428 protein-coding genes, 10 tRNA genes, 1 other RNA gene and 2 pseudogenes (2 of these 441 running past the window's edge) are annotated in these 451,578 nt (G+C 68.3%); 247 read left to right on the forward strand and 194 right to left on the reverse strand.

Annotation, left to right across the window (positions count from 1 at the left end; translation table 11 throughout):
• The 21 genes from PBN85_RS07005 to PBN85_RS07105 all read left to right on the forward strand — a co-directional run.
• Positions 1–643, forward strand: the 3' portion of a protein-coding gene (locus PBN85_RS07005) for an inositol monophosphatase family protein (RefSeq protein ID WP_037530702.1). It extends 170 nt beyond the left edge of the window; only the last 643 of its 813 coding nucleotides appear in the window; its start codon lies off the left edge, out of view; its stop codon occupies positions 641–643.
• 191 nt (positions 644–834) lie between these two features.
• Positions 835–1,209, forward strand: a complete 375-nt coding sequence (locus tag PBN85_RS07010; protein WP_037530704.1) for an NADH-quinone oxidoreductase subunit A — start codon at positions 835–837, stop codon at positions 1,207–1,209.
• 5 nt (positions 1,210–1,214) lie between these two features.
• Positions 1,215–1,766 carry a NuoB/complex I 20 kDa subunit family protein gene (locus PBN85_RS07015; RefSeq protein ID WP_037530706.1) on the forward strand — a complete coding sequence of 184 codons (552 nt, stop codon included), beginning with the start codon at positions 1,215–1,217 and terminating at the stop codon, positions 1,764–1,766.
• Positions 1,763–2,617, forward strand: coding sequence for an NADH-quinone oxidoreductase subunit C (locus PBN85_RS07020; RefSeq protein WP_037530707.1), 855 nt, complete (start codon positions 1,763–1,765; stop codon positions 2,615–2,617). The genes PBN85_RS07015 and PBN85_RS07020 overlap by 4 nt, the downstream gene beginning before the upstream one ends.
• A 59-nt stretch (positions 2,618–2,676) precedes the next feature.
• On the forward strand, positions 2,677–3,888 hold the full coding sequence (locus tag PBN85_RS07025; RefSeq protein ID WP_037530924.1) for an NADH-quinone oxidoreductase subunit D: 1,212 nt from the start codon (positions 2,677–2,679) through the stop codon (positions 3,886–3,888).
• Positions 3,885–4,112: a hypothetical protein gene (locus PBN85_RS07030; protein WP_271300558.1), complete on the forward strand. Its 228-nt coding sequence runs from the start codon at positions 3,885–3,887 to the stop codon at positions 4,110–4,112. The genes PBN85_RS07025 and PBN85_RS07030 overlap by 4 nt, the downstream gene beginning before the upstream one ends.
• Entirely contained in the window at positions 4,112–4,780 is a 669-nt protein-coding gene (locus PBN85_RS07035) for a complex I 24 kDa subunit family protein (protein WP_037530710.1), read from the forward strand. The genes PBN85_RS07030 and PBN85_RS07035 overlap by 1 nt, the downstream gene beginning before the upstream one ends.
• A complete protein-coding gene (locus tag PBN85_RS07040; RefSeq protein WP_271300559.1) occupies positions 4,777–5,007 on the forward strand; it encodes a hypothetical protein in 231 nt (76 codons plus the stop codon). The genes PBN85_RS07035 and PBN85_RS07040 overlap by 4 nt, the downstream gene beginning before the upstream one ends.
• Positions 5,007–6,311 carry an NADH-quinone oxidoreductase subunit NuoF gene (gene nuoF, locus PBN85_RS07045; RefSeq protein WP_037530715.1) on the forward strand — a complete coding sequence of 435 codons (1,305 nt, stop codon included), beginning with the start codon at positions 5,007–5,009 and terminating at the stop codon, positions 6,309–6,311. The genes PBN85_RS07040 and nuoF overlap by 1 nt, the downstream gene beginning before the upstream one ends.
• Positions 6,311–8,314, forward strand: coding sequence for an NADH-quinone oxidoreductase subunit NuoG (nuoG, locus tag PBN85_RS07050; RefSeq protein ID WP_271300560.1), 2,004 nt, complete (start codon positions 6,311–6,313; stop codon positions 8,312–8,314). The genes nuoF and nuoG overlap by 1 nt, the downstream gene beginning before the upstream one ends.
• A gap of 26 nt (positions 8,315–8,340) precedes the next feature.
• Positions 8,341–9,366 carry an NADH-quinone oxidoreductase subunit NuoH gene (gene nuoH, locus PBN85_RS07055; RefSeq protein WP_152542065.1) on the forward strand — a complete coding sequence of 342 codons (1,026 nt, stop codon included), beginning with the start codon at positions 8,341–8,343 and terminating at the stop codon, positions 9,364–9,366.
• Between the two features lie 124 nt (positions 9,367–9,490).
• Positions 9,491–9,976, forward strand: coding sequence for an NADH-quinone oxidoreductase subunit NuoI (nuoI, locus tag PBN85_RS07060; protein WP_037530721.1), 486 nt, complete (start codon positions 9,491–9,493; stop codon positions 9,974–9,976).
• 43 nt (positions 9,977–10,019) lie between these two features.
• A complete protein-coding gene (locus tag PBN85_RS07065) occupies positions 10,020–10,631 on the forward strand; it encodes an NADH-quinone oxidoreductase subunit J (RefSeq protein ID WP_037530722.1) in 612 nt (203 codons plus the stop codon).
• Positions 10,628–10,936: an NADH-quinone oxidoreductase subunit NuoK gene (gene nuoK, locus PBN85_RS07070; RefSeq protein ID WP_037530725.1), complete on the forward strand. Its 309-nt coding sequence runs from the start codon at positions 10,628–10,630 to the stop codon at positions 10,934–10,936. Before PBN85_RS07065 ends, nuoK begins: the two co-directional genes overlap by 4 nt.
• A gap of 6 nt (positions 10,937–10,942) precedes the next feature.
• On the forward strand, positions 10,943–13,078 hold the full coding sequence (nuoL, locus tag PBN85_RS07075) for an NADH-quinone oxidoreductase subunit L (RefSeq protein WP_271300561.1): 2,136 nt from the start codon (positions 10,943–10,945) through the stop codon (positions 13,076–13,078).
• Complete coding sequence (locus PBN85_RS07080) at positions 13,075–14,604, forward strand: NADH-quinone oxidoreductase subunit M (RefSeq protein WP_271300562.1); 1,530 nt, start codon at positions 13,075–13,077, stop codon at positions 14,602–14,604. The genes nuoL and PBN85_RS07080 overlap by 4 nt, the downstream gene beginning before the upstream one ends.
• Entirely contained in the window at positions 14,604–16,058 is a 1,455-nt protein-coding gene (nuoN, locus tag PBN85_RS07085) for an NADH-quinone oxidoreductase subunit NuoN (RefSeq protein ID WP_037530734.1), read from the forward strand. The genes PBN85_RS07080 and nuoN overlap by 1 nt, the downstream gene beginning before the upstream one ends.
• Positions 16,055–16,771, forward strand: coding sequence for a biotin--[acetyl-CoA-carboxylase] ligase (locus PBN85_RS07090; RefSeq protein ID WP_271300563.1), 717 nt, complete (start codon positions 16,055–16,057; stop codon positions 16,769–16,771). Before nuoN ends, PBN85_RS07090 begins: the two co-directional genes overlap by 4 nt.
• A gap of 2 nt (positions 16,772–16,773) precedes the next feature.
• Positions 16,774–17,556 (forward strand): type III pantothenate kinase, encoded by a 783-nt coding sequence (locus PBN85_RS07095; protein WP_271300564.1) that lies wholly within the window; start codon positions 16,774–16,776, stop codon positions 17,554–17,556.
• A gap of 54 nt (positions 17,557–17,610) precedes the next feature.
• Complete coding sequence (locus tag PBN85_RS07100; RefSeq protein WP_271300565.1) at positions 17,611–19,266, forward strand: ribonuclease J; 1,656 nt, start codon at positions 17,611–17,613, stop codon at positions 19,264–19,266.
• 6 nt (positions 19,267–19,272) lie between these two features.
• Positions 19,273–19,557, forward strand: a complete 285-nt coding sequence (locus PBN85_RS07105) for a DUF1467 family protein (protein ID WP_037530741.1) — start codon at positions 19,273–19,275, stop codon at positions 19,555–19,557.
• A 199-nt stretch (positions 19,558–19,756) separates the two neighbouring features.
• Here PBN85_RS07105 and PBN85_RS07110 read toward each other — a convergent pair whose 3' ends face one another.
• On the reverse strand, positions 19,757–22,060 hold the full coding sequence (locus PBN85_RS07110; RefSeq protein WP_271300566.1) for a hypothetical protein: 2,304 nt from the start codon (positions 22,058–22,060) through the stop codon (positions 19,757–19,759).
• Between the two features lie 99 nt (positions 22,061–22,159).
• Between PBN85_RS07110 and PBN85_RS07115 the strand changes: the two genes are divergently transcribed.
• The 4 genes from PBN85_RS07115 to PBN85_RS07130 all read left to right on the forward strand — a co-directional run bounded on the left by PBN85_RS07115 (position 22,160) and on the right by PBN85_RS07130 (position 26,159).
• Entirely contained in the window at positions 22,160–22,450 is a 291-nt protein-coding gene (locus PBN85_RS07115) for a hypothetical protein (RefSeq protein WP_037530747.1), read from the forward strand.
• A gap of 66 nt (positions 22,451–22,516) precedes the next feature.
• On the forward strand, positions 22,517–23,698 hold the full coding sequence (locus PBN85_RS07120; protein WP_271300567.1) for a hypothetical protein: 1,182 nt from the start codon (positions 22,517–22,519) through the stop codon (positions 23,696–23,698).
• Between the two features lie 35 nt (positions 23,699–23,733).
• Entirely contained in the window at positions 23,734–24,822 is a 1,089-nt protein-coding gene (locus PBN85_RS07125; RefSeq protein WP_037530750.1) for a hypothetical protein, read from the forward strand.
• The gene (locus PBN85_RS07130; protein WP_271300568.1) at positions 24,819–26,159 is read left to right on the forward strand and encodes a sensor histidine kinase; all 1,341 of its coding nucleotides are present in this window, start codon (positions 24,819–24,821) and stop codon (positions 26,157–26,159) included. The genes PBN85_RS07125 and PBN85_RS07130 overlap by 4 nt, the downstream gene beginning before the upstream one ends.
• A 2-nt stretch (positions 26,160–26,161) precedes the next feature.
• On the opposite strand, the gene PBN85_RS07135 is transcribed toward PBN85_RS07130, so the two are convergent.
• Genes PBN85_RS07135 through gltX form a run of 3 tightly spaced genes read right to left on the reverse strand, consistent with a single transcriptional unit; the run spans position 26,162 to position 29,086 of the window.
• Complete coding sequence (locus PBN85_RS07135) at positions 26,162–26,365, reverse strand: hypothetical protein (protein ID WP_271300569.1); 204 nt, start codon at positions 26,363–26,365, stop codon at positions 26,162–26,164.
• A complete protein-coding gene (locus PBN85_RS07140) occupies positions 26,365–27,648 on the reverse strand; it encodes a citrate synthase (RefSeq protein WP_271300570.1) in 1,284 nt (427 codons plus the stop codon). The genes PBN85_RS07135 and PBN85_RS07140 overlap by 1 nt, the downstream gene beginning before the upstream one ends.
• A gap of 16 nt (positions 27,649–27,664) precedes the next feature.
• Positions 27,665–29,086, reverse strand: a complete 1,422-nt coding sequence (gene gltX, locus PBN85_RS07145; RefSeq protein ID WP_271300571.1) for a glutamate--tRNA ligase — start codon at positions 29,084–29,086, stop codon at positions 27,665–27,667.
• Positions 29,087–29,166: 80 nt separating this feature from the next.
• Here gltX and PBN85_RS07150 point away from each other — a divergent pair.
• Positions 29,167–31,218, forward strand: a pseudogene (locus PBN85_RS07150) (ComEC/Rec2 family competence protein); the annotation flags it as partial.
• A 7-nt stretch (positions 31,219–31,225) separates the two neighbouring features.
• Here the strand turns inward: PBN85_RS07150 and lexA are convergent.
• From lexA to PBN85_RS07180, 6 genes are read right to left on the reverse strand one after another with little or no spacing between them, the layout of a single operon-like run.
• Complete coding sequence (gene lexA, locus PBN85_RS07155; protein ID WP_271300572.1) at positions 31,226–31,912, reverse strand: transcriptional repressor LexA; 687 nt, start codon at positions 31,910–31,912, stop codon at positions 31,226–31,228.
• Positions 31,913–31,970: 58 nt separating this feature from the next.
• Positions 31,971–33,152: a molybdopterin molybdotransferase MoeA gene (locus PBN85_RS07160; RefSeq protein ID WP_271300573.1), complete on the reverse strand. Its 1,182-nt coding sequence runs from the start codon at positions 33,150–33,152 to the stop codon at positions 31,971–31,973.
• A 4-nt stretch (positions 33,153–33,156) separates the two neighbouring features.
• On the reverse strand, positions 33,157–33,624 hold the full coding sequence (gene moaC / locus PBN85_RS07165; protein WP_037530940.1) for a cyclic pyranopterin monophosphate synthase MoaC: 468 nt from the start codon (positions 33,622–33,624) through the stop codon (positions 33,157–33,159).
• Entirely contained in the window at positions 33,621–34,409 is a 789-nt protein-coding gene (gene trpC / locus PBN85_RS07170) for an indole-3-glycerol phosphate synthase TrpC (RefSeq protein WP_271300574.1), read from the reverse strand. The genes moaC and trpC overlap by 4 nt, the downstream gene beginning before the upstream one ends.
• Positions 34,406–35,401, reverse strand: coding sequence for an anthranilate phosphoribosyltransferase (gene trpD, locus PBN85_RS07175; RefSeq protein WP_271300575.1), 996 nt, complete (start codon positions 35,399–35,401; stop codon positions 34,406–34,408). Before trpD ends, trpC begins: the two co-directional genes overlap by 4 nt.
• The gene (locus tag PBN85_RS07180) at positions 35,398–35,982 is read right to left on the reverse strand and encodes an anthranilate synthase component II (protein WP_271300576.1); all 585 of its coding nucleotides are present in this window, start codon (positions 35,980–35,982) and stop codon (positions 35,398–35,400) included. Before PBN85_RS07180 ends, trpD begins: the two co-directional genes overlap by 4 nt.
• A gap of 151 nt (positions 35,983–36,133) precedes the next feature.
• Between PBN85_RS07180 and PBN85_RS07185 the strand changes: the two genes are divergently transcribed.
• Positions 36,134–36,556: a hypothetical protein gene (locus PBN85_RS07185; RefSeq protein WP_271300577.1), complete on the forward strand. Its 423-nt coding sequence runs from the start codon at positions 36,134–36,136 to the stop codon at positions 36,554–36,556.
• 354 nt (positions 36,557–36,910) lie between these two features.
• On the opposite strand, the gene PBN85_RS07190 is transcribed toward PBN85_RS07185, so the two are convergent.
• On the reverse strand, positions 36,911–38,437 hold the full coding sequence (locus tag PBN85_RS07190; protein ID WP_443026769.1) for an anthranilate synthase component I family protein: 1,527 nt from the start codon (positions 38,435–38,437) through the stop codon (positions 36,911–36,913).
• Positions 38,412–40,382, reverse strand: a complete 1,971-nt coding sequence (locus PBN85_RS07195; protein ID WP_271300579.1) for a peptidylprolyl isomerase — start codon at positions 40,380–40,382, stop codon at positions 38,412–38,414. Before PBN85_RS07195 ends, PBN85_RS07190 begins: the two co-directional genes overlap by 26 nt.
• A gap of 109 nt (positions 40,383–40,491) precedes the next feature.
• On the opposite strand from PBN85_RS07195, the gene tpiA reads away from it, so the two are divergent.
• Together tpiA and PBN85_RS07205 are read left to right on the forward strand one after the other, a co-directional pair.
• Positions 40,492–41,238 (forward strand): triose-phosphate isomerase, encoded by a 747-nt coding sequence (gene tpiA / locus PBN85_RS07200; protein WP_037530952.1) that lies wholly within the window; start codon positions 40,492–40,494, stop codon positions 41,236–41,238.
• 65 nt (positions 41,239–41,303) lie between these two features.
• Positions 41,304–42,047, forward strand: a complete 744-nt coding sequence (locus tag PBN85_RS07205) for an energy transducer TonB (protein ID WP_271300580.1) — start codon at positions 41,304–41,306, stop codon at positions 42,045–42,047.
• 251 nt (positions 42,048–42,298) lie between these two features.
• On the opposite strand, the gene PBN85_RS07210 is transcribed toward PBN85_RS07205, so the two are convergent.
• From PBN85_RS07210 to rimO, 3 genes are all read right to left on the reverse strand, one after another.
• Positions 42,299–43,663 carry a leucyl aminopeptidase family protein gene (locus PBN85_RS07210; RefSeq protein ID WP_271300581.1) on the reverse strand — a complete coding sequence of 455 codons (1,365 nt, stop codon included), beginning with the start codon at positions 43,661–43,663 and terminating at the stop codon, positions 42,299–42,301.
• Positions 43,664–43,665: 2 nt separating this feature from the next.
• Complete coding sequence (locus PBN85_RS07215) at positions 43,666–45,057, reverse strand: serine hydrolase domain-containing protein (protein ID WP_271300582.1); 1,392 nt, start codon at positions 45,055–45,057, stop codon at positions 43,666–43,668.
• A 367-nt stretch (positions 45,058–45,424) separates the two neighbouring features.
• On the reverse strand, positions 45,425–46,750 hold the full coding sequence (gene rimO / locus PBN85_RS07220) for a 30S ribosomal protein S12 methylthiotransferase RimO (RefSeq protein ID WP_271300583.1): 1,326 nt from the start codon (positions 46,748–46,750) through the stop codon (positions 45,425–45,427).
• A gap of 136 nt (positions 46,751–46,886) precedes the next feature.
• On the opposite strand from rimO, the gene PBN85_RS07225 reads away from it, so the two are divergent.
• On the forward strand, positions 46,887–47,972 hold the full coding sequence (locus PBN85_RS07225; RefSeq protein ID WP_271300584.1) for an anhydro-N-acetylmuramic acid kinase: 1,086 nt from the start codon (positions 46,887–46,889) through the stop codon (positions 47,970–47,972).
• Positions 47,973–47,975: 3 nt separating this feature from the next.
• Here PBN85_RS07225 and PBN85_RS07230 read toward each other — a convergent pair whose 3' ends face one another.
• The 6 genes from PBN85_RS07230 to PBN85_RS07255 form a co-directional block, all read right to left on the reverse strand.
• Positions 47,976–48,221, reverse strand: coding sequence for a hypothetical protein (locus PBN85_RS07230; RefSeq protein ID WP_037530964.1), 246 nt, complete (start codon positions 48,219–48,221; stop codon positions 47,976–47,978).
• Positions 48,222–48,275: 54 nt separating this feature from the next.
• Complete coding sequence (locus PBN85_RS07235) at positions 48,276–48,560, reverse strand: hypothetical protein (protein WP_152542066.1); 285 nt, start codon at positions 48,558–48,560, stop codon at positions 48,276–48,278.
• Between the two features lie 50 nt (positions 48,561–48,610).
• Positions 48,611–49,789 (reverse strand): vWA domain-containing protein, encoded by a 1,179-nt coding sequence (locus PBN85_RS07240; protein ID WP_271300585.1) that lies wholly within the window; start codon positions 49,787–49,789, stop codon positions 48,611–48,613.
• Positions 49,790–49,833: 44 nt separating this feature from the next.
• Positions 49,834–50,385, reverse strand: a complete 552-nt coding sequence (locus tag PBN85_RS07245) for a CHAP domain-containing protein (protein ID WP_271300586.1) — start codon at positions 50,383–50,385, stop codon at positions 49,834–49,836.
• 102 nt (positions 50,386–50,487) lie between these two features.
• Positions 50,488–51,333 carry an AAA family ATPase gene (locus PBN85_RS07250; RefSeq protein WP_271300587.1) on the reverse strand — a complete coding sequence of 282 codons (846 nt, stop codon included), beginning with the start codon at positions 51,331–51,333 and terminating at the stop codon, positions 50,488–50,490.
• Between the two features lie 71 nt (positions 51,334–51,404).
• Complete coding sequence (locus tag PBN85_RS07255) at positions 51,405–52,124, reverse strand: DUF6975 family protein (protein WP_443026770.1); 720 nt, start codon at positions 52,122–52,124, stop codon at positions 51,405–51,407.
• A 118-nt stretch (positions 52,125–52,242) separates the two neighbouring features.
• On the opposite strand from PBN85_RS07255, the gene PBN85_RS07260 reads away from it, so the two are divergent.
• From PBN85_RS07260 to PBN85_RS07280, 5 genes are all read left to right on the forward strand, one after another.
• Positions 52,243–54,498 carry a S9 family peptidase gene (locus PBN85_RS07260; protein WP_271300589.1) on the forward strand — a complete coding sequence of 752 codons (2,256 nt, stop codon included), beginning with the start codon at positions 52,243–52,245 and terminating at the stop codon, positions 54,496–54,498.
• Between the two features lie 57 nt (positions 54,499–54,555).
• Positions 54,556–55,272, forward strand: coding sequence for an MgtC/SapB family protein (locus PBN85_RS07265; protein WP_271300590.1), 717 nt, complete (start codon positions 54,556–54,558; stop codon positions 55,270–55,272).
• Between the two features lie 62 nt (positions 55,273–55,334).
• Positions 55,335–56,363, forward strand: coding sequence for an aspartate-semialdehyde dehydrogenase (locus tag PBN85_RS07270; protein WP_037530985.1), 1,029 nt, complete (start codon positions 55,335–55,337; stop codon positions 56,361–56,363).
• 31 nt (positions 56,364–56,394) lie between these two features.
• Positions 56,395–56,646 carry a FitA-like ribbon-helix-helix domain-containing protein gene (locus PBN85_RS07275; protein ID WP_271300591.1) on the forward strand — a complete coding sequence of 84 codons (252 nt, stop codon included), beginning with the start codon at positions 56,395–56,397 and terminating at the stop codon, positions 56,644–56,646.
• Positions 56,647–56,877: 231 nt separating this feature from the next.
• The gene (locus tag PBN85_RS07280) at positions 56,878–57,063 is read left to right on the forward strand and encodes a type II toxin-antitoxin system VapC family toxin (RefSeq protein WP_271300592.1); all 186 of its coding nucleotides are present in this window, start codon (positions 56,878–56,880) and stop codon (positions 57,061–57,063) included.
• On the opposite strand, the gene PBN85_RS07285 is transcribed toward PBN85_RS07280, so the two are convergent.
• Entirely contained in the window at positions 57,057–57,683 is a 627-nt protein-coding gene (locus tag PBN85_RS07285; RefSeq protein WP_037530989.1) for a YitT family protein, read from the reverse strand. The two genes, PBN85_RS07280 and PBN85_RS07285, sit on opposite strands and share 7 nt — an antisense overlap.
• Before the next feature lie 101 nt (positions 57,684–57,784).
• Positions 57,785–58,057, reverse strand: coding sequence for a hypothetical protein (locus PBN85_RS07290; protein ID WP_235199465.1), 273 nt, complete (start codon positions 58,055–58,057; stop codon positions 57,785–57,787).
• Positions 58,058–58,240: 183 nt separating this feature from the next.
• On the opposite strand from PBN85_RS07290, the gene PBN85_RS07295 reads away from it, so the two are divergent.
• A complete protein-coding gene (locus PBN85_RS07295) occupies positions 58,241–59,017 on the forward strand; it encodes an alpha/beta fold hydrolase (RefSeq protein WP_271300593.1) in 777 nt (258 codons plus the stop codon).
• A 169-nt stretch (positions 59,018–59,186) separates the two neighbouring features.
• Here PBN85_RS07295 and PBN85_RS07300 read toward each other — a convergent pair whose 3' ends face one another.
• The 3 genes from PBN85_RS07300 to PBN85_RS07310 all read right to left on the reverse strand — a co-directional run bounded on the left by PBN85_RS07300 (position 59,187) and on the right by PBN85_RS07310 (position 61,961).
• Entirely contained in the window at positions 59,187–59,726 is a 540-nt protein-coding gene (locus PBN85_RS07300) for a hypothetical protein (RefSeq protein ID WP_271300594.1), read from the reverse strand.
• Between the two features lie 71 nt (positions 59,727–59,797).
• Positions 59,798–61,234: an AMP nucleosidase gene (locus PBN85_RS07305; RefSeq protein WP_271300595.1), complete on the reverse strand. Its 1,437-nt coding sequence runs from the start codon at positions 61,232–61,234 to the stop codon at positions 59,798–59,800.
• Positions 61,235–61,481: 247 nt separating this feature from the next.
• Positions 61,482–61,961, reverse strand: coding sequence for a peroxiredoxin (locus PBN85_RS07310; RefSeq protein WP_037530998.1), 480 nt, complete (start codon positions 61,959–61,961; stop codon positions 61,482–61,484).
• A gap of 122 nt (positions 61,962–62,083) precedes the next feature.
• Between PBN85_RS07310 and PBN85_RS07315 the strand changes: the two genes are divergently transcribed.
• The 9 genes from PBN85_RS07315 to trxA all read left to right on the forward strand — a co-directional run bounded on the left by PBN85_RS07315 (position 62,084) and on the right by trxA (position 76,157).
• A complete protein-coding gene (locus PBN85_RS07315; protein ID WP_271300596.1) occupies positions 62,084–62,644 on the forward strand; it encodes a YqgE/AlgH family protein in 561 nt (186 codons plus the stop codon).
• A 97-nt stretch (positions 62,645–62,741) separates the two neighbouring features.
• A complete protein-coding gene (gene ahcY, locus PBN85_RS07320) occupies positions 62,742–64,178 on the forward strand; it encodes an adenosylhomocysteinase (protein WP_271300597.1) in 1,437 nt (478 codons plus the stop codon).
• Between the two features lie 162 nt (positions 64,179–64,340).
• Complete coding sequence (locus PBN85_RS07325; protein ID WP_271300598.1) at positions 64,341–66,692, forward strand: PAS domain-containing sensor histidine kinase; 2,352 nt, start codon at positions 64,341–64,343, stop codon at positions 66,690–66,692.
• A 552-nt stretch (positions 66,693–67,244) separates the two neighbouring features.
• Positions 67,245–67,691 carry a tRNA (adenosine(37)-N6)-threonylcarbamoyltransferase complex ATPase subunit type 1 TsaE gene (gene tsaE / locus PBN85_RS07330; RefSeq protein ID WP_271300599.1) on the forward strand — a complete coding sequence of 149 codons (447 nt, stop codon included), beginning with the start codon at positions 67,245–67,247 and terminating at the stop codon, positions 67,689–67,691.
• On the forward strand, positions 67,688–68,653 hold the full coding sequence (locus PBN85_RS07335; RefSeq protein WP_271300856.1) for an aminoglycoside phosphotransferase family protein: 966 nt from the start codon (positions 67,688–67,690) through the stop codon (positions 68,651–68,653). The genes tsaE and PBN85_RS07335 overlap by 4 nt, the downstream gene beginning before the upstream one ends.
• Positions 68,650–69,405, forward strand: a complete 756-nt coding sequence (locus PBN85_RS07340; RefSeq protein ID WP_271300600.1) for a nucleotidyltransferase family protein — start codon at positions 68,650–68,652, stop codon at positions 69,403–69,405. Before PBN85_RS07335 ends, PBN85_RS07340 begins: the two co-directional genes overlap by 4 nt.
• Entirely contained in the window at positions 69,398–72,364 is a 2,967-nt protein-coding gene (gene addB, locus PBN85_RS07345) for a double-strand break repair protein AddB (protein WP_271300601.1), read from the forward strand. The genes PBN85_RS07340 and addB overlap by 8 nt, the downstream gene beginning before the upstream one ends.
• Complete coding sequence (gene addA, locus PBN85_RS07350; protein ID WP_271300602.1) at positions 72,351–75,773, forward strand: double-strand break repair helicase AddA; 3,423 nt, start codon at positions 72,351–72,353, stop codon at positions 75,771–75,773. The genes addB and addA overlap by 14 nt, the downstream gene beginning before the upstream one ends.
• Before the next feature lie 60 nt (positions 75,774–75,833).
• On the forward strand, positions 75,834–76,157 hold the full coding sequence (trxA, locus tag PBN85_RS07355) for a thioredoxin TrxA (RefSeq protein ID WP_271300603.1): 324 nt from the start codon (positions 75,834–75,836) through the stop codon (positions 76,155–76,157).
• A 38-nt stretch (positions 76,158–76,195) separates the two neighbouring features.
• On the opposite strand, the gene PBN85_RS07360 is transcribed toward trxA, so the two are convergent.
• On the reverse strand, positions 76,196–76,993 hold the full coding sequence (locus tag PBN85_RS07360; RefSeq protein ID WP_037531019.1) for an inositol monophosphatase family protein: 798 nt from the start codon (positions 76,991–76,993) through the stop codon (positions 76,196–76,198).
• Between the two features lies 1 nt (position 76,994).
• Positions 76,995–78,221 carry a bifunctional glutamate N-acetyltransferase/amino-acid acetyltransferase ArgJ gene (argJ, locus tag PBN85_RS07365; protein WP_271300604.1) on the reverse strand — a complete coding sequence of 409 codons (1,227 nt, stop codon included), beginning with the start codon at positions 78,219–78,221 and terminating at the stop codon, positions 76,995–76,997.
• A 48-nt stretch (positions 78,222–78,269) separates the two neighbouring features.
• Between argJ and PBN85_RS07370 the strand changes: the two genes are divergently transcribed.
• The 3 genes from PBN85_RS07370 (at position 78,270) to secA (ending at position 82,121) form a co-directional block, all read left to right on the forward strand.
• Positions 78,270–78,614 carry a type II toxin-antitoxin system Phd/YefM family antitoxin gene (locus tag PBN85_RS07370; RefSeq protein ID WP_152542067.1) on the forward strand — a complete coding sequence of 115 codons (345 nt, stop codon included), beginning with the start codon at positions 78,270–78,272 and terminating at the stop codon, positions 78,612–78,614.
• A gap of 83 nt (positions 78,615–78,697) precedes the next feature.
• Positions 78,698–79,279, forward strand: coding sequence for a hypothetical protein (locus PBN85_RS07375; RefSeq protein ID WP_271300605.1), 582 nt, complete (start codon positions 78,698–78,700; stop codon positions 79,277–79,279).
• A gap of 94 nt (positions 79,280–79,373) precedes the next feature.
• Positions 79,374–82,121, forward strand: coding sequence for a preprotein translocase subunit SecA (gene secA / locus PBN85_RS07380; protein WP_271300606.1), 2,748 nt, complete (start codon positions 79,374–79,376; stop codon positions 82,119–82,121).
• Between the two features lie 303 nt (positions 82,122–82,424).
• On the opposite strand, the gene PBN85_RS07385 is transcribed toward secA, so the two are convergent.
• From PBN85_RS07385 to PBN85_RS07405, 5 genes are all read right to left on the reverse strand, one after another.
• The gene (locus PBN85_RS07385) at positions 82,425–83,021 is read right to left on the reverse strand and encodes a CC0125/CC1285 family lipoprotein (protein WP_271300607.1); all 597 of its coding nucleotides are present in this window, start codon (positions 83,019–83,021) and stop codon (positions 82,425–82,427) included.
• Between the two features lie 123 nt (positions 83,022–83,144).
• Entirely contained in the window at positions 83,145–83,561 is a 417-nt protein-coding gene (locus PBN85_RS07390) for a secondary thiamine-phosphate synthase enzyme YjbQ (RefSeq protein ID WP_037531032.1), read from the reverse strand.
• A gap of 48 nt (positions 83,562–83,609) precedes the next feature.
• On the reverse strand, positions 83,610–86,879 hold the full coding sequence (locus PBN85_RS07395; protein WP_271300608.1) for an error-prone DNA polymerase: 3,270 nt from the start codon (positions 86,877–86,879) through the stop codon (positions 83,610–83,612).
• Positions 86,879–88,660: a Y-family DNA polymerase gene (locus PBN85_RS07400; RefSeq protein WP_271300609.1), complete on the reverse strand. Its 1,782-nt coding sequence runs from the start codon at positions 88,658–88,660 to the stop codon at positions 86,879–86,881. The genes PBN85_RS07395 and PBN85_RS07400 overlap by 1 nt, the downstream gene beginning before the upstream one ends.
• Complete coding sequence (locus tag PBN85_RS07405; protein WP_443026771.1) at positions 88,578–89,288, reverse strand: ImuA family protein; 711 nt, start codon at positions 89,286–89,288, stop codon at positions 88,578–88,580. Before PBN85_RS07405 ends, PBN85_RS07400 begins: the two co-directional genes overlap by 83 nt.
• Positions 89,289–89,784: 496 nt before the next feature.
• On the opposite strand from PBN85_RS07405, the gene PBN85_RS07410 reads away from it, so the two are divergent.
• The 3 genes from PBN85_RS07410 (at position 89,785) to PBN85_RS07420 (ending at position 95,099) form a co-directional block, all read left to right on the forward strand.
• The gene (locus PBN85_RS07410) at positions 89,785–90,456 is read left to right on the forward strand and encodes a DUF6445 family protein (protein WP_271300611.1); all 672 of its coding nucleotides are present in this window, start codon (positions 89,785–89,787) and stop codon (positions 90,454–90,456) included.
• Positions 90,457–90,662: 206 nt separating this feature from the next.
• Positions 90,663–93,530 (forward strand): TonB-dependent receptor, encoded by a 2,868-nt coding sequence (locus tag PBN85_RS07415; protein ID WP_271300857.1) that lies wholly within the window; start codon positions 90,663–90,665, stop codon positions 93,528–93,530.
• Between the two features lie 63 nt (positions 93,531–93,593).
• Positions 93,594–95,099 (forward strand): tryptophan halogenase family protein, encoded by a 1,506-nt coding sequence (locus PBN85_RS07420; protein WP_271300612.1) that lies wholly within the window; start codon positions 93,594–93,596, stop codon positions 95,097–95,099.
• 10 nt (positions 95,100–95,109) lie between these two features.
• Here PBN85_RS07420 and PBN85_RS07425 read toward each other — a convergent pair whose 3' ends face one another.
• On the reverse strand, positions 95,110–96,159 hold the full coding sequence (locus tag PBN85_RS07425; RefSeq protein WP_271300613.1) for a LacI family DNA-binding transcriptional regulator: 1,050 nt from the start codon (positions 96,157–96,159) through the stop codon (positions 95,110–95,112).
• A gap of 146 nt (positions 96,160–96,305) precedes the next feature.
• Between PBN85_RS07425 and PBN85_RS07430 the strand changes: the two genes are divergently transcribed.
• From PBN85_RS07430 to PBN85_RS07445, 4 genes are read left to right on the forward strand one after another with little or no spacing between them, the layout of a single operon-like run.
• Complete coding sequence (locus tag PBN85_RS07430) at positions 96,306–98,147, forward strand: alpha-amylase family glycosyl hydrolase (RefSeq protein ID WP_271300614.1); 1,842 nt, start codon at positions 96,306–96,308, stop codon at positions 98,145–98,147.
• On the forward strand, positions 98,144–99,766 hold the full coding sequence (locus tag PBN85_RS07435) for an alpha-glucosidase (protein WP_037531042.1): 1,623 nt from the start codon (positions 98,144–98,146) through the stop codon (positions 99,764–99,766). Before PBN85_RS07430 ends, PBN85_RS07435 begins: the two co-directional genes overlap by 4 nt.
• Entirely contained in the window at positions 99,763–101,853 is a 2,091-nt protein-coding gene (locus PBN85_RS07440) for a glycoside hydrolase family 97 protein (RefSeq protein WP_271300615.1), read from the forward strand. Before PBN85_RS07435 ends, PBN85_RS07440 begins: the two co-directional genes overlap by 4 nt.
• A gap of 2 nt (positions 101,854–101,855) precedes the next feature.
• Entirely contained in the window at positions 101,856–103,358 is a 1,503-nt protein-coding gene (locus PBN85_RS07445) for an MFS transporter (protein WP_271300858.1), read from the forward strand.
• 42 nt (positions 103,359–103,400) lie between these two features.
• Here the strand turns inward: PBN85_RS07445 and PBN85_RS07450 are convergent, their stop codons facing one another.
• Complete coding sequence (locus tag PBN85_RS07450; RefSeq protein WP_271300616.1) at positions 103,401–106,220, reverse strand: TonB-dependent receptor; 2,820 nt, start codon at positions 106,218–106,220, stop codon at positions 103,401–103,403.
• A 401-nt stretch (positions 106,221–106,621) separates the two neighbouring features.
• Positions 106,622–106,723 (reverse strand) — tRNA-Lys (locus PBN85_RS07455).
• An 18-nt stretch (positions 106,724–106,741) separates the two neighbouring features.
• Here PBN85_RS07455 and PBN85_RS07460 point away from each other — a divergent pair.
• Together PBN85_RS07460 and PBN85_RS07465 are read left to right on the forward strand one after the other, a co-directional pair.
• The gene (locus tag PBN85_RS07460; protein ID WP_271300617.1) at positions 106,742–107,428 is read left to right on the forward strand and encodes a hypothetical protein; all 687 of its coding nucleotides are present in this window, start codon (positions 106,742–106,744) and stop codon (positions 107,426–107,428) included.
• Positions 107,428–108,117: a hypothetical protein gene (locus tag PBN85_RS07465; RefSeq protein WP_271300618.1), complete on the forward strand. Its 690-nt coding sequence runs from the start codon at positions 107,428–107,430 to the stop codon at positions 108,115–108,117. The genes PBN85_RS07460 and PBN85_RS07465 overlap by 1 nt, the downstream gene beginning before the upstream one ends.
• A gap of 422 nt (positions 108,118–108,539) precedes the next feature.
• On the opposite strand, the gene PBN85_RS07470 is transcribed toward PBN85_RS07465, so the two are convergent.
• Entirely contained in the window at positions 108,540–108,824 is a 285-nt protein-coding gene (locus PBN85_RS07470; protein WP_271300619.1) for a hypothetical protein, read from the reverse strand.
• Positions 108,825–108,868: 44 nt separating this feature from the next.
• Here PBN85_RS07470 and PBN85_RS07475 point away from each other — a divergent pair, with 44 nt between their 5' ends.
• Together PBN85_RS07475 and PBN85_RS07480 are read left to right on the forward strand one after the other, a co-directional pair.
• On the forward strand, positions 108,869–109,054 hold the full coding sequence (locus tag PBN85_RS07475) for a hypothetical protein (protein ID WP_271300620.1): 186 nt from the start codon (positions 108,869–108,871) through the stop codon (positions 109,052–109,054).
• Between the two features lie 177 nt (positions 109,055–109,231).
• A complete protein-coding gene (locus PBN85_RS07480; RefSeq protein WP_271300621.1) occupies positions 109,232–110,401 on the forward strand; it encodes a glycosyltransferase in 1,170 nt (389 codons plus the stop codon).
• Between the two features lie 25 nt (positions 110,402–110,426).
• Here PBN85_RS07480 and PBN85_RS07485 read toward each other — a convergent pair whose 3' ends face one another.
• The 9 genes from PBN85_RS07485 to PBN85_RS07525 form a co-directional block, all read right to left on the reverse strand.
• Positions 110,427–112,325: a phage fiber-tail adaptor protein gene (locus PBN85_RS07485; RefSeq protein ID WP_271300622.1), complete on the reverse strand. Its 1,899-nt coding sequence runs from the start codon at positions 112,323–112,325 to the stop codon at positions 110,427–110,429.
• Positions 112,326–112,350: 25 nt separating this feature from the next.
• Complete coding sequence (locus PBN85_RS07490; RefSeq protein WP_271300623.1) at positions 112,351–112,758, reverse strand: hypothetical protein; 408 nt, start codon at positions 112,756–112,758, stop codon at positions 112,351–112,353.
• Between the two features lie 33 nt (positions 112,759–112,791).
• Positions 112,792–113,031 carry a hypothetical protein gene (locus PBN85_RS07495; RefSeq protein WP_271300624.1) on the reverse strand — a complete coding sequence of 80 codons (240 nt, stop codon included), beginning with the start codon at positions 113,029–113,031 and terminating at the stop codon, positions 112,792–112,794.
• On the reverse strand, positions 113,028–113,402 hold the full coding sequence (locus tag PBN85_RS07500; protein ID WP_271300625.1) for a hypothetical protein: 375 nt from the start codon (positions 113,400–113,402) through the stop codon (positions 113,028–113,030). Before PBN85_RS07500 ends, PBN85_RS07495 begins: the two co-directional genes overlap by 4 nt.
• 120 nt (positions 113,403–113,522) lie before the next feature.
• Positions 113,523–114,173, reverse strand: a complete 651-nt coding sequence (locus PBN85_RS07505) for a hypothetical protein (protein ID WP_271300626.1) — start codon at positions 114,171–114,173, stop codon at positions 113,523–113,525.
• 245 nt (positions 114,174–114,418) lie between these two features.
• The gene (locus PBN85_RS07510; RefSeq protein ID WP_271300627.1) at positions 114,419–114,844 is read right to left on the reverse strand and encodes a hypothetical protein; all 426 of its coding nucleotides are present in this window, start codon (positions 114,842–114,844) and stop codon (positions 114,419–114,421) included.
• Positions 114,841–115,383 carry a hypothetical protein gene (locus PBN85_RS07515; RefSeq protein WP_271300628.1) on the reverse strand — a complete coding sequence of 181 codons (543 nt, stop codon included), beginning with the start codon at positions 115,381–115,383 and terminating at the stop codon, positions 114,841–114,843. The genes PBN85_RS07510 and PBN85_RS07515 overlap by 4 nt, the downstream gene beginning before the upstream one ends.
• A complete protein-coding gene (locus tag PBN85_RS07520; RefSeq protein WP_271300629.1) occupies positions 115,380–117,986 on the reverse strand; it encodes an SGNH/GDSL hydrolase family protein in 2,607 nt (868 codons plus the stop codon). The genes PBN85_RS07515 and PBN85_RS07520 overlap by 4 nt, the downstream gene beginning before the upstream one ends.
• A 30-nt stretch (positions 117,987–118,016) precedes the next feature.
• Positions 118,017–120,272: a Hint domain-containing protein gene (locus PBN85_RS07525; RefSeq protein WP_271300630.1), complete on the reverse strand. Its 2,256-nt coding sequence runs from the start codon at positions 120,270–120,272 to the stop codon at positions 118,017–118,019.
• A 27-nt stretch (positions 120,273–120,299) separates the two neighbouring features.
• On the opposite strand from PBN85_RS07525, the gene PBN85_RS07530 reads away from it, so the two are divergent.
• A complete protein-coding gene (locus tag PBN85_RS07530; RefSeq protein ID WP_271300631.1) occupies positions 120,300–120,614 on the forward strand; it encodes a hypothetical protein in 315 nt (104 codons plus the stop codon).
• A 1-nt stretch (position 120,615) separates the two neighbouring features.
• On the opposite strand, the gene PBN85_RS07535 is transcribed toward PBN85_RS07530, so the two are convergent.
• The 17 genes from PBN85_RS07535 to PBN85_RS07615 are packed head-to-tail and all read right to left on the reverse strand — an operon-like array spanning position 120,616 to position 135,151.
• Positions 120,616–121,035 (reverse strand): DUF6950 family protein, encoded by a 420-nt coding sequence (locus tag PBN85_RS07535; RefSeq protein ID WP_271300632.1) that lies wholly within the window; start codon positions 121,033–121,035, stop codon positions 120,616–120,618.
• On the reverse strand, positions 121,032–121,676 hold the full coding sequence (locus tag PBN85_RS07540; RefSeq protein ID WP_271300633.1) for a hypothetical protein: 645 nt from the start codon (positions 121,674–121,676) through the stop codon (positions 121,032–121,034). Before PBN85_RS07540 ends, PBN85_RS07535 begins: the two co-directional genes overlap by 4 nt.
• Positions 121,673–122,263, reverse strand: a complete 591-nt coding sequence (locus PBN85_RS07545) for a hypothetical protein (protein WP_271300634.1) — start codon at positions 122,261–122,263, stop codon at positions 121,673–121,675. Before PBN85_RS07545 ends, PBN85_RS07540 begins: the two co-directional genes overlap by 4 nt.
• Positions 122,260–124,935, reverse strand: a complete 2,676-nt coding sequence (locus PBN85_RS07550) for a D-alanyl-D-alanine carboxypeptidase family protein (protein WP_271300635.1) — start codon at positions 124,933–124,935, stop codon at positions 122,260–122,262. Before PBN85_RS07550 ends, PBN85_RS07545 begins: the two co-directional genes overlap by 4 nt.
• A 10-nt stretch (positions 124,936–124,945) precedes the next feature.
• Positions 124,946–125,092, reverse strand: coding sequence for a DUF7697 family protein (locus PBN85_RS07555; RefSeq protein WP_271300636.1), 147 nt, complete (start codon positions 125,090–125,092; stop codon positions 124,946–124,948).
• A gap of 32 nt (positions 125,093–125,124) precedes the next feature.
• On the reverse strand, positions 125,125–125,634 hold the full coding sequence (locus PBN85_RS07560; RefSeq protein ID WP_271300637.1) for a hypothetical protein: 510 nt from the start codon (positions 125,632–125,634) through the stop codon (positions 125,125–125,127).
• Between the two features lie 44 nt (positions 125,635–125,678).
• A complete protein-coding gene (locus PBN85_RS07565) occupies positions 125,679–126,647 on the reverse strand; it encodes a phage tail tube protein (RefSeq protein ID WP_271300638.1) in 969 nt (322 codons plus the stop codon).
• 13 nt (positions 126,648–126,660) lie between these two features.
• Positions 126,661–127,101: a hypothetical protein gene (locus PBN85_RS07570; RefSeq protein WP_271300639.1), complete on the reverse strand. Its 441-nt coding sequence runs from the start codon at positions 127,099–127,101 to the stop codon at positions 126,661–126,663.
• On the reverse strand, positions 127,098–127,763 hold the full coding sequence (locus PBN85_RS07575) for a DUF6441 family protein (protein WP_271300640.1): 666 nt from the start codon (positions 127,761–127,763) through the stop codon (positions 127,098–127,100). Before PBN85_RS07575 ends, PBN85_RS07570 begins: the two co-directional genes overlap by 4 nt.
• The gene (locus tag PBN85_RS07580) at positions 127,753–128,067 is read right to left on the reverse strand and encodes a head-tail joining protein (RefSeq protein WP_271300641.1); all 315 of its coding nucleotides are present in this window, start codon (positions 128,065–128,067) and stop codon (positions 127,753–127,755) included. Before PBN85_RS07580 ends, PBN85_RS07575 begins: the two co-directional genes overlap by 11 nt.
• A 1-nt stretch (position 128,068) precedes the next feature.
• Positions 128,069–128,395, reverse strand: a complete 327-nt coding sequence (locus tag PBN85_RS07585) for a DUF2190 family protein (RefSeq protein WP_271300642.1) — start codon at positions 128,393–128,395, stop codon at positions 128,069–128,071.
• Positions 128,396–128,407: 12 nt separating this feature from the next.
• A complete protein-coding gene (locus tag PBN85_RS07590; RefSeq protein WP_271300643.1) occupies positions 128,408–128,707 on the reverse strand; it encodes a hypothetical protein in 300 nt (99 codons plus the stop codon).
• A 56-nt stretch (positions 128,708–128,763) separates the two neighbouring features.
• Entirely contained in the window at positions 128,764–130,965 is a 2,202-nt protein-coding gene (locus tag PBN85_RS07595) for a prohead protease/major capsid protein fusion protein (protein ID WP_271300644.1), read from the reverse strand.
• An 11-nt stretch (positions 130,966–130,976) separates the two neighbouring features.
• Entirely contained in the window at positions 130,977–132,431 is a 1,455-nt protein-coding gene (locus tag PBN85_RS07600; protein WP_271300645.1) for a phage portal protein, read from the reverse strand.
• Positions 132,431–132,634, reverse strand: coding sequence for a phage head-tail joining protein (locus PBN85_RS07605; protein ID WP_271300646.1), 204 nt, complete (start codon positions 132,632–132,634; stop codon positions 132,431–132,433). Before PBN85_RS07605 ends, PBN85_RS07600 begins: the two co-directional genes overlap by 1 nt.
• Positions 132,634–134,640, reverse strand: coding sequence for a phage terminase large subunit family protein (locus tag PBN85_RS07610; protein WP_271300647.1), 2,007 nt, complete (start codon positions 134,638–134,640; stop codon positions 132,634–132,636). Before PBN85_RS07610 ends, PBN85_RS07605 begins: the two co-directional genes overlap by 1 nt.
• Positions 134,609–135,151 carry a terminase gene (locus tag PBN85_RS07615; RefSeq protein ID WP_271300648.1) on the reverse strand — a complete coding sequence of 181 codons (543 nt, stop codon included), beginning with the start codon at positions 135,149–135,151 and terminating at the stop codon, positions 134,609–134,611. Before PBN85_RS07615 ends, PBN85_RS07610 begins: the two co-directional genes overlap by 32 nt.
• A 186-nt stretch (positions 135,152–135,337) precedes the next feature.
• Between PBN85_RS07615 and PBN85_RS07620 the strand changes: the two genes are divergently transcribed.
• Both PBN85_RS07620 and PBN85_RS07625 read left to right on the forward strand, forming a co-directional pair.
• The gene (locus tag PBN85_RS07620) at positions 135,338–135,679 is read left to right on the forward strand and encodes a hypothetical protein (RefSeq protein WP_271300649.1); all 342 of its coding nucleotides are present in this window, start codon (positions 135,338–135,340) and stop codon (positions 135,677–135,679) included.
• 187 nt (positions 135,680–135,866) lie between these two features.
• Positions 135,867–136,328, forward strand: coding sequence for a hypothetical protein (locus tag PBN85_RS07625; protein WP_271300650.1), 462 nt, complete (start codon positions 135,867–135,869; stop codon positions 136,326–136,328).
• A 12-nt stretch (positions 136,329–136,340) separates the two neighbouring features.
• Here the strand turns inward: PBN85_RS07625 and PBN85_RS07630 are convergent, their stop codons facing one another.
• The 3 genes from PBN85_RS07630 to nusG all read right to left on the reverse strand — a co-directional run bounded on the left by PBN85_RS07630 (position 136,341) and on the right by nusG (position 139,240).
• Positions 136,341–136,961, reverse strand: coding sequence for an NUDIX hydrolase (locus PBN85_RS07630; RefSeq protein WP_271300651.1), 621 nt, complete (start codon positions 136,959–136,961; stop codon positions 136,341–136,343).
• Positions 136,954–138,525, reverse strand: a complete 1,572-nt coding sequence (locus PBN85_RS07635) for a hypothetical protein (RefSeq protein ID WP_271300652.1) — start codon at positions 138,523–138,525, stop codon at positions 136,954–136,956. The genes PBN85_RS07630 and PBN85_RS07635 overlap by 8 nt, the downstream gene beginning before the upstream one ends.
• A 145-nt stretch (positions 138,526–138,670) precedes the next feature.
• Positions 138,671–139,240 (reverse strand): transcription termination/antitermination protein NusG, encoded by a 570-nt coding sequence (gene nusG / locus PBN85_RS07640; RefSeq protein ID WP_271300653.1) that lies wholly within the window; start codon positions 139,238–139,240, stop codon positions 138,671–138,673.
• Positions 139,241–139,393: 153 nt separating this feature from the next.
• Between nusG and PBN85_RS07645 the strand changes: the two genes are divergently transcribed.
• Entirely contained in the window at positions 139,394–139,771 is a 378-nt protein-coding gene (locus PBN85_RS07645) for a PilZ domain-containing protein (protein ID WP_271300654.1), read from the forward strand.
• 80 nt (positions 139,772–139,851) lie between these two features.
• Positions 139,852–139,992: a hypothetical protein gene (locus PBN85_RS07650; protein WP_271300655.1), complete on the forward strand. Its 141-nt coding sequence runs from the start codon at positions 139,852–139,854 to the stop codon at positions 139,990–139,992.
• A gap of 46 nt (positions 139,993–140,038) precedes the next feature.
• Here the strand turns inward: PBN85_RS07650 and PBN85_RS07655 are convergent, their stop codons facing one another.
• The 4 genes from PBN85_RS07655 to PBN85_RS07670 all read right to left on the reverse strand — a co-directional run bounded on the left by PBN85_RS07655 (position 140,039) and on the right by PBN85_RS07670 (position 143,797).
• A complete protein-coding gene (locus tag PBN85_RS07655) occupies positions 140,039–140,821 on the reverse strand; it encodes a hypothetical protein (RefSeq protein ID WP_271300656.1) in 783 nt (260 codons plus the stop codon).
• A gap of 77 nt (positions 140,822–140,898) precedes the next feature.
• Positions 140,899–142,326 carry a replicative DNA helicase gene (locus PBN85_RS07660; RefSeq protein WP_271300657.1) on the reverse strand — a complete coding sequence of 476 codons (1,428 nt, stop codon included), beginning with the start codon at positions 142,324–142,326 and terminating at the stop codon, positions 140,899–140,901.
• Positions 142,323–143,330: a DUF7146 domain-containing protein gene (locus tag PBN85_RS07665; RefSeq protein WP_271300658.1), complete on the reverse strand. Its 1,008-nt coding sequence runs from the start codon at positions 143,328–143,330 to the stop codon at positions 142,323–142,325. The genes PBN85_RS07660 and PBN85_RS07665 overlap by 4 nt, the downstream gene beginning before the upstream one ends.
• The gene (locus tag PBN85_RS07670; RefSeq protein WP_271300659.1) at positions 143,327–143,797 is read right to left on the reverse strand and encodes a hypothetical protein; all 471 of its coding nucleotides are present in this window, start codon (positions 143,795–143,797) and stop codon (positions 143,327–143,329) included. Before PBN85_RS07670 ends, PBN85_RS07665 begins: the two co-directional genes overlap by 4 nt.
• A gap of 17 nt (positions 143,798–143,814) precedes the next feature.
• Between PBN85_RS07670 and PBN85_RS07675 the strand changes: the two genes are divergently transcribed.
• The 3 genes from PBN85_RS07675 to PBN85_RS07685 all read left to right on the forward strand — a co-directional run bounded on the left by PBN85_RS07675 (position 143,815) and on the right by PBN85_RS07685 (position 144,588).
• The gene (locus PBN85_RS07675) at positions 143,815–144,048 is read left to right on the forward strand and encodes a hypothetical protein (RefSeq protein WP_271300660.1); all 234 of its coding nucleotides are present in this window, start codon (positions 143,815–143,817) and stop codon (positions 144,046–144,048) included.
• A 102-nt stretch (positions 144,049–144,150) separates the two neighbouring features.
• Positions 144,151–144,348 (forward strand): hypothetical protein, encoded by a 198-nt coding sequence (locus PBN85_RS07680; protein ID WP_271300661.1) that lies wholly within the window; start codon positions 144,151–144,153, stop codon positions 144,346–144,348.
• A gap of 27 nt (positions 144,349–144,375) precedes the next feature.
• A complete protein-coding gene (locus tag PBN85_RS07685) occupies positions 144,376–144,588 on the forward strand; it encodes a hypothetical protein (protein WP_271300662.1) in 213 nt (70 codons plus the stop codon).
• A 56-nt stretch (positions 144,589–144,644) separates the two neighbouring features.
• Here the strand turns inward: PBN85_RS07685 and PBN85_RS07690 are convergent, their stop codons facing one another.
• Positions 144,645–144,869: a hypothetical protein gene (locus PBN85_RS07690; protein WP_271300663.1), complete on the reverse strand. Its 225-nt coding sequence runs from the start codon at positions 144,867–144,869 to the stop codon at positions 144,645–144,647.
• Positions 144,870–144,940: 71 nt separating this feature from the next.
• Between PBN85_RS07690 and PBN85_RS07695 the strand changes: the two genes are divergently transcribed.
• The 8 genes from PBN85_RS07695 to PBN85_RS07730 all read left to right on the forward strand — a co-directional run bounded on the left by PBN85_RS07695 (position 144,941) and on the right by PBN85_RS07730 (position 150,908).
• The gene (locus PBN85_RS07695) at positions 144,941–145,666 is read left to right on the forward strand and encodes a hypothetical protein (RefSeq protein WP_271300664.1); all 726 of its coding nucleotides are present in this window, start codon (positions 144,941–144,943) and stop codon (positions 145,664–145,666) included.
• Positions 145,667–145,819: 153 nt separating this feature from the next.
• Positions 145,820–147,280, forward strand: coding sequence for a hypothetical protein (locus tag PBN85_RS07700; RefSeq protein ID WP_271300665.1), 1,461 nt, complete (start codon positions 145,820–145,822; stop codon positions 147,278–147,280).
• A complete protein-coding gene (locus PBN85_RS07705) occupies positions 147,277–147,777 on the forward strand; it encodes a hypothetical protein (protein ID WP_271300666.1) in 501 nt (166 codons plus the stop codon). The genes PBN85_RS07700 and PBN85_RS07705 overlap by 4 nt, the downstream gene beginning before the upstream one ends.
• Positions 147,774–148,274, forward strand: coding sequence for a hypothetical protein (locus PBN85_RS07710; RefSeq protein WP_271300667.1), 501 nt, complete (start codon positions 147,774–147,776; stop codon positions 148,272–148,274). Before PBN85_RS07705 ends, PBN85_RS07710 begins: the two co-directional genes overlap by 4 nt.
• A gap of 740 nt (positions 148,275–149,014) precedes the next feature.
• Positions 149,015–149,401, forward strand: a complete 387-nt coding sequence (locus tag PBN85_RS07715) for a thermonuclease family protein (RefSeq protein ID WP_271300668.1) — start codon at positions 149,015–149,017, stop codon at positions 149,399–149,401.
• Positions 149,401–149,649: a hypothetical protein gene (locus PBN85_RS07720; RefSeq protein ID WP_271300669.1), complete on the forward strand. Its 249-nt coding sequence runs from the start codon at positions 149,401–149,403 to the stop codon at positions 149,647–149,649. The genes PBN85_RS07715 and PBN85_RS07720 overlap by 1 nt, the downstream gene beginning before the upstream one ends.
• Before the next feature lie 128 nt (positions 149,650–149,777).
• Positions 149,778–150,422 (forward strand): hypothetical protein, encoded by a 645-nt coding sequence (locus tag PBN85_RS07725; protein ID WP_271300670.1) that lies wholly within the window; start codon positions 149,778–149,780, stop codon positions 150,420–150,422.
• Between the two features lie 78 nt (positions 150,423–150,500).
• The gene (locus PBN85_RS07730; RefSeq protein WP_271300671.1) at positions 150,501–150,908 is read left to right on the forward strand and encodes a hypothetical protein; all 408 of its coding nucleotides are present in this window, start codon (positions 150,501–150,503) and stop codon (positions 150,906–150,908) included.
• A 47-nt stretch (positions 150,909–150,955) separates the two neighbouring features.
• Here the strand turns inward: PBN85_RS07730 and PBN85_RS07735 are convergent.
• The 6 genes from PBN85_RS07735 to PBN85_RS07760 form a co-directional block, all read right to left on the reverse strand.
• A tRNA-Lys gene (locus PBN85_RS07735) sits at positions 150,956–151,031 on the reverse strand.
• 116 nt (positions 151,032–151,147) lie between these two features.
• Positions 151,148–152,257, reverse strand: coding sequence for a rod shape-determining protein RodA (gene rodA, locus PBN85_RS07740; protein ID WP_037531046.1), 1,110 nt, complete (start codon positions 152,255–152,257; stop codon positions 151,148–151,150).
• Positions 152,254–154,359: a penicillin-binding protein 2 gene (gene mrdA, locus PBN85_RS07745; protein WP_271300859.1), complete on the reverse strand. Its 2,106-nt coding sequence runs from the start codon at positions 154,357–154,359 to the stop codon at positions 152,254–152,256. The genes rodA and mrdA overlap by 4 nt, the downstream gene beginning before the upstream one ends.
• A complete protein-coding gene (gene mreD / locus PBN85_RS07750; protein ID WP_037531049.1) occupies positions 154,359–154,883 on the reverse strand; it encodes a rod shape-determining protein MreD in 525 nt (174 codons plus the stop codon). The genes mrdA and mreD overlap by 1 nt, the downstream gene beginning before the upstream one ends.
• A gap of 20 nt (positions 154,884–154,903) precedes the next feature.
• Positions 154,904–155,806 carry a rod shape-determining protein MreC gene (mreC, locus tag PBN85_RS07755; RefSeq protein WP_271300672.1) on the reverse strand — a complete coding sequence of 301 codons (903 nt, stop codon included), beginning with the start codon at positions 155,804–155,806 and terminating at the stop codon, positions 154,904–154,906.
• 41 nt (positions 155,807–155,847) lie between these two features.
• Positions 155,848–156,888, reverse strand: coding sequence for a rod shape-determining protein (locus PBN85_RS07760; protein WP_037531054.1), 1,041 nt, complete (start codon positions 156,886–156,888; stop codon positions 155,848–155,850).
• 141 nt (positions 156,889–157,029) lie between these two features.
• On the opposite strand from PBN85_RS07760, the gene mutL reads away from it, so the two are divergent.
• Entirely contained in the window at positions 157,030–158,850 is a 1,821-nt protein-coding gene (mutL, locus tag PBN85_RS07765; protein ID WP_271300673.1) for a DNA mismatch repair endonuclease MutL, read from the forward strand.
• On the opposite strand, the gene PBN85_RS07770 is transcribed toward mutL, so the two are convergent.
• From PBN85_RS07770 to PBN85_RS07790, 5 genes are all read right to left on the reverse strand, one after another.
• Entirely contained in the window at positions 158,759–159,226 is a 468-nt protein-coding gene (locus PBN85_RS07770; RefSeq protein WP_152542068.1) for an STAS/SEC14 domain-containing protein, read from the reverse strand. The two genes, mutL and PBN85_RS07770, sit on opposite strands and share 92 nt — an antisense overlap.
• 138 nt (positions 159,227–159,364) lie before the next feature.
• Complete coding sequence (gene rplI / locus PBN85_RS07775; RefSeq protein ID WP_037531061.1) at positions 159,365–159,964, reverse strand: 50S ribosomal protein L9; 600 nt, start codon at positions 159,962–159,964, stop codon at positions 159,365–159,367.
• A gap of 12 nt (positions 159,965–159,976) precedes the next feature.
• Complete coding sequence (gene rpsR, locus PBN85_RS07780; RefSeq protein ID WP_007403456.1) at positions 159,977–160,201, reverse strand: 30S ribosomal protein S18; 225 nt, start codon at positions 160,199–160,201, stop codon at positions 159,977–159,979.
• Positions 160,201–160,632 (reverse strand): 30S ribosomal protein S6, encoded by a 432-nt coding sequence (gene rpsF / locus PBN85_RS07785; protein WP_037531064.1) that lies wholly within the window; start codon positions 160,630–160,632, stop codon positions 160,201–160,203. Before rpsF ends, rpsR begins: the two co-directional genes overlap by 1 nt.
• 156 nt (positions 160,633–160,788) lie before the next feature.
• Positions 160,789–161,151, reverse strand: a complete 363-nt coding sequence (locus PBN85_RS07790) for an RcnB family protein (protein WP_037531066.1) — start codon at positions 161,149–161,151, stop codon at positions 160,789–160,791.
• 194 nt (positions 161,152–161,345) lie between these two features.
• Between PBN85_RS07790 and fabD the strand changes: the two genes are divergently transcribed.
• The 6 genes from fabD (at position 161,346) to mltG (ending at position 166,224) form a co-directional block, all read left to right on the forward strand.
• Entirely contained in the window at positions 161,346–162,305 is a 960-nt protein-coding gene (fabD, locus tag PBN85_RS07795; RefSeq protein ID WP_037531069.1) for an ACP S-malonyltransferase, read from the forward strand.
• Positions 162,306–162,334: 29 nt separating this feature from the next.
• Positions 162,335–162,757, forward strand: a complete 423-nt coding sequence (locus tag PBN85_RS07800; RefSeq protein ID WP_037531146.1) for a GxxExxY protein — start codon at positions 162,335–162,337, stop codon at positions 162,755–162,757.
• Positions 162,758–162,760: 3 nt separating this feature from the next.
• Positions 162,761–163,501, forward strand: a complete 741-nt coding sequence (fabG, locus tag PBN85_RS07805) for a 3-oxoacyl-[acyl-carrier-protein] reductase (protein ID WP_271300674.1) — start codon at positions 162,761–162,763, stop codon at positions 163,499–163,501.
• 118 nt (positions 163,502–163,619) lie between these two features.
• On the forward strand, positions 163,620–163,856 hold the full coding sequence (locus PBN85_RS07810; RefSeq protein WP_019515010.1) for an acyl carrier protein: 237 nt from the start codon (positions 163,620–163,622) through the stop codon (positions 163,854–163,856).
• A gap of 138 nt (positions 163,857–163,994) precedes the next feature.
• Complete coding sequence (fabF, locus tag PBN85_RS07815; protein WP_037531075.1) at positions 163,995–165,251, forward strand: beta-ketoacyl-ACP synthase II; 1,257 nt, start codon at positions 163,995–163,997, stop codon at positions 165,249–165,251.
• A gap of 4 nt (positions 165,252–165,255) precedes the next feature.
• Positions 165,256–166,224: an endolytic transglycosylase MltG gene (gene mltG / locus PBN85_RS07820; protein ID WP_271300675.1), complete on the forward strand. Its 969-nt coding sequence runs from the start codon at positions 165,256–165,258 to the stop codon at positions 166,222–166,224.
• Between the two features lie 3 nt (positions 166,225–166,227).
• Here mltG and bla read toward each other — a convergent pair whose 3' ends face one another.
• On the reverse strand, positions 166,228–167,085 hold the full coding sequence (gene bla, locus PBN85_RS07825) for a subclass B3 metallo-beta-lactamase (protein WP_271300676.1): 858 nt from the start codon (positions 167,083–167,085) through the stop codon (positions 166,228–166,230).
• A gap of 93 nt (positions 167,086–167,178) precedes the next feature.
• Here bla and PBN85_RS07830 point away from each other — a divergent pair, with 93 nt between their 5' ends.
• Positions 167,179–168,045 carry a LysR family transcriptional regulator gene (locus PBN85_RS07830; protein ID WP_271300860.1) on the forward strand — a complete coding sequence of 289 codons (867 nt, stop codon included), beginning with the start codon at positions 167,179–167,181 and terminating at the stop codon, positions 168,043–168,045.
• 16 nt (positions 168,046–168,061) lie between these two features.
• On the opposite strand, the gene eda is transcribed toward PBN85_RS07830, so the two are convergent.
• The 8 genes from eda to PBN85_RS07870 form a co-directional block, all read right to left on the reverse strand.
• The gene (gene eda, locus PBN85_RS07835) at positions 168,062–168,667 is read right to left on the reverse strand and encodes a bifunctional 4-hydroxy-2-oxoglutarate aldolase/2-dehydro-3-deoxy-phosphogluconate aldolase (protein ID WP_271300677.1); all 606 of its coding nucleotides are present in this window, start codon (positions 168,665–168,667) and stop codon (positions 168,062–168,064) included.
• A 14-nt stretch (positions 168,668–168,681) separates the two neighbouring features.
• Positions 168,682–169,647 carry a glucokinase gene (gene glk / locus PBN85_RS07840; RefSeq protein WP_037531083.1) on the reverse strand — a complete coding sequence of 322 codons (966 nt, stop codon included), beginning with the start codon at positions 169,645–169,647 and terminating at the stop codon, positions 168,682–168,684.
• A 110-nt stretch (positions 169,648–169,757) separates the two neighbouring features.
• A complete protein-coding gene (edd, locus tag PBN85_RS07845; RefSeq protein ID WP_271300678.1) occupies positions 169,758–171,569 on the reverse strand; it encodes a phosphogluconate dehydratase in 1,812 nt (603 codons plus the stop codon).
• A 35-nt stretch (positions 171,570–171,604) separates the two neighbouring features.
• Positions 171,605–172,309 (reverse strand): 6-phosphogluconolactonase, encoded by a 705-nt coding sequence (pgl, locus tag PBN85_RS07850; protein ID WP_271300679.1) that lies wholly within the window; start codon positions 172,307–172,309, stop codon positions 171,605–171,607.
• A gap of 237 nt (positions 172,310–172,546) precedes the next feature.
• A complete protein-coding gene (gene zwf / locus PBN85_RS07855) occupies positions 172,547–174,010 on the reverse strand; it encodes a glucose-6-phosphate dehydrogenase (RefSeq protein WP_037531089.1) in 1,464 nt (487 codons plus the stop codon).
• A 14-nt stretch (positions 174,011–174,024) separates the two neighbouring features.
• On the reverse strand, positions 174,025–174,954 hold the full coding sequence (gene argC, locus PBN85_RS07860; protein ID WP_271300680.1) for an N-acetyl-gamma-glutamyl-phosphate reductase: 930 nt from the start codon (positions 174,952–174,954) through the stop codon (positions 174,025–174,027).
• On the reverse strand, positions 174,951–175,304 hold the full coding sequence (locus PBN85_RS07865; protein ID WP_235199467.1) for an SH3 domain-containing protein: 354 nt from the start codon (positions 175,302–175,304) through the stop codon (positions 174,951–174,953). The genes argC and PBN85_RS07865 overlap by 4 nt, the downstream gene beginning before the upstream one ends.
• Positions 175,261–175,581: a MarR family transcriptional regulator gene (locus PBN85_RS07870; protein WP_037531094.1), complete on the reverse strand. Its 321-nt coding sequence runs from the start codon at positions 175,579–175,581 to the stop codon at positions 175,261–175,263. The genes PBN85_RS07865 and PBN85_RS07870 overlap by 44 nt, the downstream gene beginning before the upstream one ends.
• A gap of 299 nt (positions 175,582–175,880) precedes the next feature.
• On the opposite strand from PBN85_RS07870, the gene secG reads away from it, so the two are divergent.
• From secG to PBN85_RS07895, 5 genes are all read left to right on the forward strand, one after another.
• Positions 175,881–176,225 carry a preprotein translocase subunit SecG gene (gene secG / locus PBN85_RS07875; protein WP_037531095.1) on the forward strand — a complete coding sequence of 115 codons (345 nt, stop codon included), beginning with the start codon at positions 175,881–175,883 and terminating at the stop codon, positions 176,223–176,225.
• An 89-nt stretch (positions 176,226–176,314) separates the two neighbouring features.
• Positions 176,315–177,949 (forward strand): CTP synthase, encoded by a 1,635-nt coding sequence (locus tag PBN85_RS07880; protein ID WP_037531097.1) that lies wholly within the window; start codon positions 176,315–176,317, stop codon positions 177,947–177,949.
• A gap of 39 nt (positions 177,950–177,988) precedes the next feature.
• Entirely contained in the window at positions 177,989–178,276 is a 288-nt protein-coding gene (locus PBN85_RS07885) for a BrnT family toxin (RefSeq protein WP_271300681.1), read from the forward strand.
• The gene (locus PBN85_RS07890) at positions 178,260–178,559 is read left to right on the forward strand and encodes a BrnA antitoxin family protein (protein WP_271300682.1); all 300 of its coding nucleotides are present in this window, start codon (positions 178,260–178,262) and stop codon (positions 178,557–178,559) included. The genes PBN85_RS07885 and PBN85_RS07890 overlap by 17 nt, the downstream gene beginning before the upstream one ends.
• Positions 178,560–178,768: 209 nt before the next feature.
• Positions 178,769–179,209, forward strand: coding sequence for a hypothetical protein (locus PBN85_RS07895; RefSeq protein ID WP_271300683.1), 441 nt, complete (start codon positions 178,769–178,771; stop codon positions 179,207–179,209).
• An 82-nt stretch (positions 179,210–179,291) separates the two neighbouring features.
• Here PBN85_RS07895 and PBN85_RS07900 read toward each other — a convergent pair whose 3' ends face one another.
• On the reverse strand, positions 179,292–179,759 hold the full coding sequence (locus PBN85_RS07900; protein ID WP_271300684.1) for an Hsp20 family protein: 468 nt from the start codon (positions 179,757–179,759) through the stop codon (positions 179,292–179,294).
• A gap of 246 nt (positions 179,760–180,005) precedes the next feature.
• Here PBN85_RS07900 and PBN85_RS07905 point away from each other — a divergent pair, with 246 nt between their 5' ends.
• From PBN85_RS07905 to PBN85_RS07925, 5 genes are all read left to right on the forward strand, one after another.
• Positions 180,006–182,489 carry a TonB-dependent receptor gene (locus PBN85_RS07905; RefSeq protein WP_037531104.1) on the forward strand — a complete coding sequence of 828 codons (2,484 nt, stop codon included), beginning with the start codon at positions 180,006–180,008 and terminating at the stop codon, positions 182,487–182,489.
• A 455-nt stretch (positions 182,490–182,944) separates the two neighbouring features.
• Positions 182,945–184,189, forward strand: a complete 1,245-nt coding sequence (locus PBN85_RS07910) for a lipoprotein-releasing ABC transporter permease subunit (RefSeq protein WP_037531106.1) — start codon at positions 182,945–182,947, stop codon at positions 184,187–184,189.
• Positions 184,182–184,853 (forward strand): ABC transporter ATP-binding protein, encoded by a 672-nt coding sequence (locus PBN85_RS07915; protein WP_271300685.1) that lies wholly within the window; start codon positions 184,182–184,184, stop codon positions 184,851–184,853. Before PBN85_RS07910 ends, PBN85_RS07915 begins: the two co-directional genes overlap by 8 nt.
• A complete protein-coding gene (locus PBN85_RS07920) occupies positions 184,850–185,440 on the forward strand; it encodes a GNAT family N-acetyltransferase (RefSeq protein WP_271300686.1) in 591 nt (196 codons plus the stop codon). Before PBN85_RS07915 ends, PBN85_RS07920 begins: the two co-directional genes overlap by 4 nt.
• Positions 185,437–185,916, forward strand: a complete 480-nt coding sequence (locus tag PBN85_RS07925; protein ID WP_271300687.1) for a glutathione peroxidase — start codon at positions 185,437–185,439, stop codon at positions 185,914–185,916. The genes PBN85_RS07920 and PBN85_RS07925 overlap by 4 nt, the downstream gene beginning before the upstream one ends.
• A gap of 5 nt (positions 185,917–185,921) precedes the next feature.
• Here the strand turns inward: PBN85_RS07925 and PBN85_RS07930 are convergent, their stop codons facing one another.
• On the reverse strand, positions 185,922–186,503 hold the full coding sequence (locus PBN85_RS07930; protein WP_271300688.1) for an HdeD family acid-resistance protein: 582 nt from the start codon (positions 186,501–186,503) through the stop codon (positions 185,922–185,924).
• Between the two features lie 99 nt (positions 186,504–186,602).
• On the opposite strand from PBN85_RS07930, the gene dnaE reads away from it, so the two are divergent.
• Together dnaE and moaB are read left to right on the forward strand one after the other, a co-directional pair.
• Positions 186,603–190,103, forward strand: a complete 3,501-nt coding sequence (gene dnaE, locus PBN85_RS07935) for a DNA polymerase III subunit alpha (RefSeq protein WP_271300689.1) — start codon at positions 186,603–186,605, stop codon at positions 190,101–190,103.
• Between the two features lie 3 nt (positions 190,104–190,106).
• The gene (moaB, locus tag PBN85_RS07940; protein ID WP_271300690.1) at positions 190,107–190,634 is read left to right on the forward strand and encodes a molybdenum cofactor biosynthesis protein B; all 528 of its coding nucleotides are present in this window, start codon (positions 190,107–190,109) and stop codon (positions 190,632–190,634) included.
• A 13-nt stretch (positions 190,635–190,647) separates the two neighbouring features.
• Here the strand turns inward: moaB and PBN85_RS07945 are convergent, their stop codons facing one another.
• Positions 190,648–190,986 carry a VOC family protein gene (locus PBN85_RS07945; protein ID WP_271300861.1) on the reverse strand — a complete coding sequence of 113 codons (339 nt, stop codon included), beginning with the start codon at positions 190,984–190,986 and terminating at the stop codon, positions 190,648–190,650.
• 54 nt (positions 190,987–191,040) lie between these two features.
• Between PBN85_RS07945 and PBN85_RS07950 the strand changes: the two genes are divergently transcribed.
• The 4 genes from PBN85_RS07950 to PBN85_RS07965 all read left to right on the forward strand — a co-directional run bounded on the left by PBN85_RS07950 (position 191,041) and on the right by PBN85_RS07965 (position 194,342).
• Positions 191,041–192,120 carry a PA0069 family radical SAM protein gene (locus tag PBN85_RS07950; RefSeq protein WP_037531120.1) on the forward strand — a complete coding sequence of 360 codons (1,080 nt, stop codon included), beginning with the start codon at positions 191,041–191,043 and terminating at the stop codon, positions 192,118–192,120.
• A gap of 45 nt (positions 192,121–192,165) precedes the next feature.
• A complete protein-coding gene (locus tag PBN85_RS07955) occupies positions 192,166–193,542 on the forward strand; it encodes a hypothetical protein (protein WP_271300691.1) in 1,377 nt (458 codons plus the stop codon).
• 82 nt (positions 193,543–193,624) lie between these two features.
• Complete coding sequence (locus PBN85_RS07960) at positions 193,625–194,152, forward strand: ferritin-like domain-containing protein (RefSeq protein WP_271300692.1); 528 nt, start codon at positions 193,625–193,627, stop codon at positions 194,150–194,152.
• Between the two features lie 58 nt (positions 194,153–194,210).
• Complete coding sequence (locus PBN85_RS07965; RefSeq protein ID WP_271300693.1) at positions 194,211–194,342, forward strand: hypothetical protein; 132 nt, start codon at positions 194,211–194,213, stop codon at positions 194,340–194,342.
• A gap of 89 nt (positions 194,343–194,431) precedes the next feature.
• Here the strand turns inward: PBN85_RS07965 and PBN85_RS07970 are convergent, their stop codons facing one another.
• Positions 194,432–195,652, reverse strand: coding sequence for an NADP-dependent isocitrate dehydrogenase (locus PBN85_RS07970; RefSeq protein ID WP_271300694.1), 1,221 nt, complete (start codon positions 195,650–195,652; stop codon positions 194,432–194,434).
• 185 nt (positions 195,653–195,837) lie between these two features.
• Here PBN85_RS07970 and PBN85_RS07975 point away from each other — a divergent pair, with 185 nt between their 5' ends.
• Both PBN85_RS07975 and PBN85_RS07980 read left to right on the forward strand, forming a co-directional pair.
• Positions 195,838–196,569, forward strand: a complete 732-nt coding sequence (locus PBN85_RS07975; RefSeq protein WP_037535418.1) for a phosphatidylserine decarboxylase — start codon at positions 195,838–195,840, stop codon at positions 196,567–196,569.
• 35 nt (positions 196,570–196,604) lie between these two features.
• Positions 196,605–197,399, forward strand: coding sequence for a CDP-alcohol phosphatidyltransferase family protein (locus PBN85_RS07980; protein ID WP_037535433.1), 795 nt, complete (start codon positions 196,605–196,607; stop codon positions 197,397–197,399).
• On the opposite strand, the gene PBN85_RS07985 is transcribed toward PBN85_RS07980, so the two are convergent.
• Entirely contained in the window at positions 197,341–197,574 is a 234-nt protein-coding gene (locus tag PBN85_RS07985) for a hypothetical protein (protein WP_271300695.1), read from the reverse strand. The two genes, PBN85_RS07980 and PBN85_RS07985, sit on opposite strands and share 59 nt — an antisense overlap.
• A gap of 330 nt (positions 197,575–197,904) precedes the next feature.
• Here PBN85_RS07985 and rpsB point away from each other — a divergent pair, with 330 nt between their 5' ends.
• From rpsB to ffs, 14 genes are all read left to right on the forward strand, one after another.
• Entirely contained in the window at positions 197,905–198,744 is an 840-nt protein-coding gene (gene rpsB, locus PBN85_RS07990) for a 30S ribosomal protein S2 (RefSeq protein WP_037535420.1), read from the forward strand.
• An 85-nt stretch (positions 198,745–198,829) separates the two neighbouring features.
• Positions 198,830–199,762 carry a translation elongation factor Ts gene (gene tsf, locus PBN85_RS07995; protein WP_037535421.1) on the forward strand — a complete coding sequence of 311 codons (933 nt, stop codon included), beginning with the start codon at positions 198,830–198,832 and terminating at the stop codon, positions 199,760–199,762.
• Positions 199,763–200,323: 561 nt separating this feature from the next.
• Positions 200,324–201,055, forward strand: a complete 732-nt coding sequence (gene pyrH, locus PBN85_RS08000) for a UMP kinase (protein ID WP_037535422.1) — start codon at positions 200,324–200,326, stop codon at positions 201,053–201,055.
• 3 nt (positions 201,056–201,058) lie between these two features.
• Positions 201,059–201,616: a ribosome recycling factor gene (frr, locus tag PBN85_RS08005; RefSeq protein ID WP_037535423.1), complete on the forward strand. Its 558-nt coding sequence runs from the start codon at positions 201,059–201,061 to the stop codon at positions 201,614–201,616.
• Between the two features lie 61 nt (positions 201,617–201,677).
• On the forward strand, positions 201,678–202,415 hold the full coding sequence (locus tag PBN85_RS08010; RefSeq protein ID WP_051583542.1) for an isoprenyl transferase: 738 nt from the start codon (positions 201,678–201,680) through the stop codon (positions 202,413–202,415).
• Complete coding sequence (locus tag PBN85_RS08015) at positions 202,412–203,203, forward strand: phosphatidate cytidylyltransferase (protein ID WP_271300696.1); 792 nt, start codon at positions 202,412–202,414, stop codon at positions 203,201–203,203. The genes PBN85_RS08010 and PBN85_RS08015 overlap by 4 nt, the downstream gene beginning before the upstream one ends.
• Position 203,204: 1 nt before the next feature.
• Positions 203,205–204,380, forward strand: coding sequence for a 1-deoxy-D-xylulose-5-phosphate reductoisomerase (locus tag PBN85_RS08020; RefSeq protein WP_271300697.1), 1,176 nt, complete (start codon positions 203,205–203,207; stop codon positions 204,378–204,380).
• 13 nt (positions 204,381–204,393) lie between these two features.
• Positions 204,394–205,527 carry an RIP metalloprotease RseP gene (rseP, locus tag PBN85_RS08025; protein WP_271300698.1) on the forward strand — a complete coding sequence of 378 codons (1,134 nt, stop codon included), beginning with the start codon at positions 204,394–204,396 and terminating at the stop codon, positions 205,525–205,527.
• Positions 205,528–205,606: 79 nt separating this feature from the next.
• Complete coding sequence (bamA, locus tag PBN85_RS08030) at positions 205,607–208,459, forward strand: outer membrane protein assembly factor BamA (protein WP_271300699.1); 2,853 nt, start codon at positions 205,607–205,609, stop codon at positions 208,457–208,459.
• Positions 208,459–209,190: an OmpH family outer membrane protein gene (locus PBN85_RS08035; protein WP_037535428.1), complete on the forward strand. Its 732-nt coding sequence runs from the start codon at positions 208,459–208,461 to the stop codon at positions 209,188–209,190. The genes bamA and PBN85_RS08035 overlap by 1 nt, the downstream gene beginning before the upstream one ends.
• A gap of 11 nt (positions 209,191–209,201) precedes the next feature.
• Positions 209,202–209,684, forward strand: coding sequence for a 3-hydroxyacyl-ACP dehydratase FabZ (gene fabZ / locus PBN85_RS08040; RefSeq protein WP_037535429.1), 483 nt, complete (start codon positions 209,202–209,204; stop codon positions 209,682–209,684).
• Between the two features lie 181 nt (positions 209,685–209,865).
• On the forward strand, positions 209,866–210,099 hold the full coding sequence (rpmE, locus tag PBN85_RS08045; RefSeq protein ID WP_271300700.1) for a 50S ribosomal protein L31: 234 nt from the start codon (positions 209,866–209,868) through the stop codon (positions 210,097–210,099).
• Positions 210,100–210,147: 48 nt separating this feature from the next.
• On the forward strand, positions 210,148–210,468 hold the full coding sequence (locus PBN85_RS08050; RefSeq protein WP_271300701.1) for a PilZ domain-containing protein: 321 nt from the start codon (positions 210,148–210,150) through the stop codon (positions 210,466–210,468).
• A gap of 46 nt (positions 210,469–210,514) precedes the next feature.
• An RNA gene (gene ffs / locus PBN85_RS08055) (signal recognition particle sRNA small type) lies at positions 210,515–210,612 on the forward strand.
• An 18-nt stretch (positions 210,613–210,630) separates the two neighbouring features.
• On the opposite strand, the gene PBN85_RS08060 is transcribed toward ffs, so the two are convergent.
• From PBN85_RS08060 to PBN85_RS08095, 8 genes are all read right to left on the reverse strand, one after another.
• Complete coding sequence (locus PBN85_RS08060) at positions 210,631–211,350, reverse strand: 2OG-Fe(II) oxygenase (protein ID WP_373276467.1); 720 nt, start codon at positions 211,348–211,350, stop codon at positions 210,631–210,633.
• Positions 211,351–211,352: 2 nt separating this feature from the next.
• Positions 211,353–212,096: an RcnB family protein gene (locus tag PBN85_RS08065; RefSeq protein ID WP_271300702.1), complete on the reverse strand. Its 744-nt coding sequence runs from the start codon at positions 212,094–212,096 to the stop codon at positions 211,353–211,355.
• Between the two features lie 92 nt (positions 212,097–212,188).
• Positions 212,189–212,740 carry a (2Fe-2S)-binding protein gene (locus PBN85_RS08070; RefSeq protein WP_271300703.1) on the reverse strand — a complete coding sequence of 184 codons (552 nt, stop codon included), beginning with the start codon at positions 212,738–212,740 and terminating at the stop codon, positions 212,189–212,191.
• Positions 212,741–212,781: 41 nt separating this feature from the next.
• Positions 212,782–213,918 carry a CaiB/BaiF CoA transferase family protein gene (locus PBN85_RS08075; protein ID WP_271300704.1) on the reverse strand — a complete coding sequence of 379 codons (1,137 nt, stop codon included), beginning with the start codon at positions 213,916–213,918 and terminating at the stop codon, positions 212,782–212,784.
• Positions 213,915–215,099, reverse strand: coding sequence for an acyl-CoA dehydrogenase (locus PBN85_RS08080; protein WP_271300862.1), 1,185 nt, complete (start codon positions 215,097–215,099; stop codon positions 213,915–213,917). The genes PBN85_RS08075 and PBN85_RS08080 overlap by 4 nt, the downstream gene beginning before the upstream one ends.
• Before the next feature lie 58 nt (positions 215,100–215,157).
• The gene (locus PBN85_RS08085) at positions 215,158–215,940 is read right to left on the reverse strand and encodes a tryptophan 2,3-dioxygenase (protein ID WP_271300705.1); all 783 of its coding nucleotides are present in this window, start codon (positions 215,938–215,940) and stop codon (positions 215,158–215,160) included.
• Between the two features lie 24 nt (positions 215,941–215,964).
• On the reverse strand, positions 215,965–216,261 hold the full coding sequence (locus PBN85_RS08090) for a hypothetical protein (RefSeq protein WP_271300706.1): 297 nt from the start codon (positions 216,259–216,261) through the stop codon (positions 215,965–215,967).
• On the reverse strand, positions 216,258–216,434 hold the full coding sequence (locus tag PBN85_RS08095; protein WP_200870428.1) for a hypothetical protein: 177 nt from the start codon (positions 216,432–216,434) through the stop codon (positions 216,258–216,260). The genes PBN85_RS08090 and PBN85_RS08095 overlap by 4 nt, the downstream gene beginning before the upstream one ends.
• Before the next feature lie 92 nt (positions 216,435–216,526).
• Here PBN85_RS08095 and PBN85_RS08100 point away from each other — a divergent pair, with 92 nt between their 5' ends.
• Entirely contained in the window at positions 216,527–217,144 is a 618-nt protein-coding gene (locus PBN85_RS08100) for a S24 family peptidase (protein WP_271300707.1), read from the forward strand.
• Here the strand turns inward: PBN85_RS08100 and PBN85_RS08105 are convergent, their stop codons facing one another.
• Positions 217,145–217,315: a hypothetical protein gene (locus PBN85_RS08105; protein WP_200870427.1), complete on the reverse strand. Its 171-nt coding sequence runs from the start codon at positions 217,313–217,315 to the stop codon at positions 217,145–217,147. It abuts the gene before it with no gap.
• A 144-nt stretch (positions 217,316–217,459) separates the two neighbouring features.
• Here PBN85_RS08105 and PBN85_RS08110 point away from each other — a divergent pair, with 144 nt between their 5' ends.
• Complete coding sequence (locus PBN85_RS08110; protein WP_037534901.1) at positions 217,460–217,684, forward strand: hypothetical protein; 225 nt, start codon at positions 217,460–217,462, stop codon at positions 217,682–217,684.
• Between the two features lie 30 nt (positions 217,685–217,714).
• Here the strand turns inward: PBN85_RS08110 and PBN85_RS08115 are convergent, their stop codons facing one another.
• On the reverse strand, positions 217,715–218,476 hold the full coding sequence (locus tag PBN85_RS08115; protein WP_037534900.1) for a ThuA domain-containing protein: 762 nt from the start codon (positions 218,474–218,476) through the stop codon (positions 217,715–217,717).
• Positions 218,477–218,641: 165 nt separating this feature from the next.
• Here PBN85_RS08115 and PBN85_RS08120 point away from each other — a divergent pair, with 165 nt between their 5' ends.
• Entirely contained in the window at positions 218,642–220,567 is a 1,926-nt protein-coding gene (locus PBN85_RS08120; RefSeq protein WP_271300708.1) for an autotransporter assembly complex protein TamA, read from the forward strand.
• A complete protein-coding gene (locus tag PBN85_RS08125; protein ID WP_271300709.1) occupies positions 220,564–224,682 on the forward strand; it encodes a translocation/assembly module TamB domain-containing protein in 4,119 nt (1,372 codons plus the stop codon). The genes PBN85_RS08120 and PBN85_RS08125 overlap by 4 nt, the downstream gene beginning before the upstream one ends.
• Before the next feature lie 247 nt (positions 224,683–224,929).
• Here the strand turns inward: PBN85_RS08125 and PBN85_RS08130 are convergent, their stop codons facing one another.
• Complete coding sequence (locus PBN85_RS08130; protein WP_271300710.1) at positions 224,930–225,280, reverse strand: DUF6481 family protein; 351 nt, start codon at positions 225,278–225,280, stop codon at positions 224,930–224,932.
• A 141-nt stretch (positions 225,281–225,421) separates the two neighbouring features.
• Here PBN85_RS08130 and PBN85_RS08135 point away from each other — a divergent pair, with 141 nt between their 5' ends.
• The 26 genes from PBN85_RS08135 (at position 225,422) to PBN85_RS08260 (ending at position 252,075) form a co-directional block, all read left to right on the forward strand.
• Entirely contained in the window at positions 225,422–226,090 is a 669-nt protein-coding gene (locus tag PBN85_RS08135; protein WP_271300711.1) for a spermidine synthase, read from the forward strand.
• A 59-nt stretch (positions 226,091–226,149) separates the two neighbouring features.
• The gene (locus PBN85_RS08140) at positions 226,150–227,130 is read left to right on the forward strand and encodes a quinone oxidoreductase family protein (RefSeq protein ID WP_271300712.1); all 981 of its coding nucleotides are present in this window, start codon (positions 226,150–226,152) and stop codon (positions 227,128–227,130) included.
• Positions 227,131–227,566: 436 nt separating this feature from the next.
• On the forward strand, positions 227,567–230,938 hold the full coding sequence (locus PBN85_RS08145) for a polysaccharide deacetylase family protein (RefSeq protein WP_271300713.1): 3,372 nt from the start codon (positions 227,567–227,569) through the stop codon (positions 230,936–230,938).
• A 288-nt stretch (positions 230,939–231,226) separates the two neighbouring features.
• On the forward strand, positions 231,227–231,976 hold the full coding sequence (modA, locus tag PBN85_RS08150; protein WP_037534894.1) for a molybdate ABC transporter substrate-binding protein: 750 nt from the start codon (positions 231,227–231,229) through the stop codon (positions 231,974–231,976).
• On the forward strand, positions 231,976–232,665 hold the full coding sequence (modB, locus tag PBN85_RS08155; RefSeq protein ID WP_271300714.1) for a molybdate ABC transporter permease subunit: 690 nt from the start codon (positions 231,976–231,978) through the stop codon (positions 232,663–232,665). Before modA ends, modB begins: the two co-directional genes overlap by 1 nt.
• Complete coding sequence (locus tag PBN85_RS08160; protein WP_271300715.1) at positions 232,655–233,257, forward strand: ATP-binding cassette domain-containing protein; 603 nt, start codon at positions 232,655–232,657, stop codon at positions 233,255–233,257. The genes modB and PBN85_RS08160 overlap by 11 nt, the downstream gene beginning before the upstream one ends.
• 65 nt (positions 233,258–233,322) lie before the next feature.
• Complete coding sequence (locus PBN85_RS08165) at positions 233,323–234,177, forward strand: type II secretion system protein N (protein ID WP_037534891.1); 855 nt, start codon at positions 233,323–233,325, stop codon at positions 234,175–234,177.
• A gap of 8 nt (positions 234,178–234,185) precedes the next feature.
• Positions 234,186–236,405: a type II secretion system secretin GspD gene (gene gspD / locus PBN85_RS08170; protein WP_271300716.1), complete on the forward strand. Its 2,220-nt coding sequence runs from the start codon at positions 234,186–234,188 to the stop codon at positions 236,403–236,405.
• Positions 236,406–236,829: 424 nt separating this feature from the next.
• Positions 236,830–238,401, forward strand: a complete 1,572-nt coding sequence (locus tag PBN85_RS08175) for a GspE/PulE family protein (RefSeq protein WP_271300717.1) — start codon at positions 236,830–236,832, stop codon at positions 238,399–238,401.
• 265 nt (positions 238,402–238,666) lie between these two features.
• A complete protein-coding gene (gene gspF, locus PBN85_RS08180; RefSeq protein WP_271300718.1) occupies positions 238,667–239,890 on the forward strand; it encodes a type II secretion system inner membrane protein GspF in 1,224 nt (407 codons plus the stop codon).
• Between the two features lie 19 nt (positions 239,891–239,909).
• Positions 239,910–240,383, forward strand: a complete 474-nt coding sequence (gene gspG, locus PBN85_RS08185) for a type II secretion system major pseudopilin GspG (RefSeq protein WP_271300719.1) — start codon at positions 239,910–239,912, stop codon at positions 240,381–240,383.
• Between the two features lie 2 nt (positions 240,384–240,385).
• Positions 240,386–240,850: a GspH/FimT family pseudopilin gene (locus PBN85_RS08190; RefSeq protein WP_081793082.1), complete on the forward strand. Its 465-nt coding sequence runs from the start codon at positions 240,386–240,388 to the stop codon at positions 240,848–240,850.
• Positions 240,850–241,215, forward strand: coding sequence for a type II secretion system minor pseudopilin GspI (gspI, locus tag PBN85_RS08195; protein WP_271300720.1), 366 nt, complete (start codon positions 240,850–240,852; stop codon positions 241,213–241,215). Before PBN85_RS08190 ends, gspI begins: the two co-directional genes overlap by 1 nt.
• Before the next feature lie 326 nt (positions 241,216–241,541).
• The gene (gspJ, locus tag PBN85_RS08200) at positions 241,542–242,363 is read left to right on the forward strand and encodes a type II secretion system minor pseudopilin GspJ (protein WP_271300721.1); all 822 of its coding nucleotides are present in this window, start codon (positions 241,542–241,544) and stop codon (positions 242,361–242,363) included.
• Positions 242,360–243,340, forward strand: coding sequence for a type II secretion system minor pseudopilin GspK (gene gspK, locus PBN85_RS08205; RefSeq protein WP_037534888.1), 981 nt, complete (start codon positions 242,360–242,362; stop codon positions 243,338–243,340). Before gspJ ends, gspK begins: the two co-directional genes overlap by 4 nt.
• Positions 243,337–244,428, forward strand: a complete 1,092-nt coding sequence (gspL, locus tag PBN85_RS08210; protein WP_271300722.1) for a type II secretion system protein GspL — start codon at positions 243,337–243,339, stop codon at positions 244,426–244,428. Before gspK ends, gspL begins: the two co-directional genes overlap by 4 nt.
• Positions 244,425–244,895, forward strand: coding sequence for a type II secretion system protein GspM (gene gspM / locus PBN85_RS08215; protein WP_037534886.1), 471 nt, complete (start codon positions 244,425–244,427; stop codon positions 244,893–244,895). The genes gspL and gspM overlap by 4 nt, the downstream gene beginning before the upstream one ends.
• Complete coding sequence (gene gspN / locus PBN85_RS08220; protein ID WP_271300723.1) at positions 244,892–245,605, forward strand: type II secretion system protein N; 714 nt, start codon at positions 244,892–244,894, stop codon at positions 245,603–245,605. Before gspM ends, gspN begins: the two co-directional genes overlap by 4 nt.
• 48 nt (positions 245,606–245,653) lie before the next feature.
• Positions 245,654–245,730: transfer RNA gene (locus tag PBN85_RS08225), tRNA-His, on the forward strand.
• Between the two features lie 123 nt (positions 245,731–245,853).
• A complete protein-coding gene (locus PBN85_RS08230; protein ID WP_271300724.1) occupies positions 245,854–246,906 on the forward strand; it encodes a Glu/Leu/Phe/Val dehydrogenase family protein in 1,053 nt (350 codons plus the stop codon).
• Positions 246,907–247,359: 453 nt separating this feature from the next.
• Positions 247,360–248,085 (forward strand): heme ABC transporter permease CcmC, encoded by a 726-nt coding sequence (gene ccmC / locus PBN85_RS08235; RefSeq protein WP_037534883.1) that lies wholly within the window; start codon positions 247,360–247,362, stop codon positions 248,083–248,085.
• Positions 248,086–248,182: 97 nt separating this feature from the next.
• Positions 248,183–248,617: a cytochrome c maturation protein CcmE gene (gene ccmE / locus PBN85_RS08240; RefSeq protein WP_271300725.1), complete on the forward strand. Its 435-nt coding sequence runs from the start codon at positions 248,183–248,185 to the stop codon at positions 248,615–248,617.
• Positions 248,614–250,530: a heme lyase CcmF/NrfE family subunit gene (locus tag PBN85_RS08245; RefSeq protein ID WP_271300726.1), complete on the forward strand. Its 1,917-nt coding sequence runs from the start codon at positions 248,614–248,616 to the stop codon at positions 250,528–250,530. Before ccmE ends, PBN85_RS08245 begins: the two co-directional genes overlap by 4 nt.
• A complete protein-coding gene (locus PBN85_RS08250) occupies positions 250,527–251,054 on the forward strand; it encodes a redoxin family protein (RefSeq protein WP_271300727.1) in 528 nt (175 codons plus the stop codon). Before PBN85_RS08245 ends, PBN85_RS08250 begins: the two co-directional genes overlap by 4 nt.
• Complete coding sequence (locus tag PBN85_RS08255) at positions 251,051–251,452, forward strand: cytochrome c-type biogenesis protein (RefSeq protein ID WP_037534879.1); 402 nt, start codon at positions 251,051–251,053, stop codon at positions 251,450–251,452. Before PBN85_RS08250 ends, PBN85_RS08255 begins: the two co-directional genes overlap by 4 nt.
• Positions 251,452–252,075, forward strand: a complete 624-nt coding sequence (locus tag PBN85_RS08260) for a tetratricopeptide repeat protein (protein ID WP_271300728.1) — start codon at positions 251,452–251,454, stop codon at positions 252,073–252,075. Before PBN85_RS08255 ends, PBN85_RS08260 begins: the two co-directional genes overlap by 1 nt.
• 30 nt (positions 252,076–252,105) lie before the next feature.
• On the opposite strand, the gene PBN85_RS08265 is transcribed toward PBN85_RS08260, so the two are convergent.
• The gene (locus PBN85_RS08265) at positions 252,106–252,948 is read right to left on the reverse strand and encodes a PhzF family phenazine biosynthesis protein (protein WP_271300729.1); all 843 of its coding nucleotides are present in this window, start codon (positions 252,946–252,948) and stop codon (positions 252,106–252,108) included.
• Between the two features lie 101 nt (positions 252,949–253,049).
• On the opposite strand from PBN85_RS08265, the gene PBN85_RS08270 reads away from it, so the two are divergent.
• On the forward strand, positions 253,050–253,565 hold the full coding sequence (locus PBN85_RS08270) for a DUF3617 domain-containing protein (RefSeq protein WP_271300730.1): 516 nt from the start codon (positions 253,050–253,052) through the stop codon (positions 253,563–253,565).
• 21 nt (positions 253,566–253,586) lie between these two features.
• Here PBN85_RS08270 and PBN85_RS08275 read toward each other — a convergent pair whose 3' ends face one another.
• Together PBN85_RS08275 and PBN85_RS08280 are read right to left on the reverse strand one after the other, a co-directional pair.
• Complete coding sequence (locus tag PBN85_RS08275) at positions 253,587–254,279, reverse strand: NnrU family protein (protein ID WP_271300731.1); 693 nt, start codon at positions 254,277–254,279, stop codon at positions 253,587–253,589.
• An 84-nt stretch (positions 254,280–254,363) separates the two neighbouring features.
• A complete protein-coding gene (locus PBN85_RS08280) occupies positions 254,364–255,239 on the reverse strand; it encodes an alpha/beta hydrolase (RefSeq protein WP_443026772.1) in 876 nt (291 codons plus the stop codon).
• A gap of 253 nt (positions 255,240–255,492) precedes the next feature.
• Here PBN85_RS08280 and PBN85_RS08285 point away from each other — a divergent pair, with 253 nt between their 5' ends.
• Both PBN85_RS08285 and PBN85_RS08290 read left to right on the forward strand, forming a co-directional pair.
• Complete coding sequence (locus tag PBN85_RS08285; protein ID WP_271300733.1) at positions 255,493–255,987, forward strand: DUF427 domain-containing protein; 495 nt, start codon at positions 255,493–255,495, stop codon at positions 255,985–255,987.
• Complete coding sequence (locus PBN85_RS08290; RefSeq protein WP_271300734.1) at positions 255,984–257,447, forward strand: deoxyribodipyrimidine photo-lyase; 1,464 nt, start codon at positions 255,984–255,986, stop codon at positions 257,445–257,447. Before PBN85_RS08285 ends, PBN85_RS08290 begins: the two co-directional genes overlap by 4 nt.
• On the opposite strand, the gene PBN85_RS08295 is transcribed toward PBN85_RS08290, so the two are convergent.
• Both PBN85_RS08295 and PBN85_RS08300 read right to left on the reverse strand, forming a co-directional pair.
• Positions 257,432–258,475: a glycosyl hydrolase gene (locus tag PBN85_RS08295; RefSeq protein WP_271300735.1), complete on the reverse strand. Its 1,044-nt coding sequence runs from the start codon at positions 258,473–258,475 to the stop codon at positions 257,432–257,434. The two genes, PBN85_RS08290 and PBN85_RS08295, sit on opposite strands and share 16 nt — an antisense overlap.
• Positions 258,472–259,815 carry a glycoside hydrolase 5 family protein gene (locus PBN85_RS08300; RefSeq protein ID WP_271300736.1) on the reverse strand — a complete coding sequence of 448 codons (1,344 nt, stop codon included), beginning with the start codon at positions 259,813–259,815 and terminating at the stop codon, positions 258,472–258,474. Before PBN85_RS08300 ends, PBN85_RS08295 begins: the two co-directional genes overlap by 4 nt.
• Positions 259,816–260,237: 422 nt before the next feature.
• On the opposite strand from PBN85_RS08300, the gene PBN85_RS08305 reads away from it, so the two are divergent.
• Positions 260,238–263,516 carry a TonB-dependent receptor gene (locus PBN85_RS08305; RefSeq protein WP_271300737.1) on the forward strand — a complete coding sequence of 1,093 codons (3,279 nt, stop codon included), beginning with the start codon at positions 260,238–260,240 and terminating at the stop codon, positions 263,514–263,516.
• A 73-nt stretch (positions 263,517–263,589) separates the two neighbouring features.
• Here the strand turns inward: PBN85_RS08305 and PBN85_RS08310 are convergent, their stop codons facing one another.
• From PBN85_RS08310 to PBN85_RS08335, 6 genes are all read right to left on the reverse strand, one after another.
• Positions 263,590–264,828, reverse strand: coding sequence for an ROK family transcriptional regulator (locus tag PBN85_RS08310; protein ID WP_037531307.1), 1,239 nt, complete (start codon positions 264,826–264,828; stop codon positions 263,590–263,592).
• 185 nt (positions 264,829–265,013) lie between these two features.
• Entirely contained in the window at positions 265,014–266,471 is a 1,458-nt protein-coding gene (locus PBN85_RS08315; RefSeq protein WP_271300738.1) for a carboxylesterase/lipase family protein, read from the reverse strand.
• Positions 266,471–267,199 (reverse strand): GDSL-type esterase/lipase family protein, encoded by a 729-nt coding sequence (locus PBN85_RS08320; RefSeq protein ID WP_271300863.1) that lies wholly within the window; start codon positions 267,197–267,199, stop codon positions 266,471–266,473. The genes PBN85_RS08315 and PBN85_RS08320 overlap by 1 nt, the downstream gene beginning before the upstream one ends.
• A gap of 28 nt (positions 267,200–267,227) precedes the next feature.
• Positions 267,228–269,174, reverse strand: a complete 1,947-nt coding sequence (locus PBN85_RS08325; RefSeq protein WP_271300739.1) for a glycoside hydrolase family 97 protein — start codon at positions 269,172–269,174, stop codon at positions 267,228–267,230.
• Entirely contained in the window at positions 269,171–272,542 is a 3,372-nt protein-coding gene (locus tag PBN85_RS08330) for a glycosyl hydrolase 2 galactose-binding domain-containing protein (protein WP_271300740.1), read from the reverse strand. Before PBN85_RS08330 ends, PBN85_RS08325 begins: the two co-directional genes overlap by 4 nt.
• A gap of 208 nt (positions 272,543–272,750) precedes the next feature.
• Positions 272,751–273,212, reverse strand: coding sequence for a PaaI family thioesterase (locus PBN85_RS08335; RefSeq protein ID WP_271300741.1), 462 nt, complete (start codon positions 273,210–273,212; stop codon positions 272,751–272,753).
• Positions 273,213–273,557: 345 nt separating this feature from the next.
• Between PBN85_RS08335 and PBN85_RS08340 the strand changes: the two genes are divergently transcribed.
• Complete coding sequence (locus PBN85_RS08340) at positions 273,558–274,337, forward strand: sulfite exporter TauE/SafE family protein (RefSeq protein ID WP_200870331.1); 780 nt, start codon at positions 273,558–273,560, stop codon at positions 274,335–274,337.
• Between the two features lie 98 nt (positions 274,338–274,435).
• Here PBN85_RS08340 and PBN85_RS08345 read toward each other — a convergent pair.
• From PBN85_RS08345 to PBN85_RS08355, 3 genes are all read right to left on the reverse strand, one after another.
• A tRNA-Pro gene (locus PBN85_RS08345) sits at positions 274,436–274,512 on the reverse strand.
• A gap of 100 nt (positions 274,513–274,612) precedes the next feature.
• Positions 274,613–274,688 (reverse strand) — tRNA-Thr (locus tag PBN85_RS08350).
• A gap of 30 nt (positions 274,689–274,718) precedes the next feature.
• Positions 274,719–276,050, reverse strand: a complete 1,332-nt coding sequence (locus PBN85_RS08355; protein ID WP_271300742.1) for a replication-associated recombination protein A — start codon at positions 276,048–276,050, stop codon at positions 274,719–274,721.
• Positions 276,051–276,190: 140 nt separating this feature from the next.
• Here PBN85_RS08355 and PBN85_RS08360 point away from each other — a divergent pair, with 140 nt between their 5' ends.
• Both PBN85_RS08360 and PBN85_RS08365 read left to right on the forward strand, forming a co-directional pair.
• Complete coding sequence (locus PBN85_RS08360) at positions 276,191–276,796, forward strand: PadR family transcriptional regulator (protein WP_037531295.1); 606 nt, start codon at positions 276,191–276,193, stop codon at positions 276,794–276,796.
• The gene (locus PBN85_RS08365) at positions 276,793–277,083 is read left to right on the forward strand and encodes a DUF2218 domain-containing protein (RefSeq protein WP_271300743.1); all 291 of its coding nucleotides are present in this window, start codon (positions 276,793–276,795) and stop codon (positions 277,081–277,083) included. The genes PBN85_RS08360 and PBN85_RS08365 overlap by 4 nt, the downstream gene beginning before the upstream one ends.
• A gap of 12 nt (positions 277,084–277,095) precedes the next feature.
• Here the strand turns inward: PBN85_RS08365 and PBN85_RS08370 are convergent, their stop codons facing one another.
• Positions 277,096–278,238, reverse strand: coding sequence for a glycosyltransferase family 4 protein (locus tag PBN85_RS08370; RefSeq protein WP_271300744.1), 1,143 nt, complete (start codon positions 278,236–278,238; stop codon positions 277,096–277,098).
• Positions 278,239–278,513: 275 nt separating this feature from the next.
• On the opposite strand from PBN85_RS08370, the gene radA reads away from it, so the two are divergent.
• The 7 genes from radA (at position 278,514) to PBN85_RS08405 (ending at position 285,022) form a co-directional block, all read left to right on the forward strand.
• Entirely contained in the window at positions 278,514–279,884 is a 1,371-nt protein-coding gene (gene radA / locus PBN85_RS08375; RefSeq protein ID WP_271300745.1) for a DNA repair protein RadA, read from the forward strand.
• A 336-nt stretch (positions 279,885–280,220) separates the two neighbouring features.
• A complete protein-coding gene (locus tag PBN85_RS08380) occupies positions 280,221–280,772 on the forward strand; it encodes a CvpA family protein (protein WP_271300746.1) in 552 nt (183 codons plus the stop codon).
• A complete protein-coding gene (locus tag PBN85_RS08385; RefSeq protein WP_271300747.1) occupies positions 280,769–281,206 on the forward strand; it encodes an iron-sulfur cluster assembly scaffold protein in 438 nt (145 codons plus the stop codon). The genes PBN85_RS08380 and PBN85_RS08385 overlap by 4 nt, the downstream gene beginning before the upstream one ends.
• The gene (locus PBN85_RS08390; protein ID WP_037531343.1) at positions 281,199–282,965 is read left to right on the forward strand and encodes a cation:proton antiporter domain-containing protein; all 1,767 of its coding nucleotides are present in this window, start codon (positions 281,199–281,201) and stop codon (positions 282,963–282,965) included. Before PBN85_RS08385 ends, PBN85_RS08390 begins: the two co-directional genes overlap by 8 nt.
• Positions 282,962–283,288, forward strand: coding sequence for a DUF423 domain-containing protein (locus PBN85_RS08395; RefSeq protein ID WP_037531281.1), 327 nt, complete (start codon positions 282,962–282,964; stop codon positions 283,286–283,288). The genes PBN85_RS08390 and PBN85_RS08395 overlap by 4 nt, the downstream gene beginning before the upstream one ends.
• Positions 283,289–283,460: 172 nt before the next feature.
• Positions 283,461–284,330 (forward strand): EamA family transporter, encoded by an 870-nt coding sequence (locus PBN85_RS08400; protein ID WP_271300748.1) that lies wholly within the window; start codon positions 283,461–283,463, stop codon positions 284,328–284,330.
• Positions 284,327–285,022, forward strand: coding sequence for a M24 family metallopeptidase (locus tag PBN85_RS08405; protein ID WP_271300749.1), 696 nt, complete (start codon positions 284,327–284,329; stop codon positions 285,020–285,022). The genes PBN85_RS08400 and PBN85_RS08405 overlap by 4 nt, the downstream gene beginning before the upstream one ends.
• Here PBN85_RS08405 and PBN85_RS08410 read toward each other — a convergent pair.
• From PBN85_RS08410 to PBN85_RS08420, 3 genes are read right to left on the reverse strand one after another with little or no spacing between them, the layout of a single operon-like run.
• The gene (locus PBN85_RS08410; protein ID WP_271300750.1) at positions 285,019–285,159 is read right to left on the reverse strand and encodes a DUF2256 domain-containing protein; all 141 of its coding nucleotides are present in this window, start codon (positions 285,157–285,159) and stop codon (positions 285,019–285,021) included. The genes PBN85_RS08405 and PBN85_RS08410 overlap by 4 nt on opposite strands.
• Entirely contained in the window at positions 285,159–286,259 is a 1,101-nt protein-coding gene (aroB, locus tag PBN85_RS08415; protein WP_037531277.1) for a 3-dehydroquinate synthase, read from the reverse strand. The genes PBN85_RS08410 and aroB overlap by 1 nt, the downstream gene beginning before the upstream one ends.
• Positions 286,256–286,825, reverse strand: coding sequence for a shikimate kinase (locus tag PBN85_RS08420; RefSeq protein WP_037531275.1), 570 nt, complete (start codon positions 286,823–286,825; stop codon positions 286,256–286,258). The genes aroB and PBN85_RS08420 overlap by 4 nt, the downstream gene beginning before the upstream one ends.
• A gap of 76 nt (positions 286,826–286,901) precedes the next feature.
• On the opposite strand from PBN85_RS08420, the gene PBN85_RS08425 reads away from it, so the two are divergent.
• The 4 genes from PBN85_RS08425 to PBN85_RS08440 are packed head-to-tail and all read left to right on the forward strand — an operon-like array spanning position 286,902 to position 290,780.
• A complete protein-coding gene (locus tag PBN85_RS08425; RefSeq protein WP_268747100.1) occupies positions 286,902–287,036 on the forward strand; it encodes a hypothetical protein in 135 nt (44 codons plus the stop codon).
• A gap of 30 nt (positions 287,037–287,066) precedes the next feature.
• A complete protein-coding gene (locus PBN85_RS08430; RefSeq protein ID WP_271300751.1) occupies positions 287,067–288,911 on the forward strand; it encodes a hypothetical protein in 1,845 nt (614 codons plus the stop codon).
• Complete coding sequence (locus PBN85_RS08435) at positions 288,908–289,822, forward strand: tyrosine recombinase (RefSeq protein WP_271300752.1); 915 nt, start codon at positions 288,908–288,910, stop codon at positions 289,820–289,822. Before PBN85_RS08430 ends, PBN85_RS08435 begins: the two co-directional genes overlap by 4 nt.
• A 10-nt stretch (positions 289,823–289,832) precedes the next feature.
• Positions 289,833–290,780: an acetyl-CoA carboxylase carboxyltransferase subunit alpha gene (locus PBN85_RS08440; RefSeq protein ID WP_037531267.1), complete on the forward strand. Its 948-nt coding sequence runs from the start codon at positions 289,833–289,835 to the stop codon at positions 290,778–290,780.
• Positions 290,781–290,853: 73 nt separating this feature from the next.
• On the opposite strand, the gene PBN85_RS08445 is transcribed toward PBN85_RS08440, so the two are convergent.
• Both PBN85_RS08445 and PBN85_RS08450 read right to left on the reverse strand, forming a co-directional pair.
• Positions 290,854–291,021: a Flp family type IVb pilin gene (locus PBN85_RS08445; RefSeq protein WP_037531265.1), complete on the reverse strand. Its 168-nt coding sequence runs from the start codon at positions 291,019–291,021 to the stop codon at positions 290,854–290,856.
• A gap of 136 nt (positions 291,022–291,157) precedes the next feature.
• Positions 291,158–291,310 (reverse strand): Flp family type IVb pilin, encoded by a 153-nt coding sequence (locus tag PBN85_RS08450; protein ID WP_333781841.1) that lies wholly within the window; start codon positions 291,308–291,310, stop codon positions 291,158–291,160.
• Between the two features lie 80 nt (positions 291,311–291,390).
• Between PBN85_RS08450 and PBN85_RS08455 the strand changes: the two genes are divergently transcribed.
• Positions 291,391–291,837, forward strand: a complete 447-nt coding sequence (locus PBN85_RS08455) for a (deoxy)nucleoside triphosphate pyrophosphohydrolase (protein WP_051583205.1) — start codon at positions 291,391–291,393, stop codon at positions 291,835–291,837.
• 42 nt (positions 291,838–291,879) lie between these two features.
• Positions 291,880–291,953: transfer RNA gene (locus PBN85_RS08460), tRNA-Cys, on the forward strand.
• Positions 291,954–291,968: 15 nt separating this feature from the next.
• On the opposite strand, the gene PBN85_RS08465 is transcribed toward PBN85_RS08460, so the two are convergent.
• Positions 291,969–292,307, reverse strand: coding sequence for a hypothetical protein (locus PBN85_RS08465; protein ID WP_037531339.1), 339 nt, complete (start codon positions 292,305–292,307; stop codon positions 291,969–291,971).
• Between the two features lie 158 nt (positions 292,308–292,465).
• On the opposite strand from PBN85_RS08465, the gene PBN85_RS08470 reads away from it, so the two are divergent.
• The 8 genes from PBN85_RS08470 to PBN85_RS08505 all read left to right on the forward strand — a co-directional run bounded on the left by PBN85_RS08470 (position 292,466) and on the right by PBN85_RS08505 (position 302,894).
• Positions 292,466–293,146, forward strand: a complete 681-nt coding sequence (locus tag PBN85_RS08470) for a protein-L-isoaspartate O-methyltransferase family protein (protein ID WP_037531261.1) — start codon at positions 292,466–292,468, stop codon at positions 293,144–293,146.
• Between the two features lie 18 nt (positions 293,147–293,164).
• On the forward strand, positions 293,165–294,670 hold the full coding sequence (locus tag PBN85_RS08475) for a TolC family outer membrane protein (RefSeq protein WP_271300754.1): 1,506 nt from the start codon (positions 293,165–293,167) through the stop codon (positions 294,668–294,670).
• A 41-nt stretch (positions 294,671–294,711) separates the two neighbouring features.
• Positions 294,712–295,269, forward strand: a complete 558-nt coding sequence (locus PBN85_RS08480; protein ID WP_271300755.1) for a DUF2497 domain-containing protein — start codon at positions 294,712–294,714, stop codon at positions 295,267–295,269.
• A gap of 79 nt (positions 295,270–295,348) precedes the next feature.
• Positions 295,349–297,382, forward strand: coding sequence for a S9 family peptidase (locus PBN85_RS08485; RefSeq protein ID WP_271300756.1), 2,034 nt, complete (start codon positions 295,349–295,351; stop codon positions 297,380–297,382).
• Between the two features lie 46 nt (positions 297,383–297,428).
• Positions 297,429–297,638 carry a hypothetical protein gene (locus tag PBN85_RS08490; RefSeq protein WP_271300757.1) on the forward strand — a complete coding sequence of 70 codons (210 nt, stop codon included), beginning with the start codon at positions 297,429–297,431 and terminating at the stop codon, positions 297,636–297,638.
• The gene (locus tag PBN85_RS08495; RefSeq protein ID WP_271300758.1) at positions 297,610–298,257 is read left to right on the forward strand and encodes an AAA family ATPase; all 648 of its coding nucleotides are present in this window, start codon (positions 297,610–297,612) and stop codon (positions 298,255–298,257) included. The genes PBN85_RS08490 and PBN85_RS08495 overlap by 29 nt, the downstream gene beginning before the upstream one ends.
• A 26-nt stretch (positions 298,258–298,283) precedes the next feature.
• The gene (locus PBN85_RS08500; RefSeq protein WP_037531247.1) at positions 298,284–300,974 is read left to right on the forward strand and encodes a valine--tRNA ligase; all 2,691 of its coding nucleotides are present in this window, start codon (positions 298,284–298,286) and stop codon (positions 300,972–300,974) included.
• A gap of 486 nt (positions 300,975–301,460) precedes the next feature.
• Positions 301,461–302,894, forward strand: a complete 1,434-nt coding sequence (locus PBN85_RS08505; RefSeq protein ID WP_271300759.1) for an MATE family efflux transporter — start codon at positions 301,461–301,463, stop codon at positions 302,892–302,894.
• Between the two features lie 9 nt (positions 302,895–302,903).
• Here PBN85_RS08505 and PBN85_RS08510 read toward each other — a convergent pair whose 3' ends face one another.
• Positions 302,904–303,785, reverse strand: a complete 882-nt coding sequence (locus PBN85_RS08510; protein WP_037531243.1) for a diacylglycerol/lipid kinase family protein — start codon at positions 303,783–303,785, stop codon at positions 302,904–302,906.
• Between the two features lie 86 nt (positions 303,786–303,871).
• Between PBN85_RS08510 and hemB the strand changes: the two genes are divergently transcribed.
• Positions 303,872–304,864: a porphobilinogen synthase gene (gene hemB, locus PBN85_RS08515; protein WP_037531240.1), complete on the forward strand. Its 993-nt coding sequence runs from the start codon at positions 303,872–303,874 to the stop codon at positions 304,862–304,864.
• Positions 304,857–307,067: a spermidine synthase gene (locus PBN85_RS08520; RefSeq protein WP_271300760.1), complete on the forward strand. Its 2,211-nt coding sequence runs from the start codon at positions 304,857–304,859 to the stop codon at positions 307,065–307,067. Before hemB ends, PBN85_RS08520 begins: the two co-directional genes overlap by 8 nt.
• A 317-nt stretch (positions 307,068–307,384) precedes the next feature.
• Here the strand turns inward: PBN85_RS08520 and PBN85_RS08525 are convergent, their stop codons facing one another.
• A complete protein-coding gene (locus tag PBN85_RS08525; RefSeq protein ID WP_271300761.1) occupies positions 307,385–307,879 on the reverse strand; it encodes a hypothetical protein in 495 nt (164 codons plus the stop codon).
• An 82-nt stretch (positions 307,880–307,961) separates the two neighbouring features.
• Between PBN85_RS08525 and PBN85_RS08530 the strand changes: the two genes are divergently transcribed.
• A tRNA-Arg gene (locus tag PBN85_RS08530) sits at positions 307,962–308,038 on the forward strand.
• Positions 308,039–308,131: 93 nt separating this feature from the next.
• Positions 308,132–309,124 carry a bile acid:sodium symporter family protein gene (locus PBN85_RS08535; protein ID WP_037531236.1) on the forward strand — a complete coding sequence of 331 codons (993 nt, stop codon included), beginning with the start codon at positions 308,132–308,134 and terminating at the stop codon, positions 309,122–309,124.
• Here PBN85_RS08535 and PBN85_RS08540 read toward each other — a convergent pair.
• From PBN85_RS08540 to PBN85_RS08585, 10 genes are all read right to left on the reverse strand, one after another.
• Positions 309,114–309,860 carry a 3'(2'),5'-bisphosphate nucleotidase CysQ gene (locus tag PBN85_RS08540; RefSeq protein ID WP_037531233.1) on the reverse strand — a complete coding sequence of 249 codons (747 nt, stop codon included), beginning with the start codon at positions 309,858–309,860 and terminating at the stop codon, positions 309,114–309,116. The genes PBN85_RS08535 and PBN85_RS08540 overlap by 11 nt on opposite strands.
• On the reverse strand, positions 309,857–311,770 hold the full coding sequence (gene cysN, locus PBN85_RS08545) for a sulfate adenylyltransferase subunit CysN (RefSeq protein ID WP_271300762.1): 1,914 nt from the start codon (positions 311,768–311,770) through the stop codon (positions 309,857–309,859). Before cysN ends, PBN85_RS08540 begins: the two co-directional genes overlap by 4 nt.
• Positions 311,770–312,669 carry a sulfate adenylyltransferase subunit CysD gene (cysD, locus tag PBN85_RS08550; protein ID WP_037531228.1) on the reverse strand — a complete coding sequence of 300 codons (900 nt, stop codon included), beginning with the start codon at positions 312,667–312,669 and terminating at the stop codon, positions 311,770–311,772. Before cysD ends, cysN begins: the two co-directional genes overlap by 1 nt.
• Before the next feature lie 58 nt (positions 312,670–312,727).
• Positions 312,728–312,946 (reverse strand): hypothetical protein, encoded by a 219-nt coding sequence (locus PBN85_RS08555; protein ID WP_037531335.1) that lies wholly within the window; start codon positions 312,944–312,946, stop codon positions 312,728–312,730.
• 131 nt (positions 312,947–313,077) lie between these two features.
• Positions 313,078–314,322, reverse strand: a complete 1,245-nt coding sequence (locus tag PBN85_RS08560) for an N-succinylarginine dihydrolase (protein WP_271300763.1) — start codon at positions 314,320–314,322, stop codon at positions 313,078–313,080.
• Positions 314,316–315,338, reverse strand: coding sequence for an arginine N-succinyltransferase (locus PBN85_RS08565; RefSeq protein ID WP_271300764.1), 1,023 nt, complete (start codon positions 315,336–315,338; stop codon positions 314,316–314,318). Before PBN85_RS08565 ends, PBN85_RS08560 begins: the two co-directional genes overlap by 7 nt.
• Positions 315,335–316,540, reverse strand: coding sequence for a hydrolase (locus PBN85_RS08570; protein WP_271300765.1), 1,206 nt, complete (start codon positions 316,538–316,540; stop codon positions 315,335–315,337). Before PBN85_RS08570 ends, PBN85_RS08565 begins: the two co-directional genes overlap by 4 nt.
• A 43-nt stretch (positions 316,541–316,583) precedes the next feature.
• Positions 316,584–317,513, reverse strand: coding sequence for a DUF481 domain-containing protein (locus PBN85_RS08575; RefSeq protein WP_081792854.1), 930 nt, complete (start codon positions 317,511–317,513; stop codon positions 316,584–316,586).
• A 48-nt stretch (positions 317,514–317,561) separates the two neighbouring features.
• On the reverse strand, positions 317,562–318,059 hold the full coding sequence (locus PBN85_RS08580) for an RNA pyrophosphohydrolase (protein ID WP_271300766.1): 498 nt from the start codon (positions 318,057–318,059) through the stop codon (positions 317,562–317,564).
• On the reverse strand, positions 318,059–319,042 hold the full coding sequence (locus PBN85_RS08585) for an alpha/beta hydrolase (protein ID WP_271300767.1): 984 nt from the start codon (positions 319,040–319,042) through the stop codon (positions 318,059–318,061). The genes PBN85_RS08580 and PBN85_RS08585 overlap by 1 nt, the downstream gene beginning before the upstream one ends.
• Positions 319,043–319,097: 55 nt before the next feature.
• On the opposite strand from PBN85_RS08585, the gene PBN85_RS08590 reads away from it, so the two are divergent.
• Both PBN85_RS08590 and PBN85_RS08595 read left to right on the forward strand, forming a co-directional pair.
• Complete coding sequence (locus PBN85_RS08590; RefSeq protein WP_271300768.1) at positions 319,098–319,994, forward strand: histone deacetylase family protein; 897 nt, start codon at positions 319,098–319,100, stop codon at positions 319,992–319,994.
• Positions 319,995–320,021: 27 nt separating this feature from the next.
• Positions 320,022–321,227: an SAM-dependent methyltransferase gene (locus PBN85_RS08595; RefSeq protein ID WP_271300769.1), complete on the forward strand. Its 1,206-nt coding sequence runs from the start codon at positions 320,022–320,024 to the stop codon at positions 321,225–321,227.
• Positions 321,228–321,445: 218 nt separating this feature from the next.
• Here PBN85_RS08595 and PBN85_RS08600 read toward each other — a convergent pair whose 3' ends face one another.
• Both PBN85_RS08600 and purF read right to left on the reverse strand, forming a co-directional pair.
• Entirely contained in the window at positions 321,446–322,153 is a 708-nt protein-coding gene (locus PBN85_RS08600) for an SDR family NAD(P)-dependent oxidoreductase (RefSeq protein WP_037531211.1), read from the reverse strand.
• 3 nt (positions 322,154–322,156) lie between these two features.
• Positions 322,157–323,614, reverse strand: coding sequence for an amidophosphoribosyltransferase (gene purF / locus PBN85_RS08605; protein WP_037531209.1), 1,458 nt, complete (start codon positions 323,612–323,614; stop codon positions 322,157–322,159).
• 126 nt (positions 323,615–323,740) lie between these two features.
• Here purF and PBN85_RS08610 point away from each other — a divergent pair, with 126 nt between their 5' ends.
• Complete coding sequence (locus PBN85_RS08610; RefSeq protein ID WP_271300770.1) at positions 323,741–323,992, forward strand: Rho termination factor N-terminal domain-containing protein; 252 nt, start codon at positions 323,741–323,743, stop codon at positions 323,990–323,992.
• Between the two features lie 193 nt (positions 323,993–324,185).
• Here the strand turns inward: PBN85_RS08610 and PBN85_RS08615 are convergent, their stop codons facing one another.
• The 3 genes from PBN85_RS08615 to PBN85_RS08625 are packed head-to-tail and all read right to left on the reverse strand — an operon-like array spanning position 324,186 to position 327,741.
• Complete coding sequence (locus PBN85_RS08615) at positions 324,186–325,553, reverse strand: cell wall hydrolase (RefSeq protein ID WP_271300771.1); 1,368 nt, start codon at positions 325,551–325,553, stop codon at positions 324,186–324,188.
• Positions 325,550–326,470, reverse strand: a complete 921-nt coding sequence (cysK, locus tag PBN85_RS08620) for a cysteine synthase A (RefSeq protein ID WP_037531206.1) — start codon at positions 326,468–326,470, stop codon at positions 325,550–325,552. Before cysK ends, PBN85_RS08615 begins: the two co-directional genes overlap by 4 nt.
• Positions 326,467–327,741: an MFS transporter gene (locus PBN85_RS08625; RefSeq protein WP_037531204.1), complete on the reverse strand. Its 1,275-nt coding sequence runs from the start codon at positions 327,739–327,741 to the stop codon at positions 326,467–326,469. Before PBN85_RS08625 ends, cysK begins: the two co-directional genes overlap by 4 nt.
• A gap of 127 nt (positions 327,742–327,868) precedes the next feature.
• Here PBN85_RS08625 and hisI point away from each other — a divergent pair, with 127 nt between their 5' ends.
• From hisI to PBN85_RS08660, 7 genes are all read left to right on the forward strand, one after another.
• On the forward strand, positions 327,869–328,228 hold the full coding sequence (gene hisI, locus PBN85_RS08630) for a phosphoribosyl-AMP cyclohydrolase (RefSeq protein ID WP_271300772.1): 360 nt from the start codon (positions 327,869–327,871) through the stop codon (positions 328,226–328,228).
• The gene (locus PBN85_RS08635; RefSeq protein WP_037531200.1) at positions 328,225–328,728 is read left to right on the forward strand and encodes a hypothetical protein; all 504 of its coding nucleotides are present in this window, start codon (positions 328,225–328,227) and stop codon (positions 328,726–328,728) included. Before hisI ends, PBN85_RS08635 begins: the two co-directional genes overlap by 4 nt.
• 36 nt (positions 328,729–328,764) lie before the next feature.
• Complete coding sequence (locus PBN85_RS08640; protein WP_037531199.1) at positions 328,765–329,190, forward strand: MerR family transcriptional regulator; 426 nt, start codon at positions 328,765–328,767, stop codon at positions 329,188–329,190.
• 4 nt (positions 329,191–329,194) lie between these two features.
• Positions 329,195–330,997 carry an acyl-CoA dehydrogenase C-terminal domain-containing protein gene (locus PBN85_RS08645; RefSeq protein WP_271300773.1) on the forward strand — a complete coding sequence of 601 codons (1,803 nt, stop codon included), beginning with the start codon at positions 329,195–329,197 and terminating at the stop codon, positions 330,995–330,997.
• Between the two features lie 135 nt (positions 330,998–331,132).
• Positions 331,133–332,056: a serine O-acetyltransferase EpsC gene (gene epsC / locus PBN85_RS08650; protein WP_271300774.1), complete on the forward strand. Its 924-nt coding sequence runs from the start codon at positions 331,133–331,135 to the stop codon at positions 332,054–332,056.
• Between the two features lie 42 nt (positions 332,057–332,098).
• A complete protein-coding gene (locus PBN85_RS08655) occupies positions 332,099–332,284 on the forward strand; it encodes a hypothetical protein (RefSeq protein WP_037531194.1) in 186 nt (61 codons plus the stop codon).
• A gap of 118 nt (positions 332,285–332,402) precedes the next feature.
• Positions 332,403–333,863, forward strand: coding sequence for a flavin-containing monooxygenase (locus PBN85_RS08660; RefSeq protein ID WP_271300775.1), 1,461 nt, complete (start codon positions 332,403–332,405; stop codon positions 333,861–333,863).
• Between the two features lie 496 nt (positions 333,864–334,359).
• Here PBN85_RS08660 and PBN85_RS08665 read toward each other — a convergent pair whose 3' ends face one another.
• A complete protein-coding gene (locus PBN85_RS08665; RefSeq protein ID WP_271300776.1) occupies positions 334,360–334,608 on the reverse strand; it encodes a hypothetical protein in 249 nt (82 codons plus the stop codon).
• A gap of 130 nt (positions 334,609–334,738) precedes the next feature.
• Here PBN85_RS08665 and PBN85_RS08670 point away from each other — a divergent pair, with 130 nt between their 5' ends.
• Positions 334,739–335,026, forward strand: coding sequence for a helix-turn-helix transcriptional regulator (locus PBN85_RS08670; RefSeq protein ID WP_271300864.1), 288 nt, complete (start codon positions 334,739–334,741; stop codon positions 335,024–335,026).
• A 36-nt stretch (positions 335,027–335,062) separates the two neighbouring features.
• Here PBN85_RS08670 and PBN85_RS08675 read toward each other — a convergent pair.
• The 3 genes from PBN85_RS08675 to PBN85_RS08685 all read right to left on the reverse strand — a co-directional run bounded on the left by PBN85_RS08675 (position 335,063) and on the right by PBN85_RS08685 (position 337,085).
• A tRNA-Ile gene (locus tag PBN85_RS08675) sits at positions 335,063–335,138 on the reverse strand.
• 149 nt (positions 335,139–335,287) lie between these two features.
• Positions 335,288–335,551, reverse strand: a complete 264-nt coding sequence (locus tag PBN85_RS08680) for a hypothetical protein (RefSeq protein WP_037536734.1) — start codon at positions 335,549–335,551, stop codon at positions 335,288–335,290.
• 136 nt (positions 335,552–335,687) lie between these two features.
• Complete coding sequence (locus tag PBN85_RS08685; RefSeq protein WP_271300777.1) at positions 335,688–337,085, reverse strand: M28 family peptidase; 1,398 nt, start codon at positions 337,083–337,085, stop codon at positions 335,688–335,690.
• A 157-nt stretch (positions 337,086–337,242) separates the two neighbouring features.
• On the opposite strand from PBN85_RS08685, the gene ettA reads away from it, so the two are divergent.
• Complete coding sequence (gene ettA, locus PBN85_RS08690) at positions 337,243–338,922, forward strand: energy-dependent translational throttle protein EttA (RefSeq protein WP_037536730.1); 1,680 nt, start codon at positions 337,243–337,245, stop codon at positions 338,920–338,922.
• A gap of 37 nt (positions 338,923–338,959) precedes the next feature.
• Here the strand turns inward: ettA and PBN85_RS08695 are convergent, their stop codons facing one another.
• The 4 genes from PBN85_RS08695 to PBN85_RS08710 all read right to left on the reverse strand — a co-directional run bounded on the left by PBN85_RS08695 (position 338,960) and on the right by PBN85_RS08710 (position 342,944).
• Positions 338,960–339,532 (reverse strand): Uma2 family endonuclease, encoded by a 573-nt coding sequence (locus PBN85_RS08695; RefSeq protein ID WP_271300778.1) that lies wholly within the window; start codon positions 339,530–339,532, stop codon positions 338,960–338,962.
• 34 nt (positions 339,533–339,566) lie between these two features.
• The gene (locus tag PBN85_RS08700; protein ID WP_037536727.1) at positions 339,567–340,343 is read right to left on the reverse strand and encodes an NYN domain-containing protein; all 777 of its coding nucleotides are present in this window, start codon (positions 340,341–340,343) and stop codon (positions 339,567–339,569) included.
• A 79-nt stretch (positions 340,344–340,422) separates the two neighbouring features.
• Positions 340,423–340,902 carry a GreA/GreB family elongation factor gene (locus PBN85_RS08705; protein WP_037536720.1) on the reverse strand — a complete coding sequence of 160 codons (480 nt, stop codon included), beginning with the start codon at positions 340,900–340,902 and terminating at the stop codon, positions 340,423–340,425.
• Positions 340,903–340,907: 5 nt separating this feature from the next.
• Complete coding sequence (locus PBN85_RS08710) at positions 340,908–342,944, reverse strand: lytic transglycosylase domain-containing protein (protein WP_271300779.1); 2,037 nt, start codon at positions 342,942–342,944, stop codon at positions 340,908–340,910.
• Between the two features lie 79 nt (positions 342,945–343,023).
• Here PBN85_RS08710 and dapA point away from each other — a divergent pair, with 79 nt between their 5' ends.
• From dapA to PBN85_RS08740, 6 genes are all read left to right on the forward strand, one after another.
• Positions 343,024–343,911 (forward strand): 4-hydroxy-tetrahydrodipicolinate synthase, encoded by an 888-nt coding sequence (gene dapA, locus PBN85_RS08715; protein ID WP_271300780.1) that lies wholly within the window; start codon positions 343,024–343,026, stop codon positions 343,909–343,911.
• 70 nt (positions 343,912–343,981) lie between these two features.
• A complete protein-coding gene (gene smpB / locus PBN85_RS08720; RefSeq protein ID WP_037536714.1) occupies positions 343,982–344,464 on the forward strand; it encodes an SsrA-binding protein SmpB in 483 nt (160 codons plus the stop codon).
• Positions 344,465–344,481: 17 nt separating this feature from the next.
• Positions 344,482–345,033 (forward strand): DUF2062 domain-containing protein, encoded by a 552-nt coding sequence (locus PBN85_RS08725; RefSeq protein WP_271300781.1) that lies wholly within the window; start codon positions 344,482–344,484, stop codon positions 345,031–345,033.
• 60 nt (positions 345,034–345,093) lie between these two features.
• Entirely contained in the window at positions 345,094–347,151 is a 2,058-nt protein-coding gene (locus PBN85_RS08730; RefSeq protein ID WP_271300782.1) for a M13 family metallopeptidase, read from the forward strand.
• Between the two features lie 65 nt (positions 347,152–347,216).
• Entirely contained in the window at positions 347,217–349,244 is a 2,028-nt protein-coding gene (locus PBN85_RS08735; RefSeq protein WP_271300783.1) for a M13 family metallopeptidase, read from the forward strand.
• 95 nt (positions 349,245–349,339) lie between these two features.
• Entirely contained in the window at positions 349,340–351,715 is a 2,376-nt protein-coding gene (locus PBN85_RS08740; protein WP_037536706.1) for a hybrid sensor histidine kinase/response regulator, read from the forward strand.
• A gap of 32 nt (positions 351,716–351,747) precedes the next feature.
• Here the strand turns inward: PBN85_RS08740 and PBN85_RS08745 are convergent, their stop codons facing one another.
• Positions 351,748–352,830 (reverse strand): 1,9-bis(guanidino)-5-aza-nonane synthase, encoded by a 1,083-nt coding sequence (locus PBN85_RS08745; protein ID WP_037536704.1) that lies wholly within the window; start codon positions 352,828–352,830, stop codon positions 351,748–351,750.
• 113 nt (positions 352,831–352,943) lie between these two features.
• On the reverse strand, positions 352,944–354,182 hold the full coding sequence (locus PBN85_RS08750) for a type III PLP-dependent enzyme (protein WP_271300784.1): 1,239 nt from the start codon (positions 354,180–354,182) through the stop codon (positions 352,944–352,946).
• 139 nt (positions 354,183–354,321) lie between these two features.
• Between PBN85_RS08750 and PBN85_RS08755 the strand changes: the two genes are divergently transcribed.
• The 4 genes from PBN85_RS08755 to PBN85_RS08770 all read left to right on the forward strand — a co-directional run bounded on the left by PBN85_RS08755 (position 354,322) and on the right by PBN85_RS08770 (position 357,075).
• Positions 354,322–355,278, forward strand: coding sequence for a threonine ammonia-lyase (locus PBN85_RS08755; protein WP_271300785.1), 957 nt, complete (start codon positions 354,322–354,324; stop codon positions 355,276–355,278).
• A gap of 93 nt (positions 355,279–355,371) precedes the next feature.
• Positions 355,372–355,551, forward strand: a complete 180-nt coding sequence (locus tag PBN85_RS08760) for a hypothetical protein (protein ID WP_271300786.1) — start codon at positions 355,372–355,374, stop codon at positions 355,549–355,551.
• A 242-nt stretch (positions 355,552–355,793) separates the two neighbouring features.
• Positions 355,794–356,672 (forward strand): hypothetical protein, encoded by an 879-nt coding sequence (locus PBN85_RS08765; RefSeq protein WP_271300787.1) that lies wholly within the window; start codon positions 355,794–355,796, stop codon positions 356,670–356,672.
• Positions 356,673–356,682: 10 nt separating this feature from the next.
• The gene (locus PBN85_RS08770; protein WP_271300788.1) at positions 356,683–357,075 is read left to right on the forward strand and encodes a hypothetical protein; all 393 of its coding nucleotides are present in this window, start codon (positions 356,683–356,685) and stop codon (positions 357,073–357,075) included.
• A 55-nt stretch (positions 357,076–357,130) separates the two neighbouring features.
• Here PBN85_RS08770 and PBN85_RS08775 read toward each other — a convergent pair.
• Positions 357,131–357,345 (reverse strand): annotated as a pseudogene (locus PBN85_RS08775) (alpha/beta hydrolase); the annotation flags it as partial.
• A 149-nt stretch (positions 357,346–357,494) separates the two neighbouring features.
• Here PBN85_RS08775 and PBN85_RS08780 point away from each other — a divergent pair.
• The gene (locus PBN85_RS08780) at positions 357,495–357,734 is read left to right on the forward strand and encodes a hypothetical protein (RefSeq protein WP_271300789.1); all 240 of its coding nucleotides are present in this window, start codon (positions 357,495–357,497) and stop codon (positions 357,732–357,734) included.
• A 64-nt stretch (positions 357,735–357,798) separates the two neighbouring features.
• Here PBN85_RS08780 and PBN85_RS08785 read toward each other — a convergent pair whose 3' ends face one another.
• Entirely contained in the window at positions 357,799–358,455 is a 657-nt protein-coding gene (locus tag PBN85_RS08785) for an alpha/beta hydrolase (RefSeq protein ID WP_037536697.1), read from the reverse strand.
• A gap of 90 nt (positions 358,456–358,545) precedes the next feature.
• On the opposite strand from PBN85_RS08785, the gene PBN85_RS08790 reads away from it, so the two are divergent.
• From PBN85_RS08790 to PBN85_RS08810, 5 genes are all read left to right on the forward strand, one after another.
• Positions 358,546–359,604, forward strand: a complete 1,059-nt coding sequence (locus PBN85_RS08790) for a cysteine desulfurase family protein (protein WP_373276474.1) — start codon at positions 358,546–358,548, stop codon at positions 359,602–359,604.
• A complete protein-coding gene (locus tag PBN85_RS08795; RefSeq protein ID WP_271300791.1) occupies positions 359,601–360,680 on the forward strand; it encodes a cysteine desulfurase family protein in 1,080 nt (359 codons plus the stop codon). Before PBN85_RS08790 ends, PBN85_RS08795 begins: the two co-directional genes overlap by 4 nt.
• Positions 360,677–360,985 carry a 2Fe-2S iron-sulfur cluster-binding protein gene (locus PBN85_RS08800; protein ID WP_271300792.1) on the forward strand — a complete coding sequence of 103 codons (309 nt, stop codon included), beginning with the start codon at positions 360,677–360,679 and terminating at the stop codon, positions 360,983–360,985. The genes PBN85_RS08795 and PBN85_RS08800 overlap by 4 nt, the downstream gene beginning before the upstream one ends.
• Before the next feature lie 151 nt (positions 360,986–361,136).
• Positions 361,137–361,397 carry a hypothetical protein gene (locus PBN85_RS08805; RefSeq protein ID WP_271300793.1) on the forward strand — a complete coding sequence of 87 codons (261 nt, stop codon included), beginning with the start codon at positions 361,137–361,139 and terminating at the stop codon, positions 361,395–361,397.
• 117 nt (positions 361,398–361,514) lie between these two features.
• Complete coding sequence (locus PBN85_RS08810; RefSeq protein WP_271300794.1) at positions 361,515–361,802, forward strand: hypothetical protein; 288 nt, start codon at positions 361,515–361,517, stop codon at positions 361,800–361,802.
• A 19-nt stretch (positions 361,803–361,821) separates the two neighbouring features.
• Here PBN85_RS08810 and PBN85_RS08815 read toward each other — a convergent pair whose 3' ends face one another.
• Together PBN85_RS08815 and PBN85_RS08820 are read right to left on the reverse strand one after the other, a co-directional pair.
• On the reverse strand, positions 361,822–362,361 hold the full coding sequence (locus PBN85_RS08815) for a glycine zipper 2TM domain-containing protein (RefSeq protein WP_373276469.1): 540 nt from the start codon (positions 362,359–362,361) through the stop codon (positions 361,822–361,824).
• Between the two features lie 88 nt (positions 362,362–362,449).
• Positions 362,450–364,735 (reverse strand): ATP-dependent helicase, encoded by a 2,286-nt coding sequence (locus tag PBN85_RS08820; protein ID WP_037536690.1) that lies wholly within the window; start codon positions 364,733–364,735, stop codon positions 362,450–362,452.
• A gap of 153 nt (positions 364,736–364,888) precedes the next feature.
• Here PBN85_RS08820 and PBN85_RS08825 point away from each other — a divergent pair, with 153 nt between their 5' ends.
• Entirely contained in the window at positions 364,889–365,200 is a 312-nt protein-coding gene (locus PBN85_RS08825; RefSeq protein WP_271300795.1) for a UrcA family protein, read from the forward strand.
• 186 nt (positions 365,201–365,386) lie between these two features.
• Positions 365,387–366,688 carry an MFS transporter gene (locus PBN85_RS08830; RefSeq protein ID WP_271300796.1) on the forward strand — a complete coding sequence of 434 codons (1,302 nt, stop codon included), beginning with the start codon at positions 365,387–365,389 and terminating at the stop codon, positions 366,686–366,688.
• 17 nt (positions 366,689–366,705) lie between these two features.
• Here PBN85_RS08830 and rsmD read toward each other — a convergent pair whose 3' ends face one another.
• On the reverse strand, positions 366,706–367,242 hold the full coding sequence (gene rsmD, locus PBN85_RS08835; RefSeq protein ID WP_037536684.1) for a 16S rRNA (guanine(966)-N(2))-methyltransferase RsmD: 537 nt from the start codon (positions 367,240–367,242) through the stop codon (positions 366,706–366,708).
• Positions 367,239–368,756: a pseudouridine synthase gene (locus tag PBN85_RS08840; RefSeq protein ID WP_271300797.1), complete on the reverse strand. Its 1,518-nt coding sequence runs from the start codon at positions 368,754–368,756 to the stop codon at positions 367,239–367,241. The genes rsmD and PBN85_RS08840 overlap by 4 nt, the downstream gene beginning before the upstream one ends.
• A gap of 116 nt (positions 368,757–368,872) precedes the next feature.
• On the opposite strand from PBN85_RS08840, the gene PBN85_RS08845 reads away from it, so the two are divergent.
• Positions 368,873–369,343 carry a response regulator gene (locus tag PBN85_RS08845; RefSeq protein WP_037536769.1) on the forward strand — a complete coding sequence of 157 codons (471 nt, stop codon included), beginning with the start codon at positions 368,873–368,875 and terminating at the stop codon, positions 369,341–369,343.
• Positions 369,344–369,632: 289 nt separating this feature from the next.
• The gene (locus tag PBN85_RS08850; RefSeq protein WP_271300865.1) at positions 369,633–370,955 is read left to right on the forward strand and encodes an AmpG family muropeptide MFS transporter; all 1,323 of its coding nucleotides are present in this window, start codon (positions 369,633–369,635) and stop codon (positions 370,953–370,955) included.
• Between the two features lie 194 nt (positions 370,956–371,149).
• Here PBN85_RS08850 and PBN85_RS08855 read toward each other — a convergent pair whose 3' ends face one another.
• The 10 genes from PBN85_RS08855 to PBN85_RS08900 form a co-directional block, all read right to left on the reverse strand.
• Positions 371,150–371,578, reverse strand: a complete 429-nt coding sequence (locus PBN85_RS08855) for a DUF6628 family protein (RefSeq protein ID WP_037536680.1) — start codon at positions 371,576–371,578, stop codon at positions 371,150–371,152.
• 69 nt (positions 371,579–371,647) lie between these two features.
• Positions 371,648–372,973 (reverse strand): bifunctional folylpolyglutamate synthase/dihydrofolate synthase, encoded by a 1,326-nt coding sequence (locus PBN85_RS08860; RefSeq protein WP_271300798.1) that lies wholly within the window; start codon positions 372,971–372,973, stop codon positions 371,648–371,650.
• Positions 372,974–373,333: 360 nt separating this feature from the next.
• The gene (gene accD / locus PBN85_RS08865) at positions 373,334–374,188 is read right to left on the reverse strand and encodes an acetyl-CoA carboxylase, carboxyltransferase subunit beta (protein WP_037536678.1); all 855 of its coding nucleotides are present in this window, start codon (positions 374,186–374,188) and stop codon (positions 373,334–373,336) included.
• Positions 374,185–374,979 (reverse strand): tryptophan synthase subunit alpha, encoded by a 795-nt coding sequence (trpA, locus tag PBN85_RS08870; protein WP_271300799.1) that lies wholly within the window; start codon positions 374,977–374,979, stop codon positions 374,185–374,187. Before trpA ends, accD begins: the two co-directional genes overlap by 4 nt.
• The gene (gene trpB, locus PBN85_RS08875; RefSeq protein ID WP_037536674.1) at positions 374,976–376,223 is read right to left on the reverse strand and encodes a tryptophan synthase subunit beta; all 1,248 of its coding nucleotides are present in this window, start codon (positions 376,221–376,223) and stop codon (positions 374,976–374,978) included. The genes trpA and trpB overlap by 4 nt, the downstream gene beginning before the upstream one ends.
• Positions 376,220–376,852 carry a phosphoribosylanthranilate isomerase gene (locus PBN85_RS08880; RefSeq protein ID WP_271300800.1) on the reverse strand — a complete coding sequence of 211 codons (633 nt, stop codon included), beginning with the start codon at positions 376,850–376,852 and terminating at the stop codon, positions 376,220–376,222. The genes trpB and PBN85_RS08880 overlap by 4 nt, the downstream gene beginning before the upstream one ends.
• A 276-nt stretch (positions 376,853–377,128) precedes the next feature.
• Positions 377,129–377,800: an orotidine-5'-phosphate decarboxylase gene (gene pyrF / locus PBN85_RS08885; RefSeq protein ID WP_037536670.1), complete on the reverse strand. Its 672-nt coding sequence runs from the start codon at positions 377,798–377,800 to the stop codon at positions 377,129–377,131.
• The gene (locus tag PBN85_RS08890; protein ID WP_037536668.1) at positions 377,797–378,135 is read right to left on the reverse strand and encodes a lipopolysaccharide assembly protein LapA domain-containing protein; all 339 of its coding nucleotides are present in this window, start codon (positions 378,133–378,135) and stop codon (positions 377,797–377,799) included. Before PBN85_RS08890 ends, pyrF begins: the two co-directional genes overlap by 4 nt.
• A 107-nt stretch (positions 378,136–378,242) precedes the next feature.
• Entirely contained in the window at positions 378,243–380,537 is a 2,295-nt protein-coding gene (locus tag PBN85_RS08895; protein WP_271300866.1) for a patatin-like protein, read from the reverse strand.
• On the reverse strand, positions 380,537–381,244 hold the full coding sequence (locus PBN85_RS08900; protein WP_271300801.1) for an endonuclease/exonuclease/phosphatase family protein: 708 nt from the start codon (positions 381,242–381,244) through the stop codon (positions 380,537–380,539). Before PBN85_RS08900 ends, PBN85_RS08895 begins: the two co-directional genes overlap by 1 nt.
• Before the next feature lie 223 nt (positions 381,245–381,467).
• Here PBN85_RS08900 and PBN85_RS08905 point away from each other — a divergent pair, with 223 nt between their 5' ends.
• The 5 genes from PBN85_RS08905 to PBN85_RS08925 all read left to right on the forward strand — a co-directional run bounded on the left by PBN85_RS08905 (position 381,468) and on the right by PBN85_RS08925 (position 385,125).
• Positions 381,468–382,205 (forward strand): hypothetical protein, encoded by a 738-nt coding sequence (locus tag PBN85_RS08905; protein WP_271300802.1) that lies wholly within the window; start codon positions 381,468–381,470, stop codon positions 382,203–382,205.
• Position 382,206: 1 nt separating this feature from the next.
• Complete coding sequence (locus PBN85_RS08910; RefSeq protein WP_271300803.1) at positions 382,207–383,364, forward strand: M48 family metallopeptidase; 1,158 nt, start codon at positions 382,207–382,209, stop codon at positions 383,362–383,364.
• An 8-nt stretch (positions 383,365–383,372) separates the two neighbouring features.
• The gene (locus tag PBN85_RS08915; protein WP_271298718.1) at positions 383,373–383,984 is read left to right on the forward strand and encodes a hypothetical protein; all 612 of its coding nucleotides are present in this window, start codon (positions 383,373–383,375) and stop codon (positions 383,982–383,984) included.
• Positions 383,985–384,191: 207 nt separating this feature from the next.
• Positions 384,192–384,761: an acyltransferase gene (locus PBN85_RS08920; RefSeq protein ID WP_271298719.1), complete on the forward strand. Its 570-nt coding sequence runs from the start codon at positions 384,192–384,194 to the stop codon at positions 384,759–384,761.
• Positions 384,762–384,900: 139 nt separating this feature from the next.
• Positions 384,901–385,125 (forward strand): hypothetical protein, encoded by a 225-nt coding sequence (locus PBN85_RS08925; RefSeq protein WP_271298720.1) that lies wholly within the window; start codon positions 384,901–384,903, stop codon positions 385,123–385,125.
• A gap of 114 nt (positions 385,126–385,239) precedes the next feature.
• Here the strand turns inward: PBN85_RS08925 and PBN85_RS08930 are convergent, their stop codons facing one another.
• Complete coding sequence (locus PBN85_RS08930) at positions 385,240–385,482, reverse strand: hypothetical protein (protein WP_152542418.1); 243 nt, start codon at positions 385,480–385,482, stop codon at positions 385,240–385,242.
• A 227-nt stretch (positions 385,483–385,709) separates the two neighbouring features.
• Between PBN85_RS08930 and galA the strand changes: the two genes are divergently transcribed.
• Entirely contained in the window at positions 385,710–388,154 is a 2,445-nt protein-coding gene (gene galA / locus PBN85_RS08935) for a beta-galactosidase GalA (RefSeq protein WP_271298721.1), read from the forward strand.
• Positions 388,155–388,495: 341 nt separating this feature from the next.
• On the opposite strand, the gene PBN85_RS08940 is transcribed toward galA, so the two are convergent.
• Together PBN85_RS08940 and PBN85_RS08945 are read right to left on the reverse strand one after the other, a co-directional pair.
• Positions 388,496–388,732, reverse strand: coding sequence for a hypothetical protein (locus tag PBN85_RS08940; RefSeq protein ID WP_271298722.1), 237 nt, complete (start codon positions 388,730–388,732; stop codon positions 388,496–388,498).
• Positions 388,732–389,760, reverse strand: coding sequence for an SDR family oxidoreductase (locus PBN85_RS08945; protein WP_271298723.1), 1,029 nt, complete (start codon positions 389,758–389,760; stop codon positions 388,732–388,734). Before PBN85_RS08945 ends, PBN85_RS08940 begins: the two co-directional genes overlap by 1 nt.
• A 109-nt stretch (positions 389,761–389,869) precedes the next feature.
• Here PBN85_RS08945 and PBN85_RS08950 point away from each other — a divergent pair, with 109 nt between their 5' ends.
• From PBN85_RS08950 to cyoD, 15 genes are all read left to right on the forward strand, one after another.
• Complete coding sequence (locus PBN85_RS08950; RefSeq protein WP_037536652.1) at positions 389,870–390,451, forward strand: ClpP family protease; 582 nt, start codon at positions 389,870–389,872, stop codon at positions 390,449–390,451.
• A gap of 80 nt (positions 390,452–390,531) precedes the next feature.
• The gene (locus PBN85_RS08955) at positions 390,532–391,317 is read left to right on the forward strand and encodes a succinate dehydrogenase iron-sulfur subunit (RefSeq protein WP_037536650.1); all 786 of its coding nucleotides are present in this window, start codon (positions 390,532–390,534) and stop codon (positions 391,315–391,317) included.
• A gap of 333 nt (positions 391,318–391,650) precedes the next feature.
• Positions 391,651–392,748 carry a cell division protein ZapE gene (gene zapE, locus PBN85_RS08960; protein ID WP_271298724.1) on the forward strand — a complete coding sequence of 366 codons (1,098 nt, stop codon included), beginning with the start codon at positions 391,651–391,653 and terminating at the stop codon, positions 392,746–392,748.
• A 121-nt stretch (positions 392,749–392,869) separates the two neighbouring features.
• Positions 392,870–393,832 (forward strand): malate dehydrogenase, encoded by a 963-nt coding sequence (gene mdh / locus PBN85_RS08965; RefSeq protein ID WP_271298725.1) that lies wholly within the window; start codon positions 392,870–392,872, stop codon positions 393,830–393,832.
• Between the two features lie 87 nt (positions 393,833–393,919).
• On the forward strand, positions 393,920–394,213 hold the full coding sequence (locus tag PBN85_RS08970) for a GIY-YIG nuclease family protein (protein WP_271298726.1): 294 nt from the start codon (positions 393,920–393,922) through the stop codon (positions 394,211–394,213).
• 51 nt (positions 394,214–394,264) lie between these two features.
• Positions 394,265–395,149: a succinate--CoA ligase subunit alpha gene (gene sucD / locus PBN85_RS08975; RefSeq protein ID WP_271298727.1), complete on the forward strand. Its 885-nt coding sequence runs from the start codon at positions 394,265–394,267 to the stop codon at positions 395,147–395,149.
• A gap of 154 nt (positions 395,150–395,303) precedes the next feature.
• Positions 395,304–398,276 carry a 2-oxoglutarate dehydrogenase E1 component gene (locus tag PBN85_RS08980; RefSeq protein ID WP_271298728.1) on the forward strand — a complete coding sequence of 991 codons (2,973 nt, stop codon included), beginning with the start codon at positions 395,304–395,306 and terminating at the stop codon, positions 398,274–398,276.
• A gap of 51 nt (positions 398,277–398,327) precedes the next feature.
• Positions 398,328–399,563 carry a 2-oxoglutarate dehydrogenase complex dihydrolipoyllysine-residue succinyltransferase gene (odhB, locus tag PBN85_RS08985; RefSeq protein WP_271298729.1) on the forward strand — a complete coding sequence of 412 codons (1,236 nt, stop codon included), beginning with the start codon at positions 398,328–398,330 and terminating at the stop codon, positions 399,561–399,563.
• Between the two features lie 11 nt (positions 399,564–399,574).
• Positions 399,575–400,069 (forward strand): YfbM family protein, encoded by a 495-nt coding sequence (locus tag PBN85_RS08990; RefSeq protein WP_271298730.1) that lies wholly within the window; start codon positions 399,575–399,577, stop codon positions 400,067–400,069.
• A 17-nt stretch (positions 400,070–400,086) separates the two neighbouring features.
• Entirely contained in the window at positions 400,087–401,478 is a 1,392-nt protein-coding gene (gene lpdA / locus PBN85_RS08995) for a dihydrolipoyl dehydrogenase (protein ID WP_271298731.1), read from the forward strand.
• Positions 401,479–401,481: 3 nt separating this feature from the next.
• Positions 401,482–401,796 (forward strand): GCN5-related N-acetyltransferase, encoded by a 315-nt coding sequence (locus PBN85_RS09000; RefSeq protein WP_271298732.1) that lies wholly within the window; start codon positions 401,482–401,484, stop codon positions 401,794–401,796.
• 189 nt (positions 401,797–401,985) lie between these two features.
• Positions 401,986–402,840, forward strand: coding sequence for a ubiquinol oxidase subunit II (gene cyoA / locus PBN85_RS09005; protein WP_271298733.1), 855 nt, complete (start codon positions 401,986–401,988; stop codon positions 402,838–402,840).
• A gap of 2 nt (positions 402,841–402,842) precedes the next feature.
• Positions 402,843–404,849 carry a cytochrome o ubiquinol oxidase subunit I gene (gene cyoB, locus PBN85_RS09010; RefSeq protein ID WP_271298734.1) on the forward strand — a complete coding sequence of 669 codons (2,007 nt, stop codon included), beginning with the start codon at positions 402,843–402,845 and terminating at the stop codon, positions 404,847–404,849.
• Entirely contained in the window at positions 404,846–405,469 is a 624-nt protein-coding gene (cyoC, locus tag PBN85_RS09015; RefSeq protein ID WP_037536632.1) for a cytochrome o ubiquinol oxidase subunit III, read from the forward strand. The genes cyoB and cyoC overlap by 4 nt, the downstream gene beginning before the upstream one ends.
• Positions 405,466–405,843: a cytochrome o ubiquinol oxidase subunit IV gene (cyoD, locus tag PBN85_RS09020; RefSeq protein ID WP_271298735.1), complete on the forward strand. Its 378-nt coding sequence runs from the start codon at positions 405,466–405,468 to the stop codon at positions 405,841–405,843. The genes cyoC and cyoD overlap by 4 nt, the downstream gene beginning before the upstream one ends.
• A 1-nt stretch (position 405,844) precedes the next feature.
• Here cyoD and treF read toward each other — a convergent pair whose 3' ends face one another.
• From treF to PBN85_RS09065, 9 genes are all read right to left on the reverse strand, one after another.
• Positions 405,845–407,377: an alpha,alpha-trehalase TreF gene (gene treF / locus PBN85_RS09025; protein WP_271298736.1), complete on the reverse strand. Its 1,533-nt coding sequence runs from the start codon at positions 407,375–407,377 to the stop codon at positions 405,845–405,847.
• The gene (locus PBN85_RS09030; RefSeq protein ID WP_271300867.1) at positions 407,374–409,035 is read right to left on the reverse strand and encodes a glycogen debranching protein; all 1,662 of its coding nucleotides are present in this window, start codon (positions 409,033–409,035) and stop codon (positions 407,374–407,376) included. The genes treF and PBN85_RS09030 overlap by 4 nt, the downstream gene beginning before the upstream one ends.
• A 116-nt stretch (positions 409,036–409,151) precedes the next feature.
• Positions 409,152–410,771: an alpha-D-glucose phosphate-specific phosphoglucomutase gene (locus PBN85_RS09035; protein WP_271298737.1), complete on the reverse strand. Its 1,620-nt coding sequence runs from the start codon at positions 410,769–410,771 to the stop codon at positions 409,152–409,154.
• On the reverse strand, positions 410,768–412,183 hold the full coding sequence (gene glgA, locus PBN85_RS09040) for a glycogen synthase GlgA (protein WP_271298738.1): 1,416 nt from the start codon (positions 412,181–412,183) through the stop codon (positions 410,768–410,770). Before glgA ends, PBN85_RS09035 begins: the two co-directional genes overlap by 4 nt.
• The gene (gene glgC / locus PBN85_RS09045) at positions 412,180–413,442 is read right to left on the reverse strand and encodes a glucose-1-phosphate adenylyltransferase (RefSeq protein ID WP_037536624.1); all 1,263 of its coding nucleotides are present in this window, start codon (positions 413,440–413,442) and stop codon (positions 412,180–412,182) included. Before glgC ends, glgA begins: the two co-directional genes overlap by 4 nt.
• Positions 413,443–413,487: 45 nt before the next feature.
• A complete protein-coding gene (gene glgB / locus PBN85_RS09050) occupies positions 413,488–415,653 on the reverse strand; it encodes a 1,4-alpha-glucan branching protein GlgB (RefSeq protein WP_271298739.1) in 2,166 nt (721 codons plus the stop codon).
• Positions 415,650–418,070: a glycogen/starch/alpha-glucan phosphorylase gene (locus PBN85_RS09055; protein WP_271300868.1), complete on the reverse strand. Its 2,421-nt coding sequence runs from the start codon at positions 418,068–418,070 to the stop codon at positions 415,650–415,652. The genes glgB and PBN85_RS09055 overlap by 4 nt, the downstream gene beginning before the upstream one ends.
• A gap of 106 nt (positions 418,071–418,176) precedes the next feature.
• Positions 418,177–419,484 carry an Nramp family divalent metal transporter gene (locus PBN85_RS09060; RefSeq protein WP_037536619.1) on the reverse strand — a complete coding sequence of 436 codons (1,308 nt, stop codon included), beginning with the start codon at positions 419,482–419,484 and terminating at the stop codon, positions 418,177–418,179.
• An 87-nt stretch (positions 419,485–419,571) separates the two neighbouring features.
• A complete protein-coding gene (locus tag PBN85_RS09065; protein WP_037536617.1) occupies positions 419,572–420,207 on the reverse strand; it encodes a DNA-3-methyladenine glycosylase family protein in 636 nt (211 codons plus the stop codon).
• A 72-nt stretch (positions 420,208–420,279) separates the two neighbouring features.
• Here PBN85_RS09065 and PBN85_RS09070 point away from each other — a divergent pair, with 72 nt between their 5' ends.
• Positions 420,280–420,597, forward strand: a complete 318-nt coding sequence (locus tag PBN85_RS09070) for a 2Fe-2S iron-sulfur cluster-binding protein (protein WP_271298740.1) — start codon at positions 420,280–420,282, stop codon at positions 420,595–420,597.
• A gap of 377 nt (positions 420,598–420,974) precedes the next feature.
• On the opposite strand, the gene rlmB is transcribed toward PBN85_RS09070, so the two are convergent.
• Positions 420,975–421,718, reverse strand: coding sequence for a 23S rRNA (guanosine(2251)-2'-O)-methyltransferase RlmB (gene rlmB, locus PBN85_RS09075; protein ID WP_037536613.1), 744 nt, complete (start codon positions 421,716–421,718; stop codon positions 420,975–420,977).
• Positions 421,719–421,906: 188 nt separating this feature from the next.
• On the opposite strand from rlmB, the gene PBN85_RS09080 reads away from it, so the two are divergent.
• The 4 genes from PBN85_RS09080 to PBN85_RS09095 all read left to right on the forward strand — a co-directional run bounded on the left by PBN85_RS09080 (position 421,907) and on the right by PBN85_RS09095 (position 424,783).
• Positions 421,907–421,992 (forward strand) — tRNA-Tyr (locus PBN85_RS09080).
• A 222-nt stretch (positions 421,993–422,214) separates the two neighbouring features.
• A complete protein-coding gene (locus tag PBN85_RS09085; RefSeq protein ID WP_271298741.1) occupies positions 422,215–422,790 on the forward strand; it encodes an SRPBCC family protein in 576 nt (191 codons plus the stop codon).
• Entirely contained in the window at positions 422,787–423,968 is a 1,182-nt protein-coding gene (locus PBN85_RS09090) for a zinc-dependent alcohol dehydrogenase (protein ID WP_271298742.1), read from the forward strand. The genes PBN85_RS09085 and PBN85_RS09090 overlap by 4 nt, the downstream gene beginning before the upstream one ends.
• Positions 423,969–423,997: 29 nt before the next feature.
• The gene (locus tag PBN85_RS09095; RefSeq protein WP_271298743.1) at positions 423,998–424,783 is read left to right on the forward strand and encodes an SDR family NAD(P)-dependent oxidoreductase; all 786 of its coding nucleotides are present in this window, start codon (positions 423,998–424,000) and stop codon (positions 424,781–424,783) included.
• A gap of 345 nt (positions 424,784–425,128) precedes the next feature.
• Here PBN85_RS09095 and PBN85_RS09100 read toward each other — a convergent pair.
• A tRNA-Gly gene (locus tag PBN85_RS09100) sits at positions 425,129–425,202 on the reverse strand.
• 182 nt (positions 425,203–425,384) lie between these two features.
• Between PBN85_RS09100 and PBN85_RS09105 the strand changes: the two genes are divergently transcribed.
• Positions 425,385–426,644, forward strand: a complete 1,260-nt coding sequence (locus PBN85_RS09105; RefSeq protein WP_271298744.1) for a methyltransferase family protein — start codon at positions 425,385–425,387, stop codon at positions 426,642–426,644.
• 7 nt (positions 426,645–426,651) lie between these two features.
• On the opposite strand, the gene PBN85_RS09110 is transcribed toward PBN85_RS09105, so the two are convergent.
• The 4 genes from PBN85_RS09110 to purM are packed head-to-tail and all read right to left on the reverse strand — an operon-like array spanning position 426,652 to position 429,169.
• Positions 426,652–427,242 carry a hypothetical protein gene (locus tag PBN85_RS09110; RefSeq protein WP_271298745.1) on the reverse strand — a complete coding sequence of 197 codons (591 nt, stop codon included), beginning with the start codon at positions 427,240–427,242 and terminating at the stop codon, positions 426,652–426,654.
• Entirely contained in the window at positions 427,239–427,508 is a 270-nt protein-coding gene (locus PBN85_RS09115) for a hypothetical protein (RefSeq protein WP_037536604.1), read from the reverse strand. The genes PBN85_RS09110 and PBN85_RS09115 overlap by 4 nt, the downstream gene beginning before the upstream one ends.
• Entirely contained in the window at positions 427,505–428,050 is a 546-nt protein-coding gene (gene purN / locus PBN85_RS09120; protein WP_271298746.1) for a phosphoribosylglycinamide formyltransferase, read from the reverse strand. The genes PBN85_RS09115 and purN overlap by 4 nt, the downstream gene beginning before the upstream one ends.
• Positions 428,051–428,056: 6 nt before the next feature.
• Entirely contained in the window at positions 428,057–429,169 is a 1,113-nt protein-coding gene (gene purM, locus PBN85_RS09125; protein WP_271298747.1) for a phosphoribosylformylglycinamidine cyclo-ligase, read from the reverse strand.
• Between the two features lie 140 nt (positions 429,170–429,309).
• Here purM and PBN85_RS09130 point away from each other — a divergent pair, with 140 nt between their 5' ends.
• The 4 genes from PBN85_RS09130 to PBN85_RS09145 all read left to right on the forward strand — a co-directional run bounded on the left by PBN85_RS09130 (position 429,310) and on the right by PBN85_RS09145 (position 434,980).
• Complete coding sequence (locus tag PBN85_RS09130) at positions 429,310–430,563, forward strand: heavy-metal-associated domain-containing protein (RefSeq protein ID WP_271298748.1); 1,254 nt, start codon at positions 429,310–429,312, stop codon at positions 430,561–430,563.
• A gap of 4 nt (positions 430,564–430,567) precedes the next feature.
• The gene (locus tag PBN85_RS09135; RefSeq protein ID WP_037536594.1) at positions 430,568–431,206 is read left to right on the forward strand and encodes an HdaA/DnaA family protein; all 639 of its coding nucleotides are present in this window, start codon (positions 430,568–430,570) and stop codon (positions 431,204–431,206) included.
• Positions 431,203–433,368 (forward strand): RNA degradosome polyphosphate kinase, encoded by a 2,166-nt coding sequence (locus tag PBN85_RS09140; RefSeq protein ID WP_037536593.1) that lies wholly within the window; start codon positions 431,203–431,205, stop codon positions 433,366–433,368. The genes PBN85_RS09135 and PBN85_RS09140 overlap by 4 nt, the downstream gene beginning before the upstream one ends.
• Positions 433,369–433,516: 148 nt before the next feature.
• The gene (locus tag PBN85_RS09145) at positions 433,517–434,980 is read left to right on the forward strand and encodes a Ppx/GppA phosphatase family protein (protein ID WP_271300869.1); all 1,464 of its coding nucleotides are present in this window, start codon (positions 433,517–433,519) and stop codon (positions 434,978–434,980) included.
• Positions 434,981–435,266: 286 nt separating this feature from the next.
• On the opposite strand, the gene PBN85_RS09150 is transcribed toward PBN85_RS09145, so the two are convergent.
• Both PBN85_RS09150 and rnd read right to left on the reverse strand, forming a co-directional pair.
• Positions 435,267–435,551 (reverse strand): I78 family peptidase inhibitor, encoded by a 285-nt coding sequence (locus tag PBN85_RS09150; RefSeq protein ID WP_271298749.1) that lies wholly within the window; start codon positions 435,549–435,551, stop codon positions 435,267–435,269.
• Entirely contained in the window at positions 435,548–436,723 is a 1,176-nt protein-coding gene (gene rnd, locus PBN85_RS09155; RefSeq protein ID WP_037536590.1) for a ribonuclease D, read from the reverse strand. Before rnd ends, PBN85_RS09150 begins: the two co-directional genes overlap by 4 nt.
• A gap of 100 nt (positions 436,724–436,823) precedes the next feature.
• Here rnd and aspS point away from each other — a divergent pair, with 100 nt between their 5' ends.
• The 6 genes from aspS to PBN85_RS09185 all read left to right on the forward strand — a co-directional run bounded on the left by aspS (position 436,824) and on the right by PBN85_RS09185 (position 448,740).
• A complete protein-coding gene (aspS, locus tag PBN85_RS09160; protein WP_271298750.1) occupies positions 436,824–438,656 on the forward strand; it encodes an aspartate--tRNA ligase in 1,833 nt (610 codons plus the stop codon).
• Between the two features lie 377 nt (positions 438,657–439,033).
• On the forward strand, positions 439,034–441,763 hold the full coding sequence (locus tag PBN85_RS09165) for a TonB-dependent receptor (protein WP_271298751.1): 2,730 nt from the start codon (positions 439,034–439,036) through the stop codon (positions 441,761–441,763).
• 206 nt (positions 441,764–441,969) lie between these two features.
• Positions 441,970–444,693: a TonB-dependent receptor gene (locus tag PBN85_RS09170; protein ID WP_271298752.1), complete on the forward strand. Its 2,724-nt coding sequence runs from the start codon at positions 441,970–441,972 to the stop codon at positions 444,691–444,693.
• 316 nt (positions 444,694–445,009) lie between these two features.
• Positions 445,010–446,839 (forward strand): methyl-accepting chemotaxis protein, encoded by a 1,830-nt coding sequence (locus PBN85_RS09175; protein ID WP_271298753.1) that lies wholly within the window; start codon positions 445,010–445,012, stop codon positions 446,837–446,839.
• 38 nt (positions 446,840–446,877) lie between these two features.
• A complete protein-coding gene (locus PBN85_RS09180; RefSeq protein WP_271298754.1) occupies positions 446,878–447,909 on the forward strand; it encodes a DUF2332 domain-containing protein in 1,032 nt (343 codons plus the stop codon).
• A 57-nt stretch (positions 447,910–447,966) separates the two neighbouring features.
• Complete coding sequence (locus tag PBN85_RS09185) at positions 447,967–448,740, forward strand: polyphosphate kinase 2 family protein (protein WP_271298755.1); 774 nt, start codon at positions 447,967–447,969, stop codon at positions 448,738–448,740.
• Positions 448,741–448,746: 6 nt separating this feature from the next.
• Here PBN85_RS09185 and PBN85_RS09190 read toward each other — a convergent pair whose 3' ends face one another.
• From PBN85_RS09190 to PBN85_RS09200, 3 genes are read right to left on the reverse strand one after another with little or no spacing between them, the layout of a single operon-like run.
• Positions 448,747–450,120 (reverse strand): glutamate--cysteine ligase, encoded by a 1,374-nt coding sequence (locus PBN85_RS09190; RefSeq protein WP_271298756.1) that lies wholly within the window; start codon positions 450,118–450,120, stop codon positions 448,747–448,749.
• Between the two features lie 36 nt (positions 450,121–450,156).
• A complete protein-coding gene (locus PBN85_RS09195) occupies positions 450,157–450,906 on the reverse strand; it encodes a 16S rRNA (uracil(1498)-N(3))-methyltransferase (protein ID WP_271298757.1) in 750 nt (249 codons plus the stop codon).
• Positions 450,903–451,076: a hypothetical protein gene (locus PBN85_RS09200; RefSeq protein WP_037536571.1), complete on the reverse strand. Its 174-nt coding sequence runs from the start codon at positions 451,074–451,076 to the stop codon at positions 450,903–450,905. The genes PBN85_RS09195 and PBN85_RS09200 overlap by 4 nt, the downstream gene beginning before the upstream one ends.
• A gap of 93 nt (positions 451,077–451,169) precedes the next feature.
• On the opposite strand from PBN85_RS09200, the gene ubiA reads away from it, so the two are divergent.
• A protein-coding gene (gene ubiA / locus PBN85_RS09205; RefSeq protein ID WP_271298758.1) for a 4-hydroxybenzoate octaprenyltransferase crosses the window boundary here: on the forward strand, positions 451,170–451,578 show its 5' end (the start). 503 nt of this gene lie beyond the right edge of the window; 409 of the gene's 912 nt are visible here — the first part of the coding sequence; the start codon lies at positions 451,170–451,172; its stop codon lies off the right edge, out of view.

Below are 451,578 nucleotides of genomic sequence, written 5' to 3' on the forward strand. Positions count from 1 at the left end.
ATTGCGCCGCGCGCGCCCGGACTGGGGATTCCTGATGGAAGAGGGCGGTGAGGTCGCGGGGGATCCCGACAAGCCGCGCTTCATCATCGATCCGCTCGACGGCACCTCCAACTTCCTGCACGGTATCCCGCATTTCGCCATCTCGATCGCGGTCGAGGAGCCGACCCCGGCGGGCAAGCGTGAGATCACCACGGCCCTGGTCTACCAGCCGCTCACCGACGAGAGCTTCTGGGCAGAGAAGGGGCGCGGCGCGTGGCTCACCGACCAGCGGCTGCGCGTCTCGGCGCGGCGCGATCTGTCGGAAGCGCTGATCGCGACCGGCATCCCGTTCCTCGGCCATGGCGATTTCGTCCAGTGGAGCCGCATCTTCGGTGCGATCGCCCCCGAGGTCGCCGGCATCCGCCGCTTCGGTGCGGCGGCGCTGGATCTCGCCTGGGTCGCGGCGGGCCGGTTCGACGGCTATTGGGAATCGGGGCTCAAGCCCTGGGACGCCGCCGCGGGCATGCTGCTGGTCAAGGAGGCCGGCGGCTACGTCACCGACTTCCGCGGCGCCGACCGGGCGATGGAGCGCAACGAGTTCCTCGCCGCCAATGACGGCCTGCACGTCAAGCTGCACAAGCTGGTCGCCGGCGCACTGCGCTAAGCGCAAGGCCTGCCTCTGTCCCCGTCCCGGCGGAGGGGATGGAGCGCTCCCAGCATCGGGCGGGGGCGGGGCGATATCGCCCCCGTCGTCGCGATCAATTGAGAGTGATTCGCAGGCGGTTCGCGGCCTTGCCCGTGCTCGCCCGGAGGCCTAAAGCGGCCCCCACATCCTTCGCACCTGCGAGAAGTCTCTTGGTCGATCTGTCGCAATATCTGCCCATCCTGCTCTTCCTGGGCGTCGCCCTGGCACTGTCGAGCACGTTCGTGTTCCTGCCGATGCTCGTCGCCCGGCTGACCGGCACCGACAAGCCCAACGAGCAGAAGCTGTCGGAATATGAATGCGGTTTCCCCGCCTTCGAGGATCCGCGCAGCCAGTTCGACGTGCGATTTTATTTGATCGCCATTCTGTTCATCATCTTCGATCTCGAAGCCGCGTTCCTATATCCTTGGGCAGTCTCGGTCTTCAGCATCGGCTGGACCGCATGGATCTCCATGATGATCTTCATCGGCGAACTGGCCCTGGGCCTCGTCTATGCCTGGAAAAAGGGAGCGTTGGATTGGGAATGACCCCTATGTCCGGACCGGTAGAACTCGCCCGCTCGGCGGCGCCCACCTCGGTGGTGCCGCCCGATCAGGGTTTCTTCGACAGCCTCAACGGCGAGCTCAACGACAAGGGCTTCCTCGTCACCTCGACCGAGGAGCTGTTCCAATGGGCGCGCACCGGCTCGTTGTGGTGGATGACCTTCGGCCTCGCCTGCTGCGCGGTCGAGATGATCCACGTCAACATGCCGCGCTACGACCTCGAACGGTTCGGCGCTGCGCCGCGCGCGTCGCCGCGCCAGTCGGACGTGATGATCGTCGCCGGCACCTTGTGCAACAAGATGGCGCCGGCGCTGCGCAAGGTCTACGACCAGATGTCGGAGCCGAAATACGTCGTGTCGATGGGCAGCTGCGCCAATGGCGGCGGCTATTACCATTACAGCTATTCGGTCGTGCGCGGCTGTGATCGCGTCGTGCCGGTCGACATCTACGTCCCCGGTTGCCCGCCGACCGCCGAGGCGTTGCTCTACGGCATCATGCAGCTTCAGCGGAAGATTCGCCGCCAGGGGAGCATCGAACGGTGAGGGCGCCCGCTCCCGCCTGGGCCGCCGACCTCAACGGCGAGACGATCGAGACCGTGCGCGCGACGCTCGGCGCGGCTTTGCTCGACGCGGTCGAGCAGGTCGGCGAGATCGCGCTGTACGTCGAGCGCACCGCGATCGTCGATGCGCTGACTAAGCTGCGCGACACGCCTGGCCTCGAATATCAGCAACTGATGGAGATCGCCGGCGTCGATTATCCGGACCGTCCCGAACGGTTCGAGGTGGTCTATTGCCTGCTCTCGCTGACCCGCAACCACCGCCTCCACGTCCATGTCTCGACCGACGACGTCAAGCCGGTGCCGTCGGTGACGGGGATCTGGCCGGTCGCCGGCTGGCTCGAGCGCGAGGTGTACGACATGTACGGCGTGCTATTCACCGGCAATGCCGACCTGCGTCGCATCCTCACCGATTACGGCTTCCGCGGTCATCCGCAGCGCAAGGACTTCCCGCTCTCGGGCTTCGTCGAGATGCGCTATTCGGAAGAGGCGAAGCGGGTGATCTACGAGCCGGTCAAGCTGGCGCAGGATTTCCGCAACTTCGACTTCCAGAGCCCGTGGGAGGGCGCCGCTTACGTGCTTCCCGGCGACGAGAAGGGCATGCTGCCCGAGGCGAAGGGCGCGCCGACGCCGCTCAAGGCCGACGACATCGCCAAGGCCGATGCCGCGCGCACCCCGACGCAGGCGCCCAGGGCCGGCAGCGAACCCTATGCCAAGAACGACACCTCCGGCACCGCCAACACCGGCGCCGGCGAGCGCGATCCGGGGAATGCGCGCGAGGACAAGCCCAAGGATTCGGACGTCGTGCCGACCAAGGGTGGAGGACAGAATCAGTGAGCCAGGACACGCACGTCGCGCCCGCCACACACAGTGTCGATCCCTATGTCGACGAGCTGATGCACGTCACCAGCCCGGCGCATCCGACCGAGGGTGACGTCACGATCCAGAATTACACGATCAACTTCGGTCCCCAGCATCCGGCGGCGCATGGCGTGTTGCGGCTGGTGATGGAACTCGACGGCGAGATCATCGAGCGGATCGATCCGCACGTCGGCCTGCTCCATCGCGGCACCGAGAAGCTGATCGAATACAAGACCTACGCCCAGGCGATCCCCTATTTCGACCGGCTCGATTATTGCTCGCCCGCGTGCATGGAGCATACCTTCGTGCTCGCGATCGAGAAGCTGCTCGATATCGAGGTGCCGCTGCGCGCCCAGTATCTGCGCGTCTTCTTCGCCGAGCTGACCCGTATCTCGAACCACATGCTCAACCTCGGCAGCCACGTCATGGACGTCGGCGCGATGACGCCGAACCTGTGGATGTTCGAGATCCGCGAGGATTGCTACGGCTTCCTCGAGCGCGCCACCGGGGCGCGGATGCATCACAATTACTTCCGGCCGGGCGGCGTCCATCAGGACGTGCCGCTCAAGCTGCTGACCGATATCGCCGACTGGCTCGACACGCGTCTGCCGCGGCTGTTCGAGGATGCGATCAGCCTCGTCGCGGACAACCGCATCTTCAAGCAGCGCAACGTCGATATCGCGACGGTCAGCCGCGAGGATGCGATCGCCTGGGGCTTCTCGGGCCCGATGATCCGCGCGGCGGGCATTCCGTGGGACCTGCGCAAGTCGCAGCCCTATGACGTCTACGACCGGATGGAGTTCGACGTTCCCGTCGGCACGCGCGGCGATTGCTACGATCGCTTCATGGTGCGCGTCGAGGAGGTTCGCCAATCGGCGCGGATCATGAAGCAGTGCCTGCGCGATATGCCCGAGGGGCCGATCGCCTCGACCGACCGCAAGGTCGTGCCGCCCAAGCGCGCCGAGATGAAGCAGTCGATGGAAGCGCTGATCCATCACTTCAAGCTCTACACCGAGGGCTATCACGTCCCCGCCGGCGAGGTCTATGTCGCGACCGAAAGCCCGAAGGGCGAGTTCGGCGTGTTCCTCGTCGCCGACGGCTCGAACAAGCCCTATCGCTGCAAGATCCGGCCGACCGCGTTCAGCCATCTGCAGGCGATGGATTTCATGAGCCGCGGTCATATGCTCGCGGATACGACCGCGATCCTGGGGGCGATGGATATCGTGTTCGGTGAGTGCGACCGGTGACGGAGGATGTCGAGAACCTGATATTGGAACGGCTGCGTCGTATCGACGACCGGCTGTCGAATATCGAGGGCGACATGCATGATGTGAAGTTGCGGATGACGGTCGTCGAGGAGCATATCGGCAATCTCGTTCTGTCGGTATCCGGATTGAATGCGCGAATGGACCGCTTCGATGAGCGGCTGACCCGTGTGGAGCGCCGCATGGAATTGCGGGGTGGAGAATAATGGCCGAAGCAGCACATATCCCCGACGAGGCTGAAACCCGCGCACGCTGGGGCAGCTTCGCCTGGACCGAAGAGAATCAGCGGAAGGCGAACGAGATTCTCGCGCGCTATCCCAAGGGGCGCGAGCAATCGGCGTCGATCCCGTTCCTCGATCTGGCGCAGCGCCAGGTCGGTGCGGAGACTCAGACGCAGGGCTGGCTGCCCGTGCCGGTGATCGAGTTCGTCGCGCGCCAGATCGGCGTGCCGTATATGCGCGTGTTCGAGGTCGCGACCTTCTACACGATGTTCAACCTGGCGCCGGTCGGCCGCTACCACGTGCAGGTCTGCGGGACGACGCCGTGCATGCTGCGCGGGTCGGACGATGTGCTCGCCGCGTGCAAGAACCGCGGGCTGGTCAAGGGCGGGACGACGCCGGACGGCATGTTTACGCTGACCGAGGTGGAATGCCTCGGCACCTGCGCCAATGCGCCGATGGTGCAGATCAACGACGACAATTACGAGGATCTGGATTACGACCGGACCGTCGCGGTGCTGGAAGCGCTCGCCAATGGCGAGACGCCCCGCACCGGATCGACGATCGGCCGCCAGACCAGCTGCCCCGAAGGCGGCCCGACGACGCTGACCGCGATGGTCGACGCCAACCACGATTATCGGAGTGAGTGGGCATGACCGTAGAGGATACCCGCTTTATCACCGAGATGCTGCGCGGCATTCGTGGCGACATGGCCGACGTGAAGGACCGGATCGTCAACATGGAGTTGCGGCAGACCGCGATGGAGCACCGCTTGCTCGGTATCGACACCCACTTGGCTGCCGTGCAGCAGGGTGTCGACGGCTTGTCGAGCGACATGCGCCGCGTCAAGCAGCGCCTTGACCTAGTGGACGGACACGCCTGATGCTTGCTGACAAGGACCGCATCTTCACCAACGTCTACGGGTTCCAGCCGTGGAACCTCGAGGCGGCGCTGAAGCGGGGCGACTGGGACAATACCAAGGCGCTGATGGCGCTCGGCCAGGACGCGATCATCGACGTGATCAAGGCGAGCGGGCTGCGCGGCCGTGGCGGCGCGGGCTTCCCGACCGGCACCAAATGGTCGTTCATGCCCAAGGAGCCCAAGCCCGACCGGCCGAACTTCCTCGTCATCAACGCCGACGAGTCGGAGCCGGGTTCGTGCAAGGACCGCGAGATCATCCGTCACGATCCGCACAAGCTGATCGAGGGCGCGCTGATCGCGGGCTATGCGATGCGCGCGCGCGCCGCCTATATCTACATCCGCGGCGAATATATCCGCGAGGCGGAGACGCTGTTCGCGGCGGTCGCCGAAGCCTATGACAAGGGGCTGATCGGCAAGAACGCCAGCGGGTCGGGCTATGACTTCGACGTCTTCGTCCATCGCGGCGCCGGCGCCTATATCTGCGGCGAAGAGACCGCGATGCTCGAAAGCCTCGAAGGCAAGAAGGGCCAGCCGCGGCTCAAGCCGCCGTTCCCGGCGGGTGCCGGCCTCTATGGCTGCCCGACGACGGTCAACAACGTCGAGTCGATCGCGGTCGCGCCGACGATCCTGCGTCGCGGTGCGGCGTGGTTCTCGAGCTTCGGGCGCGAGAACAACAAGGGCACCAAGCTCTATCAGATCAGCGGCCATGTGAATAAGCCGTGCGTGGTCGAGGACGCGATGGGGCTGAGCTTCCGCGAATTGATCGAGACGCATTGCGGCGGCATCCGCGGCGGCTGGGACAATCTGCTCGCGGTGATCCCGGGCGGCTCGTCGGTGCCGCTGGTGCCCGCCAAGGACATCATCGATGCGCCGATGGACTTCGACGGGCTGAAGGCGGTCGGTTCGGGCCTCGGCACCGCGGCGGTGATCGTCATGGACAAGTCGACCGACATCGTCCGCGCGATCAGCCGCATCTCCTATTTCTACAAGCATGAGAGCTGCGGCCAGTGCACGCCGTGTCGCGAAGGCACCGGCTGGATGTGGCGGGTGATGGAGCGGCTGCGCACCGGCGACGCCGACATCGCCGAGATCGACACGCTGCAGCAGGTCACCAAGCAGGTCGAGGGCCATACGATCTGCGCGCTCGGCGACGCCGCGGCCTGGCCGATCCAGGGTCTGATCCGTCACTTCCGGCCGGAGATCGAGCGCCGGATCATCGAACGTAGCGGTGGCGATCTCGCCCCGATGCAGGAAGCTGCCGAATAATGCCCAAGCTGAAAGTAGACGGGATCGAGGTCGAGGTGCCGCAGGGCGCGACGGTCCTCCAGGCGTGCGAAGCCGCGGGCAAGGAAATCCCGCGCTTCTGCTATCACGAGCGGCTGTCGATCGCCGGCAATTGCCGCATGTGCCTCGTCGAGGTGAAGCCGGGGCCGCCGAAGCCGCAGGCATCGTGCGCGCTGCCCGCCGCGGACAATCAGGAAGTGTTCACCACCACGCCGATGGTGAAGAACGCGCGCGAAGGCGTGATGGAATTCCTGCTGATCAACCATCCGCTCGACTGCCCGATCTGCGATCAGGGCGGCGAGTGCGATCTGCAGGACCAGTCGGTCGCTTATGGCAAGGGCCACAGCCGCTACACCGAGAACAAGCGCGCGGTGACCGAGAAATATATGGGTCCGATCGTCAAGACGATCATGACCCGCTGCATCCAGTGCACCCGCTGCGTCCGCTTCGCCGAAGAGGTCGCCGGGGTCGAGGAGATCGGCGCGATCTATCGCGGCGAGGACATGCAGATCACCTCCTATCTCGAACAGGCGGTGACCAGCGAGCTGAGCGGCAACGTCGTCGATCTGTGCCCGGTCGGCGCGCTGACCAGCAAGCCCTATGCCTATGAGGCGCGGCCCTGGGAGCTCAAGAAGACGCTGACGATCGACGTGCAGGATGCGGTCGGCACCAACATCCGCCTCGACAGCCGCGGCCGCCAGGTGCTGCGCTGCGTCCCGCGCATCAACGAGGACGTCAACGAGGAATGGGCACATGACAAGACGCGCCATCACGTCGACGGCCTGATCCGTCGCCGGCTGGATCGCCCCTATGTGCGGCGCGACGGCAAGCTCGCGCCGGTGAGCTGGGACGAAGCGTTCGCGGTGATCAAGGACCGTGTCGCGGCGGCTGGCTCGAACGTCGCCGCTGTCGCGGGCGATCTTGTCGACTGCGAGACGATGTATGCGGCCAAGGCGCTGCTCGCCAAGCTCGGCTCGACCAAGCTCGAAGGCCGGCAGACCGGCATGGCCTATGACACGTCGAGCCTCGCCGCGGTCAATTTCAACACGACGATCGCCGGGGTCGAACAGGCCGATGCGATCCTGCTCGTCGGCACCAATCTGCGCTGGGAAGCGCCGCTGGTGAACACGCGCATCCGCAAGGCGATCAAGAAGGGCGCCAAGGTCTTCGCGATCGGGCCCGAGACCGAGCTGACCTATAAGGTCGAATGGCTCGGCAGCGACCTGTCGCTGCTCGGCAACCTGCCCGAGGCGGTCGCGACGCTGTTCGGCGAGGCCAAGGCGCCGCTGATCATCGTCGGCGGGGCGGCGCTCAAGGGCGGCCATGGCGCGACGCTCGACTTCGCCAAGCGCTTCAACCTCGTGCGCGAGGGCTGGAACGGCTATAACGTCGTCCATATGGCGGCGAGCCGGATGGGCGGGCTGATGCTCGGCTATGCCCAGGCGGGCGGCATCGCCGACGTCACCGATGCGGCGGTGACCTTCTTCCTCGGCGCGGACGAGGTGGATTACACCAAGTTCGGCGGCTTCAAGGTCTATGTCGGCCACCACGGCGACGCCGGCGCGCATCATGCCGACGTCATCCTGCCGGGCGTGACCTATGCCGAGAAGTCGGGCACCTGGGTCAACACCGAGGGTCGGGTCCAGCGCGGCGAGCGCGCGGTGTTTGCACCGGGCGATGCGCGCGAGGATTGGACGATCTTCCGTGCCTTGTCCGAAGTGCTCGGGGCGACGCTGCCGTTCGACAGCCTTGCCGGCCTGCGCGAGGCGATGGCGACCGAGGTGCCGGCGCTGCGTCACGTTAACACGCTGGTGGCGTTCGACTGGAACCCGCCGTTGCTCGACACGGCCGGGCAGGGCAGCCTGTCGGGCTATCCGATCAAGGATTTCTATCTGACCAATGCCATCTGCCGCGCATCGCCGACGATGCAGCGCTGCTCGGCCGAACTGGTCCATGGCGAGACGTTCGCGGAGGCGGCGGAGTGACTGACTTCTTCAACACGACCGTCGGCATGTCCTACGGCTGGGCCTGGTTCGTCGCGACGATCATCGGGATCCTGGTCATCGCGCTGCCGCTGATGCTGGCGGTGGCGATGATCATCTACGCCGATCGCAAGATTTGGGCGGCGATGGCGCTGCGCCGCGGCCCGAACGTCGTCGGGCCGTTCGGCCTGCTCCAGTCGTTCGCCGACGGCCTCAAGGTGTTCCTTCAGGAAACGATCGTTCCGGCCGCGGCCAATCGCGGGCTGTTCCTGCTCGCGCCGATCATCACCTTCACGGTCGCGCTGATCGTCTGGGCGGTGGTGCCGTTCGGTGCGGGCGTGGTGCTCGCCGACATCAACGTCGGTCTGCTCTATGTGCTCGCCGCCTCGTCGCTCGGCGTCTATGGCGTGATCCTGTCGGGCTGGGCGTCGAACTCGAAATATCCCTTCTATTCGGCGCTGCGCGCCGCGGCGCAGATGGTCAGCTATGAAGTCGCGATCGGCTTCATCCTGATCTCGGTGGTGATGTGGGCGGGGACGTTCAATCTCAGCGGCATCGTCATGGCGCAGCAGAGCACGCTCAACCTCCACATCAACGCGTTCGGCATCAATCCGCTGCTGTTCCCGATGGCGGTGATGTTCTTCATCTCCAGCCTCGCGGAAACGCAGCGCGCGCCGTTCGATCTGACCGAGGCGGAGAGCGAGCTCGTCGCCGGCTATCAGACCGAATATAGCTCGATGAGTTTCGCGCTGTTCTGGCTCGGCGAATATGCCAACGTGCTGCTGATGTGCGCGCTCAACGCGACGCTGTTCTGGGGCGGCTGGCTGCCGCCGATCGACTGGGCGCCGCTCTATTACGTGCCGGGGATCATCTGGCTGTTCGCCAAGATGCTGTTCTTCTTCTTCGTGTTCAGCTGGGTCAAGGCGACGGTGCCGCGCTACCGCTACGACCAGCTGATGCGGCTGGGGTGGAAGGTGTTCCTGCCGCTGTCGCTGTTCTGGGTGTTCCTGGTGTCGGGCGTGCTGATGCTGATGCGCGTCCCGGTCGCGGGATGAGCCGCGCCAGCGAATGGATGACGGCCCGCGGCCTCAGGCCGCAGGCCTTGCGTGACCGGGCGCTTGCGGGCGTCGGGATCGGATTGATGGTCGTGTTGATCGACCGAATGATGGGATTGGGCTCTTGAGCGTCGGACAGATCATCAAGTCGTTCACCTTGTGGGAGTTCGTGAAAGCGCACGCCCTCACGCTGAAGTATTTCTTCAAGCCCAAGGCGACGATCAACTATCCCTATGAGCGCAACCCGGTGAGCCCGCGGTTCCGCGGCGAGCACGTGCTGCGTCGCTATCCGAATGGCGAGGAACGCTGCATCGCCTGCAAATTGTGCGAGGCGGTGTGCCCGGCGCAGGCGATCACGATCGAGGCCGAGCCGCGCGACGACGGCAGCCGCCGCACGACGCGCTACGATCTCGACATGACCAAGTGCATCTTCTGCGGCCTGTGCCAGGAAGCCTGCCCGGTCGATGCGATCGTCGAGGGGCCGAACCTCGAATATTCGACCGAGACGCGCGAGGAGCTGATCTACGACAAGGCCAAGCTGCTCGACAATGGCGATCGCTGGGAGCGGTCGATCGCGGCGAACCTTGCCGCCGATGCGCCATACCGTTAATGCGCGCCGCATTCGTTTTCGGGCTTAGGGGGCCGACCAAATCGTGATCCAGGCCATCGCCTTTTATCTCTTCGCGATCATCGTGATCGGTTCGGGAGCGATGACGATCTCGTCGCGCAATCCGGTCCATTCGGTGATGTGGCTGATCCTCGCCTTCTTCAATGCGGCGGGGCTGATGGTGCTCGTCGGCGCCGAGTTCATCGCGATGCTGCTCGTCATCGTCTATGTCGGTGCGGTCGCGGTGCTGTTCCTGTTCGTGGTGATGATGCTCGATATCGAGGTCGCGCAGCTGCGCGCCGGTATCGCGCGCTACGCCGCGCTCGGGCTGGCGCTCGCCGCCGGGCTGCTGATCGAGATCGTCATCGGCATCAAGGCGTGGAGCGCCGGCACCTTGCAGGTCAGTCGCCGCCTAGCGCCGACCGACACCGCGGTGCCCAACATCCAGGCGATGGGGCAGCTGCTCTACACGCGCTATCTGTTCGTGTTCGAGGCGGCGGGTTTCGTCCTGCTCGTCGCGATGATCGGCGCGATCGTGCTGACGCACCGCCAGCGTGGCGGCGTGCGCGGGCAGAACATCAGCCGCCAGAATGCGCGCCGTCCCGAGGATGCGACGCGCAACGTCCAGCCGCCGGTCGGCCAGGGGGTTCAACTGTGACTATCGGCCTTATCCATTATCTGGTCGTCGCCGCGATCCTGTTCACGATGGGCGTGCTCGGCATCTTCCTCAACCGGAAGAACCTGATCGTCATCCTGATGGCGATCGAGCTGATCCTGCTGGCGGTGAACCTCAACCTCGTCGCCTTCTCCGCCTATCTGCACGATCTGGTCGGCCAGATCTTCGCGATGTTCGTGCTGACCGTCGCCGCCGGCGAGGCGGCGATCGGGCTGGCGATCCTGGTGATCTATTTCCGTGGCCGCGGCACCATCGCGGTCGACGACGTCAATCGGATGAAGGGCTAAATACCGGTGCACTCCATCCTCCTCATCGTCTTCCTGCCGCTGCTCGCGGCGGTGGTCGCCGGGCTTGGCAACAAGGCGATCGGCTTCGTGCCGGCCAAGGCGATCACCACCGGCGCGCTGTTCGCCTCGTGCCTGCTGAGCTGGCCGATCTTCCTCGGCTTCCTCGCCGGCACCAACACGGCGACCGTCGTGCCGGTGCTGACCTGGATCGTCAGCGGCGACATGGCGGTCGACTGGTCGCTCCGCGTCGACCAGCTGACCGCGATCATGCTGGTGGTGATCACCAGCGTGTCGGCGCTCGTCCACCTCTATAGCTGGGGCTATATGAGCGAGGACCCGGATCAGCCGCGCTTCTTCGCCTATCTGTCGCTGTTCACCTTCGCGATGCTGATGCTCGTCACCGCGGACACGCTGGTGCAGATGTTCTTCGGCTGGGAAGGCGTCGGTCTCGCCAGCTATCTGCTGATCGGCTTCTGGTTCCGCAAGCCGAGCGCCAATGCCGCCGCGATCAAGGCGTTCGTCGTCAACCGCGTCGGCGATCTCGGCTTCATGCTCGGCATCTTCGGCACCTTCCTGGTGTTCGGCACCGTCTCAATCCCGGCGATCCTCGCCGCCGCGCCGACGATGGCCGGCTCGACGATCGGCTTCCTCGGCATGCGTGCCGATACGATGACGGTGCTCTGCCTGCTGCTGTTCGTCGGCGCGATGGGCAAGTCGGCGCAGCTCGGCCTGCACACCTGGCTGCCGGACGCGATGGAAGGACCGACCCCGGTGTCGGCGCTGATCCATGCGGCGACGATGGTCACCGCGGGCGTGTTCATGGTGTGCCGCCTGTCGCCGATGTTCGAAATGTCGCCGACCGCGCTCCACGTCGTGATGGGCGTCGGCGCCGCGACCTGTCTGTTCGCCGCGACGGTGGGCATGGTGCAGACCGACATCAAGCGCGTCATCGCCTATTCGACCTGCTCGCAGCTCGGCTATATGTTCTTCGCCGCGGGCGTCGGCGCCTATGGCGCGGCGATGTTCCACCTGTTCACGCACGCCTTCTTCAAGGCCTTGCTGTTCCTCGGCGCCGGCTCGGTGATCCATGCGATGCACCATGAGCAGGACATGCGCTATTACGGCGGCCTGCGGAAAAGCATTCCGCTGACCTTCTGGGGCATGATGATGGGGACGCTGGCGATCACCGGCGTCGGCCTGCCGGCGCTGTTCGGCAATCCGCTCGCCATCGGCTTCGCCGGCTTCCACTCGAAGGACGCGATCATCGAGGCGAGCTGGGCGGCGGGCGAGCCCGGCGTCTGGTTCGTCGGCGTGCTCGTTGCGCTGATCACCAGCTTCTATTCGTGGCGGCTGATGTTCCTGACCTTCTGGGGCACGCCGCGCTGGGCCGCGTCCGAGCATATCCAGCATGCCCTGCACGACGCGCATGGCCATGGCCATGACGACCATGGGCACGACGCGCACGGACATGACTCGCATCATCCTGACGAGGCGCGTGCCAATCCGGCGCAGGCCGAGGACAGCGGCGATCGCCCGTCGGTGCACGGCGCGTCGCAGCAGGACCTGCCCGCCGGCACCGGCGGCTATCATCCGCACGAAAGCCCGTGGCCGATGCTGGTGCCGCTGGTCATCCTGTCGATCGGCGCGATCGCGGCCGGCTTCGTCTTCCACGGCTATTTTATCGAGCCGAGCGCGGGCGAGAGCTTCTGGAAGGGCGACATCGCCTTCCGTGAGCATCTGATGCATGCGATGCACGAGGTGCCGGTGCCGGTGAAGCTGTCGGCGACGATCGCGATGCTGATCGGACTGGCGACGGCCTGGTATGCCTATATCAAGGCGCCGAGCTTCCCGGCGGCGGTGGCGGAGCAGTTCCGCATCCTCTACCGCTTCCTCGTTCACAAATATTACTTCGACGAACTCTATCACCTGCTCTTCGTCCGTCCCGCCTTCGCCATCGGCCGTCTGCTGTGGCACCGCGGTGACGAGCAGACGATCGACCGGTTCGGGCCGAACGGCTCGGCCTGGGTGGTGCAGCTCTCCAGCCGGCTCGCGGGCCGGCTCCAGAACGGATATGTCTATACTTATGCCTTCGTCATGCTGATCGGTCTCACCGCCGTCGTCACCTGGGCGATCGCACAATGAGCGGGCTGCCCATCCTCTCGATCATGCTGCTGATCCCCGCGGTTGCGGCGATCGCCTGCCTGTTCGTCCCCGCCGCGACCGCGCGCCTGCTCGCGCTCGCCGCCACCTTCGTCGATCTCGCGCTCGGCATCCTGCTGTGGGCGAATTACGACATCGGCGGCGCGCAATGGCAGTTCGTCGAGCACGGGCCGTCGTTCGGCTTCTTCCGCTGGGACCTCGGCATCGACGGCTTCGCGCTGATGCTGATCATGCTCAGCGTCTTCCTGATGCCGATCTGCATCGGGGCGAGCTGGCGGTCGGTGACCAACCGCGTGCCGGAATATATGGCGGCGTTTCTGTTCACCGAGACGCTGATGATCGGCACCTTCGCGGCGCAGGACCTGTTCCTCTTCTACCTGTTCTTCGAAGCCGGCCTGATCCCGATGTATCTGATCATCGGCATCTGGGGCGGGGTGAACCGGATCTACGCCTCCTACAAGTTCTTCCTCTACACGCTGCTCGGCTCGCTGCTGATGCTCGTCGCGATGCTCTACATGGCGCAGACCGCGGGCACGTCGAGCATCCCGGCGTTGCAGACCTTCGACTTCCCGGCGCACGTCCAGACCTGGTTGTGGCTCGCCTTCTTCGCCTCCTTCGCGGTGAAGATGCCGATGTGGCCGGTCCACACCTGGCTGCCAGATGCGCACGTGCAGGCGCCGACCGCGGGATCGGTGATCCTGGCGGGCGTGCTGCTCAAGCTCGGCGGCTATGGCTTCCTGCGCTTCAGCCTGCCGATGTTTCCCGAGGCATCGGGCCAGCTGACCTGGCTGATCTTCGGCCTGTCGGCGGTGGCGGTGATCTACACCAGCCTCGTCGCGCTGGTGCAGTCGGACATGAAGAAGCTGATCGCCTATTCGTCGGTCGCGCATATGGCGATCGTCACGATCGGCCTGTTCGCCTTCAACCGGCAGGGGATCGAGGGCGCGATGATCATGATGCTCAGCCACGGGCTGGTGTCGGGCGCGCTGTTCCTGTGCGTCGGCGTGATCTACGACCGGCTGCATACCCGCGAGATCAGCCGCTACGGCGGTCTGGCGATCAACATGCCGCGCTACGCGCTGTTCTTCCTGTTCTTCACCATGGCGTCGATCGGCCTGCCGGGAACCAGCGGCTTCGTCGCCGAATTCCTGTCGCTGATGGGCACCTATCAGGTGTCGACCTGGATCGCCCTGCTGTGCACGACGAGCATCATCCTCGGTGCGGCCTATATGCTCTACCTCTACCGCCGCGTCGTCTTCGGCGAGCTCAAGTCCGACGACACGCGCGCGATGGAGGATCTGTCGCACCGGGAATTGTGGCTGCTCGCGCCGATCGCCGCGGTCGCTCTGTGGATGGGTGTCTATCCCGAGAGCTTCATGGCGCCGATGCGCAAGGATGTCGGCGTGCTGCTCGCCCGCATCGATCGCGCGGCGCCCCCGTCCGACTCCCAGCCGACTGCCGGCAAGCCCCTCGCCGCCGCGCCGGCCGCCCACGGAATGACCCACTGATGGATTACGCCGCCAATCTCGCCATGACCCTGCCCGAGCTGATCCTCGGGGCGGGGGCGATCATCCTGATGCTGGTCGCCGCCTGGGGCGGCCCGGCGTCGACGCGCGCCATCTCCTGGGCCGCGGTCGCGATCCTCGCCGGCGCCTGCCTCGCGCTGATCGGCCCGGCCAGTTACGGCGGGGCGGCCTTCGACGGCCTCTACCGCGCCGATGCCTTCGCCGCTTTCGCCAAGGTGCTGATCTTCATCGCAGCGGCGGTCGGGATCATCATGGCGCCGGACTTTTTCGAGCGCACGCACGGCGACGATCTGCGCCCCGAATATCCGGTCCTGATTTTGCTTTCCGCCGCCGGCATGGGCCTGATGGTCTCGGCCAGCGACATGCTGACGCTGTACGTCGGCCTCGAATTGCAGAGCCTTGCCGCTTATGTGCTGGCGAGCTTCATGCGTCGCGACACGCGGTCGGCGGAGGCGGGCCTCAAATATTTCGTGCTCGGCGCGCTGGCGAGCGGCATCCTGCTCTACGGCATCAGCCTCGTCTACGGCTTCTCGGGGACGACGCTGTTCAGCGGCATCGCCGCCGCTTACGCCGGGCCGCAGTCGCTCGGGCTGCTGTTCGGGCTGGTGTTCGTCTTCGCCGGTATCGCGTTCAAGATCTCGGCGGTGCCGTTTCATATGTGGACGCCCGACGTCTACGAAGGCGCGCCGACCCCGGTCACCGCCTTCTTCGCCTCGGCGCCCAAGGTGGCGGCGATGGGCCTCGCGGTCCGCGTCGCGGTCGAGGCAATGGGTCCGGCGACCGATCAGTGGCGCCAGATCGTCATCTTCGCCGCGCTCGCCTCGATCGTACTCGGCGCGGTGGCGGCGATCGGCCAGACCAACATCAAGCGGCTGCTCGCCTATTCGTCGATCAATAACGTCGGCTTCGCGCTCGTCGGTCTCGCCGCGGGAACGCCCGAGGGTGTTTCGGGCGTGCTGATCTACATGACCATCTATATCGCGATGACGCTCGGCTCGTTCCTGATCGTGTTGCAGATGCGCGGCGAGGACGGTCAGCCGATTGAGAGCATCGCGGCGCTCTCCGGCATGTCGCGGACTCGCCCGGGTCTCGCCGCGGCGCTGGCGATCTTCATGTTCAGCCTCGCCGGCATCCCGCCGCTGTTCGGCTTCTACGCCAAGTTCGCGGTGTTCGATGCGGCGGTGCGCGCCGGACTGTTCCCGCTCGCGGTGGTCGGTATCGCCGCCTCGACGATCGGTGCTTATTATTATCTGCGCGTCGTAAAGACGATGTACTTTGACGAGCCGGCCCCGGCGTTCGTCAAGGGCAACAGCCCGATCGAGGGCGGTCTGATCGCGCTGACCGCCGCGTTCGTGTCGCCGCTCGGCTATCTCGCCATCCCGCTGCTCGGCGGCTGGACGATGAGTGCGGCGCACGCGCTGTTCCCGGCGATTTGACGATCCGCACGGTCGCCGCCACCGGCTCGACCAACGCCGATATGCTCCTCCTCGCGCGTGACGGCGCGGCGGAGGGGCTCTGGCTCCGCGCCGACCGGCAGACGGACGGCAAGGGGCGGCTCGGTCGGGCCTGGGTGTCGGAGCCGGGCAATCTCTATGCCAGCACGCTCGTCCGGCTCAGCCACGACGATCCGCCGCCGGCGACGCTCGCGCTGGTCGCCGCGGTCGCGCTGCACGAGGCGGTCGGTGCGGTCCTGCCAGTCGGCGGTCCGGCCGCGACGCTGAAATGGCCCAATGACCTGCTGATCGGCGAGGCCAAGCTGTCAGGCATCCTGCTCGAACGCAGCGGCGATGCGGTCGTCGTCGGCATCGGGGTCAATCTCGCGCATCACCCCGATCTTGCCGATCGCCCGACCACCAGCCTGGCGGCGCAGGGCGCGCCGGTCGCTGCGGCCGTCTTCACCGAGGAGCTGGCGGAGGTCTTCGCGCGATGGCTCGCGATCTGGCGGGGGCAGGGGATGGCGCCGGTCCGTGATGGCTGGCTGGCGGCGGCGCATCCGGTCGGCACGCCGCTCCACGTCCGGCTGCCCGACGGCAGCAGCCGCGACGGGCTGTTCGCGGGGCTCGAGGCGGATGGCGCGCTGATCCTCCACTTGGCCTCGGGCCAACGGCATGTCATTCACGCCGCCGACGTATCTGTCCTGAAGGATTAGCGATGCTGCTCGCGGTGGATGCCGGCAACACCAATGTCGTCTTCGCGCTGGTCAAGGGGCGAACGATCAAGGCGCGCTGGCGCATCGCCACCGATCCGCGCCGCACCGCTGACGAATATGCCGTCTGGCTCAGCCAGTTGCTCGCGCTCGAAGGCTATGAACGCAGCGCGATCGAGGCGGTGATCATCGCCACCGTCGTGCCGCGCGCGCTGCACAATCTGCAGGTGCTCGCGCAGAAATATTTCGGCAGCGAGGCGCTGATCGCCGGCCGCGCGCCGGTGCCGTGGAGCATGGCGATCGACGTCGACGAGCCGCAGACCCTCGGCGCCGATCGCGCAGTCAATACGATCGCGGCGCATGCGCTGCATGACGGCGACCTGATCGTCATCGACTTCGGCACCGCGACGACCTTCGATTCGAGCGACTATGCCGGCACCTACAAGGGCGGGATCATCGCGCCGGGGATCAACCTGTCGCTCGACGCGCTGGTCAGCGCCGCCGCGAAACTGCCGCGGATCGCGATCGAGGCGCCGCGCGGCAACGGCAGCGTGATCGGCCGCAACACCGTCGATCAGATGAACATCGGCATCTATTGGGGCTATATCGCGATGATCGAGGGGCTGGTGGCGCGGATGAAGGCGGAGATCGGGCGACCGGTCAAAGTCATCGCCACCGGCGGCCTCGCCACCCTGTTCGAACAACATACCGACGTATTCGACGTCATCGAGCCCGACCTGACGATCCAGGGGCTGGCGATCATGTACCAAAACGCCCATATTGCCTGAGACGCGCTCGCGCCAATCTTCGGCCCGCCGGGCGACACTCTTTGAAAGACCTAAATGACTCCCAAGACCAACGAACTTCTCTTCTGTGCCCTGGGCGGCTCCGGCGAGATCGGCATGAACGTCAATCTTTACGGCCATGCCGGCAAATGGCTGATGGTCGATTGCGGCGTGACCTTCGCCGATGCCGCCTATCCGGGGATCGACATCGTCCTGCCCGACCTGTCCTTCATCGAGGATCGCCTGGGCGACCTCGTCGGCATCGTGCTGACCCATGGTCATGAGGACCATATCGGCGCGTTGCCCTATCTCGCGGAAGACCTCGGCGTGCCGCTCTATGCGACGCCGTTCACCGCCGGGCTGATCCGTGGCAAGCTGGAGGAAGAGGGCAACGCCCATCGCGTCAAGCTGCGCGTCATCCAGCCCGCCAAGGACGGCGGCATCGCCGGCGTGCAGATCGGGCCGTTCGGCGTCAGCTTCATCGAATTGTCGCATTCCATCCCCGAGCCCAATGCATTGGTCATCGAGACCAAGGCGGGCCGCGTCTTCCACACCGGCGACTGGAAGCTCGATCCGACGCCGGTGATCGGCAAGCCGACCAGCCCGGCGCAGCTGACCCGCATCGGCGATGCCGGCGTTGACGTGCTGGTGTGCGATTCGACCAACGTCTTCAACGCCGAGGCTTCGGGGTCGGAAGCGTCGGTGCGGGTCGGCCTCGCCGAGCAGATCGGCCGCGCCAAGGGGCGGGTGCTCGTCACGACCTTCGCCTCGAACGCGGCGCGGCTGCATACCTTGGGTGAGGTGGCTAAGGAGACGGGGCGCAAACTGTGCGTCACCGGCCGCTCGCTCGACCGGATCCTCAAGGTGGCGCGCGCGACCGGCTATCTCGGCGACTTCCCCGAGACGGTCGATCCCGAGACGGCGATGCGCCTGCCGAAGAACAAGGTGCTGATCGTCGCCACCGGCGGTCAGGGCGAACCGCGCGCGGCGCTCGCCCGCGTCGCCGACGGATCGCATACGATCAAGCTCGATTTCGGCGATACGGTGATCTTCTCGTCGAAGCAGATCCCCGGCAATGAGGTCGCGATCGGCAAGATCCAGAATACGCTGGCCGCCAAGGGCGTGGTGATGATCACCGAGCGTCAGGCGCACGTCCACGTCTCGGGCCACCCCGGCCGCCCCGAACTGTCGCAGATGTACAAGTGGATCCGGCCGGAGGTGCTGGTGCCGGTGCATGGCGAGATGCGCCATATGATGGAACATGCCCGCTTCGCGCTGAGCGAGGGCGTGCCGCAGTCGATCGTGCAGAGCGACGGCGACATCCTGCGGCTGCTGCCCGGCAAGGTCGAGAAGATCGGCAATGCCGGAGTCGGCCGGCTGGTGCTCGACGGTGACGTCATCCTTCCGGCGGACGGTTCGACGATCAACGAGCGGCGCCGGCTTGCGATCAACGGCCAGATCTCGGTCGCGGTCGCGATCGGTCGTGACGGGCGCGCGCTCGGTCGCCCGCAGATCCGCGTCCAGGGCGTGCCGGTCGAAGAGGATCGCGCCGCCTTCGTCGAGGATGCCGCCGAGGCGGCGGCCGAGGCGATGAAGGGCCAGAAGCGCGAGATCGATCGCCGCCGCGAGGATATCCGCCTGGCGGTGCGCCGCGTCGCGACGCGCTGGACCGGCAAGAAGCCGGTCGTCGACGTGCTGATCGTCGAGGCCTGATCCCCGATGCGCTGGACGTCGATGCTCGCGATCTACGTCCTGTTCTGGGCGTTCTCGGTCTTCCTGGTGCTGCCCTGGGGCGTGCGCACCACGCAGGAGGCCGGCGGCGATTATGTCGCCGGCCAAGCCGAGAGCGCGCCGCACGAGTTCCGGCTCGGCCGGCTGGCGGTGCGCGTGACGATCGTCGCGACGCTATTGTTCGCGCTGTTCGCCGCCAATTATCACTACGGCTGGGTGACGCCGGCGATGCTCGACCTGTTCGATCGCGCCGCCGTCTACAACGCAGCCTGACCGGCCGGTTCGGGCAACCGTACCGCAAGAGGCCGCTGCGGTCTCCCTCAGTGCTCCTGCGCAGGAAGGAGCCCAGGGCCGCAGGGGCGATCAGTCGGTGTTCACCCTGACCCAAGGTCCTGCTTGCGCAGGGACACGGCGAACGTGAACGACGATACCCACGCTCGCTGTCACTTCGGTGGATGCCCCGGCCGGGCGGCTAGCGCAGCCGCTCGATCGCCTGCGCCAGCGCGACGTATAATTTGCCCATATCCGACGACAGCAACGTCACGCTCAGCGGCGATCCATCGCGCTGGGCAAGCACAGTGCGCAACATGCCCTCAAAGTCGTGGATGTAGCGGTTGACCGCATCGCGGAACGCCGCATCGTCGTCGTAGAGCTGCGCAATCTCGCGCGCGTCGCCGGGTTCGAGCACCCGCACCGCGCGGCGGGTGAAGACACCGCGGTCGCCCTTGAGATAGGCCGCCCAGGCGCTGTCGGTGATATCGGGGGCGAAGGCCTTGGTGATGTCGATCGACGCCGAGTTGAGCGATTCGATCAGCGCCGAGGCGCGCCGCGCGAAGGTGTCGTGCTGGGCCTCCTCGCGTTCGGCGCGCGCCTCTTCGATCCGTGCCTCGACCAGCGCGCCCTGTTCGAGGATCTGGCGGACCTGCGCGGAGAGGCGCTCGGTCGCGCGCGTCGCGGCGGCGACGGCATTTTCCGTAGCGTCGGTGATCGCCTGCACCTGGCGGGCGACGGTGTCGCCGGTGGCGCGGCGCAGCGCCGCGGTGCCCGCTTCCTCCCATTGCGCCGCCGCATCGGGAATGACCGCGGCGAGCGTCTCGCGCGCCTTGTCGGCGGCGACCGTCGCCGTCTCGCGCACGCGCAGCAGCGCATCGACCAGCCGCGGCGCGGCATCGTCGGCGAACCGGTGGGTGCGCTCGATCGTCTCGTCGACCATCATGCCGAGCGCATCCGCCTTGGCGCGCCCTTCGCCCAGCGTCTGGAGCAGGCTGCCCGACAGGCGTTCGAGCGTGCTGCTCTGTTCGGCGACGACATCGGCGATCGCGGCGATCGCCTCGTGCGTACTCTCCGCGGCGGTGACCAGGGCGAGCAGTTCGGGCTTGGCGGCGACGACGACCTGCTTGCTCGCCAGCACCTTGGCGTCGAGCCGCGACAGCGCCTCGGGCAATGTCTCGTCGATCTCGCGCGCCGCAGCGTCGAGCGCGATCAGCAGGGATTCGGTGGTGGCGATCGTCCGGGTCGCCATCGTGTCGCCGCTGCGCAACGCCTCGGTCATCGCATCGGCCGAACCGCCGAGCGCGCTGATCGACGCGGCGAGCATCTGCGATCGATCGACGCCCTGGCTGTGCAGGCGATCGAGCCGGCCCTCGACCGCGCCGATGTCGGCGTCGAGACCGGCGAGCAACGTTTCGCTCGCCTTGCGCTGATCGGTGAGGCGCAGCGACACCCGGTCGATGACGTCCTCGATGCCGCCGATCCGCTCGGCGAGCACATCGACGCTGTCACGCGCCGCGATATCGAGCGCGGCCTGGTTGGCGCGCAGCATCGCAAGCATCGCATCGCCCTGCGCGGCGATGACCTTGCGCGCCTCGTCGACCGCATCGGCGGTACGGCCGAGCAGCGCGTCAACCTCGCCCGACATCGTCGCGGTCACGCTTTCGAGCCGGGCGCCGGCGGTTTCGCTGGTCGCCTCCATCCGGGCGAGATGCGCGGCGAGCTTCTGCGCGGCATTGCCGGTGACGAGGTCGGCCTCGCGGCCTCGTTCGGCGAGTGCGGCGAGTTGCGCGGTGAGCGCGGCGGCATGTTCGCTCGCGGCGAGGCCGGTGTCGTCGAGCAGGTGCTGGACGTCGGCCACCTCCGCCTGCGCGCGCGGCAGTGAGGCGAGCAGCACGCCGAGGCTCTGCTGCGCATCGGCCGCTGCCTGCGACAGCGCATAGGCATGAGCCTCCGCCTGGTCGATCTGTTGCGCCATACCGCGGCTGACCGTGGTGAGCCGTTCGCTCGCCGTGTCGCCCATCGTGCGCAGCGTGTCGATCTGGTCGGCGAGCTGGCGGCGGTTGCCGTCGAGCGCCTGCGCCACCTGGGCGACCGCGCGTTCGAGACTCGCCGCCTCCGCCCGCATCGCCGCGGCGGTGGCGGCGAAGCGGCGCGCCTCGCGCCGGCTGGTGCGCTGCACCAGCAGATAGCCGACGCCGAGCAGCATCGGCATCACCGCCAGCGCGGCGATCAGCTCGATCAGGGCGACCGGCGGCAGCGTCGGCAGCTGGTCGCGCGCCAGCCAGAGCATGCCGACGACCCAGGCGAGGGCGACAAGGCCGAGCAGCGCCGGCACCAGCCAGCCGATTCGTACCGGCGCGGGGTCGGCGACCGGATCGGCCCACGGCGCCGCCGGCTCGCCCCATGCGGCGGTGTTTTCCGCCGGATATCCGTCGGCGAGATCGAGTTCATCCGCCGCGTGGGCGTCGCCGGTGGCGCTGTTCGCCCGCATGTCGATGATCATGGAACCCCCGTTCTTCGACGGCGAACCTACCCGTCTTCGCCTTGCTCATAAAGCAAAACCGCAACACTTGGTTAAGCTGTCGACTGCTACACGCCGGGAATGGCTTATGATCCGGGCGCGATCGATGCGGCTTTGGCCGCGGCAGTGGGGGACGAACCGGCGCTGATCGCCGAGTTGCGCATGGCGTTCGTCGACAGCGCGGAGCGGGCGCTCGTCGCGCTCGAGGCCGCCGCCGACGAAGAGGCGTGGCGCACCGCCGCGGCGCGGCTCAAGGGGCTGGCGGCGAGCTTCGGGGCGGTGCGGCTGATGGCACTGGCCGGCGAGGCGGCCGACGCGCCGCAGGACGCCGCGATCCTTGCCCGGCTCCAGCGGTCGGTCAGCCGGCTGTAGCCGAACGGCGCGACAAAGCGCGGTCCGCTCTAGGCAGCGGCGGCATCACCGCCTAACAGCGGCCGGATGCTCGCCGGCCTCCTCTTCGCCATGCATGACGCCGACGATCGGCCCGCGATGCTCACCGCGACGCTGCCGTTCGGCGGCGTGACGCTGATCGAATATCAGGCGCGATTGCTGATCGCGGCGGGCGCATCGCAGATCGTCATCCTCGTCGCGCGGCTCACCCCCGAATTGCTCGGCGCGATCAGCCGCATCGGCAAGCGCGGCGTCGCGGTCGATCCGGTGCGCAGCGCCGCGGAAGCGGCGGAGAAGCTGCACCCGCTCGCACGCGTGGTGATGCTCGCCGACGGCCTCACCACCACGGCGGCGACGCTGGCGACGCTGACGCGCGACGGCGGCGACGCACTGCTGGTGATGCCCGAGGAGCAGGCGACGATGGGCTATGAGCGCGTCGGCAGCGGCATGGTCTGGGCGGGGGTGGCGCGGCTCGATCCGCGGCGGCTCGCCGAACTGGCGGTGATGCCGCGCGATTATGACGTCCAGTCGACGCTGGTGCGACTCGCGTCGCAGGCGCGGGCGGTGCATCTGCTGCTGCCGCCGGAGGCGGTGCGCGGCGGCCATGGCGTCGGCCATTCGGCGCAGGCGCTGGAGGCGCGAGGGCGGATCGTGCTCGCGGCGATGATCTCGGGACGCAGCGGCTGGTTCGAGCGGTTCGTCACCGCGCCCCTCGGCCGCGCCGTCATTCCGCTGATCGTGCCGCGGACCGTCTCGGCGATGGTCGCCGCGGCGGGGGCGGGGCTGATCGGCCTGTGCGGGCTGGCGCTGGTCGCCTTCGACCATCCGGGGCCGGGGCTGCTGCTGGCGCTGCTCGGCACGCTCGGCGTCGCCTTGGCCGAGATGCTTGCCGATCTGCGCGACGAGCGGTCGCATGCACGCTGGATCGGCATCGTCGCGCAGGCGATCCCGGCGATCGCCGTCCTGCTCCACGGTCGCGCGATCAGCGAGGCGCGGGCGGATGGCGCACCCGAGCTGCTCGCGGTCGGGCTGGTGCTGCTCGCCGCGCTCGGCGAACGCGCGCTGGGCGCCGCGCCGCGGCGGCCCTGGTGGGGCAGTCCGCCGGCCTATCTGCTGCTCGCCTGGCTCGGCGCCTTCGTCTCCGCGCCGGTCGCCGGGCTCGGTGCCGCCACCCTCTATGCCGCCGCGACGCTGACCGCCGCAATCGAACGATTGCGTTGGCAGCCTTAGCGCTGTTTTAATGATAGGGCGCTAGCGTCCAAGCCATGGCGGTCGGACCGGAACAGGAGCGGGACGTGCTCGGCACCCGTATTGAAGCAAGCCACCGGCTCGCCGCACGGGCCGACGCGCGCCTGACGGGGGCGATCGCCGATATCTTCCTGCCCGACGACGCCCGGCTCGACGAGCGCACGCGGCTTGCGCTGCGCCGCGTGCTCGACGGCGTGATCGCGGCGATCGAGGCGGAGATCCGTCGGCACGCGGCGCGTATCCTCTCCGGCCGGGGCGCGGCGGATCACGCCGACCAGTTGCTCAATGCGCAGGCTACGGTCGCCGGGCGGCTGACGCAGGCGGGCGTGCTGCGCGACCGGCTGCTCATCGACGAATTGCTGTCGCAGGTGCGATGCGACCTGATCGCCGAACGTCTGTCGCCGACCGAGGCGACGCCCGACCAGGCGAGCCTGCTGGTGCGGCTGACCGATGTCGACGACGGCGTCGTCGCCGCGGCGGCGCGCGCGCTGCTCTCGGCGGAGACGCGGCGGCGGGCGGCGGCCGAACAGGGCGGCGTGCCCGGCGGCATCCTCCCCGCCGAGCGGCATCACCAGCTCGTCTGGTGGGTCGCCGCGGCGATCCGCGACGGGCTCGGCACCGGCGACGGCCTTGCCGATCGCGCGATCATCGAGGCGGCGCAACGCAACCTCGCCGCGCATGACGAGGGGCAGCGGCCCGAGGCCGCCGCGGTGCGGCTGGCGGCGGCGATCGACGCGCGTCCGCACGAGATCGGCGATCTGCTGGTCGAGACGCTGGGCGACCGGCGGTTGCTCCTATTCATCGCCGTGCTCGCCCGCGCGGTCGATCTCGATTTCGAAGCGGCGCGGACGATCGTGCTCGAACCCGAGGGCGACCGGCTGTGGCTGGCGCTGCGCGTCGCGGAGACCGACCGGCAGACGATCGCCCGGATCGCGCTGATGCTGGCCGATGCCGATCCCCGGCGCGATATCGAGGCCTTCGCCGACGATCTCGACGCGATCGTCGCGGTGCCGGCGGAGGGTGCGCGTGCGGCGCTGGCGCCGCTGTCGCTGCACCACGACATGCGTCTCGCCCTGGCGGCGCTGGCGCGGGGCGATGCACGATGAGGGTCGATGCCATTCCCGACGTGCCGCTCAGCCATGCGACGCTCGATGCCGATGGTCGATTGCTCGCCGCCGATCCGGCGCTGATCGCGCTCAACGATCAGGCGGGCGGCGCGATCGGCGCGACCCTCGCGGTGCCGCAGCTCGCCGGCATCGTCCGATTGGCGATGCGGCTCGGCATCCTCGTCTCGCGCGCGGTCACCGTCGCCGATCAGGATGCCGACCTCGAACTCTGGGTGCGCGTCCAGCCCGAAGGCGACGGCCTGCGCATGGCGGTGAGCGGCTGGCGCGGGCTGCGGCCGCAGCCGGTGACGCAGCGGCCGATCGCGAGCGTGATCGAAGAGGGCGCGCTGTCGTGGGAGACCGACGCCGGATTGCGGCTGACGTTCGTCGCGATCGATCCCGCCCGGCGGCTCGGCTGCGATGCGCTGGCGCTGCTCGGCCAGCCGCTGACCAGTCTGTTCACGCTCGACGCGACCGAAAGCGGGGCGCTGCCGATCCTCGAAGCGGTGGCGCGCCGGCGGCCGTTCGACGAGCAGCGCGCGCGGCTGCGCCAGGGCGATATGCGGATGGTGCTGACCGCCACGGTCAAGGAAGATGCCGGCGGCGCCTTCGCCGGTCTGGCCGGCGTCGCGCGGGTCGCCGAGCCGCCCGCCAGCGCGCCGGCGCCGGTGTCGCCCGACTTCACCGATGGCCTCGACCGGGCGCTGCGCGCACCGCTCGCCAAGATCATCGCGCATGCCGATACCATCCATGCCGAGGCGGAGGGGCCGATGCAGCCGGATTATGTCGGCTATGCCACGGATATCGCCAATGCCGGACGGCATCTGCTCGGGCTGGTCGACGATCTGGTCGATCTGCAGGCGATCGAGCGGCCCGATTTCACACTTGAGACCGACGGCATCGATCTCGCCGACGTGGCGCGGCGCGCCGCGGGGCTGCTGTCGGTGCGCGCCGCCAATGCCGGGGTGGCGATCGCGCGGCCGTTGCCCGACCTGCATCTGCCGGTGACCGGCGACTTCCGGCGGGCGCTGCAGATCATGGTCAATCTGATCGGCAATGCGCTGCGCTACTCGCCCGAGGGCGGCGTGGTCAGCGTCACGGTCAACCGCGTCGGCGATCGCGCCGAGGCGGTGGTGACGGATCAGGGCAAGGGCATCGCGGCGGAGGATCAGGCGCGCATCTTCGACAAGTTCGAACGCGTCGACCCGAGCGAGGCGGGCGGCAACGGCCTCGGCCTCTATATCGCGCGGCGTCTGGCGCGGGCGATGGGTGGGGATCTGTCGGTAGAAAGCGCCCCCGGCAGGGGCGCCAGCTTCACCCTCTCGCTGCCGGCCTGACGCTAGCGGCGCAACCGGCGCGCGACGAGGATGAGCAGCAGCCCGGCGACCGCGAGCACGACGCCACGGTCGGCCCACGGCCGCTGATCGAGCATGAAGCTCGACTCGGGCCAATGGATATAGCCAAGGCCCTGGCCGATCCACAGCATCCCCATCAGCGCCATTAGCACGCCGACGGAGAGCAGGACCGGCCGGGCGCGGCGCATCAGCGCTGGCCTACCGGGACGTAGCTACGCTGCGTCGGGCCGGTGTAGAGCTGGCGCGGACGGCCGATCTTCTGGTCGGGATCGGTGATCATCTCGTTCCACTGCGCCACCCAGCCGACGGTGCGGGCGAGCGCGAACAGCACGGTGAACATCGACGTCGGGAAGCCGATCGCCGACAGGATGACGCCCGAGTAGAAGTCGACGTTCGGGAACAGCTTCTTCTCGATGAAATAATCATCGCTGAGCGCCAGTTCCTCGAGCCGCAGCGCGGTGTCGAACAGCGGATCGTTGACCTTGAGCGCGTCGAACACCTCGCGCACCGTCTTCTGCATCACGGTCGCACGCGGATCGTAGTTCTTGTAGACGCGATGACCGAAGCCCATCAGGCGGAACGGATCGTTCTTGTCCTTGGCGCGGGCGATGAATTCGGGGATGCGCTCGGGCGTGCCGATCTCGCGCAGCATGTTGAGCGCCGCCTCGTTGGCGCCGCCATGCGCCGGACCCCACAGGCAGGCGATGCCCGCCGCCATGCAGGCGAAGGGATTGGCGCCCGACGAGCCGGCGAGCCGCACCGTCGAGGTCGAGGCATTCTGCTCGTGATCGGCGTGGAGGATGAAGATCCGGTCCATCGCCTTTTCGACCGCCGGATTGACCTCATAGGGCTCGGCCGGCACGCCGAACGTCATGCGCAGGAAGTTGCCGGTGTAGCTCAGCGAATTGTCCGGGTAGAGGAACGGCTGCCCGACGCTGTACTTATACGCCATCGCCGCGATCGTCGGCATCTTGGCGATCAGACGGTGGCTGGCGATCGTGCGCTGCACCGGATCGTGGATGTCGGTCGAATCGTGGTAGAAGGCCGACAGCGCACCGACGACGCCGCACAGGATCGCCATCGGGTGGGCGTCGCGACGGAAGCCGCGGAAGAAGGTGGCGAGCTGTTCGTGCACCATCGTGTGGCGCGAGATCGTGTGCTCGAACTGCGACAGCTCGTCCGCCGCCGGCAGCTCGCCGTTGAGCAGCAGATAGGCGACTTCCATGAAGCTCGACTGTTCCGCCAGCTCGCCGATCGGATAGCCGCGGTGCAGCAGCACGCCTTCGTCACCGTCGATATAGGTCAGCTTCGACTGGCACGACGCCGTCGAGGTGAAGCCGGGATCATAGGTGAAGTCGCCCGTCTGCGCATAGAATTTGCGGATGTCGACGACATCGGGTCCGACCGTACCGGACATGACCGGGTAGTCGAAATCCTTACCGTCCACGGAAACTTTGGCGGCGTCGGTCATGTGGTTGTCCTTCCTATCAGACTGCCATTCGGTCCGCGATCCGGCCGAGGCTTTCCTCTTTGCCGAGAAGCGCGAGCACGTCGAAGATGCCGGGCGATGTCTTGCGTCCGGTGAGAGCAGCGCGGAGCGGCTGGGCGACCTGGCCGAGCTTGACGCCCCCTGCCTCGGCGGCCTGCCGTACCGCTGCTTCGGTTGCCTCCTGATCCCACTGCTGCACCGCGTCAAGCGCAGCGTGCAGTGCAGCGAGCAGCGTCGGCGCGTCACCGGCAAGCAGGTCCGAAGCTGCCTGATCGAGGTCGAGCGGACGCTGCGCGAACAGGAAGCGCGCGCCTTCGCTCAGCTCGTTGAGATTGGCCGCGCGCGCCTTCAGGACCGGCATCGCGCGGGTCAGCAGGTCGATATCGTCATAGCCGCCGATCGGCGCGATCAGCGCGGCGAGCCGCGCGTCGTCCGCAGCGCGGATATAATGACCGTTAAGGTTCTCGAGCTTCTTGAGGTCGAATCGTGACGGGCTCTTGCCGACGCCGCCGAGGTCGAACCATTCGGTCGCCTGGTCGCGGCTGATGATCTCGTCATCGCCATGACCCCAGCCGAGCCGCAGCAGGTAATTGTCGAACGCTTCCGGCAGGATGCCGAGCTCGTCGCGATAGGCCTCGATCCCGACCGCGCCGTGGCGCTTGGACAGTTTGGCGCCGTCGGTGCCGTGGATCAGCGGGATATGCGCATAGATTGGTTCGGGCCAGCCGTTGGCGCGGTAGATCGGCAGCTGGCGGAAGGCGTTGTTGAGGTGGTCGTCGCCCCGGATGACGTGCGTCACCCCCATGTCGTGATCGTCGACGACGACCGCGAGCATATAGGTCGGCGTCCCGTCCGAGCGCAGCAGGATGAGATCGTCGAGTTCGGCATTCTGCACCGTCACCGAACCCTGGACGCGATCCTCGATCGTCGTCGCACCGTCGCGCGGCGCCTTGAGCCGGACGACGAAGGGCGCGTCGGCGGGCGCGGTCGCCGGATCGGCGTCGCGCCACGGGCTGCGGATGCGCAGCGGCGTCTTGGCGGCCTGCGCCGCGGCGCGCTGCGCGGCGATCTCGTCGGCGGTCATGTAGCAGCGATAGGCATGGCCGGTTGCGACCATCTGATGCGCGACCTCGGCATGGCGATCGGCGCGGGCGAACTGGAAGACGGCGTCACCATCCCAGTCGATGCCGAGCCAGCGCAGTCCGCCGAGGATCGCGTCGATCGCCGGCTGGGTCGACCGCGCCCGATCGGTATCCTCGATGCGCAGCAGGAAGCGGCCGCCGTGATGCCGCGCGTAGAGCCAGTTGAACAGGGCGGTACGCGCGCCGCCCAAATGCAGATAGCCGGTCGGCGACGGCGCGAACCGCGTCACGACCTCGGTCGGCTGGTGATGGGCGTGGCGATCGATCGTGGCGCTCAACAGCGCATGCTCCCGGGGTTTGAGACGTGACGGCCAGGGCGGCCGAGGCGCGCCGTAGCACGCGGATCATGCCCCTTCAAATGCCGCGGCGTCCCGTTCGGTTACAGCTCGGTATCGAAGAATGGCTGGAGGCTGAACGCGATACGCTGATCCTCTGGCTGCCGGTGAGCTTCGGTGGCGGCATCGCCGCCTGGTTCGTGCTGCCCGATCCGGCGAGCTGGACCGCCATGCTGTTGCTCTGCGTCGCGACCGCGCTCGCCGGCATCGCGCTGGCGGGGGACGGGCGGGCGGGGCGGGTGGTGGCGATCGGCGGCTTGGCCGCGGCGGCGGGGCTCGCGTCGATTTGGTGGCGGGCCGAGCGCGTCGCCGCACCGATATTGGCACGCCCCGCCGTCGTCGCGGTGCAGGGAGAGGTCGAGCGGGTCGAGCCGCTGCCGGCGCGCGACCTCATCCGCCTGACGCTGCGCAGCGACAGCGTGGGCGTGCCGCCGCGGGTGCGGATCAACCTGCCGATCGGCGACGCGCCCGACGGGCTGGGCGAGGGGGCGGTGATCGGGCTGCGCGCGCGGCTGATGCCGCCAGCCGATGCGGCGGTGCCGGGCGGCTATGACTTCGCGCGCGTCGCCTGGTTTGCGGGGATCGGCGCGACCGGGCGCGGCTTCGCGCCGGTGCGGGTGATCCGGAGCGCGGCGGGCGAGGGGCTGCGCGCGGGGCTGACCAGCCATATCCTGTCGCGCCTGCCGGGCAGTCGCGGCGGTATCGCCGCAGCGCTCGCCACCGGCGACGAGGGCGCGATCACCGTGGCCGATGCCGATGCGATGCGGCGCGCCGGGCTGGCGCATCTGCTCTCGGTGAGCGGCTTGCACATCACCGCCGCGGTGGGGGCGACGATGCTGTGCGTCCTGCGGCTGCTCGCGCTGTCGCCGTGGCTGGCGATCCGCTGGCGGCTGCCGCTGGTCGCGGCGGCGGCGGGGGCGCTGGCGGCGATCGGCTATACCTGGCTGACCGGCAGTCAGGTGCCGACGATCCGCTCGTGCGTCGCCGCGCTACTGGTGCTCGCCGCTCTGGTGCTGGGGCGGGAGGCGATGACGTTGCGGCTGGTCGCCGGCGGTGCCATCGCGGTGATGCTGGTCTGGCCCGAGGCGGTGACCGGGCCGAGCTTCCAATTGTCCTTTACCGCCATCGCGGCGATCGTCACGCTCCACGACCATCCGCGCGTCGCCGGCTGGTTCCGGCAGCGCGACGAGCCCTGGCGTCGCCGTATCCTGCGCGAAGGCGCTGCGTTGCTGCTCACCGGCGTCGTGGTCGAGGCGGCGCTGATGCCGATCGCGGTCTTCCACTTCCACAAGGCGGGGCTGTACGGCGCGGCGGCGAATATCGTCGCGATCCCGCTCACCACCTTCGTCGTCATGCCGCTCGAAGCGGCGGCGTTGCTCGCCGATACGGTCGGCCTCGGCCCACCGGTCTGGTGGCTGACCGATCTCGCGTTGCGGCTGTTGCTGGTGATCGCCCACCGCGTCGCCGCGCTGCCGGGATCGGGGATTGCGTTGCCGGCGATGTCGGCCGCGGCGTTCGCGCTGATCGTCGGCGGCGGACTGTGGCTGATGCTGTGGCGGACGCGGGTGCGGCGCTGGGGGCTGCTGCCGATCCTGCTCGGCGGCTGGTGGATGATGCAGGCGCCTGCCCCCGATCTGCTGGTGACGGGGGATGGCCGCCATATGGCGGTACGGGTCGACGGACGGCTCGCCTTGCTCCGCGAGCGCGCCGGCGATTACACGCGGGCGATGCTCGCCGAAAATGGTGGCATCGACGGCGAGCCGTTGCCGCTCAGCGGTCAGGCGGCGGCGCGCTGCTCGGCGGATGCCTGTATCGTCACGCTGGGGAGCACAGAGCGCGCATGGCGGATCGTCGCGACGCGCAGCGCCTATCCGGTCGATCGTGCCGCGCTGATCGGCGCCTGCCATGCGGCGGACATCGTCGTCAGCGAACGGCGGCTGCCGCGATCCTGCCGCCCGCGCTGGCTGCGGCTCGATGCACCGCTCCTGCGCCGCACCGGCGGCGTCGCGATCGACCTGGAAAGCCGACGGGTGCGCACGGTGCTACAGCCCGGCGACCGCCATCCTTGGCGGATCGCCCGGCTCAGTCGTAGCGGCGCAGGATGCCCGACAATTTGCCCTGCACGCGGACATGCGAGGGGACGTAGCGCTGCGCTTCGTAGGCGCGATTGGCTGGATCGAGCCGGACCATCGCGCCCTCGCGGCGGAAATATTTGAGCGTCGCTTCGCTGTCGTCGATCAGCGCGACGACGATCTCCCCGTCGCGGGCGACCTCGGTACGACGGATCAGCGCATAATCGCCATCGAGGATGCCGGCTTCGACCATCGAGTCGCCGGATACTTCGAGCGCATAATGTTCGCCGCTGCCGAGCAGGGCGGCGGGGACGGCGAGCGTCGAGCTGCCCTCGAACGCCTCGATCGGCAGGCCGGCGGCGATCCGGCCGTGCAGCGGGATCTCGATCACGTCATTGGCGGGCGCCGGTGCGGCGCGGACGTTGGTCTTGGCGGGCGGCGGTGCGGCCGGCGCCGTCGACGCGGCGGGCTTGCGCTCCGACCGTTCCGGCATGCGCAGCACTTCGAGCGCGCGCGCCCGGTTGGGCAGGCGGCGGATGAAATGCCGTTCCTCAAGCGCGCTGATCAGACGATGCACGCCCGACTTCGACTTGAGGTCGAGCGCCTCCTTCATCTCCTCGAACGAGGGCGAGATGCCGGTTTCCTCCAGCCGATCGTTGATGAAGCATACGAGCTCGTGCTGCTTGCGCGTGAGCATGGGCGATCCTTCCCCGTCAGAACAGACGCGGAACTTCTAGGGAACAGGATGGCGTCCGTCAAGCGATGACGAGGATATCTGCCGAGTCGCCCGCCCGTGCCGCCGCGGCGCCGGCCGGGCGGATGATCAGCGCCTGCGACCGGGCCAGCGTCAGCAGCATCGAACTGTCCTGGATCGTCGAGGCATAAGCGCGGCCGTCGCGTATCTCGGCACGCAGATAGTCGGTGCGCGCGCCATTGGCGGGCAGGTCCTCGCCGAGCAGCGCCAGCGTCGCGCGCGGCAGCGGGTCGGCGGCGCCCGCGAGATGCGCGATCACCGGTTTGACGAACAGGATCGCGGTGACGAAGGCGGACACCGGATTGCCCGGCAGGCCGAGCACCTGCATCGCGCCGCGTCGCCCCGCCATCATCGGCTTGCCGGGCCGCAGCGCGATCCGCCAGAAATCGATCTGGCCGCCCGCGGCCTCGAGCGCCGGCCGGACGAGATCGTGATCGCCGACCGATGCGCCGCCGGTGGTGACCAGCAGATCGGCGTCGACCCGCGCGAAGGCGTCCCGCAGCGTCGCCAGATCGTCGGGCAGGATGCCGAGGTCGATCAGCTCGACCGGCAGATCGGCAAGCATCGCGGCGAGCATCGCGCGGTTCGATTCGGGTAAGGCATCGGGCGAGGCGGGCTGGCCGGGATCGACCAGTTCGTCCCCGGTCGCGCAGATCGCGACACGGACGCGGCGGTGGACGCACAGCGCACCGACGCCGCCGGTCGCGGCGACGGCGATCCGCGCCGGGGTCAGCCGCTCGCCGCTGCGCACCAGCGTGTCGCCGGCGGTGAAGTCGAGGCCGCGGCGGCGGGTGTTGCGGCCCGGATGCGCCGGCCCTTCGCCGGTGAGTCGGATCGCGGCGCCCTGCGCGTCCACCTCTTCCTGGATCATCACCGTATCGGCGCCGGCGGGCATCACCGCGCCGGTGAAGATGCGGACGGTCTCGCCGGGCTGGATCGTGCCGTCGAACGGCCGCCCGGCCGCGCTCTCGCCGATCAGCGTCCACGGGCCGGGCAGGTCGACGAAGCGGATCGCATAGCCGTCCATCGCGGAGAGGTCGTGCGCGGGCTGCGTGCGCTGCGCAACGACGTCGTCGGCGAGCCAGCGCCCCGCGGCCTGCGCGAGCGGCACCGTCTCCTCGGCGACGCGCGGCGCGGCGGTGAACAGACGCGCCTGCGCCTCGGCGATCGGCAGCAGCGTCATCGCCTCAGGCGCGCCAGTCGCCGGACGCGCCGCCGGCCTTTTCGAGCAGACGGATGCCGGAGATCACCATCGCCCGGTCGATCGCCTTGGCCATGTCATAGACGGTGAGCAGCGCCACCGAGACGGCGGTGAGCGCCTCCATCTCCACCCCGGTCTTGCCGTCGGTCGCGGTCAGCGCGGTGGCGGTGATGCCGCCCGCGTCGATCGTCAGGTCGAGCGTGACGCGGGTCAGCGGCAGCGGATGGCAGAGCGGGATCAGCTCGGCGGTGCGCTTGGCGGCCATGATCCCGGCGATCCGCGCGACCGCGAGCACGTCGCCCTTCTTGGCCGCGCCGTCGCGGATCGCGGCGAGCGCCTCGGCAGCGACCGCGATATGACCGGTGGCGACCGCGCGGCGGCTGGTCACCGCCTTGCCGCCGACATCGACCATATGCGCGGCGCCCTCGGCGTCGATATGGGTGAGGCGGGTCACGCCTCGGCGCCGATCATCGCGCGCGTCGCCGCCTCGACATCGTCGGCGCGCATCAGCGCCTCGCCGATCAGGAAGCAATGAACGCCGTGCGCCGCCATCGCATCGAGGTCCTCGCGCCGCTCCAGCCCGCTCTCGGCGACGAAGGTGCAGCCCGCCGGCGCCTTGGCGACGAGATCATAGGTGCGGGCGAAGTCGACGGTGAAATCGCGCAGGTCGCGGTTGTTGACGCCGATCAGCCGCGATTGCAGCCGCAGCGCGCGGTCGAGTTCGTGTGCGTCATGCACCTCGACCAGCACGTCCATGCCGCATTCGCGTGCCGACGCCTCGATCTCCGCCATCTGATTGTCGTCGAGCGCGGCGACGATGATCAGGATCGCGTCGGCGCCGATCGAGCGGCTTTCGGTCGCCTGCCACGGATCGACCATGAAGTCCTTGCGGATCACCGGCAGATCGCAGGCGGCGCGTGCGGCGATCAGATAGTCGTCCGAGCCCTGGAACCATTGTTCGTCGGTCAGCACCGACAGACAGGCGGCGCCGCCCGCCTGATAGGCGCGGGCATGGGCCGGCGGATCGAAGTCGGCGCGGATCACGCCCTTGGACGGGCTGGCCTTCTTGATCTCGGCGATCAGCGCGGGACCCGAGCGGGCGTCGAGCGCGGCGCGGAAGCCGCGCGGACGCGTGACGGCGGCGATCCGCGCGTCGAGGTCGGCGAGGCTGGTCGTCGCCTTGCGCGCGGCGACTTCGGCGCGCTTGGTCTCGATGATGCGGGAGAGGATATTGGTCATCGGTAGGCGATCCAGCGATCGAGCAGCGCGGCTGCGCGGCCGTCGTCGATCGCGGCGGCGGCGGCCGTCGCGCCGGCGGTGAGGTGAGGGCTACGGCCGGCGACGACGAGCGCGGCGGCGGCGTTGAGCAGCACCGCGTCGCGATAGGCACCGGCCTCGCCGGCGAGCAGGCGGCGCAAGGCGGCGGCGTTATAGGCGGGGTCGCCGCCGCGGATCGCGGCGAGCGGGTGGCGGGGCAGGCCGGCATCCTCGGGCGTGATGCGGGGCGGCAGATTCGTGCTGCCGATGCTGACCGCGATGCTGGGCCCGGCGGTCGACAGTTCGTCGAGCCCTTCCTCGCCGCTGATCACCGCCGCGCCGCCGGTCCCGAGCTGCGCCAGCGCCTCGGCGTAGAGACCCGCATAATCGGGCCGGGCGATGCCGATCAGCTGATGCGTGACGTGCGCCGGATTGGCGAGCGGTCCCATCAGGTTGAAGATCGTCCGCCGGCCGATGCGGCGGCGGATCGGGGTAATCCGCGCCATCGCGGGATGATGGTTGGCGGCGAACAGGAAGGCGATGCCGAGATCGGCGAGGCTGCCTTCCGCGGTCGCGCCCGCCACCGCCATGTCGAGCCCGATCGCCTCCAGCGTATCGGCCGCGCCCGCCTTGGACGAGGCGGCGCGATTGCCATGCTTGGCGACGGGTACGCCGCAGGCGGCGACGACCAGCGCCACCGCGGTCGAGACGTTGAGCGTGTGATGACCGTCGCCGCCGGTGCCGCAGACGTCGATCGCCCCCGCCGGGGCGGCGACGGGCACGAGCCGGGCGCGCAATGCCCGCGCCGCTTCGGCGATCTCGACGCTCGTCTCGCCGCGCTCCGCCAGTGCGATCAGGAAGGCGGCGATCGCCTCTTCGGAGACGCGGGCGTCGAGGATGTCGGCAAAGGCCTGCGCGGCGCTTTCGCGCGCCAGCGGCGTCGCCGGATCGGGCAGCAGGGCGTGCGTCGTCACGCCGCCGCCTTCACCGCGATGCCGGCGATGCGCAGGAAATTGGCGAGCATCGCATGGCCATGTTCGGTGGCGATGCTCTCGGGGTGGAATTGCACGCCGTGAATGGGGAGGGTGGTGTGGCGGAAGCCCATGACGTGGCCGTCGTCGGCGCGCGCGTTGACGAGCAGCGGCGCGGGCACGTCGCGGACGATCAAGCTGTGATAGCGCGTCGCGGTGAACGGCGAGGGCAGGCCCTCGAACAGGCCGGTGCCGTCGTGGCTGACCGGCGAGGTCTTGCCGTGCATCAGCCCGCCGCGCTCCACCGTTCCGCCGAAATGCTGGCCGATCGCCTGATGGCCGAGGCAGACGCCGAGCAGCGGCCGGCCGGCATCGGCAGCGGCGGCGACCAGGTCGAGGCTGACCCCCGCCTCGGTCGGCGTGCACGGGCCGGGCGAGATCAGGAACGCCTCGGCGCCCGAGGACAGCGCCTGCCCGGCGGAGATGGCATCGTTGCGCACCACCTCCACCTCGCTCCCCAATTCCATCAGATAGTGGACGAGGTTCCAGGTAAAGCTGTCGTAATTGTCGACGACCAAGATCATCGCGACGCCATAGCCGATGCCGCCGCCGGTGCAACGCCTGTTGCGCGCTGGCAATCCTGCAGCAATCTGGGCGACGCTATAGCCGTCTGCGTGGCATGCGCCGGGAGAAACTGCGTCGCCTGCACGTTGAAGCCGCAAAGGAGACGCTACTATGTTCCGCCCGTTGTTGATCGCCACCTTGCTGGCGCTGCCCGCGGTCGCCGTCGCGCAAAGCGCGCCGGTGGCGGATGCCGCGGAATCGGGCTCGCCGCCGCAGCGCGTCCGTGCGGTGACGCTGAATGCCGGCGAGAAATGCCCGCAGAGCACCGGCAGCGAAATCGTCGTCTGCTCGACGCTCGAACAGCCCTATCGCATCCCCAAGCAGTTCCGCGACAGCGGCCCGATCCCCGCCAAGAACCAGGCCTGGGGCAATCGCGCCGCGACGATGGACCAGGTCGGTCGCGTCGCCGGCGGGCTGCCCGACACCTGCTCGCCGGTCGGCAGCGGCGGCCAGAGCGGCTGCGCGCTCGCGACCAACCGCGCCTGGGCGGCGGAGCGACGCGCGCAGCAGGATGCGAATGCGTCGGTGCCGTGAGGACGGAGCCATCGGTGACGGCCGATGGCGCGGATGAAGGGGTGACGATCGGTCCGGCGGTCATCTCCCCTCACGCCCTAATGCCGCACGTCTGCGGAAGCAGGAGCCCGAGGTTGCAGGAACGGCGAGCGTCGAGCGGGCGCGGATCGCGAAACCTTCAAGTCACTGGACATGTCATGCCGGACCCGTTCCGGCATCCGCGGTTCCGCCAAGCCTAAGCTTGGTGTGTTTGTCGGCGAAGTAGACCCCGGAACAAGTCCGGGGTGACGAGATGCGGGCGGTGGTGGTTATTCGCTACTGGGATCGAGGCGACGAACAATGGTCTCGGCTCAGCCGAACGCTCATTCCCCGGCGCTATTGCGCAAACCCCGCATCGCCCGCCCGTATCACCGCATCGCGGGCCGCGGCGAGGATCGCGCCCGCCTTGGCTTCGCACTCGCGCTGTTCGGACGCGGGGTCGCTGTCGGCGACGATGCCGGCGCCGGCCTGGGCATGGATCATGCCGTCCTTGACCACCGCGGTCCGCAGCACGATGCAGCTGTCCATCGATCCGTCGGGGGAGAAATAGCCGACGCCGCCGGCATAGGCGCCGCGCCGCTCCGGTTCGAGCCCGGCGATGATCTGGCAGGCGCGCACCTTGGGCGCGCCGCTGACCGTGCCGGCGGGGAAGCCGGCGAACAGCGCGTCGATCGCATCCGCCCCATCCGCCAGCCGGCCGGTGACGTTCGACACGATGTGCATGACGTGGCTGTAGAATTCGATCCCGTAGCTGGCCGTGACCTGCACCGATCCGGGCGCGGCGGAGCGGCCGACGTCGTTGCGGCCGAGGTCGAGCAGCATCAGATGCTCGGCGCGCTCCTTGGGATCGGCGAGCAGGCTCGCGCGGTTCGCCTCATCCTCCGCGGCGGTCCGCCCGCGCGGGCGGGTGCCGGCGATCGGCCGGATCGTCACCGCGCCGTCGCGCACCCGCACCAGGATCTCCGGGCTCGAGCCGATCAGCGCGAAGCCCGGCAGGTCCAGGTGGTAGAGGAAGGGCGAGGGATTGATGCGACGCAGGCTGCGATAGAGTTCGAACGGCGGCAGCGTGAACGGCGCGGAAAAGCGCTGCGCCAGCACGACCTGAAAGATGTCGCCCGCGGCGATATAGTCCTGCGCCCGGCGGACCATCCGGCCATAGTCGTCAGGGGCGATCGCCGGCGTATAGGCCGGAACGTCGGGCCGCGCGCGGACCGGCGCAGGGAGCGGCGTGTTGGCGAGCCGGGCGGCGACCGCGTCGAGCCGCTCCTCCGCCGCGGCGACGAGCTGCGCCGGATCGTGCGCCGGATCGGGCCAGACCGGCGCGACCAGATAGAGCGCGTCGGCGAGCCGGTCGAAGACGCAGATTACCGTCGGGCGGACGAACAGCATGTCGGGCAGGCCGAGCGGATCGGCCTCGGGCTGCGCCAGCGTCTCGACCAGCCCGACCGTCTCATAGCCGAAATAGCCGACGAGGCAGGCGAGCGCCTTGGGCAGCTCCGCCGGCACCTCACCGCGGCATTCGGCGACGAGCGCGCGCAGGGCGGCGAGCGTCGGCGTGCCGGTCGGCTGGAAGGCGGTGCGATCGGTCGCCCACTGGCGGTTGATCTCGGCCCGATCGCCGCGCGCGCGGAAGACGAGGTCGGGCGCAAGGCCGATCATGCTGTGGCGACCGCGCGTCGCGCCGCCCTCGACCGATTCGAGCAGATAGTCGCCGCGCCCCGGCTCGATCAGCTTGAGCGCGGCGGCGACCGGCGTTTCGGTATCCGCGACCTGCCGTCGCCAGACGAACGCCGGACGACCGGCGGCGAGCGCGGCGACGGCGTCGGGCGTGCTCATCTCAGTTGCCGGCGGCGCCGGCGCCATTGCCGGCGAGGTCGGCGCGCAGGCGGGCGAGCGCCGCCGCGTCGGTCTTGACGCCGACCGCATTGCGCACCGCGCGGGCGAATTGCTCGGCATATTCGCGACCGACGAGGCGGGCGATGCTGCCGCGCGCACCGCTGATCGCGGCGGGCGTGCCGCGCGCGTCGCCCGGCACGATCGTGTCGAGCTTGACGATCAGCCAGCCGGCATTGTTCGGCGCCTCGAGCAGCTTGGCATTGCCCTTGGCCATCGAGAAGAGCAGCGCGAGCGGTGGCTGGACGTTGCCCTGCGCCGCGGCGAGCTGCGCGCGGCTGGCGCCGGCGGTCTGCACCGGGGGCAGCGGCCGACCGGCGGTCGCCATCGCCTGGGCGAGCGGCGTGCCCTTGTTGACTTTGGCGAGGATATCGGCGGCGAGCTTGCGCGCGGCGGCGCGGGCGCGGTCGGCGGTGAGGTCGGCGACGACCTGCGCCTTGACCTGCGTCAGCGGGCGCGGCGCGGCGGCGACGACGCGGCCGAGCGCGACCAGCGCGAAGGCGCCGTCCTGACCGACCGGCACGAGCTGCGGTGCGTCGCCCTCCGACATCTGGAAGGCGGCCGAGACGATCGGCGCGATCGTCGGGTCAGACTGCGCCGCGGGCGCGTCGGGGTTTTGGCCGTTAGCGAGCAGCGGCGGCGTCGTCTGCGTGGCCAGCTTCTGATCGGCGACCGCCTCGTCGAAGGTCGCGCTGTTGCCGAGCGCGCTGTCGAGCGAGTCGCGGGTGCTAGACAATGCCTGTTGCAGCTTGCGCTTCGACACTTCGGCCAGCAACTCGGGACGCGCCTGTTCGAGCGTCTTGCCGGCGACCTGCTCGACCTTGTCGATCCGCGCGACGACCCAGCCGAGCGGACCGCGCACCGGCCCGACGACGCCGCCTTGCGGCGCGGCGAAGACGGCGTCGGCCATGGCGGCATTGCCGGCTCCGGCATAGGCCGATTTGGTGACGCCGGTCTGCACCGCCGGTTCGAGGCCGGCGGCACGGGCCGCGTTGGCGAGGCTGACACCGCCCTTGACCTTGGCGGCGAGTGCATTGGCGCCGGCCTGATCGGCGACGACGACCTGGCTGATCGTGCGCTTCTCCGCCGCGGCGAAGCGGCTGCGCTGCTGGTTATAGGCGGTGGCGATCTCGGCATCGGTCGGCACGGCGCGCGCCTTGACCATCTCCGGGGTGACGAGCGCATAGCGGACGATGCGCCGTTCGGGGACGGTGTAGCGCGCGACGTTACGGCGATAATAGGCCTGCTGCTCGGCATCGGTCGGCGCGGCGCCGGTGTCGACCGCCTTGGCGGGGACGAAGGCGACCTGACCCGAACGCTTCTCCAGCATCAGCGAGGCATAGGGGATGGCGAGCTTCTCGGGCACCTGCGTCGCGCCCTGCGTCGGCAGCATCAGCTGCTGCGCGATGATGTCGCGCGCGATGTCGGTGCGGACCTGCGCATCGGTAAGCCGCTGGTCGGCGAGCAGCCGCTGGTAATTGGCGGGATCGAACTGGCCGTTGGGACCGCGCAGGCCGGGGATGCTGGCGATGACGCCGTCGATCGAGCGCTTGCTCACCACCATCTTCTGGTCGTGACCGAAGGCTTCGAGCGCAAGGCTGTTGATCGTGCGCTCGAGCGTCGACTGCAAGCCGCCCTGATCGAGCAGTTGCTGCATCGTCGGCGGCTGCTGGCCCTGCCGCGCCGCCTCCTGCGTCGCCGCCTGCAGCTCGGTCTGGACGCGGTTGCGCAGATCGGCCGCGGTGATCTTGGTGCCGCCGGCGGTGGCGACGGCATTGCCCGACAGGCTGCCGCCGTTGCCCGCCAGACCGGTGATGTCACCCGCCGCGAACGCCAGCGCGATGACGCCGAGAACGATGAAGGTGATGACGACGCCGGCCTTGGAATTGGTGATGCGACGGAAGAAGCTGAGCATGGAAGGCCGATCGTCCCTTTGGAATTGCCTGCGTCTTTAGGGGGGCAGTGGCTTGCCATCAAGCGCGGGGGCGGGCAGGGTTTGTTGAACACGTATAACAGGAGGTCGGATGACGCGGCGCAAGCTGGTGGCGGGCAATTGGAAGATGAACGGGTCGCGCGCCGCGCTCGCGGAGCTGGACGGCATTGCCGCGGCGGCGGCGGCCGCGCCCAATGTCGACGTTATGGTCGCGGTGCCCTTCACGCTGATTGCCCCGGCGGCGGACCGCGCGCCGACGCTGTCGATCGGGGCGGAGGACGTGCACGAGGCGGACAGCGGCGCGCATACCGGCTGCGTCTCGGCGGCGATGGTCAAGGAGGCGGGCGCGCGCTTCACCCTCGTCGGCCACAGCGAGCGGCGGATGGACCAGGGCGAGACCAGCCACGACGCCTGGGCCAAGGCGGCGGCGGCCCGGCGTCAGGGGCTGCACGTCATCTCCTGCTGCGGCGAGACCGAGGCGGAACGCGACGCCGACCGTGCCGAGCGCGTCGTCCAGGCGCAGATCGAAAAGTCGGTGCCCGACAATGCCGACGGCAGCTGGTTCACGCTCGCCTACGAACCCCGCTGGGCGATCGGCACCGGCCGCACGCCGACGCTGGAGCAGATCGCGGCGATCCACGCGATCGCGCGCGCCAAGCTGCGCACGCTGATCGGCGATGCCGCGGACGGCGTGCGCATCCTCTACGGCGGCTCGGTGACCGGCGACAATGCCGCGACGATCCTCGCCTGCGACAACGTCGACGGCGCGCTGGTCGGCGGCGCGAGCCTGACCGCGGCCAAGTTCGTGCCGATCATCACCGCCGCCGCCGCGCTATAAGGGCCGGGCGCCGACGCTGAGCCCCGGTCAGCGTTGCGAAAGGCTTGGGGCGTCATCATCTTGCGGTGGTGAACGCTCCGGCTCCCCTCAAAGAGCGCCTCGGCGCGGCGGCGTTGACCGCGGTGATCGTCGCGGCGCTCGGCTATGCGCTGCTGGCCGGCCTCGCCTTTCGCGGCGGCGGCGGCGCGGTGGCCGACTCGCTCGCCACCTTCACCGTCGCGCCGCCGCCACCACCGCCCGAGCGGACCGTGCCGCCGCCCAGGCCGGTGCAGCGCGCGAGCGGGCGGGCCTCGCCGCCCAACCTTCGCGCCAAGGCGACGGAGGTGGTCGCGCCGATCCCGGTGATCGCGCTCGCGCCGCCGCCGCCGATCATCGTCGCGCCGCTCGCCAATATCGGCGCCGACACCCATTCGGGCGCCTCGGATCGCGCCGGGCCGGGCACCGGCGCGGGCGGCGTCGGCGACGGCAATGGCGCGGGCGGCGACGGCGATGGCGACGGCAGCGGCTGGGAGCGGGTGCCGCGGCTGGTCAGCGGCCGGATCAAGGGATCGGACATTCCCGAAGCGATCCTCGATTCGGGCTTCCGCGGCGTCGTCAGCGTCCGCTTCCGTGTCGAAACCAATGGCCGCGTCACCGGCTGCACGATCGCCCGGTCGAGCGGTAACGCGCTGATGGATCAGGTGACCTGCGCGGCGATCGAGAAACGCTTCCGCTACGATCCGTGGCGCGATGCGGCGGGGCGTCCGGTCCGCTCGACGGTGCTGCGCGACCAGCAATGGGATATCGATCCGCCGGCGGAGGATCGGTAAGTCTGCCGGCTCGATGGGGCGCAGCTCCGAGGCTCGGCGCCTGGGGGGACCTGCCCTTCGACAGGCTCAGGGCGAATGGGGGGCACTCCAGCCGCAAGTCGGACGAGGTACGTGGCCACCCCGCGCGCCGGCGCAGGGCAGACGGACGCTAGGCGCGATCCGCCACCCCATCATCCGTTCGGGCTGAGCCTGTCGAAGCCCGGCTTGCCCGCAATGCGACGCCGGGAGCGCAAACCCGCAAAGGCCCCGTCTCAGCGCGTCCCGTACCGCTGCTTCAGCGCCGCGTAGCAGGCGCGCAAGGCATAGGCGTCGCCACCCTTCGGCCGCCCCGGCTTGGCGGAGGGACGCCAGGCGAAGACGTCCATATGCGCCCAGGCGATGCCCTTGGGGACGAAGCGCCGCAGGAACAGCGCGGCGGTGATCGCGCCGGCGAAGCCGCCGTCCGGCGCGTTGACCATGTCGGCGATGTCCGAACTCAGCATCTCGTCATAGCCGTCCCACAAGGGCAGCTGCCACAGCGGATCGTCCTGCGCCACGCCTGCGGCGAGCAGGTCGGCGGCGAGTGCGGCATCGTCGGTGAACAGCGGCGGCAGGTCGGGGCCGAGCGCGACGCGCGCCGCGCCGGTCAGCGTCGCGAAGTCGAGGATCAGCTCGGGCGAGTCCTCGCCGGCCCGGGCGAGCGCGTCGGCGAGGATCAGCCGTCCCTCGGCATCGGTATTGGTGTTCTCCACCGTCGGCCCGAGCCGGCTGCGCAGCACGTCGCCGGGGCGGAAGGCGTTGCCGGCGATCGCATTCTCGACCGCGGGGATCAGCAGGTGCAGCCGCACCGGCAGTCGCGCCGCCATCACCAGCCGGGCGAGGGCCAGCGCATGCGCCGCGCCGCCCATATCCTTCTTCATCAGCCGCATGCCGGCCGAGGGCTTGATGTCGAGCCCGCCGGTGTCGAACACCACGCCCTTGCCGACCAGCGCGACGCGCGGGTGCGCGGGATCGCCCCAGACGAGTTCGATCAGCCGCGGCGCGCGCTCCTTGACCGCCGCCTGGCCCACCGCATGGATCAGCGGAAAGCCGCTGGCGAGTGCATCGCCGCGCGTCACCGTCACCGTCGCGCCGTGATCGCGCGCGAGCCGTTCGGCGGCATCCTCCAGCTCGGCGGGGCCGAGATCGCCCGCGCCGGTATTGACGAGGTCGCGCACCCAGCCGGTCGCCGCGGCGAGCCGCACCGTCTCGTCGATCGCGGCGACGTCATGGGTCAGCAGGATGCGCGGCCCCGCCGTTTCGCCGGTGCGATAGCGGTCGAAGCGATATTGGCCGAGCAGCCAGCCGAGCGCGGCGGGGCCGATCGCGCCGTCGACGCGATAGGTGCCGGTCGGCAGCGCCTCGGCGAGTCGGGCGAGGGTCCAGCTGTCCGTTCTGGAAGCGACGACGACCGCCTGGACATCGTCCTCGGCATAGATGGCGTGGCCGCCCGCCGCACCGGTGAAGCGCTGTGCGACCAGCGCGGTGCGCACGCGCTGCGGCTGGCGCGCGAGCCACGGCTCGAACGCGTCCGGCGCGAGCAGGGTGATGGTGCGGGCGGGCTGGCCGCGATCGGGCTGGAGCAGGGCATCGGCCATGGTCAATTCACCGGGCTGACGAGGAATTGCTCGTAGCGTTCCGCGCCGTCGGGTTCGGCGAAGGTGCCGATCGACAGCTTCCGGTCGGGGTAGGTGACGGTGTAGCGGCGCTGGACAAAGCCGCCGCGCAGCCGCTTCGGTCCGGCGAGCGCGAAGCCGGTCGGCTCGCCCAGTGCCGACAGGCTGGTGCGATAGTCGGCGATCACCTGCGGGGTGAAATAATAAGCGGCATCGGCGGTGAGCAGCCTCCGGTCGAGTGTGCCGTTGCGCAGCGAATCGAACATCGCGCGGGCGGCGCGGGTCTTCGCCGCCTCGGCCGCGTCGGCGCCGGCGGGCAGGACGACCTTGGCGATCCCCTGAGCGATCGCGACGAAGGCATCGCCGAAATCGGCATTGGTCAGCACGACGATCGCCGCCTTTTGCTCCGGATAGACGATGTTCTCGGACAGGAAGCCGACCGCTTCGCCGCTATGTTCGACGACCGGCTGGCCGTCGTGCTTGGCGAGCGTGACGCCGAGGCCGTAATTGGTCGTGCTGCCGTCGCTGAGCAGCACCGGCGTCTCCTGCGCTACCCAGTCGTCCGCGGGCAGCAGGCTGCGGTTGATCCGGGCGACGTCCCATTTGGCGAGATCGCCCGCGCTCATCGACAGTTCGCCGGCGGCGAACAGCCAGCCCGCCGCGGGCGGCGGCGCGGCGCGCACCGGCCCCAAGGCGTTGCGGTGATAGCCGATCGGGAAGCGGCCGCCGATCGCCTTGTCCTGATCGATCGCGGTGATGTCGAGCGGCTTGAAGATGCGGCGCTGGAGGAAGGTCATCAGCGGCTCGCCCGCCGCCTTCTCCGCGATCAGCCCGGCGACGACATAGCCGGTGTTGGAATATTGCCATTGCGTGCCCGGCGCGAAGTCGAGCGGCTTCTTCGCCCAGCGATCGACGATCGCCTGCGGCGTGGTCGGCGTCTCCATCGCCGGGAAGCTATAGTCCTGCGGCCAGTAATCCTGCAGCCCGGCGGTGTGGCTGAGCAACTGGCGGATGGTGATCCGGTCGCCACCGCTGATCCCGGGCAGCCATTTGGCGACGGTGTCGTTCATCGACAGCTTGCCGTCGTCCTCGAGCAGCAGCAGCGCGGCGGCGGTGAATTGCTTGGAGATGGAGGCGATCTGATAAGGCGCATCGGTGCGCGCCGGGGTCGAGCCCGCCTGCGTGCCATAGGCCTTGACCAGCACGATCCGCCCGCCGCGCACGATCGCGACCTGCGCCGAGGGCGTGCCGGTCGCGGCGAGCCCGTCGGCGACGACCTTGTCGACCGCGGTCGCCTCGGCGGGAGTGAGCGACTGGGCGAGAGCGGCAGGCGCGGCGGTGAGCGCCAGCGTGGCGGCGACGGTTCGGAACAGCATCGTGCCTAGCTGCCATATCGGTCGGCGGTCACGAAAGTGAAATCGGTGTCAGCGACAGGACTCCACCATGTGTTTGTTCGATCGACTTGCTAGCCTCTGGCGAAGTCCGCGGCCGGCGTCGCGGACTTTCTGTCGAAGGCTCGTCCGCGTACCGACCGCGTCCGGCTCACGCGAAGGCCCAAGGCCGCGACGGCCATATGGTCATGCGGAGGTGCGGAGGCGCGCAGAAGATGCGTCAGCGCCAGCAGATCTTCCTCTTGCCTGACGATGATCGGGAGCTCGCCACCAAAATATCGCCGCACTGCCGGGTGAACCCACCTCTTCGCGTCACGCGGGCATCTTGGAACGCGCGAACTTCCACCAGCCGCTACGCCGGCACGCCGTACAGGTCATGTTCGTCGGCATCCTCGATCGCGACGGGCACGATGTCGCCGACCGAAAGGTGCGCAGCATCGCGCAGGAAGACCTGGCCGTCGATCTCGGGCGCGTCGGCCTGGCTGCGGCCGGTCGCGCCCTCGTCGCCGACCTCGTCGATGATGACGGGCAGCGTGCGGCCGATCTTGGCGGCGAGCTTGGCGGCGCTGATCGCGGCGGTCTTCGCCATGATCCGCTGATAGCGCTCCTCCTTGACCGCCTCGGGCACCGGATCGGGGAGCAGGTTGGCGGCGGCGCCCTCGACGGGTTCGAAGCGGAACGCGCCGACCCGGTCGAGCTGCGCCTCGTCGAGCCAGTCGAGCAGATACTGGAAATCCGCCTCGGTCTCGCCGGGGAAGCCGACGACGAAGGTCGAGCGGATCGCGATGTCGGGGCAGATCGCGCGCCACTGGTGGATGCGGCTGAGCACCTTGGCGTCGTTGCCCGGGCGCTTCATCGCTTTCAGGACCGACGGCGCGGCATGCTGGAACGGGATGTCGAGATAGGGGAGCACCAGCCCGTCGGCCATCAGCGGGATGACCTGATCGACGTGCGGATAGGGATAGACGTAATGCAGCCGCACCCAGGGCGCGATCTTGCCGAGTTCGCGCGCGAGGTCGGTCATGTGCGGCACGACCTCCTGCCCCTTCCACAGCCGCGGCTCCTTGCGGATGTCGATGCCATAGGCGCTGGTATCCTGGCTGATCACCAGCAGTTCGCGCGTCCCCGCCGCGACCAGCTTTTCCGCCTCGCGCAGGATCGCGTCGGGGCGGCGGCTGACGAGATCGCCGCGCAGGCTGGGGATGATGCAGAAGGAGCAACGGTGGTTGCAGCCCTCCGAAATCTTCAGATAGCTATAGTGGCGCGGCGTCAGCTTGAGCCCGGCATCGGGGATCAGATCGATATAGGGCGACAGGTTGGCGGGGGCGGCATCATGCACCGCCTCGACCACCTGCTCATATTGATGCGCGCCAGTGACCGCGAGCACCTGCGGGAAGCGCGCGCGGATGACCTCCGCCTCCTTGCCCATGCAGCCGGTGACGATGACGCGGCCGTTCTCGGCGATCGCCTCGCCGATCGCCTCAAGGCTTTCCTCCTTCGCCGAATCGAGAAAGCCGCAGGTGTTGACCAGCACGACGTCGGCGCCGGCATAGTCGGCGGACATCTGATAGCCGTCGGCGCGCAGCTGGGTGAGGATACGTTCGCTGTCGACCAAATTCTTGGGACAGCCGAGCGACACCATGCCGACGCGCGGCGGAGAGGGGAGACGAGTTGCCATGAGAGACCCGTCTATAGCGCTTCCGTCGCGAATTTTCCAGACGGTGCCGTGGGACGTGCGGTTCGTCGCATCGGCGGGTCCGCGTCGCTCGACAGCGGCGGGGGCAGGCGGCACAGCGGCGTGACGGGAGGGCCATATGCTGGCGATAGGCTTGATGTCGGGAACGTCGCTCGACGGGATCGACGCTGCGTTGATCGAAACGGACGGCGAGGGGATGGTGCGTCCGATCGCCTTCCGCGGCGAAGCTTATTCGGATGCAGCGCGCGCGCAGCTCGCCGCGGCGACGACGCTGGCGCTGACCTTCGACCGGCCGCGCGCCAGCCCTGATCTGGTCGCGGCGGGCGAGCTGATCGACCGTACCCACGCCTTCGCGGTGCACAAGCTGCTGCGCGAGGCGGGGGTCGAGGCGGCGGCGGTCGAGGTGATCGGCTATCACGGCCAGACGGTCGCACACCGCCCCGATCGCGGCTGGACGTGGCAGGTCGGCGACGGCGCGGTGCTCGCCCGCGCGACCGGGATCACCGTGGTCAGCGACTTCCGCAGCGCCGACGTCGCGGCGGGCGGGCAGGGCGCGCCGCTGCTGCCGGTCTATCACGCCGCCCTGGTCGCGGCGCTGGAGCGGCCGGTGGCGGTGCTCAATCTCGGCGGGGTCGGCAATATCACCTATGTCGGCGCGGACGGCGCGCTGGTCGCCTTCGACACCGGTCCGGCGAACGGCCTGATCGACAGCTGGGTCGAGGCGGAGACGGGCGCGCGCTTCGACGCCGACGGCGCGCTCGCTGCGGCGGGGCGGGTCGACGAAGCGGTGCTGACCGGCATGCTCGATCACCCCTTCTTCGATCTCGCCCCGCCCAAGAGCCTCGACCGCAACGACTTCACCATCCAGCCGGCGCGCGGCCTGGCGGCGGCGGACGGGGCGGCGACGCTGACCGCCTTTACCGCGGCGAGCGTCACCGAGGCGATCGACCGGCTGCCGGCGCGGCCGAAGCGGCTGATCGTCGCGGGCGGCGGGCGGCACAATCCGGTGCTGCTGCGGATGATCGGCGACCGCTGCGGGCTTCGGCCGGAGCCGAGCGATGCGCTCGGCTGGAACGGCGATGCGATGGAGGCGGAAGGCTTTGCCTATATGGCGGTGCGGACGCTGCGCGGATTGCCGATCAGCTTCCCCGGCACGACCGGTGCCGCCGCACCGCTGGCGGGTGGCGTGATCAGCCGGCCGTGACCCTCATTCGTGCGTCAGGCGCGGTTGTACGCTGACCGGGCGCGGGCACCCGTCGACCTGGCGCAGCACGGTATAGATGGGTTTGGCGGGAGGCAGGTCGCCGAGCTTGTGGAGACCGGGCGTGGTCGCTCCCGCGATCCGGCGCACCTGCGGCTGCTCGCATCGCGACGCCGGCGGCTTGGGCTTCGGCGACGGCTGCCCCAGCGTGACGGCCGGTACGAGAGCGATGAGCAACATCATCACGGACATGATCGGTCTCCCCTCTGGACCCTCTTTATCGCAGACGTCTTGGCCCCGCCAGCGTCAGGCGAGCGGCGCGGTCCCATGGTCGTGGCGATAGGGGTTGAAGGGCCGGGGGTAGCCATGGGCATGGCCCAGCGCCCGATAGGTCGACACCGCGTGCGGCAGCAGGATCGAGCCATGATGGCCGAGGGCATGCAGCCCCAGCCTTTTGGGGGCGGTGAGCGGTCGCAGCCCGTGCTGTTCCCGGATGTGCGCCAGACCATAAGCTGACCGCGCCCGATGCGAGGCGCCGCTCGCCTTGGTCGGGCCGGAGATCGCAGCAACGCCATAGGACGGATCACGCATGACCATTCTCCCGCTGTTGCTTCTTTATAGCAAGAGCGGCGCGAGAAAGGTCACCGCTTGCGCGTCAATTCGCGCATCCCGGCATCGAGCCCGGCGAGCGTCAGCGGGAACATCCGCCCGCCGACCAGCTCGCGCATCAGCCGGATCGACGGCGTATAGCCCCATTGCGGTTCGGGCAGGGGATTGAGCCAGATCGCCGACGGATAGGTGCCGGTCAGCCGCTCCATCCACACCGCGCCCGCCTCGTCATTGTTATGCTCGACCGAGCCGCCGGCATGGGTGATCTCATAGGGACTCATCGCCGCATCGCCGACGAAGACGATCTTATAGTCCGGGCCGAAGCGGTGCAGCACCTCAACGGCCGGCGTGCGCTCGGTGAAGCGGCGGCGGTTGTCCTTCCACAGGCCCTCGTAAGGACAATTGTGGAAGTAGAAGAAGTCGAGCGTCTTGAACTCGGCGGTCGCGGCGCTGAACAGTTCCTCGCAGATCCGCACAAAGGGGTCCATCGAGCCGCCGACGTCGAGGAAGAGCAGCAGCTTGACCGCGTTGCGCCGCTCGGGCCGCATCCGCACGTCGAGCCAGCCCTGCCGCGCGGTGCCGTCGATCGTCCCCTGGATGTCGAGCTCGTCGGCGGCGCCCTCGCGCGCGAACCGCCGCAGCCGGCGCAGCGCGACCTTGATGTTGCGCGTGCCGAGCTCGACGTCGGCGTCGAGATTGCGGAAGTCGCGCTGCTCCCACACCTTGATCGCGCGGCCGTGGCGGCTCTCGCCGCCGATGCGGACGCCTTCGGGATTATAGCCGGCATTGCCGAACGGGCTGGTGCCGCCGGTGCCGATCCATTTGCTGCCGCCCTGGTGGCGGCCGTGCTGCTCGGCGAGCCGCTCGCGCAGCGCCGCCATGATATCGTCCCAGGAGCCGAGCGCCTGGATCCGCGCCATCTCCTCCGCGTCGAGATAGCGTGCCGCCACCGCTTCGAGCCATTCGGCAGGCAGATCCTGCGGCGCGACGCCCGCGTCGCTGACGACGCCGTGGAAGACCTTGCCGAACACCCGATCGAACCGGTCGAGCAGCGCCTCGTCCTTCACATAGGTCGCGCGGGCGAGGTAATAGAAGGCCTCGGGCGTCGACTCGATCACCGCGGCATCGAGCGCCTCGAGCAGCACGAGATGCTCCTTGAGGCTCGCGGCAATGCCGGCGGCGCGGAGTTCGTCGAGGAAGCGCAGGAACATCGACGCACGCTACGCCGCTTCGCGCGGGCGCGACAGCCCCCGGCTCAGCGCGGCGCGTAGGCGTCGATCAGCGCGCCGACATAATCAGGGTTGCGGGCGGTGAGCTGTTTCGACGGATGGCCGCCGTAGATGAAACCCTTGACCGGATAGATGCCGCCGCCGAGCCCGTCATTGTCGCGATACCAGACCTTGACCCGGCTCCAGTCATTGTGCGGCGAGACGTCGTAGAGCGTGACGTCCTGTTCGGCATGGCCGCGCTCGCCGTTCTGGCGCGACCAATTGGCGTGGGTGAGCATCAGCACGCGCTGTTCGACGACGCGGCTAACCACCGCGACATGGCCGAGCGGCAGCCGGCCGGTCTTGGCGAAGACGATCACCGACCCCTCGCGCGGGCGATGCCCCCGGTCATAGCGTCCCCCGGCCTGCTCCCACCACGTCCAGGCATCGCCGTAGATCTCGATGCCCGAGGCGGCGCGGGCGAAGGGCACGCATTGGCCGACATAGTCGAGCAGCCCCGAGGCGGCGAGCGGCGCGGTAAAACTTGCCGCCTGACCGGCAAGGCACGTGATCACGAATCTGGCAAAAAGGCCTCGCATTCCGCTGACTTAAGGCGGTGCGGATGACTGCGAGATTGGCAGCTATGGTTAATTGCCGGGCCACCCGGCAAAAACTTGCCGGTCGTTGCGAGGCTGAAACGATCAGCGCTCCCGCTTCGCCATGAAGGCGAGCCGTTCGAACAGCATGATGTCCTGTTCGTTCTTGAGCAGCGCGCCGTGCAGCGGCGGGATCGCCTTGGTCGAATCGCGGTTTTGCAGCACGTCGAGCGGCATGTCCTCGTGCAGCAGCAGTTTGAGCCAATCGAGCAATTCGCTGGTGCTCGGCTTCTTCTTGAGGCCGGGGACGTCGCGCACCTCGTAGAAGATGTCCATTGCGCGGCGGACGAGCATCGCCTGGATGCCGGGAAAATGCACGTCGATGATCCGCTGCATCGTCTCACGATCGGGGAAGCGGATGTAATGAAAGAAGCAGCGGCGCAGGAAGGCGTCGGGCAGCTCCTTTTCATTGTTGCTGGTGATGACGACGATCGGGCGCTCGACGGCGCGGATCGTCTCCTTGGTCTCGTAGACGTGGAACTCCATCCGGTCGAGTTCCTGCAACAGGTCGTTGGGAAACTCGATGTCGGCCTTGTCGATCTCGTCGATCAGCAGCACCGGCGGGGTCGGGCGGGTGAAGGCTTCCCACAATTTGCCGCGGCGGATGTAATTGGCGATGTCGTGGACGCGCGGGTCGCCGAGCTGACCGTCGCGCAGCCGCGCCACCGCATCATATTCGTACAGGCCCTGCTGCGCCTTGGTGGTCGACTTGACGTTCCACTCGATCAGCTCGGCCCCCGCGGCGCGCGCGATCTCCTGCGCGAGCACGGTCTTGCCGGTGCCTGGCTCGCCCTTGACCAGCAACGGCCGGCGCAGCGTCACCGCGGCGTTGACCGCGACCTTGAGATCCTCGGTCGCGACATAGCTTTGCGTGCCTTCGAAGCGCTTCATGCCGGTTCCCGCAGCTGGTGGAGGCAACGGTGGTAGGCGCAACCCGCGCGATCAGGCAAGTCGCGCGGGAATCACCCCTGGCGGGCGCTGGCGCGTGCTTCGAGCAGATCCCACAAGGCGCGATGCTGGGCGAGCAACTGTTCCGCACCGAAGCGCACCGCGCGCTCGGTCGCCGGGGTGCCGCCGAGCCGCGTCACGCTCGCCGCGGTTTCGGAGAGGCTCGGGAAGGCCGCCGGCACGGGGTCGACGCCGAACCGTTCGGCGGCGTGATCGAGCATCAGCCGGATCGCGGTCCAGTCCTGCACCAGCGCCGCCACCGCGCCGGTGGCGCAGCCGCGCCGTTCGGAGCGGGCGAGCGTCTCGAGCGCATGGCGGCTGGCGATCAACGCCGCTTCGGTGTCCGACTGGCCGGGGGTCGACGGGGTCGGGCCGGCAGCGGCGGCGAGCCTGGCGATATAGGCGCGTTCGAGCACGAAGCCGTCGGCGACCGCCGACAGCCAGTCGCAGGCATCGGGCTGGACGCAATGGGTGCGCGCCTCGACCGCGAGGCCGGGGGGGTCGCCATGAACCGCGCACAGCGCATGCACCGCATCCGACAGGTCGCGCGACGCCGCCGCGGGAGAGAGAAGCATCGACAGGTGCGGATGCGCGACACTGCCGTCCGTCGCGCCGATCCGCGTGACCAGATCCCATGCACCCGCAGGCCAATGCTGTTGCGCCGTATCCAATCCGATATCCCGCGTTACGCGCCGTCCCGCCGATCCGGTCCGACCTGGTCCTTGTCTACCCACTAACTATACAGAAGCACGTAAAGACAGGGTTTATGGGGCGGTAACCCTGTCGTAATCGATCTTTACGCCGGCCGGCCGTGCCGTAAGAACGCCAATGTGTTGATTTTGGAGAAGGTGGATGCGCGGATGGATTGTGGCCCTGGCGTTCGCTTCGGCGGGGACTTTCGCCTTGTCGGCTGAGGCCGGGGCGCAGACGGCGGCGAATCAGGCGCCGGCGCAGGGCGAATCATTGACGCTGGCGCGCGTGTTCGGCAGCCCCGACCTGTCGGGGTCGCAGCCGCGCGGCGTGCGGCTGTCGCCCGACGGCAGCCTGCTCACCTTCCTGCGCCCGCGCGCCGACGAGAAGGAGCGCACCGACCTGTGGGCGCGGGACACGCGCACCGGCGCGGAACGGATGCTGGTCGACAGCAAGACGGTCGGCAGCGGCGCCGAGCTCAGCGAGGCCGAGAAGATGCAGCGCGAGCGGGCGCGGATCGGCGGCAGCAAGGGCATCGTCGCCTATGACTTCGCGCCCGACGGCCGCTCGATCCTGGTGCCGCTCGACGGCGATCTCTACCTTGCGACGCTCGACGGCGCGGTGCGGCGGCTGACGCAGACGCCCGGTGGTGAGCTCAATCCGATCGTCTCGCCCAAGGGCCATTACGTCAGCTTCGTCCACGACCAGAACCTCTTCGCGCAGCCGCTCGCCGGCGGTGACGCGCATGCGGTGACGCAGGGCGGCGGCGGCACGATCCATTTCGGCGAGGCGGAGTTCGTCGCGCAGGAGGAAATGCATCGCACCACCGGCTATTGGTGGTCGCCCGACGAACGCTTCATCGCGGTCGAGAAGTTCGACGAGGCGCCGGTCCACGTCTTCACCCGCGCGTCGATCGGCGCGGCGGGGACCAAGACCTATGAACAGCGCTATCCCGCCGCGGGCACGCCCAACGTCCTGGTCGAGCTCTACGTGATGCGGCCCGACGGATCGGGGCAGGTCAAGGTCGACCTCGGCAGCGATCCCGACATCTACCTCGCCCGCGTCGACTGGACGCCCGACGGCAAGACGCTGCTGGTGCAGCGCGAGAGCCGCGACCAGAAGACGCTCGACATGCTCCGCGTCGATCCCGAGACGGGCAAGGCGAGCGTGCTGTTCACCGAAAAGGCGGGCGCGAAGAGCTGGCTCAACCTCAGCGACGATTATCAGCCGATGAAGGACGGCAGTCTGATCTGGCGGTCCGAGCGCGACGGCTATGGCCACCTCTACCGCCGCGCGCCGTCGGGGCAGTGGACGCAGCTGACCAAGGGGCCGTGGGTGGTGACGGGGCTGGTCGGCATCGACGAGGCCAAGGGACGGATCTATTTCACCGGGCTCAAGGACGACGTGCTCGAACAGCATGTCTATGCGGTCGATATCGCCAAGCCCAACGTCCTCACCCGGCTGACCGAGCGCGGCTGGACCAACACTGCGACGATGGACAAGGCGGCAAGCCGGCTGATCGTGTCGCGCTCCAACCCGAAGCAGCCGACGCAGGTCTATCTCGCCGACACCGCGGGGCAGCGGCTGGCGTGGATCAACGAGAATGCGCTGGTCGCCGGTCACCCCTATTTCCCGTTCCTGGCGCAGCATCAGCCGACCAAGTTCGGTACGATCAAGGCGGCCGACGGCTCGACGCTCTATTGGGAAATGATCACGCCGCCGCTCGTCGCCGGCAAGACCTATCCCGTGTTCTTCGAACATTACGGCGGCCCGGGCACCGGCCAGCAGGTGACGCGCGGCTGGCAGGGCGCGCTGCCGCAATATCTGGTCAGCCAGGGCTGGGTCTATTTCAAGATCGACAATCGCGGCTCGTACAATCGCGGCAAGGCGTTCGAGGACCAGATCTATCACGCGATGGGGACGGTCGAGGTCGAGGATCAGCTCGCCGGCGCGAACTATCTGAAGTCGCTGCCGTTCGTCGACGGGCGGCGGATCGCCACTTATGGCTGGTCGTATGGCGGCTATATGTCGCTCAAGATGCTGGAGAAAACCCCCGGCGTCTATGCCGCGGCGGTGAGCGGCGCGCCGGTCACCGACTGGCAGCTCTACGACACCCATTATACCGAACGTTATCTCGGCGATCCCGCCAAGGACCCGCAGAGCTATGCCGGATCGGCGGCGGTCGAGGCGGCATCGACGATCCGCGATCCGCTGCTGCTGATCCACGGCATGGCCGACGACAACGTCTTCCTCGACAATTCGACCAAGGTCGCCGCGCGCATGCAGGCCACCGCGACGCCGTTCGAGATGATGTTCTACCCCGGCTATACGCATCGCGTCGCCGGACCGGGGGTGAGCCAGCATCTCTGGGGAACGATCCTCGAATTCCTCGACCGCAATGTGAAGAACAGGAAATAGCCGACAGGACAGGATCGGGACGCTGATTTCGTCACATCGCCGCCTTATGCGGCGGCGATGCGCTTCCTGACCCTGTTCCACCTCTGGCCGTTCCTCGACACGGTCGTCAGCCTGCTCACCGCCTTCGTGCTCGGCACGGCGATCGGGGCGGAGCGGCAATATCGCCAGCGCACCGCCGGGCTGCGCACCAATGCGCTGGTCGCGATCGGGTCGGCGGCATTCGTCGATCTCGGGCAGCGGCTCGGCGGCGACGTCGAGTCGATCCGGGTGGTCGCCTATGTCGTGTCGGGGATCGGCTTCCTCGGCGCCGGGGTGATCATGAAGGAGGGGATGAACGTCCGCGGCCTCAACACCGCGGCGACGCTCTGGTGTTCGGCCGCGGTCGGCGCGATCGCCGGGTCCGACATGGTGGCGGAGGCGGTGCTGCTCACCGTCGTCGTGCTCGCCGCCAACACCCTGCTGCGGCCGCTGGTCGACGCGATCAACCGCGTGCCGCTCGCCGGCCATGCGGTCGAGGCGACCTATACGGTGACGATCACCGTCGATCCGGCGCAGGCGGGGCCACTCGGCGACATGCTCGTCGCGCATCTCGAGGCGGCGTCGCTGCCGGTCGCCGAACTGGCGACCGAGCCGCTCGGCGACGATCGCGTCGCGGTGACGGCGACACTGGTCAGCACCAACGTTCCCGATACCGAACTCGACGCGCTCGCCGATCATCTCGCCCGCGTCCACGGTATCGCCCATGCCACCTGGCAGCTGAGCACGCACGATTAGCAAAGCCGATGGACGCGGCGACGCAAGCGTATTAGGCGACGCGGCAACGCAGCGGAGGGTTTATGGGTTATCGGGTGGTGGTCGCGGGCGCGACGGGCAATGTCGGGCGCGAGATGGTCAACATCCTCGCCGAACGCGAATTTCCCCTCGACGAGATCGCGGTGCTGGCGTCGAGCCGCAGCCAGGGCGAGCAGATCGAATATGGCGACACCGGCAAGATGCTCAAGGTGCAGAACATCGAGCATTTCGATCCGGCCGGCTGGGACATGGCGCTGTTCGCGATCGGCAGCGACGCGACCAAGGTCTATGCCCCCAAATTCGCCGCCGCGGGCTGCACGGTGATCGACAATTCGTCGCTCTACCGGATGGACCCCGACGTGCCGCTGATCGTGCCGGAGGTGAATGCCGCGGCGATCGACGGCTATCGCGCCAAGAACATCATCGCCAACCCCAATTGCTCGACCGCGCAGATGGTGGTGGCGCTCAAGCCGCTCCACGATGCCGCCAAGATCACCCGCGTCGTCGTCTCGACCTATCAGTCGGTGTCGGGCGCCGGCAAGATCGGCATGGACGAACTGTTCGAACAGAGCCGCAACATCTTCGTCGGCGACAGTGCCGAGGCGAAGAAGTTCACCAAGCAGATCGCCTTCAACGTCATTCCGCACATCGACAGCTTCCTCGACGACGGTTCGACCAAGGAAGAGTGGAAGATGGTGGTCGAAACCAAGAAGATCCTCGACGCCAAGATCAAGGTGACCGCGACCTGCGTGCGCGTGCCGGTGTTCGTCGGCCATTCGGAATCGATCAACATCGCCTTCGAGCGGGAATTGTCGGCCGAGGACGCCAAGCGCATCCTGCGCGAGGCGCCGGGTGTGATGCTGATCGATAAGCATGAGGACGGCGGCTATATCACCCCGATCGAGGCCGCCGGCGACGACGCCACCTATGTCAGCCGCGTCCGCGAGGACCCGACGATCGAGAACGGCCTCAACCTGTGGTGCGTCAGCGACAATCTGCGCAAGGGCGCGGCGCTCAACGCGGTGCAGATCGCCGAGCTGCTCGGCCGGCGGCATCTCAAGAAGGCGGGTTGAGGGCGAACGGGCGTGGTGGTATCATGTCCATATGGGACAGGTGCTCATCCGTGATCTCGACGATGCTCTGCTGCAGGATTATCAGGAGGCGGCCGACGGTAATGGCCGTTCTCTCGAAGCCGAGTTGCGGGATGCGTTGCGGCGGTTGAGGCCGGTGAACGACCACGACCGTCGCGATCTCCAGGCTCGACTTGCCGCTATTCGAGCGATGACCCCCAATGCCGCCCAAACTCCGGCGGAGGTGCTGGTACGCGAGGATCGAGAGGGCTTTCGCAGCGCTTGACCTGGATCGTCGATACCAGCGTCGCCGTCAAATGGGTGGTTGCCGAAGACGGCGCCGACCTTGCGGCACCATTCCTTTCCGGTGACGTCGTTGCGCCTGACCTGCTACGCCAGGAACTTGCCAATGCCTTGTGGAAAAAGGTGCGGCGGACGAGATTGGCAAGCAACAGGCGCAATTGGGATATGGCGCCATCATTGACGCCCTACGGTTCTTCCCACCGGTCATCTTGCCGTGCGGGCCTTCGATATCGCGCTGCGGACCGGGCATCCCGTATATGATTGCCTCTATCTCGCACTCGCCGAGTCATTGGGTTTGATGATCCTGACGGTGGATCACAAGCTGATCCTCGCGTGTGGGCACACCGACTTCGCCGGCCTGCTGATCTCCCTGGAAGACGCCGCCCGTCTGCCTCAATGACCGATATACCGCCCCGGCCGGTGCCAGGCGATCAGGATCAGGCTCATCGCGGCGGCGCTGACCGCCGACCAGCCGAGTTGCGTCAGCGTCAGCATCGGCGCGGAGACAGCGAGGATCACCACGTCGATCGCGATCTGCGAACGGCCGGCATTCCAGCCGTGTTTGCGCTGCAGCCATAAGGTGATGACGCCGGTGCCGCCGACGCCGGCCTGATGGCGGGCGAGCGACAGGATGCCCATGCCGATCACCGTGCCGCCGACGAGTGCGGCGAAGGCGGGATGGATGTCGAGGATATGCACCGACACCCGCGCGAGCGTCGACAAGGCGGCGATGCCGCCGTTGACGATCGCCGACTTGACCGCGAACCGCGCGCCCATCACCCGATGCGCGAAGGCGAAGAAGGGGATGTTGATCAGCGTGAACAGCACGCCCGCGGGCAGCGGGATCGAATAGGAGAGCAACAGCGCGATGCCGGCGACGCCGCCGGTGACGAGCCCCGCCGCCTTGAGGAAGATCAGGCCGACGACGATGAGGATGCAGCCGATCAGCAGCGCATAGCCGTCCTCGGCAAGACTATGCGGGCGGCCGGGCGGATCGGCGGGACGGGCGGAAGACGGCATCGGACCTCATCAGGACGGGTCAGGCGCCTCTCCCGGGCGATGCCGCTCGTCGTGGCGGCATCGCGGTCTATACAGCAAGGATCGTCCGGCGAAAGCCGTGCTCAGCCGAGGCGGCGATGCTTGCCGCCATACCGATGGCCGACATATTCGCCGATCCGCGCCATCTCGCGTGCCGCGCCACGCGTCGCCTCGGTGCAGCAGGGCAGGGGATCGCGCTCGGCTTGCGCCGCCCGCATCGCGACGCGATCGGTCAGCTCCTCGATATCGGCGCGGCTGAGCAGGTTCTTCTCGCGCAACAGGCACAGCAGGCTTTGCAGGATCACCAGGCTCTCGTCGCCCGCGGGATGCACGCCGCCGACCGGCATATTGTCCATTATCGCTCTCCTTATGCTTTGAAGAAAGAGTATGCCTCTTTCGCAGACTTGCAAAGGCTCATTTTCGACGGTCCGTCCCGTCGCTTCCGGGCTCGTCGGCCGGGCGTACGGACAGACGAGGCTGGACATGGCCGCCGTGATGGCGGACGGAGCGCTCCCCATCGCAGCATCAGGATCGAAGTCGTGGCCGCAGTCCCCACCGAACCGCAGTATTTCGCGAGCTTCGACGGCACGCGAATCGCCTGGCGGGAGCTCGGCACGGGGCGGCCGGTGATTCTGATTCACGGCTATTTCTCGACCGCCGAGGTCAATTGGATCAAATACGGCCATGCCGCCAAGCTCGCCGCGCGCGGCTTTCGGGTGATCATGCCCGATCTGCGCGGCCATGGCCTCAGCGACCGGCCGCATGACGTAGCCGCTTACCCGCCGGATGCGCTGATGCGCGACGGCATGGCGCTGGTCGCGCATCTCGCGCTGACCGATTACGATCTCGGCGGCTATTCGCTCGGCGGGCGGACGACGATGCGGATGCTGGTCAACGGCGCGACGCCGCGGCGCGCGGTGCTCGCCGGCATGGGGCTGACCGGCATCCTCACCACCGCCGGGCGCGGCGATTATTTCCGCAAGGTGCTGACCAACCTCGGCAACTTCGAACGCGGCAGCAATGAGTGGATGACCGAGGCGTTTCTCAAGACGACCAAGGGCGATCCGGTCGCGCTGCTCCACGTGCTGGAGACGTTCGTCGACACGCCGATCGAGGCGGTCGAGGCGGTGGCGGTGCCGACCGCGGTCATCACCGGCGCGGAGGATGACGACAATGGATCGGGGGCGGCGCTGGCGGCGGCGATCCCGCAGGCCGTTTTCCAGGAAATCCCCGGCGGTCATATGAGCGCCGTCGCCAAGCCGGAACTGGGCGATGCGATCGCCGCCTTCTTCGCCGGCGATCACGCCCCGCAGTAAGGCGGCCGCCCGCTCATCGCTCTGGCGAGGATCGGAGCGTCGATGAGGTTCGCGCGGAGGCGCGGAGGGTGATGGGCGGCGTCCGTCGCTCCGAAACCATCGCCCTAGGCGGGGCCGTCCGACCTTCTGCCCGCGGTGTTCGTGCCGCGATGCAGAAGGCCGCTCGCTATCACAGCTTGTCGGGGATGGTATTCTCGTCGGCGATCCCGGCTTCGAACGATCCGGACGCATCCTCGCCGGCGGGGCTATGCGCCTTGGCCGATTTGGGGGTGCTGCCGCGCAGCGAGAGCAAGGCTGCGGCGGCGACCGCGCCGACCGTCGCGACACCGGCGCCGATCGCGGCGATGCCCCATTTGTTCGTCTCGCCGCTCTTCTTGGCGGCCGGCTTGCCCGCCTTCTTCGCGCCGGCCCGCGGCGTCGACCGTTTGGTCGAGCGCGGCTTGACCGACTTGGCCGCGGCGGCGACCGCGCTCTCCGCCTTGCCGGCGACCGCCTTGGCGCGGCGCGTGGTCGCGGCCGCGGCATCGCTGACCGCCTCTTCGACCTTGGCGACCGTCGACGGCGCCTCCGGCTTGGCGCGCGGGCGGCGTGGCTTGGCGGGGGCCTTGGCGGCGGTGGCGCGGGTCGTCGTGGTCTTGCGCGGCGCGCGACGACGCGGCGTTACCGCAGGCGTGTCGGTCTTCGGCGAGTCGTCGGTGTCATCGGCCACGGCGGGACCTCCCTGATTGATTCGGAAGCGAAACGCATTGGAACCCGATGGTTTCCGCCCGGCCTGTACGATCAGCGGAACGGCGGTTCGTCAAAGGCGCGCAGCTTGCGGCTGTGCAGCTTGGCGCCCTCGCGCCGGAGCTGCTCGCACGTCTCGATGCCGATCCGCATATGTTCGCTGATCGCGCGCTCGTAGAAGCGGTTCGCCTGCCCCGGCAGCTTGAGCTCGCCGTGCAGCGGCTTGTCGGAGACGCACAGCAACGTCCCATAGGGGACGCGGAAGCGATAGCCCTGCGCCGCGATCGTCGCCGATTCCATGTCGATCCCGACCGCGCGGCTGAGCGAGAAGCGCAGGGCGGAGGCCGAATAGCGCAACTCCCAGTTGCGATCGTCGGTGGTGACGATCGTGCCGGTGCGCAGCCGGCGCTTGAGTTCCTCGCCTGTCTGGCCGCTGACGATCTCGGAGGCGCGGGCGAGCGCCTGCTGCACCTCGGCGATCGCCGGCACCGGGATTTCGGGCGGCAGCACGTCGTCGAGGACATGGTCGTCGCGCAGATAGGCATGGGCGAGGACATAGTCGCCGATCCGCTGCGACGGGCGCAGGCCGCCGCAATGGCCGATCATCAGCCACGCCTCGGGCCGCATCACCGCGAGGTGATCGCAGATCGTCTTGGCGTTGGACGGCCCGACGCCGATGTTGACCAGCGTGATGCCGGTGCGGTCGTCCGCCATCAGATGATAGGCCGGCATCTGATGCCGCCGCCACGCACTGTCGTTGACGAGCTTGTCGACGTCGCCCGGCTGGTCGATGACGATATTGCCCGCGCCGGACAGTGCGGTGAAACGGCTGTCCGGCCCGAGCTGCGACGCGCCCCAGCGGACGAATTCGTCGACATAGCGATGGTAGTTGGTGAACAGCACGAAGCGCTGCGTATGCTCCGACGGCGTGCCCATATAATGGCGCAGCCGCGCGAGGCTGAAGTCGGTGCGCAGCGCGTCGAACAGCGCCAGCGGACGGGTGCCGCCCGTCTCGATCCACAGGCCGTCGGCGATCTCGTCGCCGATATGCGCGAGCTCGGTGGCGGGGAAGTGGCGCGACAGCTCGGTCGCCGACACGGTATCGAGGCTCAGCGCGTGGCCGGGATCGAGCACGTAGGGAAAGGGGATTTCCTGCCGCCCCGGCACCGCCTCGACCTCGACGTCATAATCCTCGATCAGCAGGGTCAGCTGTTCGGTCAGATAATCGGCGAACAGCGCCGGCTTGGTGACGCTGATCGTATAATCGCCGGGCGAGACCAGCCGCCCGAACGAGCGCAGCGGCGTCGGCCGGTCGCCGACGCTGCGGTAGCGCAGATGGATGACGGGATAGGCGAAGGAGCCGTCGATCCGGCTTTCGGGCGACGGCGGCGTGCCGTCGGTCAGATAGGCGTTGAGCGCTGCCTGCAACCGCTCGACGGAGGCGCGGTAGAGCTGGTCGAGGTCGGCAACGATACGGGATGCGAGTGTCATCCCGGATGGTTACGCAAAGGTGGTGACGGTGGCAAGACAGTGGCGGGGACGGTGCCGCGGCGTGGCGGGTGCAGCCCCGGTGCCACCTGTCGATGCGGACCTACTCGTGAGCTGAGGAATGGCCGTCATGTCTCTGCGCAGGCGCACCACCCCGGCTCTCGCCGGGGCGGTCACACCTTTTGCAGCGCCCGGGGCGCGATCCGACCCCGCCGACGATCGCGTCCCGATCGATCGGGCCTCGACGCCCTCACATCGTCTCGAGCAGATGCTCCGCGCTGCTCACCTTGAACTCGCCAGGGGCTTCGACGTGGAGCTGCTTCACGACGCCGTTCTCGACCAGCATCGCATAGCGCTGGCTGCGCTTGCCCATGCCGAACTTGCTGCCGTCCATCGTCAGCCCGAGTGCCTCGGCGAAGTCGCCGTTGCCGTCGGCGAGCATCGTGATCCCCTCGGCGCCGGAGGCCTTCGCCCAGGCGGCCATCACGAACGGATCGTTGACCGAGATGCAGGCGATCTCGTCCACGCCCTTGGCGGCGAGCGCGTCGCGCTTCTCGACGAAGCCGGGCAGGTGCTTGGCCGAGCAGGTCGGGGTGAAGGCGCCCGGCACCGCGAACAGCGCGACGGTGCGGCCATCGAAAAAAGCGTTGGTGGTGACCTGGTCGGGGCCATCCGCGGTGACCTTGGTCAGGGTGGCGGCAGGAAGCGTATCGCCGACGGTGATCGTCATCTTGGGTCTCCGAAGCTCGGTGCAGGTGGCCGCCGGACGGCGTCACGAAAATCGCAGGTCGCACCCGCAGCGTGCGAATTCAAGCGTGGCAGAAGCGGGCGCGGGGCTTATGTTCGACGGCGATGCAACAACGACGCTTTTTGTCCGGTCAGTTCCTGCTCGCGATGCCCGGCATGCGCGATCCCAGCTTCGATCATGCGGTGATCGCGATCTGCGCGCATGATGCGGAGGGCGCGGTCGGCATCGGCATCGGCGCGACGATCGAGGGATTGGGGCTGCACGACCTGCTCGACCAGTTCGATATCGCGCACGGCGCCGCGCCGAACGTGCCGATCCATTTCGGCGGCCCGGTCGATCCGCGCCGCGGCTTCGTCGTCCATTCGGGCGAATGGAGCGGGCAGGATACGATCGACGTCGCCGGTCGCTGGTCGATGACCAGCACGGTCGACGTGCTGCGCGCGATCGCCGAGGGCAGCGGCCCGGCGCGCTTCGTCGTCGCGCTCGGCTATGCCGGCTGGGGCGACGGGCAGCTCGAGGGCGAACTGACCGGTCCGGGCTGGTTCCACGTCGCCGGAGACGCCGATCTGCTGTTCGACACGCGGCCCGACCGGCGCTGGACCGCGGCGTTCGAGGCGGCGGGGATCGACCCGCGGCTGCTCGTCCCGGATGCCGGCACCGCCTGACCGTCGGGGTCACACGAGATATAAAGATATCTTTATATTTGATCCACGGCACGCAACCGGCTAAGGCGCGCCATCCACTTCTTCAGGAGCATGCCACGTGGCTACTGCGCTCGCGCCCAATGCTGGGACCGGCTCGACCAACGATTACGTCATCAAGGACCTCAGCCTTGCTGATTTCGGCCGCGCCGAGATCAAGATCGCCGAGACCGAGATGCCGGGCCTGATGGCGCTGCGTGACGAGTTCGGCGCGTCGCAGCCGCTCAAGGGCGCGCGCATCACCGGCTCGCTGCACATGACGATCCAGACCGCGGTGCTGATCGAGACGCTGACCGCGCTCGGCGCCGACGTCCGCTGGGCGACCTGCAACATCTTCTCGACGCAGGACCATGCCGCCGCCGCGATCGCCGCGACCGGCGTGCCGGTGTTCGCGGTGAAGGGCGAGAGCCTGGCCGACTATTGGGATTATGTCGGCGACATCTTCTCCTGGGACCGCGACGTCGAGGGCCAGACCGCCAACATCATCCTCGACGACGGTGGCGACGCCACCATGTTCGCGCTGTGGGGCGCGAAGCTCGAGGCCGGCGCGACGCTGCCCGAGCCCGAGAATGAGGAGGAAGTCGAATTCCAGCGCGCGCTCAAGGCGTTCCTCGCCAAGAAGCCGGGCTATCTGACCGAGACGGTCAAGAACCTGAAGGGCGTGTCGGAAGAGACGACGACCGGCGTCCACCGCCTGTACGAGATCGCCAAGAAGGGCGAGCTGCCGTTCCCGGCGATCAACGTCAACGATTCGGTCACCAAGTCGAAGTTCGACAACCTCTACGGCTGCAAGGAATCGCTGGTCGATGCGATCCGTCGCGCCACCGACGTGATGCTCGCCGGCAAGGTCGCGGCCGTCGCCGGTTTCGGTGACGTCGGCAAGGGCTCGGCGCAGTCGCTGCGCAACGGCGGCGCGCGCGTCATGGTCACCGAGATCGATCCGATCTGCGCGCTGCAGGCGGCGATGGAGGGCTTCGAGGTCGTGACGATGGACGAGGCGGTGAAGCGCGCCGACATCTTCGTCACCGCGACCGGCAATGCCGACGTCATCACCGCCGATCACATGAAGGCGATGAAGCCGATGTCGATCGTCTGCAACATCGGCCATTTCGACAGCGAGATCCAGATCGCCGCGCTGTCGAACTACAAGTGGTCGGAAGTGAAGCCGGGCACCGACCTCGTCGAATTCCCCGACGGCAAGCAGATCATCGTCCTCGCCAAGGGCCGTCTGGTCAATCTCGGCTGCGCAACCGGCCACCCGTCGTTCGTCATGTCGGCGTCGTTCACCAACCAGACGCTCGCGCAGATCGAGCTGTGGACCAAGGGCGAGAATTACAAGAACGAGGTCTACGTCCTGCCCAAGCATCTCGACGAGAAGGTGGCGGCGCTCCACCTTGAGAAGCTCGGCGTGCAGCTGTCGAAGCTGAGCGAGAAGCAGGCGAGCTATATCGGCGTGCCGGTCGAAGGGCCGTTCAAGCCGGATCATTACCGCTATTGATCGCATCGCGATCGTAGTGACGGGGAGGGCGGTGCCGCGAGGCGCCGCCCTTTCTCGTTTCCTCCCCGGCCGGGCGTGGAATGACGATCATTGCCGGTGGCGTAGCTTGCGTTCTACAGTCCGCACGTCCACCCGTATGGGTGTGGGACGAGGGGCAAAGCGTTGATCCAGCTTTCGGTGATGGCAGCGTTGCTGTGCCGGGCGGTGCTGGCGGCGCTGCTCGCCGGTGGCGGCGTCGCGCTGTTCGTCGGCTGGCGGCTGCGCGGCGAGGCGGCGGCGGTGATCGCGCGCAATCGCGAGGCGGAGGTGCTGCGCAGCGTCTCGCCGGCGATGGCGATGCTGGTCCGCGCCGATGGCCGCGTCGAGATGCCGCCGCGGCTGGTCGACTGGCTCGGACTCGCGGTGGCGCCGCGCTTCCTCGGCGATCTCGCGGCGGAGGGTGCCGGCCTGCCCGCCGATGAGGCAGAGGCGCTCGCCGGCGACGTGCAGGCGGCGCAGCGTGCCGGTCGCGGCTTCGTCCGTGCGCTCCATCCGATCGGCTCGGGCCGCGCGATCACCATCCGCGGCAGCCGCGCGCCGGGCGAACTCGGCGCGACCGGCGCGGTGGTGATCTGGACGCTCGATGCCACCGACAGCGAGGCGGAGATCATGCAGCTGCGCGATCAGGTCGAGCAGCTCTCCGCCGCGTTCGAGGCGCTGAGCGGACTGATCGAGGCGGCGCCGCTGCCGATGTGGTATCGCGGCAGCGACATGCGGCTCGCCATGGTCAACACCGCCTATGTCCGCGCGGTCGACGGCGACGATGCCGCGGACGTGATCGGCCGCCAGCTCGAACTGGTCGAGGGATCGGGTCGCGGCGGCCCGCGCGCCGGCGCACACGCCGCGCGCGCCTCGGGCGCGCCGCAGCGCGAGGTGCTGCCCGCGACGATCGGCGGCGAGCGGCGCTCGCTCGAGGTCCACGACGTGCCGCTGCCGACCGGCGGCGTCGCCAGTTTCGCGGTCGATATCGAGGATCTCGAACAGTCACGCGCCGGCGCCAAGCGCTTCGCCGATGCGCAGCGCGCGCTGCTCGACCGGCTGTCGGCGGGCGTCGCGCAATTCGGGCCCGATCGCGGCCTCGTCTTCTGCAACCAGCCGTTCCGGCGGATGTTCGCGATGCGCGCCGAATGGCTCGCCGACCGGCCCGAGTTCGACCGCGTCCTCGAACGGATGCGCGAGGCGAGCCGGCTGCCCGAGGTGCGCGATTTCCCGAGCTGGAAGGCGGAGCGGCGCGGCTGGTTCGTGCCGAGCGATGCGGCGAGCGAGGAGAATTGGCATCTGCCCGGCGGCACGCATCTGCGCGTCGTCGCCCAGCCGCTGCCCGACGGCGGCCTGCTGACGATCTTCGAGGATCGCACCGAGGAGGTGCAGCTGGCGAGCGCGCGCGATACTTTGCTGCGCGTGCGGACGGCGACCTTCGACAATCTGTTCGAGGCGCTGGCGGTGTTCGCCGCCGACGGCAAGCTGCAATTGTGGAACAACCGGCTGCGCGCGGTCTGGGGGTTCGAGGAGGAATTCCTCGCCGGCCATCCGCGTGTCGATGCCTTCGCGGCGGCGGCGGCATCCAAGCTCGCCACCCCCAATCGCGCGGCGCTGATCCCCGAACTGGTCCGCTCGGCGACCACCGAGCGGCAGCAGCGCGGCGGCCGCGTCGCCTTCGCCGACGGGCGGCATTTCGCCTTCGCGGCGGTGCCGCTGCCCGACGGCAATGCGCTGCTGACCATGCTCGACATCACCGACAGCCGCCGCGCCGAACAGGCGCTGCGCGATCGCGCCAATGCGCTGGAAGCGGCGGACCGGGTCAAGACGCAGTTCGTCGCCAATATGAGCTATGAATTGCGCACGCCGCTGACCTCGATCAGCGGCTTTGCCGAGATGCTGCATGCCGGGTTCGCCGGCAAGCTGACCGCCGAGGCGGACGGCTATGTCGAGGCGATCCTGCAATCGGTCGAGCGGCTTGGCCTACTGATCGACGACGTGCTCGACCTGACGCAGGGTGGCGACGACGCCGAGATCGCCCGCGTCGACGTCGATCTCGCCGCCACCGCGCGCGCCGCGGCGGAGACGATCCGGCCCGCGGCGAAGCGGCGCAAGCTCGACTTCGCGGTCGAACTGGCGCGCTCGACCGGCCGCGTGACGGGCGATCCCAAGCGGCTCAAGGAGGTGGTCGAGCATCTGCTGCGCCATGCGGTCGCCTCGACGCCGGAGGGCGGGCGCATCCTGCTGCACAGCGACGGCAGCGCGACGGGCGCGCGCATCGTCGTCTCGGACAATGGCTTCGGCATGGATGCGGAGAGCATCGCCCGCGCCTTCGACCGGTTCGGCGAACCCGGCATGCAGCCGAGCGGCGAGCGGGCGCTCGGCCTCGGCCTGCCGCTGGCGCGCCAGTTCGTCGAGGCGCATGGCGGCCACATCGACCTCGTCTCGCAGCCGGGCGAGGGGACGCTGGTGACCGTCGAGCTGCCGCGGCGATGATCGGGGCGGGTGGGGTGATGGGTGTTTCGCGTGGCGGTGGCGGGGCGTCGGGCGGGATGTGCCGCGAGGCCGCGATCTCTGGTATTGTCGCGCAGGCGAAACCTCTGCGAGGCCGCCTTCGTCATGCCGGCCTTGTTCCGGCATCCACTGCTCCGCAAGAGCGTAAAATAAGGATTTCGCGACACGGTGGACCCCGGAACACGTCCGGGGTGACGGCGCATTTTGGGCTAGGGCAGGACTTTTGCAGAGGTCTTGCGCAGGCGGGACTCCAGTGGCCAGACAGACCGCGCGTCTGCGGCAGGAACGCTAAGCTCCCGCCTTCGCCGGAGCGCTGCGGGGTTGGCCAGTCTCTTCCCGCATTCACCACCGCGGCGAAGGCCGGGGTCCAGTGGGGCGACGGTCTGTGGCGATCTGCGGCTGTTCCCCGACTGGACCCCGGCCTTCGCCGGGGTGGTGCGGGTATCTTTGCGGATGGCTCTTCGTTGCCGGCCGACGGAATGTGGGACATCATCCCGTGGGGCGGGATCATTGGATCGGCCGACAGGACCTTGCATGACTGACCTTCACCTCGCCGACCCCGCCGCGACCGAAGCCTTCGGCGCGGCGCTGGCGGCGCATGTACAGCCTGGCGACGTCGTCACGCTGCGCGGCGACCTCGGTGCCGGCAAGACGAGCATCGCGCGCGGTCTGCTCGCCGCGCTCGGCCTTGCCGGCGAGGCGCCGAGCCCGAGTTTCGCGATCGTCCAATCCTATGACCCGCCCGAGGTGCGGCTGCCGGTGCTGCACGTCGATCTCTACCGGATCGACGATCCGAACGAGCTCGCCGAGCTCGGCCTCGACGAGGCGCTGTCCGATACGCTGCTGCTGGTCGAATGGCCCGAACGCGCGCCCGGTTACTGGCCGCAGGCGCTGGCGCTCACCCTGTCGCCGGCACCGGACGGCGGACGAATCTTGACAGCCGACGTGCCGGCGTCATGGACACCGCGATGGCCGATATGACCCCGCCCGCCGGCGCCCCGGCGTTCCTCGCATCGCACGGCTGGTCGGGGGACATCCTCCCGGTCGCCGGCGATGCCTCGTTCCGCCGCTATTTCCGGGTCGTCAGCGGCGGTCGCAGCGCGATCCTGATGGATGCTCCGCCGCCGCACGAGGATCCGCGCCCGTTCATCCGCATCGCCGGCTGGCTCGGCGACCATGGCTTCGCCGCGCCCGCCATCCATGCTGCCGATCTGGCGCAGGGACTGGTGCTGCTCGAGGATTTCGGCGACGTGCGGCTGCGCGAGACGGCCGATGCGAGCGAGGCGGACGCGGCGCCGCATTATGCCGCGGCGATCGACCTGCTGGTGGCGCTGCGCGCGCATCCCGCCGGGGACCTGCCGCCCTATGATCGCGCCGTGCTGCATCGCGAGGCGGCACTGTTCGTCGACTGGTATTGCCCCGCGGTCGGCCTCACCGTCGATGCGGAGGGCTATGCCGCGGCCTGGGATGCGGTGTTCGATCATGCGCTGACCGATGCGCCGGTCACCGTGCTGCGCGATTATCATGCGGAAAATCTGATGCTGGTCGGCGCGGAGCGGCGGCTCGGCCTGCTCGACTTCCAGGACGCGCTCGCCGGCCATCCGGCCTATGACCTCGTGTCGTTGCTGCAGGATGCGCGGCGCGACGTCGACCCGGCGCTCGAAGCGGCGATGCTGGCACGCTATCGCGACGCCACCGGCGCGGACGAAGCCTTCCTCCACGCCTATCACGTGCTCGGCGCGCAGCGGAACGCCAAGATCATCGGCATCTTCACGCGCCTGTGGCGGCGCGACGACAAGCCGCGCTACGCCGCTTTATGTCCGCGCGTCTGGCGCTATCTGGAGCGCGATCTGGCGCAGCCGGTGCTCGCTCCGGTCGCGCGCTGGTTCGACGCCAACGTGCCGCCCGCGCTGCGCGGCGACCCGGCGGTGCTGCGCGCATGACCCGGCAGCGGACCATCCGCCCCGATCCCGGCGGCACCGTGCCGGCCACGGCGATGGTGATGGCGGCCGGCCTCGGCAAGCGGATGCGGCCGCTCACCGCCACGCGCCCCAAGCCGCTCGTCGAGGTCGCGGGCAAGCCGCTGATCGACCACGTCTTCGATCGGCTTGCCAATGCCGGGGTGCGGCGGGCGGTGGTCAACGTCCATTATCTCGCCGACCTGCTCGAAGCGCATGTCACCAACCGCGACGACGGCATCGCGGTGACGATCAGCGACGAGCGCGCGCAGCTGATGGAGACCGGCGGCGGGCTGGTCCAGGCCCGCGACCTGCTCGGCGACGAGCCCGTGCTGGTGATCAACAGCGACAATCTCTGGCTCGACGGTCCGGTCGATACGCTCAAGCTGCTCAGCCACCGCTGGGATGCGGATGCGATGGACGCGTTGCTGCTCGTCGTGCCCTATGCCCGCGCCAACAATCATCAGGGGCAGGGCGACTTCCGCCTCGCCGCCGACGGCCGCATCGTCGGCCGTCGCAAGGCCGGAACGGTCGCGCCGTTCGTCTATACCGGCATCCAGATCCTCCACCCGCGCATCATCCGCGACTGGCCGGAGGGGCCGTTCTCGACCAACCTGTTCTGGAATCGTGCGATCGAGGCGGGGCGCGCCTATGCGCAGGTGCATCAGGGCCTGTGGTTCGACGTCGGCACCCCCGCCGCCGTGCCGAAGACCGAAATGCTGATCGCCAATGGCTGAGGCGCGGCGGCCGCACCTCTTCTCGATCCCGTCGCACAAGGCGTTCGCCGATACGCTCGTCGCCGGGCTGATGCGGCGCGCGGGCGGCGATGCGATGGCGCTCGCGCGCGGGCTGGTGCTGCTGCCCAACAATCGGGCGGTCCGCGCCGTCACCGACGCCTTCGTGCGGGCGAGCGGCGGCGGCCTGCTGCTGCCGCGGCTGGTGACGCTCGGCAGCCCCGATCTCGGCGAGGCGGTCGGCGCGGCGCTCGATCCCGCCGACGAGCAGGAGCCGCCGCCGCCGGCGATCGCCCCGATGCAGCGGCGGATGATCCTCGCCCGCCTCGTCTACGAAGAGCGCGCGCACGCCGGCGCGGCGATCGACGCGGCGGAAGCGGTGCGGCTGGCGGGCGAGCTCTGCCACACGCTCGACCAGTTGCTCGTCGAGGAGGTGGCGCCGGAGCGGCTGCGCGACATCGACCTCGCGCCCGAACTCACCGAACATTGGCAGCGCGCGCTGTCGACCTTCACCATCGTACTCGAACGCTGGCCCGAGGAGCTGGCGCGGCTCGGCCGGATCGACGCGGCGACGCGGCGGCGGCTGCTGCTCGACCGGGTCGAGCGGCGCTGGCGGCACCGGCCGCCTGAAGGCCTGGTCTGCGCCGCGGGGATCACCGATCCCGCGCCGGCGGTGGCGCGGCTGCTGCGCTGCGTCGCCGAGGCGCCGCAGGGGATGACGGTGTTCGCCGGGCTCGACCTCGCGATGCCGCAGGAGGAGTGGGATGCGCTCGGGCCGCATCGCCCCGATCCGGTCACCGGCAGCATCCGCCGCTCGCTCGAAACGCATCCGCAGTTCCACCTCAAGCTGATGCTCGACCGGATGAGCGTCGGCCGCGGCGAGGTGGCGACCTGGCCCGGCACCGCGGGGCCGGACGCGGGCGCGGCGCGCGGCCGTGCGATCGCCAATGCGCTCGCGCCCGCCGCCTTCACCGGCAAATGGACCGAGCTCAGGGCGGAGGACCGGCGGCTGACCGGCGTCGTCGCCGCCGAGCTCGCCACCCCGGCGGAAGAGGCGCAGACGATCGCGCTCGCGCTGCGCGGCGCGCTGGAGGAAGAGGGCCGGACCGCGGCGCTGGTCACCCCCGATCGCGCTCTGGCGCGGCGGGTGGTGGTGCATCTGCGCCGCTGGGGGATCGAGGCGAACGATTCGGCGGGGCGGCCCCTGGCGATCCTGCCGCCGGGAACGCTGCTGCTCGCGCTCGCCGAGGCGGCGGCGCAGCGGTTCGCGCCGATGGCGTTGCTCGCGCTGCTCAAGCATCCGCTGGTGCGCAACGTGTCGACCGATCGCAGCATTCGCGGCGCATGGCTCGACGGCGTGCGCGGCGTTGATCGCGGCCTGCGTGGGCCGCGGCCGGCGGCGGGGCTCGACGGGATCACCGGCCACCTGCTCGCCAACAAGCGCGAGCGCGCTGCCGCCTGGTTCGCCGAGCCGGTCGCCTTGCTCAAGCCGATCGAATTGGTGTTCGAACAGGGTATGCAGCAGCTGCCGACGCTGCTCGCGGTGCTGCGCGAGACGGCGCAGGCCTTGTGCGGCGACGATCTGTGGTCCGGCCCGGCGGGGCGCGCCGCGGCGGAGTTCCTCGACGCGCTGGAGGCCGACGCCGCGGTCGGACCGCCGCGCGTCGCCCCCGACGGTTTCGCGCCGCTGCTGCGCGGGTTGCTCGACGAGGTCGCGGTGCGGCCGGGATCGGGCGTCGGCCATCCGCGCATCGCCATCTACGGCTTGATCGAGGCGCGGTTGCAGACCGCCGACCTGATGGTGCTCGGCGGGCTCAACGAGGGGGTGTGGCCGGGGCGGCCGGCGCCCGATCCGTGGCTCGCGCCGCGGATCCGCGCGACGCTCGGGCTGCCCGGCCTCGAACGCAGCGTCGGCGTCGCCGCGCATGAATTCGGGCAGGCGCTGGGCGCACCGCGTGCGATCGTGACGCGGGCGCGCCGCGATGCCGCTTCGCCGGCGCTCGCCTCGCGCCTGTGGCTGCGCTTGCAGGCGATGGCGGGCGACCGCTTCGTCCGCGCGCACGATCTGGAACGCTGGGCGCAGGCGCTCGACGCACCGGGCGAGCATCGCCCCGCGGATCGCCCCGCGCCGCTGCCCGATCCCGCGCGCCGCCCCAAGGCGATATCGGTGACGGAGATCGACCGGCTCAAGGCCGATCCTTACGCCTTTTACGCGCGCCGGGTGCTGGGGCTCATGCCGCTCGATCCGGTCGATGCCGATCCGAGCGCGGCGTGGCGCGGCACCGCGGTGCACGACATCCTCGAGCAATGGTGGAAGCAGGACGGCTGCGCCCCCGACGCGCTGCTGCCGCGCGCCACCGCGATGCTCGACGACGAGCGGACCCATCCGATGATGCGCGCCCTGTGGCGGCCGCGGCTGGTCGAGGCGATCGACTGGATCGCTCGCACCGTCGCCGAACAGGCCGCCGCGGGGCGCAGCGTCGCCTCGGCGGAGGGGCAGGGGTTCATCGAAGTGGCGGGGGTCAGGCTGTCCGGCCGTTACGACCGCGTCGACCGGCTCGCCGACGGCAGCCTCGCGATCGTCGACTACAAGACCGGCAAGCCGCCCTCCGCCGCCGCGGTGCGCGCCGGCTACAGCCTGCAGCTCGGGCTGCTGGGTGCGATCGCCGAGCGCGGCGGCTTCGCCGACGTGGCGGGGCGCGCCGGCGGCTTCGAATATTGGTCGCTCGGCAAGAAGCGCGACCAGTTCGGCTATGTCGAGACGCCGGTCGATGCCGAGGGCAAGCGCGACAGGATCGTCACCACCGATTTCACCACGATCGCGATGAGCAACTTCATCGAGGCGGCCGGCCACTGGCTTACCGGCAGCGCGCCGTTCACCGCCAAATTGGTGCCGGAATATGCGCCTTATGCGGAATATGACCAACTGATGCGGCGGGACGAATGGTATGGCCGGGACTGAACTCGCCACCCTGCCGCGGCTGAAGGGCGCGCAGGCGGCGGCGAGCGATCCGCGCGCGCACGTCTGGCTGTCCGCCTCGGCGGGCACCGGCAAGACGCAGGTGCTCGCCGCGCGCGTCTTCCGCCTGCTGCTCGGCGGCACCGAGCCGGCGGCGATCCTCTGCCTCACCTTCACCAAGGCGGGCGCGGCGGAGATGGCGCAGCGCATCAGCAACCGGCTCGCCGCCTGGGTGCGGATGCCCGGGCCGCAGCTCGCCGCCGATCTCGAGGCGCTGGGCGAGCGCGCGACGCCGGACGTACAGGCGCGCGCGCGCACTTTGTTCGCGCGGGTGCTCGACGCGCCCGGCGGCGGGCTGCGCATCCAGACGATCCATGGCTTCTGCCAGAGCCTGCTCGCCGCCTTTCCGGTCGAGGCGGGGCTCACCCCCGGTTTCCGCCCGCTCGAACCACGCGAGGAAGCGGTGCTCGCCCGCGAGACGCTGGCGAGCCTGCTGGTCGAGGCGGAGCGTGAGGGTCGCACCCGCCCGATCGAGACGATCGGCGCGCTGTCGCTGCGGCTCGGCGAGGGCGGGGCGGAGAGCTTCCTGCTCGCCTGCGCCCGCTCGCTCGCCGCGCTGGAGGCATTGCCGAGCGGCATTCAGCCGTGGCTGCGCCGCGCGCTCGACCTGCCACAGGGCGATATCGGCGAGGCGCTCGCCGCCGGTTGCGACGCGATCGATACCGGGCTGATCGAGCGGCTCGCCGCGGCGAACAAGGCGTGGGGCGCGGCGACGGGGCTCGGCCATGCCGAGACGCTCGACCGCTGGCTCGCCGCTGCGCCCGCCACCCGTGCCGCGACGATGCAGGAGCTGGCGAGCGTCGTGCTCACCGGCAAGAACGAACCGCGCAAGGCGTCGAAGAAGCTGACCGACGCCGAACCCGATTATGTCGAGCTCGCCGGCGCGCTCGGCGATCATTGCCTCGACCTGTTGTCGCTGACCAGCCGTGCGGCCTATGCCGACCTGCTCGCCGAGGCGCTCGACGTGGGGCGCGATTATGCGCGCGCCTATGCCGCGGCGAAGCGGCGGACGGGAGCGGTCGATTTCGACGATCTGATCGGCGTCACCGTGCGGCTGCTCGAACAGCCCGGCATCGGCGAATGGGTGCGCTACAAGCTCGATGCGGCGACCGAACACGTGCTGATCGACGAGGCGCAGGACACCAACCTCAACCAGTGGCGGATCGTCACCGCGCTGGCGGGCGAGTTCTTCGTCGGCCGCGGCGTCCATGCGCCGTCGACGCGCACGCTGTTCACCGTCGGCGACTTCAAACAGGCGATCTTCGGCTTCCAGGGCACCGACCCGATCAACTTCCGCTGGGCGGAGGGCCATTTCGCCGGGCGCGCCGAGGATGTGGCGGGGACGGAGGACTGGCCCGAGGAGGAGCGCGGGCTGCCCTTCCAGCGTCTGTCGCTGACCCATTCGTTCCGCTCGACGCGGCCGGTGCTCGAATTCGTCGACGCCGCGGTCGCGGCGGCGGGCGAGCCGGGGCTGGGCGCGATCGGCGCGTTGCAGGACCATGCCAGCGAGGTGGTCGGTCCGGGCGCGGTCGAGCTGTGGCCGCCCGTCGTTGCCGGCGGCAGCGAGGAAGACGAGGAAGCGTGGATCGACGACGCGGTCCGCGAACAGGCGATCCGCATCGCGCGCGCGGTACGCGACTGGCTCGATAGCGGGCTGATGCTCGGCAGCAAGGGGCGGGCGCTGCGGCCGGAGGATGTGATGATCCTGGTCAAGCGGCGCGGCGATCTCGCCTCGCTGATCGTCGCGCGCCTCTATGCCGAGGGCGTGCCGGTGGCGGGTGTCGACCGGCTGCGGCTCAACGCGCCGCTCGCGGTGCAGGATTTGCTCGCTGCGGTGCGCTTCGCCCTGCAGCCGGAGGACGATCTGTCGCTTGCCGCGCTGCTGGTCTCGCCGTTGCTCGGCTGGACGCAGGATGCGCTGATGCACGCCGCGCCGCGGGATCACGGCAGCCTGTGGCGGCACCTGACGCTGACCCAGCCCGAGGATCGGCTCGCCCCGCTGCGGACGATGCTGCTGCGCGCCGATATCGCCACGCCCTATCAGTTCCTCGAGGAATTGCTTTCGGGTCCGCTCGACGGCCGGCGCAAGTTGCTGCTGCGGCTGGGCAATGAGGCGCGCGATCCGATCGAGGAATTGCTCAACGCCGCGCTCGCCTTCGAGACCAGCTCGACCCCGTCGATGCAGCGCTTCCTCGACTGGTTCGATCGCGGCGATGTCGAGATCGTCCGCGATCCGTCCGCGCCGCTCGATGCGGTACGGGTGATGACCGCGCATGGCGCCAAGGGCTTGCAGGCGCCGCTGGTCATCCTCGCCGACGCGACGGTCGATCCGCATGCCGCGCCGCGCGCGCTGGTGCGCTGGTCGCCCGAGCCGGGGGCGCAGCCGATCCCGATCTTCCGTCCGCGCAGCGCCGAGCGCGGCGGGCCGCTCGACGTGGCGGTCGGCGAGGTCGAGCGGCGCGAGCTGGAGGAGCATTGGCGGCTGTTCTACGTCGCGGCGACGCGCGCCGAGGAGCGGCTGGTCATCGCCGGCGCGCTCGGCCCGCGCGCCAAGGGCGAGCCGCCGGAGGCGAGCTGGTATGCCGCCTCGGCGCGCGCGCTCGACGCGCTGGGGATCGCGGGCGAGGCACCGCGCCTGTTCACCGGACGGGTGCCGCAGCCGCCGGTGCGCGCGCGTCCGCCCGCCACCACCGCTGTGTCCGAGCCAGTCGTGCTGCCCGACTGGGCGCGACGCGCGGCGCCGGTCGAAAGCCGGCCGTCGCGTCCGCTCGCCCCTTCGGCGCTCGGCGAGGACGAGGTCAGCGATCCGCCGCCCGGCCCGGCGATGCGCGCCGCCGCCGAGCGCGGCCGGCTGTTCCATGCCTTGTTCGAGCGGCTGCCGGCGGTGGCCGCGGCGCAGCGCGCGGCGAGCGGCGAGCGCTGGCTCGCCACCGCGGGCGGCGTCGGCGATTCGGCGGAGCGTGGCGCCATCGTCTCCGGGGTGCTGGCGGTGCTCGACGATCCGCGCTTCGCCGATCTGTTCGGCGGAGACGCGCTGACCGAAGCGCCGATCGCCGCGACCCTGGGCAACGGACTGGTCGTGTCGGGCACCGTCGACCGTCTGCTGATCGCGCCCGAGCGGATCCGCGTCGTCGACTTCAAGACCGGGCGGCGCGTGCCGGCGGCGCTCGACGATATCCCGCCCTATCATCTCGACCAGATGGCGGCCTATGCCGCGGCGCTCGCCACCATCTTCCCCAACCGGTCGATCGAGGCGGCATTGCTCTACACCGGCGGCCCGCGGTTGTTCGACCTGCCCGCCGATCTGCTCGCCGCGCACAAGCCGCGCTTTCGACCGCGGGAGCAAAGCTAGGCCGCCGGCGGTTGAGACGCGGTCCGCACCACCCTAGATGGGGGTGCAAAGGAGATCATCATGCCTACCAAAGCGATTACCGACGCCAGCTTCGACAGCGACGTGCTCAAGGCCGACGGCCCCGTGCTCGTCGATTTCTGGGCGGAATGGTGCGGCCCGTGCAAGATGATCGGGCCGAGCCTCGAGGAACTGTCGGAGGAACTGGGTGGGCAGGTGACGATCACCAAGCTCAACATCGACGATAATCCCGATGCGCCCGGCCGCTACGGCGTGCGCGGCATCCCGACGATGATCCTGTTCAAGGGCGGCGCGCCGGCCGCGACCAAGATCGGCGCCGAGCCCAAGGGTCGCCTCAAGGCCTGGCTGGAAGACGCGCTGGCGTAAATCGCCGAAGCCCCTGCTCTTCGGGGGAGGGGCTTTTGCTATCCGAACAGCACCGCCACCGCTTCGTCCCACAATGCAGGCGACGCCGCGGCGACCATCCCGCGCCGCTGGTCGGCGACGTGATAGTCCGATCCGTCCGGCCAGCGCACCACGCCGCCCGCCTCGCGCAGCAGCAGCGACCCGGCGGCATGATCCCAGGGCAGCGTCTTCTGGAACAACGCGATGTCGTTGGTGCCGAGCACCAGCCGCGCATATTGCTCGGCAGCGCAGCGCGGCATGGGTGCGACGGTGAAGACGCGGCCGGCGCGCGCGCAGAGCTCCGCCTCGGTCGCGGCATCGAGATGATAGGTGGCAAGCACCGCCGACGGCCGCTCGCCGCCGCTCGGCTGCGCCGTCACGCGCCTGCCGTCGACATGGGCGCCACCACCGCGGATCGCGTGGCAGAGCCGGTCGGTGACCGGATCGAGGATCCAGCCTGCCACCGTCTCGCCGTCCTCGACCAGTGCGATCATGATGCCGAAGGTGGCGATGCCGCTGGCGTAATTGTTGGTGCCGTCGATCGGATCGATGATCCACGCCCGGCCGTGCTCGATGCCGGCGACCAGCCGCGCATCCGCCGCCACCGCTTCCTCGCCGATGACGCGGATCGTCGGGTCGAGCGCGGCAAGCCCTTCCGTCAGCGCGGCTTCGCTCAGCCGGTCGGCGACCGTGACCATATCGTCCGCGGCCTTCTCCTCGATCTCGTCGGCGCCGAGGTTGCGGAAGCGCGGCAGCACGATCTCCGTCGCGACGCGCCGCATCAGCGTGACGACCGCCTCATGGTGCGGATGGTGCATGTCAGCTCCGATAGTCGGCGTTGATCGCGATATAGCCGTGCGTCAGGTCGCAGGTCCAAACCGTCGCCATGCCGTCGCCGAGGCCGAGGTCGACGCCGATCTCGATTTCCTGCCCCTTGAGGTGCGCGGCGACCGGTGCCTCGTCATAGCCCTCGACCGCGAGGCCGTCGCGCGCGACCTGGGTTGCGCCGAAGCGGATCGCGAGCTGGTCGCGCTCGGCGGGTTCGCCGGCCTTGCCGACCGCCATGACGACGCGGCCCCAATTGGCGTCCTGACCGGCGATCGCGGTCTTGACCAAGGGGGAATTGGCGATCGACATGGCGATGCGATGCGCCGAGCGGTCGCTCTCCGCGCCGGTGACGCTGACCTCGATCAGCTTGGTCGCGCCCTCGCCGTCCCGCACCACCAGCAGCGCGAGCTGCGCGCACAGATCGGCCAGCGCGGCGGCGAAGGCGTCTGCCCCGTCGCTGTCGGCGGCGCTGAGCGGCGCATTGCCCGCCGCGCCGGTCGCGAAGGCGAGCACGGTGTCGCTGGTCGAGGTGTCGCCGTCGACGGTGATGCACGAGAAGGTGTTGCGATTGGCGGCGTTGAGCGCGGCCTGGAGGAAGCCCGGCGTCACCGCCGCGTCAGTGAAGATGAAGCCGAGCATCGTCGCCATGTCGGGCGCGATCATCCCCGATCCCTTGATGATGCCGACCAGGGTCACGGTACGGCCGTCGACGATCGCGGTGGTCATCGCACCCTTGGGGTAGGTGTCGGTGGTGCCGATCGTCTCGGCGGCGGCACGCCAGTCGCACGCGCTGGCGGCGTAGGCGGCATCGAGGCCGGCCTCCGCCTTGTCGATCGGCAGCGGCACGCCGATCACCCCGGTCGAGGCGACGAAGACGTCGGACGGCTGGCAGCCGAGATGCTGCGCGGTGCGCGCGGCGATCGCCTCGACCGCGGCGCGCCCGCGGTGGCCGGTGAAGGCGTTGGAATTGCCGGCATTGACCACCAAGGCCCGCGCCGTGCCCAGCGTCAGCGCCTTGCGGCACCATTCGACTTCGGGCGAGGGGCATTTGCTCTGCGTGACGACGCCGGCGACGCTGGTGCCCTCGGCGAGCGTGACGAAGGTGAGGTCGCAGCGATCCCACGTCTTGTAGCGCGCTCGGGCCACATGCGGCACGACGCCGGCAATCGCGGGCAGGGCGGGGAAGGGCGTGGCGAGGGGGGAGATCGTCGAAGACATGACGCCGCCATAGTCCGCTTCCAAGACGGGGCAAAGACGGTTGCGGCGATGACGGCGAAAGGTCGTCAGCTTGATAAGGCCAAGCCCCGAATCTGTCTTTCGCCCATCCATCTCAGCGTCGGCGATGCGGACAGCCGGTTGCCGGAGTTGGTCGCAGCGGCGGTGCGCGGCGAGGAGGTCATTCTAAACGACGCCGGTGATCCGCGGGTACGCCTTGTCCCAATCGTGTCGAGGACAGCTGACGAGGTCGAACGTATCGGCCGCAAACGCATATCGGCGGTCGGCCTGTTCCGGGATCAGGCACAGGGGCTTGATCTCGATCTTGCTGCCCTGAAGGCTGATCGCGTCGGTTATGATGCTCGGCTGGCTCGTATCGTTGCGCCTGCTGCTTGATGCCCACGTTATCGTCTCGATCTGAGCGCTGAGCAGCGACTGTCTCAAGCGGCTCGTCGGCTGTGTTGAGGCCGGGTGCGGAGTTGCAGGTCAGCGCAGTGATCGCTTGGGAGTATGCCGACTTGCACCGGCGTGGCCGCTCGCCGATGGCGGCCGATTTGGCGACCGCGCTGGACGCTCTGGCGCTCGATATCGTCCCCCTGCCAGCCGCCCTTTGGCAGGCCACCCGACTGTTGCCGTATCTGCACGGCGATCCGGTCGACCGCATGCTCATCCCCCATGCCGGCATTTGGATGCCATATTGGTCTTCGCCGATGCGACGATGCGGCGATATCCGGTACGGAGCCTGTGGTAATACAGACGCTTCGTCGGTGGACGCCTGCGCATGCAGTCCCTATGGCAGGACTGCGATGAATTTGCTGCTGCTCCTTTCCGCTTTGCTGTCCGCCCTGACCGGCGGTGCGTCGGCGATGCGTGCGCCCGCTGCGGCGCATGCCGTCGCGGTGGCGGCGGCGGTCGCCGAGGCGCAGGCGGTGCCGGCGCGGATCGCCGCCCGTCCGGTACAGGATTTGCCACGGGTTCGGCAGGTCGCCGCGACAGCGGCACCTGCGGCGTTCGCGCTCGCCGCGATCGTCCCGCTCTATGCGAGCCGCCGCCGCGAATAGCGCCGACCCGTCGTTGCGGCTTCGGCCGATCCCCCTTTGATGACACTCGATGCTGCGCGCCTCCGGCCGCGCGCGTCCTTGCAGGAATAAGTCTATGTTCGGCGGCTTTGCCAAATCGCTCTTCGGCTCGTCCAACGACCGCTACGTCAAATCGCTCAACCCGATCATCCAGAAGATCGCCAATTTCGAGCCGCAATTGCAGGCGCTGTCCGACGACCAGCTCGCCGCGCAGACGACGAAGTTCCGCGAGCAGCTCGCCAATGGCGCCAAGCTCGACGACCTGCTGCCCGAGGCGTTCGCGACGGTGCGCGAGGCGGCGGTGCGCGTGCTCGGCATGCGCCATTTCGACGTGCAGATGATCGGCGGCATCGTCCTCCACCGCGGCGAGATCGCCGAGATGCGCACCGGCGAGGGCAAGACGCTGGTCGCGACGCTGGCGACCTATCTCAACGCGCTGCCGGGCGACGGCGTCCACGTCATCACCGTCAACGACTATCTCGCGGCGCGCGACGCGGAATGGATGGGGCAGGTCTATCGCTTCCTCGGCCTCACCGTCGGCACGATCATCCCCAATCTCACCGACGAACAGCGCCGCGCCGCCTATAACAGCGACATCACCTACGGCACGAACAACGAATTCGGCTTCGACTATCTGCGCGACAACATGAAGTACGAGCGCGCCAGCATGGTCCAGCGCGCCTTCAGCATGGCGATCGTCGACGAGGTCGATTCGGTGCTGATCGACGAGGCGCGGACGCCGCTGATCATCTCGGGCCCGACCGACGACAAGTCGGAACTGTACATGAGCGTCGATGCGATCGTGAAGCAGCTGACCGACGACGATTACGAGAAGGACGAGAAGCAGAAGTCGATCATCCTCACCGAGAGCGGCACCGAGCGGATCGAGCGGATGCTCGAGGCGGCCGGGCTGCTCGAGGGCGCCAACCTCTACGACTTCGAGAACACGCAGGTCGTCCATCACGTCAACCAGTCGCTGCGCGCCAACAAGATGTTCAAGGCGGACACCGATTACATCGTCAAGGACGGCAAGGTCATCATCATCGACGAGTTCACCGGCCGGATGATGGACGGGCGGCGCTGGTCGGACGGTCTCCACCAGGCCGTCGAGGCCAAGGAAGGCGTGACGATCGAGCCCGAGAACCAGACGATGGCGTCGATCACCTTCCAGAACTATTTCCGCATGTACCCCAAGCTCGCCGGCATGACCGGCACCGCGGCGACCGAGGCGGCGGAATTCTACGACATCTACAAGATGAACGTCGTCACCATCCCGACCAACGTCGGCGTCCGCCGGATCGACGAGGAAGACGAATTCTACAAGGACACCAACGACAAGTTCCGCGCGATCGCCAAGAAGATCCGCGAACATGCCGCGCTCGGCCAGCCGGTGCTGGTCGGTACCGTGTCGATCGAGAAGTCCGAACTGCTCAGCGAGTTCCTCGTCCAGGAGGGCGTCGCGCACAAGGTCCTCAACGCGCGCTACCATGAGATGGAGGCGCATATCGTCGCGCAGGCCGGCCGCAAGGCGGCGGTGACGATCGCCACCAACATGGCGGGTCGCGGCACCGACATCAAATTGGGCGGCAATCTCGAATTCCGCATGCTCGACGAGCATCCCGATCTGGTCGAGGGCACGCCGGAATATGAGGCGGAGGCGACGCGCATCCGCGCCGAGATCGAGGTCGAGAAGCAGGAGGTGCTCGCCGCGGGCGGCCTGTTCGTGCTCGGCACCGAGCGGCACGAGAGCCGCCGCATCGACAACCAGTTGCGCGGCCGGTCCGGCCGCCAGGGCGATCCCGGCCTGTCGCGCTTCTACCTCAGCCTCGATGACGATCTGCTCCGCATCTTCGGCCCGGACACGCTGTTCGCCAAGATGATGCGCAACAATATCGACGATGGCGAGGCGATCGGCAGCAAGTGGCTGTCGAAGGCGATCGAGACCGCGCAGAAGAAGGTTGAGGCGCGCAACTACGACATCCGCAAGCAGGTCGTCGAATATGACGACGTGATGAACGATCAGCGCAAGGTGATCTACGAGCAGCGCGCCGACATCATGGATGCCGATGCGGTCGGCGACGTGGTCAGCGACATGCGCGCCGAGACGGTCAACGTCATCGTCGGCAGCGCCTGCCCGCCGAACAGCTATCCCGAGCAATGGGATATCGCCGGCATGAAGACGGGGTTGCAGGAGATCCTCAACCTCGACCTGCCCGTCGACGACTGGCTCGCCGAGGAATCGATCGATCCCGAACTGGTCGAGGAGCGGGTGCGCGAGGCCGCCGATGCCGCGATCACCGCCAAGGCGGGCGAGCTTGATCCCGAGACGTGGACGCAGGTCGAAAAGTCGATCCTGCTCCAGAACCTCGACCATCACTGGAAAGAGCATCTCGCGACGCTCGACGCGCTGCGTCAGGTCGTCCACCTGCGCGCCTATGCGCAGAAGACGCCGATCAACGAATACAAGCAGGAAGCCTTCTCGCTCTTCCAGCGCATGCTCGATTCGATCCGCGAGGACGTGACCAAGACGATCGCGCACGCGCAGTTCCAGATCCAGGAAGCGCCGCCCCTCCCCGAGCTGCCCGACTTCATCACCACCCACTTCGACCCGTTCACCGGCGAGGACAATTCGAACGACGTCGATGCGGGCACGCTGGGCCGGATCACCACCCAGATCCCGCCGATGCAGATGATCCAGCCCGATGCCGAGGCGGTGCTCGGCGACAATCCGGAACATTGGGAAGGCCGCGTCAACCGCAATGCGCCGTGCCCGTGCGGCTCGGGTCGCAAGTACAAGCATTGCCACGGCGCGGTGACGGTCTGAGTCAAGGCTCGCCGCTCGGTGCTCCTGCGAAAGCAGGAGCCTAAGGTCTGGGACGCAACAGGCCTCTGTCTTTTGGATCGGCCGAATGCCGTAAGTGAGACGACTTAGGCTTACCAGTGCTCCCGCGCAGGCGGGAGCCTAGTATCCTTGCTTCAGTCGTCGTTCTGTTTGACACTGGATTCCCGCCTGCGCGGGAATACTGGGATGGTGCCAAACTCGCGCTTGGATACATAACGGACGACGATAACAAAAAGGCCGGGCCACCTGGGTGACCCGGCCTTTTTGGCAGACGGAAAGCCGCGATTACTTCGGCAGCACCACCGTCGGGCCGATGCTGTCGACCACCGCGCGGGCGTTGAAGGCGCGCAGATTGTCGCGCGGGATCGGGCCGCGGCGCATGACGATCTCGGCGCTCGCCTCGTAGCGGTCGATGGTGCGGATGTCGAAGTCGTTGCCCCACGGACCGCCGCCGAAGCCGCCGCCGAACCACGGGTCCCAGCTGCGCCAGCCGAACCCGCGGCCGTAATAGCGCCACGACGGACCCCAATAGCCGCCGAACCCGCCATAGCCCCAGCCGCCGCCGATCCCCGGCGTGCTGTAGGTGCGCGATTGCAGATCGGTGTCGCGATTGGCCATGACGAAATAGTCATAGCCGTTCTGCAACGTCAGCTCCGCGGCGCGGAACAGCAGGTAGCGTTCGACCGTGTCGCGCGAGGTGACGCTGTTGCCGGCGAAGGTGATCAGATAGCGGTCGGGTTCGATCCGGCGATCGCTATAGCCGGTACGATTGAAGCCCTGCCCGGTGGCGGGGCGATAGGTGGTCTCGGTCGCGCAGCCCGCGACCATCAGCGTGGAGGCGGCCAGCGCCGCGACCACGGCCTTGCGGCCCAGATGAATCATGACTCCAATACTCCATTCGCTCGCGGATGCGGCGAACCCGTCGCCTATACATCGTCCCAGTGGAACGAGCGATGAACGACTTGGCTCCAAACGGCAACGTTTCACCGCGGAGCCGGGGCCGCGTCATTCGCCGCTCAGGTGCAGCGCGAGGCTGCGCCGGTGCGGGCTGGTGCGATGCTCGAACAGGTAGATGCCCTGCCAGGTCCCGAGCGCCGGCGCGCCGTCGATCACCGGGATCGACAGCTGGACGCCGGTCAGCGCGGTGCGCAGGTGCGCGGGCATGTCGTCGGGGCCTTCGTCGTCATGTTCGTACGTCCCGCTTTCGGGCGCGAGCCGGTCGAAATAGGCCTCCATGTCGCGGCGTACCGCGGGGGCGGCATTCTCCTGGATGACCAGCGAGGCGGAGGTATGGCGGCAGAAGACGGTGAGCAGCCCGGTCGTCATCCCCTGCGCCGCGACCCAGCGCAGCACGTCGGGCGTGACGTCGAGCAGGCCGCGGCGGCGGGTGTCGATGCGGAGGAGGGTGGTCGCCTGGCGCATAGGTGTTCCTCGAAAGTGGTTGGTCGCGGCTGTGGCCTGCAACGGCGGTCAGTGGAAGTCCCGCGACTTGACGCGCACCACCGCTTCCGGATCCATGCCGTCGGCATGCGGCGGCCAATAGCTGTCGCGCGGACCCGGGCGCCAGCCGGCATCGCCCCGATCGGGGGCACCGGAATGGCGCGCACCGTCGCCGCGGCCGGTGGCGTGCGGAAAGTCCATCTGGCCGACCTGCGCGAGCAGGCCGCCATGGTCGACGATCCGGTCGCATATGACGTGGATCACCTGCCCCTCCTTCTGCACCCGGCCCTTCATGCCGATCATCGCCGCCGACATGACGGTGCGGCGCTGCGCCTCGAACCGGTCAGGCCAGAGGATGCCGTTGGCGATGCCCGTCTCGTCCTCGATGGTGATGAACAGCACGCCCTTGGCGCTGCCCGGCTTCTGGCGGACGAGGATGATCCCGGCGACCTCGACGAAGCGGCCGTCCTTGATGGTGGCGAGATCGGCGCAGCGGGTGATGCCGCGGCGGGTCAGCTCGTCGCGCAGGAAGGCGAGCGGATGCGCGCGCAGCGAGAGTTGCAGCGCGCGATAATCCTCCACCACCTCGCGCCCGTCCGACAGCGGGCGCAGCGACACGTCGGGTTCGAGTCCCTCCGGGCTGAACGCGGCGTCGCGCGCATCGGCGGCGGCGAACAGCGGCAGCGGCGCGTCGCCCAGGCCCTTCACCTTCCACAATCCCTGGCGACGGTCCGCGCCGAAGCCGTGGAAGGCATCCGCCTCCGCCAGCCGCTCGATCGCCGCGCGCGGCACGCCGGCGCGGCGCCACACTTCCTCGACCGAGCCGAAGGGCGTGTCGCCGCGCGCCGCGACGATCGCGGCGCCATGCGCATTGGCGAGCCCGCGCACCTGGCGCAGGCCGAGCCGCACCGCCAGATACCGGCCGCGCGTCGGCTCGAGCGTACAGTCCCAGCGGCTGGCGTTGATGCAGGCGGGACGGACCTCGACGCCATGGTCGCGCGCATCGCGCACCACCTGCGCCGGCGCGTAGAAGCCCATCGGCTGCGCGTTGAGGAGGGCGGCGCAGAACACGTCCGGGTGGTGATGCTTCATCCAGCAGGAGGCATAAGCGATCTTGGCGAAGCTCGCCGCGTGGCTCTCCGGGAAGCCGTAGGAGCCGAAGCCCTCGATCTGCTTGAACGTCCGTTCGGCGAAGTCGCGGGGATAGCCGCGCGACACCATCCCTTCGACGAGCTTGTCGTAGAAGTGGCTGACCCCGCCGGTGAATTTGAACGTCGCCATGGCGCGGCGCAGCTGGTCGGCTTCGGCGGCGGTAAAGCCCGCGCCGACGATCGCGACCTTCATCGCCTGTTCCTGGAACAGCGGCACGCCGAGCGTCTTCTCCAGCACCGCGCGCAGCTCCGGGCGGGGATAGTCGGGCGTCTCGCGCCCTTCGCGGCGGCGTAGATAGGGGTGGACCATGTCGCCCTGGATCGGGCCCGGGCGGACGATCGCCACTTCGATGACGAGGTCGTAGAAGCGCGTCGGCTTCATCCGCGGCAGCATGCTCATCTGCGCTCTGGACTCGATCTGGAAGGTGCCGAGCGTGTCGGCCTTCTGGATCATCGCATAGACGTCCGGGTCGTCGTCCTGCAGATCGGCCATGCCGACCGCCACGCCCTTCGTCTCGGCGAGCAGGGTGAAGGCGCGGTTCATGCAGCCGAGCATGCCGAGGCCGAGCACGTCGACCTTCATGAACTTCAGGGCATCGATATCGTCCTTGTCCCATTCGATCACTTGCCGATCGACCATCGCGGCGGGTTCGATCGGTACGAGATCGTCGAGCCGGTCATGGGTCAGCACGAAGCCCCCGGGATGCTGCGACAGATGGCGCGGCACGCCGATCAGCTGCCGCGCGAGCTCGAGCGCGAGCCGCAGCCGCCGGTCGTTCATGTTGAGGTTGAGCTGCGCGACCTGCTTCTCGCCGACGCCTTCCTGGCTCCAGCCCCAGATCAGCCCGGCGAGCGCCTTGGTCAGGTCCTCCGGCAGGCCGAGCGCCTTGCCGACCTCGCGCATCGCGCCGCGCGCACGATAGCGGGTGACCACCGCGGTCAGTGCCGCATGGTTGCGGCCATAGGTCTCATAGATCCACTGGATGATCTCCTCGCGCCGCTCATGCTCGAAATCGACGTCGATATCCGGCGGTTCGCGCCGCTCGCCGGAGATGAAGCGCTCGAACAGCAGCTCGTGGCGGATCGGGTCGATGCTGGTGATGCCGAGCACGAAGCAGACGCAGCTGTTCGCCGCCGATCCGCGCCCCTGGCACAGGATGCCGCGCCGCCGGCTTTCGGCGACGATGCTGTTGACGGTGAGGAAATAGGGCGCGTAGCCGAGCTCGGCGATCAGTCGCAGCTCATGGTCGATCTGCGCGCGATAGGCCTGCGGCAGGCCGTCGGGGAACATCCGCGCCGCGGCCGCCTCGGTCAGCTGTTCGAGTGCGCCCTGCGCGGTCAGCCCGGCGACGACGCGTTCGTGCGGATATTGGTAGCTGAGCTCGCCGAGATCGAAGGTGCAGCGGCGGGCGATGTCGGCGGTGGCGGCGATCGCTTGCGGGAAGGCGGCGAAGCGGCGTTCCATCTCCGCCGGCGACTTGAGGTGCCGGTCGGCGTGGCGCTCGCGCCGGTAGCCCAATGTATCGACGGTGCATTTCTCGCGGATCGCGGTGACCACGTCCTGCAGCAGCCGCGCCTCGGGCGCATGATAGAGGATGTCGCCGAGCGCGACGGGGGCGACGCGCGCGGCGGCGGCGAGCGCGGCGAGATCGTGCAGCCGCAGCGCATCGTCGGGGCGGCGGCGGAAGGCGAGGCCGCAATAGCCGCGGTCGGCGAAGACCGCGCCGAGGTCGGCGAGATGCGCGGCGGCGATGGCATCGGCCGCATCGGGCAGCAGGATCGCGACCAGCCCCTCGCTCCACGCGACGACATCCGCCCAGCCGAGCGTGCAGCCGCCCTTGCCGGCGCGCGCCTTGCCGATCGTCAGCAGCCGGGTCAGCCGCGACCAGGCGGGCTTGTCGATCGGGTAGAGCAAGAGCGCGCGGTCGTCGTCGAGGTCGACGCGGGCGCCGGCGATCATCCGCACGGCGGTCGCCTTCTGCGCCTCCCAGCCGCGGACCAGCCCGGCGACGCTGCCGCGATCGACGATGCCGAGCGCGGTGTGGCCTTGCAGCGCGGCGGCGGCGAACAGCTCGTCGGGGGAAGAGGCGCCGCGCAGGAACGAGAAATGGCTCGTCACCTGAAGCTCGACATAGGTGGTGGCGGCCATCAGCCGAACAGCCCGTGCAGATACCAGCTGAGATCGCCGGTCGCCGCATCGACGCCGTCGCCGCGGCGGAACAGCCAGAAGCGCGCGCCCTGCTCGTCCTCGACGCGGAAATAGTCGCGCACCGCCCAGATCTCGCCGTCGCGCCGCCACCATTCGCCGTGGATCCGTTCGGGGCCGTCGCCGGCGACCACCGCATGGACCTTGCCGCGCCAGGTGAAGCGGCGCGGCGGCGCATCGGGCAGCAAGGCGAGCACCGCGTGAAGCGGCTCGGGCCGGCTGAGCAGCCGCACCGGCCGCCGCCACGCCGGCCAGCCGGTCGGCGCGGCGAGCGCGTCGGTGCGGCGGACGGCGCGTTCGGGCACGTCGCTCTCGACCGGCGCAGCGGTGAACAGCGCCGCCTCGCCGACCCGCCCGGCGATCTGGTCGACCAGGGTCGCGACATCGGCGACCGGTTCGTCGCCGGCGAGCCGCGCGGCGAGCGCGGTCGCGCCCAGCGGATCGCTATGCGGCGCGGCGAGGCGCATCGTCTCGATCCCGTCGCCCGGCTCGATCCGCTCGATGCGCAGGTGGAACAGGCGGGCGAGATGCGCGGCGTCGCGTGTCGCGCGGGCGGTGCCGATCGCGATCCGCTGCGCGCTGCCGTCGATCCGCTCGAGCGTCAGCACCAGCGTCCGCGCGCCGCGGCCGCGGTGGCGCAGCAGCGGGATCATGTCGGCGAGCAGGTCGCCGATCACCTGTTCGATCGCCTCGGCGGTGGCGATCGGTTCGAGCAGGCGGCGCACCGTCTCCGGGGTCTCTTGCGGCACCACCGCGACGATCGGTTCGGCGACGCGGCCCAGCGCCTCGTCGAGCCGCCGGACGCTGGCGAGACCGAGCCGGCGCGCGAGCGGCCCGCGCGGCAGCGGCAGCAGATCGGCGATGCGATCGAGCCCGAAGCGCTGTGCGGCGGCGAGCGCGGATGGCGCCAGGCGCAGCGCGGCGGGGGGCAAAGCGGCCAGCGCCTGCGCCTCGCCGCCGCTGGCGATCCGCATCAGCGGCTCATGGCCATAGCGGGCGAGCGCATGCGCCGCGCCCGGCGTCCCGGCGATGCCGACGCGCGCGCTATAGCCGAAGCGGCGGCAGAAGCGGATCAGCCGCGCGCCGAACCGCGCCTCGCCGCCGTGGAGATGCGCGACGCCGGTGAGATCGAGCCAGATCCCGTCGGCCTCGCCCGCGGCGGTCGGCGTCCAGTGACGGATCGCGTGGAGGACGAGGCCGTCGATCACCGCCCGGTCGGCGGCGGGATCGGCGGCGCGGACGTCGAGCGTCGCGACCAGGGCGCGCGCCTGCGTCACCGCCATGCCCGGCGTCAGCCCGAGCGCCTGCGCGGCGGGGCAGGCGGCGGCGATCAGCTGGCGCTGGCCGATCGTCTCGGCGAGGATCAGCGGAACGGCATGCGCCGCCGCGGCGACGGGGCGCGCCTGACCCGGCGGGGCGGGGAGGGGGCGTTTGAACGGATGGTCCGCCGCCTCCGACCGGCGGCCGAGTTCGCGCATCGTCGGCTGCTGGTGGAGCGGCAGCGTCGCCGTCTCCTCGACGATCGCGGCACGTGCGTCCGCGTCGCGCGCCCAGCGTGCGCCGGGACGCCAGCCGCCGCCCCGCGGCACCGAACAGGCGCCGGGGTCGTCGTCGACCGGAAGCTGCGGCGTGCGTTGCGGTTCAGGCAGCGCGCGCGGCCGCTCGATCCGCCGCAACCGCTCGATCGCGAGGTGCGGCAGGTAGAGCGAGGCGACCCGTGGCATCGCATGCCTCCAGTTCGAGGGTGAAGCCGGGCCCGCCACGCTGGCGGGCGAGTTCGACGGTCCAGCGCGGCCGGCCGACGCCCGGCGCGGGCAGCCGCGCCGAGGGCGCGCAGGCGATCCGCCAGCGCGTCATCGCCGCGGACAGGTCGCTAAGCGGATCGACGCCCTGCCGCCGCCAGCGCCGCGACAGCAGCGCCGGCGCGCCGCCGCTCATCGCCGCAAGCTGGAGCCGGCGGGTGGCGACCATGTCGGCGTGCTTGACCTCGCCGACCACCGCGGCGAGACCGCCGTGGCGCAAGCCGTCCTCCATCACCGCGAGCACGTCCTTGTCGTCGCGCGCCTCGACGAACAACAGGGTCGCCGGGTCGAGCCCCGCCTGTTCGAGCCCCGGCGCGTAGAGATCGAAGCGGGTCAGCGCCCACAAGACCCGCCGACCGTTCGCCGCCGCGGCGCGCGCGGCGACGCCGACGGCGAACAAGGTCGCGGCGGCATCGTCGCTCAGCGTCGGCGTCGCCGGCGACACCTCGTGCAGCCCGCCGAGCGCCAGCCCATGGTCGGCGATGCGCGCATCGAGCGCGTCGACCCCGAACGGCAGGACCCCGCCCACCACCGGACGAACCGCTGCCAAGGCACGCAGATGGCTGAGGGAGGCGGGCGAGGGAGCGGGAGCGGACATGCGGATTCGACTCATTTGTTCGCCTTATGTTCCAGTACTATGAACAAAGGGTCAAGGCTTGGAATCGAACCGATGCACCGGGTTGGAACGGCCACGGGCGAGTCGCGCCGCGGTCTTAGGCGAGTCGCCGGCGGCTGATTTTTTATCGTAGCCGGTGCGATTGGATCGCTTCACGAGCCGACCGCGGCAGCCGCTGTGGAAGCACTCAGCTCGCCGCCATGACCATATTGCCGCGCAGGCGGGAAGCCGGTGGCCAGGCAGAACAACCGCCCGCGGCAAAGGGAGACCTCGGCTCCCGATTGCGCGGGAGCATTGGTAGGGCGTGCCCCAGGGGCGGCCGCACAGGCGCAGCCATGGTACCGTGCGGTTCTCCGATTCCCCATCTCCCCAACGGCTTGGCGCGGCCGTCCCCATTGTCTTTGCCTGCGCCATCATCGAAGAGGCGCGCATGGCGTGGACAGTATCGATCGAACATCATGGCGCCGAGGCGCAGCCGGTGGTGGTGATCGACGGGTTCGCCGATGCCGAGCGGTTCCGTGACGATGCCGCCTTCCTGTCGTTCGCGCCGATCGGGCCGCATTATCCCGGCATCCGTGCACCCGTCGCGCCGCGGCTGTTGCGCGATCTGCTGGCGCGGCTTGAGCCGGTCGCGCGCGCGGCGTTCGGGGTCGGCGGGCTGACGATCGCCGATGCCTTCTATTCGATCGTGACGACGCCGCCCGCCGCGCTCACCCCGATCCAGCGGCTGCCGCATTTCGACGAACTGTCGCCGCGCCGCCTCGCGCTGCTCCATTATCTGTCCCCGGACGAGCGCAGCGGCACCGCTTTCTACCGGCATCGCACTACCAGCTTCGAGTCGATCGATGCGGCGCGGATCGGCGCCTATCGCACTGCGCTCGATGCCGATCTCGCCCGCCACGGCCTGCCGGAGGCGGGCTATATCGCCAGCGACACGCCGGTGTTCGAGCGGCTCGCGGTGCATCAGGGACGGTTCAACCGCGCCATCCTCTATCGTTCGAACACGCTGCACTGCGCGGATCTGCCCGCCGATCTGGCGCTGCACGCCGATCCGGCCCGCGGGCGGCTGACCGTCAACACCTTCCTCGACGCGACCGGATGACACATTGCGTGGCAGGAAAACCACGCCGCTAACCCTCTGCCGTGAATACGTATGTGGCCAACTTGGCTGTTTCTCCCCCCGCGTTCACAAGCCGGACACACAGTCAGCTGATCATCCGCGATGGAGCGGGTGGGGGCATGACGCCATCAGGGGGAGGATTCTTCGTGTCCCAGACCGACATCAATTCCGCACGTCGCACCCGCGCGATGCTGCGTTCGACCACCGTCACCATCGCCAGCGTGCTGCTGGTCACCGGCGGGGCCGCCTTCGCGCAGGAAGCGCCCAACCCGCAGTCGCCGACCGCCAATCCGCCCGCCGCCGCGACCGCGCAATCGCCCGCGCCCGCCGCCGAGCCGACCCCCAATCAGGACGCCGCGCAGACGCAGACCGCCGAGAACGCCACCGCCGACAACGACATCGTCGTCACCGGCATCCGCGCCAGCCTGGCCAATTCCGCCAAGATCAAGCGCGATTCGACGCTGATCGTCGACAGCGTCTCGGCCGAGGACGTCGGCAAGCTGCCCGACGTGTCGATCGCCGACAGCCTCGCGCGCCTGCCCGGCGTCACCGCGCAGCGGCTCGAAGGCCGCGACCAGCGCCTGTCGATCCGTGGCCTCGGCCCCGATTTCTCCACCACCCTGCTCAACGGCCGCGAACAGGTGACGGTCGGCGACAACCGCGGCGTCGAATATGACCAATATCCGTCGGAGTTCTTCCGCAACGTCAACGTCTACAAATCGGCCGACGCATCGCTGATCGCCGCCGGCATCTCGGGCACGGTCGACCTGCGCATGCTGCGCCCGCTCGAACAGCGCGGCCGCGTCTTCGCAATCAACGCGCGCGGGCAGATGAACGGCATCGACAACCTCAACCCCGATTCGTCGCGCTACGGCTATCGCGCGTCGGCGACCTATATCGACAAATTCGCCAACGATACGCTCGGCATCGCGATCGGCGTGTCGGGGACGCAGACGCCGTCGCAGGACGAACGCTACAATGCCTGGGGCTATTCGGGCAGCGGCACCGCCGCCGATCCCTATGTGCTGGGCGGCGCCAAGCCCTATGTCCAGTCGAACGAGCTCAAGCGCTATGGCGCGGTCGGCACGATCGAATGGCAGCCGTCGGACACGTTCCATTCGACGTTCGACGCGCTCTATTCCGACTTCCAGGAAACGCAGCATCTGCGCGGCATCGAATTCCCGCTCGGCTTCTCCGATCCGACCAAGAGCGGCATCACCGTCAACAACGGCTTCGCCACGACGACGACCTTCACCAACGTCTATGCGGTGCAGCGCAACGACTATAACCAGCGCAAGGCGAAGAACCTGTCGCTCGGCTGGAACAACGATTTCAAGATCGCCGACCGGCTGCACTTCAACGTCGATGCGAGCTGGAGCCGCGCGACGCGCACCGACTTCCTGCTCGAGACCAACACCGGCACCGGCTTCGCCAAGAGCGGCGTCGCCGATACCGTCACCGTGACGCAGAACAGCAACGGCACCTACCGGATCGTGCCGACGCTCGACTATACCAACACCAACGTGCTCAAGCTGACCGACCCGCAGGGCTGGGGCAACAACGGCACGCAGCAGGTCGTCCAGTCGGGCTTCCTCAACCGGCCGAGCTTCAAGGACGATCTCAAGTCGCTGCGCGCCAGCCTCAACGGCGAGTTCGACGGCAGCCTGGTGCGCGGCTGGGAAGTCGGCGGCAATTACAGCCGCCGCGAGAAGACCAGCGCCTATACCTCCTACTTCCTCTGCCCGAAGGGGACGGGGACGGGCTGCACGCTCGCCAGCGGCACGCCGACCAGCGCGACGGTGCCCAGCGAGGCGCTGCTCGGCACCAATATCCCGCTGACCTATCTCGGCATCCCGGCGATGCTGACCTACGATCCGCTCTACGTCTACAACAACAGCTTCGCCTCGGCCTATGACAACCGCCCGTCGGCGCTGGTCCGCGACAATCGCGTCATCGAGAACGTCTACACCGGCTATGCCAAGCTGACGCTCGACGGCGACCTCGGCGGCAAAGCGGTCAAGGGCGCGCTCGGCGTGCAGGTGGTCCATTCGCAGCAGCGTTCGGTCGGCCAGATCGCCAGTGTCGTCACCGGCAACGTCACCATCGCTCCGGCGGACGAGCGCGTCACCTATACCAATGTGCTGCCCTCGGCGACCTTCTCGGTCGAGCTGATCGACAACGGTTACGTCAAGCTCGGTGCGTCGCAGACGATGGTGCGTCCGCGCCTCGACCAGGAGCGCGTCACGCAGGACGTCGCGATCAACCTCACGAATATCGGTCGTACGCCGGCCGGCCTCTATCCGGTCTTCTCCTCGACCGGCGGCAACGTCGCGCTGCGCCCCTATCAGTCGACCAACATTGACATGTCGTTCGAGAAATATTTCGACGCCGGCGGCTATGTCGCGCTGTCGGGCTATTTCAAGCACCTCACCGATTTCGTCGATCCGAACAACAGCTATGCCTATGACTTCACCGCGTTGCTGCCGGCGCTGACCGCGGCGCAGCAGGCGCAGGTGATCGCCGCGGGCCAGACGACCGGCGTGGTGTCGGCGCCGGCCAATACCGGCCGCGGCGAAGTGCTCGGCGTGGAGGCGACGGTGTCGCTGCCGTTCAAGGCGCTGACCAGCGCGCTCGACGGCTTCGGCATCTTCGCGAGCGGCAACTACACCCAGTCGACGATCAAGTTCGCGAGCAACCCGACGCAGGCGATCACGCTGCCCGGCCTGTCGAAATGGACCGGCAGCGGCACGATCTACTTCGAGAAATGGGGCTTCCAGGCACGCGCCAACTATCGCTACCGGTCGGACTTCCTCGCCGAGGTGGCGGGTCTGTCGGCGACGCCGACCTATCGCACCGCCAAGTCGGAAGGCATCCTCGACGCGCAGATCGGCTATGAATTCCAGGAGGGCTTCCTCAAGGGCTTCTCGATCCTCGCGCAGGCGAAGAACCTGACCGACCGGCCGTTCATCACCTATCAGAACGACGATCCGCGGCAGGTGATCGACTATCAGCGCTATGGCCGCGATTATTATATCGGCGTCACCTACAAGTTCTGATCCCCAGGGGCGGCGGCGTGCGATCCCCTTCGCACGCCGCCGTTTGATCGCGGAGCGCACCCGATGACCGAGCCACCCGTCACCACCATCGTCATCGCCGGCGGCGGCACGGCGGGCTGGATGGCCGCGGCGGCGCTCGGCCATCTGCTTGAGGACGGTTATCGCATCCATCTGGTCGAGTCGGAGGCGATCGGCACCGTCGGCGTCGGCGAGGCGACCATCCCGCAGATCCGGCTGTTCAACCAGGCACTCGGGCTCGACGAGGATGCGTTCCTGCGCGCGACCGGCGGCACCTTCAAGCTCGGCATCGCCTTCGACGGCTGGGGCGCGCCGGACGAGAGCTATATGCACGCCTTCGGCAATGTCGGCCGCGACGTCGGGCTGATCGCCTTCCAGCATTATTGGCTGCGCGCACACCGGCTCGGGCTGGCGGGACCGCTCGACGGATACAATCTCAACACGATCGCGGCGCGTGCCGGGCGGATGCATCGCGGCGATCCGCTGACCGCGGCGACGATCCCGGCGATGCCCTATGCCTTCCACTTCGATGCAGGCCTCTACGCCGCCTATCTGCGTCGCTTCGCCACCAACCGCGACGTCGAACGCAGCGAGGGGCGGATCGTCCGCGTCGAGCGGGACGGCGAGGGCGGCGATGTCACCGCCTTGCTGCTCGACAGCGGCGCGCGGATCGCCGGGGACCTGTTCATCGACTGCACCGGGTTTCGCGGGCTGTTGATCGAGGAAACGCTCGGCGCGGGCTATGAGGACTGGCGGCAGTGGCTGCCCTGCGACCGCGCGCTCGCGCTGCCGACCGAGGCGGCGGCGGCGCCCTTGCCCTATACGCGCGCGATCGCGAGCGCGGCGGGCTGGCAGTGGCGTATCCCGCTGCAGCATCGCACCGGCAACGGCTATGTCTATTCGAGCGCGTTCACCAGCGACGAAGACGCCGCGGCAACGCTGACCGGCACGGTCGAGGGCGCGCCGCTCGGCGATCCGCGGCCGCTGCGCTTCGTCACCGGGCGGCGCAAGCAGGCGTGGCAGCGCAACGTCGTCGCGATCGGGCTGGCGAGCGGTTTCCTCGAGCCGCTCGAATCGACCAGCATCCACCTCATCCAGTCGGCGATCGCGCGGCTGGTCAAGCTGCTGCCGGCACTGCCCGTCGCCGCGGCGCTGCGCGACGAATACAATCGCCAGACCGCGTTCGAGATCGAGCGGATCCGCGACTTCCTCATCCTCCATTATTGGGCGAACGGGCGGAGCGAGCCCTTCTGGCAGGCGTGCCGCGCGATGGCGCTCCCCGACAGCCTGCGCGCGCGGATCGCCTTGTGGCAGGAGGCGGGGGTGATCGTGCGCGAGGCGGACGAACTGTTCACCGAGGACGGCTGGCTCCAGGTGCTCGCCGGGCAGGGGGTGGCGGCCGGGGCGCATCATCCGCTCGCCGACCGGATCGCGCCGCAGGACCTGGGCGATTATATGGAGACGCTCGACCTGCTCTACCGCCGCGAGGCGGGGGCGATGCCGCGCCACGCCGATTATGTCGCCCGCCATTGCGCGATGTCGGCGCGATGAGCGCGTCGGCTCAGGTCGAGCCGCGCACGATCAGCCGCGGTTGCAGTAAGGCGGTGTCGGTCGGCTCTTCGGCGATGCGGCGCAGCAACGTGTCGACCAGCACCTCACCGGCCTTGCGGTAATCCTGCGCGATCGTGGTGAGCGGCGGCTGCGTCGTCGCCGCGGCGGGAATGTCGTCGAAGCCGATGATCGCGACATCCTCCGGCACGCGCCGCCCCGCCTCGGCGAGCGCGCGCACCGCGCCGAGCGCGATGATGTCGGAGGCGGCGAACAGCGCATCGAACGGGATGTCGCGGGCGAGCAGCCGGCGCGTCGCATCATAGCCCGATTGCTCGACCGACAGCGCATCGACGTGCAGGCCGGGATCGACCGACTGCCCCGCCTCGCGCAGCGCCGCGCACAGGCCGCGATAGCGGTCGCGGAATTCGGGATAGTGATCGTCGGCGTCGCCGATGAAGCCGATCCGCCGTCGGCCGCGGCCGAGCAGGTGCGTTCCCGCCATCCGCCCGCCGGCGATATTGTCGCAGCCGATCGTCGCGCCGCCGGCATCGGTGTCGACCGAGCCCCAGCGGACGAAATGCGTGCCCTGCGCGACCAGTGCCGCAAGCCGCGCCTTGTAGAGCTCATAGTCGCCATAGCCGAGCAGGATGATCCCGTCCGCCTTGCGGCTGTCCTCATAATCGGTGTGCCAGTCGGCGGAGAGCTGCTGGAACGAGCTGAGCAGGTCATAGCCGCGCGCCGCGCAGGTGCGCAGGATCGATCCCAGCATCGACAGGAAGAAGGGGTTGATGAAGCTGCCGTCGTCGAGCGGGTCCTCGAAGAACAGCAGCGCCAGCGTCATGCTCTGGCCGCGGCGCAGCGACGAGGCGTTCTTGTCGACCTTGTAATTGAGCTGGCGCGCGATCGCCTCGATCCGCATCCGGGTGGCGGCGCTGACGGTACGGTCGCCGCGCAGCGCCCGGCTGACCGTCGGCTGCGAGACGCCGGCGCGCGCGGCGATGTCGAACGAGGTCGGCTTGTCGTTCGCGCCCGCGCCCCGTCCTCTGCCTTTCACCGTCATCGTCCGGCTTTACCGCAGCCCGGGCCGTGGCGAAAGCGGTCGTGAATACGTATGCCCTATGCTTGGCTTGCTGCCGTAGCATCCGCACAACGGCGGCGGATGCGGCCGGCAATGGATCGGCGGCACGGCATTGGCCGGGGGGATGTATGCTGAAGTTCGCCACACGCACCGCGACGGCGCTCGCGCTGCTGATCGGTGCGCCGGCGGTGGCGGCACAGGCCGCGCCCGCTGCGCCCGCCGCCGACTATCGCGCCCGCCTGCCGCAGGACGAGGTGATCTACTTCCTCCTCCCCGACCGGTTCGACAATGGCGACCCGGCGAACGACCGCGGCGGGTTGAAGGGCGGTCCGCTCGTCACCGGCTTCGATCCCACCGCCAAGGGCTTCTACCACGGCGGCGATCTCAAGGGGCTGACGCGCCGGCTCGATTACATCCAGGCCTTGGGCGCGACCGCTCTGTGGGTCGGGCCGATCTTCAAGAACAAGCCTGTCCAGGGCGGTCCGGGCCAGCAATCGGCGGGCTATCACGGCTATTGGATCACCGACTTCACGCAGGTCGATCCGCATTTCGGCAGCAACGCCGATTTCGCCGCGCTCGTCACCGCGGCGCATGCGCGTGGGATGAAGGTCTATATGGACATCATCGTCAACCACACCGCCGACGTCATCCAGTATCGCGAATGCGTCGGTCAGCGCGATTGTCCGTATCGCAGCCGTGCGGACTATCCCTATCAGCGCCGGTTGGGCGTGAACGGCGCGCCGATCAATCCCGGCTTCGCCGGCGATACGGTGCACACCGAGGCGAATTTCGCCAAGCTGACGCGCAGCGACTATGCCTATACGCCCTTCGTCCCTGCCGCCGAGCGCGGCGTCAAGGTGCCGGCCTGGCTCAACGACGTGCGCTATTATCACAATCGCGGCGACACGACCTATCTCAACGAAAGCGCGACGATGGGCGATTTCGTCGGGCTCGACGATCTGATGACGGAGAACCCGCGTGTCGTCGCCGGGATGATCGACATCTTCGGCGACTGGATCGATCGCTACGGCATCGACGGGTTCCGCATCGACACCGCACGCCACGTCAATCCCGAATTCTGGGCGCAGTTCGTCCCGGCGATGCAGGCGCGTGCCAGGGCGAAGGGCATCCCCAACTTCCACATCTTTGGCGAGGTATCCGATCACGAGGTGCGGCCGGCGGTGCTGGCACAGCATACCATCGTCGACAAGCTGCCTGCGGTGCTCGATTTCTCCTTCCGGCAGGCGGTGATCGACACGGTCGCCGGGCGCGCCGGCACCGATACGTTCGAAAAGCTGTTCGACGGCGACGCGCTCTACGCCAAGGGCTTCGACACCGCGGTGCAATTGCCGACCTTCACCGGCAATCACGACGACGGCCGCTTCGCCACCTTCGTCCGCAAGGCCTTTCCGCAGGCGGACGATGCCGAGGTGCTGGCGCGGGTGATGCTGTCCAATGCGATGCTGCTGACACTGCGCGGCGTGCCGACGATCTATTCGGGCGACGAACAGGGGTTCGTCAGCGACGGCAACGATCAGGATGCGCGCGAGGACATGTTCGCGAGCCGGGTCGCCGTCTACAACGACAACCGCCTGCTCGGCAGCAGCACGACCACCGCGACCGCGCATTTCGCCACCGACAATCCGCTGTTCCGCCAGACCGCGGCGCTCGCCCGACTGCGGCTGGCGACGCCGGCGCTGACCCGCGGCCGGCAGCAGCTGCGCGCGCGAGGCGAGACGCCGGGGCTGCTCGCCATCTCGCGCTTCGATCCGGTCAGCGGCGCGGAGGTGCTGCTCGCCTTCAACACCGACACCAGGCCGCTTACCCGGCAGGTCGAGATTGGCACCACCGCGCGCGCCGCGACGACGCTCGCCGGCAGTGGCTGCGGCGCGGTCGCCGCGCCGGGCAGCCTGACCGTCACGCTTCCTCCCCTCGGCTATGCCGTCTGCGCCCTGAAGGCCCCGCAATGATCCCGACCGAAACCGCTGCCGAACGCCCGTGGTGGCACGGCGCGACGATCTACCAGATCTATCCCCGCAGCTTCGCCGATTCGAACGGCGACGGCATCGGCGACCTGCCCGGCATCACCGCGCATCTCGACCATGTCGCCAGCCTCGGGGTCGAGGCGATCTGGCTGTCGCCCTTCTTCCGTTCGCCGATGGCCGACTTCGGCTACGACGTCTCCGACTATTGCGACGTCGATCCGATCTTCGGCACGCTCGCCGACTTCGACGCGCTGGTCGCGCGCGCGCATCAGCTCGGCCTCAAGGTGATCGTCGATCAGGTCTGGGCGCATACCAGCGACCAGCATCCCTGGTTCGTCGAAAGCCGGGCGAGCCGCGACAATCCCAAGGCGGACTGGTACGTCTGGCGCGATCCGCAGCCGGAGGGGTCGCCGCCCAACAACTGGCAATCGGTGTTCGGCGGCCCGGCATGGACGTGGGACGCGCGCCGCGGCCAATATTACATGCACAATTTCCTCAAGGAGCAGCCGCAGGTCAACGGCCATCATCCCGAGGTGCAGCAGGCGTTCCTCGACATAGCGCGCTTCTGGCTGGAGCGCGGGGTCGACGGCTTCCGCATCGACGCGATCAACTTCTTCATGTTCGATCCCGCCCTGCGCGACAATCCGCCGGCGCCGCTCGACGACGGCATCCCGCGCACCCGGCCCTTCGACTATCAGCTGCACCGCTACAACCAGAGCCATGAGGCGATCCCCGCCTTCCTCGAACGCGTCCGCGCCCTGTTCGACAGCTATGACGCGCGCTTCACCGTCGCGGAGGTCGGCGGCGCCGACAGCGATCGCGAGATGAAGCTGTTCACCGCGGCGGGGCGGCGACTGCACAGCGCCTATGGCTTCGACTTCCTCTATGCGCCGACGATCACGCCGGCGACCGTCGCCGCGGCGATCGGCAAATGGCCCGAGCAGGACGGCGTCGGCTGGCCGAGCTGGGCGTTCGAGAATCACGACGCGCCGCGCGCCATCTCGCGCTGGGTCGCGCCCGAATCCGCGGCGGCGTTCGCGCGGATGAAGATGCTGCTGCTCGCCGCGCTGCGTGGCAATATCTTCCTCTATTATGGCGAGGAATTGGGGCTCACGCAGGTCGAGGTGCCGTTCGAGGCGCTGCGCGATCCCGAGGCGATCGCCAACTGGCCGCAGACGCTGTCGCGCGACGGCGCACGCACGCCGATGGCCTGGCGCAGCGATGCGGTGAACCTTGGCTTTTCGCAGGCGACGCCGTGGCTGCCGGTCGGGCCCGATCACGCCGCGCTCGCGGTCGATCGGCAGGAGCGCGATCCGCATGCGCTGCTCCACTGGACGCGCGACGTGCTGACCCTGCGCAAGGCGCATCCGGCGCTGCTCACCGGCGACATCCGCGTCGTCGCCGCCGAGCCGGCGATGCTCGCGATCGAGCGCCGCGCCGCCGACGAGACGATGCTGTGCGTGTTCAACCTCTCGCCCGAGCCGCAGCGCTGGGCGCCCGAGCAGCCCGATGCGTGGCGGCCGGTGATGGAGAGCGCGACGCAGGGGTGGCATTTTGACGGATATGGCGCAGTGATCGCCACCAAAACGGGAGAGACGGCATGAACTTCTATTCGATCGGCAGCGCGCTGGCGCTGGTGCTGGTCAGTCCGGCGGCGCGCGCGCAGACCGACGGCAATGCCGTCGCGCAGATCCCCACCGCCGCGGCCGCGCCGGCCGCCACCGCGACCTCGCCGGACGGATCTCTGGTCGTCGCGATCGCGCTCGATAACGACGGGCGCGCGACCTATGCCGTGACGCGCAAGGGCAAGCCGGTGCTCGCCGCCAGCAAGCTCGGCGTGATGTTCACTGATGCCCCGAAGATCGAGCGCAATCTCACGCTGATCGGCCAGAGCAAGGCGAGCGGCGACAGCAATTGGACGCAGCCGTTCGGCGAGTGGAAGACGATCCGCGACCGGCACAACGAACTGACGCTGCGCTTCCGGGAAAAGACCGGCCTGCAGCGCGAGATGGACGTGATCTTCCGCGTCTTCGACGACGGCATCGGCTTCCGTTACCGCTTTCCCGACCAGCCGCATCTGCATCAGGCGAACATCGCCGACGAGCTGACCGAATTCGCCTTCGCGCAAGGCGGCACCGCTTGGTGGAAGCCGGCCTATCAGTGGAACCGCGAGGAATATCTCTACAACAAGACGCCGCTCGATGCGGTCGGCACCGCGCAGACGGTGATGACGGTCAAGCTCGCCGACGGCACGCACGCCGCGGTGCACGAGGCGGCGCTGGTCGATTATGCCGCGATGAACCTCGCACGCAGCGAGGGCAACACGTTCAAGGCGTCGCTCACCCCCGGCGCCGGCGCGCCCAAGGTGGTGCGCACCGCGCCGTTCGATTCGCCGTGGCGGACGGTGATCCTGTCGGACGACGCGCCCGGCCTCTACATGAGCCACCTCGAACTGAACCTCAACGAGCCCAACAAGCTGGGCGACGTCAGCTGGATCAAGCCGGGCAAGTTCGTCGGCGTCTGGTGGAACATGATCAAGGGCGACTGGACCTGGGCGACCGGGCCGAAGCACGGCGCGACCACCGCCAACGTCAAGACTTACATCGACTTCGCCGCGGCGAACAAGATTCCGGGCGTGCTCGTCGAGGGCTGGAACGTCGGCTGGGACGGCGACTGGTTCGGCAATGGCAATGCCATGCAGTTCGACCAGCCGACCCCCGATTTCGACGCCGCCGAGCTCGCCCGCTACGCCAAGGCGAAGGGCGTCTATCTGATCGGTCATAACGAAACCGGCGGATCGGCGAGCCATTACGATTCGCAGCTCGACCGGGCGTTCAGCTACGCACGCGATCACGGCATCCCGGTGATCAAGACCGGCTATGTTACCGACGCCGGCCAGATCGAGCGCGTCGACGCCGACGGCACGAAAAAGCGCGAATGGCACGAGGGCCAGTGGATGGCGAACCATTATCTGCGCGTCGTCCAGACCGCCGCCAAGTATAAGGTCGGCATCGACAGCCACGAGCCGATCAAGGACACCGGCCTGCGCCGCACCTATCCCAACTGGCTGGCGCGCGAAGGCGGCCGCGGCATGGAATATAACGCCTGGCCGGGCAAGAACCCGCCCAACCACGAAGCCAATATGTTCTTCACGCAATGGCTCGGCGGCCCGATGGACTTCACCCCCGGCGTGCTCAGCCTCGAAGGGTCGGGCGGCAGCCCGCTGCTGTCGACCGAGGCGAAGCAACTTGCGCTCTACGTGGTGATCTATTCGCCCGTCGTGATGGCGGCGGATACGCCCGAAAATTACGCCAAGCACATGGATGCCTTCCAGTTCATCCGCGACGTGCCGACCGACTGGTCCGACACGCGCGTGCTCAACGGCGAGGTCGGCGATTATGTCACCGTCGCGCGCAAGGACCGCGCGAGCGACGATTGGTATCTCGGCAGCATCACCAACGACACGGCCCGCACGCTCGACGTATCGCTCGACTTCCTCGACGCGGGGCGCAGCTATTCGGCGGAGATCTACCGTGACGGTGCCGGCGCGGATTACCGCACCGACGCGCGGCATGCGATCGCGATCGAGAAGCGCACGGTGAAGAAGGGCGACCGGCTGAGCCTCGCGCTCGCGCCCGGCGGCGGACAGGCGATCCGCTTCGTCGCGAGCGGCAAGGCGCGGCGGCGGTGAGCCTGCGCCGCCCGCGGCAGAGCTGGGCCGGCCTCTGGAACATCTCGTTCGGATTCTTCGGCATCCAGGTCGGCTTCGCGTTGCAGAACGCCAATATGAGCCGGATCTTCCAGTCGCTCGGGACCAGTCTCGACGATCTGCCCGCGCTCTGGGTGGCGGCGCCGCTCACCGGTCTGCTGGTGCAGCCGGTGATCGGCCATCTCAGCGACCGGACATGGCTCGGTCGACTGGGGCGGCGGCGACCCTATTTCCTTGCCGGCGCAGTGCTGGCCGCGATCGCGCTGCTGTTGATGCCGGAGAGCCCCGGGCTGCTGATGGCGGCGCTGCTGCTGTGGCTGCTCGACGCGTCGCTCAACGTCTCCATGGAGCCGTTCCGTGCTTTCGTCGGCGACATGCTCGACAAGGATCAGCATGCCGCCGGCTATGCGGTGCAGACCGCCTTCATCGGCGCGGGCGCGGTGTTCGGCTCGATCTTCCCGTGGCTGCTCGAACAGGCGGGCGTGTCCAACGTGGTGAGCGGGGGCGGCATCCCCGACACGGTGCGCTACGCCTTCTGGTTCGGCGGCGCGGCCCTGTTCCTCGCGGTGCTGTGGACGGTGCTGACGACGCGCGAATACAGTCCGGCGGAGATGGCGCGCTTCGATGGCGAGGCCGCCGCCGACGCCGAGGATCAGGCGCGGGTGACGCAGGCGCTCGCCCGCCGGCCGCTCGGCGGCAGCCTCGCCTGGATCGCGGCGGGAGCGCTGGTGATCGCCGGGGTCGCGCTGCTCGGGCTGGAGAAGGAGCTTTACCTGCTCGGCGCGCTGCTCGTCGCCTACGGCGTCGCCAGCATCGTCGCGATCCGGCGCGCGCGGGGCGGGCAGGCGGCGGACATGCTCGGCCATATCGTCGGCGATTTCGGCGGCATGCCGGTGCTGATGAAGCGGCTTGCGGTGGCGCAATTCTTCAGCTGGTCGGCGCTGTTCATCATGTGGATCAACACCACGCCGATCGTCGCGGGTGCCTTCTATGGCGCGCCCGATGCCCGCAGCCCGCTCTACCAGGCGGCGGCCAATTGGGTCGACGTGCTGTTCGCGACCTATAACGGCATCGCCGCGGTGGCGGCGCTGACGCTGCTACCCTTGCTCGCGCGCCGGATCGGGCAGGCGCGCACGCATATCGTCGGGCTGCTATGCGGCGCGGCGGGCTTTGCGAGCTTCTTCGTGGTGCGCGATCCGCACTGGCTGCTGGCGAGCGAGATCGGCATCGGCATCGCCTGGGCGTCGATTCTCGCCATGCCCTATGCGATCCTCGCCTCCAGCCTGCCGCAGCGCAAGCTCGGCATCTATATGGGGCTGTTCAACGTCTTCGTCGTCGTGCCGCAATTGCTGGTGGCGACGGTGATGGGGTCGATCACCAAGCATCTCTTCCCGCACGCCCCGATCTGGACGCTGGCCTTCGCGGCGGCGGCGCTGCTGATCGCCGCGGTGGCGATGACGCGGGTGGAACGCGCCCGCCTCGCCTGATGACAGGGATGCGCCGGGGGAGACCCGGCGCATCCGGTCGCATCAGAAGGTGATCCGCGCGACCCCGGCGATCTGCCGATCGCTCATGATCGCATCCCGCGGACGGGTGGTGATGCCGTAATAGGTCCGCCGCACCGTGTTGGTCAGGTTGGTGCCGTTGAGCGTCAGCGACATATGCGGCGTGACGTTGACGGTGATCGACGCATCGAGCTGCCCCGACGGCCGCTGGAAGATCGGCAGGTTGCCGGTGCCATTGGCCGAGGTCGTCACCAGATATTTGCTGCGCCAGTTATACGCGGCACGGGCCGAGATCAGGCCGTGTTCGTAGATGCCGATCAGATTGTAGTTATACTTTGACAGGCCCTCCAGCGACAGCTGCGTCACCGGGCCCTGACTGGCCGGGCTCGGCGCCTGGGAATCGACATAGGTCGCATTGGCCTGGATGCCGAGGCCGCTCAGCGCCCCCGGCAGGAAGTCGAAGAACTGCTGATAGGCGATTTCCGCGCCCTTGACCTTCGCCTTGCTGGCATTGTCGTAGGTGGTGACGTCATAGACCGCGGTCACGCCATCGGTGAACGTCACCGTACGCGGCGTAATCACCGTCTGGATGTAGTTGGAGATGTTCTTGTAGAAGCCGGCGACCGACAGCGAGCCGGTGCGCGCGAAATACCATTCGATCGAGGCATCGAGATTGCTCGACTTCATCGGCTTCAGATAGGGATTGCCGGTCGAGGTGGTGTGCTGCTGGTCGATCTGCGCGGTACCCGGCTCGGTGATGGTCAGCGTCGGGTTGAGCTGGTTGAAGTCGGGGCGCGAGATGTTCTTCGAGGCGGCGAGCCGCAGCTGCAACCGCTCGGTGAGATGCGCACGCAGATTGAGGCTCGGCAGCACCGACGTGTAATCGTTCGACTGGCTGACCGGCGTGAAGGTCGGCGCCGCGGTCGACTGGGTGCCGTCGGGCGCGGTGATCAGGTCGATCTGCTGGTAATTGCCGGCGACCGCCACCTTGGTGCGGACGACGCGCACGCCGACATTGCCGTCGATCGGCACCGGCAGCGTATCCGCCTTGAAGAAGGCGGCGATATAGCCGGTATAGGTCTTCTGCGTCTCGCTGTTGGTGCCGCTCGGCAGATAGGGCGGCGTCGTCGTCACGCCGAGCGTGGCACGCGTCGCGTCATAGTCGAGCACGGTCGGCAAGGCGAAGGCCTGGATATCCCCGAACAGATTGGCGCTGCCGCGGAAGAAGTCGCCGAGGTCGACGTAGCGCAGATTGCCCGCCGCGCCGGTCAGGCCGGTATAGCGATAGCCGGTGTCGTTGGTCCGGTTGGCGCGATCGGCATAGCGGATGCCCGCCTTGACCGAGCGGAGGAAGCCGCCGTCGAAGCGATATTCGCCGTCGAGCCGCCCGACCGTGTCGGTGCCCTTCGAATTGTTGAGGTCGTCGAGGTAGAAGCCGTAATTGTAGGTCGCCGGATTGGCGAGGCCGGCGGCCGAGGTGATCTGGAACGACGGAATGGCGCCACTGATATCCTGCGTCAGCGTCGTCGCGGTGCCGCTCAGCCCGACGATCGAGTTGAGGTTGTTGGTCTTCGAATCGACATATTGGAAATCGCCGGTAATCGTCAGCCGGTCGGTCGGCTTCCACTTGCCGTTGAGCGAATAGTCGGTGGTGACGGAGTGGCGCGCGCCGATCGACGTGTTGTTGCCGATCGGCACGTCGACGAAGGTGCCGCTCTGGAAATCGCCGTTCGGCGCATAGGTGAAGGGCGCACCGGCGAGCGGCGTGATCGCGACGCCGCTGGTGTAGGCGAAGTAGCTGTAGCCGTAGCTGCGCAGCTTGTAGTCGTTGCGGAAATATTCGCCGGTGAATTCGAGCGTGTCGGTCGGCCGCCATTGCAGCGACACGTCGACGCCGAAGCGGCGGCGGTCGCCCGGCACCTCACCGATGCCGGTGCCGTGCGGCAGCGTCGTGGTCTGCCCGGTCCGGCCGAGCGTCGCCAGCGTCGCGGCGTCGCCCGCATTGGTCGGGTCGAGCGTGTAGAAGGGCTCGGTCGAGATCGTGTCCTGACGGAAGGCGGTCTTCTGATAGGAGGCGCTGGCGAGGATGCCGATCTCGCCGATGCCGGTCTGCCAGCGATCGCTGAGCAGCAGCGATGCCGCCGGCTGGCTGCGACGTGCCAGATCATAATAGGTGTTGGTCACCGAGGCCGACGCCTTGGCGCCATCGAAGTCGAACGGCTTGCGGGTCCGGAAATTGATCGTGCCGCTAAGCTGGTCCTCGATCAGATCCGCCGACGGGTTCTTGTAGACGTCGATACCGGCGAGCAGTTCGGAGGGCACATCCTCCAGGCTGAGCGAGTTGCTCGAGCCGCTGGCGGTGAAGATGTCGCGGCCGTTGAGCTCGGTACGGACCTGGGTGAGGCCGCGGATCGCGACCGTGCTGCCCTCGCCGAAGGCGCGCTGGATCTGGATCCCGGAGATGCGCTGCAACGCCTCGGCGATGTTCCGGTCCGGCAGCTTGCCGATATCCTCGGCGACGATCGAATCGACGATCTGCGTGGCGTTGCGCTTGATGTTCTGCGCCGACTGGAGGCTGGCGCGGACGCCGGTGACGACGATGTCGTCGGCCGCGGACGGCGTGCCGGGCGCGGTGTCGACCGCCTGTCCCTGATCGCCGCTCGGCGCGGTGGCGCCGCTGGTCTCCTGCGCCTGCACGGCCTGCGCGGCCTGCGCCGGCGGGCTCGCCTCGGGCGCGGTCTGCGCCTGCGCGGTGGCGCTCGCCAGCGTCATCGCCAGCAGCGACACGGTCGCATGAAAGCCGCCCATCCGGGGGAGGCGGTTGGGGACAATCGAACCAATCATCAGTCTCTCTCCAGCCGAACCGGCTGCACTGTTACGCGTGCAGCCGACCAAGGGCGTCCGGCTCGGCGCGCCGTGATCGTCCCGGTCGGCCGCCTACTCCCGGAAGACGTCGATGCATATGTCAGACATGCAATCACCAGCGAATTTTTGGGTGCACTGGTAAAAATGTCGCAAAGCGTCCCGATCGGCCTGATCCACGTAGGGGCGCAGGGGCTGAGAGCGGTCGTGCGCTCGATCCTCCAGCGGCACGCGCGCGTGAACACGACGGAGGATGGCTTCAGATCGCGCCAAGCGGGCGCGAGGGGCGGGCTTATGCGCGACAAATCCACCGGCGACCGATTGCACGATCGCACACAACATCGCCTCTCGGGGGAGGGATAGTCGCTAATCTGGAAGGGGGGTGGTGGACGCACTTGGGCTCGAACCAAGGACCCGCTGATTAAGAGACAGCGGCCCGCTCTCGTGCTTTTCCGACAAATCGACCCTGAAAGGCCTCTACGCCCCTCTTAGCAGGATAGAACATGTCGGAAAGCGAAAATGAGGCGACAGAGATCAGCGGCGCACCGCGAATCATCGTCGCCGGACAGCGGATCGGGATGCTTGTCACCGTCGAGCAGTTCACCCGCGATGGGGTCACATGGTGGCGATGCATGTGCGATTGTGGTCGGCCGTGGAGTGTCCGGAAGGGTGCCCTCGTGTCTGGTCGCAGCACCTCATGCGGATGCCGCCGCCGGCGAAGTACCGCCTGCCCTGCGGGGCCGGAGGTGCGCCTATGGCGAATCTGGCACAACATGCACCAACGCTGCCGCAAGGGGGGCGATTACTGGAAGCAGCACGGTTATGCGGATCGCGGCATCACGGTGTGTGAAGAGTGGCGCTCCTATCCCCGCTTCTACGCCTGGGCGATGAGCAATGGCTATGCCGACGACCTGACGATCGACCGGCGCGACAATGACGCCGGCTATCATCCGAGTAACTGCCGATGGGTGACCAATACGGTGCAAGCCCGCAACACCCGGCGGACGGTGTGGGTTGATCATCGCGGCACGCGTGTGTCGCTCGCCGAGGCTGTTGAGGACCTCGGTCTCGACTATGACGCCGCCTACAATAGGCATGTGCGAGCAGGTCGACCATTTCCGGACGTGGTTGGCGAGTTGCTAGGTGGATCTCCCTTTGCGGCCAGCTTTAATAGCGCTAACGCCATATGATGCCGTTTTTGAAGCGCCTCCTCAGCCATGCGTTTTCCGCGAAGTCTTGGGCCGCTATAGGCGGTCTAATTGTCGGTGGATGGGCGACGTTATGGCAGCTTAGTCTTAAAGTCGACGATACTGACTTTGTTATCATGGCAGGGGCCATGACCGTTCTTGCTCTGGGAAGCTGGATTGCCCTCATCACAGAGGGTTTCGCGGCTGACAAAGCTAAGATTAGTGCTGAGCAGGAATTTGTAAGGCTACACTTAAAGTTAGATGATATGGCTATTCATCTGGCTGCGAACCCGACGCGCATGTTAAGCGTTCGAAACTTGGAAAATGAACCGAACGGTCGAGTAGCGCGGCTTGTTTTTGAACTAACGAGAAGTATGCGAGAATGGGCTTTGGACTACGCAGAGCGGAGGAGCGCCACTATCTATTTGCCATCTCGTAACAGGGAGGAATGGGAGGAAGGCACTCGGAAAATGATGGCCCAATCAGCCCAGGACACAGCCGAATTTAATGAACGCTTTCGGCCTGAGGCCCTTGCACTCCGCCATGAAATGCAGCGCCGTCTGGGAGGCCGCTACACCCCAGCCCACAGACATACAGCCGTAGCCTTGGATCATGGCATGTTGGCTGGCGTTAATCCGGTGGACGAAGCGGCAGCGTATTTGGAGGATATGGCTCGTCAGCTTCCAGATTGACGTTAGGAGAGACCCGGCGAGCCTATTGCCTAACCGGGCGCCCCATAACCAAGGGGTGGACCGCCGCCCATACTCGTAAAATAAGCCTATGAGGCTTGCGTTGCAGCATCGACAAAGAGTTGCACGCTCCGGAACAAAGGTAGAACATCGCTAGCGCTGAATGAATCGGAGTCGCCAAACGAGCGGAAGCTGGGCGCGCGCGATCCGTGGGAGCCAGCGCTATGAGGCTGATGACGCGGGCTTAGCTGGGGACGTCGATCCCCGTGGCGTTGACCGTCGATCGATGGCAGCTTGCCCCGGCAGGCTTTGCGCGGGGCGCGATGTTCCGATAGCCGGCGCGGCGTGCCAACCGAATCTCTCGTCTTTCTCGCGTTCGCAGCGGCGTTCGTTGCTGCCGTCCTATTTCTGGCGTGGCTGGGACGTCACCGCGACTGATCCATGCCGTCCGACCAGGCACCAGATCGGCGCAGCTGCCGAATGATGCCGTTGAACGAAGCCGTCATCGACTGACCGCGGCCTATTTCGTGCGCCTGAAGGCCGCCCTCCCAAAATTGCACCAGTGGCCATCGCTCCGGGCAGTGCGGCCATAGGTATCGCAGCGCGAGGCGGATCGTCGCGTCATCCGGTGCGATCTGCGCGCCGGACGTCATCGCGTCGCGCAGGATTTGCACCGCAAGCTCGACCGTGATTCGCTGTTGCCGCTGCATTGCGCTATGGAACGTAACAGGAACAACAACGCAAGAGATTCGCAATGGCACGCTGCCGCCTCTGCACCAGCAACGACGTCGAGGCCGTCAACGAGCACCTCGCCGAGAAGCTGTGGGACAGCCGGATCGCCAATCTTGAGGACCACATTCCGTGGGAGGAGGCCGGCGCGACGTGGCAGGCCGCGTTCCGCGAGCTTGCCGTAGCCGCCCGGCAAGCGCTCAGTATGTGAGGGACCGCCGTTTAGCTTCGTTTTGGTTGTTTTATTCTGGGATAAGAGCGCTTTACGTCCAACTTCAAGATGCTTAACGAGAGATCAAGTATAGCCGGGGGCGGGGGTATGCAATTCGTCGAGTCGACCAGCGTTGGACCGGGTCTAAGCGCGCCTCCACGCAGGCTAAAAGTATTGATGCTTTCCAAGATCCCGATTGCCCCGGCATACGGCGGAAATAGGCAGCGTATACGAACCTTCGCCGCAGAATTACAGAGCTGTCACGACGTGGCATTCGCTTTGATTCCGTCCCGCCAATCCCGAGACATCGACATAGAGGCTCATAAAGCTTTCTTCGGTGGCGATCGATTTGTGCAGTTGCGGCGTAGCAAGCTAGGCGAACTGGTTTTCAATGCCAATATATTGCGGCGAAAAATACTAACTAAGTTTCTAACTACAATAGCATCGGATAACGTCGACTATCTCTTCGATAAATCGCTCGAAGGGGCTTGTCGGGAGGTGATTGAATCAGTCGACCCGGATATTGTCATTGTCGAATACGTTCACTTTTCAAAAATTCTTGAGTGGGTGCCCGCGGGCGCTTATAAGTTAATCGATACTCACGATTCGTTCTCTCGGGAGTTCACGCCTAGCGCCCAACGAAGAGGGTTGTCACGGGCCGATGCTGTGATCGCTATACAAGATCGCGAGGCCACAGAGTTTCGGACGCTGCTTGCCTCAGACGCGGCTACGAAGGTGATAACGGTCAGCCACATCGTTGCGGATCAGGTGGAGGTCAGCACTGAGCGGTGCGCCGGAGCCTCTTTCATTGGCTCTTACTTCGAAGCCAATAACGAGTCGCTGCGAGCATTGGTCGACCGCGTCATGCCGTTGGTCTTGGCCAAACGACCAAGCTTCAAGCTTCACGTCATTGGTGACGTTGGCCGAGCAGTGCCCGACTGCCCCTTTATCATCAAGCGGGGTAGGGTTCCTGTCGTGGCTGAAGCCTTGGCAGAGGCTCCGGTATTGGCGAACTATATCGTCAAAGGAACTGGCATCAAAATTAAACTCCTCGACGCCATGAGGATGGGCGTGCCGTGTGTCAGCACCGAGCTTGGGGCCGAAGGGCTGACTGCCGAGTTCATCGACGGTGTGACGGTCGCAGGCGACGATCAGCGATTTGCGGACGAGCTGATCCTCCTCTTTGATGATGCAGAGCGGCGCGCCATCCAATCAAGCGCTGCGCTGCGGGCGTCCTCACGCTGGAACGAGCGGCAGCGTCAGGCGCTACATGCGGTGATCAAAACTGATGGGACGTCTTTGGAGCAAGACCCTGACGATCACCTTCTAACGGCACGCGCGGCGTAAGGCTTGCCGCGCTGCGGGCACTGTCTCAATAGACGATTACCGTCTGCTGGAAGACGAGATCCTCGCCGCCGCTGGTCGGCGCGACAAAGGTGATCGTGGCGGCCCGCCCCGATGTGCCTCCGCGCAGCCAGTATTTCATGATCGCGCCTGCCATATCAACCCCGTCGACGGTCAACGTCGGATCGCTGCTGGTCGCGGCCGGATCGCCCGTGATGGTCTGTCCAGCCAAGTCCGCCGTCCAGTCCGCCTGATACTGCCGCTCCTCGGCCGGATATTTCGTGATCGACGACATGCAGATGCCCTTGCGGATGATGAAGGCGCGCGACCGGCGCGGCACGGTGAAGGATCGCTGGCGCGCGGGGACGACGAAGCGATGCTGCGGCAGGATGATGGCGGGGCCGACCGGGCGGTCGGGATCGCCGATGGCGGTTGCCGCGATCGTGATTGGCCCGAGCGTCGCCGCCCCGATGCCGGCGATCGGCAGCGACCCGGCCGCGACCGCACCGATCGGCGCCAGCTGCGCCGCGGCGCGCGCGGCGCGCGGCGCTGAGCCAACCGCCGCCACGGTGACAGCGCCGAGCGTTGCCGCCGCCTGGCCGCGCGCCGCCAGCTGACCGCCACCCGCCGCCGTGATCGCGCCGAGGGACGTGGCAGCCGCGGCCGACACCGGCAGCGCGCCGGCAGCCGCTGCCGTCACTGGCGCGAGGACGATCGCGGCTTGCCCGGTCGTCAGCTGACCGGTGCCGCCGGTTCCACTGGCAATCACCGGGCCCAAGGTCGCCGAGGCCGTTCCCGAAATGTCGGCACGCGACGCCGAGGTGCTGGTGACCGGGCCCAATGTCGCCGATCCCGCGCCGGAGACGGGGAGGCTGCCGCTCGCCGCCGCCGTAACGCTGCCGATCTGCGCCGCACCGGTGCCGGTGATGGGTAGGGCGCCCGCCGCCGCGCCGGTAATCGTCCCGGGCGCCGCCGCGCCGCTGCCGGAAACTGCTAGGCCCCCGGCGCCAGCCGCGCCGATCGGGCCCAGCGCAGATGAGGCTTGGGCCGCGATCGGCGCGCTACCCGCAGCGGTGCTGCTGACAGGCGAAAGTGTGATCGCAGCCGCGCCAGCGATCGCGAGCAGCGCAGTCGATGCCGCGGCCACCGCCGTCAGCGTCGTCGCTGCCGTTCCAGTCACACCGGTCGAGTCGCTAGCGTCAGCGACCATCGGCAGCCCGTTGATGTACGGGTTATCTGACTGGACGGTCTGCCCGGTGAAGGTCGAGTACCATTTCTCGATCAGGTACATTTCGTCCGCGGTCGCCGCGCGCTTGCCGACGATCGCGCCGAGCGACGAGCCCTTCTGAACGTAATAGTTGGTGTCGGCGCCCTTGATGCCGAAGGTGCCGAGGGTGGTGTTATAGCCGCCGGACGGGGTCTGCGAACCGCGCGCCATGCCGTCGACGCGAAACGTCGAGGTGCCGGACTTCCGGTTCACGATGAGGACGTGCAGCGTCGAGTTGTTGGTGGTGCCGGTGAGCGTGTAATCACCCTTGTCGGTCCGCATCCGGTAATCGGGATACGGGTTGTCGACCCAGTAGTTTGTCCCGCCCTTGTAGCCGCCGACGACCCCGTCCTGCGGCGCTTGGATGAAGATCATGCACAGGTCGGCGTTGCCGGTTGGTAGCCCTGACGTGTTCGTCATCAGGATACCGCCGTAGCTGGTGGTATCGCTGAAGGCGGTGTCGAAGCCGTTATATTGCCGGAGCAGGTGGCGCTTGGTCGCGTCCGCCGTGGCGCACGGCCGAGACCCGTTGTCGAATTTGTTCTCAATCGACGCGATTTTGCCGTTCGCGTCTAGCGTGACCGTGCTGCTGTCGGGGAAGTGATACCACCCGAGCTTGAAGTCGGCCGGGAGGTCTTGGGGCGTCCAGAGGTGCGCCATGCGGTCGTTCTCCCGGCCGTCGAAATCAGGCGTTCGGGGCGGTCAGCGTATAGCCGGTGACCGAGAACTTCTGCCCCGCGGCGAAATTGGTGTTGTCGACCGTCATGTCGCCGCCGCCGCCCGTCGCGGTAACCGTGCCCTGCAGGTGGCAGGTCGTCCCGTCAGCCGCGTAGATCCGATAGTGAGCAGCGGTGCCGGACGCGTCGGCGGCATCATCCGCCCAGGTGCCCTGCATGGCCTTCGTGCCGCCGCTGGCATTCGCCATCCAGTCGGCGGGTAGGGCGATCGTCGCCACGACGGTGCCGCTGTCGGCCGCGGCCGGGCTCGCTGGCGCCGCGCCGGTGCGAATCTTCAGGACGGGGGACGCGCCAACCGCCGTTTCGATCGAGTCGAGCAGCGCATTGCGGACGGCGGTAGAAAGCTGGATGGTCATCGTGATGGTCCTTGAGGTGGGGAAGGGTGATCGTCAGAGCAGCGGGGCGTCCGGATCGATCTCGTTGCTGAGCTTGCGGACGCGGTGGCCGGGCCACCATGCGTGTCTCGGACCCCAGACGATCGTCGAGCCTATGGGCGGGTCGTCGCCGATCGGGATGTAGAACAGCAGGCGCTGATCGTTCGGCCGGTCGACCAGCACGCGCCGCGCCGCCTCGTTGGTGTTCGGGACGGTGCCGGCTTCGACGTCGACGACGCGGCCGTTGCCGCTCACCGGATGCCGAACAGCGCGAGGATGCGAAGCGCGATGCCGCCGGCGCGGGTGGACGCGGTCTCGTTGTAGATCGCCTGCACCAGCCCGCGGCCGATGTCCTCAACGTCCTTGACCAGCACGTCGAGACCCTGGCCTTCCAGTAGATCGACGAGCGCGGGCAGCGTCTTGCCGAGCACGACGTCGAACTTCTGCTGCCCGGACAGGCTGCCGTTGTTGATGGTCTGGATGTCGTCACGGACAACCTGCGCGATCGGCAGCGTCATCAGCAGCGCAACAGCCTTCTGCGTGGCGGTGACGGCGACTTCGATCACCTCCTGCGCCTCGCTCGAGCGAAACAGCTTGGCGATGAACGTCGGCAGCTTGATTTTCATGATGATGCTCCTTGGGTGAACCTGTGGTGACGGGATGGTTCAGCCACCGGCGAGCCGCGGCCCGGTAGAGGGGCGGCATGGTACGGCTGGCGAAATGGTTGGTGGCGGTGTGGATGCGGCTCAGGCGCGCGGCGCGGGCGGCACAGCAGGACGAGCGGTCCACCCGCCGTCCGCCAGCGCGTCCTGAAACTGCGCGGCGAGCGCGGCGATCTGCGCGGCGCGATCGGTCCCGTTGATGATGCGGCGTGCCTGGGTAAACTGCGCGAGGCTGGCGAAGCCGGTCGACGGCAGATAGTTGGCCAGCCGTTTGCCGGTGAACCAGCCTTCGAGCATGCCCTCGACCATGATGCGCGCCGAAATCATCGGCTCAAGCGCCCGGTCATAGTTGCCGATCAGTGCGCCCTTCAGGCCGAGCTCGGCGTCGGCCTTTGCGTAATTGTAATCCCAGGTCAGCTGCACGTCGCCGCGGCCGTAGGCGATCTGCCCGCCATGCTTGCCAGGTACGCCATAGGCCTTGCCGCGTCCGCGGCCGATCTCGGGTACCGGACGCATGGTCTGCGCCGTCTCCCAGAACGACGTCGCCAGCCCGTATGCGACGTAGGCGATCGGACAGCCCGCCGCGCCGAAAGCGTCCAGCTTGCACTGGATGCCGGCCAGCTGCGCGGCGTTGATCGCGCCGCCTGCGAACATGGGCCGGATGCGATCGAAGAACGCCTTGGGGCGTGCGAGCGCGCGCGGCGCTGCGATCGCCGGCGCAGGTGCCGTCGTCATAGGTCGTTCCTTTGATTTCATAAATTGGGTGCGCTAGGTTGACCTAAGGCGCTGGCACCCCCTTCGCCTCGCGCCCCGCCCAGCTCTCTCCAAGCGTAAGGCGGGGCGCGTTATGCCCACCGTTGGATGCGAAATGGCAGCGCTCGCCTTGATCTACGTAAGAGCTTGCGACATCCTGCAGATGTTCGGTGTCATCAGACCGAGCCGCGCTCCGTCGTTGGTGGCAACTAAGCGAACGGAGCGCGTTACCCCTCGGGCTTGCTGGGCGGCGCCTGGGGCGGCTGGAACAGGTCGCTCCCACGCTTCACCCAGGCAAGGCATGCGCTGATGATCAGCACGCCGGCAGAGCCCAGACCCGTCCCGTAGACCAGCGCCCAGAACGGCTCAGGTCGTAGCCGGATGATCATGCCGGCGGTGAAGAGCAGCGTCAGCACGGAGACGGGGAGGTCGACGTTCCAGCGGTGATCCTTGCGGTCCTCCTGGCTGACGTAGAAGCGCACAGCGAGACATGCGCACAGTCCGGCAATCATGCTGCCGGCCTCGAACGGATAGCCGACGAAATGCCATACGACGGGGACGGACTCGGTCACGGTAGCTGCCTTGTCCTTTGCGAGCGCGGCCGCAGCCGCAGGGAGGACGGCGCCGACCGTCGCGATCGACCGCCACATCATCTCGTGGAGACCACGCCGATCGCCGCGATCAGGCTGAGGAGGAAGATACAGGTGGGCCGCTTCAGCTGATGCCGGGACGCCCAGAGGCGCGTCGGTAGCGGCACCTTGCGGAGGTGATCGGCCATGGATCGACCAGAGATTTCGAAGAGTGCGAGGGCGAGCAGGCCCAGTGTAAAGGCGATGGGATCGGTGAACCTCTGAAAAGTGAGCAGCCAGCCCGTCGCGTGCGCCTTTTCCGGATTCCAGCCCCAGAGGACCATCGCTGCGGGCCCAAAGCGAATCGCCATTGCGAGGCTGACCGTGCCGCCGAACGCCCGCCAGATCGTGACGGGATGGTGCAGTTTGTCGACGCCGCGGTGCTGCCATATGTCGCGAGCCATCTTCAGCGCCACCATGAGCGAGATGACGAAGCCCGCGGTGAAACCGGCGAGGTTCAAGACCACCAACCAGCCATGACCGTCGAACGATGGAGGGGCAATCGTCGCCGGCCCCTTCGCTACAGCCTGCGCCGCGAAGCTCGTGTTATTCATGGCGATCATGCCGCAGCACTGCGCAAGAGGTTGATCGCATATACGACATCGCCGGTGACCGTTGCGGCGTCGGGCGAATATGCGCCGCCAATGCGGCCTGCGACGGGGATGGTGAAGCCACCAAGGTTTTTGAATGTCGCGACGAGTGCGGCACCATAGTAGAGCTGGATTTGTGGCTGCAGATCGTTTCCCAGCGAGTATATCGCCCGGAGATCCGCCGAGGCAGGTTCGGTACCGCCAGGATGCGGCACCACGCCGATTGACGCGCTGCTGCCTGCTTCCGTGTTCGTCACATAGGCGTGGACGCCATCCGCGTCTTTCGTAGCGCCGTAGCTGATGCGGCGACCATCATCGGCCAGAACGGTCAGGAGGTTCACCCCGCTACCGGTCGCGCCCGTCAGCGAGATGGCCGCCTCGACCTTGTCGCCGACAAGTCCGAACGAGACGACAGACGTGGCGCCAGTGAGATGGCTTTCGGGAGGCAGCTCGAGATGACTGCCCGCCGTCAGTGCCCCGCGTCCTCGCAGTTCCCTTCTGTCGCGCACATAGGCGTTCGCACGGACCTGATATTCACGCGCCGGCAGCCCTGAGCGGGTAAACTCCAGGCTTTCGAATTGGCATGCCATCTTGGTCGTACCGGGAAGCGTCACCCGGATACGGTTCAGGCCGTAGCGTAGCCTCCCCAGCTCGATTGGTAGATCGGCCAGATAGTTGAACGGTGCTCCTCGATCGCCGAGGCACAATCGCCGATCAAGATAAGTCGCCTCGGCGAGGCGGTAGGCGTCGGCAGAGGTGACCCGCACGCGCGGCAGGTCGGCAATCTGAAGCGAGCCGCTGACGGCGCCGGAAAACATGCGAATGTGGGCGAGATAATCGACCTCGTCGATCCAGACGAAAGCATCGATCTGGTCGACGTTGGTGAACCCGGCAGTGTTGGTCCAGGCGCCGTAGCGGGCGTCGGCTGCAAGGTTGACAGTTGGCGTTTGGACGAGCGCGTCCGCCCAAACTTCAAATGCCCCGATCCCTTCGGCATCGGCACGGATTTGCCGAATATCTGCGCATAGCTGGGTGGCGACGAAGCCCGCCAGGAAGCCGTGGAAACGGTCACCGGGATGCACGAAGTCGGCTACCTCGACTGCCATCTTCACGCGGCCGTTGATCGCCCAGTAGCGCGTGCTGGCGGCATGACTGTCAATCATCTCGACACCCTGATCGCGACACCAGCGGCGCACCGCCGGGACGAGCTCCCGCAGCTGCCGGACGGAATAGCCGGGATTGATCACCGACAGGGGAAGCATGACGACCGGTACCGAGCCCGCGCCGCGCGCCGCGCCGCACAGCGCGCCAAGGCCTCGAAGATAGTCGGACACCATTGTCGCCGAGCCTGTGTTCGCATCGTTGAGCCCGAACATGATCAGCGTCAGATTGGGCGCCGACCCGTAATTCGGGTTGCCCGCGAAGATCGTCGCATACCAGTGCGCCGCCCAGTAGCTGTCGCCGAGCAGCGACTGGCCGCCATATCCGCCGTTCCAGACTTGGATGTTGCCGTTGCCGTAGTGGTCCCGCAGGATCTGGCGCAACACCGCAGGCCACGCATTCGGGGCTTCGTCGGTGTGGTTCGTCGATGCAGCCGGGATCACGCCCCAGGTCTGGCTGGCGCCGTTGGTAGGATTGGCGGTCGAGCTGGTCGTCAGTGCGCCATCGGTCGTGCTATCACCGATGCAGCCGATCGTTACCGCCGCGCCACGTGCTGCCGTGCCGATGATTTGCCCGGCACTGGGAAGGTCGGGGCGTATGTCGCCAATCCGACCTGCGAAGCTCCAGGCCCGCCCCGCGCTGTCGAGGATATAATCTCCGCCGTTATCTTCGCGACGCGAGAGCGGGCTCGGCAGGCGACGATAGCTGCCGATTCGGTCTTCGACGCGTACCGTGTCGCCGTCAAAGCCGTTGGTCGATCGGAGGTCATTGACCGTCGGCACAGATAGCCCGAGCTTTTGCCGCATGGCTCGACGTTCATCAGTCTCATCGCTGATGGTCTCCGCATCTACCGCGCCCGCACCAAGTGGCCCGGAGGGCTTGCCTGGGGGGCCCTGCGCACCCGCCAGCGTCACCGAGATGACAAGATCGCCGATCGCGAAAGTCGAACTGCCCGCTACCAATTGGGAACGGCTCATGTTCGCCGTCTCGCCATACCCGGATGAAAGCAGCGCGTTGTCCGCCCCGGTTACCCCGGCCTCGACGACGAAAACGCCTCCGATCCATTTAGCCTTTTGGCCGCCAGATGGAGTGACCTGCATATCCCAGGCGAAGATGCTGCTTTCGCTTTGATCATCCTTGAAGGGCATACCCTCCATGGTGGTTTCGTTGATGCGAATGCCGAGCGTGCTGACCGGCACCCCATCGGCCGCTTCGACGCTGATAAGGCGGACACCTTCGGCCGCGGCCGTGCTGACCTTCGCCAGATCAATCAAAGGTGTGCCTGGCGTGTTCGGACGATCCCGCACCTGCAGGCGGAAGTCCGCTCCGGTCAGATCGACTCCGACGAAGCGCATCGTCTGATTGAGCGCCTGCCAGCGTGGACCACCCAATGCGGTCACGGCATAACTTTGCATCGATGTCTCCGGGGGTGAGAAGCGACCCGATCAATAGTCGGGCTGGGTCGCCTTGATGTTGTGGCTGAGGATGCCGTTCGAGACGTAGGTATGGGCGTCGGTGACGGTGATCTTGACCACCGGCCGCGTGCCCGAAACGCGCGCCGCGCCCGGCAGATCGCGCATCATCATCCACTCGCCGGTATAGACCCGGTGATCACCGGTGGCGCGAAGCTGCTGCCCGCCGATGATCGCCGACCAGACGTCGTCGCTGTCGACGATCTCGATGGCCTCGACCGGGAAGAAGCCCCAGCGCAGCGTGGTTTCGTGGCGAGTCCAGACGCGATCGCCGACGACGATGCTGCCGGCCGGCTTCTCGCTCATGTCCGCCATCAGGATCGGCGTGTCTGTCGTCGGGCAGTTTCCGCCAGGCGGCGTCGCGCCGCCGCCGCTCGACGGCGGCGAGCCGGCAGTCGGGATGATCGCGTAGCCGAGATAATGCCGCCCAGGATGATCCGGGGAAGCGCGAGCGGCAATATCGTCCTCGTTGAGCAGATAGGTCACCGCGCCGCCAACCCGATCGGGATCGTCGTAACCGATCGCGCGGAAGGTGCCGGCAGCCAGCCCGCTGGCGATCGCTTTACCCGTCACCGCGACGTCGGCATGGCCGTCGGTATAGCGCCGAGTGTGATCGCTGATCGTGATCGTGCCGTCCGCCGCCGCCGTGATCGAGAGGCCGATCGGGAACGAGGTGGCGATCGCCAATTGCAGCGCCGAAGCGTTCTCGAGCGGATAGCTGGGCGGGACAGAGAGGTCGGGGGTGGGCGGCGCCGCGCCAGTCTTGCCGAGGCAGAAAGGGTGCTTCGAATGCGTCTCGGACCGGCAGGTGAGGGTCACGGTCATCGTGCTGCCCTCAATCTCGCGATTTCGGACAACGACGTCACGGGCGGATAGGGCGGCGTCTGGGATATCGACCGTCAGGCAGTCGCCTGGACGATAGCCGAGCGCATAGACCTTGCAGGGCAGGACGATGCCGTCGAGCTCGCGGCCGTTGAACACCGTGTACAGCCCTAGCTGTGCGCCCTGATCGACCTGTTGGACCAGCGGGAATGTCACTTCGCTTGGCCGGCTGCCACCGTCCGCCGTGACATAGTCCGGAATGGCGATGGCATCGAGCGGCACTTCCTCCCAGCCGTGGCTTTCGAGGTGGACGCGCGCGATTACGGTGTTGCGGCGCTGGCGGCGTGACGCGGTGCCGGGCACATCAACATCGCCGGTGATGTCGTTCGAGACGATTGTTCCGATTGACACCCGCGGGGCGTTGAAGCTGCACGACAGCTGTGCGCCGACCGGGAAGACCTCGCCGCCGCCCGCCTGGGCGATCATCTTGAGGATGTCCCAGCTATTGTCGCTGGTTGTGTAGACGACCCCGCCGACCTTCCAGTTGTTCGCGTCGCAGACGTTCGCCCAATCGACGAACGGGGCCATATCAATCCCGTCGGCATCAATACCGCCGCCGGCGATCAGGACGCCATTCTGGTAGCGGCCGAACGCCCAGGTGATCGCATGGAGGGCTGGGTTCTCCGACCAGACATAGGTCGCCTCTTGCCCGAGCCGGCACGTGCCCGATCCGCCGCCGGTATAGGTGCTATCGAGACGCGGGTCGTAGACGTAGACGCCTTCCACGACGCGCCCACGCTGCGGCACGCCGTTCGGGTAAATCTTGCCCTTGTCGTCGTATTTCAGCGTCCAGAGGTCGGCGGCGAGACCCGATAGCAGGCTCGTCGATCCCCAGCCGGCGAAGGCGCCTTGCGGCCCGGCCATCGCGCGCGTTTCGGGGCAGGCTCCGAGCTGCTGATCCAGCCACATATAGCCGCTGTAGCTGCCGCCGACCGCCGTGCCATTCAGGCTCGTCGCGACCTTGTTGATCAGGAGCGGGCCAAGGCTGCGGACCGGGCCGATGCTGTGGACAGTGACCCAGCTCTCCATGCTGTTCTTCGAGCCGTAATACTGGCGATGGACCACATTGCCGCCGCTGTAGGTTCGGCCGAAGATGACCGGCATGCCGGCATCCTTGTCGATCTTGAACTGGGTTGCGCTGCCGCCGACGGTGCCTTTCGGCGCGGTTGCCGCAGCCGCGATCGACAGCAAACCGGCCGTTACGCTGGCCACCGTAGCGACAGTCGCTATGGTCGCGGTGGTCGCGGAAGCGGCTAAAAGCCCCGCCGAGACTGCCGCGCCGACGCCGGTGGCGGCGAGAGCTACAGCACCGACCACGAAGGCAGCGGTTCTTAGGGCTTTCGCCACGGCGCCTCCTTCGGCGATAAGATGAGCATGACCATGCTCGTCGCTCTGATTCTTTTGGCCGGAGGAGATGGACCCATCTCCAAATTCAGTACTCGATCGCCAGACGCCGTCGTCACCAGCGCCCGCGCCATGGGGGATGTCGAACGATGCCTGATCGACGCGGACGGGCGGTTACCGCCTAACGTCTATCGGCAACCCGACCGCCCAGATGAAGTGACGTTGCTGTGGCTGGGGCCGAATGGTCTCGCCCAAGCACGGGCCGATATTCATCGCGAGCAAACCGGTAGCAAGGTGACTTCGTGGGGAGTGGGAAAAGCAGCGAGGACTTGCGCTGGCGCCTAAATCAGGCCCGCCATGCGCCTACGAACTGGACCGGTTGCAATATCTCGGCCGCGCCGGAATCTTCATGGAAGCCAAGCACCCGACCATTGCCCACGGCGATGGTCAGCGCGCCATCAAGCGGAGCTTGGCCGGGGATCATGACGATGTCGGCGACGCGCGCCGCGGCGGGCGCGATGCGCTCCAGCCCGAGAGCGTCGAGCGCGCCTGCCAGGCTGTCGTGCCCCGCGCGCTTCAGCGCCAGCATCGCGCCGGCTGCGGTGGTATAGCTGCCGGCCTTCCCAAGCTGCGGCCGATGACCCATCTTGCGCAGCACGAACGCGGCCATGCGGACACAGTCGTTCTTGCCCAGCTGCCACGGCTGGCCCTTGAAGCGGTCGACCGCCGCCTGCGCCGCCTGCTGCCGGCGGATCATCTCGATCATAGCCCCATGGCTCCCAAGAAGCTGGCGCGCGTGGTGCCGCTGATTACCGAAACAGCCGATGGGGGCTTCTCTACGCCCCAATAGCTCGTGCGCTCGATCCCGGTCATATTCGCCAGCCCGGCTTCGCCAGGCCATACCAGCTTGTGCCAGGCGTCAGACAGCCGCGCGCCGATCTCCTGATCGTGGAACGGCTCGAGCGCAGAGGTGCAGCGCCATTCCACTGAGCGCGTGCCCTTGCCGATTCGCAGCCGGGGCACGTCGAGCTCGCCGGCGAACAGTTGCAGCGGATCCGGGATGATCTGGCCTGTCGAGCGATCGACTACCGCCAGCCAGCCGCGCACCTTGCCGCCTTGGGCCGTCGCCGATGCCAGCGCGGCCGCGGCCACGCTACTGGGCGGGACGAACGTCAGGTCCCAATCCGGGGCTTCGTCGCCGACGCCATCCTTCAGCGTGCCGGCAGCAACCAGCGAGCCGAACATGTCGTCGCTGCCGGTGAAGAGCTTGTCGCCCCACAGCACCTCGCCGGCGCCGACGAGGTGCCGCATGATGTACCCGGGCAGCACCACCTCAACGAGGGGCGCAAGCGGGTGCTGACCGGATCGCAGCGCGGCTGACGCCTGCGGCGTGAGCCGGAAGGTCATTTCCGCTCCTGGATGGTGAAGGCGAGCGGCTTGGTGCGGTTGCGCTCGAAGCCAGCCCCCTTGTCGAAGCCGATCAGCTGCCCCTCGATCATGGGATCGTCGAAATGGCAGACGTCTCCGTCGGTCGTGACGAAGCGAAGCATCGGCCAGATTGGAAGCGCCACCTTGCCGTTGGCATCCGCCATCGCCCGCCCTCGCACCATGTGGACGTAATGGACGCCGCCATGAACGATGCTGAAGAAGCGCCGTACGAACTCAGTTTGCCGATAAGCGCCTCGCAGGTTGAGCGTCGAGCCGGTCTGGCCCGCACCGTCCACTACGATGCCGCTGCCGATCGGGCGGGGCGCATTCGGTAGACGCAGCTGCATCCGAGCGTCAGCTGTCGTCGCTTCCATGAGCAGGCCGATCAGGTCGCGACTTTCGGCGTCCTGTCGCAGCTGCGTCGTGCTGACGTCGACGGCAAACCGATCGCCGATCCGAGAAATCTGCAGATCCTCGCCTCCAAGAACTCCTTCCTGATTGGCGGAGAAGAGGCGAGGGCGGATCATCAGATCAGCGATCCGCGTCCACGGGATGAAGACGCTCAACGGAAGCGCCCAAGACGGCGCGCCGCTGCACGCGTGCCGTCCGCCTGGCTCATCGCCGCGCCGCCCGCGGCCCCCTGCATAGCCGCGCCGGCGTCACCCGCGTTGATCCGCTCCCAGAACTCAGGCGTCATCAGATTTCCCGAGAAATGGTTGTGCGTCACCGACGGCGACGGATTGTCGTTCGCGAACAGGCGGCGCGTCTCCTGCGCCGTGGTGACGCGCGAGCCGCGGGGCATGCTGACGATCTCCGGCCCGTTCTCGCCAACCAGTGACATGCCGCCCGACCAGAATTCGGTGCCCGCCGCATTGGTGCCCGGCTTGAACAGCTTGCCGATGTTCCCGATCGCCGAGGACAGCGTCGGCAGCGCCTTGTCGCCGTTGATCAGGTTCTTCAGCGGGTTGAGCAGCGCGAGCGTGATGAACTCGTTCTTCAGGCTGTTGAGGATGGTTTTGCCCGCATTGCCCCAGCTGGACCAAGTGTCCTCGCTGAGCACTGTGCTGACGAAGTCGGATCCGTAGCTGCGAAGCTCGTCCAGGGAGGAGGTGACGGCCTTGACCTTGGCCTCGTCCTGCTCCGCCATCTTGTCGACGCGGTCGCTGATGTTCCGGCGCGCTCCCTCGACGGCATCGCCCATCGGATCGTCGGTGCCGAACAGCTTCTTGAAGGTCTCGTATCCCTCCTCAGCCTTCTTCTTTGCGTCGGCGTGATAGGCTGCCAAGCGAAGACCGTTGCCCTCGTCGATCGTGAGCTTGCCGGCGCGGACCAGCGTGTCGATCTTGGCGAGCGTATCGGCATAGGCCTCCGCCGCGGCGCGCGCGGGGTCGTAGGCCCCCACGACCTCCTTCAGATCGCTGGTAAGGTCCTTCTCGGCCTGGGCAGCTTCGCGCGCCTCCTTGGCGGCGTCCTTCCGATCCTGAGCCGCGGCGCGTGCGGCCTCGCCCGTCTTCCGGAAGGCGATATGATAATGATCGCCCTCGTCGAGCGCTTCGGAGAGGGAGACGCCGGCCTGCCGATAGGCGGCGACGAGCTTCGCGAGCGTCACGCCGCCGGATTTCGCAATGTCGAGCGCTTGGCCGGACTCATGGTTGCTCGTGCCGGGCTTCGCTGCCAGTGCCGCCCACGGGCCGGTGCCGTTCTTGTAGGCCATGTACCGATCGTACAGCCGCTGTTGTTCTTCGCGCGAGCGAACGCCGCTGGTGACGCGGCCGCCTATGCTTTCGGCGATTCCACGCGCTTCGCTGAGCGTGACGTTACGGCCGATCTGATTGGTCGTCTGATTGGCTGCGCGCTGGCGCTCCTGCTCGGCCTTCAGCGCCGCCTGCCGGTTCCGTTCGATGTCGGCAAACTGCTGGCGCGAGATCGCGCCGACCGTTCGGCCCTGATCGACCGCCGCCGCCTTCGCCTTCATCAGCGCGGCGACCTGATCGTCGTACATCTTGTTGATGCGCGCGATCGGGTCAGTCTGGTTGCGGACGTCGACCTTCGCCTGGTCCGCCGCGAGCGCGAGCCGGGACCGTTCAAGGTTCTCCTGAGCCCGTGCCACCGCAGTGGTCTGGTCAGCCAACTGGCGGCTGATCGCGTCGACCTGTGCCTGCTTGGTGGCCACGCCCATGGTGGCAACCTCGCTACGCTCGCCGCCGGCGCGCGAGGCGTTGATCTCTGCCTGCAGGATCGCGCGCGCGTCTTCCAGGCGGGCCGCCGTCTTCGCGCGGATCGCCATCTCTTCGGCGAGGTTCGCGCGGGCGTTGATGTTGTTCTGCTCGACAGCCGACCGGTCTGCGGCGATCGACTTACGGGTTGCGTCAGTGCTGTCACGGATCGCCTGGGCCACGCCCTCCACAGAGTGCGCAAAGGCGATCTTCGCCTGCCGGTTGACCTCAGAAGCCTCGGCGTCTTCCTTCAGCTTCTTGATCGCCTCGTCGAGCGCATTGTTGCCCTCGAACAGCTTGGCGACGAATGGCGACAGGACCAGCAAGGCGACCTGCGCCGCAATACCCCAAGGCCCCATCAGGATGTTGGCGAACTGCTGAGCTTTGCCGCCGGCGTACTGCAGCTGCCCGGCCAGCTGCCCGCCCTGAACGACGAAAGCCTGGAGAGGATTGCCGCCCATGCTGATCTGGACGAAGAGATCCTGGATCTGCGGCGCGGCCGCGGCAAACGCGTTGCCGGCCTTCTTCGTCGTGCCGCCTACGGCATCCAACGCGGCCTGTTCCATCCGGAGCTTCGCGACATACTCGTCGAGCGAAATATTGCCGCTGCTGATCAGCGCGCGAGCTTCGCCGATTTCCTTGTTGAAACGCTGCTGCGCGGCGAAGACCGGGTCGATCGCGGCCCGCAGCGCATTGGCCTTGGCGGCTGCCTGCTCCTCCGCAGCGAAAAGCTCTCGGAACGCCGCGGCCGACTCGCGCGCCGTGCCCTCGTATTGACCGAAGCCGGTGCTGTTCGTGGTGTTGATGCGGACCTGCGTCGGCGTTTGTGACGCGACAAGCGACATCTTCGCCGCGGCATTGGCTTGCCGCTGAAGGGCCGCCTCGACATCCTTCGTGGCCGAGTCGAACGATCGCGACCAGCGCTTTGCCTGTGCGTCGCCGGTGTCGCCGATCTCTACGAAATCGGCCTTCACCTGCGCCTTGCCCTCGGTGCCGAGGCGGATTGCTACGGAACGCGGCATTCCATCCTCCTCAGTCGGGTGCTTCGTCGGGCACCAGGTTGCCGATGATCGCGCTCTCAGCCGCCGGCAGCACGTCGGCGAGCAATTCCATGTCGGCGCCGAGCGCGGTGCCCATGGCCATCACGGCATTGAAGTCGAGGGCGAAGGGTTGCCCCATGCCGACGGTGCGGACCTGCCGGTCACAGGCGTTCAGGACGTCCCAGACGATTTCTGCATCTTCGTCCTGCGGGGCTTCCGCGCGGTAGGGGCACGCTTCGCACCGGCCTTTGGCGCCGGCGTCGCAGGAGAGGGCGCAATATCGCTCGCCTCGGTCGCCGCCGCCCCAGTGCCACTCGGAGAGGCGGCGAAGGCGTTTTTTGCCCGCTCACGAACGACGAAGGGGATGACATAGGCGGCGTCGAACGCCTCGAACGTCAATGGATCGGAGAGGACGAGCGCCTTATTCTCGTCGGTGCATTCCAGCACCTCGCCGGGGCCGGCGTCGTCACCATCTGCCATCAGGCAGACGTCCTTCCAGTCGATGATGCCCTGCATCAGCAAGGCATGGCTCAGCGCGTCGCCGAGCTCCGCCACTTGCTCTTCGGCCGACCCGGATTCCGACCCCTCATGCTCATCGCGCCCGAGCACCGCCAGCGCGGCGCGGCGCGCGCGGCGCAGGCCGGCGCGGTCGATCGGCGCAAACAGCACCTGAGCCCCCATGACGGGCTTCCATTCCGGCCCCGCCGGCCGACGCGCGACCAGCATCAGTAGGCCGCGACGTCGGTCTTGAGCACGGCGCGGGTGCTGAACCCGCCGGTGCCGCGCGACGCCTGCCAGTTGAACTGTGCCTGGATGCCGTTGGGGCCGGTGATCGGGCGCTTTGGCTTTGGCAGGAAGACGCGGGGCACGAGGAAGACGAGGCTGAAGCCGGTTCCGAACGACCAGCCGAACGCGAGGTCAACCGGAGTGCTGCCGGTCGCCGCGGCGAGCAGCGTCAGGTCGGCGAAGCGGACCGTGATCGATCCGGTCGCCTGCGCCATGCCGGCGTCGCTGTCCTCGATCCGGCCGTCCGACTGGATCGTCTCGACCTTCTCGAGGTTGTTCGAGAAGGTGAAGTCGGCGCTGACAACGGAGCCGAGCGCCTGGCCGCCCTTGTTGACGTAGCCTGTCGCCTGCGGGAATCGGACGGTGTCGAGGGTGGTGGGGCTCGCTGGGCCGGCGGTCGTGCTCGCCGGGTCCGTCTCTCCGATGCAGATCAGGCTGCAGGTGGCGTTGAGCAGGCCGGACCGCGACATGGCGATGCGCAGCTGATTGCCGCGCGCGCCGCGGTTGACGGTATAGGCCGGCACCTCGGGCGAGCCGACCTCAAGCGATATCGACGGCAGCACCTGGGCGCCCGACGTGAACGTGTGGGTGTAGCCGTCGGTGGCGTTGCCCGTGACCGCAGCGTCGCCGAAGAACAGCTTGAGCCAGCGGCCGAAGTTCCTTGCATCGACCGGGACCACGACGTCGCCGTCGTTCGTCGCAACGTCGGGCGTCGGATCCTGCATCTCGCGACCTTGGCCGAGCAGGTCGCTGGCGATCAGCGGACGCTCTTCGCCGAGGCTGTGGCTGACGATCGGCAGGCCGAACCAGCCGCCATTGGTCGCCGGGACGGTGCCGGGCGTGGTCTCGAAGGCGCCGATGACCTTGGCGTTCGAGCCGCGCGCCCGCTTGGTAGGCGTGAGAGCCATTGGCTATCTCCGATCAGGTGAGGGGTGAGGTTGTGGTGTAGCTGGCGACCAGCATGAGGTCGGCGCCGCGGAGAGGGATCGCCCCGTCGGTGAAGATGTCGTCGGTCGCCGGCGCCATGGCGTCGAGATAGGTGCAAAGGCCGCCGAGAAAGCGGTCAGCGGCGATCGCCGCATCGATCGCCATCAGCATGTCATCGAGCGCCTCTTCGGCAGTGCGTCCGGCGCTCTTATAGGCGGTGACCTCAATCGGGATGCTGTGATCGTAATTGTACCGGGCGGGCGATAGGTCGATCTCGGGCTGTCCCGGATCGCCGGTGCGGACGATGACGCGCCCGCCATCGGGTACGCGCTGCGGCGCCACCTCATCGCCGTCGAGCCCCATCACCTGGGCACCGGGCAGTGCGGCGGTAATTGCATCTTTCAGCGCTTTCAGCACGTCGAGGCGATGGCTCATAGATCACCCAATCTGCGGCTGAAGGACTCGCTGAAGCGATCGGCCCAGCGGTCGGCGACCGCTTCGATGTCGAGCAGCTTCGGCATGCGGACGGTGCGGCGCAGGACGAACATCAGCACCGGCGCGACCTTCCGGCCTTGGCGGATGCGTCCGGTCGTCGCGTTTCGTGATCCGCGCCCATTCCGTGCCCGGATCACGTCAATGAAGGCCAGCAGGGTGCCGTCGCGCCCTCGCCGGATCTGAAAGTCGTTTTCGAAGGCGTTCTCGACCTCTTCCGGCGACATCGCGCCGCCCCTTATGGTCTGACCACGGCGGTTCACGCGACCGCGCGCCCGTGGCACGTTCTTGGTCGGGATCCAGAGGTATTTCGCGCTGCCGACCGGTCGCACCGTGGCACCACGATTGAAGCTGTCGACGATATCGGGCGCGTTCGACCAGATATAGCCGCCTGGGGTCAGGCTGACGCTCGACCGCGGATAGACCTCGCTGCGCCAGGTGTTCGCCAGCCGCGTCCCCAAGCCAGCGCTTGTGACCTGCGCGCGAAGCTCCTGTTTGGCGAGCGGCGTCGTCTCGCGCATCGCGGCGCTAGCCATCTTGGCGAGGTCGCCTTCGATGCCGTCCAGTTGCGCGCGTAGATCGCCGAAGCCGACGTCAACGCGCATTGGGCTCCGCGCCGACGGTCCACGTCAGCCCTTCGAGGTCGAGCTTGCCGTCCCCCTGGATCGAGTACACCTCGTCACCGATGAACAGCTGGGCGCCGTGCGCCGGCCGATCAACCTCAGACATGCGAATCTCGAAAAGGTTGGTCGCCTGGATGATCTGGGAATCGCCGAATCGAGCTTCGACATCCGGCTGGCTCCGGATCACGCGGATCTCGCGGATAGGGCCATGCTCGGGAATATAGACCGCCGCCGCGGAGCCGGGCGCGTAGAAGAGCGCGTCTAGCGCCGCGGCGAACGGGTCCATATCAGGCGACGTAGCCCAGCTTCACGCGCGCGGTAGCGTCGCCCGAAGCTGCGGCGGCCGTCGCGACGCCGATCTGGGTGTTGTTGGTCGACGTCGTCGTGACATTGAACGCCGTGTTGTCCCAATAGAGCTTCTGGCCCTGGGTGACGGCGCCGGCAGCCTTCGGCAGATCGAAGACGCCGCGAGTGACCCCGGACAGGGTGGCGCCCTGCGCGGCATCGACGGACGCGATCGCGAAGATCGAGCCGACAAGAAAGCCGGCACCCGAGGTGAGTGCGCGAGGAGCGACAAGGTCGAGATTGTCGCCAGGCTGAACGAAGTTCTTCATCGTCGGTGCTCCTTATTCCGCCGGCGCGCGGTGGGCGCGGATCGCGGCGATGATGTCGGCCTTCTTGGTCGCGCCATGGGTGGGGACGCCTTCCTTGGTGACGAGCAGGCCCAGGTCGACAAGCGTTAGGTCTTCGAGACCGTCTTCGTCTTCCTGATCGTCTTCGCCTTCGCCCTCATCGGCGATCTCGTCGGCGAGGCCGGTCTCGATCAGGTGATCGGCGAGGTCGCTATCGACCGTGACCGGACCCTCGGAGGGGTGATGGACGGGGCCGCCGATCGGGAGCGGCTGCCGCAGGCTGATGGTTTTCATGTGCTGTCTCCCGGCGACGGAGCGCTGCCCCGCCGCCTATGTGCTGGATGGGCGGCTTAGTAGGCCGGCGACTTGTAGAAGCCGCGGTAGTCGAGCGCGGCCGCGCCGACATCGAGGCGCGCCTTGTTCTCGACGCCGTCGACGTCGAAGCCGACGCGGGTGTCGGTGAACAGCTCTTCCTGCCCGAGGAGGTGGTCGAGCTCGATCGTGTCGAAGGCGTTGGGGTCAGCCGACAGCATCCAGCTGTTATCGGTGATCCGCGGCTCGACGATCACCTGAAGGCGGCCGGCAAACGGGTTCACTGCGCTGTTGGTGTTAGCGGTGATCGCGGCGACGAACTGGTCGGCCGCCGTTTCCTGCGCCGGGCCGACGATCAGATAGGTCGCGCCGATGTTGAGGAAGCCACCCTCGTTGCTCTTCTGCTGGCGCATGGCCTGACGACCCTTGCCGACGTTGACGACGTTGATGTCGCCGCCCGTCGCCGCCAGGTTGCCGTGGCTGGCATGGAACAGGGGGATGCCGTCGGACATGGCGGGGTTCGACAGCAGGATGCCCCAGACCAGATCGCTTTCGAGATCCGCGGCCTTGCGACCGAACATGGTCGGCAGGCGGCCGAACAGGTTCTGGTCGTCGTTCACGATCGCCTGGCGGGTGATCGCGATGATCCGGCCATAGGTGTACAGCCGGTAGGTCATGCCGGTGTCGGTGATCGCACCCCGCTTGAATTCGCCGTTCTCGGGCACGTTCAACAGCGCCGGCGCGTCGCCGAGGCCGATGATCTGCGCCGGCTTGAAGTCGGGCAGGGTGCCGATCGAGACGATCGGGCGGAACGTCTGGGGGGCAGCCACGAACGCCGCGCGGACGCGACGGCTGGTCACGGCGCCGAGCGCATTGGCGAAGTCGCTGGTCGTCAGCGCTCCATAGCGCATGCCGAGTGCCGCGCCGGCGATATCGAGACGGCCCATGCCGCGGGTGTTGATGCCCGTGCGGCCGAGATAGTCGCGCGCCAGTTCCATCATGGTGAGGCCACGGAACTCGCGGGCGGCCTCCATGCGCTGCGCGCGGGTGCGGCCCGGCTCGTCCGGCAGCTGCGTATCGGGATTGGCGCGGAGCATCACCGCGTCCTCGACCGCCTGCCGGTATCCTTCGGTTTCGGTCCCGCTCGCGCCCGCGCGGGCGTCGATGGTCGGGCGATCGCTGATCAAGCGCTCATTGACGCGGCCGAGTAGATCGGCCTCGCTCAGCGGCGTGGCCTCGTTCGCACGGATCAGTTCGGCTGCGAATTCGCTGCCGAGCGAGGCCGAACGGCCGCAGAGGTCCAGGATGCGCGAAGCCGACACGCCAGCCGCCCGCTGCTCGGTGACGGGCGCCGGAGTGGTGGTCTGGTTCGGCTCGGTCCGGGTCGCGCCGTTCGGCTCGACGACCACGGTGGTGTCAGCGGCAGGCTGCGCGGGAGCAGCGGCGCCACGGTTGGCATTCGGGTGGGCGACGCCGCCGCCCGGCAGGTTGCGGTGCATATCTTCTTCCTCTTGTGATCCGTGAGCGGTGGTGGTCCCTGGTGCGGATCGAACCACGGCGTTCGGATCGGCGGGAACTGGGACGAGACTGGCTTCGAGGAGCTCCCAGGCGACGGCGCGCCACGTCTCGTTATCGTTGTCGTCGGTGGCGGTGATCTGCCAGCGGGTGACGCGGTAACCGATCGAGATCGCCCGGAGCTCGCCACGCGAGACGCGGGCCTCGATCTCCTGACCGGTGGCGGTCTGATCGAATTGCAGAGTACCGATCAGCTGGCTGCCTTCAACCCGCACCGTGGTGACGCGGCCGATCTGCGCGCCGACCTCGTACTGGTTGTGGGTGTCGAGAAGCGGGCACACCCCGCCAGCGACGCGAGCGAGATCAATCGCTTCCGCGCTGATCTCGAGCTCTTCCGTGAAATAGTAGCGCTGCACCGCTGCGCCGGTCGACAGAATGGCTTCGACGGTATGCGCGTCAGCGTCGTAGCTGTCCGGCGCGAGGGTCAGGCTGCGCGTGCCACGGCCGCCGGCCTGAGGCTGTCGCCGCTCTTCCGGATCAGCGCCGGGACGCTGGCCGGGAGTTTCGCGGGTCAGCATGCCGGCGACCGCCGAGCCGAGCAGCGCACCTGCGACAATGGCGGTCTTGCGGTTGCTGCGCGCAGGCGGCAGCGGGGCGTCGACCGTGTCGCCGATCTGGCGCGGCGCATCGTCGGCGCGCGGGCGCGCCGTGGTGGGCTTGGTCATGAGGCTTGCTCCTATTCGGCGGCTGCGGCGGGGGCAGCGTCTGCCGGCGCGTACTGGGTCGGGGGCGAGTCGCCGGCGAACACCAGATTGGCAGCGCTGTTGGCCGCGCGGTCTTCGGCGATGTCGGCTCGCAGTTGCTCCGGATCATACCCACGGGCGACGACGAGGTTAGGGCGGCTTTCCAGCCCTGCCGCCATCTCCAAGATGTCCGCCGTTGCCTCTTTGGCGCGATCGATGCTTTCGAACGGCGGGGGCGACCAACCCATCTCATACACCCGATTCGGCATCAGGCCGGCGGTGAACGCTGCATCCTGAAAGCGGGCAGCAACCCGATCCAGGAACACCGGGATCACCGTGTTGTATTGAATCCGTCCGGTTGATCGCTGAAACTCGAGGTTGCCAGCCCGATAGCTCGAATAGTTGACATTCGAGAGGTCGCCGAAATGCTCGTAGGTGATGCCCGCCCCCGCCGCGGCGGATAGCAGCGCGAGGCGCAGGATGTCGTTGAGGCCGCCGGACGCCTTCGGGTCGCCGAACTTCACGCTCTCGCCAGGGGCGAGGCGGCTGACCATGCCAGGGGTCAGGCCCTCGCTCTGAATACCGAGGGGGCTGGCTTCCGCATCGCCTTGCAGCTGCCCGAACACTACCCCATCATCATCCACGCCTTGGGTGATGAAGGCGGCGAAGCAGGCTTCGATATTCTTGCGGACAAGCTCGGCCTCGACGCTCTCGTCGATATCGCCCAGCCGCTTGACGATCGTGTTGAACACGCTGTGGCCGCGGCGCTGGCCGACATATTCCTGAACGAACAGGTGAATGACATCCGCCGCTGGCACGCGGACCGTGCGGTACGACGCCCAGCGCTGGCTGGGTCGACCCTCGTAGAAATGGTAGGCGACGATGCGGCCGCGGGCATCGCACTCGACACCGTCCGACACGTCATTGCCGCCATGACTGTAGACCGATGTCGCCAACATGCCCGCATCGAGCAACTGCAGTCGGAGCGGCACGGTGCCGGCTGCTTCGGCGAGCGATATTGTCTGGAAGACGATGAAGACCTCGCCCTCGCGGAACATGGTGCGGATCGCGAGCTCTTGCAGGCCGTAAAAGCCAAGGCGTCCGTACCAGTCGCACTGCTTAAGCCAGTCGTTCCACAGCTTGCGGAAGGTGCTCGGCGCCTTCTTCGGCGCGCCCGTGATGCCCCAGCCGACCGTATTGTTGACGAGCGCGGATAGCGCCTTGCGCGCGAACGGATCGGATGAGACCAGGTCGATGACACGCCTACGATCGACGGCGCGAGCCGGGCGGGCATCGTCCGGGTTGCCGGTATTGCGATCCCAGTCACCCGGCTTGCCGACGTACCGCTCAGCCTGCTTGTTCAGATGTCCGAGCGCCCGCCGCGCCGCGGCGCGTTTCGCGCCCCACACCGGCGAGACAGCAGCGATAGCGCGATCTACGACGTTCATCAGCGAAGGATCCGCCCAACAGTCGTTCGCAGCCGGCCGGCACGAGCGCTGGCGGCCACCTCTTCCTTCATGTCGTTGCGAAGCGCGCGCATGTCGGCGAGCGTCTGATACTCGACCTTGCGACCGTCAGCGTAGGTGACGCTCCGAATGCCAGCGGTAATCGCCTTGCTAAGCGCTTCGAGATCGCTTTGGGTGTAGGCCATCAGCGCCTCCTGCGGTTCAGCCAGTTGCTGGTCGGCTTCGGCGCCGGGGTTGACGGTTTCCTAGTCGTGATGATCTTCGCGACCGGCTTGGCAGGTGTCGCAGGCTTCTTCGCCGCCGGCTTCTTGGCAATCGGCTTGGGCGACTCCGGCTCCGGCTCTTTATCCAGCAGGACCTGCCACTGTGCGGCGGTCCAGCGATCTGCGCCCAGCGAAAAGGCGACGGCGCGAGCGTAAACCGCGTTATCGAGCGCCTCGTTGCGATCTCGGACCTTGTGCCATTCGCGGCGGAATCCGCCATTCCGCAGCCGGATCATCCGAAGTTCTTCGGCGACCAGCTGCTTGATCCATTCGTCTGTCGTGCCGTCGGGAAGGTAGACATACCCGTCGGGATAAGCCTCGCCGTCGAGCGGCTTATCCTTTTCCAGATCGCCGAATAGCTCTAGCTTCAGCATGGAGGTCCCGACGTTCCACAATCGGACACCCTTCTTCAGTTTGCGACCGCCTACCGTCACATCCTGCCAACTGGGGGCGCCGATCGGCTGATTGGCTGCGATCGCATGACGGCCCTTCACCGCCATTGTGAAGCCTGGGTGGCGACGGGCCCACCCATATACCTCCATGGTATTCTCACCGTCACCCGAGTCGATTGCGACCCGTGCCAGCTTCATCGGCCGGCCGTCTTCGCTCATCCAGATCCGCGCGACCTGTTCATCAAGCTTCTGCCATGTTGCCTTGTCCGCAATCGGCCCGAAGACCTCGATCCGTTCGACGAATTCGCGGCGCCGCTCTGCGCCGAATGCCCAGACATCAAGGTCGATACGCCCCCCGCCGCCGCGCTGCACGTCGGCCGCGCCGATAAGCAAACCTGCCTTGGCGGACGGGGTGCCGAGCCGCATCGCCTTCTCCCGGCGATCATAGAGGCGCTGCCATTCCGGCGCCTCGCCGCGCTCCGCCCATGCCTCGCCGAGGACCTGGTTGACGAACGTCCTGAGCAGGTTGGGGTCCTTGCGGACCTCCATGAACTCGCGCGCGATTTCCAGCCAAGCGGCACCGGGGTGCTGGCTATACGCGGCCCAGATATGAAATGAGCGATGACGCGGAAACTGTGCCGGGTTGGCGGCGCGCCATTCGCCATTCTCATCCATCCAAGGCTTCTCAGCCTCGTCGATCTCGCAGCCCTGCTCGCACTGATACCAAGCGCGGGTCGGAATCTCTTTCGGCGCCCAGTGGATGCCGGGGCCGGTGCCGTCGCCGAACACCAGCGTCTGCATGTGGCCACACTTCGGGCAGGGGACGTACCGGTATTCCTGGCTGCCCTGCTCGAATAGCTGATCGATCCGGCTGAAGCCCTTCACCTTCGGCGTCGAGCCCGCGGCGCTGAAGCGGCGCGGCGATGTCAGGTTGCGCTTGAACGCAAGGCGGGCGGGGTCGCCCTCTTCCTTCGATGCCCAGGGGTAGCCGTCGCATTCCTCGAGGAAGACGTCGTCGGCGGTAACGCGGCGAAATTCCTTCGGGCTGTTCGCGCCCTTGATCTGGATCCAGCCGCCCTTGTAACGCTTCGCCCGGATCTGATTGTCGGCGTGCCGCGGCTTGAATGTGGCGACCGATCGGACGACCGGCCATTGCAGCACCGGATCAAGATCGTCGCGGCTGAACTTTTCCGCGTCGTCTATGGTCGGCTGATAGATGAGCGTGCGGGCAGGGTCGAACTTGATCCGCCAGGCGACGAAGCATTGCAGGATCGTCGAGTAGCCGATGCGGCTGCTCTTCCGCACCGATAGCTGCGACGTTTCGGGGTCGGTGAATGCGTCGGCGATATCTGCCTGGAATGGGAATGGGCGAATGCGCGCACCGTCATCCGATCGGGCGTGCTCGACCATGAACTTCGATAGGGGCGGGCGCTCGCGCGGCAGGCAGGCGGCGAGCCACCCCGCAGCGAGGGCAACGCCGTGCGCGCCGGGTGCGCGGTAAGGCTCAGGCGCCCCCTTCGTCTTCGGGCTCGCCATCGTCAAAGCCCCCGCCGCGCGCCTCTTCAATCCGCGTCATGCTCAGGTCGGTGAGGACGTTGTTGATCTCGCTGTCGATGCGAGCGCGCAACTTGGTGTCACCCTTGGCGACGCGGGCGCCGACCTGCTGAAGCTGCGCGACGATCATCACGATCACGCCGGCGCCGGCCGCAACCATGTCAGGCAGGGAAGCAAGCTCGCGCCGTCGCTCGGCATTGTCCATCGCTTTGGCGTCGGCCTGCTCCTTGGCAAGCCGGGCCTGCTCCTGCTCTTTGTTCAGCGTTCCGTCTTCGTCGGCGATCTCATATTTGCGGACGCGGTACGCGACGAACGCCTCGACGTATTCCTCGGCGGTCGAACCCGGCCGCGGCAGGTCGCCGGCCTGCATCCGATCGCGAACCCAGCTGTCTGACATGCCCACGAGCCATGCGACGTCGGCGCGGGTGAGGGTGACAGCGTCTATCGACAAAATGCCGCCTCCCGGATCACGAAAGCCGCAGAAAACAGCCACAAACTATGTGAAGGCGGCGGCACCATAGGCCATCCTGTGCCTAGAAAGTTTATGGGCCTTTGCCTTCCGTACTGCTCGGATGGCCCGGAAGGACCCACGCCCTCCTTACACGATCTGTTAGCTAGCGCCCGCTAAGCCTCCCGATCAACGATTCTGATGAGACACTCACTTAATCAAAGTTGGGAGATGACGATGAAGTTCGTGACAACCTATTTGCTAGCGAGCCTCGCGATCGTTTCCGCGTGTAAGAAGAAGGATGAGCAGGCGCCTTCCGTCCCGACATCGGTGCTAGATGCTTCGACGGCGGGGGGGCGCGTCGCTTTGGCGATCAAGGCGGACAAAAACTTGAAGAGTGAACCGATTTTACAGGCGGTGTACGAAGACGCACGGCGAGCGGCCACAACCAAGGCTGATATAGTAGAGATCACGACTTGGCGCGGCGGAAACCTATCTGACTACTGCGCAGCCAATAGCAATGAGCCACCGGTTTGTGCTAGCGATTTGCAGCGCTTGATCAGGTGGAAATAAGAACGACGGTAGAATGGGCGCCCACCGTAGCAAGCACGATGACAAATCGATAGCATTAACCAACATTTCGCAGCTGGGTTTGGAGCCGATCCCCGTACTGCAGGTTTATGCCCCGGGGGTCACGATGTCATAAATAACGAACAAACGCGATCTGGCGGCGAAGCTCGACGCCCATCAGACAGCGGTCTTGCCGATCGCCTCTTGGGGCATCCGGCAGATAAATTGGGAAGCCTCAACGGCGTCACTGACGAGCGAACTCATAGCGAAACGCGTGGAGCTTACCCGCCTCCTCGTCGACTATGCCCTCTTCAAACACCGTGACGTCTTTGCGCCTGCCATTGCGATGGGTGGTGACCGAGCAATCGAGGGCATGCGTCTGAAGGCTGCCTGCATTGAGATGGGCGAGCGGTATCGCGCCTTCATCCGATCACCTGACAGCGGCCAGCGCATCGATGATTGGTCATCCTACCGATACGAGGCGCTAGCGATGGCGATCGAGCTGCACAAGCATCTGATCAGTGAGCGCGTGGCCATTCGAAAGCTACTTGGCTTGCGGGCCAAGGACCTCCCGATTGAGCAGCTAACCATAGAAGAGCCCGCTGAGGAATTGCAGCATCACGGAGACGACGAGCACATCGACTATATCTAGCTGCGACTTCCCTTAAACTAATCTTTTCAGGCGAGCTCGCAGGAAAGCTGAATGCGTAAAGCTGTCAGTGATCTCACCACTCGAGATCCGATCCTGAAGCTCAGTAGGCGATACCAGCTCGAAACCAACACCAGACTCTACGACGATCGTTTGACCGGGCGCACAGCGCGCTAAGAAAAGGTCGACCGTGGAAGCTAGGATGCCGCTGTCCGGATGCATCGAACCCAAGGGTAGTAGCTCATCCGGCACTAGCCCGGTCTCTTCAGCGAGCTCGCGAAGTGCCGACGAGCAGCTGTCTTCGCCTCCTTCTCCGAAGCCGCGGGGCAGCTCGACATGTAGCTGACCGGTGGCGTGCCGGTACTGTTGAAGAATGACGACCTTATCCCCTACCAGCGGCAGTATGACCACGCCCCGGCCCGAAACCGGCTTAGTGAGCAACCTGATGTAATTTCCCGTAGCGCCTGATGGCGCGATTACCCGGTCTCTCAGCAGGACAACGAAGGCGTCTTCATACGCCACGATTGATGATCGTCCGTCGGGCTCAAGAATTTGATACCCGCCCGGTGCGCGGTCGGAGAAGAGGCCCGGAGCTTCATCAAAAAGCGAACGGTATGCCTCGGCGGGGTCATCCATATTGCGGCACCGACAGGCTCGACTGGTGACCGACAACGGCTGCTTCGGCGCCCGCTGCATTCACGATGCCGGCGAGGGCTGGACTTTGGCGCTTAAGGAGAGCGACTACGTGGTCGATTGTCTCGCCAGGATCGCCCAATTCCAATCGGGGAAGGCAGGCATCGACTAGCGATGAGCCTAGTCCGATGCGCATATCGATCTGCTGGCGGACCTTCCCAAGCCCAAAGCCCTTCAGATCATCTAACGCCTGACTGGCTAGTGCTCCAACGCCCGCAATCTCGCCAATCGTCGCCAAATCCATCCCTGTGGACGCGGAAAAGCTACCAACTGCCCCAATAGCGCCTGCAGCAACGCCACCGTAAAGAGCGTTTACGCCGAACCGATATCCGCGAGCGGCAAGTCCTGAACTTTTCGGCCAATCTTTCAAGTACCGGCTTATAATTAGCTGGCCAAGGTTTTCCGATCGATCGCGTGCGAGGGCCACAGCGTCAGAGATTTCCTCAACCAGCAATGACCCTCCATTTTGACCTATCGGAAGCCGAGCCAATCGGGTGGCCGCAGCGATGTGGTCCTGCCAAACCTCAGTGCTACGAATTTGCCGAATAGTCTCAAGGCTCAGCGCATCCAACAACCGCGCATATCGATCGATGGTCGCCTGTGTGCCCAAGACCTTCGCCAACGCCGCAACGAGCGCAGCCGCGTCCCCGGCGCTGATCTGCGCGCCGATATCGCCATCTTCCGACAGATAATCTCGGGACGGTGAACCCGCCGGGGTAAGAGGCTGGACCCCAGTCGCGTCGGTCAACGTCGTGTTGTAAATGAGGTCGATTGCCTCCTTGATATCGCATGCGAACGGCTTCCGGTGATCGACGACAGAGTCACCGAGGTCCCGGCCTTCAGCCATTACCAGCTTGCGGTAGAGACCCGACCTGCTGATCTCACCGCACTCATCTAACTGACGGCTGAGTTCCGCTGCAAACTTAGTGGTCAGGTACTCTCGGCAAGCCTCGAGAGGAGCGCCACCCGAGAGCCGCTCAAGTACAGGCGCGCCAGTCGCAGCAAAGCTCACAAGTCGAGCCGCGAACCTTGCCGTGATGCGCTCGCGGATTAGTTCGCGATTGGTCTCTTCATCCTGCCACGAAAGCCGAGCGCACGCGATCCGCGTAGTATCCAGCACCTCATGCCAAGCGCCGAGCCGTGCATCATCAACCGTCCCCCGCCGCTTTGCGGCGTCTAGCTCAGGGCTGGTGTCATCAAGGAGAAAGGCAATCACATCGTGCCGGGCGAAGAGGCGCTCGAGGCCGCCTCGATCTTCGGGTGTGACGAGAAGCGTGCGGATTGCATCGCTATTCACGAGGTAAGAGCGGTTCACCAAAATGGTCTGTGAGGAGAGAAGGCTGCGCTTGAACTCCGTGACAGCCCGCTTCGTGCTCTGTGCTCCTCGAAGCACTCCCTTCCTACGAAGATCGTGGCTTGGAAACCATTGGTCATCCATGCAAACCGGAGAAGATGCCGAGGTAATATCGGCTGCAGAGACCTGATCAAACGCTGCCTTGATCGCCATCGAGCATCTCCCCGCACCTTACCGAGCAAGGTTGATCGCATGGGAGAGTTAGACCGGCAAGTTGCAGCCTTCGGACTTTCGCCGGAGCACGTGCTCCGGCGAAGAGGGACGACGGTGGCCAGCCACTACAATCGTCGCAGGCCGCTCAGGCGGCTAACTCTGTCGTTTGTACTTCATCCGTTCCCAGTAGCCAAGCCCCAATTTTCATGTTGATGGTGCCGAACGCAACAAGCACAAACTTGCCGTCGCCGTTCGCGATGACTTCACCTGAAAGCCCGGCACCAGGTCCGTCAGACACTCGCACTTGCTGACCAACGACAAACGATTTCCGCGTGCCGACCAGAGCTGCGCGACGTCCGCGCTCCTCAACTCTTCGAGCTTCAGCTACTTCGCCATCGGAGATCAGCGGCACCCGCCCGAGATGGCGGAAGATCGAAAAGCTGGGATGAGAACTGAATGGCTGCGACGCGATCCGCGCCAGACTAGGCAATTGATCAGCGCGGGCAAAGACGAAGGTTGGCATGATCGGCGCATCGTAAGCGATCCGCTCCCGGGCACGGCCGCGACGCTTGGTGAGCGTCTGAACAGGCGTCCAGACGTCGAAGCCGGCGCTTGCGAGCGACTTTGCCAACGGCAGGGTGCGCCCGCCGCTGGTTCGTAGGATGCACCAGCGGATCCGGTTGCCGCTAGCGTCGTGCTGCTCGACCGTCACCATCCCTCTTATCTCCGCTCGTCCTGTCGATATCGTTTTGTCTGTGGTGTCACGGCGGCTGGTCATTTTCGGCGCCTGACCGACAGCGCGTCGGCGGCTTTACCGAAGCGAAAGGAACGGGACGGTAATTCCCGTCTGCATCCCCGGAGAAGACCGATGAAACTAGTCGCAGGCTTGCAGATCGAACGCCGCGCGGCTCGCCGAAGCGAGCTGGCACTCGATGGAACCGTGAGCAACGAAGCGGCGCAATCCGCCTCGACGCTGATCGAGGAACTCTCAACCACCGGTTTCCTGATGCTGGCGGCTGTCCGCTTGAGCGTTGGCGACGTGATCCGCGTCGATCTGCCTGGGATCGGTGAGCACGAGGCCGACGTCGTCCGCCAGGATGGCGTTCGATTTGGCTGCTCGTTTGCCTTGCCACTGACAGCCGAGGAGCGAGGCACGGTCATCAAGCACTTCTTCGAAGCGGACGATGAGCGGCAGCATCGAATGCTCAGCGGCTGGCATCCCAGCAGCGAGGCGTCCGCCGCGTAACCACCACGACCCATGCTCCCGGCTAACGGCCGCTCGCAACGACATGTGCTGAATGCGACACCTTTCCGAGGAGAATACCGATGGCCTGCTACATCGCGCTGAGTGTATCCATCGCTACCAACCTGATCGTTATCGCTGCGGTGCTGCTGAGCCAGCGCGGCATGAGCAACCTGCGCGCGCTCAACCGCATTGGTGAACGTCGACACAAGCCGCGGGACTGAACATGGCGACCGCCGCATCAGAAATTTTCCGGGCGAACGTGATCTCTCAAACACCGATCGCCTCCGCCTGCCTGGCGGTAACCGGCGGCCCAGGGATCGCCATCCGCCGGTAGCGCTCCGCCGTGGCGTGGCTGACAGCCCGAGCCTCGTCCTCGACACTGCTCGCCGACGCCAGCCGGGCCTCGATCCACGACACCGGCTCAGCCTTGCCCTCAGCGCTGACGAGCGCCTCTCGGACCCACGGCTCGCCCTTCGACTTCCGCCATTTGGCGATCAGCCCCCTTGCCTGCCGCTCGGACACCCCCGCCTTGACCAGCAGGGCGACGCCAGCGTCGAACAGGACCTTGCTCGGATCTTCCAAAGTCGGCAGCGAAGCGCCCGTAGCGTTAGCTACGGAACTACTTCTCCCTCCTCCATCCTCCATCTGGCGGCACTTTTCCCCACCAGTGGGTAACTGGTTCCCCACCGATTCCCCACTCGCGTCACTTGAAGAGGGGGTCGGTGAGGAACCGAGTGGCGTTGAAGCGGGCGTCGGTTCCGTACCGTCGCGCGTTGAACGGGCTTCAGTACCGACATAGTCCCGAACCGCTTCCGTCTGCGGATAGGTTGAGTTCGGCTTTTTTGGTCGCTGATACTGGCAAAAATTCCGCACAGCACCGTAACGCTTGCCGCAGATCTCGTAGCTCATGATGCACTCGGTCGCTTGCAGTTCGACCAGCAGCTCGGCGGCATCGACGTTGTCGGCCGGCAGCAGCCGCATCTTTAGCTTGAGCGGCGACCACTCGAACGAGCCCATGTCGTCGCATTCGGTCCAGATGCCCATGAACATGAGACGAGCATAGGGCGTCAGGCTGACGAAGGCCTCGTCCGTCCAGAGGCCAGGATGAATCGATCGTATGCGAGCCATTATCGTGCCTCCGGATTGCTATAAAATTCGCTGCCGCGGACGGCAGAGTTGGCGCCGAAGAACCAGCCGACAGCCTTGCCCGTGGGGCCGCTGCGACGCTTCGGGACCAGGAACTCGATCTTGTTGCGCACCGCTTCCATGTCGGTGCGCCACGCCTCGTACTTGCCGCCGAACTGATCCTCGGGCTCGCTGCGACGCAGGTATTCCTCTTCGCGGTAGACGAAGAGGATGACGTCGGCGTCCTGCTCGATCTGGCCGCTGTCGCGTAGGTCCGAGGGCATCGGCCGCTTGTCGGGACGCTTCTCCACCTCGCGGCTGAGCTGCGCTACCGCCATCACGGTCAGGCCTTCCGCCTTGGCGAAGGTCTTCAGGCCGATGCTGACCTCGCTGGCATGCTCGTAAGGCGACATGCCCTTGCGGCTGTGCGCCATCAGCTGGAGGTAATCGACGACGACGAGCTCGAGCTTCTCGCCCTTGGCGGCGAGGCGGCGCTTGTGCGTGCGCGCCTGGCGGATCAGCTTGGACAGTGTCAGGCCCGACGTCTCGTTGATCTCGAGCGGGAGTGCGTCGAAACGGTGCTTGGCGTCGATCACCGCAGCAAGGTCATGCCCGCGGACGGTGCCATCGCGAACGTCCTCGTAAGGCACCCCTCCCTTTGCGGTGAAGGTCATGTCTGCCAGCATGCGCCGCGTGAGTTCGTCGGCGCTCATCTCCAGCGAGAAAATGAGAACGCCGTGACCGCGTGACGCTGCGCCGATTGAATAGGAGGTGACGAGGCTCGTCTTGCCCATGCCGGGCCGGCCGCCAACGACGACGAGGTTCGCCGGCCGCAGCACGCCGATCGCATCGTCGAGCGAGCCGATCATGCCGCAGCGGACGCCGACGATCGGCTGCCCGAAGCTGTCGATCACCGCCTGCGCGTAGGTGCCGACTGGCGCCTGGGTGGTCACGACCTCCTCGGCGAGCTCGGCGACGGCTTCGTCCGCATTCGCGAGCAGCTCTTCGCGGGTGACGCTGAGGTCACGCGCGGAGTGCACCACGTCCTGCAGCCCAGCGACCATGCGCCGCCGGCTCGACAACATCGTGATTTGCTCGAAGTAGGCCTTGGTGCGTGGCCGCGAACCGGCATTCAGAGAAGCGGCCGACAGCACGGCGAAGGTGCGCGGCCATTCGAGATCCTCCCCGAAGTGCGGTGCCAGCGTCACCGCATCGACGTTCGCGCCCGTCGCCGACTGGTCGAGCATCTGGTCGAAGACGCGCCCGTACAGGGGCACCGAAAAGTCTCGGCCGCGCAGGCGGTCGGCTATCAGGTCGATCAGCCGGTTGTCGTTGATGAGGTCGCCGAGCAGGCCGATCTCCGCCTCGACGTTCGCCAGCGCGATGCCCTGCTCAGCAGCGGCGAACTGCTCCTGAAATGAGCCGCTCATGCGCGGATGCCGCGGAGCTGGTCGTTCCAGTCTTTGTAGCCGTCTGCCGGCCACATGGTGCGCGTCGCAAAGCCACGCTCGAACAGGTCTTCCTCAGCCTGCTCAACCGCAGCGCGGCCAGCGGCATCGTTCTGACCAGCGATGACGATCGACACGATCCGAGGCGGATAGTCGATGAACGGCATCATCGCGGTGCCCAGCGTAACCCAAATCTCTGCCCCAAGCTCTTGCGCGAGGCTGAGGCCGTCCTCCGGCCCCTCGGTGAGAATCAGCTCATGACCATAGCTGTCGGCGTCGGAGTTGATCCGTAGCGCTCCGCCCTTCACCCGCCCGAGGCTGCGCTTGGGCTTCTCCATGCGTGCCTTCCGCTTGCCGCCATCCGCAAGGAAGACGCGCTGCAGGCCGATCAGCTGGTCATCGCCGTCGACGACAGCACCGATGAGGGCCGGAAGATCGGGGCCGCACTGGCCGGTATCGTCGTCGTACCAGGCAGGCGTCGTAGCGAAGCGTATGGTATGCGGGATCGGCATGATGATGCCGCGGCTGCGCAGATAGACCTCGGCGGGCGTACCCGGTGCCGGCACGGCACGATCCCAGACATCGCCGGCGCGATCGATGGCGCGCTGACGGTCCGCCTCGTCCTCCTGTGCCGCCTTGGCGCGCTGGGCAGGATCGACACCCGGCAGGCTGGCGGCACCGAGCCACCTCATCGCATTCATGAAGCCGATGTTCTCGGTCTTCATCACGTAGCTGACGATGTCTCCGCACGCGCCGCAGCCGAAGCAGTGGTACGTGCCCTTGGCATCGTTGAGCTGCATCGACGGCGTTTTCTCGCTGTGGAAGGCACACAGCGCCCGCTTCTCGTTCTTGCCGGCGCGGGTGACCTTGCGGGTACGCGCCACGACGTCGCTGATGTTAAAGCGCTGCTTCGCTTCGTCGACGGCCCGACGGAAGGCAGAATCGCGCTCGGCACGTGCAACACGATCGATAGGACGACGGCTCATTGTCCTCTGCCCTTCTCGGCTGCGATCATCTCCAGCCACACGCAGGTGAGGGCGTTGACCCGGCGGATGAGAGCCTCATGCGGCAGTAGCTCGTGCGGCTCGGTAAGCTGGTCCGCTTCGATTGCGATCACCGCGGGCAGCAGATTGGCGAGCGTCAGCGCCGCGCTTTCGTCACCGGTGCAAACCGCGCCGGCATCCGCCCAGCGCCCGCCGACCAGCGCGAGAAGAGGATCCGCGAACCGACCGCCCCACTCGTGGCAGCCAGCCAGGAACGTTGGCAGATCGATCGGCGACGACGTATTGGCATAGGCCGCGGCGCGATCGTCGGACTTGCCGAGTACCCGGCCCATGTCCGCCCAGGTTGCGGCGTCATCGGTCTTGATGTTGGTGAGAATCGCGTTTTGTGCGTCGACCGCGGCTGACGCGGAGAACGTGCGGCGGCGTCCGTGGATGTTCGGTACGGTCATGCGGCATTCCCCGCGGCATGGTGAAAGACAGAAAAGCTCGAGCCGAGGCGCGGATCACCGTGATGGCGCTCGCCAACATGACGGCGGCGATCGTCGATGCGATGCGGGACGCGGAGGTGCCGAACCATGTGGTTCACACCTTCCTCGACGCGTTCGACCGGCTGAACGACGTGGTGCTGAGTGGACCACCCGCAATGATCCTGAGCCAGATCGTGGAGATCGTTCGCGCTACCGTGCCGGACAATGACTGATGGTACGTGCCTGATGAGAGTCACGTTCCGGCGATCCGAATGGTGGACGCAGCAAGCGGTGGGGGTATCGTGGCGTCCGAACCCACGTGAAGGATCGAAAAGATGCAAAACGCTGAACGCTTTGCGATTGCAGCTGTCATTTCTGGCTTGCGCAAGAGTGGCGCGATTGATGACGCCGCATTGGGCATCATCGCGGACGAACTTGCCCAAGCTGTCGAGGATGCGAACCAGTACGACAGCTCCAGCGCTAACACGATCGAGCGCCTTGCTGCAGACGTCCGCAAGATGCAGGCTCGTTAGGCTCCAGAGCGACAGACGGAGAAAAAAGTGCTCGACCCAGACATGCCCCTGCGCGCCGCCGCTGGCAGCGACACCGGCGTTGCGTTTGCGCTGTTCGAACATATCGCTGCAAAGGACCCCGGCTCCGTCGCGACCAAGGACGACGCTATCGCCGTCTTCCGCGAGTGCATGGAGGCCGTCGGTCATCGGGCGGAGGGCGGCAGTCATGAGCCGCGGCCGATCCGGCTGGGAGGCGAATAGAGCCCTCGCCTCGCCTGCGAGACGTAGCGCACTAAGCCACAACTTCATTCCAAACCTCATGATCCTTCACCGTGCTTCGGGGTCGAGCCGTGAAGAAAAGCGTTCAGAGGGATATCCGCACCGAGCGCCTCGCCCGCCTCGCGTATGGAGGCCCAGTAGCGCTGAGGAATACGGTACCCCCGATTGCGCCATTGGCGGACAGTAACAGGCGGCACGTCTATCGAGCGCGCCATGGCCGCTGCGCTCGGCCACAGGCCATAAATATCCTGAACCTCGTTCATCGCTCATCCGATACACGCTGTATCGGATTTAGCCAATACCTTTTGTATCGATCTCAGCGTAGAAGGATCCAATGGAACAACCCTACGAACGTCTTCGTCAAGCCCGCAAGGCAGCCGGCTTCAGTTCTGCTTCAGCTGCCGCGAGGGCAAACGGCTGGAACGAGGCAGCCTATCGTCATCATGAAAATGGAACGAGGGGATACGGCATTGATCAAGCCGTCGCGTATGGCGAGGCATTCTCTGTTTCCCCCACATGGCTACTCACGTTAGGTTTCAGTCAGAACGAGTCTTGGCGGCTGCCGATCGGCAAGTTCTACCTCCAAGCGCTTCATGCTCAGCTCACATGGAAGGCTGGACTTGAGGAAACAGTCAACAATGCCGCAGATTTTTTAGGGTTACGCTTCGTCCTTGAGCTCCACGTCACCGTAAATACAGTGGATCCAGTTGAGGGCAGGGATGGGTATCCACGATTTCATTTTGTAGATCCAGCTGTTGTCTGCGTCGATGAAGAGCGGTTTGCAGATGGCTACATGTTCTGCATGAGAGCTCCGCGCTCTGTAGCACGACCATCGGTTTCTGAGGGCGACCTATTACTTATCGACAGTGGCGAAGGGGAAATCAAAGCGCGACCGGAAATGTGGGTCGTCCGAAGCTTTGATGAAATCGTTGTTGGCTGGGCTCAGCGCCAAGAGGCCAGCACCGTATTTCTACCCGATACGGAAGGCGGCTCTCCAATGAAGATAGACCCGCAGGCCAACATCGTTGGTCGCGTAAGGTGGATCGGACACGCCGCCTAGCGATACAAATTGTATTGACTGCCACCGATACGCTCTGTATCGAAGCCCCGTCAGCCGATCGCCCCCGGGCCGTGAAACTGATCGCAGGCTGGTAAAGCACGCTCTCTTCGGAAGCCTCTGCCGCACTCCTGCGCCACCCGTGGGAGACAGCACATGGCCAGTCAGCCGACCTTTGCCCCGTACATGCCGCTGCGACATGCAGCGCCCAAGCCAAACATCCGCATCGCCTACATCGCCGGCGACGCTTCGATCGCCATCCAGCGCGGGATGGCAGCCGAACCCGCCGCTAAGCGCGAGAGCACGCTGGAAGAGCTGGCGATCGCCGGGCTTGCCGGCGAACTGATCGCCGCCGGCCGTGAGCTGCTGTCGCCGTCGATGTACGCCGCGTTCCTGCGGTGGGGCGAGGTCTCCTCGCATTTCAGTACCGACCATCAAGGCGACGAGGAAGGCACTCGGCGTTGCACGTTAACATCGAACGCCCTTTCGGCGGTCACCGCAATCACGCCTGGCAACAAGCATGACATGGCGCTGAAGATGTACCTCGCCTCGATGGAGGCTGCTGACTGCGCGGCGTTCTCGGCCCTGTCGATGGCGGACGCAGCGATGGCCAACATCGCTCCCGACCTGATCGAGAGCCTCGCGCGCGACCTTCCCGCACAATCACCGGTCATTGCCTGCCTAGAAGAACTGGGCAAACTCGCGTGGACCGCATCGGGCAACCCGGCCTTTTCGCTGTCACTGCCGATCGGCACCATCATTACCAGTGCATTCAGGGCGGCTCGCGGTGAACTCGACCTCGCCATCCCGGCGCCGAGCCCGCTCCCGGCGGTGCTGGACGGATACAGCCCGTACATGCGTGGCCCGTTGGTCGCCTGGCAAAAGGCATATGCGGTATATGAAGCCGCAGCAGCTGAGCTGCATGCCTATCAGCGAGACGTCTACAGTCCGACGGCTGCTCGCTACACCGAACTTCGTGGCGACCCACGATCACCGCTAACAGCAGAGATCGAAGCCTGGCTGTCGACCGTCCCCATCGACGAGGTGCAGGACCACTTCGACGATCTGGTGATGGCGAAGCACGATGCATCGGAACGGCTGTGGGCAATGCCTGCGCCAAGCACCGTGGAATTGGCAACGAAGCTGAAGATCTTCCATGAGGCCGAAGGTTGGGATCTGACCTGCGCCGGAGACGTGATCGAGCGCATCACCGCCGACGCGCGCCGCTTCGGCCGTTACGGCGCCTTCCTGCAGCCCGACCTTAATCTGCTTGCGGCATTCCGTCGGCGCGCTGCCGAGGCGGCATACTGGCTGTCGGACGATCACCCTCCGGCGACTGATGAGATCGAGGAGCGATCGAACGCCATCGTAGTCGAAGCTGAAGCGGTGCTGTTCGGCACGGCAGCGACGACGGTTGAGGGTGTCATCGCGAAGCTTCGTACCCTCTACCCCCACATCAGCCAGGACGCTTTTGCAGAGCACGCTGTGACGAACCCTCGGCATCCGGACTTTCGCGCAGGCCTGAAGGTCGCCGATGGCAACGACCAAGTCCTGTGGGCTTGTATCGAGGATCTCGCCCGCATCGGCGGCAACGACCTGACGGAGCAGGGCGCATGATCGGCATGTTCGACTTGGATTGGCAGACGTCGATGCCGCTCTCGAAGATCGAGAGGATCGCGTACACCGGCAGCGATAAGCATGGCCAGTCCCAGTACCGCATATGCATGGAGGGCGGTGGAAGTGGCGAGCTCAGCGGGTTCGCCTACACGCGTATCGCGTCGACACCGCTGCAACTCGTCCCTGCAAATCCGGGTATCGAGGCCTTGATGGTCGATGTCGACAGTGACGAGACTTACGTGAACCGCTCGCCGGTTATCGCTTGGGCGCGGTGCTTTGATGGTTCGGTTCGCATCGTCACCCCCGCTGGCGTCGACGATGGCCACATGTGGAAAGAAGGCCAAGGCTATGTCCTGATGCCCGACGGCTCCGTGCATTCGGTCGGTGAGTACCTCGACGTCATCCGCTTCGATAATCTGGATGCCTACGTCGCGTACGAGGTCGATCAGCATCGAGTACGCGCCCAAGCGCGGGCGCTCGCGGAGCAAGAGGCATGAACGGCCTGTTTGAAGCGGCCGATCAGGTCGGCGGCTATACAACGGGCCAGTTCCCGCTCGCTGACATCGAGTCGATCAGCACGTGCGCTCAGCGCAAGGGCGTGCCGGGCGAATGGTGGATAGTGCGTCGCCGGGGCAATCTCGACAGCGTCTATCTGTCGGAGACGTTGTGGCAGAGCCTCATGCGTCGGCCTGTGCAGCTCATGCCCGTCAATCCGACATATTCCATCATTCGGTTCGGCTGTGACGGCGAAGGCGCCTGGACCATGAGCGAGCAAATCCTCGCCTGGGCGCTGTGCTACGACGGCGAGATGCGGCCCGTCACCCGTGATGGCGTCGACGCAGGCCTACCGTTCTGGGACCCCGTGTACATCCGAATGCCGGATGGGACGCTGGATGCTGGTCCACACTGCGATCGGATTAATAGTCTCGAGGAAGCGATGGCTGTAGCTCGCCGGGAATGGGACGCCAAGCAGGCGCGCGAGGTGCAGGCATGACGTGCGCCCGCTGCACCCACTTCAGCGCCAAGGCCGCGTCTGACGCCACCATCCAGCCGGTGAAGGAAGACCTTAGCGCCGTCGGCGTCTGCCGTCGCTACCCGCCTCAGATGACTAAGCGCGGCGACGCCTTCCTAACCTCGATCTTCCCGAACGTGCACCGCGAGAACGCTTGCGGTGAGTTCGAAGACAGGATGCCACTATGCTGATGGGCTGCGTAGGCCGGAACTGTGCCTCCTGCACCTGGTGGGAGCGGCAGGGGCCGCAATTGTCGAAGGCGACGCGAGATCCGTCAGCGGCTCCTGACACCGGGACGTGCCAAGTGCATGCGCCGGTCGTCATTCAGGGCAACAGCCCCTTTCCGGTTTCCATGTTCCCAGTGACGCACGAGACGCGCTGCTGCGGTGAGTGGCAGGCCATCGGCAGCGATGGCCCTGAAGGTGGCGAGACGGTCGTACCGTTCCCTACGACGGCAAGGCTGGCGGCATGACGAGCTTGGTCATCAGACGCGAGCCAGCTAACTTAGTAACCTGGCGTGCTTCGATTACGCGCACTCGCCAACGCGGCGAACCCAGCCCCTGCAACGAGGGACGTAGCGAACCATGCGCCCAGCACACCGATAACCAACATGTGAACCTCTCTCTCACCAGCTCATTGATCGGCCGGCTGTTTGTTATCTCGACCAGGTTTATCGCGATAACAAGCCAGCAGAGTTGCCTTATCATTCGTGAGGCGGCGGCATGACGCTTCTGCCCCCGTTCGTCTGCGAGGTGGTAAAGGTCCATGATGGCGATGGGCCGCTCTGGTGCCGATCGGGGCAGCGCGTCCGCATCGCTGGCATCCAAGCGCCGGACTTCGATAGCGCCGAGCCCTGCCGCCGGCCCGCCCCGCGCCGCGCTGCCTATACCTGCGACGACCGGGCCGCCGCTCAATCGCAGCGCATCGTGTCGAGCCTGACGCTCGGCAAGCGCCTGACCTGCCAGCCGCAGGGGATGAGCTACCGCCGCATCGTGGCGCGCTGCACGCTGCCGGACGGCCGCAGCCTATCATGCGCGGCGATCGCCGCCGGCGCCGCCGTCCGGTGGGACCGGTACTGGCGTCAATATCGCATGGGGGAGTGCCGCTGATGGGACTGGCGCTGGAGAAGCTGCCTGACTGGCCGGCGGGAATGAACCGTGATCTGGCGCTGGCCTATACCGGCGTCGGCGAGGCGCAGCTGCGCGAGTGGGAAAGCCGCGGGTTGGTGCGGTTCCGCCAGCGCGGCCCGCGCGGCGCGGCGATCGCGCCGCGATCCGACCTCGACGCCGCGCTGCTGCTGCTGTTCGGTGCGCCGAGCGGCGCGGACGACGCGATCGAATTCGACGAGGACGAGTGATGGCGCGACCGCGGGGATGGGTGCGGCTGCCAGCCTACGTGCGCGCAACGAAGCGGGCATCGGGCGAAACCGCCTATTATTGGGAACTGCCGCCTTGGGCGCGGCCGACTCGCGCGCCCGACGGGACGATGATCCCCGCGGTGCGCGACGGCCGCCGCTGCGCGCTGACGAACACGTCGCTCGGCACGGATCTCGCCGCCGCGATCACGAAGGGCGAGGCGCTCAACCAAGCGCTGGCTTACTGGCGCACCGGCGAGGGCGGGATCGGCATGGCCAAGGGGACGGTCGAGTGGCTGTTCGCCTGGTACCGCGAGCAGGAGCGATTCAAGAAGAACGTCGCCAAGACCCGCAGCGATTACAAGAAGCTCATGGACATGCTCGCCGCGTTCGAGCCGAAGGCCGGCGCCGCGCCGCTCGGCAAGCGCATGGCGAACAAGGTCGACGCGGGCGTCGCGGACAAGCTCTATCGCAAGCTGCGCGAGCGCGGCGAGCGGCAGGCGACCTATGCCATGCAGGTTTGCCGGCTGGTCTGGACCTGGGCGGCGCGCCACCACCGCGTCACGGGCGTGAAGGAGAACCCGTTTGCCGGCATGGGGCTGAAGAGCACCGCGGCCAAGGGCAACCGGGCGACGACGCGCGCGGAATACGACCTGTACCGCGCCACCGCGCGCGACATGGGCTTCCAGTCGATGGCCACCGCCGCCGCGCTGTCGTTCGAATGCTGCCAGCGCGTCTGGGATGCGTTCGGCTTCGAGGACGCCGAGGGCGAGTAGCATCGCGGGATCGAGTGGGCCGGATATGAGCCCGGCAAGCAGATCGCGCTGGTTCAGTCGAAGACCGGCAACCCGGTCGTGCTGCCGCTGACGATCGAAGTGGGCGGCGAATCGGTGCGGCTATACCCGGACCTCGAGGACGAGCTCGCGCGCACGCCCCGCACCGCCGCCGTCATCGTGGTCGAGGAGCGCAGCGGCAAGAAATACAAGGAGCGCCGCGTCTCGTCGGTGCACCGCGCGATCTGCGTCCAGGCCGGGTTGCCGAAGGATATGACGTTCACAGGCTTCCGGCATGGCGGGATCACCGAGGTCGGATCGGTCAGCGCCGACGTGCGGCCGATCTCCGGACACGCGACGCTCGACGTCACGCGGATCTACAACAAGGCGACCGCTGACAAAGCTCGCGAAATTGCCGCGGCGCGCCGGGCGCACGTCATCAAGTTGGGGGAGGATTTGTCGGAAAGCGTATCGGAACATGTCGAATAGACATGGCTCCGCCGCTGTCGAAAACTACGGTTTTCTGCGGTGGAGAGTGGTGGACGCACTTGGGCTCGAACCAAGGACCCGCTGATTAAGAGTCAGCTGCTCTACCAACTGAGCTATGCGTCCACATGACCTGGCCTGTTTTGGCGCTTTGGAGAGGCGCCGGCCCCGTCGGGAGGCGGCCAATTAGCAGTCGTGCCGCAGGATGCAAACCCTTTTTCGCAGCCGCAGCGATTTTTCTCTCAGCGGCGCGACACGCGGCGATTGGTGCGGTCGATCGACATCAGGATGCCTAGGCACAGCAGCACCGTCATCTGCGCCGAACTGCCGAAGCTGACGAGGGGGAGGGGGATGCCGACCACCGGCGCTAGGCCCATGACCATCGCCAGATTGATCGCGACGTAGAAGAAGATCGTCGTCGCCAGCCCCGCCGCGGTCAGCCGGGCGAAGCGCGTCGTCGCCTGCTGGCCGACGTTGACGCCCCAGCGCACCACCAGGATGAAGGCGAGGATCAGCAGGCAGCCGCCGACCAGCCCCCATTCCTCCGCCATCGTCGCGAAGACGAAGTCGGTATGGCCCTCGGGCAGATAGTCGAGGTGGCTCTGCGTCCCGTTGAGGAAGCCCTTGCCCCACAGGCCGCCGGAGCCGATCGCGATCTTCGACTGGCTGATATGATAGCCGGTGCGCAGCGGATCGCTTTCGGGATCGAGGAAGATCAGCACGCGGTTGCGCTGATAGTCGTGCAGCACGTAGTTGAAGGCGATCGGCGCGGCGACGGCGAGCGCGAGCGCGCCGCCGATGAACAGCCGCATCGGCACGCCGGCAAGGAACATTACGACGACGCCGCCGCCGCAGACCATCAGCGCGGTGCCGAGATCGGGCTGTTTGGCGATCAGCGCCGCGGGTATGCCGATCAGCAGCGCCGCCGGCCAGATCGCGCCGAACCGCCGCGTCTCGTTGGGCGGCAGCATGTCGTAGAAGCGCGCGCAGGCGAGCACGATCACCGGCTTCATGAATTCGGACGGTTGCAGCTTGATGCCGACATCGAGCCAGCGCTGGCTGCCGCCGCGGACCGCACCGACCAGCTCGACCAGCACCAGCGCGATGACGATCACCACATAGGCGGGCAGCGCCGCGCTCTTCCACACCCGCTCGGGAACGTAGGAGATGGCGAGCGCCGCACCGAGCAGCACGAAGAAGCGGATGCCCTGCGACAGCGCCCAGGGCTGCAGCGAGCCGCCGGCGGCGGAATAGAGGACGATCTGGCCGAAGGCACCGATCGCGACGACCAATGCGATGATCCGCCACGGCTGGCGGGCGATCGGGTCGGGGACGATGCGGCTGCGGGTCATGGCTGGGTCCGTCCGCTCGGATCGCTGGCGTCGGCGGGTTCGGCGTCGCCGGTCACGGCGACTGGTGCCATCGCCGCCTGGGTCTGGTTGGCGAGGTCGGTCGCCGCCTCGACCGCGTCCGAATCGCTCGGCACGGTCGCGTCGGTCTTGGTCGCATTGGCGGCGGGCGGCGGCGATTGCGCGGCGCGATAGGCGGCGGCCTGCGCCGCCATCCGGGTGCCGATGTCGCCGCCCCAGGTCGGCTCAACATCGGCGAGCGCCTTCATCGCGCGGTCGCGGTCGAACTGATAGGTCATGATGTCACGCGCGATCATCGGCGTATCGAGATTGCGGACGGTGTGACCATTGTGTTCGAGCACCACCGCGATCGCATATTGCGGATTGTCGTGCGGGGCGAAGCCGACGAACAAAGCGTGGTCGCGCATCTTGAACGGCAATTGGCCGTTCTTGATGACGCCGGTGCTGCGCCGTTCCGCCATGGTGATGCGGCGCACCTGCGCGGTGCCGGTCTTGCCGGCGATCGCCACCCCGGGGACGAGCAGCCGCGCCGCCGCGCCGGTGCCGCCCTGGTTGATCACACCGTACATCGCGTCACGGACAATCGCGAGATGTTCGGACGGGACCGGCAGTGCCGGGGCGTCGAGATGGACGTGACTGGCGAGCAGGCTCGGCTGCAACGCCCGCCCGGACGCGATCCGCGCCGCCATCACGGCGAGCTGCAACGGATTGGCGAGCACATAGCCCTGGCCGATCGAGGCGTTGAGGCCATCGGCGACGGTCCAGGGATGTTTGTACTTGCGCAGCTTCCATTCCGAATCGGGAACGGTGCCGTAGCGCTGCGTCGCCAGCGGCAGGTCGAACTTCTGGCCGAGCCCGACCATCCGCGCCACCGGTGCGATCTTGTCATAGCCCTGGCGGCGGATCATCTCGTAGAAATAGATGTCGCAGCTCTGCTCGATCGCGCCCTTGAGGTCGAGCGGACCGTGGCCGCCCTTCTTGTGGCAGTGGAAGATGCCGGTGCCGACGCGCAGCGCACCCGAGCAGACGATCCGGTCGTGCGCGCCCACCCCGGCGGCAAGCAGCGCCAGGCCGTTCATCGGCTTGACCGTCGATCCCGGCGGATAGAGGCCCTGCGTCACCTTGTTCATCAGCGGCACGTGGTCGTCGTCGGACAGCATCTTCCATTCGAGATGGCTGATCCCGTCCGAAAAGCTGTTGGGGTCGTAGGCGGGCATCGACACCATCGCGAGCATCTCGCCCGTCCGGCAGTCGAGCACCACCGCCGACCCCGAATTGGAGCCGAGCCGGCGCGCCGCATATTCCTGCAGACCGGCATCGATCGTCAGCCGCTGCGTCTTGCCCGGCACGTCGGCACGGGTCGGCAGCTCGGCGACGACCTTGCCGCGCGCGGTCACCTCGACGCGCTTGGCCCCGGCGACGCCGCGCAGCAGCGGTTCGAGCTGCTTCTCCAGCCCGTCCTTGCCGAGCTTGAAGCCCGGCGTGACGAGCAGCGGGTCGTGCGTCTTCTTGAACTGTTCGGCATTGGCCGCGCCGACATAGCCGGTGAGGTGGGCGACCGCGGCACCCGCCGGATAGGCGCGCGCGAAGCCGCGCGTCGGCGCGACGCCGGGCAATTCGGGCTGGCGCAGGCTGATCGCGGCGAACCGGTCCCAGCTGATGTTCTCGGCGACCTGCACCGGCTGGAAACCGGCGGCGCCGTCGAGGTCGATCCGGATCCGCTCGACGTCGTCGGGGGTGAGATCGAGCAGCCGGGCGAGCAGCGCCAGCACGCGGTCGCGTCCGGCGTCGCCGCCCTCGAGCCGGTCGGGGATGATATCGATGCGGAAATCGGTGCGGTTGTTGGCGATCGGCGCGCCGTGGCGATCGACGATCCAGCCGCGGCGCGGCGGGATCATCGTCAGATTGACGCGATTGCTCTCAGCGAGAAGATTGTACTTCTCGTTCTGCGCGATCGCCAGCCAGCCCATCCGCCCGGCGAGCAGCAGCCCGACGCCGGCCTGCGCGGTGCCGAGCAACCAGGCGCGACGCGAGAAGCTGTAGGTCTGCATCGCCTCGGTGACCATCTTGGGCGAGCGGCGCATCATGCCGCATCTCCGCGGCGGCGGTCGATCCAGGCGACGGCGCGGACGGCGAGGGGGAAAAGCATTACCGTAATCACGATCTGCGCCAATAGCACGGGATCGACGTGCGCGCCGAGAGGCAGTGCGATCCAGCGGCCGACGGTCAGGCAAAAGGCGATGGCGCCGGTGGCGATCAGCCAGTCCTGCCAGAAATCGCGGAACACCAGACGCTGTTCGATCAGGTCGATGGCGATAAAGCACAAGGACCAGAGCAGCACCGACGAGCCGAGCGGCTGGCCGCTGACCAGATCGTCGAACAGCCCGAGCGGCGCCGCCGCCCATGGCCGCAGCGCGAACCGGGCGAGCAGCCGCCAGGTGAGCAGCAGCAGCAGCCCGAGCGGCGGCATCAGCGCGAGGCTGGCGACGACGGGCAGGATCGCGGTGACGGCCGAGGCGGCGATGACGCTGATCCATGGCAGCGCGCGCGCCCGGCCAGGCGGCAGCGGCAGTTCGAACGGCCGATAGTCGATCGTGTTGCGGGACATGGCGACGCTTCGCTGTTCGCTTAGCGCGCTGGCGCAGCGGGACTGACCGCCGGCCCGGCACGGGGCGGCAGCGGCGGCGGCATCGGCATGAACGGCCGTTCGACGATGACGAAATCGACCGCGTCGGGCGGCGCATAGGGGGTGGCGACGACGCTGTCCGACCCCGCGCGCTCGACCCGCGCTACGGGCACGCCGGGTGCGTAGAGACCGCCGATCCCCGAGCTGACGAACATGTCGCCGGGCGCGAAGCGCACGTTGGCCGCGCCGACCGAGCGGATGTCGACCCGGCCGTCGCCGCGCCCCGCCGCGATCGCGGGCAAGCCGTCGCGCGTCCGCCGCACCGGCACGAGGCTCTCGGGATCGGTGATCAGCAGCACCCGCGCCGCGATCGGCCCGGATTCGAGCACCCGGCCGACCAGCCCCTCCGGTCCCAGCACCGGCATGCCCGGCGTCACGCCCTGGACGCGGCCGGCGTTGAGCAGGGCGAAGCGGCGGCCGCTCGACGCGGTCGAGGCGACCAGCCGGGCGGTGAGCACCGGCTCCGGCGTGCGGTCGCGCACCCGCAGCAGGCCGCGCAGCCGGCGATTGTCATAGGCGATGACCCGCGCCTTGCTGAGCAAGGCGTCGTGGCGCTTCAGTTCGGCGCGCAATGCCGCATTCTCGCCATGGACGTTGATCCAGGTGCCGATCGCCTGCGGCACGGAGGCGATCGCATCCGTCCCGCTGTCGAGCAGGCTGGCGACGGGGGCGGTGACGCTCGCCACGGCCATCCGCGCGGCGCTGAACGCCGGCGGATTGAAGATCGAGGCGGCGAGCAAAGCGGCGCCGACCACCGCGCCCGCCACCGCGAGCACGTAGCCGAAGAACGCCGAATACTGCCGTCGCCGCGAGAAACCCGTGCGACGGTCGCGGGCAGGCGCCATGCGCCGAAATCCCCCCGTCTCGTGTGGAAACTAAGTCTGTATCAGCCGGTCTGGAGCACGCCGCGGAACATCGGATCCTCCAGCGCGCGCCCGGTGCCGAGCGCGACGCAGGTCAGCGGATCCTCGGCGACGGTGACCGGCAGGCCGGTCTCGTCGCGCAGCACCTCGTCCAGCCCTTCGAGCAGCGCGCCGCCGCCGGTCAGCACGATGCCCTGGTCGACGATGTCGGCGGCGAGTTCGGGCGCGGTATTCTCCAGCGCGACGCGCACGCCCTCGACGATCGTCGCGACCGGCTCGCTCAGCGCCTCGGCGATCTGGCCCTGGTTGATCTGGATCTCCTTGGGCACGCCGTTGACGAGGTCGCGGCCCTTGACGAAGATGATCTTGCCGATGCCGTCGGCGGGGGGGCGGGCGATGCCGACCTCCTGCTTGATCCGCTCGGCGGTCGATTCACCGATCAGCAGATTGTGGTTGCGGCGGACGTAGCTGACGATCGCCTCGTCCATCTTGTCGCCGCCGACGCGGACGCTGGTGGTATAGGCGAGGCCGCGCAGCGACAGCACCGCGACTTCGGTGGTGCCGCCGCCGATGTCGACGACCATGCTGCCGATCGGCTCGGTGACGGGCATGTCGGCGCCGATCGCCGCCGCCATCGGCTCCTCGATCAGATAGACCTGGCTGGCGCCGGCGTTGGAGGCGGCGTCACGGATCGCGCGGCGTTCGACCTTGGTCGAACCCGACGGCACGCAGATCACGATCTCCGGCCAGCGCGCGAACTTGCGCGGGCCGTGCACCTTGCGGATGAAATGCTTGATCATCTCTTCCGCGACGTCGATGTCGGCGATGACGCCGTCGCGCAACGGACGGATCGCCTCGATCGACCCCGGCGTCTTGCCCATCATCAGCTTGGCGTCGTCGCCGACCGCCTTGACCCGGCGCACGCCGTTGATCGTCTCCACCGCGACGACGGACGGCTCGTTGAGCACGATGCCGCGACCGCGGACATAGACCAACGTGTTGGCGGTGCCGAGGTCGATCGCCATGTCATGCGACATGAATTTGAAGAAGCGGGGTAAGGCCATCGGGCGCTAGGTTCCGTATGCGGGACGCGTGTTCGAGACACAGGGTTTCATGAGACCCGCCGCCGACCGTGTGGTCACAGTGTTCATCACGTTCAGCAGAAGGGCTCGCGGGAGGCCGTCGCTTGGTATAGAGGATGCGCGGTGTCAATACGCCGTCTGCCCGAACATCTCGTCAATCGAATTGCTGCCGGTGAAGTGGTGGAAAGGCCCGCCAGCGCGTTGAAGGAACTGGTCGAGAACGCGATCGACGCCGGCGCCACACGGATCGCGATAAGTCTTTCCGAGGGCGGACTTTCGCGCATCGACGTCGCCGACGACGGCTGCGGCATGACGCCGTCCGACATGGCGCTGGCGCTCGAACGGCATGCGACGTCGAAACTTCCCGACAGCCTGCTCGGCGACGATGGCGCGATCGATCGGGTGGCGACGCTCGGCTTCCGCGGCGAGGCGCTGCCGTCGATCGCCAGCGTCGCGCGGCTGACGATCGAGAGTCGAATCGCCGGCGCGGAGGGCTGGGCGCGCACCGTCGACAATGGCGTGCTCGTCCGCGAAGGGCCGGCCGCGCTGCCGCCGGGGACGCGGGTGATCGTCGAGGGGCTGTTCGCCCGGGTGCCGGCGCGGCGCAAGTTCCTGCGCTCGCCGCGCGCCGAATATGCCGCCTGCCTCGATGCGGTGCGGCGGCTGGCGATGGCGCGGTGCGACATCGCCTTCACGCTCGAACATGACGGCCGCCGCGCGCTGGCCGTGACGCTCGCCGAGGAACGGCCGGCGCGCGTCGCCGCGCTGACCGATCGCGCGCTCGCCGACAATGCGGTGCCGGTCGATCTCGAACGGCCGACCGAGGCGGGGGCGCTGGTGCTCGGCGGGGTGGCGAGCATCCCGACCTACAATCGCGGCGTCGCCGACCATCAATATCTGTTCGTCAACGGCCGCCCGGTGCGCGACCGGTTGCTGATGGGGGCGATCCGCGGCGCCTATGCCGAGATGCTGCCGCGTGACCGCCATGCGGTGGTCGCGCTGTTCCTCGACGTGCCGGCGAGCGAAGTCGACGTCAACGTCCACCCCGCCAAGACCGAGGTCCGCTTCCGCGACCCGGCGCTGGTGCGCGGCCTGATCGTCTCCGGCCTGCGCCGCGCGCTCGATGCCGCCGGGCATCGCAGCGTGCAGCGGCCGGCCGAGACGGCGTTGCAGATGTGGCATACCGGCCAGCCCGCCGGCCCGGCCGACGCCATCCGACCGGATGAGGCGGCCTTCGCCGCCAATGCGGCCCCGGCGCTGGCGGAGCTGGGGCAGGGCGTCCGCGACTATCGGCCGACCTTCTTCACCGCGCCGCCCGCCGCCCGCGCCGAGCCCGCCTGGGCGCCCCCGCCCGAGACGGTGTCGCATCCGCTCGGCGTCGCGCGCGGGCAGGTCGCCAAGACCTATATCGTCGCGGAGGCGGAAGACGGGCTGGTGCTGGTCGATCAGCATGCCGCGCACGAACGCCTCGTGCTCGAACGGATGCGCGCCGCGCTCGCCGGCGGCCGCATCGCGGCGCAGGCGTTGCTGATCCCCGAGGTGGTCGAACTCGATGAGCCGGCCTGCGACCGGCTGACCGCGCGGATCGGCGAGCTCGCCGAACTCGGCCTCGACCTCGAACGGTTCGGGCCGAGCGCGATGCTGGTCCGTACGACGCCGGCGCTGCTCGGCCAGGCCGACCCGACCGGGCTGGTCACCGATCTGGCCGATGAGCTCGCCGCGTTCGATTCGGCGCTGTCGCTGCGCGAGCGGCTCGATGCGGTGGCGGGGACGATGGCCTGCCACGGTTCGGTGCGCGCCGGCCGCATCCTCGGCGTCGCCGAGATGAACGCGCTGCTCCGCGAGATGGAGGCTACGCCGCATTCGGGGCAGTGCAATCATGGCCGGCCGACATGGGTGAAGCTGGCGCATGGCGATATCGAGCGACTGTTCGGGCGCCGCTGACCGCATCTTCGAAAAGCCAGGCCTCGGCGGCGGGGCGATCGTCGAAGAAGGCGACGTTGGCGCGACCCGGTTCGGGCAGGCGCAGGATCTGCTGACGGGCGAGCGAATGGTTGACGACGAAGGCGAGCCGCCGACTGCGCAACCGCGGATCGCGGACGATCCCGGTAAAGGCATCGACCACCTCGCGCGTCTGGATGCGCATGCCCGACGCGTCGATCAGGATCAGATGACCGTGGGGTGCGGCAGGGAGCTGTCCGCACGCCTCTTCACAGGCGGCGCGTAACGCGGCGACATCCTCGGTCAGGTAGAAGCCCGCGCAGGTCAGCGTCAGGAGGTGACGAGCGGGTTCGACGGCGATGTTGAATTGCGCTGGCATGGTCACATCCATTATGGACGCAATGTTTCTGCCTCGTTAATCCGATCGTGATCGAGATCAGCTTCGCCCGTCACGGACATGAAAAAGGCCGCCCGGATCGCTCCGGACGGCCTTTTCGATACGGCTGACGAAGGGCGATCAGCCCTGCGCCGGCGCCTCGTCGGCGCGGGCGGGCGACTCGGCGGTCGCGCCCGGCTCGGCGTTGGGATCGTAATCCTCGGTGAAGCCGGCCTCGTCACGCTCGAACATCGACGACATGACGTCGACGCCCGATGCCTGCATCTCGGCCTCTTCGGGCGAGCGCGCGACATTGACCTTGACCACCACGGTGACTTCCGGATGGAGCGCGACGCGCACGTCGTACAGGCCGATCGACTTGATCGGCTTGTCGAGCACGACCTGCGCCTTGGTCACCTTGTGGCCGTCGGCGACCAGCGCCTCGACCAGATCGCGGACCGCGACCGAACCGTAGAGCTGGCCGGTGTTCGATGCCTGACGGATCAGCGTGACCGACGCGTCCTTGAACGAGACCGCTTCCTTCTCGGCTTCGCCGCGACGGTTGGCGTTCTCGCTCTCGATGCGGGCGCGGTTCGCCTCGAACACCTTGCGGTTGGCTTCGTTGGCGCGCAGCGCCTTCTTGTTCGGCAGCAGGAAGTTACGGGCGAAACCGTCCTTGACCTTCACCACGTCGCCGATGGCGCCGAGCTTCTCGACGCGCTCAAGCAGAATGACGTCCATTGATCGGACTCCTTACTTAACGACGTAGGGCAGCAGGCCCAGGTGACGGGCACGCTTGATCGCCTGGGCGAGCTCGCGCTGCTTCTTGGCGCTCACCGAGGTGATGCGCGACGGGACGATCTTGCCACGCTCGGACACGAAGCCCTGCAGCAGGCGGACGTCCTTATAGTCGATCCGCGGCGCATCCTTGGCGCTGAACGGGCACGACTTGCGGCGGCGGAAAAACGGACGCGCCATTATGCGGCCTCCTCTTCACGGTCACGACGGGGAGCACGATCGCCACGGTCGCCGCGCGGCGCGCCATCACGGCCGCCCTCGCGATCGCCGCGACGCTCACGGTCACGCTCCTGCTTGCGCATCATCACGGTCGGGCCGTCTTCCAGCGTGTCGACCTTGACGGTCATGTAGCGGATGACGTCTTCGTTGATCTGCGTCTGGCGCTCCAGCTCGGCCACGACATGGCCGGGGGCGTCGATCTCGAGCATGACGTAATGCGCCTTGCGGTTCTTGGCGATGCGATACGCGAGGCTGCGCAGGCCCCAGGTCTCGGTCTTGACGACCTTGCCGCCATTGTCTTCGATGATCTTGGTGGCGGTTTCCGCCAGCGCGTCCACCTGCGCCTGTGCCAGATCCTGGCGCGCAAGGAACGTGTGCTCGTACAGAGCCATGCCTTGTCCTTCGTTGGCCGATCGCTGACGCCGCCCCATGCGACGCCCCTCCGGCTGTCTTCGTCCACGTAAAAACCGGGGCGGAGAGACTGGCTCCCCACCCCGGTTGGCATTCTCATACGCGACCTGCCTCAAAAAGCAAGCGCGTCACCCGGTTCAGCGGAACGAGCGCTGGATCACCCGGACGATCGTGCCGTTGTTGCGGACCAGGATCGCGTCATTGCCCGAGCGCGCCCAATATTGCCCGCGGCCAGGCGCGGCGAGGCGATAGGTGCGATAGTCGCGGACGACGCGATAGTTGGTCGCATGGCGGCGATCGAAGCGCTGGCCGACGCGCCATGCCTGCGGGCCGGTGTTGCGGACGGTGGTGCGCTGCGTCACGACGGTGCGGCCGTTGGGGCGCTCCTTGACGGTGGTGACGGTGCGCTCGCGCTGGACCGGCGCCGCATCGGCGGCGGCGACCGCCATCGGGCTGGCGACCAACGTGGCGGCGATGGCGCTCATCAACAGCTTCTTCATGTTCAACACTCCCATTGTCAAAACCGGCGCCGTCGCCGGCGTCACGACAGAAGATGGGTGCGACCTGTCGCAAACCTCTCCCGCCGATCCGCCAAAACGGTCGCAGGGTGTCGCAACTCCAATGGGTTCGTTCAGGTTGCGTGGGGGCCGCAGCGGCCCTAGTGGCGCGCTCCTGCAATCAAGGGAGTGGCACGATGCGGGCATTCATCTTCCCCGGCCAGGGCAGCCAGGCGGTCGGCATGGGCAAGGCGCTGGCCGAGGCGAGCGCGGTCGCGCGCGAGGTGTTCGGCGAGGTCGACGAGGCGCTCGGCCAGAACCTCTTCCGGCTGATGACCGACGGCCCGGCGGAGGAGCTCCAGCTCACCGCCAATGCGCAGCCGGCGATCATGGCCAATGCGATCGCGACGTTGCGCGTCGCCGAGCGCGAGGGCGGCCTCCGCCTCGCCGACACGGCCGATTACGTCGCCGGCCACAGCCTCGGCGAATATGGCGCGCTGTGCGCGGCGGGGGCGATCGATCTCGCCACCACCGCGCGGCTGCTGCGCCTGCGCGGTCAGGCGATGCAGGCGGCGGTGCCGGTCGGCGAGGGCGCGATGGCGGCGCTGCTCGGCGCCGATCTCGCCAGGGCGCAGGCGATTGCGGAGGCTGCGGTGGCGGCGGTCGCGGCGGAGGGCGGCGGCGATCTGGTCTGTACCGTCGCCAACGACAATGATCCGTCGCAGGTGGTGATCTCCGGCCACCGCGCCGCGATCGAGCGTGCGGTCGCGCTCGCCAAGGAGCATGGCGCCAAGCGTGCGGTGCTGCTGCCGGTTTCCGCGCCTTTCCACTGCCCGCTGATGCAGCCCGCCGCCGAGGCGATGCAGGCGGCGCTCGCCGACGCGCGCATCGCCGCGCCGCTGGTGCCGGTCTATGCCAACGTCGACGCCGCGCCGATCGCCGACCCCGACGCGATCCGCGCCGCGCTGGTCCGCCAGGTGACGGGGATGGTCCGCTGGCGCGAATCGGTGCTGGCGATGGCCGAGGGCGGCGTGACGCAGTTCGTCGAATTCGGCGGCAAGGTCCTCGCCCCCATGGTCAAACGCATTGCCCCCGACGTCGAGGCGATCAGCGTCGTCACCATGGACGACATCGAGGATTTCCTTAAACGGGTGTAATGTTCACGCGAAGACGCGACGACGCGAAGATGGTGGAGCTCGAGGCGGCTGCTTCGGACGTCATCGACGTTTCTTTACGACTTCACCGTGAGTTAGGGCCAGGCCTGCTGGAAAGCGTCTACGAAACCGTGTTGGCGGCCAAGCTCACCAAGCTCGGCTATGACGTCCGCCGGCAGGTTCCGGTGTCGTTCGAATTCGAGGAGCTATGGTTCGAGGTCGCTTTCCGGATCGATCTGGTCATCGCCAGTGCCCTGCTCGTTGAAATCAAGTCGGTCGAGCGGTTGAACGCCGCTCATGCGAAGCAACTGCTCACTTATCTAAGACTTACCAAGCAGCCCCTCGGGCTGCTTATCAATTTCGGAGGTGCGACGCTCAAGGAGGGGCTGCGACGTATCGTCAACGGCCACACCCCCTCCGCGTCTTCGCGTCTTCGCGTGAACCAACAAGGATAGGACATGTTCGATCTCACAGGTATGACCGCATTGGTGACGGGCGCGTCGGGCGGAATCGGCTCGGCCATCGCCACCGCGCTGGCGGGGCAGGGGGCGCGGCTGGCGGTGTCGGGGTCGAATGCCGACAAGCTGGAGGCGTTTCGCGCCGGGCTGGGCGGCGATCACGTCGCGGTGCCGTGCGATCTGTCGGACGCCGCCGCGGTCGATGCTCTGGTGCCGCAGGCGGTCGCCGCGCTGGCCGGGCGGATCGACATCCTCGTCAACAACGCCGGCGTCACCCGCGACAATCTGGCGATGCGGATGAAGGACGAGGAATGGGATCAGGTGATCCGCGTCAACCTCGAAGCCGCCTTCCGGCTGATCCGCGCCTCCGCCAAGCCGATGATGAAGCAGCGGTTCGGCCGCGTCGTCTCGATCACCTCGGTGGTCGGGCAGACCGGCAATCCGGGCCAGGCGAATTATGCCGCGTCGAAGGCGGGGCTGGTCGGCATGTCCAAGGCGCTCGCGCAGGAGCTCGCCAGCCGCAACATCACCGTCAATTGCGTCGCCCCCGGCTTCATCCGCTCGGCGATGACCGACGCCTTGCCCGAGGCGCAGAAGACCGCGCTGCTCGGCCGGATCCCGGCGGGCGACCTCGGCAATGGCGGGGACATCGCCGCCGCGGTGGTCTATCTCGCCAGCCGCGAGGCCGGATACGTCACCGGCCAGACCTTGCACGTCAACGGCGGTATGGCCATGATCTGACCGGGTTGCGGCTCGATCCGGATCGATCGACCTTAACAGACGCTTGCCACCCGCACGCCTGCGTTCTACGGGCGTTCGGGAGAAACGAAACACCCCCAAAGCGAAGAGGGACTATACCATGAGCGAGACCGCCGACCGCGTGAAGAAGATCGTCGTCGAGCATCTCGGCGTCGAAGCCGACAAGGTGACCGAGGACGCGAGCTTCATCGACGACCTGGGCGCCGACAGCCTCGACATCGTCGAGCTCGTCATGGCGTTCGAGGAGGAATTCGGGGTCGAGATCCCCGACGATGCCGCCGAGAAGATCACGACCGTCAAGGACGCGATCACCTATATCGACGAGCACAAGGGCTGAGCCTTCGGCTTGCCCGCGCCCGCTGAGGGCCGGATTTGAACGGCTCCCCGTCCCCGATTATGTGGGCGGGGGGCCGTTTTTCGTAAGAGCCGCCCGCCCCGTCGGGTGGCGTCGTGTGAGATGGAATGGAGTAAGGGTATGCGGCGCGTTGTCGTAACCGGTCTGGGGCTGGTCACTCCGCTTGGCGCGGACGTCGAGACCGCCTGGGCGAACCTGATCGCGGGCAAGTCGGGCGCGGGGCCGATCACGCGCTTCGACGCCTCCGACCAGAAATGCACGATCGCCTGCGAGGTGAAGCCGGCGGATCATCCTTATGGCTTCGATCCCGACAAGCGCGTCGATCACAAGGTCCAGCGTCAGGTCGATCCCTTCATCGTCTACGGCATCGATGCCGCCGGGCAGGCGCTCGAGGATGCCGGCCTGACCGAGATGAGCGAGGCGGAGCGGTTCCGCGCCGGCTGTTCGATCGGTTCGGGCATCGGCGGCCTGCCGGGGATCGAAAGCGAATCGCTCGTCCTCGCCGAAAAGGGGCCGAAGCGGGTCAGCCCGCATTTCGTCCATGGCCGGCTGATCAACCTGATCTCGGGTCAGGTCTCGATCAAATACGGGTTGATGGGGCCGAACCACGCGGTGGTGACCGCCTGTTCGACCGGCGCGCATTCGATCGGCGATGCGGCGCGGATGATCGCGCTCGACGATGCCGACGTGATGCTTGCCGGCGGATCGGAAAGCACCGTCTGCCCGATCGGCATCGCCGGCTTCGCCGCGGCGCGCGCGCTCAACACCAGCTTCAACGATCGCCCCGAACAGGCGAGCCGTCCCTATGACCGCGACCGCGACGGTTTCGTGATGGGCGAGGGCGCCGGCGTCGTCGTGCTCGAGGAATATGAGCACGCCAAGGCACGCGGCGCGAAAATCTATTGCGAGGTCGTCGGTTACGGCCTGTCGGGCGACGCCTTCCACGTCACCGCGCCGGAACCCGAAGGCTCGGGTGCCTATCGGTCGATGGAGATGGCGATCCGCAAATCGGGGCTCGCACTGTCGGATATCGACTATATCAACGCCCACGGCACCTCGACGATGGCGGATATGATCGAGCTCGGCGCGGTGAAGCGGTTGTTCGGCGATGCGATCGGCGGACTGTCGATGAGCTCGACCAAGTCGGCGATTGGGCATCTGCTCGGCGGCGCCGGCGCGGTGGAGAGCATCTTCTGCATCCTCGCGATGCGCGACCAGATCGTGCCGCCGACGCTCAACCTCGACAATCCGTCGGAGGGCGCGGAAGGCGTCGATCTCGTGCCCCATGTCGCGCGCAAGCGGGAGGTGCGGGCGGTGCTCAACAATTCGTTCGGCTTCGGCGGCACCAACGCCTCGCTGGTGATGAAGACGATCTGAGCCGATGCGCAAGGTCGGCTGTCTCGGTCTGCTGATCGGCCTCGTCGCGCTGGTCGCGGCGTTCCTCGTCGTACAGGGCTGGGGCGGTGCCGGCCCGGCGCCGCGGACGCTGACCGTGCAGGTGGCGGAGGGCAGCAGCCTCGCCGGCGCGGCGCGCGCGCTGGAGAAAGCCGGGGCGATCCGCTCGGCCGGCCGCTTCCGCCTGCTCGCGCGCGTGTTCGGCTCGGGCGAGCCGATCAAGGCGGGCGAATATCGCATCCCCGCCCACACCAGCGCCGCCGACATTCTCAAGATGCTACAGGGCGGCAAGGTGCTGCAGCGGCTGGTGGTGGTGCCGGAGGGCTATCCGTCGGTGCTGGTGCATGATGCGCTGATGAAGGCGGACGGCCTCACCGGTGACGTCGCGGTGCCGGCGGAGGGGTCGGTGCTGCCCGACAGCTATGCCTTCCAGCGCGGCGACACGCGGGCGAGCGTCGTCGCGCGGATGCAGACGGCGATGCGCGACTATCTCGCCGCCGCCTGGGCGAAGCGCAAGCCGGGCATCGCGGTGACGACGCCGGCGCAGGCGGTCATCCTCGCCTCGATCGTCGAGAAGGAAACCGGCAAGCCGGCCGAGCGGCGCATGGTCGCGGCGGTCTACGGCAACCGGCTCAAGCGCGGCATGCCGTTGCAGGCGGACCCGACGGTGATCTATCCGATCACCAAGGGGCGGCCGCTCGGCCGGCGCATCCTGCGGTCCGAATTGCAGGCAAAGAACGGCTATAACACCTATGCCGAGGCGGGATTGCCGATCGGCCCGATCGCCAATCCCGGCCGCGCGTCGATCGATGCGGTGCTCGATCCGCAGGCGACCAACGCGCTCTATTTCGTCGCGGACGGCACCGGCGGTCACGTCTTCGCCGACACGCTCGCACAGCATAACGCCAATGTGCAGAAATGGTATGCGATCCGCCGTCAGCGCGGCGAGATGTAACGGTCAGCGCGCCAGACCATCCGCCCGCAGCCGTGCCGCCAATTTCATCCGGGACGATGCGGCGAGCGCGCGGCAGGCGCCGGGTGCGGTGCGGAACCGGTCGGTGGCGCCGTCCTGATCGGCGTGGGCGGTGATCAGCAGATCGCAGGGCATTGATTGCATCACCCGGTAACTGTGGCGGAAGCCCGCGACGATCGGACGGCTCGCCGCGGCGGTGTAGCGATAGCCGTCGCTCGATACCGGGTTGAGGCTCGCCGCGAAGACGATCGCCTTGCACGTCATCGCCTGGCAGGCGCGCCAGCTCCAGCTCATGCTGCCCATCGTATGCCCCGGCGTCGCATGCGCGGTGACCGCGGTATCGCCGAGCGTCACCCGTTCGCCGTCGCGGATCACCCGGACGGCGGCGACGGCGGGGAAGCGGCTGTCATAGCCGCGCTGTGGATCGTCGGCGGCGAGCCGGCCGCTGCGCAGCCCTTCGGCGCCCCGCGCACTGGCGATGACCGTCGCGCCGGTCGCCCGGACGAGCGCGGCAAGGCCGCCGGCATGATCGAAATGCGGTTCGGTGCTGAGGATATAGCGGATGTCGCGCGGGTCGAAGCCGAGCCTTCTGACATTGGCGAGGATCGCATCGGCCGCCTGCGGCAGCGCCCCGTCGATCAGGATCAGCCCCTCGCCGGTATCGATCAGCGCGACGTTGAGCCCGCCGAAGCCGACCAGATAGCTTTTCCCGAAGACGCGCACCGGCGGTCGCGGCGCGAGCCATTCGGCGGCATGATCCGACGCGATCGGGCGGGTCAGCGGATCGTCGACCGGCGCGGCGGTCTGGGGCGTGAGCAAGGCGGCGAGCAGGCTGGCGATCATTCGGGCGTCTCCTTTGGCCATCGCATGCCCGTCGCGCCGGGGGCGTACAAAGCATCTTCCCTCGCGCGAGCCATGAGCATTATTCATGACGACATGGATCGCGCCCAGCTCCCGCTCAACGCCCTGCGCGCCTTCGAGGCCTCCGCGCGGCACCTCAACTTCACCCGCGCGGGGATCGAATTGTGCGTCAGCCAGGGCGCGGTGAGCCATCAGGTCGCGGCGTTGGAGCTCCGTCTGGGGACGCGGCTGTTCCGCCGCCTGCCGCGCGGGCTGGCGCTGACCGACGACGGGCAGGCGCTGGTGCCGGTGCTCGCCGAGACGTTCGACCGGATCGGCGCGACGCTCGACCAGTTCGCCGGCGGGCGCTTCCAATATACGCTGGCGCTCGGCGTCGTCGGCACCTTCGCGACCGGCTGGCTGTTGCCCCAGCTCGATGATTTCGCCGCGCGTCACCCCCACATCGACGTCCGCCTGTCGATCAACAACAATCGCGTCGACCTGGCGGGGGAGGGGCTCGACGGCGCGATCCGCTTCGGCGACGGCGCGTGGCACGGGACGCAGGCGGAGCCGTTGCTCGCCGCGCCGCTGACCCCGCTCTGTGCACCGAGGATTGCCGCGCGCTTGCAGGCGCCCGGCGATCTGGCGCGCGAGCGGCTGCTGCGCTCCTATCGGGTCAGCGAATGGGAAAGCTGGTTTGCCGCCGCGGGACTGGCGGCGCCGGCGTTGCGCGGGCCGATGTTCGACAGTTCCGCGGTGATGGCCGGCGCGGCGATGGCGGGACTGGGCGTCGCGCTCGCCCCCCGCGCGATGTTCCTGCGTGAACTCGCCGCCGAACAGCTCGTCCAGCCGTTCGGTCTCGAGATCGACGCGGGGCGCTATTGGCTGACGCATCTGCTGTCGCGCAAGCCGGGGCTGGCGATGGCGGCGTTCCGCCAGTGGCTGGTCGCGGCGGCGGCATGACCGCCGCCGCGTACGATCAGCGCTTGAGCGCGCTGGCGGCGCGGGCCTTGGCCTCGACCTCTGCCATCGTGCCGCCGGTGACCCAGCTGCCGCCGACGCACAGCACCGGATCGAAGGCGAGCCAGTCGGGTGCGCTCGTCTCGGTAATGCCGCCGGTCGGGCAGAAGCGGCATTGGTAGAAGGGAGCGGCGAGCGCTTTTAGCGCCTTCAGGCCGCCCGAGGTCTCCGCCGGGAAGAACTTGAAATGCGTCAGGCCGAGGTCGAGGCCGCGCATGATGTCACCCGCGGTGGCGGTACCGGGCAGATAGGCGACGCCGGCGTCGAGGATCGGCGTGGCGAGCCGCTCGGTCAGGCCCGGCGAGACGATGAATTCGCAGCCGGCGTCGATCACCTGCCGCGCCTGCGCCGCGTTCACCACCGTGCCCGCGCCGACGATCGCGCCCGGCACGCGCTTCATCTCGGCGATCGCCTCCATCGCCGCGCCGGTGCGCAGCGTGACTTCGAGCACCCTGAGCCCGCCGGCGACGAGCGCCTCGGCGAGCGGACGGGCGGTGGCGGCGTCGTCGATCACCAGAACCGGGATGACGGCGCTGGTCTGCATGATGGTGGCGATATCGGTCATGACGCGAGGGCCTTTTATGCGTGGTCTTGGGCGAAGGCCGCAGCGGCGCCGAACAGGCCGGGCTGCGGATGGGTGATGAGCTTGACGGGGATGCCCGCCATCATGTTCTGGAACCGGCCCTTGGCGACGAAGCGCTGATCAAAGCCGGAGCGGATCAATTTGTCCTTGATGCGCAGGCCGAGCCCGCCGGCGATCACCACCGCCTTGGCCCCCTGCGCCAATGCGAGGTCGCCCGCGACCGCGCCGAGCGCGAGGCAGAAGCGATCGAGCGCGGCGAGCGCGATCGAATCGGTGCCGTCGAGCGCCTCGGTCCAGATCGTCTTGTCGTCGCGGCTCGGCACCGGCCGGCCCTCGAGCTCGGCGAGCGTCTCGTACAGGGCGACGATGCCCGGTCCTGAGCAGATCCGCTCCGCCGACACGCGCGTATAGGTACGGCGCAGCCGCTTGACGACCGCATCCTCGATGCCGTCGAGCGGCGCGTAATCGACATGGCCGCCTTCGGTCGGCAGGACGTGATAGACGCCCTTCGCCTTGTAGACCTGCGCGACGCCGAGCCCGGTGCCCGGACCGCAGACGGTCGTCACGCCCTCCGTGGGGAGCGGGCGGTCGGGGCCGCAGAGATGTTCGAAATCGGCATCGGGCAATTGCGCGACGGCATGGCCGACCGCACCGAAATCGTTGATGACGGTATAGATGTCGGCGCCGAGCCGCTCGGGGATCAGCGACGGGCGGATCACCCAGGGATTGTTGGTCAGGCGGATGATGTCGCCGGTGATCGGCGAGGCGACGGAGATCGCCGCGGCGCGGGGCAGCGGCGTACCGTGGCGCGCGGCGAATGCCTGCCACGCGGTCTGCAGGCTGGCGTGCTCCGCGGTCTTGAGCGTCACCGGCTCGCCGAGCGAGACGACCCGGCCGTCCTCGACCTCCGCGATCGCGAAGCGGGCGTGGGTGCCGCCGATATCGACGCTGACGAGCTGCATGGGTCTTCTCTCCTGATCATCCTATGTGTGTTGCTGCGAAGGCAGGAACCCAGGGTAGACGGGCGGTGCGCCCGCGATTCTGGGCTCCCGCTTCCGCAGGAGCACGGTCGTTACAATCCTGCCGCGGCGAGCATGCCGGATGCGCCCTTTTCGGCCTCGTCGGCGAGCCCGCGGAACATCGCGAACAATTCACGCCCGGTGCCGCTTGCCGCGCCGGGTGCGTCGCACAGCGGGCGCGCCAGCCATTCGGCGGGGTCGACCAGCGCATCGAGCGTGCCGTTGAGCGCATCGACACGGATGATGTCGCCGTCGCGGATCTTGCCGATCGCGCCTTGGCCGAGCGCCTCGGGCGAGCAATGGATCGCGCAGGGCACCTTGCCGCTCGCCCCCGACATGCGGCCGTCGGTGACCAGCGCCACCTTGAAGCCGCGGTTCTGCAAGACGCCGAGCGGCGGGGTCAGCTTGTGCAGCTCGGGCATGCCGTTGGCGCGCGGGCCCTGGAAGCGGACGACGACGACCATATCCTGCTCCAGCTCACCGCGCTTGAACGCCTCGAGCACGTCGAGCTGGTCGTGGAAGACGCGCGCCGGCGCCTCGATCACCCAGCGGTCGCGATCGACCGCGGAGACCTTGATGCAGGCGCGGCCGATGTTGCCGGCGAGGATGCGCATCCCGCCATCGGGCGAGAAGGCTTCGCCGACCGGGCGCAGGATCGTCGTGTCGCCGCTGTCGCCGACCGGCTGCCAGCTGAGTGCCTCGTCGACGATCACCGGCTTTTCGGCATAGACGGCGAGGCTGTCGCCGCTCACCGTGGTGATGTCGCCATGCAGCAGGCCGGCCGCCAGCAATTCGCGCACGACGAAGGGCATGCCGCCCGCCGCCTCGAAAGCGTTCACGTCGGCGGCACCGTTCGGATAGACGCGCGCGATCAGCGGCACCGCGCGGCTGAGCCGGTCGAAATCCTCCCAGTCGATGACGATCCCCGCCGCGCGGGCGATCGCCGGCACGTGGAGCAGATGGTTGGTCGAGCCGCCGGTGGCGAGCAGGCCGACCGCCGCATTGACGATCGCGCGCTCGTCGACGCAATGGCCGAGCGGCCGGTAATCGTCGCCGCGCCAGCCGATGCCCGCGAGCCGGTGCACCGCGGCGCGGGTCAGCTCCTGGCGCAACTTGGTGCCGGGATTGACGAAGGCGGCGCCCGGCATGTGCAGGCCCATCACCTCCATCATCATCTGATTGGTGTTGGCAGTGCCGTAGAAGGTGCAGGTGCCCTTGCCGTGATAGGCCTGTATCTCGGCGTCGAGCAGCTCCTCACGCCCGGCCTTGCCCTCGGCATAGGCCTCGCGCACCGCCGCCTTGGCCTTGTTGGGCAGGCCGGAGGGCATCGGGCCGCCGGGGATCAGCACCATCGGCAGATGGCCGAAGCGCAACGCGCCCATCAGCAGCCCCGGCACGATCTTGTCGCAGATGCCGAGCAGCGCGGCGCCCTCGAACGTGCCGTGGCTGAGCGCGACCGCGGTGGCGAGCGCGATCGTGTCGCGGCTGAACAGCGACAGCTCCATGCCGGCATAGCCCTGCGTCACGCCGTCACACATCGCCGGGGTCGCCCCCGCCACCTGCGCGGTCGCGCCGACCTCGCGCGCCCAGACCTTCATGAGTTCGGGATAGCGGTAATAGACGGCATGCGCGCTCAGCATGTCGTTATAGGCGGTGACGATGCCGATGTTCATGCCGCTGCCGGCGCGCAGCGTGTCGCGATCCTCCTCGGTGCCGGCATAGGCATGGGCGAGATTGGCGCAGCCGAGCTGCGGGCGGCGGGCGCCCGTCTCGCGCTCGCGCTCGATCAGCGCCAGATAGGCGCTGCGGCGCTCGCGCGATCGTTCGATGATGCGATCGGTGACGGCGAGGACTTCGGGGTTCATGACGCGGATCCTGGGGAGGGGCGACCGGGCGGCGGTTACGGCGCCCAGTGGATGTCGACGGGCAGCTCGGCGTCGGCGAGGACGCGGCCGATCGGATAGGCGGACGACGGACCCTGTTTGATCGCCGTTTCGATCACGTCGCGCTTGGCCTGTCCGGTCACCGCGATCATCAGCGCGCGCGCGGTGACGATGCCCTCGCGCGACAGCGTGACGCGCGGCACCGGCGCTTCGGCGGGGAGCGGATCGGGCATCACGCCCAAGGCACGGCGCTCCTTGGGGCCGGCCAACGCCTCGTCGAAATCGGGACCGGGGAAGATCGAGGCGGTATGGCCGTCGCCGCCGACGCCGAGCAGGCAGAGGTCGAGCGGCCAGTGCAGGTCCTGCATCAGCGCATCCGCCGAACGGCCGGCGGACTTATAGTCGGCGGTCGCCTGCGGCACGATCGGGATGACGCGTGCGCCCTTGGGGATGAAGGTCTTGCCGATCATCGTCACGTTGGACAGCGGGTCGCCGAGCGGCACGATGCGCTCGTCGGTGGGGACGATCGTCACCCGCTTCCAGTCGATCTTCGCCTTGGCGATATGACCGTAGATCGGGATCGGCGTCTTGCCGCCCGGCAGCGCGATCACCGCCGCACCGCGCGCGTCGATCGCCGCTTCGATGATGAACTGGATATCCCCGGCGACGGCGGCGGCCATTTCCGCCGCATCGTCATACTCCCACCATTCGATCTCGGTCATGTCTCTGCTTTCGTTCGGTCGGCGTGCCGCTCCGATAGACCGGACGGCCACGCAAGGTAAGGGGCCGCGCATACGTATGGGCGGCGGGATGGGGTTCATGGTCCGTCATCCCGGACGTGTTCCGCGGTCCACCCATCCGCAGAGGGCAAGGCTTGGGCCGCATGCCTTTCGCCCCGCCGCAGGGTGCACACGAAACGGGGCCGGGGTGACGATTGGGCCGGGAGGGTGGCTAAAGCCTCAGTCGTCCTGCCAGGTCACGCCGTCGCGCTCGGTCAGCGCGATCGCGCCGGCGGGGCCCCAGGTGCCGGCGGCATAATGTTTGGGCTTGGTCTGATTGGCGTCCCAGCCGGCGCGGATCGAATCGATCCACGTCCACTGTGCCTCGACCTCGTCGCGGCGGACGAACAGCGTCTGGTCGCCCTCGATCAGGTCGAGCAGCAGCCGCTCATAGGCGATGCGCCGCCGCGACCCGGCGAATTCGGCGTCCATGCTGAGGTTGAGCGGCACTTCGCGCAGGCGGATGCCGTCGCGGTCGAGGCCCGGCTCCTTGGCCATCACCAGCAGCTGGACATATTCCTCCGGCTGCAACCGGATCACCAGCGTGTTCGGCTGGAGCACGCCGCCGCGGCCCGAGAACATCGAATGCGGCACCGGCTTGAACTGGATCGCGATCTCGCTGCGCCGCTTGGCCATGCGCTTGCCGGTGCGCAGGTAGAAGGGCACGCCCTGCCAGCGCCAATTGTCGATATGCGCCTTGATCGCGACGAAGGTCTCGACGTTGCTGTCATAGCCGAGCTCGTCGTCATAGCCCTTGACGACCTTGCCGCTGACCGCGCCTTCCTCATACTGGCCGGTGACGGTGCAGGACGGCACGTCTTCCGGCGTGAACTTGCGCAGCGACCGGAACACCTTGGCCTTCTCGTCGCGGATCGCGGCGCCGTCGTAGAGCGCCGGCGGCTCCATCGCGATCAGCGCGACGAGCTGGAGCATATGGTTGGCGACCATGTCGCGCAGCGCGCCCGCGCCCTCGTAATAGCCGGCGCGATCTTCCAGCCCGACGGTCTCGGCGATGGTGATCTGGACGTTATCGATCCCCTGCGCGTTCCACACCGGCTCGAAGAAGGAATTGCCGAAGCGCAAGGCGAGGATGTTCTGCACCGTCTCCTTGCCGAGATAGTGATCGATGCGGAAGATCCGGTCTTCCGGAAAGACAGCGGCGACGGTGTCGTTGATCTCGCGGCTGGAGGCGAGGTCGTAGCCGAGCGGCTTTTCGAGCGCGATGCGCACCGTCTCGCCGGCGAGGCCGACGCTCTCCAGACCCTTGACCGCCGGCTCGAACAGCGACGGCGCGGTCGACAGATAGATGGCGAGGCCGCCCGACACGTCGCCGACCTTTTCGGCGAGCGGTGCGAAACTGGTCGGATCGGACAGGTCGGCCGGCTGGAAGAACAGCCGTTCGAGGAAGCTCGCGATCTTCTCATCGTCCTTGCGGTCGGCGGCTAGGAACTGGCCGAGCGCCTTCTGGACGAAGGCGCGGAAGGCGTCGTCATTCTGGTCGCCGCGTGCCGAGCCGACGATCGTCAGCCCCGCCGGCAGCAGCCCGTCGGCGTGCAGGCCGTAGAGCGACGGCCACAGCATCCGCTGGGCGAGGTCACCGGTCGCTCCGAACAGGAGCAGCTTGCCGACGGGATTGCGCTGCATGACGGTCCTTCTGGTTACACGATCAGGCCGGCCAGGGGATCGAGCCCGGCCATGATGTTGAGATTCTGCACGGCGGCGCCGCCGGCGCCCTTGCCGAGATTGTCGAGCGTCGCGATCAGCCGTACCTGGCCGCTCGTCGCATTGCCGCAGACGCGCAACGTCATCCGGTCGGTGCCGCTATTCTCCTCGATCGTCACCGCGGCGACGTCGCCCGGCGCGACGCTGATCAGCGCGCTGTCCGCATAAGCGGCGGCGAGCGTATCCTCGACCGCGGCGAGGCTCGGCCGGCCGGGCAGTTGCGCGAGCGCGAGCGGCACCTCGCCGAGCATGCCGCGGTTGAGCCGCGCCACCGCGGGCGCGAACACCGGTGGATGCGCGAGGCCGGCATGCGCGCGCATCTCGGGCAGATGCTTGTGGCCGAGGCCGAGCGCATAGGCACGCAGCGCGGTATCGGCCTCGCCGGTTTCGAACTCGGCGATCATCGCCTTGCCGCCGCCCGAATAGCCCGACACCGCATTATAGGTGAGCGGCCAGTCCGCGGGGATCAGCCCGGCGCGTACCAGCGGCGCGACCAGCGCGAGAAAGGCGGTCGGATAGCAGCCGGGATTGGCGACGAAGCGCGCCGCCGCGATCCGCTCGCTCTGCCCCGCGGCCAGTTCGGGAAAGCCATAGGTCCAGCCCGGCGCGACCCGGTGCGCCGATGAGGCGTCGATCAGTCGCGTATGGCCACTGGCGACCAGCGCCGCCGCCTCGCGCGCCGCATCGTCGGGCAGGCAGAGGATGGCGATATCGGCGTCGTTGAGCGCCTCCGCCCGCGCCGCGGCATCCTTGCGCCGCGCCTCGTCTAGGGTGACGACGGTGAGATCGGCGCGACCGCTCAGCCGTTCGCGGATGTCGATGCCGGTGGTGCCGACCGCACCGTCGATGAAGACCGTGACGCTCATGACGCGGCCCGATCGAGCAAGGCGCGATCGACATACCCGACGAGGCCGTGCGTGGTGGCGCGACCCCAGGCATGGCGTCCGGCGAGTTCGAGCACCTCGAACGGTTCGCCCGCGTCGAGCGCGCCGAGCGGGTCGCTCAGTCCGCGATCGGCGAAGATCGTCCCGGCGGCGGTGGCGACCGCGGCGATGGGCGCGGCATAATGGGGTGCGAACACCCGTTCGGCGAGGCGTACGTCGGCAAGGTCGCCGCGCACCGCATGGGTGCGCGGATCGAGCGTGACCGACGGACCGGTGAGCGCGAACGCCTTACGCGAGGGCTGGCTGGAGCGACCGGGCGTCGCCTTCGCCAAGGAATTGCCCAAACTCTTCAAGAAATTCTGCCCCTTCGGATGTACGCGCGACGAAGATATTGCGCTTGTCGCTATCGTCGCGTTGCCGGCGCAGATAGCCGAGCGCACCCAGCCTGTTCAAGGCGCGCGTGACGACGGGCTTCGATACGTTGAGCGCCCGCGCCAGACCGCGCACGGTATGAGGCCCGGGGTTGAGGTAGACGAGCAGGAGCAGCGCCATTTGCCGATTGGTGAGATCGGGTTCCCCCGACCGCACATAGTCCACCAGGGCGCTCATCCATGTCGCGAGTGATTGCGCGGCAGTTCCCACGATCAAATATCCGTTTCTGCGCCGTTTTAGGAGCTTTGTTTCGCCTTCATAACGCCTCCGTGCGACGCTGGTTTCCCATAAATGAACGGCTCGGGTGAATAAGTCAGACGTCGCTATTGTTCCGCGTTGTTGCCCGACAATGGTTCGCTGCGGCGACCCGTCCGACCCCTCCGCCGCCGCCGCCGCCGCCATGGCGCGCTCGACGGTTGATCGCGCCGCGGGCCTCGCCTATGTGCCCGCCTTCATCCGAGTTTCCGGGACCATAGATGTTCACCTTCCTTCTTGTCGTTCACGCCATCATCGCCGCGGCGCTCGTCACGGTGATTCTGATGCAGCGGTCGGAGGGTGGTGGCCTCGGCATGGGCGGCAGCCCGTCGGGGCTGATGTCGGCGCGCGGCGCCGCCGACTTCCTGACGCGGATGACCTCGATCCTCGCGACGGTGTTCGTCTGCATGTCGATCGCGCTCGCGTTCATCGCCGCGCATCGGCAGACGCAGACGATCGACACCTCGCTCGCCCGCACGCCCGCGGCGGCCCCGGCGCCCGCACCCGCGCAGGATGCGGTGCCCAACGCCCCCGCCGATAACGGTGCGGTGCCGCTCCAGCGCTGACCGGATCATCCGTTCATCGTGAATCGCGCGCGGGCCTGCCGCGCGCGCTCTTGTCGTTCGACCCCATAACACGCTAGGCGATTCCTCCCATGGCGCGGTACATCTTCATCACCGGCGGCGTGGTTTCGTCGCTCGGCAAAGGCCTTATGGCGGCCTCTCTCGCAGCTTTGCTCCAGGCGCGCGGCTATCGCGTGCGGATCCGCAAGTTCGATCCCTATCTCAACGTCGATCCCGGCACGATGAGCCCGTATCAGCACGGCGAGGTCTATGTGACCGACGACGGTGCCGAGACCGATCTCGACCTCGGCCATTATGAGCGCTTCACCGGCGTGGCGTCGCGCCAGTCGGACAACGTCACTTCGGGCCGCATCTACAAGACGATCATCGAGCGCGAGCGGCGCGGCGACTATCTCGGGGCGACGGTGCAGGTGATCCCGCACGTCACCGACGCGATCAAGGCCTTCGCGCGGGCGGAGACCGACGACCTCGATTTCGTCCTGTGCGAGATCGGCGGCACCGTCGGCGACATCGAATCGCTCCCCTTCATCGAGGCGATCCGCCAGCTCAAGAACGAGGTCGGCCGCGGCAATGCGATCAGCATCCACGTCACGCTGGTGCCCTATATCGCTGCCGCCGGCGAGCTGAAGACCAAGCCGACGCAGCATTCGGTGCGCGAGCTGGCGGCGCTCGGCGTCCAGCCCGACGTGCTCGTCTGCCGCTGCGAACATCCGCTGCCGCCGTCGGATCGCGCCAAGATCGCATTGTTCTGCAACGTGCCCGAGACGGCGGTGATCCCGGCGCTCGATGCCAAGAGCATCTACGCGGTGCCGCTGCAATATCACGGCGAAGGCCTCGATTCGGAAGTGCTGCGTGCTTTCGGCATCACGCCCTCCTCGGCGCCCGACCTGTCGCGCTGGACCGACATCATGGACCGGCTGACCAACCCCGAGGGCGAGGTCACGGTCGGCGTCGTCGGCAAATATGTCGGCCTGCAGGATGCGTACAAGTCACTCAACGAGGCTCTGGTGCACGGCGGCATCGCCAATCGCGTCAAGGTCAACGTCCGCTGGATCGACGCCGAGATTTTCGAGAACGACCATGGCGAGATCGTCAGCCAGCTCGAGCCGTGCGACGCGATCCTCGTCCCCGGCGCGTTCGGCGAGCGCGGTGCGGAGGGCAAGATCAAGGCGGTCAAGTTCGCACGCGAGCGCGAGATCCCCTATTTCGGCATCTGCTTCGGCATGCAGATGGCCTGCGTCGAGGGTGCGCGCGATCTCGCCGGCATCGCCGGCGCCTCGTCGACCGAATTCGGTCCGACCGACGAGCCGGTGGTCGGCCTGATCACCGAATGGATGGGTCGCGACGGGCTGGAGAAGCGCGAGGAGCAGGGCGACCTTGGCGGCACGATGCGGCTCGGCGCCTATGAGGCGGCGCTCGACGGCAACAGCGTCGTCGCCTCGATCTATGGCGAGACGGTGATCCACGAGCGGCATCGCCACCGCTACGAGGTCAACACCGGCTACAAGGATGCGCTGGAGAAGGGCGGTCTGGTGTTCAGCGGCATGTCGCCCGACGGCACCTTGCCCGAGATCGTCGAGCGGCCGGATCATCCGTGGTTCGTCGGCGTCCAGTTCCACCCGGAGCTAAAGAGCAAGCCGTTCGATCCGCATCCGCTGTTCGCGAGCTTCATCCAGGCGGCGGTGACCAAGAGCCGGTTGGTCTGACTTGACCTCGGCCAGCATGTACGTACATTATGGTACGGCATGCTGGTCTTCGAGTTCGATCCGGCCAAAGCGGCGTTGAACGTCGCCAAACATGGCGTCTCGTTCGAGCTGGCACAGGCTGTCTGGGGCGATCCGCTCCACGTGATCCTGGTCGACCGGGTCGTTGGCGGCGAGTGCCGGTATCATGCCATCGGCATGGTCGGTCATGTCCTCTTGCTTGTCGTCGTCCACAGCTATCCGGACGGTGTCGAGCATGACCGTATACGAATCATCGGCGCCCGCCGGGCGACGCGGCACGAGAGGAAGCGTTATGAAGAAGAAGCTTAGCGCAGACCTGCAACGCGAGGCAGAGCGACTGGCTGCGCTGCCTGACGACGGGATCGATACCGACGACATTCCGGAGGCACCGGCGGCGGCGTGGCGCGATGCGGTACGGCCGGGTCTCTACCGGCCGGTCAAGCAGCCGGTGACGCTGCGCCTCGATGCGGATATCGTCAGCTGGTTCAAGGATCACGCCGCCGGTACCGGCTATCAGACCGAGATCAACCGCGTCTTGCGAGCGTATGTCGCCGCGGAAGACCGCCGTTCGTCCGATCGCGCCACTGTCTGACTGGGGCCGTAAGGCCCATGCGGTCTGAGCGCTGGCGGACCATATCCGAAACGATGCAGCTTGGCCGAATAGCGTCGAGAGAAACAGGGTATTCTGTTCACACTAAAAAACGGAAGCGACCAACAGCCGATCGGTCTGACCGGCTCTTTGCCAAGGCTTAAGGGCTCATGATTAGTCGGACCGGATCTGTCGTTGATCCGGAGCCGATCATGGACCGCCCGCTGTCGATCAAATTGTTTGCGTCCCTGTTTGCCGCTTCGGGCCTGCTGAGTTTCGCGCTGGCGGTGGCGACGAGCCAATCGATGGTATTCGGCGTCGCGCTGGCGCCCGAGGCGGCGCAGACGCTGGCGCTGCGCATCTATTGGGTGCGGCTCGCCGGACTGGGGTTTGCTGCGCTGCTGTTCGCGCTCGTCCTGTTCGGCCGGTCGGCGGCGGCGCGCGGTGCCTTGCTGGTGCGCTGGACGATGGCGTTGATCTCGAGCGTGGCGTTCTTGCGCGGCATCGGCATCGTGCCCGCGGAGGGAACGACACCGATGATCGTCGCCGCGTCGGTGGCGCAGCTGGTGATCGAAGGGCTTGCGATCGTCGTGCTGTATGGACCCGATGGAGCGGAATGGTTCGCCGCCTCGCCGATCCGTGACCGGCGGTGACGACGACCTCTGGTCACGTCGGTCGATAGCGAGGTGATAAGGGCGCCCGGGCCGGCAGGCCCGGACGCCCCTAGGCGCAAGATTATGCGGCTTCCGCCACGTCCGTCTTGTTTTCGACCGCGGACAGCGGCGCACCGGTCTTGATCGCGATCGTCTTCGGCTTCATCGCTTCGGGCACTTCGCGGACCAGGTCGATGACGAGCAGGCCGTCGTTGAGACGGGCATCTTCGACGAAGACGAAGTCGGCGAGTTCGAAGCGGCGCTCGAAGCTGCGATTGGCGATGCCGACGTGCAGGAAGTTGGCGTTGCCCGCCTTGTCATCCTTCTTGCCCGAGACGAGCAGCAGGTTCTGCTGCGCGGTGATCTCGATCTCGTCGCGCGAGAAGCCGGCGACCGCGAGCGTGATGCGATAGCGATCCTCGGCGAGGCGTTCGAGGTTGAAGGGCGGGTAATTCTCCGCCGTGGCGGCGCGCGCATTGCTCTCCAGCATGTCGAACAGACGGTCGAAACCGATGGTCGAGCGGCGATAGGGGGTCAGGTCGAGTCGCATGTCAAATCCTCCACGAGAAGCGAGTTGAACGACGGCATCCACCAGTCGTGCGATGCCGGCACACGGCCCGCATTCGGCACCGTGCAGCGTCTATCTTGGATAGCGGCCGAAGCGGTTCAAGGGGGCGCCGCGCCGAATTTGCGGCCCGATGCCGAAGCCCCGCTATCGCGCCGCGAAGCTTCTCCTTCTTTGAATATCCCCCGGTCGATGGAGTTTACACGGATAAGAATAACCCAGGGAAATCGCATGTCGCTGACGCTCGCCATTCTGCTCGCCGGCCAGGCCGCCACGTCCGCGGCAGCGCAACCCCCGCAGGATGCCACGCCGGACGCCGCCGCCGAGGCCACCGCCGAGGCAGCCGCGCCGCGGACCGGCGAGATTCTCGTCACCGCCCGCCGCCGCGCCGAATCGGTGCAGCGCGTGCCGATCGCCATGTCGGTGGTGAGCGGCGCCGAGATCGACCGTACCGGCGCGTTCAACGTCAACCGGCTGCAGCAGCAGCAGCCGTCGCTACAATTCTTCTCGAGCAACCCGCGCAATTCGGCGATCAACATCCGGGGCCTGGGTGCGCCGTTCGGGCTGACCAACGACGGGATCGAGCAGGGCGTCGGCTTCTATGTCGACGGCGTCTATATCGGCCGGATCGGCGCATCGACCTTCGACTTCGTCGATGTCGACCGGGTCGAGGTGCTGCGCGGACCGCAAGGGACGCTCTACGGCAAGAACACCACCTCGGGCGCGCTCAACGTCACCACCCGCCCGCCGAGCTTCACGCCGGAGGGCAGGGCGGAGGTCAGCGTCGGCAATTACGGCTTCGTCCAGGCGAAGGCATCGATCTCGGGTCCGCTGTCGGAGGACGTGGCGCTGCGCCTGTCGAGTTCGGCGACGACGCGCAAGGGGACGATCGAGGATGTCGCCTCGGGCGACGATCTGCACCGCCAGCGCAATCTGGGCCTGCGCGCGCAATTGCTGTGGAAGGCGACCGATGCGCTGCGGTTCACGCTGTCGGGCGATTTCAATGTGCAGAACCCGCTGTGCTGCGTCCAATATTATGCGCGGGTCGGGACGACGCAGCGGCCGATCGCGCGGCAATATGACGCGCTTGCCGCCGCGCTCACCTATGCGCCGCCGAGCCGCGACCCGTTCGACCGCGTCACCGATCTCGATGCCGGGATCAACTCGCGGCAGGAGGTGGGCGGCGCCTCGCTCGTCGTCGACTGGGACCTCGGGCCGGCGACGCTCACCTCGGTGAGTGCGTGGCGTTATTGGGACTGGCAGCCGCAGAACGACCGCGACTTCACCGGCCTGCCGATCACCACCGTCTCGCAGAACCCGTCGCAGCAGCGCCAGGTGTCGCAGGAGTTCCGCCTCGCCTCGAACGGCAGCAACCGGCTCGATTATACGGTCGGCGCCTTCCTGTTCCATCAGACGATCGACACGCAGGGGTCGCAGGTGCAGGGATCGGCGGCGAGCCGGTTCCTGCTGTCGGGCAGCGACGCGAACAATCCCAGCGTGCTCAACGGGCTGACCTCGACCAATACGATAAGCTTCGACAACACCAGCTTCGCCGTGTTCGGCAAGCTCAACTGGGCGGTGACCGACGCGCTGCACGTCCAGCCGGGGCTACGGGTCAATTACGATCGCAAGTCGGGCTTTTACGAATCGATCGTCAGTATCGCCAACAGCCAGTACGGTTTCACGGCGACCGCCGACAATGTCGCGACGCTGCTGGCCTCGCAGCCGACGGCGGCGGCACGCACCACCTTCCAGAACCAGATCAACACGCTGGCGCCGCAGCGTTACAGCCCGAAGTTCAGCGCCTGGAACACCTCGGGCGACATCACCGTCTCTTATGATGTCGCACCCGAGATCCACGCCTATGCCACCTATGCGCGCAGCTTCAAATCGGGCGGCATCAACCTGTCCGGCCTGCCGCTCAACGCGACGAGCACCGGCGTCGATCTGTCGACGCAGACCGTCAAGCCCGAGTCGGTCGATGCCTATGAGCTTGGCCTCAAGACGCAGTTTCTCGACCGCCGGCTGACGCTCAACCTCGCCGGCTTCTGGACGGACGTCTCCGACTATCAGGCGACGGTGAACAACAATGCGATCAACGTGATTCGCGGCTATCTCGCCAATGCCGGCAAGGTCCGCTCGCGCGGGGTCGAATTCGATTCGAATTTTCGGCCGAGCAAGCGGCTGACCCTCTACGTCAGCGGCGCCTTTACCGACGCGACCTATGTCCGCTTCACCAATGCGCCATGCCCGCCCGAATTGTCCGGCGGCAGCGCGGCGAGTGCGGCCAATCCGGCGAGCCCCGCGGGACAGGCCGGTTCCGCGACCCAGGTGTCGTACAGTCCCGCGTCGTGCGATATCTCCGGCCAGCGGCTGCCGGGCATCTCGAAATGGTCCTTTTCCTACGGCGGCGAATATAATCTGCCGGTCGGAGGCTCGGGCGGCGAAGTCTATATCGGCTATGACGGCAATTACCGGTCGCGCTTCTCGTCCAATCCGTCGCCGTCGGCCTATACCTGGATCGAGGGCTATTCGCTGTCCAACGTCCGTGCCGGCTATCGGAAGGACGATGTCAACGTCTTCGGCTGGGTGCGCAACGCCTTCGACCAGAACTATTTCGAGCTGCTGTCAACCCAGTCGGGCAATACCGGGCTGATCGTCGGCCAGCCGGGCGATCCGCGCACCTATGGCATCACCGTGTCGAAGCGATTCTGATGGGGCTGCGCCGATCGTTTCGTCGGTTTGACCGACAAAACAGCTATTTCCGGTCGGCGTTATGATCAGGTTCAGGATTGATCGGGAATAAAGACAAACGCCGGACAGGGGGCACGACCTGGAAGCTCCCACCCTCTGCCCGGCTACGTCCGGGCAAGTATTCGTCGCGCAGACAAGCAAACGCCCGGACCGTTTCCGATCCGGGCGCCTGCGTGACGAGCAAAACCCGTCAGCCCCCTTAGGTCGCTTCCAGGTGAATCGCGCGTTGTTTCGCTGCGTCACCCTTCGGCTATTCCCCGAACCACGGCCGTTGCCTGTGTCTCAGTGAGTCTTTGCTAGGCAGCACTGCCGGCTTTGTCACCGGCTATGTGAAGGGGGGACGGCGATTGCCGGAACCCTGTGTCGAATCCGCAACATTTGTTGCGCGCGGCGGGGCGCTCACCTAGAGCGGCGGCATGTTCCTGTCTCGCTACGAACGGATGATCGCGCGGCGCTACCTGCTTCCGGGCAAGGGCGAGGCGTTCATCTTCCTGGTCGCCTCGATCAGCCTGGTCGCGGTGATGCTCGGCGTCGCCGCGCTGGTCATCGTGATGAGCGTGATGAACGGCTTCCGCGCGGAGCTGTTCGACAAGATCGTCGGGCTCAACGGCCATGCGGTGATCCAGCCGATCGGCGGGCGGATGCCCGACTGGCGCGAGGTGGTCGCGCAGGCGCGGCAGACCCCCGGCGTCACCTCGGCGGTGCCGATGATCGAACAGCCGCTTGCCGCCACCTACAATGGCCGGGCCGAGGCGGTGCTGCTGCGCGGCGTGCAGATGGACGACATCAAGCCGGTGATCGGCAGCAAGCTCACCATGGGGACGCTCAACGGCATCACGCCGGGCAGCGGCCGGATCGCGATCGGCTCGCGACTCGCCGAGGCGCTCGGTGCGACGGTCGGCAGCCAGATCTCGCTGTTCAGTCCGCAGGGGCAGACGACGCCGTTCGGCACGGTGCCGCGCATCGTCAGCTATACCGTCGGCGCGATCTTCGAGATCGGGCTGTACGATTACGACAAGGCCTATGTCATCATGCCGATCAGCGACGCGCAGACGTTGCTGATGCTCGGCGACAATGTCAGCATGGTCGAGATCGAGACGGTCGATGCCGACAAGGTCGGGACGATCCTCGCGCCGCTCGCCGACCGGTTGCGCGGCGGGTCGGTGATCGCCGACTGGCGCAGCATGAACGCGCAATTGTTCCAGGCGCTCGAGGTCGAGCGGGTGGCGATGTTCACCGTATTGTCGATCATCATCCTCGTCGCGGTATTCAACATCCTGTCGTCGCTGATCATGCTGGTCCGCGCCAAGACGCGCGACATCGCCATCCTGCGCACCATGGGGGCGACAAGGGTCGGGCTGATGCGCATCTTCATGGTGGTCGGCACGACGATCGGCGCGCTCGGCACCGTCGCGGGGCTGGCGCTCGGCTTCGTCTTCCTCTTCTACCGGCAGGCGGTGGTGAACCTCGTCCAGCTCGTCACCGGCCAGAACCTGTGGGATCCGTCGATCCGCTATCTCACCGATCTGCCGTCCAAGCCCGATCCAGTCGAGATCATCGTCATCGCGCTGATGGCGCTGGTGTTCAGCTTCCTCGCCACGCTCTACCCGGCGTGGAAGGCGGCGAGCACCGATCCGGTACAGGTACTGCGCTATGAATGACGTCCTCCGCACCACCGGCCTGACCCGCAGCTTCAGCCAGGGCGGGGAGACGATCCACGTGCTGCGCGGCGTCGACCTGTCGGTCGCGCTGGGCGAGATCGTCGCGCTGGTCGGCCCGTCCGGTTCGGGCAAGTCGACGCTGTTGCAGGCGGTCGGGCTGCTCGAGGGCGGTTTCGAAGGATCGATCATGATCGGCGGCGCGGAGGCGGCGAAGCTCGACGCGCACGGCCGCACGATCATGCGCCGCGACCGGCTCGGCTTCGTCTACCAGTTCCACCATCTGCTGCCCGACTTCAACGCGACCGAGAATGTCGTGCTGCCGCAGCTCGTCCATGGCGCGGAGCGCAAGGCGGCGGACGATCGCGCGGTGGCGCTGCTCACCGCGCTCGGCCTCGGCCACCGGCTGACCCACCGGCCGAGCCAGCTGTCGGGCGGCGAGCAGCAGCGCGTCGCAGTGGCGCGGGCGCTCGCCAACCGGCCGGCGCTGGTGCTCGCCGACGAGCCGACCGGCAATCTCGACGAACAGACCGCCGACGTGGTGCTCGCGGAATTCCTGCGGCTGGTGCGCGGCGAGGGCTCGGCGGCGCTGATCGCGACGCACAACGAGCGGCTCGCGCAGAGGATGGACCGCGTCGTCCGGCTGCACGAGGGCGTGCTGACGTGAGCTGGACGGATGTGCCGACGCTGCGCGGGCGGCATGTCACGCTGCGGCCGCTGGACCGCGCCGACCGGGATGCGCTGGCGGCGGTCGCGGCGGCGGGTGATCTGTGGGACACCTTCTACGCCAATGTCTCGCAGCTCAAACAGCCCGATCGCTGGATCGACTCGGCGTTCGAGCAGCAGGACTTCGGCCGCGCGCTGCTCTTTGCCGTCTGCGATCCGGCCGGTCAGGTGGTCGGTACGACACGCTATATGCGGATGGCGCCGCAGCATCGCCGGCTCGAGGTCGGCGGCACCTTCTACGCCAAGGCGGTGCAGCGCACCGGCGTCAATACCGAGGCCAAGCTGCTGCTGCTGACCCACGCCTTCGCGGTGATGGACTGCCAGTGCGTGCAGATCCGCACCGATTCGCTCAATCTGCGCAGCCAGGCGGCGATCGAGCGGCTCGGTGCCAGGCGGGACGGCGTGCTGCGCGGGCATCAGCTGATGGCGGATGGACGGCTGCGTGATACGGTCGTCTATTCGATTCTCGATCGCGAATGGCTGGGGGTACAGCAGAACCTCCGCTTTCTGCTGGCGCGTCACGGATGAGCGGCGTTACCGACCTTGCCGTCACCGCGGCGGATGGCGGCCGGATCGCGCTCGACCGATGGGCGGGGCAGGTGCTGCTCATCGTCAACACCGCCTCGCAATGCGGCTTCACGCCGCAATATGCGGGGCTGGAGGCGCTGCACCGCCGCTTCGCGACGCGCGGCTTTGCGGTGCTCGGCTTCCCGTGCAACCAGTTCGGCGCGCAGGAGCCGGGCGACGCCGCCGAGATCGCCGGTTTCTGTTCGCTGACCTATGACGTGACCTTCCCGGTCTTCGCCAAGGTCGCCGTCAACGGCGCCGATGCCGATCCGCTGTTCACCCGGCTCAAGGCGGCTGCACCCGGTCTGCTCGGCTCGCAGGCGATCAAGTGGAACTTCACCAAATTCCTCGTCGACCGCAGCGGCACGATGGTGCGCCGCTACGCACCGACGACCAAGCCGGAGCAGATCGTCGGCGCGATCGAGGCATTGCTCTAGCGCGCTCACACCTCCGGTGCGGCGAACGGCTTGGCGCCTTTCTTGTGGTGCAGCGCCGAGACGAGCGCGGTCACGCCACCGAGCAGGAAGCTGATCCCGAGGATGAAGCCGGGCAGCGTCAGCGCCGACCAGGGCAGGGTGGCGAGCACGTAGACGGCGAGCAGGATGTTGATCACGCCGAGCGCTATCATCAGCCCGCGGCCGCGCCGGAAGCGCGCGCCGAGCCCGATTTCCAGCGCGCCGCGGATGCCGAGCCAGATCGCGACGAGCAGGGTCAGCGACACCGCGGCCGTGCCGGGGCTGAACGCCATCAGCAGCCCGATCACCAGCGACAGCAGGCCGAAGCCGATCGCATAGCCGCGGCCTTCGTGATCCTTGCCGGCGATCCCCGCGGCGACCGAGACGAGGCCGGCGGCGATGAAGAAGGCGCCGATCACCATCGTCGCGGCATAGGTCGCGGCGAAGGGATTGAGGAAGGCGAGCATGCCGAGCACGATCGACAGCACGCCATAAGCGAGAATCCAGCCCCAGCCGGCGCCGGCGGCGGGCGGGTGGAGCGGGTCTTGATTGAGCGATGTGTCCGTCATTGACGAATCTCCTCCGTTGAGCCCGCGTAACGGAGTTATCCACCGCAGGTTCCGCCGGCGCACCTCGACAATCGGGGCGGACCGACTAAGTCTCCCGCGATGGCTCATTCGGGTTTCGTACCGCTCCGTATCTTCTCGTCCTACACGATGCTCGACGGGGCGATCGATCCCAAGGCGATCGCCAAACAGGCCAAGGCGTTGCGCTTCCCCGCCGCCGGGCTGACCGACCGCAACGGCCTGTATGCGGCGATGGCCTTTTCCGATGCGGCGAAGAAGGACGGCGTCCAGCCGGTGATCGGCACGATGCTGTGCGTCGCGCGGCCCGACATGCCCGATGGCGTCGCCGCGCCGCTCGACTGGATCGCGCTCTATGCGCAGGACGCGCGCGGCTATGACAATCTGTGCGCCCTGGTCAGCCTCGCGCATCTCGAACGGCCGATCGAACTGCCCGCGCACGTCGACTTCGCCGCGCTGGAGGGGCGCACCGACGGGCTGATCGCGCTGACCGCGGGCGGCGAGGGCACGCTCGCGCGGCTGCTCCACGAGGATCAGCCCGATCGCGCCGCCGCCTGCCTCGACCGGTTGCAGGCGCTGTTCCCCGACCGCCTGTATATCGAGCTGGCGCGGCGCGGCGATCCGGTCGAGGAAGCGGCGGAGGCGGCGCTGGTCGATCTCGCTTATGCGCGCGATCTGCCGCTGGTCGCGACCAATCCCTGCTGCTTTTCCGACAGCGGCTTCCTCGACGCGCATGATGCGATGCTGTGCATCGCGCATTCGACCTATGTCGAAAGCGAGGATCGCGTCCGCTCCTGCCCCGACGCCTGGCTCAAGCCCGCCGAGATCATGCGCGAGACCTTCGCCGATCTGCCCGAGGCGATCGAGAACACGCTGGTGGTGGCGCAGCGTTGCGCGGTGATGGCGCCCTATCGCAAGCCGATCCTGCCCAGCCTTGCCGGCGATCGCGAGGGCGAGGCGGCGATGCTGCGCGCCGAGGCGGCGGCGGGGCTGGAGAAGCGGCTCGACCGGATCGAACAGCTCGGCACCCAGCCGGACGATCCCGACTGGCGCGACGCCTATCGCCAGCGGCTCGCCTTCGAAGTCGACGTCATCGTCCAGATGGGCTTCCCCGGCTATTTCCTGATCGTCGGCGACTTCATCAAATGGGCGAAGGATCACGATATTCCGGTCGGGCCGGGGCGCGGATCGGGCGCCGGCTCGGTGGTCGCCTGGGCGCTGACCATCACCGATCTCGATCCGATGAAGCTCGGGCTGCTGTTCGAACGCTTCCTCAATCCCGAGCGCGTGTCGATGCCCGACTTCGACATCGACTTCTGCGAAACGCGGCGCGGCGAGGTGATCCGCTACGTGCAGGAGAAATACGGCCGCGATCAGGTCGCGCAGATCATCACCTTCGGAAAGCTCAAGGCGCGCGCGGTGCTCAAGGACACCGGCCGCGTGCTCCAGATGAGCTACGGCCAGGTCGACCGGCTCGCCAAGCTCGTCCCCAACCATCCGACCGATCCGTGGGACCTCAAGCGCGCGCTCAACGGCGTGCCCGAGTTGGCGAAGGAATATGCCAACGACAATCAGGTCCGCCGCCTGCTCGACCTCGCCACCAAATTGGAAGGCCTGCCGCGCCATTCGTCCACCCACGCCGCCGGCGTGGTGATCGGCGACCGGCCGCTCGCGCAGCTGGTGCCGCTGTACCGCGATCCGCGCTCCGACATGCCGGTGACGCAGTTCGACATGAAGTATGTCGAGGGCGCGGGGCTGGTGAAGTTCGACTTCCTCGGCCTCAAGACCCTGTCGGTGCTCAAGAAGGCGGTGCAGCTGCTCGCCAAGCGCGGCATCACCGTCGATCTCGATGCTTTGCTGTGGGACGACGAGGCGGTCTACAAATTGCTCCAGAAGGGCGACACGGTCGGCGTCTTCCAGCTCGAATCGGAAGGCATGCGCCGCACGCTCAGCGCGGTGCGCCCGACAAATTTCGGCGACATCATCGCGCTCGTCTCGCTCTACCGTCCCGGCCCGATGGACAATATCCCGAGCTTCGGCCGCCGTAAACAGGGCACCGAGCCGATCGTCTATCCGCACGACCTGCTCGAACCGATCCTCGCCGAAACCTATGGCATCTTCGTCTACCAGGAACAGGTGATGCAGGCGGCGCAGATCCTCGCCGGCTTCTCGCTCGGCGGCGCCGATCTGCTGCGCCGCGCGATGGGCAAGAAGATCAAGGCGGAGATGGACGCGCAGCGTGCGATCTTCGTCGAGGGCTGCGCCAAGGTGAACGGCATCCCCAAGGCCAAGGCCAACGAACTGTTCGACTTGATCGACAAGTTCGCCGGCTATGGCTTCAACAAGAGCCACGCTGCCGCTTATGCGCTGCTCGCCTATCAGACCGCCTGGCTGAAGGCGCATCATCCGGAGGAATTCTACGCCGCGTCGATGTGCTATGACATGGCGCAGACCGACAAGCTCTGCATCTTCGTCGACGACATGCGCCGGCTGGGCGTGACGATCTGCGGACCCGACATCAACAAGAGCGACGCCGAATTCGACGTCGAACAGACCGAGGAGGGCGGTCTTGCCGTCCGCTACGCGCTCGCCGCGCTGAAGTCGGTCGGCGAGGGGGCGATGGAGAAGCTCGTCGCCGAGCGCAGCGCCAACGGGCCGTTCAAGAGCATCGACGATCTCGCCACCCGCGTCGACCCGCGCCTCATCAACAAGCGCCAGCTCGAAACGCTCGCGGCGAGCGGCACCTTCGACACGTTCGACGCCAATCGCGCCGGCATCCACGCCGTCGCCGAGACGATCCTCGCGGTCGCGGCGCGGACGCATGAGGGCAAGACGAGCGGCCAGCACGGCCTGTTCGCCAATGAGGAGGTGGCGGGCGATGCAATCAAGCTGCCCGCGGGCACGCGCTGGCCGATGGCCGAGGCGATGGAGCAGGAGAAGGAGGCGTTCGGCTTCTATTTCTCGGCGCATCCGGTCGACCGGCATACCCATCTCGCCAAGATGCACGGCGCGCGCCAATATGTCGCGCTGACTGAACTCAACATTCCCGAAGACGGCACGCGCGCCGGCGCGACGATGGCGGTGCTGGTCGAGGATGCGCGCTGGCGTACCTCGGCACGCGGCAAACGCTATATGATGGCGACCCTGTCCGATGCGAGCGGCCAGTTCGTCGCCACCTGTTTCGACGATTCGGTCGCCGCCGAACTCGAGGAGGCGGCGCGCTGCGGGGGCTGCGGGCTGATCACCGTCGAGCTCGACCGCCGGCCGGGTGAGGAGACGCCGCGCGTCTCGGTCAAGCGCATCCAGCCGTTCGAGGGGCTCGCCTCGATCGCGCGCTTCACGATCGCCGCCAAGGTCGCGGATGCCGCCGCCTTCGCCGCTTTGTCGGCGCTGCTCGCGCAGCATCGCGGCGCGCGGGGCGAAGTGCGCGCGCGTATCCCGGTCGAGGGTGGCGAGGAAGCGGTAGTCTTGCTCGGCCGCGACTTCCTGCTCGACATGGAATTGGTCGAGACGATCCAGGCGATCCCCGGCATCAGCGACGTCGCGCTCGATCGCGTCGCCTCGCAGCTGCGGTCGGTGGGCTGAGCGATGCCGATCGATCCATCGCTCCCCTTCCACCCGGTGCGGATCGCGGTGCTCACCGTCTCCGATACGCGCGGCCTCGCCGAGGATCGCTCGGGCGATACGCTGGTCGCGCGGATCGCGGCGGCGGGGCATGTCCTCGCCGAGCGCATGCTGCTGCGCGATGACGTCGAGGCGATCGTCGCGCAGCTCGAATCATGGATCGACGATCCGGCGATCGACTGCGTCGTCACCACCGGCGGCACCGGCGTCACCGGCCGCGACGTCACGCCCGAGGCGGTCGAACGCGTTGCCACCAAGATGATCCCCGGCTTCGGCGAGCTGTTCCGCTGGCTGAGCTTCGCCAAGATCGGCACCAGCACCGTCCAGTCGCGCGCCTGCGCCTGCGTCGCGCGCGGGACCTATATCTTCGCGCTCCCCGGATCGACCGGGGCGGTGAAGGACGGCTGGGACGGCATCCTACAGGACCAGCTCGATAGCCGCCACCGGCCGTGCAACTTCGTCGAGCTGATGCCGCGGCTGCTGGAACGCTGAGCCGACCGTCGCGCTACGCGTCGGCATGCATCACCGCCAGTTCGTGGCCGTCCGGATCGGCGAAGTGGAAGCGCCGGCCGCCGGGGAAGGCGAAGATCGGCGCGGTGATCCGTCCGCCCGCCGCCTCGACCGCGGCAAGCGCGGCGGAGAGATCGTCGACGGCGATCACCGGCAGAGGCGCGGCGGTACGCTCGGCCGGATCGGCCTGTAGCCCGATATCGAAGCCGCCGGTGGTGGTGGCCGCATAGCTCGGCCCGAAGTCGCTGAACTGCCAGCCGAAGGCCGCCGCGTAAAAGGCCTTCGCCGGTCCGGAGTCGGCGACGGGCAGTTCGAGATAGGTCAGCTCCGCCATGAAATTCCACTCCACCGTTCTTGCTATGTTCCAGGTTAGGCGATAGGATGCGTCATGGTCAAGCCGGTCGTCAGGCGTGCCGTCCGCGGCGCCACCGTCAACGGCGAAAGCCGCCGCTTCAACCTGCCGGAGCGCGAGGCGGACGGTGACTGGCTCGATGCGCAGGAGGCGATCGACGGGGCGCCGGCGGCGCTGCGCACCAGCGTGACCGTGGAACAGCCGCGCACGATCATCAGCCGCAACAGCTCGCCCGACGTCTTCTTCGATCGCTCGATCAATCCGTATCGCGGCTGCGAGCATGGCTGCATCTATTGCTTCGCGCGGCCGACGCATGCCTACCACGACCTGTCGCCGGGGCTCGACTTCGAGTCCAAGCTGTTCGCCAAGCCGCAGGCGGCCGAGCTGCTGCGCGCCGAGCTGCGCAAGCCCGGCTATCAGGTCGCGCCGATCGCGCTCGGTACCAATACCGATCCCTATCAGCCGATCGAGCGCGACTGGCGGATCACGCGATCGATCGTCGCGCTGCTCGCCGAGACGCGGCATCCGCTGACCATCACCACCAAGTCCGATCGGGTGACGCGCGACATCGATCTGCTTGCCGGCATGGCGGCGGAGGGGCTGGCCGGAGTGGCGATGTCGATCACCTCGCTCGATGCGCGGATCGCCGCGACGCTTGAACCGCGCGCGCCGCATCCCGAACGGCGGCTGCGTGCGGTGCGGGCGCTCGCCGATGCGGGGGTGCCGGTCTATGTCTCGATCGCCCCGGTCATTCCGGGGATCACCGATCACGAGCTGGAACAGCTCGTCGCGCGCGCGGCGGCGGCAGGGGCGCGATCCTGTTTCTTCATCCCGGTGCGCCTGCCGCACGAGGTCGCGCCGCTGTTCCGCGCCTGGCTCGACGCGCATTTCCCCGATCGCGCCGGCAAGGTGATGGCGATCATCCGCGAGCTGCGCGGCGGCCGCGACAATGATCCCGACTTCTTCACCCGGATGCAGGGCAAGGGGCCCTGGGCGGAGCTGATGCGGACGCGGTTCCGCATCGCCTGTCGCAAGCACGGGCTCGGCGACCGCGGCGAGACGCTGCGGTGCGACCTGTTCCGTCCACCCGCCGGTCCGCAGGGTGAGCTGTTCTGACAGCGTTAGCGCGGCGCTAACCGTCCGACGCTAGAGCCTTCGCCTATGTCGCGGCGTTCCGTCTGGCTGATCCTGCTGCTCGCCGCGGTCGCGCTGCGCCTGCCTGATATCGGCAATCCGCTGATCGACGTTGACGAGCAGATGTATCTGCTGGTCGGCGAGCGGATGTGGGCGGGGGCGCTGCCCTATGTCGATATCTGGGACCGCAAGCCGATCGGGCTGTTCCTCATCGCCGCGGCGGCGAACGGCGTCGGCGAGCCGTGGGTGACCTATCACCTGCTCGCGCTGGCGGCGGCGGCGGCGACGGCGGGGATCATCGCCGGCTTCGCGCGGCGCCATGCCGGGCCGGCAGGCGCGCTTGCCGCGGGTTTGCTCTATCTGGTGTGGATCGCCTTGCTCGGCGGGCGGGGCGGCCAGTCGCCCGTCTTCTACAATCTGCTGATCGCCGGCGCGGCGTGGCTGGTCGCCGAGACGATCGCCGGCCGGCGGCGGGGCGGGGCGGCGGCGATGCTGCTCGTCGGGCTGGCCTTGCAGATCAAGCCGACGGTCGTGTTCGAGGGCGTCTATTTCGCGCTGGCGCTGCTCGCCGTACGCTGGCGGCGGGAGCCGTGGCATGCGTCGCTGCGGGCTGCGCTGCTTTATGGCGGGGCGGCGTTGCTGCCGACCGTGGTCGCCGCGACGGTCTATGTCGCGGCCGGCCATGGCGAGGCCTGGTGGTTCGCCAACGTCGAATCGATCCTGCTCCGCCGGCCGACGCCGGGCGATGCGATAGCGCTGCGGATGCTGGGGGTCATCGTCGTGCTGCTCGTTCCCGCCGGGCTGGCGATCGCCGGACTGGTGCGGCGCAAGCAGGGCTTCCTGATCGGCTGGGTGGCGGCGGCGGTGATCGGCTGGCTGCTCGTGCCGCCCTATTTCAACCATTATGCGCTGCCGCTGCTGCTGCCCTTCGCGGTCGCCGCCGCAGCGGTGCTGGACCGGCCGGCGATGCGCTGGCTCGCCGCGCTGGCCGGTGCGGCGCTGCTGCTGCTGAGCGGCTACCCGCATCTCGGCGAGACGCGCGCGGCACGCGACGCGGTGGCGGGGCTCGCCGCGCGCATCGAGGCGCTGCGCCGGCGGACCCCCGGATGCCTGTTCGTCGTCGAGGCGCCGCCGGTGCTCTACAGCGCCAGCCGGTCGTGCCTGCCGACGCGCTACCCCTTTCCCTTCCATCTGGTCGAGGCGAGCGAGGCGGGCGCGATCGGCACCGATCCGACCGCGGAAGTCGCGCGCATCCTGGCGACGCGCCCGCCGGTGATCGCGGTCGGTGACATCGCCCGCAACCGCCGCCGCCCGACCGTCATCCTCGTCCGCCGGGCGCTGGCCGCGCGCTATCGACGTGTCACGAGCAACACCGGCGTCGATCTGTTCGAGCTGGCTAACTAATTCAGATCAGGACGTTTTGCTGCATCCCTGCGCAACCCCGGCCGTTGAACGCAGCGAATCACACGCAGCAGGAGACAGGCATATGGCTTCGATCGCCCCCGACCAGAGCATCGCGCAGGACCTGTTCGTCACCGGCCTGAAGAACGCCCATGGCGTGGAGCATCAGGCGCTCGCGCTGATCGACCGGCAGCTCGATCACCTCGCCCATTATCCCGAGTTCGCCGAGCAGCTCCGCCGCCACCGGGCCGAGACCGAGCAGCAGATCCAGCGGATCGACGAGATCCTGTCGGGTTTCGACGCCCGCCCGTCGGCGATCAAGGACCTCGGCCTCAGCCTCAGCGGCAACATGGCCGCGCTCGCCCATGTCTTCGCGCCCGACGAGATCATCAAGAACAGCTTCGCCAATTACGCCTTCGAGAATTTCGAGATCGCCAGCTACACCGGGCTGCTGACGCTCGCCGATCTCGGCGGCTTCGCCAGCCAGCAGCGGTTGCTGACCGAATCGCTCGGCGAGGAGCAGCGGATGGCGGCGTGGGTGCTCGACAGCCTGCCGGAGGTGACGCGCAAATATGCCGGGCTGCGCGCCGCGGGCGAGACCGCGAGCCACTGACGGAACGTCCCGGGCCGCCCGCGGGTTGGCCCGGATATCCGCAACCGGAGGACCGACGATGATTGACCCCGACACCGCCGCCGACCAGCCCGACGACGCGCGCGAACCGCAGGCGCCCGACGAGAGCAACGACACCGAAGAATCCGGTGCGGGCTACGGCAATCACGGCGACGTGCCCGGCGGCGCCTGACCGCCCCGCGCCGACCCGATCCGCCAGGGCGGACATGAAAAGGGCCCGGAAGCATCCGCTTCCGAGCCCTTTTTCACGTCACCCGAAGATCAGGCCCAATTGGCCATCTTCTGTTCGAGGTTGGCGCGCACCGCCTCGAAGAACTGCTCGGTGGTCATCCACGGCTGCTCGGGGCCGATCAGGATGGCGAGATCCTTGGTCATCTGGCCCTGCTCGACGCATTCGATGCAGACGCGCTCCAGCGTCTCGGCGAACTTGGTCACCTCCGGCGTATCGTCGAACTTGCCGCGATACTTGAGGCCGCCGGTCCAGGCGAAGATCGACGCGATCGGGTTGGTCGAGGTCGCCTTGCCCTGCTGGTGCTGGCGATAATGGCGGGTGACGGTGCCGTGCGCCGCTTCCGCCTCGACCGTCTTGCCGTCCGGAGTGAGCAGCACCGAGGTCATCAGGCCGAGGCTGCCGAACCCTTGCGCGACCTGGTCCGACTGGACGTCGCCGTCATAGTTCTTGCAGGCCCAGACGAACTCGCCGTTCCACTTCAGCGCCGATGCGACCATGTCGTCGATCAGGCGATGTTCGTAGACGATGCCGGCTTCCTTGAACTTGTCCTTGAACTCGGTCTCGAACACCTCGGCGAACAGGTCCTTGAAGCGGCCGTCATAGGCCTTGAGGATCGTGTTCTTGGTGCTGAGGTAGACCGGCCACTTGAGGTTGAGGCCGTAATGCATCGACGCGCGGGCAAAGTCGCGGATCGAATCGTCGAGATTGTACATCGCCATCGCGACGCCCGAGCTTTGGAATTCGAACACTTCGCGGTCGATCGTCTGGCCGTCGATGCCCTCGAAGACGAGGCGCAGCTTGCCGGCGCCGGGGACGAGGAAGTCGGTCGCGCGATATTGGTCACCGAAGGCGTGGCGGCCGACGACGATCGGATGCGTCCAGCCCGGGATGAGGCGGGGGACGTTCTGGATGACGATCGGCTCGCGGAAGATCGTGCCGCCGAGGATGTTGCGGATCGTGCCGTTGGGCGACTTCCACATCTTCTTGAGGCCGAATTCCTCGACGCGCTGCTCGTCGGGGGTGATCGTCGCGCACTTGACCGCGACGCCGTGACGCTGCGTCGCCTTGGCGGCGTCGACCGTCACCTGATCCTCGGTCGCGTCGCGGTTTTCGACGCTGAGATCGTAATAGTCGAGCTCGATGTCGAGATAGGGCTTGATCAGGCGCTCACGGATCCATTCCCAGATGATCCGCGTCATCTCGTCGCCGTCGATCTCGACGATCGGGTTCTTCACCTGAATCTTGGCCATATGCGCTTCCTGTGAGGGGGATTGGCCCGTCGTCTAGGCACAAGCGGGCAGGGGATCAACCCGCGCGCGCGGCTTGGCGCGCGTGCCGCGGCAGACGCGGCGGCAGGCCGGCAGACGGTGCCGCGGGCACGACGGAGCGAGCCGGTGATTGTGTTGCATGAACGACACGGGTAAACCGCGCGGTTATGCCATCGCTTGAAAAGCCCCCGACCAGCCCGCTGCCGACGACCACGGTCAAGTGGCGCTTTCCCACCGTCCATCCCGAAGGCCACAAATATGCGGCGATCGCGCTCGGCATCACCCTGCTGGCGACGCTCGTCACCAAGGTGCTGTTCTGGCCGTTGCTCGGCGTCGTCGTCTGGGTGCTGACCTTCTTCCGCGATCCGATCCGCACCACGCCGGTCGGCGACGGTCTGATCATCGCGCCCGCCGACGGCCTCGTCACAATGATCCAGAAGGTGCCCGTGCCGCGCGAACTGGTCGGCGAGCTGGGCGAGGCGCCGCTGACCCGCGTGTCGATCTTCATGTCGGTGTTCGACGTGCACATCAACCGCACGCCGATCGCCGGGACGATCCGTCAGGTCGTCTATATCAGCGGCAAGTTCCTCAATGCCGATCTCGACAAGGCGTCCGACGAGAATGAGCGCCAGCATATCGTCGTCGAAGGCCGCGACGGGCGGCGGATCGGCTTCACCCAGATCGCCGGACTGGTGGCGCGGCGCATCGTGCCGTTCGTCAAACCGGGCGACATGGTCGCGACCGGGCAGCGTATCGGTCTGATCCGCTTCGGCAGCCGCGTCGACGTCTTCCTCCCCGACGACATCATCCCGCAGGTGACGCTCGGCCAGCGCTCGATCGCTGGCGAGACGGTGATCGGCCGCGTCGGCGGCACACCCGTCGCCGGGATCGCGCAGTGATGGAGCCACGCGATCCGGACGCCGCCCGCGTTGCGATGCCGCGCCGCTTGCCCCGCCGCCCACGCGGTCTGCCGCTGCGCGCGGTCGCGCCCAATGCGGTGACGGCGCTCGCGCTCTGTTCGGGCCTCAGCGGGGTGCGCTTCGCGATCGGCGGCGAATGGCAGAGCGCGGTGACGATGATCATGATCGCCGGCGTGCTCGACGGGCTCGATGGCCGCATCGCGCGGATGCTGCATGGGGAGAGCCGGTTCGGCGCGGAGCTCGATTCGCTGTCCGACGCGATATCGTTCGGCGTCGCGCCGGCGCTGATCATGTATCTGTGGGCGCTCGCCGCGCTGCCGCGGCTCGGCTGGATCAGCGCGCTGATCCTCGCGGTGTTCTGCGCCCTGCGCCTCGCCCGCTTCAACGCCGCGATCGATGCCGACGACCAGCCGCATAAATCCGCCGGCTTCCTGACCGGCGTGCCCGCACCGGCGGGGGCGGGGCTGGCGATGTTGCCGCTCTATTTCTGGTTCTGGACGGACCAGCCGATCTTCGCCAACCCCTATCTCGTCGCTATGTGGGTGGCGTTCATCGCACTGCTGATGGTGTCGAGCGTCGCGACCTTCTCCTGGGGATCGCTGCGCTTGCGGCGGACGATCCGCTTCGAGGCGATCGCCGGTGTGGTGCTGCTCGGTGCGGCTCTTGTGTCGGCGCCCTGGCATACGCTGAGCGCGATCTGCGTCGTCTATCTGGCGACCATCCCGTTCAGCGTCGCCAGTTATGCCCGGGTCAGGCGGCAGCGCGCTGGCGGCGGTCTGCCGGAAGCGAGGTCGACGCCCAGCGCCTGACGGCGATGCGGCGCTCGGCCAGCGCGAGTTGCGACAGGGGCGCGAAGGCGGGTTCGATCTGCCCCGAGGCGAGGCGGACGATCCGCTGCCATTGCGGCGCGACCGTCACGGCGATCACGCCGGCGGCGGTGGCGAACGCACCGGAGAATACGAGAACACTGACGACTGCAACCATCGGACCAACTCCCTGGCAGGCGCGAGCAGCCTGTGGATAACTCGCTTAACCATTGTTTAATCGGTGAGTTCCCGGCGTGTTCTGTGTTTTCCCGGTTTGGGTCGCCGCATCGCAGCTAAACCAGGATAGATTCGCCGTGTCCTCGCTTCGGACGCTTTATGTTCCGGTTGCGTTCCACGAGTCAAGTGGGATGGACCATCTTGCCTTTTCGCGTCCGGGCGGCTAGGGCGCACGCCTCAACACACCGCATGGGAAGCATCATAGCCCGGTGCGTGCGACTTCGGTCCGCGTCATCCGCTTCCCAGAGGCTCAACCGGAAGGAATCATCCTATGGCGGCTCCCGTCGTCACCATGCAGCAGCTTATCGAGACCGGCGCGCACTTCGGCCACCAGACGCATCGCTGGAACCCGAAGATGAAGCCCTACATCTTCGGCGACCGTAACGGCGTCCACATTCTCGACCTGTCGCAGACCGTTCCCCTCTTCGCCCGCGCGCTCGAGTTCGTCTCGTCGTCGGTCGCCAGCGGCGGCAAGGTGCTGTTCGTCGGCACCAAGCGCCAGGCGCAGGACGCCGTCGCCGATGCGGCGCGCCGTTCGGGCCAGCATTTCGTCAACCATCGCTGGCTGGGCGGCATGCTCACCAACTGGAAGACGATCAGCAACTCGATCAAGCGCCTGAAGTCGCTGGAAGAGCAGCTGTCGGGCGACACCCACGGCCTGACCAAGAAGGAAGTGCTCCAGCTCACCCGCGAGAAGGACAAGCTCGAGCTCAGCCTCGGCGGCATCCGCGACATGGGCGGCGTGCCCGACGTCATGTTCGTGATCGACGCGAACAAGGAAGAGCTGGCGATCAAGGAAGCCAATACGCTCGGCATCCCGGTCGTCGCGATCCTCGATTCGAACGTCTCGCCCGACGGTATCGCCTTCCCGGTGCCGGCGAATGACGACGCCAGCCGCGCCATCCGCCTCTATTGCGAGGCGATCGCCATCGCCGCGACGCGCGGCAACCAGGAGCAGCAGTCGCGCCGCGGCGTCGACCTGGGTGCGCAGGACGTCGCGCCGGTCGAGGAGGCGCTGACCGTGCCGACCCCGGCGGCCGAGCCCGAGCAGCAGGGCGCCGGCACGCTCGCTGGTGCGGGGGCCGAGGCCGAGCGCCAGATCGACGCGTAACCCGCGTCGCCGAACCGTCATGCGGGCGGGGTAGGGCGACGCCCTGCCTCGCCCGTAAACACATTCAGAACAAGGAATATGCAACATGGCTGAAGTTACCGCAGCGATGGTCAAGGACCTGCGCGAGAAGAGCGGCGCGGGCATGATGGATTGCAAGAAGGCGCTCAACGAGACCGCGGGCGACATGGATGCCGCGCTGGACTGGCTGCGCACCAAGGGCCTCGCCGCCGCGCAGAAGAAGTCGAGCCGTACCGCCGCCGAAGGTCTGGTCGGCGTCGCCACCGCCGGCACCAAGGGTGCCGCGGTCGAGGTCAATTCGGAGACCGACTTCGTCGCGAAGAACGACCAGTTCCAGCAGTTCGTCCGCGAAGTGACGCAGATCGCGCTCGCCACCGGCGGTGACGTCGAGGCGCTCAAGGCCGAGGCGATGCCGTCGGGCACCACCGTCGCCGAAGTGCTCACCAACAACATCGCGACGATCGGCGAGAATCAGTCGCTGCGTCGCGCCAAGCGGCTCGAAGTGTCGCAGGGTGCGGTCGTCTCCTACGTCCACAACCAGGCGTCGCCGGGTCTCGGCAAGATCGGCGTGCTCGTCGCGCTCGAATCGGACGCGTCGGACGAAGTGCTGCAGGGTCTCGGCAAGCAGCTGGCGATGCACATCGCCGCGGCCTTCCCCAAGGCGCTGAACGAGGAAGACCTCGACGAGGCGGAGATCGAGCGCGAGCGCGCGATCGCCACCGAGAAGGCCGCCGAATCGGGCAAGCCGGCCGACATCATCGCCAAGATGGTCGAAGGCGGCATCGCCAAGTTCCGCAAGGAGCATGCGCTGGTCAGCCAGCTGTTCGTGATGGACGGCAAGACCAAGATCAGCGACGTCGTCGCCAAGGCGGCCAAGGACGCCGGCGCCTCGATCGTGCTCAAGGACTATGTCCGCTTCCAGCTCGGCGAGGGCATCGAGAAGGAAGCCTCGGACTTCGCCGCCGAGGTCGCCGCGGCGAGCGGCGTCGCGCAGAAGTAAACGCTGCGCTTCGGCGCAGTCGGCTTCGGGAGGGCGCCGCGCGGGTTCGCGCGGCGCCCTTCGTGCGTCCGGAGCCGCCGCATTCCTGCGAACGCAGGAATCCACGGTCGAGCGGAGCGAAGACGGGTCGCGAAGGGCCGCCTAGGGCTCCTGCATCGGCAGGAGCTTGTACTTTTGTGGCGAGTGCTGGAGCCCGCCCGACCGCCTCCGCGCCTCCGCGCCTCCGCGCCTCCGCGCCTCCGCGCCTCCGCGCGAATGACTAAAGGCGGCGCGATTGCGCAAGACATCTTCGCGTCCTCGCGTGATAATCGGCGTCCGGGGGTGCTGAGTGGTGGAGGCCGGAACGAGTCCGGCGTGACGGACGGGGGCTGATCCGTCACGCGCACCACGAACGGCGTCAGGAATCCGCCGCCCTGCGCAACGGCGGGTCGCCCGGCTCATCGCCCCGCTAACCGGCGCAAACATCCGCCGCCGTTTGCAACCGTAGCGCGCCGGAGGTTGCCCCACGCCGCGCGCGCGCCTAAGGTCCGGCACGCTTTCTCCCACCAGCGATAGGAACTTATGACGTTCGCGCCGCGCTTCAAACGCATCTTGTTGAAACTGTCCGGCGAAGTGCTGATGGGCGAGGGCAGTGGCCTGTCCATCGATCCCGCCGTGACCGCGCGCGTCGCCGAGGAGATCGCCGACGTCAAGGCGCAGGGCTATGAGCTCTGCATCGTCGTCGGCGGCGGCAATATCTTCCGCGGCATCTCGGGCGCGGCGCGCGGCATGGAACGCGCGACCGGGGACTATATGGGCATGCTCGCGACGGTGATGAACGCGCTGGCGGTGCAGAATGCGCTCGAGCAGATCGGCGTCGAGACCCGCGTCCAGTCGGCGATCCCGATGGCGTCGGTGTGCGAGCCGTTCATCCGCCGCCGCGCCGAACGGCATCTCGAAAAGGGCCGCGTCGTGATCTTCGCGGCGGGTGTCGGCAGCCCGTTCTTCACCACCGATTCGGGGGCCGCGCTGCGCGCCGCCGAGATGAAGTGCGATGCCTTGTTCAAGGGCACGTCGGTCGACGGCGTCTACGATGCCGATCCCAAGAAGGTGCCGACCGCGACGCGCTACGACACGGTCAGCTATTCCAAGGTACTGTCCGACGACCTCAAGGTCATGGACGCCAGCGCGATCGCGCTGTGCCGCGACAACAACATTCCGATCGTCGTCTTCAACATCCGCGAACACGGCAATTTCGCCGCGGTGCTCGGCGGTGATGGCGTGTCGACGGTCGTCCAGAACGAACAGGAGTAAACCATGGCAGCCTATGACAAGGCCGACCTCGAACGCCGGATGGCGGGTGCGGTCGAAGCGCTCAAGCACGATCTCAACGGCCTGCGCACCGGCCGCGCCTCGACCGCGCTGCTCGATCCGGTCACCGTGGAAGTCTATGGCAGCCACATGCCGCTGGTGCAGGTCGCCACCGTCTCGGTGCCCGAGCCGCGGATGCTGTCTGTACAGGTGTGGGACAAGTCGAACGTCGGTCCGGTCGAAAAGGCGATCCGGTCGGCGGGTCTCGGGCTCAACCCGATCAACGACGGCCAGACGCTGCGCCTGCCGATCCCCGACCTGACCGAAGAGCGTCGCAAGGAACTCGCCAAGCTCGCCAACAAATATGCCGAGGGCGCGCGCATCGCGGTGCGCAACGTCCGCCGCGACGGCATGGACGCGCTCAAGACCGACGAGAAGAAGGGCCTGTTCGGCGAGGACGAGCGCAAGCGCCACGAGACCGAGGTGCAGAAGCTGACCGACGCGACGATCGCCGATCTCGATGCCGCCGCCGCCGCCAAGGAGAAGGAAATCCTCGGCAAGTGACCGGACGCGCGTCCGGCCCCTGCCGGCGCGGGCGTTCCGCCGCGCCTCGGAAATCAGCCCCATGAGCACCGCTCCGATCCTCTCTTCCGTCCCGGTCGATGCGGCCGTGCCGCGCCATGTCGCGATCATCATGGATGGCAATGGCCGCTGGGCGAAGGCGCGCCATCTGCCGCGCGTCGCGGGGCACAAGGCGGGTGTCGAGGCGGTGCGCCGCGTCACCCGCGCGGCGCGCGCCATGGGGGTCGAGGCGCTGACGCTCTACGCCTTTTCGTCGGAGAATTGGCGCCGGCCGGAGGATGAGGTCGGCGCGCTGATGGGCCTGCTGCGGCTGTTCATCCGCAGCGATCTCGCCGAACTGGTCGAGGAGAATGTGCGGTTGCGGGTGATCGGCGACTATCGCCGCTTCGCGCCCGATCTCGTCGCCTTGGTCGACGATGCGATGGCCAAGACCGCGCACAACAGCGGCCCGATCCTGGTGATCGCGCTCAACTACGGGTCGCAGGCCGAGCTGGTCGCGGCGACGCGCCGGCTCGCCGCCCGCGCCGCGGCGGGCGAGATCGACGCCGCGGCGATCACCGCCGACGATATCGAGGCGGAGCTCGACACCGCGGCGCTGCCGCCGCTCGATCTCGTCATCCGCTCGTCGGGCGAGCAGCGGCTGTCCAATTTTCTGTTGTGGCAGGCGGCCTATGCCGAGCTGCTGTTCGTCGACACCCTCTGGCCCGACTTCACCGCCGACACGCTCGCCGAGGCGATCGCGGCGTTCGGCCAGCGCCAGCGGCGCTACGGCGGCCTGTGAGCGACGCGCCGTCCGGCAGCCGCCGATCGGAACTGGCGACGCGCACGCTGACCGGGCTGGCGCTGGTCGCGCTCGCGCTGGTCGCGCTGGCGCTCGGCGGGTTCGTCTTCTGGCTGGTCGTCGTCACCATCGGCGTGTTCATGATGGCCGAGTGGAGCGACCTCAACGGTGCCGACGCCAAGACCAAGCGTCTCGGCCAATATGTGCTGTCGGTGCCGCTGGCGATCATGTGCCCGCTCGCCGCGGGTCCGGATTTCTTCGCATTGGGGCTGCTCGCCGGCGCCTTCTTCTTCCTGACGATCATCACCCGGCGGCCGCAGCTCGGCCTCGGCATCTTCTATTGCGGCCTGCCGATCTATGCGCTGCTGCTGATCCGGCACGAGCCCGACGGGCTGCGCAACGCTTTATGGGCGCTGAGCCTCGTCTGGGCGACCGATATCGGCGCCTATTTCGCCGGGCGCAGCATCGGCGGACCCAAGCTCGCGCCGCGCGTCAGCCCCAACAAGACCTGGGCGGGGCTGATCGGCGGGATCGCGCTGGCGACGGTGCTGGCGATGACGATGGCGCAGCTCTACCGGCTGCCCGGCCGGTTCGTGCTGGCGACGCCGTTGCTCGCGATCCTCGCGCAGCTCGGCGACTTGTTCGAAAGTCACCTCAAGCGCCGCGCCGGCGTCAAGGATTCGGGCAGCGTCATTCCCGGCCATGGCGGCTTTCTCGACCGGCTCGACGGTGTCGTGCCGGTGATGCCGGTCGCCGCGCTGCTCGTCGTCGTGCCGCTCGCTTTCTGACATGAAGACCATCTCCATCCTCGGTGCGACCGGCTCGGTCGGCACCTCGACGCTCGATCTCGTCGAGCGCGAACCCGATCGCTTCCGGGTGCGGGCGCTCACCGCCAATGCGGATGTCGTCGGGCTCGCCGCGGCAGCGCGGCGGACCCGCGCCGAGATCGCGGTCGTCGCCGACGAATCGTGCCTGCCCGCATTGCGCGCGGCGCTCGCCGGCACCGCGACCGAGGCGGCGGGCGGACGACAGGCGATCTGCGATGCCGCCGCCGGGGCCGACTGGACGATGGGCGCGATCGTCGGCTGCGCCGGGCTCGAGCCGGTGATGGCGGCGATCCGTCACGGCGGCACGGTGGTGCTCGCCAACAAGGAGCCGCTCGTCTCGGCGGGTGAGGTGATCCTCGCCGCCGCGGCGCAGTCGGGCGCGACGCTGCTCCCCGCCGACAGCGAGCATAATGCGATCTTCCAATGTTTCGACTTTGCGCGCCCCGAGGGCGTGCGGCGGATCATCCTCACCGCGAGCGGCGGGCCGTTCCGCGACTGGACGCGCGAGCAGATGGCGTCGGTCACCGTCGAACAGGCGGTCGCGCATCCCAATTGGTCGATGGGCGCGAAGATCAGCGTCGACAGCGCGACGATGATGAACAAGGGCCTCGAACTGATCGAGGCGGCGCGGCTGTTCCCGGTGCCGCACGAGCGGATCGAGGTGGTGATGCACCGCCAGTCGGTGATCCATTCGATGGTCGATTACGTCGACGGCTCGATGCTCGCGCAGCTCGGCCCCAGCGACATGCGCGTGCCGATCGCGCATACGCTCGCCTGGCCGCGGCGGATGGCGACGCCGATGGCGCCGCTGGATCTCGTCGCGATCGGCCGGCTCGACTTCGAGGCGTGCGATCCGGCGCGCTTTCCGGCGCTGGCGCTCGCCCGCGCGGCGCTGGAGGCGGGCGGTGCGCGCCCGGCGATCCTCAACGCCGCCAACGAGGTCGCGGTGGCAGCGTTTCTCGACCGGCGGATCGGCTTCCTCGAAATTGCCGCAATCGTCGCAGATACATTGGAGCAATATGATCCGCCGGCTCCGGACACACTGGAGGCGGTCCTCGCCATCGACGGCGCGGCGCGACGAATGGCGGACGAACGGATAACAGGTTATGGTCAGGGGCGTGTAAAGGGTCGCGCGTGAAGGATTGCCCAGCTTGATCCAGTCCCCCGGCGTTCCGATGGCGGTGCTCGCCTTTCTGTGCGCGATCGGTCCGCTCGTCTTCATCCACGAGATGGGCCATTATCTCGCCGGGCGCCTGTTCGGCGTCAAGGCGGAGGCCTTTTCGATCGGCTTCGGTCGCGAGATCGTCGGCGTCACCGATTCGCGCGGCACGCGCTGGAAATTCGGCTGGCTGCCGCTCGGCGGCTATGTCCGCTTCGCCGGCGACATGAACCCGGCGAGCCAGCCCGATGCCGCCTGGCTGGCGCTGCCCGCCGCCGAGCGCGCCCGCACCTTCCAGGCCAAGCCGCTGTGGCAGCGCGCGATCATCGTCGCCGCCGGCCCGGCGATCAACCTCATCCTCGCCGTGCTGATCCTCGCGGGCTTCGCGCATGTCTATGGCGTCGACCGCACGCCCGCGGTGATCGGGACGGTGATCGCCGGTCAGCCCGGCGCCAGGGCGGGCCTGCAACCGGGCGACCGCATCGTCGCGATCGACGGCCAGCCGATCGCGGCGTTCAGCGAGGTCGCGCGCTATGCGCTGATCCGCCCCGGCGAGGCGGTGACGCTGCGCGTCGCGCGCGGCGGGCAGACGCTGACGCGGACGCTGGCGATTGGCACCGTCCACCAGCGCGACCGGTTCGGCAATGCCTATCGCATCGGCCGGATCGGCATCGGCAGCGGCGAGCCGGTGCTCGCGCCGGTCGGGCTGATCGAGGCGCCGGCAGCAGGCGTGCGGATGACCGCGGACATCATCTCGGGGACGCTCGCGACGCTCGGCCAGATCATCAGCGGGCGGCGTTCGATCGACGAACTCGGCGGGCCGATCCGCATCGCCAAGATCTCCGGCGAGCAGATGGCGCTGGGGCTGCCCGCCTTCGTCTGGCTGGTCGCGATGCTGTCGATCAATCTGGGGTTCATCAATCTGCTGCCAGTACCGATGCTCGATGGCGGCCACCTCTTCTTCTACGCGATCGAGGCGATCCGCCGGCGGCCGCTCGAACCCCAGGTGCAGGAATGGGCCTTTCGTGGCGGACTCGCCGCGGTGCTGGCGCTGATGCTGATCGTGACCTTCAATGATTTGAGTGCAGTCGGTTTGTGGCAGCGGCTGGCCGGCTTGATCGGCTGAGCGGCTTGGGGCAGGGCAGCGTCCTGCGTCCCGACGGATATTTGATCCTGACGTATTTGGGGTGGGTTGAGTGACAGCGATGAGAAGTTCCAAGTTCGCGCCGGTGAGCGCCGCATTGCTCGCCGGCACGATGCTGTCAGGCATGCCGGCGATGGCGCAGACCGCGCCCGAGCCCGCCGCGACTCCCGCTGCGCCGGCGACCGGCCAGACGGCGACGCCGGCCCCGGCACCGACGCCTGCCCCTGCGCCGACGCCCGCAACCCGCCGCGCGCGTACCGCGACGCCGGCGACCGCCCCCGCTACCGGCGCCGCGCAGACCGCCGCGCCTGCCGCGCAGGCGAGCGCGCCCGCGCCGGTGCGGCTGATCAAGACGTTGCGCGTCGAGGGATCGCAGCGCATCGAGCCGGAGACGGTGCTCTCCTACACCAAGCTGCGCGTGGGCATCCCCTACACCGCCGAGACGCTTGATCAGGCGCTGAAGGATTTGCAGGCGTCCGACCTGTTCGTCGACTTCTCGATCGCGGGCGTCGAGACCGGCGACATCGTGCTGCGCGTGCGCGAGAACCCGATCATCAACCGGGTCATCCTTGAGGGCAACAAGGCGCTCAAGAGCGACAAGATCACCAAGGAGATCAAGCTCGCCCCGCGGCAGATCTTCACCCGCACCGCGGTCCGCCAGGATGTGTCGCGGATCATCGAACTCTACCGCCGCCAGGGCCGCTTCGCCGCGGTGATCAGCCCGAAGATGGTCAGCCTCGACCAGAATCGCGTCGACGTGGTGTTCGAGATCACCGAGGGCCCCAAGTCCAAGGTCCGCCAGATCAACATCATCGGCAACGAACTGTTCAGCGATTCGAAGCTGCGCGGCGAGATGGTGACCAAGGAATCGCGCTGGTTCCGCTTGCTGTCGTCGAACACCAGCTACGATCAGGACCGGCTCAACTACGACCAGCAGAAGCTGCGGCAATTCTACCTGACCGAGGGCTATGCCGATTTCCGCGTCACCAGCGCGGTGGCGGAACTCACCCCCGACAAGCGGGACTTCATCATCACCTACGTGGTCGAGGAAGGGAAGCGCTACAAGTTCGGCGACGTCACCGTCGACAGCGAGATCCGCGATTTCGACAACAAGAAGCTGGCGGCGTCGCTGCCGGTCAAGAAGGGCGACTGGTATAACGCCAAGCTGGTCGAAACCTCGATCGACCAGCTGAGCGAGGCCGCCGGCCTGTTCGGCTATGCCTTCACCGACGTGCAGCCGGACTATAACCGCGACGCCGAAACGCTGACGATGGGGATGAACTTCCACATCGCGCAGGCGCAGCGCACCTATGTCGAGCGGATCGACATCAACGGCAACACGCAGACCCAGGACAAGGTGGTCCGCCGCGAGATCCGCCTGGCGGAAGGCGACGCGTTCAACAGCTTCCAGGTCAAGCGTTCGCAGGATCGCATCAACAGCCTGGGCTTCTTCCAGGACAAGATGGAGATCAAGCAGGTCCCCGGCTCGTCCCCCGATCGCATCATCCTCGACACCACGCTGGAAGAGAAGAGCACCGGCGAGCTGCAGCTGTCGGTCGGCTATTCGAGCCTCGAACGCTTCATCATCCAGGCCAATATCACGCAGAACAACTTCCGCGGCAAAGGTCAGGTGCTGCGCGCCGGCGTCAATTATTCGACCTATTCGAAGTCGGTCGAGCTGGGCTTCACCGAGCCGTACCTGTTCGACAAGAACGTCGCGATCGGCGTCGACGTGTTCCGGCGCGATTATAATTCCTTCAACTATATCGGTACGCAGCGGCAGACGACCTATTCGCAGGTGTCGACCGGTTTCCAGGTCCGCGCCGGTGTGCCGCTGACCGAATATTGGTCGCTCGCCGGCCGCTACGGCCTGTCCTATGATGAGGTCGGACTCGACGAGGCGACCTATTTCACCGACGGCGCCTGCGATCCGCTCAAGGCCGGCCGCTATCTGTGCGAGGCGATCGGCAACCGCTGGACCTCGTCGGTCGGCTATTCGCTGATCTACGACAGCCTCAACAGCCGCCTGCGGCCGACTGCGGGCCAGCGGTTCAGCTTCAGCCAGGATTTCGCCGGGCTCGGCGGCGACGTCAAATATATCCGCACCCGCGTCGAAGGATCGAAATTCGTCAACGTCGGCTCGGGCTTCATCGGCTCGCTGGTCGGCGAGGCGGGCTATATCCATTCGCTCGAAGGCAGCCGCGGCCCCGGCGTCGACCGGATCCGCATCACCGACCGCTTCTATCTCGGAGAACCGCAGTTCCGCGGCTTCGATATCCGCGGCGTCGGCCCGCGCGTGCAGCGGCAGGCCTATACGGTCGATACGACGACGGGGAAGCAGATCCTCGTCACCGATCGCAACCAGCTGGTCGACGATGCGCTCGGCGGCCGGGCCTATTACCTCGCCCGCGCCGAGCTGGAGATTCCGCTCGGCGCCGGTGCGCGCGAGCTCGGTCTGCGGCCGTCGATCTACGTCCAGGCGGGCAGCCTGTGGGGGCTGACGCGGCCGTTGCCGACCGCCAATTTCCCGACGATCACCGATGCCAATGGCAACACCACGGTGTTGCCGATCCAGCGGCTGCTGGTCGATTCGTCGGGTCGGCAATTGTATCAGGTGCCGTCCGACGCCGCGACCGGGGCAGGTACCTATACCACCTGCGCGATCGGTTATTCGGCGACGCTGGGCGGCACCTGCGCCGGCTCGTCGACCAACGCCATCTCCTATCAGGCGTCGATCTCGCCGTTCAAGGAAACCTATTACGGCAGCAGCCCGACGCCGCGCGTCAGCATCGGCATCGGCGTCAACTGGACATCGCCCTTCGGTCCGCTGCGGATCGATCTTGCCAAGGCGCTCGTCACGCAAAAGGGTGACGATCCCAAGCTTGTTACCTTCAATGTGGGGACTCAGTTCTAATGAAGACGATCACCAAGACCTCGCTGGCGGCGCTCGCCGGCGCCTCGATCGCGCTTGCCGGTGCGGCGACCGCGCAGACCGCCGGTATCGCCACCGCGCAGGCCGATGCGGCGATCTTCAGCGCCAAGGCGTTCGATGCTGCCAACCAGCAGATCTCGACCACCTACAAGGCCCAGCTCGATCAGGCTGCGGCGGCGCAGAATACGCTCAACACGCAGCTGCGCACGCTGCTCGACACCAACAAGGACGGCCAGATCAGCCAGGCCGAGGCCGCCGCGGCGGAAGGCAATGGCGCGGTCGCCAACCAGGTCCGCGCCGCGCAGGCGAAGGCGCAGCCGGCGATCGAGGCCGCGCAGGGCCCGGCGATCAAGGCGCAGGCCTATGCGCTCGAGCAGGTCACCGCCAAATATGACCCGGCGCTGCGCGCCGTCGTCGCCGCCAAGAAGATCAGCATCGTGCTCGCGCCCAATGCGATCCAATATGCGCCGCCGGCGACCGACGTGACCCGCGACATCATCGCCGAGATCGACCGCAGCACGCCGACCGTCTCGATCACCCCGCCGGCCAACTGGCAGCCGCAGCAGCAGACCGTCGAGCTGCTGCAGCAGTACCGCCAGCTCGTCTACGCCAACGCCGCGCGTCGTCAGCAGGCCGGTGCGCCCGCGCCCGCCGCCGGCACCCCGGCACCCGCCGCCGGTGCGACGCCGCGCGCGACCCCGCAGGGCCGCTGAGGCGCAACCGGGTGAGCGACGACACCGAAGCGCAGGGCCGTACCCTCGGCCCGCTCGATATCGGGCGGGTCATGGCGGCGCTGCCGCATCGCTACCCGATGCTGCTGGTCGACCGGGTCGAGGAATTGCTCCTCGACCGGTCGATCGCGGCGATCAAGGCGGTGACGATCAACGAAGGCTTCTTCCAGGGGCATTTCCCCGGACGGCCGATTATGCCGGGCGTGCTGATCGTCGAGGCGCTGGCGCAGGCGGCGGGCATCCTCGCGGTCGAAAGCCTCGGCCTCGCCGGATCGGGCAAGCTCGTCTATTTCATGGCGATCGAGGGCGCGAAGTTCCGCAAGCCGGTCGAACCCGGCGTGCTGCTGCGGCTCGAGGTCAGCTTCGTCCAGAAGCGCAGCTCGGTTTGCAAATTCGCCGGTGTCGCCCGGATCGACGGGCAGGTCGTCGCCGAGGCGAATTTCACCGCGATGATCGCCGATCCGCCCAAGGCGTAGGCGGCGAACCGGCTTTCCCCTCTGCCGTGACCCCCGAGGGGGGCAGGTGAATCCCACCTGTCCTCCGACAGGCGCGGTGCGAACGGGGAAAGCATCACGTTTTGACTTTACCGCGGCGCTCCTCTACGGGCGCCGCTTCGCAAAGGCTGGTCGGAACCAGCCACATCAGGAGCGCAGACGCGTGAAGAAAGATACCCATCCCGACTATCACATGATCAAGGTGCAGATGACCGACGGCACCGTGTTCGAGACCCGCTCCACCTGGGGCAGGGAAGGCGACACGATGCAGCTCGACATCGACCCGCTGGCGCATCCGGCATGGACCGGCGGTCGCGGCACGATGCTCGACGCGGGCGGCCAGGTCGCGCGCTTCAACAAGCGGTTCGGCGGCGGGCTCACCCTGCGCAAGAGCTAAGACACGTATTTACCCGAACATAACCATGGTCGGTTACGACCATAGGTTATGTTCGCGGCAGAGTTCGAACCTGCAGTGTCGCACGGCCGGCGTGTCGCCGAGCGCGCGCCGGTGTCGATCGACGGCGATATCGGCAAGGCGCGCCGCACCCTGTGCAGGGTGGTCGACATTTCGATCCACGGCGCCCGCCTGCTGACCTATTGCCCCCTCATCCCCCATAGCATGATCTGGCTCACCCTGCCGGAGGCGGGATCGCTCGCCGCCGAGGTGCGCTGGGCGGAGGACTATGCCGCCGGCTGCCGCTTCATGACGGCGCTCGATCCGGAGGTGTTCGAGCGGCTGGTCGCACTCAATCGCGCAGGGCGTTGACGCAACTCGGCTCTTGATCCCGCCCGCCGACGTCGCCATAGGCTTGCGCGGGAGTCGGGCGGACGTGGTCGTCGCCAACCCGGTCAGGTCCGGAAGGAAGCAGCCGCAACGATTTCGCCGCGGGTCGTCCCGGCTCCCACCCTCTTCATCGCTGCAAGGGCGTTACCGCTTGAGCCAGGAGCGCTCGCGGAACCATTTGGTGACGATATATTTCGTCCCTTCGACTACCGCCGTTCCCTCGTGCAGCGTCGCGGTATTGGGCGTACCGTCGGGGTTCATGTTGTTCCAGGCGAGAAGCAGCCCGCGACGCGGCGCGATCTTGAACCCGGCCTGCGGAAACCAGGTCGCACCGCCGTCCGCGACGTCGTTGAGGTAGATCATCGTCGTCCAGGTGCGCTGCCCGCCCGACGCCTGCATCTGCTGCCAATAGCTCTCGGTCTCGTGGAAATAATCGTGGTGGGCGCGGAAATGCTGGCCGGGGGCGTAGCGCTGGCCCTGCAGGGTCTCGCCGTGATCGGCCGGCAGGCCGAGCAGCCCGGCGATCGCCTCGTCGATCGGCTGCACCTCGGGGGCGTAGCGGTTCATGTCGCAGCTTTCGCTCGTCCGGAAGCCGGGATCGGCGCGATCCGAGAGCAGCGACGAGGGCCGGCGATTGGCGTCGATCATCGCGACCAGCGTCTCGCACTGCGCTGCGTCGAGGAAGTCGAGATGATAATAGATCTGGATCGCCGGCACCTCCGCGCGGGTCACCGCCGGATTGGCGTCGAGCCGCTGCGCGACGGCGACGCCGGCTTGCTGGCGGAGCGGCGAGGGGGCGGGCGCTTTCTTGCGGCGGGCGAACATGGCAGCAGAGATGCCGTCGCCCGCCGACAAAAACAACATGCTCAGTAGAAGATGTCGTACACCGTATCGATCACCTGACCGCTGCGCAGGTCGACGAGCAGCGCGTCGTCATAATAGCGGACCCAGCGATAGGGGCCATAGGCTTCGGGCAGGCGATAGGCATAGGGGTCGCTGATCCAATAGCTGCGTCCGAACAAAACCGGCGACAGCGACACGCCGACGCCGAATCGGCGATAGCCGCGCCCCCAGCCGGACGGCGCGTAATAGCGCGGCAGGCGATAGGCGCCGCGATTGCTCGCGCGATAGTCGTTCCAGTCGTAGCGGCCGTCGTTGCGCCAGCCGCGGTCCCAGCCGCCCCGCTCGGCTAAGCGCCGGCCGTCCTGCCAGTCCCGGCGCTGCGGACCGTCGTCGCGGCGGCGATCCCAGCCGCGATCGTCGCCGGGCCCGCGATTGGCCCAGCGCGGGCCGTCGCGGTCGGGTCCGGGGCCACGATTCGGTCCGGGGCGATCGGCGGCGGGACCGCGATCACCGCCCGGCCCGCGATCGGGGGCGGGGGGACGATCGGGGGCGGGGGCGGGGCGATCGCCACGGCCCTGCCAGCCACGATCGGCGACGCGGGGCGGACCGCCGTCGTCCGGCCGTGGGCCGCGGTCATCCGGCCGCGGGCCGGGGCGGCCGGGTCCGTCGGGGCCACGCTGATCCCAGTTGCGCCGGCCATCCTGCGCCTGTGCCGCCACGGGCATCAGCATCGATGCGGCGAGCAGCGCCTTGATCACGGTCTTCATCGTCCTTCGTCCTCGTCCGCCGGCGCACGAGCCGGCCCGGATGATGACCGATACTTGCACCACAGCCGCTGTGACGAAGCTGAATACCTCTGTCAGCGTTGCGAAAGCTTGGGCGGGACCAGAGCTGGAACGACGCGCGCCGCATCGGCCGGGTCGATACCCGGGCGGGCGCCGGCGGGGATCGTCTCCTCACCCCGCGCGGCACGGCCGGCGCGCTGGATCGCCTCGATCAGCCGCGGATAGACGCCGCAGCGGCACAGGTTGCGGATCGCACCGCGGATATCCGCCTCGCTCGGGTCGGGACGATGGTTGAGCAGGACCGACGCCGCCATCAGCATGCCGGGGATGCAAAAGCCGCACTGCGTCACGTTGGCGGCGAGGAAGGCGAGCTGCAACGGGTGGTTGCGCTCGCGCGACAGGCCCTCGATCGTGGTGACGAAGCTGCCCTCGATCCGCCCGATCGCGACCTGGCACGACAGCACCGCCCGCCCGTCGACATCGACGGTGCAGGCGCCGCAATCGCCGCTGCCACAGCCATATTTCGTGCCGGTGAGGTTCGATGCGTCACGCAGCGCCCAGAGCAGCGGCGTCTCCGGATCGAGGCGATATTCGACCGGCTGGTTGTTGACGGTAAGGCGCGCCATGTCCGGCCCTTAGCCGCAAAGCCCGGCATGTCGCCAGACCGTCACCGCTCGTCATCGCCCGAACCGAGCCGGGGGGCAGGGCGGTCGCAGGCGAGCGCGGCGTCGGAGAAGCGGATCGGCGTGCGCAGGCCGCGGATCGGGTCCGACCCGATCACCAGGCCGCGCGCGGCGATCTGCGGATCGGTAAGCGCCTGTTCGACGGAGTTGATCGGTCCCGCCGGCACGCCGGCCGCGGCGAGGCGCGCGAGCAAATCGTCGCGCGCGAAGGTCCGCGTCGCCGCGGTGATCTGCGCGAACAACGCCTCGCGGTTGGCGAGGCGCAGCGCGTTGCTGGCATAGCGCGGATCGTCGGCGTCGATCCCGGCGATCGCGCAGAAGCGGCGGAACTGGCCGTCGTTGCCGACCGCGAGGATGAACCAGCCGTCGCTCGTCTCGAACACCGCATAGGGGCAGACGTTGAGGTGGGCGTTGCCGACGCGCGCCGGAGTGACGCCGCTGGCGAAATAATTCGCTGCCTGATTGGCGAGCACGCCGGTCATCGAATCAAGCAGCGCCATGTCGATCCACTGGCCGCGCCCGGTCCGCTCGCGCATCGCCAGCGCCGCCTGGATCGCGATCACCGCATAGAGGCCGGTAGTGATGTCGGCCATCGCCACGCCGATCTTCTGCGGCGCGCCGTCGGGATCGCCGGTCAGGTCCATCATCCCGCTCATCCCCTGGACGATGAAGTCATAGCCGGCGCGCGCCGCATAGGGGCCGTCCTGCCCGAAGCCGGTGATCGAGCAATAGACGAGGCGGGGATTGATCGCCGACAGGCTCGCATAATCGAGGCCGTATTTGGCGAGGCCGCCGACCTTGAAATTCTCAATCAGAACGTCGGCCTCGGCGGCGAGCGCGCGGACCTGTGCCTGCCCCGCGGCGGTGGTGAAGTCGATGACGTGGCTGGTCTTGCCGCGGTTGCAGGCGTGGAAATAGGCGGCGTCGCGGCCGCCGTCGGGATAGTCGACGAAGGGCGGCCCCCAGCTGCGCGTATCGTCGCCGGCGGGGCTCTCCACCTTGGTGACGGTGGCGCCGAGGTCGGCGAGCACCTGCCCCGCCCAGGGGCCGGCGAGGATGCGCGCCAGCTCGAGCACCTTGAGGCCGGCGAGCGGATGCGCGCGCCCCGCCGCCTCGGTCAAAACGCCGCGATCCCGGTGATCGCGCGGCCGAGGATCAGCGCGTGGACGTCGTGCGCGCCCTCATAGGTGTTGACCGTTTCGAGGTTCATCAGGTGGCGCATCACCTGATATTCGCCGGAAATGCCGTTGCCGCCGTGCATGTCGCGGCTGACCCGGGCGATGTCGAGCGCCTTGCCGACGTTGTTGCGCTTGACCAGCGAGACCATCTCGGGCGCGAACCGGCCCTCGTCCATCAGCCGCCCGACGCGCAAGCTGGCCTGCAGGCCCAGCGCGATCTCCGTCTCCATATCGGCGAGCTTCTTCTGATAGAGCTGCCGCCCGGCGAGCGGCGTGCCGAACTGCTTGCGGTCGAGGCCGTATTGGCGCGCCGCGTGGAAGCAGTATTCGGCGGCGCCGAGCGCGCCCCAGCTGATCCCGTAACGCGCGCGGTTGAGGCAGCCGAACGGGCCCTTCAGCCCCTCGACATGCGGCAGCAGCGCGTCGTCGCCGACCTCGACATCGTCCATCACGATGCCGCCGGTGATCGACGCGCGCAGCGACAATTTGCCCTCGATCTTGGGCGCGGACAGGCCCTTCATTCCCTTGGTGAGGACGAAGCCGCGGATCGCGCCGCCATGCGCGTCCGACTTGGCCCAGACGACGAAGACGTCGGCGATCGGCGAATTCGAAATCCAGGTCTTGGCGCCATTGAGGACGTAGCCGCCGTCGACCTTGCGCGCGCGGGTGGTCATCCCGCCGGGGTCGGAGCCGGCATCGGGCTCGGTCAGGCCGAAGCAGCCGATGAACTCGCCGCTGGCGAGGCGCGGCAGCAGGCTGCGCTTCTGCTCCTCGGAGCCATAAGCGAAGATCGGATACATGACGAGGCTCGACTGGACGCTCATCATCGAGCGGTACCCCGAATCGATCCGCTCGACCTCGCGCGCGACGAGGCCGTAGGCGACGTAACTCGCGCCGACACCGCCATATTCTTCTGGAAGGGTCGGGCCGAGCAGGCCGAGTTCGCCCATTTCGCGGAAGATCGCCGGATCGGTATGCTCGTCGCGGAAGGCGGCGACGATGCGCGGCGCCAGCCGGTCCTGCGCATAGCCGCGCGCGGTGTCGCGGATCATCCGCTCGTCCTCGCTCAACTGGTCGTCGAGCAGGAAGGGATCGGCCCAGTCGAACTTGCCCATGCCCGCCATCATCATCTCCTTTTGGAAGGCGCGGTACGGGGGAAGGCGGGGCGGGGCAAGCCCTGCGTCACAGGCTGGTGCGGACGTCGAGCAGCTCGGGGAAGAAGCGGTGCGAGACGACGCGGGCGAGATAGGGCACGCCCGCGGTGCCGCCGGTGCCCGACTTGAAGCCGATCACCCGCTCGACCGTCTTGAGGTGGCCGAAGCGCCAGAGCTGGACGTGATATTCGAGGTCGACCAGCTTCTCGGCCAGCTCGTACAGGTCCCAATAGGCGTGCGGCTGCGCATAGACGGTCGCCCAGCAGGCCTCGACCGCCGGCGAAGGCGGCGCGGTGTCGGTGAAGTCGCGCGCCAGCCGCTCGGCCGGCACCGGCAGGCCGCGGCGCGCGAGCAGGCGCAGCGCCTCGTCATAGAGGCTCGGCACGGCGAGTTCGGCGGCGAGCCGCTCGCGCACCGCCGGCTCGTCGAACAGGTCGATCATCGCCGCATTGCGGTTGCCGAGGATGAATTCGAGGCAGCGATATTGATCCGACTGGAAGCCCGAACTCTGGCCGAGGCTGCCGCGCATCGCGGCATAATCGGCGGGCGTCATCGTCGCCAGCACCTCCCACGACTGGATCAGCTGCGTCTGGATGCGGCTGACCCGCGCCATCATCTTGAGCGCGGGCGGCAGATCGTCCACCGCGATCCGCCGCCGCGCTTCGCCCAGTTCGTGCAGGCAGAGCTTCATCCACAATTCGGACGCCTGGTGGATCGTCACGAACAGCAGCTCGTCATGCACGCCGCTGAGCGGCGATTGCAGGTCGAGCAGCTCGGGCAGGCGCAGGTAGCTGCGATAGGTGATCGTCATCGCGGCAGCCTATCGCAACCGGCCTCACTGCTCCAGCAGCAGCACCTCCAGCGTCGCGCGGTCGCCGCGGCGGCGTGTGACGATCAGGTCGGCGACGATCGCGGCGGGGACGGGCAGATCCTCCTCGGGCAGAGCGTCCAGCCACGCCGCGGCGTCGCCGCCGGCGATGGCGAGGTCGATCGTCAGGCGCACGCCGGTGAAGGTCGCGCTCGACCAGGGGCGTTCGTGCAGCCCGAGCGGATGGAACGTCAGGCCATGGCAGGCGGCGCTCGCGGCGAGCGCGCGGCGCAGGCGGCGGTGCGGCAGCGTCATGTGCATCATGCCCCCGCTCCGTCGAGATACCGGATGATCCGCGCCTCGACCGACGGGCCGACGACGCGCCCACGCACCATGTCGGTGACGAGTCGCGGGTCGTTGACGGTGCGCTTGCCGAACTCGCTGCGCGACATGCGCGAACGGCGGAGATAGCGATCGATCCTGAGCAGCAATGACATGGCTTCCCTCCCGAGTCCGGCGATTGCGTTCCTGATCTGTTCCTGTCTTTCCAACTTGTCTAGGAAAATTTCCTACGATACGGTCGCGGGCGATGGACGCAGAGGATCCCCGCCGGCGGCTGACCGCCCTTGCCGCGGCGCGGGGTGACAGCCTCGCCGCGCTGTCGCGGATGCTCGGGCGCAACGATGCCTATCTTCAGCAGTTCGTCGCGCGCGGATCGCCACGCCGGCTCGCCGACGACGATCGGCGGCGGCTGAGCGACTATTTCGGCGTGGCGGACAGCGAGCTGGGCGGTCCGGCCGCGTCGCGCCTGTTCGCGCTGCCGCGGCTCGACGTCGCCGCCTCGGCGGGGCCGGGCGCGTTCGTCGATACCGAGATCGTGCTCGGCACGGCGGCGCTCGATCCGGCGCTGGCGACGCAGCTCGGCCTGCGCGACGGCATGGCGGCGATCGTGCGGGTGCGGGGCGATTCGATGGAGCCGGGGCTGATCGACGGCGATCTGATCGTCGTCGACCGCGCCCGTGCGCGCCCCGATGCGCAACCGCGCGTGCACGTCGTGCGGATCGACGGCACGGTGATGGTCAAGCGCGTCGCGCGGCGGGGTGGGCGGATCACCGTCACCAGCGACAATCCCGCTGCGCCGCCGGTGCCGGCGGGGGCGGTCGAGGTGATCGGACGCGTCGTCTGGCTGATGCGCGCGCCGCGCTGATCAGCGGCGGCTGTCGCGCAGCCACACCGCGATCGCGCCGGCCGCGCCGATCGCCAGCCCGGCGAGAAAGCCGATCGTCACCTGCCCCTGGATGAGGCCGACGATCGCACCCCCGATCGAACAGATCGCGACGAGGATGCCGCCCGCGGCGGAGGGAGGGGTTTCGGCCATGCCCGTCCCTGCCACGTCCCGCGGCGAGACGCCAGCGTCCCCCGACGGGACGGGCGGGACGGCGACGCGGCGGCGGTTTACCATCGTCCTCCGCCAGTTCCGCGCATCCTCACCATATGGCACGGCGCGTGTAACGGCACGGGGATGCACACCGATCCCGCCATCGCCATCCACCTCGACGACGCGCAGCAGGTGGCGGAGGCGACCGACCTGATCGCCCGCTTCGGCGAGGACGCGCCGGTCGAGGCGGCTATCCGCGCTGGGCGGATGCGCGACATCGGCAATGTCGTCCACTTCTGCCGCTGGCGACAGACCGGCCGGCTGGTCGCGCTGCTGGTGGCGGATACGGCGGTGGGGACGGTGCACTAGGCGCGGCGCCAGCAGCGCCGCATGCCGGTCTCAGCCGATCCCGCGCCCCGTCGCGGTCCACCAGATCCCGCCGAGCAGGTGATCCAGATACCGCCCGTCCCGGTACATGTCGGCATTGTGGCCGAGCAGGGTGACGAAGACGCGGCCCTTCTCGTACGTATGATACCAGGCCTCGGGATGGTCCTTGCCCATCGGCCGGCCGACCTGGCCGGGCCAGATCAGCGTCGGGTCGTAGCTCGTCTCGTCGACGCCGAGCACCGGGTGGATGGTGACGCGATAGGGATTGGTGGTGACGTAATATTCGTCGCTCCAGATCCAGCGGTCGGGCAGCGCGAAGGTCGCGGGAAAGCGCGGGTCGAGCTTGGTGACCGCGGCGGTCTGCAGCTTGGGGTGGTTGACGAAGCTGCGCCCGACCATCCGCTCATACCACGGCCAGGCGGCGGCCGGGACGATCGCGGCGCGGTGCACCACCATCGCATTGCCGCCGCCGCGCATATAGGCCTCGAACCGGCGGCGGCGCGGCTCGCTCAGCGTCTCGGGCGGCGTGTTGAGGAACATCACCGCGGCATAGGGGCCGAGGTCGCCGTCGAACGGTGCACCGTCGGCGGACCAGGTGACGGCGAAGGCATGCAGCCGCGCCAGCCGTTCGATGCTGTCGCGCGCGACCGGGATATATTCGTAATGGTAGGTGCTCGGCGCGGCGATCACCAGCAGCTTGAACTGGTCCTCCGCCGCGGCGGGGACGGCGGTCAGCGTCGCGGCGAGCGCGGCGATCGTCAGCATCGGTCTCATGGTTTCCGGCTTCGCGCGCGTGGCGGGCCGAGGCAAGCGCCACTTTGGTCGGGCTGGCGGCTGCCGCGGCGGCGCGCCCGGGCGAACGATAAGCGGGGCCGATTGAGGCCGAAACCGCCGGATATGGGACTGTTGCAGGCCGGCGACGCACGCTAGGACGGCGCCATGCTGTTGCGTTTGGGGTGGTTCGGGCTTGGCGCGACTGCCGTGCTCCTTCTTCCCGGCCCGGCGGCGGCGCAGACGGCTCCGGCGGAGGTGCCGCTCGATCCCAATGCCCCGCTTGCGCCCCTGCCCGATATCGGCGTCGCCTGGCCAGAGCTCGGCAACGATCCCGCCGGCACGACGGCCGCCGCGACCGACGGCGCCGCCGAGCGCCGCTATGCGTGGCGGATCGACGGCATCGACACCAGCGCGACGCCGCTGCTGCGCAAGCGCTTCGAGGAATTGTCGACGCTGAGCGCCAATGACGGCAGCGCCGCCAACGCCGCGCAGCTCGATCGCCGCGCGCGCGAGGATGCCGACCTGTTGCAGACGCTGCTGCGCGGCGCGGGTTATTATGACGCGCGGGTGACGACGCGGGTCGAGCCGGGGACGAAGCCGCTCGTCGTGCTCGCCGCCGAACCGGGGACGCTGTACCGGCTCAGGGACGTGACGCTCGGCGGTCTTGCCGCGGCGGGCGACAAGGCGCCGCCGCTGCGCGAGGCGTTCGGGGTCAAGCCTTCGGACCCGGTCGATGCCGATGCGATCGTCGCCGGCACCGCGCGGCTGACGGCGCGGATCGGCCAGACCGGCTTCCCCTTCGCCGATGTCGGCGAACCGCAGATCGTCGTCGACCACGCCAGCAAGACCGCGACGCTCGACCTCCAGGTCGCGCCGGGCGCGCAAAGCCGGTTCGGCAAGTTCGTCGCGCTGCCGGGCAACCGCGTCTTCGGCCCCGATCACGTCCAGGAGATTTCGCGGCTCGCCCCCGGCGACACGTTCGACGCGACGACGCTCGACGATCTGCGCCGCGCGCTGGTGCAGACCGGGCTGGTCTCCTCGGTCGAGGTCAAGCCGATCCCGGCCGACGCGCCGGGGGTGGTCGACATCGGCGTCAAGCTCGGCGCCGCACCGGTGCATACGATCGCCGGCGAGCTCGGCTATGGCACCGGCGAGGGCGCGCGTGCCGAACTCAACTGGACGCATCGCAACCTGTTCCCGCCCGAAGGCGCGCTCACCCTGCGCAGCGTGCTCGGCACGCGCGAGCAGCTCGGCAGCGTCGTCTTCCGCCGCAACAATTTCGGCGACCGTGACCGCGTGCTGACCGCGCAGATCTCCGCGAGCCACGTCCAGCGCGATGCCTATGAGGCGAAGACCTATACCGTCGCCGCCAATATCGAGCGGCAGACGACGATCTTCTTCCAGAAGGCCTGGACCTGGTCGCTCGGCGGCGAGGTGCTGAGTTCGGACGAGCGCGACGTCATCGCCGCGACCGGCGAGCCGCGCCGCCGCACCTTCTATATCGCCGCCGCGCCGACCAGCCTCAATTACGACGGATCGGACGATCTGCTCAACCCGACCCGCGGCGTCCGCCTCGGCGGTCGGGTCAGCCCGGAATTCTCGCTGGAGAACGACGCGTTCGGCTATGCGCGCGTGCAGATCGACGCGAGCGCCTATCAGCCGGCGCGGCGCGGGCTGGTGCTCGCCGAGCGGATCCGGCTGGGCTCGATCCTAGGCGCCTCGCGCGACAGCATCGCGCCGTCGCGGCGCTTCTACGCCGGCGGCGGCGCGTCGGTGCGCGGCTATGGCTATCAGGCGATCGGGCCGCGCGACGTCAACAACGATCCGATCGGCGGGCGCAGCCTCGCCGAATTCTCGATCGAGGCGCGGGTGCGCGCCTTCGGCAATTTCGGCATCGTGCCGTTCCTCGACGGCGGCACCATCTATACCAGCGCGGTGCCGGGGCTCGGCGACTTCCAATATGGCGCGGGCGTCGGCGTGCGCTATTATTCCAACTTCGGCCCGATCCGCTTCGACGTCGGCACGCCGCTCAATCCGCAGCCGGGCGACAGCCGCATCGCCGTCTACGTCTCGCTGGGGCAGGCCTTTTGAGCCGCGCGCTGCGCCGGATCGCGCTCGCCCTCGCCGGACTGCTCGCGCTTGCGGCGCTGGCGCTGGCGGTGGTCGACACCGGCATCGGCCATCGCTGGGTGGCGCAGCGGATCGGCGCGATCCGCACCGCCAATGGCCTGCGCTTCACCATCGGGCGGATCGACGGCTCGCTCTACGACCGGGCGCGGCTCAGCGACGTGCGCGTCTATGATCTCGACGGCCTGCTGGTGCAGGCGCCGACCGTCGCGCTCGACTGGTCGCCATGGCGCTGGCTGCGGCATCAGCTCATCATCGACCGGCTGGCGATCCCGCGGGCGGTGCTGTTCCACGCGCCGCATACCCGGGCGATGCCGCGCACCGGGCCGATCCTGCCCGATTTCGACATCCGCATCCGCGCGCTCGACGTCGAGCGGCTGGTGCTCGCCAAGCCGGTGCTCGGCACCGCGCGGGTCGGGCGGATCGCCGGCCGTGCCGACATCCGCCGCGGCCGCGCGCTGGTGCGGCTCGCCGCCAGCGTCGCCGGATCGGATCGGCTCACGCTGCGCCTCGATGCCGAGCCCGATGCCGGTCGCTTCGATCTCGATGCCAGCGCGGCGGGGCGCGCCGGCGGCGTCTTGTCGCGCAGCCTCGGCCTGCGGCGTGCCGTTGCCTTCGATATCGACGGGTCGGGCGGCTGGACGCGCTGGCGCGGGCGGGCGGTCGGCCGGATCGGTAGCGCGCGCGCGCTCGATCTCGCGCTCGCTGCCGACGATGGCCGCTATACGCTGGCGGGCGACCTGGTGCCGACCGGTCTGCTGAGCAGCGCGGCGCTGCGCCTCGCCGCACCGCGGCTGCGCGTCCAGGGGCAGGCGCGCTTCGCCGACCGACGACTCGACGGCCGGCTGACGCTGCGCAGTCCGGCGCTGGCGCTGGAGGCGACCGGCCTCGCCGATCTCGGTGCGGGGGCGTGGCGCAATCTGCGGCTCAGCGCGCGTTTGCTGCGGCCGGCGGCGATCATTCCGGCGATGACCGGCAGCGGCGTCGCCGCGCGCGCGGTGATCGACGGCGATTTCCGCAGCGCCCGCTTCGACTACCGGCTGCGCGCCGACCGGCTGGCGATCGACCGGACCGGCCTCGAAGAGGTGCGGCTCGCCGGCAGCGGCCGGCTCGGCCAGCGGCAGCTCGTGCTGCCGACGCGCTTCACCGCGGCGCAGGTCACCGGCGTCGGCACCGTCGCGGGCGGCGTGTTGCGGCATTTCAGCCTCGACGGGCCGCTGATGCTGAAGGGCTCGCTGCTCACCGGTGATTCGCTGCGGCTGCGCTCGGACCAGCTCGACGGGCGGCTGATGGTCGCGCTCGATCTCGCCACCGGCCGCTATGAGGTGGGGCTCAACGGCACGCTCAACCGCCTGTTCATCAAGGGGCTCGGCATCGTCGACCTGCGCTCCGACCTGCGCGTCGTGCCGGGGGCGGGGGGGCGCGGCACGCGCATCGTCGGGCGCGGCACGGCGCAGGTCGTGCGGCTCGACAATGGCTTCCTGCGCGGCCTGACCGGCGGCCTGCCGCGGATCAGCGCCGGCCTGGAACGCACCCCCGACGGCCTGTTGCGCTTCACCGACATGGTGCTGACCTCGCCGCTGCTCAGCCTGCGCGGCAACGGCTATCGCCGTCCCGACGATACCTTCCATATCGAGGCGAGCGGGCGACATGCCACCTATGGCCCGGTGGTGCTGCGGCTCGACGGCAAGATCGACCGGCCGACGCTCGACCTGCAATTCGCCAGCCCCAATGCGGCGCTCGGCCTGTCGCAGGTGCGCGCGCATCTCGATCCGACGGCGAGCGGCTTCACCTATCGCGCCGCGGGCGAATCGCGGCTCGGGCCGTTCACGCTGGCGGGATCGATCCTGCTGCTGCCGCCGGGCGTCGACGACATTCTGGTCGTCGACCGGCTGGCGGTGAGCGGCACCGCGGCGAGCGGCAGGCTGACGATCGGCCATGGCGGCTTCACCGGGCGGCTCGCGGTGGCGGGCGGCGGGCTGGCGGGCGAGTTGCTGTTCCGCCCGGTCGGCACGGTGCAGCGGATCGAGACGCATCTCAGCGCGGCCGACGCGCAGCTCGGCAGCGCGACGCTGCGCCGCGGCCGCGTCGACGCGGCGCTGCTGCTCGATCCCGCCGGCACCGCGCTCGATCTCACCACCAGCGGTGCGGTCGTGCGGCTCGGGCGACTCAGCCTCGCGCGCTTCGCCGGCACGGCGAAATTGCGCGGCGGCGTCGGCGAGGTGCGCGCGTCGATCGCCGGATCGCGCGGGCGCGCCTTCGACATCCAGACGGTGACGCAGGTGGCGCAGGATCATCTGTCGGTTGCCGCGCAGGGCACGCTCGACCGCCGCCCGCTGCGGCTGCTCGCGCCCGCCGACATCCGTCGTGAGGGCGACGGCTGGCGGCTCGCGCCGACGCGGCTGAGCTTCGCCGGCGGCGAGGCGGAGGTCGGCGGCCATTATGCTGCGGATGCATTGTCGCTCGACGCCGCGCTGACGGGCATGCCGCTGGCGATCCTCGATATCGGCTATCCGCGGCTCGGCCTCGGCGGCACCGCGTCGGGGACGTTCAGCTATGCGACCGGGGCCGATCGTGCGCCGACCGGCAAGGCCAATCTGACCGTCCGTGGGCTGAGCCGCGCCGGGCTGGTGCTGTCGTCGCGGCCGATCGACCTCGGTCTCGCCGGCATCCTCTCCGCCGACCGATTAGGCGTGCGCGTGGTGATGGCGTCGGGCGGCAAGACGATCGGCCGCGCCCAGGCGCTGCTCAAGCCGCTCGGCTCGGGCGACCTCGCCAGCCGGATCGCGGCGGCGCCGCTGTTCGCGCAGCTGCGCTATTCGGGGCCGGCGGATACGGTGTGGCGGCTGACCGGGCTCGAACTGTTCGACCTGTCGGGCCCGGTGGCGATCGGCGCCGACGTCAGCGGCCGGATCGGCGCGCCGCTGATCCGCGGCGTGCTGCAGGCCAATGGCGCGCGGATCGAGAGCGCCAACACCGGCACCGTGCTGACCAACGTCCAGGCGAACGGCCGCTTCAACGGATCGCGGCTGGTCATCGACCGGCTGACCGCCGACGCCGGCAAGGGCGGCCGCGTCGCCGGCAGCGGCGATTTCGACTTCGCCGCGCCGCACGGCATCGGCCTCGCGCTCAAGCTTCAGGCGGATCATGCGGTGATGATCAACCGCGACGATATCGGCGCGACCGTCACCGGCCCGCTCACCTTCACCTCCGACGGCAAGGGCGGGACGATCGCCGGCGACATCGTGCTCAACCGCAGCCGCTACCGGCTCGGCCAGGCGAGCGCGGCGGCGGCGCTGCCACGGCTCAACGTCCGCGAGATCAACCTGCCCGACGGCGGCGAGGAGGATGATACGCCCGTCACGCCGTGGACGCTCGCGATCAAGGCGCGTGCGCCCGACAAGGTGATCGTCAGCGGCCTCGGCCTGTCGAGCGAATGGTCCGCCGACCTCGGCATCGCCGGCCAGCCGGGCAATCCGGCGATCACCGGCCAGGCGAACATGATCCGCGGCGATTATGAATTCGCCGGGCGCAAGTTCCAGCTGTCGCGCGGCGTGATCCGCTTCGCCGGCGAGGTGCCGGCCAATCCGGTGCTCGACATCGAGGCCAATGCCGACAGCACCGGCCTTGCCGCGACGATCCGCGTTACCGGCACCGCGCTTAAGCCCGAGATCGGCTTCACCAGCACGCCGGCGCTGCCCGAGGACGAATTGCTGTCGCGGCTGCTGTTCGGCACCTCGATCACCAAATTGTCCGCACCCGAGGCGTTGCAGCTCGCCGCGGCGGTGGCGGCGTTGCAGAACGGCGGCAACGGCCTCAACCCAATCAACGCGGTGCGCCGCGCCGCGGGACTCGACCGGCTGCGCATCCTGCCCGCCGATCCGCAGACCGGGCAGAGCACGTCGATCGCCGCGGGCAAATACGTCACCCGCCGGCTCTATGCGGAGATCGTCACCGACGGGCAGGGCTATTCGGCGACCCAAGTCGAGTTCCAGGTGACGCGCTGGCTGTCGCTGCTGTCGAGCATCTCGACGCTCGGGCGGCAGAGCGCGAACGTGCGGGTGTCGAAGGATTATTGAGGCGGGAGACCCATTCGCCCCGCGGCGCCTCGACCGACAGTGCAAGGAGGGGATGAGGTCATCTGACCATTGGCCCTGACCCTGTCGAAAGGCGGGTCTCCGCAGGCGCGCGTCCTTGTGGGACAGTGCGCTTCGACAGGCTCGGCGCAAACGAAGGTGGGGCGTTCGCCGCCTCTCCCGCCTCACCTTGACCTGACGAAGGGCAGGTAAATGCCCTGCCGCTTCGACAGGCTAGGAGGACGTCCCGTTATTTCTTGCCGGCGCGCTGCTTGCGGGCGGCGTAGCGGGCATCGCGCGCCGCCTTCATCTCGGCTTCGGTCGGCATCTTGGGCTTGGCCTTGGCGGCGGCTTCTGCCGCAGCGAGGGCGGCGGCTTCGGCAGCGGCCTTCTTCTCGGCGATCGCCTGCTCGCGCGCTGCCTGCTTCTCGGCGCGCGCCTTGGCGAGCGCGGCTTCCTTCGCCTCGGCGGCGGCGACACGGGCGGCGACGATCGCCGGGTCGAGCGGTGGCTTGGCGCGCAGCTTCTCGAGCGCCGCCTGCTTGGCTTTGGCGGACAGCGCGGCGCGCTCCTGGAACGTCTGGGGCTTGTAGGCTGACATGTGAGGCGTGATGATCCTGTCGATTGTGAGAGTGTCTCGGCGGTGGCCGTTACTGCAAAACGCCCGAATTGGCAAAAACGCCCGTCGCGGCGCGCCATCAGCCGCGATAAAGCGCCGGCTTTGCACGCGAAGGGAGCCGCGATGACGCCACGCGAATTGATCGACACCGCCGAGGTGCCGGGCGGCGAGCCGCTGCGGCTGTTCCGGCGCGGCGCCGATTACATGATCGTGCTCGACCGCAACGAGCTGATGAACAGCCGGATGAGCGGATCGGAAGAGGCGCTCGCGACGATGACGATCGAGCGGTTGGGGCGGCCGGCGCCGCATCTGCTGATCGGCGGCTATGGCATGGGCTTCACCCTGCGCGCGGCGCTCGGCCGGCTGGGGCCGCAGGCGCGCGTCACCGTCGCCGAGCTGGTGCCGCAGATCGTCGACTGGGCGCGCGGGCCGATGGCGGCGCTGACCGACGGCTGCCTCGACGATCCGCGCGTCACCGTCACCTTCGCCGACGTCGCGGAGGTGATCGCCACAGCCCCGCGCGCCTATGACGCGATCCTGCTCGATGTCGACAACGGACCCGACGGGCTGGTCCGCGCCGCCAACGACCGGCTCTATGCGGCGCGCGGCCTCGCCGCGGCGCGCGCAGCGCTGACCCCCGGCGGTGTGCTCGCCATCTGGTCGGCGGCGAAGGATGCGGCGTTCGCCCGGCGGCTGCGCGAGGGCGGCTTCACCGTCGACGAGGTCACCGTCCGCGCGCGCAGCAACGGCAAGGGCGCGATGCACACCATCTGGTTTGCGGTGCCGCGCTGAGTCGTGCAACCGGCGCCCGCCCCGAACGGTTCGGAGCGGCGGACGAAGGAGCGAAGACGATGAGCGATCGCGTGGCACGAATCACCCGTACCGGCGGCCCCGAAGTGATCGAATGGGTCGACATCGACCTGCCGCCGCCCGGCGCGGGCGAGGTGCGGATGCGGCACCATGCGGTCGGGCTCAACTATATCGACACCTATCATCGCAGCGGCGTCTATCCGGTCGAGCTGCCGAGCGGCCTCGGCAGCGAGGCGGCGGGCGTAATCGAGGCGGTGGGCGAGGGCGTCGAGGGCTTTGCCGTCGGCGACCGCGTCGGCACCTTCGGCCCGGCGCGCGGCGCCTATGCGACCGCGCGCAACGTCGCGGCGCGGCAGCTGCTGCACCTGCCCGACGATATCGACGACGCGACCGCGGCGGCGCTGCTGCTCAAGGGCTGCACCACCGAATGCCTCGTCGATCGCTGCGCGCGCGTCCAGCCGGGGCAGACGGTGCTGGTCTGGGCGGCGGCGGGCGGCGTCGGCCAATTGCTCGTCGGCTGGCTCAAGGCGATCGGCGCGACGGTGATCGGCACCGCCGGCACCGCCGCCAAGGCCGATCATGCCCGTGCCGCCGGCGCCGACCGCGTGCTGCTCCATCGCGACGAGGATGTCGCAGCGCGGGTGCGCGAGATCACGCACGGCGAGGGCGTCGCGACGGTGTTCGACGGCGTCGGCCAGGCGACGTGGCAGGCGTCGCTCGATTCGGTGGCGCGGCGCGGGCTGATCGTCAGCTACGGCAATGCCGGCGGTGCGGTGACGGGCGTGTCGCTCGGCACGCTGGCGGCCAAGGGGTCGCTGTTCGTCACCCGGCCGACGCTGTTCGATTATTATGTCACGCCGGAAGAGCGGCGCGCGGGCGTCGACCGCGTCTTCGCGATGCTGCGCCGGGGCGCGATCCGGCCGCAGATCGGCCAACGCTTCCCGCTCGAACGGGCGGCGGACGCGCATCGCGCGCTCGAACAGGGGGAGACGCGGGGGAGTACGGTGCTGACGGTGGGGTGACGCGCGACAATGCGCGGGGTGGCGGTCGCCAAGGCCGCTCGATCCGAACGTCGTCGGAGATCGCGCGGACCGTCGAGAGAATAGCCGCCCTCGAACGGGCGTCCCGTGCTCCTGCGCACGCAGGAGCCCAGGGCGGCGAACGGAACCGCCGGTGTTTTGTTTCGCTCTGGATTCCTGCGTTCGCAGGAATACTGGTCACGCTTCGGAGCGGAAAGTTGCTACGACAGTCGCACCCCGCCACGGCATATTGCCCTCGCGCCGGTGCGCTGGGATAAGCCGCGCTGACGGCAACGTGGCCGCAGGGGAATGAGCGATGGACGACGGGGACGGGTGCGCAGGGGCGGACCGATCGCGGCAAGTGACGGCTTTGTCACGCCGCTGACGCGGATCCGCCATCCATCCCGCTGCACAGCGATCTATCCGGAGTTCCTCGTTCATGCCCCAGCATCCCATATTCTATGACGCCAGTGGCCGGCGCAAACGGCGCTTCACGCTCGGCGTCGTCGCGTTCGTGGCGTTGCTGGTGCTGTCGGTGGCGGTGTTCGCGGTGTCGATCGGCGCGGTGCCCCGCGCGCCGCTGCTGCCGGTCGAGGTCGAGCGGCCGGCGCTGCGCCGGCTCGCGCCGCCGCATGGCGTGATCCGCCGGGCCAAGCGCGGGCTCGATTATTATGCCGGCCAGCTGTTCGGCACCGGTCGCGGCGGCAAGGCGAGCGCCGGCAACCCCAATCTCGCCATCGCCTTCCATACGCCTTGGGACCAGTCGAGCGCCGCCAGCCTCGAACGGCATGTCGATCAGCTCGACTGGGTGATCCCGGGCTGGGTATCGGTGACCGGGCCGGACCATCGCATCCAGGTGTTGCGCGATACCGCCGGGCGGGCGATCCTCAACCGCGCGGTGCATCGCCCGGTGGTGATCCCGATGGTCCAGAACGCCAGCAACGGCGAATGGGACGGTGCGGGCACCGCCGCGATGCTGGCCGACCCGCGGGCGCGCGCCGCGTTCCTCGACCGGCTGGTGCCGTGGCTCGCCGCCAACAGCGCCGGCGGCGCCTTCTTCGACTTCGAGGAACTGCCGGCGAGCGCCCAGGCCAATTACCGCGCCTTCCTCGCCGAGGCGCAGCGACGCTTCGCCCCGCACGGCTGGAGCGTCTCGATCGCCGCGCCGGTCGCCGATCCCGACTGGAACCTGCCAGCCTATGCCAAGGTCACCGACAAGATCTTCCTGATGGCCTATGACGAGCACGAGCCGAGCGGCCCCGCCGGCCCGATCGCCTCGCAACATTGGTTCGCGGAGAGCGTCGCCAGCGCCGCGCGCGGCATCCCCGCCGCCAAGCTGGTCGTCGCGATCGGCTCCTATGCCTATGACTGGCACGACGGCGGCGGCGATCCGCTCGGCGTCGAGGAGGCGTGGCAGAATGCGCGCGATTCGGGGGCGATGCCGGCGTTCGACCGGGCGAGCGGCAACAGCAGCTTCGCCTATAGCGACGGCGGCAGCCGCCATGTCGTCTGGCTGCTCGACGCCGCCTCCGCCTATAACGAGATCGCGCTGCTGCATCGCGCCGGGATCGGCAGCGTCGCCCTGTGGCGGCTCGGCGCCGAGGACCCGGGCCTGTGGTCCGTGTTCGGGCGCGATCACCGCAGCCTGCCGGCGGTCTCGGCGATCGACTCGATCCCCGCCGGCACGATCACCGACATCGAGGGCGCCGGCGAGATATTGAAGATCGCCGCCACCCCCGTGCCGGGCGAGCGCCGCGCGATCGCCGGGCCGGGCGGAACGATCGCCGACGTCCAGTTCCAGCGTCTGCCCAAGGCCTATGAGGTCGATCGCACCGGCTATCGCAGGAACCTGCTCGCGCTGACCTTCGACGACGGCCCCGATCCGAAATGGACGCCGCAGATCCTCGACGTGCTCAAGCAGAAGCACGCCCCGGCGACCTTCTTCATCATCGGCGAGAATGCGCTGACCCAGCGGTCGCTGCTGCAACGCATGGTGTCGGAGGGGCATGAGATCGGCAGCCACACCTACACCCATCCCAATCTCGCCACCGTCTCGCCAGGGCAGGTGTGGTTCGAGCTCAACGCGACGCAGCGGCTGTTCCAGGCCTTCACCGGCCATTCGCTGCGGCTGTTCCGCGCGCCCTATTTCGGCGACGCCGAACCGTCGACCGCGGACGAGATCGAGCCGGCGCTGCAGGCGCAGGAGCGCGGCTATGTCTCGGTCGGCCTGCACGTCGACCCCGGCGACTGGAAGCGGCCGGGCGTCCAGCAGATCATCGACGCGACGATCGACCGCGTGACCAGCGGCCCCAAGACCTGCGACGGCGATTCGGATGCCGATTGCAGCCGCAACGTCATCCTGCTCCACGACGCCGGCGGCAATCGTGCCGAGACGGTCGCGGCGCTGCCGGTGATCATCGACCGGCTGCGCGCGCTCGGGTATCGATTCGTGCCCGTCTCGACGCTCGCCGGCCTGTCGCGCCATGCCTCGATGCCGCCGATCAGCGCGAGCGACCAGCTTGCCGCCAACGTCGACCTCGCGCTGTTCAGCGCACTCGGCGGGATCGCGGTGGGGCTGCGCTGGCTGTTCATGATCGCGATCACCATCGGCATCCTGCGCGCGCTGGCGCTCTCCGCGCTGGCGCTGATCCAGGCGCGGCGCGAGGGCCGGACGGTGTTCCCGGCGATCGATCCCGCCCGCTTCGTCACCGTGCTGATCCCCGCCTATAACGAGGAGCGGGTGATCGAGCGCGCGGTGCGCGGCGTGCTCGCCTCGGTCGATGTCGCGGTCGAGGTGATCGTGATCGACGACGGGTCGAAGGACGCGACCTCCGCGGTGGTCAGCGCCGCCTTCGGCGACGATCCGCGCGTGCGGCTGCTCACGCTCGTCAACGGCGGCAAGGCGCGCGCGCTCAACACCGGACTTGAGCACGCCAAGGGCGAGATCGTCATCGCGCTCGACGCCGACACGCAGTTCGAGCCGACGACGATCGCGCGGCTGGCGCGCTGGTTCGACGATCCCAGGCTGGGGGCGGTCGCGGGCAATGCCAAGGTCGGCAACCGCGTCAATCTCGTCACCAAATGGCAGGCGCTCGAATATATCACCGCGCAAAATCTCGAACGGCGCGCCTTCGCGCGGCTCGATGCGATCACCGTCGTGCCCGGCGCGGTCGGCGCGTGGCGGCTCGCCGCGATCCGCCAGGTCGGCGGCTATCCGCACGACACGCTGGCGGAGGATCAGGACCTCACCATCGCCATCCAGCGTGCCGGCTGGCGCGTCCAGTACGATCAATATGCGATCGCCTGGACCGAGGCGCCCGAGACGTTCCGCGCGCTCGCCAAACAGCGGTTCCGCTGGGCGTTCGGCACGCTGCAATGCCTGTGGAAGCATCGTTCGGCGATCGGCCGCAGCAGCCCTCGCGGATTGGGCTGGATCGGCCTGCCGCAGGCGATCGTCTTCCAGATCCTGCTCGCCGCAATCAGCCCGATCATCGATCTCGCGCTGCTCGTCAGCTTCGTCGTCACCTATCTCGACATCCAGGCGCATGGCTGGGCGCAGACCAGCCACGACGTCTATACGATGCTCGCCTTCTGGCTGGTGTTCACCGCGATCGATCTGCTCGCCGCGACGATCGCCTTCGCACTCGAACGGCGCGAGCGCTGGCGCCTGCTGTGGCTGCTGGTGCCGCAGCGGATCGGCTATCGCCAGATCATGTATTATGTCGTGCTCAAGGCGATCGCGCAGGCGCTGCGTGGACCGATGGTCGGTTGGGGCAAATTGCAGCGGACCGGGCGGGTGAGCGCGTCGTGAGCGGGGTGGAGACAGGATGAGCCTGCCCCTTTCCTGCTTGGGGCAACGTCAATCGCAGGACTGACCGTAAGTCGCGGCATGTAGGGCACAGTGGTTCGAATTGATGAGCGTCATGACGCCTTTGACGCCGGGTTCGGGCGTCCAGGGCGTTGCGGTTGATAGTCGACCGCAGTCAGGAGCTGGTCGCGCAGGCGTCGGGCGTCACCTAGCCAAACTGACAAAAGGACGGTCGCGTCGGCGCAGCGCCTTGTATACGGCGGAATACAGTCTTCCTATTCGGGTGCCGTCATGATCCGTCCGCTGTTGCTCATCCTCGCGCTGACGTTCGCCGCGCCGGCCGTCGCGCAGCGCGCGCCGCTGGTGCTCGCCGCCGCGAGCCTGCAGGAAGGGATGAACGCCGCCGCCGATGCCTGGGCCAAGCAGGGGCATCCGCGGCCGGTGGTGTCGTTCGCCGCCTCCTCGGCGCTGGCGCGGCAGGTCGAGGCGGGGGGCGCGGCGGATCTCTTCGTCTCCGCCGACCAGCAGTGGATGGACGAGCTCGCCGCCCGGCGTCTGATCGTCACCGGCAGCCGCGTCACCTTCCTCGGCAACCGCCTCGTCGTCGTCGCCGACAGGAACGACCGCGTGCGCATCCCGCTGCGCCCCGCCGCAGCGCTCGCGCGCGTGCTGAGCCGCGGGCCGCTCGCGATGGCGGATGCGCCGGTGCCGGCGGGGCGCTATGGCGAGGCGGCGTTGCGGGCGCTCGGCGTCTGGAGCGCGGTTGCGCCCCATGTCGTCCGCGGCGACAGCGTGCGCGCCGCGCTGACGCTGGTCGAACGCGGCGCGGCCCCGCTCGGCATCGTCTATGCCACCGATGCGCGCGCCGCGCCCGGCGTCCGCATCGCCGGCGTCTTCCCCGAAGCGAGCCATCCGCCGATCACCTATCCGGTCGCGCGGCTGACCGCGTCGCGCAACCCGGAGGGCGAGCGCTTCCGCCGCTTCCTCGTCAGCGGTGCGGGCAAGGCGATCTTCGCGCGATACGGTTTCGCGCCGCGCTGATGCTGTCCGCCGACGAATGGACGATCCTCGCGCTGTCGCTGCGCGTCGGCGCGGTGGCGATGGCGGCGGCGCTGCCGCCGGCGTTCGCGCTCGCCTGGCTGCTCGCGCGGGTGCGGTTTCCGGGCAAGGTGCTGGTCGACGCGGTCGTCCATCTGCCGCTGGTGGTGCCGCCGGTGGTCACCGGCTGGCTGCTGCTCCTCGCCTTCGCGCCGGCCGGGCCGGTCGGCAGCCTGCTGCAGCATTGGTTCGGGATCAGCGTGCTGTTCCGCTGGACCGGCGCCGCGATCGCGGCGGCGATCATGGCGCTGCCGCTGATGGTGCGGGCGATGCGGCTGTCGATCGAGGCGGTCGACGCGGGTCTGGAGAATGCGGCGCGCACGCTCGGCGCAGGGCCGTGGCGGGTGTTCTGGACGCTGACGCTGCCGCTCAGCCTGCCCGGCGTGCTCGCCGGTGCGGTGCTCGGCTTCGCGCGCTCGATCGGCGAGTTCGGCGCGACGATCACCTTCGTCTCCAACGTTCCCGGCGAGACGCAGACGCTGCCGCTGGCGATCTATTCGGCGTTGCAGCAGCCGGGCGCCGAGGCGACGGTATGGCGATTGTCGGGAATTGCGGTCGCGGTGAGCTTCGCCGCGCTGCTCGCCTCCGAATGGCTCACCCGCCGCGTCCGCCGGGGGCTGCATGGCGTTTGAGATCCAGGTCGCCAAGCGATTGGGCGAGGCCGAAATCGCGCTCGATTGCGTCGCCGGCGACGGGCTGACCATGTTGTTCGGTCCGTCGGGGACGGGCAAGACGAGCGTGCTCAACATGGTCGCCGGGCTGCTCCGCCCCGACCGCGGTCGCATTTCGGTGGCCGGGCGCATGCTGTTCGACGCCGCGACCGGGGTCGACGTGCCGCCGCAGCATCGCCGCGCCGGCTATGTCTTCCAGGACCCGCGGCTGTTCCCGCATCGCCGCGTCCGCGCCAATCTGCTGTACGGCGCGCGCGACGAGCGGGCGCTGCCGGCGACGGTGGCGATGCTCGGCATCGGGCATCTGCTCGATCGCTGGCCGCGGACGCTGTCGGGCGGCGAGGCGCGGCGCGTCGCGATCGGCCGGGCGCTGCTCAGCGATCCCGCCTTCCTGTTGCTCGACGAGCCGCTGTCGTCGCTGGACCGGCCGCGCCGCGCCGAGATCATGGACGCGCTGCTCCGCGTGCGCGACGAGGCGCGGCTGCCGATGCTGATGGTGACACACGATCCCGAGGAGGCCGAACGGCTTGCGACCCGCGTCGTCACGCTATGATCCCCCTTTGCCGCTAAACCGTAACATGCCATGCGTAGGCCGACGCTGCGGGACGGGATGACTTCATGCGCTTGAAACTCGACGCGCGCACGCGGCGCCTGGTGCGCCGCCTGCCCGTCGTGAACGTCTATTCGCTGGCCGAGCTGCTCCTGATCGCAGGGCTGGCGACGCAGAGCGCACGGCTGGTGTGGACGCTGGTGACGCCGGTGTCGCCGCTGGGGGACTGGCGTCCGGCGACGGTCAGCGTGCCGGGGCGGCCCTATGATGTGCTCGCCGGCTTCGATCCCTTCTTCCGGCTCGGTGGCGCGCCGCAGGGGCCTGCGACGGTGACCGCGCTGCAACTGACGCTGTTCGGCATCCGCGTCGACGAGGCGTCGGGGCGCGGCTCCGCGATCCTCGCCGGGCCGGACAACGTCCAGAAGAGCGTCGCGGTCGGCGAGGAGATCCAGCCGGGCGTGCGGCTCAAGGCGGTCGCCTTCGATCATATCACCATCGATCGCGGCGGCACGGCGGAGGATCTGTTCCTCGTCCAGTCCGACGCGCCGCCACCGCCGCCGGTCGGATCGGGCGGGCTCGGCCAGACCGGCCCGATCCCCGGTGCGCCGCTCGCGCCGCCGCCCGGCGGCGCGGCGCCGATCCGCGCCGACCAGATCCGCAGCGAGATCGGCTTCATCCCGCGGATCGATTCGGGGCGTATCTCCGGCCTCGTCGTCCGGCCGCAGGGTTCGGGCGCGCTGTTCCGCAACGCCGGCCTGCGCGACGGCGACGTCGTCACCGCGATCGGCGGCCGGCCGGTCAGCGGCCCGCAGGACCTCGACCGCGTCACCGCCGATTTCGCCGGTGGCGGCAACATCCCCATCACCGTAGAACGTGGGTCGCAGACGCTCGCGCTCGCCATCACGATCGCGCCCAATCGATGAAGACCCACATGAAGACTTTCGCTTCCGCCCTGCTGCTGTCCTCCGCATTGCTCGCGCTGCCGGTCGCGGCGACCGCGCAGACCACGCTCAACGTCCGCGATGCGGATATCCGCGCCTTCATCGCCGATGCCGCCAAGGTGACCGGGCGGACGTTCATCATCGACGCGCGGGTCAACGGCAAGGTGACGGTCGTCACCGACCGGCCGCTCAGCCGGTCCGAATATTTCGAGACCTTCCTGTCGACGCTGCGCGCCAACGGCCTGGTCGCGGTGCCGACCGGCAATGGCGCCTTCCGCATCCAGCCGATCGACAATGCCGCCTCGCAGCCGAGCCGCATCGGTGCGGCGGGCGCCAACCGCAACAGCTTCGTCACCGAGATCATCCGCCTGCGCTCGATCGACGCGGCGCAGGCGATCGAGACGGTGCGGCCGCTGGTCAGTGCGCAGGGCGCGGTGAGCGCCAACCGCGGCTCGAACAGCCTCGTCATCGTCGATTTCGGCGACAACATCCGCCGTATTCGCGAAGTGCTGCGCCGTGTCGATGCCGACAATGCCTCAACCCGCGTCGTCGCGCTCAAGAACGCCTCGGCCAAGGAGATCGCCGCGGCGCTGCAAGGGCTCGCCACCGGCGCACCGGGCGGGCAGGGCGGCGCGCAGGGCGGCGTCGGCACCACCGTCACCGCGGTCGACAGCAGCAATTCGGTGGTGATCCGCGGCGACGTCAACAGCGTCGCGCGGCTCGTCCAGGTCGCGCAGGATCTCGATCAGAAGGCGAAGAACGGCACCGAGATCCGCGTCGTCTTCCTCGAAAACGCCGATGCGGCGCAATTGCTGCCCGTGCTCCAGCAGCTCGTCGGCCAGACGCCGGACGCGGTGCAGGAAACGCAGCTGTCGCGCACCCAGACCGGCTTCGGCAGCAGCACCGGCGGCAGCAGCAACACGAGCCAGCAGCGGCAGGTGACGCAGGCACCGGTGCAGCAGACGAGCAACGCCGGCGGCACGACGACGGGGAACGGCCGCCCGGCGATCTCGACCGAGGGCGGGCGCTCCGCCGCGGTGGTGACGCGCTTCCAGGGCGCCAATGCGATCGTCATCGCCGCCCCCGCCGATATCCAGCGGCAGCTGTCGGATGTCGTCCGCCAGCTCGATACGCGCCGCGAGCAGGTGCTGATCGAGGCGATCGTCGCCGAAGTCTCGGACGCGACGGTCAACAAGCTCGGCGCGCAATTCGTGCTCGCCAATCCGTCCGGCGGCGCCTTCGCCGCCTCGACCTTCTCGAACAGCGCGCCCAACATCCTCCAGATCGCCGGCGCGATCGGCGCGCGCGAGCTGTCGAACAATACGACGACGACGGTCGCCAACGGCGTCGTCACCACCGTCACCAACAATACCGCGTCGGATACGCTGACCCAGTCGGCGCTCAATTCGATCCTCAGCTCGACCGGCGGCTTCGGTGGATTCGGCGGCAAGATCGGCGACGTGCTGTTCGGCGCGATCATCAATGCGGTGAAGAGCGACACCACCTCCAACCTGCTGCAGGTGCCGCACCTCGTCACAGTCGACAATCAGGAGGCGCACAGCCTCGTCGGGCAGGAGATTCCGATCACCACCGGGCAGGCCTTGTCGAACAATTTCGACAATACCTTCCGCACCACGCAGCGCGAGAATGTCGGCATCGAGCTGACCGCGCGGCCGCAGGTCAATTCGTCCGGCACGGTCAAGCTGATCCTGCGCCTCGAGGTGAGTTCGATCGCCGGGCCGGTGTCGAGCGACAACAGCGACCTGATCCTCAACAAGCGCGAGATCGAGACGACACTGACCGTCGACGAGGGGCAGATCGCGGTGATGGGCGGGCTGCTCAGCGACGAGGAGCGGCGGACGATCGAGAAGATCCCGTTCCTCGGCGACATTCCGGTGCTGGGCAACCTGTTCAAGTCGAAGGCCAAGTCGCGCAACAAGACCAATTTGATGATCTTCATCCGACCGACCATCCTGCGCAGCGCGGCGGACAGCCGCAAGCTCGCCGAGCAGCGTTACGGCTATATCCGGCTGCAACAGGGATTGCAGTCGCCCGACGAGGAGCCGTCGATCGACCAGCTCGTCCGCGACTATCTGGGGGCGGCGGCGCCGATCCCCTCCGCGCCGGTGCCTGGCAATATCGACGATCCACGCATCGCGGTGCCGATCCAGCACAACACCACCAAGGTCATCCGGCCGAGGGAGCGGTGAGGACGCGCGGATCGGCAGGCCGGCGCGGGCCGGCGGTCCGTCGCCCGGACCGGCCGGTGGCCGAGCGCGGGCGGACGGTTGGATGCCTCCGCACCGCTTCGTCCCGCGCAACGCCGAGGGGAGGGTGTTCGCTTCCTCCCCCCGGATCGTCATCCCCGCGCAGGCGGGGATCCAGACACGCTAATCTCCCGGCTTTGTCGCCGCACCTGCGTCTATGGATCCCCGCCTGCGCGGGGATGACAGAAGTGGGGATGGTGTGCTCCGTCACTATATCGTCCCGACGCCGCTGGAAAACCGGAGGCGCGGACCTCGTGGGCCCATCGCGGCTCGCCCCCGCGGGGATGACGAGGGATGGGGGCCTCCCCATCTGGCTGCTGGCGTCCGGGCATCGGTCGAGCGTGACGCGGAAAGGCGAGGTATCGGCATGATCATCCGCACCGGCGAGGCGCTCGCCGCGCCCGAACAGCTCGTTATCGACGCGGCGGCGACCGCGCCGGTCGAGCCGCTGCCGATGCTCGCCATCCCCTATGGCTTCGCGCGGCGGCACGGCGTCGTCGTCACCCATACCGAGAGCGATACGCATCTCACCGTCGCCTTGCGCGCCGGCGCCAATCCCAAGGCGCTGATCGAGGTGCGGCGCTATCTCGCCCGCCCGTTCGACGTCGCGGTGGTCGAGGCGCCGCAGTTCGACCGGTTGCTGTCCGATCAGTATGCGATGGACGGCCAGGCCAATGCGCTCGCCGCGGTCGGCATGGGCGACGAGCTCGACAGCCTCGCCGAGGGCCTACCGACCGCCGAGGACCTGCTCGACACCGCCGACGACGCGCCGGCGATCCGGCTGATCAACGGCATCATCGCCGATGCCGCGCGCAACGGCGTGTCGGATATCCATATCGAGCCCTATGAGACCGGCCTGATCGTGCGCATGCGGATCGACGGCGTGCTGCGCGAGACGCTGCGCATGCCGCCGCACGTCGCGCCGGTCGTGGTCAGCCGCATCAAGGTGATGGCGCGGCTCGACATCGCCGAGCGGCGCGTGCCGCAGGACGGACGCATGGGGCTGACCCTGGGCGGCAAGCTGCTCGACGTGCGCGTCTCGACGCTGCCGAGCCGGGCGGGCGAACGCGTCGTGCTGCGTATCCTCGACAAGGACAATGCCGGGATCGACCTCGACGCGCTCGGCATGGATGCGGGCATGTATGCGCTGTTGCGCGGCGCGCTCGCCGAGCCCAACGGCATCATCCTCGTCACCGGGCCGACCGGTTCGGGCAAGACCACCTCGCTCTACGGGGCGCTGCGGCTGCTCAACGACGGCAGCCGCAATATCCTCACCGTCGAGGATCCGGTCGAATATGCGGTCGAGGGCGTCGGGCAGACGCAGGTCAATCCCAAGGTCGGGCTGACCTTCGCGGCGGGGCTGCGCGCGATCCTGCGCCAGGATCCCGACGTGGTGATGGTCGGCGAGATCCGCGACCGCGAAACCGCCGAGATCGCGGTGCAGGCGTCGCTGACCGGCCACCTCGTGCTGTCGACGGTCCATACCAACGACGCGGTCGGCGCGATCACCCGGATGCGCGACATGAAGGTCGAGCCGTTCCTGCTCGCCTCGACGCTGCGCGCGGTGATCGCGCAGCGGCTGGTGCGGCGGCTCTGCCCCGCCTGCCGGCGGCCGGTGTCCGGCGCGCACGGCGTCGCCGGGCTGCTCGGCATCGAGCCCGAGGCGGTCGTCTATGAGGCGGTCGGCTGCGCGGCGTGCAACCATACCGGCTTCAAGGGGCGGATCGGCGTGTTCGAGGCGGTGCGCGTCGACGATACCATCCGCCGCTACATCAACGACGGCGCCGACGAGACCGCGATCGCCGCGCATGCCTTCGCGCGGACGCCGAACCTTGCGCAGGCGGCGGAAACGCTGGTGCGCAAGGGGCTGACCACCGCGGAAGAGGCGGTGCGGGTGTCGCGGCGCGATGCGAGCGAGCCGGTGGCCGAGGATGCGTGAGGGGCGGCAATTCCTCCCCGGCACGGAGCAGCGGGTCGGATCGTCCCCCGGACGATCCTTGACCATGCGGGGCATGGTCAACCCGCTGCTGGGGGCCAGCCGAAGACTGGTGGAGGGGGCTCTCCACGCAGCGCACCATCTTTGGAAGGCTCCCCTTCACTATACTGAGGCTGGTGAAGGGGGCTATTCACGCCGAGTAGCGTCCGCGGAAGCCCCCCTCCGTCACCGGTACGCGGTGCCACCTCCCCGAAGCGGGGAGAAATAGATGGCTGACTTCGACTATCTCGCCATCGACACGCGCGGGCAGGAGCAGCGCGGTCATGTTGCCGCCGCGTCGCTCGATGCGGCGCGCGCGCAGCTCGACCGGCGCAAGCTCTACGTCGTCCGCCTCGAACCGGGCGTGCCTGCGCCGGCGCAGAGCCGGCCGCTGTTCGGCATCCGTCTCGGCCGTGCGCGGATGAGCGGCAAGCAGCTCACCTTGTTCACCCGCCAGCTCGCGACGCTCAACCGCGTCTCGCCGCTCGAGGAATCCTTGCGCACCATCACCCGCCAGACCGAGCAGGACAGTGTCCGTGCGATCGTCGAGAAGGTGCATGGCGGCGTCGTCGAAGGCCGCCGGCTCGCCGATTCGATGGCGCGCGAGGGCAAGAGCTTTCCGCCGCTCTATCGCGCGATGGTCGCGGCGGGCGAAAGCTCGGGCAGCCTGCCGACGATCCTCGACCGGCTCGCCGCGCTGCTCGAACGGCAGGCGGAGATTCGCGGCAAGCTGATCACCGCGCTCGCCTATCCGACGATCCTCGCGGTGGTGGCGATGGGCGTGGTGACCGCGCTGATGGCTTTCGTCGTGCCGCAGGTGGTGCAGCAGTTCGACACGGTCGGGCAGGAGTTGCCGCTGCTCACCCGCATCGTCATCGGCCTGTCCGCGCTGCTGGTCGGTTATTGGTGGCTGATCGTGCTGGTTGTCGCGGTGGTCGGCGTCGGCGGCTGGTATGCGCTGCGCGATCCGGCGTTGCGCCTCGCCTTCGACACCGGCCTGCTGCGGCTGCCGCTGCTCGGGCGGCTGCTGCGCGATCTGCATGCGGCGCGGATGTCGCGGACGCTGAGCACGATGATCGCCAGCCGGCTGCCGCTGCTGGAGGGGCTCGCGCTCACCGCCTCGACCATCCACAACCGGCGGCTGCGCGTCGCCTCCGACGAGATCGTCGACGCGATCCGCGGCGGCGGCAGCCTGTCGGCGGCGATGCGCCGCGCCGGCGTCTTTCCGCCGCTGCTGACGTATCTCGCCGCGAGCGGCGAGGCGGCGGGGCGGCTCGACGAAATGCTCGAACGCGCCGCCGATTATCTGGAGCGCGAGTTCGACCGGTTCACTGCCACCGCGCTGTCGCTGCTCGAACCGGCGATCATCGTCGTGATGGGCGGCGTCGTCGCGACGATCGTGCTATCGATCCTGCTCCCGATCCTCCAGCTCAACACGCTGGCGGGACAATGAGGGGCCAATGAGGAAAGTCATGCGTAGACCCGAACAGAAACGCCACCGTCGCGAGGGGGGTGTCACCCCCGTGAGGCGCTCCGCCGAACACGGCTTCACGCTCGTCGAACTGATGGTGGTGATCGTGATCATCGGCCTGCTCGCCGCGATCGTCACGTTCAACGTGCTGCCCGCCGGCGACAAGGGCAAGATCACCAAGGCCAAGTCGGATATCAGCACGATCGAAGGCGCGCTGGAGATGTACCGGCTGCAGATGAACAGCTATCCGACCACCTCGCAGGGACTGCAGGCGCTGGTGACCGCGCCCGCCGGGGTCAATGCCGCCGAATATCAGCGCGGCGGCTATATCAAGAAGCTGCCGCCCGATCCCTGGGGCCGGCCGTACCTCTACGCCTCGCCCGGCCAGCATGGCGAGGCCGACGTGTGGAGCCTCGGCGCCGACGGCAAGGAAGGCGGCGAGGGCGTCAACGCCGATATCACTAGCTGGCAATAACCATGACGCCGCGCCGCCGCCGCGCCGGGGAGCGCGGCTTTACCCTCGTCGAGCTGATGGTGGTGGTCACGATCATCGGCCTCGCCGCGGCGGTGGCGGTATGGAACATGCCCGATCCGCGCGGCCGGCTGGCCGACGAGGCGGCACGCTTCGCGTTGCGCGCGCGCGCGGCGCATGACGCGGCGATCGTCGAATCGCGGCCGATGAGCCTGTGGGTGACGGCGGCGGGCTATGGCTTTGACCGGCGCGGCGCGGGCCAGTGGATCGCGGTCGCCGACAAGCCGCTGCGCGTCGAGCGCTGGACGCCGGGCACCACCGCCGCGACCGGCGAGGCGAGCGGGCGGCTGCGCATCGTCTTCGATCCGACCGGCCTCGCCGACCGGCCCGCGCAGATCACGCTGAGCCGCAGCGGCGCGCGTGCGGTGATCGACATGGCCGCCGACGGCACGGTGCGGGTGGCGAGCTGATGCGGGACCGCGGCTTCACGCTGATCGAGATCATGGTCGCGCTGGCGGTGTTCAGCCTCGCCGTGCTGGCGCTGCTGCGACTCGAGAGCGCGACGATCCGCGGCGCACGTACGCTCGACGACAGCCTCCTCGCCGGGCTGGTCGCGCGCAATGTCGCCAATGCCGCGATCACCGATGCCCGCCCGCCGGTTGCGGGACGCACCACGGGCAGCGAGGTCAACGGCGGCCAGAGCTGGACCTGGGTGCGCGAGGTGCGCGGCACGGGCAATGCCGCGATCGTCCGGATCGACGTCGCGGTGAGCAATCGCGCCGGGCAGATCGTCGGGCGGACCACCGCGATCCGGCCGCCGGATCAGCCGTCGTGAGCGGGCCGTCGGTGAGGGAGGTGGCTTGCAACGGAGAGTGCGTCGAGCCCCTGCGTGGGGACCGGATCACCGCGATCCATGCCCTACCCCGGCGGAGGCCGGGGTCCAGCTGGGTGGAGTTTTGCCGCAGATTATCGAGGTCCCCCAACTGGGCCCCGGCCTTTGCCGGGGTGGGGCGTGGTGGGGGAAGGGCCTGCCGCCTCGTCTTCGGCCTCGGATTGTATCTGCCGGAAATCAGTCGCCGATTTCCCCAAGTGCGCGGACATCCGACTGGCAGTGTGGGGCCTGTCAAACAGCACCCGGATTCCCGCGCCGGCGGGAATCCGGTGGCCGAACAGGACAACCGCCTGCGGCAAGACCACTGGGCTCCCGCCTGCGCGGGAGCACTGATCGGCGGCGCGCAGGAATCGACCGGGCGGCGTGACGGCATCGCCGGCAGGCGATCCGGCACAACCTTCACCCCCTCCGGCACTGCACCTTCCACCAGCGCGCCCACCGCCGGTCGCAACCCAGCCGCACGCCCCGCGCAGGCCGGCTTCACCCTCGTCGAAGTCCTCGTCGCGCTGATGATCTTTGGCCTGCTCGCCGCGGCGGGGGTGGCGATCCTGACTTTCAGCGTGCGCGCGCAGACCGCGACCGGCAAGCGCTTCGACGAGATCGCCGCGCTCAACCGCACCGCGGCACTGCTCGCCAGCGATCTCGGCCAGGCGGTCGAGCGGCCGGCGCGCGACGAGGGCGGCACGTTGCTGCCCGCCTTCACCGGCGAGGGCGACGGGCGGATGCGCTTCGTCCGCGCCGGCTGGGCCAATGTCGACGCGGCGCCGCGCGCGAGCGCGCAGAAGGTCTCCTATCAGTTGAGCGACGGCGCCTTGGTGCGGATCGCCTATCCGATGATCGACGGCGCGGCACCGCTGCCCGCGGTGACGCTGCTCGACAAGGTCGCCGGGCTGAGCGCGCGCTATCGCTATCGCGGCGCGTGGAGCGACCGCTGGGACGGCACGCAGGGCGCGCCGTTGCCGCAGGCCGCCGAGATCATCGTGCGACGCGCCGACGGCACCGCCTTCCGCCTGATGCTGCTGGTCGGCGCGGGCAGCGGCGAACCGCCGCCCGGCGCGCAGAACATTCCCACCCCAGCCGCGACGCCGTGACGGACCATCGCGAGCGCGGCGCCGCGCTGCTTACCGTCCTGCTGCTCGTCGCGATGGTCGCGGTGCTCGCCGGCACCGCGCTCGAACGGCTGCGGCTGACGACGCGGCTCGCCGGTAACGCCCTCGCCGGCGAACAGGCGCGCGGCTATGCCCGCGCCGCGGAAGCGCTCGCGACGAGCAAGGTGACCGATATGCTCGGCACCAGTCGCGACCGCGTCACGCTCGCCGGCGGCTGGAGCAACCGGCCGTTCGGCCTGCCGCTGCCCGGTGGCGGCCTCGCGGTGGCGCGGGTGCGCGACGGCGGCAATTGCTTCAACCTCAACAGTCTGGTCAGCCGGCTCGGCCCCGGTGTCTACACGTCGACACAAAGTGCGATCAAGCGCGTCCAGTTCGTCCGGCTGATGCGATCGCTCAACGTGCCGGCGCAGGCGGCGGAGCGGATCGCCGCGGCGAGCGCCGACTGGATCGATACCGATCAGGATCAGCAGGGCAATGGCGCCGAGGACCCGGTCTATCTGGCGCGCGCGGTGCCGTATCGCACCGCCGGCACGCTGATGGCCGACCCCAGCGAGCTGCGCGCGGTCGACGGCGTCACGCCGGAGATCTACGCGACACTGCGTCCATGGCTGTGCACCTTGCCGAAGCCGGTGTCGGCGCCGATCAACATCAACACCTTGCTCCCCGAACAGGCGCCGCTGATCGCGATGCTCTTCCCCGGCAATCTGTCGGTAGCGCAGGCGCAGGCGCTGCTGCTGCGCCGTCCGCCGCAGGGGTTCAGCAGCGTCGACACCTTCCTCAACGCCGCCGGCAGCGGCGCGACGCCCGATGACCGCGGCGGCCTCAGCCTCACCTCGACCTGGTTCGCGCTGGCGATCGACGTCAGCAACGGCACCGCGCGGTTGCAGGAAAGCGCGCTGATCGACGCAAGCCGGCTTCCCGCGCGGCTCGTTGCACGGCAATGGGGCGACGACTCATGACGACGCTCCTGTTCCTTCCCGCCGGCACCCTCGGCCTTCGCTGGTGCCGCATCGACCAAGGCGCGGTGCGCTGGGGCGAGGGCGTGCCCCCCGATGCGGGCGAGGCGCCGGTCATCGTCGTGCCGCCCGCCGACGCGGTCGCGCTGCACTGGGCGGAGCTGCCGAGCCGATCGCCGGCGCAGGCGATCGCGGCGGCACGGCTGCTCGTCGCCGAGGCGAGCGCCACCCCGATCGGCGAATTGCATGTCGCGGTCGGCGATGAGGGCGAGGTCGAGGGCAGCGCCGAGCGGCCGGTCGCGGTGGTCGCCAATGCGGTGATCGCGCAATGGCTGGTCGACTGCGCCGCGATCGGCATCGATCCGCAGCATATCGTCCCGGCGCCGCTGCTGCTGCCGCGTCCCGACGAAGGCTATGTCCGCGGCACGATCGCCGGTGTCGGCGTGGCGCGCAGCCGCACCACCGGCTTTGCCGACGAAGCGCCGCTCGCCGACCTTGTGATCGGCGATACGATGCAGGAGACGCTGACTGCGGGGATGGTCGAGTCGGCGCTGGCTGCCGCGGCGGCGGCACCGGTGCTCGACCTGCGGCAGGGGCCGTTCGCGCGACGGCGGCGGCGGATCGGCATCGACTGGGCGCTGATGCGCCGGCTGGCGCTGCTCGGCGCGGCGATCCTGCTCGTCACGCTCGCCATCGATCTCGTCCGCATCGCCAAATATAGTTTCGGCGCGGATGCGCTCGAGGCGCGGACCGAGGCGCTCGGCCGCACCGGGCTCGCCCGCGGCGAGACGGTGACCGATGTCGACCGCCAGCTCGCCGAGCGGCTGTCGGCGGTGCGCGGGCCGGGGCTCGGCTTTTCGACGACGGTCGCGGCGATCTATGCGGCGGTGCGCGCGACACCGGGGACGGAGCTGACCGCACTCGACTTCCAGTCGAACGGTAGCGTCCGGATCGGCGTCGGCGCGGCGCGCGAATCGCTGCCGACCGACCTCAAGCGCGCGCTCGAGGTGGCGGGTTTCACCGTCACCGCGGGCACGTTCCAATCCGCCAACGGAAGGGTGACGGGCGAGATGACGGTGAGCCGGCCATGACGGGAATGCGCGCCTGGTTCGCCGGACGGTCGCTGCGCGAACGGCGGATGATCCTCGTCATGCTCGCGCTGCTGGCGATCACCCTCGTGTGGGGCGGGATCATCCTGCCGGTGCGCGACGGCCTGTCGAGCGCGCGCGAACGCTATGGCGACGCGGCGGTGCGCTTCGCCGCGACGCAGGACGAGATCGACCTGCTGCGCGCCGCCGGGCGCCGCGTGCCGCTGAGCGGAACGCTCGCCGACACGCTGCGGCTGCGCGCCGATGCGGCCGGGCTGACGCTCGCCAGCGTCGACGAATCGGGCGCGGGCCGCGTCCATGCGACGATCCAGGCGGCCAAGCCCGGCGCGCTCGCCCGCTGGTTCGGCGGACTTGAGGCGAGCGGCATCCTGATCGAATCGGCGAACTGGCGCGACAATCAGGACGGCAGCGTCGCGGTCGACTTCGTCGTGCGGGCGCGCGCGGCATGACCCGCATCCGCCTGCGCACCGGGCCGGTCGCGCTGTTCGGCGCGGCGCTGGTGATCGCGCTGCTGATCTTCCTGCCGATGCGGCTGGTGCTCGGCATCGTCGGGCTGGGGCAGCAGGGATTTTCCGCCCGCACCGTCGAAGGCAGCGTGTGGGACGGGCGGCTCAACGAGGCGCGGTTCGGCACGCTGCCGTTGGGCTCGCTCGACGCCAGCCTGTCGCCCTTCGCGCTGCTGCTCGGCCGCGCCCGCGTGTCGGTCCATGGCGATCCCGGCCTGATCGACGGCGCGATCACGCTCAGCCGGCATGGCCAGGGGATCGACGGGATGACCGCGACCTTGCCGACCGGCGGCGCCTTCGCGCCGCTGCCGGTGAGCCAGCTGTCGCTCGAGGCGGTCACCGTCCACTTCACCGACGGCCTGTGCGATTCGGCGGAGGGGCGGGTGCGCGCGCGGCTGATCGGCGAGGCGGCAGGGATCGCCCTGCCGGCCGAGGTATCGGGCAATGCCCGCTGCGACGGCGGCGCGCTGCTGCTGCCGCTCGCCAGCCAGTCGGGGAACGAGGCGATCGAGCTGCGCATCACCGGCAACGGCCGCTACACCGCGGCGCTGCGCCTCGTGCCGGCCGATCCGGCGGCAGGGGAGCGGCTGACCGCGGCAGGGTTCGTCGCCGGGCAAGGCGGTTACCGACTTTCGGTCGAGGGCAGCTTCTGACGGCCTTGACGGCGCGGTGCTGTCCGCTTAGGGGCGCAATCCTTCGCGGCGACCGTAGTTCAATTGGTTAGAGCGCCGGCTTGTGATGCCGGAAGTTGCGGGTTCAAGTCCCGTCGGTCGCCCCATTTCTCCGCCCTCGGTCCATTTCGGGGCTAGTCAACGGCGTCGAGAAACAATATTACGAGTCGCAGCAATTTTGTGCCATCGCACGGCTCGAGCCGTCGTGGGGCCGGACAGCGGAGTAAGCTATGACGTCGGTGTGGGAGCTTCCTGACTTCGATTCGCACGAGGGCGTGCATACCTTCACCGATCGCGCCTCCGGTCTGCGCGCCATCATCGCCGTCCATTCGACCCATCTCGGGCCGGCGGCGGGCGGCGCGCGCTTCTGGCATTATGCCGCGGGCGATCTCGCCGTCACCGACGCGCTGCGCCTGTCGCGCGGGATGAGCTTCAAGAATGCGATGGCGGGCCTCGCGCTCGGCGGCGGCAAGGGCGTGATCCTCGCCGACCAGCCCGGCGCGGTGATCAGCGACGAGCGGCTGCGCGCCTTCGGCCGCGCGGTCGAATCGCTCGGCGGCACCTATGTCACGGCCGAGGATGTCGGCATGTCCGAAGCGCGGATGAAGGTGATCGCCAGCGAGACCAAGTTCGTCAGCGGCCTGCCGGTGGCGAGCGGCGCCGCGGGCGGCGACCCCGGTCCCTACACCGCGCACGGCGTCTATCTCGGCGTCAAGGCGGCGGCCAAGCGTGGGCTGGGCAGCGACGACATGCGCGGCGTCCATGTCGCGATCCAGGGCGTCGGCTCGGTCGGCGGCGGGCTCGCCCGGCTGCTCGCCAAGGACGGCGCGCGGCTGACGCTCGCCGATGTCGATGCCGAGCGCGCCAAGGCGCTGGCGGCGGAGCTCGGCGCGGAGACGGTCGCGGCGGGCGCGATCCTCGGCGTCGAGGCGGATATCTTCAGCCCCAATGCGCTGGGCGCGATCCTTACCGAGGCGACGATCCCGACGCTGGTCGCCAAGGTGGTGGCGGGCGGCGCCAACAACCAGCTCGCCACGCGCGAGGATTACGACCGGCTGCATGCGCGCGGCATCCTCTACGCGCCCGATTACGTCATCAACGCGGGCGGCATCATCAACGTCGGCCTCGAATATCTCGGCCAGGGCGACGAGGCCGAGGTGATGGCCCGGATCGCCAAGATCCCCGCGCGGCTCGACGAGGTGTGGGACGAGAGCGAGCGCACCGGCCGCCCGGCGGCGGAGGTCGCGGACACGATCGCGCAGCGGCTGATCGGGCGGGGGTGAGGCGTGGGGCGGCGAGGCGAGACGTGTGCTTGCGTTTCGTCGCCGCCCAGCGCCTGCCGTCACCCCGGACGTGGTCCGGGGTCCACCGTGCCGCCTGACCAGTAGATGCCGGACCAAGTCCGGCATCACGGCGCGGCTTTTGCAGACGTTTCGCGAAAGCCGCGCGCCCGGTTCCTGCCGTTGCAAGTCGTTGATCGGCTTGGCTACTGGGGTCCCACTTTCGCGGAAACACGAGGCGAGGGAGGCGGCTACCCTCGGCCGGAGCAGAGCCACCCGAAATCGAAGAGGACAGCGGCGCTATCGAGCCAAGCCGTCTTGTCGGTCGCAGCGCGATGGACGGCGCACGACATGGGCTGAGCCGGATCGTGCCGGTCGGGTTCGTCGGACATCCTCCTCCGACATTGCCATAACGGGTGACGCGGCACGCAAAGCTTTCTATGACTGCCGGCAACCGTGCCGAGCCTTCATGCCCTTGCCAATCCCGCGCGTTTTCTGGCGATCGCCCGACCGGCGACGCCGCTGCTGACCTGCGCCGGATTGCTGCTGCTGGGCATCGGCTGCTGGGCCGGGCTGACGCAGACGCCGCCCGATTATCTGCAGGGCGACAGCGTCCGCATCCTCTATATCCATGTGCCGGCGGCGTGGCTCGGCATGGGCGGGTGGAGCGGGCTGGCGGCGAGCAGCATCGCCTTCCTCGTCTGGCGGCATCCGCTCGCCGCGGTCGCCGCGCGCGCGATCGCGTTACCGGGAGCGGTGTTCGCCGCGGTGTGCCTCGTCACCGGCTCGATCTGGGGGCGGCCGACCTGGGGGACGTGGTGGCAGTGGGACGGGCGGCTGACCTCGATGCTGCTGCTGTTCTTCGTCTATTGCGGCTATATGGCGCTCGCCCGCGCCGATGCCGAACGGGGCGGCGACGGGCGGATCCCGGCGCTCTACGGCATTGCCGGCACCGCTTTGCTGCCGATCATCCGCTATTCGGTGATCTGGTGGAATACGCTGCACCAGGGGCCGTCGATCGGCCTGACCCGCTCGACGATCGCCGGCAGCATTCTCTGGCCGCTCGGCTTCACGATGAGCGGCTTTACGCTGTTGTTCGCTGGCATCGTGCTGATGCGGATGCGCGCGGCGCTGGCGCGGCTGCGCAGCGAGGCGCGGATGCGGCGGATGGCGCGGTCGTGAACGCCTGGCCCTTCGTCATCGCCGCTTATGCCATCGCGCTCGGCGCCGCCGCCGCTTTGGCGCTGGCGAGCTATCTGGCGATGAAGCGCGCCGAGAAATGAGCCCCAAGCATCAACGGCTGACGCTGGCGCTGCTCGGCGTTGCGGCGATCGTCGCCGCCGCCTTGCTGGCGATGTCGGCGCTCAAGGATCAGGCAAGCTTCTTCTATGCGCCGTCCGACGTGGCGAAACAGGGCCTGCCGCTCGGGCGCGCGGTGCGGCTCGGCGGGATGGTGCAGGCGGGGTCGATCCGCCGCGCCGGCGACGGCGTCACGGTGCATTTCGTCGTCGGCGACGGGATCGCGGCGACGCCGGTGACCTTCGCCGGCATCGTCCCAGACCTGTTCCGCGAGCGCTCGGGTGTCGTCGCCGAGGGGCATTTCAATCGCGACGGCAGTTTCACCGCGACCAATTTGCTCGCCAAGCACGACGAGAAATACATGCCGCCCGAACTCGCCGGCAAGATGCACGAGACGCGGACGCTCGAACGATGACCGCCAATTTCGGTCTCGCCGCTCTGTGGCTCGCCGCCGCGCTCGCCGCCCTGCAGGTGGCGATGGCCGCGCTCGGGCTGGCGCGCGGGCAGGCGGCGCCGATCGCGGCGGTGCGGCCGATCGCGATCGTCCAGGGCGGTCTCGCCGCGCTGGCGATGGCGGCGCTGATCGCGCTGTTCCTCGGCAGCGACATGTCGGTGCGGCTGGTCGTCGAGAACAGCCATTCGGCCAAGCCGTGGCTGTACAAATTCGCCGGCGCCTGGGGCAATCACGAAGGATCGATGCTGCTGTGGGTGACGATCCTCGGTCTTGCCGGCGGCGCGGTCGCGATCTTCGAGCGGCGGCTGCCCGAGCGGACGCTGATCGCGACGCTGGGCGCGCAGGCGGTGATCGCGCTCGGCTTCTACGCCTTCCTGCTCGCCGCCTCCAACCCGTTCGCGCGGGTCAGTCCCGCGGCGCGCGACGGGCTCGGGCTCAATCCGCTGTTGCAGGATCCCGGCCTCGCCTTCCATCCGCCGACGCTCTACATCGGCTATGTCGGCATATCGGTCGCTTTCTCCTTCGCGGTCGGCGCGCTGATCACGCGCGACGTCGGCCCGGTCTTCGCCAAGGCGATGCGGCCGTGGGTCCTGGGGGCGTGGATCTTCCTGACGCTCGGCATCACCGCGGGCAGCTATTGGGCTTATTACGAGCTCGGCTGGGGCGGCTGGTGGTTCTGGGACCCGGTCGAGAATGCCTCGCTGATGCCATGGCTCGCCGCGACCGCTCTCCTGCATTCGGTGACGGTGCTGGCGACGCGCGACGGCCTGCGCGCCTGGACGGTGATGCTCGCGGTGGTCGCCTTCTCGATGTCGATGATCGGCACCTTCCTCGTCCGTTCGGGCATATTGACCAGCGTCCACGCCTTTGCGGTCGATCCGGTACGCGGCCGGTTCATCCTCGTCCTGCTCGCGCTCTACACCGGCGGCGCGCTCGCCCTGTTCGCCGCGCGGATCGGCACGGTGCGCGCCGGCACCACCTTCACGCTCGTCAGCCGCGAGGGCGGGCTGGTGCTCAACAACCTGCTGCTCTCGGTGATCCTCGGCGTCGTGCTGATCGGCACGCTCTATCCGCTCGTCGCGGCGGAGTTCGGCGTGCAGCTGTCGGTCGGACCGCCGTTCTTCAACGCCGCGGCGGGGCCGATAGCGCTCGCACTCGTGGTGGCGATGGCGGTCGGGCCGCTGCTGCGCTGGCGACGCGACGATGCGGCGGCGCTGCTCGACCGGATGATCTGGCCGATCGCCGCGGCGGGCTTCACCGGCGCCGGGCTCGTCGCGCTCGCGCCGCCGGGGGTGATGCCGCTGCTCGGCCTGAGCCTCGCTGCGGGACTGGCGGTGGCGAGCGTGCTGCCGGTGATCGGGCGCAATCCGTGGCGGACGCCGCTGTTCACCTGGGGCATGGTGGTCGCACATCTCGGCATCGCGGTCAGCCTCGCCGGCATGGCGTGCGACAGCGCCTATACCGCGGAGACGCTGATCGCCGCGCGGGTCGGCCAGCCGGTGCGGGTCGGGCCGTTCACCGTGCGGCTCGATGGGATCAAGCCGGTGATCGGCGACAATTGGTCGGCGCTCGAGGCGCGGCTGAGCGCGACGCGCGACGACGACACGATCGTGCTGCGGCCGCAGTCGCGCTTCTTCGCCGACCCCGTCACGACGACGAGCGAGAGCGCGATCGCCACCGTCCGCGACGGCCAGCTCTACACCGTGCTCGGCCGCCCGGACGGGGAGGGGCGCTGGCAGCTGCGCCTGTGGTGGAAGCCGTTCGTGACGCTGATCTGGTTCGGCGGCGGGTTGATCGCGCTGGGCGGGCTGCTGTCGCTGGTCGGACGCTGGCGGCGCGAGCGGCGCGCGGCGGTGCGCGAGGCCTGGGCATGAGGCGCGTGCTGCTGTGGACGCCGCTGGTCGCGTTCGTGATCGTACTGGCGGTGGTGGCGAGCGGCCTGTTCCGCCCGGCGGATCGCACCGTCCGCTCGGCGCTGATCGGCAAGTCGCTCCCCGACGTGACGCTGCCGGCGATCGCGCCCGGCAAGCCCGGCCTGTCCAACGCCAGCCTCCGCCACGGGGGGCCACGCCTGCTCAACATCTTCGGCAGCTGGTGCATCCCCTGCGCCGCCGAGACGCCGCAATTGCTGCGGCTGAAGGCGATGGGCGTGCCGATCGACGGTATCGCGATCCGCGACACGGCGCCCGACCTGCGCGACTTCTTCGCCCGCTACGGCGATCCCTATCGCGCGATCGGCGACGATGCGCAGAGCCGCGTGCAACTGGCGCTCGGCTCGGCGGGGGTGCCGGAAAGCTTCGTGATCGACGGCAACGGGACGATCGTGCTCCAGCACGTCGGCGTCATCGGCGCCGACGATGTCGAGGCCATTGCGGCGGCGGTGCGGAGCGCGCGATGAGGCGGCTGCTGCTTCCGCTGGCGCTGCTCGCCGCCCCCGCGCTCGCCGATCCGACGACGCCGCCCTCGGCGCTCGCCGACACGCAGTTGCGCGATCCCGCGCAGGAGGCGCAGGCGCGCGCGCTGATGACGACGCTGCGCTGCCTCGTCTGTCAGGGCCAGTCGATCGCCGACAGCGATGCGAGCATGGCGGGCGACATGCGCGCGCTGGTGCGCAGCCGCATCGCTGCGGGCGAGCGGCCGGCGGCGATCCGCACCTGGCTGGTCGAACGCTATGGCGATTACGTCAGCTACGATCCACCGCTCGGGCCGGCGACCTGGCCGCTGTGGCTGGCGCCGGTGGCGCTGCTCGTCGTCGGCGCGCTGATCGCCCGGTCCAGCTTCCGGCGGCGGCGCTGATGGGCTGGATCGCGCTCCTGTTGCTTGCGGCGGCGGCGATGGCGGCGTTGGTGCTGCTGCGCATCGACCGGCTGCTCTGGTCGATGGTCGGCGCGGCGCTGATGCTCGGCGCGGCGGGCTATGCCTGGCAGGGGTCGCCGATGCTCGCGGCGAGCCCGGCGCAACCCGATCGCCTGCGCGTCGCCGAGGACCCGTCGCTGGTCGATCTGCGCGAACGGATGCTCGGCCGCTTCACCGCCGATGCCGCCTATCTGATCGCGGCGGATGCGATGACCCGCGCCGGCGATACGCGCTCGGCGGCACGCGCGATCCTCGGCGGGCTCAACCGCTATCCGCAGAGCCTGATGCTGTGGACCGGGCTCGGCACGACGCTGGCGATGCATGACGGCAACCAGCTGTCGCCGCCGGCCGTATTCGCCTTCCAGCAGGCGATCCGCCTGGCGCCGGAGCATCCCGCGCCGCTCTTCTTCCTCGGCCTCGCACAGGTGCGGGCGGCCGACTATGTCGCGGCGCGGCGGTCTTGGGCGCGCGCGTTGGCGCTCTCCCCGGCGCAGGCGTCCTATCGGCGCGACATAGCGGTGCGGCTCGCCCTGCTCGATCGGCTGCTGGCGGAGCGGGGATGACGTTGCGCCGGCCGACGGCCGCGGCGCGCCTCAGTCGTGCGTCCGGCCGCTGAACAATGTCCGCGTCGCGCCGGCGACCCAGACCTGTCCCGCCTCGTCCTGCGACACATGGATGCGTCCGGTCCGCCCGAGCCGCGTGCCCTGCGCGGCGACATAGCTCCCGCGTGCCCGACCGCTGGCGAACAGCCACTGCCCGACCGAAGCGTTGAGGCTGCCGGTCACCGGATCCTCGATCAGGCCACCATGCGCATCGGTGAAGAGGCCGCGCAGCTCGAACGCGACGGCGGCGCCCGGCGGATGCGGGCCGACGATGCCGATATCGACCGGTTCGGGATGGTGCCGCACCGGCTCGACCGCGAGCACCGCCGCCGCCGATTCGAGCATCACCGCGATCCAGCCGGGGCCATTGTCCGCCCAGGCGGCATCGACGATCGCCGTGCGGTCGATGCGCAACAGGCCGGCGACGCGGGCGATGTCCGCCTCGTCCGGCCGGCCGCCGCGCAGCAGCGGCGGTGCGGCGAAGGCGAGCCGATCGCCGTCGCGCCGCAGCGTGACCGGGCCGACCCCGCATTGCTGCACGATGACGCCGTCCCGCTTCGGCTCGCCCCCCGCTTCCAGCCAGGCGTGTGCGCTGCCCAGCGTCGGGTGGCCGGCAAAGGGCAGCTCCTGCGCCATGGTGAAGATGCGGACGCGATAGTCGGCCGCCGGATCGGTCGGCGGCAGCAGGAAGGCCGTTTCGGAGAAGTTGAGCCAGGCGGCGATGGCCTGCATCGCGTCCGTCGTCAGTCCCTCCGCATCGGTGACGACCGCCAGCGGATTGCCGGTCAGCGGTTCGGTGCCGAAGACGTCGACGAGGCGGAAGGGGCGGGACATGGCGACTCCTGTCGATGGGGCACGTATCTATCCGCGCCGGACCGATGCGGGCAAGGCAGGCTGCCGTCGGGGACCGGCGCCGCGACCCGGTTCGGCGAGGCATGGCGCGGATCGTCGACAAGGCCTTGATCTGTCCGGTATTGCCGGTTGCGCCAATGGCGCTGGCGGTTCACCATCCGGGGATGATCAGCCTGTTCGCCGTCGCCCTCGTCCTGCAACCGGTCGCGGCGGCCGCATCGGCGGTACAGCCCGGCGCGTGGGACGTCTCCTCGAAGGTCGTCGACCTCACCCTGCCGGGCGTCCCCGGTTTCCTGATCCGCATGGCGCGCGGCAAGACCAAGGCCGAGCGCAAGCAGCTGGCGGCGGGGCAGGGGGTGGAGGCGCTGCTCGCACCCGATCCCAAGGCGCAATGCCGGATCGAGAGCCAGAGCGTCGCCGACGGGCGCTACGCGCAGACGCTCGCCTGCCCGCAGAAGAAGGGCACGCCGGTCCGTATCGTCCGGACCGGCAGCTATGACGCGACCGGGTTCGCCGGGCAGGCGATCGTCACCGGGACGACGCCCAAGGGCGCCCTGCGCATCATCCTCGAACAGCGGGCGAGCCGCGTCGGCGGCTGAGCGCACCGCACCGGGGGGCGATCAGACGATCCAGCGCCAGATGCCGGCAGGCCAGCCGGCGAGCGGGATATGCGCCCAGGTCGCCGCGAGCCACAGGATCGGCCCGCCCAGGAGCGCAGGCGCGCCAAAACCGCCGAACCGCGCGCGCCCGGTAAGGATCGCGGCGAAGGGCAGCAGGCTCGTCCGTGCCTGCCAGACCGGCCAGCCGTCCGGATCGCGCGCCGCCTTCTTGCGATCCTGCATGACGGCGCCGACCAGCGACAGGCCGATGATCGCGCCCGCGAGGATGATCGTCCTGGTCATCGGGTCGACGAGGACGTGCGCCCCGCCCCACAGGGCGAAAGACCAGAGCATCGGGTGGCGGGTCACGGCATAGACGCCGCACGCCGATGCGGCGGCGGGGGCGAGCGGCGATCCGGCCAGCGCCGGATTGCCGACCAGCGAGCCGATCAGCAGGATCGACGCGATCAGCATCACCAGGGTCGCCACCGCCCAAAGCCCGTCGCCGACCGGCCAGAGCGGCATATCGCCGGGCGCGGCGCGATAGGCGTGGACCATCGCCGCGAGCGTCGCCAGCGCGACCAGCGAATAGACGGCGAGAAACGCCCGCTCGCCGATCCTGCTGGCTAGGGGTCGTCGCAACGGATGCGACAGCAGAAGGTGCGTCCCGACGAAGGTCGCGGCGCAGGCCAGCAAGGATCCCATGCCCGTCATCGGTCTCTGGCTCCGCCACGATTGCCGCCCGATCATGCCCGCTGCCGGCGGACCGGTCCATCCTTCGCCGGTATCGCGACAGGCTCACCGTCGGGGGATCAGCCATCCTTCGTCAGCGAGCCAGTCGGCGAGGCGATCCGGCCAGTGCAGGATCGAGATGCGGTCGTTATGAACCGCAAGGTTGAAGCCGTGATCGGTATCGGCGAACATATGCAGCTCGGCGGAGACGCCGGCCTCGCGCAATTGCGTGTACAAGGCGACGGCCGGCGCGGCGCAGCAGGCGTCGCGCGATCCCGCGGCGATGAACGCGGGCGGCGCGCCGGCGGCGGCGCTCGCCGGGATGCCGAGCGGCCCCGGATAGACCAGCACCTGGAAGTCCGGCCGTGCCGAGACGCGATCGATCGCATCGTCCGATGTGCGCGCGGGCGGCGGCGGATGATCGGCGATTAGCGACACCAGCTCGCCGCCCGCGGAAAAGCCCATCACGCCGATCCGGTGCGGGTCGACGCCATAGTCGCGCGCGTGGGCACGCACCCAGCGGATCGCCCGCCGCGCATCGGCAGCCGCATCACCTTCGATCGTGTAGGGCGAGCCGGGTTCGCGCGCGAGCCGGTATTTGAGCACGAAGGCGGTGACGCCATAGCGGTTGAGCGCGCGCGCCGGAACGAGCCCTTCATTCTCGAACACCAGCATGCGGTGCCCGCCACCGGGCAGGATGACGATGCCGACGCCATTCGCGCGCGCCGGATCGGGCCGCAGCACGGTCAGCGACGGGCGATGGACGTTGTGGACGTAGACGCCGGCCTCCAGCCGCTCCGGCTCGTCCGCATGCCGAGCCGACCCCGGCGCCCCGGCCGGCCAGATCGCGACCGCGGCGTCTCCCGAGGTCGGCCCAGCCGCCGCGGCGGAGGTGAGGGCAAGCAACGGGGCGACAATCGAGAGCAGAAATCGCACGGACATTCCTCTTCGTCGGCAGCGCGAGGGGACGGTGCGCCGACGATGGGGCGCCGCCGGGATATGGCCATCCCGACCTTGGTCGAATGCGGCATCGATATGCCCGCCACACCGCTCGCCCGTCGCATCGGGAACCGCGGCGGGTCCCTCGCGCTTACCCGTAGCGGCGCGACGTTTCGCAGGAGATGATCATGGGTTCGATCGGGCGAAGACTTTGGGGCGCGGCAGGGCACTCCGCCGGGCAGGCGTCGCCACGGCGATGAAGCCGTATCGCGATCCGGTCGGCGAAGGCCAGCAGAGCGTCTGGGATTTCCCGCGTCCCGCCGTCGCCGAGCGCAGCGACCGGCACGTCCGCATCGAGCATCGCGGCCAATGCGTCGCCGACACACGCCGCGCGGTCCGCACGCTGGAAACCAGCCATCCGCCGAGCTGGTATCTGCCGCCCGAGTCGATCGCGCCGGGGCTGCTGCGCGCCTCCGATCGCCGCTCGCTGTGCGAATGGAAGGGCGAGGCGGTCTATTGGCATCTCGATGTCGGCGGAACGCTGCTGCGCGACGTCGCGTGGAGCTATCCCGATCCGACCCGCGCCTTCGCCATGCTACGCGATCACGTCGCCTTCTACGCCGCGCCGCTCGATCGATGCACGATCGACGGCGAGGTGGTACGCCCGCAACCGGGCGGCTTCTACGGCGGCTGGATCACCAGCGACCTTGCCGGCCCGTTCAAGGGCGTGCCGGGCAGCATGGGGTGGTGACGCCGGATCTGCCGCCGGCACTCGCCGACTGGCGCGAGGCGCCACGGGTGCGCGCCGCGAATCACCGGCCGGTCCGACACGACGGGCGGTACATATTGTGCTGGCTGCAACAGGCCTTGCGCGCCCGCGACAATCCGGTGATCGGCGCGGCGGTGCGGCTCGGCAATGCGCTGCGCCTGCCGGTGCTCGTCTATCACGGCGTGCGCGAGGATTATCCCTATGCGTCCGACCGGTTGCATCGCTTCATCCTCGGTGCGGGCCGCGATCTCGGCGCCGGCTGCGCGGCGCGGGGGCTCGCCTTCGCCGGCCATGTCGACCGTGCCGAGCGGCGCGAGCCTGGCCTCGTTCACCGGCTCGGCGCCGCCGCCGCGGCGATCGTCGCCGAGGATCAGCCGACCTTCGTCGCGCGCTGGCAGGCGGAGCGGGTCGCGGCACGATCGGACGCGCCGGTCTATCTGGTCGAGGCTGCCTGCCTCGTCCCGCCCGCGGTGATCGGCGACGGGATTCGCGGTCGGTCGGGCTTCCTGCGGCGGCACGAGCCCGAGCGTGAGTGCTGGAGCGGGGTGGCGGACGAGCCCAGCGAGGTCGCGCCGTATGCGGGCGCACTGCCCTTCGTCGCCGACCGGCTCGACGACGCGGATCTCGACGCTCTGGTCGCGCGCCTGTCGATCGATCACAGCCTGCCGGCGAGCGACAGCCATGCGCCCGGGCGGGCGGCGGCGCTAATCCGGCTCGCGCGGCTGACGACGGAGGTGCTCCCCGGCTATGCCTCCGCACGCAACGATGCGACCCGCGCCGACGGGGCGAGCGGCCTGTCGCCCTATCTCCACTTCGGCGTGCTCGGACCGCGCGAGGTGATGGCGGCGGTCGACGCAAGCAGGGCCGGCGCGCAGCACAAGCGCAAATTCGCCGACGAGCTGCTCGGCTGGCGCGAATGGTTCCACTATCAGGCGCGCGGCCTTGCCCGGCCCGAGCATTACGACCGGGTCGCCGACTGGGCGCGGCACAGCCTGAGCGACCATGCGGGTGATCACCGACCCGAACTCGAGCCGCTCGCCGCGATGCTATGCGGTGAGACGCGCGACGAGACGTGGAACGCCTGCCAGCGCCAGTTCCTCGTCCACGGCTGGATGCACAACAATCTGCGCATGTATTGGGGCAAGCGCATCCTCGCGATGACGCCCGATCCGCAGACGGCGTGGGCGACCGCCTGCTATCTCAACGACCGGCTGAGCCTCGACGGGCGCGACCCGTCGACCTACGGCAATATCGCGGCGATGTTCGGCGGGGCGCCGTCCGATCGGGACCGCCCCGTCTATGGCCGGGTGGCGACCCGCGGCGACGGTTCGACCCGGCATCGCGACGGCGGCGCGGCGTGGCTGGGGGCGGCAGCGGCGCTCCCGACGCCGGCGGTGTCGGTGCCCGACGCTCTGCCCGGCGATCGCTATCTGGCCGGGTGAGCGACGGCATCGCGCCGCCTCGGAGGGCGCCAGCCGATCGAAGCGGGCAGCTCGTCCCGCGTCACATAGCGTGCCGAGTCGAAAGCGCGGCGGAGCTGGTCGGGCTGATTCTGGTCGTCGCCCATCAGCCAGCGCGTATGCCAGGTCATGAACCACAGCCAGTCCGCGTCCGGGCCGAGTAACGCCGGATCGGGCACCGGGCCGTTCTCATGCAGGCAGATCGGCACCGTCTCGCCGACGATCCGCTTCACCTGCCCGAACATCGGCGCGAGATTGCCGTGATCCTTCGCATAGATGTCCGCTCCGGCGATATCGACCGAGGCGCGGCCCGGATAATAAGCGGGATCGACGTTCTGGCCCGCCCAGCCGAGCACCCAGATCAGATGGTCGAGCCGGTGCAGCCGGGTATAGCGGTCGTACATCAGCGCCCAGAGCGCCTTGAACGCGTCGGGGCCATGTTTGCCCCACCAGAACCAGTCGCCGCTGAACTCGTGGAACGGGCGCCACAGCACCGGCACGCCGCGGTCGCGCAGCACGGCGAGCCGCGCCGCGGTGGCGTCGAGATCGCGCAGCATCGCCTCCTGCTGCGGCGTACCGGGGCGAAGCGCCGCGGCGACGTCGAAATCGCGCTTGGCATTCTCGTAGCCGGTGCCGATGTCGGGCGCGCCCCAATGCCAGCAGAGCGTGACGATGCCGCCGGCGCGCGCCCAGGCCGTGGCACGGTCATTGACCGCGTCATTGTCGCGCGGGTTGATATAGTCGAGCCCGAGGATCGCCGGCAGCCGGCCGGTGATCTGCTCGAGATAGGCGAGTTCGCGATTATGATTGGGCGGCAGCGCGCCCTGCTCCTGCTGGCCGGTCAGCGTCCGCCTGCCATATTGGCTCCACAGATAGGCGTAGAGCCGCCGCGCCGCGGGCGACGCCCGCCGGTTCGACAGGGTGCGGGGCGCAGCGCCCCGGGCGGGCAGCGCCGGCGCGAGACCGGCAGCCGCCGTCAGCGCGATCGCGGCGCGACGAGTCAGTATCACAGCGCGGCGAGCGTCGCGGCATGGGCGCGGATCACCGCCTGCGTCGCGAGGTCGCTGTCGAACACGCCATACCAGCCCTGCGGCTCGTGGGGCGGATCGCCCATATAGGCGGTGTCGCCGCGCTGGAAGCGATCGTCGGGATGCTGTGCCCGCGCCTCGCCGTTCCACGCCCAGAAATTGGACCCGGCGAGCGGCCCGCCGCGGCGGGCGTCGGCCTCGACCGCGGCATAGATCTGCCGGTAGAAGCGATCCTTGTAGGTCGTGCCGATCGCCGGATCATAGGCGGTCGGCCCGTCGCGCGGATAGCCGAACTCCTCGATCACCAGCGGCTTGCCGAGCGTGGTCGCCATCCGGATATGCGCGTCGACATAATCGGCGACCCTGGCGGCGCCTGCGTCATAGGTGCCGGCGAGATCGCCCGCATCCATCCAGCTCCAGTTGTTCGGCCAGATATGCGCGGTGAGATAATCGACCGACGCGAGACCGTGCGTCGCGAGCACGATATCCTCGCGCTCGATCGCGCCCTTCAGCCCCTCCGACCCGGTCGAGACGAGATGATGGCGATCGAGCGTCTTGATGAAACGCGCGGTCTCGTCGACCCAGCGGTAGAAGTCCGGCAGATGCGCGGCCGCCACGGCGGCCGATCCCGCCGGGCGCGGCTCGTTGGCGAGCTGCCAGGCCATGATCGTCGGATCGTCGGCATAAGCGATCCCGGTGACGCTGTTGGTCCGCGACACCAGCGCGCGGACATAGTCGCGATAGAGCGCCTGCGCCGGCGCATTGCCGTAGAAGGCGGCGTTCCAGTCGGCGAAGGCCGGCCAGGGATGCGCCGGATCGTTCATGTCGATGTAGCGGCCGCCGTTGACCCATGACAGATAGGTCATCATCCCGCCCGACCATTCCCAAAAGTTGGTCAGGTAAATCACCGCGGTCATATCGCGCCGCGCCATCTCGGCCAGCGTCCAGTCGAGCCCGTGCAGCAGATCGGCGTTATAGACCGCGCTGCGGTCGCGGAATCCCGGCGTGATCGAGTTCCTGAGCGGCGACAGCTCCGCCGAGCCGAGGATGCGCAGGTTGCGGATGCCGAGCGCCTGCAGCCGGTCGAGCTCCCGCGCGAGCCGCGCCCGGTCGCCGTAACCGGTCGGCGCGCCGAGCCACGCGCCATACCAGATGTTGGCGCCGGCATAGCGATAGGCCTTGCCCCCGCGCCGGAAGCGGTGGCCGTCGACGGTGACGAAGCGCGAGGCGCCCGCCGTGCCGCCCGGCCGTGCCACCGTCGTGCATCCGGCCAGCGCGGCGACGCCGCCGAACAGTGCGGTGCGTCTGTCGATCCTTGCCATCTCTTGCTCCTTCATCGTGACGGACGGACCGGTTCGGCGTGTGCGGTAGGCGGCGTATCCGACACACGGAGCGGCTGCCGCAATGTATGCAGTGAGCATGGCGCCCGCGTCTCCGTGTTGGGCCTCAAGCGCACCCCCTGCTCAGGCGATGCCGACAGATTGATATCGGCCATACCTGTTGCTCAAAACCTACACGCTGCAATTCTTATATCAAGTTTCGATATTTGTCTTGTCGGCGCTTTTCCGACACGATACGCACCAGGTCAGACATAATCGGCAACAATGGCGGATCATATGCCAAGCCGGAAACCTCGGGCGAAACCGGTGGGAATGTCGTGGGATGAGGACTGAAAGGGGACATGATGATGGTTGGTGCTACGCGTCGCGCGGGTCGCAGCTCGCTGCATGAGCTTTGCCTCGGTGTGTCATTGTTCGCGCTGTTCGGAGCGGTGCAGCCTGCCTTCGCCCAGGATACCGCAACGCCGACGAAGCCGGTGACGGATGGATCGCAGGGGACGACATCGGGCACCCCCGCCGTCGCTGCCGGCACCGCGCCGACCGCGGAGGGGCAGGCCGCGGCGACCACCGGCACCTCCGGCGCGTCGCAGGACAGTTCGGTCACCCCGCCCGATACCGAACGCGAGGAAATCGTCGTCACCGGCGTCCGCCAGAGCCTCGCCACCGCGCAGAACATCAAGAAGAACAGTGACACCGTCGTCGATGCGATCACCGCGCAGGACATCGGCGCCTTGCCCGACCGGTCGGTCAACGAAGCGTTGCAGCGCGTCCCCGGCGTCGCGATCAGCCGCTTCGCCGCGCCGAACGATTCGCAGCATTTCTCGGTCGAAGGTTCGGGCGTCGTCATCCGCGGGCTGAGCTACGTGCGCGGCGAGTTCAACGGCCGTGACACCTTCGCGGTGTCGGGCGGCCGTGAGATCGGCTTCAACGACGTGCCGAGCGAATTGATCGGCTCGGTCGAGGTGTTCAAGAACCTGACCGCCGACCTGATCGAAGGCGGCATCTCGGGCACGGTCAACATCAACACGCGCAAGCCCTTCGATCAGGACCAGCGGCTGGTCTATCTGTCGGGCAGCATGAACTGGGGCGATCTCGAGCGGCGCGGCGCACCCTCGGTCGTCGGCCTGTACAGCCAGCAATGGGATACCGCCGGCGGCAGCCGCTTCGGAATACTCGCCAGCGCCAGCTATTCGCAGCAATACAGCCGATCGGATTCGGTGTTCCTCGCCTCGATGCTGCCGCGCTACAATGACGATCGCAACGGCAACGGCGTCCAGGATGCGGGCGAGGGGCGGACGATCAACGCCGGCACCGGCTATGCGTCGAGCCTGTTCGATACCTATCCGGTGCCCAATGGCGGTGCCGGCCCGGTCTACGCGCCGGTCGGCGGCGGATCGCGGACGCAGACCTTCGACCGCAAGCGCATCGGCGTCTCCGCCGCCGCGCAGTTCGAGAATGCCGCCAAGACGTTCCTGCTCACCGCGCAATATCTGCGCACCACCGGTGAACAGAACTGGCTGGAGAAGACGATCGAGCCGAACGTCTATTACGGCGACGTCACCACCACCTTCCCGCGCGCCGGGACCACCAACACCTATGACGATAACGGCATCTTCACCAGCGGCTCGATCGTCAAGCGTTCGGGCGCGGTGTTCGGCAATCGGTCGGACGGCACCTATGGCGAGCTGACCCAGTTCGCCCCCAACGGCATCTTCACCACCTTCTCCAACCGCTATTTCTACCAGAAGGCGACGACGCAGGATTTCTCGCTCAACGCGAAGATCGAGCCGACCGACCGGCTGCACGTCAACCTCGACGGCCAATATGTGAAGTCGCAGTCGAAGAACGTCGACGACATCGTCGATATGGCGACCTTCTCCGGCGTCGATATCGACCTGCGCGGCCAGACGCCGCAGATCACGCTGCGACCGGACGGACGCGACACCGCCGGCTATTTCGGCGACAAGGCGTCGACCTATTTCCGCGACGCGTTCAACAACCGCGCCGACAATGACGGCGACGAATGGGCCTTCCGCGGCGACCTGCAATATGACGTCAGCGACGAAAGCTTCCTGCGCAAGCTGCGCGTCGGCGGCCGCTATTCGAAGCGCGACCAGACCGTGCGGACCAACGATTACAACAATTGGGGCGCGGTTTCGGATACCTGGACGGGCGGCGGCCCGGTCGGCTTCAACAGCCTAGCGACCGACCAGGCCTCGCTGTTCGGCTACAAGGACTTCTACCGCAACCAGGCGGTCCAGCCGCCGGCGACCTGGTACATCCCCGAGAATATCATGCGCGACCACGACGCGCTGACCGCGCTGCTGCGCACGGTGACCAAGGCGGGCGGAGGCAATTACACGCCGCTGGAGGATCGCAGTGGCGTCACCGATGGCTATTTCCTGCCCAACGAATATTACCGCAATACCGAGGCGACGTGGAGCGCCTACGCCCGTGCCGACTTCGGTATCGACGATTTCGGCGGCGGGATGAGCCTGTCGGGCAATATCGGCGTGCGCTACGTCCACACCAAGGACGAATCGTTCGGCGCGCTGACCTTCCCGACGCCGAACAACGTCTTCACGCCGGATACGCAGAACCCGGCGCGCTATACGGATCTGGCAAGCTACTGCGCCTATTCGATCGCCAATCCGACGCAGCAGGGCACCATTCCGGTGATCTGTACGCTGTCACCGGCGCAGCAATCGGCGATCCAGGCCTTCTCCAACGGCGGGTCGCGTCCGGACGTCGCCAGCCAGAAGTTCGGCAACTGGCTGCCCAGCTTCAACGCCAAGCTGCAGGTCAACGACAAGCTGCTGTTCCGCTTCGCCGCATCCAAGGCGATCTCGCGCCCCAATTTCGGCGACCTGCGCAACTATATCGGCGTCACGCCGTCGGGCGCGAACATCGCGGGCAGTTACGGTTTCCAGGCGTCGGCGCGCAATCCCTATCTGCGGCCGATCGAGGCGACGCAATTCGACCTCACCGCCGAATGGTATTTCGCCAAGGTGGGGTCGCTGACCGGGGCGGTCTTCTACAAGGACCTGACCAACATCATCCTCGACAATTACGGCTATCAGCGCTCGTTCACCAACAACGGCCAGACGTTCGACGTCACCGTCAATGGCCCGGCCAATGCGCCGGGGCATGGCAAGGTCAAGGGCTTCGAGCTGAGCTACCAGCAGACCTACGACTTCCTGCCCGGCGTCCTGTCGGGACTGGGAACGCAGGCGACCTTCACCTTCGTCGATCCGAGCAACATCCCCAACGGCGTGCCGACCAACGGATCCGCCGATGGCTCGCGGCCGCCGCTCGACGTGACGGGGATCTACAGCAACCTGCCGCTTGCCGGCCTGTCCAAATATAATTTCAACGTCGCCGGCTTCTACGATCGCGGCGGCATCTATGCCCGTTTCGCCTATAGCTGGCGCTCGAAATTCCTGCTGACCAACCGGGATTGCTGCTTCCCGTTCCTGCCGGTCTATTCGCTGTCGACCGGGCAGCTCGACGGGTCGGTGTTCCTGACGGTCAACAAGAACTTCAAGATCGGGATCGAAGCGCAGAACCTGTTGGATACGACCACGAAGACGGTGTTCCTGCTCAATCCGCAGGGGCTGACCGCGCCGCGATCCTATTTCAAGAGCGATCGGCAATTCTCGATCACGACGCGTCTGACCTTCTGATCGGTTCCTCCCCGAGCTGGGTGGAGGGTCGTTCGGCCCTCCACCCTTTTTGCCCGATATCCGGCCGACGCGATCAGCGGCCGCTCTGGATCAGGATCGCGTCGGACGGCAGGATATGGTCGAGGAACGGCAAAATCGCCGCGCCGATCGCCGGCGCGTCGCGGGCCATCACCGCGGGCATGACCTTGGCGCGCGACGGCTGCGGCACCGCGTCGAGCGCCGCGGTCAGGCCCGTCGCGAGCCGCTCAATCAGCGGCATCGGCAGCCGCCCGCCGATCAGGATCGCATCGGGATCGAGCAGGCAATTGATCGCGACGAGCGGCGCGGTGAGTGCCCGGGTGGCATCGGCCAGCCAGCCGTCGATCACCGGCGCCATTCGCGGATCGTCCCCGCCGAGGTCTTCGACGCTCGGCCGCCCGAGCCCCGCTTCTTCGAGCCGGGCGAACAGGGCCGATAGCGATACCGTATCCTGCACCGTCGCGCCGGGGCGGCCCGTCGTATCGGGCATCAGGCCGATCTCGCCGCTGCGGGCGTTGGCGCCGCGATGATAGGAGCGATCGATCACCGGCCCGCCGCCGAGACCGGCGCTGATCAGCAGGTAGAAGAAGCTCGGATTGTCGAAGGCGGTGCCATATTCGGCCTCCCCCAGCGCGGCGGCTGCGGCATCATTGTCGCAATGGATCGGCCACGGCAGGATCGACAGCAGCTCCGCCAGGTCCACGTCGCTCCACCGGTCATAGCCGGCGGGGCGATGGGGCAGGGCGATGCGGCCGAGATCGTCGGGAATGGCGACGCCGACGCCGAGCAGGCGATCGCGGTCGACCCCGCCTTCCGCGATCGCGCGATCGATCTCCGCGCCGACGAAGGCGACGACATCCTCGGGCATGGCGAAGGCGATCTCGCGCGTCGTCCGGCTGCGGACCTGTCCGGCGAGATCGAGCGTCACCAGCGTCAGATGATCGCGGTCGATGTTGAGGCCGATCGCGAAGGCGCCATCGGGATCGATTTGCAGGCGCAGCGCCGGCTGCCCGCGCCCGCCCTGCATGCGCCCGGCATGACGGACGAGGCCCATGTCGACCAGCCGGGTGGTGATATTGGCGATGGTCGGCGCGGTGAGCCCGGTCTGCTGCGCGATCGCGGCGCGGGTGGTGTCGCCGTTCAGCCGCACCGCCTGCAACACGGCGCGCAGGTTATAGTCGCCGGCGCGTTCGAGGTTGGTGCCGGACAGGCTGCGCGACAGCCGGGCGTCGCGCCCGTCGGCGAGCATGGCATCGGTGCGCCCGTTCGATTTGCTGCCGAAGCTGATCGCCATCCCCATCCTCTTCTGGTCTGTGCCGTTCCGTAGAGACGTCGCCGCGTCGGTCACGCGATCGGCGAATCAGCTTGGCCTCTTCCCGCACCAGCTATCGCGCTTCACCTCCAGCAATGGCAAGGTATCATACCAATATAAGCCAAATTCGTCGCGACGTCGACGGACGCGATGGCGCTTGCGCACGGTCATGGCATGTCGCGCAGCGCGCACAGGTCCTTGCGCACGTCGGTTTCGACGACCGGCCCGTCCTGATGGAAGGCCATCGAGACGCGCGTCGCCGGCACATAGGCAGGCCAGACGGGAAGCCCGGCGCCGTTCGGCTGCCCCGTCTTGACGAACTGCGCCCAATAGGCCTGGAGCGGCGGCTCTCCCGGTTGCGGCGGGTCGAAGACGTAGCGCAACTCGCTCGCATGGGCGACGGCGCCGCCCGGCGGGGCATAGTCGAACTGATAATGCCACACCGCGCCGCCCCGGCCGGCGAGCGCATCGGCCACCACGAGCGCGGGGCAGCGGAAGGTGACGTCGGTCGGCAGCTGGTCGGTGATGTCGCCCAGCCGGGGATCGCGCAGCGGCGTGCCGCCGGGTTGCAGGCCGTAGCGGCGCAAGGCGCGCTCGGCATTGCCGCCGTATTCTCGGCGCACCGTCGCCGCGGCGGCGGGCAGGCCGCCGTGCAGCGTCAACTCCTTGGCGTTCGTGCCGATCAGCAGCGGTGCGGGGTTGACCCGGCCTTGCGCCAGCAGCCGTGCCGGCGTGTCGCGCAGCACGCGGCCGTCGACGATCGCCTGCAACCAGACGAAACTGTCGTCGTCGAGCTCGGGCACATCGACGCCGGCATCCGCCGACAGCACCGCCGCCACCGGCAGGGCGCGCAACTGCGCGGCGCTGGCCGTCGCGGGCAGGCCGGCGCGGCGCGCGATGCGGACGCCGAGCGCCTCGTTGCCGGCAAGGCTGCGCGGCGCGGTGCCGAAGCCCGCGGTGCCGCTCTCTTCGATGGCCTGCCGGAACAGGCCGCGCGAACCCGGGCTGAGCAGGTGCAGCCCGACGTCCATCGCCCCGGCGGATTCGCCGGCGATCGTCACGCGCGCAGGGTCGCCGCCGAAGCGCGCGATATTGCGCGCCACCCAGCGCAGCGCCGCCTGCTGGTCCATCAGCCCGTAATTGCCGCTGTGGCCGCCCTGTTCGCGGCTGAGCGCGGGATGCGAGAGGAAGCCGAGCGCGCCGAGCCTGTACTGCACGCTGACCAGCACGATCCCCCGGTCGGTGATGCGTGATTCGACCGTGCCGCCGCCCGCGCCGGCGCGATTGCTGCCGCCATGGATCCAGACCAGCACCGGCCGCTTGCCGGCGAGCGCCGGTGTGCGGACGTCGACGAACAGGCAATCCTCGTCGCTCGCCGCGGCGGCGGCGCGGTTCCAGTCGCCGTAGACGATCTGCGGACAGGCGGCATGCGTCGCCACCGCCGCACGGACCTGCGTCCAGCGGCGCGGCCGCTGCGGTGCGCGCCAGCGCAGGCCCGCGACGGGCGGTGCGGCATAGGGAATGCCGCGAAACACCGCCCCGCGCCCCGCAGCCTCGCCGCGGACCGGGCCGTCGTCGGTCCGCACCACCGGACCTGCCGCCAGCGCGAGCAGCAGCGCGATCATCAGCGCGCCGTCGCGCGCGGCGCGGGTTTCGCCATCGCGGTGCGGATCGCCGCCTCGGCGACCGGAGCCATCACGGCATAGCCCGCCGCATTGGGATGGACCCCGTCATAGGTCCACGCCGCCTTGAGCGCCTGGCCGTCGTGCAACGCGGTCCAGTAATCGGCATAGGTCGCGCCGGTCCGCGCGGCATAGGCCTGCATCCAGCAATTGAGCGCGGCGATCCGGCTGGCGGTGTCGAGACCGGGACGCCACGGGAAATGATCCGCCGGCGGGATCGAGGCGAGGATGACGCGGATGCCGTGCGCCTGGGCGAGTTCGGTCATCGACATCAGATTCGCCTCGGTCTGCTCGGCGGTGATCGGGCCGGTGTTGCCGGCGATGTCGTTCGTGCCGGCCATGATCTGCACGACCTGCGGATGGAGGTCGATGACGTCCTGGCGGAAGCGGAGCAGCATCTGCGGTGTGGTCTGCCCACCGATGCCGCGGCCCTGTCGCCCGTTGGCGAAGAAGGCGGGCACCTTGTCGAACCAGCCCTGGGTGATCGAATCGCCGAGGAAGACGACGCGGACCGGGCCGGTCACCTGCGCATTCGCCGCCCGATAGCGGCCGAGCCAGGCGAAGTCGGTGTGCAACCGGTCCTCGGCCTCCCGCTCCGCCTGCGGCTGCGGTGGCGCGGACGGCGTCGCCTGCGGCACGGCGGCGGCGGAGAGCAGCAGGGCGGCGAACATGGGGGGCATGGTTCAATCTCCCGAAAGGTCAGCGGACCGGGGTGAGGATGGCGACGCCGCCGCCCGAGGCATGGAGGGCGAGGGGAAGGGTGCTCGTGGCGTCGACGGTCCCGCCGCCCGTGGCGAGATCGGCCGCCGTCGCGCCGTCCTGCCAGGTGCGGACGCGGTACCGCCCCTTGCCGAGGAACGTCAGCGGCACGGCGATCGTCTGCCCGGCGTCGGTCATCGCGCCGAGATACCAACGGTCCCCCTTGCGCCGCGCGAGCACGATCAATTCGCCCAGCGTGCCCTGGACGAAGCGCGTCTCGTCCCAGCTCGCCGGCACCTCGGCCAGGAAGTCGAGGCCGGGCTGGCCGCGATAGGCATCGGGCGTGTCGGCGACCGACTGGAGCGGGCTTTCGAACACGACATATTTGGCCAGCTCCGCCGCGCGCGTCGTCTGGGTCTGCGGGCCGTTGACGGCGATGCGGAAGCTTGCCGGCGTGGCGTTGCGATAGCCGCCGGGGGTATAGTCGAGCGGCCCGGCGAGCATCCGCGTATAGGCGAGCGTGATATTGTGGCGCGCGGTGATCCGCTTGGTCCATTTGTTATATTCCGCGCCGAGCACGCCTTCCTGCGTGATGAAGTTCGGCCACGTCCGCGTCATCCCCCAGGGATGCGTCGCGCCGTGCAGGTCGAGCAGCAGATGGTGCCGTGCGGTCGCCGCGGCGAGGCGGTGGTAGAAGTCGACCATCGCCTGATCGTCGCGGTTCATGAAATCGACCTTGATGCCCTTCGCGCCGAACTTTTCGACCGCGGCGAGCACCCCCTCCATGTCCCGATCGAGCAGCTGCCAGTTGATCCAGAGGATCAGGCCGACGTCGCGCGCTCGCGCATAGCGGACCAGCCCCGGCAGATCGATCGCCGGGATCGGCCTGGTCGGATCAGCACCGGGCAGGACGAGCGGCCCGGTGCCGCTGTTGGCGTACCAGCCATCGTCGATCATCATATAGGGCAGCTTGAGCGACGCGGCGAAATCGATGAACGCGCGCTCGGTCGCGGCGTTGGACCCGGCCGGCGTGACGCCGGCGAGCAGCGGCCCCGACCACCAGTCCCAGGCGGTCTTGCCCGGCCTGACCCAGGCGAAATCGCCCTGTGGCGGCGGATTGAGGCTGGTGAGCAGCGTATGTTCGATCAGCTTGCCGGCGGTGTCGGCGACCATCACGACGCGCCATGGCGAAACGATCCCGGCGCCGACGTCCAGCCTGACCGCGATCGCCGGATCGTCGGGCCGGCGGGTGAGCTTCGCCGCCACTCCGAGCGCGCCGGTCTCGGTGCCGGTGAGGTACATCACCGGCCAATGCTCCACCGCCGCTTCGGCGATGGCGATCGACGGGCCGGCGTTGCCGGTGTCGCAGACGAGCGGCAGCTCATACAGATTGTGGGGGCGGATCGCCGCGGCGCGAACCGGATCATATTCCCCCTCGTGGCTCGTTCCGAAGCTGCCGAGGTTGAGCCCGGTGCACGCATAGTCGCCGGCGAAGGCGAATTGCGTCAGCTCGTTGGCGATGCGCAGCGTCGTCAGCCCGGGCTGTTGCGGCACGCCGTAACGCAGCGCGATGCCGCCGTCATAGGCACGTAGGATCAGGTCGAGCCGGCGGTGCGTGCCGCCCGGCTCCGCGAGATGGACGATGATCTGGTTGTAGCGCTCCGCCACCGCGGCGACCTTGCCGGCGCGGAGCGTATAGCGGTCCTCACCCTGCGAGGGGGCGACGCCGGTCGTGCGCAGGCCGTTGGCGAGCTTGGCATATTGCTCGAATTCGAGGCCGAGCGGCGACGGGGTGATGACCGGGCGGCCGGCGACCGCCAGCGCATAGGTCGGCTGATCGTCCGCGTTCGTGCCGAGCGTGACGACCAGCCGCCCGTCGGGCGAGGCGACGGTCTGCGCGGCCGCCGGCGCGGCGATCAGCGTGGCGGCGAGCCACAGCGCCCTCAACGGACCGGCTCCGCCGCCGCGGCGACGTTCCAGCCGCGCAATGCGACGCGGGCGGCGCGCGCCTTCGCGGTCGGATAGCGGACCGTCACCGTGCGCGTCTCGCCCGGCAGCAGCGACACGTAATTGTCGCTGAAATAGGCGGGCAGGATCTGGCTGCCGTCGCCGTTCATCATCGTCAGCTTGGTTTCGATCGCCGGGGTGCGCGCCGGGTTGGCGAGGGTGACGCGGACTTCGGTCTCGTCGCCGACGGCGGCGCTGGCGAGCGTCGTCGTTAGCGTGACCGGCGCCAGTTTGGTCAGGCCGCGATAGGCGGCATCGTCGGCACCCTGCCAGTAGAGGTTGCGGGAGAGGTCCTTGCCCGCCGCATCGCGCGCCGACAGCGCGACGAGGACGAGCCCGTTCGCGGTGAGCGCGGGCAGATCGAGCGCCAGGGCATCGCTGGCCGCCTCGTGCGCGGCGGTGATCGTCGTGCTGCGGTCGAGCAGCGTCCGGCCGGCGAGGTCGACGACCTTGGCGGTAACGGTCGCGCCGGCGATGTCGGTCAGGCGGTTGTTGACGAGGACGACCTTGCCGTCGGGCAGGTTCATCTGGACATGCACCGGCTCCGCCGCCTTCTTGACGCCGTAGAAGCTGGCATGGGTGTCATAGTCGGACGAGAAGATCTGCCACGCCGACGACGGCCAGGCCGGCTGCGTCATCCACAGCATCCGCCCCGAATTCACCGTCCACAGCCCGGCGTTCATCCCCTCGAAGATGGCACGATAGGATTCGTACTGCATCATCTGCGCCTTGCGCTCGAAGTCGGGCAGGCTGGTGCCCGCACCGAAGCGGGCGGCGAGTGCATCCATATAGGTCTTGACCCCGCCGTTCCCGGTCTGGTGCCAGTCGTGATAGGCCCAGGTGTCGCCGATCGGCCATTGATCCGCCTTCGGAATCGCGCGCTGCCACGCCTCCAGCGTCGGCAGCGACGGCGTGCCGCTCTCGACCGAAAAGCCGCGGGCGTGCTCGGTGAAATATTCCACCGGCGGGCGCCAGTTATACGGCCCGGAATTCTGCAGATTCACCCGGTTCGACGAGCCCATGTAGAGCCGCGTTCCGTCTTCCTTGGCGATCAGATCCTCGAGCGCGGTGTTGAGCGCCGGCTGCGGCACGCCTTCGTTGCGCCCGAACCAGACGACGATCGACGGGTGGTTGCGATAGCGTTTCACCACGTCGGTCGCATTGGCCATGAACAGCCCGACGTCCTGTGCCTCGATATTGTAGTCCTGCGTCGACTCCCAGAAGTCGCTCAGCACCATCAGGCCATATTCGTCGGCGAGATCGAAGAAGGTCTCGCTGGTGTCCTGGCCGACCCAGTTGCGGATGATGTTGAGATGCGCATCCTGGTGGAGACGGAACATCGGCTCGAGGCGGGCGCGATCGCTCCGCTTCATGAAGTCGTCCATGCCGATATTGCCACCGCGCGCGGCGATCTTCACGCCATTGACGCGGATGACGAGATAGGGCGACAGGCCCGGTGCATCGGTGACCGGCGTCACCGCCGGGCTTCGTTCGGCACCGGCGACGAGGCTCGCCGCCCAACCGTCGCGTACCTTCCGGATACCCTCGTGGCTGCCGTCGACAATGCGCTGGTGGAGGCTGCGGGCCTTGGTCAGATCGACGCCGACGCGCTCCAGACGGCCCGCCTGGTCCATCAGCGACAGATCGTAGGTGACCTGCCGCATGCCGAACCGCAGGCGTTTGACGTCGCTCGGCGCGCCATCGACGCTGGCGGTGACGGTCAGGTCGTGGAGCGCGGGATCGCCATAGCCGTTCGGCCACCACAGCCGCGGATGGTGCACCGAAAGCGCCGGAAAGTCGGCCGGCGTCATCACCACGTCGGCGTGCTCGCCCGGCATCAGCGCCACCTGCTTTTCGACGGCCACGTCATCGAAGGCGGCGCGGACGGTCGCGGTGACGCGCCGATCGCCGGTGTTGGTGAGCGGCGTCGTGATCTCGACCGCGGCGACCGAATTGTCGGCGCGCGGCAGGCTGGTGACGACGTGGGGATCGCCGATCGCTGCCGCCCCCGTCGCGGCGAGCGAGACACCCTGCCACAGGCCGGTATTGCGGTCGCGGATCGACGGGATCCAGTCCCAGCCTTCGGTGGCGACGAAGGTCGGCCCGTCGAGCATCTGCATGCCGCCATTCTCTCCCACGCCGGCGGTCATCGATTCCTCGTGCGCGATGCCGGGATGGGGCGGCGGGGAAACGCGGACGGCGATCGCGTTGCGGCCCGGCGCCAGGGTCACCGCGACCCGGCCGCGGATGAAGGCGCCCTTCATCGCGCCGACGCGGCTGCCGTTGACCCATATGTCGGCGGCATAATTGACGCCGTCGAAGGTGAGGATCTGGCGCTTGCCGGCGACGTCGGCCGGCGCGTCGAATTCGGTGCGGTACCAATAGTCTTGCCGGGCGAGCGTTTCCGGAATGACCGTGTTGTTGAGGCCGTAGGCGGGGTCGGGATAGACGCCGCGATCGACCAGCGTGGTCAGCACCGTGCCCGGCACGGTCGCGGCATACCAGCGGCTGGCGTCGAACCCGGTGCGGCTGATCGCGGCGGCGTCGCCGGTAACGGTCGGCGCGGCGGCAAGGCGCCAGCCGTCGATCGCCCAGCTGCCGTCGGCGCGACGGACGGGACCGCGCACCACCGGCAGCGGCTTGGCGACGGCGGCGGGGATCGGCGCGTTCGAGCGGGGGCGGGTCCAGGCATCCTGCGGGGCAAGCTGGCCCGCCATCTGGCGCACCTGGACGGGCCAATGCGGGCTGCCTTCGGTGAAGGCGATGAGCGCAGGATCGGGGCGCGTCGCGGCGCGGCTGCGGAGCAGCGCCGGAGACAGGGCGTCGGCCTCAAGCTGGAAGCCGGCGATACGACCGGCGAACGGCGCTCCACTGCCGCGCGGCGCGAGCGTGGCGACCGGCGGCACCGGTGCCGCGGCGATCCGTCCGCTGGCGATCATCCTGCCGTCGACGAAGAGGCGGACGCGGCCCGCTTCGGCAATTGCGGCGAGGTGATACCAGCGCCCGGGCGACAGCCTCGTCGTGGCGGTGATCGTCCCGCCCTCGGTGATCAAGGCGGGGTGATCGGCATTCAGGGCAAGGAAGCGGCGCGGTCCCTGCGCCGCATCGCCGAAGCCGGCGACCGGCACCAGGGTCGAGGGCAGCGCCTGTGGCTCGATCCATGCCGACAGCGTCCAGCGGCCAGCCTCGATCGGCGTCGAAGCGTCGCCGATCGTCTGGCGGATCGCTTCCCCACCCGAGGGCAGGTCAGCGTTGAACGGGCCGTAGGTCTGCGCCGTCGCGGCGCTCGCCAGCATCGTCGCTGCCAACAGTCCTATCGATCCAGCTGCCGCCGAACGCTTCGCCATCCTGACCTCTCCCCTTGCGGCGACGTTATCGTCTGCCGTCCGCATCGAGAGGAAGCACAGTCCGGCAGAAAAGCCAAATTGAAATATGTATTGCCGGGGTCGTGGTGCGAAGGCGGGGTACTGCGGCTCCCGCTCTCGGCTCGCCAAGCTGTGGGCGCCTGTGGCCGCGTCAGCCCGCCAGCGGGTCGAGGGGGAAGATCAGCAGCGTCGATGTCGCCGAGGCGCAGAGGCGCCCCTGCGCGTCGACCAATGTCGCTTCCGAAAAGCCGACGCGGCGGCCGATCGACATGATCTTGCCCTCGGCGCGGACCGGTCCGCTCGCCTCGCTCAGCGGCCGGTGGTAGGCGATCTTCAGCTCCAGCGTCGTATATCCCAGGCCCGCCGCCAGAGCCGAATGCACCGCGCATCCGCAGGCGCTGTCGAGCAGCGTGGCGGCATAGCCGCCATGGACCGATCCGATCGGATTATAGACCTTGCGCGAAGGCGAGCCGGCGAACACGACGCGGCCGCGCTCCAGTTCGACCATGGTGAAATCCAGCGTCTCGCCGATCGGCGGCTGACGATTGGCCGCCATCAGCGCTGCCAGTTGGTCGTGGCCGTCGAGTCCGGCATGTTCGGTCAGAACGTTCATCGGCGGGCATCCTCTTCGTCATTCGTCGCGACGCACAGCGCCGGTGTGATTCCGGCGCGGGTCGCGCGCGGTCCCCTCTTTGGCGGCGAGGCATCATGCCCGACAAGGCGGGATTTTCCGGCGATCCGCCGATCGCGATAGCGCAGCGATCCTCAAGGCCCGGTCGAACGACAATCCGGCAAGGCGTTCTGATGCCCATTCCGCGGGCGCCGACGCCGCAATGCCCGGCCATCGGCGTGCGCCCGCTCGCCGCAGATTTGGCCCGACGCAGAATTTCTACCTCGATTTGATCGGGGGCGGGGGGCAGGCTAGGCGTCAACGAAGCATGTGCGAGGCTCGATAGTGCTGGCTGACATAAACCCGCTCTATACGCTCGCGGGCGTCGGCGTCGGGACACTCGTCGGATTGACCGGGGTCGGCGGCGGATCGCTGATGACGCCATTGCTGGTGCTCGCCTTCGGTTTCCACCCGGCGACCGCCGTGGGCACCGATCTGCTGTATGCGTCTGCCACCAAATCGGTGGGGACCGTCGTCCACGGCGTCGGCGGCACGGTCGACTGGCGGGTGGTCGGGCGGCTGGCCACGGGCAGTATCCCGGCGACGCTGGCGACGCTGGGCGTGATGTCATGGTCCGGCGCGCAACTGGGCGGCGCCGCGCATATCATCACCGCGACGCTCGGCGCCGCCTTGCTCGCCACCGCGATCGCCATTCTCTTCCGGCGACAGATCGTCGCTTATTGTCACGCGCGGCTCGGCACGATGTCCGGGCGCAGCGTCGCGCGCTCGACGATCCTGCTCGGCGTCCTGCTCGGCGTGATGGTCTCGCTCACCTCGGTCGGGGCGGGGGCGCTCGGCATGACCGTGTTGCTGGTCCTCTATCCGCAGCTGCCGACCAACCGGCTGGTCGGGTCGGACATCGCGCATGCGGTGCCGTTGACGCTGATCGCCGGTTCCGGACATTGGCTCATGGGATCGGTCGACGTCGGGCTGCTCGCGTCGCTGCTGATCGGATCGGTGCCCGGGATCATCTTCGGCAGCCTGATCTCGACCCGCATCTCGGACGACGTGCTGCGTCCGATCCTCGCGGTGACGCTCGCGCTGGTCGGGTGGAAGATGTTCTTCTAGGGCCGTAGCGGCGGGCGGCCGGCGTCTGCGCCGCCGAGGCGGTGCCGGGGACGGATTCGTAAAGCGCTGCGCGCGGGTCCTTAGCGATCCGGGGGCGATGGTCGGGGAGACAGGATTCGAACCTGCGACATCCTGCTCCCAAAGCAGGCGCGCTACCGGACTGCGCCACTCCCCGACGCGGGTCAGCCCTTAGGCGGGCGGGGACCGGAATGGCAAGCGGCAATGCGGCTTTGTCGCGCGGGAGAGGCGATCCCACGCCGACCAAAGCAGGAAGGTGGTGCCGGTTGCAGGAATCGAACCCGCGACCTTCGGTTTACAAAACCGCTGCTCTACCAGCTGAGCTAAACCGGCGCGGGCGCCCTCATGGCCGAAGCGCCGGCGCTAGTCCACCCCGCCGCTGCGTTCGCTGCGCAGTCTGTCCCAATGCGCCAGCCGCTCCTGCAAGCGCGCCTCGAAGCCGCGGCCGCTCGGTTCGTAGAAGGTCTGCGGCTGCAGCTCGTCGGGCCAGTAATTGGCGCCGGAAAAGGCGTCGGCGGTGTCGTGATCATAGGCGTAGTCCGCGCCATAGCCGATCTGCTTCATCAACTTGGTCGGGGCGTTGAGGATATTGGCGGGCGGCATCAGCGAGCCCGTCTCGCGCGCGCTGCGCCACGCCTTCTTCTGCGCCATATAGGCGGCGTTCGATTTGGGCGCGGTGGCGAGATAGAGGCACGCCTGCGCGATCGCCAGTTCGCCCTCGGGCGAACCGAGGAAGTCGTAGGTGTCCTTGGCGGCGATGCACTGGACCAAAGCCTGCGGGTCGGCGAGGCCGATATCCTCGACCGCGGCGCGGGTGAGGCGGCGCAGCAGGTAGAGCGGCTCCTCGCCCGCGGTCAGCATCCGCGCCAGATAGTAGAGCGCCGCCTGCGGGTCCGATCCGCGGATGCTCTTATGCAGCGCGCTGATCAGGTTATAATGCCCCTCGCGATCCTTGTCGTAGACCGCGACGCGGCGCTGGAGGAAGGCGGACAGGCCGGCGGGGTCGAGCGGCGCGTCGATCTGCACCGCGAACAGCGTCTCGGCCTGGTTGAGCAGGAAGCGGCCGTCGCCGTCCGCCTGCGCGATCATCGCCGCGCGCGCCGCGGGGGTCAGCGGCAGCGCGCGCCCCTCCGCCGCCTCGGCCCGGTCGAGCAACTGGCCGAGCGCCTCCGCGCCGAGCCGGTGGAGGATCAGCACCTGCGCACGGCTCAGCACCGCGGCGTTGAGTTCGAACGACGGATTCTCGGTGGTCGCGCCGACGAGGATGACGGTGCCGTCCTCGACGAAGGGGAGGAAGCCGTCCTGCTGCGCGCGGTTGAAACGGTGGATCTCGTCGACGAACAACAGGGTGCGCTTGCCGATGCGGGCGTGGTCGCGCGCCTCGGCGAAGGCCTTCTTGAGCTCGGCGACGCCCGAGAACACCGCCGAGATGGCGACGAAGCGCAGATCGACCGCGGCGGCGAGCAGCCGCGCGATCGTCGTCTTGCCGGTGCCCGGCGGCCCCCACAGGATCATCGACGACAGCCGGCCGGCGGCGACCATCCGCCCGATCGCGCCGTCGGGTCCGGTGAGATGCTCCTGGCCGACCACCTCACCGAGCGCGCGGGGACGCAGCCGGTCGGCGAGCGGGGCGTCGCCGGTGGGGGTGGGCGCGACGGGAGGCTCCGGATCGAGGCCGGTGAGCAGATCTGCCATCGGCCCGAGATAGGCGGGCAGGGGGCCGGCGTCACCCCCCCCGACACGGGTCAGCCGCTTTCAAAATATATCTTGAGGGGTCTTGCGGTATGACCAGTAAGATATATCTTCGCTGCATCATGACAGACAGGGAATCGATCATGCACGGATTTGGATTTGGATTTGGCCACGGCCATGGCGGCCGTCAGCGCGGCTGCGGCCCCCGCGGCGGGCATCACCGCTGGGACCGTTTCGCTGCGGACTTCGCCGAACGGTGGGACGAGGCGCAGCGCGGCGGCGGCCGGCGGCGGATGTTCGATGGCGGCGAGCTGCGGCTGGTGCTGCTGCGGCTGATCGCCGACGAACCGCGCCACGGCTATGAGCTGATCAAGGCGATCGAGGAACTGACCGGCGGCGTCTATGCGCCATCGCCGGGGATGGTCTATCCGGCGCTGACGATGCTCGCTGAGATGGAGCTGATCGCCGAACAGCCGTCCGACAATGCGCGCAAGCGGTTCGTCGTCACCGCGGCGGGTGAGGCGCATCTCGCCGAACATGCCGAGCAGGTGGCGATGCTGATCGCCCGCCTCACCGAGGTCGGCGCGCATCGCGCGCGCAGCGATCGCGCGCCCGTCCGCCGCGCGCTGCACAATCTGCGCAACGTCCTGCGCAACCGGCTGGAGGCCGACGATCTGTCGGAGGAGGCCGCGCATGAGGTCGCCGCGCTGATCGACGAGGTCGTCCGCAAGATCGAGCGCATCAAGTGAGCGCCTCGGTCGCCCGCGTGCCGACGGCATCGGCCAGCCGCTATCTCCAGCAGCTCGCCAAGCATTGGAGCCACAAGATGACGGTAAGCTTCACCGCCGAGGAGGGGACGATCACCTTCCCCAACGGATCGGTTCTGGTGATGCGCGCCGACAGCGAGACGCTCGACCTTTTGCTCACCGTGCCGGCGGGCGAGGATGTCGAGCGGATGCGCGGCGTCGTCGCCAGCCATCTCGACCGCTTCGCGATCCGCGAGGCGCCGCTGACCTTCGACTGGCGCGAGGGGTAGGGCGCGCGCCGGTCAGCGGCGGGCGAGCACCAGATAGGTGTCGAGCACGGTCTGGTTGGCGCTGTCCCAGCGATAATGCGCGGCGCGGGCGATGCCGGCCGCGCTCATGCTCGCCTTCAGGGCGGGATCGCCGACGATGCGCGCGATCGCATCGGCATAGCCGGCGATGTCGGTCGGATCGACGAGGAAGCCGGTGACGCCGTCCTCGACCAGGTCGACCGCGCCGGTCGCGCGCGCCGCGACGACGGGGACGCCCGCCGCCATCGCCTCGGTGGTGACGTTGCCGAACGTCTCGGTGATCGACGGGTTGAAGAACACGTCCATCGACGCGACCGCGCGGCCGAGGTCGTCGCCCGACTGGAAGCCGGCGAAGATCGCGCCCGGCGCCTGTTCGGCGAACCAGTCCTGCGCCGGTCCCTTGCCGATCACCAGCACCTTGTGCGGCACGCCGCGGCGGGTGAGCGCCTTCACCACCTCGGCGAAGACGTCGAGGCCCTTTTCCTTGACCAGCCGGCCGAGGAAGCCGACCGCCATCTCGTCGTCGCCGATGCCGCGCTCGCGCCGCCAGGCGAGGCTGCGCCGCTCGGGCACGAAGGTGTCGTGATCGATGCCGCGCGACCAGATGGTGATCGGCGTCGTCACGCCCCATTCGCGCAGCAGCGTCCCCATGCTCGGGCTCGGCGGCATCACCACGTCGACGCGATTGTAGAAGCGCGTCATCAGCGCCTTGATCCATGGCTCGACGAAGCCGATCCGGTAATAGCGGAAATAGGTCTCGAACCGCGTGTGGAACGAGGCGACCGCGGGCACGCCGTTGCGCCGCGCCCAGCTTACCGCGCCATGGTTGAGCAGATCGGGCGCCGAGACGTGGACGATGTTGGGGGCGAAGGCCTCGACATCCTCGCGCGTCGTCTTCGGCAGATAGCGGCCGAGCAGATATTCGGCGCGGCCGCCCGGCATCGGGATCGCCGGCACCGAGACGAGCTCGCCGACCGGCGGAAAGGCGGGCGGATCGATCGTCGGGGAATAGATGCGCACCGCCGCGCCGCGATCGAGCAGATGGCCGACGAGCAGGTTGAGCGCCTGGTTCGCGCCATCGCGGGTGTAGTTATAATTGCCGCTGAACAGCGCGATACGAAGATCAGAGGGTTGCATACCGACACCGGCCATAGCGGCCCGATTGCGGCGTGACTATGTCGGCGGCCGCAATGATCTTCGGCACCGGCAGCGGATCGGCGGCATGGCCGGTAGCGGCGGGAGACTGGCGGCACCGCGATGATCGGTGCCAGCCGCAAGCGACCGCGCCCCGGTGCGCCGCCTCGGCACCGCCGGTCGAAGTGCCGCCTCGTGGCAGTGTATGCCGTGCCGTCTCCGCGCGCCGGCGCGGATATTTGTTCCCTTCCCGTTCTCGTCGCACTATATCCGCGCGCATGGCGAAACCGCAGAAACGATATGTGTGCCAGGCGTGCGGATCGGTGTCGCACCGCTGGGCGGGGCAGTGCGCCGATTGTGCCGAATGGAATACTTTGGTCGAGGAGGCGGCGGCGGTCGTCACGCCGTTCCAGGCCAAGCACGACCTGCGCACCGGCGGCCGCTCGTTCCAGCTCGTCGGGCTCGACGCCGATATCGTCCTGCCCGAGCGGATGGCGACCGGCATCGCCGAGCTCGACCGCGCGCTCGGCGGCGGCTTCGTCGAAGGCTCGGCGACGCTGATCGGCGGTGATCCCGGCATCGGCAAGTCGACCCTGCTGTTGCAGGCGGCGGCCAAGCTCGCGCTCGCCGGACGCAGCGTCGCCTATGTCTCGGGCGAGGAGGCGACCGATCAGGTGCGGCTGCGCGCACGGCGGCTCGGCATCGGCCAGGCGCCGGTGCAGCTCGCCGCGGCGACCTCGACGCGCGACATCCTGACGACGCTGTCGATCGGCCAGGCGCCGGACCTGCTGGTGATCGATTCGATCCAGACCATGCACTCCGACCTGATCGAGGGCGCGCCGGGCACGGTCAGCCAGGTGCGTGCGTCGAGCCAGGAGCTGATCCGCTTTGCCAAGGAGCGCGGCACCGCGCTGGTGCTGGTCGGCCACGTCACCAAGGACGGCGCGATCGCCGGGCCGCGCGTGCTCGAACATATGGTCGACACCGTGCTCGCCTTCGAAGGCGAGCGCAGCCATCAATATCGCATCCTCCGCGCGATCAAGAACCGCTTCGGCGGCACCGACGAGATCGGCGTCTTCGCGATGCAGAGCGAGGGACTGGCCGAGGTCTCCAATCCCTCGGCATTGTTCCTGACGCAGCGCGACGAGGGGGTGACCGGCACGACGGTGTTCCCGGCGCTGGAAGGGACGCGGCCGGTGCTGGTCGAGATCCAGGCGCTGGTGGTGCGGCTGGCGAGCGGCGCGACGCCGCGGCGCGCGGTGGTCGGCTGGGACAGCGGCCGGCTGGCGATGATCCTCGCGGTGCTGGAGGCGCGCTGCGGGCTCAGTTTCTCCAACGCCGAAGTCTATCTCAACATCGCCGGCGGCTATCGCGTGCAGGACCCGGCGGCGGACATGGCGGTGGCGGCGGCGCTGATCTCGGCGCTGTCCGAACGGCCGGTGCCGATCGACGCGGTCGCCTTCGGCGAGGTCGCATTGTCGGGCGAGATCCGCCCGGTCGCGCATGGCGCGCTGCGGCTCAAGGAGGCGGGCAAGCTCGGCTTCGAACGCGCGCTGGTGCCGGCGGCGGTGGCGAAGGAGGACAGCGCGCTGCGGATGACGGGCTTCCGGACTCTGGGGGCGTTCGTGGATCATATGCTCGGACGGTGAGCGTGGGTTGGGCGTTCGGTCAGGCGGCGTCCGTCCGATGTCCGGGAGGCCGGTCCGACAAAGCGGCCTGAAGGTGGCGAGTCGCTGGCAGCCTGTGAGGGGCACACGTGCCATTTTCCCGAGGACATAGGCAGGTCCACAGCCCCCCATTCGTCATCCCGGCGAAAGCCGGGATCCATGGACACGGCGCTGTCGGTAGTCACGCGCAACCCTGACCGCCCGTATCCATGGATCCCGGCTTTCGCCGGGATGACGAGGGTGGGGCCAGGTGGTCCATCACCGCCGGTGCCGCGACGGGGACTAGCGCCTCCGCCCCGGCATCCCTATTCCCAAGCCATGGCGCTGACCGCTCTCGACATCATCGTTCTCGTCGCCGTGCTCGGGGCGGCGCTGCTCGGGCTCAAGCGCGGGTTCGTCACCGAGGTGCTGTCGCTGTTCGCCTGGGTGGCGATCGTCGCGATGCTGAAGCTGTTCCACGTCACGCTCGCCGCCAAGCTCAGCGGCACGGTCGGGACCCCGTCGGGGGCGGCGGTGGCGGCGTTCGTCATCATCGCGGGCGGCACCTATCTCGGCGGCAAGCTCGTCGCCAATGCGATCGGCAAGCGGACGCGCCAGTCGATCCTCGGCCCGGTCGATCGCGCGCTCGGCTTCGGCTTCGGCGCGCTCAAGGGGCTGATCATCGCCAGCCTCGGCTTTCTCGTCGCGGCGCTGCTGGTCGATACCGCCAACGGCGGCCCGGCGCGCCGGCCCGAGTGGATGACCCATTCGCGCTGCTATAATCTGCTCAACGCGACCAGCGCGGGGATCGCCGATTTCGTCGATCGGCGCCGGCGCGGCCTTCCCGTCTTTGGCGCGCGCCCCGCCGCCGAACCATCGAGCCAGCCATGACCGCCAGCCTGTACAATGCCGACATCCTGCGGCTCGCCGCGTCGATCCCGCATCATGCGCGGCTCGACCATGCGCAGGCGACCGCGGAGAAACGATCGCCGATCTGCGGCAGCCGGGTGACGGTCGACATCGGCCTCGACGCGGCGGGGCGGGTGGGCGAGGTCGGGCTGCTGGTGCGCGCCTGCGCGCTCGGCCAAGCGTCGTCGTCGCTGCTCGCGCAGGCGATCCTCGGCAAGACACCCGAGGAGCTGGCCGCCGCCCGCGACGGGCTGACCGGCTGGCTCGCCGGCGAGGGCGCGATGCCCGATTGGCCGGGGCTGGCGGTGTTCACCCCGGCCCTGTCCTTCACCGCACGCCACGCCTCGATCCGGCTGGCGTTCGAGGCGGCGGCGGAGGCCGCCTTCGCCGCACGCGAGGCGCATGCCGATGCATGAGGCGGCGCAAGGCGCGTCGCTGCTGCGCGACGGCGTCATCCTGCTCGGGTTCGGACTCGCCTTCGTCCTGCTGTTCCGCAAGCTCGGGCTCGGCGCGACGCTCGGCTTCCTCGTCGCCGGCGCGGTGGTCGGGCCGCACATCCTCGGTCTGGTCGGCGATGCCGAATCGAAATTGGGGATCGCCGAACTCGGCATCACGCTGCTGCTGTTCATCGTCGGGCTGGAGCTCAACCCGACGCGGCTGTGGCGGATGAAGCAGGAGATTTTCGGGCTCGGGCTGATCCAGGTGGTGGTGTGCGGGCTGGCGATCTCCGGCATCGTCTATGCCTTCGCGCATTTCTCGCCGACCGCGGCGTTGGCGCTCGGCCTGCCGCTGGCGCTGTCGTCGACCGCGCAGGTGCTGCCGCTGCTGCAATCCTCGGGTCGGCTGCGCACCCCGTTCGGCGAGCGCGCCTTTTCGATCCTGCTGTTCCAGGATCTGTCGATCGTCCCGCTGATCACGATCGTCGCGGCGATGAGCCGCAACCCCGCCGACGCCAACGGACCGCCGGGCTGGCTGCTCGCGCTCTACACGGTGGTGGCGGTGGCCGGGCTGGTGCTCGCCGGGCGGTTCGTGCTGCGGCCGCTGTTCCGGCTGATCGGCAATCTCAACGAGCGCGAGATGTTCGTCTTCGCCGCGCTGTTCACGGTGATCGCGAGCGCGGCGGTGATGGAGGCGCTCGGCCTGTCGACCGCGCTCGGCGCGTTCATCGCCGGGGTGATGCTCGCCGACAGTCCGTATCGCCACGAGCTGGAGGCGGATGTCGAGCCGTTCCGTTCGATCCTGCTCGGGCTGTTCTTCCTCGTCGTCGGCATGATGCTCGATCTGCACGCGATCGCCGAGCGGCCGCTGTTCGTCGCGGGGATGGCGCTGGCGCTGATCGCCACCAAGACTTTGGTGATCACCGGCATCGGCCTGGCCTTCCGCATGACGTGGCGCAGCGCGCTCGCGCTCGGCGTGCTGCTCAGCCAGGGTGGCGAATTCGGTTTCGTGCTGTTCGCGCAGGCGCAGAACGGCCTGCTCGTCGCGCCGGAAGCGGCGAGCCTGTTCGGCGCGATCATCACCGTGTCGATGGCGACGACGCCGTTCCTGATGGGCGCGACCCGGCGCTTCCGCGAGGAGCCGGTGGTCAAGGACCAGGCGCGCGACGGGCCGAAGGCGGAGGGCGCCAATGCGATCATCGTCGGTTACGGTCGCTTCGGCCAGACGGTCGGCCAGATGCTGCTCGCGCAGAAGATCCCGGTGACGCTGATCGACCGCGATATCGAGATGATCGACATCGCCGGTGAGTTCGGCGCGAAGGTCTATTACGGCGACGGCACCCGGCTCGACTTGCTGCGTCAGGCGGGGGCGGCGGAGGCGGAGCTGATCCTGTTCTGCGTCGACGGCGACCAGATCGACCCCGAGACGCTGGAAGGCATCCACGAAGCCTTCCCCGATGCCGCGATCTACGTCCGCGTCTTCGACCGGCGGGCGCTGGTCAAGCTCAAGCGCGCCTCGGGGGTCTTTGTGGTGCGCGAGGTGCTCGAATCGGCGGTGAAGATGGCGCGGGTGGCGATGCGCGATCTCGGCATCGCCGGTGCCGAGATCGATCGCGCCGAAGAAAGCTATCGCGCCCGCGACAAGGAACGGCTGCGCATCCAGATCGCGGCGAACGACATTCGCGCGGCGCGCTCGCTCGTCGCCGAGCAGCAGCCCTGGGGAAATGATCCGCGATGATCGTGGCGATACTGGCGGCGCTGTCGGGCGCGATCGCGGTGGCGGCGGGGGCGATGGGCGCGCATGGCGCGACCGGCGTCGCGGCCGAATGGCTCAAGACCGGGGCGCAATATCAGATGATCCATGCGGTCGCGGCGCTGGTCGCGCTCCGCTTCGAGGCGCGCGGGGCGGCGTGGCTGTTCGTCGTCGGCGCGGGGATCTTCGCCGGTACGCTCTATCTGATGGCGAAGGGCGCGCCGCACTGGCTCGGCGCGGTGACGCCGATCGGCGGCGCGCTGCTGATCGGCGGCTGGCTGTGGCTTGGGTGGTCGCTGCGCGGGTGATACGCGGATGAGGGATGGCAGGCTGGCGGCGCAGCTGCATCCGTCATCGCGGCGGTTGTCCTCACCCTTGAGCAGCCGCGCCGGTCTCCCGCACGTCCGCGGCCTCAACCAAATTCGCTCCGTTCCGGCGTAACGATTCCGCGGGGCGCCGCCGATCCGCTACAGTGATCCTATGTCCCGCCCTGCGTCCAACCTGCTTCCCTATGCCGCGCTGGTCGCCGCGATCGTCGCCTTCTGCGGCGGCACCTCGTTCGCCAAACGCTTGTTCCCGCTGGTCGGGGCGGAGGGGACCACCGCCTATCGCGTCGGTTTCTCGGCATTGCTGCTGCTCGTCGCGATGCGGCCGTGGCGATTCGCGCTGACCCGGCACGATGCCGGGCGGCTGCTCTGCTACGGTCTGGCGCTCGGGGCGATGAACCTCAGTTTCTACATGGCGCTGCGCACGCTGCCGCTCGGGCCGGCGATCGCGATCGAGTTTCTCGGGCCGCTGGCGGTGGCGCTCGCGCATGCGCGGCGCGCGGTGCACGTCGCGCTGGCGGGACTGGCCGTGGCGGGTCTGTGGCTGCTGCTCCCGGTCCATGGTGGCGCACGGCCGCTCGATCCGGTCGGCATCGGCTTCGCGTTCGGCGCGGCGACGGGCTGGGCCTGCTATATCCTCGCCGGGCGACGCACCGGGCATCTGCCGGCGGGGCAGGCGGTGGCGCTCGGCATGGTCGCCGCCGCGCTGCTCGTCGTGCCGATCGGTATCGCGCATGCCGGCGCGGCGCTGCTCACGCCGTCGTGGCTCGGCATGGGGGTGATCGCGGCGCTGCTGTCGAGCGCCATCCCCTATTCGCTCGAGATGATCGCGTTGCAGCGCATCCCGCCCCACAGCCTGGGCGTGCTGCTCAGCCTCGAACCGGTGGTCGGCGCGCTCGCCGGCGTAGCGCTGCTCGGCGAGACGCTCAGCCTGACGCAATGGGGCGCGATCGCGATGGTCGTCGCCGCATCGATCGGGGTGATCGTCACGACCCCGGACAGCAAGCAGGAGGTGGCGGCATGACGCCGGATATCGCCGAACAGGATCGCCGTGCCGCGCTGATCGCGGCGGAAGATCGCGCGCTCGAACTGATCGAGCGGATCGTCGCCGACGGGCTGATCCGGCCGGGACGCAGCGAGCGCGACATCGAACAGGCGATCAAGCATGTCGCGCAGGACGCATTCGGCGTCGTGCAGGACTGGCACAAGCGCATCGTCCGCGCCGGGCCGAACACGCTGGCGATCTTCGCCGACAACCCGCCGGTGGTGACGGTGGCCGAGGAGGACATCGTCTTCGTCGATCTCGGCCCGGTGTTCGGCACCTGGGAGGCGGATGTCGGGCAGAGTTTCGCGATCGGCAGCGACCCGGCGCGGCAGGCGCTCGTCGCCGAACTGCCGCGCCAGTTCGCGCTGATCGACGCGCGGCTGTCAGCGGAGCCGGACATCACCGGCGCCGACCTCTACGATTATGCCTGCCTCAGCGCGGCGGCGGCCGGCTATCGCTTCGGCGGGCAGATCGCGGGGCATATCGTCGCCGAATTCCCGCACGCCCGGCTGCCGGGTGCGCGGCAGGCGCATCATATCAGCCCGGCCAACCCGCTGCCGCTGAGCGATCCCGACGCGCACGGCCGCACCCGGCACTGGATCATCGAAGTGCATCTGATCGACCCGGACGGGCGGTTCGGCGGCTTCTACGAGCGGCTGGCGGGGCGCTAACGCTTCTTGCGGCAGGCGTCCGAGCAATAGACGACGGCATCCCAGTCGCGCGCCCATTTCTTGCGCCAGGTGAACGAGCGTTCGCAGGCCGGGCAGATCTTGCTCGGCAGATCGCGCTTGGCGACGCCGTTGGGCATCAGCGCGGCTGCCGGTCGAGAAAGGCCGCGACGGTATCGAGATCGACCGTGCGGTCGAGATAGGTCCGGCCGATGCCGCGGGCGAGCAGGAAGGGCAGGGTGCCCGCCGCCATCTTCTTGTCGTGACGCATATGGTCGACCAGCGTCGCACCGTTCGCGCCGATCCCCGCGGCGGCGAGCCCGTCCGGCAGGCCGATCGCGCGCAGGTGGGCGGCGACCCGCGCCGCATCGGCGGCCGGGGCGATGCCCTGTTCGGCGGAGAAGGCGAAGGCGAGCGCGCAGCCGGCGGCGACCGCCTCGCCATGCAGCAGCGCCTGCGAGAAGCCCGCTTCCGCCTCGAGCGCATGGCCGAAGGTATGGCCGAGGTTGAGCAGTGCGCGCGTGCCGTTGGTCTCGTGCTCGTCGGCGGCGACGATCCGCGCCTTGGCGGCGACGGCATGGGCGATCGCCTGATCGCGCGCGGCGGGATCGCCGGCGATCAGCGCCGCGCCATGCGCCTCGCACCAGTCGAAGAAGGCGGGATCGTCGATCAATCCGTATTTGACCACCTCGGCATAGCCGGCGCGTACCTCGCGCGCCGGGAGCGTATCGAGCAGCGCCGGGTCGATCAGCACCAGCGACGGCTGGTGGAAGGCGCCGATCAGATTCTTGCCGGCGCGGGTGTTGATCGCGGTCTTGCCGCCGACCGAACTGTCGACCTGCGCGAGCAGCGAGGTCGGGATCTGGACGAAGCGGCAGCCGCGCTTGAGGATCGCGCAGGCGAAGCCGACGAGATCGCCGATCACCCCGCCGCCGAGCGCGATGACATGATCGCCGCGCTCGATGCCGAGATCGAGCAGCCGGTCGCAGAGCGCGGCAAGCTGCGTCCAGCTCTTGGTCTGCTCGCCCGGCGGCAGTACGATCGTCTCGCTGCGCACGTCCGCGGCGGCGAGCACCGCCTGCAGGCGTTCGGCATGGCCGCGGACGTTCTCGTCGGTGACGATCGCCAGCGTCCGCCCGCGCGCGAGCGGGGCGAGATGGTCGGCGGCGCGGTCGAGCACGCCGGCTTCGATGACGATGGGATAGCTGCGGTCGCCGAGCGCGACGGTGATCACGGTCATGCCGCGTGCCGCCCGTGGCCGATCGCCTTCAGGATCGCGTTGACCGTGGCCTCGTGCGGAGCGGTGTTGCTGGTGATATGGATATGCGCCTCGGCGTAGATCGGGTTGCGGATGGTGGCGAGTTCGGCGAGCACCTGCCGCGGGTCCTTGCCGCGCAGCAGCGGGCGCGTATCGCGCCGGCCGACGCGCTCGGCGAGCACGTCGGGATGCGCGCGCAGCCAGATGGCGGTCGCGTCGGCGAGGATCAGCGCCCGTGTCTCGTCGTTGATGAAGGCGCCGCCGCCGGTGGCGATCACCTTGGGCGTGCCGTCCATCAATCGCTGGATGACGCGGCGTTCGCCGTCGCGGAAATAGGCCTCGCCGAAGCGTTCGAAGATTTCGGCGATCGTCATGCCGGCGGCCTGTTCGATCGCGGTGTCGGCATCCACGAAGGGCAGCCGCATCCGGCTCGCCAGCCGCCGCCCGACCGTCGACTTGCCGACGCCCATCAGCCCGACCAGCACGATCGGCCGAGCCGGATCGCGTCGCTTGGGGCCGGTCGGCGGGGGATGAGCGCTTTGCAACATGGAACGGAGCGCTATACAGCGGGTCCGGACGGGGCAAAAGCTCCGCATCCGCCTTTTACGCGTCTTAAGGTACGGTATGTCTCGCTTGGTTCTCTCCGTCGTCGTCATCCTCGTCGTGGTGGTCGGCGGTCTGTTCCTGCTCGCCGGCCGGGCGTCGGAGCGGCCGCAGACGCATGTCGAAAAGGCCGTGACGCTTGCCAACCTCAGCTGACGCCGGCGTAATCTGGGGTCGGGGGACAAGATGAAGGCTCGCACGCATCGGGCGCGGCGGCTGCGACAAGTGACGCGCGGCGTCGCCGGCGTGGCGATCGTCGCGGCGGCCGTCGCCGCTTACGCGCAGGAGAAGCCCGAATCGATCCTGCCGCCGGGCTTCGGCGAGCCCGCGTCGGCACCGTCCACCCGCCCGGCGGCGACGCCGCGCCCGGCGCCCGCCGCGAGCGGCGGCGCGGCGAGCGTGCCCGCACCGCTGCCCGTGCCGGCCCCGACCGGTCTGGTCCAGCCGCTGCCCGGCGAGACGCCGGTACCGCTCGCCAGCGCGACGCCGTCGCCGACGCCGACGGTCGACCCCGCGGTACTCGCGCAATATGAGATGCCACTGTCCGCGCGCCGTTCGCTCGACCGGGTCGGGCCGGCGGGGCCGCGCGAGGGCGCGCTCGCGCCCGACGCCTTCGGTGAGGCGGACGGCCGCTATCTCGAACGGCTGATGCGCAGCGTCGCCGCGCCCTTGCCGTCGCGCTGGCTGTCGATCCTGTTGCGACGCACGCTGGTGGCACAGGTCGATACGCCCGCGGCGGTCGACGGCGCCGACTTCGCGGCCGAGCGCGCCTGGCTGCTGCTGCGCATGGGTGAGGCGGTCGGCGCCCGCGCGGTGGTGCAGAGCGTCGACAACGACAATTACACCCCCAAACTCTATCAGGTCGCGCTCAACACCGCGCTCGCGACCGGCGATCCGGCGGAAATGTGCCCGATCGCCGATGCCGCGCTGGCGGCGACGCATGAGCGGGGCTGGTCGCTCGCGCAGGCGATGTGCGCGGGTCTCGCCGGCGAGCCCGCCCGCGCCAAGGCGCTGGTCACCGCGGCGCGGCGGCGCAACGTCGCGACCCGTATCGATCTGCAACTCGCGCAGAAGGTGGTCGGCGCCGGCCCCAATGGCGGGCAGGCGGTGACGATCGAATGGGCGGGGGTGGATACGCTCACCGCCTGGCGCTTCGGGCTCGCCGCGGCGACCGGCGTGACGATCCCCGATAGCCTGTTCGCGACCGCCGGGGCGCAGGCGCGCTATTGGTATGCGCTGTCGCCGTCGATCCCGATGGCGGACCGCCTGCCGGCGGCGGAGGCGGCCGCCGGGCAGGGCGTGCTGTCGTCGGCGGCGCTGGTCGATCTGTACGGCGCGCTCGACGCCGCCAATGAGACGCCCGCGCCGATCGCCGCGTCGATCAACGATCTGCGCACCGCCTATATCGGCGCCGACATGCCGACGCGCCTCACCGCGCTGCGCAACCTGTGGGGTGGCACCGCCGGACAGCCGGCCTATCCGCGGCTGGTGCTCACCGCCCGCGCCGCGGCGCGGCTGCCGGCGCGGACCGGCATCGCCGAGGCGCCGCAGCTCGTCGCGTCGATGCTGACCGCTGGGCTCGATCGCAGCGCGGCGCGCTGGCGGGCGGCGGTGGACGAGGGCAGCGATGCCTGGGCGATGATCGCGCTCGCCGATCCCGACAGCGGCGGCCGGCTTAGCTACCGGCAATTGTCCGCCTATGCGGGCAGCGGCGATGCCGCGCTCAAGCAGCGGCTGTTCTTCGCCGGGCTCGCCGGTCTCGGCCGGCTCAGCCCCGACGATATCGAGCGGGCGGCAGCGGCGCTCGACGTGCGGATCGGCGCGGAGACCAGCTGGACGCGCGCGATCGATCGCGCCGCGGCGGACAATCAGCCGGGGACGGTGGCGCTGCTTGCCGCGATCGGCATGCAGACGCCGCACTGGCGCGGGGTGCCGCCGGCGATGCTCTACCGCATCGTCTCGGCGCTGCGCGCGGTCGGACTGGAGGGCGAGGCGCGGATGATCGCGGCGGAGGCGCTCGCGCGCGTGTGAGCGGCGACCGCGCGCTGATCGAGCGGTTCCTCGAAATGCTGGCGGCGGAGGCCGGTGCCGCGGCGAATACGATCGCCGCCTATCGCAGCGACCTGACGCTCGCCGCGGCGGCTCTGCCCGACGGGCTCGTCGCCGCGACCCCGGATCAGGTGCAGGCGCTCGCCGAGCAATGGCGCGCGCTGGCGCGCAGCACCGTGGCGCGCAAGGCCGCCGCGCTGCGGCGGTTCTACAGCTTCCTCACCGAAGAGGGCCACCGCGCCGACGATCCGGGCAGCGCGCTGCCGCGGCCGGGGACGGCGCGGCGGCTGCCCAAGGTGCTCGATTACGGCGATGTCGAGCGCCTGTTCGCGGCGATCGCGGCGCGGGTCGAGGGCGAGCGGCCGCTGCCGGGCGACCTGCGGCTCGCCGCTCTGGTCGAGCTGCTTTACGGATCGGGGCTGCGCGCCACCGAATTGGTCAGCCTGCCGCGCAACGCGATCCACCCCGACCGGCCGTTCCTGATCCTCAAGGGCAAGGGCGGACGCGAGCGGCTGGTGCCCCTGTCGGATCGCGCCCGCGCGGCGGTGGCGCGGTGGCGGACGCAGGTGCCGGTCGACGCGCCCTGGCTGTTCCCCTCGGGCCGCGGCCATCTCACCCGCATCCGCCTCTACCAGTTGGTCAAGGCGCTCGCCGCCGAGGCGGGCATCCCGCCCGACCGGGTCAGCCCGCACGTGCTGCGCCATGCCTTTGCGACGCACCTGCTTGCCGGCGGCGCCGATCTGCGCGCCTTGCAGGCGATGCTCGGCCACGCGGATATCGCCACCACCGAGATTTACACGCACGTCGATGCGAGCCGGCTGGTCGAGCTGGTCAACGCGCGCCATCCGCTCGGCGATCCGGGGCGCGTTGACGGACGCGCGCGTCGCCCGTAACCCGCGCAGCATGGCGAGCTTCCTCGAATTTGAAAAACCGATTGCCGAATTGCAGGGCCGGATCGACGAGCTGCGGGCGACCGCGGCCGACGGTACGATCGACATTGCCGCCGATCTGGCACGGTTGCAGGCGAAATCCGACAAATTGCTGCGCGATACCTTCGCCAAGCTGACCCCGTGGCAGAAGACGCAGGTCGCGCGTCATCCCGAACGGCCGCATTTCAAGGACTATGTCGCCGGCCTGTTCGACGAGTTCGTGCCGCTCGCCGGCGATCGCGCCTTTGCCGACGATCAGGCGATCATGGGTGGCTTCGCGAGCTTCCGCGGCCGCAAGGTGATGGTGCTCGGCCACGAAAAGGGTGCCGACACCGCCAGCCGGCTGCGCCACAATTTCGGCATGGGCAAGCCCGAGGGCTATCGCAAGGCGATCCGGCTGGTCGACATGGCGAGCCGATTCGGCCTGCCGGTGGTGACCCTGGTCGACACGATGGGCGCCTTCCCCGGCATCGAGGCGGAGGAACGCGGTCAGGCCGAGGCGATCGCCCGCTCGACCGAGGCCTGCCTTGCCGCCGGCGTGCCGGTGGTCGCGGCGATCGTCGGCGAGGGCGGGTCGGGCGGCGCGGTGGCGCTCGCGGCGGGCAATCGCGTGCTGATGTTCGAACACGCCATTTATTCGGTGATCAGCCCCGAAGGCTGCGCCTCGATCCTGTGGCGGACCGCCGACAAGGCGGCGGATGCGGCCGAGGCCATGCGCGTCACCGCGCAGGATCTCAAGACTTTCGGCGTGATCGACACGATCGTGGCCGAACCGCTGGGCGGTGCGCATCGCGACCCCGCCGAGGCAATCCGCCTGCTCGGCGATGCGCTCGACGCGGCGCTCGCCTCGCTCGACCATCGCGACGCGGCGACGCTGCGGCAGGAGCGGCGCGAGAAGTTCCTGGCGATGGGCCGGCTCTGACGCGAGGCGGCAAACGAAGAGGGCGGCGGAACCATCGTCCCGCCGCCCCCGTGATTCGGTCGTAAACTGTGGCTCAGGTGGCCGACATGTTCGACGACACGTTCGAGAAGGTGGTCTTCAGCTTGTTGCCGAGGCCCTGCATCGCGGCGATCGCGGCGACCGCGATCAGAGCGGCGATCAGGCCGTATTCGATGGCGGTCGCGCCCTTGCTGTTCTTGATGAACTTGCGGATCGTCTGCATTCCGGTCTCCAATATACGATTACTTCAGTCACCCGGCTGAACCGGTGAACCGGAGCAGCGGTGGTGGGATAGCCTGACCAAGGTTGCTAATCTTTTAAACGAACTGGACATTTTCCGCCGAAACGGTGGCGATCGATCAGCCGGCGTTGACCACCTTGGTGCTCACCGTCTGCCAGACGTTGGTGTTGGCATTGGCGACCTGCTTGAGCGCGACAACCATGACGATGACGATCAGCGCGACGATCAGGCCATATTCGACCGCGGTCGCGCCGCGCGAATCGCGCCACACGGACGACGTCGGGCGCCGGCGGGGGCGACGGGGCAGGCGGATCGTCATTTGATCGGCAAGTAATTGGAGAGATTTAAGGAATGGCTGACGACCGAAGCGAAAACACGGCCGGCGGCATCGCGCTGATGCCGGTGGTGGCGGCGGCTTTGCTCGATGCGCGGGGGCGGGTGCTGCTGCAACGCCGACCGCCGGGCAAGCAGATGGCCGATCTGTGGGAATTCCCCGGCGGCAAGGTCGAGGCGGGCGAAACGCCCGAGGCGGCGCTGGTGCGCGAGTTGGGAGAGGAACTGGCGATCCGCGTCGTTCCGGCGGCGATGACGCCGCTGGCCTTCGCCAGCGCCGCGCTGGGCGCGAAGCACCTGCTGCTGCTGCTCTACGTCATCCGCGACTGGACGGGCACGCCGCAGCCGCTCGAGGCGAGCGCGCTCGCCTGGGTGGCGCCCGCGGCGATGGCCGAGCTGGCGATGCCGCCCGCCGACGTGCCGCTGGTGGCGGCGCTTGCGCATTTCCTCGCAATCCAAGGTTGACGGTCCGCGCAAAACCGACCATCAGCCGCCCTCCCGCGTCGAGGCCCGATGGCGGAGTGGTGACGCAGAGGACTGCAAATCCTTGCACCCGGGTTCGATTCCCGGTCGGGCCTCCAATCCCTCGCGGGCGGTCAGTCGGACATCTTCACCCGCGCCGCGTCGCGCGGCAGCAGCATCGGCCGCATCCGCAGCCCGAGGCAGATCACGGTCGGCCAGAACAGCGTGTTGAGCACGTCGGACGTGGTGTCCTCCCAGCGCCACGAGCCGAAGTTGAGCCGATCCATCACCTCGTTGAACAGCTCCGCCGCGACGACGAACGACCAGGGCACGAAACTGCCGAGCGAGCGCCGGGTGAGCAGCCGCGCCACCATCAGCACCGCCAGGCCGGCGTGGATATGCAGGATGGTATCGGGCAGGCCGGTGCCGTCGCCGATCCAGTCGATGAACTTGTGATAGGTCGCAGGGAGCATGGCGCGCGCCATAGGCAAGCGCCGCGCCGTACGCCATCGATTTGCCGGCGCGGTGCATTTGCGCTGCCTCCGCTTGGCGCGACGCGCACTGCGCGATACAAGCGCTAGGTCACGAAGTGTATTGCGCAGCTAATACGGTTGTGCGAGAGGGATCCAGCATGAACATCACCGCCGACACCCACCAGCCCGATGCCGCCGAATTGTCGGTGATGCGGCAGGCGATGGTCGCCAGCCAGCTGCGCACCAACGCGGTCAACGATCAGCGGGTGCTGGTCGCGATGAACACCGTGCCGCGCGAGGAGTTCGTGCCCGCCGAATCGCGCGCGCTCGCTTATCGCGACACCGCGCTGCCGGTCGCCGGCGGACGCGCGATCAACCTGCCGATGGTGATCGGCCGGCTGCTCACCGAAGCCTATCTTGAAAAGAACGATCGCGTGCTGCTGATCGCCGCCGCGGGCGGCTATACCGCAGCGCTGCTCGCGCAGATCGTCGCCGAGGTCGTCGCGGTCGAGGAGGATGCGACGCTGCTCGGGCTGGCGCGGCAGGCGCTCGCCGGCACGCCCAACGTCACGCTGGTCGAAGCGCCGCTGCGCGAGGGCCATGCCGCTGCGGCGCCCTATGACGTGCTGATCGTCGACGGCGCGGTCGAGCACCTGCCCGAGACTTTGATCGATCAAGTCAAGGTCGGTGGGCGTGTGGTAACCGGGCTCATTGAAAATGGCGTCGTGCGCCTCGCCAGCGGCCGCAAGACCGAAGGCGGCTTCGGTCTGGCGCCGTTCCTCGACTGCGATTGCGTGACGCTGCCGGGCTTCGCCAGGCCACAGGGTTTCCGGTTCTAGGCAATGATAAACGGGGGGATGATGCGGGGATTGTTGTTGGGGGGCGCGGCGTTCATCGGGCTCGCCGCGCCGGCGGGGGCGGAGACGCTGCGCGAGGCGCTCGCCAAGGCCTATGCTTCGAACCCGACGCTGACCGGCCAGCGCGCCGCGCAGCGCGCCACCGACGAAAATGTGCCGATCGCCCGCGCCAGCGGCATCCCCGGCGTCAACGTCAGCGGCTCGGTCACCGACAATTTCCTCCAGGCGAACAACAATTTCGCCAATCCCGAGCGGGTCGCGGCGACGTCGCTCAACTTCTCGGTGCCGATCTTCCAGGGCGGCGCGGTCAAGAATTCGGTCCGCGCCGCCGAGACGCGGGTCGATGCCGGCCGCGCGACGCTGCGCGGCGCCGAGGCGAATACCTTCACCAATGTCGTCGCGGCCTATATGAACGTGATCCGCGACGAGGCGATCACCTCGCTCAACCAGCAGAACGTCCGCGTGCTCGAGGTCAATCTGCGCGCCAGCCGCGACCGGTTCCAGGTCGGCGATCTGACGCGGACCGACGTCGCCCAGTCGGAGGCGCGGCTCGCGCTGGCGCGGGCGCAGTTGCAGCAGGCCGAGGCGCAGCTGATCTCGAGCCGCGAGGTCTATATCCAGGTGGTCGGTTCGCCGCCGGTCGCGCTCGAACAGCCGCCGGCCCTGCCCAACCTGCCCGATTCGCCGAACACGGCGGTCAGCGCCGCGCTCAACAACAATCCGAACCTGATCGCTGCGCGGCGGCAGGCGGATGCGACCCGCTACGATGTCGCGGTGGCGCGCTCGAACCGGCTGCCGAAGCTGTCGGTCGTCGCCGGGCCGAATTACTTCAACTATCTGCAGACGCTGCCGGCGGGCTCGTCGCTGCCCAATTCGGGGACGGCGGCGTCGGCGGGCTTGCAGGTGACGCTGCCGATCTTCCAGGGCGGCCGCCCGGCGGCGCAGGTCCGTCAGGCGGAGGCGCTGCGCGGCCAGTCGCTCGAGGCGGTGACCGCCGCCGAACGGGCGGTGGTGGCGCAGACCCGCGGCGCCTATGCGGTATGGCAATCGTCGCAGCAGGTGATCGCCAGCTCGGAGACCGCGGTCAACGCGAACAAGCTCAGTCTCGAAGGCGTGCGCGCCGAGAATAGCGTCGGCACGCGTACCATCCTCGACATCCTCAATGCCGAGCAGGAATTGCTCAACAGCCAGGTGACCTTGGTGAGCGCGCGCCGCGACGCCTATGTCGCGGGCTTCGCCCTGCTCGCGGCGATGGGCCAGGCGGAGGCGCGCGACCTTGGCCTCGACGGCGGCTCGCTCTACGATCCCACCGTCAACTACCGGCGCGTCCGCAACCGGATCAGCGACTTCGGCGGCGATGGCGAGCCCGTGCCGGTCGCCCCGTCGACCGCACAGACGCCGCCACAAAATGCCGCGGTTGCGAAGACAACCGACCCGATGCTCGATACGCCGGTTGACAGGACCCCCGCGTTGACGACAGGTGCTGCATCGCCAAGTCGCCAATAACGGCGTCGAAAAAGGGTAGGGACGTCAGGACCATGGGGGATATGAGCGCGGAGCCGTCGATGGAAGAGATCCTCTCGTCGATCAAACGTATCATCGCCGAGGAAGGCGAGGGCACGCAGGCGCGCACGCGGCGGACCCGTATGCAGCCGCAGCCGATCGAATCGGACGCCGAGGTGCTCGAGCTGAGCGATCCGATGCCGTCGCCCGCCGCGCCCGAGCCGGTCGCCGAGGTCGCACCGCCCGCGCCGCAGCCCAGGCCGCAGCCGCAGCCGCAGCCGCAGATGATGCAGCCGCCCGCCCCGCACGCGCAGGCCCAGCCGCAGCCCGCGCCGCAACCGACGCGCGGCCCAGCCGTTCAGTCGCCGATGTCCGAGGAACCGATCCTGTCCCACCATGCCGCCGCCGCCAGCCTGGGTTCGCTGGAAACGCTGAGCAAGCTGCTCGTCAAGCCCGAGGCCGAGAGTGACGGCACGCTCGAAGGGCTCGTCCGCGAGATGCTGCGGCCGATGCTGCGCGAGTGGCTCGACACCAACCTGCCCGGACTTGTCGAGACGATGGTCGCGCGCGAAATCGCAAAGATCACCTCGCAGGTCCGCTAATCATCCAAGGGGCTCCCGTCGATCGGGAGCCCCGTGACGAACGTTGCTCTGCCGGTCCGCTGCTCCTAAGCTCGCCGGCATGAGACGTCTGTTCGCCGCGAGCCTGCTCGCCACCGCCGCGGTCGCCGCGCCCGCCGCCGCCCGCCAGCTCACCATCGACGATGTCACCACGCTCAGCCGGATCGGCGCGCCGACCGTCTCTGCGGATGGACGCTGGCTGGTCTGGGCGCAACGCGAGACCGATATCGCCGCCAATCGCGGCCGCTACGACCTCTGGCGGCTCGACCTGTCGCGCAAGGGCGCCGCGCCCGAACCGCTCGCCAATCAGGCCGCGGTCAACGAAAACGATCCGCAGATCGTCGGCGACAGCGTCTATTTCCGCGCCGACGTCGGCGGCGAGGATGCGATCTGGTCGGTGCCGGTCACCGGCGGCACGCCGCGCAAGCTGAGCGACTTCAAGGGCGGCTTCGGCGGCTTCGAGGTCGCGCCGACCGGCGACCGCATCCTGGTCTGGGCCGATCGCAAGCCCAATGCGTCGAGCCTCGCGCCAGCAATGGAAAAGAAGGATCCCGCTGCCGGCGAGGGTCGCGTCTATGACAAATTGTTCGTCCGCCATTGGGATAGCTGGGTCGACGGGACGCATTCGCAACTGTTCGTGCTGCCGCTGAGCGCGGCGGGCGCGCCCGGCGACGGGGTCGCGCTCGAACACGGGCTCGACGGTGACACGCCGTCGCGGCCGTTCGGCGGCGGCGAGGAAGTCGCATGGAGCGCCGACGGCAGGACCGTCTATTTCGCCCTCCGCGTCGCCGGCACCACCGAACCGCGCTCGACCAATCTCGATATCTGGTCGGTCCCTGCCGACGGCTCGGCCGCGCCGGTCAACCTCACCCCCGACAATCCGGCGACGGATACGCTGCCGACCGTCTCGCCCGACGGGCGCAGCCTCGCCTGGGTGGCGATGAAGCGACCCGGGTTCGAAGCCGACCGGCAGGTGCTGATGCTGCGCGATCTGGCGAGCGGCAAGGTGCGCGCGCTGACGCAAGGGTGGGACCGGTCGGTCGGCTCGATCAGCTGGTCACCCGATTCGAAGCGGCTCTACGTCACCGCGCAGGACACGCAGGATAACCCGCTGTTCGCGGTCGATCCCGCCTCGGGCAAGGTGACCCGGCTGACGCAGCAGGGGCATGTCTCGGCGGTGGCGGCGACGCCGCGCGGCGCGGTGGTGGCGATCAACAGCCTGACCGCGCCCGACGATTTCTACAGCCTGACGGGCAAGGGCAAGCCGGTGCGGCTGACGCAGGTCAACGCCGCCAAGCTCGCCGGCATCGACATGCCGAGCGTGACGCGGTTCAGCTTCACCGGCGCCAACAGCGATACCGTCTGGGGCTATGCGGTGCGCCCGGCGGGGAGCACGGGCCCGGTGCCGGTCGCCTTCATGGTCCATGGCGGCCCGCAGGGATCGAGCGACAACAGCTGGTCGTACCGCTGGAACCCGGCGGTGTTCGCCGGCGCCGGCTATGGTCTGGTTGCGGTCGATTTCCATGGCTCGACCGGTTACGGTCAGGCCTTCACCGATGCGATCAGCGGCAATTGGGGCGGCTGGCCGCTCGACGATCTCAAGGCCGGGCTCAAGGCGGCGACCGATCGCTTCTCCTGGCTCGACGGCAGCCGCGCCTGCGCGCTCGGCGCCTCCTATGGCGGTTATATGATGAACTGGATCGAGGGGCAGTGGCCCGATCGCTTCCGCTGCATCGTCCAGCACGACGGCGTCTTCGACGCGCGCGCCATGGCCTATGAGACCGACGAACTGTGGTTCGACGAATGGGAACATGGCGGCAAGGCCTATTTCGAGGACCCGCAGGCGTTCGAGAAATGGAACCCGGTCAATTACGTGCAGAATTGGAAGACGCCCCAGCTGGTGATCACCGGCGAACGCGATTTCCGCATCCCCTATACGCAGGGCCTCGCCGCCTTCACCGCGCTGCAACGGCGCGGCATCCCGTCGCGCCTGCTGGTCAATCCCAATGAAAACCATTGGGTGCTCAAGCCCGCCAATTCGCGGCAATGGTATCGCGAGGTGCTCGGCTGGATGGACCGCTGGACGGCGAAGTAGGTTGGCGCTGCGGTCGCGACGATCTATATCGGAGATGGAGGCCATGATGACCAAGCCGAAGCCCGTCCGCGCCAGTGACCTGCCGACCAAGCGCGTCCGCGCGCCGGACGGCACGGTGATTCACATGAAGGTCGTCCAGGCCGACAGCGCGACTTTCGCGCAGGACATGCTTGCGGCCTTCCGCTCCAACGTCCGGCGGATCAAGTCCGAGCAGCGGAAACGCGCGCGTGCCGAGCAAGACGCCGCGCAAGCCTGAACGGCCGATCCTCTGGATTGTCGCCGGGCCGAACGGCAGCGGCAAGAGTTCGCTCTACAATCGCACTGATATCGAAGGCTGGGGCGGTTCGGTCTGGATCATCAATCCCGACCTGCTGACCGCCAAGATCGCCGAGGTCGAAGCACTGACGGGCGCCGCGGCCAATCTGGTGGCGGTGCAGCGGGTCGAGCATTGGCTCGAAGCTTCGATCGACGCGTACCAGACGATCGGCGTCGAAACCGTCCTGTCCTCGCCCAAATACCGGCGCCTGGTGCAGCGCGCTCGGTCGCACGGCTTCGAGATCAGGATGATCTATGTCGTCCTCGACAATGCGGATCTGCAACTCGCGCGTATCCGTGGCCGGGTCGCCGAGGGCGGCCATGATGTGCCCGCCGACAAGGTGGTTGCGCCCCGGCAGCGCTCTTTCAGCGAGCTGGCGTGGTTCGCGCAGCAGGTGGACGAATGTCTGGTCTTCAACAACTCGACCGGGGAGCCGGAGTTGATCGCCCAAAAAGAGGGCGGCGCGCTGATCTGTTGGGAAAGGCTGCCTGCGGACATGACCGCGGCGCTCGTCGAGGGCGGACTACGGTTGGTCACGGATTTGACTGACTTGGACTAGCGCAAGCGAGTCGCTACAGCCCGGCCATGACCGAGCTTGCCAAGACCTTCGACCCCGCCGCGATCGAGACCCGCTGGTACCAGCATTGGGAGACGAACGGCCTGTTCCGCCCCGATCGCCCGAACGCCGAGCCGTGGACGATCGTCAACCCGCCGCCGAACGTCACCGGCTCGCTCCATATCGGCCATGCGCTCGACAATACGTTGCAGGACATCCTGACGCGGCATGCGCGGCTCAAGGGCAAGGATGCCCTGTGGGTGGTCGGCACCGATCACGCCGGCATCGCCACGCAGATGGTGGTCGAGCGGCAGATGGCGGCACGCGGTGAGCAGCGCAGCGACCTCGGCCGCGAGGCGTTCATCGCCAAGGTCTGGGAATGGAAGGCGGAGAGCGGCGGTGAGATCACCCGCCAGCTGCGCCGGCTCGGCTGTTCGATGGACTGGGCGAATGAGCGGTTCACGATGGACGAGGGCTTTTCGAAGGCAGTCGTCAAGGTGTTCGTCGAGCTGCATCGGCAGGGCCTGCTCTATCGCGACAAGCGGCTGGTCAATTGGGACCCGGGCCTCGGCACCGCGATCAGCGACCTCGAGGTCGAGACGCGGGAAGTGCGCGGCAGCTTCTGGCAGTTGCGTTATCCGCTCGCCGACGGCAGCGGATCGATCACCGTCGCGACGACGCGGCCCGAGACGATGCTCGCCGATATGGCAGTGGCGGTGAACCCGGAGGATGCGCGCTATGCCGATCTCGTCGGCAAGCAGGTGCGGCTGCCGATCACCGGCCGGCTGATCCCGATCGTCGCCGACGACCATGCCGATCCGGCGCTCGGCTCGGGCGCGGTCAAGATCACGCCGGGGCATGACTTCAACGATTTCGAGGTCGGCCGCCGCGCCGGGATCGAGGCGCGCGACATGCTCAACATGCTCGATGCCAAGGCGCGGGTCTGCCAGACCCGCGACGGGCTGATCCCGGCCGACCTGATCGGGCTCGACCGGTTCGAGGCACGCGCGCGCATCGTCGCACGGCTCAAGGACGAGGGCGTGCTGATCCCCCACGTCGACAAGGAGGGCGTCGAGCATGACGCCGAGCCGCGGACGATCCAGACGCCCTATGGCGACCGCTCCGGCGTGGTGATCGAGCCGTGGCTGACCGATCAATGGTATGTCGACGCCAAGACGCTGGCGCAGCGGCCGATCGAGGCGGTGCGCTCCGGCGCGATCGCGATGGTGCCGAAGAGCTGGGAAAAGACCTTCTTCAACTGGATGGACAATATCCAGCCGTGGTGTGTCAGCCGGCAATTGTGGTGGGGGCATCAGGTGCCAGCGTGGTTCGACGCCGCGGGCAATGCCTATGTCGCCGAAACCGAAGAACAGGCGCAGGCGCAGGCGGGGGAGGGCGTCGCGCTGACCCGCGATCCCGACGTGCTCGATACCTGGTTCTCCTCGGCGCTGTGGCCGTTCGCGACGCTCGGCTGGCCCGACAATGCCGACCCGACGCTCGGCGGGCGCTATCCCAACGACGTGCTGATCTCCGGCTTTGACATCCTGTTCTTCTGGGACGCGCGGATGATGATGCAGGGGCTGCACTTCCTCGACGCCGTGCCGTTCAGGACGCTCTACCTGCACGGCCTCGTCCGCGCCGCCGACGGCGCCAAGATGTCCAAGTCGAAGGGCAATACCGTCGATCCGCTCGGGCTGATCGATCGCTACGGCGCGGACGCGCTGCGCTTCTTCATGGCGGCGATGGAAAGCCAGGGCCGCGACATCAAGATGGATGAGAAGCGCGTCGAGGGCTATCGCAACTTCGCGACCAAGCTGTGGAATGCGGCGCGCTTCGCGCAGGCGAACGGCATCGGCGGATCGACGCCGGGCAAGGCGCCGGCGGCGTCGCTCGCGGTCAATCAGTGGATCATCGGCGAGACGATCGCGACGGTGCAGGCGATCGATCTTGCGCTTGCCGACCTGCGCTTCGATGCGGCGGCGGAAGCGATCTACCAGTTCGTCTGGAACCGCTTCTGCGACTGGTATCTCGAACTGATCAAGCCGGTGCTCGGCGACGAGGGCGCGCAGGACGCGGCGGCTGCCGCCGAGACGCGCGCCGTGGCGGGCTGGGTGATCGACCAGATCCTCGTCCTGCTCCATCCGTTCATGCCCTTCATCACCGAGGAATTGTGGCATGCGATGGCGCCGCGCGACCATGATCTGATCGTCGCGCAATGGCCGATGGTCGACGGCGAGCATATCGACGCGGCGGCGATGGCCGACATCGCCTGGCGCATCCGGCTGATCGGCGAGGTGCGCACCGCCAAGAACGAACTCGGCATCGCGCCGGGCACGCAGCTCACCGCTTATGTCCGCGACGCCGATGCGACGACGCAGCGGCGCGTCGCGGGCGCCGAGGCGGCGCTGCGCAAGCTCGCGCGGCTGCAGGGCGTGTCGTTCGATCCGGCTCCGGCCGGCGCGGCGATCCAACTCGTCGTCGACGAGGCGACCTATGTCATCCCGCTCGACGGTGTCATCGATCTCGACGCCGAACGCGCCCGCCTGACCAAGGCGATCGCCGCCGCGGCGAAGGAGCGCGACGCGCTCGCCGGCCGGCTCGGCAACGCCAGCTTCGTCGAGCGCGCCAAGCCCGAGGCCGTAGAAAAGGCGCGCGCCGACCACGCCGAAAAGAGCGCCGAAGCGGAGCGGCTGTCGGCGGCGCTGGCGCGATTGGGGTGATGGGCCCGTCGCCGTGGCGGGATGAGAGGATTTGCGCAGAGGCGCGGAGGACGCAGAGGGGGCGTGGCGCGTGCTGCGCCTTCATGGCCGGTGAGGTGGGCAAGCGATCGAATCCATCCCGTTAGCCGTGAGCTTGTCGAAGGGCGGGGCTCCGCTAGCGGTCCGTGTGTGGAAGCCTGTACGTCGACAGGCTCAGCACGAACGGAGGAGAAGCCCCCCGCCCCCGAAGGCTGTTAGGTGCTGGGGCAGGGTGGGGTGGCGGAGCTGCCTTCCGCTATCCTCACCCGCCGCTCTGCGCCGCTTCCTCTTCTCTACAGGCAGAGAGCAGCACGCTCGGGCGACTCGGCAGCGACTATCAAGCAGACCTTCGCGCCCGCCGCCCCTCCGCGCGCGATCCCACCGCCAAGGCTGTTTCGCGACGGCAGCGATATGCCGTAGGGAAACGCCGCGATCAGGCCACAGCGGCCACGCGACAGAGGGATGTCCATGGCGAAGCCGCAACGCGACCTGACCACCGGCCCGATCGGCAAGACGCTGCTGCTGTTCGCGCTGCCGACCTTGGGGTCGAGCGTGCTCCAGTCGATCAACGGCTCGATCAACGCGATCTGGATCGGGCAGCTGCTCGGCGAACGCGCGCTGGCGGCGACGACCAATGCCGGGCTGGTGATGTTCCTGCTCGTCTCGGCGGTGTTCGGTTTCGGCATGGCATCGACGATCCTGATCGGGCAGGCGATGGGGCGGCGCGATATCGATGCGGTCCGCCGCGTCGTCGGCACCGCGCACGGGCTGTTCGCGATCCTGTCGATCGGCGTCGTCGCGCTCGGCTGGTGGAGCGCGCCGGCGATCCTCACCGCGCTGCACACGCCGGCCGACGCCTATCCGCTGGCGCTCGCCTATCTGCGCGTCATCTTCATCGCGATGCCGACCAGCTTCCTCGCGGTGCTGCTCAGCATGGTGCTGCGCGGGGCGGGCGATTCGGTGACGCCGCTTAAGTTCATGGCGCTGGGATCGGTGATCGACGTCGCGCTCAATCCGCTGCTGATCCGCGGCTGGGGGCCGCTGCCCGAACTCGGCATCGCCGGATCGGCGACCGCGACCTTCATCGCCAATACCGTCTCGTTCGCCGCGCTGCTCGGCTATATCTATCGCCGCGACCTCGTCGTGCGGCTGCGCGGGGCCGAGTGGCGCTATCTAATCCCCGATCCGACATTACTCCGCCCGATCGTCAGCAAGGGCGTGCCGATGGGGTTGCAGATGCTCGTCGCGACCGGATCGGCGCTGGCGATGGTCGGCCTCGTCAACGGCTATGGCACGACGACGACCGCGGCCTATGGCGCGGCGAGCCAGCTCTGGACCTATATCCAGATGCCGGCGATGTCGGTCGGCGCCGCGGTCAGTGCGATGGTCGCGCAGAATATCGGCGCTGGGCGATGGGAGCGGGTCGCGCTGATCACCCGATCGGGGCTGCTGCTCAATCTCGTCATGACCGCGGCGCTGATCGGCGTCGTCGCGCTGCTCGACCGCGCGGTGCTCGGGCTGTTCCTCGGCAGCGACGCGGCGTCGATCGATCTCGCCGCGCATATCAACATCATCGGTTCGGCGAGCTTCCTGCTGTTCGGCGTGTCGATGGTGCTGTCGGCGACGGTGCGGGCGAATGGCGCGGTGGTGGCGCCGTTGCTGATCCTCGCGGTGGCGCTGTTCCCGATCCGGCTCGGCATGGCCTATGCGTTGCAGGGCGATTGGGCGGCGGATGCGATCTGGTGGAGCTTCCCCGCCGGATCGGCGGCGTCGATGGTGATGACGATCCTCTATTATCGTTACGGCGACTGGCGTTCCGGCCGGCTGATCCCGGCGCGGCAGGGCGAGGAACAGGCCAAGGCCGCGACCGAGCCCACCGCCAAGCAGATGCCGGTCGGCTGACCGTCCGCCTCAGTCGGCGGGCACCATCACCTCGATGATCCCCGGCGCGACCGCGGCGGTGACCGGGGTGTGCGCGAGCACCTCGCCGTCGATCGAGATCGGCAGCGACGGCTTGGTGTCGATGCGCAGCGACTTGCCGGAGAAGCTCACCGTATCCTGGTGGCGCGCGTCGAGCTTGAAGAAGCTCGCCGCCCAATTCTTGACGAGCGTGCGCTTGTAGCGGGCGCGGACCGCCTGGACGACGATCTCGCCCGACTGGACCGAGGCTTCGTCGACCAGCCAGGTGCCGCCGTGATAGGGGCCGTTCGAGATGCGCACTTCGACGACGCGCATCGTCTTCGCCTCGACGCCGTCGTCGACGGTGAGGATGAACGGCTTGAAGCGCAGGAACTGCCAACTCGCCCAGCCGAGATAGCCGACCCGGCCGAGCACCTTCTTGAGGCCGTGCGGCACCGTCTCGGCGATCTGCGGGCTGATCCCCATCGCCGCGCAATTGGCGAAATAGTCGCCGTCGATCCGGCCGAGATCGATCCGCGCGCGCTTGCCGGTGCGGATGACGTCGATCGCACCCTCGACGTCCATCGGCAGGCCGAGCGTGCGCGCGAAGCTGTTGGCGGTGCCGAGCGGCAGCACGCCGAGCACCACGTCATGGCCGACGAGCAGGTCGACGAGGCCGCTGATCGTCCCGTCGCCGCCCCCCAGGATGACGAGCTCCGGTTTCTTGACCAGCGCGTTGCGCACCGTCTCGACCAGATCGTCTGGGTTTTCGACGGCATGGGCATCGACCGGGTAGGGCAGGCCGCTCAACGCTTTGCATGCCCGCTCGAACAATGCCTGGCCGCGGCGCGACTTGGCGTTGACGATCAGGGCGGCGGACGTGAACTGCGTCATGGATGTCCCATCGATTACGGGTGCGCAACGCTTGGCAAGCGCGCCGCGATCCCTCAAAGCCGCAACACCCTCGTCAAGGATGCGTCATGACTGCTGCCTATCCTGCGCTTCGCCTCCGCCGCACCCGCTCCAGCGACTGGAGCCGCCGGCTGCATGCCGAGACGGTGCTGACCCCCGCCGACCTGATCTGGCCGATGTTCATCGTCGAGGGCGAGGGCGTCGAGCAGCCGATCGCCAGCCTGCCGGGCGTATCGCGCTGGTCGGTCGACGGCATCGTCGCGCGCGCCCGCGAGGCACGCGACCTCGGCATCCCCTGTGTCGCGTTGTTTCCCTTCACTCCTGCGGGCTTGAAGACCGACGACGGGCGCGAGGCGCTCAATCCCGACAATCTGATGTGCCGGGCGATCCGCGCGATCAAGGATGCGGTGCCCGAGGTCGGCGTGCTGACCGACGTCGCGCTCGATCCCTATACCACCCACGGTCACGACGGGCTGGTCGATGCGGCGGGCTATGTCGTCAACGACGCCACCGCCGACCTGCTGATCGGCCAGGCGCTCAACCAGGCGCGCGCCGGCGCCGACATCATCGCGCCATCGGACATGATGGACGGCCGGATCGGCATGATCCGCGCCGCGCTGGAAGGCGAGGGCGCGCATAACGTCCAGATCATGAGCTATGCCGCCAAATATGCCAGCGGCTTCTACGGTCCGTTCCGCGACGCGGTCGGGTCGCGCGGGCTGCTCAAGGGCGACAAGAAGACCTATCAGATGGATGCCGCCAACGCCGACGAGGCGCTGCGCGAGGTCGCGCTGGATCTCGCCGAGGGCGCCGACACGGTGATGGTCAAGCCGGGCCTGCCCTATCTCGACATCATCGTGCGGGTGAAGACGCGGTTCGAGGTGCCGGTGTTCGCCTATCAGGTGTCGGGAGAATATGCGATGCTGGAGGCGTCGGTCGCCGCCGGCGCGGGCGAGCGCGACGCTCTGGTGATCGAGACGCTGATGGCGTTCAAGCGCGCCGGCTGCGCGGGCGTGCTGACCTATCATGCGGCGCATGCGGCGCGGCTGCTGCATGGCTGAGCGCGCCGGCGATACCGGCCGCGCCTGCCGCATCACCTTCGTCGCGACGATCCTGACCGGATCGTTCCTGCTGTTCCTCGTCCAGCCGATGGTGGCGCGGATGGCGCTGCCGCGCCTCGGCGGCGCGCCGGCGGTGTGGAATTCGGCGATGCTCGTCTACCAGACGCTGCTGCTCGCCGGTTACGCTTATGCCCATGCGCTGGCGCGGCTGCGGCCGTGGGTGCAGGCGGCGGTGCATGTCGGCGTACTGCTGATCGGCGCGGCATGGCTGCCGATCGGGCTGACCCTGGGCGGCGGCCCGGCCGGGTTGACGCCTGCTTTGTGGGTGCCGTGGCTGCTCGGCGCGTCGATCGGGCCGTTGTTCTTCGCCGTCTCGGCGCAGGCGCCGCTGGTGCAACGCTGGTTCAGCATCGCCAGCCGCGACGGCGATCCCTATGCGCTTTACGCCGCCTCCAATCTCGGCAGCTTCGGCGGGCTGATCGCCTATCCGCTGGTGGTCGAGCCGTTGCTCGCGCTGCGCCAGCAGAGCTGGCTGTGGAGTGCCGGCTATGCGGTGCTGATCCTGCTGGTGATCGCCTGCGCGATCCGCCTGCCGCGCGGGGCGAGCGCCGATGTCGCGCGGCCGAGCAGCGCGCCCGCGACGCGTCGCCGCGTGCTGCACTGGATCGCGCTGTCGCTGGTGCCGTCGGGGCTGATGCTCGCCACCTCGACCTATATCACCACCGATATCGTTGCGATGCCGTTGCTCTGGGTGCTGCCGCTCGGCCTCTATCTGCTCAGCTTCACCATCGCCTTCGCGGCCAATCGCGAGATCGCCGATCTGCTGACGCGGATCGCGCCGATCACCATCCTGATGTTCGGCGGGGTGATGATCGGCGGCTTCAACGAATCGCCGCTGATCAATCTCGCGATCGCGCTGACCCTGTTGTTCATGGTGTCGGTGGCGCTGCATACACAGCTGTACCGGCTGCGGCCCGAGCCCGACCGGCTGACCGGCTTCTACCTCGCCATGGCGGTCGGTGGCGCCTTGGGCGGCGTCTTCGCCGGGTTGGTCGCGCCGGTGGTGTTCGACTGGACCTATGAATATCCCATCCTGATCTTCGCCGCCGGGCTGCTCGTCCCGCAGGTGTTCCTCACCCACCGCATCCGCGGCCTGTGGCGGACGCCGGCCAAGCGCCGCTTCGCCTATGCCGGGGTGATCGCATTGCTGGTGCTGCTCACCACGCTGACCTTCCGCGGCCCGGCCGATCTGTTCGGCGAAGGGCATCAGGGGCTGACCTTCATCGGCATCGCGCTGATCGGCGTGATCTCGGTCGGCGCGCGACTGTCCTACGCGTTGATCCTGGCGGTGGCGCTGGTGATCTTCGGCGGCTGGCGCGCGGTCGAGCTGTCGCTGGCGCATGGCGCGCGGACGCGGAGCTATTTCGGTGTCTATACGGTGCGCGACGGGCGCGGCGTGCGCGAGCTCGATCACGGCACCACCGTTCACGGCATCCAGTTCACCGGCAGCCCGGTGCTCGAACGCCTGCCGACGACCTATTACGCACCGCCGTCGGGCATCGGCCGGGCGATGGAGGCGCTCGACGGCCTCTACGGCCCGACCGCGCGGGTCGGCGTCGTCGGTCTCGGGACGGGGACGCTCGCCTGCTATGCGCAGCCGGCGCAACGCTGGCGCTTCTACGAGATCGACCCGGTGGTGGTGCGGATCGCCCGTGATACCGGCCAGTTCACCTATCTTCGCGATTGCCTGCCGCATCCCGACATCCGCGTCGGCGACGCGCGGATCAGCCTGGAGGCGGACCGGCCGGCGAGCCTCGACCTGCTCGCGCTCGATGCCTTCTCCTCGGATGCGATCCCGATGCATCTGATGACGCAGGAGGCTTTCGCCGATTATGCGCGCGTGCTGCAACCGCGCGGGCTGCTGCTCGTCCATATCTCCAACCGCTTCCTTGATCTCGAACCCGTGGTCGCGGCAGCGGCGCGGGCGGGGGGCTGGCAGGCGGTGAAACTCTATTACCAGCCGCCGCAGCAGACCCCCGTCGCCTCGCCGAGCCAGTGGATCGCTCTGTCGCGCGACGCCGCGACGATGCGCGCGCTCAAGGCGGCGGACCGACGCTGGGCGCCCCTGGTCGGGCGGCCGGGGTTCGTTGCATGGACGGACGATTATTCGACGATCCTGCCGCTGCTCAAATGGCACGGGTAGATCGGGCGAGTCCGCGCAGAGGCGCGGAGATAAACGTGCCGCCGCGTCACCGGCTTTTTCACACCAACTGTGATGAGCGGGCCTCGCTTACCGCAGGCGATACATCTCCGCGCCTCCGCGCGGATCACCTTTTCACAAGTGTGATCGGGCCCCGCGTTAGGCGATAGCGATCGCGCAGGATGGGATTCACGCGGAGGCGCTGAGGCGCGGAGGAGTTGCGTTCGCTGCCTTGGCGGTACGCGCCTCGGGCCAACTGATGATCGGGCCGCGCCTGCCGCGGGCGCACTGCGTCCTCCGGGCCTTCGCGCGCACCCGAATCAGGCAGCCGGGAGCGCCGCCTGGAGCCGGTCGATCGTCTGCGCCTGCCGTTCGCCTTCGGCCGCGGCGCGCTCGCGCAGGGGGGCGAGCGCCGGATAGACGGGGAGCAGCGCCGCCGCCCGGTCGCTCGCGGCGAGATCAATGTCGGTGAGCAATGCCGACGCTTGCGAGCGCCAGTCATCGAGCCCGGCGAGCGCCGATTGCGCGTCGAGCCACGCATCGCTGCCGACCGTCTGCCCGCGCGCGCGCACGGCGGCGGTCTCGGTTCGCGCGGCATCGGCGGCGAATCCCTTGGCGATCGTATCGAGCTGGCGCTGCCACGCGTCGATCCGGGCATCCAGCGCGGGATCGGGCTTGGCCTCGGCGACGGTCACCACCGGCTCGGCGAAGCCGAGCTTCTCCACCGCGCGCGGCGCCAGCGACGGATAGGGCGTCGCATCATGGGCGCAGGCCGCAAGCGGGAGGACAAGCGCGGACAGCCAAAGCATTTTCATAGCCAGCCTCTATGCGCAGGCAGAAAATCGCGCAACGCACTTGCGCGGGGCGAAACACCTGCTATCAGCGCGCCTCCAATGCGCGCCCGTAGCTCAGCTGGATAGAGCATCAGACTACGAATCTGAGGGTCGGACGTTCGAATCGTTCCGGGCGCGCCACTTTCCTCCCGTCGACAACGGCCCGGCGGGGCCCTTTCCACCGTCGGCGTTCTGGGGAGTGGCAGTACGTCGGTCATCAGCCGGACGTGCGCGATGTTCCGATCGATCCTCTCCTTCTTCGAACCCTTCATCCTGATGCTGCTCGGCACGGTGCTGCTCGCCAGCCTGATCCCCGCGCGCGGGATATGGGCGGGGATCGCCGGCGACGCCGCGGATGTCGGCATCGTCCTCCTCTTCTTCCTGCACGGCGCCAAATTGTCGCGCGAGGCGATCTGGGAGGGCGCGCGCAACTGGCGGCTGCACGTCGCGGTGCTCGCCACCACCTTCGTCGTCTTCCCGCTGCTCGGGCTGGTCGCCGGGCGGACGCCGGGGCTGGCCGGGCCGGTCGCGACCGGCATGCTGTTCCTCACCCTGCTGCCCTCGACGGTGCAATCGTCGATCGCCTTCACCGCGATCGCGCGCGGCAATGTCGCGGCGGCGGTGTGCAGCGCGTCCTTCTCCAACCTGATCGGCATCGTCGCCACCCCGGCGCTGGTCGCGCTGCTGATCGGCAGCGGCGAGGGCGGCGGTGGCATCTCGCTCGCCGCGGTCGAATCGATCGTCGCGCAGCTGCTCGTGCCGTTCGTCGCCGGGCATCTGCTGCGGCCGTGGATCGGCGGCTGGATCGCACGGCGCAAGCGGCTGCTGACGATCGTCGATCGCGGCTCGATCCTGCTCGTCGTCTATACCGCCTTCGGCGCGGCGGTGGTCGAGGGGCTGTGGCACCGCGTCTCGCCGGCCGACCTGCTGCTGATCGGCGTGCTGTGCGCGGTGCTGCTCGCGGTCGTGCTGACCGTCACCTGGTTCGCCGGGCGCGCACTCGGCTTCAGCCGCGAGGATGCGATCGTGCTGCTGTTCTGCGGATCGAAGAAGAGCCTCGCCTCGGGCGTGCCGATGGCGGGCGTGCTGTTCCCGGCCGCGACGGTGGGCGCGGTGCTGCTGCCGGTGATGCTGTTCCACCAGCTCCAGCTGATCGCCTGTGCGGTGATCGCGCGCCGTTACGCCGATGCGGCGAGCCTCGCCGAGGCGGAAGCGGTCAGCCTCTAGCCACGGCGACCGCGGCGAGCACCTGCTCGGCCAGCTCGGGGCGGCAGATCAGCAGGTCGGGCAGCAACGGATTCTCGCAATTGTAGACGAGCGGACTGCCGTCGATCCGCGAGGCATGCAGCCCCGCCGCCAGTGCGACCGCGGCGGGAGCGCAATTGTCCCACTCATATTGACCGCCGTCATGCAGATAGATGTCGGCGCGGCCGTCGACCACCGCCATCGCCTTCACCCCCGCTGATCCCATGCCGACCCGCGTCGTCGCCAGCGCCAGCCCGACGCGATCGACCATTTCGGTGGCGCGGGTGCGGCTGACCACCATGCGCGGCGCGGCAACGCTGCGCAGACGCGTACAGCGCGCCTCTGCCGTCGTGTAGACGCGGCCCGTGGTCGGCACCGCGACCGCGCCGATCGCCGGACGCCCGCCGATCGCCAGGCCGATATGCACCGCCCAATCGTCCAGTCCCTCGGCATAGTCACGCGTGCCGTCGAGCGGGTCGACGATCCATACCCGCTCCGCCGCGCAGCGGGCGCGATCGTCGATCGATTCCTCGGACAGGATGAAGTCGTCGGGGCGGGCGGCGCGCAGCCGGTCGAGGATCAGCCGGTTCGCCTCCGCATCGCCGACATCGCCAAGCGCCTTGCCCGACAGGTCATCGCGATCGCGGATCGCCAGCAGCAGATCGCCCGCCTCGGCCGCGACGCTCCGCGCGAGTTCGACGTCGGAGAGACCGCTCACAATTCGAAGCTCCAGATGCCGAGGACATGTTCGACGATGCGTTCGGCGGCAGCTTCGGCGCTTTCGCGGCGCGTGTCGATATGGATCTCGGGGCTGACCGGCGCTTCATACGGGCTCGAGATGCCGGTGAAATGCGCGATCTCGCCGGCGCGCGCCTTGGCGTAGAGGCCCTTGACGTCGCGCGCCTCGGCATCGGCGAGCGGCGTGTCGACGAAGATCTCGACGAACTCGCCCGCCGGCAACAGCCCGCGCACCAGCTCGCGCTCGGCGCGGAACGGCGAGATGAAGGCGGTGAGCACGATCAGCCCGGCGTCGGTCATCAATTTGGCGACCTCGCCGACGCGGCGGATATTCTCGATCCGGTCGGCGTCGCTGAAGCCGAGATCGCGGTTGAGGCCGTGCCGGATATTGTCGCCGTCGAGCAGGAAGCTGTGCCGGCCGAGCGCGTGCAGCTTGCGCTCGACGAGATTGGCGATCGTCGACTTGCCCGATCCCGACAGGCCGGTGAACCACAATAGCCGCGGCTGCTGCCCCTTCTGGCGGGCATGCGCCTCGCGGGTGATGTCGACCGACTGCCAGTGGACGTTCTGCGCGCGCCGCAGCGCATGGTGGATCATCCCGGCGGCGACGGTGGCGTTGGTCTCGCGATCGATCAGGATGAAGCCGCCGAGTTCGCGGCTGTCGGCATAAGGCGCGAACACCAGAGGCGCGTCGGTATAGACTTCGGCGACGCCGATATCGTTGAGCGACAGCGTCTTGGCGGACAAATGCGCCTGCGTGTTGACGTCGATTACATGCGCCGGCGGCTGCACCGTCGCGCCGACGGTATGCGTGCCGAGCTTGAGCCAATAGCCGCGACCCGGCACCAGATCGGTATCGGCGAGCCAGACGATCGTCGCCTCGAACTGGTTGGCGGCCTCGGGCGGCGAATCGGCGGCGGCGATGACGTCGCCGCGCGAGCAATCGACCTCGTCGGCGAGCACCAGCGTCACCGCATCGCCGGCCTCGGCGACGTCGCGGTCGCCGTCGAAACCGACGATGCGCGCGACGCGCGTCGTCTTGCCGGACGGGACGATCCGTACGCTGTCGCCAGGTGCGACGCGGCCCGCGGCAATCGTGCCGGCGAAGCCGCGGAAGTCGAGATCGGGTCGGTTGACCCATTGCACCGGCAGCCGGAAGGGCGCGTCGGCGGCCCGATCGGCGGCGACCGGCACGCTCTCCAGATGCGGGAGCAAGGCCGGCCCGCCATACCAGGGCATCGCCGGCGAGGCGCTGGTGACATTGGCGCCGGTCAGGCCGGACAGCGGGATGGCGGTGAAGGCCTCGATGCCGATGCCGCGCGCAAAGTCGGCATAATCGGCGACGATCGCGTCGAACCGCCCCTGATCGTGATCGACCAGATCCATCTTGTTCACCGCCAGCACCATGTGGCGGATGCCGATGAGATGCGCGAGAAAAGAATGCCGCCGCGTCTGCGTCAGCACGCCCTTGCGCGCATCGATCAGGATCACCGCGAGATCGGCGGTCGACGCGCCGGTGATCATGTTGCGAGTATATTGTTCGTGACCGGGCGTATCGGCGACGATGAACTTGCGCGTCTCGGTCGCGAAGAATCGATAGGCGACGTCGATGGTGATGCCCTGTTCGCGCTCGGCGGCGAGGCCGTCGACGAGCAAAGCGAAGTCGATATTCTCGCCCTGCGTGCCGAGCCGCTTGCTGTCCGCCTCGAGCTGGCTCAGCTGATCTTCGAAGATCGTCTTCGAATCGTAGAGCAGCCGGCCGATCAGCGTCGACTTGCCGTCGTCGACCGAGCCGCAGGTGATGAAGCGCAGCATCGACTTGCGCGCATGGCCGTCGAGATAGGCGTGGATGTCGGCGGAGATCAGCGCGTCGGGGGTATAAGCGGTCATCAGAAATAGCCCTCGCGCTTTTTCTTCTCCATGCTCGCTGCCTGATCGTGATCGATCGCGCGGCCCTGCCGTTCCGAGGTGGTGGTGAGCAGCATCTCCTGGATCACCGCGGGCAGCGTCGCCGCCTCGCTCTCCACCGCGCCGGTCAGCGGGTAGCAGCCGAGCGTGCGGAAGCGGATCGACCGTTCGACCGGCACCTCGCCCGGATGCAGCCGGAAGCGATCGTCATCGACCATCAGCAGCATGCCGTCGCGCTCCACCGTCGGGCGCGGTGCGGCGAAATAGAGCGGGACGATCTCGATCCCCTGGTCGAGGATATATTGCCAGATATCGAGCTCGGTCCAGTTGGACAGGGGGAAGACACGGATGCTTTCGCCACGGTGGATGCGGGCATTGTAGAGGTTCCACAATTCAGGGCGCTGCGCCTTGGGGTCCCAGCCCTGGCTCGCCGAGCGAAACGAGAAGATGCGCTCCTTCGCACGGCTCTTCTCCTCGTCGCGCCGCGCCCCGCCGAAGGCGGCGTCATAACCGCCGGCCTTCAGCGCCTGTTTGAGCCCCTCCGTCTTCCACAGATCGGTGTGGCGGCTGCCATGATCGAACGGGTTGATCCCGGCGGCGAGCGCATCGGGATTGGTGTGGACGATGAGCTCCATCCCCGCCGCGGCGGCGGCCTTGTCGCGCAGGTCGTACATCGCGCGGAACTTCCACGTCGTGTCGACATGGAGCAGCGGGAAGGGCGGTTTCGCCGGAAAGAAGGCCTTGCGGGCGAGATGCAGCATCACCGCCGAATCCTTGCCGACCGAATAGAGCATCACCGGTCGCTCCGCCTCGGCGACGACTTCGCGGAGGATGTGAATGCTTTCGGCTTCAAGCCGTTGTAAATGGGTCGGCGGGCTCATCCCTGTGCAGATAAGCGTCCTGCGCGCGGAAGCGACGAACTTATCCTATCGCCGCCCCTTAGTCCTGCTGCCGCCGCTCGACCGAGTCGAGCAGCACGTCGCCGACCATGAACACCGCGATCGGGCAGCAGGCGAACAGCAGCCAGCCGCCATAGCCCGGATATTGCTGAAGATAATGGATGCCACGTTCGACCGCGCCGACGCCCAGCCCGTAGATGACGAGAAAGGCCTCGAACTTGGTCTTGACCGTGAACAGGCGTTTGATCCGGTACAGCATGGCGGGCGCCATGCATGGCGCGCGCCAAGTGCGGAAATGCGTCGATCGACGGGTGCCGGGCTTGGTTAACTGTCAGGTAACCCGACATTGTCGACAAGACGGAAGGCCGGACTGTGGTCGTCGCAGCCCGCCTAAATCAGCTCCGCCAAGCCCATCACCTCAAGCAACCGCCGCCGCGCCGAGGCGATCGACCGCAGCAGCGCCGCGTCGCCGAGCATCGCGGGATCGATCGCTTCGGGCCATTCGGCGCGCACCACCGCCTCGATCGCGTCGAGCCGCGCCGCATCGACCAGGAAGCGCGGATCGATCGTTGCGGGATCGGCGACGACGCGGAGGCGCAGGCAGGCGGGGCCGCCGCCGTTCGCCATCGACTGGGTGACGTCGACCGTCTCGACCCGTCGGATCGGGCCATTGCCGGCCAGATGCCCGTCGAGCCAGCGCGACACCGCGGCGTTGCGGCGACATTCGCTCGGCACGATCAGGGTTGGCCCGTCATTGGTGGTGACGAGCTGCGCATTGAACAGATAGGAGGCGATCGCATCGGCGAGGCTGACGTCCCGCTCGGCGACCTCGACGATCTCGACCTCGGGGAGCAGGCGGCGGAGATCGGCATGGACGCGCTCGCGATCCGCGAAGGCGCGTTCGTGCGCGAACAGTACGTTCGCGTTGGCGACGGCGACGACATCATTGTGGAAGGCGCCGGCGGCGACCGCCTCCTCGGACTGTTCGACGAACAGCACGCGGGCCGGATCGAGCCGGTGCGCGCGCGCGATCGCCGCGCTTGCCTCGCGATGCTGGCGGGCCGGGAAGCGACCGCCGCTGCGCGCGTAGACGAAGATCTCGACGCCCGGCGCGTCGTGCGCGGCGGCGAGGCGCATGTGATTGGCCGCGCCCTCGTCGCCGAACGGGGCGGGGACGGGATCGTGCACGGCGAAGCCGGGGTCGGCGAAGGCGAGGCGGAGCTGCGCGAGCGTCTCGGGCCATTCGTGGCTGCGATGCGCCATCGTCATCAGGTTGGCGACGCTGAGGTGGCAGCGTCCGTCGGCCGTGTCCGGTGCCGGCGAGACGGTCGCGGCATTCGCCGCCCACATCGGCGAGGCGGACATCGCCTGCGCCTGGAGCAGCGGCGACGCCTCCTCGTAACGGACGGACAATGCGGCGAGCCAGTCGTGGTCCGGACGACGATGCGGCAGCAGCACGCCCTGCGTCAGCCCGAGCGCAAGATTGGCGCGCATCTTGGCGAGTCCCTGTACCGCCGCAGCGCGCGGATGCGAGACCTGCCCGGCATGCGCCGTCGCGGCAAGATTGCCGAACGACAGGCCGGCGTAATTGTGGCTCGGGCCGACGATGCCGTCGAAATTGATCTCGATCACCACCGCGGCACCTGCAACACCGTGTCGCCGACACCGACGCCCAGCGCCTCGACGCAGGCGCGCGATACGGCGATGCCGTCGGCGGCGGGGCGGACCAGCCCGAAGGCGCAGCGGAAGTCGGCGAGCCGCCCGGTCGCGATCAGCGCCTCCTCGCCTTCGCCCCCGTCATCGTGGACCGCGGTGATCCGCGACTCCTGCGCCTGTTCGATCGTGCGGACCCGATCGGTGCGCGCGGTCATGGTCGGGCCGCCGTCGAAGATGTCGACATATTGTTCGAAGCTGAAGCCCTCATTCTCCAGCATCCGCATCGCGGCTCTGCCGCTCGGGTGGGGCAGGCCGATCGCGGCGCGCGCCGGCTCGGACAGCATCGCGGTATAGATGGGGTGTTTGGGCATCAGGTCGGCGATCATCTGATGGCCGTTGATCGCGTTGAACTGGTCGGCATCCTGGAAGCTCATCCCGAAGAACCGCCCGGCGAGCCCGTCCCAGAAGGGCGAGCCGCCGGTCTCGTCGATCACCCCGCGCAGCTCGGCGAGGATGCGGTCGGCGAAGCGGGCGCGGTGCGCGCGGATGAACAGGTACCGGCTGCGTGCGAGCAGCAGGCCGAGCCCGCCGGCGCGCTCGCCGGGATGGAGGAACAGGCCGCCGACCTCGCAGGATCCTTCGAGATCGGTGGTCAGCGCGAGCATTTCGGCGCGGAAGGTGCGTGCCAGCTCCTTGCTATGCTGGGTCAGCGTGCCGAGCCGATAGCTGTAGAACGGGTGCTGCTGGCCGACCTGGGTGAACAATTGGCAGGTGCCGCGCACCTCGCCGGTCGCGACATTCTCGAGCATCAGCACGAACAATTCGTCGGTCACCGGCCCGTCGGCGCGCGCGAAGGCGGCGCCGGCCCGTTCGAGCTTGCCGCGCAGCGCCTTGCGATCGGGCGGCAGATTGGTGAAGCCGCCGCCGGTCAGCTTGGCCATCTCGTACAGATGTTGCAGATCGTCGGCGCGCGCCGCCCTGATCCGGAAGGTCATGCCTGCCCCTTTCGCATGATGCGGTGGATGGTGAGCGCCGACAGCGCGGCGCGTTCGGCGAGGCTGTCGACGATCATGAACTCGTCCGCCGAATGGATCGCGCCGCCGCGCACCCCCATGGTATCGATCACCGGCACGCCCGCGGCGGCGATATTGTTGCCGTCGCAGACGCCGCCGGTCGCCCGCCAGCCGATCGGAATGTCGAGGTCGGCACCGACCGAGGCGACCAGCCCGAACAGGGCCTCCGCGCCGGCGTCGAGCGGCTTGGGCGGGCGGTTGAAGCCGCCGTGCACCGTGATCGCGACCTCGTGTCCGGCCGCGATCTCGGCGACGGCGGCGTCGATCGCGGCGCGGGCGCGCGCGATCTCGGCGGCGGCGGCGGGGCGGAAATTGACGCGCAGCACCGCAAGATCGGGGACGACATTGTTCGGCCCGCCGCCGTCGATCCGCGCCGGATTGACCGCGAGCCCCGGCGCCCGCGCCTCGCTGAGCCGCACCGCCAGCGCGGCGGCGGCGACGATCGCATTGCGGCCGTCCTCCGGATTGCGCCCTGCGTGCGCGCTGCGCCCACGCACGACGATCGAGAAATTGCCGGTCCCGCCGCGCGCGCCGGCCAGGGTGCCGTCGGGCAGTGCGGGCTCGTAGGTCAGCGCCGCGACCTTGCCGCGCGCCGCGCGGGCGAGCAGCGTCGCGGAGGACAGGGATCCGGTCTCCTCGTCGCTGTTGATCACCACCTCATAGCCGAGCCGCCCGACCCCCGCCGCCTCGACCGCCCGCAAGGCGGCGAGCATGACGGCGAGCCCGCCCTTCATATCGGCGGTGCCGGGGCCGTTGATCGTGCCGTCGGCGCGATGGGTGAGCGTCTGGAAGGGATGATCGGCCGGATAGACCGTGTCCATATGGCCGGTGAACAGCATCTGCACCGGCGCCTCCGGCCGGACCCGCAGGTGAAGGTGCGCGCCGTGATCGAGCCGCGCGACGGTGCCGTCCGCACCGACCGCCTCGACCGGGTCGGGCGCGACCAGCGCAAGCTCGCCGGGCAGCGCGGCAAAGGCCTCGGCGAGCCGCTCCGCCATCCGCGCCACCCCGGCCAGATGGCGTGTCCCGCTGTTGATCGCCGCCCAATCCTCGACCTGATGCAGCATCGCGGCGGCATCGATGGTGGCGATCAGCGCGGCTTCGTCGTCCGGCAATCCTCTCATCGCCGCCTGTTAGCCGATGCGCCGCCCGGGGGGAATGGCCGGCTTAGAAGCTGTAGACGAGCGAGGCGCGGCTGGTGGTGTCGGTCGACAGCGAGCCGACCGGCGGCATGCTCTCATATTGGACGTTGTACGACAGTGCCGCCGACAGCGGCCCGATCAGCTTGGCATTGACCGAGGTGGTGCCGCTCAAGGTCGAGTTGGCGCTCTGCACATAGGCCGAGGCATTCTGGGTCAGCGACAGGCCGGGCAGCAGCTTCCAGTTGAAGGCGAGCGTGCCGCGGCCGGCGATATTGCTCTGGTCAGTCTGGTCGGTGAAGGCGGTCTGGCGGAAGGCGGGGCCGAGTTCGACGTCGAGGCGGATCGCCGCGGTCTTGATCGCGCTATAGCCGACGCCGGTCGATGCCGAATAGCGGTGGTAGAAGCCGAGGAACCGGTCTTCCTCATATTGCGCCGCGCCATAGAGGTAGACGCGGTCCTTGATCTTGTAATTCGGTTCGTAGCTGGCGAGATAATGTTCGCGCGTCGTGACCCCGGCGTTCTCCTGATAATCCGCCTGAGCATGGAATTTATGCCGCCATTGCAGGCCTTCGCGGGTCAGGTCGAGCACCGCCGAGCCGCCCTTGCTGTCGGTGTTGCCGGTGGTGATATAGCCACCCAGCTCGGCGCGGCCGCTCCACAGGTCGAACATGCTCGCCTCGCGGATCGTCGTCTGCCGCGCCTGCGCCCGGTCGTTGCGCCATTTCTGCGCGATCGCCAGCACCGCATCGGCGCTCGCCGGATCGGCGAGCCGGGCGTATTTGACCACCACCGACACGTCGCCATCGTTGCCGCTCTCCAGCGCTGCGTCGAGCATCGAGCGGATCGCCGCGGGGATCGGCACCTTGTCCTCGGCAGGGGCGCCGTCCTCGGGCGCGTTGGCGAGCAGCAGGGGGGCGAGGATCGCCGCGAGGATCGAGGTCGTCAGAGCGCGCACGCCGCAGGCCTTAGCCGCTGCTTTTGCTGATGAAACCCCAAAAGCACCTTATCCGCTCGCGGCTGCGCCGAGATGAGGCCGGAACGCGGCCAGCACGGCCTCGTACAGCGGGCGCTTGAACGGCACGATCATCCGCGGCAGATCGTCGGGATCGCTCCACCGCCAGGCGCGGAATTCGGGATGGGCGGTGGCGATCTGCACGTCGCTGTCCTCGCCGAGGAAGCGGAACAGGAACCAGCGCTGGCGCTGGCCGCGCCATTTGCCCTTCCACACCTTGCCGGCGAGATCGTCGGGCAGGTCGTAGTAGAATTCGTCGGGTGCCTCGGCGACCAGCTCGACCTTGTCGGGGGTGACGCCGGTCTCCTCGCCCAGCTCGCGCAGGGCGGCGGCATAGGCGTCCTCGCCGGGATCGATCCCGCCCTGCGGCATCTGCCAGGCTTCGAGCACGGTATCGATCCGTTCGCCGACGAACACCCGGTTGTCGCGGTTGATCAGCATCACCCCGGCGCAGGGGCGGTAGGGGCGGTCGGTCAGCGTATCGGTCATCATATCGGGTCCCGTGCGGCGAGGCGTGCCGCCTCCGCCTCGTGGATCACCGCGGCGAGCGCCGCAAGATAGCCCGCGACATCCGCCTGCGCCGACGGGATCGCCTTGCGCAGCAGCACGAAGGCGTGGATCAGCCCTTTCGCCTCGCGGAACACCACCGGCACGCCTGCGCCCGCCAGCGCGGCGGCATAGGCGCGCCCCTGATCGCGGATCGGGTCGAGCCCGGCGGTGACGATCACCGCGGGCGGCAGCCCGTAGAGCCGGCCGCGCAGCGGCGCGCCGCGCGGGCTGGCGGGATCGGCGCGATAGGCCCGGTCGTAGAACAGCATCGCGTCGCGGGTGAGCAGATAGCCGTCCGCGAACGTATCGAACGACGGATAATGCCGCCCGCTGTCCGCCGCCGGATAGATCGGCGCCTGCACGATCACCGGTACTGCCGCCGGCGCGTCGCGCAGATCGAGCGCGGTGACGATCGCGAGCGTGCCGCCGGCACTGTCGCCGCACAGGATCAGGCTGGTGACGCTGCGATCGAGCGCGGCGGGGCTCTCCGCCACCCAGCGCGCCGCGGCGGTGCAATCGTCGGGCGCGGCGGGCCAGGGGTGTTCGGGGGCAAGCCGATAGTCGACCGCGATCACCGGCACGTCGAGCGTGCGCGCGATCTCGGCGCAGATGCCGGCATGGGTATCGAGATCGCCGATGACGAAGCCTCCGCCGTGGAAGAAGACCAGCGCCGGCCCGGCATCGCGGCTGGCGCGCGCATCGAACAGCCGCGCCGCGATCGTCCCCGCCGGGCCGGGAATGGCGAGGTCGCGAACCACCGCGATCGCACCGACCGGCAGATCGGTGAGATCGCGCGACGACCGCAGCAGCTGGCGCGCCTGCGCAGGCGGCAGCTCATGGCTCGCCGGGCCGGGCATCGCGTTGAGATAATCGAGGAATCGCCTCACGTCCGGGCGGACATAAGCGGCGGCGGGATCGGTCATGCGGCGCTCCGCGCGACCGCTTGGGAAGCGGCGGTCGCATCCCCAATTATAGCCGGTGATCCCCATCGTCCATCATCCCGCCTATGTCGCGCCGGCGCCGGCGCGCTCCACCTATCGCTGGAACAAGAACGGCCTGATCCGCGACCTGTTGCGCGCCGAGGGCGATCGGCTTGCCTGGCACGAGCCCGAGCCGATGCCGCGCGCGTGGCTGGAGGCGGTGCACGATCCCGATTATGTCGACGAGGTGCTCACCGCCGCGGTGCCGGCGATGAAGACGCGACGGATCGGCTTTCCCGTCACGCCCGAAGTCGCCGCGCGCGCGCGCGTCGTGCCCGGCGGCACGTGGCTCGCCGCGCAGCTCGCGCTGCGCCACGGCTTCGCCGCCAATACCGCGGGCGGCAGCCATCATGCCCTTGCCGCGACGGGGGCGGGCTATTGCGTGTTCAACGACCTCGCGCTCGCCGCGGTGCGGCTGATCGAGGAAGGAACGGTGGAGCGGCTCGTCGTCGTCGATTGCGACGTCCATCAGGGCGACGGCACCGCCGCGCTGCTTGCCGGACGGCCGGGGATCGCGACCTATTCGATCCACGCCGAGAAGAACTTCCCCGCGCGCAAAGCCCGCTCGACCTGCGACGTCGCCTTGCCCGACGGAGTCGATGACGAGGCCTATCTCGCCACGCTCGCGCAGACGCTGACGCCGTTCCTCGTCGAGCATCGCCCGCAGCTCGTCCTCTACCAGGCCGGGGTCGATCCCTTCGCCGGCGACCGGCTCGGCCGGCTGTCGCTCAGTCTCGACGGGCTGGTCGCGCGCGAGCGGCTGGTGGCGCGGCTGACCCAGGGGGTGCCGCTCGCCAGCACGGTCGGCGGCGGCTATGGCGACGATGCGCTGGAGATCGCGCGCCGCCACGTCACCGCGATCCTGACGCTCGGTGCGGCGATCGCGCTGCGCTGACCCTTCCCCAATCGCACAAGCTGCGGCATGAGCGCGCGCGACATGCCTGCGGACACAGTACAGCAACGCGCCCTCGCCGCGGTTTTCCACCCGATGCTCGACCGGATCGACGCCGGGCTCGAGTGGGGCGCGATCGAATCGCGGCTGCCGGACGGCACCCACCGCCTGCTCGGCGGGCGCAAGCCGGGGCCGGTGCCGATCGTCACGCTGCACCGCTGGCGCGCGCTCGTCCGGCTCGCCACGGGCGGTTCGGTCGGCTGGTATCGCGCGTGGCGCGACGGCGACTGGTCAAGCCCCGATCCGGTGCCGTTGTTCGACCTGTTCATGCGCAACCGCGTGCCGCTCGCCGGCGCGGCGCGGGCCAATGGCGCATCGAAGCTGCTGCTGCGCGCCTGGCACCGCTTGCGCCGCAACCACAAGGCGGGCGCGCGGCGCAACATCGCCGACCATTACGACCTCGGCAACGATTTCTATCGCGCCTGGCTCGACCCGAGCCTGACCTATTCGAGCGGCCTGTTTGCGCCCGGCGATACGCTGGAGCAGGCGCAGCAGCGCAAGCTCGACGCGATCCTCGCGCGGACCGGGACGGTACCGGGCGAGACGATCCTGGAGATCGGCTGCGGCTGGGGCTCGTTCGCCGCGACCGCCGCGGCGGCGGGGCGGCGCGTCGCGGCGCTGACGCTGTCGACCGAACAGAAAGCGGCGGTCGATAGCCTCGGCCTGCCCGGCGTCACCGTCGCGCTCACCGACTATCGCGACGTCACCGGCCGGTTCGATGCGGTGGCGAGCATCGAGATGGTCGAGGCGGTCGGCCAGCGCTATTGGCCCGCCTATTGCGACACGCTGGCGCGCGTCCTCAAGCCCGGTGGCCGGGCGGCGCTGCAATATATCAGCATCGCCGACGATGTGTTCGACCGCTACGCCGGCAGCGTCGACTTCATCCAGCGCTATATCTTTCCCGGCGGCATGCTGCTGTCGGAGAGCCGCTTCCGCGCGCTCTGCGAGGCGCGCGGGCTGGCATGGACCGATCACCATGCCTTCGGCCTCGATTATGCGGTGACGCTGCGCCATTGGCGCGAGCGTTTCGACAATGCCGACCGGGCCGGGCTGCTGCCCGAGCGGCTCGACGCCCGCTTCCGCGACCTGTGGCGCTATTATCTGATGTATTGCGAAGGCGGCTTCCGCGGCGGTGGCATCGACGTCGCGCAGGTCACCTTGGTCAACGCGGGGTAGGGCGCGGTTCCCTGTCCGTGACCGACGGGCGCGGTTTGGTGCCGGGTTGAGGATGGTTCGCGCGGAGGCGCGGAGGGGTTCCGGTTGAAGTAGCGTTACGGGCCTTGCCCGAACGTGATGAAAGCTGAGGCCGAGGCTGAGCCGGCGGCGCCACAGTCTCCGCGCCCTCCGCGCCTCCGCGTAACCATAAGCCCAGCGCGCGAATGTCGGCGGTCGTGCTAGCCGACGCGCTCGCGATGCCCCGCGGGGAAGCCGGCGATCGCCAGCGCGACGATGCGCTCGGCCACCACCTCGGGCGGCTTGACCGACTCGGGCGCCTCGCCGGGATAGGCGCGCGCGCGCATCTTGGTGCGGGTCGCGCCGGGATCGAGGATCGCGGTACGGATCGCGCTGATCTCGGCGGTCTCGTCGCCATAGGCGCCGAGCATCGTCTCGAACGCCGCCTTGGACGCACCATAAGCGCCCCAATAGGCGCGCGGATCACGGCCGACGCTGGAGGTGAGGCCGATCACCTTGCCCGCGCGCGCCCTGCGCAGCATCGGGTCGAACGCCTGGATCAGCGCCACCTGCGCGCTGACGTTGAGCGTCAGCACCTGCGCCAGTTCCTTGGCGTCGATCGCCGGCACCGCGGCGAGACTGCCGAGCATCGCCGCGTTGAGCACGAGCAGGTCGAGCGCCTGCCAGCGCTCGCCGATCGCGGTGGCGAGCCGCGCGACGCTGTCGGTCTGCGTCAGGTCGAGCGGTGCGATCGTCGCCGAGCCGCCGGCGGCGAAGATCGTCTCCTCGACCGCCTCAAGGTCTTTGGCGGTGCGCGCGGTCAGCACGACATGCGCGCCGGCCGCACCGAGCGCGATCGCGGTGGCCGCGCCGATGCCGCGGCTCGCGCCGGTGACCAGCGCAAGGCTGTTCGCAAGCGGCTTGGTCATGGCTTAATTGACCCGCTCCGCGAGCATCGCGAATTGATCGACCGCGACGCTGTCGTCCTGGTCGGTCAGCGTCGTCGGATAATCGCCGGTGAAGCAGGCATCGCAATATTTCGGCCGGATGTCCGCCCGCTTCGCTTCGCCGAGCGCCTTGTAGAGACCGTCGATCGAAACGAACGACAGGCTGTCGGCATGGATGAAGTCGGTCATACCACCGAGGTCGAGCTTGGCGGCGAGCAGCTTGGCGCGCTCGGGCGTGTCGACGCCGTAGAAGCAGCTGTGCCGCGTCGGCGGGCTGGCGATGCGCATATGGACCTCCGCCGCGCCGGCATCGCGCATCATCTGCACGATCTTGAGGCTGGTGGTGCCGCGCACGATCGAATCGTCGACGAGGATGATGCGCTTGCCCTTGATCAGCGCGCGATTGGCGTTGTGCTTGAGCTTGACGCCGAGGTGGCGGACCTTGTCGCCCGGCTGGATGAACGTGCGCCCGACATAATGCGAGCGGATGATGCCGAGTTCGAACGGAATCCCCGATTGCTGCGCATAGCCGATCGCCGCCGGCACGCCCGAATCGGGGACCGGGATGACAAGATCCGCCTCGACCGGCGTCTCGATCGCGAGTTGCGCGCCGATCTCCTTGCGGACGGTGTAGACCGACTGGTCGCCGGCGATCGAATCGGGACGGCTGAAATAGACCCATTCGAAGATGCACGGCCGCGGCGCCATCGGCGCGAACGGACGGACCGAGCGGATCTCGCCATTCTGGACGATGACCAGTTCGCCCGGCTCGACCTGCCGTTCGAAGGTCGCGCCGCACACGTCGAGCGCCACCGTCTCCGAGGCGAAGATCACCGCGCCGTCGAGCTTGCCCATCACCAGAGGTCGGATGCCGAGCGGGTCGCGGCAGGCGATCATCCCCTCGGGCGTCATCACGACGAGGCTGTAGGCGCCCTCGATCTGCTTGAGCGCATCGATGAAGCGATCGAGCAGGGTGCGGTAGTTGGAGGTGGCGACGAGATGGATGATCGTCTCGGTGTCGCTGGTCGACTGGAAGATCGAGCCGCGCCGGATCAATTCGCGGCGCAGCTTCATCGCATTGGAAATGTTGCCGTTATGCGCGACCGCAAAGCCGCCGCTCGCCAGCTCGGCATAGAGCGGCTGGACGTTGCGCAGCGCGGTCTCGCCGGTGGTCGAATAGCGGACGTGACCGACCGCACAGTCGCCGGGCAGCGCCCGGATCACGTCGTCGCGATCGAAATTGCCGGCAACATGGCCCATCGCGCGATGCGTGTGGAAGTGGTGACCGTCGAAGCTGCTGATGCCAGCCGCCTCCTGGCCACGGTGCTGGAGCGCGTGCAGGCCGAGCGCTACGAGCGCCGCGGCGCTGTCGCTGCCGGATACACCGAATACGCCGCACTCTTCGCGCAGCTTGTCGTCTTCAAACGGATGGGTCGTCAGCATGGTGGCGGGGGCTCACATCGTGCGGGTGGCCATATAGGAGCGCATTCCGCGTTTGTCGCGTATTTGTAATGTCTAAAATCGAACCGATTGCCAGGCGGCACGTTCTGGGCGCCGAAGGAGGCCGACATGGCGAAGGATCACGGCGCGCAGATCAAGGACGACACGCTCTACGAAGATCTGCGCGAACAGGGCGCGTCGAAGGAGAAGGCGGCGCGGATCGCCAATGCCAAGGCGGCGGGGACGCTCGACCATCCGGGCGGCACGCTCGAGCAGCGCAGCAAGGCCGACCTGCTCGAGGAAGCGCGCGAGATCGGCATCAGCGGCCGCTCGACGATGAACAAGGCGGACCTCGTCAAGGCGATCCGCAACCACAAATAGCCGGGAAGCCACCGCAAATCCCGCTTGCGGGATCCTTCGCGAACGTCCGCGTCATCAGCCGGTGTCACATGTTCCTGCGGTAGCAGGAGCCGAGGGTTGCGTGCAATGACTGCTCTTCGCTGTCGCAAGCCCGGGCGCCTGCTTGGGCAGGGGCATCGGCGCGGCATCGGCAGCAATCGCACGTCGCGGCGGCTTATCGATCGCTGCCGATCGCCAGGCGGCGGCTATTCGAGGATGGTCGAGGGAAGGCGGACGGACGCGAGGTTGTGGTAGGCTGGGCGGCCGGCATGTCCTTGCGGCGGACGCCGGTCAGGTCTGGCGGCCCGGCCGGCGTCGGTGCCGCGACCGGCGTCGCGGCGGCGACCGGCGTGGCGGTGAGCAGCACCTGCTGCTTCATGCACTGGCGCTTGTCGGGGCGCGGAGTGCGCGCGCAGTTCCACAGCGTCCGCTCCACCCCGGCCTCGCGATCGCGCAGATAGCTGAACGTCATCGCCGCGACCTGATCGGGGGTGAGCGGCGCGGCGGCCGGCGTCAGCGCCGCGTCGCTCCAGGCGGAGAATTTGCACAGCTTGCGCTCGCCGCACGCCTTGGCGGCGATCGTCGGATAGAGTTCGGGCTGCAGGCCCCAGGGCAGGGTGACGAAGAAGCTGTCGGCATCCCCTGCGGACGGTGCGAACGGCACCGATTCGCCGGGCGTCCCCTCCGCCGCGATCAGGCCGAGCGCCGCCGACGCCTCGAGCAGCGCCGCATCGGCATCGGCGAGCGCCGCGCCGGTCTTGTGCGCATCGGACAGCGGGGCGAGCTGCGCGATCACCGGCTCGCCGGCGGTGACCCGGCGGGTGAAGGCGGCGGGCGTGCCCCACCAGCCGGTCCAGCGGAAGAAGAGGTGGCTGTGCACCGCCGCGACCTTGTCGAGGCTCGCCTGCCAATAGGGCACCACCCAGTCGGTATGGTAATGCGTCGCATAGCCGACCGGGCGATAGACCGCGCCGTTCAGCGCCAGCGTCGCTACGTCGCGCGCGCGCCGCCAGGCGTCGGCGCTCGGGCTCCAGCGGGTCAGCGCGCGGTCGCAGGCGAAGCTGAACTGGCAGCCGGTGGTGCGTTCCTGCCCCTCGAAGATCACGCCGCACACCGTCTTGGGGAAAGCGGGATGGCGCAGGCGGTTGAGCACGACCTGCGCGACCGCGCGCTCGCCCTCGGCATCGTCGCCCGCCTCGTAGAGCACACCGGCGGCAAGGCAGTCGGTGGCGCGGGCGCGATCCTCGCCGCCGCCGGCGAAGCGGAACGGCCGCGCCGCCGGATTGGGCAGGTCGGAGAAGGGGATGCTCGCGTTATACGCCTTGGCGTCGTCGGGCGACAGGTCGATGAAGCGCACCGGCTCGACCGGCGGCAGCTCGGCGGGCGGCACGACGCGACGCTGCGGCACGACCGGAAGGCGCGGCTTGGGGATCGCAGGCGGGTGGGTGACGACGAGCGCGGGCACGGCGACCGCGAGCAGCGCGGTCGTCGTCAGCACCGCGCGCAGCCACAGCGGGCTGCGCGACGTTATGGGCTGGCTCACTGTTCGGGCAGGAAGTCCGGCACCGACAGATACCGCTCGCCGGTATCATAGTTGAAGCCGAGGACGCGGACGCCGTCGGGCAGGTCGGGCAGTTTCTGCAGGATCGCGGCCAGCGTCGCGCCCGACGAGATGCCGACGAGGATGCCCTCCTCGGTCGCCGAGCGGCGCGCCATGTCCTTGGCGACCGCGGCGTCGACCTCGATCACCCCGTCGAGCGCCTGGGTGTGGAGATTGCGCGGGATGAAGCCGGCGCCGATCCCCTGGATCGGGTGCGGTCCCGGCTGGCCGCCGGCGATCACCGGCGAGGCGGCGGGCTCGACCGCGAACACCTTGAGGTCGGGCCATTCCTTCTTCAGCGTCTCGGCGACGCCGGTGATATGGCCGCCGGTGCCGACGCCGGTGATGATGACGTCGATCGGCGAATCACGGAAGTCGTTGAGGATCTCCTGCGCGGTGGTGCGGACATGGACGTCGATGTTGGCGCCATTCTCGAACTGCTGCGGCATCCAGGCGCCGGGCGTCTGGTGGACGAGTTCGAGCGCCCGCTCGATCGCGCCCTTCATGCCCTTTTCGCGCGGCGTCAGGTCGAAGGTCGCGCCATAGGCGAGCATGAGGCGGCGGCGTTCGAGCGACATCGACTCAGGCATCACCAGGATCAGCTTGTAGCCCTTGACCGCGGCGACCATGGCGAGGCCGACGCCGGTGTTGCCGCTGGTCGGCTCGATGATCGTGCCGCCGGGCTTGAGGTCGCCATTGGCCTCCGCCGCCTCGACCATCGCCAGCGCGATACGGTCCTTGATCGACCCGCCGGGGTTGGAGCGTTCGGATTTGATCCAGACTTCGGAATCAGGGAACAGCTTGGCGACGCGGATGTGCGGCGTGTTGCCGATCGTGTCCAGGATGGTGTTGGCCTTCATGGCTTGGCTTCTCCGTGGCTAGGTTCGGTCTGTAACATGTCGGGCGGGTCGAAGGTCCGCGCGCGGCGCAACTCGGGGAACAGGCGCGCCCACAGCAGGGTGACGATGATCGCGGCGACGCCGCCGAAGGCGACCGCGCCGACCGGGCCGAGCAGCGACGCCATCAGCCCGCTCTCCGCCTCGCCGAGTTCGTTGCTCGCCGAGATGGTGAGCTGCGACACCGCGCTCACCCGGCCGCGCATCGCATCGGGCGTGTGGAGCTGGATCAGCGACTGGCGGACGTAGACCGACACCATGTCGGCGCCGCCCGCGACGATCAGCGCGGCGAGGCTCAGCGGGAAATAGCGCGACAGGCCGAAGGTCAGCACCGCGACCGCGAAGACGACGCTGGCGATCAGCATCTTGACGCCGACGTTGCTGTTCATCGGCCGGAACGAGAACCAGATCGAGGTGGTCACCGCGCCGATCCCCATCCCCGCGGCGAGAATGCCGAGGCCGTGCGCGCCGACGTGGAGGATGTCGCGCGCGTAGATCGGCAGCAGCGCGGTGGCGCCGGCGAGCAGCACGACGAACAGGTCGAGCGTGATCGCGGCGAGCACCAGCCGGTTCTGCCGGACGTAGCTGAACCCGTCGAGGATGCGGGCGAGCGGCCGCCGGTCCTTCTGCGCGGCAGGTTGCGGCACCGGCCGGATCGTCATCATCGTCGCCACCGCGAGCGTGAACAAAGCGGTGATCGTCGCATAGGCGACATGCGGGTGGATGGCGTAGAGGATGCCGCCGACGCTCGGCCCGACGATCGCGCCCAATTGCCACGCGGTCGACGAGATGGCGATCGCGGTCGGCAGGCTCTCGCGCGGCACCAGATTGGGGGCGAGCGCCGAATAGGCCGGGCCGGAAAAGGCGCGGGCGACGCCGACCAGCACCGCCGCGACGAACAGCGCCGGCAGCGTCAGCGTGCCGAGATAGGTCAACACGCCGATCATCGCCGCGACCAGCGCCAGCAGCGCGGTGGTCGTCCGGACGATCCAGCGCCGGTCGACCGCATCGGCGACGAGCCCGGTGATCGGGGTGAGCAGGAACAGCGGCACGAACTGCGCCGCGCCGATCATCCCGAGCAGGAACGCCGCCTGGCGCACGTCCATCGTCTCGCGGGCGAGGCCATAGACCTGCCAGCCGATGACGATCGCCAGCGCGGTCTGCGCGACGGTGCCCGACAGGCGGGACAGCCAATAGGCGCGGAAGTTGGCGATGCGGAAGGGGTGGGTGGCCATGTGGCGCGCAGCTTTGCCGCGTGCCGCCGCCGAGGGCAACACAGATGCGCGTGCCGGCGGCTAAGTCGCGGACGCGCCCGGATGCGTCCGCTTGGCACGGCTGCGGGCGGCTCGCTATAGGCGGACCATGTCCGACCCGCGCGAAACCAATCTCGTCCTCGATCCCAAATATGATGCCGCCGGCCTCGTCACCGCCGTGGTCACCGACCGGGGCGGCGCGCTGCTGATGGTCGCGCATATGAATGCGGAGGCGCTCGCCGCGACCCAGGCGAGCGGCGAGGCGACCTTCTGGTCGCGCAGCCGCGCGCGGCTGTGGAAGAAGGGCGAGACGTCCGGCAACGTGCTGCGCGTCGTCGAGATGCGGATCGACTGCGATCAGGATGCGCTGTGGATCATCGCCGATCCGGCCGGCCCCGCCTGCCACACCGGGGCGACGAGCTGTTTCTATCGCCGCATCGTCGGCGACGGCTTGCAGCCGGTCGCATGACGCGGGCGGTCGCGGCGCTGGCGCTCGCCGCGCTGCTCGCCGGCTGCGGATCGCCCACGCCGACGGTGACGGATACGCCGGGCAGCCGGCTCGAACGCGCCGCGCTGCGCGCCGGGCTCGTCGCCGATCCGGCGAGCGGCGATCCGGTCGGGTCCTGGGCGGCGGAGACCGATCGCCTGTGCATCGTCCCGCAGGACGGCGGCGCGCTGCGCATCGGCGCGGTGATCGACTATGGCGAGGGGCAGGGCTGCGCCGCCGCCGGCGTGGCACGCCGCCGCGGCAGCGATCTGGCGATCGCCTTCGGGCCGTGCCGCTTCGACGCGCGGTTCGAGGGCGACCGCATCGTCTTCCCCGCCGCTCTGCCCGCCGGCTGCGACCGATATTGCACCGGCCGCGCGACGCTCGACGCGCTGACGGTCGAGCGGCTCAGCGCGTCGCGTGCCGAGGCGGCGACGCTGCGCACACCGTCCGGAAAGCGGCTGTGCACCATGGGAGAGTAGGTTGACGTTGACGTAAACGTGACGTAACGTCCGGCCATGGCCTCGTCACCTGCTTATGCCGTGATCGAACATCGCCACGATCGCGATCATTTCACCATTTCCGATCTCTGCGAGGAATTCGGCGTCACCGCGCGCGCGTTGCGCTTCTATGAGGACGAGGGGCTGATCGGCCCCGAACGCCGCGGCACGCAGCGTATCTATTCGCATCGCGACCGGGCCCGGCTCGCCTGGATCCTGCGCGGCAAGCGCGTCGGCTTCAGCCTGGGCGAGATCCGCGAAATGATCGACCTCTACGATCTGGGTGACGGTCGCCGTCTCCAGCGGCAGGTCTCGATCGACCGCTGCCGCGCGCGCATCGATCTGCTCGAACGGCAGAAGCAGGACATCGATGCCGCCATCGCCGAGCTCACCGAATTCGTGGCGGTCGTCGAGGCCGTCCATATCGCCGACACACAAGGATAATCGGATGCCCCAATATACGCCCCCCGTCCGCGACACGCGCTTCATCCTCGATCACGTCGTCGGCTTGCAGAACTATGCCAACCTGCCCGGCTTCGACGCCGCGACCCCCGACGTGGTCGAGGCGGTGCTGGAGGAGGGCGGCCGCTTCGTCGCCGAGGTGCTGTTCCCGCTCAACCAGTCGGGCGATCAGGAAGGCTGCACCCGGCACGAGGACGGCAGCGTCACCACGCCCAAGGGCTTCAAGGACGCCTATGCCCGCTATGTCGAGAGCGGCTGGGCGACGCTGGGCAATGCGCCCGAATATGGCGGGCAGGGCATGCCGCACGTCGTCTCGATCGCCTTCCAGGAATATATGATTTCCTCGAACATGGCCTTCGCCATGTATCCCGGCCTGACCCATGGCGCGATCGCCGCGCTGATCGCCAAGGGCAGCCCCGAGCAGCAGGCGATGTACGTGCCCAAGATGGTGTCGGGCGAATGGGGCGGGACGATGAACCTGACCGAGCCGCAATGCGGCACCGACCTCGGCCTGATCCGCACCAAGGCGGAGCCGCAGGCGGACGGCTCATACAAGATCACCGGCACCAAGATCTTCATCTCGGCCGGCGAGCACGACCTCACCGACAATATCATCCACCTCGTGCTGGCCAAGACCCCCGGCGCGCCGGACAGTTCGAAGGGGATCAGCCTGTTCGTCGTGCCCAAGGTGATGGTCAACGACGACGGCAGCCTCGGCGAACGCAATGCGGTGACCTGCGGCTCGATCGAGCACAAGATGGGCATCCACGCCAATTCGACCTGCGTGATGAACTATGACGGCGCGACCGGCTGGCTGGTCGGCGAGGAGATGAAGGGCCTCGCCGCGATGTTCATCATGATGAACGCGGCGCGGCTCGGCGTCGGCCTGCAGGGGCTCGGCATCGCCGAGGTCGCCTATCAGAATGCGGTGCAATATGCCGGCGACCGCCGCCAGGGCCGCGCGCTGACCGGCCCCAAGCAGCCGGAGGAGAAGGCGGACACGCTGTTCGTCCATCCCGACATCCGCCGCATGCTGATGGAGGCCAAGGCGTGGACCGAAGGGCTGCGCGCATTGTGCCTGTGGGGCGCGTTGCAGGTCGACCTGGAGCATAACGGCGCGGACGAGGGGGAGCGGCAGCTGGCGGGCGATCTGATCGGCCTGCTCACACCGGTGATCAAGGGCGTCGGCACCGACAAGGGCTATGAGATCGCGACCAATGCACAGCAGGTCTATGGCGGTCACGGCTACATCGCCGAATGGGGCATGGAGCAATATGTCCGCGATGCCCGGATCGCGATGATCTACGAAGGCACCAACGGCGTGCAGGCGATGGATCTCGTCGGTCGCAAGCTGGCGCTCAACGGCGGTCGGGCGGTGCAGGCGTTGTTCCGCATCGTCGCCGAGGAAGCCGGCGCGGCGGAAGGCGACGAGGCGACCGCGGCGATCGCCGGTGCGCTCAAGAAGGCGCTCGGCGAACTGCAGGCGGCGACGATGTGGTTCATGGCCAATGGCATGAAGAACCCCGAACATGTCGGTGCCGGCGCGGTGCCGTACATGCATCTGATGGGGATCGTCGCGACCGGGCTGATGTGGCTGCGCATGGCCAAGGCGGCCGCCGGGCTCAAGGCGGCGGGCGAGGGCGATGCCGCCTTCCTCGACGCCAAGCTGGTCACCGCGCGCTTCTTCGCCGAGCGGATCGTGCCCGATGCCGGGGCGCTGCGTCGCAAGATCGAGGGCGGGGCGGACAGCCTGATGGCGCTGCCACCCGAGATGTTCCGCGCGGCCTGATCGTCCGACCGGTCGGGTCGCCCGCAGCGACCCGACCGCGTTGCTGCAACCCGGACTTGCCGCGCGACAAGGCAAGCTGCTTTGCCAAGCCGGCGCCGCCTCGCCGAAATGCCTTTCCCCAGTGAGGACAAGGCTGTGGCTGACCCGCTTTCCGACGTAATGCCGATCGCATTTCCGCAGCAGCTCGACCGCGTCGTCGACGGCCTGCGCGAGGCGCGGGTCGCCTGGCGCGCCGCGCATCCCAACAAGGCCGAGCAGGGCAGCCGCTTTCCGTCGCGGCAGGCGCTGAAGCGGATCGCCGGCGAACTCGGCACCGCGCTGTTCCCGCTGCGCCTCGGCCCGTTGGAACTGACCGCCGCCAACGAGAATGCCTTCATTGCCGCCTCGCTCGAATCGACCCTGTCGCAGCTCGCCGCGCAGATCGATCTCGAGCTGCGCTATCGGAGCGACGGTGACTCGACCGCCACCGCCGCGACGAGCGAGCGGCTGACCGGCGCATTTGCCGCGGGCCTGCCGGCGCTGCGCCGGTTGCTCGATAGCGATGTCGAGGCCGCCTATGACGCCGACCCGGCGGCGCGCAGCGTCGACGAGGTGCTGCTCGCCTATCCCTCGTTCACCGCGATCATCCATCATCGCATCGCGCATCTGCTCTACCGGCTCGGCGCGCCGCTCGTCGCGCGCTTGATCGCCGAGATCGCGCATGCCGGCACCGGCATCGACATCCATCCCGCCGCGACGATCGGCCGGCGCTTCTTCATCGATCACGGCACCGGCGTGGTGATCGGCGAAACCAGCGTGATCGGCGATCGCGTCCGGCTGTACCAGGGCGTGACGCTGGGCGGCGATCCCGATCTGTTCGGCGACAAGGCGGGCACGCCGCGGCATCCGGTGGTCGCCGACGATGTCGTCATCCACGCCAATGCGACGATCGTCGGCCGCGTCACGATCGGGGCGCGGGCGCGGATCGGCGGCGGCGTGTGGCTGCGCCGGGACGTTCCCGCTGACACCGCGGTCGAGGCGCCGCCGCCCGTCTTCCACGCCTTGCCCGGTGTGCCGTGACGCCGCTTGCGCTGCGCCGGCAACCATGACTAGGCTGCTGATATGACGGAAAATGCAGCGACCCACCGGCTCGGCGAAGCGCTCAACCACCTGCACGCCTTCGCGGCGACCTTCGCCAGCGGCGACTATGTCGACGAGGCGAGCGCGCTGACCGCCGACGATCTGCGGCTGGTGCTCGACACGCTCGAACGCGTGCATGGCATCGTCAAGGCGCAGCCGGCATCGTGAAGCGCGAGACGACCAGCGATATCGGGGCGATGATCGCCACCGCGCTGTTCCTCGCCGGCTTTGCCGGGATGATCTACGCTTTGGGCGTCAAGATCGACCTGTTCTGATCGGCGCGGCGATGGAGCTGGATGTCCTGATCGTCGGCGCCGGCCTGTCGGGGATCGGGGCCGCCTTCCGGTTGCAGGAGCGCGCTGCGCCGTACCGCTATGCGATCTTCGAGGCGCGTGACGCGATCGGCGGCACCTGGGACCTGTTCCGCTATCCCGGCATCCGCTCCGACTCGGACATGGCGACGCTCGGCTTCCCCTTTCATCCGTGGCGCGGCGGCGACGCGATCGCCGGGGGCGAAGCGATCCGCGACTATATCCGCGAGACGGCCGCGGCCTTCGGCATCGACGCCAAGGTGCGGCTGCGGCATCGGGTGATCGCGGCGGACTGGTCGTCGGCGCAGGCGCGCTGGACGGTGCGCTATACGGCGGACGGTGTCGAGCAGCAGCTTCATTGCCGCTTCCTGTTCCTGTGCGCGGGCTATTACCATTATGCCAGCGCGCATGCGCCGGACTGGCCGGGGCGGGAGGCGTTCGCCGGCCCCGTCATCCACCCGCAATTCTGGCCGGAGGATCTCGAGGTCGCGGGCAGGCGCATCGCGGTGATCGGCTCCGGCGCCACCGCGGTGACGCTGCTGCCCGCGCTGGTCGCGCGCGGCGCCGCGCAAGTGACGATGGTGCAGCGCTCGCCGACCTATATCGTCGCGCAGCCGGCGACCGATGCGCTCGCCGCCCGCCTGCATCGCTGGCTGCCGCGGCGGGTGGCGGCGGCGGCGGTGCGGTGGAAGGCGATCGGTTATGCGGTCGCGACCTACGGCCTGTCGCGGCGCTGGCCGGGCCTGCTCAAGCGCCAGATCGCGGCGAGGCAGCGCCGGTTGCTCGGTGACGCATTCGATATCGCGACGCACCTGACGCCGCGCTACGATCCCTGGGACCAGCGGCTTTGTCTTGCGCCGGACGGTGATCTGTTCGCGGTTTTGCGCGACGGGCGCGCGGCGATCGTCACCGACACGATCGAGTCGCTGCGGCCGGACGGCTTGGCCTTCACCTCCGGCAGGACGCTTGCCGCCGATATCCTGGTCACCGCGACCGGGCTCAACCTCCAGGTGATGGGCGGCGCCCGGCTCAGCGTCGACGGCGTCGCGGTCGAGCCGGGCGAGCGACTGATGTACCGCGGCGCGATGCTCGCCGGCGTGCCCAATCTCGCCTTTGCGGTCGGATATACCAACGCCTCGTGGACGCTGCGCAGCGACCTCACCGCGCGCTTCGTCCGCCGGCTGCTCGACCATATGACGGCGCGCGGGCTGGCCAGCGCCGTGCCCGTGCCCGCCGACACCGAGGCACCGGACACGCCGATTCTCGATCTCAGCTCGGGCTATATCCAGCGGTCCGCGCATCTGCTGCCGCGGCAGGGCAGGCGCGCCCCGTGGCGCGTCCATCAGAATTATCTGCGCGACCTGTGGTCGTTCCGCACCGGTCGGATCGACGACGGCGTGCTGCGGTTCACGCCGGCGGCAGATAAAGCCGGGTAACGCGTCCCGGATCGGACGGACCTATGTCGCGCTGCCGTTGACCGGACGGGCGGTACGGCATTCCGCCTCGGCCTTCCTGCGCCATGTCCCGGTCCTCGTCGCCCTGCTTCTGATCGCCTTCCGTCGCCGCGCGCGTCGCCGTGCAGCGATCGGTCGCGCCGCCCTTGGCGAAGGCGAGGTCATGTGTCTCCCGCCTGTGTCGCCGGGCTCGAGCATCCGGCCAGCATCACGCCAAGTCCAAGGCCAGGCCATCGCCTCCCGAACGCCCTGTATCGATCAGACGCCCGACCCGTGACGCAGCGACCGCCGCGTTCGGCGCCGTCATCGCGCCTACGAGCCTCGACGCGCCGGAGACGGTCCCGGAGATTATCGGATGAGGGAGGAGCCACCCGTCCCCTTTTCTGACAGGCAGTCTCGTCGCACGTCAGCCGGCCGGCGAGATGACCGCGCGCGGGACGAGCCGCGCGATCTGAGATCGGTCATGCGTCCTTCCCGCCTAATTCTGGAAGGGCTGGATCTTGTTGTTGCCACGCCGCACCAGGGCATTGTTGGTGTCGTCGCCTTGCTTTTCGAGAACGGCCGCCCATTCGGATCGGCTATGGCATATGCGCCGGGGCAATATGCTGCCCGTGCTTTGATCCTGCCGACAGACTTTCCTGTTCCGGTTGTTCTCGTGGTCGGCGGCGGGTGTGGTTTGGGCAGCAAAGACCATGGCGATGGCAGCCGTCAGCGCTTGAGCGATCATGATGTCCTCCCTGCTGATGAGAGGCTAGATCGGATCGATGGGTAAGCCACGCTGACTCTGATCCATCCCGTTTGTGACGCGATCGCTGGGGCGGGGATGCTGAAGGTCTCATAGGGAGAAGTGGTTGGTGATGCATGCTGACGAACTGAAGGCGATACGCAAGGCGGCCGGGTTATCCCAGGCCGCACTCGGCGAAGCGATCGGCATGGCGCGCGAGGCGGTCGGCGCGATGGAGCGGGGTACGGCGCCGATCGAGACCCGCACCGAGCTGGCGGTGCGCTATGTCACGATGCGCCCGCCCGCCGCCGCAGCCAATGATGACGCGGGGGCCGCGGGGGCCGGGGATCGCGCGCTGGTGTCGCTTGCCGAGGCGCTCCGCCCCCTGCTCGGCGAATGGTTCGCGCCGCGGTCATCGTGACGGCGAGGGGCGCTGCGGCGGTCGGAGTGAATGCGTTGGTGGGCCCGGCAGGACTCGAACCCGCAACCTAGCCGTTATGAGCGGCCAGCTCTAACCATTGAGCTACAGGCCCCACCGCTGCGCAGCGCTAGCGCAACCGCCGGCAAAGCAAAAGTGCCGCGGGCGCGGCGCGCAGCAAAAAGGGCGCCCCGTTGCGGGAGCGCCCTTCGAGATCGTGCGACAGCATGATCGGGGCGTCGGCAGATCGCCGACGCCGGCCGATTACATGTTGTCGGCCTTGGCCTCGGCTGCGTCACGGACGTTGTCCGCGGCGGCGTTGGTGTTGTCGGCAACGTTCTCGAGCGCGGCGGCAGCGGCGGCGTTCGAGGTGTTGTCGGCAAGCGCGTCGATGTTGTCGGCCTGCGCTTCCATGTTGTCGGCGAGCATGTCCCCGTTGTTCTCAACGGCGGCCGCTTCAGGCGACTTGTGGCAGGCTGCGACGGACATCAGGCCGGCGGCAGCGAGAACGAAAGCGATCTTCTTCATTCGGTTGCTCCCAAGCAAAGCAAAGCAAAAATCGCGGCCGGCCCGATCGCCGTCGCGAGACAGCCCAAATACCGCACGACTCCCCCCGGTCAATCGGGAAATTCATCCGGCCGAAAGGTTCCGCCGCATCAGCAACTCAGCGTCGCGGCGTCACCGGACCGATCTCCTCGGGGGCGTTGGCGACCACCGCGAGCATCGTCGTCCAGGCGGCGACGTTCTGGCGGAGCTGCTCCGGATCGATCCGGTCGAGCGTGTCGTCGGGCGTGTGATGCGTGTCGAAATAGCGGCTTCCGTCCTGGTTGAGGTCGATCGCCGCGACCCTGAGCGCGAGCGTCGGACCGACGTCGGTGCCGTCGCCGCCGAGGCCGGACCCCCGGCCGATGCCGAGCGGCGCGAGCGCGGTCTGCAGGCGATCGGCGACCGGCTTGGCGCTGTCGGGCAGATTGACCTCGAACCGCCAGATGCGATCGGCGCCGAAATCGCTTTCACCGGCGGTGGCGTGGCGTTCGCCGCCATGGACGCGGGCATAGTCCTTGCCGCCATAGCCGCCCGGCTCCTCCGCGCCGAACCAGACGACGCGGATCGTGCGGCGCGGCCGCGGTCCGTCGAGCAGCCGCTTGGCGGCGGCGGTGGTGATCGCGACGCCGCTGGCATCGTCGATCGCGCCCGTGCCGAGGTCCCAGCTGTCGAGATGCCCGCCGACCAGCACGACGCCGGCCTTGGGATCGCTGCCGGGGACTTCGGCGATGACGTTGCCCGAGGTGCCGGTGCCGGCGAAGCGCGGCGTCAGTACGAGCTTCAGCGAGATCGGCTTGCCGCGGTCGGCGATCCGTTCGAGCAGTTCGGCATCGCTGACCGACAGCGCCGCCGCCGGGATCGGCGCGACGCCGGCGGGGAAATCGGTGACGCCGGTGTGCGGATTGCGGTGGTGATCGGTGCCGATCGACTTGATGACGATCGCCGCGGCGCCCTTGCTCGCGGCGAGGGCCGGGCCGACGAACCGCGCGGGGCCATAGGCGCCGTAGCTCGACCCGTCCTGCGTCGGCTGCATCGCATTGCCGACATAGACGATGCGGCCGCGCACCGCCTCGGCGGGGGCATTGGCGAACTCGCCATAGCTGCGGAACACCACCACCGGCGCGGTGAGGCCGGCGGCGGGGGTGGCGCCCGAATTGCCGAGCGCGACCAGCTTGAGCTGCTGCGGGAAGGGGGCGATCACCTCGGCGCGCTCCTCGCCGCGCAGCCACACCGGCATCTGATAGGTTTCGACGTGCACGTTCTTGAAGCCCAACGCCTTGAGCCGCGCGACGCCCCAGCTGCGCGCCCGCGCCTCGGCCTCGGTCGCCGCGAGCCGCTGGCCGACCTCGGTGGTCAGGCCCTCGACGATGTCATAGGCGAGGTCGTCCTTGAGCGCCGCATCGCGCAGCGCCGCGACCTTGGCGTCGACCGGGGCGGGAGTCGGCGGCGCCTGGCGCTGCGCCGACAGCGCGGTGGAGGAGGCGAGGGCCAGCAAGGCCAATGCGATGCGCGTCATTCGTGGAATATCCCCTGTCCAATCAATGCGCCCCGGGTGTGGGCGAAGCCGCGGGCAAGCACAAGCGGCGGACCGCGGCGGCATTTGCACGCGCGTCGCCGGATCGCTACATGCCACCTACGAATTTCCCGTACCTTCGATCAGGAGCCGTCGGCACATGGCCGTCCAGTATACCTACGTCATGAAGGGTCTGACCAAGACCTTCCCCGGCGCGAACAAGCCCGTCCTCAACAACATCCACCTGCAGTTCATCCCGTCGGCGAAGATCGCGATCATCGGCCCCAACGGCGCGGGCAAATCGACGCTGATGAAGATCATGGCGGGGATGGACCCCGATTTCACCGGCGAGGCCTGGGCGGCGGAGGGCGTGCGCGTCGGCTATCTGGCGCAGGAGCCGCAGCTCGATCCGAGCAAGGACGTGATGGGCAACGTCAAGGATGGCGTGCGGCCGGTCGCCGATCTGGTCGATCGCTTCAACGCCATTTCGGCGGAGATGGGCGATCCCAAGGACGATACCGATTTCGACGCGCTGATGGAGGAGATGGGCGATCTCCAGGCCAAGATCGACGCGGTCGACGGCTGGTCGCTCGACAGCCAGCTCGAACAGGCGATGGAGGCGTTGCGCTGCCCGCCCGGCGACGCCGACGTCAGCCGCCTGTCGGGCGGTGAGAAGCGCCGCGTCGCCCTGTGCAAGCTGCTGCTCGAAAAGCCCGACATCCTGCTGCTCGACGAGCCGACCAACCACCTCGACGCCGAAAGCGTGTCGTGGCTGGAAAATTACCTCAAGGAATATACCGGCAACGTCATCCTGGTGACGCACGATCGCTACTTCCTCGACAATGTCGTCAACTGGGTGCTCGAGCTCGATCGCGGCCGCTATTACACCTATGAGAGCAACTATTCGGGCTATCTCGAAAAGAAGGCGAAGCGGCTCGAGCAGGAGGAGCGCGAGGAAGCCGGCAAGCAGAAGGCGATCGCCGACGAGCTCGCCTGGATGCGCCAGACTCCCAAGGCGCGCCAGACCAAGTCGAAGGCGCGTATCCGTGCGTTCGAGGAGCTCATGGAGAAGCAGGAGAATCGCGTCGCCGGCAAGGCGCAGATCCTCATCCAGATCCCCGAGCGGCTCGGCGGCAAGGTGATCGAGGCCAAGGGACTGACCAAGGCCTATGGCGACAAACTGCTGTTCGACAATCTCGACTTCACGCTGCCGCCGGGCGGCATCGTCGGGGTGATCGGCCCCAACGGCGCCGGCAAGTCGACCCTGTTCAAGCTGATCACCGGGCAGGAAACGCCTGACTCCGGATCGATCGAGGTCGGTTCGACGGTCAAGCTCGGCTATGTCGACCAGAGCCGTGACGATCTCGATCCGAACAAGAACGTCTGGCAGGAAATCTCCGACGAGCTGGAGGTCTTCCGCTTCGGCAAGCAGGAACTGGGCACGCGCGCCTATGTCGGCGCGTTCAACTTCCGCGGGCCGGACCAGCAGAAGAAGGTCGGGCAGCTGTCGGGCGGTGAGCGCAACCGCGTCCATATGGCCAAGATGCTCAAAGAGGGCGGCAACGTCCTGCTTCTCGACGAGCCGACCAACGACCTCGACGTCGAGACGCTGCGCGCGCTCGAGGAGGCGCTGGAGACCTTCGCGGGCTGTGCGGTGGTGATCAGCCACGATCGCTTCTTCCTCGATCGTCTCTGCACGCACATCCTCGCCTTCGAAGGCGACAGCCACGTCGAATGGTTCGAGGGCAATTACGAGAGCTACGAGGAAGACAAGCGCCGCCGCCTGGGCGACGCCGCCGACCGGCCGACCCGCCTCGCCTACAAGAAGCTGACGCGCTGATCCGGGAAGGGGCGGCTCGGCGGGCCGCCCCAATCTTTTATAGGCCGGTGGTATCGATCGTCAGGCGAGGGATGGTCAATGCGGTCAGCGGGTCGCCAAAGTTTGATTGCGCTTTGGTCCGGTAACTGGCGCCGGCAGGCTTTGCCATCTGATGGACAGTCTTTCCGGTGACGTCGAATACCCAATATTCGGGAATACCACCCTTGGCGTAAAGCCGCTGTTTGCGACCGAGATCGAGCTGCACGGTCGTATCGGCGATCTCGACGACGAGTGTCACACTCGCTCCGGGAACCGGGCCATCCCCGTAGGCATCCGACGTCAAAATGATGTCCGGGCGGGGGAGGTCGTGATCCGATACGGCAACCGACCCTTCGATGCCGACGAACAGCGTCGACCCTATCGCTTCGAGGGCCCGGCGGAGGCGATAGGCGCACTCGCTCTTGGCCATCATGTGCGGACGATATTCCGCGTTCACGTAGATCAGCTCCCCCCCGATGAGCTCGACCCGGCCATAATCATCGAAGGCCCCGCGCCGATATAAGAGATCGACGTCGGCTATACGAAGCGGCACGCGCTTACGTACCGGAGGAGGCGCCGCGAGCTGTCCCATCGACTCCGAATATAGAGCATCCGAAGCGCGGCCGCTACCGCACCCGCTTGACGAAGATCCGCCCGTCCTCGCGGCGTTCGGTCTGGAAATTGGGCACCGCCTGGATCAGGTCGGACAGGCGCTGGTAGCCGTAATTGCGCGCATCGAAGCTCGACCGGTTGCCGGCGAGCTGGCCCATCGCCGACAGGCTGACATAGCCCTTCTCGTCGCGCTTCACGGACTGATAGGCGTCGATCAGCAGGGCGATCAGCTCGGGGTCGATCGGCTTCTTCGCCTTGGGCGCGGCGATCGACGGCGGCAGCGATTCGCCAATCGGCACGTCGACGCTCGCCGGCTTGGCGGGGGTGGCGGTCGCCTCGGCCTTGGCGTCGCTGACCAGTGCGTTGACGTCGATGAAACGGGTGCACGCCTGTTTGAACGCCTCGGGCGTCTTGGCGTTGCCGAAGCCGTAGACGGGGATGCCGTCCTGGCGGATGCGCATCGCCAGCGGCATGAAGTCGCTGTCCGACGACATGATGCCGAAGCCGCCGATGCGACCGCGGAACAGCAGATCCATCGCGTCGATCGTCATCTTCATGTCGGTGGCGTTCTTGCCCTTGGTCAGGTCGAACTGCTGCTGCGGCTCGATGCCGTGCTTGACCGTCATGTCGCGCCAGCCCTTCAGCGCGGGCTTGGACCAATTGCCGTAGACGCGGCGGATGTTGACCGTGCCGAGCTCGGCGAGGACGGTCAGCACCGGGTCGATCGCATGCCAGGAGGCATTGTCGGCATCGATCAGCAGGGCGATGTTGCGGGTGTTGTCGTCAGCCATCCGCCCGGCCTAACAGAGGCTTGGCGCCCTCGCCAGTCGCTCGCGCAGCGGCCGCCGTCCGGGGCGTGGCGCTGCTTCGTCACGGATAGGCGATGGCGACGACCTCATATTCCTTCTCGCCCGCCGGCAGCAGCACGCGGCGCAGGTCGCCGACCGTGGCGCCGCGCAGGGCGCGTGCGATCGGCGCGTTCCAGCCGACGCGGCCGGCACCGGCCTCCGCCTCGTCGTCACCGACCAGGGTGAGGACGCGTTCCTTGTCCTCCTCATCGGCGATCGTCACCGTCGCGCCGAACCAGACGCGGCTGCGATCCTCGGCGCGGGCCGGATCGACGACCTTCGCCGCCTTCATCCGCTTCGCCAGCCAGCCGAGCCGGCGGTCGATCTCGCGCAACCGCTTGCGGCCGTAGATATAGTCGCCATTCTCGGACCGGTCGCCATTGCCCGCCGCCCAGGCGATCGTCTCGACCAGCGCCGGCCGTTCGCTGCCGAACAATCGGTCATATTCGGCGCGCAGCACCGCATAGCCCGCCGGGGTGATGTAGTTCGGCCGTTGCTCCATCCCGCTCAGCCCGGACGGCCCTTGCCGAGATACCAGCTGGCATTGGCCGGCCCGCGGCTCTTCGCGCGCGCCGGGTTGATGAGATCGTAGACCACCGCATTCTCGATGACGCGCTGCACGTAATTGCGCGTCTCCTGATAGGGGATCGCTTCGATCCAATCGACCATGTCGACCGCGCCGGTGCGCGGGTCGCCATTGGCGCGCAGCCATTTGTTCACGTTGCCGCCGCCCGCGTTATAGGCGGCAATGGCCAGCGGATAGCTGCCATAGATATTGAAGATCCGCTGGAAATAGCTCGACCCCAGCATGATCGACAGATTGGGGTCGGTGGTCAGCGCGGCGGGGTCGTAGGCGATGCCGATCTTGCCCGATTGTTCGCGCGCGGTGGCGGGCATCAGCTGCATCAGTCCGCGCGCGCCGGCATGGCTGACCGCGGTCTTGTCGAACTGACTCTCCTGCCGCGCGATGGCGTGGATCAGCGTCCAATTGTCCTCGTAGCCCGCCGGCACCGCGACGGTCGGGAAGCCGGTCGCCGAATAATCGGTGAGGCCGTTCTGCATCGCACTGCGCCCGACCAGCACGCCAAGATCGGGGCGACCGATCTGGGTGGCGAGCTCGGCGGCGAGCAGGTGGTCACTGGCACTGGTCGCGTCGGCGGCGATCTGACGGATGAAGGCGGTCTGGTCCTGCCACTGGCCGATCTGGCCGAGGAACCGCGCGGCGCGCACCGTCTCACGATTGGCGAAGGCCTGCCGGACCTCGGGCGCGATCGCCGGCGTGCCGATCGCGGGCGGCGCGACCAGCGGCTTGCCGGTGCGCTCGAGCGCGAGCTGCCCGTAGAATTGGTCGCGATAGGCGCCGGCCTCGGCGAAATAGGCGGTCGCCTCCGCGCTCTTGCCGGCAGCCTCGGCGGCGCGGCCGGCCCAGTAGAAGCCCTTGGCGCGCGTCTGCGGCGCCTGGCTGCCGCGGCCATAGCGTTCGAACATCACCATCGCATCCGCCGGGCGGCGCAGCTGCTTCATCGCGGTCTGCCCGGCGAGCCAGACGAGGCTCGTATAATCGTCGCGCTCGCCATAGGGCTTGGCCGAGACGTCGGTGCCGGCGGGATAGGCATCGTCGACCTGCCGCGCGATGTCATAGGCGAGCTGGTACTGGCCGTCCGCCGCGGCGGCGCGGGCGTTGGTCAGCAGCACCTCATACCAGGGTTCGACCGCCCCCGGCTGCGACGTGAGCGCGCGCGTCCGGGCCAGCCAGGCGCGCGCGGTCGGCGAGGCGCCCGAGTTGCGCAGCCACACCGCACGATCGGCGATATAGCCGGGATCGCTGGCGAACTGATCCTGCGTCCGCATCGCCAGATCGGCGGCGTTGGCGGCATTGGAGCGGAAGGCGAGCCGTGCCTCGAACACCGGGCGGCGCGCGGCGCTGGTATAGGCGATCTGCCGGGCGGCGACGCCGGTCGCATTCTGCCACAGCAGCGCGTCCATCCGCGCGTCGTGATCGTCCGGGGTCAGCGCGCCGGCGAAGCTCGACAGGATCGTCGCCTCGTCGGTGGCGGACAGGCTGCCCTTGCGCCACGCTGCGCGCGCCGCAACCTGCGCCTCGCTGCCGCGGCCGACCGCCTGCAAGGCGCGCGCCTGCGCGACGAGGCCGGTCGCCGACTGCGGCGGGAAGCGGGTGAAGAAAGCGATGACGCTGGTCGGCGAGGCGTTGACCGCCTGGCGCTCGGCGGCGCGGCGGTTGGCGGTCTGGCTCGGCCAGCCGGGATGCGCCATCAGGAAGCCGGCATAGCTGTCGAACGGCAGCGCGTCGGTCTGCTGGATCGTCTTCCACTGCGCGATGGCTGCGGCGATCGCGCCGTCGGCGGGGGTACGCGGCGCCTGCGGCGACATGTTCGCCATCTGCGTGCGATAGCGTTCGAGCGCGTCGCTGGTCGGACTGCCGGTAGTCGGATTGCCGGTCGCCGGCTGCTGTTGTACGGGCGCGCCGGTCACCCCGGCGAAAGCGGCAAGAAGGATCGTAAGCGGCAGATTGGCTGGGTGCATGTGGACATCATAGGGCGCGGACCCGTATCTGTCCTGAACGAAAACCCCGGTCCGCCGCATCAGGAGCCCGAAAAGTCCCATGTTCTCTGGTTCCATCCCTGCGCTGGTGACGCCCTTCGCCGCCGACGGCACGTTCGACGAAGCAGCTTACCGTAGTCTTATAGAGTGGCAGATCGGCGAGGGGTCGGCGGCGCTGGTGCCGTGCGGCACCACCGGCGAGGCCGCGACGCTGACCGCCGACGAGCATTTCGCCATCGTCGCGATCTGCGTCGATCAGGCGGCCGGCCGGGTGCCGGTGATCGCCGGTGCCGGATCGAACGACACGCAGGTCGCCGCCGCCAATGTCGTGCGCGCACGTGAAGCGGGTGCCGATGCGGCGCTGATGGTGCCGCCCTATTACAACCGGCCGAGCCAGGAGGGGATCTTCCAGCATTTCGCGCGGCTCGCCGAACAGGCGACGCTGCCGATCGTGCTCTACAACGTCCCCGGCCGCACCGTCACCGATATCCAGCCGGCGACGCTGATCCGGCTGGTCACCCACTTTCCGGAGGTGTTCGTCGCGGTCAAGGATGCGAGTGGCGCGATCGCCCGCGTCTCCGCGCACCGCGCCGGTTGCGGCCCCGATTTCGTCCAGCTCTCCGGCAACGACGATATGGCGCTGGCGTTCAACGCGATGGGGGGCACAGGCTGCATCTCCGTCACCGCCAATGTCGCGCCGCGGCTGTGCGCCGACTTCCAGGCGGCGTGCCAGCGGGGTGATTATGCCGCGGCCCTCGCCTTGCAGGATCGGCTCTATCCACTGCACGACGCGCTGTTCACGGACGCGTCGCCGGGCCCGGTGAAATATGCGATGACGCGGGTGCGGCCGGGCTTCCCCGATGGTCTGCGCCTGCCGATGACCTGGCCGTCGGAGGCGTCGCGCGCCGCGGTCGATGCGGCGCTTGCGCATGCCGGGCTGGCCGGCTGAGGGCAGGGGCGCGCGCAATCGTCGCGCGCCCGCTTCCCCTTGCCGCTAACTGCTCCTACATCGCGCGATAATGTCGCGTCCCAAACCCGCCACCTTCGACAAGAAGAAGATCGTCGCCGAGAACCGCAAGGCGCGGTTCGAATATAGTATCGACACCGTCTACGAGGCGGGGATCGCGCTCACCGGAACCGAGGTGAAGAGCCTGCGCTTCGGCGAGGGCAGCATCGCCGAAAGCTATGCCGAGGTGCGCGACGGATCGGTCTGGCTGGTCAACGCCAACGTGCCCGAGTTCAGCCACGGCAACCGTTTCAACCATGAAGCGAAACGGCCGCGCAAATTGCTGCTCCACGAACGCGAGATCAACAAGCTGCATGGCGCGGTCGCGCGCGAGGGGATGACGCTCGTGCCGCTGAGCGTCTATTTCAACGGCCGCGGGCGCGCCAAGGTCGAACTCGCGCTCGCCAAGGGGCGCAAGGATCACGACAAGCGCGCCGCGATCAAGGAGCGCGAATGGAAGCGCGAAGCCGGGCGCATCATGCGCGACCGCGGCTAGGGGCAGACGCGCGGTCCATGCTGCACAAGAGCGTCGCCTGGTGTCGTCGCAACATGCCGACGCGCGAATCGATGGAATCCAACCGTATGCTCCGCCCGGTCGCGCATCGCGTGATGGAGCCCGGCCTATGGCGGTTCAACCGGCGCTCGGTGCCGCGCGGCGTCGCGCTCGGCATGGTCGCGGGGTTCCTTTTTCCGGTCGCCCAGATCGCCATCGCCGCGCTGTTCGCGCTGCCGTTCCGCGCCAATGTGCCGGTCGCCGCGCTGACCACCTTCATCACCAATCCGCTGACCACGCCGTTCCTCTGGTTCCTCGCCTATCGGATCGGCGCGTGGCTGCTGCACAGCGATGCGCCGGTGATCGCCCAGCCGGTGGCGGAGGCGACCGACTGGCTGCATCGCCTGACCGGCGCGCTCGGCTGGCTGTGGGACAAGGGGCCGGCGTTCGCGCTCGGCCTGGTCGTGCTGACCACGGCGTGCGCGCTGCTCGGCTATGCGCTGTCGGCGCTCGGCTGGCGGCTGTGGATCGCCCGCAAATGGCGGCACCGTCCTGCGGCGAACCGCATTTGACGAGACCGATCAAGCCTTTACAAGATCGCCGCATAACACAGCAAGGTTGGGGGATTATCGATGCGTAAACAGCTACTTGCGGCGCTGCTGCTGGCGTCGGCAACGACCGGCGCGGTCTATGCGCAGACGGGCGCCGGCACCGCCGCGGCACCGGCGACGGGCAAGCCGAAGCTCGGCGACTTCGGCGTCGACCTTACCGCGATGGATCGCGCGGTCGCGCCGGGCGACGATTTCTACAATTATGTCAACGGCGCGTGGATGGCCCGTACCGAAATCCCGGCCGACCGTTCGAGCTGGGGCGGCTTCGCGATCCTGCGCGACCTGTCGGACCAGCGCACCCGCGCGGTGATCGAGGGCGCGGCGGCCTCGCCGGGCAGCGATCCGGTGTCGACCAAGATCGGCGACACCTATGCGACCTTCATGGACGCCGCGGCGATCGAATCGGCCGGCGCCGCGCCGCTCAAGCCCTATCTCGCCAAGATCGCGGCGATCCAGAGCCAAAGCGACCTCGCCAAGGCGTTCGGCGAGGCGACGATGCACGGCATCGACGTGCCGATCGGCGCGGGCGTGCAGCAGGACCTCAAGGATAATACCGTCTATGCGGTCTATCTCGGCCAGGGCGGTCTCGGCCTGCCGGACAAGGACTATTACCTCAAGGACGACGCCAAGTTCGCCGAGGCGCGCACCAAATACGTCACCTACATCGCCGACATGCTGCGCATGGCCGGCCAGCCCGATCCGCAAGGGTCGGCGCAGCGCATCTACGATCTCGAAAAGCAGATCGCGACCGTCCACTGGGACCGCGCCGAGCTGCGCCAGGTCGAGAAGGGCTATAACCCCGCACAGGTCGCGACGCTGGCGCAGACCATGCCCGGCTTCGACTGGCAGGCGATGCTCGCCGCGCAGGGACTCGGCGCGCAGACCCGCGTCATCGTCGGCCAGCCGTCGGCGCTGACCGGCATCGCCAAGATCGTCGCGGCGACGCCGATCCCGGTGTGGCGCGAATATATGGCGTTCCACACCATCTCGAACGCCGCGCCGTTGCTGTCGTCGAACTTCGTCAACACGCAATTCGCCTTCTACGGCACGACGCTCAACGGCACGCCGCAGCTCAAGGAGCGGTGGAAGCGCGGCGTCGATCTCGTCAACGGCAGCCTCGGCGAGGCGGTCGGCCAGATCTACGTCCAGAAATATTTCCCGCCCGACGCCAAGGCCAAGGCCGACGCGCTCGTCCACAATCTGATCGTCGCGATGGACGCGCGGCTCGCCAAGCTCGAATGGATGGCGCCGGAGACCAAGGTCAAGGCGCGCGCCAAGCTCGCCGCCTTCACGCCGAAGATCGGCTATCCCGACAAGTTCCGCGACTATACCGCGCTGCGCGTCGTCAAGGGGGACGTGCTGGGCAATGCCGATCGCGTCGCCGAATTCGAATATAACCGCCAGCTCAACAAGATCGGCAAGCCGGTCGACCGCAGCGAATGGTTCATGACGCCGCAGACGGTCAATGCCTATGCCAATCCGCTGATGAACGAGGTGGTCTTCCCGGCCGCGATCCTCCAGCCGCCGTTCTTCGATCCCAACGCCGATCCGGCGGTGAACTATGGCGCGATCGGCGCGGTGATCGGGCATGAGCTCAGCCACCATTTCGACGATCAGGGCCGCAAGTTCGACCCCAAGGGCAATTTCGCCGATTGGTGGACGCCCGCCGACGTCCAGCGCTTCACCGCGCTGACCGACAAGGTCGTCGCGCAATATGGCGCCTACGAGCCGATCCCCGGCAGCCACGTCAACGGCAAGCTGACGCTCGGCGAGAATATGGCCGACCTCGCCGGCATCAACGTCGCCTATGACGCCTACAAGCTGTCGCTCAAGGGGAAGAAGGCGCCGGTGATCGACGGCTTCACCGGCGACCAGCGCTTCTTCATGGGCTTCGGTCAGGTCTGGCAGACCAAGGCGCGCGAGGCGTCGATCAAGAACCAGCTGACCACCGATCCGCATACGCCGGGCCAGTGGCGCGCCTATGTGGTCCGCAATCTCGACGCCTGGTATCCCGCCTTCGCGGTCAAGCCGGGGCAGAAATATTATCTCGCCCCCGCCGACCGTATCAAGATCTGGTAATCACTCCGCCTTCCGCCGCCCGCTCGATTGCCCGAGCGGGCGGCGTTTTCTTTTCGGGAGCTTGCATGAAGTCCTTCCTCCTCGCCGGTCTGCTCGGCGCCACCGCGATCGCCGGCATCGTCCACGCCCAGTCGACGCCGCCGGCCGCGACGCCCGCCGCCGGCAAGCCCGAACTCGGCAGCTTCGGCTTCGACACCGCCGGCATGGACCGCAGCGTCGCGCCGGGTGACGATTTCTACGGCTATGCCAACGGGAATTGGGCGAAGACCACCGCCATCCCCGCCGACAAATCGAGCTTCGGCGCGTTCGACGTCCTCGCCGATCGCTCGCGCGACCGCACCCGCGGCATCCTCGAGACGGCGGCCAAGACGCGCGGCTCGAAGATCGGCACCGCCTATGCCACCTATCTCGACACCGCGACGATCGAGAAGAAGGGGCTCGCCCCGATCAAGCCGTGGCTGGCCGAGATCAAGGCGACGACCAAGGCCAGTTACTCGACGCTGGTCGCCAAGGCGGCGCGGCAGGGGGTCGGCACGCCGTTCGGTACCGGCGTCGGCCAGGATGCGAAGAACCCGGAAGTCTATATCGTCGGCGTGCGTCAGGCCGGGCTCGGCCTGCCCGACCGCGATTACGATCTCGATGCCAAGAACGCCAAGGAGAAGGCGGCCTACGAGGCGCATATCGCCAAGATGTTCACGCTCGCCGGCGAACCCGATGCCGCGGCGCGCGCCAAGGCGATCGTCGATTTCGAGACGCAGATCGCGCAGGTCAGCTGGACGCGGATCGACAGCCGCGACGCCAACAAGACGTATAACAAGACCAGCCTCGCCGACCTGACCCGCAGCGCCCCAGGTTTCGACTTCGTCACCTATCTCAAGGCGCTCGGGACGCCGGTCGACAGCCTCAATGTCAGCCAGCCGTCCGCCGTCACTGGTATCGCCCGGCTGATCGCCGCGGCGCCGATCGCGGTGTTGCAGGACCAGATGCTGATCCGCAGCCTCGACGATTATGCCGACGTGCTCCCCGCCGCCTTCGATGCCGAGCAATTCGCCTTCTACGGCACCGTCCTGTCGGGTACGCCGCAGCAGGAGGATCGCTGGAAGCGTGCGGTCGGCTTCACCACCAGCGCGCTGTCCGACGAGGTCAGCAAGGTCTATGTCGCGCAATATTTCCCGCCCGCGACCAAGGCCGCGGCCGACCAGCTCGTCAAGAACGTGCTGTCGGCGATGGGCACGCGCATCGACAAGCTCGACTGGATGGCGCCGGAAACCAAGGTCAAGGCGCATGCCAAGCTCGCCGCCTTCACGCCCAAGATCGGCTATCCCGACCGCTGGCGCGATTACGGTGCGCTGCGCATCGTCGCCGGCGACGCCTTCGGCAACGAACGGCGCGCCGCGGAATGGCGTTACAATTACAACATCGGCCATCTCGGCAAGCCGCTGCAGCGCTGGGAATGGGGCATGACGCCGATGACGGTCAACGCCTACGCCAATTTCGGCATGGTCGAGATCGTCTTCCCGGCGGCGATCCTGCAACCGCCGTTCTTCGATCCCGCCGCCGACCCGGCGATCAACTACGGCGGCATCGGCGCGGTGATCGGCCACGAACTCAGCCATCATTTCGACGATCAGGGCTCGAAATATGACGCACACGGTCAGCTCACCGATTGGTGGACGCCGCAGGACGTCGAGCGGTTCAAGGCGCTCACCGCGCAGCTCGTCGCGCAATATGACGCCTATGAGCCGCTGCCCGGCATGCACGTCAAGGGCGCGCTGACGCTGGGCGAAAATACCGCCGATCTCGCCGGCCTGTCGGTGGCCTATGACGCCTATAAGAAGTCGCTGGGCGGTCGCGAGGCGCCGGTGATCGACGGGATGACCGGCGACCAGCGTTTCTACCTCGGCTGGGCGCAGGTGTGGCGGCGCAACTATCGCGAGGCCAATCTCAAGCAGCGGCTGATGACCGATCCGCACAGTCCGTCGCAGCAGCGCACCTGGGTCGTCCGCAACCTCGATCCCTGGTATGCGGCCTATCAGCCGGCGCCGGGTGGAAAACTCGTGCTGACGCCGCAGCAGCGCGTCCGCATCTGGTGACCGCATCGCTTCCTTCCCCGCCCGTCGCGGGGAAGGAAGCGATCAACACCAAGTGCTTGACCTAAGCCATCCGATCCCGCGATGACGGCGGGACGATGGCATCGTCCCCGATCCCCGAGAATCCCGCCCGCACCGCCGCGCTGATCGCCGGCGTCATCACCATCGCCGCCGCCGCGCTGATCCTCAGCGTCGTCGGCAGCCTCGTTGCCGCGGCGGGATTTTTCGCGGTCGGGATCATCGCGGTCGGCGTCGTCTTCGCCTGGCGGCTGCTCGGCCCGCGCCATGCCGGCGAGTCGCGCGCGATCGACTGGGAGTTCACCCGCGCGGTGGCGCAGGCGAGCAGCGACGCGGTGGCGATCACCGATCGCGCCGGGCGGCTGGTCTGCGCCAATGACGCCTATGAGGCCTTGTTCGCCGGCTTCCCGACGCCGCCCGGCCTGCCGCTCGATCAGGAGGGCGTCGCGCTGCTCGGGAATGCCGGGCGGATCGCATGGCGCGAGGGCAATGGCGTCGTCCGCAACCTGCAGGTCGGCCTGCAGCGCGTCTGCGCGCGGATCACCCGGGCCGGGGACGAGGGCGACATGCTCGTCTGGCGCTTTTCGGTGATCGAGGAGCACGACGTCGCCGCCTCGACCGAGGCGCTGATCGCCGGGGCCACCGGCGACAGGCTCGGCGGGGCCGGCGTGATGGCGGCGCTGATCAGCCCCGACGGCCGGGTGCGCGCCGCCAATCGCGTGCTGGCGCAACGCGCGCTCGGCAGCGGCGGGCAGGTCGAGGGGCGCGATTTCGCCCGGCTGCTGATCACCGACAGCCGCGGCCTCGTCCGCTTCGAGCGCGAGGGGCTCGACGGCACGCCGCTGCGCGTCGTCCAGATCCCCTTCCTCGATGCCGAGGATGCGCCGGTGCTCGTCGCCCTGCTCGACGACGAGGATAGCGCACCGGCGATCGGCGCCTCCGCCTCGGCGCATGTGCGCAGCCTCGTCAGCCTGATGCCGTTCGGCATGGCTCTGGTCGATCGTGAGGGCAAGTTCCTCCAGATGAACGACGCCTTCATCCGCGCCGCGGGAGTCGAGGCGCGCACGCCGCCGCTCTATCCCGGCGATCTGGTGGTGCGCGAGGACAAGGCCGCGGTCGCCGATGCGATCCGTCGCTTCGCCGGCGGTGCGACGCATTCCTCCGACATGGCGGTGCGGCTCAAGAGCCATCCCGAGGAGCCGGTCGCGCTGACCATCGCCGGCGCGCGCGGGCTCGGCGATGCCGCGGTGCTGCTCAGCCTCAAGGACAATAGCGAGGAGAGCCGGCTCAAGCGCGAGGTGGCGCAGGCGACCAAGATGCAGGCGGTCGGCCAGCTCGCCGGCGGCGTCGCGCACGATTTCAACAATATCCTCACCGCGATCATCGGCCATTGCGACCTGATGATGATGCGCCATTCGCCCGGCGACAGCGATTACGACGATATCCAGCAGATCCGCACCAATTCGAACCGCGCCGCCAGCCTGACGCGGCAGCTGCTCGCCTTCAGCCGCCAGCAGACGCTGCGTCCGCAGACGCTGCAACTGCCCGACGTCGTCGCCGAGGTCTCCAATCTGCTCAAGCGGCTGATGGGCGAGCAGATCCGACTCGACGTCACGCACGGCCGCAATCTCGGTGCGGTGCGCGCCGATCCGGGGCAGCTCGAACAGGTGGTGGTCAATCTCGCGGTCAATGCGCGCGACGCGATGCTGGCGCACAATCCCGGCGGCGGCGGTACGCTGACCATCCAGACCAAGTCGGTCACCGCCGCGGAGGTGCGCGCGATGGCGTCCGACATCCTGCCCGTCGCCGATTATACCGCATTGGTGGTGAGCGACGAGGGCGGCGGCATCCCGCCCGAGGTGCTGCCCAAGATCTTCGAACCCTTCTTCACCACCAAGGAGGTCGGCAAGGGGACAGGGCTCGGCCTGTCGACCGTCTATGGCATCGTCAAACAGTCGGGTGGCTGGATCTTCGCCGACTCGAAGCCGGGGCAGGGGGCGACCTTCACCATGTATCTGCCCGTCCACGCCGCCGGCACCGTCACCCGCGTCGCCGCGACGCGGCCGAACGCCAAGCCGGTCGAGATGTGGGGCACCGGCACGATCCTGCTCGTCGAGGACGAGGATATGGTGCGCGCCGTCGCCGAACGCGCGCTGACCCGGCAGGGCTATACGGTGATGACCGCGGAGAATGGCGAGGCGGCGCTCGAGCTGCTCGACCGCAACGGCCGGCCCGATCTGCTGATCAGCGACGTCGTCATGCCGACGATGGACGGGCCGACGATGGTCCGTCAGGCGCGCGATCGCTATCCCGACCTGCCGATCATCTTCATGTCGGGCTATGCCGAGGAGCAGCTGCGCCGCTCGATCGACCTAGACAACGTCGCCTTCCTGCCCAAACCATTCAGCGTGCAGCAGCTCGCCGAGGCCGCGCGCGACGTGCTCATCGCCCGATAGCAAAAGGGCGGGGTTTCCCCCGCCCTCCCGGCTTACTTGTCGAAGATCGCGCCCCAGCGGTGGACCGGACGGTCCTTCCACAGACCGCGGTGATAGGCGTCCGACGCGAGCAGCGGCATCACCGAACCCGCCTCGGCGAAGACCATCTGTTCGATGCCGGTGTTGACCTTGCCCCAGCTCGCCGCTTCCTGCAGCGTCGAGGAGGAGCACGCACCGTCACGCACGTCGGCGACGGTGATCTGCACCGCATACTTGTGCACCTGGACGTCGTCGTGGCCGAGGATCTCGGCGCAGACGACGGTATCCTGGATGAAGTTCTTCGGCACGCCGCCGCCGATCATCAGCAGGCCGGTGGTGCCCGCCTGGATCTTGATCTCGGTCAGCTCGCGGAAGTCGGCGACCGCGTCGATCATCAGATAGGGACGCCCCGCCTTGGCGGCGTCGACCTGATGCTTGACGAGGCCGAAGCCCGCCGACGAATCGACGAATGCCGGGCAGAAGATCGGCACGTCATGCTCATAGGCGAGCTTGACGAGGCTGTTGTCCTTCTTGCCGTGCTCGACGAGATACTTGCCCATCTCGCGGATGAAGGCGCGGCTCGAATAGGCCTTGGGCTCGAGCGACTCGGCGATCTCGAAGATCGTGTGGTCGACGTTCTGGAGCGCTTCCTCGTCGATATAGGTGTCGTAGATGCGGTCGATGTAGAGCGAGCGCAGCGTGTCGTCGTCGGGGATTTCCAGCGCCTGATAGTGCTTGTGGCCGAGGCCCTCGAAGAAATCCATGTCGACGATGGTCGCGCCGGTCGCGACGATGCCGTCGACCATGTTGTTGCGGACCAGCTCGGCATAGAGGTCCATGCAGCCGCCCGCCGAGGTCGAACCGGCGATGACCAGGAAGATCGAGCAATCCTTGTCGGCCAGCATCTGGTTGTAAATGTTGGTCGCGCGGCCGAGGTCGCGGCTGGTGAAGCTCATGTCGGCCATCGCATCGACGATCGGGCGCGCGTCGAAGCTCTTGATGTCGATGTGCTTGACCTGCTTGGACAGCAGCTCCGCCTTGCGGGTGTCGTTGATCGGCGCGTTGGCGCCGGCGGTCTTGGTCAGGGTGTCGGTCATGGTTCGCCTTTGGCTATCCAGCCGTCGTCGTTCAACATTGGGGACGCGGAAACCCAGGGCCGCTCCCCCCGCCGAGGCGAGGGGAGGGAAGACAATCGGTTATAGCGTTGAGGTTACAGCTTTACGACGTTGTTCGTGCGGACGTCCGCGGTTTCGTCGTCGCGATAGACCGAGAGCATCGGCTCGTCGCCGGCCAGCAGCGTGTCACCGGTGCCGAAGCCGTTGAACGCGGTGCGCATCGCCTGGCCATAGGCGCCGAGCATGCCGATCTCGAAATAGTCGCCGGCATTGGTGTCCGCGGGCAGCGGAAACGGGCCGGCCATATAATCGAGATCGTCGCAGGTCGGACCCCAGAAGGCGAAGTCCATGTCGCGCGCGTCCGATTCCGGCTCGCGCAGCAGCTGGACCGGATATTTCCAGCCGATATGCGCCGCATCGAACAGGCTGCCGTAGGCGCCATCGGTGATGTACAGCTCGTTGCCGCGCCGCCGCTCGACGCGGACGACGACCGAGGCATATTCGGCGCACAGCGACCGGCCCGGCTCCGCCCAGAGTTCGGCCGAATAGCTGATCGGCAGGCTCTCGAACGCGCGATGGATCGTCTCGAAGAAGCGCTCCAGCGGCGGCGGGGTCATGCCCGGATAGGCCGAGGGGAAGCCGCCGCCGACGTCGATCACGTCCACCGTCACCGCCGCCTCGACGATGGCGGCGCGGGCGCGCTCCATCGCATTGGCATAAGCGTCGGGCGACATTGTCTGGCTGCCGACGTGGAAGCAGATGCCGAGCGCGTCCGCCACCTGGCGGGTGGCGATCAGCAGGTCCTTGCTCTCACCGGGGCCGACGCCGAACTTCGAGCCGAGGCTGAGCTTGGCATATTCCGACGAGACGCGCAGCCGCACGCAGAGCGTGAGATCGGTCGCGCCCTTGGTCGCCCGGACGATCTTCGCCAGCTCTTCCATGCTGTCGAGTGAGAACGTCTTCACATCGTGGACGAAATAGGCCTCGGCAATCGCCTCTTCCGACTTGACCGGATGCATGAAGCAGCAGGTCGCCGCCGGCAGCGTCGCCTTGACCAGGCGCACTTCCGCGATCGAAGCCGTATCGTAATGCGTGATGCCATTGTCCCAGAGAACCTGCAGCAGATCCGGGCTGGGGTTCGCCTTGACCGCATACATCGAGCGGCCCGGAAACTTCTCGACGAAGAAGCGGGCGGCGCGCGCAGCGGCGTGCGGGCGAACGAGCGTGACCGGATCGACCGGACGGCTCTTGGCGATGTCGATGCCCGTGGTGCCGGTGAGGGGACGGGCGGTCGAGAGGGGCGCTAACCCCAGCGCGCTATGGTGCTTGGCCAATTCAAGGGACCTCCAATTGCCTTTCGGCATACGGTGACAAAAGCTGCCTTGCGGTTGGAAGTCCCATGGGGCAGCGGAAGCGCGATTTATGGTCGTCGGCCCCCCATGTAAAGTGGGTTGGCGCATGAAAGGACGAAAAGTGACGTTTTTGCGACAGCCGACGGCGGCAGGGGTCCGGGACGCCGCGGACAAGGTCGCCCGCATCCTTCCGCCGACCCCCATTTTTGCTCGCGAAATCAACGGCTTGAATGTGACGTTCAAGGCCGAATCGGTGCAGCCGATCGGCGCGTTCAAAATCCGCGGCGCCTGGCATCGACTGACCGCGCTGGACGAAGAATCGCGGCGCCGCGGCGTCGTCGCTTTCTCGTCGGGCAATCATGCGCAGGGGATCGCCTGGGCGGCCCGGCGGCTGGGGATCGCGGCGACGATCGTGATGCCCGCCGATGCGCCCCGCGCCAAGCTGGAGGCGACGCTCGCGCTCGGCGCCGAGGTGGTGCGCTACGATCGTGCCGGCGAAAGCCGCGAGGCGATCGCCGCGCGACTCGCCGAGGCCCGCGGCGCGACCCTGGTGCCGAGTTTCGACGATCCCTGGGTGATCGAGGGGCAGGGCAGCGCCGGCATCGAAGCGGCGGCGCAGATGGCGGCGCTCGGGCTGCCCGCGCCGACTCAGCTGGTGATCCCCTGCGGTGGCGGCGGCCTCGCTGCCGGCGTCACGCTGGCGCTGCGCGACGCCGCGGTGACGGTGGTCGAGCCGGAGGGGTGGGACGACATGCGCCGCAGCCTGGAGGCGGGATGGATCGAGCCCGTCGGCACCAATCCGCCGCCGACCGCCTGCGATGCCTTGCAGACGCAGCGCGTGTCGCCGCTGACCTTCGACGTGCTGGCGCGACGCGGCGCGACCGGCGTCGCGGTCAGCGAGGCGGAGATCGCGGCGGCGCAGCGCTGGGCGGCGGAACAGCTGCGGCTGGTGATCGAGCCGGGCGGCGCGGTCGGACTGGCGGCGGTGCTCGCGGGCAGGGTGACGGGTACATCGCTGCTGGTGATCCTGTCGGGCGGCAACGTCGATATGGCGGCCTATGCGCGGGCGATCGGCTGACCGGTCACAGGGCCGAAGCGTCGAACGGGCGAGGGGGCGCAGCGGCGCCCAGCGAGGCTCGACACGGCAGCCGAGTCGCGGCACCATCCCGCGATGCAAGGTCTTCTTCTCTCGATCGCCAAGGCCGCCCCGGCGATTGCGATGCTCGGCTGCTTCGCCTGCCTGATCGGCGGCGGCGCGCTGCTCGCCCGCGGTGGCGATCGCAAGAAGGCCGTGCTGCTGCTGGTGATGGCAGCGGTGCTGCTCGGCAATGTGGTGATCTGGCAGATGTAAGCCGCGAGTCGGGTCGATGCCAGCGGGTTGCTGATGCCGCCTCCGGAAGAATATCGTCCATCTGAACAATGCTTTCGGCCGACGCCACCGAAATGGACGCTGATAGGCTTTGCCTTGTTGGAAAATGTTGCTGATATGTTCCCGCCGTAACCCAGCGAGGTGACGGCATGCACTTATCGGTTGAGGAACGAAGACGAGCGATTTCGAGATGGTTACGGACGGGGCTTTTGCCCGTTGCGAGATTGGCGGGCGGACTCGAGCTCAAGTTCAATCCCTATCACGATCCACGTAACGGGCGGTTCACGTTCGCGACCGGCATCGGAGCGGGGATCGAAGAGCATTATGGCGGGCAGGGGCCGCGGCTTGGCCGGGGCGGCAACAGCCGAGCTTTTGAAGACCCGATGACGGTCGAGCAGGCGTTTCCCGAACTGCATGGTCCACTGTGGAATGGTATCCAAGCCTTGGCGCAATCGACGCTGGATCTATTTGGACCGGCGGCAGAAGCGAAAATCAATATACTGGATAACAGATCCAAAGAAGTATTAGGCGAAATTAAGAAATTAGATCCTAATTTCGTTTTTCAAGAAATCCGTTCTCCACAGCCCAGTGTGGAGGCGAGTGCGGCCAGGTTGGATGACCTCATGATGTGGCGGGCAGCGACTTATCTTCGAAAGACAGGCAATTTCGAGCCGCTAAAAGCCGCGATGATGGTTCGAATGCAACGCGAGATTGATCAGGCAAATGAAGAGGGCGAAAAGTTGCAAAAGGCCGGTAAATTGCCCTCACACGGCGTGAATGATCGGATGAAGCTTGGCAATTACGTCGATCAAAGGGTTAGGAGGAACATCAAAGACGCTATGAATTGGTACGGTATCAAGGCTGCCTCACACGGGCGTGTCCGGATAAACCGACGACTCTATATCGACGGACAAGGTCGTTCGTATGGTATCCCTGATGTTGTGATCGACGATCTGGTTATCGAAGGAAGCCTGCAAAGGAAGACAATGAGGATTCCTCAGCTTCGAAGATTTGCTAGGGGCGTCCCAAAGCCACGCCATGTCGCAGTAGTAACGCCGTCCGAGGCTGGCTCCGCACATACCTATGTTTACAAGATACCATGAGGAGATAGATGTGAACCCTAGAGAAGTCTATGGCGAAAAACTTTTCATTCCTAAGCAATTAAGTGAAATACAAGATCACATCACCACAATGGCGGGTGAGGCCCCCCTTTTTACTGAGATAACATTTTACGGTTATCCTCGGACAATTGACAATGAATTTTATCGTCTTCGGGAGGGGTTATCTGCGGTCAAAGATAAATTAGGGGGAAGTAGGTTCGAAAAAGTAGTCGACCTGACCAATAAAGCAAAAGCCTTGTTCCTGGCGGACCCGCAATCGGCGACGGGGGACGCTAGTAAAGGCGTCACGGCGCTGATGGATGTATACGACATCCTCGAGCAAGTGAGGGGAGAGCGATATCACGCCGGCATTCTCGATTTCGAAGGCATCCTGAGCGGCGACTAAGTGCTGTCTTCAGTTAGCCTGCCGGGACCGCGTAATCGTGGTCCCGGCGTCTGCCTCATCCAATCGGCGAATTCGGATCAAGCCGCATGTCGAGATATTTGTCGACCGAGCGCATCAGCTCCGGCGTCTCGTTCTGGAAGAAGTAGCTGGCCTTCGGGATCGTGTCGTGATGGAGGTGATGTGCTTCTACGTGCGCAATTTGTCGACCAGCTTCTGCGTCGCGCCGGGGGTGACGACCTCGTCGGCCTCGCCCTGGATGATGATCCCCGATCAACTTTAGTCGAAAAGTAAACTCAAGGTACCAGCCATCATCGCTTGGTGAAATTCAAGATTATCTTTCAACGCTGGTTACCGCCGCGCCATCTTTTGTTTTCAAGGATTGGTGGGCAACGGATCGTACAATCGATAGCGAATTCGCTGTGCTCGGTGAAGCGCTGCAAAATGTCAGGGAAGAGCTAGGAGAGGCGCGGTACGCCAAGGCGGTCGACCTTGCAGCGCGGGCGAAGGCGCTGTTTGTCGATGATCCCGGTGACGATAATGGCAAGACAGTGATTGGCTGCCATCTGCTATGGGATATCGACGATATTATTGAGGAGTCATACAAAGACCAACCTTCCGCGCGCCCGTCAAACGACGAGGGGCAGGTCACCGAAGACTGACGCATTGACCAACGGAAACGGCGACGATGCGGGCTCGCCGTCAACCGGCGAGCCCGCCCACAAATCACCGTATCGGCGAATTCGGATCCAGCCGCATGTCGAGATACTTGTCGACCGAGCGCATCAGCTCCGGCGTCTCGTTCTCGAAGAAGTGGTTGGCCTTCGGTATCGTGTCGTGATGGATGGTGATGTGCTTCTGCGTGCGCAGCTTGTCGACTAGCTTCTGCGTCGCGCCGGGGGTGGCGACCTCGTCGGCCTCGCCCTGGATGATGATCCCCGACGACGGGCAGGGGGCGAGGAACGAAAAGTCGAACATGTTGGCGGGCGGCGCGATCGAGATGAAGCCGCGGATCTCCGGCCGGCGCATCAGCAATTGCATGCCGATCCAGGCGCCGAAGCTGACCCCGGCGATCCAGGTGGTCGACGCCTCCGGGTGGAAGCTCTGCACCCAGTCGAGCGCGCTCGCCGCGTCGGACAATTCGCCGATGCCGTTGTCGAACGTGCCCTGGCTCTTGCCGACGCCGCGGAAGTTGAAGCGCAGCGTCGCGAAACCGCGGCGCTGGAAGGTCTTGTACAGCTCCTGGACGATGCGGCTGTTCATCGTGCCGCCCGCCGCCGGGTGCGAATGGAGAATCATCGCCACCGGCGCGCGCGGCCGCGGAGCGGGGGCGAAACGCCCTTCGAGACGGCCTTCGGGGCCGGGGAAAATCACTTCGGGCATGAGTCTCGCCGCTGCTAAGGGGCGCGCTGGGAGCGCGGATCGTTGCGCGCTATATAAGCGTCAGGCTCCGTCACGCAATTGGAACGAACCCTGTCGCATCGTATCTATCTGGATCACGCCGCCACCACCCCGGTGATCGCCGCCGCGCGCGAGGCGATGGCGCAGGGTGTCGCGCTCTGGGCGAATCCGTCGTCGCCGCATGCCGAGGGACGCGCGGCGCGCGCGGCGCTCGAGGGCGCGCGGCGGCGAATCGCCGCGGCCTATGGCTGGACGGGCGAGACGCTGCTGACCAGCGGCGCGAGCGAATCGCTGCACATCGCGCTCGGCCGGTCGGTTCTGCCGCGGCGAATCATCACCGCGGTCGAACATGATGCGGTGATCCGCGCCGCGGGCGATGCCGCGGTCGCGCCGGTCGACGCCGCGGGCGTGGTCGATCGCGCGCGGCTCGCGACGATGCTCGACGGACCCCCGGCGCTGGTCTGCGTGCAATGGGCGAACAGCGAGACGGGGGTGCGCCAGCCGCTTGGCGAGATCGCCGCGCTGGTCCATGCGGCGGGCGGGCGGCTGCTCGTCGATGCCGCGCAGATGCCGGCCTCCGGCGAGGTGGCGGCGTTCGCCGATATGGTCGCGCTGTCGGCGCACAAGCGCGGCGGCCCGCCGGGCGTCGGCGCGCTGCTGGTCCGCGATCTCGCGCTGCTCAGCCCGAGCGGCGGGCAGGAGCGCGGCTATCGGCCGGGTACCGAGAATCTGCCCGGCGCGCTCGGCTATGCCGCGGCGCTCGATGTCGCGGAGCCCGATCATCAGCCGCTGCGCGACCGGCTCGACGATGCGATCCTGCGCTCGGGCGGCGAGATTGTCGCCGCGGCGGCGGTGCGCCACCCGGCGATCGGCTCCTACCGGCTGCGCGGGGTCAAGGCGGCGGCGCAATTGATCCTGCTCGACGGCGCCGGCTTCGCGATATCGGCGGGCAGCGCCTGTTCGAGCGGCAGCATGAAGCCGAGCCACGTCCTCGCCGCGATGGGCTGGAGCGAGACCGACGGGCGCGAGGTGATCCGGGTGAGCTTCGGGCGCGACACCGATGCCGCGGCGGTCGACGGCTTCGTCGCCGCCTGGCGGCAGATGGCGCGGACGACCCGGCGCGCGGCATGATCTACCTCGATTATCAGGCGACGACGCCGCTCGCGCCCGGAGCGCTCGCCGCGATGCTGCCGTGGCTCGAGACGCAGCACGCCAATCCGCATGCCCCCCACCGCGCCGGCCGCGCCGCCAAGGCGGCGGTGGAGGTCGCGCGCGATGCGATCGCCGCGCAACTGCCGCCTGGCGGTTCGCTGCGCTTCAGCAGCGGCGCGACCGAGTCGCTCAACTGGGCGATCAAGGGCACGCGCGGCGGCATCGTCACGCTGGCGAGCGAACATGCCGCGGTGCTCGACACCGTCGCGGCCGAGGCGGCGCGGGGGCGGGCCGTGACGGTGCTGCCGGTCGGACGCGACGGACTGGTCGATCTCGCCGTGGCGGCGGCGGCGATCCGGCCCGGCGTCGGGCTGGTCGCGGCGATGCTGGTCAATAACGAGATCGGCGTGATCCAGCCGATCGCCGCCTTGGCCGAGCTGGCGCATGCGGCGGGCGCGCTGATGCTGTGCGACGCGGTGCAGGGCTTCGGCCGGGTCACGATGCCGCAGGGCTGCGACCTGATAGCGCTGTCGGCGCATAAGGTGCACGGCCCGAAGGGCATCGGCGCCTTGTGGGTGCGCGACGGCGTGGAGCCGGAACCGCTGCTCCACGGCGGCGGGCAGGAGCGGGGCCGTTCGGGCACGCTGTCGCCCGCGCTGTGCGCCGGCTTCGGCGCGGCGGCGGCCTTGCTCGGCGCGGAAGGCGAGCGGGACGCGGCGCATGTCGAGCGTCTGTGGCAACTGGCAGTCGACGCCTTGCCCGGCTGGCGGATCAACGGCACGGCCGCACCGCGCTATCGCGGCAACCTCAACGTCGGGCGCGACGGCCTCGATGTCGCGCGGCTGATGAGCGAGTGTCGCGATCTCGCCTGTTCCGCCGGATCGGCCTGCGCGAGCGGATCGGGCCGGTCGAGCCATGTGCTGCGCGCGATCGGCCTGTCGGAGGGGGAGGCGCGGTCGAGCCTGCGACTCGGCTTCGGGCGCTATACCGACGAAGCCGAATTGCGCGCGGGGCTGGCGCTGATCGTCGCGGCGGCGGCACGGCAGGGGCTATGATCCGCGTCGTCTTCGTCGGGCCGGACGGAACGGCGCGATCCGCGGCGGGCGGATCGGGCACGCGGCTGCTCGACGTCGCGCGGGGCGCGGGCGAACCGCTCGAGGGGACGTGCAACGGCGACATGGCCTGCGCGACCTGCCACGTCATCGTCGCGGCGGAGGATTTCGCACGGCTGCCGCCCGCCCGCGACGAGGAGGAGGATCTGCTCGATCTCGTCCCCGATGCGACGCGGACCAGCCGGCTCGCCTGCCAGATTCGGCTTACTGCGGCGCTGGATGGGCTGACCGTGCGCGTGCCGGCGTGACCGGGCAGCAAAGCTGACATTCGTACAACCGCGGGTTCAGGCCGCATGCAGTGCCGGGGGTGCAGGGTCGCGCCATGCCCATAAACGGGCGTGTCAGGAGTAACCCATGAAGTTCATTGCGTGTTTAGGGGCCGCTGCCCTCGGGATCGGGATGCTGGCAGGGGCCGCGCCGGCCGAGGCGCAGCGTTATGGCTACGACCGTGGCTATGATCGCGCCTACGATCATGGCGGCTATCGCGGCCATGGTTATGGCCGGCATGACGGGCGTCGCTGGCATGGCGGTCCGGGCTATCGCGGCTATCGCTATGATCGAGGACCGCGCTGGGGCGGCCGCGGCTATGGTCGCGGGCGGGTGGTATGCCGGATCGAGCGGGGCTATTATGGCCCGCAGCGTCGCTGCTTCCGCGTCTGACGTCGTCCACCGGAAACACCGGCGGCGCGAAAGCGTTCTTGCTGCGATGCAACACGAACGTTTATGGTGCCGCCGATGACTACTCCAGCCAACGGACCGACCGGCCCGGTGCCAACGATGTTCGAAGCGATCGTGCGCCAGCTTGCCGTGACCGCCACCTATAACAAGGGGACGGTGACGATCGCGCCCCATATCCTCTACACCCGTCACGGCGAGATCTACGTCGATGCCGTGACGATGGAGCGCGACGGCAAGCCGCCACGCGAGGAAAAGGTCGGCACCTTTAAGATGGACGGGCTCGGCGCGCCGACGCTCACCGACACGCGCTTCACCCCGAGCAGCCTGTTCGAGCCCGCGGCCGAAAAATATGAGGGCGTGACGCTGATGGCGGTCGAGCGCAGCTGACGCCCGACCGCCGTTCGGCTCAGCGGCAGCGGATCTCTGCCTGGTTCTGATCGATCGCCTTGCCGGCGAGCGCGCCGACCGCGCCGCCGAGCAGGGTGCCCACAATGCGGCTGTGGCCGCCGTCGATGACGTTGCCGAGGATGCCGCCCGCCGCGCCGCCGGCGATCAGCCCGGTGGTGCCGTCGCTGCGCTTGCAATAATAGCGGCCGTCGGTGCCCGCATAGACGCGATCGTTTGCGCTGAGCACGCGCTCCTGCGAGCTCGGCCGGTAATAGCGCGACGGGTCATAGCCGTTTTCATAGCGGTCGCCGTCGCGCGGGTCATAGCGCTGGTCGTCGTAGCCGTCCGGCACCGGCGCCTGGCGATAGCCGCCCGGACCGGGAATGCCGCGCAGCGCGCGATAGCGATCGAATTCGGAACGGTAGCGCGCAAGCTCGGCGTCGAAGCGCTGCTGCGCGGCGGCGAAGCGCGCATCGTCCGCGGCGGACTGGGCGGCGACCGGCGCGGCGAGCGTCGTCACCAGCGCGGCGGACAGCAAAAGCGACCTAAACATCGTCATGATCCTTTTCCGAACCCGCTGAGTCGGGTCCGCTCCGGTCATACGCCGATCCGCCCTTGGCGGTTCCTGAACGAGGACGGCGGCCGGATCAGCCGATCGTGACGAACGTGTCCATCACGCGCTTGCGGCCCGCCGCCTCGAAATCGATCTCCAGCTTGTTGCCCTCGATCTCGGCGATCGCGCCATAGCCGAACTTCTGATGGAAGACGCGTAGCCCGACCGACAGGTCGCTGCGTCCCTTGTTGCCGATGCTCACCGCGCTCGCGCGGCTCTCGACCACCCGCGTCGGTGCGGTCGAGAAGCCCGAGGCGGCGCCCGCCGCGCGCTGCCAGCCGGGACCACGACCGGTGCCGCGGCCGACATCGGCGAAGGGATCGGCGCGCTCGCTCCAATTGGCGCGCCACAGGCTCTCGCCGCCCGACATCGTCGTCTCGGCGTCGATATGGTCGCCGGGCAGCTCGCCGACGAACCGGCTCGGGATGCTCGACGTCCACTGGCCGTAGATGCGGCGGTTGGCGGCGTGGAGGATCGTCGCGCGGCGCCGCGCGCGGGTGATCGCGACATAGGCGAGGCGACGCTCCTCCTCGAGGCTCTTGGTCCCGCCCTCGTCGAGCGAGCGCTGCGAGGGGAACAGCCCCTCTTCCCAGCCGACGAGGAAGACGGTGTCATATTCCAGCCCCTTGGCGGCGTGGATCGTCATGATCGTCACCTGCGGGTCCTGGACGCCGCCCTCCTTGTCCATGACGAGGCTGACATGTTCGAGGAAGGCGCCGAGCGACTCATATTCCTCCATCGCCCGCACGAGTTCGGACAGGTTCTCGAGTCGCCCCGCCGCCTCGACCGATTTCTCCGCCTGCCACATCGCCGTATAGCCGCTCTCGTCGAGCAATTGGCGGGCGAGCTCCGCGTGCGGCAGGTCGCGCGCCATGTCGCGCCAGCGGGCGATGTCGCCGACCAGATTGCCGAGCGCGCGGCGCGCCTGCGGCGTCAGTTCGTCGGTGTCAAGGATGCGCGCCGCGGCATGGGTCAGCGGCAGCCGCTCGGCGCGGGCAAGCTGGTGGATCTTGGCGAGCGCCTTATCGCCGAGCCCGCGCTTGGGCACGTTGACGATGCGTTCGAAGGCGAGATCGTCGGCGGGCTGGTTGACGACGCGCAGATAGGCGAGCGCGTCGCGGATCTCGGCGCGCTCGTAGAAGCGGAAGCCGCCGACGATGCGATAGGGCATGCCGATCGCGATGAAGCGATCCTCGAACTCGCGGGTCTGATGCTGGGCGCGGACGAGGATGGCGATGTCGTCGAGGCTCTTGCCGCCGCGCTGCGCCGCCTCGATCTCCTCGCCGACGCGCCGCGCCTCCTCGGGGCCGTCCCATACGCCGACGACGCGGACCTTCTCGCCCGCGTCGAGCTCGGTCCACAGCGTCTTGCCGAGCCGGCCGCCGTTGTTGGCGATCATCCCCGATGCGGCGCCAAGGATATGCGGCGTCGAGCGGTAATTCTGTTCGAGCCGGATCACCTTCGCGCCGGGAAAGTCCTTCTCGAACTTCAGAATGTTCTCGACCTGCGCGCCGCGCCACGAATAGATCGACTGATCGTCGTCGCCGACGCAGGCGATGTTCTTGCGCGCCTGGGCGAGCAGGCGCAGCCACAGATACTGGACGACGTTGGTGTCCTGATATTCGTCGACCATGATATATTTGAACCGCTCCTGATAGGTGCGGAGCACATCGGGATGCGATTTGAGCACGGTCAGCATGTGCAGCAGCAGGTCGCCGAAGTCGCAGGCGTTGAGGCTGCGCAGCCGCTCCTGATATTGCGCATAGAGCTCGCCGCCGCGCCCGTTGGCGAAACGCTCGCTTTCGCCGGCGTCGATATCGGCGGGGACCAGCCCCTTGTTCTTCCAATCGTCGATCAGCCCGGCGAGGCTGCGCGCGGGGAAGCGCTTCTCGTCGAGGTCGGCGGCGACGATCAGCTGCTTGAGCAGGCGAAGCTGGTCGTCGGTGTCGAGGATGCTGAAATTGCTCTGCAAGCCGACCAGTTCGGCATGGCGGCGCAACATCTTGGCGCCGATCGCATGGAAGGTGCCGAGCCACGGCATGCCCTCGACCGCGTCGCCGACCAGCCGGCCGACGCGCTCGCGCATCTCGCGGGCCGCCTTGTTGGTGAAGGTGACGCTGAGGATCTCCGACGGCCACGCCTTGCGCGTCCACAGCAGATGCGCGAGCCGCGCGGTGAGCGCCGCGGTCTTGCCCGTCCCGGCGCCGGCGAGCATCAGCACCGGCCCTTCGGTGGTCAGCACGGCGTCGCGCTGCGGCGCGTTGAGCCCGGCGAGATAGGGCGGGTCCTGCAAGGCGTTGGGGGCACGGAGATCGGTCACCGGTGAACAGGTAGGGAACGGCGTTCGCACGGGCAAGAGTGAAGGTGGGCGGCGGCGATCATCCCGCCCGGCGCGGCGTTGTCGCCGACCGAGTGCCTCTATAAAGCACAAGCCGGCCGAGAGACCTTCGGATGGGCCGGCAGGAGGTCCCCGATGATCGTCTTTCCCTTATGTGTTGCGGCGCTCACTGCGACGCCATCGTCCACTGCGGCGACGGACCCGTCGCCCGACCGCCGGATCGTGCAAACCAGGATCATCACGCAGGATCTTGATCTGCGAACGCCGGAAGGGCAACGGCGCTTCCGCGCGCGGGTCCGGTGGGCGGCGCAGAACCTCTGTGGCACGATACCCAAGGATATCGCCGTCGCGATGGACGTGATGCGCTGTATCGGTGAAGTCCGTCGCGACGGAGCGCAGCAACTGGCGAAGGCGACCGGTCAGACGGTGGGCGGGACGGACCGATAGAAAAATCGGGGCAGTCGCCTGGCGACCGCCCCGTAGTTCAGGGAGGTCGACCGACAGGGGAGGCGGTCGACAGTCGCTACCCACAGGGGGAGAGGAGCAGCGACCCTCTCTGTCTAGACGCGCTTTGTTGCGGATGGATTTCACTCATGTTGCGCATCGGCCTTTTTTCCCGACTAGAGTGGGGGGATGACGTCGATTCCCGCAACCCCGCCGCCGCCTGCCTCGCCGCGCCGTATCCTCACCGCCAGCCTCGTCGGCACCGCGGTGGAGTTTTACGACTTCTACATTTACGCGACCGCGGCGGCGCTGGTGTTCGGCGACCTGTTCTTCCCGGCGACGAGCGGCACCGCGCGGCAGATGCTTAGCTTCGCGAGCTTCGGCATCGCCTTCATCGCGCGGCCGGTCGGCGCGGTCGTCTTCGGTCATTTCGGCGATCGGATCGGCCGCAAGTCGACGCTGGTCGCCAGTCTGATGCTGATGGGCGGGTCGACGGTGGCGATCGCCTTCCTGCCCACCTATGCCCAGGTCGAACAGGTCGCGCCGCAGATGGGCTGGCTCGCGCCGTTGCTGCTGTGCCTGATGCGGCTTGGTCAGGGTTTCGGACTCGGCGGCGAATGGGGTGGCGCGGCATTGCTCGCGGTGGAGAATGCCCCGCCGCACCGCCGCAACACCTGGGGGATGTTCCCGCCGCTCGGCGCGCCGGTCGGCTTCCTGATGGCCAATGGCTTGTTCCTGATCCTCGGTTTGTGGCTCGACGAGGCGCAGTTCCGCGCCTGGGGCTGGCGGCTGCCGTTCCTGATCAGCGCGGTGCTCGTCGTGCTCGGCCTGTGGGTACGGCTCAAGCTGACCGAGACGCCGGCGTTCGTCGCCGCCGAGCGCGCCGAGGCCCTGCCCAAGGTGCCGATCGCGACGTTGTTCGCGTCGCACAGCCGCGCGGTGCTCGCCGGCACCGGCGGGGTGATCGCCTGTTTCGCGCTCTTCTATCTCGCGACTGCCTTCGCGCTCGGCTATGGCACCAAGACGCTGGGCTACGGGCGGGAGGCGATGCTGGGCGTCGAGCTGGTCGCGATCCTGTTCCTCGCCGCGGGGGTGATCGTCGCCAGCCTGCTCGCCGACCGGCGCGGCGCGCGCGGGATGCTGGTGATCGGCTTTTGCGGCTGCATGGTCGCCGGACTGGCGATGGGGCCGATGCTCGGCGCGGGATCGCTGTTCGTCGTCTTCCTGTGGCTCGCCTTCGCGCTGTTCGTGATGGGCTTCGCCTATGGCCCGCTCGGCGGCTGGCTGCCGAGCCTGTTCCCCGCCGGGGTGCGCTACACCGGCGTGTCGATGACCTTCAATCTCGGCGGCATCCTCGGCGGCGCGCTGGCGCCGATCGCCGCGGAGGCGCTGGCGCAGCGCGGCCTGGGGTGGATCGGCCTGTATCTGGTCGCGGCGGGGCTGCTCAGCCTCGCCGGGCTGATGCTGTTGCGCAAACCGGCCGGGGCCTGAGCCGCCGCCGCGGTTCGTCAGCCCTGCCGCAGCAAAGTGAGCCGCGCCTTGCCGTGCACGCGGCTGGCGTCGATCGCATAGCCGGGCGGCGCGATCTCCTCCGCCTTGGCGGTCTCGATACTGACCCAGGTGGCGGGCGCGATCCAGCCGAGCCGGGTGAGCTTGTCGAGCGCGACCAGACCCGCGCCGGTGCCATAGGGCGGATCCATCATGACGAGATCGAGCGGCGCCGGCGCCGGGCCGAGGCCGAGCACCGAGCCGGCGCGCACGTCGCCGCGCGTGCCGAGTCGCGCGAGATTGGCCTTGAGCGCGTCGAGCGCCGCGCCGTCCTGCTCGACGAACAGGCAGGAGCCGGCGCCGCGGGACAGCGCCTCGATGCCGAGCGCGCCCGATCCGGCGAACAGATCGGCGACGGCGAGCCCGTCGAAGCTGCCGAGCCGGCTGGTCAGCATCGAGAACAGCGCCTCGCGCGTCCGGTCGGCGGTCGGGCGCGTCGCATCGCCCTTGGGCGCGACGAGCGGGCGGCCCCGCCATTGGCCGGCGATCACCCTCATCGTTTGCCTCCCTTCGGCCCGCCGCGTGGCGCGCCGCGCCCCCCCGCCGGCCCACGCGGCGTGTCGGGGCGCGACGGCCGCGCCGGGCGACCGTCGGCACCGCCACCGCCACCGGAGCGTCCACCGGCCGACCCGCCGCCGGTTCGCGCCGGCCTGCCGCCGCTGCGCTGCGGCTCATCGCGGCGGGGCGTCTCCTGCTCCCACGGCTTGCGCGCCGAGCCGCCGGTCGGCACCGGCCGCGCGTCGCGATCGTCGCGGCGGAAATCCCCACGCGGATTGTCGCGCGCGCCGTCACCGGCCGGCATGCGCTCCGTATCACCGCGCCGGATACGCGCCGGCTGCCCGTCGCGCGCCGCACCGGTGGTCGGCCGCGTCGATCGTGTCTCGGTCTCACCGCGCCGACCGCGTGCCGGCTGCCCGTCGCGGGGTGCATTACCCGTCGATGACCGAGCCGGCCGCGCCTCGCGCTCGTCGCGGCGCGGCCGGCCGCGCTGGCCTTCGCCGTCCGCTGTCGTGCGCATCTCGCGCCCCTCGCGCAGGACGGGACGGGCGCGCTCACCGGTCGCGCCGGGACGCGCCGGACGCGGCGCGATGCCGTTCGCGGTCGCATCGCTGCGGCGCGGCGCGCGGGCGGCGCCGCGTCCGGCGGCCTGTGCCTCGCGCGGGGCGGGTGCGTCGATCGGGCGCGGGCGGGCGCGGGCCGGGCGGGCCGCGCTCGGCGCCGCGCGGAAGCCGTCGCGCGGCGGCTCGATCAGGTCCGCCTCGGGAACGCCGCCCTTGAGCGTGCGGCGGAAGGCGACAATCTCATGCTGCTTGACCTCGCCGATGCCGCCGACCGGCAGGTCGCCGAGCAGGAAGGGGCCGTAGCGGGTACGGATCAGCCGGCTGACCTGCAGGTCGAGATGTTCGAGCACCCGCCGCACCTCGCGGTTCTTGCCTTCGGTGATGGTGATCTCGATCCAGACGTTGGCGCCGGTGCGCCGCTCGATATTGGCGTCGATCGGGCCGTAGCGGATGCCGTCGATCTCGATCCCGTCGGCAAGGTCCTCCAGCTGCTGCTGCGTGACATTGCCGTAGGCGCGCGCGCGGTAGCTGCGCTCGACGCCGGTCGCGGGCAGTTCGAGCTGGCGCTTGAACCCGCCGTCGGTGGTGAGCAGCAGCAGCCCTTCGGTATTGAGGTCGAGCCGGCCGACCGGCACCAGCCGCGGCAGATCGTCGGGCAGCCGGTCGTAGATCGTCGGCCGTCCCTTGGGATCGCGTTCGGTGACCAGCAGGCCGGTCGGCTTGTGGTAGAGGAACAGGCGGGTCGGTTCGGCTTGCGCGACCGGCTCGCCGTCGACGGTGACGCCGTTGAGCGAGCGCAGCACGGTCGCGGGGGTGTCGAGCACCGTGCCGTCGAGCGCGACGCGGCCGTCGGCGATCATGCGCTCGATCTCGCGGCGGCTGGCGATGCCGGCGCGGGCGAGCAGTTTCGCGATGCGATCGCCGCTGCGGGGTTCGGAGGATTGGGCCATGGCGCGGCCATAACGCGCATTTGTCATGGCAGCGAAATTATTTGCGTCCGATCCGAGTACGGCGCGTTATCCTGCGGAGGCGTAATCACTTGTGCGGCGCCAGGCGGAGCGTGGCGATGTTGTTCGGAAGGAAGAAACGTTCGATCGTCCGGGTGCTCGTCGTCGAGGACGAGCCGCTGATCGCCTTCGACACCGAACATCTGCTGAGCGACGCGAGCTATCAGATCGTCGCCACCGTCGACCGCGTCGCCGAGGCGATTGCGGTGCTGCGATCGGACTCGGACGTCGACCTGGTGCTGCTCGACGTCAATCTCGCCGACGGATCGGGGCTGGATGTCGCGCGGGCCGCGGGAGAGCGCGGCGTCGCGGTACTGTTCGTCACCGGCAATTTCCCCGCCGAGGCGATGGCGCTCGCCGCGGGCTGCCTCGCCAAACCCTATCAGCAGCGTGACCTGATCGGCGCGATCGAGGCGATCGAAGCGAACATCGCCGGCCGCAAGACGCGGCGGCTGCCGACCGGCTTCCGGCTGTTCGCGATCCCCGATGCTGCGCCCGTCGCGCCCGGGCCGGAGATCGATGCCCGCTGACCGCCGGGCGAAGACCGGTTCGCGCCGAGGCGCGGAGGGCGCAGGGAAGCTTTGCATAGCCACACGATGACGCACGCCGGGCCGGTGGCCCGCGGGCGGCATGGGCTGCCCACAAGGGTTCTGCGCCCTCCGCGCCTCTGCGCGAACCGAGACCTGCACAGCCGGACCGGCGTTACCGCCAAACCCGCTAGGCGCGGGCAAAATTGGCGCTAGTGTCGCGGCGATGTTGACCGGCACCAATTTCTATTTCGTTATCGTCGCGGCCGTCACGGTGCTGCTCGTCGCGCTGATGCGTCGATCGGCGGCGATGCGCGCGCGGCTCGCCCCGCTCGCGCCTTATGCCGAGCGCGGCCCGGTCGCGGTGTTCTTCATGGGCATATCGTCGGGACTCGCCTTTACGATGATCGGCGCGACGCTGACCACGCGGCTCAAGCAGGACGGGCTCGACAAGAGCACGATCACCGCCTTCACGCTCGGCTTCCTCGTCTACAATCTCAAGCCGCTATGGGCGTGGATGGTCGATGGCGTGCGGCTGCCGGTGATCGGTCGGCTGGGGCAGCGGGTGTCGTGGGTGCTGCTCAGCGGCGTGCTGGTCATAGCCGCGATCGTCAATCTCGCGCTGGTCGATCCGGCGGCGAGCCTGCAGGCGACGATCGTCGCGACGATCCTCGTCGGCTTCGCCGGTGCGACCTATGACATCGTCATCGACGCCTATCGCATCGAGACGCTCGAACCCGAGCAGATGGGCGTCGGATCGGGGATGACGCAATATGGCTGGAAGATCGGCTCGGTGCTCGCCGGCTCGCTCGCGCTGGTGATCGCGGCGCGAGCGGACTGGCACGTCGCCTATCTTGCCTGCATCGTTTTCGCGCTGCCGGCGATGGTGGTGGCGGTGACGCGCGGCGAGCCGACGCGGCGGCGCGAGCCGGTGCGGCGCCGCGGGCTCGCCGAGCTGGGCGCGTCGATCGTCAGCCCGTTCGCGGAATTCTTCCGCCGCCACGGCGCGATCATCATCCTCGCCTTCATCCTGCTCCACAAGATCGGCGATACGCTGGGGCAGCAGGCGCTGCGGCTGCTGCTCGACGATCTCCATTTCAGCAACGACGAGATCGCGCTCTACGACGTCGTCATCGGCTTCTGGGCCTTCTGGGTCGGCATCGCGATCGGTGGCGTGCTCTATGCGCGCATGGGGCTCAAGCGATCGGTGATGCTCAGCCTGATCCTGATGATGGTCTCCAACGCCGCCTTCGCGCTGCTCGCCGGGGCGGGGCACAGCAATATCGGGCTCGCCGGCGCGATGGCGTTCGAGAATATGTCGAGCGGGATCGGCGGCGTCACCGTCGTCGCCTATTTCTCGGCGCTGTGCGACCTGCGCTTCACCGCGGCGCAATATGCGATGATCTCGGCGGCGGCGAGCATCGTCGGCCGCGTGCTCACCGCGACAACGACCGGGCGGCTGGTCGACAGCTTCGGCTATGTCGCTTTCTACTGGGGAACGACGGTCGCGGCCTTGCCGGGGGTGCTGCTGTTCTGGTGGATGTGCCGGTCCGGCTTGATCGACCGGTCGATCGGCAGCGCGGGCGTCGTCGGCGAGGGGGACGTGCGGGCTTAGCGCCCCGATAGGCGCGCTCCTGTTCGTCCCGCTCGAATCGGTTTGCGTCCAACGGCACAGAGGAAGGCGTCGCCGCGATTGTGGCCGTGCCTCGTGCGGTGGAACGGACCACGGCCTCCCGGAACGCCGCCCCGCCGCGTCCTCTGCGCCTCTGCGCCAACCCCTTCAACGGCAGCCGTAAACGCCGCGACCGTCTAGACGCAGATCGGCCGGCCATCATCGGCGAAGGCGGTCGCGACGGCGGCGACGCTCGCCAGCACCGAATCGACACGCCGCACGCCGAGCAGGTCGCCGAGCAGCAGCCGTGCGCTGTCCGGCGCCGTCTCGACCCGCGCGAGGATGGTGAGCAACGCGCGCTCGGCGGCGGTCATCCGCGCGCAGCAGCAGGGCGCGATCGCGATCGTCCCTGCCGCGGTGCCGGCGAGATCCGCCATCAGCGCGCGCATCAGCACCAGCGGGCGGCGGAACTCCTGGCCGAAGGCGGTAAACAGCGCATGGCTCGCCCGCGCATCGTGCAGCCCCTGCGCCCCCATCCGCCGCAGCGCGAACAGCGCGACACGCGCATTGGGGCAGGCCGGCAGTGCATAGGGCAGGGCCGCGACGGTGGTGGTGAGATCGGACATGCGGGGCAACTCCTGAGGTCGCGCGCAGTCTTCTCTGTCCGCTATTGCAAGTCAATCGCAATCATGGCGTCAGGCAGGATACTCGTCGTTGGCGCGGAGCGCTTCACCGGCAAGGTAGAGCGAGCCGGCGATCAGCACCACTGGAGTGTCGCGTCGCGCGAGCTGGCCGAGCGCGTCGGGCAGGTCGGCAGCGACTCCGGCGCCGACTCCCTGGCCGGCGGCGAGCGCGGCGAGCGTCGCGGGCGCGTGATGCGCATGTCCCGGCACCGGCACCGCAATCACCTCCGAGACCGAGGGGCCAAGCAGCCGCAGCACGCCCGCCGCATCCTTGTTGGCGAGCATGCCGAGTACCAGCCCGACCCGCCGCCCGCGCGCGATGCCGTGCAGCGCCTGCGTCACCGGCATCGCGGCCGAGGGATTGTGCGCGCCGTCGAGCCACAATTCGCTTCCCGCCGGCAGATGCGCGTGGAGCGGGCCGGGCGCGAGCCGCTGCATCCGCGCCGGCCAGTGCGCGCCGTCGGCGGCGGCGCGCATCGCCGCGAGTGGCACGGCCACCGCCTGCTGATGGCGCAGCATCGCCAGCGCGAGCGCGAGATTGCGCGACTGGTGCGCCCCGACCAGTCGCGGCCGTGCGGTGGCGATCGTGCCGGCGGCGTCGCGATAGCGCAGCGAGGTCCGCGTCGTGTCGCTCCACCAGTCGACGGTGCGGGCGACGACCGGGGCGCCGGCCGCCGCGGCGACCGCGGCGATCCGGGCGCGGCAGGCGGTGGCGTAGCGCATCGTCACCAGCGGCACGCCCGCCTTGGCGATCCCCGCTTTCTCGCCGGCGATGTCGATCAGCCGATCGCCGAGAAACGCCTCATGATCCATGCCGAGCGCGGCGATGCCGGTCACCGCCGGCGCGGCGATGACGTTGGTCGCATCGAGCCGGCCGCCGAGCCCGACCTCGACGATCGTCGCCGCGGCCGGCGTGCGCGAGAAGGCGAGGAAGGCGGCGGCGGTGGTGACTTCGAAGAAGCTCGCGCCGATCGCATCCGCCCCGTCCCCGGCGGCGTCGAGCACCTCGGCGAGCAATGCGGCGAGCGTCGCATCGTCGATCAGCCTGCCGGCGATGCGGATGCGTTCGTTGAAGCGGACGAGGTGCGGGCTCGAGAAGACATGAACGTCATGCCCCGCCGCCTCGATCGCCGCGCGGAGGAAGGCGCAGGTCGATCCCTTGCCGTTGGTGCCGGCGACGTGGAACACCGGCGGCATCGCCCGATGCGGATCGCCGAGCCGGGCGAGCAGCCGGGTGATCCGCTCCAGCCCGAGCACGTCGGCGCCGGGGGACAGCGACCACAGTCGGTCGAGTTGCTGCTGGACGGCGGTATCGGTGGAGGTGGCGTGGTCTGGCATCGTGTGGGTCGGTCTCGGGTCGCCGCGCGCCATGGGGTCTCGTCGCGCCCGCCTTAGGCGAACGGGTGGGGGAAGTCGATCCGGCGGCATGGCCAAACCGGTGCTGTCGCCAGGGCACGGACCGGTCGCGACGAGGATCTGCCGCTAACGGATCGACGCTATCTGGCTCAGCAGGCCCACGCCCCATCCTCCGCACCACCCCGGCGAAGGCCGGGGTCCAGTTGGTAGACTGCCGTGAGGTCCCAAAAGCGTCGCGGAACTGGACCCCGGCCTTCGCCGGGGTGGTCGATGGGGACGCGGGGTCGCAGCCCTCGCAGCGGCCGGGCTGCTGCCGTATGGCAGCGGCCGGTCCGCCCTCACCTACGCCGCCTGCGCCGTCGCCAGATAGCCGATCACCGTCGCCAGCCGATCGCGCAGCTCTTTGCGGTGGACGACCATGTCGAGCATGCCATGATCCAGCAGATATTCGGCGCGCTGGAAGCCTTCGGGCAGTTTCTCGCGGATCGTGCTCTCGATCACCCGCTGGCCGGCGAACCCGATCAGCGCATTGGGCTCGCTGATCTGCACGTCGCCGAGCATCGCATAGCTGGCGGTGACGCCGCCGGTGGTCGGATCGGTGAGCACGACGATATAGGGCAGGCCGGCATCGTGGAGCATCTGGATCGCGACGGTGCTGCGCGGCATCTGCATCAGGCTGAGGATGCCCTCCTGCATGCGCGCGCCGCCCGCGGCGGTGAAGACGACATACGGCGCCTTGTCGTGGATCGCCGCCTCGATGCCGCGGACGAACGCCTCGCCGACCGCAAGCCCCATCGATCCGCCCATGAAGGCGAAGTCCTGCACGCCCATCACGACGCGATGGCCGAGGATCGTGCCGCGCGCGTTGATCAGCGCATCCTGTTCCTGCGCCGAGGTCCGCGCCGCCTTGAGCCGATCGGTATAGCGTTTCGAATCACGGAACTTGAGCGGGTCCTCGACCACCTTGGGCGCGGGCAATTCGCTGCAGCTGCCGCTGTCGAGGATCTGCGCGAAGCGCAACTTGGGCCCGATCCGCTCGTGATGATCGCACTTCGGGCAGACGTAGAGATTCTCCTCCAATTCCTTGGTGAAGATCATCTGGCCGCAGCCCTTGCACTTGTGCCACAGATTCTCGTCCGACGATTCGCGCTTGGCGACGAAGGGCAGGGCGTTGCGGACGTTGGTGATCCAGCTCATCGGCTGACCTTTCGCGACGAGGCGACCGCCTCGCTGAGGGAGTGGACATAGGCGCGCACCGCCGCTGGGGCATCCGCGCCATGCGCCGCGATCAGCTCGACGATCGCCGAGCCGACGACGACGCCATCGGCACAGGCGCCGATCGCCGCCGCCTGTTCGGGCGTGCGGACGCCGAAGCCGACCGCGACCGGCAGCCTGGTCTGCGCCTTGAGACGCGCCACCGCGGCGTCGATCGAGCCCTGCGCCGCCTGTTGCAGCCCGGTGATCCCCGCGACCGAGACGTAATAGAGGAAGCCGCTCGCCCCCTCCAGCACGCGCGGCAGCCGCGCCGCATCGGTGGTCGGCGTGGCGAGGCGGATCGGATCGATGCCCTGCGCGCGCAGCATCGGGCCGAGCGCCTCGTCTTCCTCCGGCGGGATGTCGACGCAGATCACGCCGTCGACGCCCGCGGCCGCGGCGGCCGCGGCGAACCAGTCGGGACCGCGGCGCAGCATCGGATTGGCATAGCCCATCAGCACCAGCGGCACCTCAGGATGGCGCGCGCGAAAGGCGGTGGCGATGGCGAGGATGTCGGCGGTGCGCGTGCCGGCGGCGAGGCTGCGCAGATTCGCCGCCTGGATCGCCGGACCGTCCGCCATCGGATCGGTGAACGGCATGCCGAGCTCGATCACGTCGGCGCCGCCCTCGACCAGCGCGTCGAGGATCGCGCCGGTCGGCCCGTCGCCGGCGGTGACGAAGGTGACGAGCGCGGGCCGGCCCTTTCCGAAGGCGGCCGACAGGCGTGCACTCATATCGCCACCCCCAGCGCGTTGGCGACGGTGAAGATGTCCTTGTCGCCGCGACCGCACAGATTGGCGAGGATGATCTGGTCGTCGCGCATCGTCCGCGCGCGCTTGGTCACCGCGGCGATCGCATGCGCGGGCTCGAGCGCGGGAATGATGCCCTCGGTGCGGCAGAGCAATTGGAAGGCATCGAGTGCGTCCTGATCGGTCGCGCTGGTATATTCGACGCGGCCGATGTCGCGCAGCCAGGCATGCTCGGGGCCGATGCCGGGATAGTCGAGCCCCGCCGAGATCGAATGCCCTTCCGCGATCTGGCCGTCCTCGTCCTGCAACAGATAGGTCTTGTTACCGTGGAGCACGCCGGGGAAACCGCCGGCGAGGCTGGCGGCATGTTCGCTGCCTTCGAGGCCGTGACCCGCCGCCTCGACGCCGAGCATGCCGACCGACTCATCGTCGAGGAAGGGGTGGAAAAGGCCGATCGCGTTCGATCCGCCGCCGATCGCCGCGCACAGCAGATCGGGCAGGCGGCCGGTCCGCTCGAGCATCTGCGCGCGCGCCTCGCGGCCGATGATGCTCTGGAAGTCGCGGACCAGCTCGGGATAGGGATGCGGGCCGGCGGCGGTGCCGATGATGTAGAAGGTGTCGTGGACGTTGGCGACCCAGTCGCGCAGCCCCTCGTTCATCGCGTCGGACAGGGTCGCCGCGCCGCTCGTCACCGGGCGGACCTCGGCGCCGAGCAGCTTCATGCGGAAGACGTTGGGCTGCTGCCGCTCGACGTCCTTCGCACCCATGTAGATGACGCAGGGCAGGCCGAAGCGCGCGCAGACCGCGGCGGTGGCGACGCCGTGCTGGCCGGCGCCCGTCTCGGCGATGATCCGCGTCTTGCCCATGCGGATGGCGAGCAGGATCTGGCCGATGCAATTGTTGATCTTGTGCGCGCCGGTATGGTTGAGCTCGTCGCGCTTGAACCAGATCTGCGCGCCGAGCCTCTCGCCGTTCGGGCCGGTTCCCGCGCCCTCGCGTACCGCCTCGCTCAGCCGTTCGGCGTGATAGAGCGGGCTGGGGCGGCCGACATAATGATTCATCAGATCGTCGAATTGCGCGGCGAAGGCGGGATCGGCCTTGGCGGCGCGATATTCGCGCTCGAGCTCGAGGATCAGCGGCATCAGCGTCTCGGCGACATAGCGTCCGCCGAACTGGCCGAAATGCCCGCGCTCGTCGGGCTGGGCGCGATAGGTGTTGGGGGCGTTCATGACTGCGCCGCTTTAAGGAAGGCGCCGATCTTGTCCATATCCTTGACCCCCGGCGCGGATTCGGCGCCCGACGAGACGTCGACCAAGGGCGCGCCGGTGCGCGCGATCGCCTCGCGCACGTTGGCGGGATCGAGCCCGCCGGACAGCGCCCAGGGCAGCGGGTGGCGCAGGCCGTCGAGCATCGCCCAGTCGAAGCGCAGCCCCATGCCGCCGGGCAGGCCGCCGGGCGGCGTCTTGGCGTCGTAGAGCAGCCGGTCGGCGGCACCGGCGTAGCGGCGCGCGTCATCGAGGTCGGCGCGCGTCTTGATCGCCACCGCCGCCCAGGTCTCCCGGCGGACGCGCGCGCGGATCGCGGCGACGCGTTCGGGCGCGGTCTGGTGGAGCTGGATCGCGTCGAGCCGCGCCGCGGCGATCGCCGCGTCGAGCGTCGCATCGTCGGGATCGACGAACACCCCGACCCGCGTCGCCTCGCCCGGCACCTGCCCGGCGAGGCCGGCGGCGGCATCGAGGCCGAGGTGCCGGGGGGAGGGCGGGAAGAAGACGAACCCGACGTGACTGGCCCCGCCGCGCAGCGCGGCGGCGAGTGTCTCGGGCGTGGTCAGGCCGCAGATCTTGGTGGCGGTGGGCATCCAGCGCGTGTCGGGATTTCCGACGCAAGTTGCAAGCCCGCCTTCTCCCTCTCCCGATGGGAGAGGGAGAAGGCGGCGCTGGGTGACGGCAGGGTGGGCGGCGTGTTTTTAAGAGCGTCGCACGGACGGTGGCGTGGTGGAGGCGCGGGCGAAAAGTAGCCGGTCCCCGACCGTCATCGCGACCGGCACCCCACTGGCGGGGCCAGGGCCGAGCGTTTCGCGCCTGCCCTCACCCTCTCGCCGCATCCCTCTCCCGTAGGGAGAGGGATGTGTCATTTACAACGTCGCGCCGATCGCGCGGGCGGCGGCGTCGGGGTCCTCCGCCTGGGTGATCGGACGGCCAATGACGAGGATCGACGCACCCGCATCGAGCGCGGCGCGCGGTGTGACGACCCGTTTCTGATCGCCGATCACGCCGTCGGCAGGGCGGACGCCGGGTACGACGAAGAAGCCCTTGGGCCACGCCTTGCGCGCCGCGGCGACCTCGGCCCCCGAGCAGACGATGCCGTCGATCCCCGCCTCATGCGCCAGATCGGTGAGGCGCAGCACCTGCGCCTCGGCGCTACCGGCGACGCCGGTCGCGGCGAGGTCGCTCGCATCGAGGCTGGTCAGCATCGTCACCGCGACCACCTTGGTATGCGGCGACGCCGCGGCCTTGGCATCCTCCAGCATCGCGCGGCCGCCGCTGGCATGGACGGTGAGGATCGCCGGCGCGAGCCCGCTGAGCGCCTGTACCGCCTTGGCGACGGTATTGGGAATGTCGTGCAGCTTGAGGTCGAGGAAGATCGGCAGCCCGATCTCGGCAAGCTCGCGCACCCCGGCCTGTCCGTGCGCACAGAAGAACTCGAGCCCGAGCTTGAGCCCGCCGACATGCGCGCGCGTGCGGTTGGCGAGCGCCTTGGCACGGGCAAGATCGGGCGTGTCGATCGCGACGAAGATCGGGCTCATGCCGGGCGGCCCATCGCGGCGGGTTCGCTCGGCGTCAGCGGATCGGCGTTCGCCGGCGCGACGACGAGGGCCGGCGGCGCGACCTGCGCGCGCTGCTCGGCGAGCAGCCGCTCGCAGGCGCTCAGCCGCTGGCGCAGCCGCCAGCGCACCGTGCCGAGATAGAGATAGGTCGGCAGCAGTCCGAGCAGGAAGGTGACGAGCAGCAGCAGCGGCAGATTGACGTCGGCGATCAGCCCGCTCCACAGGTTGATCTGGATGCTGGTCCAATTGCCGTAGGTGAACAGCGCCGCGACGAACGCGAGCAGGAACCAGAACAGGATCTTGAGGAACTGCATGCATCACTCCCGGGGACGCGGGCGAGGGTAGCGGCGGCGGAGGCGGATGGCCAGAGGGGCCGGACGGGTACGATCGGGGCGGCCCGGCGTGCCGGCGTGAGGCGGCCTTACCCCACCTCGCCGCGCAGCGTCGCGATCAGCCCGGGGATCGCCGTCAGCCGCGGCTCTTCCTCGTCGAGGATCGCGCGGAAGGCGCTGCGTTTGATCGCGGCGACGCGGCCCGGCTTCATCCGCACCGTCGGCGGCAGCGTCGAGACGCAGATGTCGATCATCCGCTCGGCGCCGTGCAGCCGGCCCCACAGATAATCGTTCTCGCGATAGGCGCGGCTGAAGAAGGCGCCGAAGCTGTTGAATTGGATGCCCTTGAGCGTCGCCTCCGCGCCGCCGGCGCGGATCGAGCCGGCATCGTCGGGGGCGATGCGATCGACCTTGATCGGGTCGAACTCGTCGAGTCCCTCGCCCTGCAGCAGCGGCAGCGTCGCGGTGTCGAAATAGGGGAAGCCCAAATAGGTGAGCAGCAGCGCCCGCCGCATCGGCCGGTCGAGGCTGACGAAGGCGTCGGCGAGCCGGCGGTCGGTGTCGGCATCGAGCGTGGCGAGATCGAGCGCGTCGCCGAGCGCGTCGAGCAGCGGCGCCGCGTCCTGGCTGCGGGACGTCCGCACCATCTGGTGGAGCTGCGGATAATGATCGGCACGCTGGCGGTCGAGATAGGCGGCGAGCGAGGCATAGATGGCGTCGCGCATCGCGGCGGCGCCGGCCGACTGGTCGTCGGGCTGCCCGGCCTCGATCTCCTCGAGTCGGCGCGCCATCAGCCGCAGCCGGCGGATGCGGAAGCCGAGGTCGAAGGTGCGCAGGAAGTCGATCGTCGCCGCGCCTTCCTTGCCCGAGAAGCTCGGCGCGACGCCGCCGAAGCCGCGCGACGCGATCGCCGCCTCGATCCCCGCGCGGATCCGCCGCCAGCGCTGCTGCCCCGGCTCGCCGCCGATCTGGTAGAGCAGCCCGCTGATCATCGCGACGACGCCGCTCAGCTTGAGATGACCGTAGGCGACATAGCTGTAGCCGGCGCGGCTCGCCGCCGCCGTCTGCGCACGCCGCCGCCACGCGACCAGCCGCGCCGGCGTCGGCCGGTCGAGGAACAGGGTATGGCCGAAGGATTGCTCGATCTCCTCCTCCACCGCCGGGCGCAGCGCGGTGACGATGCCGCGCAGCCGGTCGATCCGTTCGGAGCGTTCGGCGAGCGCATCGAGATTGTCGCGGATCGGCTGCTGCCGCGGCAGGTCGCTGAGGGCGCCGAGGATAGTCTGGAAGAAGCCCGGCGTCTCGCCCCCTGCGCCGAGGCGGATCTTGATGCCCGGCGACGGGTCAATGTAGACGAAGCGGCGGTCGACCTCGCGCCTCGCCGGCCGTTCCCTGAGCGCATCGATCGCCGGGCGGAACGGCGCATTGGCGAGCACCGACCCGTCGATCAGCACCGCCTTGTCGACCTGATTGGCGGCGACGTGGCGCGGCAGGACCCGCTTGAGGAAGGCGTCGCGCTCCGGCCAGGCGAGCCCGCGCGCGGCGAGGACCCGGTCGAGTTCGGCGACGGTGAACGGCGGGAAGGCGCCGGGGAAGCTCGACGTCGCCCGCGCCGCAAAGGCGAGTTCGGGCACCGCGCCGATCGCGCCGCCGGCATGGTCGGAAAAGCCGATGACGATGCGATGCTCGGTCTCGAGCACCTCCGGCGGCGAATTGAGCCGCAGCCGCTCGGGATGGCCGGTGAAATCGGTGCAGGTGACGAACAGGTCGAGCGGCTGCCCGGCCGGCAGCAGCCGCGGCCCCGGCGGCGCGGCGGCCATCGCCGCGAAGGCATCGAGCAACAGCCCGGTGAAGGTCTCGCCGCCGAACGGCGGCTCGAACCAGCGCGAGCGGACGAAATGCGACAGCTTGGTGCGCACCTCGTCCTGCGTCGCCGCGTCGAGCGCCTCGACCTTGTCCTTGCTGCGCCCCGCCGCGACCCAGGCGAGCGGCAAGGCCCATAATTTGGAGAAGCGGCTCGCCGGCGCCGCCTCGGCATCGATCAGCGCCTCGACATCGGCGGAGGTCAGCCACAGGTCGGTGAGCGGTTCGAGGCTCTGGCCGCTGGTGATCGCCTGGGCGAGGAAGATGCCGTTGATCCCGCCCGCCGACGCGCCCGCGACGATATCGGCGAGGACGCGCAGCCGCAGCCCGGCGAGCGCCTCGATCTCGGCGATCAGCTCCGCATAGACGCGCTCGCTGGCGCCGTGCGCGGTCTCACCGGCGTGGATCGCGCGGCTGGCGCGGACGAGGTGCCAGACCTCCTTGGTGATGCCGTGCATGTAGACGGCAAGGCTGATCCCGCCATAACAGACCAGCGCGAGGCGCAGCTCCTTCTCGCGCATCACGCCGGGGCCAGCATCGCCCAGATCGGCAGATGGTCCGAGGTCTTGCGCGCGGCGGCGCTGGCGTGGACGCCGCATTCCGCCACATGGAGGTCGGCGGACACCATGATCCGGTCGAGCCGCCCGACCGGCCGGCGCGCGTGGAAGCTCGGCCCGGTCGCCGCCATGCGATAGTCGCGGCCGAAGTCGCGCAAACATCCCGCCGCCGCGGTCCATTCGTTGAGATCGCCCATCATCACGGTCGGATGACGGTCGGCGCAGCCTTCGACATGCGCGAGGATCGCCGCCGCCTGCCGCCGTCGCCACAGGCCGGACAGGTCGAGATGCATGCCGACGACGCGCAGGGTCACGCCGTCCAGCTCGACATCGGCGGTGACCGCCCCGCGCGGTTCGAGCGAGGGGAGGTGGATCGGCGCGCAATGGATCACCCGCGCCGCCTTGCGGACGAGGATGACATTGCCGTGCCAGCCCATCGACAGCGCCCGCATGCCGAAGGCGACCGGCTTCCAGTCGCTATGCTCGTCGAGCAGATGCGCGGGCAGCACCGATTCGCGCGGGCCGAAACGGCGGTCCGCCTCCTGGAGCGCGATCACATCGGCATCGATCTCGCGCAGCACCTCCAGCACCCGCTCGGGATTGCGCCGCCGGTCGAGCCCGACGCCCTTGTGGATATTGTAGCTGGCGACTTTCAGGTGGCGAGAAACCATTGCGGGGACGTAACGCCCGGATCGCGGAATGGTGCCGTTTGCGGTCACAGCACCAAGCGACAAGAGAAGGGCAATAAAGTCAAGTGTCTGCCTACCCATAGTGAATAAAGAGTCAAGGCAAAACGGGAAATCCGCTGCATCGTCAAGCACGACATGATAAACGTCGGTGCGACTCGAAGTAAACGGAGCGGCCGGGGGCGGTATGTTGCGGATTGCGCGGGATATGATCTTGGCCTGTCTGGTCGCCGCAGCCGCCGTGCCGGCGTCGGCGCAGGAGAGATCGGCGATCAAGCCGGGTTTCGTGCTGCCGCCGGACACTGCCCGCATCCTGCTGTTCCGTCCATCGATCACGGTCGGTGCGCAATCCACCGCGGGCCTGTTCGAGCCCAATGCCGACTGGACCGCGCAGGCGCGCGAGGCGCTCGGCGCGTCGCTGCGCGAGGCGGAGGCGCATCTCGGCCATACGGTGGTCGATTATGCCGCGCCGGACGGGGCGGACGCCGCGGCGCTCGCCGAATATCAGGCGCTGTTCGATACCGTCGCCGCGGCGGTGATCGAATTTCAGTTCTTCCCCGGCAATCGGCTGCCGACCAAGAAGCGCAAGGATCAGTTCGACTGGGGGCTGGGGCCGGAGGTTGGCACACTGCCGGGGCTCGGTGGCGCCGATTACGCCCTGTTCGTGACGACCGAGGACGCGTTCGGATCGACCGGGCGCAAGGTGTTGCAACTGTTCGCCGCACTCGCCCGTGTGTCGGTCGTCTCCGGCGTGCACAAGGGGTTCGCCGGGCTGGTCGATCTGCACAGCGGCGAGCTCGTCTGGCTCAACGCCGATCTGCAGATGGGCGGCGACGTCCGCACGCCGGAGGGCGCCCGCAAACGGGTGCGCGAGCTGCTCGCCGGCTTCCCCGGCAAACCCGCCGACACGCCGGTCGCTGCGGCGGATGCGAACCGGGCGCGCTGACATGCGCCGGCTGATCGTGCCGCTGCTCGCCGCGGCGCTTTGCGCGGCGCCGGTGCAGGCGGCGCGCGAGACGTTGCCGCTGCCCCCGTTCACCACCGCCTATCAGCCGACGACGGTCGACGAGCGCGGCCTGTGGATGGAGGCCGACGAGGACGAGCGGCGGATGCGCGACGCGCCCGAGGTGATCCGCGATCCGGCGCTGAACGCCTATGCGCGCGAGGTGCTGTGCCGCACCGTCGGGCCGGTGCGATGCGCGGCGATCCGGCTGTATATCGTCCGCATACCGATGTTCAACGCGACCACCTATGCGAACGGGATGATGACCTTATGGTCGGGGGCGCTGCTGCGGCTGCATAGCGAGGCCGAACTCGCCGCGATGTTCGGGCATGAATTCAGCCACTTCGAATTGCGCCATACGCTTACCGGCTTCCAGCGCCGGCGCAGCGGCAGCGATCTGCTCGCCTGGGCCGGGTTGCTCGGCGCGGGCGGGATCGCCTTGCCGACGATGGTGGTCGGCGGCTTCTATCGCTTCAGTCGCGCGCAGGAAGCGGCGGCGGACATGCTCGGTTTCCGCTATCTCACCGCGGCGGGCTATGTCGTGACCGCGCCGGCGGATCTGTGGACGCGGGTGATGGCGGAGCAGGACGCCACCGAGATCGGCCGCTATCGCAAGCCCAACCAGCGGTATGTCGCCGGCTTCTTCGATACGCATCCGACCGAGCTGACCCGCGCCACCTATCTGCGCGCGGCGGCGGCGCAGATCGGCGGCGGCGGCGTCGATGAGGCGGCACGCTTCCGCGCCGCGATCGCGCCGTGGCTGCCGCGCCTGCTCGACGACCAGATCAAGCGCAACGATTTCGGCGGCAGCGAATATCTGCTCAACCAATTGGCCGTGGACGGCTGGACGACGCCGCTCTTGTTCGCGCGCGGCGAATTGTACCGCGAGCGCGGCAACCCCCGCGATCTGTCCGCCGCCGCCGGTTTCTACCGGGAGGCGATCACGCACGGCGATGCGCCGGCGGAGGCCTATCGCGGGCTGGGGCTGGCGTTGCTGCGCAGCGGGCAGGTCGAGGCCGGCAAGGCGGCGCTGCGCGACTATCTCGCGCGCAGGGCCGATGCCGGCGACGCAGCGATGATCGCCACCCTGATTGCGGGATGAGATCGATGATGACGACGCGCTTGCCGAACCGCTTGCCCCGCCACCTGTTGCTGGTCGTCGTTCTGGCGGCGGCGGTGCCGGCGGGCGCGAGCAACCGGCTCATCGCCGCCGGCGGACGGGTGAGCATCGCCAAGACGCCCCTGACGGTGACGCCCGCGAGCGAGTGGAACCGGCTGGGCGCGCGACCCGGCCGCAATGCCGAGGTGTGGACGCTCGACGGCGACACGCTCAACGCGCTGACCTTCTATGCCGCGATCGGCGAGGGGAAGACGCTGTTCCGTCAGGCCGATCGCAGGGAGCATCCGCTGCCGCCGGTCAACCGGACGATGCTGCTCACCGACATTCCGACGCTTCTGGAGAACAGCTATCGCAGCGCCCTCGACGTCGCGACGATGACGATCGATCATGTCGAGCCGACGCCGTTCGCCGGCGCCGGCGGCGTGCATTTTAGCTACACTTTCGTCCGACCGGAGGAAGCCATCCACGTCCGGGGCGAAGGATTCGGCACGCTGCGCGACGGCAAACTCTATCTGGTCACCTACGAGGCGCCGGCCCTCTATTATTTCGAACGGAGCGTCGCCGCGGCGCGGCAGGTGGCGGAGAGCGCCCGGCTAGACTGACCCGCCCGCCAAATACTGTGCGGGCGGGTCAGCCGGGCATCCCCTCCATGGCCTCTCGGACCGAGAACCGCCCTACAATCAGAAAGTTAAGGCCGCGTAACGGTCGGGCACGCCGCCGACATGACAAACACGTCATAATGCGCTAGGCCAAGGGCGTTGCCCTATCGTGGCGACAGGGGCGCGACAGGTCGTGCCGGGAGACGCCATATGGCTACCGAACACTGGCAGCGGACCAAGCTGCGCGCGCTGATCCTGCGCATCCAGGGATCGGTGTTCATCTCGGATCGGTGGCGACGGCGGCTGCTCAATTTCGCCGGTGCGCGCATCCATCCGACCGCGACGGTGCGTCATTCGTGCTGGCTCGACAGCGCCGATATCGTCATGGGGCGCGACGCGATGCTCAACTGCTTCGCGCGGTACGATGGCGCGGCGCGGCTGACCTTCGAGGATGGCGCGCGCGTCTCCTCGGGCGTGACCTTCACCACCAGCACGCATCATCATACCGGCGATCCGACCCGCCGTTCGTCGCCCGAGACGATCAACGCGCCGATCACGATCAAGGCCGGCTGCTGGGTGATGACCGACGTGACGATCAACCCCGGCGTGACGATCGGCGAGGGCTGCGAAATCGGCGCGCAGGCGGTGGTGACCGAGGATACCGCGCCCAACGGCCTCTACGTCAATATGGTCGGGGCGAGCGGCACGGTGCGCGCGCGGCGCATCAAGGAACTGCCGGTGCGCCGCGGCGCCCGCCCGGTCGCGCTGGTGCGCGGCTGACCGGTGTCTGTATCGTAACGGGATTCACCGGCGCCTTACCGGTTGCCGCGGGGCGGGGCCGACGCCATGTTAGGACACGCCCTGCCGGCAGGCTCGTCAACGCCCGGGCCGGCAGGGCGCCCGGAAGGGGCCGTGACGCATGTATTGGCAACATCTTTCCGCAAGCGACATGCTGATCCTCGGCAGCATCCTGTGCGTCGTCGTGCTGCTGCTCCTCGCCATCCGCTTCGATCGCCGCGCGCAGCGCCGCCGGGCCGCCGAATGGCATGACTCTTATTATCATCGCGGCGGACTGGTACGCGCGCTGATGCGCCGCTGGAACCGTGGCCCGGCGCGGCTGACCGATCAGCGCGGCGAGCGGTGACGCGGCTGCGGCCGCGGCGGACACAACAAAGGGGGCCGCAGCCCCCTTTGCGAACGCCCGTGGCGTTGCCGTTTCCCATGGCCATCGCGCGGCGATGGCCCGGAAAAACGGATTTTAGTTGCTGTCGGCCTGGCCGTCGTCCGAAGCGACCGCCACGATGCCCGCGGCAACCGCAGCCACCGCCAGCACGGCGATGATCACGCCGCCACCGGCGAGCTCGTTCTTCTTGGCCGAGGTCGAACCGGTGCGGACCGACTTGGCAACCGACAGGCTCGCAGCGGGGTTGGCCGGTGCCGCAGCGACCGGCGCAGCGACGAGAGCCGTAGCGGCAACGGCGGTGAGGTACTTACGAATCACGCTAATCTCCTATTGTGGGGTCACCCCTCGGCCATACTTGGCACGAGGAGGCTACCATTGGGTTAATACGCCTGCATTTGCAATGTTCGCCTGCCGCGAACTTGCGCCTGCCTGACGCGGAACGCACCACGCTGCAAAGCGTGACGCGGCCGGAATCGTATATTATATTTGACGGGTGGCGCGGTGCGTGATGGGATTGGCGATCTCCCCGCGCAAGGACCCGTGCATTGAACCACCCGCATCGCCGCGCCATCCTGACCTCCGGCGCCGCCGCCGCCGCCGCGACCTTGCTTCCCGCCGCCGCGCCTGTGCCGTCGCCCGCCGGCCCGCGGATCGTCGAACCGCTTGACGACTGGCGCTTCCACCTCGGCCATGCCGCCGATCCGGCGAAGGACTTCGGCTTCGGCCGCAGCCACGACACCTATGCCAAATCGGGCGATGCCGGCACGCCGGCCGCCGAGGGCACCTTCGACGATTCCGCCTGGCAAGCGGTGACGCTGCCACACGACTGGGCGGTCGACCTGCCGTTCGAGCGGTTCGGCCCGCCGGGGAGCGAGGCGGACAAGACCGGATCGTTCCAGGGGTTCAAGCCGCTCGGCCGCGCCTGGCCGGCGACCAGCGTCGGCTGGTATCGCCGCATCCTCCGCCTTGCGAAGGACGATGACGGCCGCCGGCTGCTGCTCCAGTTCGACGGCGTGTCGCGCGACTGCCTCGTCATCCTCAACGGCTTCATCGTCGGCAGCAACGAAAGCGCCTATACTCCGTTCGAGATCGACGTCACCGATTTCGCCCGACCGGGCGTCGACAACGTCCTGCTCGTGCGCTGCGACGTCAGCCTGGGGGAGGCATGGTCGTACGAGGGGGCAGGGCTGTACCGCCACGCCCGGCTGGTCAAGACCGCGCCGGTCCACGTCCGCCAATGGGGCGCCTATGTCCGCACCGCCGTGACCGCCGCCGGGGCGCGGCTCGATATCGCCACCGAGATCGCCAATGACGGTCCGGCGGCGACGGTGCGCGTCCGCTCGACGGTGACCGCGCCCGACGGACGGGTGGTGGCGCGGCTGACCTCCGATCCGCTGGCGCTGCCGGCGTGGGGGCAGCAGACCGCGACGCAGGTCAGGCAGGTGCGCGACCCGGCGCTCTGGTCGATCGAGACGCCGCAGCTCTATCGGCTGACCAGCGAGATCGTCCGCGACGACGTCGTGATCGATCGCGACGATAGTGCCTTCGGCATTCGCACGATCCGGTTCGATGCGACGCGCGGTTTCTTCCTCAACGGCCAGCCGGTCAAGATCAAGGGGACGTGCAACCATCAGGATCATGCCGGGGTCGGCTTCGCGGTGCCCGACAGCCTGCACGTCTGGCGGCTCGAACGGCTGAAGGCGATGGGCGCCAACGCCTATCGCTCGACGCATCATGCGCCCGCGCCCGCGGTGCTCGATGCCTGCGACCGGCTCGGGCTGCTGGTGATGGACGAGACGCGGCAGATGTCGAGCAACGCCGAGGGGCTGTCGCAGCTCGACCGGGTCGTCCGGCAGGGGCGCAGCCATCCGAGCGTCATCCTGTGGAGCATCGGCAATGAGGAGATTCACCGCGGCACCGAGACCGGCGCGCGGATCGCCGCGACGATGAAGCGCCGCATCACCGCGCTCGACGGCACGCGCCCGGTGACCGAGGCGTTCAACGGCAAGCTCGGACAGGGCGCCTCGCGCGTGCTCGACGTGATGGGCTGCAATTACTATCTCAACGAAATAGACGGCTTCCACGCCGCCCATCCCGACGTGCCGATGATCGGCACCGAGACGGGCAGCACGGTGATGACGCGCGGCGAATATGCGCGCAACGAGGCCGAGGGGCTGGTGCCCGCCTATGACCAGGAATTCCCGCGCTGGGCGACGACCGCGCAGGACTGGTGGTCCTTCTACGATACACGCGACTTCCTCGCCGGCGGCTTCGTCTGGACCGGCTTCGACTATCGCGGCGAGCCGACGCCGTTCGAACGCTGGCCGGAGAATGTCTCGCATTTCGGGCAGATGGACCTGTGCGGCTTTCCGAAGGACAATTTCTATTATTACAAGGCGTGGTGGGGCAGCGAACCGGTGCTCCACCTCTTCCCGCACTGGACCTGGCCGGGCCGCGAGGGGCAGACGGTCGCAGTGTGGGTGCACAGCAATTGCGAGGCGGTGGAACTGCTCGTCAACGGCCGCAGCCTCGGGCGGCAGACGGTGACGCGCAATCGCCATCTCGTCTGGCAGGTGCCCTATGCGCCCGGACGGATCACGGCGCATGGCTATCGCGACGGTCGGCGGCTGCTCACCGCCGAGCGCATCACCAGCGGCGCGCCGGCGCGGATCGGTCTGTCGAGCGACCGCCGCCGGCTCGCGCCCGGCGCGGTCGCGGTGGTACGCGCGGCGATCCTCGATGCCGCGGGGCACGAGGTGCCGACCGCGCACGACCGGCTGCACTTCGCGATTGGCGGCGATGCGACGCTGCTCGGCGTCGGCAACGGCGATCCGCGCAGCCTCGAACCCGATCATGCGACGACGCGCTCGGCGTTCAACGGGCTGGCGATGGCGCTGGTGCAGGCCGGCGCGCGCGGCGGTGCGATCCGGCTGACCGCGCGCGGCGAGGGCCTCGCGCCGGCGATGCTGCCGCTGATCGGCACGGGGTGATCGGAGCGCGCGCAGAGGCGCAGAGGGCGCAGCAGGGGCGGTCGCGGCGATCGCGGCCCGATATCGGCAATCGTCGGTGCCGGGGCGCTACGCCCGGCACGAACGATATCTCCGCGCCTCCGCGTGAACCCATTTTGCTGATCTGATCAGACTGATCGACGCGGCGGTCGCGCACGCCGACTATCCAGCCGAAAGAGGAGATTTCACGCGGAGGCGCGGAGGCGCGGAAATCCAGTGGGTGGGGAAACGCGGTGCCGAACCTCACCGGGTCGACTGAAAGCCGCTGCCGCGGCAGGCGCATCCCGCTGCGCCTCTGCACGACCTCTCAGAAACCCGAGACGCTATCCGTCGAGCCGGTCGGCAAGCACCCGGATCGCCTGCCCGGTCAGCGCGACCGTCCGCTCGCCGTCGAGCATGATCGGATGTTCCGGCCGGAGCACCGCGTCGTTCTGCATGCCATGGTCGAGCGCGAGCCAGGCGCGCACCGCATCGGCGAGGTTGGTCACCTCCGGCACTTCGTTGCCGCCGCGATCGACGTTGGCGAGGATCGCGCTCATCTGCCAGTCGATAGCGCTCATCACCGATCCTTCCGGCCATAGACGAACGCGCCGATCCCCGCCACGGCGATGGCGCTCAGCGCGGTGGTGAGGCCGGAATGTTTCGCCGCAGCGGTATAGAGGCTGGTCTGACGGGCGGCGGGATGCTCGCCCGAATGGACGCGGCCGGTGTCGTTGCTCTCGAACAAATTGCTCGGCGCCGGCTGGCGCTTCTTGGGATCGACGAACATCGTTGCGGCGATCGGCGCCAATCGGTCGAACAGCGACGGGAAATGTGCGGCGAACAACGCCTGCGCACGCCCCGCGCCGCCGACGGTGAGGTCGCGCTTGGCATGGGTCGCACAGAACAGGATCGCGTCGGCAACGAGCTCGGGCGCATAGACCGGCGGCGGAATCTGTGCCTCGCCCGGCTCGTGGTTGGCTGCATGTTGCGCGATCGGCGTATCGATGCCGGACGGCTTGATCAGCGTCACCTGCACCGGCACGCCGTCGGAGGCGAGCTCGATGCGCAGCGCGTCGACATAGGCCTTCACCGCATGTTTGCTCGCGGCATAGGCGCCCATGATCGGGCTCGGCATGTCCGCGGCGATCGACGCGACGGTGATCAGCGCGCCGCGCGTTTCGGTCAGGTGCGGGATGGCGGCGAGGCAGCCGTGCACCGCACCGAAATAATTGGTGCGGAACAGCTGCTGATGCTCGTCGTCGGGGATGTCGACGAGCTTGCCGTAGATCGCGGTGCCGGCATCGTTGACCCAGGTGTCGATCCGCCCGAATCGCTGGCGGGCATGCGCCGCGGCGGCGCGGACCGCGGCGGCGTCGCCGACGTCGGCGGCATAGGCGTCGGCGATCCCGCCGTCGGCGACGATCTCGTGCACCGCCGTGCGCAACGCCGATTCGTCGCGCGCGACGAGCAGCACGCGCGCACCCTGTTTCGCGGCGCGCTTGGCGGTGGCAAGGCCGATGCCGGAACTCGCGCCGGTGATGACCATCACCTGCTCGGCGAGCGGCTTGAGCGCCGGGGTTCGATCGGGCTGGGGGGCTGGGGTCACGCGATATCCTGCTGTTGGGTCGTCCCTCAACCGCCCCGGCGGGGAGGGGTTCCGCTTATGTTGTCCGCCGCCGCCGGAACCTTGCGCGGGTGCGACGGTTCGCCGCGGCATGACCGAAGATCCCCGCGCCAACGTCGCCAGCAAATATCCCCTGCTCGCGGTCCCGCACATCCAGCTGCACGGCACCGTCGACGAGATGATGTACGCCCGCTTCAAGACGCAGCTCGCCGCCGCGCCGACGGAGGGGCCGATCGTCGTGTCGCTGACCACGCTCGGCGGCGATCCGGAGATGGGGCGGGCGATGGGCGACGATATCCGGCTTTTGCGCGACTATACCGGGCGCGAGACGCTGTTCCTCGGCAAGGTCGCGGTCTATTCCGCCGGCGCCACCTTCATGGCGGCCTTCCCGGTCGAGACGCGCTTCCTCACCCGCGGCACGCGGCTGATGCTGCACGAGCGGCTGATGAGCAGCAGCATCCAATTGTCCGGCCCGCTCACCACCTTGCCCGCGGTGCTCAAGGCGAAGCTCCACGAGATCGAGGAATCCATCAAGATTCAGGAGGAAGGCTTTCGCGAGATCGTCCGCGGTTCGGCGGTGCCGTTCGAGGAGCTGCAGCGCAAGGCGCCGTCCAACTGGTATATCGAGGCCGAGGAGGCGCGCGACCGCGGCCTCGTTCTTGATGTGATCTGACCGCGACCTATCTCTCAGGGGTTGCGAAAGCCCGACGAAAGGCATAGCCGCAACGCAGCATTTAGAGGAGCGTTGCGGCCATGGCCGAGTTCACCCTGCCCAAGAACAGCAAGGTCAAGGCGAAGGGCAAGGTCCATAAGGCGACCGGCGACGCAAAGCGCATCAAGACCTTCAAGGTCTATCGCTACGATCCCGACACCGGCGAGAACCCGCGCTACGACACGTTCGAGATCAACCTCGACGAATGCGGGCCGATGGTGCTCGACGCGCTGATCAAGATGAAGGCGGAGCAGGACAGTTCGCTGACCTTCCGCCGCTCGTGCCGCGAGGGCATCTGCGGCTCCTGCTCGATGAACATCGACGGGCGCAACGGCCTCGCCTGCACCACCGCGATCGAGGACGTGAAGGGCGAGGTGAAGATCACCCCGCTGCCGGCGATGGACGTGATCAAGGACCTCGTCCCCGACTTCACGCACTTCTACGCGCAATATAGCTCGATCAAGCCGTGGATGCAGACGGTCAGCCCGCCGCCCTCGGGGAAGGAGCGGCTCCAGTCGCCGGACGACCGCGCCAAGCTCGACGGCCTCTACGAGTGCATCCTGTGCGCCTGCTGCTCGACCTCCTGCCCGAGCTATTGGTGGAATGCGGACAAGTTCCTCGGCCCGGCAATCCTGCTCCAGGCCTATCGCTGGCTCGCCGACAGCCGCGACGAGATGACCGGCGAACGGCTCGACCAGCTCGAGGATCCGTTCCGCCTCTATCGCTGCCACACGATCATGAACTGCGCCAACACCTGCCCCAAGGGGCTCAACCCGGCCAAGGCGATCGCCGAGATCAAGAAGATGGAAGCCGAGCGGATTCTGTAAGGGGGACGAAGCGCCCGGCGGCCATGATGTTGGACGCGCCGGTGGACTGGCTGAGCCCTTGGCTGCGATTGTGGCTTGTCCGTCACACTACCATTTGCCCACCCCGGCGAAGGCCGGGGTCCGGTCGGGGGACGTAGAGCACCCCTCGCACGCTCTTCCACCGGGACCCCGGCCTTTGCCGGGGTGGCGCGGTGTTAGGAGCGGCTCCGCGCTTCGCGCGGATTGGGCGTGATTTTCCAAGGCAGCCGCGGCTGGCGTGCGCAAGCTTATGCCGCCGCACCACCAGCCTCGCCGCCGCGTCTATAACCTCTCTATCCCATCGCAGGAGCCAGCATGAAGGTCCTCGCCGCCTATGACGCGCTGGTCGCCGCCGGCGAGTTGCGGCCCGACGCCGAGCAGCGCTCCGCCGCGCTCCGCCTCGACACGCTCGCCAGCGCGCTGGAAACGCCGCCGAAGCGCGGCTGGCTCGGGCGGCTGACCGGGCGCGGCGGCGACGCGGCGCGCGGCGTCTACATGTTCGGCGACGTCGGCCGCGGCAAGTCGATGCTGATGGACCTGTTCTTCGCCAATGTCGCGATCGAGAAGAAGCGCCGCGTCCATTTCGCCGAATTCATGATCGAGGTGCACGGACGCATCGCGATCGAACGGCGCAAGGAAGCCGGCGATCCGATCGCCCCGGTCGCCGCCGCGCTGGCCGAGGAGACGCGGCTGCTGGCCTTCGACGAGATGATGGTGACCAATTCGCCCGATGCGATGATCCTCAGCCGGCTGTTCACCGCTCTGCTCGCCGCCGGCGTGACGATGGTCACGACGTCGAACCGCGCGCCCGCCGATCTCTACAAGAATGGCCTCAACCGCGAACATTTCCTGCCGTTCATCGCGCTGATCGAGGCGAAGCTCGACGTCGTCACGCTCAACGGCCCGATCGACTATCGCCGCGACCGGCTCGGCCAGCAGGACATCTGGCTCGTGCCGAACGGCCCGGCGGCGACGGCGGATCTGTCCGCGGCCTTCTTCCGCCTCACCGATCACGAGGTGACCGAGCCGATCCCGTCCGAGGATCTCGTCGTCCAGGGCCGCACGCTCCATGTCCCCAAGACGCTGAAAGGCGTCGCGGTCTTCTCGTTCAAGAAGCTGTGCGGCGCGGCGCGCGGTGCGGCCGACTATCTCGCGGTGGCGCGGCGCTATCACACGGTGATCCTCGTCGGCATCCCCCGCCTCGGCCCGGAGAACCGCGACGAGGCGGCGCGCTTCGTCACGCTGATCGACGCGCTCTACGAGCATAAGGTCAAGCTGCTCGCCGCCGCCGATGCCGAACCCGAGGCGCTCTACCCGACCGGCGACGGGCGGTTCGAATTCCAGCGGACGGTCAGCCGGCTGGAGGAAATGCGCTCCGAAGATTATCTCGCGCAGGGCCATGGCAGCATCTAATGCACCTGCGAACCATTATCAGTTAAACTTTTAACCGATACCGTTTAGCGGTTGCCGGACGCGCAAAACGGGCGTAACCGGCGTGACCAATCACGCCCTGCCTGTAACGGAGATGGATTGGATGGCTCGCAAGAAGATCGCGCTGATCGGCGCCGGTAACATCGGCGGCACGCTCGCGCACCTCGCGGCATTGAAGAACCTCGGCGACATCGTGCTGTTCGACGTCGTCGAAGGCGTGCCGCAGGGCAAGGCGCTCGATTTGTCGCAGTGCGGCCCGGTCGAGGGCTTCGACGCCAAGATCATCGGTTCGAACGATTATGCCGACATCGCCGGTGCCGACGTGATCATCGTCACCGCCGGCGTCGCGCGCAAGCCCGGCATGAGCCGCGACGACCTGCTCGGCATCAACCTCAAGGTGATGAAGGCGGTCGGCGAGGGCATCAAGGCGAATGCGCCCGACGCCTTCGTGATCTGCATCACCAACCCGCTCGACGCGATGGTCTGGGCGCTGCGCGAATTTTCCGGCCTGCCGCACAACAAGGTCGTCGGCATGGCCGGTGTGCTCGACTCGGCGCGCTTCAGCCACTTCCTCGCCGAGGAGTTCCAGGTCTCGGTCAAGGACGTCACCAGCTTCGTGCTCGGCGGCCATGGCGACACGATGGTGCCGGTCATCTCCTATTCCACCGTCTCCGGCATCCCGGTCCCCGACCTCATCACGATGGGCCGCTCGAGCCAGGAGAAGATCGACGCGATCGTCAAGCGCACGCGCGGCGGCGGCGGCGAGATCGTCGGCCTGCTCAAGACCGGCTCGGCTTATTATGCCCCGGCGACCAGCGGCATCGCGATGGCCGAGGCCTATCTCTACGACCAGAAGCGCGTGCTGCCGGCGGCGGCCTATGTCGACGGTCAGTATGGCGTCAACGACCTCTATGTCGGCGTGCCGGTGGTGATCGGGGCCGGCGGCGTCGAGCAGATCGTCGAGATCGCGCTCGACGACGAGGCGAAGGCGAACCTCACCGTCTCGGTCGATGCTGTCAAGGAACTGCTCGAAGCGTGCAAGGGGATCGACGAAACGCTGAAGTAAGGTGCGCCCGACGGACCCAAGTGTCCCCGCGAAGGCGGGGAACCAGGACTGGGCTCCCGCCTTCGCGGGAGCACATCGGGGCGAACGGTGAACAAGGCCGGCTACGTCTACATGATGGCGAGCCGGCTCAACGGAACGATCTATACAGGTGTAACGAGCGATCTCGCTGCCCGTGTCTACCAGCACCGGAATGGCCTGATCGACGGCTTCACCAAGACATACGGCTGTACGTTACTCGTCTGGTACGAAGTTCATGACGATCTGGAGGCCGCGCGATACCGCGAGCGCCAGCTCAAGAAGTGGAACCGCGACTGGAAGCTGCGGCTGATCGAAGAGAAAAACCCCGACTGGCTCGACCTGTTCGAGTCCGTGTTCGGATGACACAATTGGCGCTGCCGTATCTGCGCTAGCACAGTGAGGAAGAGAACCGAGATGAGCATCCTCGTCAACAAGAACACCAAGGTCATCACGCAAGGGATGACCGGCGAAACCGGCAGCTTCCACACCAAGGCGGCGCTGGATTACGGCACGCAGATGGTCGGCGGCGTGACGCCGGGCAAGGGCGGGACCGAGCATCTCGGCCTGCCGGTGTTCAACACCGTCGCCGAAGCCAAGTCGAAGACCGGTGCCGATGCGTCGGTCATCTACGTGCCGCCGCCCTTCGCCGCGGATTCGATCCTCGAGGCGATCGATGCCGAGATCCCGCTGATCGTCGCGATCACGGAAGGCATTCCGGTGCTCGACATGGTCCGCGTCAAGCGCGCGCTGTCGGGCAGCAAGTCGCGGCTGATCGGCCCCAACTGCCCGGGCGTGCTGACGCCGGGCGAGTGCAAGATCGGCATCATGCCGGGCAGCATCTTCAAACAGGGTTCGGTCGGCGTCGTCTCGCGCTCGGGCACGCTGACCTATGAGGCGGTGTTCCAGACCTCGAACGCCGGGCTCGGCCAGACCACCGCGGTCGGCATCGGCGGCGATCCGGTCAACGGCACCAACTTCATCGACGTGCTCGAGCTCTTCCTCGCTGACGAGGCGACCCAGTCGATCATCTTGATCGGCGAGATCGGCGGCGATGCCGAGGAGCAGGCGGCGCAGTTCCTGATCGACGAGGCGAAGCGCGGTCGCAAGAAGCCGATGGCGGGCTTCATCGCCGGTCGCACCGCGCCTCCGGGCCGCCGCATGGGCCACGCCGGTGCGATCGTCTCGGGCGGCAAGGGCGATGCCGAGAGCAAGATCGCGGCGATGGAAGCCGCCGGGATCAAGGTCGCGGCGAGCCCCTCGGAGCTGGGTTCGACGCTGCTCGAGGTGCTGAACGGCTAATGCAACCCTCCCTCTCCCACCGGGAGAGGGAGGGAGCCGCCCCGGGGCGGCACAAGGGTGAGGGCATCACGCCACGCTCGCCCTCATCCTCCCACCCGCTGTCGCGGGCGGGCCCCTCCTTCTCCCGCTGGGAGAAGGGAACAGGAAGAAGACCATGGGCTACGAAGGTCAGGATTTCAGCGACATCGCCGCAGGCGTGTCTCCCCAGTTCATCGAGGCGCTCTACGCCAAATATCAGGCCGACCAGTCGTCGGTCGATCTCGGCTGGCGCGGCTTCTTCGAAGGCCTGGAGGCAGGCAGCGGCGGTCCGAGCTGGACCAACAAGCGCTGGCCCTTGTCGACCACCGACGATCTGACCGCCGGGCTCGACCCGACGCAGATGGAGCCCGCCCCCAAGCCCGCCAAGGGCGGCAAGCCCGCCGCGGCACCGACGGCGGCGCCGTCCAGGGAGGACATCATCAAGGCGGCGGGCGATGCGATCCGCGCGCAGATGCTGGTCCGCACCTATCGCGTCCGCGGTCATCTCGCCGCCAATCTCGATCCGCTCGGCCTGTCGCGTCGCGAGATGCCCGAGGATCTGCGCACCGAATATCACGGCTTCACCGACGCCGACCTCGACCGGCCGATCTATCTCGGCGGCACGCTCGGCTTCGAATGGGCGACGGTGCGCGAGCTGGTCGACACGCTGCGCCGCAATTACTGCGGCAACGTCGGCCTCGAATATATGCATATCGTCGACGTCGAGGAGCGCCGCTTCCTGCAGGACCGCATGGAGGGCAAGGACAAGGCGATCGAGTTCAGCACCGACGGCAAGCGCGCGATCCTCAGCAAGGTGATCGAGGCGGAGCAGTGGGAGAAGTTCCTCGGCAAGAAATATGTCGGGACCAAGCGCTTCGGCCTCGACGGCGGCGAGAGCATGATTCCAGCGCTCGAAAGCGTGATCAAATACGGCGGCCAGGCCGGTGTGCGCGAGATGGTGTTCGGCATGGCGCATCGCGGCCGGCTCAACGTACTCGCCAACGTCATGGCGAAGCCGCTGCGCGTCATCTTCCACGAATTCGCCGGCGGCTCGGCCAATCCCGATGAGATCGGCGGCTCGGGCGACGTCAAATATCACCTCGGCACCTCGACCGACCGCGAGTTCGACGGGCACAAGGTGCATATGTCGCTGGTCGCCAATCCGTCGCATCTCGAGGCGGCGGATCCGGTCGTGCTCGGCAAGACGCGCGCGATCCAGACGTTGGCCAATGACCTCAGCGATCACGTCGCCTCGCTGCCGGTGCTGATCCACGGCGACGCGGCCTTCGCGGGGCAGGGGATCGTCTGGGAATGCCTCGGCTTCTCGGGCATCCGCGGCTACAATACCGGCGGCTGCGTCCATTTCATCATCAACAACCAGGTCGGCTTCACCACCAGCCCGCAATTCGCGCGCTCCTCGCCCTATCCGTCGGATGTGGCGAAGGGCGTCCAGGCGCCGGTGTTCCACGTCAACGGCGACGATCCCGAGGCGGTGACCTTCGCCACCAAGATGGCGATCGAATTCCGCCAGAAGTTCCACCGCGACATCGTCATCGACATGTGGTGCTATCGCCGCTTCGGCCATAACGAGGGCGACGAGCCGGGCTTCACCCAGCCGCTGATGTACAACGTCATCCGTCAGCATCCCGGCGTCAGCGAGATCTACGCCAAGCGGCTGATCGCCGAGGGCGTGATCGACCAGGCGTGGCTCGACGACAAGGTCAACCAGTACACCACCCTGCTCGAAGGCGAGTTCGAGGCGGGCGCGAGCTACAAGCCGAACAAGGCGGACTGGTTCGCCGGCCGCTGGTCGGGCCTGTCGGCACCGACCGACGGCGGCAGCGAGCGGCGCAACGTCGAGACGGGGATCGAGCTCAAGCTGTTCGACGCGCTCGGCCGCACGCTGACCACGGTGCCCGAGGGCATCCAGATCCACAAGACGCTGGCGCGCGTGATCGATGCCAAGCGGCAGATGTTCAAGACCGGCGAGAATTTCGACTGGGCGACCGGCGAGGCACTGGCCTTCGGCTCGCTGCTGTCGGAAGGCTATGGCGTGCGCCTGTCGGGTCAGGATTCGGGCCGCGGCACCTTCTCGCAGCGTCATGCCGTCTGGGTCGACCAGACCGACGAGCACAAATATGTGCCGCTGACCACGGTCGAGCATGGCCGGTTCGAGGTGCTCGACAGCCCGCTGTCCGAATATGGCGTGCTCGGCTTCGAATATGGCTATGCGCTCGCCGACCCCAAGACGCTGGTGATGTGGGAGGCGCAGTTCGGCGACTTCGTCAACGGCGCGCAGATCATGATCGACCAGTTCATCACCAGCGGCGAATCCAAGTGGCTGCGGGCCAACGGCCTCGTCATGCTGCTGCCGCACGGCTACGAAGGGCAGGGGCCGGAGCATAGCTCGGCGCGTCCCGAACGCTTCCTCCAGTCGTGCGCGCAGGACAATATCCAGGTCGCGAACTGCACCACGCCGGCCAATTACTTCCACCTGCTGCGCCGGCAGATGCACCGCAACTTCCGCAAGCCGCTGATCGTGATGACGCCCAAGTCGCTGCTCCGCCACAAGCTGGCGGTGTCGGCGGCGGCGGACTTCCAGGGCGACAGCCACTTCAAGCGGCTGCTGTCGGACACCAACGGCGCGGCGGATGCCGAGACGACGCGGCTGGTGCTGTGCACCGGCAAGGTCGCCTATGATTTGATCGAGGCGCGCAACGCCGCCGGCGATACGACGACGCAGATCGTCCGCGTCGAGCAGCTCTATCCTTTCCCGGGAGATGCGCTCGCCCGCCGGATCGCGCGGATGCCCAATCTGCAGGACGTCGTCTGGGCGCAGGAAGAGCCGAAGAACAACGGCTATTGGTTCTTCGTCGAGCCGCTGATCGAGGAATCGCTCAAGGCCGCCAATTGCCCGATCAAGCGGGCGCGGTACGCCGGCCGGCAGGCGGCGGCATCGCCGGCGACCGGGCTGATGAAGCGTCATACCGCCGAACAGGGCGCGCTGGTCGCCGACGCGCTCGGTCACAACGTCCGCGAGGAAATCCGCCGCACCCGCGGCGAGGGATCGACCACCACCGCCCGGCCGACGCAGGCCCCCGGCAGCTAACCCAAATTCCCCGATTGAGACCCCGCCTCCCCGGGGAGAAGGATGCAAGAGATGGCAACCGAAGTCACCGTACCCGTTCTGGGTGAATCGATCACCGAAGCCACCGTCGGCGAATGGCTCAAGCAGCCGGGCGACCCGGTCAAGGTCGACGAGCCGATCGCCAGCCTCGAAACCGACAAGGTGTCGGTCGAGGTGCCCTCGCCGGTCGCCGGCGTGATGGGCAGCCATGCGGTCAAGGTCGGCGACACGGTCGAGGTCGGCGCGATGCTCGCGACGATCGAGGCGGGTGACGGCGCCGCCGCGGTCCCGGCTCCGGCCGCCGCGCCGGCGGCAGCGCCTGCACCCGCAGCCGCGCCTGCCGCCACGCTCGCTCCGGCACAGGCCGAGCCGGCCGGCGATTCGCCCGCGGCGCTGTCGCCGTCGGTGCGGCGTGCGGTGCTCGAATATGGGCTCGACCCGGCGTCGATCACCGGCACCGGCAAGGACGGCCGCATCACCAAGGAGGACGTCGCCGCCGCTGCCGCCTCCAAGCCGGCGAACGCCGCGCCCGCCGCCGCGCCGGCGCCGGCCGCTGCGCCCGCGGGCGGCCGCAAGGAAGAGCGCGTCAAGATGACGCGCCTCCGCCAGACGATCGCCAAGCGCCTCAAGGAAGCGCAGAACACCGCCGCGATGCTGACGACGTTCAACGACGTCGACATGACCGCGGTGATCGAGGCGCGCGCCAAGTACAAGGACCTGTTCGAGAAGAAGCACGGCGTCCGGCTGGGCTTCATGGGCTTCTTCGTGAAGGCCGCGACGATGGCGCTGAAGGACATTCCGTCGGTCAACGCCAGCATCGAGGGCGACGAGATCGTCTATCACGATTATGCCGACATCTCGGTCGCGGTCAGCGCGCCCAACGGCCTCGTCGTGCCGGTGATCCGCGATGCGCAGGACCTGACCGTCGCCGGCATCGAGAAGACGATCGGCGACTTCGGCCGCCGCGCCAAGGACGGCACGCTCAAGATGGACGAGATGAAGGGCGGCACCTTCACCATCTCGAACGGCGGTGTCTTCGGCTCGCTGATGTCGACCCCGATCATCAACCCGCCGCAGGCCGCGGTGCTCGGCCTTCACCGGATCGAGGAACGCCCGGTCGTCGTCGGCGGCCAGGTCGTCGTCCGCCCGATGATGTATCTCGCGTTGAGCTACGACCATCGCCTGATCGACGGCCGCGAGGCGGTGACCTTCCTCGTCGCGCTCAAGAATGCGATCGAAGACCCGACGCGGATCCTGATCGACCTGTAAGGAGCCGAACAATGGGAATGGTTTGGGTTGTAAGAGCCGCCAGTGACGACGATGTCGTCTCCTTGCGTGCCGATCCCGAGTCCATCTACGACTTCGTCAATCCGGAGGACCTCTCTCCAGACTATCAGATCCTGGACTTGGACAAGCAGTGGCATGCTGTCCATTTCCTGCTGACGGGATCAGCTGGTCCCGTTGATAGTCCGCTGAGTTTCATCCTCGGTACCTACGAAGAAGTCGGTCCCGACCACGGTTATGGGCCGGCATGGTTTATCCCGTCTGAGGCGATACGGGCGTTCCACTCGGCTTTGGCAAAACACTCTGATGAAGAGTGGGCGAGGCGTTATGATGCCTCGACTGCCGTAGCCGAGCAGGTATATTTGGCCGAGACGCTGGCGGATGAGGGAGAGGAAGCGTTGACGTTTCTGCAATCCGATATCGCTGGGCTTCGATCATTCGTGCGCAAAGCCGTCGAGGCTGGCAACCACGCCTTCGCTCTCATCACATAATATGAACGGAGCCTATCATGGCTGAGTATGACTATGACGTCCTCGTGATCGGCGCCGGCCCCGGCGGCTATGTCGCTGCGATCCGCGCGGCGCAGCTCGGGCTGAAGACCGCCTGCGTCGAGAGCCGCGAGACGCTCGGCGGCACCTGCCTCAACGTCGGCTGCATTCCGTCGAAGGCGATGCTGCATGCGTCCGAATTCTTCGATGCCGCCGCCAACGGCACGATGGCCAAGATGGGCATCAAGGTCACCGCCGAACTCGATCTCGACACGATGCACGGCCAGCGACGCGACGCGGTCAAGCAGCTCACCGGCGGCATCGAATATCTGTTCAAGAAGAACAAGGTCGAATGGCTCAAGGGCCGCGCCAGCTTCACCGGTGAGGATAGCGTCGAGGTCGCCGGCAAGACCGTGCGCGCCAAGAACATCGTCATCGCCACCGGGTCGAGCGTGACGCCGCTGCCCGGCGTCACCGTCGATCAGAAGGTCGTCGTCGACAGCACCGGCGCGCTCGAACTCGCCAAGGTGCCGCAGCATCTCGTCGTCATCGGCGGCGGGGTGATCGGTCTCGAGCTCGGCAGCGTCTGGCGCCGGCTGGGGGCCAAGGTGACCGTCGTCGAATATCTCGACCAGATCCTGCCGGGCTTCGATGGCGACGTGCGCAAGGAAGCGCAGAAGATCTTCAAGAAGCAGGGCATGGAGTTCAAGCTGTCGACCAAGGTGACCGGCGTCACCGTTGCCGGCGACAGCGCGACGCTCACGCTCGAGCCGGCGGCGGGCGGTGCGGGCGAGACGATCGAGGCGGACGCGGTGCTGCTCGCGATCGGCCGCAAGCCCAATACCGACGGTCTCAACCTCGAAGCCGCCGGCCTGTCGGTCAATGCGCGTGGCCAGGTCGACATCGATCACGATTTCGCGACCAGCGTGCCCGGCATCTGGGCGATCGGCGACGTCGCCCCCGGCCTGATGCTCGCGCACAAGGCGGAGGACGAGGGGATTGCGGTCGCCGAGAATATCGCCGGACTGACCGGCATCGTGAACCACGACGTCATCCCGAGCGTCGTCTACACGATGCCCGAATTCGCCGGCGTCGGCCTCACCGAGGAAGCGGCCAAGGCGAAAGGTGAGGTCAAGGTCGGCAAGTTCCCGATGATGGCGAACAGCCGCGCCAAGACGAACCATGAGCCCGACGGCTTCGTCAAGATCATCGCCGATGCCAAGACCGACCGCGTCGTCGGCGTCTGGGCGATCGCCAGCGTTGCCGGTACGATGATCGCGCAGGCGGCGCAGGCGATGGAGTTTGGCGCGACCAGCGAGGACATCGCCTATACCTGCCATGCGCATCCGACGCATTCGGAAGCGCTCAAGGAAGCGGCGATGGCGGTGACCGGCAAGCCGATCCATATCTAAGCGATGACCGCGGCCGATCCCGACCGCGCCTCCCTCGAAGCCGCCTGGCTGACGCTGACCCGCGAGACCCTGCCCGGTCTCGCGGGGTGTCGTATGTGGCCGGTCCGTGCGGATCATTGTTTCCAGCGCATCCTGCTCGATGCGGCGGTGGGCGGTGTCTGGTACGATGCGGTCGCGGCGCGGCCGGCCTATCGGCATATCGCGCTGGACCGACTGGCCGAGGCGGTCAGGCTCGGCGAGAGCGCGGCGGCGGGAACGGTCGATCTGGCGACGCTCAACCGGCAGTCGCTCGCGTGGCGGCGGGCGCGCCAGCGTTAGGGCGGCGCGCCGGCACGATGCGCCGACGATGCCAGTCGCCGATCCACTCCTCGCGCATCCCCGCAAATCATCCCCGGAATAGTTCGTAAGCGGGCGAAACCCTCCGCATTGCCACTCGTTGCAATTATCGGAGAACCGTTCCGGCGGGCTTCCGCGAAGGGGAATGATGATCTGTCTGCCGCCGCTCGTATGTTGAGACGTCTGCCGTTCGTGCTGGCCGCGGCCCTCGGCGGCTGTGCGCCCGCGCTGCTCGACCCCGCAGGACCCGTCGCCGCGGGTGAGAAGACGTTGCTGATCAACTCGCTGGCGGTGATGCTCGGCATCGTCATACCGGTGATCGTCCTGACGCTCGCCTTCGCCTTCTGGTTCCGCTCGGGCAACGGCCGTGCCAAGCACCGGCCGGAATTCGCTTATTCAGGCAAGCTCGAACTGCTCGTCTGGTCGGTGCCGCTGCTCGTCATCATCTTTCTCGGCGGCATGGGCTGGATCGCCAGCCACGAGCTCGATCCGCGCCGGCCGCTCGCCGCGACGCGCAAGCCGATCACCATCCAGGTCGTCGCGCTCGACTGGAAATGGCTGTTCATCTACCCGGAGCAGGGCATCGCCACCGTCAACCGTGTCGTCGTGCCTGCCGGCACGCCGGTCGATTTCCGCATCACCTCGGCGACGGTGATGAACAGCTTTTTCGTGCCGCGGCTCGGCAGTCAGATCTATGCGATGGCGGGGATGGAGGCGAAGCTCAACCTGATGGCCGACCGGCCCGGCCGCTTCCACGGCCTGTCGGCGCATTACAGCGGCGAAGGCTTTTCGGATATGGACTTCACCGTCGACGCGGTGCCGGCGCAGCAATTTGCCGGTTGGGCGGCGAAGATGCGCGGGCAGGGGCCGGCGCTCACCGCCGACAGCTATCACGCGCTCGCCCGCCAGAAGGGCAATGTGACGCCGTTCGCTTATGGCAGCGTGCCGCGCGGCTTCTTCGCCGCGGCGGTGAGGGAGGCCGGTGCGCCGGTGCATGAAACCGACAATGGCGGGCGGGAGAGTTGAGCATGTTCGGCAAGCTCAACTGGCATTCGATCCCCTGGGATCAGCCGATCCCGCTGATCGCCGCGGCGATCGTCGGCAGCGGCATCCTGGCGGTGCTGGTGTGGACGTGGCGCGCCGGGCACGTTCCCTATCTGTGGCGCGAATGGATCACCTCGGTCGATCACAAGCGCATCGGCATCATGTATTGCGGTTTCGCCTTGCTGATGCTGATGCGCGGTTTCGTCGACGCGGCGATGATGCGCAGCCAGCAGGCGATCGCTTATGGCAATCCCGGCTATCTGCCGCCCGAACATTACGACCAGATCTTCACGGCGCACGGCACGATCATGATCTTCTTCGTGGCGATGCCGTTCGTCATCGGGCTGATGAACTTCGTCGTGCCGCTGCAACTCGGCGTCCGCGACGTCGCCTTTCCGACGCTCAACAACGTCAGCTTCTGGCTGACCGCGAGCGGCGCGTTACTCATCAACCTCAGCCTCGTCATCGGCGAATTCGCCAAGACCGGCTGGCTCGCCTATCCGCCGCTGTCGGAGCTGCGCTTCTCGCCCGGCGTCGGCGTCGATTATTATCTGTGGGCGTTGCAGATCTCGGGCGTCGGGACGTTGCTGTCCGGGGTCAACCTCGTCACCACCATCTTGAAGATGCGCGCGCCGGGCATGGGCTATACCCGCATGCCGATGTTCTGCTGGACGAGCCTTGCCTCCAACCTGCTGATCGTCGCGGCCTTCCCGATCCTGACCGCGACACTGGCGATGCTGCTGCTCGACCGCTACCTCGGCTTCCACTTCTTCACCAACGAGCTTGGCGGCAATCAGATGATGTTCGTCAACCTCATCTGGGCCTGGGGCCACCCAGAAGTCTATATCCTGATCCTGCCGGCGTTCGGCGTGTTCAGCGAGATCGTCTCGACCTTCTCGAGCAAGCCGCTGTTCGGCTACCGTTCGATGGTGGTGGCGACGATGGTGATCTGCATCCTGTCGTTCATGGTCTGGCTGCACCATTTCTTCACGATGGGGGCGGGGGCCGACGTCAACGGCTTCTTCGGCGTGACGACGATGATCATCGCGGTGCCGACCGGCGTGAAGGTCTTCAACTGGCTGTTCACCATGTACGGCGGCAAGATTCGCTTCCACGTGCCGATGCTGTGGTCGGTGGCGTTCATGGTCACCTTCGTGATCGGCGGGATGACCGGGGTGCTGCTCGCGGTGCCGCCCGCCGATTTCGTGCTGCACAATTCGCTGTTCCTCGTCGCGCATTTCCACAACGTCATCATCGGCGGGGTGCTGTTCGGCGCCTTTGCCGGATACAATTACTGGTTCCCCAAGGCGTTCGGCTTCCGGCTCGACGAGCGGTGGGGGCGGCGCGCCTTCTGGCTGTGGGTCGGCGGCTTCTATCTCGCCTTCATGCCGCTCTACGTGCTGGGGCTGATGGGGATGACGCGGCGGATGGCGCATTACGACGTGCCGGGCTGGCAGCCGTGGCTGATCGCGGCGGCGTTCGGCGCGCTGATGATCGCCGGCGGCATCGCCTGCCAGGTGATCCAACTCTATGTCTCGATCCGCAACCGCAAGGACCTCGTCGATGTCAGCGGCGATCCATGGGACGGGCGCAGCCTCGAATGGATCACCACCTCGCCGCCGCCGCCGTTCAACTTCGCGGTGCTGCCGAACGTCACGGGCGAGGAGGCCTATTGGGGGATCAAGTCGACCGCACGCGATAATGGCGAACTCTCCGAGCGCCCCAAATATGAGGCGTTCCACATGCCGCGCAACTCGCCGACCGGTGTCGTCACCGCCTTCTTCACCACCGCGCTCGGCTTTGCCGCGGTCTGGCATATCTGGTGGCTGTTCGCGCTCGGCTTCCTCGGCGCCTGGGCGACCTTCGTGATCTTCGCGTGGCGTGACGAGAATGAGATCGAGATCAGCGCCGCCGAGGCGGAACGGCTCGACGCCGAGCGGCGCAACGCCAAGGCGCGATTGCTCGACATCCCCGCGGACCAGCCGGCATGAGCGGCGATCCGCACAAGCTCGGTCGCGGTGAGATCGCGCCCAGCGAACGGGGGCCCGCGCCCAAGCGCGTCGTCGTCGCTTATGGCTTCTGGATCTTCCTGCTCACCGACTTCATCATGTTCGCCGGCTTCTTCGCCGCTTATGCGGTGCTCGCCAAGGCGACCGCGGGCGGTCCGGCGGCGCGCGACATCGTCGAGCTGCCGCTGGTCGGCGGCGAGACGGCGCTGCTGCTCGCCTCCAGCTTCGCCTGCGGCATGGCGGGGATCGCGACCGCGGCGAAAAACCGCTTCTGGTTCCAGATCGCGATGGCGGCGACCGCCCTGCTCGGCGCCGGCTTTCTCGCGCTCGAAGCCTATGAGTTCCTCCATCTGATCGGCGAAGGCCATGGCCCGCAGCGCAGCGCCTTCCTGTCGGCCTTCTTCGCGCTGGTCGGCTGTCATGGCCTCCACGTCACGCTCGGCCTCGTCTGGCTGACGACGATGATGGCGCAGGTCCAGGCCAAGGGCTTCCGTGACGAGATCCTGCGCCGCATCGCCTGCTTCAGCCTGTTCTGGCACGCGCTCGACATCATCTGGGTGGCGCTGTTCACCACCGTCTATCTGCTGGGAGTCGCCGGATGAGCGATCAGTCCGACCTCGACGACGATCGCGCGCCCGGCGAAGACTCGGGCGGCGTCGACATCCGCGGCAAGATGGTGACCTATATCGTCGGCTTCCTGCTGGCGGCGGTGCTCAGCATCGCGTCCTTCGCGGTGGTGCATAGCGGCGTGATCTACGGTCCGGGTATCCCGGTCGCATTGATCGCGCTGGCGATCGCGCAGATGGGCGTCCACCTCGTCTTCTTCCTGCATGTCACCAGCGGGCCGGACAATACCAACAACGTCCTCGCCTTGGCGTTCGGCGTGCTGATCGTCGGGCTCGTGCTGATCGGTTCGATCTGGATCATGGGCCATCTCGACCACAATCTGATGCCGGCGAGCATGCCGGCGATGTAGATCAGCGCATCGGTGGCGCGGACAGCAGCGTCCGCGTCACGCCGTTGGTCCAGCCGAACCCGTCCTGCAACGGATATTCCCCGCCGCCGCCGGGCAGCCGCTCGACGACATTGTATTTCTCGAGCAGCTTGCCGCTGGCGGCATATTCGCGGGCGACGGTCGCCAGCCAACCGTCGGCGATACGGGTGGCGAGCGCCTCCTCGCGATAGCGGCGCAGTCCGGCGATCGCGACATATTGCAGCGGCGCCCAGCCGTTGGGCTCGTCCCACTGCTGACCGGTGCGCACCGCCGTGGTGCCGAGCCCGCCTTCGCCGACCAATGGCGCGAGCGCCCGTGCGGTCGCCTGCGCCCGCGGAGCGGGGGCGAGGCCGACGAACAGCGGATAGGCCATCGCCGCAGTACGCGCCGCGGTCGGCCGCCGCGCGTCGAGATCATGGTCGGCATAGAAGCCGGCAGGGTTCCACAGATGCCGCTCGATCGCCACGCCACGATCGCGCGCGGCGGCATCATAGCCCGCCGCGCAGGCGGTATCACCGAGCTGGCGGCAATTGGCGGCGATGCTCCGCTCCATGCCGTAGAGCAGGCTGTTGAGATCGACCGGCACGATCCGCGTCGTCCGGATCGTCGCCAGCGTCCGCCCGTCGCCGAGCCAGCGCGAGCTGAAGTCCCAGCCGCTTTCCGCCCCGGCGCGCAGGTCACGGTACAGCGTCCTGGCGTCGCGCCCCGGCGTCGCCGCGACGAGCGCGGCATCCTCGCGATAGCTTTCGTCGCGCGGATCGTCGCGATCGTCCCAATAGCGGTTGAGCAACGCGCCATCGGCGAGGCGGACGACGCGGGCATGTTCGCCGCCGGGCTTGAGCCCGTCCGCGCCCGCCATCCAGAAATCATGTTCCGCGCGCATCCACCGCGTCCGCTGCGCCAGCGTCCCGGCATCGCGCGACAGGCCGGCGATCAGGTAGAAGAAGGGCGGCTGCGAGCGGCTGAGATAATAGGTGCGCGTGCCATTGGGGATGCGGCCGTAGCGATCGATCAGGCTGCCGAAATCGGCGATCATGTCCTCGACCAGATCCTGCCGCCCCGATGCCTGCAGGCCCAGCATCGTGAAGTAGGAATCCCAATAATACATCTCGCGGAACCGCCCGCCCGGTACGACGAAGCGCCGTGGCAGCGACAGCGCCGACGATCCTGCCGGCACGCTCGGCAGCGTCCGGATCAGCTGCGGCCACAGCGCGTCGATATGCGCGGCGAGGCCGAGCGTCTTCGCCGGCGGTGGTGCCACGGGCGTCACCGGCAGGGTGAAATGCGCGAGCACGAACGCCTTGAGCTCGGCATCGTCGCCACAGGCGCAACGACTATAGTCGGCAAGGATCGCGGCATCCGGTGCACGCGGCTCGGCATCGGCGAAGGTCTTCGAGTCGGGAAAGATCTGCCGCATCTGCACGTCGCGGAACAGCGCGCCGAACCGCTGCGCCGGCGACAGGGGCGTGGCCGCGACGAGCAGACCGGACAGTGCGAGCAGCAGGGGGCGGATCATGAGCGATTCTCCAGCGACTGGCCGTGGCACAGCGCAACGCGCCGCGTCCGCCGATCGACCCGCAGTGTGACGGCGGCGTCCCCGTCGGGCAAGCGCAGCACGAAGCCGTCCGCCCCGTCCCAGTCGCCGTCGCGCATCGGCTCGCCGTCGAGCCGGCGCCAGTCGGCGGCGGGATAGGGCGCCACCCGGTCGAGTCCATGCGCGGCGCGGAAGGCGGCGAGCGCGGCGACGAAGGCCTCCAGCGCGGTGTCGCGCGTCGTCCAGTCGACCCAGCCGATCGCATTGTCCTGCGCATAGGCATTGTTGTTGCCGCGTTGCGTGCGCGCGAATTCGTCGCCCGCGGTCAGCAGGATCGTGCCGCGCGACGCGAACAGCAGGGTGAGCAGCGCCCGGCGATCGGCGTCGCGTCGGGCGAGGACGGCGGCATCGTCGGTCTCGCCCTCGACGCCGTTGTTCCAGCTGTGATTGTCGCCATGGCCGTCGCGATTGTCCTCGCCATTGGCGTGATTGTGCCGCTCGGCATAAGCGACGGTGTCGGCGAGCGTGAAGCCGTCATGCGCGGCGACGAAATTGACGCTGCGGGTCGCACCCGCGCCGAACACGTCCGCCGATCCCGCGATCCGAGTCGCGAGCGCCCCCGCCGCGCCGTCACCGCGCCAGAAGCGGCGCAGGTCGTCGCGATAGCGGTCGTTCCATTCGAGCCAGGTCTGCGGGAAGCGTCCGAGCTGATAGCCGCCCGGCCCGATATCCCACGGCTCGGCGATCATCACCCGCGTCGCGAGCAGCGGGTCGGCGGCGATCTCGGCGAAGATCGGCGCCTGCGGATCGAAACCGGGGCCGCGTGCCAGCACCGGCGCGAGATCGAAGCGGAAGCCGTCGACCCCGGCGCGCGCGAAATGACGCAGGCTGGCGAGGATCAGCGCGCGCACCGCCGGCTGCGCGCAGTCGAGCGTGTTGCCGGTGCCGCTGTCGTTGATCAGCGTGCCGTCCTCGCCATGGGCGAAGTACAGCGCCTCGTCGAGGCCGCGCAGCGACAGGGTGGGGCCGTCGCGGTCGCTCTCGCCATTGTGGTTGAACACGAGGTCGAGGATCACGCCGATCCCCGCGGCGCGCAGCGTCGCGACGGTGGCGGTCAGCTCGGCGAGGCCGCCGGGGGCGAGCCGCGGGTCGATCGCCATCGGCACGACCGGATTATAGCCCCAGACATTGCGCAATCCGAGCGGCGGCAGGTGGCGTTCGTCGATCCACGCGACGATCGGCATCAGTTCGATCGCCGCGACGCGCAGCCGCTCGAGATGCGCGATCACCGCCGGATGCGCGAGCGCGGCGATCGTGCCGCGCTGCGCTGCGGGCACCTCCGGGTGCAACATGGTGAAGCCGCGCACGTTGACCTCGTAGATCAGCCCGCCGGGCGCGAAGATCGGCGGCGGCGGCAGGATGTCGGGCGCCTCGGCGACGATGCTCCACGGCACGAGCGAGCCCGTCTCCACCCCCGGCGCGCCGAGCCGGGGATCATAGGCGAAGGGGCGGTCGAGCGCGGTCGCATAGGGATCGACCAGCAGCTTCGCCATGTCCGCTCCGGCCCGATAGCCATAAGGCTGACCGAGCCCGATGCCGGCGACCGTAGCGGTCCAGACGCCCTCGCCCGCGTCGCGCATCGCGACACGCCGCTCGCTGGCACCGTCCCAGAGGCACAGCCAGACCGGCGTCGCCGCGCGTACCGCGAAGCTGACGCCCGATTCGCTTGGCGTCGCGCCCAGCACGGGCGCGGCGATCACGTGATGACGTCCGGCTCACTACGCCCGGTGTGGCGGGTGATGCCGGCGATCTCGTCCGCCGCCGCGACGATATCGGCGAGCATCACGCCCGTCTCCTGGTCGAGGTCACCGCCGGCGGGCTCGTAGCGTTCCAGATAGACGCGCAACGTCGCGCCGCTGGTGCCCGTGCCCGACAGGCGGAAGACGACGCGGCTGCCGCCGTCGAATAGGATGCGCACGCCCTGGTTGCGGCTGACCGAGCCGTCGGTCGGATCGTTATAGGCGAAGTCGTCCGCGGTCGCGATGCGCAGCCCGGCGACCGTGCGGCCCGGCAGCCCGGCGAGCGAGCCGCGCAGCTCCGTCATCAGCGCATCGGCGCGGGCGCTGTCGACGCCCTCGTAATCGTGGCGGGCGTAATAGTTGCGGCCATAGGTCGCCCAATGGTCGCGCGCGATCGCATCGACCGATTCGCCGCGCACCGCGAGGATGTTGAGCCAGAGCAGCACCGCCCACAGCCCGTCCTTCTCGCGGACGTGATCCGATCCGGTGCCCGCGCTCTCCTCGCCGCAGATCGTCGCCATGCCCGCGTCGAGCAGATTGCCGAAGAACTTCCACCCCGTCGGCGTTTCGAAAATCGGCACGCCGAGCGTTTCGGCGACGCGATCCGCCGCGGCGCTGGTCGGCATCGAGCGGGCGATGCCCTTGAGGCCGGCCTTATAGCCGGGGGCGAGGTGTGCGTTCGCCGCGAGCATCGCGAGGCTGTCCGAGGGCGTGACGAAGCGGGCGCGGCCGATGATGAGATTGCGGTCGCCGTCGCCGTCCGACGCCGCGCCGAAATCAGGGGCGTCCGCCGCCATCATCGTCTCGTACAGCGCGCGCGCATGGACGAGGTTGGGGTCCGGATGGTGGCCGCCGAAATCCTCGAGCGGCTCGCCGTTGCGCACCGTGCCGGGCGCAAAGCCGAGCCGGCGTTCGAGGATCTCAGTCGCATAGGGGCCGGTGACGGCGCTCATCGCGTCGAACGCCATCGTCAGCCCGGCGGCGCGGATCGCGTCGAAGTCGAACAGCCGCTCCATCAGCGCGGCATAATCGGCGACCGGATCGACCACTTCGACCGTCATCTCGCCGACCGTCACCTCGCCCAGCGTATCGAGATCGACGTCGTCGGCGTCGACGGTCAGCCAGCGGTCGATCGTCCTGGTGCGCTGGTACAGGGCCTCGGTGACCGGCTCGGGCGCCGGTCCGCCGTTGGCGATATTGTATTTGATGCCGAAATCCTCGGTCGGGCCGCCCGGATTGTGGCTCGCCGAGAGCACCAGCCCGCCGAGCGCGCCGCGGATGCGGATCATGTTGCTCGCCGCGGGGGTGGAGAGCAGCCCGCCGCGGCCGACGACGACGCGGCCGAAGCCGTTCGCGGCGGCGATGCGGATCGCCTTCTGGATCACCTCGCGGTTGAGGAAGCGCCCGTCGCCGCCGATCACCAGCGTCGCGCCGTCCTTGCCGTCGATCACGTCGAACACCGACTGGACGAAATTCTCGGCATAATTGGGCTGCTGGAAGACGGTGACCTTCTTGCGCAGTCCCGACGTACCGGGCTTCTGGTCCGAATAGGCTTGGCTCGCGACGGTGCGGATCATGCGGTTCCTGTCAGGCTGTAGTAGAGATCGGCATAGCGTCGCCCGCTTTCCGACCAGGAGAAATCGGCGCGCATCCCATTGCGCTGCAAGGTGCACCATAGGTCGGGGCGCGCATAGGCCGCAATGGCGCGCGCAATCGCATGCGCCAGCGTGTGGTAATTGGTCTCGCCATGCTGGAAGCCGGTCGCGACCCCCGCGGCGAGCGCGGCCTGATTGGCGTCGATCACCGTATCGGCGAGCCCGCCGGTGCGCGCGACGATCGGCACGCAGCCGTAGGCGAGGCCGTAGAGTTGGGTGAGGCCGCACGGCTCGAAGCGCGACGGGATCAGGATCGCGTCGGCGCCGCCCTGCAACAGGTGCGACAGCGGCTCGTCATAGCCGATCCGCACCGCGATCCGCCCCGGATGCCGCGCCGCCGCGGCGAGGAAGGCGGCTTCGAGATGCGCGTCGCCCGAGCCGAGCAGCGCCAGCCGGCCGCCGCCCGCGACCAGTTCGTCGAGGCAGGTGACGAGCACGTCCATGCCCTTCTGCCAGGTCAGCCGGCTGATCACGGTGAACAGCGGCCCGCCGCCCGCCTCCAGCCCGAAGGTCTTCTCGATCGCGCGCTTGTTCGCCTTGCGCCGGCCGAGCGCGCGGGCGGAATAGCGGCTGGGGAGGGCGGCATCGCGATCCGGGTTCCAGATTGCCGGGTCGATGCCGTTGACGATGCCGTGGACGCTGCCGCGCCGGCTTTCGATGAGTCCCTCCAGCCCCATGCCGAAACGCCCCTCGCGGATCTCGGCGGCATAGGTCGGGCTGACCGTGGTGATCGCATCCGCCGCTTCGAGCCCCGCCTTGAGGAAGCCGACGCCGCCATAATATTCGACGCCGTCAATCGCATAGGCCGCGGCGGGCAGGTCGAGCTCGGCGAATACCGCCGCGTCGAAATGGCCCTGGAAGGCGATATTGTGCACCGTCATCACGCTCGCCGGGCGCCGCGCCGCGCCGCTGCCGTAGCGCAGATAGGCGGGGGCCATCGCCGCCTGCCAGTCATGCGCGTGGAGCACGTCGTAATCGCCGGCGATATCCGCCGCCGCACGCGACAGGGCAGCGAAGCGGCGCCAGTCGTCCTCGGCGCCGTACAGCCCGCCGGGCCGCGCGAACAGCGCCGGCGCGTCGAGCACGAGCAGCGGATGGTCGCCGATCCGCGCGCGCAGCAGCCGCGCCTCCGCACCGAGCAGCCGCGGCCAGCGCCGCACCACCTTGGCGCCCTTGATCGCCTTGCCGATCGCCGGATAGCCCGGGATCATCGTCGTCGTGGCGACGCCATGCGGCGCGAGCGCATCGGGCAGCGCGCCGACCACGTCGGCGAGCCCGCCGGTCTTGACCAGCGGAAACGCCTCGGAGGCGACCGAGAGGACCGACAGCGTCACAGCGCGAGGCGGTCGATCATCGGCTGGGTGATGAGGCAGATGCCCTTGTCGGTGCGCCGGAAGCGCTGCGTGTCGAGCGCCGGGTCCTCGCCGACGACGAGCCCGTCCGGGATCACCACGCCGCGATCGATCACCACCCGCTTGAGCCGCGCGTTCCGGCCGATCTCGCAATAGGGCAGCACCACCGCTTCATCGAGCGACGAGAAGCTGTGCGCGCGCACCCCGGTCGACAGCAGGCTGCGGTGGATCGACGAACCCGAGACGATGCAGTTGCCCGACACGAGGCTCGACACCGCCGAGCCGCGCCGCCCCTCCTCGTCATGGACGAACTTGGCGGGCGGGGTGATCTCCGAATAGGTCCACAGGGGCCATTCGTGATCGTAGACGTCGAGCTGCGGGATGATATCGGTGAGGTCGATGTTCGCCTCCCAATAGGCATCGACCGTGCCGACGTCGCGCCAATAGGCGGCAGGCTCCTCGCTGGTGCGCACGCAGCTCTGCGAGAAGCGATGCGCCTGCGCGGTGCCGTGTTCGACCAGATAGGGGATGATGTCCTTGCCGAAGTCGCGCGCCGATCCTTCGGTCGCGGCATCGCGCTTCAGCTGCTCGATCAGGAATTTGGTGCGGAAGACATAGATGCCGAGGCTGGCGAGCGCGATATCGGGCTGGCCGGGGATCGCCGGCGGATCGGCGGGCTTTTCGACGAAGTCGATGATCCGGTCGGTCTCGTCGACATGCATCACGCCGAAGGCGACCGCCTCCATCCGCGGCACCTCCATGCAGGCGACGGTGACGTCGGCGCCACTGTCGCAATGCTGCTGGAGCATGATCTCGTAATCCATCTTGTAGATATGATCACCGGCGAGGATCACCATATATTCGACGTTATACGTCTCGATGATGTCGATGTTCTGGAACACCGCGTCGGCGGTGCCCTCATACCATTGGAACTCCGACACGCGCTGCGAGGCGGGCAGGATGTCGAAGCTTTCGTTGCGCTCCGGCCGCAGGAAGTTCCAGCCGCGCTGGAGATGGCGGATCAGCGAATGCGCCTTGTATTGCGTCGCGACGCCGATCCGCCGGATGCCCGAATTGATCGCGTTCGACAGCGCGAAGTCGATGATCCGGCTCTTGCCGCCGAAGTACACCGCCGGCTTGGCGCGCGTGTCGGTCAGTTCCATCAACCGGCTGCCGCGGCCCCCTGCCAGCACATAAGCCATCGCGTCGCGCGAAAGCGGCTGTCCTCGTCTGTCTACCATGGCACCCTCCTGTTTCATCCTTGTCGGCATCGCGTCGGATGCCGGTCAGCCGTCGAATTGCAGCATCACCGTGGCGAGCGGCGGCAGCGTCACCCAGGCCGCGCCGCCCTGCGCCTCGACCCCGCCGAGATTGCCGAGGCCCGAGCCCCAATAGTCATGCGCGTCGGAATTGATGATCTCGCGCCAGCGCCCGTCGTGCGGCAGCGGGATGCGATAGGGCGCCCGCGCTACCGGCGTCAGATTGGCGATCACCGCGACTGGTCGCTCGCCGGGCGCCTTGCGCAGCCAGGCGAAGACCGAATTGGCGGCATCGTCGCCGATCAGCCATTCGAACCCGTCGGGCTCGCAGTCGCGCGCATGCAGCGCCGGCGTGTCGCGATACAGGCGGTTGAGGTCGCGGACGAGCTTGCGCACGCCGCCATGCGCCGCCGACCGGTCGAGATGCCAGTCGAGCGCGCGATCCTCGCTCCATTCCTGCCGCTGCGCGAATTCCTGTCCCATGAACAGCAGCTTCTTGCCGGGATAGCCCCACATGAAGGCGTAATAGGCGCGCAGGTTGGCGAATTGCTGCCAGTCGTCGCCCGCCATCTTGGTGAGGAGTGATCCCTTGCCGTGCACCACCTCGTCGTGGCTGAGCGGCAGCACGAAATTCTCGTCGAAGGCATAGACGAAGCCGAAGGTGATCTCGCCGTGATGATGGCGGCGGTGAACGGGCTCGCGTGCGAAATACTGGAGCGTGTCGTGCATCCAGCCCATGTTCCACTTGAACCCGAAGCCGAGATTGGTGCGCGGCCCGTCGTCGAACGCCGGTGCGGAAACGCCGGGCCAGCTCGTCGATTCCTCGGCGACGGTGAACACGCCGTCTTCCTTGCCGTAAAGGGCGCGGTTCATGTCGCGCAGGAAGCCGACCGCCTCCCAATTCTCGCGCCCGCCCTCGGCATTGGGGATCCACTCGCCCGCCTCGCGGCTATAGTCGCGGTAGAGCATCGAGGCGACCGCATCGACGCGCAGCCCGTCGACATGATAGCGCTCCGCCCAGAACAAGGCGTTGTTGATCAGGAACGAGCGCACCTCTCGCCGACCAAAATTATAGATCGCGGTCTGCCAGTCGGGGTGGAAGCCGAGCCGCGGGTCCTCATGCTCGTAGAGCGCGGTGCCGTCGAAGCGGGTGAGGCCGTGCGGATCGACCGGAAAATGCGCCGGCACCCAGTCGAGCAGCACGCCGATGCCGGCGCGATGCGCGCCGTCGACGAAGCGCGCGAAGCCGTCGGGATCGCCGAACCGCGCCGACGGGGCGTAGAGGCCGGTGGTCTGATAGCCCCATGACGGATCATAGGGATGTTCGCTGATCGGCATGAACTCGATATGGGTGAACCCCATGTCGACGACATAGGGGATCAGCCGGTCGGCGAGCGCATCCCACGACAGATACCAGCCGTTGGCATCGCGATCCCAGCTGCCGGCATGCACCTCGTAGATGCTCACCGGCACGCGGCGCGGATCGACCGTCGACCAGGTTTGTCGATGCGCGGCGTCGCCCCAGACGTGGCTGGGCGGCGTGGTGGTCAGCGACGCGGTCTTCGGGCGCAGCTCGGCGGCGAAGGCGAAGGGATCGGCTTTGAGCGGCTGGAGCGTGCCGTCGGGGCCGAGGATGGCGAATTTGTAGCTGCGGCCGGCGCCGATGTTGGGCAGGAAGATCTCCCACACGCCGATGTCACCGCGGCGGCGCATCACATGGCGCGTATCGTTCCAGTCGTTGAAGTCGCCGACCACCGAGACGCGTCGCGCGTTGGGCGCCCAGACCGCGAAATGCACCCCCGCCGCGCCCTGATGGGTGATGAGGTGCGCGCCCATCTTGTCGTAGAGGCGGAAATGCGATCCTTCCGCGATCAGATAATCGTCGGTCGGGCCGAGCACCGGGCCGAAGCTGTACGGATCGGTTACCCACCATTCGGCGCCATAGCCCTGCGCGCGATAGGCGATCGGCTGCGGATCGCCGGCGATCGTCCCTTCGAACAGCCCACGATCGTCGATCCGGGTCAGCCGGCCGAGCGACACGCCGGACAGATCGTGCGCCTCGGCCGTTTCGGCGCCGGGGATCAGCGTGCGCGCGAAGGTGCCCGCCGGTCCGGTGAAACTGCCGAGCAGCGAGAACGGATCGTCGTGACGCCCTTCCAGCAGTGCAGCGATGGCGCCACGCGGCGGCGTCACATCACACCCCAGATCTGCCTGGCATATTCGCCGATCGTCCGGTCCGACGAGAACCACCCCATATTGGCGACGTTGAGCACCGCCGACCGGTCCCACGCCGGCCGGTCGCCGAAGCGGGCGTCGACGTTGCGCTGCGCGGCGGCATAGGCATCGAAATCGGCGGCGAGCATGAACCAGTCATGCTCGTAGAGGCCGTCCATCAACCCCTTGTAGCGATTGGGATCGTCGGGCGAGAAGACGCCGGAGGCGATGGCGTTGACCGCCTGCGCCAGCTCGCGCGACCCCTCGATCACCTCGCGCCCGCGATAGCCGTGCGCGCGCTTGTCGGCGACCTCGTCGGCGGTCAGGCCGAAGATGAAGATATGATCGTCGCCGACGTGATCCTTGATCTCGATATTGGCGCCGTCGAGCGTGCCGATCGTCAGCGCGCCGTTGAGCGCGAACTTCATGTTGCCGGTGCCCGAGGCTTCCATCCCGGCGGTCGAGATCTGCTCGGAGAGGTCGGCGGCGGGGATGATCTTCTCGGCGAGGCTGACGTTGTAATTGGGGACGAACGCCACCTTGAGCAGATCGCCGACCATGGGGTCGGCATTGATCCGCTTGGCGACGTCGTTGGCGAGCTTGATGATCAGCTTGGCGTTGTAATAGCTCGACGCCGCCTTGCCGGCGAACAGCTTGACGCGCGGCGTCCAGCGGCGTTCGGGATGGCTGCGGATCTGGTCGTAGAGCGCGACCGCCTCGACGATGTTGAGCAGCTGGCGCTTATATTCGTGGATGCGTTTGATCTGCACGTCGAAGATCGCATCGGGGTCGAGCGACAATCCCATGCTTTCTTTGATATAGGTCGCCAGCGTCACCTTGTTGGAACGCTTAACGGCAGCGAAACGCTCCCGGAAACTCGCATCGTCCGCGAACGGCGCCAGCGCGCTGAGCCGCGCGGCATCATCCTGGAATCCGTCGCCGATCGCCTCGGTCAGCAGCGTCGTCAGGGCCGGATTGCACTGTTGCAGCCAGCGGCGCGGGGTGATGCCGTTGGTCTTGTTGTTGATCCGCGTCGGATAGAGGCGGTGCAGATCGGCGAACACCGTCTGCTTCATCAGTTCGGTATGCAGCGCGGCGACGCCGTTGACGCTGTGGCTGCCGGCAAAGGCGAGATTGGCCATGCGGACGCGCCGTTCGCCGCCCTCGTCGATCAGGCTGATCGCGGCGATCGCATTGCCGTCGATGCCCTCCACCGCCGACGCCTCGCGGAGCAACTTGGCGTTGATCGCATAGACGATCTGCATGTGCCGCGGCAGCAGCCGCTCGAACAGCGGCAGCGGCCAGCTTTCCAGCGCCTCGGGCAGCAGGGTATGGTTGGTATAGGCAAAGGTCGCACGGGTGATGTCCCACGCCTCATCGAAGGTGAGTTCGTGGAAATCGACCAGCAGCCGCATCAGCTCGGCGACCGACACCGCCGGATGCGTGTCGTTGAGCTGGATCGCCGCCTTGTCGGGCAGGGTGCGGATATCGCCGAAATATTGCAGGTGACGGCGGACGATGTCCTGGATCGACGCCGAGGAGAAGAAATATTCCTGGCGCAGCCGCAGCTCCTGCCCGGCCGGCGTGCTGTCATTGGGGTAGAGGACGCGGGTCAGCGTCTCGGCGCGCAACTGGCCGGCGAGCGCGCCTTCGAAATCGCCGGCGTTGAACCGGTCGAGCTTGATCGGATCGAAGGCGCGCGCATTCCACAGCCGCAGCGTGTTGACGCGCTTGCCGCGCCAGCCGACCATCGGCGTGTCGACCGCCACCGCCTCGACCGCCTCGGCGGGCGACCAATGCACCTGACCCGCCGCGGTCTGCGTCACCTCGCCGGCGAAGCCGACGAAATAGGCGCTCTCGCGCCGCTCGAACTCCCACGGATTGCCATGCGCGAGCCAGTTCTCGGGGAGCTCGACCTGCCAGCCGTCGTCGAGCCGCTGGCGGAACATGCCGTTCACATAGCGGATGCCATAGCCGTAGGCGGGCAGGTCGAGGCTGGCGAGGCTCTCCATGAAACAGGCGGCGAGCCGGCCGAGGCCGCCGTTGCCGAGCGCGGCATCGGGCTCGATCTCCTCGATCGCGGCGAGATCGACGCCGAGGCTGGCGAGCGCCTCGCCGACCTCGTCATTATGGCGCAGGTTGGAGAGCGCGTCGCGCAGCAGCCGCCCGATCAGGAATTCCAGGCTGAGGTAATAGACCCGCTTGGCCCCCGCGGCATGCGCCGCCTTGGTCGATTCCATCCAGCGTTCGATGATCTCGTTGCGCAGCGTGAAGATCGTCGCGGCGAGCCAGTCGTGCGGCCGTGCCGCCTGCGCGTCCTTGCCGATGCGATGCACCAGCGTGTCGACGATCGCCGAGGCGAGCGCGGGCGGCGCGGGGCGGGGGGCAGACGCGATCGGGGCGGCGGCTTGGCTGTCTGTCACGGCATGTCCGAAGCAAGAGGAGACGAAGAAAGGCTGCCGCGTCGCGCCTGTCGAGCGCGAAAACGGCCATTTTCGAAGCTTATAGCATGCTGATCAATAAGGTCAGGTTGAGCACGACGATGATCGCCGCGATCAGCCAGGCGAGTCCGCGCAGCCACAGCGGGCTGACGAAACGGCCCATCACCCGCGTTTGGCCGGTGAACAGCACCAGCGGCACGACGGCAAAGGGCAGCTGGAGGCTGAGCACCACCTGGCTCAGCACCAGCAGCCGCGTCGCGCCGCCTTCGCCGCTCGCGCCGACGACGATCACCGCCGGGATGATCGCCAGCAACCGCGTCACCAGTCGGCGCAGCCAGCTCGGCAGCCGGAGATGGAGGAACCCCTCCATCACGATCTGCCCGGCGAGCGTGCCGGTGATCGTCGAATTCTGTCCCGAGGCGAGCAGCGCGACGCCGAAGACGATGCTCGCCGCGCCGACGCCCATCATCGGCGCGAGCAGGCGATAGGCTTCGTCGATCTCGGCGATCTCGGTGCGGCCGGCGGTATGGAAGACCGCGGCGGCGACGATCAGGATCGCGGCGTTGATGAAGAAGGCGAGGCCGAGCGCGATCGTGCTGTCGATCGTCGCCATCTTCGCCGCATCCGCCTTGCCCGCGTCGCTGCGCTCGAATGCACGCGTCTGCACGAGCGAGGAATGGAGGTAGAGGTTGTGCGGCATCACCGTCGCGCCGAGGATGCCGATCGCGAGGTACAGTTTCGCCGGATCGGTGATGATCCCGGGTGACGGCACCAGCCCGGCGAGCATGCCGCCGACGTCGGGTCTGGCGTGGAACAGCTCGAAGGCGAAGCAGCCGGCGATGATCAGCAGCAAGGCGACGATGAACGCTTCCAGCTTGCGGAAGCCGAAGCGTTGCAGCGCGAGGATCAGGAAGACGTCGGCGGCGGTGACGATCACGCCCCACACCAAGGGAATGCCGAACAGCAGTTGCAGCGCGATCGCGGTGCCGAGCACCTCGGCCAGGTCGCAGGCGATGATCGCGATCTCGGCGAGCAGCCAGAGCAGCAGCGCCACCGGCTTGCTGTAATAGGCCCGGCACGCCTGCGCGAGATCCAGCCCCGCGGCGATGCCGAGCCGCGCCGACAGCGCCTGCAAGACGATCGCCATCAGGTTGGAGAGCAGGATAACCGACAGCAGCGTATAACCGAACGCCGAGCCGCCGGCGATGTCGGTCGCCCAATTGCCCGGGTCCATATAGCCGACCGCGACGAGGAAGCCCGGCCCCATGAACGCCCCGAGCCGCCGCCAGCCCGCACCACCGCTCGGCACCGCGACGCTGCGATGGCTGCCGGACAGCGACACGGCGGGGGCAGAGGCGGGTGGCGTCATGGCGCCGGTGTGTGGCGGAAGCCGCGGGCGGCGGCAAGCGGCCTGTCGCGCTCCCGGTTCAATCCATCTTATCAAACACCTGTCCGATCAGACCGGCGACGCGTCGACATCCGGTCCGGCGCCGTAATGATGCCAGGTGAAGATGGCGAGCGCGCCGCGATGCGGCCGCCACGCCTCGGCGAGGTCGCGCGTCAGTTTCTCCGACGGGCGCGCTTCGTGGCCGAGCAGCCGGCCGACCTCGATCTGCACCGCCAGGTCGCCCGCCGGCCAGATATCCGGCCGCCCCTCGGCGAACAGCAGGTAGATCTCCGCCGACCAGCGCCCGATCCCCTTGACGCGGACGAGCTGCGCGATCGCCGCCTCATCATCCTCGGGCAAATGGGCGAGGTCGAGCCGGCCGCTCGTCACCTCCTCGGCGAGGCTGCGGACATAGCTCGCCTTCTGCCGCGACAGGCCGGCGGCGCGCAGCGTCTCGTCGCTCGCGGCGAGAATGGTGTGCGGATCGCCCGGATCACCGACCAGAGATTCGAGCTTGCGATAGACCGCGGCGGCAGAGGCGACGCTGACCTGTTGCCCCAGGATCGTCCGCAACAGCGTCGCATAGCCGCGCTCGCGTACCCGCGGCGGCGGGTAACCGACCCGGGCAAGGCCGCTGGCGAAGGCCGGCTCGACTGCGGCAAGTGCATCCATCGCCGTGCGAATCTGTTCGGCGGTCAGGCCCATGCGGATACCCACGCGGCTTGATCCCGGCGCACCGGCACGGCATGGCCGCGACTGCCATCATCGGAGACTGTCATGCCCAAGCTTATCGTCATTACGCGCGAGGGGGAAGAACGTGAGATCATGGGCGAAACCGGCCTGTCGGTGATGGAGGTGATCCGCGACGCCGGCATTGACGAGCTGCTCGCGCTATGCGGCGGCTGCTGCAGCTGCGCCACCTGCCACGTCCACGTCGACCCCGCCTTCACCGACAAGCTGCCCGCGATGGGCCCCGACGAGGACGATCTGCTCGATTCGAGCGACGAGCGCGACGCCACCTCGCGCCTGTCGTGCCAAATCCAGATGACGCCCGCGCTCGACGGCCTCAAGGTCACCATCGCCGCAGAGGATTGAGCGGACGGCGCTTCCCGGCGTCGCTCAGCGGGGGAAAAGTTCGCCCCGTAGATCGACCACGCCGGCGCAGGCCGGGGTTCAGGTGGGAGCGCATCGTAAGTGACCGCTAGTGTTACCCGACTGGACCCCGGCCTGCGCCGGGGTGGTTTGGCTTGCTGGATTGAATTGCGGAGAAGCGAATGGCCATTCGCCAATCAGCGTCTGCTTTGCTGAGGCATCAACCAATTTCAACAGTGATCCCGCGCAGGCGGGAGCCCAGTGTTTCTTTGAGAAATCACGGGTTGCTCTGCTTGGCCACTGGATTCCCGCCTGCGCGGGAATACTGGCTCGCATAAGTCCGGAGAGGTCGTCCACACTCTCCTAAGCATGGACGCCTGCTACCGCGCCGCCACCGCATAGAGCGCAATCGCCGCCGCATTCGACACGTTGAGGCTCTCCACCTTGCCGCTGATCGGCAGCTTGGCGAGCTCGTCGCAATGCGCCTCGGTATTCTGGCGCATGCCTTCGCCCTCGGCGCCGAGCACGATGCAGATCCGCTGCGACCCCATCGCCTGCCCCAAAGTCTGGTCGGCATGGCCGGTGAGCCCGATCCGCCAGAAGCCCGCCTCGGCGATCTCCTCGAGCGCGCGGGCGAGGTTGACGACGCGCACCCACGGCACCGTCTCGAGCGCGCCCGACGCCGAGCGGGCGACCGTACCGCTTTCGGGCGGGGCGTGGCGGTCCTGCGTGACGATGCCGAGCGCGTCGAACGCCGCGGCCGAGCGCAGGATCGCGCCGACATTGTGCGGATCGGTGACCTGGTCGAGCACCACCAGCGGACGCTGGTCGTCCTTGCCGTCGATCAGCAGGTCCTGCAGCCAGATGTCGTCGAGCGGCTCGACCTCGGCGACCAGGCCCTGATGCGGCGCGTCGGACGGCACCAGCCGGCCGAGATCGGCGACATCGGCATAGACCACCGGCAGCGACGCCGGAATGTCGAGCGAGCCGAGCGCCTCGCGCGTCCCCCACAATTTGCGTACCACCCGGTTGGGATTGGCGAGTGCCGCGGTGACCGGATGCCGGCCCCAGAATTTGGGGCGGTTGGCGGTGCCCGTCGACGGGCGATGGCCGCGCCGCGCCATCAGCGCAGCGCTCCGGTGGGGCGGAGAAGGGCAGGGGCGGTCGGCTTGAACATGATGCCGCTGCTGCTAGGCGGGCCGGGCGCTTCGCGCAAGCGCGTGACGGTTCGGTGAAAAACCGCCGCAACCGCGTTGACAGCCGCGCTGCGCTTCGCCAATAGGCCGCCTCGCTTCAGCGAAGCGGCCCATCTGGACAGGTGGCCGAGTGGTTAAAGGCAGCAGACTGTAAATCTGCCCGTGCAAGCGTACGCTGGTTCGAATCCAGCCCTGTCCACCACCTCCCCGCTCCGGCGGGGAGGTCCCGCACCAGCCGCTCCTGCCGCGCTGACGGTCCCAGCCGATCCCGTCGAGATACGTCGTTGACTCCCGTCGCTGGCGGCGCTGGCGCCCCCCCCCCCATGGGCGGCAATCGTCTTTATCTAATTGAATCTGGACGCGTAACGACAGGAACGTAGACGGATTCCGAGCGGTTGGGGCGGTCTTGCGAAGGGAGACCAGCATGACCGACCGACGCGATGATGCGCCGCCCACCACTAAGAAGCACGGCGATGCCGCCGACGCCGCCACCGCCTCGCTGATCGAGGGCAAGGGCAGTTCCGTCGTCGGCCGATCGGTGACGATCAACCGCCCGGCGAACGAGCTGTTCGCCTATTTCCGTGATTTCACCAATCTGCCGCACTTCATGGAAAATATCGTCTCGATCACCGTCGCCGATCCCAAGGTGTCGCATTGGGTGGTCAAGGCGCCGGCCGGCGCGACGATGGAATGGGATGCGCGCATCACCCAGGAAGAGCCCGACCGGCTGATCGCCTGGACCTCGCAGCCCGGCGCCGACATCGCCAATTCGGGCCGCATCGAGTTCCGGGATGCCGGCGCGCGCGGCACCGTGGTGACCGCGACGATCGCCTACGACCCGCCCGGCGGCACGATCGGCAAGCTGATCGCCAAGATGTTCCAGCGCGAGCCGGCCATCCAGGCGCGCCGCGACCTGCGCCGCTTCAAGCAGCTGATGGAGACCGGAGAGGTCGCCACCCCGGCGATGAACCCCAAGCAATATGAGGAGATGGGGCTGTGAAAGCACTCGCCTGGCACGGTAAGCACGACGTCCGCATCGACACCGTCGACGATCCCGAGATCGTCAACCCGCGCGATTGCATCATCAAGGTGACGTCGACCGCGATCTGCGGCTCCGACCTTCATCTCTACGACGGCTATATCCCGACGATGCAGGCCGGAGACATCCTCGGCCACGAATTCATGGGCGAGGTGGTCGAGGTCGGGCCGAAGTCGACGCTCAAGAAGGGCCAGCGCGTCGTCGTGCCCTTCACCATCGCCTGCGGCAGTTGCTACCATTGCAACAAGCATCAATATTCCGCCTGCCCGAACGGCCTGCCGGCGGACAATCAGGATATCGCGCAGGAGCTGTACGGGCACGAGATGTCGGGCCTGTTCGGTTATAGCCATATGACCGGCGGCTATGCCGGCGGCCAGGCGGAATATGTCCGCGTGCCGTTCAGCGACGTCGGCCCGATCGTCATCCCCGACGGCGTCGACGACGACAAGGTGCTGTTCCTCTCCGACATCCTGCCGACCGGCTGGCAGGCGGCGGAATATGCGCAGATCGAGCCGGGCGATACCGTCGCGGTCTGGGGTTGCGGCCCGGTCGGGCTGTTCGCCGTCCAGTCGGCGTTCCTGATGGGCGCCGAACGCGTCATCGCGATCGATCATTTCCCGCACCGGCTCGAACTCGCCAAGCGGTTCGGGGCCGAGACGATCAACTTCGAGGAGAGCGCCACCTATGAGGCGCTGATGGAGATGACCGGCGGCATCGGTCCCGATGCGGTGATCGACGCGGTCGGGCTCGAGGCGCACGGCATGTTCGTCGACAACATCATCGATCAGATCAAGGCGTCGACCTTCCTCGGCACCGATCGCCCGCATTCGATCCGTCAGGCGATCATCGCCTGCCGCAAGGGCGGCCGGGTCTCGATGCCGGCGGTCTATGGCGGCTTCGTCGACAAATTCCCGCTCGGCGCGTTCATGGAAAAGGGGCTGACGCTCAAGACCGGGCAGACCCACGTCCAGCATTACATGCCGGCGCTGCTCAATGCGATCATGGAGGACAAGATCGATACCGAGTTCCTCATCTCGCATCGCATGCCGCTGACCGATGCGCCCAAGGGCTATGACCTGTTCAAGAACCACCAGAATGAGACGACCAAGATCGTGCTCAAGCCCGGCATGGCGGATTGAGCGTCACCCCAATAGCGAAGGACACGCAGATGGCTGAACGTTTCGCGATCATCACCGGCGCCTCGACCGGCATCGGCTTCGAACTGGCGTCGCTCGCGGCGCGCAACGGTTATGACATCCTCGTCGTCGCCGACGAGCCGCTGATCGAGGCGGCGGCGGCCGACTTCCGCCAATATGGCCATGGCGTCGACGCGCTGGAGGCCGATCTGTCGTCGCCGGAGGGGGTCGACAAGTTGCTCGCCGCGACCAACGGGCGGACGATTGACCTGCTGTGCGCCAATGCCGGCCGCGGCCTCGGCCACGCCTTTCTCGACCAGGCGGTCGACGACTGGCGCGCCGTGGTGGAGACCAACATCACCGGCACCGCCTATCTGCTCCAGAAGGTGCTCAAGGACATGGTCGCGCGCAACGACGGCAAGGTGCTCGTCACCGGGTCGATCGCGGGCTATATTCCGGGCGCGTTCCAGGCGGTGTACAACGGCACCAAGGCGTTCATCGACAGTTTCGTCGCGGCCTTGCAGAATGAGATCAAGGATGCCGACGGCGTCACCATCACCAACCTGATGCCGGGACCGACCGACACTGAATTCTTCGCGCGCGGCGACATGCTCGACACCGACGTCGGCACCGATCCCCACAAGGACGATCCCGCCAAGGTCGCCGCCGACGGCTGGGACGCGCTGATGGACGGCAAGGCGGCGGTGGTGTCCGGCTGGAAGAACAAGCTGCAATCGGCGGTGGCGAACGTCATCCCCAATGCCGTGCTCGCGGAACAGCATCGCAAGATGGCGGAACCGGGTACCGCGGACGATTGAGGCACCGGGGTGCCGCGCGATGGGCGTGGCACCCTTTTGGGGCCAGTTGGGGGAATACTTCCGCTCACCTCACTCGTACTCGCGCGACAGTGGGAGCCAAGTGTCTCTTCGAAGCTGCCAGTCGGCGTTCTGCTTGGTCGGCATATTGCCGCCTCCGCCAGATGTCTGCGAAAGTCCTGGCGTCGCCCAGGATGCGCCATCACCCCGGACGTGTTCCCGGGGGCCACCGTGCCGCGAAACCACCGCCTTACGCTCTTGCGGAGCAGTGGATGCCGGACCCGCGCCGGCTCACGGGAATCGCCGCATGCCCCACCGACAGGGCACAACGCACGACCAAAGGGGGAATGGAGCGGGTAACGGGAATCGAACCCGTGTATTCAGCTTGGAAGGCTGCTGCACTACCATTGTGCTATACCCGCAAACCCGCGCTGAACCGCGGTTTTCCGACCCCCGATCCGGTCGTTCCTACGTTGCGGACGCTGGCGTTCCGACAGGGGGTGCCGCGCATCTACCGAACCGCAGAGGATCGCGCAAGCATCCCGATAGGCGCGGCTCGGTGTGGTTCATGGCTTGCTTACCCTTGCTCGGCTAGGGGAAGGCGATGCAAGCCGCCCCACCGACCGATGCCTCGCGCCCAGCCTCCGCGGTCGGCCATGGCGTCGGCATCGCCGGGCTGGTCGGCCTCGCCCTGTGGCTGACGATCGCGCTCGCGACCGGCATGGACGGTCCCTATGCCGCGCTGGTCGCGCTCATCGCCTGCGCGCTGCCGATGGTCGGCTGGTCGCTCGCGATCGACAAGGTCCACCGGCGTCACAGTACCGGAATCGACTGGCATCACCCGCGTCCCGCCGCCGAGACGCGCGACGTCAGCCTCACCAAGCTCGCCGGGCTCTACGTCACCTGGGGGGCAATCGCGCTGCTCTACGGCATCGGCCGCTTCTACTGGGACCGCAATTATGGTTTCGCGATGTGGTGCTTCGGCCATGCGATGCCGGTCGTCGCGCTCCTCGCCGTCCCCTATCTGCTGTGGCTCGACCGCTATCTGGTCGATCCGCGCGATGGCGCCTGGCACGTCGGCGCCTGGCTGACCGGCCAGCCCGGGGTCGAGCGGCAGGCGATCTACGGCCATATGCGCAGCTGGGCGGTCAAGGCCTTCTTCCTCGCCTTCATGCTCGCGGTGATCCCCGGCAATTGGGCGGGCTTCGTTCATACCGACTGGCGGCGCCTCGGCGATCCGGTGGCGCTGACGCAATGGCTGATCGCGCTGATGTTCGTCGTCGACGTCGCCTTCGCCACCGTCGGCTATGTGCTGACGCTGCGCCCGCTCGACGCGCATATCCGCAGCGCCAATCCCTATGCCGCGGCGTGGACGGCGGCGCTGATCTGCTATCCGCCGTTCCAGCTGATGGAGGAGGGCGGGCCGCTCGACTATCATCCCGGCACGCAGGACTGGTCGGCGTGGTTCGCGGGCCATCCGCTGCTGCTCGCCGCCTGGGGCGCGATCCTCGTCGCGCTGACCGCGCTCTATGCTTGGGCGACGGTGGCCTTCGGACTACGCTTCTCCAACCTGACGCATCGCGGCATCCTGACGCACGGCCCCTATGCCTGGTCGCGCCACCCCGCCTATCTCGCCAAGAACCTGTTCTGGTGGCTGTCGACGCTGCCGCTGCTGACCACCGGCAGCCTGATCGACGCGGTGCGCGCGACCGCGCTGATGGGCATCGTCAGCGGCATCTATTACTGGCGCGCGCGGACCGAGGAGCGGCATCTCGGCCGCGACCCCGTCTATCGCGCCTACAGCCGGTGGATGACGCGGCACGGCGCGGTGCCGCGCTTCCTGCGCTGGCTGGTCGCCGCCTGAGCCGGGGTCAGCCCGCCGGCCGGTCCTTAGCCCAAAGCGCGTCGACGCGCTTCTGATTGCCGCCGGTCTCGTGCAGCCGCAGGTCGAGCAATTCAACCTTGCGACTACGCCAGCTACGACCGTGCGTCTGCCAGACGATGTCGTAGATCGCCTGCCGCGTCGTCGGCTGGTCGTCGGTAAAATAGGTGTAGCGGATCAGCACCGGCAGCCGCCCGGTTTCATTGTCGGCACCGCCGTCAGTCGCCTGGCGCAGCGCGGAGTCGAACCAGTCGGCATCGATCGTCTGCGTCACCGAATCCTGCGGCGCGACGCCAAGCGCGGTCGGGAAGGTGACGCGGATGTCACCGAGCGGATGCGCTTCCTCGCGGACCAGCAGGATCTTGCGCTTCTTGGCGTCGACCGTGCCGCGCAGCAGGAAGCGGGTCTTGTCGCGCGTCGCGCTCGCCTGTTCGATCGCCTTGTCGGCGGCGGCCTCGCGCCGTTCCTGCCAGTTGGTGTAGAGCGTCAGCGCGGCGATCACGACGCCCGCCACCGCCACCAGCTCGGCGAGCGTGATCCAGCGGCGGCGGGTCTGCGCCTGATCGCGCGATTCGCTCATCGTCCGCCCGCCTCCAGCAGCCCGCGCGGTGCGGCGAGCTCCCAGCTGTGCGCGATCCGGTCCTCGATCAGCGCCCAGTCGGCATCGTCGGCGAGCGACATCGTCGACCAGCCGCCGTCGTCGCCGCGCACCTCGACGCCGTCGCCGCGCAGCCGCGCGAAGGGCGTGTCGGCGACGGTGAAGGTCGGCGCACCGTCCTCGTCGCGCTCCGCCGCCTCGGGCAACAGCAGGGCGAGGTCGCGGACGCGGGTGAGGGCTGACGTCATCGGCTGACGAACTCCTTGAGGACTTGCGGATACAGGCGGTGTTCGGCGACCAGCACCCGCGCGGCGAGCGTGTCGGGCGTGTCGCCGGGGAGGATCGGCACCTCGGCCTGGCCGAGCAGCGGGCCGGCGTCGAGCTCCTCGGTGACGAGGTGGACCGAACAGCCGGCGACCGCGTCGCCATGGGCGATCGCGCGCGCATGCGTGTCGAGCCCCCTGTACAGGGGCAGCAGCGACGGATGGACGTTGACGATCCGGTCGCGCCAGCGCGCGACGAAATCGGCGGAGACCAGCCGCATATAGCCGGCGAGCGCGATCACCTCGCACCCCGCCGCGCGCAACGCGGCGTCGAGCTCCGCCTCATAGGCGGCCTTGCCGATCCCCTTGGGCGACAACGCGAAGGTGGCGATGCCGCGCGCCCGCGCCCAGTCCAGCCCCGGCGCATCGGGCTTGTCGGAGGCGACCAGCGCGACGGGGATCCCCGCCTCGACCAGCGCCATCATGTTCGAGCCCCGGCCCGAGATCAGGATGCCGACCGCCTTCATCGACGGTCAGCCATGATCGTGCGTCGCGGTCCAGTCGTGGCGCGCGCTCCACGTCTCGGTCGAGCCGCGCACCGTGCAGCCGCGCTTGCCCGCCTCGACGCGGCCGATCCGGTGGACCGTCTCGCCCGCCGCGCCGAGCGCCGCGGCGACCCGGTCGGCGTCGTCGGCGGCGACGACCACCGCCATGCCGATGCCGCAGTTGAAGGTGCGCGCCATCTCCTCGGGCTCGATCGCGCCCTGCGCCTGGAGGAAAGCCATCAGCCGCGACTGCTCCCAGGCGTCGGCGTCGACCACCGCATGCGTGCCCTCGGGCAGGACGCGCGGGATATTCTCGAGCAGTCCGCCGCCGGTGATATGGGCGAGGCCCTTGATCGCCCCCTCGCGCAGCAGCGGCAGCAGGCTCGCGACATAGATGCGTGTCGGCGCCATCAGCAGGTCGATGAGCAGCCGGTCGGCGTCGAACAGCGCCGGCCGGTCGAGCTTCCAGCCGCGATCCGCGGCGAGCCGGCGGACCAGCGAGAAACCGTTGGAATGGACGCCCGACGAGGCGAGGCCGAGGATGACGTCGCCCGCCGCGATCGTCTGGCCGGTGAGCACGCGGTCGCGCTCGACCGCGCCGACGCAGAAGCCGGCGAGGTCATAGTCGCCCGGCGCGTACATGCCCGGCATCTCCGCCGTTTCGCCGCCGATCAGCGCGCAGCCCGCCTGCCGGCAGCCCTCCGCGATCGACGCGACGACGCGTTCGGCGATGCCGGTGTCGAGCTTGGCGGTGGCGTAATAGTCGAGGAAGAACAGCGGCTCGGCGCCCTGGACGATCAGGTCGTTGGCGCACATCGCGACGAGGTCGACGCCGACGCCCTCATGCCGGTCCCATTCGATCGCGAGCTTGAGCTTGGTGCCGACGCCGTCATTGGCGGCGACGAGCAGCGGATCGGAGAAGCCCGCCGCCTTGAGGTCGAACAAGCCGCCGAAGCCGCCGAGCTCGGCATCCGCACCCGGCCGCCGCGTCGCCTTGGCGAGCGGCCCGATCGCGCGGACCAGCGCGTTGCCCGCGGCGATCGATACGCCGGCATCGGCATAGGTGTAGGACTGGTCGGACGGAGAGGGCGGCTGGCTCATCCGGCCAGCCTGCTAAGATTTTCGCCCCGCGCTGGCAACAAGGATCGGTAGCGGCGACCGGTGCGCCGGGCGCGGGCGGCGGGGGCAGGGCGCATATCGCGCTTGGCATCGCCCGCCCGCTTCGCCAAAAGGCCTGCACCATGCGCATGCCATCCCTGTTTCCCTCGCTCGCCGGGGCGACGCTGCTGCTCGCCGCGGGCGCCTATGCGCAGATCGAAGGCGGCCGCGGCGTCACCCCGGTCGACAGTTCGGGCGATTTCGAGGTCGGCGGCGTCAGCGTCGACGTCGCCGCCAAGACCGCGGAGGGCGCACGGCTCGGCGGCTGGCGGCTCGCCCAGCGCAAGGCGTGGGTGCAGCTGTCGAAGCGGCTCGGCGGCGACGGCGCTTTGGTCTCCGACGGCACGCTCGACCAGCTCGTCTCGGGCATCGTCGTCGAGAATGAGCAGATCGGCCCGACGCGTTACGTCGCGCGGCTCGGCGTGCTGTTCAACCGCGGCCGTGCGGCGGGGCTGCTCGGCATCAGCGCCTATGCCGACCGCTCGCGACCGATGCTGCTCGTGCCGCTGCAGGTGTCGGGCGGGGTCGAGACGGTGTTCGAGCAGCGCAACGACTGGCAGGAGGCCTGGGCGCGCTTCCGCACCGGCAACAGCGCAATCGATTATGTCCGCCCCTCGGGGACCGGCGCCGATTCGCTGCTGCTCAACGCCGGCCAGATCGCGCGGCCCGGACGCGGCTGGTGGCGGCAGGTGATCGACCAATATGGCGCGAGCGACATCCTCATCCCGGTCGTCCGCCTCTATCGCAGCTATCCGGGCGGGCCGATCATCGGCGTGTTCCAGGCGCGCCACGGTCCCGACAATCAGTTGATCGGCAGCTTCACGCTGCGCGTCGGCAGCGCGGCGGGCCTGCCGCGGCTGCTCGACGCCGGGGTGGCACGAATGGACGGCCTGTTCCAGCAGGCGTTGCGCGGCGGTGCGCTCGGGCTCGACCCGACGCTGTCGCCGCCGCCCGCGCCCGAGCCGGTGGTCGATCCGAACGACAGCGACGACGCGGCGGGCGGCGAGACGCTTGCCGAGATCGTCGGCGACACCGGCGCCGCGGATGCGGGCATTCCGCTCACCATCCAGTTCGACACGCCGGGCGCGAGTGCGGTCGCCAATACCGAAGGGCTGGTGCGCGGCATCGCCGGGGTGCGCTCGGCGAGTACCACCAGCCTCGCGCTCGGCGGCCTGTCGCTGATGCGCGTCGTCTATGACGGCGATCCCGAGGCGCTGCGCCGCGCGCTCGAGGTCCGCGGCTTCCAGGTGACCGGATCGGGGCAGACGCTGCGCATCCGCCGCGCGCCGCAGCTGCTGCCGTCGAACCTGCCCGCCGATCCCAACCCGGCCGGCTGACCCGATGACGCAGCAACTGGCGTTGCCGCTGGGCTGGCCCGCGGATCCGAACGACGATGCCTTCCTCGTCACGCCGAGCAACGTGCGCGCGGCGCGGACGCTGGAGGATTGGGCGAGCTGGCCGGTCAGGGCGGCGGTGCTGACCGGCCCGCGCAAATCGGGGCGCAGCCTGCTCGCGCGCATCTTCGCCGCGAAGAGCCAGGGCCGGATCATCGACGATGCCGAGACGATGCCCGAGGCGCAGATCTTCCACGCCTGGAACCAGGCGCAGGCGGAGAACCGCCCGCTCGTCATCGTGGCCGACGCGCTGCCGCCGAGCTGGTCGGTGCGGCTGCCCGACCTGCGCTCGCGCCTGGCCGCCAGCCCGCATGCCGCGATCGGCGCGCCCGACGACGAGCTGATCGCGGTGCTGCTCGCCCATCTCTTCCACCGGCGCGGGCTCGATGCGCGCCCGGATCTGGTGCAATGGCTGAGCACGCGGATCGAGCGCAGCCATATCGTCGTCCAGCGCGTCGTCGATGCGCTCGATCAGGAGGTGCTCGGTAGCCACCGCCGCCTGTCGATCCCGCTGGCACGCACCGTTCTCACCGCGGCAGGGATCGTCACGCAACCGCAACCGTTGCTGCCTATGACCGAACCATGACACGCCCGATCCACCTCTCGCATCTCGCCGCCCCCGACGACGATCCCTTCGTCCCGGAGGTCAACGACCGCTATTTCAACCGCGAGCTGTCGTGGCTGGCGTTCAACCGGCGCGTGCTGGAGGAGGCGTGCAATCCGGCGCATCCGCTGCTCGAACGGCTGCGCTTCCTGTCGATCTCGGGCAACAATCTCGACGAATTCTTCATGGTCCGCGTCGCCGGCCTCAAGGGGCAGCAGCTCAAGGATGTCGACCGCCGCTCGTCCGACGGCCTGACGCCGGGGCAGCAGCTCGCCGCGATCACGCGCGAGGCGGATGCGCTGATGGCGAGCCAGCAGGCGGTGTGGGGCGACCTGCGCACCCTGCTCGACGAGGCTGGGCTGCACGTGCTGCGCCGCGACGAGGTCGACGCCGAGGATGCCGAATGGCTCGAGGCGCATTTCCGCGAGCAGATCTTCCCGATCCTGACGCCGCAGGCGCTCGATCCCGCCCACCCCTTTCCCTTCATCCCCAACAAGGGGCTGTCGGTGATGTTCGACGTCGTCCGCGATTCGGACGGCGAGCCGGTGCGCGAACTGGTGATGATCCCGGCGAGCGCGCCGCGCTTCGTCCGCCTGCCGGGCGAGCCGGCGCGCTACGTCTCGATCGAGGCGTTGCTCAAGCGGTTCGCGCCGGTGATCTTCCCGGGCTATACGCTGGTCGGCGCCGCCGCCTTCCGCGTGCTGCGCGACAGCGATATCGAGATCGACGAGGAGGCGGAGGATCTCGTCCGCTATTTCGCCAATGCGATCAAGCGCCGCCGCCGCGGCCGCGTCATCCGGCTCGAGCTGGAGACGGGCATGCCCGACGCGCTCGCCAAGGTGCTGCGCCACGAACTGGGCGGCGCCGACGCGACGATCACCGAGAGCGGCAATCTGCTCAGCATCGGCGATCTCGACGCGGTGATTGACGAGGATCGGCCCGACCTCAAGTTCCTGCCCTTCGTGCCGCGCTTCCCCGAGCGGATCCGCGAATTCGGCGGCGACTGTTTCGCGGCGATCCGCGCCAAGGACATCATCGTCCATCATCCCTATGAAACGTTCGACGTCGTCCTCGCCTTCCTCAAACAGGCGGCGCAGGACCCGGACGTGATCGCGATCAAGCAGACGCTGTATCGCGCCGGCAAACAGCCCGCGGTGATCAATGCGCTGATCGCCGCCGCCGAATCGGGCAAGTCGGTGACCGCGGTGGTCGAGCTGCGCGCGCGCTTCGACGAGGAACAGAATATCCTCTGGGCAAGCGCGCTCGAACGCGCAGGCGTGCAGGTCGTCTACGGCTTCCTCGAATGGAAGACGCATGCCAAGGTCTCGATGGTGGTACGGCGCGAGAACGGCCAGTTCCGCACCTATTGCCACTTCGGCACCGGCAATTACCACCCGGTGACCGCGCGCATCTACACCGACCTCAGCTTCTTCACCGCCGACCCGCGGATGGGGCGCGATGCCGCGCAGATGTTCAATTACGTCACCGGCTATGTCGAGCCGACCGACATCGTCAAACTCAGCCTGTCGCCGCGCGACCTGCGCCAGAAGCTGCTGCAGCTGATCGACGTCGAGATCGCCAATGCCCGCGCCGGCAAGGTCGGCGCGGTCTGGGCGAAGATGAACAGCCTGGTCGATCCGGTGATCATCGACAAATTGTACGAGGCGAGCGGCGCCGGGGTCGAGATCGACCTCATCATCCGCGGCATCTGCTGCCTGCGCCCCGGCGTGCCGGGCATGTCGGAGCATATCCGCGTCAAGTCGATCATCGGCCGCTTCCTCGAACACAGCCGCATCTTCTGCTTCGGCAACGGCGCGGCACTGCCCAATGACGGTGCCAAGGTGTTCATCTCCTCGGCGGACTGGATGCCGCGCAACTTCGATCGCCGCGTCGAATATATGCTGCCGATCGAGAACCCGACGGTGCACGATCAGGTGCTCGACCAGGTGATGGTCGCCAATCTGATCGACACCGAGCAGAGCTGGGAACTCGGCCCCGACGGTCGCTACGTGCGCGAGACGCCGGGCGAGAAGCCGTTCAACCTCCACCGCTATTTCATGACCAACCCGTCACTGTCGGGGCGCGGCGCGGCGCTCGCCGAAAGCAATGCGGTGCCGACGCTGGCGCTGCGGCGGCGGCGATGACGGTGGGCGGCGGCGTGGCCGGGGTGCGGAGCGGCGGTGAGCCGGGGCGGCGACGTCCCGCCGCCTGATGGCCCGCATCCCCTTCCTCACCACCCTGCGCGAGCGGGGCGTGTCTGAACAGCCGGCCGTGCCGCTCGTTGAGCCGGTCATGGCAGAGACGTTCCCCCGCACCGGCATCATCGACATCGGCTCCAATTCGGTGCGCCTCGTCGTCTACCAGGGTCATCCGCGCATCCCGGCGACGCTGTTCAACGAGAAGGTGATGGCCGGCCTCGGCCGCAGCCTCGCCGCGACCGGCACGATCGACGCCGACAGCATGGCGCTGGCGATGGGCGCGCTCGGCCGGTTCGCGATGGTCGCGCGCGAGATGGACGCGCCGCTGCGCACCGTCGCCACCGCCGCGGTGCGCGACGCGAGCAACGGCCCCGCCTTCATCGCCGCGGCCGGTGCGCTCGGCCTCACCGTCGACGTGCTGACGGGCGAACAAGAGGCGACCGCCGCGGGAATGGGCGTGCTGTCGGCGATTCCCGAGGCGGACGGCGTCGTCGGCGATCTTGGCGGCGGCAGCCTCGAACTCGTCCGCGTCGTCGCCGGCACGGTCACCGACCGCATCTCCTTCCCGCTCGGCGTGCTGCGCATCGCCGCGCTGCGCGAAGGGCGCGGCCCGGCGTTCGACCGCCACGTCACGAGGCTGATCCGCGAGGCCGGCTGGACCGGGCGGGGCAGGGGCCTGCCGCTCTATATGGTCGGCGGATCGTGGCGCGCGCTGGCGCGGCTCGACATGAGCCTGACGCATTATCCGCTGCCGATCATCCACGGCTATACGCTCGCGCCCGAGACGGTCGGCCGGCTCGGGCGCAGCATCGCGCATCTGTCGCGGACGCGGCTGCGCAGCGTGCCGGGCATGTCGGCGGTGCGGGCCGGCCAGCTCGGCGATGCGACCGCGCTGCTCGCGGTGGTGATGCGCGAACTCGGTTCGGCGAGCGCCGTCGCCTCGACCTTCGGGCTGCGCGAGGGGCTGCTCTATGCCGCGCTCGATCCGCAGACGCGCGCGCTCGATCCGCTGATCGTCGGCGCGCGCGAGGAAGGGCGGCTGCTCGGCCGCTTCGCCGAACATGGCGACCTGCTCGCCGGCTGGATCGCGCCGCTCTTTCCCGGCGAAGGGCCGGAGCTCGCCCGCATCCGCCACGCCGCCTGCCTGCTCGCCGACACCGGCTGGCGCGCCAATCCCGAATTCCGCGACGAACGCGGCTTCGAGGTCGCCCTGCACGGCAATTGGGTGGCGATCGACGCGCCCGAGCGCGCGATGCTGGCGCAGGCGCTGCACACCAGCCTTGGCGGCAGCACCACGCCGCATCCGCTGCTCGCCGGCCTCGCCAATGTCGGACAGATAGCGCTGGCGATCGACTGGGGGCTGGCGATCCGGCTCGGGCAGCGGTTCAGCGCCGGGCTCGCCGGCCCGCTGCAACGCGCGACCCTGGGGCTCGAACCGGGGCACGTGCTGCTGTCGCTCGGCGAGGCGGACCGACCCCTCTATTCGGAGACGGTCGAGCGCCGCCATGCCGCGCTGGCGACCGGACTCAAGCGCAAGCCGCGCGTGGTGTTCGGCTGAGCGCTGGTGGGGCCAACTCTGCGCACATGAGGGAAATGCCTGCGCGACCGCTGAGGTGCGTTTCGGCCACCCGTCACCGTTCGCGCTGAGCCTGTCGAAGCGCTGCCATCCCCCGAGCTGAGCGCTAGTCGGTCCGTCCCGCCCCGCGGCGACCGCATTGCGACACATCGATCGACCGCACTCTGGAAGCCCACCCTTCGACAGGCTCAGGGCTAACGGATAACTCTATGCGGGATGAGCGAGACCTCGGCTCAGCGCCATCGCCGGCCAGCCCCGCCCCCGCGGATCACCCGCAGCGCAAGCCGCTGATCAGCCCGCCGTCGTCGAGCAGGATCGTCAGCCGGTCCGGCCGGAGATCCTGCGTCACCATGTCGCCCGGCCGGACGATCCGCGACACCGCCGAATGCGTCGTATGTTCGATCTCGCCGCGCATCCGCTCGCGGTATTTCACCGCGGCGAAGTGCATCTTCGCCGCCTCGTCGACCACGCACGGCCCGCGCTCGGGCGGGGGCGGCGCCATCGTCGCGCAGGCCGCCGTCAGCATCGGCGCCATCAGGATCATCCGCTTCATGCCGTCTCCTCCGTTCGCGTCATCTTGAGCTTGCCGCCGCGTACCGCGAAGCCGAGCCGCCCCTCGACCAGATCGAGTGCGTCGCGACCGAATTGATCGAACCGCCAGCCCTCCAGCATCGGCAGGCCGGTGCGCACCCCCGCCGCCAAGGCCTCCAGCTCGTCCGACCGCGCCAGCAGCCGCGAGGCGACGTCGATGTCGCGCGAGCGGATCTTGAGCAGCAGCTTGAGCAGGTCGGCGACCAGCGCGCCCTCCTTGCCCAGCCCCGGCTTGCGGTCGTCGCGCGGCGGCAGCTCGTCGCCCGACAGCGGCTGCGCCGAATCGATCGCCGCCATCAGCCGGCCGCCGATGTCGTTCGACGCCCAGGTCGCCGACAGGCCGCGCACCTTGGCGAGATCGGCCTGTTTGCGCGGCGGATGGCCGGCGAGGTCGCCCAACGTCTCGTCCTTGACGATGCGGCCGCGCGGCAGGTCCTTCGACTGCGCCTCCAGCTCGCGCCAGCGCGCCAGCGCCTTGAGCCGCCCGAGCACGTCGGGCTTGCGGCCGGAGATGCGGACGCGCTTCCACGCCTGATCGGGATCGTTGGCGTAATTGGCGGGGTCGGCGAGCCGCTCCATCTCCTGGTCGAGCCACACGCCGCGCCCGGTCTTGCGCAGCCGTTCGAGCATCCTGGGGAAGATATCGGCGAGGTGGGTCACGTCGCCGATCGCATATTCGATCTGCCGCGCGTCGAGCGGCCGCCGCGCCCAGTCGGTGAAGCGCGCGCCCTTGTCGACCTGGATGCCGAGCCAGCTGTCGACGAGGTTGGAATAGCCGATCTGCTCGCCTTGCCCCAGCGCCATCGCCGCGACCTGCGTGTCGAACAGCGGCTGCGGCGTCTTGCCGGTGAGATTGTAGATGATCTCGATATCCTGCCCGCCGGCGTGGACGACCTTGAGCACGTCCTGATTCTCGGTGAGCAGGTCGAGCAGCGGCGTCATGTCGAGCCCCGGCGCCATCGGATCGATCGCCGCCGCCTCGTTCACGTCGGCGATCTGGATCAGGCACAATTCGGGGTAATAGGTGCTCTCGCGCATGAATTCGGTGTCGACGGTGACGAAGTCGGCATTGGCGAGGCGGGCACACAGATTGGCGAGGGTCGCGCTGTCTGTAATCAACGGGTGGATATGCATGGCCTTGCCATAGCCACACGCGGCCGGGTTGACAAAGCCAAGTGAGACGGGGAAGCGCCACGCTTCACCCACATGCCCTTGCCGGCCGGAAGAAACGATCATGCACGCCTATCGCTCCCACACCTGCGCCGCGCTGTCCGCGAGCAACGTCGGCGAGACCGTCCGCCTGTCGGGCTGGGTCCATCGCAAGCGCGATCATGGCGGCGTGCTCTTCGTCGATCTGCGCGACCATTACGGCATCACCCAGATCGTCGCCGACAGCGATTCACCGGCGTTGCCGACGCTGGAATCGCTGCGCGTCGAATCGGTGGTGACGATCGACGGCCTGGTCAAGGCGCGGTCCGAGGCGACGCAGAACCCCAATCTCGCCACCGGCGCGATCGAGGTGTTCGCGCGCGCCGCGACGGTGCAGAGCCATGCGCAGGAACTGCCGATGCCGGTCGCGGGCGATGCCGAATATCCCGAGGACATCCGCCTGCGCTATCGCTTCCTCGACCTGCGCCGGGAGCGGCTGCACCAGAATATCATGCTGCGCTCGAAGGTGATCTCCTCGATCCGCCAGCGGATGATCGGGCAGGGGTTCACCGAATTCCAGACGCCGATCCTCACGGCTTCGTCGCCGGAGGGCGCGCGCGACTATCTCGTCCCCAGCCGCGTCCATCCCGGCAAATTCTACGCGCTGCCGCAGGCGCCGCAGATGTTCAAGCAGCTGCTGATGGTCGCCGGCTTCGATCGCTATTTCCAGATCGCGCCCTGTTTCCGCGACGAGGATGCGCGCGCCGACCGCAGCCCCGGCGAATTCTACCAGCTCGATTTCGAGATGAGCTACGTCACGCAGGAGGACGTGTTCGCCGCGATCGAGCCGGTGCTGCACGGCGTGTTCGAGGAATTCGCCGACTGGCAAGGCAAGGGGCGCAGCGTCTCGGCGCTGCCGTTCCGCCGCATCCCCTATCGCGAGTCGATGCTGAGATACGGCAACGACAAGCCCGACCTGCGCAACCCGATCCTGATCAGCGACGTGTCCGATCAGTTCGTCGGCTCGGGCTTCGGCCGCTTCGCCTCGATCGTCGAGGGCGGCGACGTCGTCCGCGCCATCCCCGCGCCGGGCACCGCCGACAAGAGCCGCAAGTTCTTCGACGACATGAACGCCTGGGCGCAGTCCGAAGGCTTCGCCGGCCTCGGCTATGCGACGCGCAAGGGCGGCGAATGGGGCGGCCCGATCGCCAAGAACCACGGCGAGGACAAGATGAGCGCGATGGCCGATGCGCTCGGCCTCGGCCCCGACGACGGCCTGTTCTTCGCCGCCGGCAAGGAGGCGCAGGCCGCCAAGCTCGCCGGCCTCGCGCGCACCCGCGTCGGCGAGAGCCTTGGCCTGATCGATCAGAACCGCTTCGAATTCTGCTGGATCGTCGATTTCCCGATGTTCGAATATGACGAGGACAACAAGAAGATCGACTTCAGCCACAATCCCTTCTCGATGCCGCAGGGCGAGATGGACGCGCTGGAAACCAAGGACCCGCTCGACATCCTCGCCTATCAATATGACATCGTCTGCAACGGCGTCGAACTGTCGAGCGGGGCGATCCGCAACCATCGTCCGGAGATCATGTATAAGGCGTTCGAGATCGCCGGCTATTCGCAGGCCGAGGTCGACACAAACTTCGCCGGCATGATCAACGCCTTCAAGTTCGGTGCGCCGCCGCACGGCGGCTCGGCGCCGGGTATCGACCGCATCGTCATGCTGCTCGCCGACGAACCCAATATCCGCGAGGTGATCGTCTTCCCGATGACGCAGAAGGCCGAGGACCTGATGATGGGCGCGCCCAATTTCGCGACGCCCAAGCAGCTCAAGGAACTCAACCTGCGCATCGCGCCGCAGGCGGGAGTCGCCGCGATCGACGTCGACAAGGCGGTCGCCCCCAAGGCGGGCTGATCCGCCGCCGCCGGGCCGTCGCGACGGCTCGGCGGCGTGACTGAACCTTTTCCGGATTTTCGGGATGTCGCCATCCCCCGATCCGATGGGCGCGCCGAGCGACGCCACCGCCGATGCGCTGAGCGTCGCTTTCCTCGGCGAAGCGCGCACCTACGGCGCCACGTTGCGCTCGCGCTTTTAAAGATGAGGGCGATACTGGCGCGGATCCGTCCCGCCCTGCCGGCGGATGATGCGTAATCTCAAATCGATAGACCAGGCTGATCGATGCTGGCGGACATTGCAGGCTCGTTCCTGCAGACCGATACTATAATTGGATTTACCATTTATTAATGTAATTCGCTTCTTCGGACCCCGAACATTGCTGAGGGGGACCAGAATTGCGCAAATTAGGATATCTGCTGGCGGCAGTCGGCTGCGTCGGAACGATCGGCCAGGCGCAGGCGCAGGGCCTGCGCGCGATCGCGCCGGCGACCAAGAACGACAAGGCCGCGACCGACACGCCGGTCGCGGAGAACACCACGGACCTGATCGTCACGGCGACGCGGCGATCGCAACGCCAGTCGACCGTGCCGATCGCGGTCAGCGCCTATGACACGGTGACGCTGAGCCGCACCGGCGCGACCGACATCCGTCAGGTCGCGCAGCTCGCGCCGTCGCTGATCGTCTCGTCGACCGATTCCGAGGTGAGCGCCACCGCGCGGCTGCGCGGGATCGGCACCGTCGGTCAGAATGCCGGTATCGAAAGCTCGGTCGCGGTGTTCATCGACGGCGTCTACCGCAACCGCGCCGGCATCGGCCTCAACGACATCGGCGAAATCGACCGGATCGAGATCCTGCGCGGGCCGCAGGGCACCCTGTCGGGGCGCAATTCGTCGGCGGGCTCGATCAGCATCTACACTAAATATCCCGAATTCACCTTCGGCGGCTATGGCGAGGCGAGCTACGGCAATTACAATGCGCTGCGCCTCGCCGGCTCGGTCACCGGTCCGCTGATCAAGGACACGCTCGCCTTCCGCATCGACGGTGCGACCACCCGGCGCGACGGCTTCAACCATGACGTGGTCAACGATATCGACTTCAACAACCGCCGCCGCGCCTTCGTCCGCGGCCAGCTGTTCTACAAACCGCAGGACGATCTCTCGCTGCGTGTGATCGGCGACTATACGCTGCGCCGGGAGCGGTGCTGCAGCACCGTCTATCTCGATACGCGCGAGAAATACGACCCGACGCCGGGTCGGCCGGGTGACGTCGCCTTCGCTCCGGAGAATCGCATCGTCAAGCTGATGGGAGACATGGGCGCGGTGCTGCCGAGCAACGGCGATCCCTATAACCGCCTTTCCGCCATCTCGCGTGGTCAGGCCTATACCAACATCGTCAAGGATTACGGCGTCTCGTCGCGGATCGGTTGGACGATGGGCGCGGTGCAGCTCGTCTCGATCGACGCCTATCGCGAATATAAGGCCGGCACTGCCGGGGATTTCGACTTCGGCAGCCTCAATCTCGTCAATTACGACAAGGAGGCGACGCGTCAGTTCCACACCTTCTCGCACGAAACGCGGGTGAGCGGCGCGGCGTTGGGCAACCGGCTCGACTGGCTGCTTGGCGGCTATTACGCGCACGAGCGGCTGAACCTGTCCGACTCGCTGCGCTACGGGTCCGACTATGGTGCCTTCGCCGCGTGCAGCATGCTCGCCGCCTTCGATCCCAGCGGCGCGTTCCGCGATCCTGCCGCGCCCGCCTGCCTCAAGCCGATGGTCCACGACCTCGCCGTGGCGGCGGTCGGGCCGACGCTGATGGGCGGGCTCGACCGGCTGACGCTGCTGCACGATACGTCCAACGTCCATGACGTCTACCGGCAGACGAGCGACAACTTCGCCGTCTTCACGCACGATATCTATCGCCTCACCGATACGCTGAGCGTCACCGGCGGCCTGCGCTATACCAACGAACGCAAGACGATGCGCGCCGCCTTCGACAGCGGCAATACGATCTGCGGCGCGCAGCAGACCGCTCTGGCCGGCCTTTTGACCGACCCCAATCCGCAGATGCGTCAGGCGGCGATGATCATCATCCGGCAAAGCTGCCCGGGCAATTCGACCTCCGCCTACAATGGGACCCGGATCAGCGATTCGATGCGGGAGGGCCGGTTGAGCGGCACCGCGGTACTGTCCTGGCAGGCCCGGCCGAGCACGCTCTTCTATGCCTCCTACGCGCATGGCTATAAGGCGGGCGGATATAATCTGACCCGCGCCGGCTTCGCCGACAATGCGTTCGTCACGGCGCCGGCGGTGGCCAGCAGCCTGCGCTTCGATCCGGAGACGGTGCGGGCGATCGAGGTCGGCGCCAAGTACAATGCGCCGGCCTTCAATGCGAGCATCGCGGCTTTCCGGTCGGATTTCAGCAGCTTCCAGCTCAACACCTTTAACGGGGCGGCGCTGGTCGTGCAGAATATCGGCGCCTGTCGCGATTCGCTGCACGGTGCCGACAGCGATCGGTCGCTGGGCAGCGGGCGGTGCACCGGGGACGTCGGCGCCGGCGTCGTGACCCGCGGGTTCGAGGTCGAGGCCGGTGTCTATCCCGTCAGGGATGTCACCTTCCGCGTCGGCTATACCTATGCGCGGGCGCGCTATGGCCACAATCTGGTCGGCAATGCGCAGGGCGCGCCGCTGAGCACCAGCCTGTTCCTGCTGCCGGGCAATCAGATGTCCAACGCGCCGACCCATGTCGTCACCGAGTCCCTGGCCTGGACGCCGGCCCTCGGCCGCAGCGGCCTGTCGGGGCTGTTCTACGTCGATAGCCGCCTGTCGAGCGACTATTCCACCGGCTCCGATCTGATGGCGGAGAAGCAGCAGCCGGCCTATGTCCTGGTCAATGCGCGCATCGGCCTGCGCGGCCGCGACGAGCGCTGGGCGGTCGAATTCTGGAGCCAGAACCTGCTCGACAGCCATTATGCGCAGATCGCGGTGGCCGCCTATCTGCAGGGGAATGGCAGCCTGTCGCAGGTCCAGCGGTTCGGATACCCACGCTACGCCGTCGGCAACGCGCTGACCGTCGGCGTGCCCGGCGAACCGCGCACCTATGGGCTGACCGTGCGTTCGCGGTTCTGACACCGGCGACGAGGTGGCGCCGGAGGCCCGGCGCCACCTCGTCGCCCCCGTTCGACGACCGCGGCATCACGCGGTCGAGGCCGCGAAACTTTAAACCGTCTTATTTCCGGGATCTGGTATCACTCGGCCAATATCCCGTTCCGGGATTAACCTTTCATTAGCGATGTCGCGGCCAATCGCTCCCGGCAAACAGTCAGGGGGCAAATATGCGGACATTGGGATATCTATTGGCGGCGGTCGGCTGTGTCGGCGTGACCGCGCCGGTCGCGGCGCAGGGGCTGCGCGGGCTGCCGCCCACCGCCAGGAGCGATGCGGACAAGGCGCCCGTCGCCGAGAATACGTCGGACATCATCGTCACCGCGACCCGCCGGTCGCAGCGCCTGTCCGACGTGCCGATCGCGGTGAGCGCTTATGGCACCACCGCCCTGCAGAATTCCGGCGCGACCGATATCCGCCAGACCGCGCAGCTCGCACCGTCGCTGATGGTCGCGTCGTCGGGGTCGGAGGCGAATGCGACCGCCCGGCTGCGCGGCATCGGCACCGTCGGCGACAATCCCGGGCTGGAAAGCTCGGTCGCGATGTTCATCGACGGCGTCTATCGCAACCGCACCGGCAACGGCCTCAACGACATCGGCGAGATCGAGCGGATCGAGGTGCTGCGCGGCCCGCAGGGGACGCTGTCGGGACGCAATTCGTCGGCGGGCGCGATCAGCATCTACACCAAATATCCCGAATTCACCTACGGCGGCTATGGCGAGGCGAGCTACGGCAATTATCAGGCGATCCGGCTCGCCGGCGCGATCACCGGCCCGTTGGTCAAGGACGTGCTCGCCTTCCGCATCGACGGCGTCACCGCCAGGCGCGACGGCTTCTATCACGACGTCGTCAACGACACCGACTATAACGATCGCCGCCGCGCCTTCGTTCGCGGCCAGCTGTTCTTCAAGCCGCAGGACGGGCTGTCGCTGCGCCTGATCGGCGACTATACCTACCGCAACGAGAAATGCTGCGGCGCGGTCTATGTCGACACGCGCGAGAAATATGATCCCACCCCCGGTCGGCCGGGCGATGTCGCCTTCGCGCCCCGCAACCGGATCGTCACGCTGATGAAGGACATGGGCGGCGTGCTGCCGAGCGACGGCGATCCCTACAATCGACAGATCGCGATCACCCCCGGCCGCGCCTATGGCAATATCGTCAAGGACTATGGCCTGTCGTCACGCATCGGCTGGACGTCGGGCGACGTCCAGCTCATCTCGATCAGCGCCTATCGCGAATATAAGGCGGGGACGGCGGGAGACTTCGACGGCACCAATCTCGACATCGCCTATCGCGGCAAGGATGCGTACCGGCAATTCCACACCTTTACGCAGGAAACGCGGCTGAGCGGCACGGCCTTCGGCAATCGCCTCGACTGGCTGGTCGGCGGCTATTTCGCGCATGAGACGCTGCGTTCGGTCGAATCGCTGCACTTCGGATCGCAATATGGCGTCTTCGCCGCGTGCAGCATGCTCGCCGCCTTCGATCCGGCCGGGGCGGTGCGCGATGTCCGCGCGCCCGGCTGCATCAAGCCGGCGATCCGCTCCACCGCGATCGCCAATATCGGCAGGCCGCTGATCGCCGGGATCGACCGGCTGACCGCGTTGCACGACGTCACCAACGCGCACGATATCTTCCAGCAGACGAGCGACAATTTCGCTGTCTTCACCCATAACATCTATCGCATCACCGATACGCTGAGCGTGACGGGCGGTTTGCGCTATACCCATGAGCGCAAGACGCTGCATGCGGCGCTCAACAGCGACAACGTCACCTGCGGGGTCCAGCAGTCCAGCCTCGCCGGCCTGTTCTCGAACCGCGATCCGCGCGTCCGGCGAGCGGCGGCGGCGATCATCCGGCAGAGCTGCGCGGGCAATTCGACCACGGCGTTCAACGACACGCCGATCGCCGATGCGAAGCGCGAGGGGCAGGTGACCGGCACGGCGGTCCTGTCGTGGCAGGCGCGGCCGCACACCCTGTTCTACGCATCCTATGCGCATGGCTATAAGGCAGGCGGCTACAATCTTGCCCGCGCAGGGCTGGCCGACGACGCCTATACGACGCCGGCGGCGGCGGGCAGCAGCCTGCGCTTCGATCCCGAGACGGTGCGCGCGGTGGAGGTCGGCGCCAAGTACAGCGGCGCCGCCTTCAGCGCGAACATCGCCGCCTTCCGGTCGGATTTCAGCAACTTCCAGCTTAACACCTTCAATGGCGCGGCATTCGTCGTGCAGAATATCGGCGCGTGCAGCGAATCGCTTCACGGTACCGACATCGATCGGCTCAGGGGTTCGGGGCGCTGCACCGGCACCGTCGGCGCCGGCGTGGTGACGCGGGGTATCGAGATCGAGGCCGGGCTCTATCCCCGCCGCGATGTGACGGTCACCGCCGGCTACACCTATGCCTATACGCAATACCGGCATAATCTGGTCGGCAGCGCCGAGGGCGCCCCGCTTAGCACCAGCCTGTTCCTGCTGCCGGGCAATCAGCTCTCCAATGCGCCGCGTCACGTCGTCACCGAATCGGCGAGCTGGACACCGGCGTTGGGCGACACGGGCCTGTCGGCGCTCTTCTACGTCGATAGCCGGCTGAGCAGCGACTATATCGCCGGCTCCGACCTGTTCGTCGAGAAGCGGCAGCCGGCCTATCTGCTGGTCAATGCCCGGATCGGCGTGCGGGGACGCGACCAGCGCTGGTCGGTCGAGCTGTGGGGACAGAATGTCCTCAACGCGCGCTACGAACAGGTCGCCTCCTCCGCCTATCTGCAAGGCAACGGCAGCCTCTCGCAGGTCGAGCGGTTCGGTTACCCGCGCTATGCGGTCGGCAATGCGCTGACCATCGCCATGCTGGCCGAACCCCGCACCTACGGCCTGACGCTCCGCTCGCGCTTCTAGCGCGCGTCCGCGGCGCCGCCGGATCGGCCAGGCGCCGCCGCTCCGTCGAAAGAATGGGGTTGTGAGACGCATGAGCGTCGGATCGGACCTATAATGCGAACACCGACCTTCGCGGGGGCGGCCGGCGCCCCGACGAGTGGGGCGACGCCGTCACTGCAGCGTATGCCGGGGGTAAGATGAACGCATTACTGGCCGATCCGACCGAGCGGTCGGCGATCCACCCGGCATATCGGTACGCCGAGCCGTGCATGGAGCGTTCCAGCACCGCCCGGTCGCGACGCCACCCCTGTTTATCGCTTCTGGAGGTCCGACGACCATGAAGATCCCGCGCAAGCTCGGCTTGTCGTTCCTCGCCATCAACGCCACCGCGGCGATCGTCATGCTGGTGTTCTTCCTGAACATCCAGTCGATCGAGCGGTCCACCGCGCGCAACAACATCAGCCAGACGATCTATGCCAAGGCGCTGACGCTCGAAACCTCGATGCTGCGGCAGAACAGCCAGTTCCGCGGCTTTCTTGTGACCGGCGACCCGTCCTATCTCAAATCCTACAACGAGGGCGCCAAGGCCTATGACGATACCGCGGCCGAGCTCGAGGACCTGCTGCGCGGTGACGCCGATAAGCTGGACCGGCTGCATATCGCCAACCGCGAGGCGCTGGCATGGCGCCGCAACTGGGGCGACCGGCTGATCCAATGGGTCAGGGACGGCCGACGCGAGGCTGCCGAGGCGGCGGTGCGCGCCGCGGGCGAGAAGGTGCTGGTCAGCAAGGTCGCGCTGCCGCTGCGCGACCTGCGCAACGTCGAGACCAAGGAGATGGAGGCCAATGCCGCGCAGCAGGACCGCGCGATCCATCATGCCGTGGTGGTGCTCGTCATCGGTTCGATCGCGCTGATGGGACTGGCGTTCACCCTCGCCAACGTGCTCGGCCGCCAGATCGCCCGGCCGATCACCGCGCTGACCGGCGTGATGACCGACCTCGTCGCCGGCCGCAACGATGTCGATGTACCCGCGACCGATCGCTACGACGAGCTCGGCGCCATGGCGCAGGCGGTCACCGTGTTCCGCGATACCGCCAAGGCCAAGGTCGCGGCGACGATCGAGCGCGACGCGGCGGCGGCGAAGATCGGTGACGGTCTGCGGCGGCTCGCCGCGGCGGATCTCACCGTCCGCATCGAGGGCATGCCCGACAGCTATCTGAGCTTCGCGGACGATCCCAACCACGCCGCCGAAAGCCTGTCGCGCACCGTCGCCGAGGTGCGCGCCGGCGCCACCGCGATCCTGCACAATACGGACGAGATCAGCCGCGCCACCCAGCATCTCTCGCAACGCACCGAGCAGCAGGCGGCGGCGATCGAGCAATCCGCCGCAGCGCTCGACGAGGTCACCCGCTCGATCCATGACGGTGCCGGTGCCGCGATCGGCGCGAGCCGCTCGATGAGCGAGGCGAAGGGCGAGGCGGAGCAGGGCGGTACGGTGGTGCGCGAGGCGATCGCCGCGATGCAGGGGATCGACAAGGCGAGCAAGGAGATCGCCGAGATCATCGCGCTGATCGACGGCATCGCCTTCCAGACCAACCTGCTCGCGCTCAACGCCGGTGTCGAGGCGGCGCGGGCGGGGGAGGCCGGGCGCGGCTTCGCGGTCGTGGCGCAGGAGGTGCGCGCGCTCGCGCAACGCTCCGCCAATGCCGCCACCGAGGTCAAGCAGATGGTCAATTCCGCCGCGGCGCATATCCGCACCGGGGTCACCCGCGTCGACGAGACGGGGCAGGCGCTCGCACGGATCATCGATCGCGTCGCCGCGGTCAGCGTCGCGATCGAGGCGATCGCTCAATCCTCCGACCAGCAGGCGCGCAGCCTCGCGCAGGTCAACACCGCGATCGGCGAGATGGATACGATGACGCAGGAAAATGCCGCGATGGTCGAACAGACCTCGGCGGCGGCGCGTCAGCTTGCCGACAAGGCGGAGGCGCTCGATCGATCCGTCGATTCGTTCAGGATCGATGCCGCGGCCGCGGTACCGCCACCGCCGCCGGCACCGCCGTCGCGCCCGGTGCGCGTGCTCACCCCGACCAAGACGGAGGCGGACACGCCGAAGGAGCCGGGACGGCCGCGGCTCGTCGCCAATGGGGATTGGGATACGTTTTGACCCTGTCAGCGTCGGCGCGGATCACGGCTGATCGATCATTGCCCCAGCCGGGTCCGCTCGCCTCCCATGCCGAGGTCGTGCGCGCCCTCGGCTCGACCTTCGTCCCGGCGGTGCTCGAGGCCACGGAGCGGCAATTGCACCATGCGCCGCGCACCGCCGCGCTGATCGCGGCATGGCCGCGCGACGTTGCCGCCGATGCGCTGGCGATGCGCGTCAATGCGGCGCTGCACGCGCTCGCCCGCAGCGAGGCGATTCCGGCGCTCACCGCGCTCTACCGGACGCAGCGCGGCGATTTCGACGCGGCGATCGGCGAGGCGCTGGCGCAGGGCGATGCGATGATCGTCGACTGGCTGCGCGATCCGCCGCAGACCAACGAAGTCGGCCGCACCGCCTCGATCGTCGCGGCGCTGATGGTCGCCCGCCGGCGCTTCGACATGCCGTGCGAGCTGCTCGAACTCGGCGCGAGCGCCGGGCTCGCGCTCAACCTCGATCGGTATGCCTATACGCTCGGCGGGCGCGAAATCGGCTGTTCGGGATCGCCGGTGCGGGTGGCCCCGGACTGGCATGGCCCGCCGCCGCCGGTGCGGCCGATCGCGATCCGGTCGGCGCGGGGCGTCGATCTGCGGCCGGTCGACATCGCCGATCCGGCGGCGCGGGCGCGGCTGATGGCGTTCATCTGGGCGGACCAGCAGGAGCGGCTGCAACGCCTCTCCGCCGCGATCGCCATCGCGCTGGCGCGACCGCCGCAGGTCGACCAGGGCGACATCACGACCTGGCTGCCCGCGCGCCTCGCCCTGCCGCAGGCGGAGCGATGCTGCCGCGTCGTCGTCCATTCGATGGCGCTGCAATATCTCGATCCGGCGGGGCGGCGCGCGGTCGAGGCGGCGTTGCGCGAAGCGGGCGCCCGCGCCGATGCCACGCGGCCGCTGGCGCGGATCGCCTTCGAATGGACCGCGGCGCGCGACGCGGTGCACCTCAGCCTGACGCTCTGGCCCGACGGCAGCACGCAGCATCTCGCCACCTGCCACGCTTATGGCGCCTGGGTCGAATGGCACGGACCGAGCGACTGATGCGACGCGGACGCGGCTGATGCGTTCTCGCCTCCCCAGCACAGGAGGACGCCGCGGATGATCGCTCTCGCCGATTACGAAACCGACAAGCCGTACAAGGGCCATTACAAGCGCGATCTCGCCGACTTGCAGGACCGGCTCGAACAGATCCTCGTCGCCTATATCGTCCGTGGCGGGCGCGCGGTGATCATGTTCGAAGGCTGGGACGCGGCGGGCAAGGGCGGCATCATCCAGCGGCTGACCACCAGCTGGGACCCGCGCCATTTCGACGTCCACCCGATCGCCGCGCCGACCGAGGAGGAGAAGGCGCACGACTTCCTCTGGCGCTTCCGCCGCGCCTTGCCCGCGCCGGGCGATATCGCGGTGTTCGACCGCAGCTGGTACGGGCGCGTCCTCGTCGAGCGGGTAGAAGGCTATGCGAGCGAAGCGGAATGGCAGCGCGGCTATGAGGAGATCAACGCCTTCGAGGCGCAGATGATGGCGGACGGCATTACCCTCATCAAGCTGTTCGTCCACATCAGCCAGGCCGAGCAGGACCATCGGCTCGAACGACGGCTCGACGATCCGTGGAAGCGGTGGAAGACCGGCCTCGACGATTATCGCAACCGCGGCCGCCGCGGCGACTATCTGCTGGCGATGCACGATATGTTCGCGCGCACCGATACCGGCGGCGCGCCCTGGACGGTGATCGCCGGCGACGACAAGAAGGCGGCGCGGATCGCCGCGCTGCGCCTCATCGCCGACCGGCTCGCGGCGGGCGTCGACATGAGCCCGCCGCCGCTCGACCCGGAGGTGAAGCGCGTCGCCCGCGCCGCCCTCGGCCTCGATTAGCCGCGGCTAGAAGCTCGCCTCGGCATAGATGCGCGACAGGTCGCCCGCCCAGTCGCCGTGATAGCGGTCGAGCAGCACCTGCGCCGGCACCTTGCCCGATCGCACCACCTCGCGCAGCGGATCGAGGAAGCCGGTCTCATTGTCGCCCATCGCATTGGTGCGGGCACGCGCGGCGAGGCCGGCATGGGCGATGTCGAGCACCGGCCCGGCAATGTCCCCCAGCCGCCCGCCGCCGGGCAGCGGCGCGTCGAGCGCGAGCCGCGGCACCGCGCTGCGCAACGCCTCGCGATCCTCCATCGACCAGTCCTTGACGAGGTCCCACGCCGCGTCGAGTGCCGCATCGTCGTAGAGCAGCCCGACCCAGAAGGCGGGCAGCGCGCAAATCCGGTTCCACGGCCCGCCGTCGGCGCCGCGCATCTCGAGGAAGGTCTTGAGCCGCACCTCGGGGAAGGCGGTGGAGAGATGGTCGTTCCAGTCGTCGATCGTCGGCTTCTCGCCGGGCAGCACGCTCAGCTCGCCGCGCAGGAAGTCGCGGAACGACAGGCCTGCGGCATCGATGTAGCGGCCGTCGCGATAGACGAAGTACATCGGCACATCGAGCATATAGTCGGCATAGCGTTCGTAGCCGAAACCCTCCTCGAACACGAACGGCAGCATGCCGGTGCGCGCTGGATCGGTATCCGACCAGATGTGGCTGCGATAGGAGAGGAAGCCGTTGGGCTTGCCCTCGGTGAACGGCGAATTGGCGAACAAGGCGGTGGCGAGCGGCTGCAACGCCAGCCCGACGCGGAACTTCTTCACCATATCGGCTTCGCTGGCGTAATCGAGATTGACCTGGATCGTGCAGGTCCGCAGCATCATGTCGAGCCCCATGCTGCCGACGCGCGGCATATGGCGCAGCATGATCGCATAGCGGCCCTTGGGCATGATCGGCAGCTCGTCGCGCCGTTTGTCGGGCCACATGCCGAGCCCGAGGAAACCGATCCCCAGCGCATCGCCCGCCGCCTTGACCTGTTCGAGGTGCCGGCCTGTCTCCGCGCAGGTCTGGTGCAGCGATTCGAGCGGCGCGCCGGACAGCTCGAACTGCCCGGCGGGTTCGAGGCTGACGCTGCCGTCGGCACCGGTCAGCGCGATGATCTTGCCGCCCTCCTCGACCGGCTGCCAGCCGTGCGGTTGCAGCGCGTGGAGCAGGTCGCGGATGCCGCCCGGCTCGTCCCAGGCGGGGGCCCGGTAATCGTCCAGCCGATAGACGAATTTCTCATGCTCGGTGCCGATCCGCCACCGGTCGCGCGGCTTCTCGCCACGCGCGAAATGGGCGATCAGCTGGTCGCGCGATTCGATGATCGGTGCGCCCGCGGCGCTCTCGGTCTTGGTCGTCATGCCGCGGCCTTACGCGGGGATGAACGCACGCGCCAGTCAGCTTTCCTGCCAGTCTCCGCATGCCGCCATCCAGAGCGAAACCGCCGCCGCCGCGGCGGTATCGGCGCGCAGGATGCGGGGGCCGAGGCTGACCGCCACCGCCTGCGGCACGGCGCGGATCGCGCTGCGTTCCTCGTCGGTGAAGCCGCCTTCCGGGCCGATCAGGATCGCCGCCGGCCCGGGCCGTTCGCGCATCGCCGCCAAGGCCGGCGCACCACCCGATTCGTCGGCGAAGAACAAGGCGCGCTCCGTCGGCCAGTCGCGCAGCAGCGCCGCCAATTTGGTCGACTCGGTGAGCACCGGCAGTGCGGTGCGCGCGCATTGCTCCGCCGCCTCGACGATATGGCTGCGCAGCCGGTCGAGCTTGGGGCGGTCGACGATCGTCCGCTGCGTCACCACCGGCACCAGCCGGTCGACGCCGAGCTCGCAGGCTTTCTCCACCAGCCAGTCGATCCGCCCCTTCTTGAGCGGCGCGGCGCACAGCCACAGGTCGGGCACCGGCTCGCGCGGTCGCAGCCGTGTCGACACGTCGACAGTGAGGTCGCGCTTGCCGACCTGCGTCGCGGTGGCGAGCCATTCGCCGGTGACGTCGTCGCACAGCTTCACCGGATCGCCGGGGGCGATGCGCATCACCGCGATCAGATAATGCGCGGCCGGACCGTCGATTCGGCGCGGCCCCGGCGCCAGCTCGCTGTCGACGAACAGCCGCGGCGTCGATTGCGGCGGCCAGGCGGGGGTGGCGGTCATGATTGTCCCTTGCGGCGCTGCCGCGCCCATAATTTGCGCGCGACGATCCAGCCGAGCAGCAGCGCCACCGCGAGCCCGGCCACCGCGAAGGCGACGACGCCCGCGACGCGGAGGATCGCCCAGAACAGCGCCTCGACGAACCGTCCCACCGCTACCGACAAACCGATCATCCTGACGCGCCTGCCGCACTTTCGTGGCCGGAGCGAGGCAAAAGCGGCGCCGGGCCTTGCCGCCGGCGGCGATTGCACGGCAAGAGCGGCGCCATGTCAGCCGAGATCGTCCCCGACAGCGAACACCGCGGCCTCGTCGGGCGGCTGCCGCCGACGCTGCGCGGCCTTGCCCTGCTCGCCCGGTTCGACCGGCCGATCGGCTGGTGGCTGCTGTTCTGGCCGGGGGCCTGGGCGGTCGCGCTCGCCGGCGGCGCGGCGACGCGCTGGCCGCTGATCCTGTGGATCCTCGCCGGCAGTATCGCGATGCGCGGCGCCGGCTGCGTCTATAACGACATCGTCGACCGCGATCTCGACGCGCAGGTCGCGCGCACCCGCGCGCGGCCGATCCCGAGCGGACTGGTGTCGCTCAAGCTCGCCTGGCTGTGGCTGCTCGCGCTCTGCCTCGTCGGCCTCGTCGTGCTGCTGCAACTGCGCCCGCTCGCCGCCGGCGTCGCGCTCGCCA

It is taken from the genome of Sphingomonas sp. CV7422 (genome assembly GCF_027945725.1).
GTDB classification, from domain to species: Bacteria; Pseudomonadota; Alphaproteobacteria; order Sphingomonadales; family Sphingomonadaceae; genus Sphingomonas; species Sphingomonas kyungheensis.

What these genes read in the sequence shown, in the direction of transcription:
- PBN85_RS07015 (WP_037530706.1), top strand. Translation starts at nt 1,215, where the DNA reads ATGTCCGGACCGGTAGAACTCGCCCGCTCGGCGGCGCCCACCTCGGTG.
- PBN85_RS07025 (WP_037530924.1), top strand. Translation starts at nt 2,677, where the DNA reads ATGCACGTCACCAGCCCGGCGCATCCGACCGAGGGTGACGTCACGATC.
- PBN85_RS07035 (WP_037530710.1), top strand. Translation starts at nt 4,112, where the DNA reads ATGGCCGAAGCAGCACATATCCCCGACGAGGCTGAAACCCGCGCACGC.
- PBN85_RS07040 (WP_271300559.1), top strand. Translation starts at nt 4,777, where the DNA reads ATGACCGTAGAGGATACCCGCTTTATCACCGAGATGCTGCGCGGCATT.
- nuoF (WP_037530715.1), top strand. Translation starts at nt 5,007, where the DNA reads ATGCTTGCTGACAAGGACCGCATCTTCACCAACGTCTACGGGTTCCAG.
- nuoG (WP_271300560.1), top strand. Translation starts at nt 6,311, where the DNA reads ATGCCCAAGCTGAAAGTAGACGGGATCGAGGTCGAGGTGCCGCAGGGC.
- nuoH (WP_152542065.1), top strand. Translation starts at nt 8,341, where the DNA reads ATGTCCTACGGCTGGGCCTGGTTCGTCGCGACGATCATCGGGATCCTG.
- PBN85_RS07080 (WP_271300562.1), top strand. Translation starts at nt 13,075, where the DNA reads ATGAGCGGGCTGCCCATCCTCTCGATCATGCTGCTGATCCCCGCGGTT.
- nuoN (WP_037530734.1), top strand. Translation starts at nt 14,604, where the DNA reads ATGGATTACGCCGCCAATCTCGCCATGACCCTGCCCGAGCTGATCCTC.
- PBN85_RS07095 (WP_271300564.1), top strand. Translation starts at nt 16,774, where the DNA reads ATGCTGCTCGCGGTGGATGCCGGCAACACCAATGTCGTCTTCGCGCTG.
- PBN85_RS07100 (WP_271300565.1), top strand. Translation starts at nt 17,611, where the DNA reads ATGACTCCCAAGACCAACGAACTTCTCTTCTGTGCCCTGGGCGGCTCC.
- PBN85_RS07105 (WP_037530741.1), top strand. Translation starts at nt 19,273, where the DNA reads ATGCGCTGGACGTCGATGCTCGCGATCTACGTCCTGTTCTGGGCGTTC.
- PBN85_RS07110 (WP_271300566.1), bottom strand. Translation starts at nt 22,060, where the DNA reads ATGATCATCGACATGCGGGCGAACAGCGCCACCGGCGACGCCCACGCG.
- PBN85_RS07115 (WP_037530747.1), top strand. Translation starts at nt 22,160, where the DNA reads ATGGCTTATGATCCGGGCGCGATCGATGCGGCTTTGGCCGCGGCAGTG.
- PBN85_RS07120 (WP_271300567.1), top strand. Translation starts at nt 22,517, where the DNA reads ATGCTCGCCGGCCTCCTCTTCGCCATGCATGACGCCGACGATCGGCCC.
- PBN85_RS07125 (WP_037530750.1), top strand. Translation starts at nt 23,734, where the DNA reads ATGGCGGTCGGACCGGAACAGGAGCGGGACGTGCTCGGCACCCGTATT.
- PBN85_RS07130 (WP_271300568.1), top strand. Translation starts at nt 24,819, where the DNA reads ATGAGGGTCGATGCCATTCCCGACGTGCCGCTCAGCCATGCGACGCTC.
- PBN85_RS07135 (WP_271300569.1), bottom strand. Translation starts at nt 26,365, where the DNA reads ATGCGCCGCGCCCGGCCGGTCCTGCTCTCCGTCGGCGTGCTAATGGCG.
- PBN85_RS07140 (WP_271300570.1), bottom strand. Translation starts at nt 27,648, where the DNA reads ATGACCGACGCCGCCAAAGTTTCCGTGGACGGTAAGGATTTCGACTAC.
- lexA (WP_271300572.1), bottom strand. Translation starts at nt 31,912, where the DNA reads ATGCTCACGCGCAAGCAGCACGAGCTCGTATGCTTCATCAACGATCGG.
- PBN85_RS07160 (WP_271300573.1), bottom strand. Translation starts at nt 33,152, where the DNA reads ATGACGCTGCTGCCGATCGCCGAGGCGCAGGCGCGTCTGTTCACCGCC.
- trpC (WP_271300574.1), bottom strand. Translation starts at nt 34,409, where the DNA reads ATGACCAATATCCTCTCCCGCATCATCGAGACCAAGCGCGCCGAAGTC.
- PBN85_RS07180 (WP_271300576.1), bottom strand. Translation starts at nt 35,982, where the DNA reads ATGATCTTGGTCGTCGACAATTACGACAGCTTTACCTGGAACCTCGTC.
- PBN85_RS07185 (WP_271300577.1), top strand. Translation starts at nt 36,134, where the DNA reads ATGTTCCGCCCGTTGTTGATCGCCACCTTGCTGGCGCTGCCCGCGGTC.
- PBN85_RS07190 (WP_443026769.1), bottom strand. Translation starts at nt 38,437, where the DNA reads ATGGCGCCGGCGCCGCCGGCAACTGAGATGAGCACGCCCGACGCCGTC.
- PBN85_RS07195 (WP_271300579.1), bottom strand. Translation starts at nt 40,382, where the DNA reads ATGCTCAGCTTCTTCCGTCGCATCACCAATTCCAAGGCCGGCGTCGTC.
- tpiA (WP_037530952.1), top strand. Translation starts at nt 40,492, where the DNA reads ATGACGCGGCGCAAGCTGGTGGCGGGCAATTGGAAGATGAACGGGTCG.
- PBN85_RS07210 (WP_271300581.1), bottom strand. Translation starts at nt 43,663, where the DNA reads ATGGCCGATGCCCTGCTCCAGCCCGATCGCGGCCAGCCCGCCCGCACC.
- PBN85_RS07215 (WP_271300582.1), bottom strand. Translation starts at nt 45,057, where the DNA reads ATGCTGTTCCGAACCGTCGCCGCCACGCTGGCGCTCACCGCCGCGCCT.
- rimO (WP_271300583.1), bottom strand. Translation starts at nt 46,750, where the DNA reads ATGGCAACTCGTCTCCCCTCTCCGCCGCGCGTCGGCATGGTGTCGCTC.
- PBN85_RS07225 (WP_271300584.1), top strand. Translation starts at nt 46,887, where the DNA reads ATGCTGGCGATAGGCTTGATGTCGGGAACGTCGCTCGACGGGATCGAC.
- PBN85_RS07230 (WP_037530964.1), bottom strand. Translation starts at nt 48,221, where the DNA reads ATGTCCGTGATGATGTTGCTCATCGCTCTCGTACCGGCCGTCACGCTG.
- PBN85_RS07235 (WP_152542066.1), bottom strand. Translation starts at nt 48,560, where the DNA reads ATGCGTGATCCGTCCTATGGCGTTGCTGCGATCTCCGGCCCGACCAAG.
- PBN85_RS07240 (WP_271300585.1), bottom strand. Translation starts at nt 49,789, where the DNA reads ATGTTCCTGCGCTTCCTCGACGAACTCCGCGCCGCCGGCATTGCCGCG.
- PBN85_RS07245 (WP_271300586.1), bottom strand. Translation starts at nt 50,385, where the DNA reads ATGCGAGGCCTTTTTGCCAGATTCGTGATCACGTGCCTTGCCGGTCAG.
- PBN85_RS07250 (WP_271300587.1), bottom strand. Translation starts at nt 51,333, where the DNA reads ATGAAGCGCTTCGAAGGCACGCAAAGCTATGTCGCGACCGAGGATCTC.
- PBN85_RS07260 (WP_271300589.1), top strand. Translation starts at nt 52,243, where the DNA reads ATGCGCGGATGGATTGTGGCCCTGGCGTTCGCTTCGGCGGGGACTTTC.
- PBN85_RS07265 (WP_271300590.1), top strand. Translation starts at nt 54,556, where the DNA reads ATGCGCTTCCTGACCCTGTTCCACCTCTGGCCGTTCCTCGACACGGTC.
- PBN85_RS07270 (WP_037530985.1), top strand. Translation starts at nt 55,335, where the DNA reads ATGGGTTATCGGGTGGTGGTCGCGGGCGCGACGGGCAATGTCGGGCGC.
- PBN85_RS07275 (WP_271300591.1), top strand. Translation starts at nt 56,395, where the DNA reads ATGGGACAGGTGCTCATCCGTGATCTCGACGATGCTCTGCTGCAGGAT.
- PBN85_RS07285 (WP_037530989.1), bottom strand. Translation starts at nt 57,683, where the DNA reads ATGCCGTCTTCCGCCCGTCCCGCCGATCCGCCCGGCCGCCCGCATAGT.
- PBN85_RS07290 (WP_235199465.1), bottom strand. Translation starts at nt 58,057, where the DNA reads ATGGACAATATGCCGGTCGGCGGCGTGCATCCCGCGGGCGACGAGAGC.
- PBN85_RS07305 (WP_271300595.1), bottom strand. Translation starts at nt 61,234, where the DNA reads ATGACACTCGCATCCCGTATCGTTGCCGACCTCGACCAGCTCTACCGC.
- PBN85_RS07310 (WP_037530998.1), bottom strand. Translation starts at nt 61,961, where the DNA reads ATGACGATCACCGTCGGCGATACGCTTCCTGCCGCCACCCTGACCAAG.
- PBN85_RS07315 (WP_271300596.1), top strand. Translation starts at nt 62,084, where the DNA reads ATGCAACAACGACGCTTTTTGTCCGGTCAGTTCCTGCTCGCGATGCCC.
- tsaE (WP_271300599.1), top strand. Translation starts at nt 67,245, where the DNA reads ATGACTGACCTTCACCTCGCCGACCCCGCCGCGACCGAAGCCTTCGGC.
- PBN85_RS07335 (WP_271300856.1), top strand. Translation starts at nt 67,688, where the DNA reads ATGACCCCGCCCGCCGGCGCCCCGGCGTTCCTCGCATCGCACGGCTGG.
- PBN85_RS07340 (WP_271300600.1), top strand. Translation starts at nt 68,650, where the DNA reads ATGACCCGGCAGCGGACCATCCGCCCCGATCCCGGCGGCACCGTGCCG.
- addB (WP_271300601.1), top strand. Translation starts at nt 69,398, where the DNA reads ATGGCTGAGGCGCGGCGGCCGCACCTCTTCTCGATCCCGTCGCACAAG.
- addA (WP_271300602.1), top strand. Translation starts at nt 72,351, where the DNA reads ATGGCCGGGACTGAACTCGCCACCCTGCCGCGGCTGAAGGGCGCGCAG.
- trxA (WP_271300603.1), top strand. Translation starts at nt 75,834, where the DNA reads ATGCCTACCAAAGCGATTACCGACGCCAGCTTCGACAGCGACGTGCTC.
- PBN85_RS07360 (WP_037531019.1), bottom strand. Translation starts at nt 76,993, where the DNA reads ATGCACCATCCGCACCATGAGGCGGTCGTCACGCTGATGCGGCGCGTC.
- argJ (WP_271300604.1), bottom strand. Translation starts at nt 78,221, where the DNA reads ATGTCTTCGACGATCTCCCCCCTCGCCACGCCCTTCCCCGCCCTGCCC.
- PBN85_RS07370 (WP_152542067.1), top strand. Translation starts at nt 78,270, where the DNA reads ATGACGGCGAAAGGTCGTCAGCTTGATAAGGCCAAGCCCCGAATCTGT.
- secA (WP_271300606.1), top strand. Translation starts at nt 79,374, where the DNA reads ATGTTCGGCGGCTTTGCCAAATCGCTCTTCGGCTCGTCCAACGACCGC.
- PBN85_RS07385 (WP_271300607.1), bottom strand. Translation starts at nt 83,021, where the DNA reads ATGATTCATCTGGGCCGCAAGGCCGTGGTCGCGGCGCTGGCCGCCTCC.
- PBN85_RS07390 (WP_037531032.1), bottom strand. Translation starts at nt 83,561, where the DNA reads ATGCGCCAGGCGACCACCCTCCTCCGCATCGACACCCGCCGCCGCGGC.
- PBN85_RS07395 (WP_271300608.1), bottom strand. Translation starts at nt 86,879, where the DNA reads ATGGCCGCCACCACCTATGTCGAGCTTCAGGTGACGAGCCATTTCTCG.
- PBN85_RS07400 (WP_271300609.1), bottom strand. Translation starts at nt 88,660, where the DNA reads ATGCCACGGGTCGCCTCGCTCTACCTGCCGCACCTCGCGATCGAGCGG.
- PBN85_RS07410 (WP_271300611.1), top strand. Translation starts at nt 89,785, where the DNA reads ATGGCGTGGACAGTATCGATCGAACATCATGGCGCCGAGGCGCAGCCG.
- PBN85_RS07415 (WP_271300857.1), top strand. Translation starts at nt 90,663, where the DNA reads ATGCTGCGTTCGACCACCGTCACCATCGCCAGCGTGCTGCTGGTCACC.
- PBN85_RS07420 (WP_271300612.1), top strand. Translation starts at nt 93,594, where the DNA reads ATGACCGAGCCACCCGTCACCACCATCGTCATCGCCGGCGGCGGCACG.
- PBN85_RS07425 (WP_271300613.1), bottom strand. Translation starts at nt 96,159, where the DNA reads ATGACGGTGAAAGGCAGAGGACGGGGCGCGGGCGCGAACGACAAGCCG.
- PBN85_RS07430 (WP_271300614.1), top strand. Translation starts at nt 96,306, where the DNA reads ATGCTGAAGTTCGCCACACGCACCGCGACGGCGCTCGCGCTGCTGATC.
- PBN85_RS07435 (WP_037531042.1), top strand. Translation starts at nt 98,144, where the DNA reads ATGATCCCGACCGAAACCGCTGCCGAACGCCCGTGGTGGCACGGCGCG.
- PBN85_RS07440 (WP_271300615.1), top strand. Translation starts at nt 99,763, where the DNA reads ATGAACTTCTATTCGATCGGCAGCGCGCTGGCGCTGGTGCTGGTCAGT.
- PBN85_RS07450 (WP_271300616.1), bottom strand. Translation starts at nt 106,220, where the DNA reads ATGATTGGTTCGATTGTCCCCAACCGCCTCCCCCGGATGGGCGGCTTT.
- PBN85_RS07460 (WP_271300617.1), top strand. Translation starts at nt 106,742, where the DNA reads ATGTCGGAAAGCGAAAATGAGGCGACAGAGATCAGCGGCGCACCGCGA.
- PBN85_RS07465 (WP_271300618.1), top strand. Translation starts at nt 107,428, where the DNA reads ATGCCGTTTTTGAAGCGCCTCCTCAGCCATGCGTTTTCCGCGAAGTCT.
- PBN85_RS07470 (WP_271300619.1), bottom strand. Translation starts at nt 108,824, where the DNA reads ATGCAGCGGCAACAGCGAATCACGGTCGAGCTTGCGGTGCAAATCCTG.
- PBN85_RS07475 (WP_271300620.1), top strand. Translation starts at nt 108,869, where the DNA reads ATGGCACGCTGCCGCCTCTGCACCAGCAACGACGTCGAGGCCGTCAAC.
- PBN85_RS07480 (WP_271300621.1), top strand. Translation starts at nt 109,232, where the DNA reads ATGCTTTCCAAGATCCCGATTGCCCCGGCATACGGCGGAAATAGGCAG.
- PBN85_RS07485 (WP_271300622.1), bottom strand. Translation starts at nt 112,325, where the DNA reads ATGGCGCACCTCTGGACGCCCCAAGACCTCCCGGCCGACTTCAAGCTC.
- PBN85_RS07490 (WP_271300623.1), bottom strand. Translation starts at nt 112,758, where the DNA reads ATGACCATCCAGCTTTCTACCGCCGTCCGCAATGCGCTGCTCGACTCG.
- PBN85_RS07500 (WP_271300625.1), bottom strand. Translation starts at nt 113,402, where the DNA reads ATGAAAATCAAGCTGCCGACGTTCATCGCCAAGCTGTTTCGCTCGAGC.
- PBN85_RS07505 (WP_271300626.1), bottom strand. Translation starts at nt 114,173, where the DNA reads ATGACGACGGCACCTGCGCCGGCGATCGCAGCGCCGCGCGCGCTCGCA.
- PBN85_RS07510 (WP_271300627.1), bottom strand. Translation starts at nt 114,844, where the DNA reads ATGATGTGGCGGTCGATCGCGACGGTCGGCGCCGTCCTCCCTGCGGCT.
- PBN85_RS07515 (WP_271300628.1), bottom strand. Translation starts at nt 115,383, where the DNA reads ATGATCGCCATGAATAACACGAGCTTCGCGGCGCAGGCTGTAGCGAAG.
- PBN85_RS07520 (WP_271300629.1), bottom strand. Translation starts at nt 117,986, where the DNA reads ATGCAAAGTTATGCCGTGACCGCATTGGGTGGTCCACGCTGGCAGGCG.
- PBN85_RS07530 (WP_271300631.1), top strand. Translation starts at nt 120,300, where the DNA reads ATGACCATGCTCGTCGCTCTGATTCTTTTGGCCGGAGGAGATGGACCC.
- PBN85_RS07535 (WP_271300632.1), bottom strand. Translation starts at nt 121,035, where the DNA reads ATGATCGAGATGATCCGCCGGCAGCAGGCGGCGCAGGCGGCGGTCGAC.
- PBN85_RS07540 (WP_271300633.1), bottom strand. Translation starts at nt 121,676, where the DNA reads ATGACCTTCCGGCTCACGCCGCAGGCGTCAGCCGCGCTGCGATCCGGT.
- PBN85_RS07550 (WP_271300635.1), bottom strand. Translation starts at nt 124,935, where the DNA reads ATGCCGCGTTCCGTAGCAATCCGCCTCGGCACCGAGGGCAAGGCGCAG.
- PBN85_RS07555 (WP_271300636.1), bottom strand. Translation starts at nt 125,092, where the DNA reads ATGGGGCAACCCTTCGCCCTCGACTTCAATGCCGTGATGGCCATGGGC.
- PBN85_RS07560 (WP_271300637.1), bottom strand. Translation starts at nt 125,634, where the DNA reads ATGGGGGCTCAGGTGCTGTTTGCGCCGATCGACCGCGCCGGCCTGCGC.
- PBN85_RS07565 (WP_271300638.1), bottom strand. Translation starts at nt 126,647, where the DNA reads ATGGCTCTCACGCCTACCAAGCGGGCGCGCGGCTCGAACGCCAAGGTC.
- PBN85_RS07570 (WP_271300639.1), bottom strand. Translation starts at nt 127,101, where the DNA reads ATGAGCCATCGCCTCGACGTGCTGAAAGCGCTGAAAGATGCAATTACC.
- PBN85_RS07575 (WP_271300640.1), bottom strand. Translation starts at nt 127,763, where the DNA reads ATGCGCGTTGACGTCGGCTTCGGCGATCTACGCGCGCAACTGGACGGC.
- PBN85_RS07580 (WP_271300641.1), bottom strand. Translation starts at nt 128,067, where the DNA reads ATGGACCCGTTCGCCGCGGCGCTAGACGCGCTCTTCTACGCGCCCGGC.
- PBN85_RS07585 (WP_271300642.1), bottom strand. Translation starts at nt 128,395, where the DNA reads ATGAAGAACTTCGTTCAGCCTGGCGACAATCTCGACCTTGTCGCTCCT.
- PBN85_RS07590 (WP_271300643.1), bottom strand. Translation starts at nt 128,707, where the DNA reads ATGAAAACCATCAGCCTGCGGCAGCCGCTCCCGATCGGCGGCCCCGTC.
- PBN85_RS07595 (WP_271300644.1), bottom strand. Translation starts at nt 130,965, where the DNA reads ATGACCAAGCCCACCACGGCGCGCCCGCGCGCCGACGATGCGCCGCGC.
- PBN85_RS07600 (WP_271300645.1), bottom strand. Translation starts at nt 132,431, where the DNA reads ATGAACGTCGTAGATCGCGCTATCGCTGCTGTCTCGCCGGTGTGGGGC.
- PBN85_RS07605 (WP_271300646.1), bottom strand. Translation starts at nt 132,634, where the DNA reads ATGGCCTACACCCAAAGCGATCTCGAAGCGCTTAGCAAGGCGATTACC.
- PBN85_RS07610 (WP_271300647.1), bottom strand. Translation starts at nt 134,640, where the DNA reads ATGGCGAGCCCGAAGACGAAGGGGGCGCCTGAGCCTTACCGCGCACCC.
- PBN85_RS07620 (WP_271300649.1), top strand. Translation starts at nt 135,338, where the DNA reads ATGACGATGAAGTTCGTGACAACCTATTTGCTAGCGAGCCTCGCGATC.
- PBN85_RS07630 (WP_271300651.1), bottom strand. Translation starts at nt 136,961, where the DNA reads ATGGATGACCCCGCCGAGGCATACCGTTCGCTTTTTGATGAAGCTCCG.
- PBN85_RS07635 (WP_271300652.1), bottom strand. Translation starts at nt 138,525, where the DNA reads ATGGCGATCAAGGCAGCGTTTGATCAGGTCTCTGCAGCCGATATTACC.
- nusG (WP_271300653.1), bottom strand. Translation starts at nt 139,240, where the DNA reads ATGGTGACGGTCGAGCAGCACGACGCTAGCGGCAACCGGATCCGCTGG.
- PBN85_RS07645 (WP_271300654.1), top strand. Translation starts at nt 139,394, where the DNA reads ATGAAACTAGTCGCAGGCTTGCAGATCGAACGCCGCGCGGCTCGCCGA.
- PBN85_RS07650 (WP_271300655.1), top strand. Translation starts at nt 139,852, where the DNA reads ATGGCCTGCTACATCGCGCTGAGTGTATCCATCGCTACCAACCTGATC.
- PBN85_RS07655 (WP_271300656.1), bottom strand. Translation starts at nt 140,821, where the DNA reads ATGTTCATGGGCATCTGGACCGAATGCGACGACATGGGCTCGTTCGAG.
- PBN85_RS07660 (WP_271300657.1), bottom strand. Translation starts at nt 142,326, where the DNA reads ATGAGCGGCTCATTTCAGGAGCAGTTCGCCGCTGCTGAGCAGGGCATC.
- PBN85_RS07665 (WP_271300658.1), bottom strand. Translation starts at nt 143,330, where the DNA reads ATGAGCCGTCGTCCTATCGATCGTGTTGCACGTGCCGAGCGCGATTCT.
- PBN85_RS07670 (WP_271300659.1), bottom strand. Translation starts at nt 143,797, where the DNA reads ATGACCGTACCGAACATCCACGGACGCCGCCGCACGTTCTCCGCGTCA.
- PBN85_RS07675 (WP_271300660.1), top strand. Translation starts at nt 143,815, where the DNA reads ATGGTGAAAGACAGAAAAGCTCGAGCCGAGGCGCGGATCACCGTGATG.
- PBN85_RS07680 (WP_271300661.1), top strand. Translation starts at nt 144,151, where the DNA reads ATGCAAAACGCTGAACGCTTTGCGATTGCAGCTGTCATTTCTGGCTTG.
- PBN85_RS07690 (WP_271300663.1), bottom strand. Translation starts at nt 144,869, where the DNA reads ATGAACGAGGTTCAGGATATTTATGGCCTGTGGCCGAGCGCAGCGGCC.
- PBN85_RS07695 (WP_271300664.1), top strand. Translation starts at nt 144,941, where the DNA reads ATGGAACAACCCTACGAACGTCTTCGTCAAGCCCGCAAGGCAGCCGGC.
- PBN85_RS07700 (WP_271300665.1), top strand. Translation starts at nt 145,820, where the DNA reads ATGGCCAGTCAGCCGACCTTTGCCCCGTACATGCCGCTGCGACATGCA.
- PBN85_RS07705 (WP_271300666.1), top strand. Translation starts at nt 147,277, where the DNA reads ATGATCGGCATGTTCGACTTGGATTGGCAGACGTCGATGCCGCTCTCG.
- PBN85_RS07710 (WP_271300667.1), top strand. Translation starts at nt 147,774, where the DNA reads ATGAACGGCCTGTTTGAAGCGGCCGATCAGGTCGGCGGCTATACAACG.
- PBN85_RS07715 (WP_271300668.1), top strand. Translation starts at nt 149,015, where the DNA reads ATGACGCTTCTGCCCCCGTTCGTCTGCGAGGTGGTAAAGGTCCATGAT.
- PBN85_RS07720 (WP_271300669.1), top strand. Translation starts at nt 149,401, where the DNA reads ATGGGACTGGCGCTGGAGAAGCTGCCTGACTGGCCGGCGGGAATGAAC.
- PBN85_RS07725 (WP_271300670.1), top strand. Translation starts at nt 149,778, where the DNA reads ATGATCCCCGCGGTGCGCGACGGCCGCCGCTGCGCGCTGACGAACACG.
- rodA (WP_037531046.1), bottom strand. Translation starts at nt 152,257, where the DNA reads ATGACCCGCAGCCGCATCGTCCCCGACCCGATCGCCCGCCAGCCGTGG.
- mrdA (WP_271300859.1), bottom strand. Translation starts at nt 154,359, where the DNA reads ATGCGCCGCTCGCCCAAGATGGTCACCGAGGCGATGCAGACCTACAGC.
- mreD (WP_037531049.1), bottom strand. Translation starts at nt 154,883, where the DNA reads ATGTCCCGCAACACGATCGACTATCGGCCGTTCGAACTGCCGCTGCCG.
- mreC (WP_271300672.1), bottom strand. Translation starts at nt 155,806, where the DNA reads ATGGCGCCTGCCCGCGACCGTCGCACGGGTTTCTCGCGGCGACGGCAG.
- PBN85_RS07760 (WP_037531054.1), bottom strand. Translation starts at nt 156,888, where the DNA reads ATGGCCTTACCCCGCTTCTTCAAATTCATGTCGCATGACATGGCGATC.
- PBN85_RS07770 (WP_152542068.1), bottom strand. Translation starts at nt 159,226, where the DNA reads ATGCCAGCGCAATTCAACATCGCCGTCGAACCCGCTCGTCACCTCCTG.
- rplI (WP_037531061.1), bottom strand. Translation starts at nt 159,964, where the DNA reads ATGGACGTCATTCTGCTTGAGCGCGTCGAGAAGCTCGGCGCCATCGGC.
- rpsR (WP_007403456.1), bottom strand. Translation starts at nt 160,201, where the DNA reads ATGGCGCGTCCGTTTTTCCGCCGCCGCAAGTCGTGCCCGTTCAGCGCC.
- rpsF (WP_037531064.1), bottom strand. Translation starts at nt 160,632, where the DNA reads ATGGCTCTGTACGAGCACACGTTCCTTGCGCGCCAGGATCTGGCACAG.
- PBN85_RS07790 (WP_037531066.1), bottom strand. Translation starts at nt 161,151, where the DNA reads ATGAAGAAGCTGTTGATGAGCGCCATCGCCGCCACGTTGGTCGCCAGC.
- fabD (WP_037531069.1), top strand. Translation starts at nt 161,346, where the DNA reads ATGCGGGCATTCATCTTCCCCGGCCAGGGCAGCCAGGCGGTCGGCATG.
- PBN85_RS07800 (WP_037531146.1), top strand. Translation starts at nt 162,335, where the DNA reads ATGGTGGAGCTCGAGGCGGCTGCTTCGGACGTCATCGACGTTTCTTTA.
- fabG (WP_271300674.1), top strand. Translation starts at nt 162,761, where the DNA reads ATGTTCGATCTCACAGGTATGACCGCATTGGTGACGGGCGCGTCGGGC.
- PBN85_RS07810 (WP_019515010.1), top strand. Translation starts at nt 163,620, where the DNA reads ATGAGCGAGACCGCCGACCGCGTGAAGAAGATCGTCGTCGAGCATCTC.
- fabF (WP_037531075.1), top strand. Translation starts at nt 163,995, where the DNA reads ATGCGGCGCGTTGTCGTAACCGGTCTGGGGCTGGTCACTCCGCTTGGC.
- mltG (WP_271300675.1), top strand. Translation starts at nt 165,256, where the DNA reads ATGCGCAAGGTCGGCTGTCTCGGTCTGCTGATCGGCCTCGTCGCGCTG.
- bla (WP_271300676.1), bottom strand. Translation starts at nt 167,085, where the DNA reads ATGATCGCCAGCCTGCTCGCCGCCTTGCTCACGCCCCAGACCGCCGCG.
- PBN85_RS07830 (WP_271300860.1), top strand. Translation starts at nt 167,179, where the DNA reads ATGGATCGCGCCCAGCTCCCGCTCAACGCCCTGCGCGCCTTCGAGGCC.
- eda (WP_271300677.1), bottom strand. Translation starts at nt 168,667, where the DNA reads ATGACCGATATCGCCACCATCATGCAGACCAGCGCCGTCATCCCGGTT.
- glk (WP_037531083.1), bottom strand. Translation starts at nt 169,647, where the DNA reads ATGCAGCTCGTCAGCGTCGATATCGGCGGCACCCACGCCCGCTTCGCG.
- edd (WP_271300678.1), bottom strand. Translation starts at nt 171,569, where the DNA reads ATGAACCCCGAAGTCCTCGCCGTCACCGATCGCATCATCGAACGATCG.
- pgl (WP_271300679.1), bottom strand. Translation starts at nt 172,309, where the DNA reads ATGACCGAGATCGAATGGTGGGAGTATGACGATGCGGCGGAAATGGCC.
- zwf (WP_037531089.1), bottom strand. Translation starts at nt 174,010, where the DNA reads ATGCAGCGCAATCCCGTCGGCAAGCTGCTCCTGTTCGGAGCGACCGGT.
- argC (WP_271300680.1), bottom strand. Translation starts at nt 174,954, where the DNA reads ATGAGCGTCACGGTCTTCATCGACGGTGCGGTCGGCACCACCGGCATC.
- PBN85_RS07870 (WP_037531094.1), bottom strand. Translation starts at nt 175,581, where the DNA reads ATGAGCGCCCTGGTGGACTATGTGCGGTCGGGGGAACCCGATCTCACC.
- secG (WP_037531095.1), top strand. Translation starts at nt 175,881, where the DNA reads ATGTTCACCTTCCTTCTTGTCGTTCACGCCATCATCGCCGCGGCGCTC.
- PBN85_RS07880 (WP_037531097.1), top strand. Translation starts at nt 176,315, where the DNA reads ATGGCGCGGTACATCTTCATCACCGGCGGCGTGGTTTCGTCGCTCGGC.
- PBN85_RS07885 (WP_271300681.1), top strand. Translation starts at nt 177,989, where the DNA reads ATGCTGGTCTTCGAGTTCGATCCGGCCAAAGCGGCGTTGAACGTCGCC.
- PBN85_RS07890 (WP_271300682.1), top strand. Translation starts at nt 178,260, where the DNA reads ATGAAGAAGAAGCTTAGCGCAGACCTGCAACGCGAGGCAGAGCGACTG.
- PBN85_RS07895 (WP_271300683.1), top strand. Translation starts at nt 178,769, where the DNA reads ATGGACCGCCCGCTGTCGATCAAATTGTTTGCGTCCCTGTTTGCCGCT.
- PBN85_RS07900 (WP_271300684.1), bottom strand. Translation starts at nt 179,759, where the DNA reads ATGCGACTCGACCTGACCCCCTATCGCCGCTCGACCATCGGTTTCGAC.
- PBN85_RS07905 (WP_037531104.1), top strand. Translation starts at nt 180,006, where the DNA reads ATGTCGCTGACGCTCGCCATTCTGCTCGCCGGCCAGGCCGCCACGTCC.
- PBN85_RS07910 (WP_037531106.1), top strand. Translation starts at nt 182,945, where the DNA reads ATGTTCCTGTCTCGCTACGAACGGATGATCGCGCGGCGCTACCTGCTT.
- PBN85_RS07915 (WP_271300685.1), top strand. Translation starts at nt 184,182, where the DNA reads ATGAATGACGTCCTCCGCACCACCGGCCTGACCCGCAGCTTCAGCCAG.
- PBN85_RS07925 (WP_271300687.1), top strand. Translation starts at nt 185,437, where the DNA reads ATGAGCGGCGTTACCGACCTTGCCGTCACCGCGGCGGATGGCGGCCGG.
- PBN85_RS07930 (WP_271300688.1), bottom strand. Translation starts at nt 186,503, where the DNA reads ATGACGGACACATCGCTCAATCAAGACCCGCTCCACCCGCCCGCCGCC.
- dnaE (WP_271300689.1), top strand. Translation starts at nt 186,603, where the DNA reads ATGGCTCATTCGGGTTTCGTACCGCTCCGTATCTTCTCGTCCTACACG.
- moaB (WP_271300690.1), top strand. Translation starts at nt 190,107, where the DNA reads ATGCCGATCGATCCATCGCTCCCCTTCCACCCGGTGCGGATCGCGGTG.
- PBN85_RS07945 (WP_271300861.1), bottom strand. Translation starts at nt 190,986, where the DNA reads ATGGCGGAGCTGACCTATCTCGAACTGCCCGTCGCCGACTCCGGACCG.
- PBN85_RS07950 (WP_037531120.1), top strand. Translation starts at nt 191,041, where the DNA reads ATGGTCAAGCCGGTCGTCAGGCGTGCCGTCCGCGGCGCCACCGTCAAC.
- PBN85_RS07955 (WP_271300691.1), top strand. Translation starts at nt 192,166, where the DNA reads ATGTCGCGGCGTTCCGTCTGGCTGATCCTGCTGCTCGCCGCGGTCGCG.
- PBN85_RS07960 (WP_271300692.1), top strand. Translation starts at nt 193,625, where the DNA reads ATGGCTTCGATCGCCCCCGACCAGAGCATCGCGCAGGACCTGTTCGTC.
- PBN85_RS07965 (WP_271300693.1), top strand. Translation starts at nt 194,211, where the DNA reads ATGATTGACCCCGACACCGCCGCCGACCAGCCCGACGACGCGCGCGAA.
- PBN85_RS07970 (WP_271300694.1), bottom strand. Translation starts at nt 195,652, where the DNA reads ATGGCCAAGATTCAGGTGAAGAACCCGATCGTCGAGATCGACGGCGAC.
- PBN85_RS07975 (WP_037535418.1), top strand. Translation starts at nt 195,838, where the DNA reads ATGCCATCGCTTGAAAAGCCCCCGACCAGCCCGCTGCCGACGACCACG.
- PBN85_RS07980 (WP_037535433.1), top strand. Translation starts at nt 196,605, where the DNA reads ATGCCGCGCCGCTTGCCCCGCCGCCCACGCGGTCTGCCGCTGCGCGCG.
- PBN85_RS07985 (WP_271300695.1), bottom strand. Translation starts at nt 197,574, where the DNA reads ATGGTTGCAGTCGTCAGTGTTCTCGTATTCTCCGGTGCGTTCGCCACC.
- rpsB (WP_037535420.1), top strand. Translation starts at nt 197,905, where the DNA reads ATGGCGGCTCCCGTCGTCACCATGCAGCAGCTTATCGAGACCGGCGCG.
- tsf (WP_037535421.1), top strand. Translation starts at nt 198,830, where the DNA reads ATGGCTGAAGTTACCGCAGCGATGGTCAAGGACCTGCGCGAGAAGAGC.
- pyrH (WP_037535422.1), top strand. Translation starts at nt 200,324, where the DNA reads ATGACGTTCGCGCCGCGCTTCAAACGCATCTTGTTGAAACTGTCCGGC.
- frr (WP_037535423.1), top strand. Translation starts at nt 201,059, where the DNA reads ATGGCAGCCTATGACAAGGCCGACCTCGAACGCCGGATGGCGGGTGCG.
- PBN85_RS08010 (WP_051583542.1), top strand. Translation starts at nt 201,678, where the DNA reads ATGAGCACCGCTCCGATCCTCTCTTCCGTCCCGGTCGATGCGGCCGTG.
- PBN85_RS08020 (WP_271300697.1), top strand. Translation starts at nt 203,205, where the DNA reads ATGAAGACCATCTCCATCCTCGGTGCGACCGGCTCGGTCGGCACCTCG.
- bamA (WP_271300699.1), top strand. Translation starts at nt 205,607, where the DNA reads ATGAGAAGTTCCAAGTTCGCGCCGGTGAGCGCCGCATTGCTCGCCGGC.
- PBN85_RS08035 (WP_037535428.1), top strand. Translation starts at nt 208,459, where the DNA reads ATGAAGACGATCACCAAGACCTCGCTGGCGGCGCTCGCCGGCGCCTCG.
- PBN85_RS08050 (WP_271300701.1), top strand. Translation starts at nt 210,148, where the DNA reads ATGTTCGCGGCAGAGTTCGAACCTGCAGTGTCGCACGGCCGGCGTGTC.
- PBN85_RS08060 (WP_373276467.1), bottom strand. Translation starts at nt 211,350, where the DNA reads ATGTTGTTTTTGTCGGCGGGCGACGGCATCTCTGCTGCCATGTTCGCC.
- PBN85_RS08065 (WP_271300702.1), bottom strand. Translation starts at nt 212,096, where the DNA reads ATGAAGACCGTGATCAAGGCGCTGCTCGCCGCATCGATGCTGATGCCC.
- PBN85_RS08070 (WP_271300703.1), bottom strand. Translation starts at nt 212,740, where the DNA reads ATGGCGCGCCTTACCGTCAACAACCAGCCGGTCGAATATCGCCTCGAT.
- PBN85_RS08080 (WP_271300862.1), bottom strand. Translation starts at nt 215,099, where the DNA reads ATGGCGGGCATGGGCAAGTTCGACTGGGCCGATCCCTTCCTGCTCGAC.
- PBN85_RS08085 (WP_271300705.1), bottom strand. Translation starts at nt 215,940, where the DNA reads ATGACGATCACCTATCGCAGCTACCTGCGCCTGCCCGAGCTGCTCGAC.
- PBN85_RS08090 (WP_271300706.1), bottom strand. Translation starts at nt 216,261, where the DNA reads ATGATGCACATGACGCTGCCGCACCGCCGCCTGCGCCGCGCGCTCGCC.
- PBN85_RS08095 (WP_200870428.1), bottom strand. Translation starts at nt 216,434, where the DNA reads ATGTCATTGCTGCTCAGGATCGATCGCTATCTCCGCCGTTCGCGCATG.
- PBN85_RS08100 (WP_271300707.1), top strand. Translation starts at nt 216,527, where the DNA reads ATGGACGCAGAGGATCCCCGCCGGCGGCTGACCGCCCTTGCCGCGGCG.
- PBN85_RS08105 (WP_200870427.1), bottom strand. Translation starts at nt 217,315, where the DNA reads ATGGCCGAAACCCCTCCCTCCGCCGCGGGCGGCATCCTCGTCGCGATC.
- PBN85_RS08110 (WP_037534901.1), top strand. Translation starts at nt 217,460, where the DNA reads ATGCACACCGATCCCGCCATCGCCATCCACCTCGACGACGCGCAGCAG.
- PBN85_RS08115 (WP_037534900.1), bottom strand. Translation starts at nt 218,476, where the DNA reads ATGAGACCGATGCTGACGATCGCCGCGCTCGCCGCGACGCTGACCGCC.
- PBN85_RS08120 (WP_271300708.1), top strand. Translation starts at nt 218,642, where the DNA reads ATGCTGTTGCGTTTGGGGTGGTTCGGGCTTGGCGCGACTGCCGTGCTC.
- PBN85_RS08130 (WP_271300710.1), bottom strand. Translation starts at nt 225,280, where the DNA reads ATGTCAGCCTACAAGCCCCAGACGTTCCAGGAGCGCGCCGCGCTGTCC.
- PBN85_RS08135 (WP_271300711.1), top strand. Translation starts at nt 225,422, where the DNA reads ATGACGCCACGCGAATTGATCGACACCGCCGAGGTGCCGGGCGGCGAG.
- PBN85_RS08140 (WP_271300712.1), top strand. Translation starts at nt 226,150, where the DNA reads ATGAGCGATCGCGTGGCACGAATCACCCGTACCGGCGGCCCCGAAGTG.
- PBN85_RS08145 (WP_271300713.1), top strand. Translation starts at nt 227,567, where the DNA reads ATGCCCCAGCATCCCATATTCTATGACGCCAGTGGCCGGCGCAAACGG.
- modA (WP_037534894.1), top strand. Translation starts at nt 231,227, where the DNA reads ATGATCCGTCCGCTGTTGCTCATCCTCGCGCTGACGTTCGCCGCGCCG.
- modB (WP_271300714.1), top strand. Translation starts at nt 231,976, where the DNA reads ATGCTGTCCGCCGACGAATGGACGATCCTCGCGCTGTCGCTGCGCGTC.
- PBN85_RS08160 (WP_271300715.1), top strand. Translation starts at nt 232,655, where the DNA reads ATGGCGTTTGAGATCCAGGTCGCCAAGCGATTGGGCGAGGCCGAAATC.
- PBN85_RS08165 (WP_037534891.1), top strand. Translation starts at nt 233,323, where the DNA reads ATGCGCTTGAAACTCGACGCGCGCACGCGGCGCCTGGTGCGCCGCCTG.
- gspD (WP_271300716.1), top strand. Translation starts at nt 234,186, where the DNA reads ATGAAGACTTTCGCTTCCGCCCTGCTGCTGTCCTCCGCATTGCTCGCG.
- PBN85_RS08175 (WP_271300717.1), top strand. Translation starts at nt 236,830, where the DNA reads ATGATCATCCGCACCGGCGAGGCGCTCGCCGCGCCCGAACAGCTCGTT.
- gspF (WP_271300718.1), top strand. Translation starts at nt 238,667, where the DNA reads ATGGCTGACTTCGACTATCTCGCCATCGACACGCGCGGGCAGGAGCAG.
- gspG (WP_271300719.1), top strand. Translation starts at nt 239,910, where the DNA reads ATGCGTAGACCCGAACAGAAACGCCACCGTCGCGAGGGGGGTGTCACC.
- PBN85_RS08190 (WP_081793082.1), top strand. Translation starts at nt 240,386, where the DNA reads ATGACGCCGCGCCGCCGCCGCGCCGGGGAGCGCGGCTTTACCCTCGTC.
- gspI (WP_271300720.1), top strand. Translation starts at nt 240,850, where the DNA reads ATGCGGGACCGCGGCTTCACGCTGATCGAGATCATGGTCGCGCTGGCG.
- gspL (WP_271300722.1), top strand. Translation starts at nt 243,337, where the DNA reads ATGACGACGCTCCTGTTCCTTCCCGCCGGCACCCTCGGCCTTCGCTGG.
- gspM (WP_037534886.1), top strand. Translation starts at nt 244,425, where the DNA reads ATGACGGGAATGCGCGCCTGGTTCGCCGGACGGTCGCTGCGCGAACGG.
- gspN (WP_271300723.1), top strand. Translation starts at nt 244,892, where the DNA reads ATGACCCGCATCCGCCTGCGCACCGGGCCGGTCGCGCTGTTCGGCGCG.
- PBN85_RS08230 (WP_271300724.1), top strand. Translation starts at nt 245,854, where the DNA reads ATGACGTCGGTGTGGGAGCTTCCTGACTTCGATTCGCACGAGGGCGTG.
- ccmE (WP_271300725.1), top strand. Translation starts at nt 248,183, where the DNA reads ATGAGCCCCAAGCATCAACGGCTGACGCTGGCGCTGCTCGGCGTTGCG.
- PBN85_RS08245 (WP_271300726.1), top strand. Translation starts at nt 248,614, where the DNA reads ATGACCGCCAATTTCGGTCTCGCCGCTCTGTGGCTCGCCGCCGCGCTC.
- PBN85_RS08250 (WP_271300727.1), top strand. Translation starts at nt 250,527, where the DNA reads ATGAGGCGCGTGCTGCTGTGGACGCCGCTGGTCGCGTTCGTGATCGTA.
- PBN85_RS08255 (WP_037534879.1), top strand. Translation starts at nt 251,051, where the DNA reads ATGAGGCGGCTGCTGCTTCCGCTGGCGCTGCTCGCCGCCCCCGCGCTC.
- PBN85_RS08260 (WP_271300728.1), top strand. Translation starts at nt 251,452, where the DNA reads ATGGGCTGGATCGCGCTCCTGTTGCTTGCGGCGGCGGCGATGGCGGCG.
- PBN85_RS08265 (WP_271300729.1), bottom strand. Translation starts at nt 252,948, where the DNA reads ATGTCCCGCCCCTTCCGCCTCGTCGACGTCTTCGGCACCGAACCGCTG.
- PBN85_RS08270 (WP_271300730.1), top strand. Translation starts at nt 253,050, where the DNA reads ATGGCGCGGATCGTCGACAAGGCCTTGATCTGTCCGGTATTGCCGGTT.
- PBN85_RS08275 (WP_271300731.1), bottom strand. Translation starts at nt 254,279, where the DNA reads ATGACGGGCATGGGATCCTTGCTGGCCTGCGCCGCGACCTTCGTCGGG.
- PBN85_RS08280 (WP_443026772.1), bottom strand. Translation starts at nt 255,239, where the DNA reads ATGTCCGTGCGATTTCTGCTCTCGATTGTCGCCCCGTTGCTTGCCCTC.
- PBN85_RS08285 (WP_271300733.1), top strand. Translation starts at nt 255,493, where the DNA reads ATGAAGCCGTATCGCGATCCGGTCGGCGAAGGCCAGCAGAGCGTCTGG.
- PBN85_RS08300 (WP_271300736.1), bottom strand. Translation starts at nt 259,815, where the DNA reads ATGGCAAGGATCGACAGACGCACCGCACTGTTCGGCGGCGTCGCCGCG.
- PBN85_RS08310 (WP_037531307.1), bottom strand. Translation starts at nt 264,828, where the DNA reads ATGGCGATCAGCTTCGGCAGCAAATCGAACGGGCGCACCGATGCCATG.
- PBN85_RS08315 (WP_271300738.1), bottom strand. Translation starts at nt 266,471, where the DNA reads ATGATCGCGCTGCTGCTCGCGCTGGCGGCAGGTCCGGTGGTGCGGACC.
- PBN85_RS08320 (WP_271300863.1), bottom strand. Translation starts at nt 267,199, where the DNA reads ATGTTCGCCGCCCTGCTGCTCTCCGCCGCCGCCGTGCCGCAGGCGACG.
- PBN85_RS08335 (WP_271300741.1), bottom strand. Translation starts at nt 273,212, where the DNA reads ATGAACGTTCTGACCGAACATGCCGGACTCGACGGCCACGACCAACTG.
- PBN85_RS08355 (WP_271300742.1), bottom strand. Translation starts at nt 276,050, where the DNA reads ATGGCAGATCTGCTCACCGGCCTCGATCCGGAGCCTCCCGTCGCGCCC.
- PBN85_RS08360 (WP_037531295.1), top strand. Translation starts at nt 276,191, where the DNA reads ATGCACGGATTTGGATTTGGATTTGGCCACGGCCATGGCGGCCGTCAG.
- PBN85_RS08370 (WP_271300744.1), bottom strand. Translation starts at nt 278,238, where the DNA reads ATGCAACCCTCTGATCTTCGTATCGCGCTGTTCAGCGGCAATTATAAC.
- radA (WP_271300745.1), top strand. Translation starts at nt 278,514, where the DNA reads ATGGCGAAACCGCAGAAACGATATGTGTGCCAGGCGTGCGGATCGGTG.
- PBN85_RS08380 (WP_271300746.1), top strand. Translation starts at nt 280,221, where the DNA reads ATGGCGCTGACCGCTCTCGACATCATCGTTCTCGTCGCCGTGCTCGGG.
- PBN85_RS08385 (WP_271300747.1), top strand. Translation starts at nt 280,769, where the DNA reads ATGACCGCCAGCCTGTACAATGCCGACATCCTGCGGCTCGCCGCGTCG.
- PBN85_RS08390 (WP_037531343.1), top strand. Translation starts at nt 281,199, where the DNA reads ATGCATGAGGCGGCGCAAGGCGCGTCGCTGCTGCGCGACGGCGTCATC.
- PBN85_RS08395 (WP_037531281.1), top strand. Translation starts at nt 282,962, where the DNA reads ATGATCGTGGCGATACTGGCGGCGCTGTCGGGCGCGATCGCGGTGGCG.
- PBN85_RS08400 (WP_271300748.1), top strand. Translation starts at nt 283,461, where the DNA reads ATGTCCCGCCCTGCGTCCAACCTGCTTCCCTATGCCGCGCTGGTCGCC.
- PBN85_RS08405 (WP_271300749.1), top strand. Translation starts at nt 284,327, where the DNA reads ATGACGCCGGATATCGCCGAACAGGATCGCCGTGCCGCGCTGATCGCG.
- PBN85_RS08410 (WP_271300750.1), bottom strand. Translation starts at nt 285,159, where the DNA reads ATGCCCAACGGCGTCGCCAAGCGCGATCTGCCGAGCAAGATCTGCCCG.
- aroB (WP_037531277.1), bottom strand. Translation starts at nt 286,259, where the DNA reads ATGACCGTGATCACCGTCGCGCTCGGCGACCGCAGCTATCCCATCGTC.
- PBN85_RS08420 (WP_037531275.1), bottom strand. Translation starts at nt 286,825, where the DNA reads ATGTTGCAAAGCGCTCATCCCCCGCCGACCGGCCCCAAGCGACGCGAT.
- PBN85_RS08425 (WP_268747100.1), top strand. Translation starts at nt 286,902, where the DNA reads ATGTCTCGCTTGGTTCTCTCCGTCGTCGTCATCCTCGTCGTGGTGGTC.
- PBN85_RS08430 (WP_271300751.1), top strand. Translation starts at nt 287,067, where the DNA reads ATGAAGGCTCGCACGCATCGGGCGCGGCGGCTGCGACAAGTGACGCGC.
- PBN85_RS08440 (WP_037531267.1), top strand. Translation starts at nt 289,833, where the DNA reads ATGGCGAGCTTCCTCGAATTTGAAAAACCGATTGCCGAATTGCAGGGC.
- PBN85_RS08445 (WP_037531265.1), bottom strand. Translation starts at nt 291,021, where the DNA reads ATGCAGACGATCCGCAAGTTCATCAAGAACAGCAAGGGCGCGACCGCC.
- PBN85_RS08455 (WP_051583205.1), top strand. Translation starts at nt 291,391, where the DNA reads ATGGCTGACGACCGAAGCGAAAACACGGCCGGCGGCATCGCGCTGATG.
- PBN85_RS08465 (WP_037531339.1), bottom strand. Translation starts at nt 292,307, where the DNA reads ATGCTCCCTGCGACCTATCACAAGTTCATCGACTGGATCGGCGACGGC.
- PBN85_RS08470 (WP_037531261.1), top strand. Translation starts at nt 292,466, where the DNA reads ATGAACATCACCGCCGACACCCACCAGCCCGATGCCGCCGAATTGTCG.
- PBN85_RS08475 (WP_271300754.1), top strand. Translation starts at nt 293,165, where the DNA reads ATGATGCGGGGATTGTTGTTGGGGGGCGCGGCGTTCATCGGGCTCGCC.
- PBN85_RS08480 (WP_271300755.1), top strand. Translation starts at nt 294,712, where the DNA reads ATGAGCGCGGAGCCGTCGATGGAAGAGATCCTCTCGTCGATCAAACGT.
- PBN85_RS08485 (WP_271300756.1), top strand. Translation starts at nt 295,349, where the DNA reads ATGAGACGTCTGTTCGCCGCGAGCCTGCTCGCCACCGCCGCGGTCGCC.
- PBN85_RS08490 (WP_271300757.1), top strand. Translation starts at nt 297,429, where the DNA reads ATGACCAAGCCGAAGCCCGTCCGCGCCAGTGACCTGCCGACCAAGCGC.
- PBN85_RS08500 (WP_037531247.1), top strand. Translation starts at nt 298,284, where the DNA reads ATGACCGAGCTTGCCAAGACCTTCGACCCCGCCGCGATCGAGACCCGC.
- PBN85_RS08505 (WP_271300759.1), top strand. Translation starts at nt 301,461, where the DNA reads ATGGCGAAGCCGCAACGCGACCTGACCACCGGCCCGATCGGCAAGACG.
- PBN85_RS08510 (WP_037531243.1), bottom strand. Translation starts at nt 303,785, where the DNA reads ATGACGCAGTTCACGTCCGCCGCCCTGATCGTCAACGCCAAGTCGCGC.
- hemB (WP_037531240.1), top strand. Translation starts at nt 303,872, where the DNA reads ATGACTGCTGCCTATCCTGCGCTTCGCCTCCGCCGCACCCGCTCCAGC.
- PBN85_RS08520 (WP_271300760.1), top strand. Translation starts at nt 304,857, where the DNA reads ATGGCTGAGCGCGCCGGCGATACCGGCCGCGCCTGCCGCATCACCTTC.
- PBN85_RS08525 (WP_271300761.1), bottom strand. Translation starts at nt 307,879, where the DNA reads ATGAAAATGCTTTGGCTGTCCGCGCTTGTCCTCCCGCTTGCGGCCTGC.
- PBN85_RS08535 (WP_037531236.1), top strand. Translation starts at nt 308,132, where the DNA reads ATGTTCCGATCGATCCTCTCCTTCTTCGAACCCTTCATCCTGATGCTG.
- cysN (WP_271300762.1), bottom strand. Translation starts at nt 311,770, where the DNA reads ATGACCGCTTATACCCCCGACGCGCTGATCTCCGCCGACATCCACGCC.
- cysD (WP_037531228.1), bottom strand. Translation starts at nt 312,669, where the DNA reads ATGAGCCCGCCGACCCATTTACAACGGCTTGAAGCCGAAAGCATTCAC.
- PBN85_RS08555 (WP_037531335.1), bottom strand. Translation starts at nt 312,946, where the DNA reads ATGCTGTACCGGATCAAACGCCTGTTCACGGTCAAGACCAAGTTCGAG.
- PBN85_RS08565 (WP_271300764.1), bottom strand. Translation starts at nt 315,338, where the DNA reads ATGACCTTCCGGATCAGGGCGGCGCGCGCCGACGATCTGCAACATCTG.
- PBN85_RS08570 (WP_271300765.1), bottom strand. Translation starts at nt 316,540, where the DNA reads ATGAGAGGATTGCCGGACGACGAAGCCGCGCTGATCGCCACCATCGAT.
- PBN85_RS08580 (WP_271300766.1), bottom strand. Translation starts at nt 318,059, where the DNA reads ATGACCGATACGCTGACCGACCGCCCCTACCGCCCCTGCGCCGGGGTG.
- PBN85_RS08585 (WP_271300767.1), bottom strand. Translation starts at nt 319,042, where the DNA reads ATGACCGATCCCGCCGCCGCTTATGTCCGCCCGGACGTGAGGCGATTC.
- PBN85_RS08595 (WP_271300769.1), top strand. Translation starts at nt 320,022, where the DNA reads ATGAGCGCGCGCGACATGCCTGCGGACACAGTACAGCAACGCGCCCTC.
- PBN85_RS08600 (WP_037531211.1), bottom strand. Translation starts at nt 322,153, where the DNA reads ATGACCAAGCCGCTTGCGAACAGCCTTGCGCTGGTCACCGGCGCGAGC.
- purF (WP_037531209.1), bottom strand. Translation starts at nt 323,614, where the DNA reads ATGCTGACGACCCATCCGTTTGAAGACGACAAGCTGCGCGAAGAGTGC.
- PBN85_RS08610 (WP_271300770.1), top strand. Translation starts at nt 323,741, where the DNA reads ATGGCGAAGGATCACGGCGCGCAGATCAAGGACGACACGCTCTACGAA.
- cysK (WP_037531206.1), bottom strand. Translation starts at nt 326,470, where the DNA reads ATGAAGGCCAACACCATCCTGGACACGATCGGCAACACGCCGCACATC.
- PBN85_RS08625 (WP_037531204.1), bottom strand. Translation starts at nt 327,741, where the DNA reads ATGGCCACCCACCCCTTCCGCATCGCCAACTTCCGCGCCTATTGGCTG.
- hisI (WP_271300772.1), top strand. Translation starts at nt 327,869, where the DNA reads ATGTCCGACCCGCGCGAAACCAATCTCGTCCTCGATCCCAAATATGAT.
- PBN85_RS08635 (WP_037531200.1), top strand. Translation starts at nt 328,225, where the DNA reads ATGACGCGGGCGGTCGCGGCGCTGGCGCTCGCCGCGCTGCTCGCCGGC.
- PBN85_RS08640 (WP_037531199.1), top strand. Translation starts at nt 328,765, where the DNA reads ATGGCCTCGTCACCTGCTTATGCCGTGATCGAACATCGCCACGATCGC.
- PBN85_RS08645 (WP_271300773.1), top strand. Translation starts at nt 329,195, where the DNA reads ATGCCCCAATATACGCCCCCCGTCCGCGACACGCGCTTCATCCTCGAT.
- PBN85_RS08655 (WP_037531194.1), top strand. Translation starts at nt 332,099, where the DNA reads ATGACGGAAAATGCAGCGACCCACCGGCTCGGCGAAGCGCTCAACCAC.
- PBN85_RS08660 (WP_271300775.1), top strand. Translation starts at nt 332,403, where the DNA reads ATGGAGCTGGATGTCCTGATCGTCGGCGCCGGCCTGTCGGGGATCGGG.
- PBN85_RS08665 (WP_271300776.1), bottom strand. Translation starts at nt 334,608, where the DNA reads ATGATCGCTCAAGCGCTGACGGCTGCCATCGCCATGGTCTTTGCTGCC.
- PBN85_RS08670 (WP_271300864.1), top strand. Translation starts at nt 334,739, where the DNA reads ATGCATGCTGACGAACTGAAGGCGATACGCAAGGCGGCCGGGTTATCC.
- PBN85_RS08680 (WP_037536734.1), bottom strand. Translation starts at nt 335,551, where the DNA reads ATGAAGAAGATCGCTTTCGTTCTCGCTGCCGCCGGCCTGATGTCCGTC.
- PBN85_RS08685 (WP_271300777.1), bottom strand. Translation starts at nt 337,085, where the DNA reads ATGACGCGCATCGCATTGGCCTTGCTGGCCCTCGCCTCCTCCACCGCG.
- ettA (WP_037536730.1), top strand. Translation starts at nt 337,243, where the DNA reads ATGGCCGTCCAGTATACCTACGTCATGAAGGGTCTGACCAAGACCTTC.
- PBN85_RS08695 (WP_271300778.1), bottom strand. Translation starts at nt 339,532, where the DNA reads ATGGGACAGCTCGCGGCGCCTCCTCCGGTACGTAAGCGCGTGCCGCTT.
- PBN85_RS08700 (WP_037536727.1), bottom strand. Translation starts at nt 340,343, where the DNA reads ATGGCTGACGACAACACCCGCAACATCGCCCTGCTGATCGATGCCGAC.
- PBN85_RS08705 (WP_037536720.1), bottom strand. Translation starts at nt 340,902, where the DNA reads ATGGAGCAACGGCCGAACTACATCACCCCGGCGGGCTATGCGGTGCTG.
- PBN85_RS08710 (WP_271300779.1), bottom strand. Translation starts at nt 342,944, where the DNA reads ATGCACCCAGCCAATCTGCCGCTTACGATCCTTCTTGCCGCTTTCGCC.
- dapA (WP_271300780.1), top strand. Translation starts at nt 343,024, where the DNA reads ATGTTCTCTGGTTCCATCCCTGCGCTGGTGACGCCCTTCGCCGCCGAC.
- smpB (WP_037536714.1), top strand. Translation starts at nt 343,982, where the DNA reads ATGTCGCGTCCCAAACCCGCCACCTTCGACAAGAAGAAGATCGTCGCC.
- PBN85_RS08725 (WP_271300781.1), top strand. Translation starts at nt 344,482, where the DNA reads ATGCTGCACAAGAGCGTCGCCTGGTGTCGTCGCAACATGCCGACGCGC.
- PBN85_RS08730 (WP_271300782.1), top strand. Translation starts at nt 345,094, where the DNA reads ATGCGTAAACAGCTACTTGCGGCGCTGCTGCTGGCGTCGGCAACGACC.
- PBN85_RS08735 (WP_271300783.1), top strand. Translation starts at nt 347,217, where the DNA reads ATGAAGTCCTTCCTCCTCGCCGGTCTGCTCGGCGCCACCGCGATCGCC.
- PBN85_RS08740 (WP_037536706.1), top strand. Translation starts at nt 349,340, where the DNA reads ATGGCATCGTCCCCGATCCCCGAGAATCCCGCCCGCACCGCCGCGCTG.
- PBN85_RS08745 (WP_037536704.1), bottom strand. Translation starts at nt 352,830, where the DNA reads ATGACCGACACCCTGACCAAGACCGCCGGCGCCAACGCGCCGATCAAC.
- PBN85_RS08760 (WP_271300786.1), top strand. Translation starts at nt 355,372, where the DNA reads ATGCAAGGTCTTCTTCTCTCGATCGCCAAGGCCGCCCCGGCGATTGCG.
- PBN85_RS08785 (WP_037536697.1), bottom strand. Translation starts at nt 358,455, where the DNA reads ATGCCCGAAGTGATTTTCCCCGGCCCCGAAGGCCGTCTCGAAGGGCGT.
- PBN85_RS08795 (WP_271300791.1), top strand. Translation starts at nt 359,601, where the DNA reads ATGATCTACCTCGATTATCAGGCGACGACGCCGCTCGCGCCCGGAGCG.
- PBN85_RS08800 (WP_271300792.1), top strand. Translation starts at nt 360,677, where the DNA reads ATGATCCGCGTCGTCTTCGTCGGGCCGGACGGAACGGCGCGATCCGCG.
- PBN85_RS08805 (WP_271300793.1), top strand. Translation starts at nt 361,137, where the DNA reads ATGCTGGCAGGGGCCGCGCCGGCCGAGGCGCAGCGTTATGGCTACGAC.
- PBN85_RS08810 (WP_271300794.1), top strand. Translation starts at nt 361,515, where the DNA reads ATGTTCGAAGCGATCGTGCGCCAGCTTGCCGTGACCGCCACCTATAAC.
- PBN85_RS08815 (WP_373276469.1), bottom strand. Translation starts at nt 362,361, where the DNA reads ATGACGATGTTTAGGTCGCTTTTGCTGTCCGCCGCGCTGGTGACGACG.
- PBN85_RS08825 (WP_271300795.1), top strand. Translation starts at nt 364,889, where the DNA reads ATGATCGTCTTTCCCTTATGTGTTGCGGCGCTCACTGCGACGCCATCG.
- PBN85_RS08830 (WP_271300796.1), top strand. Translation starts at nt 365,387, where the DNA reads ATGACGTCGATTCCCGCAACCCCGCCGCCGCCTGCCTCGCCGCGCCGT.
- rsmD (WP_037536684.1), bottom strand. Translation starts at nt 367,242, where the DNA reads ATGAGGGTGATCGCCGGCCAATGGCGGGGCCGCCCGCTCGTCGCGCCC.
- PBN85_RS08840 (WP_271300797.1), bottom strand. Translation starts at nt 368,756, where the DNA reads ATGGCCCAATCCTCCGAACCCCGCAGCGGCGATCGCATCGCGAAACTG.
- PBN85_RS08845 (WP_037536769.1), top strand. Translation starts at nt 368,873, where the DNA reads ATGTTGTTCGGAAGGAAGAAACGTTCGATCGTCCGGGTGCTCGTCGTC.
- PBN85_RS08850 (WP_271300865.1), top strand. Translation starts at nt 369,633, where the DNA reads ATGCGTCGATCGGCGGCGATGCGCGCGCGGCTCGCCCCGCTCGCGCCT.
- PBN85_RS08855 (WP_037536680.1), bottom strand. Translation starts at nt 371,578, where the DNA reads ATGTCCGATCTCACCACCACCGTCGCGGCCCTGCCCTATGCACTGCCG.
- PBN85_RS08860 (WP_271300798.1), bottom strand. Translation starts at nt 372,973, where the DNA reads ATGCCAGACCACGCCACCTCCACCGATACCGCCGTCCAGCAGCAACTC.
- accD (WP_037536678.1), bottom strand. Translation starts at nt 374,188, where the DNA reads ATGAGCTGGATCACCAACGTCCGCAACGCCCTGCCCTTCGTCGCCAAG.
- trpA (WP_271300799.1), bottom strand. Translation starts at nt 374,979, where the DNA reads ATGAGTGCACGCCTGTCGGCCGCCTTCGGAAAGGGCCGGCCCGCGCTC.
- trpB (WP_037536674.1), bottom strand. Translation starts at nt 376,223, where the DNA reads ATGAACGCCCCCAACACCTATCGCGCCCAGCCCGACGAGCGCGGGCAT.
- PBN85_RS08880 (WP_271300800.1), bottom strand. Translation starts at nt 376,852, where the DNA reads ATGCCCACCGCCACCAAGATCTGCGGCCTGACCACGCCCGAGACACTC.
- pyrF (WP_037536670.1), bottom strand. Translation starts at nt 377,800, where the DNA reads ATGAGCCCGATCTTCGTCGCGATCGACACGCCCGATCTTGCCCGTGCC.
- PBN85_RS08890 (WP_037536668.1), bottom strand. Translation starts at nt 378,135, where the DNA reads ATGCAGTTCCTCAAGATCCTGTTCTGGTTCCTGCTCGCGTTCGTCGCG.
- PBN85_RS08895 (WP_271300866.1), bottom strand. Translation starts at nt 380,537, where the DNA reads ATGCGCGAGAAGGAGCTGCGCCTCGCGCTGGTCTGTTATGGCGGGATC.
- PBN85_RS08900 (WP_271300801.1), bottom strand. Translation starts at nt 381,244, where the DNA reads ATGGTTTCTCGCCACCTGAAAGTCGCCAGCTACAATATCCACAAGGGC.
- PBN85_RS08905 (WP_271300802.1), top strand. Translation starts at nt 381,468, where the DNA reads ATGATCTTGGCCTGTCTGGTCGCCGCAGCCGCCGTGCCGGCGTCGGCG.
- PBN85_RS08910 (WP_271300803.1), top strand. Translation starts at nt 382,207, where the DNA reads ATGCGCCGGCTGATCGTGCCGCTGCTCGCCGCGGCGCTTTGCGCGGCG.
- PBN85_RS08915 (WP_271298718.1), top strand. Translation starts at nt 383,373, where the DNA reads ATGACGACGCGCTTGCCGAACCGCTTGCCCCGCCACCTGTTGCTGGTC.
- PBN85_RS08920 (WP_271298719.1), top strand. Translation starts at nt 384,192, where the DNA reads ATGGCTACCGAACACTGGCAGCGGACCAAGCTGCGCGCGCTGATCCTG.
- PBN85_RS08925 (WP_271298720.1), top strand. Translation starts at nt 384,901, where the DNA reads ATGTATTGGCAACATCTTTCCGCAAGCGACATGCTGATCCTCGGCAGC.
- PBN85_RS08940 (WP_271298722.1), bottom strand. Translation starts at nt 388,732, where the DNA reads ATGAGCGCTATCGACTGGCAGATGAGCGCGATCCTCGCCAACGTCGAT.
- PBN85_RS08950 (WP_037536652.1), top strand. Translation starts at nt 389,870, where the DNA reads ATGACCGAAGATCCCCGCGCCAACGTCGCCAGCAAATATCCCCTGCTC.
- PBN85_RS08955 (WP_037536650.1), top strand. Translation starts at nt 390,532, where the DNA reads ATGGCCGAGTTCACCCTGCCCAAGAACAGCAAGGTCAAGGCGAAGGGC.
- zapE (WP_271298724.1), top strand. Translation starts at nt 391,651, where the DNA reads ATGAAGGTCCTCGCCGCCTATGACGCGCTGGTCGCCGCCGGCGAGTTG.
- mdh (WP_271298725.1), top strand. Translation starts at nt 392,870, where the DNA reads ATGGCTCGCAAGAAGATCGCGCTGATCGGCGCCGGTAACATCGGCGGC.
- sucD (WP_271298727.1), top strand. Translation starts at nt 394,265, where the DNA reads ATGAGCATCCTCGTCAACAAGAACACCAAGGTCATCACGCAAGGGATG.
- PBN85_RS08980 (WP_271298728.1), top strand. Translation starts at nt 395,304, where the DNA reads ATGGGCTACGAAGGTCAGGATTTCAGCGACATCGCCGCAGGCGTGTCT.
- odhB (WP_271298729.1), top strand. Translation starts at nt 398,328, where the DNA reads ATGGCAACCGAAGTCACCGTACCCGTTCTGGGTGAATCGATCACCGAA.
- PBN85_RS08990 (WP_271298730.1), top strand. Translation starts at nt 399,575, where the DNA reads ATGGGAATGGTTTGGGTTGTAAGAGCCGCCAGTGACGACGATGTCGTC.
- lpdA (WP_271298731.1), top strand. Translation starts at nt 400,087, where the DNA reads ATGGCTGAGTATGACTATGACGTCCTCGTGATCGGCGCCGGCCCCGGC.
- PBN85_RS09000 (WP_271298732.1), top strand. Translation starts at nt 401,482, where the DNA reads ATGACCGCGGCCGATCCCGACCGCGCCTCCCTCGAAGCCGCCTGGCTG.
- cyoA (WP_271298733.1), top strand. Translation starts at nt 401,986, where the DNA reads ATGTTGAGACGTCTGCCGTTCGTGCTGGCCGCGGCCCTCGGCGGCTGT.
- cyoB (WP_271298734.1), top strand. Translation starts at nt 402,843, where the DNA reads ATGTTCGGCAAGCTCAACTGGCATTCGATCCCCTGGGATCAGCCGATC.
- cyoC (WP_037536632.1), top strand. Translation starts at nt 404,846, where the DNA reads ATGAGCGGCGATCCGCACAAGCTCGGTCGCGGTGAGATCGCGCCCAGC.
- cyoD (WP_271298735.1), top strand. Translation starts at nt 405,466, where the DNA reads ATGAGCGATCAGTCCGACCTCGACGACGATCGCGCGCCCGGCGAAGAC.
- treF (WP_271298736.1), bottom strand. Translation starts at nt 407,377, where the DNA reads ATGATCCGCCCCCTGCTGCTCGCACTGTCCGGTCTGCTCGTCGCGGCC.
- PBN85_RS09030 (WP_271300867.1), bottom strand. Translation starts at nt 409,035, where the DNA reads ATGCGCGACGCGGGCGAGGGCGTCTGGACCGCTACGGTCGCCGGCATC.
- PBN85_RS09035 (WP_271298737.1), bottom strand. Translation starts at nt 410,771, where the DNA reads ATGATCCGCACCGTCGCGAGCCAAGCCTATTCGGACCAGAAGCCCGGT.
- glgC (WP_037536624.1), bottom strand. Translation starts at nt 413,442, where the DNA reads ATGGTAGACAGACGAGGACAGCCGCTTTCGCGCGACGCGATGGCTTAT.
- PBN85_RS09060 (WP_037536619.1), bottom strand. Translation starts at nt 419,484, where the DNA reads ATGACGCCACCCGCCTCTGCCCCCGCCGTGTCGCTGTCCGGCAGCCAT.
- PBN85_RS09065 (WP_037536617.1), bottom strand. Translation starts at nt 420,207, where the DNA reads ATGGGCCTGACCGCCGAACAGATTCGCACGGCGATGGATGCACTTGCC.
- PBN85_RS09070 (WP_271298740.1), top strand. Translation starts at nt 420,280, where the DNA reads ATGCCCAAGCTTATCGTCATTACGCGCGAGGGGGAAGAACGTGAGATC.
- rlmB (WP_037536613.1), bottom strand. Translation starts at nt 421,718, where the DNA reads ATGGCGCGGCGCGGCCATCGCCCGTCGACGGGCACCGCCAACCGCCCC.
- PBN85_RS09085 (WP_271298741.1), top strand. Translation starts at nt 422,215, where the DNA reads ATGACCGACCGACGCGATGATGCGCCGCCCACCACTAAGAAGCACGGC.
- PBN85_RS09095 (WP_271298743.1), top strand. Translation starts at nt 423,998, where the DNA reads ATGGCTGAACGTTTCGCGATCATCACCGGCGCCTCGACCGGCATCGGC.
- PBN85_RS09105 (WP_271298744.1), top strand. Translation starts at nt 425,385, where the DNA reads ATGCAAGCCGCCCCACCGACCGATGCCTCGCGCCCAGCCTCCGCGGTC.
- PBN85_RS09110 (WP_271298745.1), bottom strand. Translation starts at nt 427,242, where the DNA reads ATGAGCGAATCGCGCGATCAGGCGCAGACCCGCCGCCGCTGGATCACG.
- PBN85_RS09115 (WP_037536604.1), bottom strand. Translation starts at nt 427,508, where the DNA reads ATGACGTCAGCCCTCACCCGCGTCCGCGACCTCGCCCTGCTGTTGCCC.
- purN (WP_271298746.1), bottom strand. Translation starts at nt 428,050, where the DNA reads ATGAAGGCGGTCGGCATCCTGATCTCGGGCCGGGGCTCGAACATGATG.
- purM (WP_271298747.1), bottom strand. Translation starts at nt 429,169, where the DNA reads ATGAGCCAGCCGCCCTCTCCGTCCGACCAGTCCTACACCTATGCCGAT.
- PBN85_RS09130 (WP_271298748.1), top strand. Translation starts at nt 429,310, where the DNA reads ATGCGCATGCCATCCCTGTTTCCCTCGCTCGCCGGGGCGACGCTGCTG.
- PBN85_RS09135 (WP_037536594.1), top strand. Translation starts at nt 430,568, where the DNA reads ATGACGCAGCAACTGGCGTTGCCGCTGGGCTGGCCCGCGGATCCGAAC.
- PBN85_RS09140 (WP_037536593.1), top strand. Translation starts at nt 431,203, where the DNA reads ATGACACGCCCGATCCACCTCTCGCATCTCGCCGCCCCCGACGACGAT.
- PBN85_RS09145 (WP_271300869.1), top strand. Translation starts at nt 433,517, where the DNA reads ATGGCAGAGACGTTCCCCCGCACCGGCATCATCGACATCGGCTCCAAT.
- PBN85_RS09150 (WP_271298749.1), bottom strand. Translation starts at nt 435,551, where the DNA reads ATGAAGCGGATGATCCTGATGGCGCCGATGCTGACGGCGGCCTGCGCG.
- rnd (WP_037536590.1), bottom strand. Translation starts at nt 436,723, where the DNA reads ATGCATATCCACCCGTTGATTACAGACAGCGCGACCCTCGCCAATCTG.
- aspS (WP_271298750.1), top strand. Translation starts at nt 436,824, where the DNA reads ATGCACGCCTATCGCTCCCACACCTGCGCCGCGCTGTCCGCGAGCAAC.
- PBN85_RS09170 (WP_271298752.1), top strand. Translation starts at nt 441,970, where the DNA reads ATGCGGACATTGGGATATCTATTGGCGGCGGTCGGCTGTGTCGGCGTG.
- PBN85_RS09175 (WP_271298753.1), top strand. Translation starts at nt 445,010, where the DNA reads ATGAAGATCCCGCGCAAGCTCGGCTTGTCGTTCCTCGCCATCAACGCC.
- PBN85_RS09185 (WP_271298755.1), top strand. Translation starts at nt 447,967, where the DNA reads ATGATCGCTCTCGCCGATTACGAAACCGACAAGCCGTACAAGGGCCAT.
- PBN85_RS09190 (WP_271298756.1), bottom strand. Translation starts at nt 450,120, where the DNA reads ATGACGACCAAGACCGAGAGCGCCGCGGGCGCACCGATCATCGAATCG.
- PBN85_RS09195 (WP_271298757.1), bottom strand. Translation starts at nt 450,906, where the DNA reads ATGACCGCCACCCCCGCCTGGCCGCCGCAATCGACGCCGCGGCTGTTC.
- PBN85_RS09200 (WP_037536571.1), bottom strand. Translation starts at nt 451,076, where the DNA reads ATGATCGGTTTGTCGGTAGCGGTGGGACGGTTCGTCGAGGCGCTGTTC.